The organism is Ramlibacter tataouinensis (assembly GCF_027941915.1).
GTDB lineage: Bacteria > Pseudomonadota > Gammaproteobacteria > Burkholderiales > Burkholderiaceae_C > Ramlibacter > Ramlibacter tataouinensis_C.
On record NZ_CP116009.1, the window covers coordinates 953032 to 1405626 of the forward strand.

Annotated in this window: 429 protein-coding genes, 4 tRNA genes and 6 pseudogenes (2 of these 439 cut by a window edge); 162 read left to right on the forward strand and 277 right to left on the reverse strand. The window is 69.5% G+C overall.

What is annotated here, in order from left to right; genetic code table 11:
* The 10 genes from PE066_RS04415 to PE066_RS04460 form a co-directional block, all read right to left on the reverse strand.
* Positions 1–2136, reverse strand: partial view of a helicase-related protein gene (locus tag PE066_RS04415; protein ID WP_271235352.1) — the 5' portion only. 1185 nt of this gene lie to the left of the window's left edge; 2136 of the gene's 3321 nt are visible here — the first part of the coding sequence; it begins with the start codon at positions 2134–2136; its stop codon lies off the left edge, out of view.
* A complete protein-coding gene (locus tag PE066_RS04420; protein WP_271235353.1) occupies positions 2133–3935 on the reverse strand; it encodes a phospholipase D family protein in 1803 nt (600 codons plus the stop codon). Before PE066_RS04420 ends, PE066_RS04415 begins: the two co-directional genes overlap by 4 nt.
* On the reverse strand, positions 3920–5116 hold the full coding sequence (locus PE066_RS04425; RefSeq protein ID WP_271235354.1) for a DUF6361 family protein: 1197 nt from the start codon (positions 5114–5116) through the stop codon (positions 3920–3922). Before PE066_RS04425 ends, PE066_RS04420 begins: the two co-directional genes overlap by 16 nt.
* 198 nt (positions 5117–5314) lie before the next feature.
* The gene (locus PE066_RS04430; RefSeq protein WP_271235355.1) at positions 5315–5998 is read right to left on the reverse strand and encodes a hypothetical protein; all 684 of its coding nucleotides are present in this window, start codon (positions 5996–5998) and stop codon (positions 5315–5317) included.
* A gap of 107 nt (positions 5999–6105) precedes the next feature.
* The gene (locus PE066_RS04435) at positions 6106–6843 is read right to left on the reverse strand and encodes a hypothetical protein (protein ID WP_271235356.1); all 738 of its coding nucleotides are present in this window, start codon (positions 6841–6843) and stop codon (positions 6106–6108) included.
* Positions 6844–6907: 64 nt separating this feature from the next.
* Positions 6908–9895: a type I restriction endonuclease subunit R gene (locus tag PE066_RS04440; RefSeq protein WP_271235357.1), complete on the reverse strand. Its 2988-nt coding sequence runs from the start codon at positions 9893–9895 to the stop codon at positions 6908–6910.
* Positions 9895–11106, reverse strand: a complete 1212-nt coding sequence (locus PE066_RS04445; protein ID WP_271235358.1) for a restriction endonuclease subunit S — start codon at positions 11104–11106, stop codon at positions 9895–9897. The genes PE066_RS04440 and PE066_RS04445 overlap by 1 nt, the downstream gene beginning before the upstream one ends.
* The gene (locus PE066_RS04450; protein ID WP_271235359.1) at positions 11072–12607 is read right to left on the reverse strand and encodes a type I restriction-modification system subunit M; all 1536 of its coding nucleotides are present in this window, start codon (positions 12605–12607) and stop codon (positions 11072–11074) included. Before PE066_RS04450 ends, PE066_RS04445 begins: the two co-directional genes overlap by 35 nt.
* Positions 12595–14085, reverse strand: coding sequence for a type I restriction-modification system subunit M (locus tag PE066_RS04455; RefSeq protein WP_271235360.1), 1491 nt, complete (start codon positions 14083–14085; stop codon positions 12595–12597). Before PE066_RS04455 ends, PE066_RS04450 begins: the two co-directional genes overlap by 13 nt.
* Positions 14082–15275, reverse strand: a complete 1194-nt coding sequence (locus PE066_RS04460; RefSeq protein WP_271235361.1) for a hypothetical protein — start codon at positions 15273–15275, stop codon at positions 14082–14084. Before PE066_RS04460 ends, PE066_RS04455 begins: the two co-directional genes overlap by 4 nt.
* A 1257-nt stretch (positions 15276–16532) precedes the next feature.
* On the opposite strand from PE066_RS04460, the gene PE066_RS04465 reads away from it, so the two are divergent.
* Complete coding sequence (locus PE066_RS04465) at positions 16533–16751, forward strand: hypothetical protein (RefSeq protein ID WP_271235362.1); 219 nt, start codon at positions 16533–16535, stop codon at positions 16749–16751.
* Between the two features lie 9 nt (positions 16752–16760).
* Here PE066_RS04465 and PE066_RS04470 read toward each other — a convergent pair whose 3' ends face one another.
* A complete protein-coding gene (locus PE066_RS04470; protein ID WP_271236502.1) occupies positions 16761–17447 on the reverse strand; it encodes an alpha/beta hydrolase family protein in 687 nt (228 codons plus the stop codon).
* A gap of 134 nt (positions 17448–17581) precedes the next feature.
* Here PE066_RS04470 and PE066_RS04475 point away from each other — a divergent pair, with 134 nt between their 5' ends.
* Together PE066_RS04475 and PE066_RS04480 are read left to right on the forward strand one after the other, a co-directional pair.
* The gene (locus PE066_RS04475) at positions 17582–18265 is read left to right on the forward strand and encodes a helix-turn-helix domain-containing protein (RefSeq protein WP_271235363.1); all 684 of its coding nucleotides are present in this window, start codon (positions 17582–17584) and stop codon (positions 18263–18265) included.
* Positions 18266–18357: 92 nt separating this feature from the next.
* On the forward strand, positions 18358–19110 hold the full coding sequence (locus tag PE066_RS04480; RefSeq protein ID WP_271235364.1) for an SDR family NAD(P)-dependent oxidoreductase: 753 nt from the start codon (positions 18358–18360) through the stop codon (positions 19108–19110).
* An 82-nt stretch (positions 19111–19192) separates the two neighbouring features.
* Here the strand turns inward: PE066_RS04480 and PE066_RS04485 are convergent, their stop codons facing one another.
* The 3 genes from PE066_RS04485 to PE066_RS04495 all read right to left on the reverse strand — a co-directional run bounded on the left by PE066_RS04485 (position 19193) and on the right by PE066_RS04495 (position 20453).
* Positions 19193–19489: an RNA recognition motif domain-containing protein gene (locus PE066_RS04485; RefSeq protein ID WP_440480574.1), complete on the reverse strand. Its 297-nt coding sequence runs from the start codon at positions 19487–19489 to the stop codon at positions 19193–19195.
* A 176-nt stretch (positions 19490–19665) separates the two neighbouring features.
* On the reverse strand, positions 19666–19902 hold the full coding sequence (locus PE066_RS04490) for a hypothetical protein (protein WP_271235365.1): 237 nt from the start codon (positions 19900–19902) through the stop codon (positions 19666–19668).
* 83 nt (positions 19903–19985) lie between these two features.
* A complete protein-coding gene (locus PE066_RS04495; RefSeq protein WP_271235366.1) occupies positions 19986–20453 on the reverse strand; it encodes an Lrp/AsnC ligand binding domain-containing protein in 468 nt (155 codons plus the stop codon).
* A gap of 88 nt (positions 20454–20541) precedes the next feature.
* Between PE066_RS04495 and putA the strand changes: the two genes are divergently transcribed.
* Positions 20542–24291 (forward strand): trifunctional transcriptional regulator/proline dehydrogenase/L-glutamate gamma-semialdehyde dehydrogenase, encoded by a 3750-nt coding sequence (gene putA, locus PE066_RS04500; protein ID WP_440480598.1) that lies wholly within the window; start codon positions 20542–20544, stop codon positions 24289–24291.
* A 312-nt stretch (positions 24292–24603) separates the two neighbouring features.
* Positions 24604–25023, forward strand: coding sequence for a nucleoside diphosphate kinase regulator (gene rnk / locus PE066_RS04505; protein WP_271235368.1), 420 nt, complete (start codon positions 24604–24606; stop codon positions 25021–25023).
* A 19-nt stretch (positions 25024–25042) separates the two neighbouring features.
* Here rnk and PE066_RS04510 read toward each other — a convergent pair whose 3' ends face one another.
* On the reverse strand, positions 25043–25480 hold the full coding sequence (locus PE066_RS04510; RefSeq protein ID WP_271235369.1) for a PAS domain S-box protein: 438 nt from the start codon (positions 25478–25480) through the stop codon (positions 25043–25045).
* Complete coding sequence (locus PE066_RS04515; RefSeq protein WP_271236503.1) at positions 25480–25908, reverse strand: MarR family winged helix-turn-helix transcriptional regulator; 429 nt, start codon at positions 25906–25908, stop codon at positions 25480–25482. Before PE066_RS04515 ends, PE066_RS04510 begins: the two co-directional genes overlap by 1 nt.
* A 105-nt stretch (positions 25909–26013) precedes the next feature.
* On the opposite strand from PE066_RS04515, the gene PE066_RS04520 reads away from it, so the two are divergent.
* From PE066_RS04520 to PE066_RS04535, 4 genes are all read left to right on the forward strand, one after another.
* Positions 26014–26781, forward strand: a complete 768-nt coding sequence (locus PE066_RS04520) for a metallophosphoesterase (protein ID WP_271235370.1) — start codon at positions 26014–26016, stop codon at positions 26779–26781.
* Between the two features lie 130 nt (positions 26782–26911).
* Positions 26912–27592 (forward strand): RNA polymerase sigma factor, encoded by a 681-nt coding sequence (locus tag PE066_RS04525; RefSeq protein ID WP_271235371.1) that lies wholly within the window; start codon positions 26912–26914, stop codon positions 27590–27592.
* A gap of 34 nt (positions 27593–27626) precedes the next feature.
* The gene (locus PE066_RS04530) at positions 27627–28217 is read left to right on the forward strand and encodes a ferritin-like domain-containing protein (RefSeq protein WP_271235372.1); all 591 of its coding nucleotides are present in this window, start codon (positions 27627–27629) and stop codon (positions 28215–28217) included.
* Positions 28218–28246: 29 nt separating this feature from the next.
* Complete coding sequence (locus PE066_RS04535; protein ID WP_440480575.1) at positions 28247–28633, forward strand: c-type cytochrome; 387 nt, start codon at positions 28247–28249, stop codon at positions 28631–28633.
* Positions 28634–28713: 80 nt separating this feature from the next.
* Here PE066_RS04535 and aliB read toward each other — a convergent pair whose 3' ends face one another.
* From aliB to badH, 3 genes are read right to left on the reverse strand one after another with little or no spacing between them, the layout of a single operon-like run.
* Positions 28714–29868 carry a cyclohexanecarboxyl-CoA dehydrogenase gene (gene aliB, locus PE066_RS04540; RefSeq protein WP_271235373.1) on the reverse strand — a complete coding sequence of 385 codons (1155 nt, stop codon included), beginning with the start codon at positions 29866–29868 and terminating at the stop codon, positions 28714–28716.
* An 11-nt stretch (positions 29869–29879) separates the two neighbouring features.
* Positions 29880–30662 carry a 2-ketocyclohexanecarboxyl-CoA hydrolase gene (gene badI, locus PE066_RS04545; RefSeq protein ID WP_271235374.1) on the reverse strand — a complete coding sequence of 261 codons (783 nt, stop codon included), beginning with the start codon at positions 30660–30662 and terminating at the stop codon, positions 29880–29882.
* A 29-nt stretch (positions 30663–30691) separates the two neighbouring features.
* On the reverse strand, positions 30692–31459 hold the full coding sequence (badH, locus tag PE066_RS04550) for a 2-hydroxycyclohexanecarboxyl-CoA dehydrogenase (protein WP_271235375.1): 768 nt from the start codon (positions 31457–31459) through the stop codon (positions 30692–30694).
* Between the two features lie 107 nt (positions 31460–31566).
* On the opposite strand from badH, the gene PE066_RS04555 reads away from it, so the two are divergent.
* A complete protein-coding gene (locus PE066_RS04555; protein WP_440480576.1) occupies positions 31567–32064 on the forward strand; it encodes a MarR family winged helix-turn-helix transcriptional regulator in 498 nt (165 codons plus the stop codon).
* A gap of 116 nt (positions 32065–32180) precedes the next feature.
* Here PE066_RS04555 and PE066_RS04560 read toward each other — a convergent pair whose 3' ends face one another.
* The 12 genes from PE066_RS04560 to PE066_RS04615 form a co-directional block, all read right to left on the reverse strand.
* Positions 32181–33425 carry an ABC transporter substrate-binding protein gene (locus tag PE066_RS04560; RefSeq protein WP_271235377.1) on the reverse strand — a complete coding sequence of 415 codons (1245 nt, stop codon included), beginning with the start codon at positions 33423–33425 and terminating at the stop codon, positions 32181–32183.
* A gap of 95 nt (positions 33426–33520) precedes the next feature.
* The gene (locus PE066_RS04565) at positions 33521–34336 is read right to left on the reverse strand and encodes an ABC transporter ATP-binding protein (protein WP_271235378.1); all 816 of its coding nucleotides are present in this window, start codon (positions 34334–34336) and stop codon (positions 33521–33523) included.
* 6 nt (positions 34337–34342) lie between these two features.
* Positions 34343–35416: a branched-chain amino acid ABC transporter permease gene (locus PE066_RS04570; RefSeq protein WP_271235379.1), complete on the reverse strand. Its 1074-nt coding sequence runs from the start codon at positions 35414–35416 to the stop codon at positions 34343–34345.
* A complete protein-coding gene (locus tag PE066_RS04575; protein ID WP_271235380.1) occupies positions 35417–36304 on the reverse strand; it encodes a branched-chain amino acid ABC transporter permease in 888 nt (295 codons plus the stop codon). It lies immediately after the preceding gene.
* Between the two features lie 3 nt (positions 36305–36307).
* Positions 36308–38233: an AMP-dependent synthetase/ligase gene (locus PE066_RS04580; RefSeq protein WP_271235381.1), complete on the reverse strand. Its 1926-nt coding sequence runs from the start codon at positions 38231–38233 to the stop codon at positions 36308–36310.
* Positions 38217–39050: an ABC transporter ATP-binding protein gene (locus PE066_RS04585; protein ID WP_271235382.1), complete on the reverse strand. Its 834-nt coding sequence runs from the start codon at positions 39048–39050 to the stop codon at positions 38217–38219. Before PE066_RS04585 ends, PE066_RS04580 begins: the two co-directional genes overlap by 17 nt.
* Before the next feature lie 353 nt (positions 39051–39403).
* Complete coding sequence (locus PE066_RS04590; protein ID WP_271235383.1) at positions 39404–39997, reverse strand: TetR/AcrR family transcriptional regulator; 594 nt, start codon at positions 39995–39997, stop codon at positions 39404–39406.
* Positions 39998–40069: 72 nt separating this feature from the next.
* A complete protein-coding gene (locus PE066_RS04595) occupies positions 40070–42019 on the reverse strand; it encodes an AAA family ATPase (RefSeq protein WP_271235384.1) in 1950 nt (649 codons plus the stop codon).
* A complete protein-coding gene (recB, locus tag PE066_RS04600; protein ID WP_271235385.1) occupies positions 42016–45867 on the reverse strand; it encodes an exodeoxyribonuclease V subunit beta in 3852 nt (1283 codons plus the stop codon). Before recB ends, PE066_RS04595 begins: the two co-directional genes overlap by 4 nt.
* The gene (gene recC, locus PE066_RS04605) at positions 45864–49175 is read right to left on the reverse strand and encodes an exodeoxyribonuclease V subunit gamma (protein ID WP_271235386.1); all 3312 of its coding nucleotides are present in this window, start codon (positions 49173–49175) and stop codon (positions 45864–45866) included. The genes recB and recC overlap by 4 nt, the downstream gene beginning before the upstream one ends.
* 18 nt (positions 49176–49193) lie before the next feature.
* A complete protein-coding gene (locus PE066_RS04610; protein WP_271235387.1) occupies positions 49194–52247 on the reverse strand; it encodes an AAA family ATPase in 3054 nt (1017 codons plus the stop codon).
* Positions 52244–53401 (reverse strand): exonuclease SbcCD subunit D, encoded by a 1158-nt coding sequence (locus PE066_RS04615; protein WP_271235388.1) that lies wholly within the window; start codon positions 53399–53401, stop codon positions 52244–52246. The genes PE066_RS04610 and PE066_RS04615 overlap by 4 nt, the downstream gene beginning before the upstream one ends.
* Positions 53402–53951: 550 nt before the next feature.
* On the opposite strand from PE066_RS04615, the gene speE reads away from it, so the two are divergent.
* A complete protein-coding gene (gene speE, locus PE066_RS04620) occupies positions 53952–55184 on the forward strand; it encodes a polyamine aminopropyltransferase (protein WP_271235389.1) in 1233 nt (410 codons plus the stop codon).
* A 141-nt stretch (positions 55185–55325) separates the two neighbouring features.
* Here speE and PE066_RS04625 read toward each other — a convergent pair whose 3' ends face one another.
* Together PE066_RS04625 and PE066_RS04630 are read right to left on the reverse strand one after the other, a co-directional pair.
* Positions 55326–55802, reverse strand: coding sequence for an SH3 domain-containing protein (locus tag PE066_RS04625; protein WP_271235390.1), 477 nt, complete (start codon positions 55800–55802; stop codon positions 55326–55328).
* 73 nt (positions 55803–55875) lie between these two features.
* Entirely contained in the window at positions 55876–56670 is a 795-nt protein-coding gene (locus tag PE066_RS04630) for an IclR family transcriptional regulator (RefSeq protein WP_271235391.1), read from the reverse strand.
* 129 nt (positions 56671–56799) lie between these two features.
* Between PE066_RS04630 and PE066_RS04635 the strand changes: the two genes are divergently transcribed.
* The 5 genes from PE066_RS04635 to PE066_RS04655 are packed head-to-tail and all read left to right on the forward strand — an operon-like array spanning position 56800 to position 60936.
* On the forward strand, positions 56800–57240 hold the full coding sequence (locus PE066_RS04635; RefSeq protein ID WP_271235392.1) for a type II 3-dehydroquinate dehydratase: 441 nt from the start codon (positions 56800–56802) through the stop codon (positions 57238–57240).
* A 36-nt stretch (positions 57241–57276) separates the two neighbouring features.
* Positions 57277–58263, forward strand: a complete 987-nt coding sequence (dctP, locus tag PE066_RS04640) for a TRAP transporter substrate-binding protein DctP (RefSeq protein ID WP_271235393.1) — start codon at positions 57277–57279, stop codon at positions 58261–58263.
* Positions 58264–58274: 11 nt separating this feature from the next.
* Entirely contained in the window at positions 58275–58784 is a 510-nt protein-coding gene (locus PE066_RS04645) for a TRAP transporter small permease (RefSeq protein ID WP_271235394.1), read from the forward strand.
* Positions 58781–60079 carry a TRAP transporter large permease gene (locus PE066_RS04650; protein ID WP_271235395.1) on the forward strand — a complete coding sequence of 433 codons (1299 nt, stop codon included), beginning with the start codon at positions 58781–58783 and terminating at the stop codon, positions 60077–60079. The genes PE066_RS04645 and PE066_RS04650 overlap by 4 nt, the downstream gene beginning before the upstream one ends.
* Positions 60076–60936 carry a shikimate dehydrogenase gene (locus PE066_RS04655; RefSeq protein ID WP_271235396.1) on the forward strand — a complete coding sequence of 287 codons (861 nt, stop codon included), beginning with the start codon at positions 60076–60078 and terminating at the stop codon, positions 60934–60936. Before PE066_RS04650 ends, PE066_RS04655 begins: the two co-directional genes overlap by 4 nt.
* A 50-nt stretch (positions 60937–60986) precedes the next feature.
* On the opposite strand, the gene PE066_RS04660 is transcribed toward PE066_RS04655, so the two are convergent.
* The 4 genes from PE066_RS04660 to PE066_RS04675 all read right to left on the reverse strand — a co-directional run bounded on the left by PE066_RS04660 (position 60987) and on the right by PE066_RS04675 (position 63538).
* Positions 60987–61466 carry a VOC family protein gene (locus PE066_RS04660; RefSeq protein ID WP_271235397.1) on the reverse strand — a complete coding sequence of 160 codons (480 nt, stop codon included), beginning with the start codon at positions 61464–61466 and terminating at the stop codon, positions 60987–60989.
* Between the two features lie 80 nt (positions 61467–61546).
* Positions 61547–61765: a DUF3820 family protein gene (locus PE066_RS04665; protein WP_271235398.1), complete on the reverse strand. Its 219-nt coding sequence runs from the start codon at positions 61763–61765 to the stop codon at positions 61547–61549.
* A gap of 36 nt (positions 61766–61801) precedes the next feature.
* Entirely contained in the window at positions 61802–63046 is a 1245-nt protein-coding gene (locus PE066_RS04670; protein ID WP_271235399.1) for an MFS transporter, read from the reverse strand.
* Between the two features lie 141 nt (positions 63047–63187).
* A complete protein-coding gene (locus PE066_RS04675; RefSeq protein WP_271235400.1) occupies positions 63188–63538 on the reverse strand; it encodes a DOPA 4,5-dioxygenase family protein in 351 nt (116 codons plus the stop codon).
* A gap of 115 nt (positions 63539–63653) precedes the next feature.
* Between PE066_RS04675 and PE066_RS04680 the strand changes: the two genes are divergently transcribed.
* The 3 genes from PE066_RS04680 to PE066_RS04690 are packed head-to-tail and all read left to right on the forward strand — an operon-like array spanning position 63654 to position 66838.
* Positions 63654–64577: a LysR family transcriptional regulator gene (locus PE066_RS04680; protein WP_271235401.1), complete on the forward strand. Its 924-nt coding sequence runs from the start codon at positions 63654–63656 to the stop codon at positions 64575–64577.
* Between the two features lie 48 nt (positions 64578–64625).
* Complete coding sequence (locus tag PE066_RS04685; protein WP_271235402.1) at positions 64626–65870, forward strand: CaiB/BaiF CoA transferase family protein; 1245 nt, start codon at positions 64626–64628, stop codon at positions 65868–65870.
* The gene (locus PE066_RS04690) at positions 65867–66838 is read left to right on the forward strand and encodes a hydroxymethylglutaryl-CoA lyase (protein ID WP_271235403.1); all 972 of its coding nucleotides are present in this window, start codon (positions 65867–65869) and stop codon (positions 66836–66838) included. The genes PE066_RS04685 and PE066_RS04690 overlap by 4 nt, the downstream gene beginning before the upstream one ends.
* On the opposite strand, the gene PE066_RS04695 is transcribed toward PE066_RS04690, so the two are convergent.
* The 5 genes from PE066_RS04695 to PE066_RS04715 all read right to left on the reverse strand — a co-directional run bounded on the left by PE066_RS04695 (position 66835) and on the right by PE066_RS04715 (position 72993).
* The gene (locus PE066_RS04695) at positions 66835–69981 is read right to left on the reverse strand and encodes an efflux RND transporter permease subunit (RefSeq protein ID WP_271235404.1); all 3147 of its coding nucleotides are present in this window, start codon (positions 69979–69981) and stop codon (positions 66835–66837) included. The genes PE066_RS04690 and PE066_RS04695 overlap by 4 nt on opposite strands.
* A 6-nt stretch (positions 69982–69987) precedes the next feature.
* The gene (locus tag PE066_RS04700) at positions 69988–71127 is read right to left on the reverse strand and encodes an efflux RND transporter periplasmic adaptor subunit (RefSeq protein WP_271235405.1); all 1140 of its coding nucleotides are present in this window, start codon (positions 71125–71127) and stop codon (positions 69988–69990) included.
* Between the two features lie 117 nt (positions 71128–71244).
* Entirely contained in the window at positions 71245–71664 is a 420-nt protein-coding gene (locus PE066_RS04705) for an OsmC family protein (RefSeq protein ID WP_271235406.1), read from the reverse strand.
* A 50-nt stretch (positions 71665–71714) separates the two neighbouring features.
* Positions 71715–72230: an OsmC family protein gene (locus PE066_RS04710; protein ID WP_271235407.1), complete on the reverse strand. Its 516-nt coding sequence runs from the start codon at positions 72228–72230 to the stop codon at positions 71715–71717.
* 103 nt (positions 72231–72333) lie between these two features.
* Positions 72334–72993 (reverse strand): glutathione S-transferase family protein, encoded by a 660-nt coding sequence (locus tag PE066_RS04715; protein ID WP_271235408.1) that lies wholly within the window; start codon positions 72991–72993, stop codon positions 72334–72336.
* Between the two features lie 99 nt (positions 72994–73092).
* Between PE066_RS04715 and PE066_RS04720 the strand changes: the two genes are divergently transcribed.
* Positions 73093–74373: an NADH:flavin oxidoreductase/NADH oxidase family protein gene (locus PE066_RS04720; protein WP_271235409.1), complete on the forward strand. Its 1281-nt coding sequence runs from the start codon at positions 73093–73095 to the stop codon at positions 74371–74373.
* A gap of 33 nt (positions 74374–74406) precedes the next feature.
* Here the strand turns inward: PE066_RS04720 and PE066_RS04725 are convergent, their stop codons facing one another.
* From PE066_RS04725 to PE066_RS04775, 11 genes are all read right to left on the reverse strand, one after another.
* Entirely contained in the window at positions 74407–75555 is a 1149-nt protein-coding gene (locus tag PE066_RS04725) for an alpha-hydroxy acid oxidase (RefSeq protein ID WP_271235410.1), read from the reverse strand.
* 1 nt (position 75556) lies between these two features.
* The gene (locus tag PE066_RS04730; RefSeq protein ID WP_271235411.1) at positions 75557–76519 is read right to left on the reverse strand and encodes a Bug family tripartite tricarboxylate transporter substrate binding protein; all 963 of its coding nucleotides are present in this window, start codon (positions 76517–76519) and stop codon (positions 75557–75559) included.
* Positions 76520–76546: 27 nt separating this feature from the next.
* Entirely contained in the window at positions 76547–77674 is a 1128-nt protein-coding gene (locus PE066_RS04735) for a mandelate racemase/muconate lactonizing enzyme family protein (protein ID WP_271235412.1), read from the reverse strand.
* Between the two features lie 70 nt (positions 77675–77744).
* Positions 77745–78641, reverse strand: coding sequence for a LysR family transcriptional regulator (locus PE066_RS04740; RefSeq protein ID WP_271235413.1), 897 nt, complete (start codon positions 78639–78641; stop codon positions 77745–77747).
* Positions 78642–78712: 71 nt separating this feature from the next.
* Positions 78713–80272, reverse strand: coding sequence for an ABC transporter permease/substrate-binding protein (locus PE066_RS04745; protein ID WP_271235414.1), 1560 nt, complete (start codon positions 80270–80272; stop codon positions 78713–78715).
* Positions 80273–80290: 18 nt separating this feature from the next.
* A complete protein-coding gene (locus PE066_RS04750; protein WP_271235415.1) occupies positions 80291–81013 on the reverse strand; it encodes a haloacid dehalogenase type II in 723 nt (240 codons plus the stop codon).
* 67 nt (positions 81014–81080) lie between these two features.
* The gene (locus tag PE066_RS04755) at positions 81081–81488 is read right to left on the reverse strand and encodes a cytochrome C oxidase subunit IV family protein (RefSeq protein WP_271235416.1); all 408 of its coding nucleotides are present in this window, start codon (positions 81486–81488) and stop codon (positions 81081–81083) included.
* Between the two features lie 14 nt (positions 81489–81502).
* Positions 81503–82225, reverse strand: coding sequence for a heme-copper oxidase subunit III family protein (locus PE066_RS04760; protein WP_271235417.1), 723 nt, complete (start codon positions 82223–82225; stop codon positions 81503–81505).
* Between the two features lie 33 nt (positions 82226–82258).
* Entirely contained in the window at positions 82259–82948 is a 690-nt protein-coding gene (locus tag PE066_RS04765; protein WP_271235418.1) for a cytochrome c oxidase subunit 3, read from the reverse strand.
* Positions 82949–82952: 4 nt separating this feature from the next.
* Complete coding sequence (locus PE066_RS04770) at positions 82953–84752, reverse strand: cytochrome c oxidase subunit I (protein ID WP_271235419.1); 1800 nt, start codon at positions 84750–84752, stop codon at positions 82953–82955.
* A 16-nt stretch (positions 84753–84768) separates the two neighbouring features.
* Positions 84769–86121, reverse strand: coding sequence for a c-type cytochrome (locus PE066_RS04775; protein WP_271235420.1), 1353 nt, complete (start codon positions 86119–86121; stop codon positions 84769–84771).
* Positions 86122–86443: 322 nt separating this feature from the next.
* Between PE066_RS04775 and PE066_RS04780 the strand changes: the two genes are divergently transcribed.
* From PE066_RS04780 to PE066_RS04790, 3 genes are all read left to right on the forward strand, one after another.
* On the forward strand, positions 86444–86854 hold the full coding sequence (locus PE066_RS04780) for an RNA-binding protein (protein ID WP_271235421.1): 411 nt from the start codon (positions 86444–86446) through the stop codon (positions 86852–86854).
* 159 nt (positions 86855–87013) lie between these two features.
* Positions 87014–88417 carry a selenium-binding protein SBP56-related protein gene (locus tag PE066_RS04785; RefSeq protein ID WP_271235422.1) on the forward strand — a complete coding sequence of 468 codons (1404 nt, stop codon included), beginning with the start codon at positions 87014–87016 and terminating at the stop codon, positions 88415–88417.
* Entirely contained in the window at positions 88414–89079 is a 666-nt protein-coding gene (locus PE066_RS04790) for a hypothetical protein (RefSeq protein ID WP_271235423.1), read from the forward strand. Before PE066_RS04785 ends, PE066_RS04790 begins: the two co-directional genes overlap by 4 nt.
* A gap of 7 nt (positions 89080–89086) precedes the next feature.
* Here PE066_RS04790 and glnA read toward each other — a convergent pair whose 3' ends face one another.
* On the reverse strand, positions 89087–90589 hold the full coding sequence (gene glnA, locus PE066_RS04795; RefSeq protein WP_271236505.1) for a type I glutamate--ammonia ligase: 1503 nt from the start codon (positions 90587–90589) through the stop codon (positions 89087–89089).
* A 150-nt stretch (positions 90590–90739) separates the two neighbouring features.
* On the opposite strand from glnA, the gene PE066_RS21450 reads away from it, so the two are divergent.
* Positions 90740–90964 carry a hypothetical protein gene (locus tag PE066_RS21450; RefSeq protein ID WP_440480577.1) on the forward strand — a complete coding sequence of 75 codons (225 nt, stop codon included), beginning with the start codon at positions 90740–90742 and terminating at the stop codon, positions 90962–90964.
* Between the two features lie 110 nt (positions 90965–91074).
* Here the strand turns inward: PE066_RS21450 and PE066_RS04805 are convergent, their stop codons facing one another.
* Positions 91075–91371: a hypothetical protein gene (locus PE066_RS04805; RefSeq protein WP_271235424.1), complete on the reverse strand. Its 297-nt coding sequence runs from the start codon at positions 91369–91371 to the stop codon at positions 91075–91077.
* A 145-nt stretch (positions 91372–91516) separates the two neighbouring features.
* Here PE066_RS04805 and PE066_RS04810 point away from each other — a divergent pair, with 145 nt between their 5' ends.
* Positions 91517–91990, forward strand: coding sequence for a GNAT family N-acetyltransferase (locus tag PE066_RS04810; protein ID WP_271235425.1), 474 nt, complete (start codon positions 91517–91519; stop codon positions 91988–91990).
* Positions 91991–91997: 7 nt separating this feature from the next.
* Here the strand turns inward: PE066_RS04810 and PE066_RS04815 are convergent, their stop codons facing one another.
* The 17 genes from PE066_RS04815 to PE066_RS04895 all read right to left on the reverse strand — a co-directional run bounded on the left by PE066_RS04815 (position 91998) and on the right by PE066_RS04895 (position 112279).
* On the reverse strand, positions 91998–92426 hold the full coding sequence (locus tag PE066_RS04815) for a DUF1810 domain-containing protein (RefSeq protein ID WP_271235426.1): 429 nt from the start codon (positions 92424–92426) through the stop codon (positions 91998–92000).
* A 31-nt stretch (positions 92427–92457) separates the two neighbouring features.
* Positions 92458–92664, reverse strand: a complete 207-nt coding sequence (locus tag PE066_RS04820) for a dodecin (RefSeq protein ID WP_271235427.1) — start codon at positions 92662–92664, stop codon at positions 92458–92460.
* A 46-nt stretch (positions 92665–92710) separates the two neighbouring features.
* Positions 92711–94450, reverse strand: a complete 1740-nt coding sequence (locus PE066_RS04825) for a WD40/YVTN/BNR-like repeat-containing protein (RefSeq protein WP_271235428.1) — start codon at positions 94448–94450, stop codon at positions 92711–92713.
* Between the two features lie 337 nt (positions 94451–94787).
* A complete protein-coding gene (locus PE066_RS04830) occupies positions 94788–95984 on the reverse strand; it encodes an acetyl-CoA C-acetyltransferase (protein WP_271235429.1) in 1197 nt (398 codons plus the stop codon).
* 55 nt (positions 95985–96039) lie between these two features.
* Complete coding sequence (locus tag PE066_RS04835; protein WP_271235430.1) at positions 96040–97206, reverse strand: acyl-CoA dehydrogenase family protein; 1167 nt, start codon at positions 97204–97206, stop codon at positions 96040–96042.
* Positions 97206–98408 carry an acyl-CoA dehydrogenase family protein gene (locus PE066_RS04840; protein WP_271235431.1) on the reverse strand — a complete coding sequence of 401 codons (1203 nt, stop codon included), beginning with the start codon at positions 98406–98408 and terminating at the stop codon, positions 97206–97208. The genes PE066_RS04835 and PE066_RS04840 overlap by 1 nt, the downstream gene beginning before the upstream one ends.
* A 41-nt stretch (positions 98409–98449) precedes the next feature.
* Entirely contained in the window at positions 98450–99199 is a 750-nt protein-coding gene (gene fabG / locus PE066_RS04845) for a 3-oxoacyl-ACP reductase FabG (protein WP_271235432.1), read from the reverse strand.
* Between the two features lie 62 nt (positions 99200–99261).
* Positions 99262–100530 carry an acetyl-CoA hydrolase/transferase family protein gene (locus PE066_RS04850; protein ID WP_271236506.1) on the reverse strand — a complete coding sequence of 423 codons (1269 nt, stop codon included), beginning with the start codon at positions 100528–100530 and terminating at the stop codon, positions 99262–99264.
* Positions 100531–100556: 26 nt separating this feature from the next.
* Positions 100557–101777, reverse strand: a complete 1221-nt coding sequence (locus PE066_RS04855) for a CaiB/BaiF CoA transferase family protein (protein WP_271235433.1) — start codon at positions 101775–101777, stop codon at positions 100557–100559.
* Positions 101778–101779: 2 nt separating this feature from the next.
* Complete coding sequence (locus tag PE066_RS04860; RefSeq protein WP_271235434.1) at positions 101780–103585, reverse strand: acyclic terpene utilization AtuA family protein; 1806 nt, start codon at positions 103583–103585, stop codon at positions 101780–101782.
* Positions 103582–105588, reverse strand: coding sequence for an acetyl/propionyl/methylcrotonyl-CoA carboxylase subunit alpha (locus PE066_RS04865; protein ID WP_271235435.1), 2007 nt, complete (start codon positions 105586–105588; stop codon positions 103582–103584). Before PE066_RS04865 ends, PE066_RS04860 begins: the two co-directional genes overlap by 4 nt.
* Positions 105585–106463 (reverse strand): enoyl-CoA hydratase/isomerase family protein, encoded by an 879-nt coding sequence (locus PE066_RS04870; RefSeq protein ID WP_271235436.1) that lies wholly within the window; start codon positions 106461–106463, stop codon positions 105585–105587. The genes PE066_RS04865 and PE066_RS04870 overlap by 4 nt, the downstream gene beginning before the upstream one ends.
* Positions 106463–107626: an acyl-CoA dehydrogenase family protein gene (locus tag PE066_RS04875; RefSeq protein ID WP_271235437.1), complete on the reverse strand. Its 1164-nt coding sequence runs from the start codon at positions 107624–107626 to the stop codon at positions 106463–106465. Before PE066_RS04875 ends, PE066_RS04870 begins: the two co-directional genes overlap by 1 nt.
* A 28-nt stretch (positions 107627–107654) precedes the next feature.
* Entirely contained in the window at positions 107655–109268 is a 1614-nt protein-coding gene (locus PE066_RS04880) for an acyl-CoA carboxylase subunit beta (protein ID WP_271235438.1), read from the reverse strand.
* Positions 109268–110416: an acyl-CoA dehydrogenase family protein gene (locus PE066_RS04885; protein WP_271235439.1), complete on the reverse strand. Its 1149-nt coding sequence runs from the start codon at positions 110414–110416 to the stop codon at positions 109268–109270. Before PE066_RS04885 ends, PE066_RS04880 begins: the two co-directional genes overlap by 1 nt.
* Positions 110416–111303 (reverse strand): SDR family oxidoreductase, encoded by an 888-nt coding sequence (locus PE066_RS04890; protein WP_271235440.1) that lies wholly within the window; start codon positions 111301–111303, stop codon positions 110416–110418. The genes PE066_RS04885 and PE066_RS04890 overlap by 1 nt, the downstream gene beginning before the upstream one ends.
* A gap of 1 nt (position 111304) precedes the next feature.
* The gene (locus PE066_RS04895) at positions 111305–112279 is read right to left on the reverse strand and encodes a tripartite tricarboxylate transporter substrate binding protein (RefSeq protein WP_271235441.1); all 975 of its coding nucleotides are present in this window, start codon (positions 112277–112279) and stop codon (positions 111305–111307) included.
* Between the two features lie 119 nt (positions 112280–112398).
* Here PE066_RS04895 and PE066_RS04900 point away from each other — a divergent pair, with 119 nt between their 5' ends.
* Positions 112399–113160, forward strand: a complete 762-nt coding sequence (locus PE066_RS04900; protein WP_271235442.1) for an IclR family transcriptional regulator — start codon at positions 112399–112401, stop codon at positions 113158–113160.
* A 105-nt stretch (positions 113161–113265) separates the two neighbouring features.
* Here the strand turns inward: PE066_RS04900 and PE066_RS04905 are convergent, their stop codons facing one another.
* Together PE066_RS04905 and PE066_RS04910 are read right to left on the reverse strand one after the other, a co-directional pair.
* A complete protein-coding gene (locus PE066_RS04905; protein ID WP_271235443.1) occupies positions 113266–113934 on the reverse strand; it encodes a DUF1345 domain-containing protein in 669 nt (222 codons plus the stop codon).
* A gap of 74 nt (positions 113935–114008) precedes the next feature.
* A complete protein-coding gene (locus PE066_RS04910) occupies positions 114009–114938 on the reverse strand; it encodes a LysR substrate-binding domain-containing protein (protein ID WP_271235444.1) in 930 nt (309 codons plus the stop codon).
* Positions 114939–115010: 72 nt separating this feature from the next.
* Here PE066_RS04910 and PE066_RS04915 point away from each other — a divergent pair, with 72 nt between their 5' ends.
* The 5 genes from PE066_RS04915 to PE066_RS04935 are packed head-to-tail and all read left to right on the forward strand — an operon-like array spanning position 115011 to position 120184.
* Positions 115011–115823, forward strand: coding sequence for a shikimate dehydrogenase family protein (locus tag PE066_RS04915; protein ID WP_271235445.1), 813 nt, complete (start codon positions 115011–115013; stop codon positions 115821–115823).
* Complete coding sequence (locus tag PE066_RS04920; RefSeq protein ID WP_271235446.1) at positions 115820–117085, forward strand: FAD-dependent oxidoreductase; 1266 nt, start codon at positions 115820–115822, stop codon at positions 117083–117085. Before PE066_RS04915 ends, PE066_RS04920 begins: the two co-directional genes overlap by 4 nt.
* A 20-nt stretch (positions 117086–117105) precedes the next feature.
* Positions 117106–118827, forward strand: coding sequence for an FAD-dependent oxidoreductase (locus PE066_RS04925; protein ID WP_271235447.1), 1722 nt, complete (start codon positions 117106–117108; stop codon positions 118825–118827).
* Between the two features lie 25 nt (positions 118828–118852).
* Complete coding sequence (locus PE066_RS04930) at positions 118853–119173, forward strand: NIPSNAP family protein (RefSeq protein ID WP_271235448.1); 321 nt, start codon at positions 118853–118855, stop codon at positions 119171–119173.
* Positions 119174–119209: 36 nt separating this feature from the next.
* Positions 119210–120184 carry a Bug family tripartite tricarboxylate transporter substrate binding protein gene (locus PE066_RS04935; RefSeq protein ID WP_271235449.1) on the forward strand — a complete coding sequence of 325 codons (975 nt, stop codon included), beginning with the start codon at positions 119210–119212 and terminating at the stop codon, positions 120182–120184.
* A gap of 138 nt (positions 120185–120322) precedes the next feature.
* On the opposite strand, the gene PE066_RS04940 is transcribed toward PE066_RS04935, so the two are convergent.
* The 7 genes from PE066_RS04940 to PE066_RS04970 form a co-directional block, all read right to left on the reverse strand.
* Positions 120323–120649 carry a GNAT family N-acetyltransferase gene (locus PE066_RS04940; RefSeq protein ID WP_271235450.1) on the reverse strand — a complete coding sequence of 109 codons (327 nt, stop codon included), beginning with the start codon at positions 120647–120649 and terminating at the stop codon, positions 120323–120325.
* A 155-nt stretch (positions 120650–120804) separates the two neighbouring features.
* On the reverse strand, positions 120805–121773 hold the full coding sequence (locus tag PE066_RS04945; protein WP_271235451.1) for a Bug family tripartite tricarboxylate transporter substrate binding protein: 969 nt from the start codon (positions 121771–121773) through the stop codon (positions 120805–120807).
* A gap of 28 nt (positions 121774–121801) precedes the next feature.
* Entirely contained in the window at positions 121802–122800 is a 999-nt protein-coding gene (locus tag PE066_RS04950; protein WP_271235452.1) for an aminopeptidase, read from the reverse strand.
* A gap of 24 nt (positions 122801–122824) precedes the next feature.
* A complete protein-coding gene (locus PE066_RS04955) occupies positions 122825–123625 on the reverse strand; it encodes an SDR family NAD(P)-dependent oxidoreductase (RefSeq protein WP_271235453.1) in 801 nt (266 codons plus the stop codon).
* Positions 123622–124536: an NAD(P)-dependent oxidoreductase gene (locus PE066_RS04960; RefSeq protein ID WP_271235454.1), complete on the reverse strand. Its 915-nt coding sequence runs from the start codon at positions 124534–124536 to the stop codon at positions 123622–123624. Before PE066_RS04960 ends, PE066_RS04955 begins: the two co-directional genes overlap by 4 nt.
* Before the next feature lie 86 nt (positions 124537–124622).
* Positions 124623–125432: an IclR family transcriptional regulator gene (locus PE066_RS04965; protein ID WP_271235455.1), complete on the reverse strand. Its 810-nt coding sequence runs from the start codon at positions 125430–125432 to the stop codon at positions 124623–124625.
* Between the two features lie 138 nt (positions 125433–125570).
* A complete protein-coding gene (locus tag PE066_RS04970) occupies positions 125571–126473 on the reverse strand; it encodes a LysR family transcriptional regulator (protein WP_271235456.1) in 903 nt (300 codons plus the stop codon).
* Positions 126474–126586: 113 nt separating this feature from the next.
* On the opposite strand from PE066_RS04970, the gene PE066_RS04975 reads away from it, so the two are divergent.
* The 13 genes and pseudogenes from PE066_RS04975 (at position 126587) to PE066_RS05035 (ending at position 138983) form a co-directional block, all read left to right on the forward strand.
* A complete protein-coding gene (locus tag PE066_RS04975; RefSeq protein WP_271235457.1) occupies positions 126587–128251 on the forward strand; it encodes an FAD-dependent monooxygenase in 1665 nt (554 codons plus the stop codon).
* Positions 128248–129258 carry a Bug family tripartite tricarboxylate transporter substrate binding protein gene (locus PE066_RS04980; protein WP_271235458.1) on the forward strand — a complete coding sequence of 337 codons (1011 nt, stop codon included), beginning with the start codon at positions 128248–128250 and terminating at the stop codon, positions 129256–129258. Before PE066_RS04975 ends, PE066_RS04980 begins: the two co-directional genes overlap by 4 nt.
* Before the next feature lie 3 nt (positions 129259–129261).
* A complete protein-coding gene (locus tag PE066_RS04985; RefSeq protein WP_271235459.1) occupies positions 129262–130104 on the forward strand; it encodes an alpha/beta hydrolase in 843 nt (280 codons plus the stop codon).
* A 273-nt stretch (positions 130105–130377) separates the two neighbouring features.
* Positions 130378–130764 (forward strand): RidA family protein, encoded by a 387-nt coding sequence (locus PE066_RS04990; RefSeq protein WP_271235460.1) that lies wholly within the window; start codon positions 130378–130380, stop codon positions 130762–130764.
* Positions 130765–130864: 100 nt separating this feature from the next.
* Positions 130865–131248: pseudogene (locus PE066_RS04995) on the forward strand (integrase); the annotation flags it as partial.
* 484 nt (positions 131249–131732) lie between these two features.
* Positions 131733–132632 (forward strand): hypothetical protein, encoded by a 900-nt coding sequence (locus tag PE066_RS05000; RefSeq protein ID WP_271235462.1) that lies wholly within the window; start codon positions 131733–131735, stop codon positions 132630–132632.
* A 296-nt stretch (positions 132633–132928) separates the two neighbouring features.
* Positions 132929–133444: a hypothetical protein gene (locus tag PE066_RS05005; protein WP_271235463.1), complete on the forward strand. Its 516-nt coding sequence runs from the start codon at positions 132929–132931 to the stop codon at positions 133442–133444.
* A 99-nt stretch (positions 133445–133543) separates the two neighbouring features.
* The gene (locus tag PE066_RS05010; RefSeq protein WP_271235464.1) at positions 133544–133759 is read left to right on the forward strand and encodes a hypothetical protein; all 216 of its coding nucleotides are present in this window, start codon (positions 133544–133546) and stop codon (positions 133757–133759) included.
* Positions 133760–134296: 537 nt separating this feature from the next.
* Positions 134297–135469 (forward strand): sensor histidine kinase, encoded by a 1173-nt coding sequence (locus PE066_RS05015; RefSeq protein ID WP_271235465.1) that lies wholly within the window; start codon positions 134297–134299, stop codon positions 135467–135469.
* A 197-nt stretch (positions 135470–135666) separates the two neighbouring features.
* Positions 135667–138093 carry a catalase gene (locus tag PE066_RS05020; protein ID WP_271235466.1) on the forward strand — a complete coding sequence of 809 codons (2427 nt, stop codon included), beginning with the start codon at positions 135667–135669 and terminating at the stop codon, positions 138091–138093.
* Between the two features lie 31 nt (positions 138094–138124).
* A complete protein-coding gene (locus PE066_RS05025) occupies positions 138125–138589 on the forward strand; it encodes a hemerythrin domain-containing protein (RefSeq protein ID WP_271235467.1) in 465 nt (154 codons plus the stop codon).
* Positions 138590–138677: 88 nt separating this feature from the next.
* Positions 138678–138803, forward strand: a pseudogene (locus tag PE066_RS05030) (NAD(P)-dependent alcohol dehydrogenase); the annotation flags it as partial.
* Positions 138804–138842: 39 nt separating this feature from the next.
* Positions 138843–138983 (forward strand): hypothetical protein, encoded by a 141-nt coding sequence (locus tag PE066_RS05035; RefSeq protein ID WP_271235468.1) that lies wholly within the window; start codon positions 138843–138845, stop codon positions 138981–138983.
* Between the two features lie 16 nt (positions 138984–138999).
* On the opposite strand, the gene PE066_RS05040 is transcribed toward PE066_RS05035, so the two are convergent.
* Entirely contained in the window at positions 139000–139350 is a 351-nt protein-coding gene (locus tag PE066_RS05040; protein ID WP_271235469.1) for a hypothetical protein, read from the reverse strand.
* A 332-nt stretch (positions 139351–139682) separates the two neighbouring features.
* Here PE066_RS05040 and PE066_RS05045 point away from each other — a divergent pair, with 332 nt between their 5' ends.
* From PE066_RS05045 to PE066_RS05070, 6 genes are all read left to right on the forward strand, one after another.
* Positions 139683–139943, forward strand: a complete 261-nt coding sequence (locus tag PE066_RS05045) for a hypothetical protein (RefSeq protein ID WP_271235470.1) — start codon at positions 139683–139685, stop codon at positions 139941–139943.
* A gap of 195 nt (positions 139944–140138) precedes the next feature.
* The gene (locus PE066_RS05050; protein WP_271235471.1) at positions 140139–141515 is read left to right on the forward strand and encodes an amidohydrolase family protein; all 1377 of its coding nucleotides are present in this window, start codon (positions 140139–140141) and stop codon (positions 141513–141515) included.
* Between the two features lie 446 nt (positions 141516–141961).
* Entirely contained in the window at positions 141962–143716 is a 1755-nt protein-coding gene (locus tag PE066_RS05055; RefSeq protein ID WP_271235472.1) for a pyrroloquinoline quinone-dependent dehydrogenase, read from the forward strand.
* Positions 143713–144285 (forward strand): c-type cytochrome, encoded by a 573-nt coding sequence (locus tag PE066_RS05060; RefSeq protein WP_271235473.1) that lies wholly within the window; start codon positions 143713–143715, stop codon positions 144283–144285. The genes PE066_RS05055 and PE066_RS05060 overlap by 4 nt, the downstream gene beginning before the upstream one ends.
* A 5-nt stretch (positions 144286–144290) precedes the next feature.
* A complete protein-coding gene (locus tag PE066_RS05065) occupies positions 144291–144893 on the forward strand; it encodes a cytochrome b (RefSeq protein WP_271235474.1) in 603 nt (200 codons plus the stop codon).
* Positions 144890–145843: a beta-propeller fold lactonase family protein gene (locus PE066_RS05070; RefSeq protein ID WP_271235475.1), complete on the forward strand. Its 954-nt coding sequence runs from the start codon at positions 144890–144892 to the stop codon at positions 145841–145843. Before PE066_RS05065 ends, PE066_RS05070 begins: the two co-directional genes overlap by 4 nt.
* A gap of 16 nt (positions 145844–145859) precedes the next feature.
* On the opposite strand, the gene PE066_RS05075 is transcribed toward PE066_RS05070, so the two are convergent.
* The 4 genes from PE066_RS05075 to PE066_RS05090 form a co-directional block, all read right to left on the reverse strand.
* A complete protein-coding gene (locus tag PE066_RS05075) occupies positions 145860–146501 on the reverse strand; it encodes an ankyrin repeat domain-containing protein (RefSeq protein ID WP_271235476.1) in 642 nt (213 codons plus the stop codon).
* Positions 146502–146579: 78 nt separating this feature from the next.
* On the reverse strand, positions 146580–146954 hold the full coding sequence (locus PE066_RS05080) for a YybH family protein (RefSeq protein WP_271235477.1): 375 nt from the start codon (positions 146952–146954) through the stop codon (positions 146580–146582).
* A gap of 260 nt (positions 146955–147214) precedes the next feature.
* Positions 147215–148321, reverse strand: a complete 1107-nt coding sequence (locus tag PE066_RS05085) for a S8 family peptidase (RefSeq protein WP_271235478.1) — start codon at positions 148319–148321, stop codon at positions 147215–147217.
* A gap of 27 nt (positions 148322–148348) precedes the next feature.
* The gene (locus PE066_RS05090) at positions 148349–148504 is read right to left on the reverse strand and encodes a hypothetical protein (protein ID WP_271235479.1); all 156 of its coding nucleotides are present in this window, start codon (positions 148502–148504) and stop codon (positions 148349–148351) included.
* A gap of 403 nt (positions 148505–148907) precedes the next feature.
* Here PE066_RS05090 and PE066_RS05095 point away from each other — a divergent pair, with 403 nt between their 5' ends.
* Complete coding sequence (locus tag PE066_RS05095; RefSeq protein WP_271235480.1) at positions 148908–149183, forward strand: hypothetical protein; 276 nt, start codon at positions 148908–148910, stop codon at positions 149181–149183.
* Between the two features lie 171 nt (positions 149184–149354).
* Here the strand turns inward: PE066_RS05095 and PE066_RS05100 are convergent, their stop codons facing one another.
* From PE066_RS05100 to PE066_RS05135, 8 genes are all read right to left on the reverse strand, one after another.
* The gene (locus PE066_RS05100; RefSeq protein ID WP_271235481.1) at positions 149355–150233 is read right to left on the reverse strand and encodes a LysR family transcriptional regulator; all 879 of its coding nucleotides are present in this window, start codon (positions 150231–150233) and stop codon (positions 149355–149357) included.
* 13 nt (positions 150234–150246) lie between these two features.
* Positions 150247–151332, reverse strand: a complete 1086-nt coding sequence (locus tag PE066_RS05105) for an ABC transporter ATP-binding protein (RefSeq protein WP_271235482.1) — start codon at positions 151330–151332, stop codon at positions 150247–150249.
* Positions 151329–153152: an ABC transporter permease gene (locus PE066_RS05110; protein ID WP_440480578.1), complete on the reverse strand. Its 1824-nt coding sequence runs from the start codon at positions 153150–153152 to the stop codon at positions 151329–151331. Before PE066_RS05110 ends, PE066_RS05105 begins: the two co-directional genes overlap by 4 nt.
* A gap of 26 nt (positions 153153–153178) precedes the next feature.
* Positions 153179–154519 (reverse strand): ABC transporter substrate-binding protein, encoded by a 1341-nt coding sequence (locus PE066_RS05115; RefSeq protein WP_440480579.1) that lies wholly within the window; start codon positions 154517–154519, stop codon positions 153179–153181.
* A 30-nt stretch (positions 154520–154549) separates the two neighbouring features.
* On the reverse strand, positions 154550–155221 hold the full coding sequence (locus PE066_RS05120; protein ID WP_271235483.1) for a histidine phosphatase family protein: 672 nt from the start codon (positions 155219–155221) through the stop codon (positions 154550–154552).
* 189 nt (positions 155222–155410) lie between these two features.
* Positions 155411–155905, reverse strand: a complete 495-nt coding sequence (locus tag PE066_RS05125; protein ID WP_271235484.1) for a methyltransferase family protein — start codon at positions 155903–155905, stop codon at positions 155411–155413.
* A gap of 106 nt (positions 155906–156011) precedes the next feature.
* The gene (locus PE066_RS05130) at positions 156012–156164 is read right to left on the reverse strand and encodes a hypothetical protein (RefSeq protein WP_271235485.1); all 153 of its coding nucleotides are present in this window, start codon (positions 156162–156164) and stop codon (positions 156012–156014) included.
* A 140-nt stretch (positions 156165–156304) separates the two neighbouring features.
* Positions 156305–156496, reverse strand: a complete 192-nt coding sequence (locus tag PE066_RS05135) for a hypothetical protein (RefSeq protein ID WP_271235486.1) — start codon at positions 156494–156496, stop codon at positions 156305–156307.
* 11 nt (positions 156497–156507) lie between these two features.
* On the opposite strand from PE066_RS05135, the gene PE066_RS05140 reads away from it, so the two are divergent.
* Together PE066_RS05140 and PE066_RS05145 are read left to right on the forward strand one after the other, a co-directional pair.
* A complete protein-coding gene (locus tag PE066_RS05140; protein ID WP_271235487.1) occupies positions 156508–157638 on the forward strand; it encodes a Shedu immune nuclease family protein in 1131 nt (376 codons plus the stop codon).
* Positions 157639–157828: 190 nt separating this feature from the next.
* Positions 157829–158317 (forward strand): DUF488 domain-containing protein, encoded by a 489-nt coding sequence (locus PE066_RS05145; RefSeq protein ID WP_271235488.1) that lies wholly within the window; start codon positions 157829–157831, stop codon positions 158315–158317.
* Here the strand turns inward: PE066_RS05145 and PE066_RS05150 are convergent.
* Positions 158274–159110: a hypothetical protein gene (locus PE066_RS05150; RefSeq protein WP_271235489.1), complete on the reverse strand. Its 837-nt coding sequence runs from the start codon at positions 159108–159110 to the stop codon at positions 158274–158276. The two genes, PE066_RS05145 and PE066_RS05150, sit on opposite strands and share 44 nt — an antisense overlap.
* Positions 159111–159191: 81 nt before the next feature.
* Here PE066_RS05150 and PE066_RS05155 point away from each other — a divergent pair, with 81 nt between their 5' ends.
* The gene (locus PE066_RS05155; protein WP_271235490.1) at positions 159192–159908 is read left to right on the forward strand and encodes an HNH endonuclease; all 717 of its coding nucleotides are present in this window, start codon (positions 159192–159194) and stop codon (positions 159906–159908) included.
* Positions 159909–160383: 475 nt separating this feature from the next.
* Here the strand turns inward: PE066_RS05155 and PE066_RS05160 are convergent, their stop codons facing one another.
* Entirely contained in the window at positions 160384–161301 is a 918-nt protein-coding gene (locus PE066_RS05160) for an enoyl-CoA hydratase/isomerase family protein (protein ID WP_336298449.1), read from the reverse strand.
* Positions 161302–161345: 44 nt separating this feature from the next.
* On the opposite strand from PE066_RS05160, the gene PE066_RS05165 reads away from it, so the two are divergent.
* On the forward strand, positions 161346–161831 hold the full coding sequence (locus tag PE066_RS05165) for a DUF3237 family protein (protein ID WP_271235492.1): 486 nt from the start codon (positions 161346–161348) through the stop codon (positions 161829–161831).
* Here the strand turns inward: PE066_RS05165 and purU are convergent, their stop codons facing one another.
* Positions 161832–162686, reverse strand: a complete 855-nt coding sequence (gene purU / locus PE066_RS05170) for a formyltetrahydrofolate deformylase (RefSeq protein WP_271235493.1) — start codon at positions 162684–162686, stop codon at positions 161832–161834.
* A 163-nt stretch (positions 162687–162849) separates the two neighbouring features.
* On the opposite strand from purU, the gene PE066_RS05175 reads away from it, so the two are divergent.
* The 5 genes from PE066_RS05175 to PE066_RS05195 are packed head-to-tail and all read left to right on the forward strand — an operon-like array spanning position 162850 to position 168086.
* On the forward strand, positions 162850–163692 hold the full coding sequence (locus tag PE066_RS05175) for a helix-turn-helix transcriptional regulator (RefSeq protein WP_271235494.1): 843 nt from the start codon (positions 162850–162852) through the stop codon (positions 163690–163692).
* 28 nt (positions 163693–163720) lie between these two features.
* Positions 163721–164224, forward strand: coding sequence for a MarR family winged helix-turn-helix transcriptional regulator (locus PE066_RS05180; protein WP_271235495.1), 504 nt, complete (start codon positions 163721–163723; stop codon positions 164222–164224).
* A gap of 34 nt (positions 164225–164258) precedes the next feature.
* Positions 164259–165728, forward strand: coding sequence for an aldehyde dehydrogenase (locus PE066_RS05185; RefSeq protein WP_271235496.1), 1470 nt, complete (start codon positions 164259–164261; stop codon positions 165726–165728).
* A gap of 22 nt (positions 165729–165750) precedes the next feature.
* Positions 165751–166689 (forward strand): NAD(P)-dependent oxidoreductase, encoded by a 939-nt coding sequence (locus tag PE066_RS05190; RefSeq protein WP_271235497.1) that lies wholly within the window; start codon positions 165751–165753, stop codon positions 166687–166689.
* 41 nt (positions 166690–166730) lie between these two features.
* Positions 166731–168086 carry an MmgE/PrpD family protein gene (locus PE066_RS05195; RefSeq protein WP_271235498.1) on the forward strand — a complete coding sequence of 452 codons (1356 nt, stop codon included), beginning with the start codon at positions 166731–166733 and terminating at the stop codon, positions 168084–168086.
* On the opposite strand, the gene PE066_RS05200 is transcribed toward PE066_RS05195, so the two are convergent.
* Positions 168087–169175, reverse strand: a complete 1089-nt coding sequence (locus PE066_RS05200) for a Bug family tripartite tricarboxylate transporter substrate binding protein (protein WP_271235499.1) — start codon at positions 169173–169175, stop codon at positions 168087–168089.
* Positions 169176–169259: 84 nt separating this feature from the next.
* Between PE066_RS05200 and PE066_RS05205 the strand changes: the two genes are divergently transcribed.
* From PE066_RS05205 to PE066_RS05245, 9 genes are read left to right on the forward strand one after another with little or no spacing between them, the layout of a single operon-like run.
* Entirely contained in the window at positions 169260–170468 is a 1209-nt protein-coding gene (locus PE066_RS05205) for an acetyl-CoA C-acetyltransferase (protein ID WP_271235500.1), read from the forward strand.
* Positions 170469–170485: 17 nt separating this feature from the next.
* Positions 170486–172612: a 3-hydroxyacyl-CoA dehydrogenase NAD-binding domain-containing protein gene (locus tag PE066_RS05210; RefSeq protein WP_271235501.1), complete on the forward strand. Its 2127-nt coding sequence runs from the start codon at positions 170486–170488 to the stop codon at positions 172610–172612.
* A complete protein-coding gene (locus PE066_RS05215; RefSeq protein WP_271235502.1) occupies positions 172609–173622 on the forward strand; it encodes a zinc-dependent alcohol dehydrogenase family protein in 1014 nt (337 codons plus the stop codon). Before PE066_RS05210 ends, PE066_RS05215 begins: the two co-directional genes overlap by 4 nt.
* Before the next feature lie 5 nt (positions 173623–173627).
* Entirely contained in the window at positions 173628–174425 is a 798-nt protein-coding gene (locus PE066_RS05220) for an enoyl-CoA hydratase-related protein (RefSeq protein ID WP_271235503.1), read from the forward strand.
* 16 nt (positions 174426–174441) lie between these two features.
* Complete coding sequence (locus tag PE066_RS05225; protein ID WP_271235504.1) at positions 174442–176004, forward strand: class I adenylate-forming enzyme family protein; 1563 nt, start codon at positions 174442–174444, stop codon at positions 176002–176004.
* 11 nt (positions 176005–176015) lie between these two features.
* Positions 176016–176450 (forward strand): PaaI family thioesterase, encoded by a 435-nt coding sequence (locus PE066_RS05230; RefSeq protein WP_271235505.1) that lies wholly within the window; start codon positions 176016–176018, stop codon positions 176448–176450.
* Positions 176451–176484: 34 nt separating this feature from the next.
* Positions 176485–177816 carry a hypothetical protein gene (locus PE066_RS05235; protein ID WP_271235506.1) on the forward strand — a complete coding sequence of 444 codons (1332 nt, stop codon included), beginning with the start codon at positions 176485–176487 and terminating at the stop codon, positions 177814–177816.
* A 7-nt stretch (positions 177817–177823) separates the two neighbouring features.
* Positions 177824–178696, forward strand: a complete 873-nt coding sequence (gene folD, locus PE066_RS05240; protein WP_271235507.1) for a bifunctional methylenetetrahydrofolate dehydrogenase/methenyltetrahydrofolate cyclohydrolase FolD — start codon at positions 177824–177826, stop codon at positions 178694–178696.
* A 33-nt stretch (positions 178697–178729) separates the two neighbouring features.
* Positions 178730–179695 (forward strand): tripartite tricarboxylate transporter substrate binding protein, encoded by a 966-nt coding sequence (locus PE066_RS05245; RefSeq protein WP_271235508.1) that lies wholly within the window; start codon positions 178730–178732, stop codon positions 179693–179695.
* A 652-nt stretch (positions 179696–180347) separates the two neighbouring features.
* Here the strand turns inward: PE066_RS05245 and PE066_RS05250 are convergent.
* Genes PE066_RS05250 through PE066_RS05260 form a run of 3 tightly spaced genes read right to left on the reverse strand, consistent with a single transcriptional unit; the run spans position 180348 to position 182054 of the window.
* Complete coding sequence (locus PE066_RS05250) at positions 180348–181130, reverse strand: DUF4062 domain-containing protein (protein ID WP_271235509.1); 783 nt, start codon at positions 181128–181130, stop codon at positions 180348–180350.
* 4 nt (positions 181131–181134) lie between these two features.
* The gene (locus PE066_RS05255) at positions 181135–181665 is read right to left on the reverse strand and encodes a RipA family octameric membrane protein (RefSeq protein ID WP_271235510.1); all 531 of its coding nucleotides are present in this window, start codon (positions 181663–181665) and stop codon (positions 181135–181137) included.
* Positions 181665–182054 carry a TIR domain-containing protein gene (locus PE066_RS05260; RefSeq protein WP_271235511.1) on the reverse strand — a complete coding sequence of 130 codons (390 nt, stop codon included), beginning with the start codon at positions 182052–182054 and terminating at the stop codon, positions 181665–181667. The genes PE066_RS05255 and PE066_RS05260 overlap by 1 nt, the downstream gene beginning before the upstream one ends.
* A gap of 581 nt (positions 182055–182635) precedes the next feature.
* Between PE066_RS05260 and PE066_RS05265 the strand changes: the two genes are divergently transcribed.
* The 3 genes and pseudogenes from PE066_RS05265 to PE066_RS05275 form a co-directional block, all read left to right on the forward strand.
* The gene (locus PE066_RS05265) at positions 182636–183538 is read left to right on the forward strand and encodes a glutamate ABC transporter substrate-binding protein (RefSeq protein ID WP_271236509.1); all 903 of its coding nucleotides are present in this window, start codon (positions 182636–182638) and stop codon (positions 183536–183538) included.
* Between the two features lie 3 nt (positions 183539–183541).
* Entirely contained in the window at positions 183542–184204 is a 663-nt protein-coding gene (locus PE066_RS05270) for an amino acid ABC transporter permease (protein ID WP_271235512.1), read from the forward strand.
* A pseudogene (locus PE066_RS05275) lies at positions 184201–184890 on the forward strand (amino acid ABC transporter permease); the annotation flags it as partial. The gene PE066_RS05270 and the pseudogene PE066_RS05275, both read left to right, overlap by 4 nt.
* Positions 184891–184977: 87 nt before the next feature.
* Here PE066_RS05275 and PE066_RS05280 read toward each other — a convergent pair.
* Positions 184978–185226 (reverse strand): annotated as a pseudogene (locus PE066_RS05280) (SRPBCC domain-containing protein); the annotation flags it as partial.
* The gene (locus tag PE066_RS05285; protein WP_271235513.1) at positions 185195–185572 is read right to left on the reverse strand and encodes an ArsR/SmtB family transcription factor; all 378 of its coding nucleotides are present in this window, start codon (positions 185570–185572) and stop codon (positions 185195–185197) included. The pseudogene PE066_RS05280 and the gene PE066_RS05285, both read right to left, overlap by 32 nt.
* A gap of 151 nt (positions 185573–185723) precedes the next feature.
* Between PE066_RS05285 and PE066_RS05290 the strand changes: the two genes are divergently transcribed.
* Positions 185724–186332, forward strand: coding sequence for a DNA-3-methyladenine glycosylase I (locus tag PE066_RS05290; RefSeq protein WP_271235514.1), 609 nt, complete (start codon positions 185724–185726; stop codon positions 186330–186332).
* Positions 186333–186672: 340 nt separating this feature from the next.
* On the opposite strand, the gene PE066_RS05295 is transcribed toward PE066_RS05290, so the two are convergent.
* The 7 genes from PE066_RS05295 to PE066_RS05325 form a co-directional block, all read right to left on the reverse strand.
* Positions 186673–187686 (reverse strand): J domain-containing protein, encoded by a 1014-nt coding sequence (locus PE066_RS05295; RefSeq protein ID WP_271235515.1) that lies wholly within the window; start codon positions 187684–187686, stop codon positions 186673–186675.
* 235 nt (positions 187687–187921) lie between these two features.
* On the reverse strand, positions 187922–189202 hold the full coding sequence (locus PE066_RS05300; protein ID WP_271235516.1) for a TRAP transporter large permease: 1281 nt from the start codon (positions 189200–189202) through the stop codon (positions 187922–187924).
* Entirely contained in the window at positions 189199–189741 is a 543-nt protein-coding gene (locus PE066_RS05305) for a TRAP transporter small permease (protein WP_271235517.1), read from the reverse strand. Before PE066_RS05305 ends, PE066_RS05300 begins: the two co-directional genes overlap by 4 nt.
* Entirely contained in the window at positions 189741–191495 is a 1755-nt protein-coding gene (locus PE066_RS05310; protein WP_271235518.1) for an FAD-dependent oxidoreductase, read from the reverse strand. The genes PE066_RS05305 and PE066_RS05310 overlap by 1 nt, the downstream gene beginning before the upstream one ends.
* The gene (locus PE066_RS05315) at positions 191492–192373 is read right to left on the reverse strand and encodes a sugar phosphate isomerase/epimerase family protein (RefSeq protein WP_271235519.1); all 882 of its coding nucleotides are present in this window, start codon (positions 192371–192373) and stop codon (positions 191492–191494) included. Before PE066_RS05315 ends, PE066_RS05310 begins: the two co-directional genes overlap by 4 nt.
* The gene (locus PE066_RS05320) at positions 192370–193098 is read right to left on the reverse strand and encodes a DUF4286 family protein (protein WP_271235520.1); all 729 of its coding nucleotides are present in this window, start codon (positions 193096–193098) and stop codon (positions 192370–192372) included. The genes PE066_RS05315 and PE066_RS05320 overlap by 4 nt, the downstream gene beginning before the upstream one ends.
* Positions 193099–193100: 2 nt before the next feature.
* A complete protein-coding gene (locus tag PE066_RS05325; RefSeq protein ID WP_271235521.1) occupies positions 193101–194126 on the reverse strand; it encodes a TRAP transporter substrate-binding protein in 1026 nt (341 codons plus the stop codon).
* Positions 194127–194268: 142 nt separating this feature from the next.
* On the opposite strand from PE066_RS05325, the gene PE066_RS05330 reads away from it, so the two are divergent.
* Entirely contained in the window at positions 194269–195120 is an 852-nt protein-coding gene (locus PE066_RS05330) for an IclR family transcriptional regulator (protein WP_271235522.1), read from the forward strand.
* A gap of 85 nt (positions 195121–195205) precedes the next feature.
* Positions 195206–196144 carry a succinylglutamate desuccinylase/aspartoacylase domain-containing protein gene (locus PE066_RS05335; RefSeq protein WP_271235523.1) on the forward strand — a complete coding sequence of 313 codons (939 nt, stop codon included), beginning with the start codon at positions 195206–195208 and terminating at the stop codon, positions 196142–196144.
* Between the two features lie 36 nt (positions 196145–196180).
* Here PE066_RS05335 and PE066_RS05340 read toward each other — a convergent pair whose 3' ends face one another.
* From PE066_RS05340 to PE066_RS05380, 9 genes are all read right to left on the reverse strand, one after another.
* Positions 196181–196435, reverse strand: coding sequence for a hypothetical protein (locus PE066_RS05340; RefSeq protein WP_271235524.1), 255 nt, complete (start codon positions 196433–196435; stop codon positions 196181–196183).
* A gap of 87 nt (positions 196436–196522) precedes the next feature.
* Positions 196523–198136 (reverse strand): ArnT family glycosyltransferase, encoded by a 1614-nt coding sequence (locus PE066_RS05345; RefSeq protein ID WP_271235525.1) that lies wholly within the window; start codon positions 198134–198136, stop codon positions 196523–196525.
* Positions 198129–199196 (reverse strand): glycosyltransferase family 2 protein, encoded by a 1068-nt coding sequence (locus PE066_RS05350; protein WP_271235526.1) that lies wholly within the window; start codon positions 199194–199196, stop codon positions 198129–198131. The genes PE066_RS05345 and PE066_RS05350 overlap by 8 nt, the downstream gene beginning before the upstream one ends.
* Positions 199193–200137 (reverse strand): hypothetical protein, encoded by a 945-nt coding sequence (locus PE066_RS05355; protein ID WP_271235527.1) that lies wholly within the window; start codon positions 200135–200137, stop codon positions 199193–199195. The genes PE066_RS05350 and PE066_RS05355 overlap by 4 nt, the downstream gene beginning before the upstream one ends.
* Positions 200134–200958 carry a phosphatase PAP2 family protein gene (locus PE066_RS05360; RefSeq protein ID WP_271235528.1) on the reverse strand — a complete coding sequence of 275 codons (825 nt, stop codon included), beginning with the start codon at positions 200956–200958 and terminating at the stop codon, positions 200134–200136. Before PE066_RS05360 ends, PE066_RS05355 begins: the two co-directional genes overlap by 4 nt.
* Positions 200955–201968 carry an NAD-dependent epimerase/dehydratase family protein gene (locus PE066_RS05365; RefSeq protein WP_271235529.1) on the reverse strand — a complete coding sequence of 338 codons (1014 nt, stop codon included), beginning with the start codon at positions 201966–201968 and terminating at the stop codon, positions 200955–200957. Before PE066_RS05365 ends, PE066_RS05360 begins: the two co-directional genes overlap by 4 nt.
* Positions 201969–202185: 217 nt before the next feature.
* Positions 202186–203274: a TAXI family TRAP transporter solute-binding subunit gene (locus tag PE066_RS05370; RefSeq protein ID WP_271235530.1), complete on the reverse strand. Its 1089-nt coding sequence runs from the start codon at positions 203272–203274 to the stop codon at positions 202186–202188.
* Positions 203275–203339: 65 nt separating this feature from the next.
* Positions 203340–204050: a hypothetical protein gene (locus tag PE066_RS05375; protein ID WP_271235531.1), complete on the reverse strand. Its 711-nt coding sequence runs from the start codon at positions 204048–204050 to the stop codon at positions 203340–203342.
* A gap of 15 nt (positions 204051–204065) precedes the next feature.
* Entirely contained in the window at positions 204066–205541 is a 1476-nt protein-coding gene (locus PE066_RS05380) for a hypothetical protein (RefSeq protein ID WP_271235532.1), read from the reverse strand.
* Positions 205542–205700: 159 nt separating this feature from the next.
* Between PE066_RS05380 and PE066_RS05385 the strand changes: the two genes are divergently transcribed.
* Both PE066_RS05385 and PE066_RS05390 read left to right on the forward strand, forming a co-directional pair.
* The gene (locus PE066_RS05385) at positions 205701–206486 is read left to right on the forward strand and encodes a sulfite exporter TauE/SafE family protein (protein ID WP_271236510.1); all 786 of its coding nucleotides are present in this window, start codon (positions 205701–205703) and stop codon (positions 206484–206486) included.
* 219 nt (positions 206487–206705) lie between these two features.
* Positions 206706–207107, forward strand: a complete 402-nt coding sequence (locus PE066_RS05390; protein WP_271235533.1) for a hypothetical protein — start codon at positions 206706–206708, stop codon at positions 207105–207107.
* A 44-nt stretch (positions 207108–207151) separates the two neighbouring features.
* Here PE066_RS05390 and PE066_RS05395 read toward each other — a convergent pair whose 3' ends face one another.
* Positions 207152–208081, reverse strand: coding sequence for a LysR family transcriptional regulator (locus tag PE066_RS05395; RefSeq protein ID WP_271235534.1), 930 nt, complete (start codon positions 208079–208081; stop codon positions 207152–207154).
* 106 nt (positions 208082–208187) lie between these two features.
* Between PE066_RS05395 and PE066_RS05400 the strand changes: the two genes are divergently transcribed.
* The 5 genes from PE066_RS05400 to PE066_RS05420 all read left to right on the forward strand — a co-directional run bounded on the left by PE066_RS05400 (position 208188) and on the right by PE066_RS05420 (position 212423).
* Complete coding sequence (locus PE066_RS05400; protein ID WP_271235535.1) at positions 208188–208385, forward strand: hypothetical protein; 198 nt, start codon at positions 208188–208190, stop codon at positions 208383–208385.
* 135 nt (positions 208386–208520) lie between these two features.
* Complete coding sequence (locus tag PE066_RS05405) at positions 208521–209525, forward strand: Bug family tripartite tricarboxylate transporter substrate binding protein (RefSeq protein ID WP_440480580.1); 1005 nt, start codon at positions 208521–208523, stop codon at positions 209523–209525.
* A gap of 1 nt (position 209526) precedes the next feature.
* Entirely contained in the window at positions 209527–210039 is a 513-nt protein-coding gene (locus PE066_RS05410) for a tripartite tricarboxylate transporter TctB family protein (protein ID WP_271235536.1), read from the forward strand.
* A gap of 6 nt (positions 210040–210045) precedes the next feature.
* Positions 210046–211575 carry a tripartite tricarboxylate transporter permease gene (locus PE066_RS05415; RefSeq protein WP_271235537.1) on the forward strand — a complete coding sequence of 510 codons (1530 nt, stop codon included), beginning with the start codon at positions 210046–210048 and terminating at the stop codon, positions 211573–211575.
* 14 nt (positions 211576–211589) lie between these two features.
* On the forward strand, positions 211590–212423 hold the full coding sequence (locus PE066_RS05420; protein WP_271235538.1) for a cytidylate kinase family protein: 834 nt from the start codon (positions 211590–211592) through the stop codon (positions 212421–212423).
* 47 nt (positions 212424–212470) lie between these two features.
* Here PE066_RS05420 and PE066_RS05425 read toward each other — a convergent pair whose 3' ends face one another.
* The gene (locus tag PE066_RS05425) at positions 212471–213079 is read right to left on the reverse strand and encodes a Crp/Fnr family transcriptional regulator (protein WP_271235539.1); all 609 of its coding nucleotides are present in this window, start codon (positions 213077–213079) and stop codon (positions 212471–212473) included.
* A 96-nt stretch (positions 213080–213175) separates the two neighbouring features.
* Here PE066_RS05425 and oxc point away from each other — a divergent pair, with 96 nt between their 5' ends.
* From oxc to PE066_RS05455, 6 genes are all read left to right on the forward strand, one after another.
* Positions 213176–214906, forward strand: a complete 1731-nt coding sequence (gene oxc / locus PE066_RS05430) for an oxalyl-CoA decarboxylase (protein ID WP_271235540.1) — start codon at positions 213176–213178, stop codon at positions 214904–214906.
* 60 nt (positions 214907–214966) lie between these two features.
* Positions 214967–216214, forward strand: a complete 1248-nt coding sequence (frc, locus tag PE066_RS05435; RefSeq protein ID WP_271235541.1) for a formyl-CoA transferase — start codon at positions 214967–214969, stop codon at positions 216212–216214.
* Positions 216215–216231: 17 nt separating this feature from the next.
* A complete protein-coding gene (locus PE066_RS05440) occupies positions 216232–218364 on the forward strand; it encodes an acetate--CoA ligase family protein (protein WP_271235542.1) in 2133 nt (710 codons plus the stop codon).
* Between the two features lie 35 nt (positions 218365–218399).
* The gene (locus PE066_RS05445) at positions 218400–220109 is read left to right on the forward strand and encodes an NADH-ubiquinone oxidoreductase-F iron-sulfur binding region domain-containing protein (RefSeq protein ID WP_271235543.1); all 1710 of its coding nucleotides are present in this window, start codon (positions 218400–218402) and stop codon (positions 220107–220109) included.
* The gene (gene fdhF, locus PE066_RS05450; RefSeq protein WP_271235544.1) at positions 220106–222940 is read left to right on the forward strand and encodes a formate dehydrogenase subunit alpha; all 2835 of its coding nucleotides are present in this window, start codon (positions 220106–220108) and stop codon (positions 222938–222940) included. Before PE066_RS05445 ends, fdhF begins: the two co-directional genes overlap by 4 nt.
* A 155-nt stretch (positions 222941–223095) precedes the next feature.
* Positions 223096–223557 (forward strand): hypothetical protein, encoded by a 462-nt coding sequence (locus PE066_RS05455; protein WP_271235545.1) that lies wholly within the window; start codon positions 223096–223098, stop codon positions 223555–223557.
* Positions 223558–223621: 64 nt separating this feature from the next.
* On the opposite strand, the gene sorU is transcribed toward PE066_RS05455, so the two are convergent.
* Genes sorU through PE066_RS05470 form a run of 3 tightly spaced genes read right to left on the reverse strand, consistent with a single transcriptional unit; the run spans position 223622 to position 226387 of the window.
* Entirely contained in the window at positions 223622–223927 is a 306-nt protein-coding gene (sorU, locus tag PE066_RS05460; protein ID WP_271235546.1) for a SorU family sulfite dehydrogenase c-type cytochrome subunit, read from the reverse strand.
* On the reverse strand, positions 223927–225132 hold the full coding sequence (sorT, locus tag PE066_RS05465; RefSeq protein WP_271235547.1) for a SorT family sulfite dehydrogenase catalytic subunit: 1206 nt from the start codon (positions 225130–225132) through the stop codon (positions 223927–223929). Before sorT ends, sorU begins: the two co-directional genes overlap by 1 nt.
* Before the next feature lie 40 nt (positions 225133–225172).
* Complete coding sequence (locus tag PE066_RS05470; RefSeq protein WP_271235548.1) at positions 225173–226387, reverse strand: rhodanese-like domain-containing protein; 1215 nt, start codon at positions 226385–226387, stop codon at positions 225173–225175.
* Between the two features lie 289 nt (positions 226388–226676).
* Between PE066_RS05470 and PE066_RS05475 the strand changes: the two genes are divergently transcribed.
* Positions 226677–227042: a VOC family protein gene (locus tag PE066_RS05475; protein WP_271235549.1), complete on the forward strand. Its 366-nt coding sequence runs from the start codon at positions 226677–226679 to the stop codon at positions 227040–227042.
* Positions 227043–227235: 193 nt separating this feature from the next.
* The gene (locus PE066_RS05480; RefSeq protein ID WP_271235550.1) at positions 227236–227694 is read left to right on the forward strand and encodes a pyridoxamine 5'-phosphate oxidase family protein; all 459 of its coding nucleotides are present in this window, start codon (positions 227236–227238) and stop codon (positions 227692–227694) included.
* A 60-nt stretch (positions 227695–227754) separates the two neighbouring features.
* Here PE066_RS05480 and PE066_RS05485 read toward each other — a convergent pair whose 3' ends face one another.
* A complete protein-coding gene (locus PE066_RS05485; RefSeq protein WP_271235551.1) occupies positions 227755–228216 on the reverse strand; it encodes a cupin domain-containing protein in 462 nt (153 codons plus the stop codon).
* Between the two features lie 177 nt (positions 228217–228393).
* Here PE066_RS05485 and PE066_RS05490 point away from each other — a divergent pair, with 177 nt between their 5' ends.
* Complete coding sequence (locus PE066_RS05490) at positions 228394–229554, forward strand: serine hydrolase domain-containing protein (RefSeq protein WP_271235552.1); 1161 nt, start codon at positions 228394–228396, stop codon at positions 229552–229554.
* Positions 229555–229644: 90 nt separating this feature from the next.
* On the opposite strand, the gene PE066_RS05495 is transcribed toward PE066_RS05490, so the two are convergent.
* The 4 genes from PE066_RS05495 to PE066_RS05510 all read right to left on the reverse strand — a co-directional run bounded on the left by PE066_RS05495 (position 229645) and on the right by PE066_RS05510 (position 233428).
* Positions 229645–230514 (reverse strand): alpha/beta fold hydrolase, encoded by an 870-nt coding sequence (locus PE066_RS05495; protein ID WP_271235553.1) that lies wholly within the window; start codon positions 230512–230514, stop codon positions 229645–229647.
* A 17-nt stretch (positions 230515–230531) separates the two neighbouring features.
* Positions 230532–230912, reverse strand: a complete 381-nt coding sequence (locus PE066_RS05500; protein ID WP_271235554.1) for a hypothetical protein — start codon at positions 230910–230912, stop codon at positions 230532–230534.
* A 66-nt stretch (positions 230913–230978) separates the two neighbouring features.
* A complete protein-coding gene (locus PE066_RS05505; protein WP_271235555.1) occupies positions 230979–232217 on the reverse strand; it encodes a serine/threonine-protein kinase in 1239 nt (412 codons plus the stop codon).
* Positions 232218–232462: 245 nt separating this feature from the next.
* Positions 232463–233428, reverse strand: coding sequence for an ATP-grasp domain-containing protein (locus PE066_RS05510; protein ID WP_271235556.1), 966 nt, complete (start codon positions 233426–233428; stop codon positions 232463–232465).
* Positions 233429–233654: 226 nt separating this feature from the next.
* Between PE066_RS05510 and PE066_RS05515 the strand changes: the two genes are divergently transcribed.
* Together PE066_RS05515 and PE066_RS05520 are read left to right on the forward strand one after the other, a co-directional pair.
* Positions 233655–234386 carry a hypothetical protein gene (locus tag PE066_RS05515; RefSeq protein ID WP_271235557.1) on the forward strand — a complete coding sequence of 244 codons (732 nt, stop codon included), beginning with the start codon at positions 233655–233657 and terminating at the stop codon, positions 234384–234386.
* A 14-nt stretch (positions 234387–234400) separates the two neighbouring features.
* Complete coding sequence (locus PE066_RS05520) at positions 234401–235357, forward strand: polyprenyl synthetase family protein (protein WP_271235558.1); 957 nt, start codon at positions 234401–234403, stop codon at positions 235355–235357.
* Here the strand turns inward: PE066_RS05520 and PE066_RS05525 are convergent.
* From PE066_RS05525 to mdeB, 6 genes are all read right to left on the reverse strand, one after another.
* A complete protein-coding gene (locus tag PE066_RS05525; protein WP_271235559.1) occupies positions 235335–236042 on the reverse strand; it encodes a class I SAM-dependent methyltransferase in 708 nt (235 codons plus the stop codon). The genes PE066_RS05520 and PE066_RS05525 overlap by 23 nt on opposite strands.
* A 153-nt stretch (positions 236043–236195) precedes the next feature.
* On the reverse strand, positions 236196–236624 hold the full coding sequence (locus PE066_RS05530) for a VOC family protein (protein ID WP_271235560.1): 429 nt from the start codon (positions 236622–236624) through the stop codon (positions 236196–236198).
* Between the two features lie 108 nt (positions 236625–236732).
* Positions 236733–238667 (reverse strand): potassium transporter Kup, encoded by a 1935-nt coding sequence (locus tag PE066_RS05535; protein ID WP_271235561.1) that lies wholly within the window; start codon positions 238665–238667, stop codon positions 236733–236735.
* A 13-nt stretch (positions 238668–238680) separates the two neighbouring features.
* Positions 238681–239367: a response regulator gene (locus tag PE066_RS05540; protein ID WP_271235562.1), complete on the reverse strand. Its 687-nt coding sequence runs from the start codon at positions 239365–239367 to the stop codon at positions 238681–238683.
* Positions 239364–240863 (reverse strand): DUF4118 domain-containing protein, encoded by a 1500-nt coding sequence (locus tag PE066_RS05545; protein WP_271235563.1) that lies wholly within the window; start codon positions 240861–240863, stop codon positions 239364–239366. Before PE066_RS05545 ends, PE066_RS05540 begins: the two co-directional genes overlap by 4 nt.
* Before the next feature lie 210 nt (positions 240864–241073).
* Entirely contained in the window at positions 241074–243686 is a 2613-nt protein-coding gene (mdeB, locus tag PE066_RS05550) for an alpha-ketoglutarate dehydrogenase (RefSeq protein WP_271235564.1), read from the reverse strand.
* An 85-nt stretch (positions 243687–243771) separates the two neighbouring features.
* Between mdeB and PE066_RS05555 the strand changes: the two genes are divergently transcribed.
* Positions 243772–244242, forward strand: a complete 471-nt coding sequence (locus tag PE066_RS05555) for an Lrp/AsnC family transcriptional regulator (RefSeq protein ID WP_271235565.1) — start codon at positions 243772–243774, stop codon at positions 244240–244242.
* Positions 244243–244340: 98 nt separating this feature from the next.
* Here the strand turns inward: PE066_RS05555 and PE066_RS05560 are convergent, their stop codons facing one another.
* From PE066_RS05560 to rraA, 13 genes are all read right to left on the reverse strand, one after another.
* Positions 244341–245141 (reverse strand): aspartate dehydrogenase, encoded by an 801-nt coding sequence (locus tag PE066_RS05560; protein ID WP_271235566.1) that lies wholly within the window; start codon positions 245139–245141, stop codon positions 244341–244343.
* 23 nt (positions 245142–245164) lie between these two features.
* Complete coding sequence (locus PE066_RS05565; protein ID WP_271235567.1) at positions 245165–245734, reverse strand: SRPBCC family protein; 570 nt, start codon at positions 245732–245734, stop codon at positions 245165–245167.
* Positions 245735–245793: 59 nt separating this feature from the next.
* Positions 245794–246741 carry a LysR family transcriptional regulator gene (locus PE066_RS05570; RefSeq protein ID WP_271235568.1) on the reverse strand — a complete coding sequence of 316 codons (948 nt, stop codon included), beginning with the start codon at positions 246739–246741 and terminating at the stop codon, positions 245794–245796.
* The gene (locus tag PE066_RS05575) at positions 246738–247214 is read right to left on the reverse strand and encodes a flavodoxin domain-containing protein (RefSeq protein ID WP_271235569.1); all 477 of its coding nucleotides are present in this window, start codon (positions 247212–247214) and stop codon (positions 246738–246740) included. The genes PE066_RS05570 and PE066_RS05575 overlap by 4 nt, the downstream gene beginning before the upstream one ends.
* Positions 247199–248053 (reverse strand): alpha/beta fold hydrolase, encoded by an 855-nt coding sequence (locus PE066_RS05580; RefSeq protein ID WP_271235570.1) that lies wholly within the window; start codon positions 248051–248053, stop codon positions 247199–247201. Before PE066_RS05580 ends, PE066_RS05575 begins: the two co-directional genes overlap by 16 nt.
* 7 nt (positions 248054–248060) lie before the next feature.
* Positions 248061–248918 (reverse strand): FAD binding domain-containing protein, encoded by an 858-nt coding sequence (locus PE066_RS05585; RefSeq protein ID WP_271235571.1) that lies wholly within the window; start codon positions 248916–248918, stop codon positions 248061–248063.
* 3 nt (positions 248919–248921) lie between these two features.
* The gene (locus tag PE066_RS05590) at positions 248922–249413 is read right to left on the reverse strand and encodes a (2Fe-2S)-binding protein (RefSeq protein WP_271235572.1); all 492 of its coding nucleotides are present in this window, start codon (positions 249411–249413) and stop codon (positions 248922–248924) included.
* 32 nt (positions 249414–249445) lie between these two features.
* On the reverse strand, positions 249446–250201 hold the full coding sequence (locus PE066_RS05595) for an ABC transporter permease (protein ID WP_271235573.1): 756 nt from the start codon (positions 250199–250201) through the stop codon (positions 249446–249448).
* The gene (locus PE066_RS05600) at positions 250201–251004 is read right to left on the reverse strand and encodes an ABC transporter ATP-binding protein (RefSeq protein WP_271235574.1); all 804 of its coding nucleotides are present in this window, start codon (positions 251002–251004) and stop codon (positions 250201–250203) included. Before PE066_RS05600 ends, PE066_RS05595 begins: the two co-directional genes overlap by 1 nt.
* An 11-nt stretch (positions 251005–251015) precedes the next feature.
* On the reverse strand, positions 251016–253376 hold the full coding sequence (locus PE066_RS05605) for a xanthine dehydrogenase family protein molybdopterin-binding subunit (protein WP_271235575.1): 2361 nt from the start codon (positions 253374–253376) through the stop codon (positions 251016–251018).
* 5 nt (positions 253377–253381) lie between these two features.
* The gene (locus PE066_RS05610) at positions 253382–254356 is read right to left on the reverse strand and encodes an ABC transporter substrate-binding protein (protein WP_271235576.1); all 975 of its coding nucleotides are present in this window, start codon (positions 254354–254356) and stop codon (positions 253382–253384) included.
* Positions 254357–254420: 64 nt separating this feature from the next.
* Positions 254421–255317, reverse strand: a complete 897-nt coding sequence (locus PE066_RS05615; RefSeq protein WP_271235577.1) for a cupin domain-containing protein — start codon at positions 255315–255317, stop codon at positions 254421–254423.
* Between the two features lie 290 nt (positions 255318–255607).
* Positions 255608–256153 carry a ribonuclease E activity regulator RraA gene (gene rraA, locus PE066_RS05620; protein ID WP_271235578.1) on the reverse strand — a complete coding sequence of 182 codons (546 nt, stop codon included), beginning with the start codon at positions 256151–256153 and terminating at the stop codon, positions 255608–255610.
* A gap of 136 nt (positions 256154–256289) precedes the next feature.
* Here rraA and PE066_RS05625 point away from each other — a divergent pair, with 136 nt between their 5' ends.
* The 6 genes from PE066_RS05625 (at position 256290) to PE066_RS05650 (ending at position 261045) form a co-directional block, all read left to right on the forward strand.
* Positions 256290–256421, forward strand: a complete 132-nt coding sequence (locus PE066_RS05625; RefSeq protein WP_271235579.1) for a hypothetical protein — start codon at positions 256290–256292, stop codon at positions 256419–256421.
* Between the two features lie 11 nt (positions 256422–256432).
* Entirely contained in the window at positions 256433–257341 is a 909-nt protein-coding gene (locus PE066_RS05630) for a LysR family transcriptional regulator (RefSeq protein ID WP_271235580.1), read from the forward strand.
* An 88-nt stretch (positions 257342–257429) separates the two neighbouring features.
* On the forward strand, positions 257430–258872 hold the full coding sequence (locus tag PE066_RS05635; protein WP_271235581.1) for an amidase: 1443 nt from the start codon (positions 257430–257432) through the stop codon (positions 258870–258872).
* Between the two features lie 32 nt (positions 258873–258904).
* Positions 258905–259798 (forward strand): polysaccharide deacetylase family protein, encoded by an 894-nt coding sequence (locus PE066_RS05640; protein ID WP_271235582.1) that lies wholly within the window; start codon positions 258905–258907, stop codon positions 259796–259798.
* Positions 259799–259855: 57 nt separating this feature from the next.
* A complete protein-coding gene (locus PE066_RS05645) occupies positions 259856–260842 on the forward strand; it encodes a Bug family tripartite tricarboxylate transporter substrate binding protein (RefSeq protein WP_271235583.1) in 987 nt (328 codons plus the stop codon).
* Positions 260839–261045 carry a hypothetical protein gene (locus PE066_RS05650; RefSeq protein ID WP_271235584.1) on the forward strand — a complete coding sequence of 69 codons (207 nt, stop codon included), beginning with the start codon at positions 260839–260841 and terminating at the stop codon, positions 261043–261045. Before PE066_RS05645 ends, PE066_RS05650 begins: the two co-directional genes overlap by 4 nt.
* 30 nt (positions 261046–261075) lie before the next feature.
* On the opposite strand, the gene PE066_RS05655 is transcribed toward PE066_RS05650, so the two are convergent.
* The 5 genes and pseudogenes from PE066_RS05655 to PE066_RS05675 form a co-directional block, all read right to left on the reverse strand.
* Positions 261076–261813, reverse strand: a complete 738-nt coding sequence (locus PE066_RS05655) for an ABC transporter substrate-binding protein (RefSeq protein WP_271235585.1) — start codon at positions 261811–261813, stop codon at positions 261076–261078.
* Between the two features lie 88 nt (positions 261814–261901).
* A complete protein-coding gene (locus PE066_RS05660; RefSeq protein ID WP_271235586.1) occupies positions 261902–262699 on the reverse strand; it encodes a MetQ/NlpA family ABC transporter substrate-binding protein in 798 nt (265 codons plus the stop codon).
* A 38-nt stretch (positions 262700–262737) separates the two neighbouring features.
* The gene (locus tag PE066_RS05665; protein ID WP_271235587.1) at positions 262738–263403 is read right to left on the reverse strand and encodes a methionine ABC transporter permease; all 666 of its coding nucleotides are present in this window, start codon (positions 263401–263403) and stop codon (positions 262738–262740) included.
* Positions 263393–264424: a methionine ABC transporter ATP-binding protein gene (locus tag PE066_RS05670; RefSeq protein ID WP_271235588.1), complete on the reverse strand. Its 1032-nt coding sequence runs from the start codon at positions 264422–264424 to the stop codon at positions 263393–263395. The genes PE066_RS05665 and PE066_RS05670 overlap by 11 nt, the downstream gene beginning before the upstream one ends.
* Positions 264425–264677: 253 nt before the next feature.
* Positions 264678–264951: pseudogene (locus tag PE066_RS05675) on the reverse strand (sulfate transporter subunit); the annotation flags it as partial.
* Between the two features lie 334 nt (positions 264952–265285).
* Between PE066_RS05675 and PE066_RS05680 the strand changes: the two are divergent.
* A complete protein-coding gene (locus PE066_RS05680) occupies positions 265286–266158 on the forward strand; it encodes an SDR family NAD(P)-dependent oxidoreductase (protein WP_271235589.1) in 873 nt (290 codons plus the stop codon).
* 143 nt (positions 266159–266301) lie between these two features.
* Complete coding sequence (locus tag PE066_RS05685; RefSeq protein WP_271235590.1) at positions 266302–266793, forward strand: YbhB/YbcL family Raf kinase inhibitor-like protein; 492 nt, start codon at positions 266302–266304, stop codon at positions 266791–266793.
* Between the two features lie 13 nt (positions 266794–266806).
* On the opposite strand, the gene PE066_RS05690 is transcribed toward PE066_RS05685, so the two are convergent.
* The 6 genes from PE066_RS05690 to PE066_RS05715 form a co-directional block, all read right to left on the reverse strand.
* The gene (locus tag PE066_RS05690; protein ID WP_271235591.1) at positions 266807–267988 is read right to left on the reverse strand and encodes a M20 aminoacylase family protein; all 1182 of its coding nucleotides are present in this window, start codon (positions 267986–267988) and stop codon (positions 266807–266809) included.
* A gap of 43 nt (positions 267989–268031) precedes the next feature.
* Positions 268032–269702: an ABC transporter ATP-binding protein gene (locus PE066_RS05695; RefSeq protein WP_271235592.1), complete on the reverse strand. Its 1671-nt coding sequence runs from the start codon at positions 269700–269702 to the stop codon at positions 268032–268034.
* Positions 269703–269705: 3 nt separating this feature from the next.
* A complete protein-coding gene (locus tag PE066_RS05700) occupies positions 269706–270656 on the reverse strand; it encodes an ABC transporter permease (RefSeq protein WP_440480581.1) in 951 nt (316 codons plus the stop codon).
* A 13-nt stretch (positions 270657–270669) separates the two neighbouring features.
* Positions 270670–271611, reverse strand: a complete 942-nt coding sequence (locus PE066_RS05705) for an ABC transporter permease (protein WP_271235593.1) — start codon at positions 271609–271611, stop codon at positions 270670–270672.
* A gap of 100 nt (positions 271612–271711) precedes the next feature.
* Positions 271712–273292 (reverse strand): ABC transporter substrate-binding protein, encoded by a 1581-nt coding sequence (locus PE066_RS05710; protein ID WP_271235594.1) that lies wholly within the window; start codon positions 273290–273292, stop codon positions 271712–271714.
* 60 nt (positions 273293–273352) lie between these two features.
* Positions 273353–273847 carry a MarR family winged helix-turn-helix transcriptional regulator gene (locus PE066_RS05715; protein WP_271235595.1) on the reverse strand — a complete coding sequence of 165 codons (495 nt, stop codon included), beginning with the start codon at positions 273845–273847 and terminating at the stop codon, positions 273353–273355.
* Between the two features lie 253 nt (positions 273848–274100).
* Between PE066_RS05715 and PE066_RS05720 the strand changes: the two genes are divergently transcribed.
* From PE066_RS05720 to PE066_RS05730, 3 genes are all read left to right on the forward strand, one after another.
* Positions 274101–274685, forward strand: a complete 585-nt coding sequence (locus PE066_RS05720) for a hemerythrin domain-containing protein (RefSeq protein WP_271235596.1) — start codon at positions 274101–274103, stop codon at positions 274683–274685.
* Positions 274686–274856: 171 nt separating this feature from the next.
* Positions 274857–276134 (forward strand): aromatic ring-hydroxylating oxygenase subunit alpha, encoded by a 1278-nt coding sequence (locus PE066_RS05725; protein ID WP_271235597.1) that lies wholly within the window; start codon positions 274857–274859, stop codon positions 276132–276134.
* Positions 276134–276646 (forward strand): aromatic-ring-hydroxylating dioxygenase subunit beta, encoded by a 513-nt coding sequence (locus PE066_RS05730; RefSeq protein ID WP_271235598.1) that lies wholly within the window; start codon positions 276134–276136, stop codon positions 276644–276646. The genes PE066_RS05725 and PE066_RS05730 overlap by 1 nt, the downstream gene beginning before the upstream one ends.
* A gap of 51 nt (positions 276647–276697) precedes the next feature.
* On the opposite strand, the gene PE066_RS05735 is transcribed toward PE066_RS05730, so the two are convergent.
* From PE066_RS05735 to PE066_RS05750, 4 genes are read right to left on the reverse strand one after another with little or no spacing between them, the layout of a single operon-like run.
* Positions 276698–277507 carry an enoyl-CoA hydratase-related protein gene (locus PE066_RS05735; protein WP_271235599.1) on the reverse strand — a complete coding sequence of 270 codons (810 nt, stop codon included), beginning with the start codon at positions 277505–277507 and terminating at the stop codon, positions 276698–276700.
* Positions 277504–278064: a DUF2889 domain-containing protein gene (locus PE066_RS05740; RefSeq protein WP_271235600.1), complete on the reverse strand. Its 561-nt coding sequence runs from the start codon at positions 278062–278064 to the stop codon at positions 277504–277506. Before PE066_RS05740 ends, PE066_RS05735 begins: the two co-directional genes overlap by 4 nt.
* Complete coding sequence (locus PE066_RS05745) at positions 278061–279230, reverse strand: CaiB/BaiF CoA transferase family protein (RefSeq protein ID WP_271235601.1); 1170 nt, start codon at positions 279228–279230, stop codon at positions 278061–278063. The genes PE066_RS05740 and PE066_RS05745 overlap by 4 nt, the downstream gene beginning before the upstream one ends.
* 43 nt (positions 279231–279273) lie before the next feature.
* Positions 279274–280437 (reverse strand): acyl-CoA dehydrogenase family protein, encoded by a 1164-nt coding sequence (locus tag PE066_RS05750; RefSeq protein WP_271235602.1) that lies wholly within the window; start codon positions 280435–280437, stop codon positions 279274–279276.
* Between the two features lie 141 nt (positions 280438–280578).
* Here PE066_RS05750 and PE066_RS05755 point away from each other — a divergent pair, with 141 nt between their 5' ends.
* On the forward strand, positions 280579–281172 hold the full coding sequence (locus PE066_RS05755) for a TetR/AcrR family transcriptional regulator (protein ID WP_271235603.1): 594 nt from the start codon (positions 280579–280581) through the stop codon (positions 281170–281172).
* A 29-nt stretch (positions 281173–281201) separates the two neighbouring features.
* Here PE066_RS05755 and PE066_RS05760 read toward each other — a convergent pair whose 3' ends face one another.
* The 7 genes from PE066_RS05760 to PE066_RS05790 all read right to left on the reverse strand — a co-directional run bounded on the left by PE066_RS05760 (position 281202) and on the right by PE066_RS05790 (position 289289).
* Positions 281202–282356: an ABC transporter substrate-binding protein gene (locus PE066_RS05760; RefSeq protein ID WP_271235604.1), complete on the reverse strand. Its 1155-nt coding sequence runs from the start codon at positions 282354–282356 to the stop codon at positions 281202–281204.
* A gap of 55 nt (positions 282357–282411) precedes the next feature.
* On the reverse strand, positions 282412–283458 hold the full coding sequence (locus tag PE066_RS05765) for a branched-chain amino acid ABC transporter permease (protein WP_271235605.1): 1047 nt from the start codon (positions 283456–283458) through the stop codon (positions 282412–282414).
* Complete coding sequence (locus tag PE066_RS05770) at positions 283458–284330, reverse strand: branched-chain amino acid ABC transporter permease (RefSeq protein WP_271235606.1); 873 nt, start codon at positions 284328–284330, stop codon at positions 283458–283460. Before PE066_RS05770 ends, PE066_RS05765 begins: the two co-directional genes overlap by 1 nt.
* Positions 284327–286189 carry an AMP-dependent synthetase/ligase gene (locus PE066_RS05775; protein WP_271235607.1) on the reverse strand — a complete coding sequence of 621 codons (1863 nt, stop codon included), beginning with the start codon at positions 286187–286189 and terminating at the stop codon, positions 284327–284329. The genes PE066_RS05770 and PE066_RS05775 overlap by 4 nt, the downstream gene beginning before the upstream one ends.
* Positions 286182–287072: an ABC transporter ATP-binding protein gene (locus tag PE066_RS05780; RefSeq protein WP_271235608.1), complete on the reverse strand. Its 891-nt coding sequence runs from the start codon at positions 287070–287072 to the stop codon at positions 286182–286184. Before PE066_RS05780 ends, PE066_RS05775 begins: the two co-directional genes overlap by 8 nt.
* Positions 287069–287899, reverse strand: coding sequence for an ABC transporter ATP-binding protein (locus PE066_RS05785; protein WP_271235609.1), 831 nt, complete (start codon positions 287897–287899; stop codon positions 287069–287071). The genes PE066_RS05780 and PE066_RS05785 overlap by 4 nt, the downstream gene beginning before the upstream one ends.
* A gap of 88 nt (positions 287900–287987) precedes the next feature.
* A complete protein-coding gene (locus tag PE066_RS05790) occupies positions 287988–289289 on the reverse strand; it encodes an NAD(P)/FAD-dependent oxidoreductase (protein ID WP_271235610.1) in 1302 nt (433 codons plus the stop codon).
* Positions 289290–289406: 117 nt separating this feature from the next.
* Here PE066_RS05790 and PE066_RS05795 point away from each other — a divergent pair, with 117 nt between their 5' ends.
* On the forward strand, positions 289407–290051 hold the full coding sequence (locus tag PE066_RS05795; RefSeq protein WP_271235611.1) for a TetR/AcrR family transcriptional regulator: 645 nt from the start codon (positions 289407–289409) through the stop codon (positions 290049–290051).
* 55 nt (positions 290052–290106) lie between these two features.
* On the opposite strand, the gene PE066_RS05800 is transcribed toward PE066_RS05795, so the two are convergent.
* From PE066_RS05800 to PE066_RS05900, 21 genes are all read right to left on the reverse strand, one after another.
* Positions 290107–291660 (reverse strand): acyl-CoA synthetase, encoded by a 1554-nt coding sequence (locus PE066_RS05800; protein WP_271235612.1) that lies wholly within the window; start codon positions 291658–291660, stop codon positions 290107–290109.
* A 22-nt stretch (positions 291661–291682) separates the two neighbouring features.
* The gene (locus tag PE066_RS05805) at positions 291683–292798 is read right to left on the reverse strand and encodes a hypothetical protein (protein ID WP_271235613.1); all 1116 of its coding nucleotides are present in this window, start codon (positions 292796–292798) and stop codon (positions 291683–291685) included.
* Between the two features lie 8 nt (positions 292799–292806).
* A complete protein-coding gene (locus PE066_RS05810; RefSeq protein ID WP_271235614.1) occupies positions 292807–293277 on the reverse strand; it encodes a hypothetical protein in 471 nt (156 codons plus the stop codon).
* Entirely contained in the window at positions 293274–294323 is a 1050-nt protein-coding gene (locus tag PE066_RS05815; protein WP_271235615.1) for a phosphotransferase family protein, read from the reverse strand. Before PE066_RS05815 ends, PE066_RS05810 begins: the two co-directional genes overlap by 4 nt.
* The gene (locus PE066_RS05820; RefSeq protein ID WP_271235616.1) at positions 294320–295624 is read right to left on the reverse strand and encodes a TRAP transporter large permease; all 1305 of its coding nucleotides are present in this window, start codon (positions 295622–295624) and stop codon (positions 294320–294322) included. Before PE066_RS05820 ends, PE066_RS05815 begins: the two co-directional genes overlap by 4 nt.
* A 1-nt stretch (position 295625) precedes the next feature.
* Positions 295626–296150 carry a TRAP transporter small permease gene (locus PE066_RS05825; RefSeq protein WP_271235617.1) on the reverse strand — a complete coding sequence of 175 codons (525 nt, stop codon included), beginning with the start codon at positions 296148–296150 and terminating at the stop codon, positions 295626–295628.
* Positions 296151–296153: 3 nt separating this feature from the next.
* Entirely contained in the window at positions 296154–297194 is a 1041-nt protein-coding gene (locus PE066_RS05830) for a TRAP transporter substrate-binding protein (RefSeq protein WP_271235618.1), read from the reverse strand.
* 149 nt (positions 297195–297343) lie between these two features.
* Positions 297344–298567: a CoA transferase gene (locus tag PE066_RS05835; RefSeq protein WP_271235619.1), complete on the reverse strand. Its 1224-nt coding sequence runs from the start codon at positions 298565–298567 to the stop codon at positions 297344–297346.
* Between the two features lie 3 nt (positions 298568–298570).
* Positions 298571–300253 carry an acyl-CoA dehydrogenase family protein gene (locus tag PE066_RS05840; protein ID WP_271235620.1) on the reverse strand — a complete coding sequence of 561 codons (1683 nt, stop codon included), beginning with the start codon at positions 300251–300253 and terminating at the stop codon, positions 298571–298573.
* 11 nt (positions 300254–300264) lie between these two features.
* Entirely contained in the window at positions 300265–301569 is a 1305-nt protein-coding gene (locus PE066_RS05845; RefSeq protein ID WP_271235621.1) for a phytoene desaturase family protein, read from the reverse strand.
* A gap of 30 nt (positions 301570–301599) precedes the next feature.
* Complete coding sequence (locus PE066_RS05850) at positions 301600–302454, reverse strand: FAS1-like dehydratase domain-containing protein (RefSeq protein ID WP_271235622.1); 855 nt, start codon at positions 302452–302454, stop codon at positions 301600–301602.
* The gene (locus PE066_RS05855) at positions 302451–303968 is read right to left on the reverse strand and encodes a 3-hydroxyacyl-CoA dehydrogenase (protein WP_271235623.1); all 1518 of its coding nucleotides are present in this window, start codon (positions 303966–303968) and stop codon (positions 302451–302453) included. The genes PE066_RS05850 and PE066_RS05855 overlap by 4 nt, the downstream gene beginning before the upstream one ends.
* Positions 303969–303996: 28 nt before the next feature.
* The gene (locus PE066_RS05860) at positions 303997–304782 is read right to left on the reverse strand and encodes an enoyl-CoA hydratase-related protein (RefSeq protein WP_271235624.1); all 786 of its coding nucleotides are present in this window, start codon (positions 304780–304782) and stop codon (positions 303997–303999) included.
* Positions 304779–305573, reverse strand: a complete 795-nt coding sequence (locus tag PE066_RS05865; RefSeq protein WP_271235625.1) for an enoyl-CoA hydratase/isomerase family protein — start codon at positions 305571–305573, stop codon at positions 304779–304781. Before PE066_RS05865 ends, PE066_RS05860 begins: the two co-directional genes overlap by 4 nt.
* Position 305574: 1 nt before the next feature.
* Positions 305575–306777 (reverse strand): acetyl-CoA acetyltransferase, encoded by a 1203-nt coding sequence (locus tag PE066_RS05870; RefSeq protein ID WP_271235626.1) that lies wholly within the window; start codon positions 306775–306777, stop codon positions 305575–305577.
* Between the two features lie 10 nt (positions 306778–306787).
* Complete coding sequence (locus tag PE066_RS05875) at positions 306788–308242, reverse strand: hydroxymethylglutaryl-CoA synthase family protein (RefSeq protein WP_271235627.1); 1455 nt, start codon at positions 308240–308242, stop codon at positions 306788–306790.
* Positions 308239–309162, reverse strand: coding sequence for an alpha/beta hydrolase (locus PE066_RS05880; RefSeq protein WP_271235628.1), 924 nt, complete (start codon positions 309160–309162; stop codon positions 308239–308241). Before PE066_RS05880 ends, PE066_RS05875 begins: the two co-directional genes overlap by 4 nt.
* Positions 309159–309899, reverse strand: a complete 741-nt coding sequence (locus PE066_RS05885; RefSeq protein WP_271235629.1) for an SDR family NAD(P)-dependent oxidoreductase — start codon at positions 309897–309899, stop codon at positions 309159–309161. Before PE066_RS05885 ends, PE066_RS05880 begins: the two co-directional genes overlap by 4 nt.
* A 1-nt stretch (position 309900) precedes the next feature.
* On the reverse strand, positions 309901–310725 hold the full coding sequence (locus PE066_RS05890) for an enoyl-CoA hydratase/isomerase family protein (protein WP_271235630.1): 825 nt from the start codon (positions 310723–310725) through the stop codon (positions 309901–309903).
* 23 nt (positions 310726–310748) lie between these two features.
* The gene (locus tag PE066_RS05895) at positions 310749–311240 is read right to left on the reverse strand and encodes an aromatic-ring-hydroxylating dioxygenase subunit beta (protein WP_271235631.1); all 492 of its coding nucleotides are present in this window, start codon (positions 311238–311240) and stop codon (positions 310749–310751) included.
* Positions 311240–312511 carry an aromatic ring-hydroxylating oxygenase subunit alpha gene (locus PE066_RS05900; RefSeq protein ID WP_271235632.1) on the reverse strand — a complete coding sequence of 424 codons (1272 nt, stop codon included), beginning with the start codon at positions 312509–312511 and terminating at the stop codon, positions 311240–311242. The genes PE066_RS05895 and PE066_RS05900 overlap by 1 nt, the downstream gene beginning before the upstream one ends.
* A gap of 143 nt (positions 312512–312654) precedes the next feature.
* On the opposite strand from PE066_RS05900, the gene PE066_RS05905 reads away from it, so the two are divergent.
* From PE066_RS05905 to PE066_RS05920, 4 genes are read left to right on the forward strand one after another with little or no spacing between them, the layout of a single operon-like run.
* Positions 312655–312975, forward strand: a complete 321-nt coding sequence (locus tag PE066_RS05905) for a 2Fe-2S iron-sulfur cluster-binding protein (RefSeq protein ID WP_271235633.1) — start codon at positions 312655–312657, stop codon at positions 312973–312975.
* Entirely contained in the window at positions 312975–313841 is an 867-nt protein-coding gene (locus PE066_RS05910) for an HpcH/HpaI aldolase/citrate lyase family protein (protein ID WP_271235634.1), read from the forward strand. Before PE066_RS05905 ends, PE066_RS05910 begins: the two co-directional genes overlap by 1 nt.
* Positions 313838–314536, forward strand: coding sequence for a nitroreductase (locus PE066_RS05915; protein WP_271235635.1), 699 nt, complete (start codon positions 313838–313840; stop codon positions 314534–314536). Before PE066_RS05910 ends, PE066_RS05915 begins: the two co-directional genes overlap by 4 nt.
* A gap of 7 nt (positions 314537–314543) precedes the next feature.
* Positions 314544–315464 carry a DMT family transporter gene (locus tag PE066_RS05920; RefSeq protein ID WP_271235636.1) on the forward strand — a complete coding sequence of 307 codons (921 nt, stop codon included), beginning with the start codon at positions 314544–314546 and terminating at the stop codon, positions 315462–315464.
* On the opposite strand, the gene PE066_RS05925 is transcribed toward PE066_RS05920, so the two are convergent.
* Together PE066_RS05925 and PE066_RS05930 are read right to left on the reverse strand one after the other, a co-directional pair.
* Complete coding sequence (locus tag PE066_RS05925) at positions 315452–316345, reverse strand: acyl-CoA thioesterase (protein ID WP_271235637.1); 894 nt, start codon at positions 316343–316345, stop codon at positions 315452–315454. The two genes, PE066_RS05920 and PE066_RS05925, sit on opposite strands and share 13 nt — an antisense overlap.
* Positions 316342–317097 (reverse strand): NAD(P)H-dependent oxidoreductase, encoded by a 756-nt coding sequence (locus tag PE066_RS05930; protein WP_271235638.1) that lies wholly within the window; start codon positions 317095–317097, stop codon positions 316342–316344. The genes PE066_RS05925 and PE066_RS05930 overlap by 4 nt, the downstream gene beginning before the upstream one ends.
* Before the next feature lie 81 nt (positions 317098–317178).
* On the opposite strand from PE066_RS05930, the gene PE066_RS05935 reads away from it, so the two are divergent.
* A complete protein-coding gene (locus PE066_RS05935; protein WP_271235639.1) occupies positions 317179–317637 on the forward strand; it encodes a bacteriohemerythrin in 459 nt (152 codons plus the stop codon).
* A gap of 61 nt (positions 317638–317698) precedes the next feature.
* Here the strand turns inward: PE066_RS05935 and PE066_RS05940 are convergent, their stop codons facing one another.
* The 3 genes from PE066_RS05940 to PE066_RS05950 form a co-directional block, all read right to left on the reverse strand.
* Positions 317699–318751, reverse strand: coding sequence for a hypothetical protein (locus PE066_RS05940; protein WP_271235640.1), 1053 nt, complete (start codon positions 318749–318751; stop codon positions 317699–317701).
* Between the two features lie 17 nt (positions 318752–318768).
* Positions 318769–319383, reverse strand: a complete 615-nt coding sequence (locus PE066_RS05945; RefSeq protein WP_271235641.1) for a TetR/AcrR family transcriptional regulator — start codon at positions 319381–319383, stop codon at positions 318769–318771.
* Positions 319384–319469: 86 nt separating this feature from the next.
* Entirely contained in the window at positions 319470–320675 is a 1206-nt protein-coding gene (locus tag PE066_RS05950; RefSeq protein ID WP_271235642.1) for an ABC transporter substrate-binding protein, read from the reverse strand.
* Positions 320676–320970: 295 nt separating this feature from the next.
* Here PE066_RS05950 and PE066_RS05955 point away from each other — a divergent pair, with 295 nt between their 5' ends.
* The 7 genes from PE066_RS05955 to PE066_RS05985 all read left to right on the forward strand — a co-directional run bounded on the left by PE066_RS05955 (position 320971) and on the right by PE066_RS05985 (position 326895).
* Positions 320971–321795, forward strand: a complete 825-nt coding sequence (locus tag PE066_RS05955; RefSeq protein ID WP_271235643.1) for an ABC transporter ATP-binding protein — start codon at positions 320971–320973, stop codon at positions 321793–321795.
* The gene (locus PE066_RS05960) at positions 321792–322535 is read left to right on the forward strand and encodes an ABC transporter ATP-binding protein (RefSeq protein ID WP_271235644.1); all 744 of its coding nucleotides are present in this window, start codon (positions 321792–321794) and stop codon (positions 322533–322535) included. The genes PE066_RS05955 and PE066_RS05960 overlap by 4 nt, the downstream gene beginning before the upstream one ends.
* The gene (locus tag PE066_RS05965) at positions 322532–323413 is read left to right on the forward strand and encodes a branched-chain amino acid ABC transporter permease (RefSeq protein ID WP_271235645.1); all 882 of its coding nucleotides are present in this window, start codon (positions 322532–322534) and stop codon (positions 323411–323413) included. The genes PE066_RS05960 and PE066_RS05965 overlap by 4 nt, the downstream gene beginning before the upstream one ends.
* Positions 323410–324435, forward strand: a complete 1026-nt coding sequence (locus PE066_RS05970; protein ID WP_271235646.1) for a branched-chain amino acid ABC transporter permease — start codon at positions 323410–323412, stop codon at positions 324433–324435. The genes PE066_RS05965 and PE066_RS05970 overlap by 4 nt, the downstream gene beginning before the upstream one ends.
* Positions 324432–325487 (forward strand): phosphotransferase family protein, encoded by a 1056-nt coding sequence (locus tag PE066_RS05975; RefSeq protein WP_271235647.1) that lies wholly within the window; start codon positions 324432–324434, stop codon positions 325485–325487. The genes PE066_RS05970 and PE066_RS05975 overlap by 4 nt, the downstream gene beginning before the upstream one ends.
* Entirely contained in the window at positions 325484–325996 is a 513-nt protein-coding gene (locus PE066_RS05980; RefSeq protein WP_271235648.1) for a hypothetical protein, read from the forward strand. The genes PE066_RS05975 and PE066_RS05980 overlap by 4 nt, the downstream gene beginning before the upstream one ends.
* Positions 325997–326367: 371 nt before the next feature.
* Positions 326368–326895: a hypothetical protein gene (locus PE066_RS05985; RefSeq protein ID WP_271235649.1), complete on the forward strand. Its 528-nt coding sequence runs from the start codon at positions 326368–326370 to the stop codon at positions 326893–326895.
* Positions 326896–327023: 128 nt separating this feature from the next.
* Here PE066_RS05985 and PE066_RS05990 read toward each other — a convergent pair whose 3' ends face one another.
* From PE066_RS05990 to folC, 12 genes are all read right to left on the reverse strand, one after another.
* Positions 327024–327653, reverse strand: coding sequence for an aquaporin (locus tag PE066_RS05990; RefSeq protein ID WP_336298450.1), 630 nt, complete (start codon positions 327651–327653; stop codon positions 327024–327026).
* A 23-nt stretch (positions 327654–327676) separates the two neighbouring features.
* On the reverse strand, positions 327677–328186 hold the full coding sequence (locus PE066_RS05995) for an arsenate reductase ArsC (RefSeq protein WP_271235650.1): 510 nt from the start codon (positions 328184–328186) through the stop codon (positions 327677–327679).
* A gap of 48 nt (positions 328187–328234) precedes the next feature.
* Positions 328235–328558, reverse strand: coding sequence for an ArsR/SmtB family transcription factor (locus PE066_RS06000; protein WP_271235651.1), 324 nt, complete (start codon positions 328556–328558; stop codon positions 328235–328237).
* A 219-nt stretch (positions 328559–328777) separates the two neighbouring features.
* A tRNA-Asp gene (locus PE066_RS06005) sits at positions 328778–328854 on the reverse strand.
* Between the two features lie 82 nt (positions 328855–328936).
* A tRNA-Glu gene (locus PE066_RS06010) sits at positions 328937–329012 on the reverse strand.
* 30 nt (positions 329013–329042) lie between these two features.
* Positions 329043–329118 (reverse strand) — tRNA-Ala (locus PE066_RS06015).
* A 35-nt stretch (positions 329119–329153) separates the two neighbouring features.
* Positions 329154–330560: a glutamate--tRNA ligase gene (gene gltX, locus PE066_RS06020; protein ID WP_271235652.1), complete on the reverse strand. Its 1407-nt coding sequence runs from the start codon at positions 330558–330560 to the stop codon at positions 329154–329156.
* Positions 330561–330678: 118 nt separating this feature from the next.
* The gene (locus PE066_RS06025; protein WP_271235653.1) at positions 330679–331893 is read right to left on the reverse strand and encodes an O-succinylhomoserine sulfhydrylase; all 1215 of its coding nucleotides are present in this window, start codon (positions 331891–331893) and stop codon (positions 330679–330681) included.
* On the reverse strand, positions 331893–333413 hold the full coding sequence (gene purF, locus PE066_RS06030; protein ID WP_271235654.1) for an amidophosphoribosyltransferase: 1521 nt from the start codon (positions 333411–333413) through the stop codon (positions 331893–331895). The genes PE066_RS06025 and purF overlap by 1 nt, the downstream gene beginning before the upstream one ends.
* A gap of 12 nt (positions 333414–333425) precedes the next feature.
* Positions 333426–333914 carry a CvpA family protein gene (locus tag PE066_RS06035; RefSeq protein WP_271235655.1) on the reverse strand — a complete coding sequence of 163 codons (489 nt, stop codon included), beginning with the start codon at positions 333912–333914 and terminating at the stop codon, positions 333426–333428.
* A gap of 13 nt (positions 333915–333927) precedes the next feature.
* On the reverse strand, positions 333928–334785 hold the full coding sequence (locus tag PE066_RS06040; RefSeq protein ID WP_271235656.1) for an SPOR domain-containing protein: 858 nt from the start codon (positions 334783–334785) through the stop codon (positions 333928–333930).
* A gap of 20 nt (positions 334786–334805) precedes the next feature.
* Positions 334806–336104: a bifunctional tetrahydrofolate synthase/dihydrofolate synthase gene (folC, locus tag PE066_RS06045; protein WP_271235657.1), complete on the reverse strand. Its 1299-nt coding sequence runs from the start codon at positions 336102–336104 to the stop codon at positions 334806–334808.
* Positions 336105–336137: 33 nt separating this feature from the next.
* On the opposite strand from folC, the gene PE066_RS06050 reads away from it, so the two are divergent.
* The 3 genes from PE066_RS06050 (at position 336138) to argG (ending at position 338751) form a co-directional block, all read left to right on the forward strand.
* Entirely contained in the window at positions 336138–336497 is a 360-nt protein-coding gene (locus tag PE066_RS06050) for an ArsC family reductase (protein ID WP_271235658.1), read from the forward strand.
* 98 nt (positions 336498–336595) lie between these two features.
* On the forward strand, positions 336596–337285 hold the full coding sequence (locus tag PE066_RS06055) for a glycine zipper 2TM domain-containing protein (RefSeq protein ID WP_271235659.1): 690 nt from the start codon (positions 336596–336598) through the stop codon (positions 337283–337285).
* Between the two features lie 131 nt (positions 337286–337416).
* Positions 337417–338751, forward strand: a complete 1335-nt coding sequence (argG, locus tag PE066_RS06060; protein WP_271235660.1) for an argininosuccinate synthase — start codon at positions 337417–337419, stop codon at positions 338749–338751.
* A 91-nt stretch (positions 338752–338842) separates the two neighbouring features.
* Here the strand turns inward: argG and PE066_RS06065 are convergent, their stop codons facing one another.
* From PE066_RS06065 to murB, 3 genes are all read right to left on the reverse strand, one after another.
* Positions 338843–342577, reverse strand: a complete 3735-nt coding sequence (locus PE066_RS06065; protein WP_271235661.1) for a translocation/assembly module TamB domain-containing protein — start codon at positions 342575–342577, stop codon at positions 338843–338845.
* Positions 342578–342594: 17 nt separating this feature from the next.
* The gene (locus PE066_RS06070) at positions 342595–344409 is read right to left on the reverse strand and encodes an autotransporter assembly complex protein TamA (protein ID WP_271235662.1); all 1815 of its coding nucleotides are present in this window, start codon (positions 344407–344409) and stop codon (positions 342595–342597) included.
* A gap of 115 nt (positions 344410–344524) precedes the next feature.
* Positions 344525–345574 carry a UDP-N-acetylmuramate dehydrogenase gene (murB, locus tag PE066_RS06075; RefSeq protein WP_271235663.1) on the reverse strand — a complete coding sequence of 350 codons (1050 nt, stop codon included), beginning with the start codon at positions 345572–345574 and terminating at the stop codon, positions 344525–344527.
* 43 nt (positions 345575–345617) lie between these two features.
* Here murB and PE066_RS06080 point away from each other — a divergent pair, with 43 nt between their 5' ends.
* From PE066_RS06080 to PE066_RS06090, 3 genes are read left to right on the forward strand one after another with little or no spacing between them, the layout of a single operon-like run.
* Complete coding sequence (locus PE066_RS06080; RefSeq protein ID WP_271235664.1) at positions 345618–346103, forward strand: YajQ family cyclic di-GMP-binding protein; 486 nt, start codon at positions 345618–345620, stop codon at positions 346101–346103.
* A gap of 4 nt (positions 346104–346107) precedes the next feature.
* Complete coding sequence (locus PE066_RS06085) at positions 346108–346746, forward strand: retropepsin-like aspartic protease family protein (RefSeq protein ID WP_271235665.1); 639 nt, start codon at positions 346108–346110, stop codon at positions 346744–346746.
* On the forward strand, positions 346746–348359 hold the full coding sequence (locus tag PE066_RS06090) for an MFS transporter (RefSeq protein ID WP_440480582.1): 1614 nt from the start codon (positions 346746–346748) through the stop codon (positions 348357–348359). Before PE066_RS06085 ends, PE066_RS06090 begins: the two co-directional genes overlap by 1 nt.
* Before the next feature lie 50 nt (positions 348360–348409).
* Here the strand turns inward: PE066_RS06090 and plsY are convergent, their stop codons facing one another.
* Genes plsY through PE066_RS06110 form a run of 4 tightly spaced genes read right to left on the reverse strand, consistent with a single transcriptional unit; the run spans position 348410 to position 352488 of the window.
* Positions 348410–349042 (reverse strand): glycerol-3-phosphate 1-O-acyltransferase PlsY, encoded by a 633-nt coding sequence (gene plsY / locus PE066_RS06095; RefSeq protein ID WP_271235666.1) that lies wholly within the window; start codon positions 349040–349042, stop codon positions 348410–348412.
* Positions 349043–349070: 28 nt separating this feature from the next.
* Positions 349071–349562, reverse strand: a complete 492-nt coding sequence (locus PE066_RS06100; RefSeq protein ID WP_271235667.1) for an aminoacyl-tRNA deacylase — start codon at positions 349560–349562, stop codon at positions 349071–349073.
* Positions 349563–349572: 10 nt separating this feature from the next.
* The gene (locus tag PE066_RS06105) at positions 349573–350634 is read right to left on the reverse strand and encodes an aldo/keto reductase (protein ID WP_271235668.1); all 1062 of its coding nucleotides are present in this window, start codon (positions 350632–350634) and stop codon (positions 349573–349575) included.
* 48 nt (positions 350635–350682) lie between these two features.
* On the reverse strand, positions 350683–352488 hold the full coding sequence (locus PE066_RS06110; protein WP_271235669.1) for an acyl-CoA synthetase: 1806 nt from the start codon (positions 352486–352488) through the stop codon (positions 350683–350685).
* A 26-nt stretch (positions 352489–352514) separates the two neighbouring features.
* Here PE066_RS06110 and PE066_RS06115 point away from each other — a divergent pair, with 26 nt between their 5' ends.
* The 11 genes from PE066_RS06115 (at position 352515) to PE066_RS06165 (ending at position 366089) form a co-directional block, all read left to right on the forward strand.
* Positions 352515–353420, forward strand: coding sequence for an alpha/beta fold hydrolase (locus PE066_RS06115; protein WP_271235670.1), 906 nt, complete (start codon positions 352515–352517; stop codon positions 353418–353420).
* Positions 353421–353568: 148 nt separating this feature from the next.
* Positions 353569–354501, forward strand: coding sequence for a hypothetical protein (locus PE066_RS06120; RefSeq protein ID WP_271235671.1), 933 nt, complete (start codon positions 353569–353571; stop codon positions 354499–354501).
* A gap of 128 nt (positions 354502–354629) precedes the next feature.
* Positions 354630–358088 carry a response regulator gene (locus PE066_RS06125; RefSeq protein ID WP_271235672.1) on the forward strand — a complete coding sequence of 1153 codons (3459 nt, stop codon included), beginning with the start codon at positions 354630–354632 and terminating at the stop codon, positions 358086–358088.
* Entirely contained in the window at positions 358088–358906 is an 819-nt protein-coding gene (locus PE066_RS06130; RefSeq protein ID WP_271235673.1) for a CheR family methyltransferase, read from the forward strand. The genes PE066_RS06125 and PE066_RS06130 overlap by 1 nt, the downstream gene beginning before the upstream one ends.
* Positions 358903–359496: a chemotaxis protein CheB gene (locus PE066_RS06135; protein ID WP_271235674.1), complete on the forward strand. Its 594-nt coding sequence runs from the start codon at positions 358903–358905 to the stop codon at positions 359494–359496. Before PE066_RS06130 ends, PE066_RS06135 begins: the two co-directional genes overlap by 4 nt.
* On the forward strand, positions 359493–360626 hold the full coding sequence (locus PE066_RS06140; RefSeq protein ID WP_271235675.1) for a hybrid sensor histidine kinase/response regulator: 1134 nt from the start codon (positions 359493–359495) through the stop codon (positions 360624–360626). Before PE066_RS06135 ends, PE066_RS06140 begins: the two co-directional genes overlap by 4 nt.
* A 37-nt stretch (positions 360627–360663) precedes the next feature.
* A protein-coding gene (prfB, locus tag PE066_RS06145) for a peptide chain release factor 2 (protein ID WP_271235676.1) occupies positions 360664–361768 on the forward strand; the annotation gives its coding sequence in 2 pieces (ribosomal slippage) (positions 360664–360744 and positions 360746–361768; 1104 coding nt in all).
* Positions 361769–361777: 9 nt separating this feature from the next.
* A complete protein-coding gene (pepN, locus tag PE066_RS06150; RefSeq protein WP_271235677.1) occupies positions 361778–364426 on the forward strand; it encodes an aminopeptidase N in 2649 nt (882 codons plus the stop codon).
* Positions 364427–364442: 16 nt separating this feature from the next.
* A complete protein-coding gene (locus PE066_RS06155; RefSeq protein ID WP_271235678.1) occupies positions 364443–365456 on the forward strand; it encodes a class 1 fructose-bisphosphatase in 1014 nt (337 codons plus the stop codon).
* 194 nt (positions 365457–365650) lie between these two features.
* Positions 365651–365908, forward strand: a complete 258-nt coding sequence (locus PE066_RS06160; RefSeq protein WP_271235679.1) for an acyl carrier protein — start codon at positions 365651–365653, stop codon at positions 365906–365908.
* A 105-nt stretch (positions 365909–366013) separates the two neighbouring features.
* Positions 366014–366089: transfer RNA gene (locus PE066_RS06165), tRNA-Thr, on the forward strand.
* Positions 366090–366168: 79 nt separating this feature from the next.
* Here PE066_RS06165 and PE066_RS06170 read toward each other — a convergent pair.
* On the reverse strand, positions 366169–366726 hold the full coding sequence (locus PE066_RS06170) for a GAF domain-containing protein (protein WP_271235680.1): 558 nt from the start codon (positions 366724–366726) through the stop codon (positions 366169–366171).
* Between the two features lie 455 nt (positions 366727–367181).
* On the opposite strand from PE066_RS06170, the gene PE066_RS06175 reads away from it, so the two are divergent.
* Entirely contained in the window at positions 367182–367385 is a 204-nt protein-coding gene (locus tag PE066_RS06175; RefSeq protein WP_271235681.1) for an oxidoreductase-like domain-containing protein, read from the forward strand.
* Positions 367386–367419: 34 nt separating this feature from the next.
* Here the strand turns inward: PE066_RS06175 and PE066_RS06180 are convergent, their stop codons facing one another.
* The 7 genes from PE066_RS06180 to PE066_RS06210 all read right to left on the reverse strand — a co-directional run bounded on the left by PE066_RS06180 (position 367420) and on the right by PE066_RS06210 (position 374149).
* Positions 367420–368001 carry a chromate transporter gene (locus PE066_RS06180; protein WP_271235682.1) on the reverse strand — a complete coding sequence of 194 codons (582 nt, stop codon included), beginning with the start codon at positions 367999–368001 and terminating at the stop codon, positions 367420–367422.
* Positions 367998–368585 carry a chromate transporter gene (locus PE066_RS06185; RefSeq protein ID WP_271235683.1) on the reverse strand — a complete coding sequence of 196 codons (588 nt, stop codon included), beginning with the start codon at positions 368583–368585 and terminating at the stop codon, positions 367998–368000. Before PE066_RS06185 ends, PE066_RS06180 begins: the two co-directional genes overlap by 4 nt.
* Before the next feature lie 8 nt (positions 368586–368593).
* The gene (locus PE066_RS06190) at positions 368594–369574 is read right to left on the reverse strand and encodes a Bug family tripartite tricarboxylate transporter substrate binding protein (RefSeq protein WP_271235684.1); all 981 of its coding nucleotides are present in this window, start codon (positions 369572–369574) and stop codon (positions 368594–368596) included.
* 31 nt (positions 369575–369605) lie between these two features.
* A complete protein-coding gene (gene tcuB / locus PE066_RS06195; protein WP_271235685.1) occupies positions 369606–370799 on the reverse strand; it encodes a tricarballylate utilization 4Fe-4S protein TcuB in 1194 nt (397 codons plus the stop codon).
* The gene (gene tcuA, locus PE066_RS06200; RefSeq protein WP_271235686.1) at positions 370786–372201 is read right to left on the reverse strand and encodes an FAD-dependent tricarballylate dehydrogenase TcuA; all 1416 of its coding nucleotides are present in this window, start codon (positions 372199–372201) and stop codon (positions 370786–370788) included. Before tcuA ends, tcuB begins: the two co-directional genes overlap by 14 nt.
* Positions 372202–372305: 104 nt before the next feature.
* A complete protein-coding gene (locus PE066_RS06205; RefSeq protein ID WP_271235687.1) occupies positions 372306–373199 on the reverse strand; it encodes a LysR family transcriptional regulator in 894 nt (297 codons plus the stop codon).
* 41 nt (positions 373200–373240) lie between these two features.
* Complete coding sequence (locus tag PE066_RS06210; RefSeq protein WP_271235688.1) at positions 373241–374149, reverse strand: LysR family transcriptional regulator; 909 nt, start codon at positions 374147–374149, stop codon at positions 373241–373243.
* A 97-nt stretch (positions 374150–374246) separates the two neighbouring features.
* Here PE066_RS06210 and PE066_RS06215 point away from each other — a divergent pair, with 97 nt between their 5' ends.
* On the forward strand, positions 374247–375233 hold the full coding sequence (locus PE066_RS06215; protein WP_271235689.1) for a Bug family tripartite tricarboxylate transporter substrate binding protein: 987 nt from the start codon (positions 374247–374249) through the stop codon (positions 375231–375233).
* The gene (locus PE066_RS06220) at positions 375191–376528 is read left to right on the forward strand and encodes an amidase (protein WP_271235690.1); all 1338 of its coding nucleotides are present in this window, start codon (positions 375191–375193) and stop codon (positions 376526–376528) included. The genes PE066_RS06215 and PE066_RS06220 overlap by 43 nt, the downstream gene beginning before the upstream one ends.
* 129 nt (positions 376529–376657) lie before the next feature.
* Here PE066_RS06220 and PE066_RS06225 read toward each other — a convergent pair whose 3' ends face one another.
* Positions 376658–377173: a GNAT family N-acetyltransferase gene (locus PE066_RS06225; protein WP_271235691.1), complete on the reverse strand. Its 516-nt coding sequence runs from the start codon at positions 377171–377173 to the stop codon at positions 376658–376660.
* A 175-nt stretch (positions 377174–377348) separates the two neighbouring features.
* Positions 377349–378422 (reverse strand): hypothetical protein, encoded by a 1074-nt coding sequence (locus PE066_RS06230; RefSeq protein WP_271235692.1) that lies wholly within the window; start codon positions 378420–378422, stop codon positions 377349–377351.
* A 134-nt stretch (positions 378423–378556) separates the two neighbouring features.
* On the opposite strand from PE066_RS06230, the pseudogene msrA reads away from it, so the two are divergent.
* A pseudogene (gene msrA, locus PE066_RS06235) lies at positions 378557–379034 on the forward strand (peptide-methionine (S)-S-oxide reductase MsrA); the annotation flags it as partial.
* A gap of 428 nt (positions 379035–379462) precedes the next feature.
* Here the strand turns inward: msrA and infA are convergent.
* The 5 genes from infA to PE066_RS06260 form a co-directional block, all read right to left on the reverse strand.
* Complete coding sequence (gene infA, locus PE066_RS06240) at positions 379463–379732, reverse strand: translation initiation factor IF-1 (RefSeq protein ID WP_271235693.1); 270 nt, start codon at positions 379730–379732, stop codon at positions 379463–379465.
* A gap of 11 nt (positions 379733–379743) precedes the next feature.
* Positions 379744–380055: a hypothetical protein gene (locus PE066_RS06245; protein ID WP_271235694.1), complete on the reverse strand. Its 312-nt coding sequence runs from the start codon at positions 380053–380055 to the stop codon at positions 379744–379746.
* 174 nt (positions 380056–380229) lie between these two features.
* The gene (locus PE066_RS06250) at positions 380230–380448 is read right to left on the reverse strand and encodes a cold-shock protein (RefSeq protein WP_271235695.1); all 219 of its coding nucleotides are present in this window, start codon (positions 380446–380448) and stop codon (positions 380230–380232) included.
* Between the two features lie 354 nt (positions 380449–380802).
* A complete protein-coding gene (locus PE066_RS06255; protein ID WP_271235696.1) occupies positions 380803–381168 on the reverse strand; it encodes a hypothetical protein in 366 nt (121 codons plus the stop codon).
* Positions 381165–381659, reverse strand: coding sequence for a hypothetical protein (locus tag PE066_RS06260; RefSeq protein WP_271235697.1), 495 nt, complete (start codon positions 381657–381659; stop codon positions 381165–381167). Before PE066_RS06260 ends, PE066_RS06255 begins: the two co-directional genes overlap by 4 nt.
* Positions 381660–381714: 55 nt before the next feature.
* On the opposite strand from PE066_RS06260, the gene PE066_RS06265 reads away from it, so the two are divergent.
* Positions 381715–382950: a YbfB/YjiJ family MFS transporter gene (locus tag PE066_RS06265; RefSeq protein WP_440480583.1), complete on the forward strand. Its 1236-nt coding sequence runs from the start codon at positions 381715–381717 to the stop codon at positions 382948–382950.
* Positions 382951–382960: 10 nt separating this feature from the next.
* Here the strand turns inward: PE066_RS06265 and PE066_RS06270 are convergent, their stop codons facing one another.
* From PE066_RS06270 to PE066_RS06300, 7 genes are all read right to left on the reverse strand, one after another.
* On the reverse strand, positions 382961–383662 hold the full coding sequence (locus PE066_RS06270; protein ID WP_271235698.1) for an OmpW/AlkL family protein: 702 nt from the start codon (positions 383660–383662) through the stop codon (positions 382961–382963).
* A gap of 215 nt (positions 383663–383877) precedes the next feature.
* Positions 383878–384843 (reverse strand): Bug family tripartite tricarboxylate transporter substrate binding protein, encoded by a 966-nt coding sequence (locus PE066_RS06275; RefSeq protein WP_271235699.1) that lies wholly within the window; start codon positions 384841–384843, stop codon positions 383878–383880.
* Between the two features lie 38 nt (positions 384844–384881).
* Entirely contained in the window at positions 384882–385814 is a 933-nt protein-coding gene (locus PE066_RS06280; RefSeq protein WP_271235700.1) for a hydroxyacid dehydrogenase, read from the reverse strand.
* Positions 385815–385828: 14 nt separating this feature from the next.
* Complete coding sequence (locus tag PE066_RS06285; RefSeq protein WP_271235701.1) at positions 385829–386995, reverse strand: mandelate racemase/muconate lactonizing enzyme family protein; 1167 nt, start codon at positions 386993–386995, stop codon at positions 385829–385831.
* Positions 386992–387765, reverse strand: a complete 774-nt coding sequence (locus tag PE066_RS06290; RefSeq protein ID WP_271235702.1) for a GntR family transcriptional regulator — start codon at positions 387763–387765, stop codon at positions 386992–386994. The genes PE066_RS06285 and PE066_RS06290 overlap by 4 nt, the downstream gene beginning before the upstream one ends.
* Before the next feature lie 361 nt (positions 387766–388126).
* Positions 388127–388537, reverse strand: coding sequence for a hypothetical protein (locus PE066_RS06295; protein ID WP_271235703.1), 411 nt, complete (start codon positions 388535–388537; stop codon positions 388127–388129).
* A gap of 79 nt (positions 388538–388616) precedes the next feature.
* Positions 388617–390998 carry a GspE/PulE family protein gene (locus PE066_RS06300; protein ID WP_271235704.1) on the reverse strand — a complete coding sequence of 794 codons (2382 nt, stop codon included), beginning with the start codon at positions 390996–390998 and terminating at the stop codon, positions 388617–388619.
* Positions 390999–391062: 64 nt separating this feature from the next.
* Between PE066_RS06300 and PE066_RS06305 the strand changes: the two genes are divergently transcribed.
* A complete protein-coding gene (locus PE066_RS06305; RefSeq protein ID WP_271235705.1) occupies positions 391063–395412 on the forward strand; it encodes a DEAD/DEAH box helicase in 4350 nt (1449 codons plus the stop codon).
* A gap of 31 nt (positions 395413–395443) precedes the next feature.
* Here the strand turns inward: PE066_RS06305 and PE066_RS06310 are convergent, their stop codons facing one another.
* From PE066_RS06310 to PE066_RS06320, 3 genes are all read right to left on the reverse strand, one after another.
* The gene (locus PE066_RS06310; RefSeq protein ID WP_271235706.1) at positions 395444–395698 is read right to left on the reverse strand and encodes a high-potential iron-sulfur protein; all 255 of its coding nucleotides are present in this window, start codon (positions 395696–395698) and stop codon (positions 395444–395446) included.
* 180 nt (positions 395699–395878) lie between these two features.
* Positions 395879–397081, reverse strand: a complete 1203-nt coding sequence (locus tag PE066_RS06315; protein ID WP_271235707.1) for a CaiB/BaiF CoA transferase family protein — start codon at positions 397079–397081, stop codon at positions 395879–395881.
* Positions 397074–398009: a hydroxymethylglutaryl-CoA lyase gene (locus PE066_RS06320; protein WP_271235708.1), complete on the reverse strand. Its 936-nt coding sequence runs from the start codon at positions 398007–398009 to the stop codon at positions 397074–397076. Before PE066_RS06320 ends, PE066_RS06315 begins: the two co-directional genes overlap by 8 nt.
* Before the next feature lie 83 nt (positions 398010–398092).
* Here PE066_RS06320 and PE066_RS06325 point away from each other — a divergent pair, with 83 nt between their 5' ends.
* The 3 genes from PE066_RS06325 to PE066_RS06335 all read left to right on the forward strand — a co-directional run bounded on the left by PE066_RS06325 (position 398093) and on the right by PE066_RS06335 (position 400702).
* Positions 398093–398824: an IclR family transcriptional regulator gene (locus PE066_RS06325; RefSeq protein ID WP_271235709.1), complete on the forward strand. Its 732-nt coding sequence runs from the start codon at positions 398093–398095 to the stop codon at positions 398822–398824.
* A 136-nt stretch (positions 398825–398960) separates the two neighbouring features.
* On the forward strand, positions 398961–399689 hold the full coding sequence (locus tag PE066_RS06330; protein WP_271235710.1) for an isochorismatase family protein: 729 nt from the start codon (positions 398961–398963) through the stop codon (positions 399687–399689).
* Between the two features lie 38 nt (positions 399690–399727).
* Positions 399728–400702 carry a Bug family tripartite tricarboxylate transporter substrate binding protein gene (locus PE066_RS06335; protein ID WP_271235711.1) on the forward strand — a complete coding sequence of 325 codons (975 nt, stop codon included), beginning with the start codon at positions 399728–399730 and terminating at the stop codon, positions 400700–400702.
* 159 nt (positions 400703–400861) lie between these two features.
* Here PE066_RS06335 and PE066_RS06340 read toward each other — a convergent pair whose 3' ends face one another.
* The gene (locus tag PE066_RS06340; RefSeq protein WP_271235712.1) at positions 400862–401341 is read right to left on the reverse strand and encodes an HU family DNA-binding protein; all 480 of its coding nucleotides are present in this window, start codon (positions 401339–401341) and stop codon (positions 400862–400864) included.
* 295 nt (positions 401342–401636) lie between these two features.
* On the opposite strand from PE066_RS06340, the gene PE066_RS06345 reads away from it, so the two are divergent.
* The 5 genes from PE066_RS06345 to PE066_RS06365 all read left to right on the forward strand — a co-directional run bounded on the left by PE066_RS06345 (position 401637) and on the right by PE066_RS06365 (position 406286).
* Positions 401637–402980 (forward strand): MFS transporter, encoded by a 1344-nt coding sequence (locus PE066_RS06345; protein WP_271236516.1) that lies wholly within the window; start codon positions 401637–401639, stop codon positions 402978–402980.
* Between the two features lie 137 nt (positions 402981–403117).
* Positions 403118–403801, forward strand: coding sequence for a glutathione S-transferase family protein (locus PE066_RS06350; protein ID WP_271235713.1), 684 nt, complete (start codon positions 403118–403120; stop codon positions 403799–403801).
* Positions 403802–403959: 158 nt separating this feature from the next.
* Positions 403960–404556, forward strand: a complete 597-nt coding sequence (locus tag PE066_RS06355; RefSeq protein WP_271235714.1) for an ABC transporter ATP-binding protein — start codon at positions 403960–403962, stop codon at positions 404554–404556.
* A complete protein-coding gene (locus tag PE066_RS06360; protein ID WP_271235715.1) occupies positions 404553–405350 on the forward strand; it encodes an ABC transporter permease in 798 nt (265 codons plus the stop codon). The genes PE066_RS06355 and PE066_RS06360 overlap by 4 nt, the downstream gene beginning before the upstream one ends.
* 126 nt (positions 405351–405476) lie before the next feature.
* Complete coding sequence (locus tag PE066_RS06365; protein WP_271235716.1) at positions 405477–406286, forward strand: class I SAM-dependent methyltransferase; 810 nt, start codon at positions 405477–405479, stop codon at positions 406284–406286.
* Positions 406287–406375: 89 nt separating this feature from the next.
* Here PE066_RS06365 and PE066_RS06370 read toward each other — a convergent pair whose 3' ends face one another.
* The 17 genes from PE066_RS06370 to cobA form a co-directional block, all read right to left on the reverse strand.
* Entirely contained in the window at positions 406376–406876 is a 501-nt protein-coding gene (locus PE066_RS06370) for a GNAT family N-acetyltransferase (RefSeq protein ID WP_271235717.1), read from the reverse strand.
* A gap of 97 nt (positions 406877–406973) precedes the next feature.
* Complete coding sequence (locus PE066_RS06375) at positions 406974–407360, reverse strand: hypothetical protein (RefSeq protein WP_271235718.1); 387 nt, start codon at positions 407358–407360, stop codon at positions 406974–406976.
* A gap of 145 nt (positions 407361–407505) precedes the next feature.
* On the reverse strand, positions 407506–408744 hold the full coding sequence (locus tag PE066_RS06380; RefSeq protein WP_271235719.1) for a CaiB/BaiF CoA transferase family protein: 1239 nt from the start codon (positions 408742–408744) through the stop codon (positions 407506–407508).
* 8 nt (positions 408745–408752) lie between these two features.
* Positions 408753–409685 (reverse strand): dihydrodipicolinate synthase family protein, encoded by a 933-nt coding sequence (locus tag PE066_RS06385; RefSeq protein ID WP_271236517.1) that lies wholly within the window; start codon positions 409683–409685, stop codon positions 408753–408755.
* A 211-nt stretch (positions 409686–409896) separates the two neighbouring features.
* A complete protein-coding gene (locus tag PE066_RS06390) occupies positions 409897–410595 on the reverse strand; it encodes a cysteine hydrolase family protein (RefSeq protein ID WP_271235720.1) in 699 nt (232 codons plus the stop codon).
* 17 nt (positions 410596–410612) lie between these two features.
* Positions 410613–412085 carry an aldehyde dehydrogenase family protein gene (locus tag PE066_RS06395; protein ID WP_271235721.1) on the reverse strand — a complete coding sequence of 491 codons (1473 nt, stop codon included), beginning with the start codon at positions 412083–412085 and terminating at the stop codon, positions 410613–410615.
* Positions 412051–413688, reverse strand: a complete 1638-nt coding sequence (locus tag PE066_RS06400) for an ATP-binding cassette domain-containing protein (protein WP_271235722.1) — start codon at positions 413686–413688, stop codon at positions 412051–412053. The genes PE066_RS06395 and PE066_RS06400 overlap by 35 nt, the downstream gene beginning before the upstream one ends.
* Positions 413678–414652, reverse strand: a complete 975-nt coding sequence (locus PE066_RS06405) for a branched-chain amino acid ABC transporter permease (RefSeq protein WP_271235723.1) — start codon at positions 414650–414652, stop codon at positions 413678–413680. The genes PE066_RS06400 and PE066_RS06405 overlap by 11 nt, the downstream gene beginning before the upstream one ends.
* Positions 414653–414658: 6 nt before the next feature.
* The gene (locus PE066_RS06410; RefSeq protein WP_271235724.1) at positions 414659–415948 is read right to left on the reverse strand and encodes a branched-chain amino acid ABC transporter permease; all 1290 of its coding nucleotides are present in this window, start codon (positions 415946–415948) and stop codon (positions 414659–414661) included.
* Positions 415945–417189: an ABC transporter substrate-binding protein gene (locus tag PE066_RS06415; protein ID WP_271235725.1), complete on the reverse strand. Its 1245-nt coding sequence runs from the start codon at positions 417187–417189 to the stop codon at positions 415945–415947. Before PE066_RS06415 ends, PE066_RS06410 begins: the two co-directional genes overlap by 4 nt.
* A gap of 29 nt (positions 417190–417218) precedes the next feature.
* Positions 417219–418160 carry an SMP-30/gluconolactonase/LRE family protein gene (locus PE066_RS06420; RefSeq protein ID WP_271235726.1) on the reverse strand — a complete coding sequence of 314 codons (942 nt, stop codon included), beginning with the start codon at positions 418158–418160 and terminating at the stop codon, positions 417219–417221.
* 7 nt (positions 418161–418167) lie between these two features.
* The gene (locus PE066_RS06425) at positions 418168–418977 is read right to left on the reverse strand and encodes a phosphosulfolactate synthase (RefSeq protein ID WP_271235727.1); all 810 of its coding nucleotides are present in this window, start codon (positions 418975–418977) and stop codon (positions 418168–418170) included.
* Between the two features lie 87 nt (positions 418978–419064).
* Positions 419065–420114, reverse strand: a complete 1050-nt coding sequence (locus PE066_RS06430) for a LacI family DNA-binding transcriptional regulator (RefSeq protein ID WP_271235728.1) — start codon at positions 420112–420114, stop codon at positions 419065–419067.
* Positions 420111–420950 (reverse strand): SDR family NAD(P)-dependent oxidoreductase, encoded by an 840-nt coding sequence (locus tag PE066_RS06435; RefSeq protein ID WP_271235729.1) that lies wholly within the window; start codon positions 420948–420950, stop codon positions 420111–420113. Before PE066_RS06435 ends, PE066_RS06430 begins: the two co-directional genes overlap by 4 nt.
* Before the next feature lie 11 nt (positions 420951–420961).
* A complete protein-coding gene (locus PE066_RS06440) occupies positions 420962–422089 on the reverse strand; it encodes a mandelate racemase/muconate lactonizing enzyme family protein (RefSeq protein ID WP_271235730.1) in 1128 nt (375 codons plus the stop codon).
* Between the two features lie 19 nt (positions 422090–422108).
* Positions 422109–422798 (reverse strand): cupin domain-containing protein, encoded by a 690-nt coding sequence (locus tag PE066_RS06445; RefSeq protein ID WP_271235731.1) that lies wholly within the window; start codon positions 422796–422798, stop codon positions 422109–422111.
* Between the two features lie 273 nt (positions 422799–423071).
* A complete protein-coding gene (gene cobA / locus PE066_RS06450; protein ID WP_271235732.1) occupies positions 423072–423905 on the reverse strand; it encodes a uroporphyrinogen-III C-methyltransferase in 834 nt (277 codons plus the stop codon).
* Between the two features lie 115 nt (positions 423906–424020).
* Between cobA and PE066_RS06455 the strand changes: the two genes are divergently transcribed.
* The 10 genes from PE066_RS06455 to PE066_RS06500 all read left to right on the forward strand — a co-directional run bounded on the left by PE066_RS06455 (position 424021) and on the right by PE066_RS06500 (position 433700).
* Complete coding sequence (locus tag PE066_RS06455) at positions 424021–425751, forward strand: nitrite reductase (RefSeq protein ID WP_271235733.1); 1731 nt, start codon at positions 424021–424023, stop codon at positions 425749–425751.
* 32 nt (positions 425752–425783) lie between these two features.
* On the forward strand, positions 425784–426092 hold the full coding sequence (locus tag PE066_RS06460) for a c-type cytochrome (protein ID WP_271236518.1): 309 nt from the start codon (positions 425784–425786) through the stop codon (positions 426090–426092).
* Between the two features lie 4 nt (positions 426093–426096).
* A complete protein-coding gene (locus tag PE066_RS06465; protein WP_271235734.1) occupies positions 426097–426435 on the forward strand; it encodes a c-type cytochrome in 339 nt (112 codons plus the stop codon).
* On the forward strand, positions 426432–427628 hold the full coding sequence (locus PE066_RS06470; protein ID WP_271235735.1) for a cytochrome D1 domain-containing protein: 1197 nt from the start codon (positions 426432–426434) through the stop codon (positions 427626–427628). Before PE066_RS06465 ends, PE066_RS06470 begins: the two co-directional genes overlap by 4 nt.
* Positions 427629–427637: 9 nt before the next feature.
* On the forward strand, positions 427638–428648 hold the full coding sequence (gene ahbB / locus PE066_RS06475) for a siroheme decarboxylase subunit beta (RefSeq protein ID WP_271235736.1): 1011 nt from the start codon (positions 427638–427640) through the stop codon (positions 428646–428648).
* On the forward strand, positions 428648–429838 hold the full coding sequence (locus tag PE066_RS06480; protein WP_271235737.1) for a COX15/CtaA family protein: 1191 nt from the start codon (positions 428648–428650) through the stop codon (positions 429836–429838). The genes ahbB (PE066_RS06475) and PE066_RS06480 overlap by 1 nt, the downstream gene beginning before the upstream one ends.
* On the forward strand, positions 429835–430323 hold the full coding sequence (locus tag PE066_RS06485) for an Lrp/AsnC family transcriptional regulator (RefSeq protein ID WP_271235738.1): 489 nt from the start codon (positions 429835–429837) through the stop codon (positions 430321–430323). The genes PE066_RS06480 and PE066_RS06485 overlap by 4 nt, the downstream gene beginning before the upstream one ends.
* Positions 430320–430859: a siroheme decarboxylase subunit beta gene (ahbB, locus tag PE066_RS06490; protein WP_271235739.1), complete on the forward strand. Its 540-nt coding sequence runs from the start codon at positions 430320–430322 to the stop codon at positions 430857–430859. The genes PE066_RS06485 and ahbB (PE066_RS06490) overlap by 4 nt, the downstream gene beginning before the upstream one ends.
* Positions 430860–430865: 6 nt before the next feature.
* On the forward strand, positions 430866–432059 hold the full coding sequence (nirJ, locus tag PE066_RS06495; RefSeq protein WP_271235740.1) for a heme d1 biosynthesis radical SAM protein NirJ: 1194 nt from the start codon (positions 430866–430868) through the stop codon (positions 432057–432059).
* Between the two features lie 96 nt (positions 432060–432155).
* Positions 432156–433700 carry a nitrite reductase gene (locus tag PE066_RS06500; protein ID WP_271235741.1) on the forward strand — a complete coding sequence of 515 codons (1545 nt, stop codon included), beginning with the start codon at positions 432156–432158 and terminating at the stop codon, positions 433698–433700.
* A 52-nt stretch (positions 433701–433752) separates the two neighbouring features.
* Here PE066_RS06500 and PE066_RS06505 read toward each other — a convergent pair whose 3' ends face one another.
* The 11 genes from PE066_RS06505 to PE066_RS06555 all read right to left on the reverse strand — a co-directional run bounded on the left by PE066_RS06505 (position 433753) and on the right by PE066_RS06555 (position 444705).
* Complete coding sequence (locus PE066_RS06505) at positions 433753–434148, reverse strand: DUF302 domain-containing protein (protein WP_271235742.1); 396 nt, start codon at positions 434146–434148, stop codon at positions 433753–433755.
* A gap of 134 nt (positions 434149–434282) precedes the next feature.
* Positions 434283–434987 carry a Crp/Fnr family transcriptional regulator gene (locus PE066_RS06510; protein WP_271235743.1) on the reverse strand — a complete coding sequence of 235 codons (705 nt, stop codon included), beginning with the start codon at positions 434985–434987 and terminating at the stop codon, positions 434283–434285.
* An 81-nt stretch (positions 434988–435068) separates the two neighbouring features.
* Positions 435069–436967, reverse strand: coding sequence for a 2Fe-2S iron-sulfur cluster-binding protein (locus PE066_RS06515; protein ID WP_271235744.1), 1899 nt, complete (start codon positions 436965–436967; stop codon positions 435069–435071).
* Positions 436967–438379, reverse strand: coding sequence for a cbb3-type cytochrome c oxidase subunit I (locus tag PE066_RS06520; RefSeq protein WP_271235745.1), 1413 nt, complete (start codon positions 438377–438379; stop codon positions 436967–436969). Before PE066_RS06520 ends, PE066_RS06515 begins: the two co-directional genes overlap by 1 nt.
* Positions 438380–438521: 142 nt before the next feature.
* A complete protein-coding gene (locus PE066_RS06525) occupies positions 438522–439031 on the reverse strand; it encodes a hypothetical protein (RefSeq protein WP_271235746.1) in 510 nt (169 codons plus the stop codon).
* Complete coding sequence (locus PE066_RS06530; protein ID WP_271235747.1) at positions 439028–440509, reverse strand: cytochrome b N-terminal domain-containing protein; 1482 nt, start codon at positions 440507–440509, stop codon at positions 439028–439030. Before PE066_RS06530 ends, PE066_RS06525 begins: the two co-directional genes overlap by 4 nt.
* Entirely contained in the window at positions 440484–441350 is an 867-nt protein-coding gene (locus PE066_RS06535) for an SCO family protein (RefSeq protein WP_271235748.1), read from the reverse strand. The genes PE066_RS06530 and PE066_RS06535 overlap by 26 nt, the downstream gene beginning before the upstream one ends.
* Before the next feature lie 4 nt (positions 441351–441354).
* Positions 441355–442251, reverse strand: coding sequence for a heme o synthase (cyoE, locus tag PE066_RS06540; RefSeq protein ID WP_271235749.1), 897 nt, complete (start codon positions 442249–442251; stop codon positions 441355–441357).
* A gap of 10 nt (positions 442252–442261) precedes the next feature.
* Positions 442262–443989, reverse strand: a complete 1728-nt coding sequence (locus tag PE066_RS06545; RefSeq protein ID WP_271235750.1) for a cbb3-type cytochrome c oxidase subunit I — start codon at positions 443987–443989, stop codon at positions 442262–442264.
* Between the two features lie 10 nt (positions 443990–443999).
* Positions 444000–444539 (reverse strand): cytochrome C oxidase subunit II, encoded by a 540-nt coding sequence (locus PE066_RS06550; protein ID WP_271235751.1) that lies wholly within the window; start codon positions 444537–444539, stop codon positions 444000–444002.
* Positions 444540–444549: 10 nt separating this feature from the next.
* A complete protein-coding gene (locus tag PE066_RS06555) occupies positions 444550–444705 on the reverse strand; it encodes a hypothetical protein (protein ID WP_271235752.1) in 156 nt (51 codons plus the stop codon).
* A 136-nt stretch (positions 444706–444841) separates the two neighbouring features.
* Between PE066_RS06555 and PE066_RS06560 the strand changes: the two genes are divergently transcribed.
* Together PE066_RS06560 and PE066_RS06565 are read left to right on the forward strand one after the other, a co-directional pair.
* Positions 444842–445759, forward strand: coding sequence for a COX15/CtaA family protein (locus PE066_RS06560; RefSeq protein ID WP_271235753.1), 918 nt, complete (start codon positions 444842–444844; stop codon positions 445757–445759).
* 93 nt (positions 445760–445852) lie between these two features.
* Positions 445853–446062, forward strand: coding sequence for a hypothetical protein (locus PE066_RS06565; protein WP_271235754.1), 210 nt, complete (start codon positions 445853–445855; stop codon positions 446060–446062).
* Positions 446063–446076: 14 nt separating this feature from the next.
* Here PE066_RS06565 and PE066_RS06570 read toward each other — a convergent pair whose 3' ends face one another.
* The 8 genes in view from PE066_RS06570 to oah are tightly spaced (at most 47 nt apart) and all read right to left on the reverse strand, a layout consistent with a single transcriptional unit that may run on beyond the window.
* Complete coding sequence (locus PE066_RS06570) at positions 446077–446376, reverse strand: iron-sulfur cluster assembly protein (RefSeq protein WP_271235755.1); 300 nt, start codon at positions 446374–446376, stop codon at positions 446077–446079.
* Positions 446377–446423: 47 nt separating this feature from the next.
* The gene (locus PE066_RS06575; protein ID WP_271235756.1) at positions 446424–446669 is read right to left on the reverse strand and encodes a YfhL family 4Fe-4S dicluster ferredoxin; all 246 of its coding nucleotides are present in this window, start codon (positions 446667–446669) and stop codon (positions 446424–446426) included.
* A gap of 39 nt (positions 446670–446708) precedes the next feature.
* Entirely contained in the window at positions 446709–447551 is an 843-nt protein-coding gene (gene bcrD, locus PE066_RS06580) for a benzoyl-CoA reductase subunit D (RefSeq protein ID WP_271235757.1), read from the reverse strand.
* Positions 447552–447553: 2 nt separating this feature from the next.
* A complete protein-coding gene (gene bcrA, locus PE066_RS06585) occupies positions 447554–448894 on the reverse strand; it encodes a benzoyl-CoA reductase subunit A (protein WP_271235758.1) in 1341 nt (446 codons plus the stop codon).
* 17 nt (positions 448895–448911) lie between these two features.
* A complete protein-coding gene (bcrB, locus tag PE066_RS06590) occupies positions 448912–450249 on the reverse strand; it encodes a benzoyl-CoA reductase subunit B (RefSeq protein WP_271235759.1) in 1338 nt (445 codons plus the stop codon).
* Complete coding sequence (gene bcrC / locus PE066_RS06595; RefSeq protein WP_271235760.1) at positions 450246–451424, reverse strand: benzoyl-CoA reductase subunit C; 1179 nt, start codon at positions 451422–451424, stop codon at positions 450246–450248. Before bcrC ends, bcrB begins: the two co-directional genes overlap by 4 nt.
* A gap of 14 nt (positions 451425–451438) precedes the next feature.
* Positions 451439–452215, reverse strand: a complete 777-nt coding sequence (locus PE066_RS06600; RefSeq protein ID WP_271235761.1) for a cyclohexa-1,5-dienecarbonyl-CoA hydratase — start codon at positions 452213–452215, stop codon at positions 451439–451441.
* Position 452216: 1 nt separating this feature from the next.
* A protein-coding gene (oah, locus tag PE066_RS06605; RefSeq protein ID WP_271235762.1) for a 6-oxocyclohex-1-ene-1-carbonyl-CoA hydratase crosses the window boundary here: on the reverse strand, positions 452217–452595 show its final stretch. 740 nt of this gene lie beyond the right edge of the window; 379 of the gene's 1119 nt are visible here — the last part of the coding sequence; its start codon lies off the right edge, out of view; the stop codon is at positions 452217–452219.

Consider the following 452595-nt stretch of genomic DNA (forward strand, 5'->3'; position numbering starts at 1 on the left):
TCCGAGGCCCGGGGGCGCCGATTGCAGCACCTGCTGCCAATACTGCACATGGCGGTCGAAGTGAGACGCCCGATCGGGCTCGCTGTCTTCGTCCTCACCCGCCGCGGCATCGCTGCGCGGATCCAACGCCTCGTGCCAGCGGCTTTGCGCCCATTGCCGGCTGGCAGGATCCGACAGCTCGAATCTGGCAAGCACGACCCAGTACCAGCGCGGATCGTCGGGGCCGCTCTGCACTGAGCGATCGGCCAGGCCATCCAGGAGCGGCTCCAGCACGCTGACCACCCGCTGGCGCGCTTCGCGGTAGGAGAGGGGCTGGCCATGATGGCCCGTGATGCGGAAGGGATCCACCAGCCTGGCCAGCCGCAGCGCCGGGTACAGGAGCATCAGATTGAGCATGCCGCCCGGATGGCCGTCCTTGAGCGCAAACACGAGCCGGGCACGTACCCGCTTGCCCAGCGCGGAGTAGCGGACGGAGACCTTGCGCCTGGCGAGGGCATGGCGTTCCGCCTCATAGGACAAGAGTGCGGCCAGCGCATCCGGCACCACGTTCCACGCGGAGAAGACCAGTTGCTTGCTGGGCGAGCCCACGCGGGCGTAAACACCGTCAGGTTGCCAGTAGGCGAGCGATGGCGGCATCCACACCAGATCGAAGAAGCCGGCCGATCGCAGCTCCTGCGCGAACACACGCAGGCGCGCGTTGGCCGGTTCCACGGACTTGTAGCGATCGACCACGGCGGGAGCAAACTGGCCCAGGCACGGCGCCAGCAACTCACCCAGGCCGTCCCCGTGCTTCTCTAAATGTTCGCGGAACTGCAGCTTGTACTGGTAGTCGCGCATGAAGTTCAGGAGGTATGGACTGGACTTCCAGAACTCGATCGTGTCCTGTTGGCCCATCTGCTGGCCCAGGAGCTCCAGCGCGCGCAGCTGTCGCAGGTCCTGCGGCACGAGCTCGGGCACCAAGATCTGCTCTCGTACCATGGCGTCGGACTTGAGCGTTGAGCGAACGCGCTCGGTGCGGCACATGACCGCGCGCAATCGGGACTCCAGGCGCACCTTGGCTTCGCGCAAGGCGGGCGCCGCAGCGCGTGCCGTGGCCGCAACCAGCAGACCCCGCCAGGCGGCGATGTCGACCTCCACCTGCTCAATGGCACGGGTGTCGTGCCGGTGCAGGAAGCGCAGCGTGCGCAGGAATTCGGCGTAGTGGTCCTCGCCGTCGTCCGAGGTGGCGTACATCTTGTACGGCGTCGCAGACAGCAGCAGGATGCGCAGTGCATCGGAGTGGTTGAACAGCTCGTAGGCGAGTTCCGCCGACGGGTTCTCGTCCGGGTGCGACAGCAGCTCGGAAAAGCGTTGAAACTCGTCGAGGATGACCAGGTCCGGCTGCAGCACGCCGAGGCAGGTTTTCGACAGCAGGTGGCGCAGCTTGGAGATCAGGTTCAGCGTGGCTTCGCGCTGAACGTCTGTCGGCGTTCGCCTGCGGTCGCGGGCGACCTGCGCCGCTGCAGCGATTTCGGCTAGCAAGCCCTCTTCGGCCTTGACCACCTCCACGAACCGCCGTGCGATGTCAGCGTCATAGGCGTCGGCGGCAAGTCCGGCCACGAACTTCACCCAGCCTTCGTACGATGCGGAGCCGCACAGCACATTGAGCAGGCCGCGCGGGTCCACGCCCTTCAGTTGGCCGCGCAGCATGTGGTAGATCAGGCGCCGCTCCTCGCGCCGGCCGGTGCGGTTGCCTTTGGTGTCCGTGGTGCCGGGTGTGAAGCTGATGAAGTTCACCTGCAGTTGACCGGGCGCGCGTTGCAGCTCCCGCACCTGCAAGGGAAGCAGCGTCAGGCGCGTGGCGCTCGCAAAGGAGGTGAAGCCGTCCAGCCGCAGCCGCTGGATATTCTGCGCCGCGATGTCCTGGTTCGAACAGACATAGACGATGTCGACGCGATCCTGTTTGCGGCGTAACAGCTCCACCGTCTTGGCCACCAGGCCGCGCGCGACCAGGGTCTTGCCCAGCCCGACCTCGTCGGCCACCAGGAAGCGTGGGGCAGCGTCCGCGTCGATGAACATGCGTCGGAACACATGGTTCACCGTGCGCAGCTGAAAGTCCTTGAGCCCCGCGAGCACCTCGTTGGTCACCTCGCTCATTGCGCCTGCTCCCGAAGGACGGTTTCGAAACTTCCCCATAGCTGCAGGAATTCAGGCGGCAGCACGGGATCTCCCTCGGTCTCGCCGCGGCGGATGCGATCCACGACTTCCTGCACGTGCTGCAACCGGATCGGCTCGCGGGCGAGCGCGCGTGCCAGCAGCTCGAACACGGGCGCTTCGTCGGAGGCAGAACTCCCCGGCGTTGCCTGAATCCACCTTCGCAGCCCTTCGCCCCCGCCAAGGGGCTGCCAATCGCCCAGCAGCAGCAGAAGATAGCGGATGAAGGCCTGCCGATTCTTCAGCACGGACCGGAGGATTTCTAGATCGCGGTCCGGAGGAGCGCCGTCGATCGGCAGGTCGAGCGCGAAGGCGAGCTCCGCGTCACCCAAGGCCAGCCGGAAAGCAAACAGAGAGGTGATCTCCTGGGGCGCGAGCCCGCCCAGAGCCACCTGCTTCGTGTGCAGCGGCACAGGCACCTGCCTTTGCTGCGGCAGGGACACCGGCCAGAGCGAAACGGCCGCTCCGGAAACGTCGACGTCTTCAAAGGAGCCGAGCGACAGCTGCCAGCCGTCCTGCTGGTGCTGGCAGCGGATGCTCAAGCCGGCCCCGGCGATCCGCTGGCGCACGTCCTCCAAAACCTGTTCATTCTGGTCGGCCGCAGGCGCATCCTCGCTGGCCTCGAACACCGTGAGCAGCGGCCCCAGTCCCTTGTCGGCTAGCCAGTCGCCAGGACGCCCCACCTTGCTTGCGCGCCCGACCAGTTCAGCCATGAACTCGGTGTTGATGCCCTCCAGCAAGGCGGCGGTGGTGGCGTTGGCCGAGCCCACGAACAGGTGCGTGTTCCAGCCCCGCTTGCCAACGTAGGCCTTGCCATGCAAACCGCGCTGCCGCCCGGGCACGTCGTCCTCCTCGTCGCCCACTGCCGCCTGCTCATTCAGCACGCGGTACTCAAAGCTCGCCGGCAGCCGCGCCTGGATCTTCTGCAGTTCCTCCGCGCGGCTGATCGCAAAGAGCGGTGCGCGGGCAAGCCCCGAAAGCGCTTCCAGCGCCCCGGCCGTGACGAAGGGCGAAACCAGCCCCAGTTCGTCCCAGCGGCCGCCATCGGGCTGCGGCAGCCAGGCCCGCCGCTTCGAAGCCGTACCGAGCAGATAGAACCGAACGCTCTCAAAGGCGCCGGGCAGCGACCAGGCGCAGCGCATCACCTCCTCCAGCAAGGACTCGATTTGCTGCTGCCGCGGTGCCGACAGGGGCTTGCGCGATCGCACGCCCGCGTGGCGAAACAGATCCCGGATCGGGCGGTTCTCGCCCTGCACCTGGCGGCCGATGCTGCCGTCCAGGCGCAGACTGATATCCCAGGAGCGGTCATCGGTGAGGTTGCGTGACAGCACCAGCAGCGTCAGGCGCACCTCGCCGGTGTCGGGCTGGAGGAACTTGAGTAGCCACACCTTGGGGTGGAAGGCGCCGCCGTGGCGGCTGGTGACTTCGTGCACCATCGGTTCGACCAGGCCGAGCAGAGGACTGGCGGCGCGAGGCGTGTGGATGCGCGCCTGCTGGCAGAACACAGTGAGCCTGCCCGAGACCCGCCGCATCGCTTCGACCACGGGGAGGGGATCAAGCACCGGCTCCGCCTGGGTTTGAGCCGAGGCCAGCCACGCCAGATGCAAGGGGACGCCCAGCAGCGTCACGAGGTCGAGGGAGTACGTGACGGCCACGCCGGCGGCGAATTCGAAACCCGCCGGCGGCGTCAAGGCGTCGGTGAGCAAGCTGCGCTGGTCCACTCCGATCATGCGCAGCTCCATCCTGCGTGCCACTCCTGCAGGTAGCCCCGTGTCACGGGCCACCGGTACTGCAGGGCGCCCGTCCCCGCGGCACCGCCCCACTGCTTGCGCGCGGCCGGGTTGTCGAAGCGCGACTGCGCTCCTTTGAGGGTGCGCTCGCGCGAGCGGATCAGGGCACACGCGCGCTTGGAGGCGACCACGCCCCCTGCCTCGCCGAGCGCCGTGTCCAGCCATTCCTGGACGAAGTTGCGCGTCGCTGGCGTGATCGCATGGCCGTGGCCGTATACCAGCGGCCAGAACTGCCGCAGGTCCCAGCCGGCGAGGGACGGCAGCTCTCCGTTGGCCCAGTCCGCAATGGTCGCTCCGTAGTGGTCTACGAGTTCCTGCCGGCCGTCCAGCTCCGCCAGCTGGTGGTTGTAGAGATAAGCCGCGCCGCGCACCAGCACGTCCAGCCGGCGGCCATGTTCGACCAGTGCCCGGATGGCCGGTGGAAACTCACCCAGCAGCGGATGCAGCCAGATGGCAGGCGCCTCGGCTGGAGCGGCGTCATCGCGCAGCCGAAGCGCCAGCCAAGTCAGGAGGCTATGGGGATGGGTGGCCTGCCATTTCTCCAGCAGGTAAGCTGCCTCATTGTGGCTGAGCGCCAAGCAGGCGTTTGCCGGGAAGTCCTCGTCCCGCAGAGTGATCGCGCTGGGATCCCAGCAGCGTCCGGCGCTGTCAGCTTCGTGGTAATCACCATCTTCGCGCCGGCGGCGCGCCCTGGTGGTGTCGCGCGCGCGGTCCACCAGGGCCATGTACTGCTGCAGCGAGCCGTCGACGGTGCGGATCCCCCAGCTTTTCAGGCCGGCCCAGTACACGGAGCTGGGCAGCCGCTTGAGCAGACTGCCGGCGTTGCGGCCGATGATGCCTTCTACGCCCTCCGCCTCGTTGGCAATCAGCGCCGCCTGCAGCTGCGCCTCCGCGCGCCTAGCTTCGGACGGGAACAACTCCGCGCGCACGTTCCTGCTTTCCAGCTGCTGGAACAGCCAAGGTAAGAAGAAGAAGTAACGCAGCCGCGTCTGGATGGTGGACGTGCCAGGGAACAGCTGGTCCGCGATCGAATCGCGCACGCCGCCTATGCCCATCTCGTCGCGGGCTTCCTTTTCCCTGAAGAAGGCCAGGAGGCGCATGGTGCGCTCGCTGGCGGCGGCGTCGTGGTCCAACCAGCTGATTGAAGAAGACAGGGTGTTTTGCTGCAGTGGGGCCTCCCGGGTCGTGCCTAGTGATTTGGAGTACAAGTCGTCGCGGCCGAGGCGCTCGCGCGCGGGACAGCACCGCTGGGGCGCTGACCGACCTTCGGGTACTCGTTTCCAGACACTGGCGACTCCGATGAACGCTGCCGAATCAAGGCAGCGCCCGACTCAGAAAAGTGCTGCGCCTAGCTGCCTGGCGACGTCATCCCACAGCCGCTGAATGATCTGTCTCTCGGCGGAAACCAACTCACGGCACCTGAGATCATCAAGCGGATACCAGATTCCGTTTTCTTCTTTGTAGAAGAACCTTTCGTACACGTTCCCAGTATGCGATTTGCGCCACGGCTCGAACAGCTCGGATAGGCGAGTGAACGCGTGATTCAAGCTGTCGACGGGCATCAACCCGCCGGGTAAGTTGACGAGGCTTGACTCCAAATACCGTGCCTCCATCCCCTCAAGGCAGAGCGTAAGTCCACCTTCAGATTGCTCTTTCCTGATCTGCTGCGCTGTCGGCCCACCTAAGCGCACCGAAACGAACTTCGACTCGGCTGCGAGTCTCACCGTATGACTGTGACGGGTCGCGTCGTGCGGCAGAAGTTCGGCGAGTAGTCGGTCCGGGAGTCCGGACTTGACTGTCAAGGCAACCCTCAACTCCGTACCTTGCGGGAGTACCCTAACAGCCCGCTTCTCAGTGAGTGCCTTGAGAAAATGCCGATCTGAGAAGGCGCTTCGATCTAGGTGCAAGTCGCCCAGGGCACCATCCTTAACTTTCACAGCCCCTCCGTAGAGAAGCTCCCAATGTCCGTCAACGAGTTTGACCGGGACGCGGATGATCTTAGTGCTCAGAGGCATGAACGAACTTTAGTGATCGATTGCTCAGCATCTTAGGCAGCAGACGCGCCAGCACCTAGGACACTGCCCGCCGCAGGCAGCGCTCGTGCCGGAAAGGTCATTCATATTCAGGGCCATACAGGCAGCGCACCTTTGCTCGACCTCTTAAATGCTGAGAGAGGCCACACCTTAGTATCTGGCTCGCACACGGAGTAGACGCTCTGCCTTTTCCCAATGCCCCACGAATCTGCCTTCGCCTTGAACTTGTCGCCCTCAGCGTGTCGCTCCCATAGCAACATCGGCTTTGACGGAGGGCTTTGATGGTCAAACGCAAGGAGGGTGTCGGAGCGGCGCTCCTTCGAATCTAGGTAGTGGTAGTGGTATCCCCAGTGGCCGTGATTCTCCCTAGCGAGCTTGTCTCTAAGTCCAGGTATTGACGCCAGATACAAGAAGACAGGTTCTGACAAGGGCGGCGTGAGCGGCATTTTGACTCGCGCCTCCACTACCCCACGCAGAAACTCGCGGCGGTGCAGCCGGACCGTAACCTCACCTAGGTAAACTTGTCCCGATTCGGCCGCCCCAGATGACGAGTCCGCATTTACGCCGCCGATCTTTTCTGAAAGCGTCCGCACGTCAGCGCGAATGCCCCTCACCAGATCTTCAACCTCATACAGTTCGTCGAGCCCAAACTCTCTCGGTAAAACTTCGGGGGGCTGGTGGTTCTGCCCTGTACCCACAAGGGAACCGCGCTTGATCGCAGCGTCGGCTTCGCCATCGACTGCTGCAGCGACCAGCTCGCGCAACATACGAAGATATGCGAGCACTGCTCGCTTGTCTTCAGCCTCGCCTTCACCGGCCACGGACATCCCCCATCTTGTTTCCCGAAATGCTCACGGCGAGCACTGCTTGTTGTAGGCACTGCTCGCAGCATCAGTAGTACTGCTTTATGTACTGATACGCCTTTTCGAATAGCTCCTCATCCGCGTGCAGCTTGTATTTAAACAGAGCCTTGCGCAATGCCTTCTTGACCTCACGCTCGCCGGCCTGCGTCCCTTGCCAACCGGGGAAGCGGACCAGGCGCACGATCTCGTCGATGTCCGCGACCACGCGTTCGACCATGATGGGCGTCTCGGCCGTCTTGACCTCGTTGAACAGCTCGGTGAGCGCCGCCCTGCCGCGATCCTCGTCCTCTTCAGGCGGGACCTCCTTCTCAGCCTGCACGGTCTCCTTTGCGATCTCCAGCAACTGCTTCAGAAACTCGACGCTGTTGATCTGGCCGGACTCGAAGCGCGCCTTCAGAGCATCCAGCCGTTCCGACAAGTTCTTGAACTTCGGATTGCCAGCGTGCTTGCGCAGCCGGCGATGCAATTTGATCTCGATCTCCTTGGCCCTCTTCGGATCCGGGTTCGAGAGCACCGCTTCCAGCAGATCGGCATCCAGCACGAGGGTGTCAAGGTCATCGCGCACAGCATCGACGTGCACGTTCTGGTGGATCAGCTCGATGGTCTTTGCGCCCAATGAGTGCCAGATCAATTTGCCGTGACCGCTGGAAGGCTGCACCGAGTGGTACACCTGGGACAGCCACTTGTAGTCCTTCTCGAACGGCCCAAGCACCACATCCGGCGACAGCGCTTCCCAGATCCTGTTCAGGATGCTGTATTCGGCGGCGAAACTGTCTCGCACGTCGTTGTTCGGCAGGCACTGCTGGGCGGCGATCAGGCCCTCGTAGCCTTCCAGCGTCCGGTCGCAGCCGTGAAAGAAGGCCAGACACTTCTGCATTGCCTCGGGCAGCTTGTCCTTCAGCTCCTGGATGTTGCTGACCACCTGCTTGACGCTCTGGTCGTCGAATTCCAGTGCCGCCGCCACATCGTCGAAGATGCCGAGGTAGTCCACGATCAATCCGTGGGTCTTCTGCTCGGAGTAGGTGCGGTTCACGCGGCAGATGGCCTGCAGCAGCGTGTGGTCCCGCAAGGGCTTGTCCAGGTACATCGCCTGCAGGATGGGCGCGTCAAAGCCCGTCAGCAGCTTGGCCGTGACGATGATCAGCTTTAGCGGGTCGGCCGGGTCACGGAATCGGTCCAGCAGCCGTTCCTCTTCGTCACGGGTGCGGTCGTACTTCGCGTACTCCGGGTGGTCCTTCTTGTCGGACGCCTGGACCGACATCACGATGTCCGTTGCCTCGGGCGGCAGCAGCTTGTCCAGCTCGGCCTTGAACAGCAGGCAGGACTCCCGGTCGAACGTGACGATCTGCCCCTTGAAGCCGTTGGGCTCGACCTTGGTCTGGAAGTGCTCGACGATGTCCTCGCACACCTTGCGGATGCGCTCGGGCGTCTTGACCAGCACGGCCATCTTGGCAGCGGTCTTGGCGAGGTTGTCCTTGTCCAGATCCGACAGGCCGCCGGTCAGGTCCTTGTAGGCGGCGTCCAAAGCGGCCTTGTCGATGTGCAGGTCGATCAGCCGGGGCTCGAAGTGCAGCTTCAGCGTGGCACCGTCGCGGATCGACTCCTCGAAGCCGTAGCGGCTCATGTAGCCCTTCTCGTCTTCGTCGGCACCGAAGGCGTAGAAGGTGTTGCGGTCGGCGCGATTGATCGGCGTGCCCGTCAGGCCGAAGAGAAATGCGTTGGGCAGGGCCTCGCGCATCTTGCGGCCCAGGTCGCCTTCCTGCGTGCGGTGGGCCTCGTCCACCAGCGCGATGATGTTGCTGCGCGTGTTCAGCGCCCCGCTGGCCTCGCCAAACTTAAAGATCGTCGTGATGATGATCTTGCGCACGTCCTGCGCCAGCAACTGCTGCAGCTTATCCCGGCTGTCGGCCTTCTCCAGGTTGGGTATGTCCGCCCCGGTGAAGGTGCCTGTGATCTGGCTGTCGAGATCGATCCGGTCCACCACGATCAGCACCGTGGGATTCTTTAGGCCGGCATGCATGCGCAGCTTCTGCGCGGCGAACACCATCAGCAGCGACTTGCCCGAGCCCTGGAAGTGCCAGATCAGGCCCTTCCTCGGCTGCCCCGCCAGCACACGCTCGACGATCTTGTTGGCCGCCTCGTATTGCTGGTAGCGGCAGATGATCTTGATTCGGCGTTTCTTCTTGTCCGTGGCGAACAGGGTGAAGCTGCCGAGGATGTCCAGCACCACATGCGGGCGCAGCATGCTCTCGGCCGAGAGCTTGAGCGACTTCAGCGGGTGGTGCTGGCCATCTTCACCGTCACCATCCAGGTGCCACGGGCCCCAGTCCTTGACCGGCAGGCCGATCGACCCGTAGTGGTAGGCCTTGCCCTCGGTGGCCACCGAGAACACGTTGCAGACGAACAGCTCCGGCACGAACTTCTCGTAGTCGTCGTGCACCTGCACTGCACCATCCACCCAGCTGATGCACTTCTTGACCGGCGTCTTGGCCTCGATCAGCACCAGCGGCAGACCGTTGACCAGCAGCACCAGATCGGCCCGGCGCTCAGTGGGCCCTGCGCGGTAGGTGAACTGTTGGGTGACGACGTACTGGTTCTGCTTCGGGTCGTCCAGGTCGATCAGCCGCACCGGCACATGCTCGTTGTTCGCGCCGAAGGGCATGGAGCGCTCGCCACGCATCCAAGCGGTCATCTCCTCGTTGGCGCGGATCAGGCCATCCGAGCGCACCGATAGCACGATGGCGCGCAGCTTGTAGAGCACTTCGTCGGCCCGGTCGGGCTGGGCGGCAATCTCGGGGTTCAAGCGGATCAGCGCATCGCGCAGCCAGGGCTCGACCAGCACTTCCTGAATTTGGCGCGGTACCTCGGAGGGGGCTGCGTAGCGCCAGCCGATGCCTTTGGGGCTGGGACCGTAGCCGGGCAGGGGTTCCTGTACGGCGCTCGGTGGTGTTGATTTGATCGGGCCTGCAAGCAGGTCGCGGACGTAGGCTTCGACGGTGTTGGATTCGGTGAACATCACGCCCCCCACGTTTCAGCAAGCAATTGCTTCTTTATTGATTTGCTCGCCGCAATCCTCGATTCCAGTGCCTGGATGGCGGCATCAAGATCCTTCAATTGGAGCAGCAAGCTATCCTGATCAGTCACGTTGGGCGGACAGATTGGCTGCTTTTTGATTCCAGCAATATTGATGTTGTAGTTGCCTGCACTGGACTTCACTTCGCCTCGAAGTCGCTGCCTCGTTGATGGCGCGTTCAGGTACTCAGCTAGGAATGCAGGGCGCAACGTAGATTCGTCGCAGCGGATTCGAATCAGATAGCTGGCATACACGGTCTTTTCATGAAGGTGATCGATGACCACCGAACGGCCGACGTATTGAGGATTTCCGTTGGTTCGTACAAGGAGGACGTCGCCTTTTCGGAGAGCCAAGCGCTTGTACTCCACATCATTGAGTTGAATACGTTGGAGATCCGAGTAGTCAACGCTCCCCCTCAAGACATTCGGAATCCGGAGGATCGGATAACCCAGTTCCTCGTAGGCTGAACGCGATGACGAGCCGTAACTCAAGTCTGTCAGGTACGTGCCTAGGGGTTTCGCAGAGGCCGCTTCAAAGTTCGCTGCCAAGGCATCCTCAACAAGAGCGGCTCTTGTTGCGCGACCAATCTCCACTGCATTCGCGAGAGCCTCCAGAGCCTTCTCCATCGCGCGAAATGCTTCGACAAGCTCAGCCTGTCGAGAGAGCGGCGGCATTGCGAACTCATATGCCATCAGAGGAGTCTTGTTCAGGAATTTGTTGGTTGAACCGGCCCAGCGCTCCTCAACGTAGCTCCGAAAGTGCTCGGTCTGCAGCAAGAAGGGTAGGATGGCCTGCAACAACTTGCTCTGATCTTTGGTTCGTAGGACGAAGAGCTTCTCACCGGTCAACCCGTCGAAATTTGGTTGCGCCAACTTTCTGATGTTGCGCGAATGGAATAAGACATCCCCCGCCTTGAATAGACGGTTGAACGTTGGCGGAATGAGCTCGTCTGACGTCAAGCCACTGCGCCGAACCTTCAGGTCGCCTTCATCGATATGTTCGCCGGCTACATATCGAATGGCTTCTCCGGATCTGTCGATAAAGAAGTCATTGACGTTTTCGACGACATCGCCCAGCCGAACGCGCTGCCAGTCGAGCGTCGGGCCAGCAGTCTTCGCCTTAAGCACGCGCGCCCCCTTCTTCGACGAGTCCATTCAGCGTCTCGACCAGCGCGTCCATCCGCTGCCAAAAGGCCCGACCGTCGTTCTGCCACCGGGCCCAGGTGGAGCCTAGCGATGCTGCGTCGCCATTGCCGTCGGTGGCGGCGGGCGCGGCGATGCGCTTCACGTACAGCGGGATCGAAAGGTTGGCCGCATTGGCGCCGATCTCGGCCAGCGATGCGACCTTGGCGAAACCGGGCGCATCGCCAAACGCCTTGAAGGCAGTCAGGATGCGATGCTGGTGAGCAGGCGTGAGGAAGCTCTGTGCCCGCTCGCGGTTGACCTCGTTCACCGCGTCGATGAAGATCACCTTGCCCTTGCGCGCAGCGGTCTTCTTGCGGTTGCAGATGACGATGCACGACTCCATCGCGGAGTTGTAGAACAGGTTTGGCCCCAGGCCGATGACGGCCTCCACCCAATCTTGCGCGACCATCTTGGCGCGCATGGCCTGCTCCTCGTTGCGGAACAGCACGCCGTGCGGCCAGAGCACGGCGCAGCGTCCTTTGGCGGTGAGGCTGGTCAGAATGTGCTGCTGGAACGCATAGTCTGCGCGGCCCTGCGGTGGCGTACCCAGGGAGTTGCGGCCCCACTTGTCGCTGCTCCAGGCCTCGCGGTTCCACTGCTTGATGGAGTACGGCGGGTTGGCCAGGATCACGTCGAACTGGCGCAGGCGGTCGCCCTCGATGTGCTTCGGGTCGGCCAGGGTGTCGCCGCGGATGATTTCGAAGTCCTCCACACCGTGCAGGAACAGGTTCATGCGCGCGATGGATGAGGTGATGAGGTTGCGCTCCTGCCCGTAGAGCTTGAGCGTGCGGTACTCGCCGCCCGAGCGCTTCACTTCGTCCAGCGCCGAGATCAACATGCCGCCGGTGCCGCAGGTGGGGTCGTAGATCGACTCGCCGGCCTGCGGCGCCAGCAGCTGCGTCATCAGGTGGACGACGGTGCGGTTGGTGTAGAACTCGGCTGCCGTGTGGCCGGAGTCGTCCGCAAACTTCTTGATCAGGTACTCGTAGGCGTTGCCAAGTTCGTCCTCGGGCACGTTCGCCACCGACAGCGTCTGGGTCGAGAAGTGCTCGATCAGGTTCTTCAGCGTTTCGTCGGGCAGGCGCTCGCGATTGGTCCAGGGGGCGTCGCCGAAGATGCCGTCGAGCAGGTCCGGGTTGGCGGTCTCGATGGCGCGCATGGCCTTCTGGATCGCGGCGCCGACGTTCTTCGGCGTCTGGCGCACGTCGTTCCAGTGTGCGCCCTCGGGGATCTGGAAGCGGTGGTTCTCGGCGAACTGAGCGTAGGACAGGTCGCCCCTTGAGTTAGCAAGCGCGGCCTGGTACTCCTCGTCCCAGACATCCGAGACGCGCTTGTAGAACAGCAGGGGAAAGATGAACTGCTTGTAGTCGCCGGCGTCGATCAGACCGCGCAGCAGTACGGCGGCGCCCCACAGATAGCTCTCCAGCTCCTGCTGGGTGATGCGTTTGCTAAGGTGACTCATCGCAGCCATCCCCCTTCGGTCATGACCTGCGCGAGGCGCTCTTCGGCCTCGCGGCAGCGAGTCAGCGCCTCTTTGAATGCGGCGATGGCATCAGGCAGCGGCCGGATGTCTTCTTGCAGTGGTGGCAGGACGTAGCGCGAAATGTTCAGGGTCCAGTCTTCAGCCTTGATCTCGTCGAGACTCACCACCCGGGCCGCGTCCTCCACATCGGCAAAGCCGCGATACCAGCCGAGAATCTCGGCGGCATGCTCGGGCTCCAGATAGTTCTGCGCGCGCCCCCGGCGGAACAGGCGCGAAGCATCGGCGATCAGCACCTGCTTCTTGTGCTTGGCCGGCTTGCGCTTGCGCAGGACCAGGATGCACGCGGCTAGGCCCGTGCCGTAGAAGAGGTTGGGCGCCAGCCCGATCACCGCCTCGATCAGATCCATCTCCAGCAGCTTCTGCCGGATGCTGCCTTCCACGCCTTTGCGGAACAGGGCGCCCTGGGGCAGCACCACGGCCATCCGGCCGCTCACGTCGGCCATCGACTTGACCATGTGCTGCACCCAGGCGAAGTCACCACTGGACGAGGGCGGCACACCGGCGAAATTTCGGCCGAAGGGGTCGTTCAACCACAGGTCCTCGCCCCACTTTTCCAGCGAGAAGGGCGGGTTGGCGATCACACAGTCAAAGGTGGCGAGCCTGTCGCCCTCGAAGAAGGCCGGACTGCGCAGCGTATCGCCACGCTCAACATGGAAGTCCTCGATGCCGTGGAGGAACAGGTTCATCCGAGCGATGGACGAGGTGGTGAGGTTCTTCTCTTGCCCGTACAGCTTCCCCCACAGCCGCTTCACATCTCCGTGCTGCTCTTTCACGTGCTGCACGGCCGCCAACAGCATGCCACCGGTGCCACAGGCCGGGTCGTAGATGGTCTCGGCTTCCTTGGGGTCGAGCATGTCGATCATCAGCCGCACCACGCTGCGCGGGGTGTAGAACTCGCCGGCCTTCTTGTTGGTGGCGTCGGCAAACTTCTTGATCAGGTATTCGTAGGCGTCGCCCAGGACGTCCGCTTCGACGTCGTGGTTGCCCAGCGGCAGCCTGGAAAAGTGCTCGATCAGGTCCTTGAGCAGCGCATCCGACAGGCGCTCCTTGTTGGACCACTGCGCATCGCCGAAGACGCCGTACAAGGTGTCGGGGTTGGCCTTCTCGATCTCGCGCATCGCACGCTGGAGCGCCGCGCCCACATTGGTTGCCTTCGCGCGCACGTCGGCCCAGTGGCAGTCCTCGGGGATCTGGAACCGATGCGACTCCGGGAAGGTGGCAAGCTGCTCGTCGCCGGACTCGCTGACAATGTCCTGGTACTCCTCGTCCCAGACGTCGCAGATGCGCTTGAAGAACAGGAGCGGGAAGATGTAGGTCTTGAAATCGGCGGCGTCCACCGGGCCGCGCAGGATGTTGGCGGATTCCCAGAGGTGGCTCTCAAGTTGATCAAGGGTGATAGCGTTCATTCCAGCTCGGACTTCGACCTGAGAAGTCTCTTTCGGACCATCGAGAAGCGCGGCAATGCGGCTCTTTCTTGCAAAGGAAGGGCTTTCATAGAAACCTCCAGCTCGCGCTGGAAGACCGGGGCGTCTGCATCGCTCCTGGAGCGCGCCCGTTGCACAGTGACCGCTCGTCCACTCGGCCAATCTCGCCCTCTCGTCGCAGTCGGCGCTTTCTGCGGCTCTGCGCTCATGAACGAAGAAAGAGGTACGGTCACCCACTGGTCACGCGGCGGCAGTTCGACTGCGACCTTATCCGCGAGCAGTGACGCGACCCGCAGAGTGACGAAGAACACGGCTTTGCGGTAGACATCTGGGGGCACGGGCCCACTTAGTCTGAGTTCCGGCAGCGCGCTCTCGTGGAAGGCAATCCTTCTCGCGGAGAGCGCCAGCGCCATCGGCCTCTTTGGGTCGAGGCGTCCGGATTGGGTGATTTGGACACTGAACAGCTGCTCTACGCCGGTGCGGCGGTCGGTGACTGAGAGGACCCCGTCGCGATCAACATTTCGCAGATGTGTGTAATCCTCTCCATTGACGCCAAAGAGGCTGATTTCCTCACCGTCCGCGGGTATCGCGCCGGATTCCGTGTACACCTCGATGCACGCGACAATCCCCTCGGGCTGCTGCTGGAGGCTGCGGTAGTAATCGACGTCGCGCAGGTCGAACGCTGTCGATCGTGCGCGGATGTCTTCAAGGTGCCGAATCACGGAGGCGTAGGTCTGACTACTTCTGGAGCACCGAATGACTGATGCGCATTCGAAATTCAGGCCAAGTAGCGCTCGTGCCGTTCCGTTATGGCTGCCAATCCAGATCGCGCACTCGTCCTTGCCTTCCGACTCGAATACAAGGACTTTCGAGTGCATCAAGTTGTCCGGCACACCTTTCGAATCAGGAACCTCCGTGCGTCCCACCAGGGCGTACAGGTGGAGGTACACGTTTGCACCCGCTTGCTTCAGCGCGGCCAAGACGGAAATGCTGGTGGGCAGGTGGAAGTCGCAGCATAGATAACCGCCGGGCTCAGAGATGCCTCGAAGAAATGCGCCCGAAAGGCGTTGATGCGGAAAGCACCAGTAAGCCACCGCGCCTCGAATGCGGGAGAACTCGCCAGACAACTCCGAGATTCGAGTGTCAGCTCCAGTGGTGATGACTTCGCTCATTGGTGTCCTGAATGTGTCAGAGAAACCTGCCTTCGCATTTCCGCAATGGACCACCCCTGCCTTTCCCCGGCAGCGCTCATATCCGAGATCAGATCAGGCGACCACATACCGTTTCACCATGGCAAGCGCCGCCTTCTGCACCTTCCGCCTGAGGGCTTCAGGCTAGAGGACCAGGACATACGGGTCAAACCGCAAGATATCGCCCAGGATTTCACGATTCGTCCGCGCATGGGACCGACAGGACAAAGCTTCCGTCCTACTCCCGGCTGCCCTGGGCTGGATGCATTGGCTCCCGTCGAACAGCGGGACCTCTGAGCATGTGCAACTGGTCGCGCAGCTTTGGCCAGGCCCCGCTTCAGGTGACGGGCGGCTTCTTGGAACTGCCTGCCATGACACGGCGCGCCGGTCAGCCAGGAGCCCCTTGTAGCGATAAAGACGTAAACCCTCACTCGCCTGCGTCTCCGGGTCTGTTTTCAGGCAGATTGTCGCCGGGAACACAACCGTAGCAATGGGGAGATTCGCGGGGCTGGCACCGCCTCTCAGTGCCCCACCGTGGCCACTCAGCACAGCAGGTTGACCAAAGCCGTCTACTCCGACGTCTGGCGAGTGTTGGCCATCAGCCAAGGGTTGGCCGGCGACGATGACCTGGCACTTGGCCCGCGAGGTCGCAAAGTTCAGCCGGTTCCTGCTGGAAATGAACTTGTGGCGGAGCAGGTCCTGCTCACTGGGGGTAGTCATTGGAACCAGCATCGGTTCCGCCTCCTGTCCCTGGAACTTAGGCGGCGCCCGCGCGCGCGCCCGGCCACATCGTGCTTTGAGGACGCCACCAAGCGCCGCGGGGGACCTCGGCCAAGCGCTTCGCGGTTTGGAGTACAGCGCGCGGGTTATTGCAGCCTTGATGCTCTCCCCCCGCATTCCGGCGGGCTGAGAACGATACGCGTGCCGACCAGAGGAGCCTTCTTCCAGTGCCGGACCTAAGCCTCCCCTGAAAGGCCGTCAATGGACGGTGCAGTCGACTCAGGATGGTTCGTGCTACCGTGATCCGGCACACCCCGCAGTCGATAAAGGGCAAGAAGAGCAACTGTCTGCCAGACCGTCGGTTTGGGCCTTTTCGCCCCGTGTCTTCCGGAGTATCTTTGCGCAGCGCGGAGTCCCTGCTGGGCCTCTTAATCCGTAGGTCGAAGGTTCGAATCCTTCAGGACCCACCACTCGTCCAAGGGACCTGGTCGCAAGACCAGGTCCCTTTTGCATGGCGCCATGGACATCACAGTCGAGACCACGACGGGCCTGAACAGCGCCGAGGAGCCTGCCGCGGTCTGGTTCGGCCAGCGCCGGGTGGCGGTCCGGTCCATCGTCGATCGCTGGTACGGCTCGAAGGCCCGCTGGTGGAAGGTGGACACCGAGGACGGGCTGTACGTGCTCAGGCGTGACGAGCCGGGCGGAACCTGGGAGCTCGCCGCCGTCACCCGGACCTGAGCGCGTTCGTCACGATGCCTGCGCCAACTTGCCCATCCACGCAGCGGCGACGTCCGCCAGTTCGCCGATCACCTCGGCGTCGCTGCGCCCGGATCGCACCAGCACATGGAAGGCATGATCGGCGCCGTCGACCACATGCAGCACGGTGCGCGAGCCGAGTCGCGCGACGGTCTGCCGGATCAAGGGCAGGTCCGCCAGTGCGTCGCGCGCGCCTTGCAGGAAAAGCATCGGAACCGCCACCTGCTCGAGGTGCGCCGCGCGTTCGATGGCCGGTTTGCCCGCCGGATGCAGGGGAAAGCCGGCGAAGACCAGCCCGCGCACGTGCGGCAAGGGCGATTCGGCCTGCGCCTGCGAGCTCATGCGCCCGCCGAAGGACTTGCCGCCGGCGAACAGCGCAATGCCGGGCAGGCGGGCGGCGGCTTGCGCCACCGCCGCCCGCACCGCCATCTGCGCGACGGCCGGGCGGTCCGGCCGCTTGCTCCCCTGCTCCATGAACGGGAACTGGAAGCGCAAGGTGGCGACGGCGCGCGCGCCCAGCGCCGCAGCCAGATCGGCCATGAAGGGGTGGTGCATGCCGGCCCCGGCGCCATGGGCCAGCACGAGGCAGGCGATCGGCTCGAGGGGTCGGCACAGCAACGCCGACACGCTTGCGCCGTCGGGCAGGTCCACGCGGAAGGATGACACCTCGGTTTGCATCGGCACGTCCGGTTGGCTGGCAGTCACCCAGCGTAGCGGCAATCCAGCGTCCGCGATGCCCGCTCGTGCGGCGCGGCCATGTCTTGACGCTGGCTTGAACATGCACGCACAATGCATCTTAAGCACCGTACGCCATGACCGACCTGGCCACACCCGAACCCGCTGCCGATTGCGTGCCCTGCGCGCTGCAGGATTACGGCGGCTGCGAAGCCGCCGCCCGCACGCGGCTGAAGGTCAAGCGCGGTGGCATCCTGTTCCGGCAGAACGAGGCCTTCCGCTCCTTCCTGGCGGTGCGGCGCGGCTCGTTCAAGTCGGTGGCGGTGGCGCCCGACGGCCGCGAGCAGGTGCTGGCCTTCGTGCTGGCCGGCGACCTGCTGGGGCTCGACGGCTTCGGCCACGCGCGCCATGCCAGCACCGCCATCGCGCTGGAGGACTCCGAGGTACTGGTGCTGGACTACGGCATGGCGGGCGCCCAGGCCGCACCCGCCCTGCACCACGCGATGGCGCGCGTGCTCAGTCGCGAACTGCTGCGCGACGTCAAGCTCAAGGTGCTGCTCGCCAGCATGAGCGCCGAGCAGAAGCTGGCGTCCTTCCTGCTGAACCTGTCGCGCCGGCTGCACGACCGCGGCGGCTGCCCGGACGAGCTGGCGCTGCGCATGACGCGCACCGACATCGCCAGCTACCTGGGCTTGTCGCTGGAGACGGTGTGCCGCACACTCACCTCGCTGCAGCGGCGCGGCGTGGTGCAGGTGGACGGCCGCCACTTGCGCCTGCTGGACCGGCGCGCGCTGCTGCGGCAGTTCGGGCGCGACGGATAGGGCGCGGGCCCAGCCTTCGGCAACCGGCCGTCGCAGTCGCTGGCGGCATTCCTCACTACAGTGTCGGATCGTCCATTTGCGAGGATCCCGACATGAACCCTGACTTCACAGGCAAGGCCGCGCTGGTTACCGGCGCCGGTTCCGGCATCGGCCGGGCCGCCGCGCTCGCGCTTGCCGAGCGCGGCGCGCAGGTGGTGGTCAACGACCTGAATGCCGAGTCTTGCCAGAAGGTCGTCGACGAGATCACCCGGGCCGGCGGCAGCGCGATCGCGGTCCCGGGCAACGTCGGCAAGCCCGAGGACGTCAAGGCCAGCGTCGACGCCGCAGTGAACCACTTCGGCGCGTTGCACCTGGCCTTCAACAACGCCGGCATCGGCGGCCCGCTGGGTCCGCTGGCGGACATCGACATCCAGGCCTACCTGCAGCTCATGGACGTCAACCTGCACTCGGTGTTCTACGCCATGCACTACGAGATCCCGGCCATGCTGAAGGCCGGTGGCGGCGCGATCGTGAACATGTCGTCCATCCTGGGCGTGACGGGTGACGCCAACGCGGGGCCGTACGTCGCGGCCAAGCACGGCGTGGCGGGCCTGACCAAGGCGGCGGCCCTCGGCTACGCCGACAAGGGCATCCGCGTCAATTCCATCCACCCCGGCTACATCGACACGCCGCTGCTGCAGGGCCTGCCCAAGGAAGCGTACGACGGACTGGTGGGCTTGCACCCGATCGGGCGGCTGGGCCGGCCGGAGGAGGTCACGGGACTGGTGCTGTTCCTGCTGTCGGAGCAGGCGAGCTTCATCACCGGATCGCAGCACCTGGTGGACGGCGGCTACACCAGCCGCTGAACCGGGGCCGCTGGGGCCACGTGCGTCGCGCACGTGGCCATCGCGTCAGCCGGGCGCAGGGCCGGCCGCGCGAAAGAGGCGATCAGTAGCCGCGATTGCCGCCGAAGCCACCCGACCGGGGCGGGCGCGCCTCCATCGGACGGGCTTCGTTGACCACCAGGCCGCGGCCGCCATGCGACTGGCCGTTCATGCCCTGGATGGCGGCCTGCGCCTCGGCGTCGCTGCCCATTTCGACGAAGCCGAAGCCCTTGGAGCGGCCGGTGTCGCGCTCCATCATGACCTTGGCGCTCTGGACGCTGCCGAACTGGGAGAAGGCTTGCTCGAGGTCGCCGTCGCGGAAGGTATAGGGCAGGTTGCCCACGTAAAGTTTGTTGCCCATGAGGACTCCATGTAGAGAGGAAGAAACGCGATGGAGCCCGGATGCAATCACAAACTCATGATTCGTTCGAAAGGCGAAGCTGACTGAACACCGCAAAACGCGCCCGCGATGGGGCGCTCCCGGCATTATGCGCGAGATGCGTCCGTTGACCCGGCCCAGAGCAAAAAAAGAAGCGATCAGGAGGCCGGCTTGGCGTCCATCACCTGCGACCAGCGGCCCCAGGCGGCGTCGGTATCGGCACGCGCGGCCATCCACGCCGCGAACTCGGAGGTTTCCAGCGCCTGCTCAGCCGAGCCCTGGGCCACTGCGGCCGCATGCACCTCGTCGAACCTGCGCTCGGCCGCGTGTTCCAGCGACTCGATGCGCAGCGCTGCTGCTTCCACCATCGCCAGTTCTTCCGCCCAAAACTTCATGTCGGCCTCCTGAGTCAAGCAGTCGAGTATGGCCGCGAACCCATTCGTAAGCGGATGCGTCGGCGTTCAACCCTTCGCGCTGCTCAGGGCAGGTGCAGCTTGGCCGAACTCTTGACTTCCTCCATCACCGCGTAGGTGCGCGTCTCGCGCACGCCCGGCAGGCGCCACAGCACCTCGCCGGCGAAGCGGCGGTAAGCGTCCATGTCGGAGACCCGGGTCTTGAGCAGGTAGTCGAAGCCGCCGGCCACCATGTGGCACTCCAGCACCTCGGGCTGCACCTGCACCGCGGCCTTGAATTCCTCGAACACGTTGGGCGTGGTGCGGTCCAGCAGCACTTCCACGAACACCAGCATGCCGGCGCCGAGCAGCTGCGGGTTCAGGCGCGCCTCGTAGCCCAGGATGTAGCCGGCGCGGGTCAGGCGCTGCACACGCGCCAGCACCGCGGTGGGCGACAGGGACACGCCCTCGGCCAGCTTCTGGTTGGTGATGCGGCCATCGTCCTGCAAAGCCCGCAGGATGCGCCGGTCGATGCGGTCGAGCTCGTCGGGCATGGCCCTCTCCCGCTAGTGATTTGCTCGGCCGTCGCGGCCGAAAACGAAAGAACATCCTAACGGGAAACCGGACCATGGGAACTCTCCTCTGCCACCCAGCCTCGTCGTGATCGCCCCCTTCGACCGCTTCATCGACCCCGCGCCGGCCCCCTCGGCGCTGCGCCAGGCCATCACCGCCGCGGCGCGCAGGCCCGAACCCGAGGCCGTCGCGGACCTGCTGCCGCAAGCACGCCTGCCGCCATCCGATGCCGCTGCCGTGCGTGAACTGGCGACCCGCCTGGCGCGCGGCCTGCGCGAGCGCAGGGCCGGCGCCGGCCGGGCCGGCCTGGTCCAGAGCCTGTTGCAGGAATATGCGTTGACCTCGCAGGAAGGCATCGCGCTGATGTGCCTGGCCGAGGCGCTGCTGCGCATCCCCGATGCGGCCACGCGCGACGCGCTGATCCGCGACAAGATCGCGCAGGGCCAGTGGCAGGCGCACCTGGGCCAGAGCCCTTCCCTGTTCGTCAATGCCGCCACCTGGGGGCTGCTGATCACCGGCAAGCTGGTGGCCACCCACAGCGAATCGGGGCTGATGTCCGCCATCGGGCGGCTGGTCGGCCTGGGCGGCGAGCCGCTGGTGCGCAAGGGGGTCGACCTCGCCATGCGGATGATGGGCGAGCAGTTCGTCACCGGCGAGACGATCGCGCAGGCGCTGCGCAACGCGCAGCCGCGCGAGGCCCAGGGCTTTCGCTACTCCTTCGACATGCTGGGCGAGGCGGCGCTGACCGCCGACGATGCGCAGCGCTATCGCCACGCCTATGCGCAGGCCATCCACGCCATTGGGCAAGCGGCGCGCGGGCGCGGCGTGTACGAGGGCAACGGCATCTCGATCAAGCTGTCGGCCCTGCATCCGCGTTACAGCCGCGCGCAGCAGGACCGCGTGATGGCGCAGCTGTACCCCTCGCTGGCCGGCCTGTGCCTGCTGGCGAAGCAGTACGACATCGGACTGAACATCGATGCCGAGGAAGCCGATCGCCTGGAGCCCTCGCTGGACCTGCTGGAGCGCCTGGCGTTCGATGCGCAACTGCGGGGATGGGACGGCCTGGGCTTCGTGGTGCAGGCCTACCAGCAGCGCTGCCCCCTGGTGATCGACTGGGTCATCGACCTGGCGCGGCGCAGCGGCCGCCGCCTGATGGTGCGGCTGGTCAAGGGCGCGTACTGGGATTCGGAGATCAAGCGCGCGCAGGTCGAGGGCCAGTCTGGCTACCCGGTGTACACGCGCAAGGCCCACACCGACGTCGCCTACCTGGCCTGCGCCCAACGGCTGCTGGCCGCGCCCGACGCCATCTATCCGCAGTTCGCCACGCACAACGCGCACACGCTGGCGGCCGTGTACCGGATGGCCGATCCGGCGCGCTGGACGCCGCGCCAGTACGAGTTCCAGTGCCTGCACGGCATGGGCGAGCCGCTGTACGAGCAGGTGGTGGGCCCGGCCGACGCCGGCCGCCTCGGCCGGCCCTGCCGCATCTATGCGCCGGTGGGGACGCACGAGACGCTGCTGGCCTACCTGGTGCGGCGGCTGCTGGAGAACGGCGCCAACACGTCCTTCGTGCACCGCATCGCCGATCCGCAGGTACCCGTCGGCGAGCTGGTGGAAGATCCGGTGGCGGTGGTGGAGCGGCTCGCGCACGAGACGGGGGCCGTCGGCTTGCCGCACCCGGCCATCGCCCTGCCGCGCAACCTGTACGGCCCGGGCCGGCGCAACTCCGAAGGCCTCGACCTGGCGAACGAGCAGGAACTGGCGCAGCTCGCAGCCAGGCTGCGCGCATCAGCCCGCACCGAGTGGCGTTGCGCGCCGATGCTGGGGTCCGACCCGCCGGGGGCTGGCGAACTCCAGCCCGTGCGCAACCCGGCCGACCATGGCGACGTCGTCGGCCAGGTCCGCCAAGCCACGCTGCACGACGTGAACCTCGCACTGGCGCACGCGGTGGAGGGCAGCGCCGACTGGGCCGCCACCGCGCCGGCCGAGCGCGCCCGCATCCTGCTGGCCGCCGCCGATCGCCTGCAGGACGACATGCCGCGGCTGATGGGCCTGCTGATCCGCGAAGCCGGCAAGACCGCCGCCAACGCGATCGCCGAAGTGCGCGAGGCCGTGGACTTCCTGCGCTACTACGCCGGCCAGGTGCGCGACGGTTTCGACAACGCAACCCACGTGCCGCTCGGCCCGGTCGTCTGCATCAGCCCCTGGAACTTCCCGCTGGCCATCTTCACCGGCCAACTGGCGGCCGCCCTGGCCGCCGGCAACCCGGTGCTGGCCAAGCCGGCCGAGCAGACGCCGCTGGTGGCCGCCGAAGCCGTGCGTGCGCTGTGGTCCGCCGGCGTGCCGCGCAACGCGCTGCAACTGCTGCCAGGCCGCGGCGAGACGGTCGGCGCGGGCCTGGTCGGCGACGCGCGCATCCGGGGCGTGCTCTTCACCGGCTCGACCGAGGTCGCGCGCATCCTGCAGCGCGCACTGGTGGGCCGCACCGATGCCGGCGGCCGGCCGGTTCCCCTGGTGGCCGAGACCGGCGGGCAGAACGCGATGATCGTGGACTCCTCGGCGCTGGCCGAACAGGTGGTCGCCGACATCCTGGGCTCCGCCTTCGACAGCGCCGGCCAGCGCTGCTCGGCCTTGCGCGTGCTGTGCGTGCAGGAGGACGCCGCCGACCGCCTGCTGGCGATGCTGCTGGGCGCGATGCAGCAGCTGCGCGTGGGCAACCCCGACCGGCTGGCGACCGACGTGGGGCCGGTCATCGACGAAGAGGCGCGCGCCGGCATCGAGCGGCACATCGATCGCCTGCGCGAACGCGGTTGCCGCGTGCACCGGTTCGACGGCCACGATCCCCAGTTGCTGGAGGGCGGCACCTTCGTGCGGCCCGCGGTGGTCGAGCTGGATGGCATGGCCGAGCTGGGACGCGAGGTGTTCGGCCCGGTGCTGCACGTCGTGCGCTACCGGCGCGAGGACCTCGAAGGCCTGCTCCACCAGATCAATGCCACCGGCTACGGACTGACGCTGGGGCTGCACACCCGCATCGACGAGACCATCGCGCGGGTGCTGGCGGCGGCGAATGTCGGCAACGTCTATGTCAATCGCAACATGGTCGGCGCGGTGGTCGGCGTGCAGCCGTTCGGCGGCGAGGGCCTGTCGGGCACCGGGCCGAAGGCGGGCGGCCCCTTGTACCTGTACCGCTTGCTGGCCCAGCGCCCGGACGACGTGCTGGCCCGCGTGCTGGCACAGGCCCACCGGGGCGACCCGCCGCAGGCCGAGGCAATGCCCGCAGCGCTGGCGGCGCTGCAGGACTGGGCCCTCGGCCGCGGCCAGCCGGCCCTTGCCGACGCCTGCGCGGCGTTCGCGCAGCGCTCGCGCGCCGGCGCCTGCGTCACCCTGCCCGGCCCGACTGGCGAACGCAACGTCTATTCGCTGGCGCCGCGCCGCGCCGTGCTGTGCCTGGCCGAGCGCGACGACGACCGGCTGCTGCAACTGGCGGCCGTGCTGGCCGCAGGCAGCCGAGCCATCTGGCCAGCGGACGCGCAAGCCCTGTTGCAGCGCCTGCCGGCCTCGGTGCGGGCCTGCGTGTCGCTCGCCAGCCGTTGGGATGCAGCGCAATCGTCCTGCGAAGCCGTCCTGCTGCACGGCAGCGTGGACGCGCTGGCGGCGGTGCAGCAGATGCTGGCGCAGCGCGACGGCCCCGTCATTGCCGTCGAGCGCCACGAACCGGGCAGCCGCACCGTCGCGCTGGAGCGCCTGCTGGTCGAGCGCTCGGTCAGCATCAACACCGCCGCGGCTGGCGGCAACGCCACGCTGATGGCGATCGGCTGAGCAACAAGGTCCGTATTCCGGCATGGAGCGCGGGGGCATTCCCGCGGGGCTGCCCCAGGGGTTAGACTTGCCCTCGTGAACGCCTTCGTCCGCACCCGTCCCGACGCCGCACCGGCCATCCCGGCCGCAGGCGCGCACGTGCGTGCACAGGAAGCACTTGCAGCGGGTACGGCCCTCATGCCGCGACTGCAAGCACTTTCCTGAGCCCGGCGATTCACCTCCCCTCCCCCGCGCCTCTCGAATCACCGGGCACCCCCCGCGCCCAACCGGGGCCGCCAAGCCGGCGGCCGCACTTGCTTCACGAGGATTGCCATGACATCCGAAGTCCAGACCGAGCGCACGCTCACCGAACTCGACCACGCGCGCCTGACGAAGCTGCTGGCCCAGACCCAGCGGCTCGCCTCGCCGGCCAGCCAGGCCATGCACGACCTGCTGGAAGGCAGCGACGTGGTGGAGTCGCCGTCGGTGCCCGCCACCGTCGTCACCATGTACACGCAGGTGCTGGTGCGCGATACCACCGGCGGCGAGCCCCACAAGGTCACGCTGTGCTACCCCGACGACGCCGAGCCGGCCAGTGGTTTCATCTCGGTGCTGTCGCCCCTGGGCACCAGCCTGCTGGGCCTGAAGGTGGGCGAGACGGCGCGGTGGCGCCTGCCCGGCGGCGAGGAGCGCAGCGCGGTGATCGAGTCGGTGCTGTTCCAGCCGGAGGCGTCGGGCGACTACAAGACCTGAGGGGGATCCGCGACCGGGCTCAGGCCACGGATGCCTGCAGCCGGTGCGCGACTTCTTCCAGGTGCCGTGCGGTCGCATCCCGCGCCACGGCCACCACGCCCACCACCTGGCCACGGGGATCCTTCAGCAGGCTGAAGGAAAAGTCCACGTACAGGCGGCAGCCGTTCTTGTGATTGGAACGCGTGGTCAGCACCCGCCCCTCGGTGCGCAGGTGGCCCGTCGCAATCGCCTGGCGGAAGCCGTGGTCGTGCGCCTGCCGGAACCGGGGCGGCACCAGCAGGTCCAGCCCCGAGCCGATCGCTTCGGCCGCCGCGAAGCCGAACAGCACCTCGGCGCCGCGGTTCCACACGCGGATGGTGCCCTCGGCATCGGCCACGATCAGGGCGTCCTGCATCTGCTCCACGATCATCTGGTGCAGCCGGCTCGCTGCGAGGGTTTGTCCGGGCCAGGTGCTCATCATGCCTCCGCGTTCGTCTGGAAGTCGCCGATGCCGCGCAGCAACGCCGCGAGCTGGCGCAATTCGTCGCCATGCAGGCGCGCCAGGTTGGCCACGCTGCGCTCGCCGGCGGCGGTGAGGTGCACTTCGACCTGGCGCAGGTCCTGCTCGCTGGGCTTGCGCCGCACCAGGCCCAGTTCCTCGCAGCGCGTGACCAGCGCCACCACGCCATGGTGCTTGGACTGCAGGCGCTCGGCCAGCTCGGCAATCGAGGCATGGCTGCGCCCGGGATAGCCCTTGAGCTGCAGCAGCAACTGGTACTGCAAGGGCGTGACGCCGTGCCGCAACGTGACCTCTTCGCTGAAGCGGAGGAACTGGCGCAGCCGGTACCGGAACTCGGCCAGCGCCTCGAAATCCTGCTTGACCACCGTCGTCCTGCTCCCGTGAATCGGTAAAGGCCCCTCGGGTTCCGCTGCTCGCCATCGTCGGTGCGGCGCAAACCGGGCGATCACTCTATCATGCCGTGATACATATGACCGCGGACGGGTGATGCCATGAAGCTGCACGTGCTGTCCGACCTGCACCTCTCGCGCGGCGGGCTGGACCTGCCCGGAACCGGCGCCGACGTGGTGGTGCTGGCCGGCGACATCGCCCGGCCCGAGGCGGCCATCGCCTGGGCCCGGCGCATCCCGCTGCCGGTCGTGTACCTGGCCGGCAACCATGAGTTCTACGGCGGCACGCTGGCCGGGACGATCGCGCAACTGAAGCAGCTGGCCGAGGGCAGCCACGTGCACGTGCTGGACGACAGCGCCATCGAGATCGGCGGCGTGCGCTTCCTCGGCTCCACGCTGTGGACCGACTTCCGGCTGTTCGGCGATGGCGAGGCGCGCGACCATGCCGTGGCCGCGGCGCTGCGCTTCATGCGCGACTTCCAGCGCATCCACCTCGACGACGAGCGCCAGCGGGTGTTCTCGCCGCTGGATGCGGCCAACCTGTTCCGGCGCCACGCCGCCTGGCTCGACCATGCGCTGGACCAGCCGTTCGCCGGCCCGACCGTCGTCATCACCCACCACGCGCCCAGTGCGCTCAGCGTGGAGCCGCGCTTTGCCGACTCACCGCTGAGCGCCTGCTTCGCCTCGCAGGCCGACCACCTGCTGCGCGGCGGCCGGGCGGCGTTGTGGATCCACGGCCACATGCACCACAGCGTGGACTACCGCGTCGGCCCCACCCGGGTGCTGTGCAACCCGCGCGGCTACGCCAATGCCGAAGGCGTGCCGGAGAACCCCCGCTTCGATCCGGGCTTGACGGTCGAGGTCGGCTGACGGCGGGCGGACTTTCTTCGCGCCGCCTGTCACCTTTTCAGGCGACGCGCGTCTATCACGGGCAAGGGGTCGTGCGCGCTCGGCGGAACGCCCCGCTCGCTGTATCCGGCATCCTGAAAGGACCTTCGCGATGGAGATCGCCCCGACCGAAGAAGCCAGCGACGACGGGTTGCTGGCCGGCCTGCGCCAGGGCCAGGCCCGCGCCTTCGAGCAGCTCATGCGCCGCTACAACCGGCGGCTGTTCCGCGTCGCGCGCGGCATCGTGCGCGACGACGCCGAAGCGCAGGACGCGGTGCAGGAAGGCTACCTGCATGCCTTCCAGTCCATCCACGGCTTCCGGGGCGAGTCCTCCATCGCCACCTGGCTGACCCGGATCGTCATCAACCACGCCCTCACCCAGCAGCGGCGCGCCGGCCGCCTGGTGCTGTGGAGCGAGGAGCACGAGGAGGGTGCGATGCCCCACGAACACGATCAGCCCGGGCGCTCGGCCGAAGACGAGTTCGCGCGCCGCGAACTGCGCGAGCGGCTGCAGCAGGCGGTGGACCTGCTGCCGCCGATCTACCGCAGCGTGTTCATCCTGCGCGCGGTCGAAGGCATGAGCGTGGAGGAGACGGCGCGGTCGCTGAGCGTCAGCGGCGACGTAGTCAAGACACGCCTGCTGCGCGCCCGCGCCATGTTGCGCGACGCCCTCAGCCCGGCCGGCGAAAGCGAAGCCCGGCACCTGTACGACTTCCAGGGCCACCGCTGCGACGAGGCCGTCGCGGTGGTACTGGCGCGCCTGCGCTCGCAGGGCGTGATCCGCGACCACTGAATTCCCTCACCCCTAGACAAGCAAAGGACCCGCCATGAAGCAGACCCCCGACGACTCCTTCTCCTTCCTCGACCTCGGCCGCCGCCGCACCCTGTTCGGCGCCGCGGTGCTGTCGGCCAGCGCCGTGGCCATCCTGGCCGGACGCGACACGCTGGCGGCGCAGGGCGCCAAATCCAGCGCCGGCAACGCCGAGGCGGACGCCCGCATCCTGAACACCGCGCTCGGCGCGGAACTGGAAGCCGTCGCCGCCTACCAGGTCGGCGCCGAAAGCGGGCTGCTGACGCCGGCCACCAAGCCGGTCGCGCTGCAGTTCCAGGGCCACCACAAGGCCCACGCCGACACGCTGGCCGGGGCCATCCGCAAGCTGGGCGGCAAGCCGGTGGAGGCCAAGGGCCGCTACGAGTTCCCCACCGACAAGCTCAAGGCCGAGGCCGACGTGCTGCGCTTTGCCGCCGGGCTGGAGCGCGGTGCAGTGTCGGCGTACCTCAACGCCGTGCCGCTGTTCAACGACCGCGCGCTGTCGCAAGCCGCGGCCAGCATCCTGGGCGACGAGGCCATGCACTGGGCGGTGTTCCGCCAGGTGCTGGGCGAGACGCCGGTGGTGCCCGCTGCCTTCATGTCGTGAAGCGGACCGGATGGGTGCAGAGCGGCGGCGTGGCCGCCCTGCTGGCACTCCTGTGTGGCGGTGCCAGTGCCGCGACGTCGGATGCGACGGCGCTCAAGCACGGCGAAGAGGTGTACGGCCGCTGCCTGGCCTGCCATGCCATCGAGCAGAACCGCACCGGGCCGGCGCACTGCGGCCTGTTCGGCCGCAAGGCCGGCACCGCGCCAGGCTACGCCAGCTACTCGGCGGCGCTGAAGAACTCGGGGATCACCTGGAACGAAGCGACGCTGTCGAAGTTCCTGGCCGACCCGATGAACACCGTGCCGGGCACCAACATGACCTACCTGGGGGTCACGGACGCGAAGGAGCGGGCCGATCTGATTGCGTACCTGAAGCAGGCGACGCAGGCGGGGAAGGCTTGCCAGTTGGCGAAGTAGGACTAGCCGACGCCGACGACCGACTCGTCATTCCCGCGGAGGGATGGCGGAGGATGACGCGCGAAGCCGGATGACGCGCGTCAATTCGGCACCGCCCCCCGTCCCGCGTGGGCGCGCGCGATCACGGTCTTCATGATCTGCGCCGTCCCGTCCCCGATCTGGAACCCCAGCACGTCGCGCAGCCGCTGCTCCATGGGCCCGCGGTCGTAGCCGCCGTGGCCGAAGGACAGCAGGCACTGGTGCACCGTGTCATACGCCAGTTGGGGCGCCCACCATTTGCACATGGCAGCCTCGGCGCTGTGCGGCAGGCCCTGGTCCTTCAGCCACAGCGCCTGCAGGCACAGCAGCCGGGCGGCCTCCACCTTGGTCTGCAGGTCGGCCAGCGGGTGCGACACGCCCTGGAACGCCGACAGCGGCTTGCCAAACGCCTCGCGCTGCGAGACGTAGGCCCAGGTCTCGTCCAGCGCCACCCGCGCCACCGCCAGCACCTGCAGCCCGATCAGGGCGCGCGAGAAGTCGAAGCCCTGCATCACCTGCACGAAGCCCTGGTTCTCCTGGCCGAGCCGGTGGTCGAGCGGCACGCGCACGTTGTCGAAGAACAGGGACCCCCGGCCGATGGCCCGCTGGCCATGGCAATCGAAGCGGCTGCGCGTCAGGCCCTGGGCATCGCCGGGCACCAGCAGCGCCGTGACGCCGCGCGCGCCCGACTCCGGCGCGCCCGTGCGGCCGAACACGATGACGGCATCGGCCTGGTCGGCGGCCGAGATCGAGGTCTTCTCGCCGTTGACCACGTAGGCGTCGCCGACCCGCTCCACCCGCAGCCGCAGGTTGGCGGCATCCGACCCGCCCCGCGGCTCCGTCAGCGCAATCGCCAGCAGCGCCTCGCCGCGCACCAGCCGCTGCAGCCAGGGACCGGCGACAGCCGGGTCGCCATGCTCGGCCAGAATCTGGCCATTGAGCGACGCCAGCAGGTTGACGTACGACAGGCTCAGGTCGGCGGCAGCGATCTCTTCGTGGATCACGCCGGCGGCCAGGCAGCCGGCGCCCTGCCCGCCCCATTGCTCAGGCAACTCCGGCGCGATGAAGCCCATCTCGCCCATCTCCCGCATCAGCGACCGGTCCAGCGCGCGGGTGCGGTCGCGCTCCTGGTAGCCGGGCGCAACGCGCTCGCGGGCGTAGCGTCGCGCCTGCTCGGCCAGCGCCTGCAGCGATTCGTCGAGATAGGGGTTGCGCATGGGCGGCCCGCCTACTTGTGGAACTTGCGGAACTCGGGCTTGCGCTTTTCCTGCAGGGCCTTGACGCCCTCGCGCGATTCCTCGGTGTCGTAGAACAGCTTGAGCGCGTACATGCCCATGCCCGCGATGCCGGCCTGGTGGGCGGTGTCCATGTTGAAGCTGCGCTTGGCGATGGCGATGGCGGTGGGGCTGCGCTCGCAGATCTCCTCGGCCCACTGCTGCACCGTGGCGTCCAGTTCCTCGTGCGGCACGCAGATGTTGGCCAGGCCCATAGCGACGGCCTCTTGGCCGGAGTAGCGGCGGTTGAGGTACCAGATCTCGCGCGCCTTCTTCTCGCCCACCACGCGCGCCAGGAACGCGGTGCCGTAGCCGGGATCGACCGAGCCCATCTTCGGCCCGACCTGGCCGAAGATGGCCTTGTCCGAGCAGATGGTCAGGTCGCAGATGGTGCACAGCACGTTGCCGCCGCCGATGGCATAGCCCTGCACGCGGGCGATGACGGGCTTGGGCACGTCGCGGATGGCGGTGTGCAGTTCCTCCATCGGCAGGCCGATGGTGCCGCGACCGTCGTAGTTGCCGTCGTGCGCCGACTGGTCGCCGCCGGTGCAGAAGGCGCGGTCGCCGGCGCCGGCCAGCACGATGCAGCCGATCTCGCGGTCGTAGCCCGCCTTGTGCAGTGCGCGGATCAGCTCGTCGCAGGTGGTGCCGCGGAACGCGTTCATCTTGTCCGGGCGGTTGATGGTGATCCACGCCACGCGGTTGCGCACTTCGTAGAGGATGTCCTGGAAGTCCATGGGTGATGCCTTTCGGGTGAGGAGCGGTTTCAGCCGGCCATGGTCAGGCCGCCGGAGACGGACAGGACCTGGCCGGTGACGAACGCGGCGTCGTCGCTGGCGAAGAACAGGATGGCGCCAGGCAGGTCCTCGGGCTGGCCGATGCGCCCGAGCGGGATGGAGCGGCGGAACGCCTCGCGCAGCTTGTCGGGGTTGCCGGCGCCCTGCAGGTAGCCCTCGAACAGGGGCGTTTCGGTGACGCCGGGACACACCACGTTGACGGTGATGTTGTGGCGGGCGTGCTCGCGCGCCAGCGTCTTGGACAGCGCGACCAGGCCGCCCTTGCAGGCGGCATAGACCGCTTCGCCGGAGGAGCCCACGCGGGCGGCGTCCGACGCGATGTTGACGATGCGCCCCGCGTTGCGCGCCACCATGCCGGGCAGTACGGCGTGCAGCATGTGCAGCGCGCCCACCAGGTTGATGGCGATGAGACGATCCCATTCGGCGGGCACCGTGGTGGTGAACGGCTTGAACACGTCCCAGCCGGCGCAGTTGACCAGGATGTCGATCGGCCCGAGGCGATCGATCACTGCCTGCACGGCCGCATCGACGCTGCCGCGATCGGTGATGTCGCAGCCGACCGCCAGTGACTGCCCACCGGCCGCCGCGATGCGCCGGGCGACCGCTTCGGCGGCTTCGGCGTTGCGATCCAGCACCGCCACGCGCGCCCCCTCCTGCGCGAAGCGTTCGCAGGTGGCGCCGCCGATGCCGCCGCCGCCACCGGTGATGATCGCGGTCTTGCCTTGCAGTCTGCTCATGGATGCCTTCCTTGCAGGGGTCCTGCCCTTATGACAACATGTGGCGCATCTTAGGGACCGAGGGTGGATCCCGCAAGGCCCGCCGAGACGCGGCGAAGCCAAGGAGAATGTCAATGAAGAACTCGAATGCCGAAACCCGGGCGGCGCTGGCCAACCGGCTGTTCTTCCGGCTCTACCAATGCGCCAACATGCTGCATAAAACCGGCAGCCGGGCGATCGAGGCGGAAGGCCTGACCACCCAGCAGTGGGCGGTGCTGGGCGCGCTGTCGCGGCCCGAGGCCGGGGCCGGAATGAAGCTGGGCGAGCTGGCCCGCTACCTGATGGTCAGCCGCCAGAACCTGGCCGGGGTGGTCGGCCGGCTGGAGCGCGACGGCCGCGTGGAAAGCGCCGCCGACCCGGCCGACGGCCGCTCACGCCTGATCCGCATGACGGTGCCCGGGCGGCAGGTGTGGCAGCGCAAGGCCCTGCCCAAGATCCACGCGTACTACGAGCAGGCGCTGGATGGCTTCTCCAGCAACGACATGGTGCACACGGTGCACTACCTGCTGAAGATGCTGGAGAACATGAAGCAGATCGACGAGGCGGACGGGGAAGAGGAGGAGTAGGCCCCGTCGTCCCCGCGAAGGCGGGGATCCAGCGCAACGCGCCTGCGGCGCTCATGCACGCCGCGCTGCGTGGATCCCGCCTGCGCGGGAATGACGGGACAGGCGGGCGGACCGCGTTACTTCCCCGTCTTCGCGAACTCCGCCGACTGCTCCTTGACCACCTTGTCCACCTCGTCGGTGTAGGCGCTGAACCAGTCGCCCTGCGGCACCCACTTGGCGCCGTCCCACATGTCGATGCGGGTCTTGCCGCCGCCGCCGTGGTCCTTGGCGGTCACGGTCACCGGGGCGATGAAGCCGTTGGCGTCGAAGTCCTTCAGGCTCTCCAGGCCGGCCTTGATCTTGGCCGGGTTGAGCGGCCAGCCGCCCTTCTTGATCGCCGCCCGCACGCCCTCGAACATCACCGAGTACATGGCCAGGCCGGTGTTGTAGTAGATGTCGTCCATGTTCTTGATGTCGCCCGCGCCCTTGTTGGCGCCGTAGACCTCCTTGGCGATCTGCTGCATCAGCGGGTGGTCCTTGCCGCCCACCACGTTGGTGCCGCGCTTGAGGCCCTTGGCGTCGGCCGGGCCGATGTTGCGCAGGTCCACCTCGTTGAGCCAGTTGACGGTGATCAGCTTGCTCATCGGGATGCCGTTGCGCTTCATCTCCTTGGCCGCCACCACGTGCATGGCCGACAGGTTCCAGCTGATCACCCAGTCGGGGTCGAACCGGCGGATCTGGGTCCACACCGCGGCCTGGTCGCGCCCCGGCATGGGGTTGGGGAACAGCTGCAGGTCGAAGCCTTCCTTGGCCGCCAGCGTCTTGAGCACCGGGATCGGCTCCTGCCCGAACGCGTAGTCGGGGTAGATGAAGCCGATCTTCACGCCCTTGAGGCTGCCCTTGTGCTGGGTCTTGATCCAGGCCACGTCGTTGGCCATCTGGCCCCAGTAGGTCGGGCCGATCGGGAAGATCCACTTGAACACCTCGCCGTCCACCGCGTCGCCGCGGCCGACGAAGGACTGCAGCATGATGTTGCCGTCCTGCATGTGGCGCGGCAGCACGGCGCGCGACACCGGCGTGGACAGGTAGTCGAACATCATCACGCCTTCGCGCTTGAGCTTCTCGTAGCACTCGATGCCGCGCTGCGGCTCGTTGCCATGGTCCTGCACGATGATCTCGATCGGCTTGCCCTCCAGGCCGCCCTTGGCGTTGAGCAGCGTCGCGTAGTCCTTGGCGGCCTGTGCGATCTGCGGCGTGACGAAGGTGTAAGCCTTGCTCAGGTCGTAGCACAGGCCGAACTTGATCGTGTCCTGCGCCTGCGCGGCTCCGCCTCCCGCCAGCAGGGCCAGCCCCGCCAGGATGGATAGCGCTCGTTGCTTCATGGCTTGTCTCCTGCGTACGTTGGTCTGGATGGCCGCGGCGGATGCCCAGTACGCTCGCCTTCCGCACGGTCGGGAACTCGGGAAGCTCGACTTGCTCAGCTCAGCCAGCGCTTGCGCCGGCTGTAGTGCTTGACCTCGTGGAAATCCTTGCCCTCGCGCCCGCCCAGGTAGAACTCCTGGATGTCGGGGTTTCGCTTCATCGCCTCGGCGGTGTCGTGCATGACGACGCGGCCGTTCTCCATCAGGTAGCCACGCGACACCACCTCCAGCGCGGCCATCGCGTTCTGTTCCACCAGCAGCACCGACAGGCCCTCCTCCCGGTTGATGCGCTGCACGATCTGGAAGATCTCCGCCACCAGGAACGGCGCCAGCCCCAGGCTGGGCTCGTCCAGCATCAGCAGGCGCGGGTCGGTCATCAGCGCGCGGCCGATGGCCAGCATCTGCTGCTCGCCGCCCGACAGGAAGCCGGCCTGGGCCGCGCGCCGCTCGTGCAGGCGCGGGAAGTAGGAATAGACCCGGTCGCGCCGGCGCTGGGTGTCGGCGCGGCTGCAGCGGGTGACGGCCGAGGCCGCGACCAGGTTCTCGTCGGGCGTCAGGTGCTCGAACACGCGCCGGCCCTCCAGCACCTGCACGATGCCGCGGCGCACCCGCTGCTGCGGCGCCAGCCGCTCGATGTCCTCGCCCGCGAAGCGCAGCTCGCCGCGCGTGACCTCGCCGCGCTCGGGCTTGAGCAGGCCGCTGATCGCCTTGAGCGTGGTGCTCTTGCCGGCACCATTGGCGCCCAGCAGCGCCACCATGCCGCCCGGCGGCACCGACACCGACACGCCCTTGATTGCCAGCGCGACCTGGTCGTAGATGACCTCGATGTTGTTCAGGCTCAGCAGGTCGGGAGCTTGTGTCGCTGCATCCATGGGGGCCTACTTCCTCACGTAGCCGAAGGGCCAGACCATCAGGTAGTTGCGGATGTTGCCGTACAGCTTGCCCAGCCCCATCGGCTCGATCAGCAGCACCGCGATGATGCTGGCACCGTAGATCATGTAGGGGATGTGCGCCAGCGTCTCGACCCCGATGTCGGCGCCCACGGCACGCGCAATGGCCGAGATCAGCTCGTTCATCTGGCCCGGCAGCAGCAGGATGAAGGCGGTACCGAAGAAGCTGCCGATGATGCTGCCCAGGCCGCCCACGATCACCATCGCCAGCACCTCGATCGACACGTTGACGGCGAACTGCTCGGGCGTGACCGCGTGGTAAAAGCCGAAGATCAGCATGGCGCCGCTGACCCCGCCGATGAAGGCCGAGGCCGCGAAAGCCACCAGCTTGTAGCGGAACGCCTGCACGCCGATCACCGCCGCCGCGTAGTCCTTCTCGCGCACCGCCACCAGCGCACGGCCCAGCGCGCTGCGCCGCAAGTTCAGCATGAAGACGGTCACCGCCACGGTCCAGGCCAGCACCACGTAGTAGGTGCCGACCTCGGAAGTGATGGCTTGGCCGAGCAGCTTCATCGGCGGCGCCTGCAGCGTGGCCGACACGCCCCCGCTGATGGCCGGCACGTGCGAGATCACCCAGTCCATCACGAACTGCATGGCCAGCGTGGACAGCGCCAGGTACAGGCCCTTGACGCGCAGCGCCGCGAAGGCGAACACGACGCCGACCCCGGTGGCCGTCAGCCCGCCCAGCACCACCGCGATCTCCCAGGGGATGCCGTTGCGCGCCGCGTGCACCGAGGCGTAGGCGCCCATGCCCATGATGGCGGCGTAACCGAAGTGGAACTGACCGGCCCAGCCCAGCACCAGGTTCAGGCCCAGCACGGCCGACGTCCAGATCAGCCAGGGGCGGATGTAGCTGGACAGCGCGAGCGAACTGAAGATCCAGGGCGCGGCCAACGCCACCGCCAGCAGCGCCCACATGGCCCGGCGCTCGAAGGGTATGGGGAACAGCGCCCGATCATGGGCATAGCTGGTGTGGAAGATGCCGGCGCGGCGGTAGAGCATCTAGATCCTCTCGATGTCGTGGCGGCCGAACAGCCCGTGCGGCCGGACCATGATGGTCAGGATCAGCACCGCGGCCACCACCAGCTCGCGCGTGCCGCCGCCCAGCAGCGGGTCGAGGTAGCCGGAGGCGACGTTCTCCAGGATGCCCAGCAGCAGCCCCGCCAGCAGCGCGCCGCCGATGCTGTCCAACCCGCCCAGCACGCCCACCGTGATGCCCTTGAGCAGCAGCAGCGACAGCGACTGGTCCACCGTCTGCACCGAGCCCCACAGCACGCCGGCGGCGGTGGCGGCCACCGCCGACAGCGCCCAGGACAGCGCCACGCCGCGCTCGACCGAGATGCCCACCGACCAGGAGGCGGTGTAGTCGTCGGCGATGGCGCGCAGCACCACGCCCATGCGGGTGCGGAAGAAGAACACCGAAATCGCGAACAGCACCAGCGTCACCGCAGCACCGATGGCGTAGGCGCGATTGACCAGCAGCGGCCCGACGAACAGCGGCGCGTCACTGATGCCGATGGCCATGTTGCGGCCGCTGCCGCCCCAGAAGGTGAGCGCCGTGGCGCGCAGGAAGATGTCCAGGCCCAGCGTCATCATCAGGATCATCACGATCGGCTGGCCGGCCAGCCGGCGCAGCGCGATCCGCTCGATCGCCACCCCCAGCACGAACATGGACAGCATGGCCAGCGGGATCGCGACCCACATCGACAGGCCCACCTGCCCGGCAAAGGCCAGCACCAGGTAGGGTCCGACCATGGTGAGCGCGCCCTGCGCCAGGTTGGGCACCGAGGACGACTTGTAGATCAGCACGATGCCGATCGCCACCAGCGCGTACATCAGGCCGGCCAGCGCGCCGTTGACCGCCAGCTCCAGGAAGTACATCCAGTCCATGCGTCAGACTCCGGTGACGGCCAGTTCGCGCTCGGTCGTGCCGACCTCGCCGGTTTCGTACACCACCTGCGCCTTCACCGCCACGGTGGGAGCGCCGGCGTAGATGGCCTCGATGATGGGCGCATAGCGCTCCTCCACCACGTTGCGCCGCAGCTTGCGCGTGCGGGTGATCTCGCCGTCGTCGGCATCGAATTCCTTGTGCAGGCTGACGAAGTGGCGCAGCCGCAGCGGCTCGGGCAGGCTGGCGTTGACGCGGCGGATCGCCTCGGCCAGCAGCTCGCGCACCTGGGGCTTTTGCGACAGGTCGGCGTACGAGATGTAGGAGATGCCGCGCAGCTCGGCCCAGTGGCCCACCGTCTCGGCGTCGATGCAGACCATGGCGGCCAGCCAGTCGCGGCCCTTGCCGAGCACCGCCACGTCCTTGATGAAGGGACTGAACTTCAGGCGGTTCTCGATGTAGTTGGGGATGTATCGCTCGCCCTGCGCGGTGTGCACCACTTCCGACACGCGGCCCAGCACCACCAGGTGGCCGTCGGGCTCCAGGTAGCCGGCATCGCCGGTGCGCAGCCAGCCGTCGGCCAGCGTTTCGCGCGTGGCGGCCTCGTTGCGGAAGTAGCCGCTGAACACGCTGCCCGAACGCACCAGGATCTCGCCGGCCTCGCTGATCTTCACTTCCACGCCGGGCAGCGGACGGCCCACCGTGTGCAGCCGCACCTCTTCGGGCGACTGCATGGCGTTGTAGGCGCTGGTTTCCGTCTGGCCGTACAGCTGGCGCAGCTTGACGCCCAGCGCCCGGTAGAAGACGAAGGTGTCCTCGCCGATCGCCTCGCCGCCGGTGTAGGCGTGGCGCAGCTGGGTCAGGCCCAGCTGGTCCTTGATCGGGCCCATCACCAGCGCGTCGCCGAGCGGGCGCAGCAGCCGCTGCAGCGCGGTGGGCGGCTGGCCGTCGAGCTTGCGGCGCTCGGCGGCCAGGGCCGAATCCATGAACAGGTTGTAGATCGCCTTCTTCAGGCGGGTCGAGTCCTCCATGCGCACCTGCACGGTGGTGAGCATGTTGTCCCAGCTGCGCGGCGCGGCCAGGTAGAAGGTGGGCGCGATCTCGCGCAGGTCGTGCAGCACCGTCTCCTGCCGCTCCGGCACGTTGATGGCGAAGCGCAGCGCCACGCCGGCGCCGATGGTGAAGGCGAAGTCGCCGATCCAGGCCATGGGCAGGTAGGCCAGCACGCTCTCGCCGAAGCCGAAGGCGCCGCAGCGGTAGGCGTTGGCCACGCCCGACAGGATGTTGAAGTGCGACAGCACCACCCCCTTGGGCTTGCCTGTGGTGCCGGAGGAGTGGATGAAGACGGCGGGATCGTCGGGGCCGGCGATGTCCAGCAGCGCCTGCGCCAGCCCCGGCTCCCGGGCCAGCCGCTCGCGGCCCCGGGCTTCCATCTCGTCCCACGACAGCAGGCCCGGCGCCGTGTAGCGCGCGATGCCGCGCGGGTTGTCGTAGACGATGTGGCCGATGCGGGCGCCGCGCTCGCGCAGGTCCAGTGCCTTGTCCACCTGCTCCTGGTCTTCACAGAAGGCGAAGGCGATTTCCACCTCGCTGGCCACGTGCAGCGCCTCCTGCGGCGTGGCATCGGGGAACACCGGCATGGCGTAGGCGCCCAGCACGCCGGCGCACAGCATCCCCTGGTACAGGCGCGGGCGGTTGTCGCCCAGCACCAGCACGCCCTTCTCGCGCGAAAGGCCCAGCGCCTGCAGGCCGGCGGACACCGCCAGCACGGTCTGCCACAGCTGCGCCCAGGTGGTCTCCTGCCAGATGCCGCGGTCCTTCTCGCGCATGGCGACCCGCGTCGGCACCGCCTGCGCGTTGGCCGCCAGCAGCCGCGGCAGCGTGGTGCGCGGGTCCAGCTCCCAGCGGCCGGCCTCAGGCTGCGGCTGCATGGCTGCCCCCGATGTAGGCCTTGACCACCCGCGGGTCGGCGATCACCTCGCGCGGGATGCCGGTGCCGATCACCTCGCCGTAGCTGAGCACCAGCATGCGGTCGCAGATGCCGGTGATGATGTCCATGTGGTGCTCGATGATCAGCACCGTGACGCCGCGCTCGTCGCGCGCGTCCAGCACGAAGCGGGCCATGTAGGCCTTCTCTTCCTGGTTCATGCCGGCCATGGGCTCGTCCAGGATCAGGAACGTCGGTTCGGCGGCCAGCGCGCGCGCCAGCTCGACCCGCTTCTTGATGCCCAGGGGCAGCGAGTCGACGTGCTCGCCGCGCACGCTCTCCAGCTGCATGAAGTCGATGATCTCCTCGACCACGTCGCGGTTGGCCACCTCTTCCGGCTGCGCCGCCCAGGGATAGAGCGCGGTGCGCCAGACGCTCGGGCGCATGTGCACGTGGCGGCCGAGCAGGATGTTGTCCAGCACGCTCATGCCGTTGAACAGCGCCAGGTTCTGGAAGGTGCGCGCCACGCCGCGGCGCGCCACCTTGTGCGGCGCCAGCCCGGTGATGTCCTGCCCGTGCAGCAGGATGCGGCCCTGCTGCGGCGGAAAGAAGCCGGTGATGGCGTTGGTCATCGTGGTCTTGCCGCTGCCGTTGGGGCCGACCAGGCCGAAGATCTCGCCCTTGTCGATGCGCAGGCTGACGCCGGTGACCGCCACCAGGCCGCCGAAGCGGCGCTCGACGCCCCGGCATTCCAGCACCGGGGGCTCGGCGGTGGATGCGGCGGACGGCGCCGCGAAGGAGGGCGCGGTCATCGCGTCCATGGGCCAAGCCGCTCCCGGCCGATCGGCATGCGGCGCAATTCACGAACGCGGTGGAAGAGCTCGCCGGCAGGCCCCTCGTCCCGGTCGGTGCGGCGGGCCCGCGGCGTTATCTCCGGCTGCGCGAACCGGCGCGCCGCTGCGAGCAGCGGGAAGCGGTCCACACGGTCGGAATATGACAACATGCGAAGCAATGCTAGGGGCCTGGCGTGGGCGAGGCAATTGCGGAAACGTAATGGTTTTCGCCTACTCCCATCCCGGCGAAATTAGGCAATGTGCTGCCTAAACGCCAGGGGTCCGCACCGGTGCGGATGCTTGTCGGCCAGCCGCAAACCTGCTGCAGTGGCCGATGGCGCCTACCGCGCTCCCAGCACCCGCAACGCCAGCCGCTGGTAGATCCGGATCAGCCGCTCCTGCGACAGCCGCCCGCCCTCGCGGTACCAGGCACTGATGCCGGTCAGCAGCGACAGCAGGGCCAGCGTGGTGACGCGCACGTCGTCAACCTCCCACAGCCCGGCCTTGCGGCCGTCGGCGACGATGGCGCGGACCTGGGCCTCGTAGTCCTTGCGCAGGCCGATGACGCGGCCGTACTGCTCGGGCGTGAGGCTGCGCAGTTCCATGTTGCCGATGAAGGTCTCGCGCTGGCGTGCGGTGTGCCACTCGATGTGGAAGCGCACGAAGGCCAGCAGCCGCTCCTTCGCGTCCTGCAGGCCGTCCATGCGCTGGGCGAAGTCCTGCAGCAGTTCCAGCATGATCTCCTCGAGCAGCTCGGCCAGGAACTCCTGCTTGTGCGGCACGTGGTTGTAGAGCGAGCCCAGGCGCAGGTTGACGTCGGCCGCCAGGTCGCGCAGGTTCATGGCCTCGAAGCCATGGCGCCAGATGCGCTCGATGGCGGCCTTGCGCACGGCGCGCCGGGTGTCGGCGCCGTTCACGCCTGCGGGTCGTCCCATCGTCAATCACGAAGCTGCTGGAGGAAGCGCCGATGATAGGGATTCCGTCCTGCGCCCACGCCGCGCGGGGTCTCAGCCGGCACCTTCCCGCAGCCGCGCCAGCAACCCGGTGTGCCGCTCCGTGCCCCGGCCGATCGCCGCGCGCAAGGCGGCCTCGCCGGCGACCAGGTCGACCCGCGTCTTGGCGCGCGTCACGCCGGTGTAGAGCAGCTCGCGCGTGAGCACCTTCGAGTCCGCGGCCGGCAGCACCAGCAGCACCGCGCCGAACTCCGAGCCCTGCGACTTGTGCACCGTCATGGCGAATGCGGTCTCGTGCGCCGGCAGGCGCACCGGAGAGACCGCGCGCCAGCCGCCGCCGGCCTGCGGGAAGTACACCTGCAGCTCGCCGCGCTCGTCGGGCAGCGCCAGGCCGATGTCGCCGTTGAACAGCTGCAGGGCGTAGTCGTTGGCCAGCACCATCACCGGCCGGCCGGCGAACCAGGGCGAGGCGCTGCCCTCGCGGCGCAGCGCGTCGGGCAGGCCGGCCAGCGCCTGCCGCGCCTGCTGCGCCAGGGCCTGGTTGAGGGCCTCGACCCCGTGCGGTCCCTCGCGCACCGCGCACAGCACGCGAAACGCAGCGAACGCCTGGCTGGCCGCGTCCACATCCTGCGGCGCGGCCAGCAGCGCGTCGAAGTAGCGCTGCAAGCCGGCGCGGGCCAGGGCGATCGCCTGGGCACCGGTGCCGGGCTCGTGCCAGGCGACGCCCGAGTCGCCGCCGGCTCGCAGCCATTGCACCGCCTCGTCGCCGCGATCGGCATTGATGAAGGCGGCGAGTTGGCCGATACCCGAGCCGGCCTGGAAGCGGTAGCTGCGCTGCAGCCAGACCACGCTGTCGCTCAGGCCGGTGGCGGGCTGCGCCAACTGGGGATGGATCCCGGCGTTCGCCGGGATGACGCGGCCGGGGGGATGCGTCCCGATGCTCGCCGGCATGGCGCGGTTGGGGGATGGGAGCCCGACGCTCGCCGCCACGGGCGACTGGATCGCGCCGGCCGGCAGGCCGCAGGCCGCTTCCAGCTCGGCGCGGCAGGCCTCGCCCATCGACGGATCCGCGCACAGCTCGGAGAACACCGCCCCGCTTTCCACTGCAGCGAGCTGGTCTTTGTCGCCCAGCAGGATCACGCGGGCGCCCGGCGGCACCGCCTCCAGCAGCCGGGTGGCCAGCGCCAGGTCCAGCATCGACGCCTCGTCGACCACCAGCACGTCCAGCACCAGCGGGTTGGCGGCGTCATGGCGGAAGCTGCCGCGCCCCGGGTGGTAGCCGAGCAGGCGGTGCACGGTGAAGGCTTCGCCGGGCAGCCGGTCGCGCACGGGCGCCGGGAATTCGGCGGCCCGCTCCCGCAGCGCCTCGCCCATGCGGGCCGCGGCCTTGCCGGTGGGCGCGGCGAGCACGATGCGCGCGTCGGTCTGCTGCTCCAGCAGGCAGGCCAGCAGCCGGGCCACGGTGGTGGTCTTGCCGGTGCCGGGGCCGCCGCTGATGACGGCCAGGCCCTGGCGCAGCGCCAACGCCGCGGCGACCTGCTGCCAGTCGACCTCCGCCGGCTCGCCAGGGCCGCGCTGGAACAGCATCGCCAGGCGATCGCGCAACGCAGCGGCGATCGGCTGCGGCGCGCGGCCGGCCAGTTGCAGCAGCCGGCCGGCCAGCCGCTGCTCGTAGTCGTAGTAGCGGTGCAGGTAGAGCCGGTCGCCGCCATCCAGCACCAGCGGCCGGGTGCCCGGCTGCGGCGGCGCACCGACCACGCCGGACGCGAGCAGCAGCGCGCGCAGCGCGGCGGCATCGCCGGGCCCCGCCACCTGGGCCAGCGGCAGGCAGGCGTCGCCGGAACTGGTGGCCAGGCTCACGGCTTCGGCAGCCCGCGCCGCGGCCGCGGCGGCTTCGTCCGAGGCCCCGGTCTGTCGCGACCAGTGCTGCACGTGGCCGGCGAAGGCCGCCGCCAGCTGCCGCGCCGCCGCGCTGCCGGGCCGGTCGTCTTCGTCGCGGTTCATGGTGTGATCCCCCGGGGCTGCCCCAGCATGGCCTCGAGCGCCTGCACCAGCGCCGGCGGCGGGCGGTCGAAGTGCACGCCCAGCGGCCGGCCATCGGCGCTGCACCAGTCGGGCCGAACACCGCGCACGAACAGGTAGTGCACGCCGCCGAAATGCGTGTCGTAGCCGTAGCCGGGCAGGCGCCGCTGCAGCCAGCGGTGCACCGCCAGCGTGTACAGCACCAGTTGCAAGTGGTAGCCGTTGTCGTCCATGGCCTGCCGCAGCGCCGCCGGTTCGTAGTCGCGCGGGTCCCAGCCGAGGTGGTTGGATTTCCAGTCGAGGATCCACCAGCGCCCGCCGTGCTCGTACACCAGGTCGATGGCGCCGTGCAGGTAGCCCTCCAGCTGCTGCCATGGCAGTTCCGGGCCACCGTAGCCATGCCCGCGCAGCAATGCATCCAGTCGCCGGCTGTCCAGCCCGTGCGAGGCCAGGTTGAAGGCGAACTCGGCCCGCGTGCGGGCCCGTGCCAGCTGCGCCAGCGCGAAGCCCTGGCCGAGCGGCGTGTGCAGCACGTCGCCCAGCATGCGCTGCACCATGGCGGCATGCGGCGGCGCCTCGCGGCCGGCGGCACGGGCGGGCGGGTGGCGGCGCAGGGCCGCCTCGACCGCGCGCGGCCAGCTGGCGGGGTCGTCGAAGTGGGCATGCTCGAAGACGGCGTGCAGGCAGGTGCCCTCGCGCGCGCCGCTGGGAAAGCGCAGGATGTCGTCGTCCGGCAGGCGCTCGCGGGCCGCGCGGCCGGCCTCGCGCCGCGCCGCCAGCAGGTCGTGGTCCACCGCCGCGCGGTCGTGCTCGGCGCCCCGGACCAGGCCGCTGTAGCTGCCCAGCCGCCAGGTGGCCGGCAGGGGCGGCGCCGGCAGCGCGGACAGGCGGCCCGGCTCCAGTGTGGGCGGCGGCAGCGGAACGCCGGCTGCCGGCGGCAAGGGCTCGATCGCCACGTCGTGCGGGTGTTCGGCGGCGAGCCGCTCCCAGGCCCGCACCACGTCGGCCAGCGGCAGGTTCGTCTCGCGCCACGCCTGCGGCGCGATACCGGCACCGGCCGCCAGCCAGTTGAGCGGGTTGCCGCTGCACTCCTTGGGCGAGCTGCCGCGACCGGATGCGCGCAGGTAGCCGCCCACCACCAGGTAGCAGCGGTGCACGGCGCGGGTCAGCGCCACGTAGATCAGGCGCAGGCGCTCGGCATCCTTCTCGGCCTGGATGCGCGCCTTGGCGGCCGCGTCCGCCTCGCGGTAGTCGATGACGTGGCGGTGGTCGTCGCCGTGGTACTCGCAGCCGGGCAGGTCGCGGTTGCCGCCGCCGGGGCTGCCGTCCCACAGGAAGGGACAGAACACCACCGTGAACTCCAGCCCCTTGGACTTGTGGATGGTCAGGATCTTGACCAGGTTGCGGTCCGACTCCAGCCGCACCTGGGTCGCCTCGGCATCACCGCCCTCGCGCCGCTGGCGCTGCAGCCAGCGCAGCAGCGCCTCGGGCGAGGCGTGCTCGCGCGCGGCCTCGTGCAGGCATTCGGCCAGGTGGCGCAGGTTGGTCAGGCGCCGCTCGCCGTCGGCCCGCGCCAGCATGCGCGGCTCCACGCCCTCGCCCGCCATCAGCTCGCGCAGCATCGGGCCGATGCCGCGCCGCAGCCAGGCCGCCTTGTAGCCGGCCAAGCGTGCGGCCCGCTCCGGCAGGCGCAGGCTGTCCTGCGCCAGCGCCTGCAGCTCGGGCGCGTTCACGCCCAGCAGGCCGGTGGCCAGCGCGTTGAGCAGCAGGCCCTGGCGGTTGGGCTGCAGCACGGCGCGCAGCACGTCTTCGAGCTCCTGCGCATCGACGCTGCCGAACACGCTGGCCTGGGCCAGCTCCACGCTGCCCACGTTCAGCCGCGCCAGTTCGGCGCGGATGCGGCTGCCCTCGGCATGGCTGCGCACCAGCACGGCGATGTCGCCCGCTTCCAGCGGCTGGCCACCGTGCCGCACGGCTTCGCGCGCGGCCAGCAGGCGCGCGATCTCGGACGCACAGGCCTGGGCCACGGCGAGCTGCGCCGGCGCCTTGAGCACCGGCTCGCCGTCTTGCAGCGGCAGCGACCACAGCTGCAGCGGCGCGCGCGGCTGGCCCGAGCCATCCTCGAACGGCTTGCGCGGCTTGTCGCCGGCGCTGACCGGGTGGTAGTCGAGGTCCTGCAGCATGAAGGCGCGCGGGTTGCGGCCGAACAGCCCGTTGAGCGCGCGGATCAGGGCGGCGCTGGAGCGCTGGTTGTGCGCCAGCGTGTATTCGGCCTGCGCCGCGGCGCGCGCCTGCAGGTAGGTGTGCAGGTCGGCGTTGCGGAAGCTGTAGATCGCCTGCTTGGGGTCGCCGACCAGGAACAGCGTCGTCTCCGGCTGGCCGCCATAGACCGCGCGGAAGATGCCGAACTGCAGCGGATCGGTGTCCTGGAACTCGTCGATCAGGGCGGCCGGGTAGCGCTCGCGCAGCTGCTGCGCCAGTGCGCCGGCCGCCGCCTCCTGGCCTTCGGCCGCGGGCACCAGCCGGCGGTGCAGGTTGGACAGCATGTCGTCGAACGCCACCGCCCGGCGCTGGCGCTTCAGTTCGCGCAGGCCCTGGCCGCCTTCCTGCAGCAACCGCTGCAGCAGCTCGATGCGCGCTTCCTGCAGGCCGGCCTGGAAGCGGTCCCACAGCAGCAGGAAGGACTCGGCTGCGCCGAAGAAGGCGTGCTCCCGGCACGGCGGGTGGTTCTTCTTCGGCTGGAATTTCGATTCGCTCAGCAGGCGCGCCTTGTCGCCCAGCTGCAGGCAGGCCATCACCCGGCCGGCGGCGAACGCCGCGTCCCAGCCGGCCGCGGCCGCCGCCACGTTGTCCGGCTGCCAGGTCGTCTTGTGCAGGCTGGCACGGCTTGCTTCCACGCATTCGAGCACCGCGCTGCGCTCGGCCTGCCACAGGGCGCGCAGCTCGTCGTAGGCCTGCTGCACGTCCGCCAGCGCGACTGCCGGGCCGCCGGCCGGCTGCGGCCACTCGATGCGCGACAGCGGCTTGGCGGCATGGCGCTGGAGCAGGTCGGCAAAGCGCGCGGGCGAGTCCTTGCAGGCGAGCAGCCACGCCGCCAGGCCGGGGGCCAGCCCGGGCTGGGCCACGTGGCGGCGCCAGAAATCGCGCGCGGCCTGCTCGCGCAGCTCGCTGTCGTCCTCCAGCATTTCCTGGCGCAGCGGCAGGCCGGCGGTGAACGGCGTGTCCTCCAGCGCGCGCTGGCAGAAGCCGTGGATGGTGTGGATCGCGGCCTCGTCGAAGGTCCGCAAGGCCTGCGCCAGCCGCTGCGCCGCCTCCGGCTCGGCGATCTCCAGGCTGGCGCGCAGCCGCGGCAGGAAGGCGTCGTGGAAGTCGCCGGCGCGGCCTTCCAGCGCCGCCAGCACGTCGGCGATGCGCTGGCGGATGCGGTCGCGCAGTTCCGCGGTCGCTGCCTTGGTGAAGGTGACGACCAGGATCTGCTGCACGGTCAGCGGGCGCTGGCGCCGCAGCAGCAGGCGCAGGTACAGGCCGCAGATGTTCCAGGTCTTGCCGGTGCCGGCCGAGGCTTCGATCAGGCGCACGCCGTCGAGCGGGCAGGCGAAGACGTCCAAGGGTTCGGGCGTGGCGGTGCGGTGGTCGGGCGATGGATCCCGGCTTTCGCCGGGATGGCGACCCCCTTGTTCGCGCACATGACTGGCCCCTTGTTTGCCGGGGTCACGGCCCGCTTGTTCGCCGGGGTCGCGGGCAACTGGTTCGCCGAAGTCGAAGGCCCCCTGTTCGCCCGGGCCGCCGGCCTCCTGTTCGCCGGCACGGCTGGCGATGCGGCGGTTCATGCCCCCACCTCCACGTTCCACTCGCGCCAGGTGCTGCCGGCCTGCAAGGGCTCGAACACGGCCTTCGCGTGGGCTTCGAATTCCTCGTTCAGCGGGTCCGGGTCGCCGCGGAAGGCCAGCCGGTACGACGCCTTGTCCTTGTCGCCCGGCGCCTTGTGGCCGCGCCACGCGTTCAGCGCCGCCGCGAGGGACCCGCCCACCAGCTTGCTGGCCGGCTTGGGGAAGAAGCGCAGCGGCTGCGACAGCCCGTCGCGGTAGCCCTCGACCAGCGTGGCGAGTTGCTGCGACGCCTGCTGCTGATCCAGCGGAGGGAAACTGCGCACGCCGTTGCGCGCCACCGACTGCGTGCAGGCCGCGACCCCGGCGGGCGCCAGCGCGCACAGGAACAGGTGCTCGATCCAGGCCTGCACCTGGTCGCTGGCGCGCTCGTCGTCGTAGCGCCAGGCCACCCGGCCGGGCGGGCGCAGGTCGGCGAAGCCGCCCTCGACCCGCCAGTCTTCGCCAGCCAGCGACAGCGGCACGCGACCGCTGTGGGCGGGCAGCGCGGCCTCGCGCGTGAGCTGGCGCACGGCCTGGCTGAACCGGTCGAGCCGGGCCAGCTCGGCTTCCAGTTCCTCCGCGCCCAGCGCGCCTTCGGGCCATTCGGTGCCGGCCAACGCGCGTTGCCGGGCCTGCGCCAGGTCCGCATCGCCGGCCAGCAGTGCCGGCAGCAGGCGCTGCGCCAGCGCGCTGCGCGCCGGGAAGCTGACCAGCAGCGGCTCGTCGTCGACCAGCTGCTGCTCGTCGCGCGGCAGCTCCAGCCCGAGGCGGCGCTCCAGCAGGAAGCGGCTGGGATCGCGCCAGAAGGCCACCAGCTGGCGCAAGGGCACGTCGCGCCAGCGCTCCTCGGGCGGCGCCAGCGGCCCGGTGAAGAACGCAGGCACGAGCTCTTCGACCGCCTCGTCCTCATCGTCCGCCACCGTGGCCGTCACCACCGGCAGCGGCCGCCCCGCCGCACTCTCGCGCAAGGCGCGCGCCAGCTCGGCATCGAAGCTGCGCAGCCGCGGATCCGGCGTGTCGTCGCTGAAGGATTCGGGCGCGAACGGCTGCAGCGGATGCTCCACCAGCAGGCGGGCCCGTGCCTGCCGCAGCGCCTGCGGGTCGGCGCCGCCGAGGCCGGGGACCAGCACGTCGAGCAGCTCCGATACCAGCACCGAGGGCGGCAGCACCGCGTTGTCGCGGATGCTGCGGCCGGTGTAGCTGGCGTAGAACGACGAACGGGCCGCCAGCAGCAAATCGAGGAACAGGTTGCGCTGGTCGGCGCCGCGCTGGCGGTCGCCCGGGCGCGGGTGGCGCGCGATCAGGTCGAACTCCACCGGCCGCTCGGTACGCGGAAAGGCGCCGTCGTCCAGGCCGATGGCGCAGATCACCGGGAAGGCCAGCCCGCGCAGCGTGCTCATGCCGGTGAAGGTGACGCGGCCGGTGGGCACGCCGCCGCGCGCCGGGTCTTCCAGCGCGGCCTGCAGCGCCTGCCGCAGCACGCTCGCAGGCACCGGCTCCTGGAGGCCGGCCCCTTCCATCGCCTGCACCACCTCGTCGATCGCGCCGTGGAGCTCGACCACGTCCTCCAGCTCGCGCGTCGGCGCGTCGATGAAGCACTCGACCAGCTCGTGCAGGAGCTGGCGCCACTGCGCCGGCGGGCGCGCCTGCGCCAGTTGCCGGCGCAGCGCGCGCAGCTCGTCGGCAAAGGCTTGCAGCGCCCCCAGCGGCAGCGCCGCCGAGCCTTCGGCCCGGCCGCTGGGCAGCAGGTCGCCGAGCACGCCGGCGGCGCCATCGGGCATGGCATAGCCGAGGAACAGGCGCTCCAGGCCGGCGGCCAGCGTGTGCCGGGCCACCGGCAGGCCTTCGCTGCGCAGGTGGTCCTCGTCCAGCGCCCAGTGCACGCCGGCCTCGAGCAGCCATTCGTGCACCTGCTGCAGGCCGGCTTCGTCCAGGCCGAAGCGGCGCGCCACCACCGGTTGCTGCAGCAGGCCGTGCAGCTCGGTGGCGGTGCAGCGCGAGGCCGCCAGCGCCAGCACGTCCAGGAACGCACGCACCGGCTGGTTGGCCCGGGCGCGACCCAGGCCGGAGATCTCGAAGGGGATGCGGCGCTCGGCTGGCACGCTGCCGAACACCGCGTCGATCAGCGGGGCCGCGGCCTCCAGGTCGGGCGTGACCACCAGCACGTCGCCGGCGCGCAGCCGGGGGTCGGCCTTGAACAGCGCGAGCAGGTGGTCGTGCAGCACCTCCAGTTCGCGCGTGAGCGAGTGGCAGGCATGGATCTCCAGGCTGCGGTCGCCCTCATGCCACTGCAGGCTGCCGGGCTCGATCTCCTGCAGGTCCAGCAGCGCGTCCTGCAGCTGGCCCAGCAGCGAGGGCGACGGCGCGGCTTCGTAGTGCTCGTGCACCTGGCTGTCCACGTTCTCCGCCTGCAGCAGCGATTCGAGCTGCGACTGTGCCTGCCGGCCCCAGGACACCAGCAGGCGCGGGCCCTCTTCGAAGCTGTCGATGCCGCGCGCGCGCAGCTGCTGCTGCCGGCGCGCATCGACCAGGTCGAACCAGTATTCGCGGCAGGGGTTGAGCACGTACAGGCGCACCTCGGTCCAGCGGCTGAGCTGCTGCAGCGCGCGCAGGTACAGCGGCGGCATGGATGACAGGCCGAACACGTGCACGCGCGACGGCAGGCCCTGCGACGACCCGGCGCCGGCGCCGCCCGAGGCGAGCTGCTGCACCAGCAGCTCGAACGGATGCTCGCCGGCCACCTGCATGTCGGCCGCGATGCGCTGCCACAGCGCGGCCTGCCAGTCCTCGTCCACGCCCAGCGTGCCGGTGGCGCCGCCCTGCTGCCAGCGCAGCAGCAACTGGTCGCGATAGGTCAGGTACTGGCCCAGCAACGCCGCCACCCGCGTGGCCAGTTCGTAGCGCATCGCCTCATCGGCGCCGGCGGCGGACAGCCACGACTGCAGCCGCTCGAAGCGGGCCACGAAGGCGGCATCGCCCAGCGCCTGGTACACGCGCCAGGCCAGCTGCGCCGGCTCGAACGGCGACTCGGCCTGAACCGGCAGGAAGCGCGCCGCCTGCTGCCACAGCCACTGGGCCAGGAAGGCGAACTCGGCATCGGCGCAGACACCCTCGCGGTCGGCGATGGCCAGCGTCAGCGCGCGCCGGTGGGCGATGCTGGGCACGATGACAGGATCGCTGCGCAGCGGATCGCCGCCGCCGTCGCCCAGCTGCGCCAGCAGCTCGGCCAGCAGGCATTCGTAGCGGTTGGAGAAGTGCAGGTGCAGCATGGTCGGCGGTACGGGCCGCTACACGACGAACGCGGCTTCGCTGCCGCTGCGTGAGGCCCGCAGTTCCAGCCGGGCGTCGATCCAGTCTTTCAGCTCGGCCACGTGCGAAATGATGCCGACCATGCGTCCGGCCTGCTGCAGGTCCTTCAGCGTGCGGATGGCGAAGTCCAGCGCTTCCGGGTCCAGCGTGCCGAAGCCTTCGTCCACGAAGATGGCGTCCAGCCGGATGCCGCCGGCATGGGCCTGCACCACGTCCGACAGCCCCAGCGCCAGCGCCAGGGAGGCCAGGAAGGACTCGCCGCCTGACAGCGTGCCGACCGCGCGCGCGGCGCCGGTGTAGTGGTCGAACACTTCCAGGTCCAGTCCGCCGCTCTTGCGAGCGTCGCCCTGCTGCTGCACCCGCCGCATCTCGTAGCGGCCGCGGCTCATCACGCGCAGGCGCTGGCTGGTGGCGTCCAGCACTTCCTCCAGCAGCGTGGCCAGCACGTAGCGCTGGAAGGACATGCGCGGCGCGTTCTGGCCGCCAGCCACTTCGGCCAGCCCGCTCAAGACGCCGTGGCGCTGCTCCAGTTCGCCGAAGGCCTGGTCGAGCTTGTCGAGCGACGCGATGAAGCCGTGGGTGACCTGCAGCTCGTTGCGGGCCTGGGTGCTCGCCTTGCCGGCATCGAGGTGGGCCTGCTGCGCCTGCCGGTGCGCCTGTTCGAGCGCGGGCAGGTCGGGACGCGCCAGGCCCTCGGCCTGCGCCGTCGCGCGCTGCAGGCGTTCGCGGGCCGATTGCAGGCGCTGGTCGTGGCCTTCGATGGCCGCCTGCAGCTGATGCAGCGCGGCTTCGTCGAGCCGGGCGCCGTCCCAGGCCTGCGCGTCCGCGAAGCCGGCGTCGCGCAGACGGGTGGCGAATTCGCTGGACTTGGCCTGGTGCCGGCTCTCGGCGTCGGCGCAGGCCTGGGTACTCTCGTCGACCTGCGCGGCCAGCCGCGCACGTTCCAGAGCCGCCTGGCTGGCGGCCTGCGTGGCCTGCTCGATCGCCTGTCTGATTTCGTTGCGCTGGCTGGTGGCCGCCTGCAACGCCGACTCCAGCGAGCCGGGCCCGGACAGCTCCGCCGGCACACCGCCTTCGCGTTCGCGCAGCCGGGCTTGCGCGCCTTCCAGCGCTTTCTCCGCGGCGTGCAGCGCCTGCTGCGCGGCCTGGGCGGCGTCAGCGCGCTCGCCAGCCCGGGCTTGCGCCGCGGGCAGCCCTTGCAGGCTGGATTCGAGCGCCTGCGCGGCGGACCGCGCGTCCGCCAGTGCGTTCGTGGCCTGCTGCAGCCGCGCCTGGATGTCGGCGGCGGACCGGCCGTCGAGCGCGTCCTGCAGCGTGCCGGCCTGCCCCTGCAACTGCGCCTGCTGGTGCTGCAGCGCACCAAGTTGCTGCTGCGCCGATTGCCATGCGGCTTGGGACAGCTCCAGCGCGGCATCGGCGCGTGCGAGCGGCTCGTCGCCGATGGACGCGCCGGCTTCGTCGTGTGCCGGGGCGGGGTGCTCGTGCGAGCCGCAGACCGGGCAGGCCTGGCCGTCGGCCAGCGCCTGCGCCAGGCGCGCCGACTGGCCGGCCAGCCAGCGCTGGAAGGTCGCGTCGCGCGCCTGCCGGGCCGCCACGACCCCGGCCTGGGCGACATCGACGCGCCCTTGCTGCTCGCGCAGCTGCGTTGCGACGCCATCGACCTCCTGCTGCAACTGCTGCAGTCGAACGGCCTGCTTGTGCTGCTGCTGGAGCTGCGCCAGCGCCAACTGCGCCGCCTGCAGCGAGGCGGCCCGCGGGCGCTGCGCCTCGACGTCGGCCTGCAGCCGGGCCAGGGCGCCGGCCGCCTGCGCGGCCGCCTCGGCGGCGGCTTGCGCAGCCTGGTCGGCCTGAACGCGCCGGGCCGCCGCCGCTGCCTGTTCGGCCTGCGCCTGGGCCAGGGCGGCGACGCGCTCCCGGGCCGCTTCGAGCTGGCCGATGCGCTCGACCAGCCGGTCGAGCTCGCCGCTGCGCGCCGACTGCCGTTGCTGCTGCTGGCGCGCCTGCTCGTCGCGCGCCTGCGCCGCCTGCAGCTGGGCCTGTCGCTGCGCGAGCAGCAGTCGCGCCTGCGCCAGCGCCTGCTGCGCCTCCTGCAGCGCCTGGGCGTAGGGCACGAGCACGGCCGCCTGCCGCGCAGCGGCGAGCTGGGCGCGCCGCTGGCCCCAATGCGGGCCCTGCGCCTGCAGCGCCGTCACGTCGGCCTGGGCGGCATCGAGCTCGCCGAAGCGCTCGGCCGCCTGCCGGCCCGCGTTGAACTGCGCTTCGGCGGCCCGCGCTGCTTCGAGCGCCGCCGATTCCTGCTGCTGCAGGGCGGCCAGCGCGCCGGCCTGGGCCTCGCTGCGGGCGTGCAGCTCCTGCAGTTCGGCCGCGCCCGCCTGCTCCAGCAGCGTGCGCCGGCTGGTGCGCGCGCTCTCGAGCTGCCGGTTCAGCTCCGCCGCGGCGCCCTTGAGCGCATCCTCGATCCGCTTGTACAGCTCGGTGCCGAACAGCACCTGCAGGATCTTCTCGCGCTCGGCCGAGGTGCTCTTGAGGAACTCCGCGAAGCGGCCCTGCGGCAGCACGATCACCTGGCGGAACTGGCGGCTCTCGAAGCCGATCAGCTCCACCACCTTGTCGGTGACCTTGCTCCAGCCGGTGGCCAGCACCTCCTCGGGCGCGCCTTCGCCCTCGCTTTGCAGTTTCCACAGATCGGCCTGCGCGGCCTGCCGCACCTGGCCGTCGCCGCGGCGCGCCGGCCGCATCTGCTCGGGCACGCGCAGCACCCGGTAACGCTGCTCGCCGAGCTGGAAGTCGAAGCGCACCTCGGTCAGCCGGTCGGGCGCCGCGTAGTGGCTGCGCATCTGGGCGCCGTCGCGCTCGCCGCCCGAGCTGTCGCCGAACAACGCGAAGCACAGGGCGTCGAGGATGCTGGTCTTGCCGGAGCCGGTCGGGCCGTGGATCAGGAAGAAGGTCTTGCCGCCCAACAGGCCGAAGTCGATGAGCTGCGTGCCGGCGAACGGGCCGAAGGCCTGCATGGACAAGCGCAGCGGCTTCATGCGCCCTCGCCGTCCTGCGCCGCGCGAATGACCGGCTGGGCGCAGCCTTCGAACGCCCGCAGGTGATCGGGCGCAAGCTCGCGGCCCTGCACGTCGCGCCAGAATCCCTGGAACAGGTCGGCCGGGGCCAGCCGCCGGTGGTCGCGGGCGGCCGAGGCCGCGCCGCCGGCCGGCTGTTCATGCCGGGCGAAGCGGATCTCCATCAGCTGGGGATAGGCCTCGCGCAGGCGGCCCATGGGATCGAACACCGGGCCGGGGTCGGTGAGGTGGGCACTCAGGTAATCGTCGCGCGGGCCGTTGTGGTCGCGCGCCTCCAGCAGCTGCTGCAGCGTCCCCCGGATCACGCGCACGTCGCGCCGCGCCGACAGCCGGTGCTCGGTCACTTCGCAGCCGCCATCGGCGCCCATCCGCACCACCGACACGCTCTTGGCGTGGTCGGCCTCCTGGAACGAGTACTTGAGCAGGCTGCCGCTGTAGCGGATGCGCGCGGAACCAACCGGCTGCGGCCGGTGCAGGTGGCCGAGCGCGACATAGTCGAAGCCGGCGAAGCTGTCGGCCGGGACCGCGCCGGAGCCGCCCACGCTGAGCGGGCGCTCGGACTCCGATTCGCTGCCGCCGGCGACGAAGGCATGGCCGACCAGCACGTTGCGCCGGCCCGGCTCGAACGCGGCGCGCAGCTGCGCCAGCACATGCGCCATGGCACTGGCGTGGTCGTTGACCGCCTCGCCGCCCGGCAGCGCGCGGGCGAAGGTCGGCTCCACGTAGGGCAGCGGGTGGAAGGCGACGCGAGCGTCGCCCTCGCCCAGCACCACCGGCGCGAAGTGGCCCAGCGTGCCGCGCACGAACAGGCCCTGGCGCTCCAGGATGCGGCTGGAAAAGCCGATGCGCTCGGCGCTGTCGTGGTTGCCGGCGATCAGGATCACCGGAATGCCGTGGCCGACGATGAGCTGCTCCAGCACCTCGCCCAGCAGCGCGACGGCGTCGGCCGGCGGCACGGCCCGGTCGTACACGTCGCCGGCGATGACGACCGCATCGACCTGCTCGTCGGCGGCCAGCGCCACCAGCTGCTGCAGCACGTGGTGCTGGTCGTCCAGCAGCGAGCTGCCGTGGAACCAGCGGCCCAGGTGCCAGTCGGCGGTATGGAGGAACTTCATGGCGCGCCTTCGGTCGATTGCAGGACCCCGCTGCAGGTACCCGCGAGGCGCGCCACGCGAGCCTGCGGCGGGAGGAAGGCGGCGGAGCTCATTCGGTACTGCATGCAGCTCAACGGTGCGCCTGATTATCGGGGTGCAGCGCGCGATGCGGGCGCGTCGATATTCCGCCGATTCATGAGCTCATTGCATGCGCCGTATACTTGGGCTCATGTCCACCCGCGCCGCAGCCCTCCACCGCAGCGCTTCCATGCATGCCATGGAAGCGCTGAGCGCTGCGCGCGCGGCCCATACGGTCACTACACCACTCCACTGCCTGGCTGCACTTTCCTCGGCCCGGCGGTTGCTTTGAACTTCTCTCACGCACACCATTGACCGTCGGGCCTGCACCTCGTGCGGTATCGATTCGGCCTGCTGAGGGCCCCGGTTGACTGGAGTGCTTCGATGAATGCAATGCGCCTTGGCCGCTTGAGTGCGGCCCAAGCCCCCCACCATCCCCCCGCCTGGGCGTGCTGCGCCCCGCCGCGGCGACCTGGCCCGGAGGACGCTGACGATGGAAGGCCTGCACCTCACCGCGGATCTCTACGACTGCCGCTGCGAACCGGCGCTGATGATCGACGCCGACCGGCTGGCGCAACTGTGCAGTTCGCTCACGGTGGCCGCCGGACTGACGGAAGTCGCGCAGCGATGGCACACCTTCCCCGAGTACGAGGGCCAGCCCGGCGGCGTGACCGGCACCCTGCTGCTGGCCGAATCGCACCTGGCGATTCACACCTGGCCCGAGCGCGCGGCGGTCACGCTGGACGTCTATGTCTGCAACTTCACCGACGACAACTCCGGCAAGGCGCGTGACCTGATCGGCGGCCTGCAGCAGGCGTTCCAGCCCGGGCGCGCGCAGCGCCAGCAACTGCAGCGCGGCGGCGAGGTCACCGACACCAGCGAGACCGAGCTGGTGCTGGAGCCGATCAACGAGCAGAGCGTGTTCGGCTTCCGGTTCGATCGCCGGCTGCTGTCCACCCGCACGCCGTTCCAGCAACTGGAACTGCTGGAGTCGCGCCAGCTGGGCCGCACGCTGCGGCTGGACGGCCGCTTCATGACCTCCGAGGCCGACGAATTCTTCTACCACGAGGCGCTGGTGCACCCGGCCGCCATCACGCATGGCTCGCCCGAACGCGTGCTGATCCTGGGCGGCGGCGACGGCGGCGCGGCCGAGGAAGTGCTCAAGCACCCGTCGGTGCAGCACATCACCCTGGTGGACCTGGATCCCGGCGTGATCGAGATCGCGCGCCGCGAGCTCTCGAAGATCCACCGTGGGTCGCTGGACGACGAGCGGGTGAAGGTGTTGTGCGAGGACGGCGACGCCTTCGTGCGCCAGACCGACGAGCTGTTCGACCTGGTGCTGCTGGACCTGACCGACCCCGAGACGCCGGCCGGGCCCATGTACACGCCGGACTTCATGGCCGCCGTCCGCCGCGTGCTCGCACCCGGCGGCGCCGTGGTGCTGCACCTGGGCGCGCCGTTCTACGAGCGCGAGCAGGTGCGCAACCTGATCGCCTCGCTGAAGCAGACCTTCCGCAAGGTCTCGCCCTACGGCCTGCACATCCCGCTGTACGGCGCCTACTGGGGCCTGGTGGTCGCCTCCGACGACCTGGACCCGACCGCGATCTCGGCCTCCGAAGTGGCCGCCCGCCTGCACCAGCGCCGGGTCGGCGACCTGCAGTACTACAACCCGCAGGTGCACGGGGCGCTGTTCGCGCTGCCGAACTTCTATCGGGAACTGGCCTGAAGGGGAACCCCCCGGGACGGTCGTCCGTCCGGGGGTCTGGTCATCCCGGCGAACGCCGGAAGCGGTCCTGCAGGTCGGGGACCGGCGGCGGCCGGCCCGGTGGACAATGCCACATCGTCGCGTCAGCGGCCGGGCTGCCGCTCACCAGCCCCACAGCAGGTTGCGCGCGATCCAGCCCTTGCGGTCGCCCTCGTCCTGCACCTGAATCCAGGTCGTGCGCTTGTCCAGTACCTGGAACACGTCGCCGTAGGCGGCCCGGCCCAGGACCCGGGACTTCGTGTCGGGGCCGGCGCGCAGGTTGGCGGTCGGCGACTTCACGATCACGTGCGGAGTGCCGGCGGTGAGCTGGCGCGCCACCCAGCCCTTGTCGTTCTCGAAGTCCACCACCTGCAGCCACGAGCCCTTGCGCTGCAGCACCTTCAGCGGATAGCCGTAGCCCAGTTGCCACAGCACCTGGGCGCCGGCCGACGGCGCCGCGCGCAGGTTGACGTTCTCGCCGGCGATGCTGACGTGCTGCTGCGCGCTGGCCGGCGCTGCGGCGCCCGCCAGTCCCAGGGCCAGCGCGACCGAGAAGCTGCCAACCGCCTGGCGCGTGAAGTGGAACGGGGTGAGGGGCAAGCCGGATCTCCTTTCGAAAGACTGAGGCGACCCGCTGGCACAGCCATAAGTTCCCCCCGGCACGCCCGTGCCCTCAGCCCTTGCCCAGCGGCGGCCGGCCGAACAGCGTCGATGCGTTGCTGATCGGCCCCAGTTCGGCCACGGCCTGCAGCAGCGCCGGCGCCAGTTCGTGCAGGCGACGCGGCGTGAGCCGGCTGCGCGGCCCGGCGATGCTGATGACGCCGATCGCCTGCCCGCGGCGCAGCACGGGGGCCGCGACGGCGGTCATGCCGGGCGCGAACACTTCGTCGATGACGGCGTAGCCGCGCACGCGGGCGGCGTGCAGGAAACCCAGCAGCGCCTTGACCGTGGTCGGCGCGGTGGGCCCGTAATCGGCGGGCGCGCCGAAGCCCTGGCGCGACACCAGCTCCAGCGCGCGCTCGTCGCTGAGGGTCATCAGCCACGCATGCCCCGAGGCGGTGCAGGACAGCCGGGCATCGGCGCCCATGTCGGGGTCGTAGCGCAGCCCGGCCTGGCGCGGCCCCTGCGCCTTGGCCACGAAGGTCAGGCGGTCCTCGTCCACGATCGACAGGCGCACCAGTTCGCCCGAGGACTGGGCCAGGCGCTCCAGCAGCGGCTCGGCGATGTCGACGATGCCGGCGCTGCTCAGGAAGCCCAGGCCCAGGGCCACCACCTTGGTGGTCAGCACGTAGTCGCCCTGCTTGCGCGCCTGCCGCACGTAGTCGCGCCGCTGCAGCTCCGCCAGCAACCGGTGGCAGGCGCTCAGGGGGATGTCCAGCTCCGACGCGATCATCGACAGCGGCAGGCCCTGTGGATAGCGGGTCAGGTGTTCCAGCACGGAAAGGCCGCGGTCGAGGGCGATGCTCATTTTCTTGATGCGAAAAGAGTTTCCAGTCCGGAAAGATTTTCCCATGCGGCCCCAAGAATCGCGCTGCACCGATCCACAGCCAGCACCGGAGACGACGCGCATGGACACCAGCCATCCGGAAGCCACCACATGAGCAGCACCGTCTACGTCCTGAATGGACCCAACCTGAACCTGCTGGGGGTGCGGGAGCCGCACCTGTACGGCAGCACCACCTTGCCGCAGGTCGAGGACCTGTGCCGACGCGTGGCGGGCGAGCTGGGCCTGGGCTGCGAGTTCCGCCAGACCAACCACGAAGGCGTGCTGGTCGACTGGGTGCAGGAGGCGCGCGAGCGCGCCGCCGCCCTCGCCATCAACCCGGCCGGCCTGTCGTTCCGCTCCATTCCGCTGCTGGACGCCTTGAAGGCCTTCGACAAGCCGATCGCCGAGGTGCATGTGACCAACATCCACCGGCGCGATGCGCTGTACCAGCAGTCGCTGGTATCGCTGGCGGCCACCGGCGTCATCTGCGGCTTCGGCGCCTTCGGCTACGAACTGGCCTTGCGCGCGCTGGCCCACCGGCTCGCCGGTTGAGTCATCATCTTTCCCACGACAACACAGGAGACAAGCATGAACCGTTCGATCGACCGCCGGACCCTGCTGGGCGCCGGTGCCGCCCTCGCCGCCGCCGCCCTGCCCGCCTGGGCGCAGGCCCAGCCCACCTTGCGCTTCGCCGCCGTGTTCTCCGACAAGGACATCCGGGCCGACATGATGAAGATGTTCGCCAAGGAGGTGGAGGCCGACTTCAAGCTGGAAACGCACCTGAACTCCACGCTGTTCCGCCAGGGCACCGAGCTGGTGGCGCTCCAGCGCGACAACCTGGAGATGGGCAACATCGCGCCGCAGGACTTCGCCAAGCAGGTGCCGGCCTGGTCGCTGCTGACCGCCGCCTACGTGTTCCGCGACGCCAACCACCTGACCGCCTTCTTCGCCAGCGAGGCGGGCGCGCAGATGAAGAAGATGGTGGAGGACCAGGTGAAGGTGAAGATCCTCGGCCCGACCTTCTTCGGCACCCGGCACGTGGGGCTCAAGCCGAAAAAGAAGATCAGCGTGCCGGCCGACCTGGCCGGGGTGAAGCTGCGCATGCCGCCCGGCGACGCCTGGCAGCTGCTGGGCCGCTCGCTCGGCGCCAACCCGACGCCGATGGCCTACGCCGAGACCTACACCGGCCTGCAGACCGGCGCGGTGGACGGCCAGGACAACCCGCTGCCGAACATCCAGAACATGAAGTTCAACGAGGTGATGTCGCAGATCGTGCTGACCTCGCACCTGGTGGCCTTCGACCTGCTCACGGTGAACCTCAAGACCTGGAACGCCATGGGCGCCGCCAAGCAGCGCGCCTTCCAGGCCGCAGCCGACAAGGCGATCGCCTGGAGCACGGCGGAGCACCAGAAGCGCGAGGCCGAGCTGGCCGAGAGCTTCCGCAAGGGCGGCCTGGACGTGTACGTGCCCAACATCGGCGCCTTCCGCGAGCACGCCCAGAAGGTGTACCTGGCCTCCGACGAAGCCAAGGCCTGGCCGCCCGGCATGCTGGACAAGATCAACGCCATGAAGTGAGCGCGGGCCGCATGCTGCATCGCGTCCTGCGGCCGCTGCACCGCTTCGCCGAAGCGGTGGCGGCGGCCCTGCTGGCGGTGATCTTCGTCGCCTTCATCCTGCAGATCGTCCTGCGCTACGCGTTCAACTGGCCGGTGGGCTGGACGTCCGAGCTGTCGCTGGCGGCCTGGCTGTGGCTGGTGCTGTGGGGCGCCGCCTTCGTGCTCAAGGACGACGAGGAGATCCGCATCGACCTGCTGGTCGACCGCGCCGGCCCGCGCACCCGCCGGGTGCTGGTGGCAATCGGCGCCCTGAGCATCGTCGTGCTGTTCGGCATGTCGCTGCGGGCCTCGTACGACTACGTGAGCTTCATGAAGGTGGAAAAGAGCTCCTACCTGGGCATCCGCATGGACGTCACCTACTCGATCTACCTCGTGTTCGCCGGGGCCGTGGTGCTGCGCGCGCTGCGGCAACTGGTGCGCGCGTTGCGCGGCACCCTGCCGGCGCCGCGCCCGGTGGCCGCCACCTCCTCCGCGCTGTGAACCTGACCAGTCCCTTCGCGCTGGCGCTGGGCGCCATCGTCGCGCTCAGCCTGCTGGGCGTGCCCGTCGGGCACGCCATGATCGGCGGCTCCGTGCTGTACCTGTACCTCAAGGGCATGGACATGGGCGCCGCCGCCGAGCAGCTGCTCAACGGCACCTACTCCAGCTTCCTGCTGCTGGCCATTCCGCTGTTCATCCTGGCGGCGGCCATCATGAGCAACGGGAGCATCCTGGATCGGCTGCTGCGCTTTTGCAACGCCATCGTCGGCCGCTTCCCGGGCGGGCTGGCGCAGGTGAACGTGCTGCAAAGCGTGGTCTTCGCCAGCATGTCGGGCAGCGCGCTGGCCGACGCCGCCGGCTCCGGCAAGCTGATGCAGGAGATGATGACGCGCGAGAAGAAGTACACGCCGGAGTTCGCCGCCGCCCTCAGCGCCGTGTCTTCGGTGATCGGGCCAATCCTGCCGCCGTCCATTCCGCTGGTGCTGTATGCGCTGGTGTCGGGCACGTCCATCGGCTACCTGTTCATCGGCGGCGTGCTGCCCGGGCTGCTGCTGGGCGGCGTGCAGATGGGCCTGATCTGGTGGCTGGCCAAGCGGCGCAACTTCCCGCTGGAAGCCCCGGTGCGGCTGCGCGAGATGCCGCGCATCACGCGCGAGGCCTTTCCCGCGCTGATGCTGCCGGTGGTGCTGCTGGGCTGCCTGTACAGCGGCATCACCACGCCGACCGAAGCGGCCGGGGTGGCCGCCGCCTACGCCCTGCTGATCTCGGCGGCGCTGTACGGCATGCGCTGGAGCGACTTCTACGACTCGCTGCTGGCCAGCGCGCGCATGAGCATTTCCATCGGCATGCTGATCGCCGGCGCCCTGGTGTTCAACTACGTGATCACCTCCGAGAACATCCCGGCGGCGCTGAGCCGGGCGCTCGGCGGCCTGCAGCTGACGCCGATGGCCTTCCTGCTGCTGGTGAACGCGCTGCTGCTGCTGCTGGGGGCGTTCCTGGAGGGCTCCACCATCATCCTGGTCATCCTGCCGGTGCTGCTGCCGACCGCCACGGCGCTGGGCATCGACCCGGTGCACTTCGGCGTGATGGCGGTGCTGAACATCATGATCGGCCTGGTCACGCCGCCCTACGGCCTGCTGCTGTTCATGATGATGAAGATCGCCGACGTGCCCCTGGGCGCGCTGCTGCGCGAGACCTGGCCCTTCCTGCTGGTGATGGTGGCCGCACTGGCGCTGGTGACGGCCTGGCCGGACTTCGTGCTGGTGCTGCCGCGACTGGCGGGGTACACGGGATGAGCGGGTCCGAAGGCAAGCTGCTGTGCGGTTTGATCGGTGCCGGCATCCAGCAGTCGCTAACGCCGGCCCTGCAGGAGGAGGAAGCCCGCCACCACGGTCTGCGCCTGCATTACCAGCTGATCGACCTCGACACCGCCGGCGCCTCGGTGCGGGAGCTGCCCGGGCTGATCGCCGCCGCCCGCATCATGGGCTTCGCCGGATTGAACATCACCTTTCCTTGCAAGCAGGCGGTCGTGCCGCTGCTGGACGAGCTGTCGCCGGAGGCGGCCGCGATGGGGGCGGTCAACACGGTGGTGAACCGGGGCGGCCGGCTGGTTGGCCACAACACCGACGGCTCGGGCTGGGCCTGGGGCTTCCGGCGCGCGTTGCCGGATGCGGACCTCGGCTGCGTGGTGCTGCTGGGCGCCGGCGGCGCCGGCTCCGCCATCGCCGACGCCGCCTGCCGGCTCGGCGTCGGCGAACTGCGCATCGTCGATGCCGAGCCGGACCGCGCCGACGCACTGGCGGCGGCGCTGAATGCGCGCTTCGCCGGCCGCGCACGCGCGTTTGCCGATGCGCGCGCGGCGCTGTCGGGCGCCACCGGCCTGGTCCATGCCACGCCCACCGGCATGGCCAAGCTTCCTGGAATGGCGCTGCGGGCCTCTTTGCTGGGGCCGCATCTCTGGGTGTCGGAAGTCGTGTACTTCCCGATCGAGACCGACCTGCTGCGGGCGGCCCGCGCGGCCGGTTGCCGCACGGTGGATGGCGGCACGATGGCGGTCGGACAGGCAGTCGGCGCCTTCGAGCTGTTCACCGGCCGCCAGGCGGATGCGACACGGATGGCGCAGCACTTTCGCGGGCTGCTGGCGACGCGCTGAGGGCGGTTGGGCAGCAGGGCCGGCAATACAGCCCGACCCTGCGACCGGCCTCAACCCCGGCGCGCCGCCTCGATCTTTGCGATGTCGATCTTCCTCATCTGCATCATCGCGTCGAAGGCCCGCTTGGCCGCGGCGGGGTCCGGATCGGCGATGGCGTCGGTCAGGGCGCGCGGCGTGATCTGCCATGACAGGCCCCACTTGTCCTTGCACCAGCCGCATTCGCTTTCCTGGCCGCCGTTGCCGACGATCGCGTTCCACAGGCGGTCGGTCTCGGCCTGGTCGTCGGTGGCGACCTGGAACGAGAACGCCTCGCTGTGTTTGAACGCCGGGCCGCCGTTCAGGCCGAGGCAGGGGATGCCGAGGACGGTGAACTCGACCGTCAGCACGTCGCCCTGCTTGCCCGCCGGATAGTCGCCCGGCGCGCGATACACCTTGCCGACCGCGCTATCCGGGAACGTCGCGGCATAGAACTGAGCGGCATCCAGCGCGGTGCCGTCGTACCAGAGACAGATCGTGTTCTTGGGGGTCACCGGCGTTCTCCAACTTGTGAAGGGAGCGGCCATCCTACGCGGGACCGGGACGCGCAAGGGGCGCCGTGGCTGCCGCCGGCTCAGCGGCCCGAACCGTCGCGCAGCGGCTGCAGCAGGTGCCGCAGCCCGTTGTGGTCGATCTCGTGCATCAGCGCGAGCAGGCGGCCCAGCTGCCCGGCCGGAAACCCTTCGCGGGCGAACCAGTTCAGGTAGTTGCCGGGCAGGTCCGCGATGCGCGTGCCCTTGTACTTGCCGTACGGCATCTCGGTCCTGACCAGGAGTTCCAGCGAGTCCGGCATGCCCGGCATTCTCGCGCGGCGATGGCGAGTGGAGCCTCAGGCGGCGGCCGGCACCGCCATCAGCGTGAAGCCCTTGCGCGGCAGCTGCAGGGCGACGAGACCTGCCGCGATCAGCAGCACGCCCGCGGCGCCGAAGGCGACCCAGTGCGTGCCGTAGTGCTCGTAGCCCCAGCCGCCCAGCCAGGAGCTGATCATTCCGCCGATCTGGTGGCCGAGGTACGCCATGCCATAGAGCACGCCCACCAGCCGCACGCCGTAGACGTCGGCCAGGATGGCCGATGACAGCGCGATGCTGCCCGCCCACACCAGCCCGCCGATGGTGGAGGTGAGGTAGAGCTCCCAGTGCGTTCCGGCCAGCACCAGCGCGAAGAACCCGAGGCCCCGCACGAAGTAGATGGCGGCCAGGAGGTGCCGGCGCGGCAGGCGGTCGGCCAGGCGCCCCAGCATCAGCGTGCCGCCGATCGCGACGAAGCCGATCAGGCCGATGCCCATCGAGCTGGTGAAGGCGTCGAACCCGTGGTCCATCAGCATCGGCATGCCGTGGGTGCCCAGCAGGTTCATGCTGAAGCCGCAGGCGAACAGGCCGAAGAAGATCTTCCAGAACGGCGCCGTGCGCATCGCCTCGCGCAGCTTCAGGCTCTGCGGCCGCAGGCCGGCGCGCGCGCGCTGCGCGGCGAACGCCTCGGGGTCCAGGTCGGTGTGCTCGGGCGCGCCGTCGCGGATCACGAACAGGGCGGCCGGCAGCGTGAACAGCGTGAAGGCCGCGGCGAAGCCCACCAGCGTGGGGCGCCAGCCGAACTGCTCGATCGCGAAGCTGAGGACCGGCGTCATGATCGCCATGCCCGCCATCGAGCCGGTCGACAGGAAGAACAGCGCCATGCCGCGGCGGCGCGTGAACCAGTGGCTGATCACCGGCGTGAGCGCCACCGGGCTGGCGAAGCCCAGCCCCACCGACAGCAGCACCCCGAACGCGAGCGTGAAGGCCAGCGGATCGACCGTGGCCACCGTCCACAGCACCGCGGCGATGACCAGCGCGTTGCCCGCCAGCAGCACCGGCGGCGTGCCGAAGCGCGCGATCAGCAAACCGGCCAGCGGCATCGCCAGGCCGTAGGCCAGCATGCCGACCGCCACCATGGTCGCCAGCAGGCTGCGGCTGAAGCCCAGGTCGTGCGCCATGGGCAGGAAGAAGGGCCCGAAGCTCAGGCGCATGCCCGTCGACAGGAGGGTCAGGAACGCCGCCGCCGCGACGATGTTCCAGCCGAAATACCAGCGTGATGCCATGCGCCGATCATAGGCAGGCGCCGGAAGAGCAAGGCGCGGCCCCCGTGCCGGCGCACGAATCGATTCGCAGCTGGCGGCGCCCGGGATTGGGCCGCTGCCCTGACGCGACGGGGGCGGCGAGCTAGGTCGACAGGTTGCCGTTCAGGATTTCTGGAACTGCCGCAGGTCGAGCGGCCACTCGTTGCCGAGCCAGTAGGCATGATCGGTGTGGTCCGCGAGTTCGTCTCCGCTCAGGCCGTGCACGAACACGTCCAGGCCGCTGCGGTGTTCGTCGAGCCAGGGCACGATGCGGTCGAACTCCGCCGCCGAAAACGCCAGCTGGCAACTCCAGCGCGGATGGGGCCCCACCAGCTTCTCGTGGACGCGGCCCACCGCCACCTTGAAGAGGCGTCCGGCCTCTTCGCACAAGGCACGCGCCTGCGCCACGGTGCCCGCGTCGAAGTACACGTGGGCGTGGTAGGCGGGATGGATATTGACGGGGTAGCGCGGCATGAAGCCATTGTGGCGCGTCGACGGGCCCGGGGCTTCGCACCGGGCGCTGGCCCCCCCAGCCACCGATGGCCTTTCGATATGCTTCGCCCTCCTCCACTGCCCCAAGGCCCTGTCCGTGGCTGCCCCCGGCTACAACCTGGCGCGCTTCGATTTCGTCTCGATCCGGCTGGCCGTCGCCTGTGCGCGGACCGGCAGCCTGACATCGGCGGCACGCGACTGCAACCTGGTCCTGCCGGCAGCCAGCCGCCGCATCCGTGAACTGGAAGGCGCGCTCGGCGACACGCTCTTCGAGCGCCATTCGCGGGGCCTGGTCCCCACGGCCGCGGGCCGCGCCTTCGTGCGGCACGGGCTGGCGCTGCTGCAGGAGATGGACAACCTCGTCGCCGAACTGGCCGACCTGCGCCACGGGGTGGCCCGGCACGTCCAGCTGTGCGCCAGCACGGCAGCCATCAACCAGTTCCTTCCCCCGCTGCTGGCTAGCTATGCCGAGCTGCGGCCCGACGTGCGGGTCGAGGTGGAGGAACAGGTGTCCGAGCTCGTCGTGGCGTCCCTGCGCGAAGGACGCGCCGACATCGGCGCCTTCGTGGAAGGAACGGACACGCACGGCCTGGACGTGCGCGACTTCCGCCGCGACGAACTGGTGCTGATCCTCCCTGCCGGCCACCGGTTCGCCGGGCGCGCGCCGATTTCCTTCGTCGACACCCTCGACGAGCAGTGGATCAGCCTCAACGCCGGCGCGGCGATGCTCCAGCAGCAGCAGCAGGCGGCGCTGGCCGCGGCGCGCACCTTCAGGCTGCGCATGCAGGTCCGCAGCTTCGACGCGGTCGGACACATGGTGGCCTCCGGACTGGGCATCGCCGCGCTGCCCAAGGCCGCGGGCTTGCCCATCGTGCGCGCCATGAAGCTCGCCTGGCGCCCGCTGGCCGACGCCTGGGCGCACCGGCAGCTGAAGATCGCGATCCGGCCGGATGCCGACCCCGCGATCGCCGGCCTCAGGGATTTCCTGTGCTCGCCTTCGCGGAATGCGAAGGCTGCCTGAGCGACACGCACATAGACCTCGCGCCCCATCCGCCCCGACACTCCCGGGATGGACACCCGCGTGACTTCCCAAGCGGCGCCGGGGACGGCGCCCCCCTCGGCCCTGGCCGGCCTCAAGGTCCTGGAACTCGGGCAGCTCATTGCCGGCCCGTTCGCCGCCAAGACCCTGGCCGAGTTCGGCGCCGAGGTAATCAAGATCGAACCGCCGGGGGCCGGCGACCCGCTGCGCAAATGGCGAATGCTCAAGGACGGCACCTCCGTCTGGTGGCAGGTCCAGTCGCGCAACAAGCGCTCGCTCGCGCTCGACCTGCGCGACCCGGACGGCCAGGCCATCGTGCGCCAGCTGGCCGCCGAAGCCGACGTGCTGATCGAGAACTTCCGCCCCGGGGCGATGGAGGGCTGGGGCCTGGCCCCCGACGCGCTGCTGGAACTCAACCCCAGGCTGATCGTGCTGCGCATCAGCGGCTACGGCCAGACCGGTCCCTACCGCAACCGCCCGGGGTTCGGCGTCATCGGGGAGGCGATGGGCGGCTTGCGGCATCTCACCGCGGAACCGGACCGGGTGCCGGTGCGGGTCGGCGTCAGCATCGGCGACACGCTGGCGGCCCTGCACGGCGTGATCGGCATCCTGCTGGCGCTGCAGCATCGGCATGCCTGCGGCCGGGGCCAGGTCATCGATGTCGCGCTCTACGAAGCGGTGTTCAACTGCATGGAGAGCCTGCTGCCGGAGTACAGCGCGTTCGGCGCGGTGCGCGGCCCGGCCGGCAGCGCGCTGCCCGGCATCGCGCCCACGAACGCCTACCGGTGCAAGGACGGCGGCTACGCGCTGATCGCCGGCAATGGCGACAGCATCTTCCGCCGCCTCATGGTGCTGATCGGGCGCCAGGACCTGGCCCAGGATCCGATGCTCGGCGACAACGCGGGGCGGGTCGCACGGGTGGCCGAACTCGACGAGGCCATCGGTGCCTGGACGGCTCAGCGCACGGTCGCCGAGGTGCTGGCGGCGCTTGACGGCGCGTCCGTTCCGGCGGGACGGATCTACACCATCGCCGACATCGCCGCCGACCCGCACTACCGGGCGCGCGGGATGCTGCAGGACATCCGCCTGGACGACGGCAGCACGCTGGCCGTGCCCGGCGTGGTGCCCAAGCTCTCGCTCACGCCCGGCGCCCACCGCCGCAACGCCCCTGCCCTCGGGCAGGACACGGACGCCGTCCTGCGCGAGATCGGACTCAGCCCGCAGCAGATCCAGGCCCTGAAAGCCCGGGGCATCGTCGACGGCGGCCCGGCATGAGGCGCCTGCACTTGAACGAAGTCGTCACCCGCGACGGCTTCCAGAACGAGCCGGCCTTCATCCCGACCGACGCCAAGGTGGCGCTCATCGACGAGCTGGGCGACTGCGGCTACGCCAAGGTGGAGGTGACCTCGTTCACCTCGCCCAGGGCCATTCCCATGCTGCGCGATGCGGACGAGGTGATCGGCCGGATCCGCCGCGTCCCGGGCGTGGAGTACACGGTGCTGGTGCCGAACGTGCGCGGGGCCGAGCGCGCGATGGAAGCGCGGGCCGACGAACTGAACGTCGTGATGTCGACGTCCGAGACCCACAACCTGGCCAACCTGCGCATGCCGCGCGAGAAGAGCTTTGCGGCGCTGCGCGAAGTGATCGGCATCGCCCAGGGCCAGGTGCCGGTGAACGTGTCCCTGTCCACCAGCTTCGGCTGCCCCATGGAAGGCGACGTTCCGCAGGACGAGGTGCTGCGCTGGGGAGCGCGCTTCGCCGAGCTCGGCGTGCGCGGGCTGACCGTCTGCGACACCACCGGCATGGCGCACCCCGGGCAGGTGGCGCGCCTGTGCGAAGCCCTGCAGCACCGGTTCGCGGGCCTGCAGCTGACCCTGCACTTCCACAACACCCGCGGCATGGGCCTGGCCAACGTGCTCGCGGCCGTCCAGCAGGGCATCACCCGCTTCGACGGCTCCCTGGGCGGCCTGGGCGGCTGCCCGTATGCGCCCGGGGCGAGCGGCAACATCTGCAGCGAGGACGCCATCCACATGCTGCAGGCGATGGGCTATGACACCGGCGTCGACCTGGCACGCCTGCTCGACGCCGCGCGCCGGCTCCCGGGCATCGTGGGCCACGAAGTCCCGGGCCAGGTGGCCAAGGCCGGGCGCTGCACCGACCTGCATCCGGCGCCGGCAGCCGTCGCCGAGCTGCGCGACCTCCATCGCCCTGCCGGCTCGACGGCCGGGGAGGCTTCCCGCTAGTTGTCGAGGGAAACGCCGGAGGTAGGCCCCGTTTCCGGCTTGCGGCCTTCCCAGCGCCGGCGCAGGCGATCCAGGTACAGGTAGACGACCGGCGTCGTGAACAGCGTGAGCAGCTGCGACACGGCCAGTCCGCCCACCATGGCGAAACCCAGCGGCCGGCGCAGCTCCGAGCCGATCCCGCCGCCCAGCATCAGCGGCACGCCCGCGAGCAGTGCGCACATCGTCGTCATCATGATCGGGCGGAAGCGCCGCAGGCACGCCTGCACGATGGCGGCGTCCGGGGCGAGGCCCTGCTCGCGCTCGGCCGTGAGCGCGAAGTCGACCATCATGATCCCGTTCTTCTTGACGATGCCGATCAGCAGGATGATCGCGATCAGCGCGATCACGTCCAGGTTGTAGCCGAACAGCAGCAGCATCAGCAGCGCGCCCAGTCCCGCCGACGGCAGCGTCGACAGGATCGTGAGCGGGTGGATGTAGCTCTCGTACAGTAGCCCCAGCACGATGTACACGGCCAGCAGCGCGGCCGCGATCAGCAGCGGCTGCGATGCGAGCGATTGCTGGAAGGCCTGGGCCGTGCCCTGGAAGTTGCCCGACAGCGCGGCGGGAACCTTCATCGCGGCCATCGTCCCCTGCACGGCGCCCACGGCGTCGCCCAGCGCCGCGCCCGGCGCGAGGTTGAACGAGATCGTGACGGCCGGGAACTGCCCCTGGTGACTCACCGAGAGGTAGTTGGTGCGCGTGTTGTCGAAGCTGGCGAAGGTGGCGAGGGGCACCGGCTGGCCGGTGACCGGCGAGTTGATGTACAGGTCGTGCAGCAGGTTCGGGTCCTGCGCCAGCGCCGGAGTCACCTCCAGCACCACGTGGTACGCGTTCAGCTGGGTGAAGTACTGCGCCACCTGCCGCTGGCCGATGGCGTCGTACAGGGTCGCGTCGATCAGGGCCGGGGTGATGCCGTAGCTGCCGGCACGGTCGCGGTCGATCGCCAGGTGCAGCGCGGCCGCGCCGAGCTGCTGGTCGGATGCGACGTCGGCGAGCTGCGGCAGCGAACGCAGCCGCTCGAGGATGCGCGGCGCCCAGGTGCCCAGCTCGTCGATGCTGGAGTCGATCAGCGTGTACTGGTACTGGGTTCGCGCGAGGCGGCCGCCGACGCTGACGTCCTGCGCGGCCTGCATGAACAGCGTCACGCCCTGCAGCCTCGCGAGCTTGCGGCGCAGCCGCGCGAGCACCTGGTCGGCGCTGGAGCGGCGGCCCTCGCTGCGCGGCTTGAGCGAGATGTTGAAGTTGCTGCTGTTGTAGGCGTTGCTGCCGATATTGAAGGCCAGGCCGTAGACGTCCGGGTCGGCGCGCACGATGTCGGCGATCGCGAGCGCGCGCCGGCTCATGGCCTCGAAGGAGCTGTCCTGCGAACTCTCGGCCTGGCCCTGGATGAAGCCGGTGTCCTGCTGCGGGAAGAAGCCCTTGGGCGTATAGACGTACAGGGCCACGGTCGCGGCCATGGTCGCCAGGAACACCAGCAGCGTCAGCGGCTGGTGCCGCAGCACGGTTTGCAGCGCCCGGTCGTAGCCCCGGTGCATGGCGTCGAAGGAACGCTCCGACCAGCGCAGGATCCGCGGCGCCGGCCGGCCCTCGGGCCGCGGCCGCAGGAAGCGGGCGCACAGCATGGGGATCAGCGTCAGCGCCACCACCACTGAGATCGCGATCGTGAAGGTGACGGTCGACGCGAACTCGCGGAAGAACCGGCCGATGACGCCGCCCATCAGCAGCAGCGGGATGAACACGGCGACCAGCGAGACGGAGATCGACACCACCGTGAAGGCGATCTCGCGCGAGCCCTGCAGCGCCGCCTGCTCCGGGGGCACGCCGGCTTCGACGTGGCGGAAGATGTTCTCCAGGACGACCACGGCGTCGTCGACCACGAAGCCCACCGCGATCGTCAACGCCATCAGCGACAGGTTGTCCAGGCTGAAGCCGGGCGGGTGCATCAGCGCGGCGGTGCCCAGGATCGCCAGCGGGATCGTCGCCGCCGGGATCAGCGTGGCCGCCACGTTGCGCAGGAACAGGAAGATGACCATCACCACCAGCGCGATCGACAGCAGCAGCGTGAACTCGACGTCGTCGACCGAGGCACGGATGGTCTGGGTGCGGTCGGACAGCACCCCGACCTGCACCGCCGGCGGGATGGCGGCCTCGATCCTCGGCAGCGCGCGCGTGACGCCGTCCACGGTCCCGATCACGTTCGCGCCCGGCTGCTTGAACACCGCGACGACGACCGACTTGCCGTTGGCCAGCGTGTCCGCGGGCACGCCGGGCCCGGAGAACGCCCAGGCCGCCGACCGCGCGTTCTCCGGTCCCTCGATGGCGCGCCCAATGTCGCGCACCCGGATCGGCGCGCCGCCGCGGTAGCCCAGCAGCACGTCGTTCCACGCGGCGGCCGAGAAGATCTGGTCGTTGTCGTACACCGTCACGTTCTGCGCGGGGCCGTCGAGCGAACCCTTGGGCGAGTTGACGGTGGCCGAGGCCAGCTGCGTGCGCACCTGCTCCAGGTCCAGCCCGAGCGCCGCCGCCCGGGCCGGGTCGACCTGCACCCGCACCGCCGGCTTCTGCTGCCCGAACACGGTGACCAGCCCGACCCCAGGCAACTGCGAGATCTGCTGCGCGACGATGCTGTCGGCGAGGTCCGACACCGTCGTGACCGGCAGCGTCTGCGAGCTCATGCCCAGCAGCAGGATCGGGCGATCGGCCGGGTTGACCTTGCGGTAGGTCGGCGGCGACGGCAGGTTGGCGGGCAGCTGGCCGCCGGCGGCATTGATGGCGGCGGCGACGTCGATCGCCGCCGAGTCGATGCTGCGGTTCAGGTCGAACTGGAGCGTGATGTTGGACGACCCCAGCACGCTGGACGACGTGAGCTGCGTCAGTCCCGCGATCTGCGAGAAGTAGCGCTCCAGCGGCGTGGCCACGTTGGACGCCATCGTCTCCGGGCTCGCGCCGGGCAGCGACGCGGAGACCTGGATGGTCGGGAACTCCACTTCCGGCAGCGCCGCCACCGGCAGCGCACGCCAGGCCATCAACCCGAACATGAACAGGCCCAGGGCCATCAGCGACGTGCCGATCGGCCGGCGGATGAAAAAGGCCGAGATGTCCATGGGCGCTCATCCGGCGGCCGCTTCGGTCACCTTCACGCCGGGGCGCAACTTGTACTGGCCGTCGACCACCACATGCTCGCCCCCGGCCAAGCCGCGGGTGACCAGCGAGCGCCCGGCCTCGCTCTGGTCGACCACGATCGGCTGCGGCGCGACGCTGCCGTCCGGCCGGACCACATAGGTGAAGAGGCCGTCCGGGCCGCGTTGCACCGCGGCATCGGGGATGGTGAGCCCGTCGGCCACCTCGCTCAGCACCAGGCGCACGTTGACGAACTGCCCGGGCCACAGTGCGCCAGCCGCGTTGGGGAACACCGCCCGCAGCTGGAAGGTGCCCGTGCCCGCGTCGATCTGGTTGTTCACCAGGGTCAGCGTCCCGGTGGCCAGCACCGCCGGGTCGGTCCGGCCCGAAGCCTGCACGGCGAGCGGCCGGCCCGGCGCGGCCGCCTGCGCCCGCAGCACGGGCTGCAGGCGACCTTCCGGCAGCGTGAACAGCACGCTGATCGGATCGATCTGGTTGATTGTCACGATGCCGGTCGCGTCGGCCGCGTGCACGATGTTGCCGGGATCGACCAGCCGCTTGCCGGTGCGTCCGCCCACCGGCGCGCGGATCGTCGCGTAGTCCAGCTGGACCCGCGCGTTGTCGACCAGCGCCTGGTCCAGCTTGACCGTGGCGCGCAGCTGGCCCACCAGCGCGCCCTGCGTGTCCAGCTGCTGGCGCGCGATCGAATCCTGCTGCACCAGCGTGGCGTAGCGCTTCAGGTCAAGCAGCGCATTGGCCAGCTGCGCTTCGTCCCGGCCCTGCTGCGCCTCGGACTGCGCGAGCTGGGCCTGCAAGGCGCGCGGATCGATGCGCGCGAGCACGTCACCCGCCGTGACCTCCTGCCCTTCGCGGAACAGCACGCGGTCGAGCTGGCCGTCGATGCGGGCGCGCACCAGCACGGCATTGAGCGGCGTCACCGTGCCGATCCCCCGGGCCACGACCGGCACCGGCCGGCGCGTGGCCACGGCCGTGGTGACCGGCACGGCGGCGGGCGCGGGAGAAACCTGCGCCTTGCTGCCGTCCGGGAGGCCACGCGCGGCAGCGATGACGATGACGAGCAGCGCCGCCAGGCCGGCGGAGACGAGAACATGTCGGGCTCGCGCATCCATGCGTCGATCCTTCTCGGACCAGGGTGAGCGTTCGACCCGGCCCGATCAGGCGCGTTCCGTGCCGGCTGCGTCAGGCGTCAGGCGTCAGGCGTCAGGCGCCAGGCGCCAGGCGTCAGGCTACGGTTGTCCCGCGCCGTCCCCATCGCCCAGCCACTGGACGTCCACCCCCTTGCGCAGGGTGTTGTGAACCTCGGCGACGGCGTCGGTCTCGCGCAGCAACCGGGCAATGTCCTGCGGCGATGCAGGGGACCGGACCGAAGCGCGGTAGCGGACATGGGAAGCGGCCAGCCCGATACCGGCAAACTCGGCCAGTGCCTCGACCTCGACGCCGTCCAGCGTCAGGCCCAGCCGGGCGGCTTCGCGGTAGAGGTCGTTGCAGTAGCAGGTGGCCAGCGCGAGCATCAGGAACTCACCGCCGTTGGTGGCGCAGCCGCCACCCGCCTTGGGCGCGACGGCGAGTTCGTGCTCGGCGCTGCCGGTACGCACCACGGCCCAATGCCGGCCGGGCGAACTGGTCACGGTGGCGGCGATCTCCATGGCGGAACTCCAGGACGTGGCCGAGGGGGCGAGTGCCGCGAGCGGACCGGCTACTCGACGATGAGCTGGGTCGCGACCGGCAGGGCGCGGCGCATGGCATCGCTGACCGGCGAATGCTTTTCCGCCCAGTCCACCAGTGCGCGCACGGCTTCCTCCGGTGTGCCCGGCGCCGAGAGGCGGACGGTGACCCGCACGCCCAGCGGACCCGCGGGCGCCGACTCGGCCAGCCCCAGCAGCCCGCGGTTGTCCGACTCGCTGTCGACGGTCACCTCGAGCTTGTCGAGCACGATCCCGAGCTGCGCCGCGCGCATCGCGATGACCGTGGCGTCGCAGCTGGCGAGGGCCGCGCGCAGCAGCCAGCCGGGCGTCGGCGCGCTGCTTTCCCCACCGACGGCCGTCGGCATGTCGGTCGCGAGCGATGCACCCCGGGGCCCCTGGGCGCGGCATCGCAAGCCGGACTCCAGCACGGCCACGGCCGGCGGGTCCTGCGACACGGCCTTCTGCGGATGCTCGCCCAGGTAGGCGGACAGCTTTCCGATCGATTGCTTGATGCGATCCATGCTCATGCGACGACCTCCTCGGACTTGTTCATGCCGAACACCCTCGAACGAACCCGGCCGCGCCGGGCCCGCACCTTGCCCCATCGTGCGCTGCGTCCTGCAGCGCCCCTCAGTCCCTGTCGGGCGCGCCCAGCGGAAACAGCGGCCGGAACGGCCGGGCGTCCTCGATGGCGCGCGCGAACGACGGCCGCGCCAGCAGCCGTGACCGGTAGGCGCGCAGCACCGGGAAAGCCCCGGGAATCGGATGGGTCCAGTCCGCATAGAACAAGGACGGTCCGGCCGCGCAATCGGCCAGCGTGAATGCCGGTCCCGCGGCCCATGCCCTGCCGGCCAGTTGCCCTTCGAGCCAGCCATAGGCGCGCTCCAGCTTCTCCTCGGCGAGGGCCAGGCCTTCCTGGCGCTTCACGGGATCGCCCGTCAACGCACCGTCGACCGCGTGCTGTGCCGCGTTCATGACGTGCAGGTCGAAGAAGCGATCGAGAAAGCGCACCTGCAGCGCCTCCATCGGTGCTTCGGGGATCAGGCGAACCGGGCCGGGATGCGTGAGCTGGAGGTACTCGATGATGATGCTGGTCTCGGCGACATCGCGATCGCCATCCACCAGCAGCGGGAACTTGCGCAGGGGCCATCGGCGCAGCCACTCGGCCGCGTGCTGCGGGGTGTCCGGCCCGATGCAGCGGAACTCGTAGGGGGTTTCGTTCTCGTGCAGCGCGATCAGCACCTTCTGCGTGTACGACGAGAAGGGATGGCCATAGAGCACGAGGGACATGGGTTCGACGGCTTGTCAAGGGCAAGTGGGCACACCGTACGCGAACTGCCTGCACGTGGCAAGGGCTATGGCATCCTTTGCACGACATGGAGGGACCCCGTGCGAGATCTTGAGAAGAACCGCGCCCCATCGCTGCACCGCGTGGACTCCCCGGTTGGCTTGAACGATCCGCTGGCCCTGCCTTGCGGCCAGGTTCTGCGAAACCGGCTGGCCAAGGCCGCCATGAGCGAGCAGTTGGCTGGACGCCAGTCCGAACCGAGCCCCGGGCTGGTCGAGCTCTACCGGCGGTGGGGCGGAGGCGGCGCAGCCCTGCTCCTGACCGGCAACGTCATGGTCGACAGGAACGCGATCAGCGAGCCGGGGCAAGTCGTGGTCGAAGACGATCGTCATCTCGACCGGCTGTCGCAGTGGGCCCGTGCCGCCAAGGCGCAGGGCGCGCAGGTCTGGATGCAGATCAACCACGCCGGCCGGCAGGTGCCCATCTCCGTTTCACGCCGGGCGGTTGCACCTTCGGCGGTGCCGCTGCCAGGACCCTTGTTCGCCCGGCCCCGTGCGCTGCAGGGCGAAGAGATCCTCGCGCTGGTGCAGCGTTTTGCGACCACCGCCAAGGTGGCCGTTCAAGCGGGCTTCGATGGGGTGCAGATCCACGCGGCACACGGCTACCTGATCAGCCAATTCCTCTCGCCGCAAGCGAACCGGAGACAGGACGACTACGGCGGGGACCTGCAGCGGCGGCAGCGCTTCCTCCTCGAGGTGATCCAGGCCGTCCGCGCAGCGGTCGGACCGCATATCCCCATCTCCGTGAAGCTGAACGCCTCGGACTTTTCGCGGTCCGGCCTGACGCCGGATGAAGCGTTGCACCATGTCTCGGCACTGGAGCGGACATCCGTCGACCTGCTGGAGATCTCCGGCGGCAACTTCCACACCGCGGCCATGCTCGGCATGGCCGCGCCGGAGACGGGGGCCTTCGCCAGGGGATCGGAAGGCTATTTCCTCGACTTCGCCCGCCGCGCCAGGCTCGTCTACAGCAAGCCCCTGATGGTGACCGGCGGGTTCAGGACCGGGGCCGCGGTCGACGCTGCGCTTGCAAGCGGCGTCATCGATCTGGCCGGCATGGCACGGCCCATGGTGATGGACGCCGGCATCGCGAACCGGCTGCTTTCCGGCGCCGCCGGCGACGCCGCGAAGGCCGTACTCGCTTCCGGGCCTCGTCGTGCCAAGGCCCGCGGGCTGGTGGGGGGGCTCGCAGAGATCGCCTGGTACACGGTGCAGATGTGGCGCCTGAGCCGGGGCAAGCCGGTCGACTCCACGCTGGGGCCCTGGCTCGCCAGCCTGCGCTATCTGATCCGGCAGAACGCCCAGCGGGCGCTTAGAAGCTAGCGGGATGGGCGAGATGCCGCTCCCGGCGATCGGCTAGGCGGCGAGCAACGCCCGATCGATCTCCCCCACCGACCGGCAGCCGCACAGGCGCATGGTGCGGGTGAGCTCCTCGCGCAGGATCTCCAGCGCGCGCCGCGCGCCCGGCTCCCCCGCGGCCGCGACGCCATAGAGGACGCCGCGCCCCACCAGCACGCCGCTGGCACCCGCCGCGAGGGCCTGCACGACATGCCGGCCGCGGCGCACTCCGCCATCGAGCAGGACTTCGGCGCGGCCCTGCACCGCCGCCACCACGGCGGGCAGCGCATCGAAGGTGGGCATGGCGCCATCGAGTTGGCGCCCGCCGTGGTTCGACACCACCAGCGCGTCGCAGCCCATGGCCGCCAGGCGCTGCGCATCGCCGGCGCGCAGCACGCCCTTGACGATGAACTTGCGCGGCCAGTGATCGCGGATGCGCTGCAGCGCGTCCCAGCCGAAGGACGCATCCATGTTGCTGCCCACCGTGGATCCCGCCGAGGTCGTCTTGCCGGAACCCCCCGCCAGGCCCACCATGTTGCCCATCACCGGCTGGCCGCGCAGCAGCATGGGCAGGCTCCAGCCCGGACGGGAGGCGAAGTCCAGGAAGTTCCGGGGCGTGAGCCGGAAGGGCAGCGTGAAATGGTTGCGGCGGTCGCGCTCGCGGTTGCCGCCGACCGGCAGGTCCACCGTGATGACCAGCGCCTCGTAGTCGGCCGCGCGCGCACGCTCGACCCAACCGTGCACGAACTCGGTCTGGCGCAGCATGTAGGGCTGGAACCAGAGCCGCCCGCCGGCCGATCGGGCGACCTCCTCGATGGTGCTGTGCGCGGCGCTCGAAAGCGTATAGGGCACCCCCGCCGCCGCCGCGGCGCGTGCCACGGCGACGTCCGCGCCGCGCCAACCGAGGCCGATCGCACCCATGGGAGCGATGGCCAGCGGCAGGGCGGACGGCGCGCCAAGGAGCCTCGTCGCCGTATCCACCTGCGAGACGTCCGTCAGCACCCGGGGCAGCAGGCGCGCCTGCTCGAAGGCGGCCGTGTTGGCGCCCAGGCTGATCTCCTCCTCGGCGCCGCCGTCGAAGAAGTCGAACACGGCCCGCGGCAGGCGCCGGCGCGCCAGCGCCCGCAGCTGCGCGATGGACTGGGCCCGGTGCAGCGCGGGTGCCATCTCAGCCCGTCTTCAGGCCGAGCGATTTCACGACCTGGCTCCAGTTCTCGTTCTCGCGCGCCAGCTCCGCCGCAAGCGCAGCCGCCGACGCGTGCTGCGGCACCGCGCCCTGGGACGCGAAGGAGCGCAGCACTTCCGGCGTCTTCAGCGCCTGCGCGAGCTCGCCATCCAGGCGCGCCACGATCGCCGGCGGCAGGCCGGCAGGCCCGAGCAGGAACAGGCGCGACATGACGTTGAAGCCGGGGGCCACTTCCGAGACGGAGCGCCACGAAGGCTCGCCCGCCCAGCCCCCCGAATGCAGCAGGGCGATCACGCGCAGCTTGCCGGCCTTCGCGTGCTCTTCGGCGGCGCTCGCGCTGATGACCGCCAGGGGCATCTGGCCCGAAAGAAGGTCCGGCATGATCGCGGAGGCACCCTTGTAGGGAACGTGGTCCACGTCCAGGCCCAGCTGCTTCTTCAGCATCTCCATGCTCAGGTTGTGCAGCGTGCCCACGCCCGAGGTGGCGTAGAAGTACTTGCCCGGCCGCGCCTTGATCTCGCGCACGAAGCCTTCGGGGTCGCGCGCGGGAAAAGCGGGATGGGCCACGATCGCCATGGGGCTCCCGGCGATGCCGGCCACCGGCGTGAAGCGCGTGACGTCCGCGCTGGCGCGGCCCTGCATGTGGCGGGCGATGAGCGTCGACGTGCCGCTCAGGAGCAGGACATGGCCGTCGGCTGGCGCGTTGGCCACGAAATCGGCGGCCAGGGTGGAAGCCGCACCGGGTTTGTTCTCCACCACGAGGGCCTGGCCCAGGCGCGGCGCCAGCCGATCGGCCAGGGTGCGCGCCATCTCGTCGACGGCGCCGCCCGGCGAGAAGCCCACGATGATGCGGATGGGACGGCTCGGCCAGGCCGGTTGGGCCCGCGCGGCCAGCGGGACCAGCAGCGCGGCGCCAAGGCCGGCCAGGGTGGTGCGTCTATCCATGGTTGTCTCCTCGTTCTGGAATGGGCCTCAGGCGCAGGCGAACTGCCTGGCCGCCTGCAGGTCAGGCTCGAAGCCGAGCCCGGGCTGGTCGGGCAGCTGCAGCCAGCCGTCCTGGGGTGTGGGCAATCCGGGGAAGAAGCTGCCGCAGGCGACGACGGCGAAATGGTGGTACTCCACCATCGTGCCGTTGGACACGCCGGCTTGCAGGTGCATGTTGTGGAAGGTCCAGGCGCCGCCGTTGACCACCGGCAGGTTGTGCGCATCGGCGTAGGCGGCGATCTTCAGGCACTGCGTGTAGCCGCCGCCGATCACGGTATTGGGCTGCACGAAGTCCACCGCGCCGGCCTGGATCATGTCGCGGAAGCGGAACAGCAGGCCCTCGTTCTGGCCAGCGGCCACGGCCATGCCCGTGCGGCGCCGCAGCTCCGCCATCTGCGCCACGTCGTTCTGCGTGATGGGCTCTTCGAAGAACGCGATGTCGCAGTCCGACACCCACTTGGCCAACTGTGTGGCATGCGCCAGGTCGAGGCAGCAGTTCGCGTCGATGTACAGCTCCACCTCGGGCCCGACCGCCTCGCGCACGGCCCGCACGCGGCGGGCGTCCTCGCGGATGGTGTCCATGAGGGTGGCGCCGCGGTCACGCTGCTGCAGGCCCTGGTGTCCCACCACCATCTTGAGCCGCCGGTGGCCCTGCCCCACCCAGTGCAGGGCCGCCTCGGTCAGCTGCTCGCGGTCGAAGCCCGGGAAGCCGAAGGTGGTGTAGACCTGCACGCGCTCGCGCGCCCCGCCCAGCAGCCGCCAGACCGGCTGCCCGAGCGCCTTGCCCTTGATGTCCCACAGCGCCGTGTCAACGGCCGCCATGGCGTGGCTGGCGAAACCGGTCTGGCCGCGCGGCGAGAGCAGCCAGTACATGCGCTCCCACACGGACTCGTGGCGCAGGGGATCCAGGCCCTTGAGGGCGGGCGCCAGCACCTGGTTGACGGCGGCGGCAGCGACGCGCGCGTCCGTGATGGCCGTGATCCCGTAGCCCTTGAGCCCGTCCTCCGTCTCCACCTCCACGAGGCAGATGGACATGTTGTGGGTGCTGCGGAAGCCGGCGAAATTCACCTCGGCGGGCACCAGCAGGGGCTGGGCATGGATGCGTGCAATCTTCATTGGCGGCGATGATCGCCCGTGCGGCGCACGCGCACCATTGCCAATCGGGGTAGCGAGCCTTCGCGCTTCGTCAAGGCTCCCCGCGCGCCGCGAGGAACGCCGCCAGCAGCTGCGCCGGCGGCGACAGCACCTCGAAGGGACGGTGGACGACGAAGTGCTGCCGCTGCGCCCACGCGTCCTGCAGCGCGAGCACGCGCACGCCAGCATGGACAGGCCTGGCCATGGCGGCACGCGGGAGCACGCCGACGCCCAGCCTGGCAGCGACCATCCGCACCAGCGCCTCGAAGCCGCGCACCTGGATGCTCACCTTCAGGGGGCTCCCGTGCGCGTTGGCCGCCGTCACGAGGACCGTCCTCAGCGCCGTCCCCGGAGGAAAGGCGACGAACTCCTGGTCCAGGACCTGTTCGAACCCGATCTTCTTGCGCCGGGGCAGCGGCCATGACGCGGGAACGAGCAGCACCAGTTCGTCGCGGCGGTAGGGGGCAACCGCCAGGTTCGCCGGCACCTCGGGCGAACGCGCGTGGAAGACGCCGACCTCCGTCGTGCCGTCCTGCACGGAGCGCAGCACCTCGCCGCTGGGCCGCTCGGTCAGGTCGATCCTCAGGTCACGGTGCACCGACAGGAAGGCCGGCAGGTCTTCCGGAAGGAACTGCAGCACCGAGGAACTGTTGGCCATGATGCGCACGGCGCCCCTGGCGCCGCAGGCGTGCTCCGACATGTCCCAGTGCATCCGGTCGAACGCGCCCTGGATCTCGTGCGCATGGCGCAGCAGGGCCGCGCCGGCGGCGGTGAGCGTCACCCCGCGCGGGCGCCGGTCCAGCAGGGGCAGCCCCACGTCGGCCTCCAGCTGCACGATCCGCCGGCTGGCCGCCGCCAGGGCGATGTTCATCCGCTCGGCGGCCGCGCTGATGGATCCGGTCTGTGCCACCGCCACGAACAGGCGCAGGCTGATGGGGTCGTATCGCATGGGCCGAGCATCGCATGGTCCTCCGGCCGCCCCGCCATCCATCGGCTTCCTCAAGGACGTGAGCGGCAGGGCTACCTGTGCGAGACCCCTTCCCGGCCCGCACTAGCGAATCGCCTGCGCAGCAGCAGCCATTCGACGATATCGAACGCCCACTGCGTCAACAGCGCCAGGATCGCCGCCGGAATGGCGCCGGCCAGCATGAAGGCCGTGTCGTTGACCGCCAGCCCTGCGACGATGCGCTCGCCCAGCCCGCCGGCGCCGATGAAGGTGGCGACCGTGGCGACGCCGACGTTCAGCACCGCGGCGGTCTGGATGCCGGCGAAGATGGTGGGCGCGGCCAGCGGCAGCTCGATGCCGCGCAGCACCTGCCCGCTGCGCAGCCCGAGCGCCAACCCGGCCAGCCGCATGCCCGGCGGCAGCGAGGCCAGCCCGGCGTGCGTGTTGCGCACGATCGGCAGCAGCGCATAGAGCGACAGCGCCAGCAGGGCCGGCACGAATCCGATGGCGCCCACCAGCGCGATCAGGAACGCCAGCAGCGCCAGCGAAGGCACCGTCTGCAGCATGCCGACCAGCGCCGCCAGCGGGCGGCCGAGCCGCGGGCGCCGCGCGGCCAGCACGCCCGCCGGGATGCCGATCGCGGTGGCGATCGCGACCGAGGCGAACACCAGTATCAGGTGCTCGCGCAGCAGCCGCGGAAGGTCGGGGGCCAGCAGCCGGTCCAGGAAACCCTGGCCCTGGGTGGCCCGGGCGGCCGCCACCGCGGCGCTGCCGCCTGCGCCGGCCGCCCGGTTGCGGGCCAGGAAGTCACGGGCCACCTGCTCGAAGGTCCTGCCGTCGATCTCCGCTTGCGCGTTCATCGCCTGCATCGCGCGGTCGTCGATGCGGCCGGCCAGCGCCGCAGCCAGGATCCGCTCGTCGAGCGTCGCGCGCATCAGCAGGACCGCGTCGTAGCGCGGAAAGAAGTGGCGATCGTCCCGCAGCACGCGCAGCCCGAGCCGGGCGATCTGCGCATCCGTCGTATACGCATCGACCACGTCCACCTGCTTGCGGGCGAGCGCCTGGTAGGCCAGGCCGTGGTCCAGCCCGCTGCCCGGCGTGAACGGCAGTCCGTACGCCGCCTTGAGGGCGTTCCAGCCGTCGGCGCGCACCAAGAACTCGTGCGACAGGCCGAAGCGCAGCGGTGCGCCGGTCTTCGCCAGGTCGGAGAGCGTCGCGATGCCGAGCCGCGCGGCATCGTCCTCGCGCATCGCCAGCGCATAGCTGTTGTTGAAGCCGAGCGGCACCGCCGCCTTCAGCCCCTTGGGGGCCAGCCAGCGATTGATCTGCTCCAGGGATGGGGCGGCGGCCTCGGCACCCTCCTTCTTCAGCAGCTCGCGCACGATCGTGCCGGTGTACTCGGGATAGAGGGCGATGGAGCCCGTGGCGAGCGCCTGCTCCATCACCGCCGTGTTGCCCAGCCCCTGGCGGTGCACGGCCGGCACGCCGGCGTCGACCAGCACCTGGCGTGCGATCTCCCCCAGCACGTAGCTTTCGGTGAAGCGCTTGGAGCCGACCACCACCGGATCCGCCCCCGCTGCCGGGAGAGCCGCCCCCAGCAGGCCGAGGGTGAGGACGAAGGCCGCCAGGTTCATCTCACCCGGAAAGGACGTTCATTCGCCTTGCCCGAGCACATCGGCCAGCGCCAGCAAGCTCGTGCAGTGCAGGTCGTTGTCCGGCCGCGGGGCCACGTCCTTCGGATGGGCTGGGCCGAACTCGAACGGGCGTTCCACGTACGCGGTACGCAGGCCGCAGGCGCGCGCCCCCGCGAGATCGTCGTGGTGCGCAGCCACGAGCATCACCTGCTCGGGCCGCAGGTCGAAGACTTGCGCGACCCCGAGATAGGTCGCCGGATCCGGCTTGTAGGCGCGGAACACCTCGGCCGACAGCACGCAATCCCATGGCAGGCCGGCGCGCCTGGCCATGTTGGTGAGCAGCCCGATGTTGCCGTTGGACAGCGTGCAAAGGGTGTAGCGGCGCTTCAGCCGGCGCAGCCCCTCGACGCTGTCCGGCCACGGGTCCAGCCGGTGCCACACGCGATTGAGGTGCACGCGATCCGCCTCGCCCAGGCCTTCGAGTCCGAATCGCGGCAGGAGGTCGTCGAGGATCATCCGGTGCAACTCGTCGATGCGCGTCCAGCCGAGCTCGCCACGCGCCACGCGCGCCATCGCCGGCTTGTAGCCTTCGCGCCAGGCACGTGCGAACGCGTCCCCGTCCACCTGAGGGTGCAACTGGGCCATCTCGCGCACGATGCTGCCGTGCCAATCGACGACCGTGCCGAAGATGTCGAAGGCCAGCACCCGGACGCTGCCGGCGAGATCGGTGGAAGGGCTCATGCGCACCAGTCTACGGGCATGGCATGGGCCGGCGGGCTGCTCGAGTGTTGCCGCGGTCCTACCGCCCCTATCGGTGCGGCGCTGGCACCGGCGCCGGCTGCTGCTCGCTCGTCGATGCGAACCAGGTACCGCGCGACAGGAAGGTGTAGTCGGCCTCCAGCGCCCCGATGCCGAGCAGCGTGATCAGCAGCAGGGGCGGCACCAGGATGGCGTAGACCAGCGCGAGCCGCTCCCAGAGCATGTGCATGAAGACGGACACGATCAACCCGGCCTTCAGGAGCATGAAGACGACGATCAGGGTCCAGCGCAGCAGGCCCTGGACCTCGAAGTAGTCGACGGCGTAGGACGCGGCGCTGAGCACGAACAGCAGGCCCCAGATCTTGAAATAGATCCCGAGCGGATGCTGCTGCCCCTGGGCGTGCGCGGCGGGGTGGTCCGCGGGGTGTTCCGCTGGCGGATGCTCTGCCGGGTCCATGCGCTGCTCCTGGCTTACCAGAGATAGAAGAACGCGAAGATGAAGACCCACACCAGGTCCACGAAGTGCCAGTACAGGCCCATGATCTCGACGATCTCGTAGTTCCCTCGGCGCCCGGTCAGGAAGCCCGGCCGCTGGGCGTCGAGGTCGCCGCGCCGCACCTTCAGCGCGACGATCAGCAGGAAGATCACGCCGATGGTCACGTGCGTGCCATGGAAGCCGGTGATCATGAAGAACGCCGATCCGAACTGGGCCGCGCCCCAGGGGTTGCCCCAGGGGCGCACCCCTTCGGCGATCAGCTTGGACCACTCGAAGGCCTGCATGCACACGAAGGTGGCGCCCAGGGCCGCTGTGGCCAGCAGCAGCGCAAAGGTCCGCCGGCGGTCACGGCGGTAGCCGTAGTTCACCGCCAGCGCCATGGTGCCGCTGCTGCTGATCAGGACGAAGGTCATGATCGCAATCAGCAGCAACGGCACCTCGCGGCCGAACAGCGTCAGCGCGAAGACCTCGCTGGGGTTGGGCCAGGGCACGGTGGTCGATATCCGCACCGTCATGTACGAGATCAGGAAGCTGCCGAAGATGAAGGTGTCGCTGAGCAGGAAGATCCACATCATCGGCTTGCCCCATGGCACCGCCTTGAAGGCGCGCTGGTCCGAAGACACGTCCGCGACGATGCTTCGCCAGCGCCCGCCGGCGGGCGCGCCTGCCGATGCCGTTCCTGCCTGGATTGCACTCATGGTCCTGCGCTCCTCGATTTCCACGCCGCCCCCTCACAAGGGACCCGCCGAGCAGATCGCCAGCCCGAGGTTTTCGGAGACCAGCAGCGCGTACAGCACCAGCCAGACGGCGAGCAGGTAATGCCAGTAGGTGGCGCACAGCTCCACGCCCAGGCGAACCGCTGACGGGTCGGAGCCGCGCCAGACCCGCGACACCGCGCGCGACCAGGCCACCAGGCCACCCGCCACGTGCAGGCCGTGCACCGCGGTGAACAGGTAGAAGAACGCCGCGGCCGCGCTGCTGGAGGCGAAGTAGTCCGCGTCGTTCAGCTGTTTCCAGACGACCAGCTGGCCGGCCAGGAAGCCGGCCGTCAGCAGGCCGCTCGCCACCAGGCCCCGCCGCAGCGCGCCGCCGTCGCCGCGGTGCAGGCCGCGGACGGACCCCGCCATCGACAGGCTCGCGGCCACCAGCAGCGCGGTGTTCAGCATCAGCAGCCGGGGCCGTGGGATCGGGCTCCAGTCGGCAAAACCCAGGCGCATGGCATACGCGCTGATGAACAGCACGAACAGCGAGGTCGCGACCGCGAGGAATACCCACAGCCCGGTCTTCGCCGCGGGCCGGTGGGGCGCGATAGCCGGCGCCGCAACCGCGATCTGCCAGGGCTGCACGTTGATCGTCTGCCGCAACAGCCAGCCCACGATGACGGCCATCATCAGCGACAGGAACACCAGGGCCAGGGTCATGGCGCTACGCTCGGGCCGGTTGCTCGTTGCGGACCCAGGCTTCGGCCGGCACCTCGGCGGGCGGAACGTTCTGGGGGATGTAGTCGGCCTGGACGCCCGGAACGCCGTAGTCGTAGGCCCAGCGGTACACGACCGGCAATTCCTTGCCGAAGTTGCCGTGCTTCGGCGGCGTGTCCGGCGTCTGCCACTCCAGCGTGGTGGCGCCCCAGGGATTGCCGCCGGACGGCTTGCCGCGCCAGTAGCTGATCGCCAGGTTGTACAGGAACACGAGCTGCACGGCGCCCACGACGAAGGCCGCGATCGAGATCCACGCGTTGAGCAGGTGGGCCGACTCGGGAATGAAGCTCGTGCCGCCGATCGCGTAGTAGCGGCGGGGAACGCCCATGAACCCGAGGTAGTGCATGGGGTAGAAGATCGCGTAGGTGCCGACGAAGGTGACCCAGAAGTGGAACTTGCCCAGCGTCTCGTCCAGCATCCGCCCGGTGACCTTGGGATACCAGTGGTAGATCGCCCCGAACACCACCAGCACCGGGGCGATCCCCATCACCATGTGGAAGTGCGCGACGACGAACATGGTGTCCGACAACGGCATGTCGACCACCACGTTGCCCAGGAACAGGCCCGTCAGGCCGCCGTTGACGAAGGTGAAGATGAACGCGATGGCGAACAGCATCGGCACCGTCAGGCGGATGTTGCCGCGCCACAGGGTCAGCACCCAGTTGTAGACCTTGATGGCGGTGGGCACCGCGATGACCAGGGTGGTGGTGGCGAAGAAGAAGCCGAAGTGCGGATTCATGCCGCTCACGTACATGTGGTGCGCCCACACGACGAAGCTCAGGCCGCCGATCACCAGGATGGCCCAGACCATCATGCGGTAGCCGAAGATGTTCTTGCGCGCGTGGGTGCTGATCAGGTCCGAGACGATGCCGAACGCCGGCAGCGCCACGATGTAGACCTCGGGGTGACCGAAGAACCAGAACAGGTGCTGGAACAGCAGCGGGTTGCCGCCCGAGTACGCCAACTGCTGCCCCTTGGACACCAGCGCCGGCATGAAGAAGCTGGTGCCGAGCGTCTGGTCCAGCAGCATCATGACGGCGCTGACGAACAGCGCGGGAAAGGCCAGCAGCGCCAGGATGGTGGCCATGAAGATGCCCCACACCGTCAGCGGCATGCGCATCAGCGTCATGCCCCGGGTGCGGGCCTGCAGGACGGTCACCACGTAGTTCAGGCCCCCCATGGTGAAGCCGATGACGAACACCATGAGCGAGACCAGCATGAGGATGATGCCGGCGTGCGCGCCCGGCGTGCCCTCCAGGATGGCCTGCGGCGGATACAGGGTCCAGCCCGCGCCGGTGGGCCCGCCCGGCACGAACATGCTGGCGACCAGCAGGACCACGGCGAGCAGGTAGATCCAGTAGCTGAGCATGTTGACGTAGGGGAACACCATGTCGCGCGCCCCGACCATCAACGGAATCAGGTAGTTGCCGAAGCCGCCCAGGAACAGCGCCGTCAGCAGGTAGATCACCATGATCATCCCGTGCATGCTCACCAGCTGCAGGTAGGTGGCGGGGTCGATGAAGGCGAAGCGCCCCGGGAATCCGAGCTGCAGCCGCATCAGCCAGGAAAAGACCAGCGCCACCAGCCCGATGCCCATCGCGGTCAGCGCGTACTGGATGGCGATCACCTTCGCGTCCTGGCTCCAGACGTACTTGCCGATGAAAGTCTTCGGGTGGTAGAGCTCGGCCTCGCCGGTTTCCGCCGGCGGCGCGAAAGCGGTCTCGTCGTGCGCAACATGGGAGCTCATGGCGGCCTTCCGGAAGTCAGCGCGAGTTGATGTAGGCCAGCGTGTCGGCGATCACCGCGTCGTCGCTCAGCATCCCGGCAACCAGCCGCATCTGGGCGCCCCGGATGTCCTGCGGATGGTCGCCGCGCACGCCGTCCCTGAAGTTCTTCAACTGCCGGGCCATGTACCAGTCGCTCATGCCCTGCAGCCGGGGCGCCTGGGTCGCCGAGATGCCGCGACCGTCGGCGCCGTGGCAGGCCGCGCAGGTCGCGTAGTGCCGGCGGCCCTTGTCCACGTCGCCGCTGACCGTGTGCGCCGCCGGCGTGTCCGGCATCGAGGCGATGTAGCTGGCGACGTTGGCCAGGGCCGCCTCGTCGGGCAGCGTGGCGGCCATGGGCGCCATCATCTTGCCGAAGCTGTCCTTCTCATGCGTGCCCCGGGCGCCGCTCCTGAACAGGCGCAGCTGGCGCTCCAGGTACCAGGCCGGCTGCCCACCCAGCCGCGGCGCGTTCAGGGCCCTGTTGCCCTCGCCGTTGGCGCCATGGCAGGCCGCGCAGACGGCATAGGCGGCCTTGCCGGCTGCGGCGTTGCCGGGCACTCGCTCCGACGCCTGGGCGAACGTCGGTTGCCCGTTCAGCCAGGCTTCGTAGCTTGCGGGGTCGTCCACCACGAGCCGCCCGCGCATGGCGAAATGCCCGATCCCGCACAGCTCCTCGCACAGCAGGTCGAACGAACCGGTGCGGGTGGGCGTGAACCACGCATAGGTGACCTGGCCGGGCACCATGTCCATCTTGACGCGCAGTTGCGCCACGCCGAAGTTGTGCAGCACGTCCTTGGAGCGAAGCAGCAACTTGACCGGATGCCCCAGCGGCACGTGCAGGTCGGGGCTCGCCACCAGGATGTCGTCCCGGCCATTGGGATCGCTGGGGTTGAGGCCGAACGGATTCTCGTCCGTGACCAGGCGGGCGTTCACCGTACCCAGCTTGCCGTCCTTGCCGGGCAGCCGATAGCTCCAGTTCCATTGCCGCGCCAGCACCTCCACCACCTGGGCGTCCCCGGGGGCGTCGACGACTTTCGCCCAGACCAGCAGGCCCGGGGCCAGCATGGCCGCGACGCCGGCCGCGGTGAGGACCAGCAGCCACCACTCGAGCTGCTTGTTCTCGGGCTGGTAGGCGGAGCGGCTGTCGTGCCGGTGCCGGTAGCGGAGCACCGCCACGGCCATGAACACGTTCACCGCCACGAACACGACCCCGGTCACCCAGAAGGTGATGCCGATCGTCGTGTCGATGGCGCCCCAGTTCGAGGCGATCGGGGTGAAGTACCACGGGCTCAGGAAATGGAAGAGGACCGAGCCGAGGGCCAGCACGATCAGCGCGATGGCGATAGCCATGGTCAGCCCCGTGCAAGCGCGGCCGCCGGCCGGCGTGCCGTGCGCGGATCCGCAGGACGCAAACGCAGGGGACCGTGCACCGAAGCCTCCCTCGCGCGCGATAGCGCTTCGCCAAACTTGTACATCCGATGGCGCAGCCATGCAAGCCAACGGTGCTCGGCAGTGCGTCGCCGGTCACGCTGAGCCAGCGTGTGAAGCTCGTGCTTTGCGCAACCGATGAGGCACGGCTCCTGCCCTGCAAGGGAAGCGTTTACATCTTCCAGTTGCATGCCGCCGCCCTACCCTGTTAGTACTTAGGGCCGGATTTTCAAAGGAGAGTCAGATGAAACACTTCAGCCTCTCTTCCGGCATGACCACCATGCGCGGCATCTTCTATCCCAGGGGGCACATCGTGATGATGTTCCCCACCGAGAAGGACGCGCTCCTCGCGGCGAAGCTGTTGCGCGAGGATGGTGTGTCGGAGGACGAGATGTCCTTGGCGACGCCCGAGGAATTCGACCACGCGATCACGGGCTTGTGCGATGAGCACAGCGACCTGCTGCTGCCGTCGGTGGGAACCGAGGCGGACACGGCGCTGCATTTCCGCCAGCTCGCCCACGACGGCCACTACGCGCTCGTCGTGCACGCCAATGCCAGGCTGACGTCGGACCACGTGGTGGAGCTGCTGAAGGACACGCACTGCTCCTATGGGCAGCGCTACCGTTTCCTCGTCATCGAGGACCTGGTCTGCTGATGCGGCGGGCGCGGATCGCGCGCCCTTCCGCTCGGAAAGCCGGCATCGGCAGCGGCGCATCCGGAGCAAGTCCGCCCGCGACTTGACAGTCCGCCCGCGCCTTGACTTCTGGCGTTCGCCAACTACGGTTGTTGCCCCTTTCAACGCAGGAGGCGTGCCATGGAAAGCGTGCGACTGGACCCGACATTCCACCCATCGCCCCGCCTGGCGATGCAGGCGGAACCGGAACACATCGCCTACACGGCCCTGCTGTCGCCCGACCGTTCGCGCCCGGACGCGCTGGCCGTGGTCGACGTGGACGAGGGATCGGCCACGTACGGCACCGTGCTGAACCGGGCCGAGCTGCCCCACCGCGGCGACGAATTGCACCACTTCGGATGGAACGCGTGCAGCTCGGCGCTGTCGCCCCTGTCGTGCAACGCGTTCCTGCAGCGGCGCTACCTGCTCGTGCCCGGCATCCGCTCGTCGCGGATGTACGTGTTCGACACCCAGCCGGACCCGCGCCAGCTGCGGCTGGTCAAGACCATCGAGCCGGATGAGATCCGCAGCCGGACGGGCTATTCGCGTCCGCACACGGTGCACTGCGGGCCCGAGGGCATCTACGTCAGCACGCTCGGCGGCGGCGGGCCCGACGGCACGCTCGGCCCGCCCGGCATCTTCCTGATGGACTGCCAGACCTTCGAGGTGCTGGGCCGCTGGGAGATCGACCGCGGGCCGCAGGAGCTGCACTACGACTTCTGGTGGAACCTGCCGCGCGACTACATGGTGTCGAGCGAGTGGGGCCTGCCGCCGCAGTTCGAGAACGGCCTGGTCCCCGAGGACCTGCTCGGCAACAAGTACGGCCACCGCCTGCACTTCTGGAACCTGCGCGACCGCCGGCACGTGCAGACGATCGACCTGGGCGCCAACCACCAGATGGCTCTGGAGGTCCGGCCCGCGCACGACCCGAGCCGCGACTACGGCTTCGTCGGCGTGGTCGTCGACACGACCAACCTGGAGGCGTCGATCTGGACCTGGTGGCGCGAAGGCGGAACGTTCCATGCGCGCAAGACCGCGACCGTCCCGCCCGAGCCGGCCGATCCGGCACGGTTGCCGGAGCTGCTCAAGGGCTTCGCTGCCGTGCCGCCGCTGATCAGCGACATCGACCTGTCGATGGACGACCGTTTCCTGTACGTGGCCTGCTGGGGCACGGGCGAACTGCGGCAGTACGACGTGACCGACCCGCTCAAGCCGACCCTGACCGGCAGCGTGCGCGTCGGCGGCATCGTGGCGCACCAGCAGCACCCCAGCGGCCGCGCCTTCGGCGGCGGGCCGCAGATGACGGAGATCAGCCGGGACGGCCACCGCGTGTTCTTCACCAACTCGCTGTACAGCACGTGGGATCGCCAGTTCTACCCGGACGGCATCCCGGGCGTGCAGGTGATGTGCCGGGTCGCACCGCAGGGCGGGCTCGAGCTCGATCCCCGGTTCTACGTCGAGTTCGGCGATGGCTATGCCGCCCACCAGGTCCGCCTGCAGGGCGGCGACTGCTCGACCGATTCCTTCTGCTATCCCTCGGCTTGAGCAGCACTTCGGCGCTCTGGCTGGCCGTCGTCGCGCTCGGCCTGTACCACGGGCTCAATCCGGCGATGGGCTGGCCCCTGGCGGTCGCGAACGGGCTGGCCCAGCGGCGCAGCCGCGCCGTCTTCGCCACCCTGCTGCCCTTGGGCGGCGGCCACCTGGCGGCCATGTCGGCCGCGCTGTTGCCGTTCGCCTGGCTGGTGGGCTATGTGTCCTGGAGCCGTGCGATCCAGCTGGCCGCGGGCGGGCTGGTCCTGCTGTTCGGGGTCTACCGCCTGCTGCGGCGCCGGCATCCCCGCGCCCTGGCACGCATCCGCCCCACGCAACTGGCCTGGTGGTCCTTCTGGATGGCAACCGCCCATGGCGCCGGCCTGATGCTGCTGCCCTTCACGCTGGGCCTGTGCCGCTCGCCGCCGGAGGCGGGTGGCGGGTCGGCGGCCCATGCGGCGGTGATGGGCGCGATGGGCACGTCCAATGTCATCACCGCCCTGTCGGTGGCGGCCGTGCACACCGCCGCGATGCTGCTGGCGGGCCTGTGCATCGCATGGGCCGTCTACCGCTACCTGGGGCTGAAGTTCCTGTCGCGGGTGTGGTTGAACCTCGATGCCGCCTGGGCCGGCAGCCTGGTGCTGGCGGGTGCGGCAGGGGTCGTGTCGGCCGCCTGAAACCGGCTCAGACGTCGAAGTACAGCTGGAACTCCCAGGGGTGGGGCCGCAGCCGGACGGGATCGATCTCCTTGCGCCGCTTGTAGTCGATCCAGGTGTCGATGACGTCGCGCGTGAAGACGTCGCCGGCAATCAGGAAGGCGTGGTCCTCCTCCAGCGCCGCGAGCGACTCCTGCAGCGATGCGGGAACCTGCCGCACCCGGCCCGCTTCCTCGGGCGGCAGGTCGTAGATGTTCTTGTCCAGCGGCTCCCCCGGCTCGATCCGGCCGGCGATGCCATCCAGGCCGGCCATCAGCATCGCGGCGAACGCGAGGTAGGCGTTGGCGGAAGGGTCGGGACAGCGGAACTCCACGCGCCGGGCGCCCGGCGAGCTCGAGTACATCGGAATGCGCGCGGCCGCCGAACGGTTGCGCTGCGACATGGCGAGGTTGACGGGCGCCTCGTAGCCCGGCACCAGCCGCTTGTAGGAGTTGGTAGTGGGAGCGCAGAACGCCATCAGGGCCGGCGCGTGCCTGAGCAGCCCACCGATGTACCAGCGGCATTCCTGCGAGGTCAGCGCCCAGCCATTGGCGTCGTAGAAGAGGTTCTTCCCGTCCTTCCACAGGCTCTGGTGGCAATGCATGCCGCTGGCGTTGTCGCCGAAGATCGGCTTGGGCATGAAGGTGGCCACCTTGTCGTGCCGGCGCGCGACGTTCTTGCAGATGTACTTGTAGATCATCACGTTGTCCGCCATCCGCGTGAGGGGCGCGAACTTCATGTCGATCTCGTTCTGCCCCGCGGTCGCGACTTCGTGGTGGTGCACCTCGACCTGGATGCCGGCCTGCATCAGCGCCAGCACGATCTCGGAGCGGATGTCCTGCAGCGTGTCCTGCGGCGGCACCGGAAAGTAGCCTTCCTTGAAGCGCGACTTGTAGCCCAGGTTGCCGCCACCGTACGCGCCTTCGTCCGCGCCCGAGTTCCATGCGCCTTCGGCCGACTCGATGTAGTAGTAGCCGGAGTGTTCGTCCTGGCCGAAGCGCACGGAATCGAAGATGAAGAACTCCAGCTCGGGCCCGAAATAGCAGGTCTGGGCGAGGCCGGTGGACTTCAGGTAGTTCTCGGCCTTGCGGGCGACATGGCGCGGATCGCGCGAGTACGGCGTGCCCAGCACGGGATCGTGCACGTCGCAGACCATGGCCAGCGTCGGCAGCTCGCACAGCGGATCGACGAACGCCGTCGACGGATCGGGCTTGAGCAGCATGTCCGACTCGTGGATCTCCTGGAACCCGCGGATCGACGAGCCGTCGAAGCCGATGCCGTCGCTGAAGAGCCCCTCGTGCAGCTCAGGCAGGGCGATCGAGAAGTGCTGCCAGATCCCCGGCAGGTCGGTGAACCTGAGGTCGATGATCTGGATCCCCTGGTTCTCGACCATGGAGATCACGTCCCCGGGCGACGCCGGCCGCTTGATCTGGTACCCGCCCGGGGTGACGGAGGCGGTTCCGGTTTCCGTGACAACCTGCTGAGTGGACATGGCTGCCTCCTGAGCGATGACCCATCGTAGGCCGGCCGATCCGGATTGCAAGGCGTTCGCGGGAACGCCGGCGCCGTGCCGGCGCGCCGCTGCCTCATCCGCGCCATCGTTCAGCCCAGCTCGAACGTCGTGACCCCATACAGGCCGTGCATGTTCACGGCCGGCGGTTGGCCCGTGTACATGCGTGCGGTCTCGAACGACCGGCTCGCCCTGCAGCGTGCCGACGAAGAAGCCTTGCGGATCGGCGGCGTGGAAGGTCCCGGCGTCGTGCAGGCCCGGATTCCAGCCTTCCCGTGCCGCCCACTCGATCGCCAGCGCGACCTCGTCACGGCCCATGTCCGGGCGACATACCCCGCTTCCATCGCGCCATCCTAGGTCCGGTCCACCGTCGAGCGAAGCAGCTGCTTGCATCCGTTTGCGGATCTTGCGCAGGAGAACTTCAACGCCCGTGCGCACGTGCCGAAGCGATGCGCGGGGATACCGTGTCAGCGACGGTGGTCGCGGCGGTGATGATGGCGGTCGGGATGGTGGTGGTGGCGGTGGCGGTAGCCGGGGCCACCGAAGATGTCGAGACGGACGCTCGGGCCGTAATGGACCGGCGGCGGCACATAGACCGGCGCCGGCGCCACGATGACCGGTGGCGCGTTGCCGTACGCCACCGGTGCGGGATAGGTCGCGTAGGCCGGGGGCTCCGAGTACACAGCGCAGCCACCCAGCACCCCTGCTGCCCCGAACACTGCTGCCGTGAATGCAATGCGTTTGACGATGCGCTTGACGTTCATGGCGCGATCCTCTTCCATTGGAGCCGTTGCGCGATGGCCGGCACGCAAACTTCGCCATCAGATGTAAGCGCGCCAGGGGTCGGCGGGTGCGCAGCCGCGGACAATCGCGTGCCAAAGCGGCGACCTTGATTGCCTCTCCCGTGCCATGACTGCCGACCCGCCAGTTCGCCTGGCCCAGCCCGCCGATGCGGGGGACATCGCCGCGATGTCGCGCGACCTGATCGAACGCGGCCTGCCGTGGACCTGGCGCCGCGACCGCGTGCTGGCGGCCATCCGCGATCCCGACACCAACGTCGCCGTCATCCGGGTGGATGGCGCCCTCGTTGCGTTCGGCATCATGGAGTACCTGGAAGCAGATGCCTACCTGTCCCTGCTGGCCGTGCGCGGAACGAGCCAGCGCAGCGGGTTCGGCCGCTCGCTGCTGCGCTGGCTGGAAGCGTCAGCCCGGGTCGCGGGCGCGCGCCGGATTCGCCTCGAAGCGAGGCGGGACAACGTCCCGGCCCGGACGTTCTACAACGAGCTGGGCTACCACGAGGTGGCGATCAGGCACGGCAGGTACAGCGACGGCGTGGACGGGGTGCTGCTGGAGAAGTGGCTGCGGACATCCCCAGCTCCCTGAGGGCCGGTCAGCGCGCCAGCAGCGCCGTCGTCAGCGGGTCGCGTTGGCCACCGAACCAGGCTTCCAGGCATTCGGAGAAGGCCCGGGACCCGGGCGCCACGGCTTCGAACAGCGTGAGGCAGGAACGCAGCTTCATGGCATCCACCTCTCCGAATACCTCCGTGGCGGAGCGATCGCGCACCGCCAGCAACAGGTCACAGCACTCGAGCAGCCGCGGACCCAGCACCGGGTGCTCGAGGTAAGCCCGTGCTTCCTCGGCCCCGGCGATGCCAAAGAAGCGCGCGGTGCCGCTTCGGCCGAGCGCTGCCAGCTGGGGAAAGACGAACCACATCCAGTGCGTTCGCTTCCGGCCGGCGCGCAGCTCCGCCGTGACGTCGTCCCACACGGGCGCCTGCGCGTCGGCAAAGCGCTGGAGGCGAAACGGGTCGGCGGACATGCCTCGAGCAACCGGCTCTGCGATCGCCTCCTCACTCGAGGGTGAAACCGACCTTCAGCGTCACCTGCCAGTGGGCCACCTTCCCGTCCTGGATATGGCCGCGTGTTTCCACGACCTCGAACCAGTTCATGTTGCGGAGGGTCTCGCTGGCCTTGGCAATGGCCGTGTTGACGGCGTCTTCGATTCCCGAGGGCGAGGACCCGGTGATTTCCAGGATCTTGTACACGTGTTGGGACATGGCATCTCCTGACAGTCGACTGATGGTGTTGGCCCCTCGGGTGCGACTACCTCGATGCGCCGCTCGTCGTGGCCGACCCCATCGTGCCGATGATGTCGCTGCCAGCCGCTCCTGCCGTGCCGGCCATGTCGGTGGTCGTGCCGGTCGTGCCGAACGCGCCCGGTGAGACGAACGTGCCCGGCGTGCCGCTCGTGCTGAACGTTCCGGGCGAGCCAAACGTTCCCGGTATGACGAACGTTGCCGGTGCACCCGACGTTCCGGTGGTGCCGGTCGTGCCGGGCGAACCGAACGTTCCCGGTATGACGAACGTCCCCGGCGTACCCGACGTTCCGGTGGTGCCGGTCGTGCCGATCGACCCCGGCGAGCCGAACGTTCCCGGTGTGACAAAGGTCCCCGGCGTTCCTGGCGTCGCAAGCGTTCCCGGCGTTCCAAACGTCCCGGGAATGACAAACGTTCCCGGGGCGCCAATCGTGCCCGTCGCGCCGGCCGTGCCAGTCGTACCGGCGGCGCCGGTCGTGCCAGTCGTGCCAGTCGTGCCAGTCGTGCCAGTCGTGACAGTCGTGCCGGTCGTGCCGGTCGTGCCGGTGCTCGTCCCAGCAAGGAGCGGCGACACGAACACCTGTCCGTTCGTCTGCTGGAACGTGCCGGAGGCCAGCACGGCGCGGCTGGCGTCGTCCGCCAGGGCGAGCGCGCGCCAGTTCGTTTCTCCGGCGGGCGCGGTCGCCTGCGTGAACGAGACGCCGCCGTTGGTGGACAGCAGCACCTGCCCGGGGCCGCCGCCCACGGTCGAGGACAAGGTTGCACCGATCACCCCGCCGTCGCCCGACATCGACAGCGACGTGTAGGCGCCGGCCACGGCGCTGCCTTGCCTCCAGCTCAACTGGGAGCCGGAGAGATTGCCGACGTAGAGCCCGGTGCTGGCGTTTGCGGCCGGCACGCCGATGCCGAAATCCGTGTTGCCGGCCACGGCGATCCGGGAGCCGTCGTCGGACATGGCCACGCGGTACCAGCCGTTGGCCACGTCCGTCCCGCCGACCCTGACGGGAACCGGCGCGAACGTTAGCCCGGCATCGCCCGACACGTACACGATGCCGTTGTGGCTGACCGCGACCACCCGCGTGCCATCCGCCGAGCTGTCCACCCCGCGGAAGGCGTCGACCAGGGCCGCGCCGCCTGCCAGCCTCGCCTGGGTGAACGTGGGAGTCGACGCGTTCGCGTTGGTGGACACCCAGACCGGACCGTTCAGCACCACGGCCACGATGCGCGAGCCGTCGTCGGAGATCGTGACCGACTCGTAGTCGAGCGCATTGGCCCGGTTGATCGCCGTGTCGATGCGAGTCCAGGTCGCACCGGAGTCGGTCGACAGGAACATGCCGCCGCCGATGCCCACCGCCACCATCCGGTCGCCCGCCGGCGTCATGTCCAGCGAGATCCACAGCGCGGACGGCGCGCTGGTGGGCGTGAATTCGACGCCCGAGTTGCGCGACACGAAGATCTGCCCGCCGTTGGTGCGGATGGTCGTGGCGGCCATCACGGTCCCGGTCTCGTTCGTCGCCACCCAGTGGTACTGGTCCGGGACCAGCCCTCCCGCCGGGGTCCAGGCCAGCGCGACCGGGCTTGCGGCGCTGGCCGTTCCACCCGAAGCGCCGCCCGACCCGCCGGCCGAGGTGCCGGTGGCCGCCGTGCCAGTGCTCGTCCCGTTATCGTCCCCGCCGCCACAGGCGGCCAGGCACACGGCCGCCAGCACGGCTGACAGCCGGACCTTCCCTTTCCATGCTTGCCGCATCGTCGGGCTCCATCCATCGGGACACTCGCGACTGCCGCGAAGTCGCGTTCGACGATGACGAGGCCGGGCGCCGGATGCGCACCGGTTTGCAATTCTTGTGAACGCACCGTTGCCCACGGCCGGGCGAGCGGCCGTTCGCCCAAAAGCCAAGCTCGACCAGGTGGAATGAGGCACGGACCGGCCTGCGCGTGAATGAGCAGCGCGCGAACGTCGCGCCGGGCGCGCTCGCCGGCGGTACCGTTGGTGACGGTTGCCGCGCCCGGCCACCGGGAAGCAGCCTGATGAGGCGCATCGAGCCGGCGCGGGGGCTGCAGCCGGCTCGGGCGCGCGACGCCTCTCAGGCCCGCTCGAACACGGCGGCCAACCCCTGGCCGCCGCCGATGCACATGGTCTCGAGGGCATAGCGGCCCTTGCGCCGCTGCAGTTCATGAAGCAGGGTGGCGAGGATGCGCACGCCGGTCGCGCCGATCGGATGGCCGAGCGAGATCCCCGAGCCGTTGACGTTGAGCCGGTCGGGGTCGTTCCAGCCCCAGCCGCGCAGCACGGCCAGCACCTGGCAGGCAAACGCTTCGTTCAGCTCGACCAGGTCCATCCGGTCCAGGGTCAGGCCGGTGCGCGCCATCAGCTTCTCGACGGCCGGCACCGGCCCGATGCCCATGCGCGAGGGCTCGCACCCTGCCGCCGCCCAGCCCACCAGGGTGGCCATGGGCTGCAGGCCGAGCGACTCCAGCCGGTCTTCGGCCACGACCAGGCACGCCGCCGCGGCGTCGTTCTGCTGGCTCGCGTTGCCGGCCGTGACCGTTCCGCCCTTCACCAGCGGGCGCAGCGCTCCCAGGCTCTCCATCGAGGCGTCCTCGCGGATCCCTTCGTCGCGGGTGACCAGCCGGGGCTCCCCCTTCTTCTGCGGCACGGGCACGGGAACCACTTCGCTGTCGAACCGCCCGTCGCGCCAGGCCGCGGCCGCGCGCTGGTGGCTGCGCACGGCGTAGGCGTCCGCTTCCTCGCGGCCGATGCCGAAATCGCGGGCGAGGTTCTCCGCCGTCTCGATCATCCCGGAGATCGCCCCGAAGCGTTCCACCGGCTGCGAGCGCTCGCGCCCGCGCTCGAGCCGGTCATGGAACCTCACGCTGCCGGCGCGCGCGCCCCAGCGCATGTCGGTGCTGTAGTACTCCACGTTGCTCATGCTCTCGACGCCGCCGGCGACGACGACGTCGGCGGCGCCGCTCTGCACCATCATGCAGGCCGTGACGATCGCCTGCAGGCCGCCGCCGCAGCGGCGGTCGAGCTGGAAGCCCGGCACCGACACCGGCAGCCCGGCCTGCAGCGCGGCCCAGCGACCGATGCACGGGGTTTCGCCGCTGGCGTAGGACTGGGCGAACACGACATCGTCGATGCGCTGCGGATCGATCCGGGTCCTATCCAGCAGCTCGCGCAGCGTGATGGCCGCCAGCTCCTCGACCGGCACCGGCCGCAGGCTGCCGCCGAAGGTGCCGACGGGGGTGCGAAGGGGGGAAACGATGGCGGCTCGGCGCATGGGCATTCCTCGATAGCGTGGTTGAAAGTTCCGCCGGACGGCTCATGACGCGCGGCTAGAACGAGCGGGGCAGCCCCAGCAGGTGCTCGGCGACGTAGCTGAGGATCAGGTTGGTGGAGATCGGCGCCACCTGGTACAGCCGGGTCTCGCGGAACTTGCGCTCGACGTCGTATTCGTGGGCGAAGCCGAAACCGCCATGGAACTGCAGGCAGGCGTTGGCCGCCTCCCAGCTGGCCTTGGCCGCCAGGTACTTGGCCATGTTGGCTTCGGCGCCGCAGGGCTGGCCGGCGTCGAACAGCCGGCAGGCCTTGAAGCGCATCAGGTTGGCCGCCTCCACCTCGATGTAGCTTTCGGCGATCGGGAACTGCACGCCCTGGTTCTGGCCGATCGGCCGGCCGAACACCATGCGCTCGCCGGCGTACTTCGTCACCTTGTCGAGGAACCACCAGCCGTCGCCGATGCATTCGGCCGCGATCAGCGTGCGTTCGGCGTTGAGCCCGTCCAGGATGTACCTGAAGCCCTGGCCCTCCTGGCCGATCAGGTTCTCGGCCGGGATCTCCAGGTTCTCGAAGAACAGCTCGTTGGTCTCGTGGTTGACCATGTTGGCGATCGGCCGCACGGTCAGGCCGCTCTTCTCGGCCTCGTGCAGGTCGACCATGAAGATCGACATGCCTTCCGATTTCCTCTTCACCTCGGCCAGCGGCGTGGTGCGCGCCAGCAGGATCATCCAATCGGAGTGCTGCACGCGCGAGATCCACACCTTCTGGCCGTTGACCACGTAGCGGTCGCCCTTCTTCACGGCGGTGGTCTTGATCTTGGTGGTGTCGGTGCCGGTGGTCGGCTCGGTCACGCCCATCGACTGCAGGCGCCATTCGCCGGAGGCGATCTTCGGCAGGTACTTGCGCTTCTGCTCGGGCGAGCCGTGGCGCAGCAGCGTGCCCATGTTGTACATCTGGCCGTGGCAGGCGCCGGCGTTGCCGCCGCTGCGGTTGATCTCCTCCATGATCACCGAGGCCTCGGCCAGGCCCAGGCCCGAGCCGCCGTACTCGGCGGGGATCAGCGCCGCCAGCCAGCCCGCGCGGGTCAGCGCGTCGACGAAGGCCTCGGGGTAGGCCTTGTCCGCGTCGACCTTCCGGTGGTACTCGTCGGGGAACCCGGCGCACAGGGCGCGGACGGCCTCGCGGATCTCCTGGTACGCGTCGGGGGTGGTCAGCGCGTCCATCAGCTTTCCTTCCCCGACCGGAACGCGCCGCCGCCACCGGCCGGCGTTCCCTCGGCCAGGTCACGCAGCAGGTTGCGGGCGATGATCAGCTGCTGGATCTGGGTCGTGCCCTCGTACAGCCGGAACAGCCGCACGTCGCGGTAGAACCGTTCGATGCCGTACTCGGCCATGTAGCCGGCGCCGCCCAGCATCTGGACCGCGCGGTCGGCCACCCGCCCGCACATCTCGGTGGCGAACATCTTGCAGCACGACGCCTCAGTGGACACGTTGCGGCCTTCGTCGCGCCGGCGCGCCGCGTCCAGCACCATGCATTCGGCCGCATAGATCTCCGCGTGGCTGTCGGCGATCATGGCCTGGACCAGCTGGAACTGCGCGATCGGCTGGCCGAACTGCCTGCGCTCGACGGCATACCGCAGTGCGTCGTCCAGGATGCGCCGGGCCGCGCCCACTGCCACCGCCGCGATGTGCAGGCGGCCCTTGTCCAGCACCTTCATCGCCGTCTTGAAGCCGCGCCCTTCCTCCAGCCCGATCAGGTTGGCGGCCGGCACCCGGCAGTTCTCGAAGATCACGTCGCAGGTGTGGGCGCCGCGCTGGCCCATCTTGCGGTCCTTCTTGCCGAAGCCGATGCCCGGCGAGCGCGCATCGACGATGAACGCGGACACGCCGGCGGCGCCCTTCTCCTTCGGGTCGGTGCGGGCCATCAGGGTGAAGATGCCGGCCTGCGGCGCGTTGGTGATGTAGCGCTTGGTGCCGTTCACGACGTAGCTGTCGCCGTCGCGCACGGCCGTGGTGCGCAGCGACGCCGCATCGGAGCCGGCCTCGGGCTCGGTCAGAGCGAACGACGCGATCAGCTCGCCGCTGGCCAGCCGCGGCAGGTAGAGCTGCTTCTGCTGCGGCGTGCCGTCCATCAGGATGCCCTGCGAGCCGATGCCGACCGTGGTGCCGATGATGGAGCGGAACACGGTCGAGGCCCGGCACAGCTCGAAGACGACCCGGACCTCTTCCTCCATCGTCAGCCCGAGGCCGCCATAGGCCTCGGGGATCGACAGGCCGAACAGGCCCAGCTCCTTCATCTCCTGCACGATCGCCGGCGGGATCGCATCGGTTTCTTCCACTTCCGCTTCGGCCGGGATCAGCCGTCCGCGCACGAAACGCGAGACGCTGTCCAGCAAGGCGTCCAGCACTTCAGGATCCCTGATCATGTCTTTGCTCTCCTCGATGACTCTGTTGGGGGGTGGCGTGCTCAGCCGAAGCGGCCGCCGGTGACGTGCAGCACCTCGCCGCTGATGAAGCCGGCCCGCTCGGAGGCCAGGAACACGACGGCATCGGCCACGTCCTGCGGCCGGCCGACCCGCTTGATCGGCTGCGCCTGGATCGCCTTGTCGCGGATCTGCTCGTAGGTGGGCAGCGCCTGCACCATCTCGGTTTCCATGAAGCCGGGCGCGACGCAGTTGACCGTGATGCCGTAGCGCCCCTCTTCCTGCGCCAGCGCCTTGGCCATGCCGATCAGGCCGGCTTTGGCGGCTGCGTAGTTGGCCTGGGTCGGGTTGCCGAAGTGCGCGCGCGAGCTGATGTTCACCACCCGCCCCCAGCCCTGCGCGATCAGCGTGGGCATGACGGCTTTGGTGACGAGGAAGGCGCCCTTGAGCATGACCTGGATCACCAGGTCCCAGTCTTCCTCCGTCATCTTCACCAGGTAGCGGTCGCGCGGGAAGCCGGCGTTGTTCACCAGGATGTGGATGCCGCCGAAGGTCGCGAGCGTCTCCTGCACCAGCCGGTCCACGTCGGCGGCGCGGGTGATGTCGCCGATGACGCAGTGCGCCTGCAGGCCCTCGGCGCGCAAGGCCTCGGCCGTGGCGCGCGCCCCTTCGGCGTTGATGTCGGTGACCACCACCCTGGCGCCTTCCAGGGCGAGGCGACGCGCGGTTTCGGCGCCCAGTCCGCGCGCCGAGCCGGTCACGATCGCGACCTTTCCTTCGATTCCCATGTCCATGGTTTTCTCCTGTGGGGGACGCCGCGCGGCGCGGCGAAACATCGGGCGCCCGCGGGGGCTTGCTAGAGCGGGGCTCCCTGGCGAGCGAGCAGTTCGCGGGCCTGCCGCTCGAGCCCTTCGCGTTGTTCGGGAGCGGCAATCTCGATCATCCGGCGCACGCGCGCTGACAGCGGCTGGCCGCGCAGATCGGCGCTGCCGTGCTCGGTGACGACGATGCCGGCATCGCTGCGCGCCGTGCTCACCGGTCCGGAGAGGGTTGCGACGATCCGGCTGCGGCTGCCGGCCATCGAAGGCAGCGCGACGATCGGCACGCCGCCGCGGCTGCGCGCCGCTGCGCGCAGGAAGTCCACCGCACCGCCGACCGCGCCGACATAGACGCCGTTGGCGACCTCCGCGTTCACCTGGCCGGTGAGGTCCACTTCGATCGCGGAGTTGATGGCGACGAAGCGGTCGATGCGGGCCAGTACGTCGGCGGCATGCGTGTACTCGCAGCCGCGCAGGTGCAGCGCCGGATTGCGGTTCGCCCAGCGGCGCAGCGTCGCGCCACCCATCAGCAGGCCGGCGACACCCACGCCGCGGTCGATGCTCTTGCGGGCATTCGTCAGGACGCCCTGCTGCGCGAGCAGGGCCACGCCGTCACTGGCCGCACCGGTGTGCAGGCCGAGATCGCGGTGCCCGTGCAGCGCGGCGAGCACGGCATCCGGGATGGCGCCGATGCCGATCTGCAGGGTGGCGCCGTCTTCCACCAGGCCGGCCACCCGCCTGGCGATCTCGGCGTCGGTAACGCTGCGGCGCGGCGTCGCACTCTCCAGCGGGGGATGTCCGGCCTCGACCAGCAGGTCGAAGTCCTCGGCGGCCAGCAGCCGGCTGCCGAAGGTGAACGGAACTTCCGGGTTGACTTCGGCGATGACCACCCGCGCGGCCTGGATGCAGGGCACCAGGTAGTCGTTGGCCAGGCCCAGGCTGTAGAGGCCATCGGCGTCGGGCGCAGACACCTGCAGCAGCACCACGTCGATGCGCAGCGTTCCCTGCGCGATCAGCGTGGGGAGCGCCGAATAGTGGACCGGCAGGATCTCCAGCCGGCCGGCTTCCGCGAGCGCCCGGTGGGTGCCGGCGCCGCAGTAGCTGAGCACCTCCAGGCCGGCCGCCGGCGCGGCGGCGAGCGTGTCGGAGGCGCCGATGCCGACGAACAGGCGCAAGTGCCCGAGCCGGTCCGCCTGGGCGACCAGCGCCCGGGTCAGCGTCAGCGGCTCGGCCGTCGCCTGGCCCCAGCACACCCGATCCCCGGGGCGGATCCAGCGCGACAGGTCGAGCGCTGCGGCGTTTTCCATCTGCATCAGGCCAGGCATTCCAAGGATCAGACTACGCCCTCGGCGGCCAGCGCCTGCACTTGCGCCTCGGACAGCCCCAGTTCGGCCGCCAGCACCTCGGCCGTGTGCTCGCCCAGCACGGGCGGGCTGCCGTGCTGCACCGGCGTGCGCGAGAAGCGCAGCGGGCTGCGCAACAGGTCCACCTCGCCGCCGCGCGCATGCGGCACCCGCTGCACCAACTCGCGATGGCGGCTCTGCGGATCCTCGAACACGTCGGCCATGGTGTTGATCGGCCCGCAGGGAATGCCGGCCGGCTCGAAGCTGGCCACGATCTCGGCGCGGCGGCGCGGCGCAAAGCAAGGCGCCAGCTCCTCCCGCAGCGCCAGCCGGTGGGTGACGCGCAAGGCGTTGGTGGCAAAGCGCGGATCGGCGGGCAGCTGCTCCAGGCCCAGCAGCCGGCACAGGGCGTCGAACTGGCCGTTGTTGCCCACCGCCACGATGAGCTGCCCGTCCGCGCAGTCGAACACCTCGGACGGCGACGCGATCGGGTTGCTGTTGCCCATGCGCGAGGGCAGCCGGCCCGTCATGAGGTATCCGACGGCCAGATGGCCGTTCAGCGCCACCGAGGCGTCGAGCATGGCCGCATCCAGGTGCTGGCCTTCGCCGGTGCGCTGGACATGCAGCAGCGCACCCAGGACCGCGTTGCCGGCGTACAGCCCCGTCACCACGTCGGCGATCGGGATGGCCGTGCGCATCGGACCGCCGCCGGGTTCGCCGTCGGGCCGGCCGCAGGTGCTCATCAGCCCGGCCTGCCCCTGCAGGATGAAGTCATAGGCGGGGCGCGCCGCGTAGGGACCGTCCTGCCCGAAGCCGGTGACGGAGCAGTAGACCAGGCGCGGGTTGTCCCGCGCGAGCGTGGCGTAGTCCAGGCCGTAGCGCGCCAGCGTACCCACCTTGTAGTTCTCCACCACCACGTCGCAGCGCGCCGCGAGCCGGCGCACCAGCGCCGCGCCGCGCGGCTCGGCGATGTCCACCGTCAGCGAGCGCTTGCCGCGGTTGTACGCCAGGAACAGCGCCGAGTCGTTGCTGTCCCCGCCGGTCTGCGGATCGGCCAGGAAGGGGCCCATGCGCCGCGTGTCGTCGCCCTGGCCGGGGCGCTCGATCTTGAAGACGGTGGCGCCCATGTCCGCCAGCACCTGCGTGCACAGCGGCCCCGCGACGACCCGGGTCAGGTCCAGCACCTTGATGCCTTCCAGGATGGCTTGCATGCTCACTCCGAGGGGTTGGCGCAGCTGCCCAGCAGCTGCGCGGGAACGGTCACCGGCAGGTCCAGCAGCATCTGCGCGTAGGACTTGCCGAGCGGATCCGAGCGCAGGCTGCACACGCCGCCGCCGCTCAGGGCCCCGCCCAGGACGAAGTTCAGCGCGTTCAGCCCCGGCAGCTCGTAGCGCCGCACCTCGCCGCGCACCAGGTGCGCGAAGTACCCGCGCACGCGCTCGGGCGTGAGCGCCGCCACCAGCACGGGCAGGTATTCGGGCCGGCGGGCGATCACGCCGATGTTCTCGTCGTCGCCCTTGTCGCCGCTGCGGGCCCAGGCCAGCGCCACCAGCGGCACTTCGACCGTGCGCCTCGCGGGGGTCGAAGCCGGGAGCGGGGGCAACGGTACTGCCGCTTGTTCCGGGCCCAGGGGCGGACAAGGCACGTCCTGCCGCGCATCGCCCAGCGCCACTTGCAACGCGACCTCCGGCTTGGCCACCAGAAACGAGAACACCTTCACCACCGGCTGGACGTCCTGCCGGCCGGCGAAGGTCGAGCGCGTGCCGGGGCCCATCGAAGTCCCGGCCGACGAACACTCGCGCTGCAGCAACTGCAGGGCCTCGCGCTCCGGGTGCCGCACGGCGATGCGCAGCACCACCTCGCGCGTGGGCAGCGCGCGCGCATGCGGGCCGTAATGCGACTCGGCGCCCAGCAGTTCGACGCAGGTCTCGGCATAGTCGCCCCAGCCCTGCGCGGCCATCTGCTCGCGCGTGCGCTGCAGCAGTGCGTCGGCGGTGCGCCGCGCCTTGTCCGCCGCATCGATGCCGCGGATGGCCATCATCAGCTGCAGCTGGAAGCCGTCGCGATAGGTGCCGTTGGCCTTGTAGGTGGCGGTCGGCGGCCGGCCGCGGGCGCCGCTCACGCGCACCGTGCCCGGCGCGCCGGCTTCGACGCGCACCTGCCGGAAGTCGCAGGTCACGTCCGGCATCAGGTAGCTGGCCGGATCGCCGATCTCGTACAGCACCTGCTCGGCCACGGCGCCAGGGTGGACCAGGCCGCCGGTTCCCTCGGGCTTGGACAGCACGAAGGTGCCGTCCGCCGCCACGTCGATGACGGGGTAGCCGATGTGGGCCCAGTCGGGCACCTCGCGCCAGTCGGTGAACAGGCCGCCGGTGGCCTGCGCGCCGCATTCGATCACGTGGCCGGCCAGCGTGCCGGCGGCCAGGCGGTCCCAGTCCTGCGCACCGCCCTCCCAGGCCCAGCCGAACTCGTGCGCCAGCACGCCGAGCACCACGGCGCTGTCGACGCAGCGGCCGGTGATGACGATGTCGGCGCCCATGGCGAGCGCCTGCGCGATGCCGCGCGCGCCGACGTAGGCGTTGGCGGACCCGAGCTGCGCCGGCGGCGCCTCGCCGGTGGCCAGGTCGCGCACGCCGGCGGCGCGCAGCGCCTCGAAGCGCGGCAGCAGGTCGTCGCCGGTCACGATCGCGATGCGCGGGCTCAGCCCCTGCTGGGCGGCGATCGCCGCCAGCGCGTCCCGGCAGGCCTGCGGGTTCAGGCCGCCCGCGTTGCTGACCACGCGCACGCCCTGCGCCAGGATCGCGCGCAGGTGCGGCGCCATCGCCGCCTGCACGAAGTCCGCCGCGTAGCCCAGCTCCGGCGACTTGGCGCGGGCGCGCGAGAGGATCGCCATCGTGGTCTCGGCCAGGTAGTCGTAGACGAGGTACTCCAGGCCGGGCACGGCCAGCAGTTGCGGCGTGGCGGTGGCGCTGTCGCCCCAGAAACCGCAGGCGCCGCCGATGCGCACCGTCCGGCTCATGCCGGCACCTCCTCGATGCGCATCAGCAGCGCGCCCTTGGCGGCCTGGCCGCCGGCGGCGACGCACAGTTCCGCCACGCGGCCGGCGATCGGCGCCACCAGCGTGTGCTCCATCTTCATCGCCTCCAGCACGGCCAGGCGCTGCCCGGCCTGCACGCTCTCGCCGGCGGCCACGGCGACGGCCACCACCCGCCCGGTGAGCGGCGCCGTGACGCTGCCACTGGCTCCCGCCTGATCGCCGCGCGTGCGATGGGCGCCGATGCGCTCGAAGGTCCAGGCGCGCCCGGCGTGGAAGAGATGCAGGGTGTCGCGCTCGGCCGCCACCCAGGCCGACTCGCGCAGGCCGTCGATCTCGGCCTCGAGCCGGGCGCCGCCGGCCTGCCGGCGCGGCGCGCGCAGCTCCAGCCGCGTGGCTTCGGCGCCGTCGCGCGCGAGCTCCAGCCGCCAGCCGTCGCCGGCCCGCTGCAGCCGCAGCTCCCACTGCGCGCCGGCCGCTGCCAGCGCGAGCGTGGGCGCTCCGGACGCGAGGGGCGCCTGCGAGGCGTCGAAGGCATCGAGCCGATCCGCCAGCGCGGCCAGCGCCGCGAACGCCACCGTCCGGTCTTCCGGCACGGCCCGGCGCGACAGCGCGGCGCCGAAGCGCTCCTCGATGAAGCCGGTGTGCACGCCGCTGCCTTCAGCCAGCACCGGGTCGGCGAGGCAGTCGGCCAGGAAGCCCTGGTTGCTCGGCAGCCCCAGCAGCACCGTGCGGCGCAGCGCTGCCAGCAGCTTGCGGCGCGCCTCGTCGCGGGTCGCGCCGTGCGCCACCAGCTTGGCGACCATCGAGTCGTAGTGGGGGGAGACGCTGCCTCCCTCCGCCAGCGCGTGGTCCACGCGCACATCGGCGCCGGCCGCGTCCGGCGGCTGCCAGCGCAGCACCGGCCCGGTCTGTGGCAGGAAGCCGGCCGCCACGTCCTCGGCCGTCAGCCGCACCTCGATGGCATGGCCGCGCAGCCGGACGTCGTCCTGCTGCAGCGTGAGCGGCTCGCCGGCGGCGATGCGCAGCTGCCACTCCACCAGGTCCAGCCCGGTGACGGCTTCGGTCACGGCATGCTCCACCTGCAGCCGCGTGTTCATCTCCATGAAGTAGAAGCGGCCGTCACGGTCCAGCAGGAACTCCATCGTGCCGGCGCCGATGTAGCCGATGGCGCGGGCCGCGCGCACCGCCGCGGCGCCCATGCGTTCGCGCAAGTCGGCATCGACGGCGGGCGACGGCGCTTCCTCGACCAGCTTCTGGTGGCGGCGCTGCACCGAGCAGTCGCGCTCGCCCAGGTGGATGCAGTGGCCGTGCGCGTCGGCCAGCAGCTGGATCTCGACGTGGCGCGGCGTCAGGATCGCGCGCTCCAGGATCAGCTCGCCCGAGCCGAAGGCCTGCTGCGCTTCCGAGCGGGCCGAGGCGAGCGCGGCCGCGAGCAGGCCCGGCTCGTGCACCAGCCGCATGCCCCGGCCGCCGCCGCCCGCCGCCGCCTTCACCATCACCGGGTAGCCGATGTCGCGCGCGGCGGCGGCGAACGCCGCGTCGCCCTGGTCCTCGCCCTGGTAGCCGGGGGTGCAGGCCATGCCGGCGTCCTGCATCAGCCGCTTGGCCCGCGCCTTGTTGCCCATGGCACCGATCGCATCGGCGGAGGGGCCGATGAACACCAGGCCGGCCGCGTCCACGGCCGCCGCGAAGTCCTCGTTCTCCGCCAGGAAGCCGTAGCCGGGATGGATCGCGTCGGCGCCGGCGCGCTGCGCGGCCGCGACGATCGCCGCAATGTCCAGGTAGCTCTCGCGCGGCGCCGCGCCGCCGATGCAGACGGCGCGGTCGGCGGCCTGCACGTGCGGGCTGTCGCGATCGGCTTCCGAATACACGGCGACCGCGCCGTAGCCCATGCGGCGCACGGTGCGCAGCACGCGCAGCGCGATCTCGCCGCGGTTGGCGACCAGCACGGTGTGGAAGGGCCGCAGCTGCTTGGCGGTGCTCATGCGCCGCTCCCGCCGGCAGCCGGCGCGGGCAGGCGGGCCGCGCGCACGGCCTGCGGCGTCAGCTCGCGCAGCCAGGCCGCGGCACGCTTCTCGCGAAAAGCCGCAATGCCTTCGGCGCCCTCGTCGCGCAGGCAGCGCGAGAACGCGAGCGCCGCGTCGTCCAGCAGCGGCCCGACTGGTTCGTTGCCGCAGCGCCGCAGCAGCGGCTTGAGCTCGCGGTTGGCGTGCGGCGCGCACGCGCCGATGCGGCCCAGCCAGTGCGCCAGCAGCGCGTCCAGCGCCTCGCTGTCGGCGGCCAGCTCGTCCACCAGCCCGAGCCGCACCGCCGCCTCCCCGCTCACGCGCTCGCCCGTGAGTCCCAGCCGGGTGGCGATGCGCCGGCCGGTGCGTTGCACCACGAAGGGCGCGATCTGGGCCGGGACGATGCCCAGCGAGGTCTCGCTGAGTGCGAACTTGGCGTCGGCCGTCGCCAGCACCAGGTCGGCCGCGCAGGCCAGGCCCAGGCCGCCGCCCATGGCCGCGCCTTCCACCGCCGCCACCAGCGGCACCGGCAGCGACGCCAGCCGCTGCATGAAGCGGCCGAACTCGCGGTTGGCCGTGGCGACCGGGTCGTCGGCCAGCGCGCGGCCGCTCGCGCCGGCATCGAGCCGCGCCTGGAAGCTGCCCATGTTGCCGCCGGCGCAGAAGAAGCCGCCGGCGCCGCGCAGCACCAGCGCACGCAGCTCCGCGTCGGTTTCGGCCGTCGCCAGTGCCCGTCCCAGTTCCGCCACCACCTCGGGCGACAGCGCATTGCGCGTGTGCGGCACGTTCAGCGTCACGAACAGCACGTCGGCCTGGCGCTGCACCAGCAGGGTCTCGAAATCGCCCGTGCGCATCAGGCCCCCATGTCCATCAGGCCCATCTTGCGGGCGATCACCATCATCATCACTTCGTCCGCGCCGCCGCCGATGGAGCCGAGCCGGTAGTCGCGGTAGGCGCGCGAGACGCGGTTGTCCCAGGTGTAGCCCATGCCGCCCTGGAACTGCATGCACCAGTCGGCGATCTCGCGGCCCAGGCGCCCCGCCTTGAGCTTGGCCATGGAGGCCAGCTCGATCACGTCCTCGCCCTGGATGTAGGCCAGCGTCGCCCGGTAGGTCAGCGAGCGCAGCGCCTCCAGCTCGGTCTTGAGCTCGGCGAACTTGTACTGGATGAACTGGTTGTCCAGCAGCGGCTTGCCGAAGGCCTGGCGCTGGCGCAGGTAGGCCACGGTCTCGTCGATCAGGGCGATGCCGCCCAGCCGGCGCGCCGCGCCGTCCAGCCGCTCCTCCTGGAACTGCTTCATCTGGTAGATGAAGCCCATGCCCTCCTCGCCGATGCGGTTGCGCACCGGCACCCGCACCTCGTCGAAGAAGACCTGCGCGGTGTCGGAACTCCACATGCCGAACTTCCGGATCTTCTGGATCTCCACGCCCCGGGTGCGCTTGCCGCCCTCTTTCAGCGGCACGACGATGAGCGACTTGTTCCTGTGCGGCGCGCCCTCGGCGGTGTTGCACAGCAGGCAGATCCAGTCGGCCTGGGTGCCGTTGGTGATCCACATCTTGGAGCCGGAGATCACGTAGTCGTCGCCGTCGCGCCGCGCGCGGGTCTTCAGCGACGCCACGTCCGAGCCCGCGCCCTGCTCGGACACGCCGATGGAGGCGACCAGCTCGCCCGCGATGCTGGGCGCCAGGTACTCGCTGCGCAGCGCGTCGGAGCCGAAGGCGGCCAGCGCCGGCGTCGCCATGTTGGTCTGCACGCCGATCCCCATGCCCACGCCCTGCGCGCGGGCGTAGCCGATTGCCTCGGCGGCGGCCAGCGCATAGGAGAAGTCCAGGCCCATGCCGCCGTAGGCCTCGGGCTTGGTGATGCCCAGGAAACCCAGCTGGCCCATCTTGCGGAACAGCTCGTGCGCCGGGAAGAACTCGGCGGCCTCCCATTCGTCCACGAAGGGGTCGATCTCGCTTTCGACGAAGCGGCGGATGCTGGCCATCAGCTCGCGGTGTTCGTTGGTGTAGAGCATGTCGGATCTTTTGTGCGGTCAAACGGATTCAGAAGCGGGCAACGCCGAACTGCACCGGGCGCGGCTTGCGCGCCGCGGCTTCGCGGCAGGTGGCCAGCAGGAAGGCGAGCACGGCCCGCGTGTCGCGCGGGTCGATCACGCCGTCGTCCAGCAGGTGGCCGCTGGTGTAGAAGGCGCCGGCCTGGCGCTCGAAGTTGTCGACGATCTCGGCCTTCTGCGCGGCCAGGCGCGCCTCGTCCAGCGCCACGCCCTTGCGCCCGGCCTGCTGGCGCGCCACGATGTCCATCGTGGTCGCGGCCTGCTCGCCGCCCATCACCGCGGTGCGCGCGTTGGGCCAGGAGAAGCAGAAGCGCGGCTGGAACGCACGGCCGCACATGCCGTAGTTGCCGGCGCCGAAGGAGGCGCCGCAGTGGATGGTGACGTGCGGCACCTGCGAGTTGGCCAGCGCCTGGATCATCTTGGAGCCGTGCTTGATCATGCCGGCCTCCTCCGAGGCGCGGCCGACGATGAAGCCGGTGGTGTTCTGCAGGAAGACGATCGGCGTGCCCGACTGGTTGCAGGCCTGGATGAACTGGGCGGCCTTGGTCGCGCCGGCCGGATCGATCGGCCCGTTGTTGCTGATGAAGCCGACCGGAAAGCCTTCGATGCGCCCGTGGCCGCAGACCGTGGCCAGGCCGTAGTCGGGCTTGAAGTCCATCCAGCGCGAGTCGTCCACCAGGCGCGCGATCACCTCGCGCATGTCCATGGGCTTGCGGTGCTCCAGCACCATGGCGCCGGCCAGCTCCTGCGGGTCCAGCCGCGGCGGCAGGAAGCCCTGCGCCTGCGTGGCCGCATCCCAGCCCAGCGTCGCCACGATGTCGCGCGCGATCGCGATGCCGTGCGCGTCGTCCTCGGCCAGGTATTCGGCCAGGCCGCTGACCGAGGCATGCATGTCGGCGCCGCCCAGCTCCTCGTCGGTGGCGATCTCGCCGGTGGCGGCCTTGAGCAGCGGCGGCCCGGCCAGGAAGGCCCTGGCGCGGCCGCGCACCATCACCACGTAGTCGGACAGGCCCGGCATGTAGGCGCCGCCCGCGGTGGACGAGCCGTGCACCACCGTGATCACCGGCAGCCCGGCGGCCGACAGGCGTGCCAGGTTGTAGAACATGCCGCCGCCGCGGATGAACTTCTCCACGCGGTACTTGCGCAGGTTGGCGCCGGCCGATTCCACCAGGTGCAGGAAGGGCAGCCGGTTCTGCAGCGCGATGTCCTGGCAGCGCATCAGCTTCTGGTTGCCGGCTTCGGTCAGCGCGCCCGCGTCGATGCCCGAGTCGGTCGCGACCACCATGCAGCGCACGCCGCAGACGATGCCGATGCCGGCGATCTGCGAACCGCCGGGGATGCAGCGGTCCGGGTCCGGATCGTCCATGCCGTAGCCGGCCAGGTTGGCGATCGGCAGGAAGGGGGCGCCGGGGTCCAGCAGGCGCGCCACGCGCTCGCGCGGCAAGAGGGCGCGGCGGCGGGCGAACGCGGCAGCGGCGCGGGCCGAAGCATCGGCCGCGCGCTGCTCCAGCCCGCGCAGCTGCTCGATCAGCGCCAGCATGCCCGCGCGCTGTGCCTGGAAGGCCTCGGAGGCCGGGTGGAGGCGGGTTTCGAACGGCTGCATCAGATGTCCAGTCTCTTGGCGATCAGGTCCTTCATGACCTCTTCGGCGCCGCCGCCGATCATCATGACCTTCACCTCGCGGTACAGGCGCTCCACCCGGGTGCCCCGCATGAAGCCCATGCCGCCCAGGATCTGCACCGCCTGGTCGGCGCAGAACTGGAAGGTGTTGGTGGCGAAGTTCTTGGCCATGGCGATCTGCGCGAACGGCGATTCGCCCTCGTCCAGCCGCGCGGCCAGGTCGTCCAGCATCGCCCGCGTGGCCTCGATGCGGGTGGCCATGTCCACCAGCTTGTGGCGGATCGCCTGGTGGTCCGCCAGGCGGCGGCCGAAGGTGCGGCGCTGGCGCGCCCAGTCGCCCGCATCGTGCAGGCACACCTGCGCGTAGCCGCAGGCCGCGGCCGCCAGCTGCAGCCGCTCGTGGTTGAAGTTGCGCATCAGGATCGGAAAGCCCCGGCCCTCCTCGCCGATCAGGTTGGCGGCCGGCACGCGGCAGTCGTGGAAGCCGATCTCCGCCGTGTCGCTGGCCCACCAGCCCATCTTCTTCAGCTCCGAGCGCGTCAGGCCCGGCGCGTCGCCCGGCACCAGCAGCAGCGACACGCCGCCCGCGCCCTCCCCGCCGGTGCGCACGGCCACCGTGATCCAGTCGGCGCGCATGCCCGAGGTGATGAACAGCTTGCTGCCGTTGACGACGTAGTGGTCGCCCTCGCGCCGCGCCGTGGTGGCGAGCTGCGCGACGTCCGAGCCGCCGCCCGGCTCGGTGATGGCCAGCGCGGAGATGGTCTCGCCGGCCAGGATGCCGGGCAGCACGCGCGCCTTCAGCTCCTCGCTGCCTGCCGCAGCGATCGGCGGGGCGCCGATGGTGTGCGAGAACAGGCCCGAGGCGACCCCGCCCGAGCCGCCCCAGGCGCGCTCCTGGAACAGGATCACGCGGTGGAACGAATCGCAGGGCACGCCGCCATAGGCTTCCGGAAACCCGGGCTGCAGCAGGCCGGCCTCGGCGGCCTTGCGGTACAGCTCGCGCGGAAAGCCGCCGGCTTCGTCCCACGCGTCGGCGAAGGGGGCGACTTCCTTCTCGAAGAAGCGGCGCACGCTGGCGCGGAACAGTTCGTGGTCCGCCGTGTAGTGGCGGCGATTGGGGGCTTGCAGCATCACTCTTGCAGGAAATCGGGCATGCGGTACAGCGGGAAGCCCGTGTAGGGGCGAGACTTGTCGTGGGGCGGCAGCGCCCAGGTGTGCTTGGCGTTGGGTACGCCGCCGTCCACGCGCAGCGTGGTGCCGGTGATGAAGGCGGCCGCTTCGCTGAGCAGGAAGACCACGGCCGCCGACACCTCCGGCTCGGTGCCCAGGCGCTGCAGCGGCACCTTGCGCGCGAGCTTGCGGATGCGCGCCTTGAAGTCCTCCGGATAGGTGTCCAGCCCGCTGGAGGCGATCCAGCCCGGCGCCACCGCGTTCACGCGCACGCCGGCCACCGCCCATTCGCAGGCCGCCGTCTCGGTGAAGTTCACCATGCCGGCGCGGGCCGCACCGGAGTGGCCCAGGCCGGGCATGCCGTTCCACATGTCGGCGACGGCGTTGACGATGGCGCCGCCGTGGGCCTCCATCCACTGCGTGTAGCACTCGCGCGCCACCAGGAAGCCGCCGGTCAGGTTGTTGCGCACCACCGCCTCCCAGCCCTTCTGGCTGGTGTCCTTCAGTGGCGAGGGGTACTGCCCGCCGGCGTTGTTGAACAGGCCGTCGATGCGGCCGTGGTGCGCCAGCACCTCGGCCACCGCGGCCTGCACGCGGGCCTCGTCGCGGATGTCGCAGGCGTGGCGGCTGACGCGGCGGGCGGCCGTGGCCTCGCTCCAGCCCTGCGCCTGGGCGATCTCGGCCGCGACGGCATCCAGCTTGTCCCTGGTGCGGCCCAGCAGCGCCAGGCTCGCACCCAGCGCCGCCAGCTCGTGCGCGCAGCAGCGGCCGATACCGCTGCCGCCACCGGTGACCAGCACGACCTGGCCGTCGAACTGCCCGGGGCGGAAGACGGATCGGTAGCCCACGTCAGTTGGCGGCCTTGAGGCCCATTCGCTGCATCTGCTGGCGCGAAAGCTCGTAGCGCTCCCGGGCGAAATTGGCGTAGTCCGTGCTGCCCAGGTAGGCGGTCTCCTGGTTCAGCCGCTCCAGCAGCGCCTTGGTCGACGGCGCCTCCAGCGCCTTGCGGAAGGCGTCGTGCAGCTTGCGGACCACCGGGGCCGGCATGTCCTTGGGACCGGCGATGCCGAACGGCGAGTTGGAGACCATGTCCAGGCCGACGTCCTTGAGCGTCGGCACGTCCGGCCAGCGCGGCACCCGCTTCTCGGTCCACAGCACGACCACGCGCGCCTTGCCGTCGTCCACCATGGGCCCGATGGAGCCGGCGGTGACGCCCAGGTCCACGTGGCCGCCCATCAGGGCCGCGATGATCTCGGACTCGCCCTTGTACGGGATGTGGTTCAGCTTGATGCCGGCGCGCTGGGCCATCTCCTCCATGGTGATGTGCATGGTGCCGTTCACGCCGGTGGTGCCGTAGCTGATCTGGCCCGGGCGCTTCCTGGCCTCGGCCACGATGGCGGGCCAGTCCTTGTATGGGGAGTCGGTGCGCGACGCCACGCCCAGTGCATAGCCGGAGAGGTGGATCACGTAGGTGAAGTCCTTCAGCGGGTCGAACTGCGTCTTCTGCAGGTGCGGCACGCGGAACACCGACTCCGGCAGGATCGACAGCGTGTAGCCGTCCGGGGTCGCGCGCACCAGGTGGTTGGCGCCCAGCACGCCGGCGGCGCCGGGCTTGTTGTCCACCACCACGGTCTGCCCCAGCTCGCGCCCGGCGATCTCCGCCATGTGCCGCAGCAACTGGTCGGTGGCGCCAGCCGCCGCGAAGGGCACGATCAGCGTCACGGGCCGCGTGGGGTAGTCGGATTGCGCGTGGGCGGCGAGCGCACCGAGCGCGGCGCCGGCGGCCAGGACCCGCAAGACCTGTCTTCTGATGAGGGTAGCCATGGTTGTCTCCTTGGTGTGGTTCACGGGAGTCCCGCCGTCCTCGGCCGGGACGGGCCCGATTGAACGATGGAGTGCATGCGGGTGCAATCGAGGGAAGGCGAAATGTGCACAATGTGCACATGCCCCGCAGCCCCGCCCGCTCCGCCGACGGCCCCCCCGGTGCCCAGGCGATCGGCCGTGCGGCGGCGGTGCTGGCGCAGGTCGCCCGCCACCACGTCCGCGGACTGCCGCTGCGCGAGCTGGTGGAGCTGACCGGCCTGGACCGCACCACCGCCTGGCGCATCGCCTCGGCCCTGCAGCGCGAGGCCCTGGTCCAGCGCGACGAGTCCGGGCTGTACCGGCTGGGACTGGGTGCGATGGCGATCGGCGCGGCGGCGATGGACCGCCCGCCCATGGTCGACCGCTGCCGGCCGGTGATGAAGACCCTGGCGCGGCTGTCGGGCGACAACGTGTTCCTGGTGGTGCGCCACGGCGACCACAGCCTGTGCCTGCACCTGGAGGAAGGCGCCAACAAGGTCCGTTCCTTTCCGCTCAATGTCGGCGCCACCCGCCTGCTGGGCCTGGGGGTGGGCAGCATCGCGCTGCTGGCGCGGCTGAGCGACGAGGCGGTGGCGCAGCACTACGCGCGGCATGCGGCGGAATACGGTTTGCACGAAGTCGGCCGGTCCCGGCTGCTGCGCTGGGCGGCCGCCACCCGGCAAGCCGGCTACTCGTACGCCGGTGCCGGCGGCGTGACCGGCGTCGGCCTGGGTTTTCCGCTGGAAGGCTACAGCGACGCCGCGATGAGCGTGCTGGCGCCACGGACCCGGCTGCCGCGCGTCCGGGCGGTGCAGCTGGCCGCAGCGATGCGGGAGGAATGCAGGAAGGCGGGGCTGGCGTGACGCAAGCCCCTTCCCCGGCCGGGGCACCTTCGGCTTGCGAAGGATCAGCCCCGCCGGCTCCAGCCGCGGGCATCGACTGGTCCCAGGCTCGCGCCATCCCGCACGTCAACGTCCTTGCGCGAACCCAGCCGCGATGTTGATCGACAGCCCGAGGATCGCGAGGTTGAAGAAAAAGCACAGCACCGACTGCACCATGACGGTGGCCCGCATCGGCGTCGTGCGCACCGAGACATCCGATGTCTGGACCGCCACCGCAATGGTGAGCGCGAAGTACATGAAGTCCACGTAGGAAGGCGACTGCAGCCCCTCCGGGAACTCCAGGGGCAACCGGTTCGGGGCCGCGGAGTAATAGAGGTGCGCGTAGTGGAACGTATAAAGGGCGGCGATGAGGAGCCACGAGCCCACCACGGTCAGTGCGGTCACGCCATAGACGAACGGCGCACTCTCGCCCGAGCGGTCGCCGCGGGCCAGTTCCACCACGATGGCGGCCAGGCTCAGGACCGCCGCGCCGCACATGACCACCATCAACCCGGCGCTGCTGGCGTCCTCCTGCTTGGCGATGCCGCGCACGCCTTCTGCGCTCGTGCGCAGGGCCAGCCACGCGAAGGTGGCCAGGTAAGGCCACACGCCCAGGTTCCACGCCACGAGCACCCGCGCCGTGAATGTCCAGTCGTGGGGCAGGAGGAAGAAGGCAATCGCTCCCGCGGCTGCAGCGGCGAGGAGCCGGGGACGGTGCAGCCCAGCCTGACGGAACCGGTCGACCAGGGAGATCACGCGCGGAGCCTAGCACCCACACCCGACGCTTGAAGAACGGCGTGCCGATGCGGGAGCAGCTCGGCACCCGGGGCTCAGGCGGCCTGCCCGAGCTCGGCCTTGACCGCCTTCAGTGCCTGCACGAACTCCTCCACGCTGCGCGCGCGCGGGCGGAACTTGCACCAGTGCACATAGACCGGGACGCTCGGGCTGCCCTTGAGCGGAACGGCGACCAGGCCCTGCTGGCGGCAATCCATGGCCGCGAACTCATCGACGATGGTGATGCCGATGCCTTCGGCGACGAAGGACAGCGCGGACTCGACGAAGCGCACGAACACGGCGATCTCGCGCGCGGCACCGGCCCGCTGGTAGGCCGCATCGATCAGGCGGCCATGGGGGGTGTCCTTCTCGAAGGAGATCAGGGTCTCGCCGGCGAGGTCGCGCGGCGACAGCGCGGTGCGCCCGGCCAGGCGGTGGCGCCGCGGCAGCACGCACACCAGCCGCCCGTGCGCGACCACGGTGGACGCCACCGTCGGGTCGTCCATGTCGGCGATCGACGCCACGCAGGCGCCGCGATCGAACCAGAGGTAGTCGCGGATGTCCTTCTGGGCCAGGAAGTCGCAGTAGTAGACGCGCTCGCTCTGCCGGTCGCGCAGCCGGCGCAGGGCCCGCGGCACGAGCTTCACGCCGACGCTGGGCGTGGTGCCGAAGCGGAAGACGCCGGCGTCGCCGCGCACCACCGCCTGGATGCTGTCGACCAGCTTGTCGAACTGCCCGTAGACACGCTCGACTTCCTCGAAGATCTGCCGCGCCTCGGTGGTCGGCAGCAGGCGGCCGCCGATGCGCTCGAACAGCCGCACGCCGAGCTGGCTCTCGAACCGGCTCAAGGTGACGCTGAGCCCCGGCTGCGCCACGTGCAGCTGCCTGGCGGCAGCGGTGATCGAGCCGGTGATCATCACGGTGCGGAACACCTCGATCTGGCGCTCGGTGAGCCGGGGACGGGGCGTCGGCGGGCGGGACTCCATAAACATGGATTATGGAGGACCGACGAGAATGTATTTGCGGGGCCGCCCGGTGCTGGCCGACACTGCCGCCCCATGATCAGAGGCACGACCCAACTCGTCGCGATCATCGGCTCGCCGATCGCGCAGGTGAAATCGCCGGAGAACTTCAACGCCTGGTTCGACGCTGCCGGCGCGGACCTGGCGATGGTGCCGATGGACGTGCGGGCGGGCGAGCTCGACGCCTGCCTTGCCCTGCTGCGCGGCTGGCAGAACCTGCGCGGCTGCGTGGTCACCGTCCCCTATAAACAGGCGTTTGCCACGCGCGTGGACGCGCTCAGCCGACGCGCCGCCGCGCTCGGCGCCGTCAACGTGGTGCGGCGCGAAGCCGATGGCCGCCTGGTGGCCGACATGGTGGACGGGCTCGGCTTCCTGGGCGCCGCCCAGGCCCACGGGTTCGCACCGGCCGGCGCCCGCGCCGTGGTGGTCGGCGCCGGCGGGGTGGGCAGCGCGATCGCCTATGCGCTGTGCGAAGCCGGTGTCGGCAGCCTCGCCCTGCTCGACGTCGACGCCGGCCGCCAGGCCCGGCTCGCGGCGGTGCTGCGCAACGGTTTTCCCGAGGTGGACCTGCAGCTCGAGTGCGCCAGTCTCGCAGGCGTCGACCTGCTGGTGAACGCCACGCCGGTCGGCATGGGCGACACCGGCGCACTGCCGCTCGACCCCGCGCTGCTGCAGACCCTGGGAGCCACCGCACACGTGGCGGACGTCGTCACCTCGCCCGTGGTCACGCCGTTGCTGGAGCTGGCACGCACCAGGGGGTGCACCGTGCAGACCGGCCCCGAGATGGCCAAGGCGCAGCTGGGCCACCTCGGCGTGGCCATGGGCGTGATGCCGGAGTCGCACGCATGACCCCGCGGGCGCGGGAACGCTACGACGTGGTGGTGGTGGGCGGCGGCGCCGGCGGCACCGCGGCCGCGGTGGCAGCCGCCCGCAGCGGTGCACGCACGCTGCTGATCGAACGCTATGGCTTTCTCGGCGGCGCGGCGACCAATTCCCAGGTGCTGGCCTACTGCGGCTTCTACCTCAGTGGCGAGCAGCCGGTGCAGGCCGTGCACGGGATCGGGGGCGAGCTGCTGGGACAGTTGCGCCAGCTGGGCGTCGCGACCGACCCGGTGCGCTCGCGCGGCGGGCGCTGGATCGTGATGCTGGAGTCCGAACCGCTGAAGCTGGCCTTCGACCGGCTGGTGCTCGCCAGCAGGGTGGAGCTTTCGCTGCACACGCTGCTGGTCGGCGCGACCGTGAGCGGCAACCGGATCGAGGCGCTCACGCTGGCCGACCACCGCGGCCTGCGCGAGGTGGAAGCGGCCAGCTTCGTGGACGCGAGCGGCGAGGCGGACCTGTGCGCCCGCGCCGGCGTGCCGTTCACGCAGCCCGGCGGACCCGGCGCCCAGCTGCAGCCGGGCTCGCTGCCGGTGCGCCTGGGCGGCGTGCCGCCGGACGTGGAACCCGACCGCGCCCGGCTCGCCGAGCTCGTGCGCGAGCACAACGCGCGTTCGCCCTGGAAGATCGAGCGCGCCGACGGCGGCGTGCTGCTGCGCCTGCCGCAGTCGCGCGACTTCTGGTGGATGGCGGTGGACCTGGTCACCGACGGCATCTCCGCGGCCGACCAGACCCGCGCCGAGACCGCCGCGCGCGAGGCCGCCCATGCCAGCCTGGGCATGATCCGGCAGTTGCCGGGGTTCGAGCACGCCTACCTGCTCGCGAGCGGCCCGCAGCTGGGCATCCGCGAGAGCCGGCGGCCGCGCTCGCGCGGCGACATGGGCGCCGACGACGGGCTGGCCGGACGGCAGCGCGCCGACGGCGTCGGCCGCGCCGCCTGGCCCCTGGAAATCCACGAGGCGCCCGGTAGGGTGCGCTTCATGGCGCTGGGCGGCGCAGGCTTCTTCGACCTCGCGCCGAGCGCCCTGCGGGCCGACGCCATCGACAACCTGTACCTCGCCGGCCGCGTGATCGGCTGCGACCCGCAGCTGTATGGCTCGCTGCGGGTGATGGGCACGGCGTTCGCGAGCGGCCATGCCGCCGGCGCCGCCGCCGCCCTGCTGGCGCAAGGGCGCCAGGACGACCCGGGCGAACTGCGCCGCGTCCTCGCCGCGCAAGGCGCCCTCCTCTGATTCGAAACCACGACAACGACATGACGACTGCAAGCTCTGCGCACGGCGACGACGGCTTCGACCTGGTGGTCCTGGGAAGCGGGGCTGCGGGGCTGGCCGCCGCCGTGACCGCCGCTCGCCGCGGACTGCGCACCCTGGTCATCGAGAAGGCCGCCAGCTTCGGCGGCGCTTCCGCCATTTCCGGCGGCGCCATCTGGATCCCCGGCAACGACGCCGCGGTAGCGCAAGGCCTGGACAGCTCGCTCGATCGCGCCCGCACCTACCTGCGCAACGTCATCGGCCCGGGCTACCGCCCCGAGCTGGTCGACGCCTACCTCGAGCGGGGGGCTGAGGCGCTGCGCTTCCTGGAGGCGCACTCGGAACTGGCATTCCGGGTGCGCCCGGTGTCGCCCGACTACCACCCCGAGCGCGAGGGGGCCTCCAACGGCGGCCGCACGCTGGAAGTGCTGGAGTACGACGGCCGGCGCCTGGGCGATCGGTTCCGCCACCTGCGCCGGCCGCCCGAGGGAATGATGGTGTTCGGCGGGATGATGGTGAACCGCGTGGACATCCAGCATTTCCTGAATGCGAGCCGATCGCCGCGCTCGGCCTGGCACTGCGCGAAGCTGCTGCTGCGGCACGGCCGCGATCGCCTGCAGCACCCGCGCGGCACGCGCCTGACCACCGGCAACGCCCTGGTGGCGCGGCTGGCCACGACGGCGTTCGAACTGGGCGTGCCGCTGTGGCTGCAAACCGAGGTCACCGGCCTGCTGGCCGAAGGCGGCAAGGTGCGCGGCGTGCAGTACGTGCGCCATGGCCGCGCCGGCGAGATCCGCGCGCGCGCCGGGGTCATCCTGGCCACCGGCGGCTACGGCGCCGGCGCACAGGCCGAGCAGGACCTGCCGGCGACCGGCCAGCCGCACTTCACGATGTCACCCGGCAGCGCCACCGGCGACGGCCTGGCGCTCGGCCAGTCCATCGGTGCGGCCGCCGGCGCCGGCCTGGCCTCCAACTTCTTCTGGGCGCCGGTGTCGGTGCTGCAGCGCGCCGACGGAACGACCGAGAAGTTCCCGCACCTGGTGACCGACCGCGCCAAGCCGGGGATCATCGCCATCAACCGGCTGGGGAAGCGCTTCGTGAATGAAGCCGACTCCTACCACCGCTTCGTCCAGGCCATGCACCGCGAGCCCCGCGACAACGTGCCCTGCCACCTGGTCTGCGACGCCGCGACGCTGAAGGCCTACGGCCTCGGGCTGGCCCGGCCGGGGCCGTCCAGCCAGGCGGAACTGCTGGAGCAAGGCTACCTGCTGCGCGCCGACACGCTCGCCGGACTCGCCGCGCGCCTCGGCGTGCCGCCCGCGACGCTGGAGGCCGAGGTCGCGCGCTACAACAAGGACGCCGAAGCCGGCGTGGACGCGGCGTTCGGCAAGGGGACGTCTTCCTATAACCAGTCGATGGGCGATCCGAACCATCGCCCGAACCCCTGCCTCGCCCCGCTGCGCCACGGACCGTTCTACGCCGTGACGCTGTATCCGGGCGACCTCGGGTCGGCCCGCGGCCTGCTCACCGACGCCAGCGCGGCGGTGCTTGCCGCCGACGGCCAGCCGATCGACGGCCTGTACGCCGTCGGCAACGACATGAATTCCGTGATGGACGGCAGCTACCCGGGGCCGGGCATCACGCTGGGCCCGGCCCTGACCTTCGGCTACATCGCCGCGGCGCACGCCGCCGAGCGGGCCACGAACCCGCGCCGAACCATTTGATCTCCATCGCATCCAAGGAACGCCCATGATCTACGAACTACGCACCTACACCCTGCGGCCGACGCGCCAGGCCGACTGGCTGCGCCTGTACCAGGCCGAGGCGCTGCCCGTGCAGCTGGAACACCTCGGCCAGCTGGTCGGCTTCTTCACCACCGATGTCGGCACCGTCAACCAGGTGGTCCACCTGTGGGCCTTCGCCAGCGCCGACGATCGCGACGAGCGCCGCGCCCGCATGGCGGCCGACCCGCGCTGGCAGGAATTCGGCCGCAAGAACAAGGAGCTGGACGCCGTCGTCCATCTCGAGTCGCGCCTGATGCGCGGCACCGAGTTTTCGCCGCTGCGCTGAGCGCCGCGGCCGCACCCTTCGAAGGAAAGAATCACCATGCAACGTCGTCATTTCCTCCAGGCCGCCGGCGCGCTGGGCGCCGCCTCCGTGGGCCTGCCCGCGCTTGCGCAGGCCTGGCCCGCGCGCCCCGTCAGGATGGTCGTCACCTTCCCGGCCGGCAGCTCGCCGGACGTGGTGGCCCGCCTGCTGACCGAGCCGCTGTCCAAGGTGCTGGGGCAACCGGTGGTGGTGGAGAACAAGCCCGGCGCCGGCGGCAGCCTGGGCACTGGCTTCGTGGCCCGCTCGGAAGCGGACAGCCACACCTTCCTGTTCACCACGCAGGGGCCGCTGGTCACCACGCCGCTGCTGACGCCCAACCTCAACCACGACCCGGCGCGCGACCTGGCACCGGTGACGCACGTGGCGACGTCCCCGAACGTGCTGGTCGCCAGCCCCCGGCTCGGCGCGAAGAGCGTCGCGGACTTCGTGCGCATCGCGCGCGAGAAGAAGGGCGCCCTGAACTACGGCAGCATCGGCAACGGCAGCGCGACCCACCTGGCGATGGAGTTGCTGAAGTCGCGCGCCGGCGTCGACGCCCTGCACGTGCCCTACCAGGGCCTGCCGCAGGTCATGAACGCCATCCTGGCCGGCGAACTCGACGTGGCGTTCACGGTGCCCAGCGTCGCCATGCCCCACGTGCAGGCCGGCAAGCTGCAGGTCCTGGGCGTGTCCACCCTGCAGCGCACCACCGCGCTCCCCGACCTGCCGACCATCGCCGAGCAGGGCTATGCCGGCTTCGAGGCGATCTCCTGGCACGCCGTGCTGGCACCGGCCAAGACGCCCGCGGCGGTCATCACCCGCGTCAACCAGGAACTGGTCAAGATCATCCGCTCCGAGGCCGTGGCCGGCAGGCTGCAGCAGCAGTACTTCGCGGCGGTCGGCTCCTCGCCCGCCGAGCTGGCCGCGCTGATGGACCGCGAGCGCCAGGTGTGGGGGCAGGTGATGCGCACCGCCAAGGTCACGTCCGAATGAACCCCGGCGCGGTGCACCGGCGGCACCGCGCCAGCGCAAGGAAAGGCACGCCTTGCGCGTGCCCGACCCATTGCTGGGGCTCCAAGCCCCAGCGCATCGCGATTTCGGCAGCGCACCTGGCCCGCGGGTCGCTGCCGCTCAGATCCGGTAGGCGCGTCGGCTTTCGGGCGAGACCAGGTCGTGGTACTGGGGGTGCTTGCGCAGGAAGCCCGCGATGAACGGGCAGGCCGGCATCGCCAGCAGTGAGCGGCGGCGCACCTCGTCCAGGGCGTAGCGCGCGATCGCCGAACCGATGCCGCGGCCCTCGAAGGCCTGCAGCACTTCCGTATGCGTGAAGAGCACGCCGGTCTTCAGCAGGTTGTACTCGGCGAAGGCAGCCAGCTCGCCGCCGACGTGCAGTTCGAAGCGATGCCCTTCCCGGTTGTCCGAGAACTGGAAAGCATCGCCCGCCGTTGCATCTTCCATGGGGGCCTCCATGCGCATGCGTGCGCGGTGGCCAGTATGCGCGCGGCGCAGGGCCGGGCCCGCGTCGCGGCGGGTGACGGCAGCAGGGACAGAGCTGCGCCTCCTTCGTCGGGCGACCCGCCTGACGCTGCTGCCGCGGCCCTTTCGCGATCCCTCTACTGCTGCGGCACGTTCGCTACCTTCACCAGGTCTGCCACCAGCTTCTGGTCGGCCGCCAGCTTGGCCCGGAACGCATCGCCGGCGGTGAAGGCGGGCGTGATGCCCGACTGCATCAGCTTGCTCGCGACCTCTTGCTGCACGAGGGCGGACTGCAGCGTCGCGGCGACCCGATCCACCACGTCCTTCGGCGTGGCCGCCGGCGCGAACACGCCGAGCCAGGCCGGGAAGTCCAGCCCCGGGAAGCCGGCCTCGATCGCGGTGGGCACGCCGGGCAGCAGCGGGGTGCGCTCGGGGGTCAGCACGGCCAACGCCTTGAGCTTGCCTGCGCGTACCTGCGGCGAGGCGTTCGAGATGGAATCGAACATTGCCTGCACTTGTCCGCCCAGCAGGTCGGTGGATGCGGGCACCGCACCCTTGTAGGGCACGTGCAGCAGCTGGGTGCTCGTCTTGTGGGCGAACAGCTCGCCGGAGAGGTGCAGGATGGTGCCCGGGCCGGACGAGGCATAGCTCACCTTGCCCGGGTTTGCCTTGACGAACTGCACGAACTCGGCCAGCGTGTTCACCGGCACCGAAGGATGCACGACGATCACGGTCGGGCCGTAGCCGATCATCGCCACCGGCACGAAGTCCTTGGTCGCGTCGTAAGGCAGCTGCCGGCGCAGCGCCGGCGCGATGACGTGGGTGGACGAAGACGTGACCAGCAGCGTGTAGCCGTCGGCCGGCGCGCGCGCCACTTCGCCGGCGCCGATGGTGCCGCCGGCGCCCGACTTGTAGTCGACGATGACGGTCTGCTTCAGGCCGCCTTCGAGGGCCTGCGCCACGCTGCGCGAGACCACGTCCACCGGCGAGCCGGGCGGAAACGGATTGATGATCTTGATGGTGCGGGCCGGCCAGGCCTGGGCCCGGGCGGCAAGCGGTGCCAGACCCAGGGCGAGCAGCGCGGCGGTAGCGGAACGGCGATCCATATCTTGTCTCCTTGGAGGTTGGTTACTGTCAGGCGTCCAGCAGGATGCGGCCGCCACGGGTGAGCGTCTGGCCATCGACGGAAATTTCCGGGTGGCGGATCACGCCTTCGAGGCGCAGCTTGGCGTGGCAGGTGCCGCCCAGCACGATGGTGTCGCCCACGCCGATGTGCGACGTGGCGTACATCTTCTTGTCGGTGCGCATGGAGCCTGTGGGCGTCACGTTCCTGTTCAGGCCGATCGAAACCTCGGCCGGGCAGTTGTAGCTGGCCGGATCGTTGGCCTGCTCCAGGATCTTGCGCCAGGCCTGCGCCTGGGCCCCGCCTTCGATGTCGGTCACCATGCCCTTCTTGATGGTCAGGATGATCGGCTCCTTGAGCAGGCCCACCGAGTGGGCCGTGAGGTCGAACACCACCCGCCCTTCGCCCGTGCCTTCCACCGGGCAGACGTGCGCCTCGCCATCGGGGAAGGCGCAGCCGCCGCCCTTGCCGGGGTGCAGCGCCAGCGGCATGCCAGCGATCGAGCGGCCGGGGCGGCCCACGATGCTGGCGGTGAGGTCCGTCCCGTTGGGGCAGGTCACGCGCACCTGGCTGCCTTCGGTATAGACCTGGGCGATCTTCAGCCCGAGGCGGTTCATGGCCTCGTAGTCGGCCCAGGCGGGGCCGCCCGGAGCGAGCATGGCGACGGTGAGTTCTTCCATCAGGATGAACTTCTTGTTGGCATCGACCAGGTCGTCGGTGATGCGCGCGTGCGCCATCGCCGTGCTGGTGAGGTAGACGACGAGGTCGACCTCCGGATCGCGCGCCGCGTGCACGACCGGGCTGGCAGGGTTGGCCGCGTGGTGCGCGCGCGGCGTCATCACCGTGACCACCGGCTCCATGTCGAGGCAGTTGGCGGCAGTGGCCAGGCCTTGCCACAGCAGCGGGTCCATCCCGGTGTCGGTGATGATGAGAACCTTGTCGCCGGCCTTGGCGTTGAGCTTCAGCGGTGTCTGGAATACCTTGGCGATCTCGATCAGTTTCTGGGACATGGAGAATCTTCGGTTGGTCGGGAATCAGGCGCGGTCGCGCGTGCGGTCGTATTCTTCGCGCGGGCCGGTGGCGCCCACGTGCAGCCCGCTGTCGATGATCACGTGGGTGCCGGTGCAGGCACTGCTCATGGGCGAGCAGAAGAACAGGATCGGCGCCGCCACTTCCTCGGGCTGCACCCAGCGGCCGAGCGGCAGCTCGCGCGGCACGCGCTCCAGTGTCTCCACGCTGATCTTGGCTTTCATCTGCGGCGTGAGCACCGGGCCCGGCAGCACGGCATTCACCCGGATGTTGTCGCGCCCGAGTTCGTACGCAGCATGACGGGTGAGGCCGATCACGCCGGCTTTGGCCGCCGTGTAGCTCACGCCGTTGTTCATCGACATGCGCAGGCCGGCGAGCGATCCGACGGTGACGATCGCGCCGCCGCCGCGCCGGCGCAGCGCCGGGGCGCCCGCCTTGATGGCGTTGAAGGGGCCGGTCAGGTTCAGGTCGATGACGGCGTGCCAATCTTCGATCGACAGGGTCGACAGGGTCTGGCGGGTGCCGCCGCCGGCGACGCTGACGACGTAGTCGAGGCCGCCGAGTTCGCGCTCGGTGCGCTCCACGGCGGCCGCAAAGGCCTCGAGGTCGCGCACGTCCATGGTGCCGGCGATCGCCGTGGCGCCGTCGCGCCGCAGTTCCGCTGCGACGCGCTCGGCGCCGTCGCCGTCACGGTCGAACAAGGCGACCGCGACGCCTTGTTGCGCGAACAGCCGCGCGGTGGCCGAGCCGATGCCGCCGGCGCCGCCGGTGATGAGGGCGGCCTTGCCCTCGAGTCCGATATTCATGTGTTGCCTGGAAGTGATGAGGAGGCGGCGCGCCAGCGCACCTGCACGCCGGCGTCGTCTTCGTAAGGGCGGATCAGTTCGCTGTAGTCGGCTTCGGGGCCGACGCGTGCGGCAGCCTGCGACCAGCCCGCGAAGGCAGCTTGCGCCATCCCGGCAGGCAGCCCGCGCGCGCCGGCTTCGTCGATGAACAGCGAGAGATCCTTGAGCATCAGCCCGAGCGGTCCACCGTAGTCGAAGGTGCCGGGCAGGATGGACTTTGGAAACTTGTCGAGGGTGGCGGCGTTGCGGCCCGACCCGGCATTGATGGCCGCCACCAGGGTGCCGGCATCGAGCCCGGCCTGCACGCCCAGCACGACGCCTTCGCACGAGGCGACCATGGCCGCCGCCGAAATCGCGTTGTTCACCAGCTTGCACACCTGCGCCAGACCCGGCCGGTCGCCGACGTCGAACTGCTTGCCGGCCAGTGCCTGCAACTGCGGGCGTACCGTCGCCACGTGTTCGGCCGCACCCGCGTGCATGACGGAGAGCGTTCCGGCCTCGGCGCCCTTCGGTCCGCCGCTGACCGGAGCGTCCACCAGGGCGATGCCGCGGGTCGCCAGCATGGCGGCCATGTCGCGGACGGAGGCCGGGCCGACGGTGGAGGTCTCGACCACGACACGCACGGCGCTGCCGGTCGCCAGCTCCTTGGCCACCGCCTGCGCCGCCTCCACCGAAGGCAGGCAGAGGAACACGGTCCCGGCGCGGTCGGCCACATCGCGGGCCGATGCGCCTACGGTGGCGCCCAAGGCCTGGAAGCTGGCGCAGGCCGCAGCCGAGAGGTCGTGCACCACCAGCGGGAATCCTGCGGCGGCCAACCGGCGCGCGAGCGCGCCGCCCATGTGGCCGAGTCCGATGAAGCCGGTGGTCTGCATGGAACGCAGGTTAGCGGCCAAGTCGGCGACGGGGAAGATAGAAGAGTCCACATGGCGGAACGCTCAAGACCCGCACCGAGACTGGCTCAGGCGGGCGCCGCCAGTTGCAGGCGCGCCTCGATCTGCGCCTTGCTGGCGCGCAACAGGTTCGCCAGCAGGTCCAGGCGCTTCTCGATGCGAAAGCGCAAGGCGCAGATCGAGATCCCCATGATCGGCGTGCCGTAGGCGTTCTGCACCGCAATGCCGATCGACATGATCTCGGGCGCCTCGCCCGGCGCATTGACGGCGTAGCCCGCCTGACGCGCCTGTCGCACCATGCCCTTCAGCGCATCGACGTCCGGCTCGCCCGCCGCGCGCAACCGCGCCGCGTTGGCGTCGAGGATCCGGCCGGCGGATTCGGGCGGCATGGCCGCCAGCATGGCGATGCTGCCGGCCCCGCTGCCCATCGGGCGGCGACGGCCGACCTCCAGCATGAAGGCCTTGACCGGGTAACTGCCTTCGCGGCGGTCGAGGCAGACGCCGTCGAGGCCGCTGCCGATGATGGCGAAGACCGTGTCACCGCTGCCTTCGGCCACCGCGGCCAGGGCATCGCTGCTCACGCCATACAGCGCCAGCGGCGGCTGGGCCACCAGCCCGAGCTCGTAGACCAGCGGGCCCAGCAGGTAGCCGCGGGTGGCGGGGTTCTGGCGGACCAGTCCTTCCTCGACCAGCCGCCGCAGGATGCGGTGGGCGGTGGGGCGCTCCAGCTCCAGTGCTCGCGCGAGTTCGGCCAGGCCGATCTCGCGGCGCGCGCTGCCGGCGATCGCGCGCAGCAGGGCGGCCGCGCGCGCCACCGCCTGGGTGCCCGAGGCACCGCCGGCGGCCCGTGGGGGAAGGAACTTGTTGAGCGCATCCATGGTCCACATTCTGGACTACACGTGCTCACTGCCACGTGATCGAGAACGGCTGCTTCTGGACCCTTGGCAGACGTGTCTCGTGCGTCTGCTTTCCGAGGCTCGAAGTCACCTGCAACGGCCCGCACCGGACGGAAGCGCCTACTTGGATATCCTGGCCGCCGCCGCCTTCAGGGCCTGCGCGAAATCCGCGGCCGCCGGCTTCGCCACCGCTCCCCTGCGCGACACCAGGAAGAGGTCGAGGTGCGCCGCGGGTTCGACCAGCATGGCCACGCTCAGCCCGTGGCGAAGGCACTCGTCCAGCACGAACGAAGGAACGATGGCATGCCCGTGCCCGGCCTGCACCATGCCGATCAGCGTTCCGATCAGGTTCATGCGCGGGCGCTCCTGTGGCTCGCTGCCCAGCCGCACCAGGTGCTTCTCGATCAGCGCCTGGATCGGGTTGTCCGTGGGCAGGCTCACCAAGGGCAGGCCCTTGAGGCTGCTCCAAGGCCGGCTGTGCCCCAGGCCGGGGGGCTGCGTGCCGGGCGGACTGATCCGCATCAGGCGGAAGCGACACAGTGGCTCGCGCAGCAGGCCCGCGGCCGGCTTGATGAAAAAGCCCAGCCCGATGTCCGCCTCTTCCTCGAGCACCCGCCGGCGCACCATGTTCACGTCCACGTCGGCCAGGTGCACGCGCACGTGGGGATGGGTGTCTGTGAACGCGCGCACCACGCCCGGCAGCAGCGTCGACGCCACCATCGGGGTGGCCGCCACGTCGAGGCGCGACCGTACGGCGGCCTGGGCGCCACCGATCACGGCCTGCAGGGTGCGCAGCTCGCCGACGATGCGCTCGGCCACGGACTGCAGACGCCGGCCCGCCTCGGTGAGCGTCACCGAGCGGGTGGTGCGCTCGAAGAGCCGCGCCCCCACCTGCTCCTCCAGTTCCTTGACCAGCATGCTCACGCCCGAGGGCGACATCGGGATGGCTTCGGCGGCCTTGGCAAAGCTCTGCAACCGGCAAATTTCGAGGAATGTGAGCAGCTGGCGGCTGCTCACATTCATCAGCTTTCCTGAAGAATTCATCAAAATGTTCCGTTTGATTCAGATCAAGGAACCGCTTCCAATTGTGTAGTAGCGCGGCGCGGGAGCGCCGGACGCACCAGCCTGGGAGAAAGATGAATACGGACAGGAAAGAAGCCGGCCCGCAGGAGGCCGGCGTTGTGATCGTCGGCGGTGGGCCTGTCGGCCTGGGCCTCGCCATCGAGCTGGGCCAGCGCGGCATCCGCTGCACGGTGGTGGAGCGCTACCCGCAGCCGCAGCCCATCCCCAAGGGGCAGAACCTGACCCAGCGCACCATGGAGCACTTCCACTTCTGGGGCGCCGAGCAGGAGTTGCGCGCCGCGCGCACCATCCCGCCGGAGTACGGCATCGGCGGCCTCACCGCCTACGGCACGTTGCTGGGCCCCTACCACTACGACTGGCTGCAGCGCGACCTGGTCAAGCCCTTCTACTACACCGCCAACGAGCGCCTGCCGCAATACGCCACCGAGGCGGTGCTGCGCGCCCGCGCGGCGCAGCTGCCCAGCGTCGAAACGCTGTACGGCTGGAACGCCGAGAGCGTGGCGCAGGACGCCGACGGCGTGACGGTGACCCTCCACGAGCGCAAGGGCGAGGGCCGCCGCACGCTGCGCGCGGCCTATGCGGTGGGCTGCGATGGCGCCCGCTCCGGCGTGCGCGAGCAGGCCGGCATGACCCAGACCCGTACCGACCACGACCGCGTGATGGTGCTGCTGGTGTTCAAGTCGCGCCAGTTGCACCAGCTGCTGCAGCGCTACCCCGGCAAGAGCTACTACAACGTGCTGCAGCCTGAACTCCAGGGCTACTGGAAGTTCCTGGGCCGGGTGGACCTGGGCAGTACCTGGTTCTTCCACGCGCCGGTGCCGGCCGGCACCACGGCCGACAACTTTGACTTCAAGCACTTCCTGAACGAGGCGGTGGGGGCGGACTTCGAGGTGGAGTTCGAGCACATCGGCTTCTGGGACCTGCGCTTCGCGATTGCCGACAGCTACCGCAAAGGACGCGTGTTCATAGCCGGCGACGCCGCGCACAGCCATCCGCCCTATGGCGGCTACGGCGTCAACTCCGGGCTTGAGGATGCGCGCAACCTGGGCTGGAAGCTGGCCGCCACGTTGCAGGGCTGGGGCGGCGACGCCCTGCTGGACTCGTACGACGCCGAGCGGCGGCCGGTGTTCGCCAGCACCATCCACGACTTCATCGCCAAGGCGATCGCCGACGACAGGCAATTCCTGGAGGCGCACGACCCGGCGCGCGACAAGGCCGGCTTCGAGGCCGCCTGGCAGGCGCGCGCCCAGGGCGCGGTGGGCGAGGTGCATGCCTTCGAGCCGCACTACGAGGGCTCGCCGGTGGTGTGGCCGGGCGCCGGCACGGGCCGCGCCTGCAGCGCCAGGGGCGCGCACAAGTTCGAAGCGCGCGCCGGCCACCACATCGCCCCGGCAACGCTGGCCGACGGCCGCAACGTGTTCGAGGCCTTCGGCCCCGGCTTCACGCTGCTGGCACTGGGCGCGGATGCGGCCGGCGTGCAGGCCTTTCGCGATGCGGCGGCGGCGCTGGGGCTGCCGCTGCAGGTGGTGCAGGATCCGGCCCCTGGCGAAGCCGCGCGCTACGCCGCACGCTGGGTGCTGGTGCGGCCGGACCAGTTCGTGGCCTGGGCCGCGGCAGATGCCGCCATCACCCCCGACAGCGCGCGCCGCGTGCTGGCGCTGGCCCAGGGCCGCGCGCCCGAAAGCCCCCTCTTCCCGAACGACACAGGAGACGCATGATGCACAAGAACCCCGCTTCCCTCCCCCGCCGCACCGCGCTGCAGCTGGCCGCCGCTCTCGGCGCTGCCTCGCTGCTGGGCGGGCTGGCGCCGGCCTTCGCGCAGGACAGGTTCCCCACCGGCGCGGTGAAGATCGTGGTGCCCTTCGGCCCGGCCACCGGCCCGGACATCCTGGGCCGCACCATCGGCCAGAAGCTCTCGGAAAAGTGGGGCCAGCCGCTGGTGGTGGAGAACAAGAGCGGCGCCAGCTCCATGATCGGCACCAAGTTCGTGGCCGCTTCGGCGCCCGACGGCCACACGCTGCTGGTGACGGCCAACACGCTGATCCTCAACAAGGCGCTCAAGCCCAACGCCGACTACGACCCGATCAACGACATCGTGGCAGTGGCGCCGCTGGCCATCGGGCGCCTGACACTGGTGGCGCACCCCAGCCTGGGTGTCAAGAGCGTGCAGGAGCTGATCGCCATGGCCAAGGCCAAGCCGGGCGCGATCGACTATGCCTCGCCCGCCAACGGCACACCGCACCACCTGGCGATGGAGCTGTTCAAGCAAGGCACGGGCGTGGACCTCACGCACATCCCTTACACCAGCACGCCGGCGGCGGTGAAGGACGTGCTGGGCGGCCAGGTCAAGCTGATGTTCCTGCCCATCCACGTGGCACTGCCGCACGTGCAGGCCGGCAAGCTGGTGATGCTGGCCTCCGGCGGCAAGCAGCGCGCCGAGACCACACCCGACGTGCCCTCGGTGGCCGAAGCCAGCGGCGTGAAGGACTTCGACGCCGACATCTGGTACGGCATGTACGCGCCGGCCGGCACGCCCCCGGCGCTGGTGAACCGCCTGAACGCGGAGGTGAACGCGCTGCTGGGCTCGCCGGAGCTCAAGGCGATGTTCGAGAGGCAGGGCCTGAGCCCGCTCACCGGCACGCCGCAAGACCTGGCCAAGCTCACGCGCGACGACCTGGCGCGCTGGAACAAGGTGGTGAAGGCCGCGGGCATCAAGGCGGACTGAGACATGCAGCATCCCCTGGAGATCCACCGCCTCGTGACCGAGGACGAAGTCACGATCCAGATCGCCTGGATGCCGCCGCGCGACCCGGCCGCGCCGGTACTGCTGGCCACCCACGGCGTGGGCAACACCTTCACGCTGTCGGGCCTGTGGCGGGCGCTGCAGCTGCTGGCCGCGCGCGGCTGGGGCGTGGCCATGATCAACAACCGCGGCCACGACTGGGTGGCCATGAACCCGGGCGACCGCCGCTGGATCGGTGCGGCCTACGAAACGGTGGAGGAAAGCCGCTTCGACTTCCAGGCCGGCCAGCGCTGGCTGCGCGAGCGCGGGCACCGCCGCATCGTGATCGCGGGGCACAGCCTGGGCGGGCTGAAGGCCGCCTACACGCAGGCGCACTTTCCCGGCGAGGACGTGGTGGCGCTGGCGATGTTCTCGTCGCCGCGCCTGCCGGACGACAAGGTGTGGGACTGGCCGGCGCACCAGCAGTTGCTGGCGCGCTGCCGCGAGATGGTGGCGCAGGGCCGGGGCGAAGAGCTGATGCACGTCGACATGCCGACCAACACGCCGGCCATGAAGGGCCTGATGTGCTACCGGACCTACATCAACAAGTACGGGCCGGAGGCGGCGACGACGACGCTCGCGTTCGCCGACAAGATCCGCGTGCCGACCTTCCTCCTGGCCGGCGAGCTGGAAAAGCCGCAGCTGTCCTTCTCCATCGACATGGAAGAGGCGCTGGTGAATGCGCCGTCGGTCCAGCGCGTGATGGTGAGGGGCTGCGACCACATCTACACCGACCGGCACCAGCAGGTGGCGGACGCGGCGCACGAGTGGCTGGTCAAGCAGGGATAGATCCTCGGCTCACTTCTTCCGCCCTGAGCCAGTCGTGTTCAGGGCTGCTTCTGGCCGAAAGCGGCCTAGCTTGCGATCCGGTTTGGTGGCAATTCGACCCCTGCCCCGGAAACCCGTGCGCCCACCCTCTGGGTGTTGAGAGCGTGCGAGATCGGCCAGCATCGATTCCAGGAGAGATCGATGTGGTACGGTCGCCGCTTCGATCTGCGCATTGGCATTCACGCGCAGCGGGCAGAGACCTCGGTAGCCCTCTAATTCCTTAAAGGCGCACAGATGAAATTTCGCAAAGTGATTCCCGCCGCTAGGGGCGGCGAATCCGCCCGCTTCAGCGACGGCATCCTGGCCGGCAGCACCCTCTACGTGGCCGCCCAGATCGGCGTCGACGCGAACGGGGTGGCCTCGCCCGACGTGGCGCAGCAATGCCGCCAGACCTGGTCCAATATGGAAGCAGTCCTATCGGAGGCGGGCATGGGCATCGAGAACATCGTTAAGACCACGGTATTCCTGACTGACCGGGCCGACTTCCCGACCTACGCTGCAGTGCGCGACGAAGTGCTCAAGGGCCACAAGCCCGCAACCACCCTCGTCTACGTGTCCGGCCTGTTCAAGCCGGAACTGAAGGTGGAAATCGAGGCGATCGCCGTGAATGATGGAGTGTGAAGTCGCCTGCGCCACATCGACGCAAGCCAACAATGGCTGCTTGGGGTCGGGACCGGCCCTTGAATGACGCGCATCGTGAGTCTCTCTCAAAGGAGCTCACATGCGCACCGCAGCACAATCGCAGCACAACGCCTGGAACAAGGGTCGTCTTCTGGGCCAGAAGCCGCCACTGAAGCCAAAGGAGATCTGGTCCATCCGGACCCGTCTCCAGCTGTCAACCCAAACGCGTGACTTGGCTTTGTTCAACCTGGCGTTGGACGGCAAGCTACGAGGCTGTGACCTCACCGGCTTGCGCGTGCGGGAGGTCTTTTTGGGAGACATCCCCGCTTCTCGCGCGATCGTCATGCAGCGCAAGACGCAGCGCCCAGTGCAGTTCGAGATCACTGAGCCCACGCGCGACGCTTTGGCCGCATGGGTTTTGCGTCGGCAGCTGCGCCCTGGAGACTACCTCTTCCCAGGGCGGGGATCCGGGGCTCACCTATCCCTGCAAGTGGATGACGCGCTCGAAATTTCGGAACAGGTCGAGATCTAGGCTGCTTTCGACCCAAAGCAGCCGTGATTGCAGTTAGGGGCTGCGAGTAGTCCGTCCAGCGCGCTGCGCACGCGCTGCCGACGCGGCGTAGGCCTCGAAGCAGCGACTGATGTAGGGCGCGGGCCGATAAGACTCCGACTTCTTGGCGTCTGTATGCCGATATGGCAATCGGCTCGGCTCGCGCGGTAGCAAGATGGCCTCCACGTTACGGGCGATACGCAATGCCGCCACATAGCCGCAGCTGAACCCGCCGCGCGCACACCCGAGGCGCAACCCGGCCACGTCACGGGTTTTTTCTGAACCTTAAGGACGGTGGGCACGACCGCCGGAACGCGCTCGGCCGCGTCCGGGTGAGACAAGTTGATACCCGCGGCTGAGGCCATTCGGGTCAAGCCTGCCCGGAGAATGGCATGCGGCTTTTTCAGGAGAAACACAGGTGGTCAATCTGACGACGAATCCAGACTTCACGACCGACAGCACCACGGTGTCGACGACCCCGGCCGGAGCCGACTCGAAGGAAACGCGCGACTGGACCGGCAACGGCCATGAGCGCATCCATCGCTTCACCGGCACGATGCACCGGGCCATAGACAGCATCGAGCAGCGGCTGAGCTCAGCCGGCGGCATGTCCTCGACCCAGTCCCGGTACGGCGAGCAGGCCCGGCAGTACGGCGACAGGGTGCGCACGCGGATGAACGAACAAGCGCTGCAGGCTGTCGGCATCATGCTGGCGGCCGGCGTCCTCCTCGACCGGCTGTTCCTTCGCAAGCCGAAGGTGCGGGTGGTCGAGGTGCCGGTCCACCCGCGCTCGACCTGGGGCGCCAGCCCCGTGTTCGAACAGCACACCCGGCGCTGGAGCGACGCCGCGGATGCGCACCTGCAGCGCGCCAGGAGGACGGGTGAGAAGGCGGCCGGCAAGGCCTCGATGGCCACCGCTTCGGGGATTGCAGGCGCCAAGGCCGCAACGTCCAGCCTCGCGCGCGAAGCGTATGCCTTGCCGCTTCAGATGCGCCAGGCCACGCAGCGGCTGATGGCGCGCTCGCAGGAGTACGGCAGCATGGCACGCTCCGGCATGGAGACGCATCCTTGGGCCGGCCTGGGCGCCGTGCTCGCCGCCAGCAGCCTGCTGACGACGGCGTTGATGCGGCGCCGGAACCCGGACCCGGGCATGGCCTACATCAACGTGGAAGAACGAGGCAAGGATGCCGCGTGGCGGCGGAGCGGATACGACACCGGATTCGGCGGGATGACCTCTTCGCGGCCGGTGGCGTCGGGCGTGGTGGTACTCGGCCTCGGGATGCTCGCCGGCATGATGCTGAGGCGGCGCATGGAGTGAGCGCATCGGAGCGCGCAGCCAGTTCCCTGGCTTTCGAGGAGGCAGCCCCGCGACGGGACTCCTCCTCCAGCACGCACTCAGTCTAGCCGGCGCGAGGCGCCGAACGCGTTCATCGGCCCGCAAGCGGCGCAAGCGGCGCCGGCGGACCCTGCAGGGATCTTCGAACCGCGGCGCGCTCGACCGTGCAACGATCGCAGGCCATCTTCAGCTGGACGGGTGCAACAGTTCATTGTGCAGCTCGCACATCCAACTCAAGCGCCTAGAGTGGCTACTGCTCCACTCACCCGGAGGGACCGATGTCTAACCGACCAAAGCGCGCGCAGGCGCAGAGTTCTGCCAACGAGACCGCACAAGCGGCCCTGTCCGCCAGCTTCAGTTCGGCGTCCGAACTGACCCGGGAGCAGCTGGCTTTCAGCGCCGAGAACCTGGCGGCCTGGTTCCGCGCCGCGGAAGCCCTGCAATTGGCGCAGCTGCACCTGTCGCAGCGCGCCGCCTTGCTGCACCGGCAGGCCGCAGAGAACCTGCGCAATGCCTCCACTCCGTGGGAGATGCTGTCCGTCCAGGCGAACCTGGCGCTGTACGACTTCCAGGAAGGCATGCGCTTCCTGCAGGAGGCCCTGGTCGCCAGCACCCGGGCCGGCGGTGACGTGAGTGCAGCCGCACAGAAACGCGAGCAGGACGAGGCCCCCCAAGCCGCCAGCGCCGCGGCCCAGGTTGTGGAAGCGGCGATCAATGCCGCAGCGCCGATGGCGCAGGCGTGGCAACAGGTGTTCGCGGCTTCATTGAACGGCGCGCCGACGAAGCACCACTAAGCCGGGCCGCGGCCACCGGCCGCCAGCAACACCGGGCCGCGAGGTGAGCCGGCGGAAGCGCCGTGTCTCGCTGCCTCCAGCAGACGAAGATCGACCGCGATGGATTCCGATCAGTTCGAAAGTGCAATCACCGAATGGCGCCAGGTCTTGACGGAAGTGCTGAAGCTTGAGGGCGAAGCACTCGAGTCCATCCGACGCGCGGACGCCACTGCCATGGCGGCCGTCCGACAGGCGGGCGAGCTTCGCCAGAGGGCAGATGAATTGCTTGCTGAACTGGCCGCCACCGATGTCACCGATGCCGCGAGGACGCCCTAGCTGCTCTCCGAAGCTCGCCGAACTGCTCAGCCAAGGCGTATGCCTTGCCGACTGGGCGACTGGGCCGCCGCCGGAACAGCGATGTGCGCCCCCTCGAGCGCAGTTTCACGCCGGCTGCGGCGCGGTGTCGCCGGGCAGTCCTCGCAGCAAACGCACCTGCTGGTCATCCTCGCCCTTGCGCCCTTCCACGCGAGAGCATCCAGAAGCCTTGAGCATTGCGCAGCGCCGGGCAACGTCGCCGAGCGGACCAGCGGTTCCTGCCTTGAAGGACCACGCCTCTGGTCTGCTGAGTGCAGAGGCTGCACTGCCAAGTCATGGATGCAGCCATTCCCAGTCCGAGGCCTACCCCTAGCCGATCGGCTTGTCTTTGTCGCTCAGCGGAAGCCGGGCGATCCACGGGGGCGCCTCTCGATCGTCGGTGCGGCCGCCTGAGCAGGCCATTGGTGTCCTCGTTAGACCCGGGCGCACTCATCCGTAAGAGCCGCGCATACTGGATATCAACCGCCCGGCGAATGCAGCCGAAGGCAGGAGATGACCATGGACGAATTCTTGACCCACAACCGCGAGCAACTGGTTGAGCGCTGCAAGGCCAAAGTGGCTCAACGCCCCCTGCGTGCTGCCACTCCAGAGCAATTGAAGAATGGGGTTCCCCAGTTTCTGGAACAGTTGATAAGGACCCTCCGCGCGGAGAGGGAGGATCTTCCCGGTGAGAGCCTCAGGATCTCCGGTGCCCCGGGTGGCGCGTCAAGTGACCCCTCCGAGATCGGCGCCACTGCCACGGCGCATGGCAAGCAGTTGCTGGAGCTCGGGTACACGGTGGACCAGGTCGTCCATGACTACGGTGACTTGTGCCAAGCCATCACCGACCTTGCCGAAGAGCGAAATGCGCCCTTCAGCGTCGGCGAATTCAGAACCCTCAACCGCTGCCTGGACAATGCCATTGCCGACGCGGTCACCGAGTTCAGTGCTCAACGCGATGCCGCCGAGTCCCGCCGAGCCACGAGCGAATCCAATGAGCGACTGGGTTTCCTTCTGCACGAGCTTCGCAATTCCCTGCTGACCGCCAAGCTCGCGCTCACCGCGTTGGAAAGCGGCCAGTTACCCGTCGCAGGGGCGACGGGAGGCGTGTTGAAGCGCAGCTTGGCCACACTGACGTCACTGGTCAAGCACGCCCTCGACGAGGTGCGCGTCAGCGCGAGCCTCTCGCGGGAGCCGCAAGTCTTCTCCCTCGCAGGGTTCATCGCCGACGCCGGCAGCGCGGCGATGTTGGACGCCAATGCGCGCGGCTGTTCCTTCAACGTGAGACATATCGACACGGATCTTGAAATCGAGGGGGACCGGCAGCTTCTGATGGGCGCGCTGATGAACCTGATCCAGAACGCCTTCAAGTTCACCCACGCGCAAACGGAAGTCTCCTTGAACGCCTACGCGAGCGGTAACGGTGCGGTCTTTATCGAGGTCACCGATCACTGCGGAGGTCTCGCGCCAGGTATCGCGGAAACCATGTTCCAGCCGTTCTCCCGCGGCCAGCAGGACAAGAGTGGACTGGGACTGGGCTTGTGCATTTCGCGAGCGAACGTCGAGGCTGCCGGAGGTAGCCTGAGCGTCCGGGACGTGCCCGGGAGCGGCTGCGTCTTCACGATCCGTCTTCCCGAATATGCACGTCCCACCGCCGTGACAGGCACGCCTGAGCCGGCAAGAAGTGCCTAAGGGCAGTGCAAGGGTACTTGCCCACCACAGTGGTGGCTTGCTTGGTCAGCGCCGCGCGGCTGCAGGAGATGACTAAGCCAGCGCGGCTGCAGACATTTCTGCGTTGAGTCGGGGGCTCGCGCCTACATGGGAGCGTGCGGTGCGGCCATACGGTGGGGCAACCGGCCATCGTGCCGCTTCGCTTCACCACCTTCCCCATGCCCAAGACTCCCAAGACGCCCGCCAAGAGCGGGGCGGCGGCAAAGTCTGCCGCCCGCAACACTGACAGCGCCCCAAGCCGCATCGACCCGGGCGCAGCCGACGATCTGCCCGCCCGCAAGATGGCCGACACGCAGGCCCTGGCCGCCGCGATGCCGGACAACGCGACCAAGCCTGCCGAGCATGGTTTCTCCAATGGCGTAAACCCAGTCCCAGGCGCCACGGTCGAGCCGCGCTCCCGCCTGCCCACGGCCAGTACGCTGACGGAGGAACACGGGACCGCCAAGACCGGTAGCACCGCCATGGCCGGCACGAACGCGACCATCGAGCCGCTGGACCGTGTCCGCGTGGACTCCTCGGGGCAGATGCTCACCACCAACCAGGGCGTCAAGGTCGCCGACAACCAGAACTCGCTCAAGCTCGGAGTTCGTGGCCCGGCGCTGCTCGAAGACTTCATCCTGCGCGAAAAAGTCACCCACTTCGACCACGAGCGCATCCCGGAGCGCATCGTGCACGCGCGCGGCTCCGGCGCCCACGGCTTCTTCGAGTGCTACGAGCCCCTCACCGACATCACCAAGGCGGCTCCGTTTCGCGAGGCGGGGAAGACCACCCCGGTGTTCGTGCGCTTTTCCACCGTCCAGGGCGAGCGCGGCTCCAAGGACACGGCGCGCGACGTACGCGGCTTCGCGGTGAAGTTCTACACCGACGAAGGCAACTGGGACCTCGTGGGAAACAACATGCCGGTCTTCTTCATCCAGGACGCCATCAAGTTCCCCGACCTGGTGCACGCGGTGAAACCCGAGCCGCACCACCAGATGCCACAGGCCGCAAGCGCCCACGATACCTTCTGGGACTTCGTCTCGCTGATGCCCGAGTCCACCCACATGCTGATGTGGCTGATGAGTGACCGGGCCATCCCGCGCAGCTTTGCGACCATGCAGGGTTTCGGGGTGCACACCTTCCGCCTCGTCAACGACGCTGGCGAGTCGGTCTTCTGCAAGTTCCACTGGACGCCGATGGCAGGGACCCATTCGCTGGTGTGGGATGAGGCGGTGAAGATCTCCGGCGCCGACCCCGACTACCACCGGCGGGACCTGTGGGAGCGCATCGAATCGGGCAACTATCCCGAGTACGAGCTGGCGCTGCAGGTCTTCTCCGAGGAACAGGCGGCCGCGTTCAGCTTCGACATCCTTGACGCCACCAAGATCATCCCCGAAGAACTGGTGCCGCTGCGCCCCGTTGGCCGCATGGTCCTCAACCGCAATCCGGACAACTTCTTCGCCGAGACGGAACAAGTCGCCTTCTGCACGGCGCACATCGTGCCCGGCATTGATTTCTCCAACGATCCCTTGCTGGCCGGTCGCATCCACTCCTATGTCGACACCCAGATCACCCGCCTGGGCGGGCCGAACTTCCACGAGATCCCGATCAACGCGCCGGTCGTGCAGGTGCACAACAACCAGCGCGACGGGCTGCACCGCCAGGCGATTCCCCGCGGCCGCGTGTCCTATGAGCCGAACTCGCTGGCCGGCGGCTGCCCCTTCCAGGCCGGCGCCGTCCAGGGCTTTGTGAGCGTCCCGGCGCGCCTGGAGGCTCAGCAGGAGCAGGCCAAGGTGCGCGCCAAGCCCGAGAAGTTCGCGGACCACTACACCCAGGCGCGTCTTTTCTTCGACAGCCAGACGCCGGTGGAGCAGGACCACATTGCGAGCGCCTTCCGCTTCGAGCTCTCCAAGGTGACGATCGCGGCCATCCGTGAGCGCATGGTGGCGTCGCTGCGCAACGCGTCGGAGCCGCTCGCCAAGAAAGTCGCGAAGGGTCTGGACATCGACCCTCTGCCGGAACCCATGCGCCTCGCGCTGGCGGAGCCTGCAGCCCCCGAGGTGGAACGCTCGCCCGCCCTGTCTCTGCTCGCGCGCCCGGGCGACGGCTCGATCAAGGGCCGCAAGATCGCCATCCTCGTCGCGCCCGGGGTGGAAGGCGCATCGCTCGCCCGAGCCCAGGCCGCCTTGGTCGAACAAGGCGCCGTCGCCCGGCTGGTGGGAACGCGGATCGGCCGCATGACGACCGTTTCGGGCGATGTACTCAATGCCGATGCCTCGCTGGAAAACGAGCCGGGCTTCCTCTTCGACGCCCTGCTCCTGCCCGACGGGGATGAAGCCGTGGCGGCCCTTGCACAGGACGGCCACACGCTGGAGTTCATCAAGGACCAGTTCCGCCATTGCAAGGCCATCCTGGCGCTGGGCGCCTCCAAGGCACTGCTGGTCAAGACGGGCCTGCCGCCCAGCATGGACAGGAGCCTGGCACAGGGCGGCACCGGCCTGCTTGTGGCCGACGCCGCCGATGCCGACGAGGCGGTGGCCGCCTTCATCGCTGCCGTGGCCAAGCACCGGCACTTCGGCCGCGAGATGGATCCACCGCTGCTTTGACAAAGCAGCTTGAACTCACCGGAAGACTCTCATGGTCAAGACCAAGGATGCGTGCGAACTGCTCGACGCGGACCACGTGGCCGTCAAACACCTGTTCGTGGAGTACGCGCGCCTTGCCACTCCCGCCGCTGCGGCGGAGACCCGGCAAACGCGACGCAAGATCGCGCGGACGATCTGCTCCCTGCTCACGGTCCATGCGCAGATTGAAGAGGACATCTTCTACCCGGCCCTGCGCGATGCGGCACCCGAAACCGCCGTCCAGTTGGACGAAGCAATGGCGGAGCACCAGCAAGCCAAAGACATGATTTCGCGGATCGAGGCCATGGGTGAAGCCGACGTCGCCATGGACAAGCTGGTAGCTGACTTGAACCGAGCCATCGAGCGCCACGTGAAGGAGGAGCGCGACGAGCTATTTCCCAAGGCGAGGACCGCCAAGGACCTGGACCTCAGCGCGCTGGGTGAGCAGCTGCACGAGCGGCAGCAGGAGCTGCAATAGGAGCAGACATCCGCGGAGAGGGCATTCCTGTTCACCAGGATGGCGAGGGGCGCGCGGCCGCCTGGTTTATTGCACATCATTCCATTCGACGCAGGAGATGCTTGATTTCTGCGGCCAGCACGGCATCACCTCGGACATAGAGGTCATCGCCATGCAGGACATCGACACCGCCTACGAGCGGATGCTCCGCAGCGACGTCAAGTACCGTTCGTGACCGACATGGCCTCCTGAGCGGCGGCGTGAAGGGGCTCCCATGAAACAACTCGCCTTTGCCGTCTCGTCGCTGTCGCTGGCCGCTTTCCGTGCTGGCGCAGTCCGCCAGGGACTGCGCTTCACGCGCAAGCCTTCCAAGGTCATGACGTGGCGCTCGGTGCCCTGTCGGACCTGGTCGTGAAGCTTGAATCGGGCGCCTACTCTGGCGTAACCAACAGCCTCGCAATCGCAGTTAGGTGCGCCTCCCTCAACACTTGAGGCCTGACTTCGTCATCTGCGGCAGTCTCGTCCTCGTGCTGCTGCAGCGCAGACCGCATCTCGTCCAGATTCGCCCAGACGATCACTTCGGTCCGGGGACACAGGTGCCGCATCGTGTGATACCAGTAGTACCCATCTACCCCTCCGAACAAATTGTCTATGCCCGCCAGGTCATTGGGTTTGACTCCGTTCTTCTGTAGGACGGCATCGAGCACTGGATGTGACAGGGTGAATGGCATTGAGCTGGCCAGCGTCGATGGTTGCTGGAACGTGATCAGGAAGGGCTTCATCTTACAAGTCGCCCCGACCAGTGCTTTCGATAGCGGCTGCTTGTGGCCGAGAGCAGCCTCAGTCTCATGGCTCGAGGGCCCCGTACTCTGGGAAGACAACGCCAACCGTGGGAGTTCCAACGGCCGTTCGGTGCTTTGAGCGCGTGCCTCGAGGGCTCCGGAGCACACGTCGCCGTCAGTCCCGGATCAGGACTGCAACATTTGCATGCAAGCGTGATGGCGGCGCGCATACCGGTGACCTCGTGCTTGCAAAGCCGCGGCAACAACCTAAGGTGCGTGGCGCCAAGGGATCGTTTCGGGCAGTGCGCGGAAACTCACGAAAGGAGCCGAGCATGTATGCGATCAAGCTGTTCGACGTGCTGCAGAAACGCAAACATGAGATCGAAGGGCTGAGCCGCGGACAAGTGCCTGACCTGGTCAGCTACACGCTGCTGCGTGCCGCGGATGGCGGGGCGGCGGTAACCGTCTGCCAGACAGAGGAGGCCGCCGAAGTGAGCCTGAAGGTAGCGCGCGAGTGGATCCAGAACAATGCGAGCGACACTGGCGCCGGCCCGCCGGATGTGTTGCAGGGTGAGGTTCTGATTCAAATCTAGGCGTACCACCCTCCGCCGCTTCAATCGTCTCTGGCAGCTTGAAGCCGAAGACGAAGCGATAGTGTGCTAAGTGGGGACGCTCGCTCAGCTGGCAGTTGAAGGGTTGCCGCAGTCAGCTTTCGCAGTCGCTCCGGCGCGCGTGGCGCAAGTCCTTGGTGCGGCTTACGATAGTGGTCCCCGGCACCAGGAGGTCTCATGCGACACGATTCCGATGGCCGCCGCCTTCCCATCAAACTGGACTCGACCTCTAACGGCGAGGTCGCGCCGGTACCGCTGGAGCCCGTGCACCTGCACGCCAACGCGCTCGCGCACCAGGCGGCCGACGCCAACGCGAAGCGGCTCGGCCTCTCGCGTCGACGCCTGCTGGTCTCCGCCGCAGGCGCGGCCGGCACGCTGCTCGCCTTCAATGAGGCCTACGCCGCAGCCGGGCGCACCGGCGGCTTCTACGAGATCGAGCAGACGGCGGCGATCGACGTCGAGGAGGCGTCGCAGCGGCTCGGCTCGCGCGAATTCATCTTTGACGTGCAGGGCCATTTCGTCGGCAGGAACTGGCAGGGGCGCCACGGCCTCGGCGGTGTCGACCAGTTCGTGAAAGACGTGTTTCTCGATTCGGACACGGACATGATGGTTCTTTCCTTCATCCCGTCGCGGCGCGAGAACGAGTACCTGCCGATCGCGGAAGCCGCCGGGGTGCAGGAGATCGTGTCGCGCCTGCCGCGCAGCCAGCGCCTGCTGATCCACGGCCGCGTCAACCCGAACCAGCCCGGCGACATGGAGGACATCGATGCGCTGGCCAGCCGATGGAAGGTGTCGGCGCTCAAGTGCTACACGCAATGGGGGCCGGACGGCCGCGGCTTCTATCTCACCGACGACATCGGCATTCGGATGATCGAGAAGGCGCGCAGCGTCGGCATCCGGAATATCTGCGTGCACAAGGGCCTGCCTTTCGGCCGCCAGTCATACGAGCATTCGACTTGCGCCGACATTGGCAGCATCGCGAGGATGTTCCCCGACGTGAACTTCCTGGTCTATCACGCGGGCTACGTGCAGAGCGCGAAGGAAGGGCCGTACGACCCGACGCGCAGCGATGGCGTCGACCGGTTGATCCGCTCGGTCGAGGAAGCCGGCCTCGGCAAGGGCAGCAATGTCTACGGCGAACTCGGCAGCACCTGGCGCATGCTGATGCGCGACCCCGACCAGGCGGCGCACGTCGTCGGCAAGCTGGTGAAGCATCTGGGCGAAGGAAACGTGCTGTGGGGCTCGGACTCCATCTGGTACGGCTCCCCGCAGGACCAGATCCAGGCGTTCCGCACCTTCCAGATCTCGAGCGAATACCAGGATAAGTTCGGCTACGCAGCGATGACCCCGCTGCTGCGAGCGCGCATCTTCGGGCTCAACGGCGCGCAGGTGTACGGCCTCGATGTCGAGGAAGTCACCCGTCGCGCGGCCGCCGACGAGATCGGCCGTGCCCGTGCCGCCTACGATCCCGATCCGCACTTCCTCACCTTCGGGCCGAAGACTCGGGCGCAGTTCCTACGATTACGCGCCGCGCACGGCAACCAGCCGGGGTAAGGCTGAGGACCTGGATCGCGATCGTCTGCTTTCGGCCACGAAGCAAGCGTGATGCGCTTGACGGAAGCTCAGCGCCGGCCCCGGGAACGGCAGGCGCCCGCAGGCCGCCTTCTACCCCGCGACGCCGAGCCCATCCGCACGCGGGGCGCCTCAAACGCGCGCCACGAGCTGTTGCCTTGCATCGGCTTGCGTGGCGACGCATCGTCGACCCCGGACAAGAACGGGACATTTGTCCCGGCTCGAACTCTCGCGGCGGCGAGTCAAATGGCTCTCCGCGAACGGTGACTGGCGAGTCCGGTCGCTGCCAGCGGGAAAACGCGGGACCCGACCTCTCGCAGCCGTGCCCTTGTCGACCGCCTGCGCGCCACCGAGCCCTCCGCGTTACTTGAGCACCGCGCTCCCCTTCCTGGCGCGGTGGAACGCGAGTGAAGGACAAGGAGACTGACATGGATCGCACCGAGAGACGAGCGCACGCCTGGAAGAGACGGTCGCGTGCACTGGGAGCGGGCGTAGCCCTCGCGGCGTTCGTATGGGGCGCGCACGGACAGCCCGAAGTGGCGGGGCAGGGCCCCACCGCCACCGGCGGACCGGTCCCCACGAACGTGTCCGTGCCGCAGGCGCGGCTGGACGCAGCTGGCAACGACGGCACCAACTTCCTGCTCTCCAACGGCAACTACGCGCAGACGCGCTACTACCCGGCGGAGCAGATCAACACGACCAACGTCGCTCGCCTGAGGCCCGCGTTCGTCTTCCAGACCGAGGTGGTCGAGTCGATGGAAACGGCGCCCATCGTGGTGGATGGAGTCATGTACATCACCACCTCCTACAACCACCTGTACGCGCTCGATGCGGCTACGGGCACGGAGTTCTGGCACTACAAGCACAAGCAGGGTCCGGTGACCACCTTCTGCTGCGGGCCCAACAACCGCGGCGTGGCGGTCATGAACGACCGCGTGTTCATGGCCACGCTCGATGCGAAGCTGATGGCCTTCGACGCCAAGACGGGCAAGGTGCTGTGGTCGACGCAGATTGCGGACCCCGAAGCCGGCTACTCGGAAACCATGGCACCCGTGGCGGTCGACGGCAAGGTGTTGATCGGCACCAACGGCGGCGAGTACGGGATCCGGGGCTTCCTGAAAGCCTACAACGCGAACGACGGCAAGGAGCTGTGGACCTTCTACACGATCCCCGAGCGCGGGCACGAGGGCGTCTGGGCGGTCAACGACGCCACCGGCCGCGACATGCATCGCGACATCAACGCGGAGAAGAAGGCCCTTGCCGAGCGCGGCGGCGATTTCTACAAGACGCTGGGCGGCGGCGTGTGGATGGCGCCGGCGGTGGACCGCGAGACCAGGACCATCTTCCTCGTGGCCGGCAACCCCAGCCCGGACCTGTACGGCGCCGAGCGCCCCGGGGACAACCTGTACACCAACTCGATGATCGCCCTCGACCTCGACACGGGCGCCTACAAGTGGCATTACCAGTACATCGCGCACGACGTGTGGGACCTCGACGCGGCGTCGCCGGTGATCCTCACCGAGGCCGCCGGCAAGGACGGCAGGATGCGCAAGGTGGCCATCCACGGCGGCAAGACCGGGCACGTGTACGTGCACGATCGCGCCACCGGCGAGCTGATCCGCTACAGCGAGGCCATGATCCCGCAGGAGAACATGTGGGTGCTCCCGACCAAGGAAGGCGCGCGCATGCTGCCGGGAGCCAACGGCGGCGTGGAATGGAGCCCGATGGCCATCAACCCGCAGCTGCGCCTGGCCTACGCCGCGAACCTGCACCAGCCCATGACGTACCAGGTCGAAGAGGCCAAGTACCCGGGCGGCAGCAAGCTGTGGCTGGGCGGCGCGTTCAAGGTGATCCCGTCCGAGAAGCAGGCGGGCCGGCTGGTCGCCGTCAACATCGACACCGGCAAGATCGCCTGGAAGTTCGACACCGATCAGCCGCTGATCGGCGGCGTGCTCGCCACGGCGGGCGGGCTCGTGTTCAACGGCGAGGGCAACGGCCTGTTCCGCGCGTTCGACGCGAAGACCGGCGACAAGCTGTGGGAGTTCCAGTGCGGCGCCGGCGTCAACGCGCCGGCCGTGTCGTACATGGTGAACGGCAAACAGTATGTGGCCGTAGCCGCCGGCGGCAACACGCAGATCGACTTCAAGCGGGGCAACTCGGTGATGGTGTTCTCGCTGCCATGACTAGGGCAGGCCGTTGGCAGGTCGCGGCGGCGGCGCTGGCCGCCGCGTCGGCGCTCGCGCAGCCCGCCGCGCCGCCGGCCAAGGCGCAGACCTGCGCGGCCTGCCACGGGATCGACGGCAACTCCACCACGCCACTGACTCCCGTGCTGGCGGGGCAGACGTCGCGCTATCTGTACCTGCAGCTACGCGACTTCCAGGACGGCCGGCGAAGCAACGAGCTCATGAGTCCGATGGCGGCCGGCCTGACGCGCGACGAGATGCGCGAGCTCGCCGACTGGTTCGCCAAACAGACGCCCAAACCCACCGGGTTCAGGCCCGACCCCGAGAAGGCGCGCCTGGGCAAGCTCAAGGCGGACGAGACGCTGTGCACCATGTGCCACCTGGGCGGCTTCGCCGGACAGAACGAGATCCCGCGCGTGGCCGGCCAGCACCACGACTACATCGTGAAGCAGCTCACCGACTTCAAGCAGGGCAAGCGCACGAACGACGCTGGCAACATGACGAGCGTGTCGCGTAACCTGGACGAGAAGGACATTGAGAACCTGGCGAACTACCTGGCCGGACTGTAGGCGTGATGACCACGGACAACGACGCTCGCTACGGCCGCTTGGACGTCTTCCTGCACTGGTTCATCGGCATCGCGCTGCTGGCGGAGATCGCCTTCGGCTTCCTGCTCGACGACATCGCGCCGCGCGGCACGCCGGCGCGCGCGGGCGTGATCAACCTGCACAAGTCGATCGGCATCGTGCTCGGGGTGCTCGTCATCCTGCGACTGCTGTGGCGCATGAGGCACCCGGCGCCGCCGTGGCCGGCCTCCGTGCCGGCCTGGCAACAACGCGCGGCGCACTGGATGCACTGGGCCCTCGGCGCCTGCATGGTGATCATGCCGGTGGGGGGCTACCTGGGCTCCAACTTCAGCAAGTACGGCGTGCGCTTCTTCGGCATCGCGCTTGCACCTTGGGGGCCCGACCTGCCAGCGGTGTACTCGTTCTTCCTCGCGGTGCACGACGTGACGGCGTACGTGTTCACGGCGCTGATCGTGCTGCACGTGGGCGCGGCGGTCAAGCACGCATGGGTCGACCGCGACACCGTGTTCTCGCGCATGCTGCCGCGCCGGCGGCCGGGCGTGCCGGACGGCTTGCGCATCGACGATACCGTGCGGAAGGAGCATTCATGAACCCTCGTCGCCCGTTCGCCCGCTGGCTGACATGGTGCGTGCTCGCGCTGCCCCCAGCCGTGGCTGCCGCGCCGTTTGCCTACGTGCCCAACGAAGGCTCGGGCACGGTGAGCGTGATCGACACGGCCACCGACCAGGTCGTGGCCGAGATCCCGGCGGGCGCCAAGCCGCGCGGCATGGCGATCAGTTCCGACGGCCGGACTGCGTACGTGAGCGATCAGCCGAACAACCGCCTGGTGCTGCTCGACCTCGTGCAGCGCCGAAGCGCCGGCGCGATCGCCCTCGGGGAATCGCCCGAGGGCGTGGGCATCTCGCCCGACGGGCGCTGGGTGGCGGCCGCGGTCGAGGAGAGCAACGACATCGCGTTCGTCGATACGCAGGCCGCGAAGGTGGCGTTCGTCGTCACCGTGCGCGGCAAGAACCCCGAGCACGCGGTGTTCTCGCCCGACGGCCGGCGCGTGTTCGTGAGCGCGGAAGAAGGCGCAGCGGTCGACATCATTGACGTGGCCCAGCGCAAGCAGGTCGCGCAGGTGGGCGTGGGCGCGCGCCCGCGCGGGATCGGCTTCTCGCCGGACGGCAAGCGTGCCTACGTGGCCGCCGAGAACGCCGACGAGGTGTCGGTCATCGACACCGAGAGTCTGCGCGTGGTCGCGCGGATCGCGGCGGGCAAGCGCAGCAACGGCATCGCCGTGCACCCCGACGGCAAGCGCGTCTTCGTCTCCAACGGTGGGGACGCGACGGTGTCGGTCATAGACACGGTGAGCAACCGCGTGACCGCGACGATCCCGGTCGGCCAGCGGCCCTGGAACATGGCGCTCACGCCCGACGGCGCGAAGCTGTACGTGGCTTGCGGCCGCTCGGGCAGCGTGTCGGTGATCGACGTGGACAAGGCGGCCCCTGTGGCCGATATCGCCGTCGGCAAGCTGCCGTGGGGCATCGCGATCCGCTGATCCTGCCGCGCGCCGCTCAGGGCGCGGCGGTGTCTAGCTGCGCGGCGACGTCGGCGTGACCCGTCTGACGGGCGATGTCAGCCGCCGTCAGCCCGCGATCGTCGCGCAGGTCGCGCCGGGCGCCGCGCGCGAGCAGCAGGCGCACGGCCTCGGCTTCGCCCTGGCCCGCGGCCCACATCAGCGGCGTAAGCGCGTGTTCGGCCGGCGCGTTGACGTCCGCACCCCCGTCGAGCAGCGCTGCCAGCGCGTCCGCATGCCCGAGCGCCGCGGCGTAGACGACGGCCGGCTTCTTCATGTGGTCGACGGGCTCCATGCGCGCGCCCGCCGCGAGCAGCCGCCGCACGACGGCCGCGTGGCCGCCATAGCTGGCCCCGATCAGCGCCGTCACGCCCTCGATCGATGCGGCGTTGACGTCCGCCCCGGCCTTGAGCATCAGCTCGACGATCTGGGCCTGGCCCTTTTCGGCCGCGAGCATCAACGCCGTCTTGCCGAAGCGGTTGCGCGAGTCGGGCGCCGCGCCCTGCAACAGCAGGCGCTCAACGGCGGCCGCATCCGATTGGCGGGCCGCCACGAGCAGTTGCGCGTTCCTGTTGGTGTTGCTGGGCGCCTGTGCCGCCGCCCAGGGCGAAGCCAAGGCCACACACAGCAGTGCGGCCACCCGCCAGGGCGCCCGCGGCAGGCCGGATCGAAGACAGGCCATGGCGCTTCCTCCGGGGATGTTGCGCACCCGACGGGCTCAATCGGCGCCGTACGGGTGGTCGATGATGTAGACCCAGCTGCCGTCGGGCTGTCTGCGCACCACCTCGCTGCTGCTGCCGTGCGCGTCCAGCGGCTGTCCGTCAGCGGTCTTGCCGGTCAGGTGCCAACGGCCGCGCAGCAATGCCGTGTCCTCGCTCTCCAGTACGTAGTCCGCATCGAGCTTGATCTTCGCGCCGAGCGCGACCAAGTTCTGCAGTGCCTCGCGGATGGCGTCATGCCCCCACACGGGTTGGCCGGGTTGCGGGACGAGGCATGCATCTGGCGCGTACAGGGCCATCAGGCCCTCGAGGTCTGCGGAATTGAAGGCCTTCGCCCACTGCGATTGCACGTCCTGAGGGCTTGCCGCTGCCATGGCGAGCTCCTTTCCTGCGCGGTCGATTTGGCGCCAATGTCGGCCCCGAGGAAATGGTTCAAATGTCCTGGAGTCGCCGGGGCAAAGCTCCCGGGCGACGACGCTCCGGCTTCACACGGTCGTGAATCCGCGACAGCTTGAGGGCATCGAGCAAAGAAGCCCCGTTTGCGGCTCCAAGGCAGGGACTACGCCGCGCCGCGCCCGAACTTCGCAATCTCACTGTCACAGACCCGCGCCAACACTGGCACAGGATGCGCACGTCAGGCCGGTGCCTCGATCCCAAGCGCGCTGGCCGGTGGCAGCGCTTCGTCCAGCAGCGCGCCGATGTCGAGGATGCCGGCGCCGAAAGACCCCGGCCGCTGGTTCGGCATAGGCTTGGCAGTCGCCTTGGCCACGACCTTGAAGGCCTCGACCCACTGCCACGGGTGCGGATAGGCGGCCTTCACTTCAAGCCCACGGCGCGCGAGCCACAAGGCCGCCGCCGCGCTGGTCACCGCCGCGGCGTAGGACGTACCGTCGCCGGTGCCGGCGTAGCCGAAGTGCCCGCCCGGTGACGTCTGGGCGCGACTGATGGCGGACGCGGGTGCGGTCCAGTCGACAGCACTCCCATACGCGCTCTCTCCCCACGGAACGCCGTCGCGAGTGCAGCCGGCCACCGCGATCGTTCGACGACCGTGCGCAGGAGAGATGACAGAAGACAGCGGCTGGCCAGCGGCGCACACGAAGATCACGCCTGCCTCGTAAGCGCGGTCGATTGCCCGGTCCAGCACGCCCATCTGGAGCCGAGGCAGGAAACCCATGCTGAGATTGATGACCGAGACGCCGGCGCCCACCAGGTAATCCAGTGCAGACGCCAGTTCGCGCTGCGCATGGCTGATCAACACATGGTTGGCGATGCGGACCGGGACCAGCGGTACCCTGGGTGCGACGCCAAGGTAGGGGCTGCCCGGACCTACCGGATCGTGCCCGCAGATCACGCTCGCCACCCGTGTGCCGTGGCCGTCCATCTGGTCTTGCAGCGGATCGATGCCGGAGCCCGGACCGGCCCCCCCGGCGCCGGGACCTGGCGCGAAGATGGTCTGGCCGCCGGCAGAATCGATCCAGGGGTGGTCGGGGAAGCCGAACACAGGGTGGCTGGTGTACCCCGTGTCGATCTGCCCGACGCGCACCGTGCCCCAGTCGATTCCCTCTGGGCCTCCCCAGTGCCCCCAGGCGTCGCGCGCCCGCACCATGTCGAGGTGCCACAGCGGATTCGCGAGCGGAGCCCCCGGCTTGGGCGGAAGCAAGGCGGGATCGCGGCGCAGGAGCAGGTCGAGCGCTTCGGTCTCGGTGACACGCTGCCAGTCGACTGCGCCGGCCAGGCGCAAGATCGGGGTGAGGCCGGCGTCGCCGTACTAAAGGCGCAAGGCCCGCATCGTCGCATCAGACAACAGGCCCTGACGGTCGGTGATCGGAACCAGGCCGGGATCGAGCCCCGGAAGATACTGCGTGAGCACGTTCATCGCGTGCTCGATCCCTCTCTCGTCGGTCTGCAGCAGCTGCTGGCTCATGGCACTCTCCTTTCGCCCGGGTGACGCGCTCGCGCCAACGCTGACGGCGCCGTCAGCGGATGTCGAAGATGACCTGCACCGAATTGTTCGTCGGCTTGTCGATGGCGCCGACGACTCCCCCTCTGACTGCAGTTGTATTGATGAGAAAAAGCTCAATTTCGCACGAAAGGGACCCACTGGCAAGCAGGCGGGCTCAGGGCATGACCCTCTGCCAATTGGCTCGGAATAATGTCAACTTGGTGGGACTGGCCCATCGAGAGCATCACGACGCATCTGCATGCGATCATGGGCGCCGACTTGTCGGCGCTTCGGGCTGCTCAGCGCGCAACGGCCTCGGGGAGCTAGCGAAGTTGCGCTTTTGGCAGGAAGCTGCTTTGCCCGCAGTAATGGAGGACACTGGGGCATGAACGAACCGATCAAATCTGGCGACCGCTGCGAAGTCATCGGCGGGTCGCTCGGCAATACCGGACCGAACATCGGCAAGCGCGTGACCGTGGGGCAGCTTCGCGGTGATCACAGCGTGCACGGCCGCATTTGGCGATGCCACGGTGAAGGGCTGGTAACGGAATACGGCGCGCTCGGCAACGAGGCTGATTTCGCCCAAGTGTGGCTTCGCAAGCTGCCGCCGGAGAATGCGCCAGCACCGGCCGAGAGCCACCAGAAGGTGACGAGTGGCTGAAACCAAGATTGGGATGGCCGCTGCTGGCGAAAGCAGTCCTTTATCGCGTTCCTAGCCGACAAGTGAGCCCGGCGGGAAGCGGCCCAAGGCTGCCCGTGAGCCCGCTCACGGAGGCGGCGCTCCATGAGATTGCAACGCCAACTGCGGGCGGCCGCCTCGTTGCCAGTCGGTTCAGCACCAGACCCGGTGCACCGCGGCCAGCAGGGCGATCACCAGCGGGTCGCTGGCCCGTTCGGCCGCGTAGCTGAAATAGAGTTGCGCGTCCACGCGGGCGTGGCCCCAGACCACCCAGTCGCCGCGCTCCACCCCCGGCACAGCCACTTCCTCCCGCAGCAGCGCGCAGGCACTGCCGGCTCGGACGAAGGATTCCAGAGCGCTGGTGTCCCCGCTGCGCAGCACCACGTTGGGCGACAGACCCTGCTGCTCGAACAAGCCGCGCAACATCTGGTGCACATGCGACTCGACCGGCCCGTCCACCCAGGGCAGGCCACCCAGCACGCGCCAGCCGCCACGCTGCATCTGCGCGGCGAATCGCATGGGGAAGGCAATCCGGTAGCAGACCGATCGCAATGCGGTCCATTGCAGGTCGCGGGGCGGGTTCACTCCCAGGGTGAAGGCACCGCTGAGTGCACCGCCGCGGACCTGGTCCAGCAGGTGTCCGGCGGCCTCGGTGCGGGTGTGGAGGTCCACCAACGGAAGGTCGCGCTGCACGGCCACCGCCAACGCACCGATGCGCAGGAACTCCGGAGTCTCGCCGGGCAGGCCGATGTCCATGCGTCCGCTCAGCTCTCCCTGCATGCCATGAGCCAAGCCCTTGAGTTCCGCCACGGCGGCCAGCAGCGCTTCTGCTTGTTGCAGCAGGCGCTCGCCCATCCGCGTAAGGGCCATCCGGCCGCCGCTGCGATCGAACAGCGCCACCCCCAGGCTGGACTCGAAAGCCTTGATCTGCGCCGTCACCGCCGGCTGCGTGACGCATAGCACGTCCGCCGCCTTGGTCACGTTGCCGACGCGCGCCACGGTGACGAAGGCGCGAACCTGGTGCAGTTCCATTGCCCCCTGGGGCTCAGTTCGCCAGCAGCCGGACCTGGGACGGTTCCAGGCCCAGGCTGACGGCCGCGCCCACGGGGAACTTGGACAGGCCGGCGTGGTGGGGGTGGTCCACCGCCAGCGAGTGGTCCCCGACCCGGATGCGATAGCGGGTGCACTCGCCCAGGAACTCGCTGGCCTCGATCGCCCCCGGCATCCAGATGTAGCGGGCATCGCCGGTCGCATCGGCCACGTCCACCTTGAGCGAATGGGGGCGGAAGCTCACCAACAGATCGTCCTGGCTGGGCGCGCCCACGGTCCGCGGAAAGTTCAGGTCGCCCACGCCGGGTATGTCAAGGGTGAGGTTCTCGCCGCTGCGTGACCGCACCCGGGCCGGAAGCAGGTTCATCGTGCCGACGAATCCCGCCACGAAGGCATTGACCGGGTAATCGTACAGCGTGGCCGGCGCCCCCACCTGCTGCACGACACCCTTGTCGAGCACCGCCATGCGGTCCGCGGTGGTCATGGCTTCCTCCTGGTCGTGGGTGACGAAGATAGTCGTCAGGCCCAGCCGCCGCTGCATGGCCAGCAGCTCCTGGCGCATCTGCACGCGCAGCGTCTTGTCCAGGTTGGAGAGGGGCTCATCGAGCAGCAGCACCTGCGGCTCGATGACGATCGTGCGGGCCAGCGCCACCCGTTGTTGCTGCCCGCCCGAAAGTTGGCTGGGGCGGCGGTGCGCGTAGGCCGACAAACCCACCAGTTCCAGCGCCGCGCCGACTCGGGAGCGCAGCTGCGACTTCTGCACGCGCCGTTCCACCAGGCCGAAAGCCACGTTGTCCCACACCGTCATGTGGGGCCACAGTGCGTAGTTCTGGAACACCATGCCGACATTGCGCTCCCATGGCGCCTTGCCTGTCACGTCGGCGCCGCCGATCAGCACCTCGCCGTGCTGGTGCTGGTTGAAGCCCGCGATCAGCCGCAGCAGCGTGCTCTTGCCCGAGCCCGACGGTCCCAGGAGCGCAAAGAATTCACCGGGTTCGACATCGATGTTGACGTCCTTGAGCACCTCGGTGCTGCCAAAGGACAGGCGAACGTGGCGGCACTGGACAGGGACTTTCTTCATGGCGTCGTCAGGTCTCGGATCGGTTGCGGGCGGGCGGGGCCGGATGGCGCCAGGGCCGCCATCGGCGGCAGTGCGTCGTCCACGGGCCGCGGGACGAACCGGTTGCCGGTGCGTTCCACCACCACGTGGGAGAGATAGGTTCCCAGCGCCACGACCGCGATGGCCAGGACACCCAGCGCAGCGCCCGGCCCGCGGCCGGCCACGCTTTGCATGTAGAGGTAGATGCCGTAGCTCATGGGCGCTTGCGACTCGGCCGACGTCAACAGGATGGTGGCCGACAATTCGACCGCCGCGGTGATGAAGCTGGTGACGAAGCCCGCCAGGATGCCGCCCGCCATCAGCGGCACGACCACGCGCCGTATCGTCCGCATCTTGGTGGCGCCCAGGCTCTCCGCCGCCTCCTCCAGGGACACATGCATCTGCTGCAGCGCCGCCACGCACGAGCGCAGGGCATAGGGCAGGCGTCGCACCGCATAGGCCAGCATGATCATGACCCAGGTGCCGGTCAGCATCACCTCGGTGCCGGGCAGGGTCACGCCCTTGTACAGGCGCAGGTAGCCGATCGCCAGCACGATGCCCGGCACCGCCAGCGACGCGGTCGCGATCCAGTCCAGCCACTGCCGCGCCGGCAAGGAGGTGCGCAGCATCAGGTAGGCGATCGTCACGCCCAGGATCACGTCCAGGCCAGCGGCCAGGCCGCAGTACAGCAGGGTGTTGCGGATCATGCTGCTCGAATCCTGGAACACAGTGGCGTAGTGGGCCAGCGTATAGGCGTCGGGCAGCGGCGAGAAGCTCCAGACCTTGGCGAAGGACAGCAGCAGCACGCCCAGGTGCGGCGACAGCACGATCAGCAGCACGACACCGATCCAGCCGTAGGCCGCCACCGCGCCCAGGGGGCGCAGCTGGCGCCGCCGGATGCTGGAGCCCCCCTTCTGCAGCGTGGAGTAGTCCTTGCCCCGCAGGATGCGCGCCGACATCGCCATCGCCACGATGGAGAACACGATCATGATCACGCTGATCACATAGCCCATCGGGTCCTCCAGGCCCACCTGCGTGATGCGCAGGTAAGCCTGCGGCGCCAGCATGTTGGTCTGCCCCAACACCAGCGGCGTGCCCAGGTCGTCGAAAACCTTCACGAACACCAGCGAAGCGCCGGCGACGAAGCCCGGCAGGGCCAGCGGGAAGATCACGCGCCAGAACAGCCGCCAGCCGCGGCAGCCCAGGTTCATCGCGGCTTCCTCCATCGCGCCGTCGATGTTGCGCAGCGCCACGGTGAGGTTCATCAGGATGAACGGGAAATAGTGGATGGCCTCGACGAACACCACCCCGTTGAGCCCGTCCATGATCGGCAGCGTGATACCGAAGTGTTCATTGAGCAGCAGGTTCAGCGAGCCCGAGCGGCCGAAGATCAGCTGCATGGCCACGGCTCCGACGAAGGGCGGCATGATCAGCGGCAGCACGCCCAGCGTCTGGATCAGCAGCGCGCCGCGGAACTCGAATCGCACGGTGAAATAGGCCAGTGGCACGGCGATCAGCGCCGCGAATACGGTGGACAGTACCGCCACGTAGAGGCTGTTGAAGAACGACTCCCGCATCAGCCCCTGGGACAGGAAGGCACTGAAGTGCCCCAGGGTGAACGAGCCGTCCGATTCCACGAAGGCGGTGTAGAAGACCCGCCCCACCGGCAGCACCAGGAACATCAGCAGGAAGGCGAGCACCAGCGCCGCGGCCAGCCAGGCGCCCGGTCGGGGTACAGCCCAGGCGCGGCGCGCCACGCCCGGCACGGCCGTGGCCGCGGCCGGAATGGAAGTGGATGTCATGGGGTTGCCGGGAGGTCGACCAGGGATCAGCGGGCGGCTGCCAGGGCTTGTTCAGCCAGCGTGCGGGCACGTTCGTAGTTGGCGCGCGCCTCGGTGTTCCAGTGGTCTTCCAGCGCCGTCACCCGCTTGTTGACTGCCGCGTCCTTCTTGCTGGCGGCGAACACCGCCAGGAATTCCTTGTCGGCAACCTTGCTGCTGTCGACCACTGGCGTGAAGGCCGCCGCGCGGGCGTCCTTGAGCAGCGCCGCGGCCTTGGGATTGGGCTTGCGTGCCAGCGCAGCCTCAGCGGCGTGGATGGCCTTGGTGGCCGCCTGCAGTTCCTTGATGCGGAAGGTGATGGTCTGGTCGAACACCGCCGACACCACGTTGTAGCGGGCCTCGGACACGTCCGAGTCGAACTGCACCTTGGCGCGCTTGGCGATGTCGAACGGGTTGGGATAGCCCGCCGGCGTTTTGCCTCCCATCGCCGACGGCGGCAGGATCGGCAGGCGCGAGATGGCCGGCGTATAGAGCAGCTGCTGGCCTTCCATCGACACTGCGTAACTGATGAACTTGCGCGCTTCCTCGGGGTTCTTGCCGCCGGCCACCAGCGCGATGTTGGCGGGGACTACTGCCGTGACGTCGGGATAGGCAAACTCCACCGGGAAACCCGAGTACTTGCCGGCCAAGCCGAAGAAGTCGATCACCAGCCCGACGCCGAACTGGCCGTTGTTGACCCCGTCGGGAACGCCGAAGCTGCGTTCGGTGATCGCCGCGCAGTTGCCCGCGATCTGCAGCAGCTGGTGCCAGCCTTTGTCCCAGCCCTCCCCCTGCAGCAGCGTCTCCACCGTCAGGTGCGTGGTCCCGGACCGGGACGGCGAACTCATGGCCACGTGCCCGAAGTAGACGGGCTTGACCAGGTCGGCCCATTGCCTGGGCGCCGGCACCTTGTTGGCCGCCATGTACCGGGTGTTCCACATCAAGCCGTAGCCGGCCAGCGCTTGGCCAAGGTAGCGCCCCTTGGGATCGTTGATCGGATAGGCACCGACCTTGGCCGGCGCGTCCTTGTTGGCAAGGCCAGCGACGTTGTCGACCAACTGCAGCCCGGCCAGCACCTCGAAGGCGTCGGGCGCCGAGGCCCAGAACACGTCCGGGCGCTGGCCCGGTGCCAGCTCGCGCACGTAGGCAATGCCCTGCACCGTGTTCTTGTTGAGGATCTCCAGCTTGATGCCGGGGTGGGCCTTCTCGAAAGCCGTCCTGTAGGCCTGCGTCAGCTCCTTGGGAAAGGAGGTGATCACCGTCACGGTTCCGGCCAGCGCGCTGCTCATGGCGCCGGCGGACAGGGCCAGGACCGCGGCCACGGCCTGGATCTTCGGATGGATGCTCATTGTTGTCTCCTGGGTTCGCGTCAAACAGGCTCAGGGAGCCGGGAACAGGTCGGCCACGCGGCCGGCATCTTTACGGGGAAGGTGCGACGTGGCGCCCCATTCGTCGATGTGCAAGCCGCGGCCATCGAAACGCAGGCGGCTGATGGCTGCGTTGTCCAGCGCCCAGGTGCGCGGAACATCCAGCAACAGGCCCTGCGCGGCCCGATACAGGCAGTCGAGAACCCCGCCATGGCAGACGATGGCCAGCGTCTGCCCGGGGTGCTCACCGGCCAGGCGACGGACCGCACCGACGCAGCGCTCGCTGAAACAACGCCGGGTTTCCCCGTCGGGCGGTCCGAAGTCGGGTTCGCGTCGAAGCCAGCGCCGGTGGGCCTCCGGCCAGCGCGCCTCGATCTCGCGGGCGAGCAGGCCCTGGAACACGCCGAAGTGCTGCTCTCGCAGGTCCGCGTCCAGGCGCAAGGGTACGCCGGCCTGCTCCGCGAGCATCCGTGCTGTCTGCGCCGCGCGCGCCAGGTCGCTGCTGTAGACGGCATCGACCCCTTCCTGGGCCAGCGCACGGGCAACCCGCGTGGCCTGCTCGCGGCCGGCGGCATTGAGCGCCACATCGGCCTGGCCCTGGTAGCGGCCATCGCTGTTCCAGGCGGTCTCGCCGTGGCGGATGGCCAGGATCGTCGTGCCGGCGAATGGCTGATGCGTAGACATGCGTCGGGATCTGGAATCGATGGCCCCGATCGTCGGGCACCACGGCGCTGGTAGTCCAATCAAATCTCATGATGCAGGCCATCAGGCGTCGGGGTTAACCCGGGGCCGCAAAGGTTTAGCAGCGCTGATCTCGGATAGTGATCGCGGCTGCGATGCAGGACGACGAGGCACACACAGCGTTCTTACCACCTACCCGCGCCATGGGGTGATGCGCGGTAACCATCGCCTCACGTTTGCCCGATAGCGCTTGTACTCGTCGGCGAACTGCTCGCCCAGCGCAGGCTCTTCGTAGCCGACAACGAACAAGAAGAATCCGGCCCACACGATTGCACCGTACTCCAGCACCGTAACGCTCCCGAACAGGAGCCCCTGGCCGGCGACCAAGGCCGTGACTGCAACGTACATCGGATTGCGGACGTAGCGATAGAACCCGGTGACGACGAGGTGCTTGGGAGGCATCACGGGCGCCGGTGTGCCGAGGCCCTGTAACGCGAAGCGAGCGAATGAATCGAGCAGGATAGGCACCCCGGCGACGATCAGGGCGGCGCCGAGCACGCGCGCGATCGCGAATAGCGGAGGCGCGAAGTGCCAGTGCGTGAGGTACCAAGGGACGTACACGGCGAGCGTGCCCGGAGCGATGACCAGAAAGATCGCGGAACCGATGATCGCGGCGGCGCGCTGCACGAGAGAAGCATACTCAACGCCGCCTCGAATCGTGCGGATCGAGCGAGCGCTGGCGTCGCGTGATGTCCTGCGCGAGGTGCTTGTTTCGTTCGAGCCAGCGATCCAGCTAGCGCGCGACCACGTCCGAGGCATGCGCGATGTCGCCGGTCATCAGCGCGTAGACGATCGCCAGCGCGGTCTCGATCGCGTGACGCTTGAGCGCGTCGCCGCGCCGGAGGTCGACCAGCACGTCCTCGAGCTCGTCCTTGCGCGCGAGCACGCGCGCGGCGCTAGCGCAAATTTCCTCCGCTGCTTAGATCCTAGGCTGACCGCGTCCTTCGTTTGCTCGACGCGCCTCTCCCTACCCGGTGCCAAAGGGAGGTCCGCTTCTGGCCGGAAGCGGACGGTCAGCCACGGCGCCTAGCTGCCGCTCATAGCAGCCAGCAAGAAAAGACTGCTTTGCAGCGGTTGCAGCCGGTCGGCGGCGGACGCCGAATTCGCGGTCTTGGCCCTAATGCGGTCATTGAGCCCACTTGCCGGGAAGCGCGGGGATGAGGGCATAGGGTCGAAGCGGACATCCTCCTCTAGGGTAAGCTCCTGCAGGATCTTCAAGGGAGGGAACTGTGGAGAGCCGCACCGTTCGATCAACCTCGAGACGAACAGCCACGACGGAAGATGTCGTCCTTCGTGAGGGGCCGCTCGTCCGGCTCGTGTTCCGCCCGATGCTCGTCGAGAACTCGAACGATCCTTCGGCGTCCGTAAAAGGCTGCTTCATCTACTCAAAGAAGAACCGCAACGGTTCTTGGGATGACTTGCCACCCACTCCCCTGAACAAGGTCAAAGTCGGGGAGGAATACAGGCTTGAATTGAAGTCCGAGGAGTTGCTTTGCTTGTACACGGAACTGCAGGACTTGTACGAGCTTCGCCGGGACCACGGCATCCCCCGCGGGGAGGTCAAGTTCGTTAGGGCGCGCGGCACCGTTCAAGCACTCGCCACCATGACGGACGAAGAACTCCATTCGGTGGTGGCTGGGGCGGAATCTCTTGGCGCTTCTGCAGTCGCCAGGCTGATCCGCTGGGCGGCGAAGGCCAGCAACTTCGATTTACTCTTCTCTCGGCTCGAAGAGCTCGAACCAGACAGCCTCAAAGATCTCAACGCTGCAGTGGGCCTTGCTACCCTGCATCGCGCGTTGAGAACGTGGCACGAAAATCGGGAGAACACGAGCGAGGAGTTCTGGCAGGCAACGCTCTCCAAGCAGGCCTTTGTTCTAGAGCAAGTCTTCGCGCTACCGATCGTGGTGATCCAGGAGAAGGCATATGTCGGTGGAAAATCCGTCACGAACACGGGAGGGCATGTCGCGGACTTTCTAGTCGCCAACAAGGTGACGCACGACGTCGGCATTGTAGAAATCAAGACGCCCGCAACGTCGCTGGTTGGCTCGGAGTACCGCAAGGGCGTGTACTCACCCTCCAGCGACTTGGCCGGTGCCGTCCAACAGGTGCTCGTCTACAAACACTCCCTCCAAACGGAACAACGTAGCCTGCTGCACGGGTCGGACATGCGAGTGTCGAGCCCTAGATGCATCGTGCTGCTCGGTCATGCACGGAAGCAGCTTGGGCAAGACGAAAGAATGCACCTCTCGTTAGAACTGTTCCGCAAACAGCTGCACGACGTAGAGATCATTACCTTCGACGAGATGTTCGAACGCACGAAGCGGCTCGCCCGCCTTCTCCAGCACGGTGTCAGCCACTGAGGTGAGATGTTCGCTTCGGCTAGGAGCAGCCGTCCTTCAGCGACGCTTGAACAACGGCAAGAGGTTGGTCGCAGGCATAGCATACCGCTGTGCGCGATGAGGTGGTCGCTGCGGCTCGCCGCAATGGGCTCTCGTTCCGCAAGCTCTCGTCGATGCAGACGGCGGGGCGACGCCTATGTAAACTCGAGTCATGTCAGCTACCAAGAGCACTCTGTTCACGCTTGGATACGAAGGGCTCGATCTGCCGTCGTTCATCGCCTTGCTGCAAGAGGCTGGCGTGAAGACTGTCGTCGATGTCCGCGAGCTACCGCTCTCCAGGAAGAAGGGCTACTCGAAGACGGCCTTCAGTGCGGCCCTGTCTGAGCACGGAATGGCATATTTGCACGCTCCCCAGCTGGGCTGCCCTAAGCCGATACGAGACCAGTACCGCACCGACCGGGACTGGAGCGCATATACCAAGGCATTCCTCGCCCATCTCAAGACCAGGCGAGCCGAAGTGCTTGAGTTGGTGAAGCTTTCACGCGCTACTGCGGCATGTCTTGTCTGCTTTGAAGCCGACTTCGGTATGTGCCACCGGACCTACGTCGCGCGCGCGGCCTGCAGGCAGGGCGGCCCCTCGGTTGTTCATCTCACTGCTAGAACAAGCTTCCCTGATCTTGGTTTTCAGGCTGCGGCCTAGGCGGCGAGAAGACGCTGACCGCGAGCCACTGGTCGGGGAAGCGGTGAATCGTCCCAAGCAACAGAAGAAGATCTCTGGAGGGTAGGTCTCGCTCGAACTTGCTACGGAAAGGCTCTTCCCAGCCATCAGGACCGTGCTGCTTTCGCAGCTTCCGGTATAGGGCGCCAGCTTCCCAGTCGACCAACTTGTGCCGGTAGGAGCGGACCTCGCCACCGACTTCGCACTCATAGTGGTAGTAAAAGTCGAACGGAATTTTCTCCAGGAGAGCGACATCACGCTTGCTCTCCTCTTCTGAGAACAGACTGGACTGCTGCTGCAGCCGCGTCAGCTTCGCCTTCTCCTGTTCGGTCCACTCCGGATTTGCCGCAGGCTTGATTTCGAGCCTTGTTATTCGACTTGGACGCAGCAGGGCAAGTGTCGTCCCGTGCTTGATGCGGGCCGCTTCCACGGCCGCGAAGTCGCTGAAGATAGGAATGTCTTTGAGAGCCTGCATCCGGCGAGGCCAGCCTTCTTTTCCGGGGGCCAGCGGAGCGGGTTCACATTCAATGCCGTCAACGAAGATGCGGTGGCTTTCCGGTCTGTGGTCATCCTTGGCCTTCTCCACTCGCGCACGAATCCACTGCCACTTAGAGAACTGCTGGTCATCCGCGACCAGTCGGAAAGGCACTGGGAACAGGCGTATGAGGACACCTTCCTCCGTGACGCCGGCAACGCACGACGTCTCTGAATACCGCTCGCTCGGCGAGGGGTAGGTCTTGCATAGGATGAGAATGCGCTGCGTCCAAGAAGCCATCGCCTCTACTCCCTTGAGCTCCCTTAAAGTCCACTTTAGCAGTACGGATGAGCTTCTGCCACTTCGTAGAAGGATGAGGGTATGCGCTGCATTTTGTGTAAGCAGACCGATGGTGCCTTTTCGACCCTTGAGCACGCAGTGCCGGAGTCGCTGGGCGGGGGCACTTGGTCAGAACTCCCATTTGGTCTTGTCTGCGATGCCTGCCAAAGGTACTTCGGTACCAAAGTGGAGCGGGATGCGTTGGCGGAGCATCCGTTCTTGCTGCTGCGAACGCTGCTTGCTTTGCCGACGAAGAAGCGCAAGGCACCCTGGTCCGATGACCCGCTCGAGGGCCGTTTGGAATCGGGTGGGAGGCCAGGGCTGCTGCACTTCGAGCCGGCCGCGCACTTCAAAGACGCGAGCAAGAAGAGTGTGATGCGTTTTGTCGCGCAGCCCCGCAACCCGCGGAACGTCTGCCGGTTCTTGCTCAAGATGGGCATTGAAGCGATTGCCTTCGAATCTCCCGAGGACGCCCTCGACGACCGGTATGACCCTGCCAGGGCCGTGGCTCGAGGCACGTCGCAGGCACCTTGGTGGTATCTGGAGTGCGATGACACAACCCGCTTCGACGGATGGCTCTGCGGGACACCGCCAGAGGGCGAAGCTCTCGTCGAGCTTGGGATCGGGACGCCGGCACCAGGGGTGGAAGTAGTTTCCTTCACGCTCGGCCCCGTGACGCTCATCGCCCCCTTGAAACAGAACATCTACCCGGACCCTGGGCTCGAAGGCACGCCCGACTGGCGGGTGTACAGGGTGTAACGGGTACGCTGCGGCCGTCCGGGCCCGCCCGTCATGGCCACGTTCCCACGCGACTTCGGTGTGCCGCCAAGTAGTCGGACGTCCGCTTCCGGCCAGGAGCAGCCGTGCGGGATTACAAAGGGGGACTCTGCCAAAACGCAGGGCAAAGCGCATAGCCGAATCAGTCGATTGCGCCGCCGATACTGCTGGCTCCTACTGTCCGACACATCAGCATCGGAGGCGCGTCGTCGGCCGAGCTGAGGGTGAAGATCTGCCCATTCGAGATATACACGGTCGTGTGGCTCGTCGCTGGCTCAAGCTGGCGGATGCGAGGCGAAGGTCGACGAGGCCCTTGCCCTGACCGGCGCGGGCGGTGTCAGATTTCTCAATTCTGTCAGCCCGTGATTGATTTCCATGGCGTCGCCATGTGCCTTCGGGTGGCCGAGCCGACTACCTCCCCCGGTCTGTGCTGACCTTCTTCAGGCCCGCTTCCTTGTCAATGTTGTTGCATCTCAGCGGGCTCCGTGAACCTTGGCTGGCGCTTCTCCTGGAATGCGCGCATGCCTTCCGCAGCGTCCTTGCCGAAGCCGAGTTCAACGGCCCAACGCTTCGCTATGTCCAGTGCCGACTCTTCGTCCTCGGTCATTCCCGCAAGGATCGAAGCCTTGCACCCCTGGATCGCGCGCGCAGGACCAGCCGCCAAGCGTTGTGCCATGCGCATGGCAACGTCGATCGCCGGACCTTCCGAAACATCGTCGACAAGTCCCCATTGCACCGCCGTCGCCACGTCGACGGGCTCCCCGAGCAACATCATCCGCTTGGCACGTGCCGCACCGATCCGCTTGGTGACGCGCACCGTGCCGCCGCTGCCCGGAAACACCCCCAGCCGGATTTCAGGCAGGAGCAACTTGGCGTTTCGCGCTGCGACGATGAAGTCACAGCAGACCGCCAGTTCGAGCCCGCCGCCGATCGCCGCCCCCTCGATCGCTGCCACCGTGGGCTTGTGAAGGTTGGCCAGGGCGCCGAACACCGCCCTGTCCTGCGCGAACTTCGCGGCAAGCGCCTCCGGTCCGCTTGAGATCAGCTCCTGGAGCTCGCCAATGTCGGATCCAGCGGAAAAAGCCCTCGTGCCGGCGCCCTGGACAACTATGGCGCGAATGTCCGGTCGGGACTGGCATTCCGCAAGCCGCTCACCGAGTTGCAGCATCAGCGGGCGTGTGAGGCTGTTCATGGGGGGTGAGTGAAGCGTCAGGACCGCTACGGCCTGGTTGACTTCGATGGTCACTTGTCCTGAAGGAGCAGCCGGCTGGTTCATGTGAGCGACCGTATCACAGCCCGCTGCGGAGACTGTCCTGTCGCCGAAGGACAGGCCAGTGTCATTGCGAAGCACGACACGGACGCGTCCGGCGAGCATTTATGCTGGCCGTGGCATCACATCAATCTTTCCCAGAGGAACCCATGAGCATCGACTCCGATCCCGGCGAGGCCCCGCGCCTCGAGTTTGCCTTCGCGATCCGTGTGAACTTCGGAAACAGGACGAAAGTGGGAAAGCTCCCCAGCGGGTTCACACGTGGCTTCACCGACGCGGTCGGCGGTGAGGTTGCCGGTCCGAAGCTCAATGGCATCGTGGTTCCGCACAGTGGCGGCGATTGGCCGTCGTACTGGCCGAACGGGGCGGTGGAATTCAAGGCGCAATATCTGCTGCAGGCCGATGACGGCACGCTCATCGTGGTGAAGAACCGCGGGTTCCGTTTTGCCACGCCGGAGGTCACCGCACGCATGGAAAGGCTCGAGCCGGTCGACACGAGCGAGTATTACATGCGCCTCTCGCCCTTCTTCGAGGCCCCGGTCGGGCCGCACGACTGGTTGAACCGTACCGTGTTCGTCGGCAATGCGAACCGCCAGGCGGACCACTCCGTGTTCCGCTTCTGGCAGGTCGTCTGATCACGCGAAGACCACGGTCCTGGCGCCGTTGAGCATCACCCGGTCTTCCAGGTGGTAACCGACGGCCCGGTTCAGGACATTGCGCTCGATGTCGCGCCCCTTGCGCACGAGCGCTTCGGCCGAATCCGTGTGCTTCACGCGCAGCACGTCCTGCTCGATGATCGGCCCCTCGTCGAGATCCGCCGTCACGTAGTGGGCGGTGGCGCCGATCAGCTTCACACCGCGTTCGTGGGCCTGATGGTAAGGCTTCGCGCCCTTGAAACCGGGCAGGAAGCTGTGGTGGATGTTGATGCAACGGCCCGAGAGGTAAGCGGACAGGTCGTCGGACAGGATCTGCATGTACCGCGCGAGGATCACAAGCTCGGCGGACGCTTCTTCCACGATCTTCTTGATCTGTTCCTCCTGCGTAGCCTTTGTCTCCCTGGTCACGGGAAGGTAGAAGAAGGGCACGCCGTCAGCGTGCTGGAGGTTTGCCGGCTTCGGGTGGTTGGACACGATGCCCACCAGATCCATCGGTAGTTCTCCGGTGCGCCAGCGGTAGATCAGGTCGCGCATGCAGTGCTGGTGCTGCGAAACCAGGATGAGCACCCGCTTGCGGTGATCCGCCCGGCGAAGCGACCAGCTCATGCCGAATTCCTTCGCGGTTCGTGCCAGCGAGCCGTGCAATGGCCCGCTGTCGCCCAGAGGCGAGCCGATTTCGAACTGCACGCGCATGAAGAACCGGCCCGAATCCAGGTCGTCGAATTGCTGCGCCTCGGTGATGTTGCCGCCATGCTCGAACAGGCGGCCGGCAACCGCCGCCACGATGCCCGGAGCGTCCGGACATTGCAAGGTGAGGATGTAGGAAGCGTTCATGCCGCGAATCCTAGGCAGGTCGACACGTTCGCCACGTCGTGCGCGGGAAGGACACGCGCTCAGCCATCGCAGCAGGGCTAGGGTTTCCCCCGTGTTTCCGCGTTCTTGCCTGGCCTATCGTTAACCGCATTAACGGTCACCCAAGTTAACGAGGAGGCATCACATGCAGACATGGGTTGTTCCCGGGTCCACGGTCCGCGGCTTCGTCGATGCAGCCGCGATGGCAGGCCTCGTCGATGCCATCGGCAGCCGCGATCCGGCGGCGATTGCAAATGCCGTCCTCGACGCGGTACGCCCAATGGCGGCTGCGCAGCATTGCACCATCTTTGCACATGAAGGCCAGCGCAGTCCGAGGCTGCTGTCGGGGGCCGACGACAACGGGCCGTGGGTGGCGTTCCGCTGCGGCGCCGTGCATGCACGTGCTTTCGCGAGCCAGGATCCCGTCCGCGAGCTCATCGAGCGAAAGCCTGCAGCCGGTCCGGTCGGCCTCGTCGTGCTCGCCAGGGGGCGTCTCGGCGAGATGCCCATTGGCAATTACCGCGAGGAGTGCATGGAGGCCCTGCACCTTGTCGACAGGCTCTCCCTGCTCATGCGCGTGGCCGAATGCAATTGGCTGGCGGTGCATCTCTACCGCGATGAGGCACACGGCTGCTTCGGCGACGAGGCCATCGAGGCCCTAGTTGGTGTGGCATCGCTGTTGACGCGGTGCGTGGCACGCCATTACGCATGCGACGTCGATGGTCTCGGATCGGTACGCGGCAACGTGACGGAAGGGATCACGGAGCTCGGCGCACGACTGACGGATCGGGAACGCGAGGTTCTCACGCGGATTCTCGATGGGGTGACGGTGAACCGCATTGCCGAAGACTTGAAGCTGCGGCCGACGACGGTCGCAACCTACCGCATGCGGGCGTACGAGAAACTGGGCATCGCCTCACGCCAGGAACTCTTCGCCACGATGCTGCGGCGCCGCGCGGTGGGCGCTGGCCAGCTGCAGGCGGCGTGAACATCCAATGGGAGGAGATATCCACACTATGAAGAAGGGCAGCAACGAACCCGGCAGGGCCGGTCACGGCGGGGTGATCGACCTTGAGGCGTATTCCGCACCCTCCGACGTGCGTCTGACGGCCATGGAAAAGTACCTTGGGTATCTGGTCCGCAGCCTCGACAGCCGCATCAACGCAAGCTTCCTGCGGGCCCTTGGCGACGAGGACATCACTCCTGCGCGTTTCACAGCGTTGTCGATCATCGCCGCGCACCCGGGCGTAAGGCAGGTAGACATCGCGCGTGTGCTGGACATCGCCCGGCCGGCGGCCATGAAGGTGGTAAGCCGCCTCGTCGATCTCGGCCTTGTCGAGATGCACCTTATCCCGAGCGACAAGCGCATCGGGGCGCTGGCACTCACGGAGAAAGGGCACGCAAAGCTCGCCAAGTACGAGGCGGCCGTGGAGGCGCACGAAGACCGGATCTGCAGCAGGCTCACCAAGGCGGAGCGTACATCGTTCATCGGGTTGCTTCGCAAGATGCTGGACACCTGAGGCCCGGCCGGCGCCTCGTCAAACAGGAGACATCATGGAACAGTACAAGATGCTCATTGCAGGGCAATGGGTCGACTCTGCCTCCGGGCAATGCTTCGAGAGCATGAACCCCGCCACGGGAAAACCGTGGGCGCTGATCCCGCGCGGAACGCCCGAAGACGTGGACCGTGCCGTGCGCGCGGCGCACGCTGCCCTGAGGTCGCCTGCCTGGGGCGGCCTGAGCGCGACGGCGCGAGGCGCGTTGCTGCGCAAGCTGGCGGACCTGCTGGCCTCGGAAGCAGACAGCCTTGCGCGCACCGAAACGCGCGACAACGGCAAATTGATCGCGGAGATGACGCTGCAGCTGCGCTACCTGCCGCAGTTCCTGTACTACTTCGCAGGGCTGGCCGACAAGGTCGAAGGCAGTGTGCCGCCCATCGAGAAGCCTGGCATCTTCAATTACACCCGGCTGGAGCCGATCGGCGTCGTGGCCGCGATCACGCCGTGGAATTCGCCGCTGCTGCTCGCAGTGAGCAAGCTTGCCGCAGCACTGGCAGCAGGCTGCACCATGGTGATGAAGCCGTCCGAACACGCGTCGGCGTCGTTGCTGGAGTTCGCGCGCCTGATCGAGCGAGCCGGCATTCCGGCCGGCGTGGTGAACGTCATCACGGGTTTCGGCAATGAGATCGGAGACGCGATCGTTTCTCACCCCAAGGTGGCGAAGATCGCGTTCACAGGCGGCGAGGTGGGTGGAAGAGCCATCAGCCAGCTCGCCGCCAGAGATTTCAAGAGCGTGACGCTCGAGCTCGGTGGCAAGTCGCCGAACATCGTATTCGACGACGCCATCATCGACGACGCGGTCAAGGGGGCGATCTCCGGCATCTTCGCCGCTTCCGGGCAGACGTGCATCGCCGGTTCCCGGCTGCTGCTGTCACGCAGGATTCATGATGAATTCGTGGAGAAACTGCTCACGTTCGCCCGACAGGCGCGCATCGGCGATCCCGCGAGCATGGATACGCAGGTGGGGCCAATCACTACTGCGCAGCAGTACGACCGGGTGCTCGGCTACATCGAGATCGCGAAGCAGGAGGGAGCGAAGTGTGTTCTCGGTGGTAACCGCATTGCGGGCGAAGGGCTTTTCGTCGAGCCGACGATCTTCACCGGCGTCCACAACCACATGCGCATCGCGCAGGAGGAGGTGTTCGGGCCGGTGCTCTCGGTGATTCCGTTCGACAGCGACGAAGAGGCCATCGAGATCGCGAACGACACACTCTACGGCTTGGCTGCAGGGGTATGGACGCAGAGCATGAAGCGGGCGTTCACGGTGTCAAACCGCATCGAGGCAGGAACGGTCTGGGTCAACACGTATCGTGCGGCGAGCTTCATGTCCCCCTTCGGCGGATACAAGCACAGCGGCATCGGCCGCGAGAACGGCGTGGACAGCATTCGGGAGTACCTCCAGACCAAGAGCGTCTGGATGAACTATGGCGCCGACGTGCCCAACCCCTTCGTCATGCGGATCTGAGTTGAGCAGAGGAGACCAACAGATGGACAGCAACGTTCAGGCACCGATCCAGCCGGCTGCGAAGATCGGCTTCATCGGAATGGGGTCGATGGGCGGCGGGATGGCCATCAATCTCGCAAGGAAGGGCTTCACCGTGCGCGCATTCGACCTCGCGCCGGCAGCCCGCGAGAGATTCGAGCGTGAGACCGGCGTCCCCTGCGTCGAGACGGCACGGGATGCTTTCACCGGGGTGGACGCCGTGGTTCTCATGCTTGGAGACGGAAAGGTCGTGCGCAAGGTGTTGATCGGCGGCGGAGGCGACGTCCCGATCAGTGCCGCGTCGCGCGGCACGCTGGTGATCGACTGCAGTTCCTCCGCGCCTCCCGATACACAAGCACTCGGCCGCGAGCTGGCTGAATTGGGCATTGGTCTCATCGATGCGCCTGTTTCCGGCGCGATGAAGGGCGCCAATGAAGGAACGCTGACCCTGATGGCCGGGGGGCCTGATGAACTCGTGAAGCGGGCCGATCCGATCCTCAGGGCAATGGGGAGCTCGATCTTCCACACCGGGCCGCTCGGGTCCGGTCATGCGATGAAGACGATCAACAACTTCATCGCCGCATCGGGAATGATTGCTGCACTGGAAGGCATCCTGGTCGGAAAGAAGTATGGACTCGATCCCGAGAGGATGATCGACATCCTGAATGTGTCCTACGGCCGCAATGCTGCGACCGAGTGGGTCATCCGCCAGCAGGTCCTCTCCGGCAAGTTTGCGGCGAACTTCGCGATGTGGCTGGCAGCCAAGGATGCACGCATCATGGCCGAAACGGCCGAGCACATCGGGTATGCGGCTACCCTGCCGCGCGACGTATTCGGGATCTTCGAAGCTGCCCGGGAAAAGCTGGGCGACAACGTGGACTTCACGCACGTCGTGGAGCAGCTCGACACGCTTTGGCGCGACGGCGGCAGCGCGCGACAATGACAGTGCCATTGCAGGCCGCCCCAGGCGCGGGGCTCTCGCGCGTGCTCGCCGAGCATGCGGCTGCGGCGGATGTCGCCGCCATGCCTCAGGCTGCCGTGACCGCGACCAAGGCGAGCATCCTCGATCAGATCGGCGTGATCCTGACGGCAAGCGGCCTGAGCGACGAGTGCCGCCCCTTCATCCGGATGGCGCGTGAGGAGGGAGGCGGTGGCTCCACCGTACTCGGTTGCGGGTTTCGCGCTTCGATGGGGATGGCGGCGTTCGCGAACGGGGCCATGGCGCATGCGCTCGACTACGAAGACACGCATGACGAAACACTCGTGCACCCAATGGCGGCGGTCCTTCCGGCTGCGCTCGCCGTAGCGGAAGCAATCGGCGCCAGTGGCCGGGATCTGCTCGCCGCAGTCGCCGTAGGCGCCGACATCAGCTGCCGCATCGGGCAGGCGTTCGAGGGTAACCCTGAGCGCCGTGATGGATTCCTTCTCCTGCCCTTCGTGGGTGCGTATGGCGCCACCGCAGCGGTCGGCAGGCTGCTCCGGAGCGACGCGGACCGGATCGAGCAAGCCTTGTCCCTCGTTTTCTTCCAGATCGCCGGCAGCGCTGCGGTGCAGCGCTATGGCGCGTCCCACATCCGCGGTGTTCGTGACGCCTTCAATGCCCGGGCTGCCGTGACGGCAGCGATGCTCGCCCACGATGGCGTCAACGGCTTCGACCGGCCGCTCGAAGGAGAGGCAGGCTACTTCGCCCTGTATGCGGGAGGTCGCTTCAGCTCAGACAAGGCGCTGGCCAGCCTTGGAGAGCGGTACGAGATCGAGCGCGTCAGCTACAAACCTTGGCCGGCTTGCAGGGGAACGCACGCATTCATCGAAGCAGCTCTCTCGATTGCGTCCCGGCATGCCATCGACGCCTCTCGCATCGAGGGCATCCATGCGACCGTGAGCCCCTTCTTCCGCGTGTTGTGCGAGCCGCGGGACGTCCGCACGGGGCCGGCGAACAGCGTTACCGCGAAATTCAGCATCCCCTTCACCGTTGCCGTTGCATTGGCGCGGAGAGGCGTGTCCTTCGACCACTTCACGGAAGCTGGCTTGCGCGATCCCGAGGTGCTCCGCCTGGCGCGTCTGGTCAGTCATGAGGTCGCGCCGCAGTGGGGGCAGGCCGAATCGACGCGCGGGGCGCTGGAGCTGCGCTTGACCAGCGGGGAGTGCTTCCGGGAGGAGGTGATCTACCCCCGTGGGCACCCCCGGAATCCGATGTCCTCGGCGGAACTGCGGCAAAAGTTCCTCGCCTGCGCCTCGCACGCCCAGGTGCACCTGGCGGGCACCGCCGCGGAGCAACTGGCGGAGCGGATCGAACGCCTCGAGAGTTTGCAGCGAGCCACCGACCTGCTCCCGTCCTAATCAATTTACCTTGATGCCGAGCGTCTCGACCAGCTTGCGATTGCGCGAGCCGGTCTGGATCGCCTCGGCGCGGAATTCGGCCGGCGATCGCGACGGGCTCGGCTCGTATCCCAGCGCATGCAGCTTGGCCTGCACGTCATGATCCGCGAGCGCCTTGCTGCTTGCGTCGAACAGCTTTTGCGTCACGTCCGCGGGCATTCCGGCGGGCCCCGCAAGCGAGAACCAGTAGGTTACGTCGAAGTCCTTCAGGCCCTGTTCTGCCAAGGTCGGCACGCCCTCGGCCAAGGAGGATCGCCTGGGTGCCGTGATACCCATGGCAAGGAGCTTGCCGTCCTTGACCATCGGCATGACCGAGCTCGGTACGGCGAACGTCACGGGAACATCGCCGCCGACGACAGCCACCACCGCCGGCGCGCCGCCCTTGTAGGGCACCTGATTGAGCTTCAGCCCGGAAAGCCGGCTGAAGTTCTCCATGATGATGGCGGGGTAAAGGCCCTGCGTCGAAGCGACAAAAACCTCGTTGTTGGTCGCCTTGGACTTCAGTTCCGCGATATTGCGGGTCCCGAAGTTGCGGTTCGCCGCCATGACGAAGAATGTGCTGGCCAACTTCGAAACCATGGTAAAGCTGTTTTCGTCGTACTTCACGTTCGGCTGGAACATCGCCTTGTCGGGCCCATAGACAGAATCCGGCGCAAGCAGGAGCGTGTACCCGTCGGGCGCCGCTGAAGCAACGAACGAGGCCGCCAGGGTCGTGCCGGCACCGGGCCTGTTCTCGATGAGGATCGGCTGCTTCAGCGTCCGCGACATGTGATCGGCCAGGACGCGGGCCACGCTGTCGCCTCCACCCCCGGGGGGAAATCCAACGACGAGCTTGATTGGCCTATTGGGGTATTCCTGCGCTGCGGCGGCACAGGCGGCAAATGCCATGGCGGCAGCCAGGGTTTTGAGGTAGGGAAAACGCATCATGTCTCCTTCGAAGTGGTGGAGGTCACCTCCCGCAGGAGCGATTCTGGGCAAAACGAGCGAGCGCTGTGTCGTATCGGACAACGACACCGGCCCGCTGTCGTAGTTCGAGATGACAGCCAGCATCCCCTCGCTCGCTTAACCTTTCCGCAATCCTCGTGATAAGCAGCCAACCATGAACTTCCAGCCCTACCCGCGGAGGCCCTCCTGATGGCCGATGCGCTCATCTTCGACGCGGTGCGCACGCCGCGTGGTTCCGGTCGCCCGAGCGGCGCGCTGCACACGCTGGCGCCGATCGATCTTGGTGCGACCGTGCTGAGGGCGCTTCGCGCGCGCACCGGCTTCGACCGTCTTCCCGTGGAAGACGTGATCTTCGGTGTGGGCGATGCCGTCGACGACCAGGGCGCCAACCTGGCACGGGCGTCGGCCCTCCATGCGGGACTCGACGTCGGCACGCCCGGTTCGGTGATCAGCCGGTTCTGTTCGTCCGGCCTGGATGCAGTGAACCTCGCTGCAGCCAAAGTGGCGGCCGGCCACGGCGACCTGGTCGTTGCCGGCGGGGTCGAGATGATGTCCCTCATTCCGATCGCCGGCACCGGAGGCGCCTGGGGCAGCGACGCCAGCTTCAATACGACCACCAACTTCACGCCCCTCGGACTGGCTGCCGACTTGCTTGCCACTCTCGACGGACATACGCGAGAGTTGGTCGACTCCTACGCGGCAGAGTCCCAGGCACGGGCGGAGCGGGCCTGGGAGGAGGGCCGCTTCGAACAGTCCATCGTGCCGGTGACCGACTTCAACAGTGAGACCTGCCTCGCGCGCGACGAACACATGCGACCCGGAACGACGGTCGAAGCGCTCGGCAAGCTGAAACCCGCCTTCGCAGACATGGCTACGAAGGGAGGCTTTGGCGAGACGGTGAAGAAACGCTATCCGCAGGTGAACCGCCTCCGACACGTCCACACCGGCGGCAACTCCTCCGGCGTCGTGGACGGCGCCAGCGCGCTGCTGATCGGCTCCGCGGAAGCGGGCGCGAAGCTCGGTCTCAAACCGCGCGCGCGGATCACTTCGACCGCGACGGCCGCGTGCGATCCCTGCCTGATGCTCGTCGCCCCGGCGGAGGCGACCCGGAGGGCAGCTGCGCGTCGGGGGTACTCACTCGACGACATCGACCTCTTCGAAGTCAACGAAGCGTTCGCCTCCGTTGTCCTGCGTTTCATGAGCGACACGGGCGTTCCGCACTCGAAGGTGAACGTGAACGGCGGAGCGATTGCACTGGGGCATCCGATCGGTGCGACCGGGGGCATTCTCGTGGGAACACTGCTGGACGAGCTCGAACGGCGCGATGCGAAGCGCGGGATCGTGACCCTCTGCGTGGGCCTGGGCATGGGCGTGGCAACGCTGATTGAACGCGTTTGAGCAAAGGGCGAGCAAGAATGATCCGGCAACAAGACCTGGGCGATGGCGTCGTCGCCCTGATGTTCGCGTGCGGGGGGGCGGTGAACACCCTCGACGGAAATACCAATCGGACCTTCGGCGACATGCTGTCGAAGCTCCTGGAGGACGACGCCGTCCGCGGCATCGTCATTGGTTCGGACAAGAGTGATTTCGTTGCAGGCGGGGACCTGGACGAACTGCTGGCCGCGAGGACGCCTGCAGAGATCAAGCAGATCGTCATCCCCATGCTGCAGGCGCTGCGCCGCATGGAACAGGGCGGGAAGCCGGTCGTCGCTGCGCTGCCGGGAACGGCACTTGGCGGGGGTCTCGAGATTGCGTTGGCCTGCCATCGCCGCATTGCCGCCGAGAACGCGCACGCCCGGTTCGGCTTTCCGGAGGCGACCTTGGGGTTGATGCCCGGCGCCGGCGGAACCCAGCGCCTCCCGCGATTGATCGGCATCACCGCAGCGGCGCCGCTGCTGCTGGAGGGCAGGCGCCTGCCTTTGAAGGACGCCGTCGCCGCAGGGATCATCGACGAAGTGGTTTCCGGCGAGGAGCTGCTGTCGGCCGCGAAGGCGTGGGCACTGGCGAATCCCGTGGCGAGCCAGCCGTGGGACCGCAAGGGCTTCGTCCTCCCGGATTTTGCGGTGCAGTCGCAGCAAGGTCGCCAGTTCTTCCTGGGCGCCTGGGCGCGGTCGAAGAAGAGCGCGGGCGGGAACGACGAGGCCGCCGAAGCCATCCTGCGCGTGCTGCAGCAGGGACTCGAACGTGGCCTTGACGCCGGAATCGGGATCGAGACGCGTCATTTCGCGAGGCTCGCGAGCGGGAACGCTGCAAAGAACAAGATCCGGACGCTCTTCCACGGCGTCAACCGCGCCAGGTCGATGAAGATGCGACCAACCGGACTGCCGTCGTCGACCGTCAGGCGACTGGCGGTGCTGGGTGGCGGCGTGATGGGGCGCGGGGTTGCGCAAGTGGCTGCCACCGCTGGAATCGAGGTGGTGCTGCTCGAAGTCGATGCCGACGCTGCGCGTCGCAGCGTGGAGGCAATCCGCTCCTACGCGACGAAGGAGGCTGAGAAGGGTCGCCTGAAGATCGGCGTGGACGCGCTCCTCGCGAGAATCCAGCCGGTGGCGGACTACGCAGCCCTGGCAGGCTGCGATTTCGCAGTGGAGGCCGTGTTCGAGAAGGCTGAAGTCAAGCGCGACGTGCTCTCGCGGGCCGCGGCGGTTCTCGGCAGCGAGGTTCCGATCGCGAGCAATACGTCCACCATGCCGATCACGGGGCTGGCGCAGCATGTCCTGCAGCCGCAGCGGGTCATCGGCCTGCACTTTTTCTCGCCGGTGGACCGGATGCCGCTGGTCGAAGTCATCCGCGCTCGGAAGACCGACGACGCCACGCTGGCGAGGGCGCTCGATTTCCTGAAGCAGCTGCAGAAGACGCCCGTGGTCGTCAATGACGGTCTCGGATTCTTCACGAGTCGGATCGTCACGACCTATTCCAGCGAAACGCTGAACCTGATCGGAGAAGGTATCCCGCCTCAATGGATCGACAATGCCGCGGTCAATGCCGGCTTCGCCATCGGTGGGGCTTCACTGGCCGAACTCACCACATTGCCGCTTCTGAAGGACATCCTTGCATCCATGCGCGGCGATGGCCGCCGCGTCGCCAACGCCGGCAATATCGCGGAGGAGACGGTTGCCAAGCTGTTGTCGCTCGGCCGTGTTGGCAAGGCTGCCGGCAAGGGGCTGTATGACTGGGGCCCGGAGGGTCGAGACCTGTGGCCCGGTCTCGCCGAGGTTTTCCCCGGCCGTACCCCCCCGGATGAGGAGGTGATCCGCAAGCGCCTCTTCCACGTGCAGTCGCTCGAAGCAGTTCGTTGTCTCGAGGACGGCGTGCTCTCGCAGCCTCTGGACGGCGACGTTGCGGCCGTGCTCGGCTGGGGCTATCCGAGCTGGCTCGGTGGCCCTTTCGGGTACATCGATCGCATCGGCGCGGCGCCATTCGTCACGGAGTGCGAAGATCTCGCGGCCCGGTTCGGCGCTCGCTTCACCCCTCCGGAGACACTGCGGCGCATGGCGGCATCTGGTGGGGCGTTCTACGCCACGAAGGAGGCTGCCCGATGAAGGCCATGGTCATGGAAGCGCCGGGGCTCGAGAACCTGCGGCTCAAGGAGGTCGCCGATCCGGAGGCCGGCCCCGGGGAAGTGCTGGTGCGGCTGCGCGCCGCCTCACTCAATTTCCGGGATGTCCTCGCGCTGCGTGGCGGCTATGGCTCGCGCCAGAAGCAGGCGGGACTCATCCCGCTGTCGGACGGTGCCGGTGAGGTCGTCCAGGTGGGCCGGGGCGTGCGCAACTTCAAGCCCGGAGACCGCGTCGTCAACAGCTTCTTCCCTCGCTGGCTTGCGGGTCCGCCGGACGAGCGCTTCCTGCAACAGGATCTGGGCGGGATCGAGGATGGTGTCGCGTGCGAGCTGCGAGTGTTCGCGGCAGATGGCTTGGTGGCCATCCCGGCGGGTATGAGTTATCTCGAAGCCGCCACCTTGCCTTGTGCGGCGGTTACCGCCTGGAACGCGGTGCGCGTGCACGGCAATGCGGGTCCCGAGCAGACGGTGCTGACGCAAGGATCCGGCGGCGTTGCGCTCTTCGCGCTGCAGTTCGCCCGCGCCGCAGGTGCGCGCGTGATCGTAATCTCCTCGACCGCGAGCAAGCTGGAACGCCTGCAGGCGGTCGGGGCGCAGCATGGCATCAACTACAGCGATGACGCCGAGTGGGGCAAGACGGCGCGCAAGATCACCGCCGGTCGTGGCGTGGACCTGGTCGTGGAGACCGCAGGCGCGGCAACCTTGAAGCAGTCGATCCGCGCCACCCGCGTGGGAGGCATGATCGCGATGATCGGCATGGTGAGCGGCCCGACGGCGGAGTTGAACCTGCCGCTCGTGGCCATGGGCAGCCTGCGGGTCCACGGGATCGCCGTCGGCAGCCGGGAACACCTGGAGCAGGTCCTCGCTGCCTGTGCGGTGAACGGGCTCAAACCCGTGATCGACCGCGCCTATCCGCTTGCGGACCTGGCCGAGGCGCTGCGCCACGTCGAGAGCGGCAGGCAGTTCGGCAAGGTGTGTGTCGAGATCGGGTGAGGCCCATGCTGGAAATAGAGATCTCCGAAAGCGGCGTGGCCACCCTGGCGCTGAACCGCCCCGACGTGCTGAATGCCTTGAACGGCGCACTGATCGATGCACTGCTCAACGCCGTGGATCGCGTGAAGACGGCCGCGTCGGCACGTGTCCTTCTCCTCACCGGCCGGGGCCGTGCATTCTGTGCTGGGGCCGACCTGCGCGACCCGATGATGGGCGTCGGTCTTCCGGCGGAAGAGCGGGGGCGACGCTTCCTCGAATCGACCGATCGCGGCATTCACGCCCTCGCCCGCGCGCTGGCGGATCTTGGCAAGCCCAGGATCACCGCCGTGAATGGCGCGGCCGTCGGCGGTGGCGCATCGCTGGCGCTCATCGCCGACATCGTGTTCGCCGGCCGGTCCGCATATTTCCAGCAGCCGTTCACTCCCCAGCTGGGGCTCGTGCCCGACCTCGGCGGCAGCTGGCAACTGATGCGCAGGCTGGGCCCTGCACGCGCGGTAGCGACGGCCATGCTTGGCGAGCGGATCTCCGCCGAGCAGGCCGCCGCGTGGGGTTTGATCTGGCAGTGCGTCGACGACGACGAACTCGCGAGGGTGTCGACGGCGGCCGCCGAGCGCCTGGCGCAGGGCGCTCCTCTCGCGTTCGCAGCGTTGCCTGAGGTGATGTCGGCGGCACTGCAAAATGATTTCTCCTCGCAGCTGGATTGCGAGCGCGACGCGCAGGCACGGCTCGTGCAAACCGAGGATTTCATGGAAGCGGTGTCCGCTTTTCGAGAGAAGCGCAAGCCGAAGTTCAAGGGCCGATAACCTCGAGGGGCCAGCGATGAACGAACGACTCACACAGTGCCTCAAGCGCGCCGCGCAGGTGAGCCCGCGCCGCACGGCGACGATCTGCGGCAGCCGCACGCGGACCTGGTCGGAGATCGAGCAACGGGTGGCCAGGGCGGCCGCCGGTCTCCGCGCTCTCGGCGTGCAGGATGGCGCCCGCGTTGCAATCCTCGCGATGAACAGCGATCGCTACTTCGAGGCGTACTTCGCCGTGCCGTGGGCTGGCGGAACGCTCCTGCCCCTGAACACGCGGCTGACCGCTGCGGACCTCGAATACATGATGAATGACGCGGAAGCGGGCGTGATCTGTATCGACGAAAGCTTCACGCATCTGCTTCCGGGGCTGCGTGAGCGCTGCCCGCAGCTGCGCCATGTGATCTACCTTGGCGACGACCCGGAGCGTGCCGTGAGCCTGACGGCATGGGATGCTGTTGTCGACCGCAGCGAACCCATGGAAGACGCCGACCGCCACAGCCAGGACATTGCCGGAATCTTCTACACAGGCGGCAGCACGGGGCGGCCCAAGGGCGTCATGTTGTCGCACGGCAATCTGGTGGCGAACGCGGTGAACGCGATCTGCATGATCGGGTACGACGCCTCCAGTGTCTTCCTGCATGCCGCGCCGATGTGCCACCTCACTGACGGGATGTCCACCGTGGCCATCACGATGGCGGCGGGCACGCACGTCTTCATTCCGAAGTTCGATGCCCAGCAGGTGCTGGAGCAGATCCAGGCGAACAAGGTCACGAACGTCACGCTCGTGCCCACCATGATCGCGATGATGCTCGAAGTGCCCGGCATCGAGCACATGCAGCTGTCGAGCCTCAAGCAGTTCATGTTCGGGTCCGCGCCGATGCCGGAGGCGACGCTGCAGCGGGCGGTCCGGATCTGGCCGGACATCCTGTTCCTTCACGGCTGGGGGATGACGGAGCTGTCGCCCATCGGAACGATGCTTCCGATGTCGATGCGCAAGCCGGCCATTGCGGGCCAGCGGCTCCGGTCCTGCGGCCAGCCCATGCCGAACATCGAGCTTCGCATCGTGGACGTCGACGACAAGGAAGTGCCGAGGGGCAAGACGGGTGAGATCGTCGTGCGCGGCCCGATCGTGATGCAGGGGTACTGGAAGAAACCTGCGGAAACCGCAGCTGCCATTCGTGATGGTTGGTTCCACACCGGGGACGCAGCGGTCATGGACGAAGACGGCTACGTGTACATCGTAGACCGGCTGAAGGACATGATCATCAGCGGCGGCGAGAACATCTATTCCACCGAGGTGGAGAACGCGATTTCGCTTATGCCGGGGGTCGCGGAGGTGGCGGTGATCGGCGTCCCGGATGACAAATGGGGCGAGCGTGTCCACGCCATCGTGGTTCCGCGCGAAGGCGCGGATCTCACTCCGGAAGAGGTGCAGGCGTGGGCGCGGGAGAAGATCGCGAGCTACAAGGTCCCGCGCAGCGTGCTGATTCGTCGCGAACGGCTCCCGCTCTCCGGAGCGGGGAAAGTCCTCAAGAGCGAACTGCGGGCTCCATATTGGGCGGGCAGGGACAAGAAGATCTGAGCACGTAACGCATGACCAACCCGGACCACGCCCTGACCCGGCGCTTTGCCGAAAATCCCACGACGCCCGTCGCGGTGGACACGAACCCCATCGCTGTCGACTTGGCAGCCTCTCTCCAGGCGTGGGACCCGGAGAACCGCACGCTGACCCTGACGTTCCATACGAGCGAACGCCACGTCCAGGGAAATGGCGCAGTGCACGGCGGCATCGTCACGACCATGCTCGACTTCGGCCTGGTATTCGCCGTGATGACGGACGCGCCGCGCATCGCCGTGACGGCGGCATTGAGCGTGCAGTTCGAGCGCACGGTCCCCCCCGGTGATATCACCGTGCGTTCGACGGTTCATCGGTCGGGGGGGCGGCTCGCGTTCGCATCGGCCGAACTGCGTGACGCACGCGCCGACGTCCTGGCGCGAGCGACCGCCACGCTCGCCATGCTGAAGTGACAGGCGATACACAGAGAGAGACAGGAAAGACGCAATGGAACCCATCCGGCCGCAACGGCACGACATCGATCGCACCACCTCCTGGGGAAAGGACGAATACACCGACTGGATGGACGAAAGCATGTCGTGGAAGACGACTTGCTACGTCGGTGACTGGAGCTGGTTGCCCGAGCTGAACATCTGGGGTCCCGACGCCCAGCGATTCCTCTCCGATTTCACGGTCAACAGCATGGCCGCCCACGAGATCGGCCAGGCCAAGCACGCGATCTTCTGCAGCAAGGAAGGGAAGGTGATCGGCGAGGGCGTTCTCGCCCGCCTGGGGGAGCAGGAGTTCGAGCTGAATGCCTCCGGACCGGTGAATCTCTGGCTGCAGTACAACCTGGAACGCGGCAACTACAAGGCGCAGTCCCAATTGCGCCGCGAGAAGACCAAGGTGCAGGTCTCGGGACCGAACGCGCTGTACCTGCTGGAGAAGCTGACCAGGGAGAGCCTGCGAGACATCCGGTTCATGCGCTTCCGCATCGTCCCGCTTGCCGGGTGCGACGTTGCCTTTCTCCGCCAAGGCATGGCCGGGGAGATCGGCTTCGAGCTGCATGGGCCGCTGTCTCACCTCGATGCGATGCTCGCGGCGATCATGGAAGCCGGGCAGGAGTTCGGCATCCGCCGTCTCGGTTCCCGCACCGCGTTGATCAATCACCTCGAGGCCGGTTTCCCGACGGTCAATCTGGACTACCTTCCGGCGACCGCAGGTGCGGCGGAGCGCGAGTTCTTCGAGATGTACAACACGCGCCTCGCGCCCCGAGGCACGATCGAGTGGCGTGTCGGCGTGGCCCGTGTGCTGAAAGTCCGCGGGAGTTTCGACGGGGACGACGTTTCCGCATGGTACCGGAGCCCCGTCGAGCTCGGATGGGGTCGCAACGTGAAGCTGGATCATGACTTCTGGGGGCGCACGGCGCTCGAAGCGGAACTGCAGGACCCCAAGCGCACGATCGTCAGCCTGGTGTGGAATGCAGAGGACGTGCAGGACGTGTGCGACTCGTATTTCAGCCCCAGCGAACAGCCGTACGAATACATGGACATGCCGCGGTCACTGCTGGTGTGCAGCTACGCCAGCAAAGTGATCGCCAACGGCCGCGAGGTCGGCGTGGCTACGTCGCGAGGCTACAGCTTCTACTACCGCAAGATGATCTCGCATTGCGTCATCGACCTGCCTTTTGCGGAACCGGGAACCGAGGTGACCGTCATCTGGGGCGAGCCCCACAAGCGGCAAAAGGAAATCCGGGCGGTCGTGCACACCTACCCGTTCAAGCGCAACGCCAACCGGGAGACGGACCTGACCAAGCTGCCTGCGCAGCTCGCACGGTAGCCCGGTCATGTCCGCACGCGTCATCGATGGGAAGGCGTCGGCAGCAGCGCTGCTCGAGGATGTGAAGCGCGAGGTTCAGGCGTTCACGACGCTGCGCGGCTTCGCGCCAGGACTGGCCGTCGTTCTCATCGGCCACGATCCGGCCAGCCAGATTTACGTGCGCAACAAGGTGGCACAGACGAACATGGTCGGGATGGTCTCCAGGGAGTTCCGGCTCCAGGCAGACGTCTCGCAGCAGGAACTGCTGGCCGTGATCCACACGCTGAACGAAGATGCCTCTGTCCACGGCATCCTCGTCCAGCTTCCACTGCCGCCTCACATCGACGAGACTGCAATTCTGAGAGCCGTCGACCCTGCGAAAGACGTCGACGGCTTTCATCCGGTGAATGCCGGCATGCTGGCAACGGGTCAGCGCGGTCTCGTTCCGTGCACACCCTGGGGTTGCCTCCACCTGCTACGGGAATCGGTGGGACCGTTGGCCGGCCTGCATGCGCTGGTCATCGGTCGCTCGAACATCGTCGGCAAGCCGATGGCGCAATTGCTGCTCGCCGAGCACTGCACCGTGACCATCGCCCACTCGCGGACGCAGGACCTGCCAGCACTCTGCGGAGTTGCGGACATTGTGATTGCCGCTCTCGGCAGGCCAGGCTTTGTGCGGGGCGATTGGCTGAAACCGGGTGCGTGTGTCATCGACGTCGGCATCAATCGGGTGGTCCTGGCCGACGGCAAGACACGGCTCGTCGGTGACGTCGATTTCGAGTCGGCGAGAAGAGTGGCAGGCGCGATCACGCCCGTTCCCGGCGGGGTCGGGCCGATGACGATCGCCGTGCTTCTTCGCAATACCCTCATCGCAGCGGGTGGTCTCGCCACCGCCCGCTGACTTCCGTGCCAGCGCCAACCACCAGGAGACATCATGCATCGCTTCATTCTTGCGGCAGCCGTGGCAGCCGCTGCCGTCTGCGCACCTTCATTCGCACAGGTTCAGAACTTCCCGAGCAAGTCGGTGACGCTGGTCGTGCCGTTCACTGCCGGCGGCGGTGCGGACGCGTTGGTGCGTGCTGCAGGGCGCCGTCTCTCGGAGATATGGAAGCAGCCGGTGGTGATCGAAAACCTTCCCGGCGCGGACACCATCATCGGGACGAAGCGCGTGACGAAGGCGGTGCCGGACGGGCATACGTTGCTCGTGAACACCCCTGCGCTCCTGTTCGTCAAGCACAACCACAAGGAAGAGGGTGACCTCGTTGCCGAACTCGCCCCGGTCAGCCTCCTCGCTGCCGGGCCGTCGGTGCTCGCAGCTTCCGGCAAGTCCGGGATCAAGTCCATTGCGGACCTGAAGGCGACTTGCGGAAAACAGGACGCGAAGTGCAGCTGGGGCAGTGGCGACTTGCTGACCTCCATGATTGGACAAAGCCTGATGGCGAAACTGGGACTGCAGGACAGGGTCGTCGAGGCACGCTACAAGGGAGGGAATGCTGCCGTAGCGGATCTTGTGGGCGGTCACTTGACGCTGCTCGTGACGGGTACCGCCAACGTCTCTCAGCAGCACGCTGCCGGATCTGCACGCATCCTTGCCCTTGCCGGCGATCAGCGCGTCGACTCGCTCAGCGACGTGCCTACGTACGCGGAGGCGGGACTTGGAAAGGTGGACTCGTCCCAGATCTGGGTCGGCGTCTTCGCGCCGAAAGGAACCCCGGAAAGCGTGCGGCGTACCATCGCGGAAGCGCTCAAGGAATCGCTGAAGGATACCGGTGTCGTCAACGCGATGAACACGATGCAGATGCGCGGCAATGGCGCCGGCCCTTCGGAGTTCGGAGAGGTGCTGAAGACGGATGAAGCCAACGTGACGCGGCTGATGTCCGCGACCCCGTCGCGGAACTAGCGGCACCACACGGAGGCAGTCTATGGCAACTCAAGAAGAGCCCGTGAGCGATCAAGCAGCGCCGCTTCAGCGTCAAACCAATGACGAGAGAAGCACGCGGACATTTACCCAAGCTGACGATGAACGCGACAGTGAACTCGATGGCGTCGCAGTGCTTGGGTACAACTGACGGCTCCAGTTCGGTTGGCTGAGCGCGCGAGGCGGCGGCTCCGCCGTATGCGCTCACCTGCCGTCCGCGTAGTGCGGCCGTCATATGCGATGGTCGGGTGCGCGCTACTGCTCGCAGCGGTCAGTGGCCAACCCGCGGGCACTAATGACGGATTCACTCTCCGGCGGTCGCGCTTCGACGTGATGTCCGCTTTGGGTCGGGAGCGGTCATTCGTACTGCTTGGCTCTCGAGTGACTGCTTCGCAGCGTGAGCGGCCATCCGCGCTCGCAAGCCAAACGGCTGATCAGAGCCAGCCTGCCGAAGTTCGCGTCGTCACTAAGCGGGTGACCATCGTGAGAGAGGTTAGCGCGAGCACTCGCCCTATTGCTGCCACACGCCTCTGGCAAGAGCGGGCGGTTGCCGCCTGGTGGGCGGCGTCCGCGGGAGCGATGTCTCTGCGATGCCGCGCAGGGGGAAGGGTAATCGGCCCGGGCGATGTGATCGTCACGGCGGATCACCTTCGCGCGCCGCCTGAGCGTCCTTCACCAGTTTCGTCAGGATCTTCTCAATCCTCATCAGGCTGTCGATCGCATCATCCAGCGACATGGGTGTGCCACGACTGAGAGTGAACGCCGCTGCCATGTTGTCACCACCTAGCAGGAACCCAAGACTCTCGTGCAGCACTGAATCCGGTACATCTTGCGTGCAAGCCCCGGCGACCTTGCCTTTCAGGAATGCGAACCGCGGTGGTGTCAGCCGATGCATCCTCGTTGCGGTCGCCGCAAGCTGAGGCAACACCTGGGCTCCAGGCGCCTTGTCCATCACTCCGACAAGCCGCACGACGTCTTGAGTGACCTTTGCCGCGAGGTCCTCTGGCGACGAGAACGCGTTCACCACGTGCGCTTTCTTAAGCTGCCCCTTGAACGCCAGTAGCTTTTCTGCGCCGGCACCCGTGTCAACAAACTTCGGAAGCACGGGGTGGTGCTCCTCGTCGATCAGGTACATCAGCGTTGGCAGGCGAATGGCTTGCGCTTCCTCGTATTCGAGCTGAGTCATCGACTTCCCATCGTCAGGGTCGATGAAGCCGTACCGCATGCCAATGATTCCGACGAAGATGTTCGAGGCGCGGACGAGTCGGAGGCACTCGGCCTTGGGCGTGTCAGGGAGCGCCCCGAAGAACTCCATCGCCTTAAAGGTCAGCTCCAAGCGGGCAATGGCATCGCGCACAAGACGCCGGTGCGCCTCAAGATCGATGAACGTGCTGCTGACGAATATCGTCTGGGCCATACGCTCACAGGCGCATGGCCGACTGCACGGCGGGCCAGTTCACTGACTTCACGAACACGATGGCGTGCAGGACCATGAAAATCCAAGGCACGAGCGACTCGACGTGAGACAGCGGCCGATAAAGCACCGGGTTCGTTCCACGATCAACATACTTCCACTCCGCGTCGTACGGGCGGATCGGCAGCCGCTTCTCAATCTCGTGCACCACAGCCCATTTGGCGGTGTTCAGGTTCCGGTACGACGTGATGATCACGTACCACAGGTACGTCAGCGCGACTCCTGCGAGCGCAATAAGCCAGTGATGCTCATTCGTGTCCTTGACTGTTAGGTACCCGACGAAGCCGAAGATCGCTGTGTTCACTGCCAGAAAGTACTGATTCGCCGCCGTCCGTCGCTGGCTGATGCGATCAGCCATTTCCACGTACAGTTTGTACTGATCGAGCAGGTGGCTGTACCACTTCTCGTTATGCGGGTACTCGGCGCCTTCCTTGACTGGGATTTCGTTCCACAGCGTTTCGAGATCGACCTGTGGCATCACCGCCCACCATGGATCAAGGTCTTCAGGTTCTCCCAAGTCCAGTTGTACATCTTCTCGTTCTCAGCACCCTTCGGGCGCGTGCAGTCCGCATCCCTGTACCCCTTCAACAGGAAAAGCGGCTTGCCTAGCTGCTTGGCGATCGAGTACTCGATCGAGACGCCCTTGGCCGTGTGAGTCCTGGTGCCACACAGCACGCAGACCACGTCTGCGCGACTGATTCTTCCCCTGACCTTGTCCTGCCAGTCGCCGGTCAGGTGCTCCTTGACCGACGCATCCGCTACGTCGAAAGGCGTGTCATCGTGCTTCGACTGCCCGATCAGGAATGTCTTGAGGGTCTCGTCGTTGTCGTAGTCAAAGCTGACAAACAGGCGCTTCCTAGTCGGCATTCCGGTCTCCTCCGAGGGGGCGCTCAGTATATCGGTTAGGGTCTTTCAGCAAAGTGGTTTGATTTCCTGGCGTCTCGTCGGAATCTCGTTGATGCGAAGTTGCACTTGAGCCACTCAACCAACGGGAGGGACAGGCATGGCGAATCTGACCCAACACGTGCCATCGCGCTGATCGAGGAGCTGCTTGACCTGAACGACGCCACGCTACGGAACGACCGGTCCCGGGAAGAGGAGTCACTCAAGCTGCACACCTGACTGACTGCAAGCAGTCTGAAGCGGTCATTCGCCGACGCTGCATCTGGGTTGAAAGGTTGCAACCTGCGCAGTAGCCTTTTTAAGTCTGCTTTCGACCCAAAGCAGACGCCGGGGGTGGTACGGAGTTGATGCCGGCTTTCCGTGCACGGATCGCCAACATGCAGACTGAAAACATGGCAGCTCAGTTGCTCGGTCTGCGATTGGAGCGGGCGACGTCGGTCCCTGAACTCATGTGCATCGTGCACGCCCAGCGGTTCGAGGGCCTCCATCAGCTTGCGCAACACTGCTATACATTTGTCGGCGGTCCACACCAACCGGGAAATTCCATGTCGACTCAATCCCTCCTCAAAGCCACCGTGGCGGCACTGGCAGTGGCAGCCAGTGCGCCGCTCTTCGCGCAAGGCACACCCGTCGACGCGGCAGCCTTCGACTCGCTGGTCGCCCAAGGGCCCGTGGCCGACGCCGCGACCATCGCGTCGAACAAGTGGGCCAGCAAGATCAAGCAGGCCGGCACGCTGCGCCTGGGCGGCACCCAGACGTCGAACCTGTTCTCGCAACTTAACGAGAAGGACGGCAAGATCCGTGGGTTCGATGCGGGCCTGGCCCAACTCCTGACGCGCTACATCCTGGGCGACGGGTCCAAGTACAAGTTCACGCAGGTCACGTCGTCCACCCGCGAGCAGGTTCTCATCAACGACCAGGTGGACATGGTGCTGGCGACGTATTCCATCACCCCCGCTCGTGCGGAGAAGATTTCCTTCGCCGGGCCGTACTACACCTCCCAGGCGGGGGTGCTGGTCAAGTCGAACAACAAGGCAATCCAGTCCTACAACGATCTCGCCGGCAAGAGGACCGCCACCCAGGCTGGCTCGACGGGGCCCGCAATCCTGGCGCAATTCGCGCCCAAGGCGGTCGTGCAGGAGTTCCAGACTCACCAGGAAGCCGTCGACGCCCTGCGCCAAGGACGCGTCGAAGCCTACGTGACCGACTACACGCTGCTGCTCAACGTCCTGAGTCTCGGCTCCGGCGACGCCCAGCTGGCGGGTGCACCCTTCGGTCCGCAAGACCCCTACGGCGTCGGTCTGCCCAAGGGCTCGGACGGCGTGGCCTTCGTCAATGCCTTCCTGAAGAAGATCGAGGCGGATGGCACCTGGGCCAAGCTCTGGACGGTGACCATCGGGCAGCGCACCGGCAGCAAGAACGTTCCGACGCCGCCTGCGCTTCCCTGACCGATGGCCGGTGCCTCCCGGCTTTTGGCCGAGTACGGGCCTGCGTTCGGGCAAGCCCTTTTGCTCACCTGGAAGCTCACCGCCCTGTCGTTCGTGGCCGGCTTTGCGCTGGGCATCGTTGTTACGGTGGCCCGGCTCCTGCCGTTGCGGCCGCTGCGTTTCGTGCTGACCCTCTACGTCGAGGTCTTCCGCAACATCCCGAGCGTTGCGCTGCTGATCTTCATCGTGTTCGCCCTGCCCGATCTCCAGGTCGTGATCGACTACGAGCCGAGCGTGATCCTGACCTTGGCCCTGGTTGGCTCCGCCTTCACGTCGGACTACCTGCGCACGGGCATCAACACCGTCGCCGGCGGCCAGGTGGACGCTGCACGAAGCCTGGGCATGAGCCCGATGGTCATCATCTCGTCGATCGTGTTGCCGCAGGCGCTGCGATCGGTCGTGCAACCGATGACCTCGCTGCTCATCGCGCTGATGCTGTCGACTTCGTTGGCTTCGCAGGTGCCCCTGCCGGGCCGTGAACTCACGGCGCTGGTGGCGAAGATCGCGAACGACTCCGCGGCGGGGATTGCCGCGTTCGCGGCGGCCGCCGCGATGTACCTGGTCTCGGCCCTGCTCATCGCCTGGGCGGGCGCCGCCCTGGACAGGAAAGCGCGGATCCTGCGATGAGCCGCGCCCTGGAAGACGTCCTCTTCGGCGACCTGAACCATAAGGCGCAGGCCGTCACACGGGCCGTGAGCGTGACCGCCGCCGCGGCGCTGCTCCTCCTGGTCGCAGGCATTGTGTACCGCTTCCATGCCGCGGGTCAGTTCGAGGGGCGACTCTGGGAATTCTTCACCTGGCGGACGACCTGGGCCTTCCTGGGCAAGGGCCTGCTCGGCACGCTGGCCTCGGCGGCAGCGGCGGCGGCCATCGCGCTGGTCTTCGGGCTGGTGCTGCTGGTCGGCCGTCTGTCGCGGCTGCGGCTCCTGCGCTGGCCGGCCGTGGCGGTCATCGAATTCCTGCGCGGCGTGCCGACCCTGCTGCTCATCTACGTGTGTTTCCTGGTCCTTCCGTCCGCCGGAATCAAGTTGAGTGCCTACTGGATGTTGACCTTGCCCGTGGGACTCAGCACTGCAGCTGTCGTGGCCGAGGTGTACCGCGCCGGCGTGCTCGCCGTTCGCCGCGGGCAGACGGAAGCGGCCCGGGCACTGGGCCTCACCGAAGCACAGACCTTCGCCCATGTCGTCTTTCCCCAGGCGCTGCGCTACATCGTCCCGGCACTGGTCGCACAACTGGTCATCGTGGTGAAGGACACCACCTTCGGCTACGTCGTCACCTACGGCGAACTGATGCAGAACGCCAGGGTGCTGATCCTCGACCAGGGTTTGCGGGAAAGAATCACCCGGACGCTCCCAGGCAAACGTGAACGCCAACCGCTCCGGGGGCGTGATCTCCCGATACTGCCCACTGTGCCAATACTCCTCGCCGCCCGGGGATCGGATGCAGATGCGAAAGAGGCCCCCCGGCCGGAAATCCATCTCGCAGTGGGGCATCGAGAAGTCGCGCCCCTCCTCATCGCGTGGCCCCCACCAGTGAGCGAGGTGCTCCGGCGAAGTCCATACCTCGAACGCGAGCAGCCTGGGCACCTTCACGACGCGCTCGAGGACCAATGCGAGTTCACTTGCGTGCGGATCGAGTGCTGCGGTCATGGGAGCTCTCCTTCGAGTTCATCTGGAGTTCGTCCAGGTAGGTGGCCATTCGATCCAAGCTGCCCTCCCAGAACGGGCGGTACTCATCCAGCCAGCCGGCGGCCTGCCCCAGCGGAGCGGCCTCCAGCCGACGCGGCCGCCACTGGGAATGACGGGTTTGCACGACTAGCCCGGCGCGCTCGAGCACCTTCAGGTGCTTAGAGATCGAGGGAAGCCGCATGTCGAACGGGGCCGCCAACTCATTGACCGTCGCCTCGCCTTGCGCCAGCAGCGCGAGGAGCGCCCGCCGGGTAGGGTCCGCCAGTGCGGCGAAAGTGAGGCTGAGGGGATCGGCAGAAGCTGCCATTGTTTCCTATCTAGCTAATTAGCCGTTAGGCTAACTACACTTCGAGCGAATGTCAAGCGGGACACACGGACCCGTTACCGTGTGGCTGCTGCTTCTGGCCGGAAGCAGACGTCTCCCAGTACGGCGCCCGGGGTTACGGCATCATCCCAGGATGAGAACCACGGTCCCCGGTCCAGACGGACTTCCTCGTTGCAGTTGGTGCGCCGGCGCGTCACTCGACTACGTCGCCTATCATGACCACGAGTGGGGCTTCCCCGTGGCTGAGGACCATCGGCTGTTCGAGAAGGTCAGCCTCGAGGGATTCCAGTCGGGGTTGAGCTGGCGGACGATCCTCGACAAGCGAGAGAACTTTCGCGCGGCGTTCAAGAGATTCGACTTCCGCGAGGTCGCGAGCTTCGACGAAGTAGACGTCGGGCGCCTGCTTGCCGATGCAGGCATCGTGCGCCATCGCGGCAAGATCGAAGCCGTGATCAACAACGCGCAACGTGCGTGCGAGCTGGCCCAGGAGGCGGGCACGCTGGCCGCGTATTTCTGGAGCTTCGAGCCCGCTGCGCATGAACTCGATGCGCATCGCTCCGTGTCGGTCTCGCGGGCTTCGCGTGACCTGTCCAGGGATCTGAAAAGGCGGGGCTGGAAATTCGTCGGCCCGACCACCATGCATGCCTTCATCCAGGCGATGGGGCTGGTGAATGACCATGCTGATGGGTGCGTGACCCGAGCGCAAGTGGAAGAGGCACGCAAGAGGTTCAAACGCCCCTAGTTGATCGCACGTCCCCTCGACGTAATGTCATTTCTGGCCGGAAGAGGGTGTGGACCGCGTCAGGACGCCCCATTCCCCTTTGCACCTGCTGAGCCTTCGTTGCGACTTCGTGCACTGCCGCCTCAAGCTGCCCTCGGTTTGCCGAAGATGATCGAAGCGATGGGTCTGATGCAGGGCTGAGGCCCTTCCGACAAGTTTCTGCTGGCGGCCAATGCTGTATGGATCCGCCGAGCCGACCACCGGTCAGCGTGTTTCCACACAGCCTCGGCCGAAAGCAGCCGTCATTCGCCGGACGCGCTTCCCCGATGGGCCTGTGGCACGCGCACCAACAGGCCACATCCTAAGGCTTGCGCTGCTCCCGCAGCCAACGCTTCAGGGCCTCCACGTCCCGCAACACCCTGGTCTGGCGACGCAGGAGCAGCAACTCACCCCGTAACCTCTGGATTTCCGACGAGATGATCCGATCAGCCTTGCGGGGCTGCAGCCCCGACCCCGGCGCGAGGCCCGCGGCGGCGCGGAATTCGGCTTCGAGCCGCCGCGTCTCCGACTGCAGGTCCACCAGCTGCTCCTGGAGCACGGTCACGTAGTGCTGCACGCGCCGCCGATCCGCGGCAGCCAGGTGCGCGGCATCGACCTGTTCGGCCTGCAGCCGGAGTTCCAGCAGGGCCGGCAGGTTTCCTTCGGCGTACGCCCGGTTCGCTTCCTGCATGAGCTCCGTCTTGCGCTCACGCTGCCGCGCATCCCGCTCGCGGTCTGGGTGCAGTGCGCTCGCGAGCCGGCGATACACGTCGCGCAACGACTGGGACGCGTCCTGCGCCGCCTGCCTGCCCCGCTTCGAGACAGTGTCTGCACGGCGCGTTGCCGCCCGTTCCGCGCGTTGGGCGGCGGCCGCAGCGGCCTGTCGCTCCCATTCCGGCGCAAGGTCCTCCAGAGGTTCGTCGTCGCTGGGCGCCCCGTCGGTCTCTGCCTGCTGCCTTGACGGCACGGAAGACGGACCTTCCTCATGTCGGCGCGCGACAGCCGCAATCTCCGCGTCGTCCTCCACTGCCAGGAGCGCCGCGATGCTTTCGCGAAGCAGCTCCCCCAACTGGGCACGTTCAGCACGCGTTAGACCGGTCTGCAGGCTGGCGTCGTCGAGCGCGAAAACCCATTGTCGCCAGGCCGCATGTAGCTCTCGGCGAACCGGCTCGATGGCCTGCTGGTAGCGCGCGAGCCTCTCCGTCCACTCGGCGAGTGCGGCGCGCCACAGCGCGACATCTCGCATCAGGGCATTGAAGCGCGCCTGCTGCATCGCCAGCACGGGATCGGCGGCATCAGGCTGCATGAGCAGCGACTGCAGGGCGGCATTCGACATGCACGTATTGTCCGTGGGCCGCTTGCTGGAGGCTACTTCCGGCCATCAGCGGACCCGAGCTGGACGGCCTTGCTCGCCTGGTGCATCAACGGCCCTAGGCCTGAGCGATCAGCGCCACGCGGGCGAACCGGGCAATGGTGGGCGAAACCGTCGGATTTCTGCGGACTGACGATCAGGACCTGCCACCGTACGTCGGGGCGACCCACCTCAAGGTCATCCCCGATCCGCGCCGGGTTCATCCATAAAACCAGCGTGCCGGCACCAGCACCAGGCTGGGAAAGAACACTAGCAGGAACAGCACGGCGAACTGCGCGAGCATGAAGGGCCAGGCGCCGCGAGTCACCGCGTCCATGCTCACCTTGCCCACGCCGGCGACCGTGCTCAGCACCGTGCCGACCGGCGGCGTGATCAGCCCGATGGCGTTGTTGATCATGAACAGCACGCCGAAGTAGACCGGGTCGATGCCGGCAGCCCGCACCAGCGGCATGAACACTGGCGTGAGGATCAGGATGGTCGGCGTCATGTCCATGGCCGTGCCCACCAGGATGGTCACGACCATCATCGCAATCAGCAGCAGCGTCGGGCGGTCCAGCAGGGGCTGCAGCACGCCGATCAGTTCCGCAGGCAGGTTGGCCACCGTGATCATCCAGGCCGCGACCATGGCCGCCGCTACCAGGAACATGATGACGGCGGTGGTCTGCGCGGCGGCCAGGAACAGCCCGAACAGCTGCGACCACTTCAGTTCGCGGTACACGACCATTGCGATGAACAGCGCGTACATCGCAGCGACGACGGCGGCCTCGGTGGGCGTGAACACGCCGAACCTCAGGCCGACCACCACGATCACCGGCAGCCCCAGCGCGAACAGCGCGTCGCGTGCAGCCGAAAGCACCTCGGGCCAGGACGCCCGCGGCTGTGCCTCCACCTTCTCGCGGCGCACCAGCAGCCACCACGTGATCCACAGCGCGGCGCCCAGCATCAGCCCGGGGGCGATGCCGGCCATGAACAGGCGCGAGATCGAGACGTTGGCGGCCACCCCGAAGACGATGAAGCCGATTGACGGCGGGATGATGGGCGCGATGATGGCCGCGGACGACAGCAGGCCAGCCGAGCGCGCGGGGTCGTAGCCGGCGCGCTTCATCATCGGCAGCAGCAGGGCCGACAGGGCTGCCGCGTCGGCCACCGCCGATCCCGACAGCGCCGCCATGAACACGGCTGCCATGATCCCCACGTAGCCGAGGCCGCCCTTGACGTGGCCGACCAGCGTCATCGCGAAGGCCACGATGCGGCGCGACAGGCCGCCGGCGTTCATGATCTCGCCGGCCAGCATGAAGAAGGGAACCGCCAGGAGCGGGAAGCTGTTGGCGCCCTCGGCCAGGTTCTGCGCCAGGATCTGCGCGTCGAACATGTCCATGTGCCACATCAGCGCGGCGCCGCTGACCAGCAGCCCGAAGCCGATCGGCACCCCGATGGCCATGGAGCCGAGCAGGGCGACGAGGAAGATGGTGATGATCATTTGGGGGCCTCGAAGGAGGTGGAGTGCGGCGCGTCGTCTTCCTCGCCGACACCCACGAGGTCAGCGGGCGACAGGCGCCCGCGAACCAGGCGCCAGAGCTCGTGCAGCAGCACCAACCCCGCCAGCACGGCGAACAGCACCGAGCTGGCATAGAAAAGGGACATCGGCGCCTCCGTCACGGCGCTGGTGGTCTGGCGGTTCAGCAGGGTCTGCTTCCAGCCGCCCTGGGCGACGAGCCAGCACACGCCCAGCATCAGCACGCGCGAGGCGCCGAAGCAGGCCTTCCGGGCGGCAGGCCCGAGCCGCATGGTCAGCGCGTTGGTGCCCAGGTGACGGTGGCTGCGCAAGGCCACGAACGAACCGAGGAACGTCATCCAGACGAACAGCCAGCGCGACAACTCCTCCGACACCGTGATGCCGGAGTTGAAGCCGTAGCGCAGCACCACGTTGCCGAACACCATCGCCACCATGGCGGCCAGGCAGGCCACCATCAGCAGCGAGAAGAGGCGGCAGATCCAGTCGACCAGTGCCGTGACCATCAGCGTGTCTCCGAGAGTGCAGGGGATTGGGGATGGGCGGCGGACTGCGCCGCCGCCAGTGCCGCCGCATACGCGAACACGACGGCCGGGCCGAGATTGATGCCCGGGCCGGGATAGGCGCTGCCCATCACCGATTGCATGTCGTTACCGACCGCGTACAGCCCGGGGATGAGCGAGCTGCCCGCATGATGCAGCACGCGCGCACTGGCATCGGTCACCAGGCCGCGGCTGCACGCAATGTCGGCCACCTGCAGGCGCACCGCGAACCAGGGGCCTGCCGCCAGCGGACGCAGGGTGGGGTTGGGCGCATGGGCGGGGTCGCCCAGGTTGCGCTGGTAGGCGTTGCGCCCGCGCCCGAAATCCGCGTCCGTGCCCGATGCGGCCAGCGCGTTGAATCGGGCCACGGTGCGCTCCAGCGTGGCCGCCGGAACGCCGATGGCCGCAGCCATCGCCGTACAGGAGTCGGCACGCACGATGTAGCCCTCGCGCAGGAAGCGGCGCAGCCCTGCCCCCCCGGGCCGCACCATGCCCAGACCGTAGTGGCGCAGCGCGGCAGCGTCGGCGATCAGCCACGCATGGCCGGGCAGCCCATGCCGCGCCGCATGGGCGAGGAGTGCCTCGCCGAACAGGTGGTAGGAGGTGCTCTCGTCGACGAAGCGCTCGCCGCGACCGTCCACCACCAGGGTGCCGGGCTTGGCCCGGTCCAGCACGAAATGAGGGAACACCGCCTTGCTGCCGTCCGGGCGCCTGCGCACCGACACCGGCGCCCAGCAGGCGCTGCTGCCCGGCGAGCCATCCGGCGCGCTGCGGTCCGTCAGCCGGGCGCCGAGGCGTAGGGCGTCGTCCAGCAGTTCGCCGCCGGAGGTGCCGGCCCGCGGCGTGTCCGTGACCATGGGGGGCAGCCAGCGGCTGCGCCAGTGCGGATGGTCGTTGAAGCCGCCGCCCGCCATGACCACGCCGCAACGGGACGAGAGGGAGAGGTCCTGCCCTTGCCGCCGCACGGCGAGGCCGGTCACGCGGCCGTCGGCGGTGACCAGGCGCAGCGCGGGCGTGTCCGTCCACACCGGCACCCCGCGGCGGCGCAGCGACAGCAGCAAGCGGCCCACCAGCGCATTGCCCAGCACCAGTCGCGTGCCGCGGCGATGCCGCAGCCGGTCGATGGCGTGTCGGCCCAGCAGGCGCACCGAGTACCGCAGCGAAGCCCAGGACCGGGTCAGGTTCAGCAGGTGGCCGATGTCGATGCGGTCCACCATCATCCCGCCGAGCACGGTGAATTCGGGGATCGGTGGCCGCACGCGCGCCAGGTCCGCGCCCAGCAAGCGGCCGTCGAACGGCAGGCACTCCAGCACCCGACCGCGCACCGTGCTGCCTGGCAGGTTGGACAGGTAGTCCGGATGGTGCGCGAAAGCGCGCAGGCGTACGGCCGTGTCGCGCTCCAGCTCCTCGACCGCCCGCGGCGCGAGGTCCAGGAAGGCGTCGCGCAGCGCGCTGGAGCTGCCGTCGCCCACCGCGGCTTGCAGATAGCGCGCTGCCTGCTCGCGCGTGTCGCCGGTCCCCGCTGCGTGCCCGGTGCCCGGGACCCACAAGGCGCCCGCTGACAACGCGCTGGTGCCGCCCACCCAGGGGCTCTTCTCGACCACCAGTACGCTCAAGCCAAGCTGCGAGGCGAAGAGCGCTGTCGACAGCCCGGCGCAGCCGGCGCCGACGACGAGCAGGTCAAACGCCTCGACCTCCGCGTGGTCGCGGGACGTCATGCCGCCCTCCTGTCGCCTGGAAGGTCACGCAATGGACGGCGTCCCACCTCGTGCAGGAGGGTCTCCGTCGCCTCGCGCAGGCGGCGCGCCCGCTCGAGGGGCGGCGGGCGATGGCGCAGGGGCGCTTCGATGCTGACCGTCGTGCCATCGGGCAATTGGCGCAGCATCCCGCGCAGGTCCAGCCCGCCCTCTCCCGGCACCATGCGCGCCTCGCGCGCCTGGAACAGCAGTTCGTCTTGCATGGCCGGTTTTCGCGCCGGGGCGTCGCAGATCTGGAAGTAGGACCAGTCGCCCGCGCGCAGTTGCGCCAGGTCGGCGGCGCAGGCACCGCTGCGATCGAGGTGGATGGCATCGACGATGACGCCGCAGCCGGCGAAGTCGCCGGCGCTCCGCACCACGCGCAACGCCGCACCCAGGTTGGCGATGCCGCGCCATGGCATGAATTCCAGTCCCAGGGCCAGGCCGTGCGGCTGCGCGAGTTCGGACAGGGCGGCCAGTCGCTCCGCCATGCGGGACGCGTCGGCGCCATTGCCCGCAACGAGCACACGGCGCGCACCCAGCCGGGCGGCGGCCTCGAACAAGGGTTCGAACGCCGCTACGTCGCTGTCCTCCTCCAGGGCGACCAGCTCGACGTCGTGCACCTGCACGCCCAGGTCCGCCATGCGGACCAGCGTCTCGCCCATCATCGGCGCTCGGCCGGCAGCCGTGGACAACATCGGGAACACGTGCTGGCCCGGCACGGCGGGCGCCAGGCGCAGCCCCACCAGGCCGAAGCCCGCGGCCGCGGCGGTCTCCACCACCTCCGGCGGGGACAATTCCAGGACCGTCAGGTGCGCCAGCGCGAGCGGATGCGCGCAGGGCCGGGAAGCGGGCGTCATGCAGCGGCTTGCGCGCAACCCAGCGGGTCGGTGACGCCGCTCACGTCCTGCAGGTCCTGCGGCACGGCCGAGACCGCGAGTTCGTAGAGGCCCTGTGCGATGTCCGTGGCGCCCAGGCCGTCCAGTGCCGGTGCGGAAAGCTCCCCCTGGTCCAGCGCGTGCAGCACGGCGCGGTCATAGCCGCTGACCAACAACACCCAGTCGGCCACCCGGTCGCCGCCGCGCAGCTTCTGTTCCGTGGTGGCGGCGATCGCGGGCGGCCGGTGGCGTAGCAGGTGCGCGCCGTTGATCCCGGGACGCAGTGGCAGTGCTTCCACCAGGCCGCGCAACGCGGCGCGCAGCGCCTCTGCCGTTTCCGGCGTGCGCGGCGACAGGCGCACCGACATCACATGGCCCGCCGCGTAGGCACCGCGGGACTCCAGCACCTCGCACTGGCTGCGCACCATGTGCCGGTGCAGCGGCATCATGCGTGTCGACCACGGCGTAGGCGCGTTCAGCCGGTCCAGGTACGGTTGCGAAGACAGGACCGAGTGGTCCGCCAGTTCGTAGGTCACCAGCACGCCGGGGCCGCCGTCGACCTGCCGCCAGCGGCTCGCGCGCCGGAAGCCGGGGATGCCCAGGCGTTCGGGGAAATGCTCGTGCGAGTGCCAGTGCTGGAAGTCGGCGCCATGCGGCGCCTCGACCTCCCACCACATGGCCAGCGCCGCCTTGCCCAGCAGCGCCATGCTTATTTCGCGCCGCGGATCCGCGCCAGTTCGGCCGCGACCTGCTTGTAGACCGACTCGCCGACTTCCTTGGCGAACTTGTCGATCACGGGCTGCGCCTTCTGGCGCATGCGGGCCATCTCGGCCGCCGGCACCTCATTGACCTGCATGGCCTTCTTCAGCGTGTCGATCGACTTGTCCTCCTGCGCCAGCGCCGCCTTGCGCTGGAACTGCTTGGCCTCCTCGGACGCTTCGCGGATGATGCGGCGCTCGGCCTCGGACATGGCGTCCCACGTCTTCTTGCTCATGAGGAGCGGCATGCCCGTGTAGAAGTGGCGGGTGAGCGAGAGGTACTTCTGCACTTCCTGGAAGCGCGCCGACTCGATCACGCCCAGCGGGTTGTCCTGGCCGTCGATGGCCTTGGATTCCAGCGCGCCGTAGACCTCGCCGAAGGTCATGGGCACCGGGTTGGCGCCCAGCGCGCTGAACAGCTCCACATACACCGGCGAGCCGATCACGCGCAGCTTCAGGCCCTGGATGTCCTCGATCTTCGTGATGGGACGGCGGCTGTTGGTGATGTGGCGGAAACCGAGGTCCCACACGCCGAGGCCGACGACGCCGTGCGGCTGCAGGTCGTCCATCAGCTTGCGGCCGATAGGGCCGTCGGCGATGGCGTTCGCTTCCTGCACGTTGTCGAACAAGAACGGCAGGTCGAACACCATCTGCTGCTTGTCGATGGACGCGACGATGCCGGTGGCCATGGACGTGAAGTCCAGCGTGCCGCCGCGGATGGCCGAGAGGTTCTGCGGATCGCTACCCAGCACGGCGCCGGGGAACAGCTGGACCTTCATCTTGCCGCCGCTCTTCTGCGCCACGACGTCGGCGAACTTCTGCGCCCCCTGGCCGAACGGATGGTCCTTGGCCAGGCTGAAGGCGAAGCGCAGGTTTCGCTCCTTGATGTCCTGCGATTGCACGGAGGCCGCCCCCAGCAGCGCGGCGCCGGCGGCGAGTGCCACGAAGGCGCGTCGGAAGGTGTTCGTCGTTTTCATTGCAATGTCTCCTCTAGGCTGTTTCAGGAAAGCGCGGATGATGCCAAAATGTTGAAAGATGTTCAAGAACAATATGACGTTCAACTTTTGAATGGTTATGATCCCGCTCCAGATCGCCTGACTTCACCCAAGGGAGCGCACCATGAGCGGCTCACTCGAAAAATCGCTCGCCATCCTGGAATACCTGGCCGGTTGTCCCGACGGTGCACCGCTGGTGCAGATCGCGACCGAGCTGAACCAGCTGCGCAGCGGCTGCCACCGCACCCTTCACGAGCTGATGCGCTTCGGCTACGTGCGCCAGCTGCCGCAGCGGGGTGACTATGCGCTGACCACCAAGCTCGTATCGCTAGGCATGAGCTACCTGAGCCGCTCGGGTGTGGTCGATATCGCCCAGCCCGTTATCAACCGGCTCGCGGAGGCCACCGAGGAACTGGTCCGCCTTGCCATCGTGGACGGCGAGCGCCTGACGCTCGTGGCCAAGGCGCAGGGCGCCAAGTCGGGGCTCAAGTACGACCCGGACATGGGGATCGACCTGCGGCTGTCGTGCAGCGCCGCCGGCCATGCGTGGCTGATGACGCTGGACGAGGACACCGCGATCGGATACGTCACGCGCCAGGGCATGGGCGACCCGCGGCACTACGGGCCTAATGCGCCCACCAGCGTCAAGGCACTGCTGGCCATGCTCAAGGAGCACCGCAAGCTCGGCTACAGCGTGATTCAGGACGTGTACGCGCCCGGCATGAGCTCGATGGCGGCGCCCGTGGCCCGGCCCGGCGAGCCGGCCACCGGCGTCATCGTCGTCGCCGGTCCGTCCTCGCGGCTCACGCACGAGCGCATGCGGGCGTTCGCGCCCTTGCTGCAGGCAGCCACCGCGGAGCTGGCCGCCGCTGCGCATGCATCGCCCCTGCTCAAGGCCGCCAACCTGGGAACCTGGGGCAACGTGAGCGAGACCGCGGCACGCCGCAAGGCGCGGACGCCGGCAACCCATTCCTAGGAAGGCGCGCTTCGGACGTAATGCATCGTCCGTTCTCGGCGGGGTGATCTTCCTAGCGCCCCTCTGCACGAATGAACAACCCCGAATGACAGACGCTGGCACCACGCTCGAACTCCTCCCACGCGACCTGACCCCGTACCGGGCCGGCAATACCGGCATCCCCTACGTGCACCGTTTCGACTCGGGGCGCCCCGGTCCACACGTGCTGATCAACGCGCTCACGCACGGCAATGAGTTCTGCGGGATGGTCGCCGCCACGCATCTGCTCGACCGTGAAGTGCGACCGCTGCGCGGCGTGCTCACCGTGAGCTTCGCGAATGTCGACGCGTACGAGTCGTTCGCGCCAGACGACCCGTTCGCGAGCCGACAGCTGGTGCACAACATGAACCGCATCTGGTCGCCGGATTGGCTCGAAGGCGGCGAGAACAGCCCCGAGCTGCGCCGCGCGCGCGCGCTGCGGCCGGTGCTTGCGGCCGCGGACCACATCCTCGACCTCCATTCGACCTCGCAGTCGGTCGAACCCTTCTGGGTGTATCCGGCCTTCGACCGCAATGCCCGCGCCGCCTCGGCCATCGGTGTGCCGGCCATCCATCTCGTGATGCCGGACGGCCTCGGCACCGGCACGCCCGTCATCCAGCACGGCCGCCATGGCGATCCGCACTCGGACGGTGTCGCGCTCGTTGCGGAATGCGGCCAGCACTTCCTGCAAGCCACCGGCGAGCTCGCGGTCGAGGTCGCCCTCCGATTCATCGCGCATTTCGGGTTGATCGACGCGGACCCGGGCTGGGCGCCCCCCGCACCGCCACGGCGTTACGAGCTGCTCTCCACTGAAGTCGTGCGGGATGGGCGGGTGCAGTTCTCGCGCCCGGTGGTCGGCATGGAAACGTTCGCGCGCGGGGAAATGATCGCCACCGATGGCGGACACGAAATCCGCTCGCCGTGCGACGGCTGCACGATCTTCATGCCGACGCGCAAGGCCATCGTCGGCCGCGAGCTCGTCTACCTCACGCGTCCGCTGCCCTGAGACGATGCAGGCTACGCGAAGCGAACCGCCGCCGCATCAGTCGGGCCTGAACGTTGAGCCAAACTTGATCGCGTCGGCCTCCAGCTCGAAAGTGGCCAGCTGCCCGTTCTTTGCGTCGGCGAGCCGATGCGCTGCGAACAGGCTGTACTTTCCTTGCAGGTCGAAGCTGGGCAAGTCGACGAGTGCGTAGGGATGGGGCACGAACACCTCGTGCAGGAAGACCTCGCGGTGCCGGTTGCGCGGCGAAGGAAAGAGCTTGTACTCGGGCGTGGTGAAGGCGGCTTCAGGCATGCCGCCAGCTTAGCCCAGCGCGAACGCGCGAGGAGCGTCGGCCGCTTGCGACGCAGGCCGGCGGGAACCGCCGCTTGTCGACCTTCTCTACCTGGCCGTCCGCTTCTGGTCCGGGACCACGGCGGAGCCGGTGCGCGGGCCCAGCAGCACCAGGCCGCGCTCGTCCAGCAGGCGCGTGCGGCCGGCCTCGTCGCCGGGGGAGAGCCGGTCGGCGCGCGTGAGCGCCATGTCGTTCGCCGCCGGCTCCCGCAGCGGTGCAGGCCGCGACATGTAGAAGCCGAAGCTGGGCCGGTGCAGCCGCCACTGCACCGCCGGCCCGCCCTGCCCGGCCGCTACCTGGGCGGCACGGCGCACGGGACCTTGCAGCGCCTCGCCGAACCACGGCAGCAGCCAGCCGGCGCAGAACAGCGCCAGCGCCAGTGCCGCCGCGCCGATCCGGGCGACGCCGTCGCGCACCGGCCACGGGCAGAACGCCAGCGCCGCCACCAGCACGGGCGCGCAGGCCGCTGGCCACCAGGCCGGGGCGGGCGCGCCGGCCAACAGGGCGCGGTACAGCGGATCGCCGATCGAGGGCGCCATGCGCAAAACCACCCAGGGCGTCGCCGCCGCGACCACGCACCAGGCCACCAGGCCAAGCGCCACCACCGTGCGCAGCCGGGTGGAGTCGGCGGCCAGCGTGCGTGCCATCAACAGCGCGAGCGGCGCATAGCCGTACAGCACGTAATGCGGCAGCTTGGTGCCGGACAGGGAGAAGAACACGAAGACGAAGGCCGCCCAGCCCAGCAGGTAGCGGCCCAGCGGGTCGCGCCAGTGCTCCCGCGCGCGGGCGCCTGCGGCCACCAGCAGCGGCGCCCAGGGCATCGCCATCAGCGGCAGCACCACCAGGTAGTAGAGCGGCGTGCCGCCGTGCCCCTGCAGCGGTCCGGCGAACCGCTCGAGGTTGTGGTGCACCAGGAAGCCTTCGACGAAGGCCAGGCCGTGCCGCTGCAGCGCGTAGGCGTACCAGGGCAAGGCGATGGCGGCCAGCAGCGCCCAGCCGACGGCGTCGCCGGCGGCGCGCCGCAGCAGCGCCAATTGCCGGCCCGTGGCACACCACAGGATGAAGGCCGCACCCGGTACCAGCATCGCGATCGGTCCCTTGACCAGCAGCCCGAATCCCACCCACGCATAGGCGCGGCGCAACGGCGCCGGCGCGCCGGTCTCGACGTGGCGCCAGGCATCCAGCGCGGCGAGCACGAGCAGCAGGTTGAGCACGCCATCGGCGGTGGCCGCGCGCCCGATCGCCTGCAGGCCGACGCTGGCGGCGGCCACCAGGCCCGCCGCTGCGCCGGCGGTCTCGCCCCAGCGCCGCGCCGCGAAGGACGACAGCGCAAGCGCCAGGCCCCAGCACGCCAATGCCGACGGCAGCCGAACCGCGAACTCGCCCATGCCGAACACCGTCGCCGCCAGCGCCTGCAGCCAGTAGATGCCGATCGGCTTGTCGAACCGGTCGGCGCCGTTCAGCGTGGTGTGCAGCCAGTCGCCGCTCGCGACCAGCTCGCGCGTGGCCTCGGCGAAGGCGCCTTCGTCGACGTCGAACAGCGGCGGTGCGCCGAGCCGCCACAGCAGCGGCAGCGCCAGCGCGACGGCGAAGGCGAGCCGCGGCAGCGTCCGGCCCATGACCGGCGCGGCCGGCGCCGTGCCGGCGCGCGATTCAGCCATGCCAGCCCGCCTCGCTCTCGGCCGGGTCCGGCGAAGGCGCGCGCAGCTGGTAAGGGCGTGCGGGACCGCCGCCGTAGTACACGCGCATCAGCAGTTCCGACAGCACGCCGGTGGTCAGCAGCTGCACGCCCCCCAGCACCAGGAAGAAGCCGAGCAGCAGCAGCGGCCTGGTGCCGATGGATTCGCCCATGGCCTTGAGCACCGCCATGTACCCCAGCAACGCGGCGCCGGCCAGCAGCACGAGCAGGCCGATGCCGCCGAAGAAGTGGCCCGGCCGGGTGCCGAAGCGCAGGAAGAAGTGCATCGCCAGCAGGTCCAGCAGCACGCGCACCGTGCGCCCGAGCCCGTACTTGGATTGGCCGGCCCGCCGCGGGTGGTGCTGCACCGGCTCCTCCGCCATGCGCGACGGGCTGGTGACGGTGGACAGCCAGGCCGGGATGAACCGGTGCATCTCGCCGTACAGCCGCACCTGGCGCAGCACGGGGGCGCGGAACACCTTGAGGCTGCAGCCCAGGTCCTGGAACTGCAGGCCGGTGACCCGGCGGATCAGGCGGTTGGCCAGCCGCGAAGGCAGGCGGCGCAGCAGCAGGCCGTCGTGCCGTTCGCGGCGCCAGCCGGCCACCATGTCCAGGTCCTCGTCCAGCAGCCTGTGCACCAGCCGCGGGATGTCGGCGGGGTCGTTCTGCAGGTCGCCGTCCAGGGTGGCGATCAGGTCGCCGCGGGCGGCGTCGATGCCGGCCTGCAGGGCGGCGGTCTGCCGGAAGTTGCGCGACAGGTGCAACACGCGCACGTGCCGGCCGGTGGCACGGGCGGACCGGTCCAGCGCCTGACCCGTGCCGTCGGTGCTGCCGTCGTCGACCACGATCAGCTCCCACGGCCAGGGCGCTGCGGCCAGTGCGGCCTGCACGGCCTCGACGAGCGGCTGCGCGTTCTCCACCTCGTTGTAGACCGGCACCACGACCGAGAGCCGGTGTCCCGCGCGCGCCGGCTGGCGCTCGGCCAGGGGTGCCTGGGGGTGAAGGCGTTGCTCCAGCTCCGGGGCGTCGAGCAGGGTGTTCATCGGATGCCCTCCCCTGCCCGCGGCCGGCCGACCGCCAGCTGCACCAGCGCAGCCGCCCCCAGTGCCACGGCCAGGCTGAACGCGTGCACGGCGATGGCGGCGGCGACCAGCGCCGCTGCGTCCGGCGGCGCACCCGCCGCGAGCCAGACACCGGCTTCGTAGGTGCCCAGGCCGGCCGGCGGCTGCAACGGCTGCACGCCCGCCAGTTCACCGCCCAGCGCGCCCTGCCATCCCGGCAGCCAGGGCAGTCCCGCCAGCGCGGCCAGCAGGCCGCCGTTGGCCAGCACCTTGAGCCCCCAGTTCGCCACGCTCGCGCCCAGCCCGTTCCAGGGCGAAGGGCCGGCCGGGAGCACGCCTGCACCCGCGCCCGCCCGCGCGAGCAGCCAAGCCCAGGCGGCGCGCAGCGCGACGTGCAGCAGCACGGCGCACCCTACTGCGGCTGCAGCCCGCAGCGCCGGCGCCAGGGGCGCCAGGAGAAGGACGGCCAGCACCAGCAGCACCGCCGCGTCCTGCAGCCTCCAGCGCAGCAGGGCCAGGCCGGCGGCGCGCAGCCCTACCCTCCAGCGCCGCTGCACCGCGACCAGGTAGCCCACCTCCCCGGAGCGCAGCGGCAGGGCGATCACCAGCGCGTTGTGCAGCAGGACGATGCGCAGGCACTCGGAAAAAGGCGCATGCGCCGACTCGCGCCAGTCGCGCTGCAAGCGCCACGCGCGCATCGCATGCCCGCCCAGCAGCGCGGCCGCGGCGCTGACCCATGCACCGGCGGGCAATCGCCCGGCCTGGTCCTGCAGCAGCCGCAGGTCGGCATGGCGCATCAACCAGGTCCAGGCAAGCGCGCAGACCGCCGCCGTGCCGAGCAAGCGCAGCAGCGGCCAGGCGGTGCGCGCCGTCGCGGCCAGCGACGCGACCCTGGCCTGCCCCGGCTGCGCGGGTGCGCTCACGGCGACTCCACGGTGGACACCGCGCGGCGCGCAGCGCGCGACGCAAGCAGGTCACGCATGCGGCACGCGGCGCTCGCGACCGCCACGATCGCCATCAGAGCGACTATGGGCTGTCCGGCCGGGTACCCGGTGCGGTCGCTGGCCAGGCCGACGGCGGCAGCGATCTCGACCAGCGCGATGCCCAGTTGACCCCTGGGCGAGCGCAGCGTGCGCGCAAAGGCCTCGAAGCGGCGGGGTGCCCGGTCCGCCAGCCACAGGGCCAGGACCACCGCCCACAGCCCGAGCCCCGCCCCGACCAGCACGTCGGACGGCCAGTGCGCGCCGACGACCACCCGCGAGACCGCGACCAGCGTGGCCGCGGCGGCCAGCAACAGCGCGCTGGCAGGGCTGCGCCGCGGGCCCAGGCCCCGCCACAGCAGGACCGCCGTGGCGACCGCGGTCAACGCGTGCCCGGATGGCATGGCCACCGCGCCACGGAAGGCGTCGCCGATGACGTGGAGCTGGCTGGCGAGCGCCGTACCCGCGGGCCGCGGGATGTGCAGCAGCGATTTCGGCAGATGGGTCAGCAAGGTACCGATGAGGAAGGTGAAGGCGAGCAGGGCCGCCAGCCTGCCGTCGCCCCGGTCCGCGGCCAGCACCAGGATCAGCGCGCACCAGCCCATGCCCACCAGCGTCACGCACGACCACAGGTACACCTGCAGCGTGCCCGGCGCCCTTCGGTGCAGCGCGAGCAGCAAGGGGGTATCCAGGCCGAGCAAGGCCAGGAGCACGCCCCCGGCCACCAGCACGGCCCCGGAGGCGGCCAGCACCCCCAGCTTCACCGCGCCACCCCGTGGTAATCGCAAAACCACTCGGCGAAACGGCGCAGCCCGTCCTCGAGAGTCGTCTGCGGCTGCCATCCGGTCCAGCTGTGCAGCCGGTCGCAGCAGGCCTGTGTCGCGTGGACGTCGCCCGACTGCATGGGCAGGTAGCGGCGCCGGGCGGCACGGCCCAGCACCTGCTCGAGCAGCGCGACGAATTCGAGCAGCGGCACGGCCTGGCCGCCGCCGACGTTGAACACACGGTGCGGCGCGTCGCTTTCGGCGGGATCCGGGTGCGCCCGGCCGAAGCGGTGCGACGGCGTGGCGGGCTTGTCCAGCAGCTCCAGCAGGGCAGCCACCACGTCGTCCACATAGGTGAAGTCGCGCACCAGTTGTCCTTCGTTGTAGATGTCCAGCGGCCGGTTCTCCAGGATGGCGCGGGTGAAGCGGTACACGGCCATGTCGGAGCGGCCCCAGGGCCCGTAGACGGTGAACAGCCGCGCGCCCGTGATGGGCAGGCGGAACGCCTCGCTGTACGCATGCGCCAGGAGCTCGTCGGCGCGCTTGGTAGCGGCGTAGATGCTGACCGGGTGGTCGGCGGCCTGCGACTCCTCGAACGGCAGCCGGGTGTTGGTCCCGTAGACGCTGGAGCTGCTGGCGTAGACCAGGTGCCCGACCCCATGGCGCCGGCAGCCCTCGAGCACCTGCAGGAAGCCGGTCACGTTGGCCGTCACGCAGGCCTGCGGATGATCGAGCGACTCCCGCACGCCCGGACGGGCGGCCAGGTGCAGCACGAGCCCGGGCGCCGTGCGGTCGAACAGGGATTCCATGGCCGAGGCGTCGGCCATGTCGGTGCGTTCGAAGCTGAAGCCGCCGCGGCCCTGCAACCGCTCCAGGCGCGCCTGCTTGAGGACAGGGTCGGGATAAGGATTGAGGTCGTCGACGCCGATGACGCGATCACCTCTTTCGAGCAGCCGCGCGGCGGCGTGCATGCCGATGAAGCCGGCAACCCCCGTGACGATGACGTTCATCTCGCTCCCTGGGTGCACGGGTGGCGGCGACAGCGCGGGCGCGCCCGAGTGGGAAGCATCCTATGACAGCGCATGCGGCGTCGCAATCGGACGGCGGCCGTCCCTCAGCTCAACCGGCTCGACGCCGTCGCCGGGCTGCAAAGCGATGTGGATGAGCACGACCCCGCCCGCAGCCTGGCGCTGGTGCCAGACTTCACCGCCGATCGAGGCCACCGCATCAGCGGCACAGGCCCGTGAACCGGTCCTGTGGCCTGCACGCGCTGGGTGCGGGCGGGGCTGGTTCCAGCGGTTCGCAACGGCCCAGGCGTTCCCGGACCCGTGTCGAGTACTGCCATCCCGCGTTGAGGGCGGGCAGGGGCGAGCCCGGCTTCCAGGTGAGGGCCTTCCACTTCGGGTGGCCCTTCGCCTGGAGTTCGTCGAACTTCTGGCAGAAGCGGTCGGCCATGGCGGACACGAACCGGTTGCGATCCGGGTCGCTGAAGTTCGCGGTGATCAGGTACGAGTCCACCGACAGCGAGGGCTGGCTGGCATCGGCGATGTTCAGCAAGGGGTAGCTGGTCTTCTGGATGTCCGCCTTCCGGTATTCCTGCAGGAGCCTTGCCGACGCGGGGTGGTTCGGGTCGAGCTTGAGGAGCTTCAGGTTGTCCGGAATGTTCGTCTCCAGCAGCTTGAGCGGCTGGCCGGCCACCAGGACGATCACGTCCATCTGGGGGAAGTCCTTGTAGTAGGCGGGATCGCTCAGCACCATCAGGGCCGAGCGCCGGATCTTCGTTCCTTCATCGTCGCCCGTCACGGTGGGATTGATGAAGGGCGCCACGACCTGGGGCCGCTCGTTGAACATCTTGCTGTAGATGTTCAGCGCGGTCAGGTAGGTACCGCTCTTCTCGGCATCCATCCAGATGCGCGCGCCCCGGATCTGGTGGATGTACTCGAGCGGGCTGTCCTTCCGGACGAGGAAGTGGATCTCCTCCCGGTACAGCGGCATGAACACGCGCAGGTTCGCGAGCAGCTGGGCGTACTGGCGGCGCGTTTCGCGCGGCACCTGCGGGTTGTCGCGCAGGTAGACGAACGCCGCGTACACGTCGGACTGCACGATGGCCAGGCCCACGCCTTTGGTCTGGCTGAGGTCTTCCACGTTGGCCCACGACCCCTTGGAGTCCCGCACCTCCAGGGTCGGCGAGACGATGTCCTTGAGGTTGTTCCCGATCTGGTAATAGGTACCCGTCTTTCCGCCCGTGACGATGATTTCCGCAGGCGCCGGGGCCGCCGCGGCGAGCAGGCCCGCGAACAGCAGCAGTTGACGCATCCAGCGCGGCCAGGTTTGGAGCGCTCGTCTCGATGCATGCATGGTGTCTCCTTCGGTGTGTCGGCTCATTGCGGCTTGCACAGGCCCGCCGCCTCGCTGGCGACGGAGCAGAGCGATCGGCCGGGGGCGGCGGCCGCCGGTGCCGGTGCCGGCGACAGCGGCGGCGCCCTGTCGCCGCGCGGCCTCGCGGGCTCGGCCGCCGGCGCCTGTGCGGTGCTCGCGGACGCGCTGCCGTTCGGCGCAGGGGGTGCGCCCATGGTCGCGGTCGTGGTCGCGCTCGCCGGCGCCCGGGCTGGCGCCGCGGCACCGCGGGGCGCGGAGACGCGATCGCTCGCCCCGGGCGTGCCCTTGCCTCCAGCATTGACGGCCGGTGCGCGGCTCGCGCCTTGCAGTCCTGCTTCGTCGCCAGGGGTAGCTGCGAGTTTCTCCAGGGCGAGCGGGACCATCACCAGCGCCGCGGCCACGATCAAGGCCAGGATGGGCTTCCACGCCGCCGGCCGGCGACTGCCCGAAGGCCTGCCCGGCGCGCCATCGGCGAGCGCCGCCTTCGCATGCCCGTCGGCCGCCGGCGCTGGCGCGCTTGCGGCCGGCACGCGTTCGGACCGATGGCCGCAGTACGGACAGAAGGCGACTTGCCCGAACCAGGCCCGGCCGCAAGCGCCGCAGTTCGCCACGGCCCGGCGGCTTTCAGCCGGCGTGTCCATCGTCGGCTCCATGATCAGGCGGACGCGGCTGCGCGCCTGCGGGTGGACGGCCATCGGCGCGCGTGCGGACATCGGCTGCTCGTCGGCCTACGAAGCCAGTTTCCACCCGAGCGGCTGCGGCAGGTCGGGATGGTGCACCCACAGGTGCGCGTCGTGCACGAACAGCTGCGCGAGCCATGGCCGCTTGACGTCGAGCGTGCCGAACGGAACCGCGTTCTCGCCCGGCACCTCGACTTGCAGCACGGCGCGCCGCGGCGCGTTTCCGGCATGCAGGAGCGAGAGGATGCCGTGGGGTGCATCCATCCTGAGACCGACCACCGCGCCGTCGAGCGCGGACTCCAGCAAGGGCGCCACGATCTGCATGGCTGCGCCATCAGCCGCCGGCGCCGCGCGCCAGGGGTCGCCCTCGATGCGCAACGTGCCGTGGTAACAGGCGCGTCCCGCGCACAGGCGCGGCGCCTCGGCCGGGGTGACCTGCGGCGCGGCCATTCCCATCTCGACGTACGCAAAGCGGCCATCGCCCTCGCCGCGGCACAGCTGCCAGAACGTGCCGCTGCGCGTGCGGTAGGGCCAGCCCATCGCGAACACCGGCCTGACACCCTCGGGCCACGCGATCCACTCGCACTGCTTGTCGCGCAGGTCGTCGAGCCGCAGGACCAGCTGCCCTTCGTCGCAGGGCCAGTTCACGTGCCGGTCATCGACGATCGGCGCTTCGAAACCGTGTTGCGGCACGGGTGCCTGCGTCAGCAGGACGATGTGCCTGGCCGCCCCGTGGGGCTTGCCCAGCAGCTGGACCCGGTGTTCCTTTCCCAGAACCGGCAACCAGATCTCGCCGGCCCATGCCACGGGACCACCGAGCGCCGGCCCGTCTCCAGTGTGCTCGATGGTGTAGCGAAGGCCGATCGGATTCGGCGCCATGGCGGCGAGCCCGGTCGCCGACGGACCATAGGCGGTGGCCCGACCTTGGGCATGGACGAGTTCCATCCGCCAACCCCGCGGATTGCGCTGTCTCTGGCCCCAGCTGGCGCCCGCCGTCCGCTCCAGCGCCATCCAGCTCCCCGACTCCGGCAGGAGCACCAGGAGGTGGCCCAGCTCCGGCTCGACAGCGATCAAGGTCGGGCAGGACAGGCCGAACCTGTCGACGACGAAGCGGTAGTGTCCCGGCGGCAGGGGCGGCAGGGTGCTGTCCGGCGGGTCGTCGGCCGATCGCTCCTGCGTGCGCGCCAGTATCAGCGGCCGGGGCGTCTGCCTCATGCCTCGGGCCAGCGCTTTCACAGGGGACAGCGCGGACGCGCCGAAGGGCGGCACCCAGGGAAATTCCACCGTGGGCATGGTCAGGCGCAGTGGTTCGCCGGTCCGGTGCGAGTAGTTGAAGTCCGGCGGAAACCACGCGCCGCTGGCGGCCTCGCGATGGGCCCCCATCAGTCGCACGACGTCCTGCGCGGGCAGCCTGGGGTCGACCGCCGTCCCGTCCGGCGTCGCGGCCAGGCGCCATGTCTCGGCCACCGGGTCGCGAAGCCATGTTCCGGAGCGCAGCTCCCACGGCTCGATCTGCTCTTCCACCACTCGCCTCCCCGCGGCCGAACGGACTCATCAAGCGCCGCGAGAACCATTTGACTCGCCGGACGCGAGATTGGAAGCGGACAAACGTCCCGGATTTGTCCTGCGCCGGAACTCGTGACCGCCCGTGCCACGCTGAGCCATACTGGGCCGGTGACCTGGATGCTCATCTACTTCGCCACCGGCGCCTTCGTCGGCTTTCTCGCCGGGCTGCTTGGCATCGGCGGGGGCATGACGCTCGTCCCCTTGCTGGCGTCGATGTTCACCGCGCAGCAACTCGCCCCGGACCATGTCGTTCATATTGCCCTGGGCACCGGCATGTCATCGATCGTCTTCACGTCCAGCGCCAGCGTCCGCGCGCACCATCGCCTCGGCGGCGTCGACTGGTCCCTGGTTCGCCGAATGGGACCGGGCATGGTCATCGGAACCCTGCTGGCGACGGCGCTGTCGGGATGGGTGTCGCAGCGTGCGCTCGCCCTGGCGTTCACGGTGATCGTGTACGCGGGTGCGACGCAACTCCTGCTCGGCCGCAAGCCGTCGGCCGCGCGCACCTTGCCCGGCAGGACGGCGCTGATGGCGATCGGGCTGCTGTTCGGGGTCGTTTGCGGGCTGGTTTCTGCGGGCGGGGCCTTCCTGACGGTCCCCTTCATGCTGTTCTGCGGCGTTTCCATGACCACGGCGATCGGCACGGGTGCCGCACTCGGCCTGCCGGTGGCGCTGATCGGAACGCTCGGCTATGTGTTCAGCGGTTGGCAAGTCCCGGGCCTGCCGCCCCTGGCACTGGGCTTCGTGTACGGCCCGGCCCTGCTGGGCATCGTCGCCGGCAGCGTGCTCACGGCCCCGATCGGCGCCCGCGCCGCCCACCGCCTGCCGGTGGCCACGCTGCGCCGCATCTTTGCGTGCCTGCTGTACGCGCTGGCGACGAAGATGCTGTGGAGCTACCTCTAACCGCTGGGCTTGTCATCGGCGCTCCGGGGTGCAGGGCATGGCGGCGCATCCCTGGTGCGCGTCGCCGTTCAAGCCGGGCGCGGTGAGCTCTGCATCAACGACGCCCGCCTGCCGACCTCGTCGAAATCGCGGGTTTCCCCTCGACCCGTGCGAGCGCGGGGGCTTTTGAATGTCGATCACGCCCGACGCGGACCGTGCGCCCGGGCGAAGGAGACAACGGTGATGGAAGCTGGCCGCATCGGCATCGTCTCGCGTTCGGCGACGCTGGCACGCGACGTCGAGCGCCAGCTCTCGCTGTTCGAGCTGGGCGCTTCGAAGGTGGTGTGCATGCCGGCGCCCGGCATGACCCACCTCGAGCTGCTGAAGATGTTCGAGCGCCACTGGGGCACCGATGCCGTGCTGCTGCTCGGGGCGATCGACGCTCGCGAGGAAGAGGCCTGCGCCGAGTGGATTGGCCGGCACATGGCCAAACCCGTGGTCGGCTTCATCGACGAAGCCGGCGCCGGCCATCCGCAGGTAGCCCGGCTGCGCGCCTGCGGCGTGCACATGAGCCGGGACGCCGAAAGCATCGGCGCGCTCACGGCTTCACTGGTGGGCTGCCCCTGGCTTCCCTTTGACTGAGTCCGCGCCGCTGCACAAACCCGCGTTCGGCTCAAAGCCGGCGGTCACGCCGACGGCCTGAGCGCGTGCTCGATCTGCGCCGCGCCCTCGTCCAGCAGGAACCCCAGGAACGCCTGCGCGACCGGCGGCAGCCGCTTGGTGCGCCGGTGCACCACGTACCAGTTCAGCATCAGCGGAAAGCCTTTCACGTCGAGGATGACCAGCTTGCCGGCCTGGCGCTCCCGGCTGATCGTGTGCGCGGACAGGAAGCTGATGCCCATGCCCGCGATCACCGCCTGCTTGATGGTCTCGGTGCTCTTGATCTCCATGGCGATGTTCAACCCGTCGAGCGCCTCGCCGAATCCTTCGCGCATGGAGTTCCAGGTGTCCGAGCCCTTCTCGCGCACGATGAACGGCTCCTTCAGGATGCGCGCGAGCGGAATGCGCCTGCTGCCGGCCAGCGGGTGCGACGGCGGCGCGACGATCACGTAGGGATGCGGCGCGAACGGCACGGCCACGGTGTCGGTCTGGGCCGCAGGCGGCGGTCGCACCATGACCGCCAGGTCGGTGAGGTTCTCGGCCAGCCGACCCAGGAGCTCCTCGCGGTTGCAGACGCCGAAATTGAGCGTGACGCCCGGATTGCGCTGCATGAACGCCACCAGCAGCGCGGGGAAGAAGTAGTCGCCGGCGCTGATCACGCTCACGTTGAGGCGGCCGCCGGCGACGCCCCTGAATGCCGCGAGCGCCTCTTCCGCCTCATGGAACTTGTCGATGATCTCGCGGCTGGAAGCGAGCATCTGCAACCCCGCAGGGGTGAGGTAGACCTTCTTGCCGAGCTGCTCGAAGAGCGGCAGGCCCACGTGCTCCTGGAGCTTGTGCACCTGGGTCGAGACGGCGGGCTGGGTCAGGTGCAGCTCTTCCGCGGCGCGCGAGAAGCTCAGGTGCCGCGCCACCGCCTCGAAGACCTTGAGCTGGCGCAGCGTCGCATTGCGCATCCCCAAACTATAAGCCGGCATGAATGGTTTCGATCAAAAACATTGACTGTCATTGATCATTCGCTGCGCCTACATTGCCTTCGACAGCTGGATCAGGAGGTCTTCCATGCAAGCTCGTCAGCAAGCGCAACCGCATGACCGATACGCCCTCGCCTTCGAAGAGCTGGGGCTCGACTGGCACTGGGACGGCGAGGAACCGCTGCGCGCATACATCGAACGCGAGCATCCGCACCTGCTGCGCATCTACGACACGGAGTTTCTTGTCAGCGCGATCGAGAGCATCAGCCATCGCGCCACCGCATGAGCCGCGCTCCCCGGACAAACCCTGAGTTTTCTCAATCTTGACTTGCGTCAAGAGAACTCGCTCGTTGTCGGAGTGAGCATCGCGACGCGCGATCTGCGCAGTCGGATCCACGTTCCACCACCAGGAGACAACGCGATGAGTACCCTGCATTGGTTCGCCCGCTTGTCGGGCGCACTGGCCGTCGCCGTCACGGCGATGGCACCCGCGCATGCCGCGTGGGAGCCCACCAAGCCCGTCGAATTCGTGGTGCCCGCCGGCACCGGCGGCGGAGCCGACCAGATGGCGCGCCTGATCCAGGGCGTGGTGGTCAAACACAACCTCATGAAGCAGCCGCTGGTGGTCGTCAACAAGTCGGGCGGCGCCGGCGCCGAGGGATTCCTCGACGTGAAGAACGCCAAGGGAGATCCGCACAAGATCGTGGTCACGCTGTCCAACCTGTTCACGACGCCGCTGGCCACGGGCGTGCCGTTCAACTGGCGCGACATGACGCCGGTGTCGATGATGGCGCTGGACAACTTCGTGCTGTGGGTCAATGCCGAGACGCCGTACAAGACGGCCAAGGAATACCTCGACGCCGTGAAGGCAGCGGGCCCCAACAAGATGAAGATGGGCGGCACGGGCTCCAAGCAGGAGGACCAGATCATCACCGTCAGCATCGAGAAGGCCAGCGGCACCAAGTTCATCTACGTGCCCTTCAAGGGCGGCGGCGACGTCGCCGTGCAGCTCGTGGGCAAGCACGTCGACTCGACGGTCAACAACCCCGTCGAAGCCGTCGCCCAATGGCGCGCCAAGCAGCTGCGGCCGTTGTGCGTGTTCGACGACAAGCGCATGCCCTACCCCGCGAAGATCACGGACACGCAAGCCTGGCAGGACATCCCCACCTGCAAGGAGTCGGGCATCGACTCGAGCTACACCATGCTGCGCGGGATCTTCATGCCGCCGGGCGTGACCGAGGACCAGAAGACCTTCTACGTGGAGCTGCTCAAGAAGGTGCGCGCCACGCCCGAATGGAAGGACTACATGGAAAAGGGCGCGTTCAATCAGACCTCCATGGAGGGCGAGGCGTACTTCAACTGGCTCGCCAAGACCGAGCAGATGCACCGTGAACTCATGAAGAGCGCCGGCTTCCTGGCCAACTGAGATGGAACAGGACCGAGGCGCAGGCGCCGCGAGGGGCGGCGTCTCCATGCTCGCCGTCGAAGTCGTGGTGGCCGTCCTGGTGTTCGCGCTGGGACTCACCATCCTGATCGGCAGCTGGACGCTCGGCTCCAGCTGGACGAGCGACGGCCCGGGGCCCGGCTATTTCCCCTTCTACATCAGCCTGATCATGTGCGTGTCGGGCGTCGGCATAGCAGTGCAGGCCCTGCGCAAGCGTCCCGAAGGCATCTTCGCGGACGGCCAGCAGCTGCGGCAGGTGCTGGTCGTGCTGGTGCCCGCTGCACTGTACGTGCTGGCGGTGCAACTGATCGGCCTGTACATCGCGTCCGCCCTCTACATCGCCTTGTTCATGGCGCTGCTGGGGAAGTACTCGCCGGTGAAGAGCACCGTGGCCGCGGTGGCGATCATGGTGCTGTTCTTCCTGCTGTTCGAGGTCTGGTTCAAGGTGCCGCTGTTCAAGGGCGCGTTCAACCTGCTCCAGTTCACGGGGTATTGAGGCCACATGGACGAACTCGGCGCACTGTTCCACGGCTTCGCAGTCGTGCTCTCCCCCCTGAACCTGGGGCTGATGATCGTCGGCATCGTCCTGGGCGTGCTGATCGGCGTGCTGCCCGGCCTGGGCGGCGCCAACGGGGTGGCCATCCTGCTGCCGCTCACGTTCAGCATGTCGCCCACCTCGGCGATCATCATGCTGTCGTGCATCTACTGGGGCGCCCTGTTCGGCGGCGCCATCACCTCCATCCTGTTCAACATCCCGGGCGAGCCCTGGTCGGTGGCGACCACCTTCGACGGCTACCCGATGGCCCAGAACGGGCAGGCGGGCAAGGCGCTGGCGGCGGCCTTCACCTCGTCCTTCGTCGGCGCCTTCATCGCCGTGGTGATGATCACCTTCCTGGCGCCCCTGGTCGCGAAGTTCGCGCTGAAGTTCGGGCCGCCGGAATTCTTCGCCGTCTACCTGCTCACGTTCTGCAGCTTCGTCGGCATGGGCAAGGGGTCGCCCTTCAAGATCCTGGCTTCAATGGCGATCGGCTTCGCGCTCGCCGCCGTCGGCATGGACACGGTGACCGGCCAGTTGCGGCTGACGTTCGGCATCCCGGACCTGATGCGCGGCTTCGACTTCCTGATCGCGGTCATCGGCCTGTTCGGCATCGGCGAGATCCTGCTGTCGATGGAGGAAGGCCTGAAGTTCTCCGGCAAGACCGCCAAGCTCAATCCCCGGGTGGTGCTGGAGACCTGGAAGGAGTTGCCCCGCTACTGGGTGACCTCGCTGCGCAGCGCGGCCGTGGGCATCTGGATGGGTGTCACGCCGGGCGGCGCCACGCCCGCCTCGTTCATGTCGTATGGCCTGGCCAAGAAGATGTCGCGCGACGGCGCCAAGTTCGGCACCGGCCAGGTCGAAGGCGTCGTCGCGCCGGAAACCGCGGCCCACGCGGCCGGCACGAGCGCCCTGCTGCCGATGCTGGCGCTGGGCATCCCGGGCTCGCCGACCGCCGCCGTGCTGCTGGGGGGCCTGCTGATCTGGGGCCTGCAGCCCGGGCCGCTGCTGTTCGTGGAGCAGAAGGACTTCGTGTGGGGCCTGATCGCCTCGATGTACCTGGGCAACATCGCCGGCCTCCTGATCGTGCTGACGACCGTGCCGCTCTTCGCGGCCATCCTGCGCGTGCCCTTCTCCATCATCGCGCCCGTCATCATCGTGATCTGCGCGATCGGCGCCTACACCGTGCACACCGCAATGCTCGACGTGTGGCTCATGCTCGGGTTCGGCGTGATCGGCTACGTCTTCAAGAAGCTGGACTACCCGCTGGCGCCGCTGGTGCTGGCGCTGGTGCTCGGCGACAAGGCGGAGGACTCGTTCCGGCAGGCCATGCTCGTGTCCCAAGGCGATCTGGCCATCATGTGGTCCAACCTGCTGGTCGGCTCCATCACCGGGCTGGCGCTGCTGCTGCTGCTCTGGCCGCTGCTGTCCAGGGCCTGGGCCGGGGTGCGTCGACCGAAGCGGATCGAACTCAACCGCGAACAGCCGGTCGACTGAAAGCGCAGGTCCCCATGCCCGTCATCGCACTCACGCAGGAAATGGGGTCCCTGGCCAAGAACGTGGCGCTGCGCCTGGGCGAGCTCGCCGGACTCCAGGTCATGCGGCACGAGGTGGCCGAGAACGTGGCGGGGCGGATGCACGTGGAGACCAGCCTGATCCACCGGCTGCGCGGCGGCAAGGCCAGCCTGCGCGAGCGGTTCTCCACGGACAGACAGCAGGTCGCGGTCTTCACCGCGGAGGAAGTTTTCGCGCTCGCCCGGGGCGGAAACATCGTGCTGCGCGGCTGGGGTGCCACGCTCTTGCTGCGCCCGGTGCCTCACGTGGTGTGCGTGCGGATCACGCGGCCGTTCGAGCAGCGCGTGGACTGGCTGATGGAGAACCTGGAGACGACCGACCGCGAGGCGGCGCAGGCGGAGGTCCGCCGCAGCGACGACGCCCATGCCAACCGCATGCGCGCCCAGTTCGGCGTGACCTGGGGCGACCCCCTGCTCTACGACCTGGTGATCAACACGGAACGCGTGTCGGTCGACAGCGCCGCCAGCCAGATCCTGGCGCTCGCGGCGGCGCCCGAGTTCCGGGAAACCGATGCGTCGCACGCGTGCCTGGAAGGCCTGGCGCTGTCGGCCCGCGTGCGCGCCGCGCTCAAGGCGGATGAAGTTACGAGCGGCACCAACATCGGCATCGAGGCTGCCGGCGGCAAGGTCGTGCTCACGGGCCTGGTGCTGAACGAGCAGGAGCGGGACGCCGCCGCGCGGGTTGCCGGTGCGGTGGCAGGCGCGTCCAGCGTCGAGAACCGGCTGCGCATCATGGCCGTGTCGCGCAAGTTCACGCATTCCAAGACCTAGGAACGCCGGTGCTGCACAGCCGCTCGCGGCGCCCTGCCGCAACCGTCCTATATCTTCCCGCGCTGCTTCAGGCGCGAAAGCGTTTCCGCGGAAAGATTGAGGTACGACGCCAGTTCCTTCTTGGGAATGCGATCGAAGAGCTGCGGGTGCTTGCGCATGAAGCGCCTGAACCGCCCGGGCGCATCGAGCAGGTGCAGCGTGATTGTGTGCGCCATGATCTCGCTCATGTGGTGCATCACCTCGTACTCGAACGACTGCTTCAGGCCGGGGTGGCGCTCGATGAAAGCCACCCATTCGCGCAAGGGCAGCTTCGCCACCCGGGCCTTGGTCACGCACACGATGCTGTACGGCGCCGGCGTGCCCAGGCGCCAGGCGGCGTAGCTGGTCTCCATCTCGCCCTCGTGGGCGAAGCGAAGGATCATCTCCTTGGCTTCCTGGTTGCTCACCACCCGCTTGAGGATGCCGTCGAGGATGAAGTACTGCTCCATCTCGTGCACCCCCTGCTGCAGCAGACCCTCGCCCTTGTGGCAATCGACCACGACCAGCAGCGGCTCCAGCTCAGCCATCTGCGCCGCCGTCATTCCCTTCAGCACGATGTTGTGCGCGAGTTGCACACGAATGACGTTCTTCTCGGGATGGTTTTCGATCGACGCCACCGGGCCGGATTTCCGAAAAATTGACTGCGATCAAGAGCCGTTGGAAGTATCGATTCCTATCATAGCCCGCACACCGCAAGCAGCCCTGATACGTCCATGAGCACCGAAGCACAAGCCCTGGAAACGACCGACGGCTTCCACTTGGTCATTGACGCGCTCAAGCTCAATGGCATCGACACGATCTATGCCTTGCCCGGCATTCCGATCACCGACTTCCTGCGCATGGCGCAAGCCGAGGGAATGAAGGTGATCTGCTTCCGGCACGAGCAGAACGCGGGCCACGCCGCCGCGGCGCACGGCTACCTCACCGGCAGGCCCGGCATCTGCTTCACCGTCTCGGCGCCGGGGTTCCTCAACGGCCTCACCGCGCTCGCGAACGCCACGACGAACTGCTTCCCCATGATCCTGGTATCGGGTTCCAGCGAGCGGGAAATCGTGGACCTGCAGCAGGGCGACTACGAGGAGATGGATCAGCTGGCGATCGCCCGGCCGCTGTGCAAGGCGGCCTACCGCGTGCTCCACGCCGAGGACATCGGGGTGGGCCTGGCGCGCGCCATCCGCTCCGCGCTGTCGGGGCGCCCCGGCGGCGTGTACCTCGACCTGCCGGCAAAGCTGTTCGCGCAAAGCCTTTCCACGGAAGTCGCCCGCAAGTCGCTGATCGAAGTGGTGGATCCGGCGCCCCGGCAGCTGCCCGCCCCCGAAGCCGTCGAGCGCGCGATCGACCTGCTCAAGTCCGCCAGCAAGCCGCTCGTGATCCTCGGCAAGGGCGCGGCCTACGCCCGCGCCGATGCCGAGATCCGCCAGTTCATCGAAGCGACCGGCGTGCCTTACCTGCCGATGTCGATGGCCAAGGGCCTGCTGCCCGACACGCACCCGCAATGCGCTTCCGCGGCCCGCTCGTTCGTGCTCGCCGAGGCCGACGTGGTGATGCTGGTCGGCGCACGGCTGAACTGGCTGCTCTCGCACGGAAAAGGCAAGACCTGGGGGGCGGGCTCCCCGAAGGAACCGGCCAGGGCCCGGATCATCCAGGTCGACATCTCCCCGATCGAGCCGGACAGCAACGTCGCCACGGCCGCACCGGTCATCGGCGACATCGGCTCCTGCATCTCGGCGCTCAACCGGGCGATCGGCTCCGGCTGGTCCAGGCCGGATGCCGCGTGGACGGGTGCGATCGCCGAGCGCAAGGACAAGAACCTCACCAGGATGACGGAAACCCTAGCCAAGGACTCGTCACCGATGACGTTCCAGACGGCGCTCTCCGTCATCCGGGACATGGTCAGGGAGCGTCCGGACGCCATCCTGGTCAACGAAGGCGCCAATACGCTGGACTTCTGCCGCTCCACCGTCGACATGTTCGAGCCGCGCAAGCGCCTCGACGTGGGCACGTGGGGGATCATGGGCATCGGCATGGGCTACTCGGTGGCCGCCGCGCTGGTCTCCGGCAAACCCGTCATCGCGGTGTGCGGGGACAGCGCGTTCGGCTTCTCCGGCATGGAGGTCGAGACGATCTGCCGCTACGACCTGCCCGTGTGCGTGGTCGTTTTCAACAACAACGGCGTCTACCGCGGTACCGACGTGAACCCGCGCGGAACCGAAGCCGCGCCCACCGCCTTCGTGAAGGACGCCAGGTACGAAATGATGATGCAGGCCTTCGGCGGGGTCGGCGTGCGAGCCGCCACGCGCACCGAGCTGCGCGCCGCCATCGACGAAGCCGTGGCGAGCGGCAGGCCGACGCTGGTCAACGCCATCATCGACGAGAACGCCGGCACCGAAAGCGGCCGCATCACCAGCCTGAACCCTTCGGCGGCCAAGAAGAAGCCGGCCTGACGCGCAGTCCCGGCGCAGGCCGGGATCCAGAGTTCTTTTCTTCGACAGGAGCGGAAAGACATGGGCAAAGCTCTCGATGGCGTGAAGATCCTCGACTTCACGCACGTGCAGTCCGGGCCGACCTGCACGCAGCTGCTGGCCTGGTTCGGGGCCGACGTGATCAAGGTGGAGAAGGCGGGCGAAGGCGACGCCACGCGGGGCCAGCTGCGCGACATCGACGGCGTGGACAGCCTCTACTTCACCATGCTGAACCACAACAAGCGCTCGATCACGGTCAATACCAAGCACCCGAAGGGCAAGGAGGTGCTCGAGCGCCTGGTCAGGGAGTGCGACGTGCTGGTCGAGAACTTCGCGCCCGGCGCGCTCGACCGCATGGGCTTTGGCTGGGAGCGCATCCAGCAGCTCAACCCGCGCATGATCATGGCGTCGGTGAAGGGTTTCGGGCCCGGCCCCTACGAGGCCTGCAAGGTCTACGAGAACGTCGCGCAGTGCGCCGGCGGCGCGGCGTCCACCACCGGGTTCGACGATGGCCCGCCGCTGGTCACCGGCGCGCAGGTCGGCGATTCGGGCACCGGCCTTCACCTGGCGCTCGGCATCGTCACCGCCCTGTACCAGCGCAACACCACGGGCAAGGGCCAGCGCGTGCTCGCCGCGATGCAGGACGCCGTGCTGAACCTGTGCCGCGTGAAACTGCGCGACCAGCAGCGCCTGGACCGCAGGCACGTCCTGGAGGAGTACCCGCAGTACCCCGACACGGCGTTCGGCGAGGCCGTGCCGCGCGCGGGCAATGCCTCGGGCGGCGGCCAGCCGGGCTGGATCCTGAAGTGCAAGGGCTGGCAGACGGACCCCAATGCCTACATCTACTTCATCACCCAGGCGCCGGTCTGGGAGTCGATCTGCAAGGTGATCGGCGAGGAGCACTGGATCACCGACCCGAACTACGCGACGCCCAAGGCGCGCCTGCCGCACCTGAAGTCGATCTTCGCCCGCATCGAGGAGTGGACCAAGACCAAGAACAAGTTCGAGGCGATGGAGATCCTGAACCAGTACGACATCCCGTGCGGGCCGATCCTGTCCATGAAGGAAATCGCCGAGGAACCGTCGCTGCGCGCCACCGGCACCGTCGTCGAAGTCGACCATCCCAAGCGCGGCAAGTACCTCTCCGTCGGCAACCCGATCAAGCTGTCCGACAGCCCCACGGAAGTCGAGCGCTCGCCCCTGCTGGGCGAACACACCGAGCAAGTCCTCAAGCAGCTCGGCTACACGGAATCGCAGATCGCCGAGATGCGCGAAGCCAGGGTCATCTAAGGACTAAGGAGCGAACCATGAGCTACGACAAGGCCAGAGTCCGCCAGGTCCTCGACGACGTCAGGAAGGCAGGCCGTGATTCGCTGACGGCGCCGCAGGGCAAGCTCATCTGCGACGCCTACGGCATCCGGGTACCGAAGGAAGGCGTGGCCTCGAGCGCGGCGGACGCCTCGAAGCTCGCCGATTCCCTGGGCTTTCCCGTCGTGATGAAGATCGTCTCGCCGGACATCCTGCACAAGACCGAAGCCGGCGGCGTGGTGGTGGGCGTGAAGAGTGCGGACGAAGCCGCCTCGGCGTACGAGCAGATCATCGCCAGCGCGAAGAAGTACAAGGCCGACGCGACGATCGTCGGCGTCCAGGTCCAGCAGATGATCGGGGGCGGCCAGGAAGTCATCGTCGGCGCGATGACGGACCCGAGCTTCGGCAAGCTGGTCGCCTTCGGCCTGGGCGGCGTGCTGGTCGAGGTGCTCAAGGACGTCACCTTCCGCCTCGCACCCGCGACCCGGGAGGACGCGGCCTCGATGCTCGATTCGATCCAGGCCGCGGAGATGCTCAAGGGCGTGCGCGGCGGCGACGCCGTCGACCGAGAGGCGCTCACCGACATCATCGTGCGCGTGAGCCAGCTGGTGAGCGACTTCCCGGAGATCGCGGAGATGGACCTGAATCCGGTCTTCGCCAGCAAGTCCGGCGCGGTCGCCGCCGACGTGCGCATCGTCGTGAACTTCGAGCCCAAGCCCGCGCGCTACCGGCCCGACGAGAAGGACGTGGTCGCGTCGATGAAGCGGATCATGCAACCCAGGGCGGTGGCGGTGATCGGCGCGTCGAACGAGACCGGCAAGATCGGCAACTCGGTCATGAAGAACCTGATCAACGGCGGCTACCAGGGCACGATCTACCCGATCCACCCCAAGGAAGACGAGATCATGGGGATCAAGGCCTTCAAGAGCGTCAAGGACGTGCCGGGCGAGATCGACGCCGCCGTCTTCGCGATCCCGGGCAAGCTGGTCGCGGCTGCGCTGAAGGAGTGCGGCGAGAAGAAGATCGCCGGCGCCATCCTGATCCCCTCGGGCTTCGCCGAGACCGGCAACGTCGAGGGCCAGGAAGAGATCCAGCGCATCGGGCGCGAGTACGGCATCCGCCTGATGGGGCCGAACATCTACGGTTTCTACTACACGCCGTCCAACCTCTGCGCCACGTTCTGCACGGCGTACGACTACAAGGGCTCCACCGCCCTGTCGTCGCAGTCCGGCGGCATCGGCATGGCCATCATCGGCTACTCGCGCTCGGCCAAGATGGGCGTCTCGGCCATCGTCGGCCTGGGCAACAAGTCCGACATCGACGAGGACGACCTGCTCTTGTTCTTCGAGCAGGACGACAACACCAAGGTGATCGCCCAGCACGCCGAGGACCTGAAGGACGGCCGCGCGTTCGCCGAAGTCGCCAAGCGCGTGTCGAAGAAGAAGCCCGTGATCATGCTCAAGGCGGGCCGCACCGCGATGGGCGCGGCGGCCGCGAGCTCGCACACGGGCGCCGTGGCGGGCACCGACAGGATCTACGACGACGTGCTGCGCCAGAGCGGCGTCGTGCGCGCCAGGAGCCTGCGCCAGCTGCTCGACTTCTCGCGCGGCGTGCCCATCCTCCCCACGCCCAAGGGCGAGAACGTGGTCATCATCACGGGCGCCGGAGGCTCGGGCGTGCTGCTGTCCGACGCCTGCGTCGACAACGGCCTGAAGCTGCTCAAGCCCATGCCCAAGGACCTGGACGAGGCCTTCCGCAAGTTCATCCCGCCGTTCGGCGCGGCCGGCAACCCGGTGGACATCACCGGTGGCGAGCCGCCCATCACCTACATGAACACGGTGCGCCTGGGCCTGGAGGACGACCGCATCCACGCGCTCATCCTGGGCTACTGGCACACGATCGTGACACCGCCCATGGTGTTCGCCAGGAACATGGTGACCGTGGTCAACGAGATGAAGGAGAAGGGCAAGGTCAAGCCGGTCGTCGCCTCGCTGGCCGGTGACGTCGAGGTCGAGGAAGCCGCGCAGTACCTGTACGAGAACGGCATCCCCGCCTACGCCTACTCCACCGAGATCCCGGTGGAGATCCTCGGGGCGAAGTACCAGTGGGCCCGGGCCGCCGGCCTGCTGTGATCCACGACGGGTCTTGGCGGCCCAGGTAGAAGCAGGTGCAGGCGCGCGTCATTCCCATCGTCGCGGGCAGCGAGGCCGAACGTGAGCGCAAGCGCGCCGGCCCGAAGGGCCGCCGCGTGGCCCCGGAGCTGCTCGCCGACGTGCGCGAGACACTGGGCGATGCGCCCCGCCGCCGCGACCTGCTGATCGAGCACCTGCACAGGCTGCAGGACCGCTTCGGGCATCTCTCGGCGGGGCATCTCGCTGCACTCGCGGAAGAGATGCGCATGGCGCAAAGCGAGGTCTTCGAGGTCGCTTCCTTCTACCACCACTTCGACATCGTCAAGGAAGGCGAAACCGCTCCCGCGGCACTCACGGTGCGCGTGTGCGACGGCCTGCCTTGCGAGCTCGCGGGCGCGCAGAAGCTGCTCGCCAGGCTGCCGGCGCTGCTCGGCACCGCCGTGCGGGTGATCCCCGCGCCGTGCGTCGGCCGTTGCGAGCAGGCGCCGGCCGTCGTGGTCGGCCAGTACCCGGTGCCTTGCGCGACGGCCGAGAAGGTCGTGGCCACGGTGCGCGCGGGCACGGCCAGGCATGAGCCGCAGGGCTACATCGGGCTATCCCAGTACCGAGCGTCGGGCGGCTACCGCGTGCTCGAGGAATGCGTCGCGGACCAGCGCAAGGTCGACGACGTCATTGCGACGCTGGAAGCGTCGGGCCTGCGGGGCCTGGGCGGCGCCGGTTTCCCGGCCGGCCGCAAGTGGAAGATCGTGCGCGCCGAGCCCGCCCCGCGCCTGATGGCCGTGAACATCGACGAAGGCGAGCCCGGCACGTTCAAGGACCGGGTGTACCTCGAGCGCGACCCGCACCGCTTCCTCGAAGGCATGCTGATCGCCGCGTGGGCGGTCGGGATCGAGGCGATCTACATCTACCTGCGCGACGAGTACCACGGCTGCCGCGCCCTGCTCCAGCAAGAGCTCGAGCGTCTGCGGGCGGATCCGCCCTCGGGCGGCCTGCCCAGGATCGAGTTGCGCCGCGGGGCGGGCGCGTACATCTGCGGCGAAGAGTCCGCAATGATCGAATCGATCGAGGGCAAGCGGGGCATGCCGCGGCTGCGCCCACCGTACGTCGCGCAGGTGGGCCTCTTCGGCCGCCCGACGCTGGAACACAATTTCGAGACCCTGTACTGGGTGCGCGATTTGCTCGAGCGCGGAGCCGAGTGGTTTTCCTCCCAGGGCGCCAACGGCCGCCAGGGCCTGCGCTCGTTCTCCGTGTCCGGGCGGGTGAAGAGCCCGGGCGTGAAGCTCGCACCGGCCGGCATCACCATCCAGGAGCTGATCGACGAGTACTGCGGCGGCATGCTCGACGGGCACCGCTTCTATGGCTACCTGCCGGGCGGGGCGTCGGGCGGCATCCTGCCCGCGGCGATGAACGACATCCCGCTGGACTTCGACACGCTGCAGCCCTACGGCTGCTTCATCGGCTCGGCGGCCGTCGTCGTGCTGTCGCACCACGACCGCGCGACCGATGCCGCGCGCAACCTCATGCGCTTCTTCCACCACGAGTCCTGCGGCCAGTGCACGCCCTGCCGCGCCGGCACGGCCAAGGCACTGGCCCTCATCGAGCAAGCGACGTGGGACGTGCCGCTGCTGGCCGAGCTGTCGCAGGTGATGCGCGACGCATCGATCTGCGGCCTGGGGCAGGCCGCACCGAACCCGGTCGATTGCGTGCTGAAGTATTTCCCGCAGGAACTGGGGGAGTCCGGATGAATGCCGTCACACGCGCGGAACGGGCCCAGGTCGATGCGCCGACCGTGACCTTCAAGCTCGATGGCCGCGAAGTCACCGCGCCGGCCAACCGCACCCTCATCGAGATCGCCGACGGGATGGGTGTGTCCATCCCGCGGCTTTGCTACAAGCCCGGCCTGGACCAGGTGGGCAACTGCCGCTCGTGCATGGTGGAGATCAAGGGCGAACGGGTGCTGGCCGCCAGCTGCTGCCGGTACCCCGCGAACGGCATGGAAGTGAGCACCACCAGCGAGCGCGCCGTCGCATCGCAGAAGCTGGTGCTGGAACTGCTGCTCACGGACATGCCCGAGCGCGAGTACACACGCCACAACGAACTCGACCAGTGGGCGGCCCGGCTGGGCGTGGGCAAGCCGCGTTTCACGCCGCGCCGCCAGGTTTCGGCCGACGTTTCGCACCCGGCCATCGCCGTCAACCTGGACGCCTGCATCCAGTGCACGCGCTGCCTGCGCGCCTGCCGCGACGAGCAGGTCAACGACGTGATCGGCCTGGCGTTTCGCGGCGAGCACGAGAAGATCGTGTTCGACATGGACGACCCGATGGGCCTGTCCACCTGCGTCGCCTGCGGCGAGTGCGTGCAGGCCTGCCCCACCGGCGCGCTGATGCCCGCACGCGAGGTCGCGCTGCAGGTGCCGGACAAGCAGGTGCCTTCCGTCTGCCCCTACTGCGGGGTCGGCTGCCAGCTCACCTACCACGTCAAGGACAACAGGATCCTCTACGTGGAAGGCCGCGACGGACCGGCCAACCACGGCCGCCTGTGCGTGAAGGGCCGCTATGGCTTCGACTATGCGCACCACCCGCAGCGCTTGACGGTCCCGCTGATCCGGCGCGCCGGCGTGCCCAAGGATGCCCACGCCGAGCTCGATCCCCAACGCATGATGGCGTTCTTCCGGGAGGCGACGTGGGAGGAAGCGCTCGAACTCGCCGGCGGCAAGCTGCGCGAACTGCGCGACACGCACGGACCAGCGGCGCTCGCCGGTTTCGGTTCGGCCAAGGGCAGCAACGAAGAGGCCTACCTGTTCCAGAAGCTGGTCCGCACGGGCTTTCGCAGCAACAATGTCGACCACTGCACCCGCCTGTGCCACGCTTCATCCGTCGTCGCGCTGCTCGAAGGCATCGGCTCGGGCGCGGTATCGAACCCGGTCATGGACGTGGCGAAGGCCGACGTGGTCATCCTCATCGGCGCCAATCCGACGGTGAACCATCCGGTGGCGGCCAGCTGGCTGAAGAACGCCATCAAGAACGGCACCAGGCTCATCCTGATGGACCCGCGCAAGTCGGACCTGGCGCGACACGCGCACCTCCACCTGCAGTTCAAGCCCGACACGGACGTCGCGATGCTCAACGCCATGATGCACGTGATCGTCCACGAGGGCCTGGTCGACGAGGCGTTCATCGCCAGCCGGACCATCGGTTTCGAAGAGCTGAAGCAGAACGTGGCCGGCTACAGCCCCGAGGCGATGGCGCCGATCTGCGGCATCGATGCCGAGACGCTGCGCCAGGTCGCACGCCTGTATGCCACTTCGGGGAGCTCGATGATCCTGTGGGGCATGGGGGTGTCGCAGCACGTGCACGGCACGGACAACGCGCGCTGCCTCATCGCCCTGGCGCTGATGACGGGGCAGATCGGCCGGCCCGGCACCGGGCTGCATCCGCTGCGCGGGCAGAACAACGTGCAGGGTGCGTCGGACGCCGGGCTGATCCCGATGATGTACCCCGATTACCAGCGCGTCGACGCGCCCGGCGCGCGCGAGCGCTTCGAGAAGGCCTGGGGCATGGCGCCCGGCGGCCTGGACGCCCGGCCGGGCCTGACGGTCGTGGAGGTGATGGACGCCATCAAGGCGGGCACCGTGCGCGGCATGTACATCATGGGCGAGAACCCCGCGATGTCGGATCCGGACGCCAACCACGCGCGCGAGGCGCTCGCCGCGCTGGAGCACCTGGTCGTGCAGGACATCTTCTTCACGGAGACCGCGTACCTGGCGGACGTGATCCTCCCGGCCAGCGCATTCCCCGAGAAGACGGGCACCTTCACCAACACGGACCGGATGGTGCAGCTCGGTCGCCAGGCGATCGATCCGCCGGGTGAGGCACGGCAGGACCTCTGGATCATCCAGGAGATCGCGCGCCGCCTGGGGCTGCCGTGGAACTACTCGCACGTGAGCGCCGTGTTCGACGAGATGCGCGGCACCATGCCCAGCATCGGCGGCATCACCTGGGACCGGCTGGAGCGCGAGCACGCCGTCACCTACCCGTGTCGCAACGAAGGCGACGAGGGGGAGCCGGTCGTCTTCGTCGAGGACTTCCCGCGCCCGGACGGCCGGGGGCGCTTCGTGCCCGTCGACATCATCCCCGCCGACGAAAGGCCCGATGCCGACTATCCGATGGTGCTCATCACCGGCCGCCAGCTCGAGCATTGGCACACCGGCAGCATGACGCGGCGGGCGAGCATGCTCGATGCCCTCGAACCCGACCCGGTGGCGCTGGTCCATCCGCTGGACATCGAGGCGCTCGGTTGCAGGCCGGGCGACATCATCACGATCGAGTCGCGCCGCGGCAGCGTGAGCCTGTATGCGCGGGCGGACGACAGTTCCCCGCAAGGCGCAGTGTTCGTGCCTTTCTGCTACTACGAAGCGGCAGCGAACAAGCTCACGAACCCGGCCCTGGATCCTTTTGCCAAGATTCCCGAGTTCAAGTACTGCGCCGTGCGGGTCGTGCCGGGTGGCCCCGACCCGCGCCAGACAAGCTTCGGCGGCGGGCAGGCCCTCACGCGGCACCTCACCCCCGCCAACTGATGGCGGCCAGGCCCGGAAGGTTCGCGCGAAGCCCGCCGGACCGAAGCAAGTGCCGTCGTCTGGCGCCCGGCCAGCTCAGTTGCACAATCGGAGCGATGCTGATAAAGACAATGGCAACTGCGCTCGTGGCAGCTCTGCTTGCAGGCTGTGGTGCCATGCCCCGTCAAGACAGCGTGGCCACGGTGCAGGTCTGGAAGGTATTCGGGCAGGAGAGCGGCAACGCACTTCCTGCGAAGCCGCCAGAGCTTGCCGCCATCAGGTCGGCCGGCGTGAGCGATGCCCAACTGGCCGCGGGTCGCGTGGTGGGCGTGCACTGTGCGGTGATGAGCGACGGCTGGTGGGAGAGCCTCGCCGTGCTGCCAGCTGGCGTGCAGGCGGGAGAAGGCACGACGCTGCGGGTCAGGGTCCTGGATCCCGGCGACAACGACCGGCTCGCCGTGAGCGCCTTCGTCGAACTTCCCGAGCAACTGCCGCGCGGTGGCCAAGCCTACCGGTTCGTTCCAAACTGGCGCGAGCTCGGGAGAAGGAACAACTTCGAGCGGGTCGAGCTACCGTCGCAGTTGAAGGACAAGTACCTCATCGTTCAAGGCTGGTACCTGCTCAAGTGCGGTTCGTAGGACCCCGAACGGAGGCCGGGCTGCGCCACTCGCGCCCGCGAGCAGCCGGCCCGGCCGTCCGGTCTTACTTCGTTGCCCGCTCCACATAGCGGGCCAATGCCTCGATCTCCGCCTGCGTCAGGTGGGTGAACGCCGGCATCTGGCCGATGCCGGTCTTCAGCGCCTGCACCACGCGGGCGCGGTCCGGCTTCAGTTCGTCGAGTGAAGGGCCCACGGCGCCTTCGGCGCCTGCGTCCTTGAGCGTGTGGCACAGCGCGCAAGACGGCGTGACCTTCGTGAACAGGATGCGTCCCTCGTCCTCGGCCTGCACGGAGCAGGCGAGCGAGGCCAGCAGCGCCAGCGGCGCCGCCTTCCAGAAAGATCCCGCCATCAGACCACCGTGATCGGCAGCGCGTGCACCCGCCAGCCGCTGTTCAGGAAGCCGCCGGCATTCTCCGGCGTCGCCTCGACTTGCCAGTTGAACTGGGTGTCCTGCGCCCGCGAGGCGAGCACATACTGACCCGGCTCCAGCTTGACCGGCAGCACGAACTGGCGCCAGGCGAAGCGGCCCAGGTCGGGGCCGACGAAGCGGGCCTCCTTCCAGGTCTGGCCGCCGTCCACCGACACGTCGATGCGGCGCAGGGCGCGGGTGCCGCCCATCGCCACGCCGTGGATCTGCACCCAGCCGGCTTTCACCGGCCCGGCTTCGGGCGCCGGCCCGTTGATCCAGGACTTGACGTCCATCTCCCACACGGCCGGGAAGCTCGGGTCCCCCTTGGTGCCGGGCGGCGACATGCGGTAGCCGGTGCGCTGGATCTTCGCGTCGGTCTCCGCCGCGGTGAAGGCCAGGCGCTTGACGTACTTGATGTTGTTGACGCCGCTGTAGCCGGGGACGATCAGGCGCAGCGGGCCGCCGTGCGCATGCGGCACCGGCTCGCCGTTCATCTCCCACGCCAGCAGCGCGTCGTCCAGCGCCTTGATCGGCACCGAGCGCTCCACGATCACGTCCTTCGGATCCAGGCCGGCGGGCAGCTGCTCGCCGCCGGTCCCGGTGATGAAACGCGCGCCGTCGGCCAGGCCGCCGAGCGCGGCGACCACGTTGCGCAGCGGCACGCCGCTCCAGATCACGCAGCCGGCGGCGCCGACCTGCCACTTGGTGCCGCTGGGCTTGCCGGCGAAATAGCCGCGGCCATTGCCGGAGCACTGCAGCACCGCGGCGACCGTCTCGATGCCCAGGGTCTTGAGCTCCGCCACGCTCAGCGTGCGCGGCTGCCGCACGCCTTCGATGGCGACGGCCCAGGCGTCGCGGTTGGCGACGATGGCCACATCCGGCGCCGGCAGGTTGTTGCGCACGTAGAGCCGCTCGGCCGGCGTGATCACGCTGGTGCCGAAGGCACTGCGCTTCGTCTCCAGCGTGTTGCCGGTGTGCATGATCAGGTGATCGGGGTTCTTCCATGCCACGTAGCCAGGCAGGGGCTTGGCCGGCGCGGCGGCGGTCTGCGCCTGCGCCACGCGGGCCAGGCCAACGCTCGCCAGCGCGGTTGCGCTGCCGGCCAGCAGGCCGCGGCGGGCCAGGTCAGGGGAGTGCGGCTTCATCGTGGTCCTCCTCGGTTGTGATTGGGTGCGCTGTCGTAGTTCATTGCGCGGCGGCGGCATCGTACTTCATACCGGAGCTGCGCCACTCGGGGAGGCCGCCGCGGAACCAGTACACCTTGGTGTAGCCGGACTTGATCGCGGCGTGTGCGGCCTTGAAACTCTTCCAGCACTCGGGGCCGTTGCAGGCAAATACCAGCTGCGCGTTCTTGTTGGGCCCCAGCTTCGCCACCTCGAACTTGTCCAGCTTCGCATCGAAGTCGGCGTCCTTCGCGCTCTTCTCGACATAAGGCACCAGCACGGCGCCGGGCACGTGGCTGGCCTTGAATTCGGCCTCGGTGCGGGTGTCGACGTAGGTGGCGCCGTCCTGCATCAGCTGCGCCACGGCCTTGGCGTCGACCACGGTCGCACCAGGCAGCGCCCGGGGCGTGAAGTAGCCCAGCGTCGCCACGTACTTGTAGTCCTCCGACTTGTGCGCCACCGCCTTGGTGCTCTCACCGCGCAGCAGCGCGGCGAACTGGGGGGCCTCGGCCAGCGCGACCTGCAGCGCCTCGGCACCCGGCCTGGCGCCCTCCTTGATCGCGAGGCTCAGGCCCGGCACCGGCTTCGACTCCATGATGGCCTTGATCGGCTCGCCGGCCGTCACCCAGCGGTCGAACACCGCCTTCTCCACGCCCACCACGTCGCAGCGGCGCACCTGCAGGCAGGGCAGCAGGGCGTCCTGATAGCGCGTGTCGTAGATCGAGGCGAAATGGCGCTTGATGGTGGTGTTGGCGGCGTTCACCTCGCCGCGGATCAGGTAGGTCACCACGCTGTCCTGCAGCGGCAGCCCGAGGCGCTTGCCCTGGGCCTGCGCCAGGTTGTTGACCGGGCTGTCCTTGGGTACGACCAGCACCGCCTGCACCGGCTTGTCCAGGCCCAGCACCGGCTGGTAGCCATAGCGCACGGCGCTGCCGACCACGTGGGCCGGGCCGACAAAGACGTCGTGAATGCCGGCGCGGGTGGCGCCGAGGTCCGCCGTGGCATCGCTGGACAGCACGATGTCGATGCCGGCGACCTGCTGCTTGCGCAAGGCCTGCTCCACCGCGGCGCGCCAGGCGCTGTACAGCGCAAAGCGCGACTGCTCGCTGCTGTCACCCGGGTTGACCAGTACCCGCAAGGTGCCGGGCGTGCTGCCGGCGGGCTGCGCCGCGGCTCCAGACGAGGTGAGTGCCGCGCCCAGCACGGCGGCGAGGACGGCTCCATCCCATGGCTTCAACTTGTTCTCCCTGACTGCTGCGAGTGCCCCGCTCGGGAGCCCTGCAGCTTGCATTTCCTAACGCTTGTAGTGTCGAAAATAGCATGGGCTTGGCAGCGCGACAGGGCATTTGGTCGCGCCGAAGTTAAGGAAAAGGCTTACGAAGTCCGGCACCAGGTGCCGCGCCATGCCCTGCGGACATACTTGACAGCGCCGGCGCAAGACCTGCTGCCTCAGCGGCGGTCGCCGTCCGGCTGTCTTCGTCAACCCATCAGCTCACGGGAGAAGGAAGATGCTCCAGAACTTTCCCATGTACGCGTACATCCCCGCATCGGACCTGGCAAGGGCGCGCCGGTTCTACGAGGGCAGGCTGGGCCTGCGACCCAAGGAGGAAACCAACGGCGGCGTCGTGTACGAGTTCGCGAACGGCACTGCCTGCTTCCTTTACCCGACCCCCAACGCAGGCACCTCCAGAGCCAGCCAGGCCTTCTGGTCCGTCGAGGACGTCGACGGATTGATCCGCGCATTGAAGGCGAAGGGCGTGGCGTTCGAGGACTACGACATGCCCGGTGAGAAAAGCGCAGACGGCGCCATCACGGCCGGCGGGGCGAAGGCGGCCTGGTTCAAGGACAGCGAGGGCAACATCATGGCCTTGATCGAGGAAGCGCCACGGTAGCGCCGTGGGCCGTTGCTGCTGACGACGGTAGCGGCTTGCAGGCTGAGGCGGCCGAAGGCGGCTGCGGGTGCTTGCTCGTGCCTGTATCTCGCTGCTGGGCCAGGGCAGGCATCGGTTCTGACGGACATCAAACGCCCCGCTTTCGCAGCACCATGTCTGCTCCCCTCCGCCGCCGGCGGACATGGAGCCTCTCATGGATGAATCACTCAGGCAGAAGATCCTGGCCTTGCTCGACGGGCACCGGATCATGACGGTGGCGACGCTGCGCCCGGATGGCTGGCCGCAGGCGACCACGGTGGGCTACGTGAGCGAAGGAAACACGCTCTGGTTCCTCTGTGGCCGCGAGAGCCAGAAGGCGGACAACCTGGCGCGCGACAACCGGGTGTCCATCACCATCGACCACGACACGCCGGACCTGCTGGCGATCACCGGGCTGTCGATGGCCGCGCGGGCCCACCGCGTGACCGATCGCGCCGAGGCCGAGAAGGTGCTGCGGATGCTGCCGCTCAAGTACCCCGATGCGCCGCCGCAAACCGCGAGCATGAAGATGCCGGGGCCGGACGAAGTCGCCATCTTTCGTGTCGAACCCGAGGTCATCTCCGTGCTGGACTACACGAAGGGCTTCGCCCACACGGACCTGGTGACCTGCTGAGGCATCGGATGCCGTGCGGGCGCCTCCGGGGCCTCGGGACGTGCGGCTGTCGTGCCTGCATCAGAGGCCGGGCTTGAGCCCGTAGCGACTCATCACCTCGAGCAGCCTGGCCTTGTCCGGCGGCCCTGCCGCGTTCACCACGGCAGCCACGTCCCGGAAGTACTGCGCGCCGATATCCGGCGTGTTGGTGACGAGCGCCCGCGCCGGGGCGGCATGGGGGTTGCTGAACGCGTGCACCGTGCCGCGCGGCGTGAACATCCAGTCGCCTGGGCCGAGGTCGCGTTCCTCGGCTCCCACACGGTAGTGAAGCTGGCCTTCGAGAACGTAGATGAACTCGTCGTTGGCCGCATGGCTGTGCGGAGGCGGAACATTCGAGCCCGCGGGAACCGTCAGCTCGAAGCTGCCCATCTCCTGCTTTGCCGTTCCGTCCCGCAGGTAGCGGATCGAGAGCGTACCGACGGAAATCACGCTGGTCTCGAGCGGCTCGGAATCCGGCATGTGAACCTCCTGCTGTTGGCTCATGAAGTCGAACTCGCGCAATATCGCATTGCCGCCTTTCCTGCCGAAGCGCGCCGCTTGTAACCTTGTCGGCGTTGCGTCACTGGTGCAAGGAAATGTTGTGGGGTCGAGCCTGGTGACAGGCGGAGATCCCGCACGCTCGCCGGCCGTACACTGCCTTCATCGGAGAGGAGCATGAGGATGCGAGGGGTTCCCACAGCGGGGTACGCGCTGGTCCTGGCATGGTTTGCGGGGTGCACGGGTCTCGCCCACGCACAGCAGACACGGATCAACGGCCACCTGGCCGCGCCCGACGAGCGACTACTCACCGAGGCTTACTTTCCCGAAGGCTTCCACCTCGCGCCGCCACAGGCGCCCAAGCCGCTCGCCAGGCGCGAAGCCACTGCCGCCGAAGCCGCCTTCATCGAGAAGGCCAGAATCACCTTCGACAGCACCAGCCTCAAGGCCATTGCGCTGATCGAAGGTGGCGAGCTCGTCTGGCTGGCCAGCAAGGAACCGGTCACGCCGCAGACCCGTCTTTCCGGCTACAGCCTCGGCAAGACGCTCACGTCGATGACGGCGGGTGTCGCCCTGTGTGAAGGAAGACTGGCACGCAGCACGAAGGTCGAAGAGCTGGTTCCCGAGCTGAAGGGCACCGGGTACGAGGGCGTGAACGTCGAGCACCTGCTCACCATGAGCAGCGGCATCAGGGACGGGAGTTACCACGCGGCCGGCACGCCGCAGGCACGCAAGAAGATCATGCAGATCTACGCGCAGAAGGCACAGTGGCGCGACATGCTGCCGCTGGTGAACCAGCGCACAACCGGCGTGTTCGGCAAGGTCGTCGCGCCGGGCGAAACCTTCGAGTACAAGGAGATCGACGTGCTGGTGCTGGGTCTCATGATCCAGGCGGCAGTGCAGCAGCCCCTCTCCGAGTACATGGCAGGCACCGTCCTCAAGGAAGCCGGCGTCGCCTCCCCGGTCGCCTTGCGGCAGGACCGCAGCGGCACCACCTATGCGCCCACGGTGGCCCGGATGACAATGGAGGATTGGGTGCGTTTCGCCATCTGGGTGCGCCAGCTGGAGGCGGGGACCGGCTGCATGGCCGACTATGTGAAAGCTGCGACGCAGACCCGGATCAGCAATCATTCCCCAGCGACCGCCAGGGTCCACCGCGGCTACGGCTACCTGGTCTGGACCGACACCCCCCGCCACCACGACAGCTACTGGGCTTGGGGCTTCGGCGGCCAACGTATCGCGTGGAACCACGCGAACACGCGCACCATGGTGGTGTTCAGCAGCCTGGAGAACAACACCGACGAGGTCCTGGCGCTGTATCGCGAGTGGGCGGGCTTGCGCTAGGGTGGCCTGCGCGACCATCCCCGAAGGTGTCCACCCATAGCGTGGCGCCATGCAACGCCTGCGGGTAGCGCATCCGGGCAGCGCGGCGGGTCAGGGCAGCGTCGGCACCGCGAGCAGCCGCAGCAGTTCCTCGTTGAAGCTCGCCGCGTTCTCGTACTGCACCCAGTGACCTGCGTGCGGGACGAGCACCAGTTCCCCGAAGTTCGGCGCACGGCCCAGCAGCTCGCGAAGCTCATCCACCTTTCCGGCATACAGCTGGTCGAACCGGCCCCAGATGCCGTCCACGCGGCAGCGCAGCGTGGACAGCGTCCGCGCGAGAACGTCCGTCCTTGCCATTCGCCTGCGGCGCACGCGATCGCGGGCCAGGTTGGCCGCATGCAGGCGCACCGTGAAGTCGTCGATGCTCGCGGGGTCGTGCAGCATCAGCACGCGCAGGTTGTCCCGGTGCACCTGGTCGCGCGCGTCACGCTCCTGCAGGTGGCGCCAGTCTTTCAGCTGCAGGTCCGCCGCCCGGATGCCCAGCGCCGGGGCACCCGCAAGCACCAGGCGGCGCACGAGTTCCGGGTACGCAGCTGCGATGAGCCCCGCCAGCAGGCCGCCGAACGAGAACCCCACGACGCCGGCGCCGCTTCCGCCCACCACCTCGCGCAGCCCGGCGGAGACGGGCTCGACCATTCCATCGGCGTCGACGATGCTCCCGGCAGCCGCGGAGTCGCCGAAACCCGGCAAGTCCGGGACGATGACACGGCGGCCGCTCGCCGCGAGAGCCTCCACGTTGCGCAGCCAGTGCGTCCAGCTTCCGCTGCCGCCATGCAGGAGGACGAGCGGCTCCGAACCGGCGTCACCCCAGGCATGCCAGACCGTCCGGGTGGCCCCATGGACGGTTTCGATCGCCGTGGCCCGGGAGAGGACGCGCAGCGCAGCCGCAGGGAGCTCGTGCGACAGCGGCGGGAGGGGCATTCCGGCTGCGCGCCCCCTCACCGGTTGCATGCAGCCCGCGCCTTGGGCATGAACAGCAGGACCACGAAGACCAGCAGCAGCGCCAGCACCAGCAGGGTGGTCATGCCGGGCAGCCTCGGTGCGCCCGCGCCGGCGAACAGCGGCCAGGCCATGCGCCAGGCCTGGAACAGGGCGGCGGCCAGTCCGAGCCACCACGCCCACGCATAGCGCATCCACAGTCCCCAAGCGACCACCAGGGCGAGCAGCCCGACCAGCCAGGTCACGGGCTGCGCCACGCTCAGGCGCAGCGTCATGGCTTGGGCGGCGGCGCCGATCTGGACAGCCCCTCCGGCCAGCACCCACATTGAATAGCCGAGCGCCACGAAGGCGGCCACGCGGATCGAAGCGATGCCGCTCATTGCACGTCATTTCCTGTCATCGCCGGCATTGTGCCTACCGCGCCGGCGAAAGCCGTTGGCATCGACTCAGGGACCATCCGGCGGGCCGGCGAGCTGGATGCGGGCATGGGCCTGCGCATGCATGCGGACGCACACGGGATGCCTGCGGAATTCGGCCGTGGCGCAGCGCAGGGCAACGCAGAAGTCGCGCGCGATCCCCGGCTCGCTTCGGCAGCCGGGGAGCGACGCGGTCCGGGGCTCTCGTCGACCGGGCGCCGGCGTCCTGCCCTTCGAGTCGCTCGCGCGCGCCGCACGGGCGCTGGGCCGCGGTGGGGCTTGCGTCGGGGCGTCCGCGGCTGGCGGTGTCGCCACGTGCACGCGCCGCGGCGTGCGCCCGGCACCAGCACCCTCTTCCACTGCCTCGGTGGCTGGCGGCTCGGACATCGTCGCGGCGAACGGGGTGACGACCGCCGGGTCCGGCAATGCGGCTTCCCGCTCGCCTCCTCCAGGCCCATGCGCCACCAGCGAGTTTCGGGTCGCGGCGACCTCTGGCGCCTCATCACGGGACAGCGACCGGGTTGCCAGGCCGGCCACCAGCAGGACAGCAGCGACGACAGCCGCCGCCACGTGCGAGCGCCGCCGTCGTGCCCGCGCGATGCGTGCGCGGCCGGGGGCTGGGCTTGGCCGCTCCCAGGCCGGCCTGCCCGCTGCTGCCAGCAAGGCGCCCAAAAACTCGGCCGCCGAACCGTGGCGCAGGTCGGGATCCTGGGCCAGCGCCCGCATGAAGACGGCGTCGAGCGCCACCGGCAGATCGGGTTGCAGCGTCCGCAGGGGCCAGCCGTTCCGCCTCGGTTGCGGGCCGGCTGCGCCGGCCGCTATCGCCCGAACCTGGAACGGCGACGCGCCCGTCAGCAACTCGTAGGCGATGACGGCGGCCGCATAGATGTCCGCGCGGTGGTCCGCCGGCAGGCCGACGATCTGCTCCGGTGCCATGCACCCTGGCACATCGGCGTCAGCATCGACTGGCGCCCCCGGCCCGTCGAGCGCCTCGCCATCGAACCCCGTGACCTGCAGGCGTCCACAACGGCTGACGCGCAAGCCCTGCGGGCGAAGCGCCAGGTGCACCACGCCATGGCCATGGGCGTGCGCGAGCGCGCTGAGCAACTGGGCGGCCAGTGCCAGGCCCTGGAAGAGGGGCAGCCTGCCGACCCGCGCCAGCATCTCGTCCAGGCGCTCGCCCTCGTCATCGGCGGACGGATTGCCGGCAACTGCCGGCTCTGCATCGTGTCCCTTCCGGCGATCCGCAGCGATGTTCGGATGCTCCAATCGGCAGCGACCCGGCCTCTCGCCGGCTCGTGCATGTACCGCTCGTTCCTGCATCGCGGCCCATGGTCGAACTTCCCACGCACGAGCCTTGTAGGACGCAAGAGCGTCCGCCGGTGCGGCACAGTCCAGAAGGGCGCTCCATCACCACGTTCGGCGGACTCGTGCCGCCCATGCACCTGTGCGGGCGAAAGAACGTTGCGTTGGTTCGGTGCCACTCGTCGGGGACCTCGGGCCCTGCGCGTGCGTCAGGTGCAAGCTTTGTCCAGCTGCGCGCAGAGGTAGTCGACCACCCGCTCGAACGGATCGAAGCCCCAAGCCTGCGCCACCGAGGGCCGCAGGTTCGAGTTCGCGTTCACGTCGTAGAACACGCGCCGGCCGTCCGGCGTTTCCAGGTACTCGATGCCACCGACGTCCAGGCGCCCGGCCTGCACGATGCGGGTGGCGACGGCAACCGCTTCGTCGGGCACTTCCGGATACGAATGGAACTCGACCGGCGGGGCCTCCGGCCCGGCCGCAGGCAGCTCGCACAGGCCTTCCCCGTCGTCCGGGTTGCAGACGGGCGAGGGGCACAGGTTGAAGCGGCCGTGCGTCTTCACCCGCATCGCATACAGGAGGCGGCCGCCGAGGAACTCGAGGCGCACGATGCCCTGCCCGGGATCGTGCGGCAGGTATTCCTGCAGCAGGAACAGGTTGTCCGGCAGCCAGTACGCCGGGTCGCGCCGGAAGATCTCCTCGACCTGCTCGATCGAGTCCACCACCTGGATGCGCGCGCCGCTGCCGCCCTGGTCGGGCTTGAGCACGGCCGGCCACCGGATGCCGGCGGCGAAGTGCCGCAGCGCACCGGGGTCATTGAACGTGATCGACTTCGGCGTGTCGATGCCGAGCGAATGCAGCAGCGCCGCCTGCGCGCTCTTGCTCAACTCCAGCGCGAAGGCACCCGCGCCGTTGAGGACCCGGGCACCCAGCCGCTCGAGCGTGCGCATGTATGCCAGGGCGAGCGGCACCGCGCGCGTGTTCCCGCGAAGGTAGGCGCTGGGACTTGCCTGATTGAAGTAGAGCCTCGCGCCGGGCACCTCGGTATTGACGAACGCGGCGCGCGTCACGTCGAACGGCGCAAAGCGCACGCCGCGCCGCTCCAGCGCGGCAAACAGGGGCCTCTGCCATTCGGGGTGCTCATGCAGGACGACGAGGTCGGGGCCGGCCGGGTTCATGCGACCGAATCTAGTGGAAGAGGCATTTCCTCACCGGTGGCGCAGGTGTAGGGGCGCCAGCGGACGCCGGTCGCGGGCACGAGCAAGGTCGAGGGGACATCAGCTCATCCGAGCACGATCGTCCCGCTCCGTTGTGCGCTGCTCGCCTCCACGTTCGGTATCACCCGCCACGCTCGAATCCTGTGAACATCGAGTGGACAGGCTGGTGCCCGCCAAGGAGAGCGTCATGGATCGTCCGCAAGACGGGGCAAGGCTGGACGAATGGTTCGTCCCGGGATTCGGTCCGCTGCGCTTCCGGATCGCGGTCGGCCTGCTGTTCCTGCCCTACACGGGCATGGTCCTGGCATTCACCGTGATCGGCTCGGTGCTGGCGGACACCGTCCACTGGGATCGCGTCGCGGCCCTCGTGGCGATCTACTTTTTGGCCCTGGGCATCGGCGCCCACGCGCTGGATGCCGTGGGCAGCCGGGGCACCAAGCCCTGGGGCAGTGTCTTCTCGCGGCGGCAGCTCTGGCTGGTGGCGGCCAGCTCGATCGCCCTCGCCTACGCGATAGCCATCCCTTACATGCTGCGCGATGCCCCCATGCTGTGGTGGATCGCCGCGGCCGAGGGCCTCTTCCTGCTCGCCTACAACCTCGAGTGGTTCCGCGGCCGCTTCCACACGGACGGCTGGTTCGCGCTGGCCTGGGGCGCCCTGCCTGTAGGGGCCGGCCATATCCTGCAGACCAACCGGCTTTCCTGGGCGGCCCTACTGGTCGCCAGCGCGGCGGCCCTGCTGGCGCTGGTCGAGATCAAGGCCTCCCGGCCCTACAAGCTCCTCAAGCGGGCCACGGGCCTCGAGCCACCGTCCGCCCGGGAGCGCATCTGCCAGCAGCAATTTGAGTCCATCCTCAAGGCCGTGAGCCTCGGGGTGATGCTGCTGGGCGCAGGGCTGGCGGCCTGGCGCTGGCCTGGCTGAGAGGGGACAGCGAGGTGGCCACCTCCGTGCCTGCCTTCGAGGCGTACTGGCAAGCCACTCGCGAGCGGCTGGAAGAGGGGTTCGAGCGCGCCCTCCCGCACTTCTTCGACCGGCTTCCGGCAGGCCATCTGTCCACCGTCCGCACGGTGCTGGCCGGTGGCAAGCGGCTGCGCGGCAGCCTCGTGTGCCTGTTGAACGATGCACTGGGCGGAGACCCGGCGGCGGCTGTCCCGCGGGCCATGGCCGTTGAGTGCGTGCATGCGGCTTCCCTGATCCACGATGACCTGGTCGACGGCGACGCCTCGCGCCGCAACCGTCCCGCCACCTGGGCCACCGAAGGCCCGCGCCGGGCCGTACTGCTGGCCGACCTGATGTTCGCCACGGCGCTGCAGCGGATGGTGGAACTGGGCCGGGACGATGGGCTCGCACTGGCGCAGGCCATCGCCACCATGGCCGCGGGGGCGTTCCAGGAGCCGCTGGAGCCCACCGACACGCTGCACTCGCCTGGCGGCGAAGGCATGCCCTACCCCGAGCTCATTTACCTCAAGACGGGCGTCCTGTTCGGTACGGCGTGCCGCATGGGCGCGCTGGCCGCCGGTGCGTCCGCATCCGTCGCGGCGCACGCGTTCGAGTACGGCGCCCGGACCGGCGAGGCCTACCAGATGGCCGACGACCTGCAGGATCTGGTCGGGCGGCCACCGGGTCGCCCTGCTACGGCGGCGCAGCTGGCCCTGCTCGCCCCGGCCGCCTGGCATTTCTGCCCTGACCTGGCCCAGGCGCCTTCCCCGCCCGGGCCGGATCATGCGGCACGGCTGCGGCTGGTGCTGCGCAGCGCCATGGCGGCGGGCATCGAAGCCCGCCTGCAGCAGGCAAGGGCCGCTGCCAGCCAGCTTCCCGGCGGTTTTCTCGATGGGCTGCTCGCAACCGCGCCCGATCACATCGTCGCGGCTATGGCGGCCGGCGCGCCGTGACGATGGCCGAACCATGCAGGGTCAGGTCCAGCCGGCGGATCTCGACGAAACCGCGTTGCTGCAAGGCGGCCTGCAGCTCCTGCGGCCACCGGGTCTGTTCGATCAGCTGCGGCAGTCCATGGAAGATCTCGCGCCAGGCGGGAAACAGCGGCGTGCCTAGCCGCTGCAGGGCCTTGAAGTACAGGCGCCAGAGCGCGACGAGAAGAGGCCTGGGCGGATAGGTGAAGTCATGCATCAGGAGCAGGCCGCCAGGTTCGAGCATGTCCCAGGCGTTGCCGACCAGCCGCGGCAGGTCGGCGTACTTCGCCAGGTAGGAGGAGCTGATGCAGTCGAAGGGCAGCTGCGAGCGGTAGTCCTCGGCGCGGCCGAGGACCAGCTCGACGTTGCCAACCCCTTGCCGTCGCACCTTCTCCCGCGCGATCGCCAGGTACTCCTCTCGAAGTTCGACACCCACCACTTGGCAATCCGGCAGGTGGCGGGCGATCGCCAGGGTGGAGATACCCGTCCCGCAGGCGAGATCGGCCACCCGGCGCGCTTGCGGCGGAATGAGGCGGCAGATCCGCCGCTTCCACAGGCGGTCGATGCCGAATGTGGCGGCACCGACCATGTGGTCGTAGCTGTGGCCCGTGCCCTGGAAGAAGCGCTCCACCAGCGCCAGCCTGGGATCAACCGGTTCGAACGGCATCGAGGGTCCTGTCGAAGCCTGCTGGAAATCCGTATCGTGGGTCGCTGCAGGGTGTCCGCACAAGCCGGAAGCTGCGGCCCATCGCGAAGATGTGAAATATCGGCGGCGGGTCGGCCCGGCCGGTGCCGGCAGTGAAGCCCCCGACCCCTGTCGCTAGAACGTGACTTTCACCGACGCCGCGCTGCGCTGCGCCTCGCCGTGGTACACGGCCTCGATGTTGTTGCCGTCCGGGTCGAGCACGAAGGCAGCGTAGTAGTCGGGGTGGTAGGGCCGCACGCCGGGCGCGCCGTTGTCCTTGCCGCCGTGGGCCAGGGCAGCCCGGTGGAAGGCGTCCACCATGGCCCGGCTCTGCGCCTGGAACGCCAGGTGCTGGCGGCCGGTGAGCTCACCCTGCGCGGCCGGGCTCTCGCGGGTCGAAACGACCAGCTCGTCCGCCCAGAAGAAACCGTCGCCGCTGCCGCCCAGCGGAATGCCCAGCACGTCGAAGATCGACGCATAGAAGGCCTGCGCGGCAGGAAAGTCGCGCACCACCAGCTGGATGTGGTCGATGAGGCGGCCGCGGTGCAGTTCCTGGATTTCCATAGGTTTGCTCCTTGCCCGGTTGACGCCGACAGGCAGCGATTCTGCGGGACATCCGGCCCCTGCGCACGGCGTTGTTGCAGGTCCGTAACCGGCGGCCCGCCCCGCCCGCTAGATCTGCACGCGCGTGCCGAGCTCGATCACGCAGTTGTTCGGCAGCCGCAGGAAGTCGGCCACGCTGCCAGCGTTGCGCGACATGAAGGCGAACAGCCCCGCGCGCCAGCGCAGCATGCCGGCCGCGCGGACCGGAACGATGGTCTCCCGGCTCAGGAAATAGCTGACCTCGTCCACGTCGATCGGCAGTTCCGCCGTGCGGCACAGGGCAAGTGCCTGCGGAATGTCGGGGATGTCCTTGAAGCCATAGTTCACCTGCACCCGCCAGAAGCCCGGCACCAGCGGCTGCACCGCGACGCGGTCGGCCGGCGCCACCCACGGCACGTCCTGGAACCGCACGACCAGGATCAGGTTGCGTTCGTGCAGGACCTGGTTGTGCTTGAGGTTGTGCAGCAGCGCCTGCGGCACGGTGTCCGGGCTGGCCACCGCATAGACGGCCGTGCGCATCGCGCGCGGCATCTCGTCCAGCGCGAGCGCCTGCAGGAAAGGCAGCAGCTCGGGGTCGCCCTGGCTGATGCTGCCCATCAGCAGTTCGCGGCCGCGGCGCCAGCTCGCCATGACCGTGAACAGCGCGAGCCCGAGCGCCAGCGGGAACCAGCCGCCCTGGGCGAACTTCAGCGAGCACGCGGCCACCAGGACGGCATCGACCCCGAGGAACAGGGCCGTCGCGCCCACCGTGACCGGCAGCGGGTAGCGCCACGCATGGCGCACCACGAAGAACGTCAGGAGGGTCGTGGCCAGCATCGTCAAGGTCACGGCGATGCCGTAGGCCGAGGCCAGCGCCGACGAGCTTCCGAATCCGAGGACGGCCAGCACGACGGCCGCAAGCAGCAGCCAGTTCACCAGGGGCAGGTAGATCTGGCCCATCTCCTTCTCGGAGGTATGCATCATCTGCATGCGCGGCAGCAAGCCCAGCTGGATCGCCTGCTGGGTGAGCGAGTAGGCCCCGGTGATCACGGCCTGCGACGCGATGATGGTCGCCACGGTGGCCAGCACCACCGCGGGAAGCAGCAGCGCGGACGGGAACAGCCGGAAGAACGGATTTTCCAGGGCCGCCGGTTCGCGCATCAGCAGCGCCGCCTGCCCCATGTAGTTCAGGGCCAGCGATGGCAGCACCAGGCTGCTCCAGGCGATCCGGATCGGTCGCTTGCCGAAGTGGCCCAGGTCGGCGTACAGCGCCTCCGAGCCGGTGAAGGCCAGCACGATGGCGCCCAGGATGACGAAGAAGTGCCAGCCCTGCCGGCCGGCGAAGGCGAGCGCATGCAGCGGATTGAGCGCCTGGAGGATGAGCGGCTCGCGCACGACATGCAGCAGGCCGGCGACGGCGATCACCACGAACCACAGGCCGATGACCGGGCCGAACAGCTTGCCGACCACGCCCGTGCCGAAGCGCTGGACGGCGAACAGCGCGACCAGCACCCCCAGGGAGATCGGCAGCACGTAGGGCTTCAAGGCCGGCGTGGCTACTTCCAGGCCTTCCACCGCACTGAGCACGGAGATGGCCGGGGTGATGATGCTGTCGCCGTAGAACAGCGCCGCTCCGAACACGCCGACCAGCAGCAGCACGTGCCGGCGGCGGGCCGTCCGGCCCGCCGCCTGTGCGGCCAGGGCGGTCAGCGCCATGATGCCGCCCTCGCCCCGGTTGTCCGCGCGCAGGATCAGCACGACGTATTTCAGGGTGACGATGAAGAGCAGGCCCCACAGCACGACCGAGACGGAGCCGATGAGGTTGGCGGCGTCCAACGGCAACCGGTGCTCGGGGTTGAAGATTTCCCGCACGGTGTACAGCGGGCTGGTGCCGATGTCGCCGAACACGACGCCCAGCGCACCCAGGGTGAGCGCGGCCCGGCTCTCCCGTCCGGCGGTTCCCGCCGCTGCGATGGGCAGGCGGACGGATCCGCCGCCCTGCCGCCGTGCGTGTCCTGCCTGCATGTCGGCACCCCCTTCAGGCTGCGGCGAGGCGGTAGCCGACACCCGTCTCGGTGAGCAGGTAGCGCGGCTCCTCGGGCCTCTCCTCGATCTTCGCGCGCAGCTGCGCCATGTAGAGGCGCAGGTAGTGCGTGTGCTGGGCGAACTCCGGCCCCCAGACCTCCGTCAGCAGTTGCCGGTGCGTGACCACCTTGCCGGCACTGCGCACCAGCCGCGCGAGCAGCTGGTACTCGGTGGGCGTCAGGTGCACCGGATGGCCCCGCGCCTCGACCCGCCGCGCCCCGAGGTCCACGCGCAAGCCGTCCGACTCGTACACGGTGAGCGCCGCCGGCAAGGACGTTCCACGGTGGCGCAGGGCCACCCGGATGCGGGCCAGCAGCTCGCCGACGCTGAACGGCTTGGTCAGGTAGTCGTCAGCGCCGGCATCCAGCAGCCTGACCTTCTCCGCCTCCTGGTGCCGGGCCGAGACGACGAGCACGGGTATCGCATGCTGCTGGCGCGCATCCCGCACCAGGTCGCTGCCGTCGCCGTCCGGCAGGCCCAGGTCCAGCAGCACGACGTCCGGCGCTGCATGGCGCAGCAGCGCGCGCGCCTCGCTGATGCTCACCGCCGTGCGGACGTCGAAGCCTTCGACGGCCAGGCTCGACTGCAGCATGGTCCGGATCGCCGGGTCGTCTTCGACCACCAGCAGCCGCAGCGTCATGCGGGCTCCATCACCGGCTGCGCCGCCTCGACCGGGAGCACCAGCACGAAGGCGCTGCCGCCGCCTTCGCGCCGGCGCACCGACAGCTCGCCGTGGTGGGCGCGGGCGATCGCACGGCCGACGGCCAGGCCCAGCCCGTCGCCGCGCTGGCCGGACCGGTCGCTGCGGTGCCAGGGCTCGAAGATGGCCGCTTCCTCGCCGGCGGGAATGCCGTCGCCCCGGTCGAGCACGGCCAGCTCGATGCGATGGTCCCGCTGCCGCACGTCGAGGTCGATCCGGCCCGCGCTGTACTTGAGCGCGTTGTCCAGCAGGTTCTCGAGCAGCTGGGCGAGCAGCACCGGGTCGGCCCTGATCAGCGGCAAGCGCGCCGGCACCTGCGACTGGATGCGGTGCGCCGCGTCGCGCTGGCGCACCCGGGCCAGCACGGCGCCGACGATCTCCTCGACCGACTCCCAATCCATGGGGATCTCGCCGGCGTGATCGAGCCGCACCAGTTGCAGGGTGTTGTCCGTCAGCGTCGCCAGGTGCCGCGACTCGCCCAGGATGGTGGCGAGCATGCGCTGGCGCTGCAGCGGCGGCAGCCGTTCACCCTGCGTCTGCAGCGACGAGGCGGCGCCCATGATGGCCGCCAGCGGCGTGCGGAAGTCGTGCGAGATGGCCGCCAGCAGGGTGCTTTGCGCGCGATGCCATTGCGACTGTTCCTGGGCGTCGCGCATCGCCGCCGCCAGCCGGATGCGCCAGAGCGCCTGGCCCGCAAGCGCGCAGATCGCCTGGGCGTGCTCCCGGCCGCCGTTGTCGGACGCCGATACGTTCTGCACGCAGGCCGCCCCGCCCGTATGGCTCTCGGTGCGCAACGGCAGGTACCAGGCCTGCAGGCCCGGCCAGCGCCCCGTGCCCGGGCCGAGCGTCGCCGCCTCGCGGATGCAGGCCTGCAGGCCGTCGCGCAGCGGCGCCTGCTCCGCCCGCAAGTGCAGGTCGCCCTGCGCGTCGAGCAGGGCGACGGTGCAGGGCCCCGGGAAGGCGCGGTTCAGGTTGCGGTGCGCGATCGCCAGGACCTCGGCCGGCAACGCGGCGACCGCGAGCTCGACGGCCATCTCCTGCAGCTGGCGCGCGCGCCGCTCGTTCAGGCGCGCGGCTTCCGTCTCGCGCCGCAAGCCCGTGCCCAGGTGGCTGATGACCAGGGCGACCGCCAGCAGGGCGAACAGGGCGAACAGGTTCTCCTGCGCGTCCACCCGGAAGCTGTACCGGGGCGAGACGAAGAAGAAGTTGAGGAGCGTGACGGCCCCGATGGCGCAGCACAGCGAAGCCACCCGGCCGAGCGTGTAGGAGGCCAGCACCAGGGCCAGCACGTAGACCATCGCTTCGCTGGTCACGCTGACGTGGCGGTCCAGCAGCAGGTTGAGCACGGTCGCCGCCACGAGCAGCCCGCAGCCGACCCAGCCGTCGCGCACCTTGCGGGCGTCCGGCGGCCCGGAGGAGCGGGCTGCGGTGCTCATGCCGGTGAAGGTAGCACCGGCGGCATCAGGATGGCGTTAGGGCCGTGCGGGCCGTTGACGCCTCGAAAGCGCGCTGGCGTAGCACAACCGTTGATCATGCTCGACAGGCAAAGGGGAGCCTCGATCAACCGCCGAGCGCGGTCAGCTTGGCCGCGCTACCCGCTCCGGCTGTGTCTTGCCCTCCACACGAGGGCGCCGCACGAATCGATCTCAGGACAGCGCGAACCGGGCGGCCGCGGCGATGCTGGCCGCATCGACCCCGAAGAAGGCCCGCAGCGCCGCCCGCGTGTCGCTGCGACCGAACCCGTCCGTGCCCAGCGTGAGGTAGCGGCGGCCCGGCGGCACGTAGGCGCGAATGCTTTCCGGCACCGCCCGCACATAGTCGCTCGCGGCGATCACCGGGCCCGAGCCCGCCAGCAGTTGCTGCAGGTAGGGCTCGGTCCCGCCCTCGCCCGCCATCGCCTTGCGCTCGCAGGCCAGCCCGTCGCGGGCCAGCTCGCTCCAGCTGGTGATGCTGACCACCTCGACGCCGATGCCCTCGCCCGCGAGCTGCCCGGCGGCCTTCAGCACTTCGGGAAGGATCGCGCCCGATCCGAGCAAGGTGACGCGCGCCGGTGCCGATCCGTCCGCGAAGCTCGAATGGCGGTAGCCGCCACGGATGACCCCCTCGCGCGCGCTCTCCGGCAGGTCCGGCTGCGCGTAGTTCTCGTTCATCAGCGTCAGGTAGTAGAAGACGTCGCGCTGCTCCACCAGCATCTCGCGCATGCCGTGGTCCACCAGCACCGCCATCTCGCCGGCGAAGGCCGGGTCGTAGGCCTTGCAGTTGGGAAGGGTCGCGGCGACCAGGTGGCTGCTGCCGTCCTGGTGCTGCAGGCCCTCGCCGGCCAGCGTGGTGCGGCCGGAGGTGGCGCCCAGCAGGAAGCCGCGGGCGCGCTGGTCGGCGGCCGCCCAGATCGCGTCGCCCACGCGCTGGAAGCCGAACATCGAGTAGTAGATGTAGAACGGCAGCATCGGCAGGCCGTGCACGCTGTAGCTGGTGGCCGCGGCGGTCCAGCTGGCAATGGCGCCCGCCTCGCTGATGCCCTCCTCCAGGATCTGCCCGTCCAGCGCCTCGCGGTACGACAGCACCGAGCCGATGTCCTCCGGTTCGTACTTCTGGCCCACGCTGGAATAGATGCCCACCTGCTTGAACAGGTTGGCCATGCCGAAGGTGCGCGCCTCGTCGGCCACGATCGGCACGATGCGGGGCCCCAGCTGCGGGTCCTTCAGCAGGTTGCCCAGCAGGCGCACGAAGGCCATGGTGGTCGACATCTCCTTGCCGCCCGCCTGCACGGCGAACTGCCCATACGAGGCCAGCGGCGGCACCGGCAGCGCCGGCGCCTGCGACTCGCGCCGCGGCAGGTAGCCGCCCAGCGCGCGGCGGCGCTCGTGCAGGTAGCGCAGTTCCGGGCTGTCCGGCGCGGGCTTGTGGAACGCCAGCGTCCGGGCCTGCTCGTCCGAGAGCGGCAGCTCGAAGCGGTTGCGGAACGCCAGCAGGGCCGCCTCGTCCAGCTTCTTCTGGCTGTGAGTGGTCATCCGGCCCTGGCCGGCCGCGCCCATGCCGAAGCCCTTCTTGGTGTGGGCCAGGATCACCGTGGGCTGGCCGCGGTGCCTCGCCGCCCGCTCGTAGGCCGCATGGATCTTCACCAGATCGTGGCCGCCGCGCTTCAAGCGATCGATCTGCTCGTCGGTCATGCCCTGCGCCAGCCGGACCAGCTCCCCGTCCTGGCCGAAGAAGTTGTCGCGGTTGAAGCGGCCGTCCTTGGCGGCGAAGGTCTGCATCTGCCCGTCCACCGTGCCGGCGAAGGCACGCACCAGCGCCTGGGTCGTGTCGCGCGCGAACAGCCCGTCCCAGTCGCTGCCCCACAGCAGCTTGACCACGTTCCAGCCGGCGCCGCGGAACAGTTTTTCGAGTTCGTCGACGATCCGGCCGTTGCCACGCACCGGCCCGTCCAGGCGCTGCAGGTTGCAGTTGACCACCCAGACCAGGTTGTCCAGCTTCTCGCGCGAGGCCAGCGTCAGCGCACTCATGCTCTCGGGCTCGTCCATCTCGCCGTCGCCGAACACGCCCCACACCTTGCGGCCTTCGGTGTCCAGCAGGCCGCGGTGCGTGAGGTAGCGCATGAAGCGCGCGTGGTAGATCGAGCTGATCGGGCCGATGCCCATGGAGCCGGTCGGGAACTGCCAGAACTCCGGCATCAGCCAGGGGTGCGGATAGCTCGAGAGGCCGCGCGCGCCCTGCTGCGGCGCCGTGATCTCCTGGCGGTAGTGCGCCAGGTCGTGCTCGGACAGGCGCCCTTCGAGGAGCGCACGGGCGTACACGCCTGGCGCGCTGTGCGGCTGGAAGAACACCAGGTCGCCACCCTGCTGGTCGTTGCGGGCACGGAAGAAGTGGTTGAAGCCGACTTCGAACAGGTCGGCGGCGCTGGCGTAGCTGGCGATGTGCCCGCCCAGCTCGCCATACGCGGTGTTCGCGCGGACCACCATGGCCAGCGCGTTCCACCGCATCAGGGAAGCCAGCTTCTCCTCGATGGCCAGGTCGCCCGGGAACTCCGGCTGCGCCTCGACCGGCACGGTGTTGACGTAGGGCGTGGCCAGCTCCGGCGACCACGCCACGCCCGGCTGGCGGGCCAGCACCGCCAGCTGGTCGAGGAGAAAGCGGGCACGCGACGGCCCGTGGGTGGCGACCACCGCCAGGAAGGCGTCGCGCCATTCGGCCGTCTCGACCGGGTCGAAGTCGCCGCCCGGGTCAGCGAGGTAGCGGGTGGTGCCGAGGTCCGTCATGCCTTCCACTGTAGGCGCGGGGGCACAGCAGAAGCTACCGAATATCGCGCGCAGCTCGACCGCCGCAGCATAGAATGCCGCCGCCATGCAGCTCGACACCATCGACCTTCGTATCCTGGACGCGCTGCAGCACGACGGCTCCCTGACCAACGTGGAACTGGCCCGCCGTGTGCACCTGTCGCCTTCGCCCTGCCTGGCGAGGGTCAAGGCCCTGCAAGCGGCCGGCGTGATCGAACGTTACGTCGCCCTGGTGAACGGCAAGTCCCTGGGGCTGGGCCTCAACGTCTTCATCAACATCAGCCTGAAGGCACAGTCCAAGGAGGCGCTGGCCGCCTTCGAACAGCGCATCGCCGAGCACGACGAGGTCATGGAGTGCTACCTCATGACCGGCGACAGCGACTACCTGATCCGTGTGGCGGTTTCCGATATCGCGGCGCTGGAGCGTTTCATCCTGGACCAGCTCACGCCCATCCCGGGGATCGAGAAGATCCGCTCGAGCTTCGCGCTCAAGCAGGTGCGCTACAAAACGGCGCTCCCGTTGCCCGCCCACGGCTGATCGGCGCGCGAGTACCGGCCTCGCACCGACCGGATCAGTCGGCCAAGCCGACGGGCCTTGGCGGCGAGCCGGACGCCGAGGTTCTGCACCGGCGATCGTCAGATCAGCACCGGATCCAGCCGGCTGCGGACGGCCCGCAGCACGCTAAACACGGTCAGCAACGAGGTTTTCGGGTTCGAGGCCAGCGCCTTGTTGCGCATGACCAGCTCGAGCTCGCCGAAGTCTCCGCAGGCATGCACCTTGTGGGCGTTCTCGCGGATGGAGGGATCGGCCACCAGCCGCACCCGGGTGGCCTCCATGCCGACGCCCGCAATCGAGATCGCCGCGGCCACGTTGGCGTTCTTCGGGAACAGCGCGCAGGCCTCGCGCGCGCTGCCCTCGAAGATCGTCTCGGGTTCGCGCAGGTCCGCCAGCCGGGGCAGATTCGCCGCCGGCAGGCCCTCCCAGGCGTGGGGCGGCTTGCAACCGGTGTAGGTGACGGTGTCGAGCCCGCCCTGGCGCGCCGCTGCCAGGGCATCCAGCGCGCCGATGGCCCCGGAAATCAGGCGCACCTGGGCCGACCCCGCGCGCGCCGCGCGCTCCAGCCGCTCGGCGACGCCGGGCGCGGCGAGCGCGCCGATCGACACGATCACGCAGGGCACGCCCCGCGACAGCGCCGGCACGACGTGCTGCTCGATGGCCGCGTGGCCGGCAGCCTCGACCACGAGGTCGAAAGGCCGCTGCGGCAACTCCGTGCAGACCTCGGCGCGCGGCGCCAAGTCGCGCACCTTGGCGCGCGCTTCGGCCAGGCTTTCCGGGCGCACCACCACGGCGGCCACCTCCACCGCGCCATCGCGCGCGAGTTCCTGCAGCACCGCCTGGCTGATGGCGCCGCACCCGATCACTGCAATCTTCAGCATCCTGGTTCCCCCTGCGTCCAGCGCTACCGGTCTTGCCGGCCCACGGCCGGGCGGCCCCGCAAGACGCGGGAGAACCAGGCCAGCAGCGATTCAAGCAGGCCGCCGCGCCCACTGCCAGCCGGCTGGGCTGGCGCTGGCGCGACCGGCGCGTGGCGCTGCTGCAATTGCTGCACGAAGGCCGCGAAGAAGTCCTCGGCCATCTTCTGCGCCGCCATGTCCACCAGGCGCGAGCCGATCTGCGCCAGCTTGCCGCCGACACTCGCTTGCGCCGTGTACTGGATGAGGGTGCTGTCCACGGCCGGCGAGGACAGTGCCACCGAGGCCTCGCCCTTCCCATGGCCGGCCACGCCGCCCTGGCCACTGAACACGAGCGTGTAGCGATCCGGGGCCTGCACGTCCTTCAGGACGATCTGCCCCTTGAACCGCGCCTTCACCGGCCCGATCGAGGCCACCAGCACGACTTCGTATCCATCGGCGGTCTGCACGACCGTCTCGCATCCCGGGATGCACCCTTTCAGGACCTCGGGGTCATTCAGGGCTTCCCATACGACCTGCTGCGACAAGGGCAGGGTCTTCTCTCCGTTCATCTTCATGGCTGTCGCATCTCCTTGTTTCGCTTGGAGCTCGCCGATTCCGGCCGGCTCCGTCCGGCTCACTGCTCGATTTCGGGCAGCGCGCGCTTCAATTCCTCGACGAAGCGGTCCATCACCGGCGTGCTCTTGCTCAGCTTGGACCGGTAGATGCAGGTCCGCAGCTCGATGCGCGGGCTGAACGGCCGCTTGACCACGTTCCATTCGACGGCGGAATGGAAGAAGTTCGGGTTGAGGAAGCCGACGCCCACCCCCGAGGCCACCAGCGCGCAGACGCCCACGCCATTGGCGGCCGTCACGGTCCGCCGGAAGGGCACGCCGCTCTGGAACAGGACGGACGAGATCATCTCGGCCGTGGTCGAGGTGCTGTCCAGCGAAACGAGGGTTTCGCCCGCCAGGTCCTCCGGCCGGACGATGGAGGCGCGGGCGAGCCGGTGGCCCTTGGGCAGCACCACCACCAGCGCATCGCGGCTGAGCACTTCCACGTCGCACATGCCGACCACGCGCGGGTCCACTTCACGCCCGCCGGCAGGGCCGATGCCCACGTCCGCGATGTTGTAGGCGACCTTCTCCAGCACGCCCCGCAGGCTGTCGATGTCCAGCTGCATCTGCGCATCCGGGAACGATTCGGAGATGCGCTTGATGGCTGCCGGCACCGGATGGAACACGGCCGGGCCGGCACAGACGATGTTCAGCCGCGAGAAGCTGGTCTGCCGCAACGCGGCGGCGGCGCTCTTGGCCGCGTGGATGCTGTTGACGGCCCTTTGCACGTAGGGCAGCAGCGTCTTGGCCTCCTGGGTCGGCACCAGCTTGCCCGACACCCGGGTGAACAGCTGCACGCCCAGCTCCTGCTCCAGCGCGGCCTTGAGCTTGCTGACCGCCGCCTCGGAGATGCCGAGCCGGTCGGCGGCCTCGGTCATGTTTCGGCACAGCATCATGGCCTGGAAGGCCTGCATCTGCGCCGAGGACAGCATGCGGCTGGAGTCGGGGCTTCGTTCGGGCTTGGTCATTCGGCCAATGATGTACGGCCGAGCGAGGCCAGCCATGCGCGCGACCACGCATGCAGGCGCGGCAGCTCGATCCGGCGCTCGCACATGTCCAGCTTCAGTTCCGGGCCGGCGAAGCGGGCGCCACCGAAACCCAGCAGCTCCTTCCAGCGCGCGGCGGCGCCGCAGAAGGTCTCGCGGAAACTGCGGTCGCCCAGGCAGACGACGCCGAACACGATGCCGGACAGGTCCACCCGGCGCTCGCGCAGGCTGGCTTGCAGGGGCTGCGCCGCCCTCGGCAGTTCGCCGCGGCCGAAGGTGCTGCTCACCACCAGCAGGAAACGGCCGCGCTGCGCCAGGGCGGTGGCCGGCGTCGAGCCGGCGTCGAGCATCTCGATGTCCGCGAACTCGGTGCGCAGGAACTCGCAGGCAAAGCCGCAGATCCGCCAGGCCATCCCGTTCGACGATGCGACCAGGACGCTCAGTCGACGCTGCATTCCCGCTGGCCGGCGATCAGCGGCCTGGTGCGCCCCAGTTTCTCGACGAACTTCTGGATGCAGGCGGAGAACTCGAGCGGACGCTCGAGGTAGATGGCATGGCCGGCTCCGGGCAGGATTTCGAAAACGGCGTGCTTCAGGCAGCCGAGCACCACCTCGCTGTCGCTCGGCGGCGTGATGTGGTCCTCGGAACCCACGTACAGCAGCACCGGCAGCCAGTCGGGGATCTGCTCGGCGAACGGCCGCACGTCGGCGCGCGCGAGCATGTGGGAGGCGTGGGCGTAACCGTCGTAGCGCACCTTGGACATGGTGGCCACGATGCGGCTGACCACTTCCGGATCGGCGTTCGGCGTCACCAGCCGCGGGCCGCGGCGTTCGGCCATTCCCGCCGGACCCAGGGCGCACAGCGAGTAGATCCGGTCGATGAAGCGCTCCTGCTGCACCTCTTTGGGCATCGCGCCGAAGCCTTGCGGCACGCTACACAGGGAAAGCGACAGCAGCCGCTCGGGGCAGCGGGCCGCGAACCCTGCGCCGATCAGCGCGCCGAGCGAATGGCCCACCAGGTGGAAGGAATCCAGGGCCAGCCAGTCGACGAACTGCTGCAGGCGGTCGACGTAGTCCGGCAGCTCGGGTTGCTCGCAGTCCAGGGCGGCGCTCATCCCGTACCCGGGCAGCCCCCAGGAGATCACGCGGAAGCTGCCCGACAGGTGCTCGATCTGGCGGCTGAAGGAATCGAACGACGAGCCGATGCCATGCAGGAAGACGATGACCGGGCCGGAGCCCTCATCGAAGTACTCCGAGCCGTAAAGGCCCTCGATGTGGGTGTAGGACGGGGTCATACGATGCTCACGCCGCGCTCGTGCACTGGCCCAGCGCCTTGCGGATCGCACCCGCGGCCACGTGCAGCAGCCATTGCCTGGGCGGCGGCAGGTCGGGGATGGCGGCAGCCAGTTGCTCCTGGATCTGCAGGCCCTGCGCCAGGTCGTGCGCCTCCCTGCCCACCAGCGACGCCTCCAGGCCGGCCAGGCGGACCGGGTGGTCGGCCAGCCCGCCGAGCGCGATGGCGGCGCTCGCGACGCGGCCGTCGCCCGACACTCCCAGGTTGGCCGCGGCGCAGGCGACGCCGAAACGCGAGGCGGCGTGCTTGACCTTGACGTAGCCGCAGCGCACCTGCTGGCGCGGCGCTGCCACCGAGATGGACTCGAGGACCTCGTCCGGCCGCAGCGCGGTGGACATCAGCCCGTCGAACCAGTCCGACACCGCGATGGCACGCTCTTCCCCGAGGGAGCGCACATGCAGGCGGGCGTCGAGCGCCAGCACGCAGACCGGGAAGTCGGCGTTCGGATCGCTGTTGCAAAGCGAGCCACCGATGGTTCCCCGGTTGCGCACGAGCATGTCGGCCACCTGCCCGGCAACGACGGGGACCAGCGGCACCCGTGCCGCGAGCAAGGGGTCGCTCTCCAATTCGCGGTAGCTGGTGGCTGCGCCGATAAGGACACGCCCGTCCTCTTCCCGCACGCCCTTGAGCTCGCTGCAAGCGGAAATGTCGATCAGGTGCGAAGGGCTCGCCAGCCGCAGCTTCAGCGCCGGCACCAGGCTGTGGCCTCCGGCCAGCAGCTTGACATCGCCGTCCAGGGACGAGAGCAGGCGAAGGGCGTGGTCGATGCTCTCCGCGCGGTGGTAGTCAAACCGGGGTGAATACATGGGTCACTCCACCGTGCGAGGCGCACCGGCGATCCGGGATGCGGCATCCTGGACGGCCTTGACGATGTTCTGGTAGCCGGTGCAGCGGCAGATGTTGCCGTCCAGGAGCTCCCGGACCTGGGCCTCGGTGGGCTCGGGATGCCGGCGCAGGATCTCCTGCGAGGACATCAGCATCCCGGGCGTGCAGAAGCCGCACTGGAGCGCGTGGTTGTCCATGAAGGCCTGCTGCAGCGCGCTCAGCGCACCGTCCTTGGCCAGCGACTCCACCGTCCTGACGCGGGCGCCTTCGCACTGCACGGCGAGCACGGTGCAGGACTTGACGGCACTGCCATCCAGTTCCACGGTGCAGGCACCGCACTGGCTGGTGTCGCAGCCGATGTGGGTGCCGGTCAGGCCCAGCTGCTCGCGCAGCAGGTGGACCAGCAGGGTGCGCGGCTCGACCGTCACGCGGCGCTGCTCGCCGTTGACGTCGATGCTGATGGTGCGTTCGTTCACTGCACTACCTCGAATGATGGGGAGCTTGGGGTTCAGGCGTGCCGCTGCGACACGTGCCAGCTGAGGAGCCGCTTTTCCGAGAGCGCGACCAGGCCGTACAGAACCATGGTCAGCGCCGACAGCAGGATCAGTGCCGCGAACATGAGCTTGGCATCCAGCGCGCCGTTGGCGTAGAGCAGCAGGTAGCCCAGGCCCTGGTTGGATCCCACGAACTCGCCGACCACGGCGCCGACGGCCGCCAGGGTCATGGCGATCTTCATGGAGCTCACCACGGAGGGCAGTGCGACCGGCAGGCGAAGGTGCACGAAGCGCTGCCAGGCCGAAGCGCCCATCGAGTTCATCAGCATCATCGGCTCGCGCTCGACGGAGCGCAGGCCGCTCATGGTGTTGACGAGCACCGGGAAGAACGCCACCAGCACCGAGATCAGCATGATCGGCATCAGCCCGAAGCCCATCCACATGATCAGCAGCGGCGCCACCGCAACCTTGGGCAGCACCTGCGAGGTGAGCAGCCACGGGTACAGCACGGCATCGACCAGCGGCAGTTGCACCAGGATCGCCGCCAGCACGACGCCGACCACGACGGACAGCACGAAGGAGCCGGCGATCTCGAGGGTGGTCACCATCGTGTGCTGCATCAGCAGCTCGCGCTTGTCCACCAGGGTCGCGAGGATGTCGCTGGGCGACGGCATGATGTAGCCGGGGATGCTGCCGCTGCGCGACAGGACCTCCCAGGCCACCAGGACCAGGATCGCCAGGACGGCCGAAATGACATGCGCGCGCTTCATCAGATCACCTTCAGTTCACGGAACACGTCGCGGATCCAGCGCTGGTAGTGCAGGAACTCCGGGGTCTCGCGCAGCTCCAGCGTCCGCGGCCGCGGCAGCTCGATGCGGATGTCCTGCGCCACCCGCCCCGGCCGGGGCGACATGACGAGCACGCGGTCCGACAGGAACACCGCCTCCGAGATGTCGTGCGTGATGAACAAGGCGGTCTTCTTTCGCGTGCTGTTCCAGATCTTCTGCAGGTCCAGCAGCATCTGGTCCCGGGTCAGCGAGTCCAGCGCACCGAAGGGTTCGTCGAACATCAGCAGGTTGGCGTCGTGCACCATCGCGCGGCACAAGGCCACGCGCTGGCGCATGCCGCCGGACAGCTGCCAGGGGTAGGAATTCTCGAAGCCGGCGAGGCCGACACTCGCGAGCAGCTCGCGCGCGCGATCGGTCATCTGGGCCAGTGGAAGGCCCCGGATGCGGGCCTGCAGCAGCACGTTCTCCAGCACGGTCTTCCAGTCGAACAGGACGTCCTTCTGGAACACGATGCCCAGGTCGGTCAGCGGGCCGGTCAGGCGCTTGCCGTGGATGGCGAGCGTCCCGCTGGTCGGCTGGGAAAACCCGCCGCACATCTGCATCAGCGTGGTCTTGCCGCAGCCGCTGGGGCCGACGATGGAAACGAAGCTGCCCGCTTCGAGCTGCAAGGTGGTCGGTGCCAGCGCGTCGACCCGCTGGCCCTTGAAGACGAAACTCTTGGTGACCGCTTGCAGGTCGATGGCCGGGGGGTCGGCGACCACGGCCCGGTCGTCTGTCACTTTCATCGGATTGCGCATCAGTTCGCCTGCCCATTCCTGGCCTTGTTGTCGTTCCTGCGTGCCAGCATCTCCACGATGTCGGACCGGCGCACGGGAATGCGCGAGATCCGGCAGTCGCCCCCGATCGCGTTCTCGATGGCGGCGGGCAGGACGGCGGGCGGCGAGATCGGCCCGCTTTCGCCGATGGCGCGCACCCCCAGCGGGTTCTCGACGGTCGGAAACACGAAGTGCTCGATGTCCAGGTTGGGCACGTCCTCGGCCCGCGGCATGTAGTAGTCCATCAGGGAGCCGGACAGCACCTGGCCGTTCTCGTCGTAGACCATCTCTTCGCCGAGCGCAGCCCCCAGGCCTTGCGCGAACCCGCCGTGGATCTGTCCGTCGACGACCATCGCGTTCAGGGGGGTGCCGCAATCGTGCGTGATCGAGTACTTCACGATCTGCACGTCGGCGGTTTCGGGGTCGAGTTCGACCTCGGCGATGTGGAATCCGCCCGACCAGGTGACCGTGCGCGGATAGAAGTACTCGGTCGCCGTCAGGTTGGGACCACCGAGGTCCTTCATGAGCGCGCTGCGGCCGGACAGGTGCGCCAGTTCGACGAACGACACCTCCTTTCGGTCCCGGCCTGCGCCGGCTGCAATGCAGCCACCCGACACGCTGACTTCGTCGGCCGCACAGTGGAACAAGGCGGCGCCCAGCTTCCTGAGCTTGTCGATCAGGCTCAGGCACGCCAGGTGCACCGCGTTGCTGGTGTTCACCCCGACCCGGCTCGCGCCAGTGCCGAAGCCCTCGCGGATCAGGCTGGTGTCGCCGCCCGAGACCTTCACCATCTCGAACGGGACTTCCAGCGTCGCGGCACACACCTGCGCGAAGGTCGTCTCGTGGCTCTGGCCCTGCGAGTTCACGCCGATCGAGACGTGGACCAGGCCCTTCTCGCTGATCGAGACCGTGGCGCCTTCGCAGGGGCCGATGCCGCCGGCCTCGACATAGCTGGAGATCGCCATGCCGCGCAGCTTGCCGGCCTGGGCCGCTTGCGCGCGGCGCTGCTCGAAGCCGTCGTAGTCCGACATCCGGACTGCCGCCTCCAGCATGGCGGGGTAGTCGCCGACGTCGTAGCGCACGGGCACGCCGTCGCGGTAGATCAGCCCGCTCTCGTAGGGCATCTCGTCGGGCTGGATCAGGTTCCGGCGCCGGACCTCGAGCGGCGAAAGGCCGAGGCGGCCGGCCAGCAGATCGATCATCCGGTCCATCGTGAACGTCGCCTCGAGCCGGCCCGCCCCGCGGTAGGGGCTGGACGGCGTCTTGTGGGTGGAGATCGACCAGGCTTCGGCGCGCAAGGCCGGCACCTTGTAGTGGATCAGCAGGTGGTTGATCGTGTTGGTGGGGCACACCATCTCGAAATGGTTGAAGGCACCCACGTCCTTGTAGACCTTGATGTCGATGCCCCGGATGGTTCCATCCGCGCCCGCAGCCAGGCGCACCTCGTGGATCTGCTCGCCCGACTGGTTGCAGGCGAGCATGTACTCGCTGCGCGTCTCGGCCCACCGCACGGGCTTGCGCAGGTGCCAGGCCAGCACGGGAACGACCAGGTCCTCGGCATAGCAGGGCGCCTTGTGGCCGAAGCCGCCGCCGACATCGCGGGAGATCACGCGGACGGCGCTGGGCTCCATGTCCAGCACGTCGGCCACGGCCCTGCGCACGCTGTAGGGCAGCTGGGTCGTCGACCACATCTGGATCTCGCCGGTGTTCGCGTCGAACTGGCTGACGACGGCGCGGCACTCGATCGACATCGACTTGAGGCTCTGCATCACCAGCCTGTCCTCGACCACGACCTCGGCGCGGGCGAACGCCTCGTCGACGGCGCCGAACGCGTGTTGCAGATGGGCGACCACGTTGCGGTAGCCCTCGTGCACCGCCCCGTCCGGCGCGGCGAAGGCCTTCATCATGTCGGCGATGGGCTCGAGCTCCTCGTAGTCCACCAGCACTTCGGCCGCCGCATCGGCGGCGATGTAGGCATCGCTTGCCACCACCACGGCCACCGGCTGCCCGACGAACTTGACCTCCCGGCCGAGGACGGCGTGGGGCGGCGTCCGGTTGAAGTCGCAGTAGGGGTTGGCGAGCGAACCCGGCTCCATGAGTTCGGGAACATGCGCATCGAACTGCGGCAGGTCCTCCGGGCCCAGCACGGCATGCACCCCCTCGAGTGCCAGCGCGGCCGACTTGTCGACGCCCCGCACGCGGGCGTGCGCGTACGGGCTGCGCACGAACACCGCATGCAGGCAGCCGGGGATCTTCACGTCGTCCGTGTACCGGCCCGTCCCGGTGACGAACCGGGGATCCTCGACCCGCTTGACGCTGCGTCCAATCAAATCGGAATTCATCGCGCTTATTCGACGAAGCGGTTCGTGTAGTACGGTTTGCCGGTGAACTTCAGGTCCAGCACGCGGGTCGCCGTCTGTTCGGCATCGCGCCAGTCTTCCGGCGCCATCCAGCCGAACGGCTTTCCGTTGGAACGCGCCGTGTGGACGTAGGCATTCAGGTTGCGGACCGTCTCGACGAACTCGCTGCGGCGGGCGCGCAGGAGTTCGTTGCCCTGGACGATCTCGTCGACCGCCTGCTCGGGGTTGGCCTGCAGGCTCTTCCAGGCCTCGGCCGTCGCCAGGACGAACTTGCGGACCTGTTCGCCGTTCTTCTCCAGGAAGCTGTTGTTGACGATCAGGCAGAAGCCCGGCAGGTTGATGCCCGCATCGGCGAAGTCGAAGGACTTGTAGCGGACTTCGGCACCGCCCTTCATGCCTTGCATCAGCGGCACGCCGAGCCCGCCGAAGGTGGCGACGCCGTCGGCGTTGCCGGCGATGACCATGCGGTACTTGGCGCCGCCGTCCACCGCATTGACCTTGACCTTGCCGCCGTCCAGCTTGTAGTGCGCCAGGTAGGCCGGCAGCATGGCCGACTGCGCATCCCCCGCCGTCGTGGTGAGCGACTTGCCGGCGAGCTCCTGCGGGCTGTTCACCTTCGCGTCCTCGCGGACCGCGATGCTCATCAGGTTCTTCCGGTACAGGACCGCCACGGCAGTCACCGGCACGCCATTGGCAGCGCCGCGCAGGACCGAGGAGCCGTCGACGTGGCCGATCTGGTCATTGCCCCGCCCCACCAGCTGCAGCGTGTTCAACGAACCCTTGCCCTCGTTGATCTCGACGTTGAGACCGGCGCTCTTGTACAGGCCCTTGGCGTGCGCCAGCAGGATCGGCGCTTGCCAGCCACCGGCCGCCCAGTCCAGGCGAAGGCTGATCTTTTCCTGCGCCATGGCGGCCGGGCCCAGAAGGCCCAGACCCAGCGCGACAACTGCCAAACGATTCATTGGGGTAGTCTCCTTGTTGAAAAGGACGCATCGACCCGCGGCGATGCGCCCTGTCTTGCCTGCTTCAGTCAGCGGTTCCGACGTAGCGCAGGAAGGTCACGTCGCCGGCCGACGCATTCTCGAAACGCTTGCGCTGTCCCGGCGGATTGAACACGAGCTCCCTGATCCCGAGCGAAGTGGCCTGGGCGCCATCGGCACCGTCCCAGAACACCCGCAGCGCGCCTTCCAGCACGAAGAACACGTCTTCGGCACCGATCGCGTTCGCCGACGAGGCAGCGCCCGCCGGCACCTTCACCATCTCCACGGTATAGCCGCCCGGCTTGATGCCGTCGCCGCCCACGTAGTCGGCCTTCAGCCAGCCTTCGTCGGAGCGGACGAACGCCAGGTTGCGCGCGCGCATGATGTTGCGCGCGAACTCCTGGTGCCGCGGGTCGCTGGAGTGCTCGTCCAGCCGGACCGTCTTGCCCGGCGCCGCGCCGAAGGCACGCGCCTGCGCCGGATCCTTGCCTTCGGGGTCGAACGTGTAGGCCGGCGGAAGGGGTTTGCCGCTGCCGACCGTGATCGTCATCAGCGCGGGATCGGGCCCGTCATTGCGGAATCCGTGCGGGCGTCCGATCTTGTTCAGCACGAGGTCGCCCGGGCCGAGCCTGGCTTCGATGACCTCGTCGCCGTACACCCAGCCCACGGTCATGTAGCCCTCCAGCACCATGAAGTGCTCGACGCACTCGTGGGAATGGGCCGGCGCGTAGCGCCCGACCGGCGTGTGCACCAGGCTCACGGTGAACGATCGCGTGGGCAGCGTGTTGGGATCGCTCACCTTCGACGAACCGCCGCTGCCGACGAACCGCATCTGGCCCCGCACCAGCTCGGGGTTGTTCGACTCGGTGGTGAACGCATTCCAGTCCCAGTCCTTGTTCACCGCGCGGCCGGTGCACTTCTCGATTTCCATATGCGATCCCATGATTCCTTCTTTGACATAGATCAAGGCTGCGCGATGATCAGTGAATCGGTGTGCGGGCTCAACCAGCAAATCCTTAACGTTTGGTTGAGAGCCGCAGCTGCGCGCGCAGTCCGCCTCTCGCGCGACGTTCAGGCGGTGCAATCGCTGCAAGCGGGTCGATGCGCAATCGGCCATCGCTTCGGCGCTGGAGCACGCGACGGCAAGGCAAGCATGCGCTGGTCGGCGGACCGCTGATCGCAGTCCGCCTGCGGGAACGGCCGCCGCAGCAGCCAGGAGCGGCCCGGCGAGGCCTAGCGGGCAGCGTTGCCGGCCGCGTACGCAGCCGTCGCCGCAACGACGTCGGCCACGGCGATGGTCGATTCCGTCTGGCCCGCCGGCAGCACGATCACGCCGTCGGCGTCGGCGACCAGGCGGGCACCGGGCGTGAAAGTGATGCCGCCGAAGTGCACCGGCACGTCGACCTCGCCGCCGCTGCCAAGGCCCGCCCGGCGCGGCACCGTGCCGAGCGCCTTGACCCCGAGGTCCATCGCGTCGATCTCGGCGCTGTCCCGGATCCAGCCGTTCACCACCACCCCGGCCCAGCCGTTGCGCACTGCCAGGCCGGCCATGACGTCGCCGAACAGCGCATGCCAGGCCAGGGCTGCGCCATCGACGACCAGCACCTGCCCGTGGCCGGGCTGGTTGACCAGGTCGCGCAGCACGCCGATGCCGTTCACGCAGCGCACGGTGCGGACGGCGCCGGCAAAGGTGCGCCGGCGGCCGAAACCCGCGAAGGGCAGCTCGCACACCTGCGCCTCAGGGCAAGCGTCGCAAAGATCGGCGGTCTTGAAGCTCATGGCGACGATTGTCGTGGCGGGCGCGATGCCGTGCCGTGTTCGGCCTGCCCCCGCACTTGCGCATTTCCTCTGCGGGGACGGCATCGGGCGGCGTGTGAGAATCCATTCCGACCCGTCCCGTCATCGAACAGTCCGCATGCAGCAAGCCGGCATCCGCCTCCAGGAATTCCTTGTCGCCAGGACGCGCCGGGGTGAAGGCGCCCGCGGCGACGCACCCGACTCCCGCACGCCGACGGCGCTGGCGGCTGCCGGTGCGCTGGAGCAGTGAGGAGCCCCGCCTTGGATATCAAGGAACTCAGGAGCTTCTGCATGGTGGCCAAGCTCGGGACCTTTTCGAAGGCCTCCGCAGCGCTGAATCTGGGCCAGCCCGCCGTCACCAAGCACGTCCAGCGCCTGGAGTCGGAACTCGGCCGCTCCCTGTTCGAGCGCAACATGCGCCCCCTGAGGCTCACCGCCGCGGGAAGCAACCTGCTTCGCATGGCCGAGCCTTTGGTGGAAGGCCTCGACACGCTCAGCCAACACTCGCCGCTCGCGGCGACCACCCCTGTTGCGGTCGGGGTTCCGCATGGGTTCATCGGCTCCATCCTGCCCGAGGCCGTCCTCGGGTTGCGCAGCGCCTTCCCGATGGCCCGGGCGCGCATCCTCACCGGCACCAAGGAGGAGCTCTATGAAATGGTGCAGGCAGGGCTCCTGGACTTCGCCGTGGCACCCGATCCGGGGCCATCGCGCAGCCTGGACTTCACCCCGCTGTTTCCGTCCGAACGGGTCCTGATCGCGCCACGCGACCATCCGCTGGCCAAGCAAGCGCCCGCATCGCTCGAGGAGATCGCGCGCTACCCACTGATCCTGCCGCGGCACCAGACGCAGACCCGCGCGCTGCTGGAGAGCGAATTTCGCCGCCTCAGGATCCCCTACGACATCGTGGTCGAGCTGGACAGCATCGAACTGCTCGAGCGCTACGTGGAGCTGGGCGTCGGGCTGGCGATCGGGCTGAGGGGGGCCCGGCGTGCGGAATCGTGGATCCGCCTGTCCGTCGTCGGCCTGGACCACCTGCTGCCCTCCGACATGACCGGCCTGATCCGCCGGCGGTCCTCGCCGCTGTCCGAACCGGCGATGGCACTGATCGCCAAGCTGCAAGACCTGACCAAGCCGGTGGCGGCTGCACGGCGGGCCCGCTCGCGCGCCTAGCACCGGCCGGCGCGGGGGTCCGCGGCGAACCCGGGCGCCGCGGAGTGGAATGGAATAGTGATTGACATGAAATTCCATAATGGAATAATTGAGTCGACGCCATTCCACCTGCCCGACACCCGCCATCACCGTGGATCTGACGGATCTTTCCCTGAGCGCCGCCGCCGAACTCCTGCGCGAGCGCCAGCTGTCGCCCGTCGACTATGTCCAGGCGTGCTTGCAGCGCATCGAGCGATACGACCCGAACCTCAACGCCTTCATCAGCGTCGACCGTGAAGGCGCGATGCGCGGCGCACGCCTGGCGGAGCGCGAGATCGCCGATGGCCATTGGCGCGGCCCGCTCCATGGCGTGCCGGTGGCGCTCAAGGACATCTTCGACGTCGCAGGCCAGCGCACCTCCAACCATTCCAGGGTGCGCATGGACCACGTGGCCGGCGCCGACGCCTTCGTGGTCGGCAAGCTGCGCCAGGCCGGCGCCATCCTGGTCGGCAAGACGGCCCTGCACGAATTCGCCACCGGCGGGCCGTCATTCGACCTGCCATGGCCGCCCGCGCGCAATCCGTGGAAGTGCAGCCACCACCCCGGCGGCTCCTCGAGCGGATCGGGCGCGGCGGTCGCGGCGGGACTGGTGCCGGTGGCCCTGGGAACCGACACCGGAGGGTCGGTCCGCCATCCCGCCACCGTGTGCGGAGTGACCGGCATGAAGCCCACGTACGGCACCGTCAGCCGGGCCGGGGTGTTCCCGCTGGCCTTCTCGCTGGACCATGTCGGCCCCCTCACCCGCACCGTCCGCGACAACGCGCTCGTCCTGCAGGCGCTGTTCGGCAAGGATCCCGCCGACCCCTCCAGCGTCGAGCACCCCGCCCCCGACATGGAAGCCTCGCTCGCACTCGGCATGCGGGGACTGCGGATCGGGGTCATCGAGGGGTTCGGCGCAGGTGCTGCGCCGGAGATCCTGGGCGCGTTCGAGCAGGCCTGCCGCGTCGTGGAGCAGATGGGCGCCCAGCTCGTGCCCATCCGCCTGTCCCCGCTCGACACCTACGTCGGCTGCGGCCGGCTCATCCTGCAGGCCGAAGGCTTCGCCGTGCACGAGCACTGGTTGCGGACGCGCCCGGGCGACTACGGCATGCGCGGCCGCACCCGGCTGCTTCCGGGTGCCTTCCTGGGTGCGAGCGACTACATCCGGGCCCAGCAACTGCGCACCCTGCTCGTTCGGGAATTCCAGGCGGCGATGGCCGGCGTCGATGCGGCCTTGTGCGTCTCCAGCCTCGAGCTGCCTTGCCGGATCGACGACGAGGCCGAGGTGGACCGGACCTACGACCGGCAGGCCCGCACGCCATTCAACCTGACCGGGACCCCGGCCATTTCGGTTCCCATGGGGTTCTCGCAAGGCGGCCTGCCGATCGGCCTGCAGGTGGTGGGCAACGCCTTCGACGAGGCGATGGTGTTCCGCGTGGCCCACGCCTACGAGGCGGCCACCGACTGGCACCGCCGCCGCCCCGACCTGGAGGCTCTCGGCGCCAGGCCGTGAGCACCCGCCCCACTCAACAAGGACCATCCGGCATGCATCCCCGCGATCGAATCGAATACTCGTCTCCCTTCCATCGGCCGCCCCTGCGAATCGCCGATGGCACCCGCCTGATCATCTGGCCCGTCGTGAACGTCGAGGAGTGGGAGATCGAGCGGCCGATGCCGCGGCACGCATCGCCGCCGCCCGGCGGGGTGACCGGCGCCGTGCCCGACATGCCCAACTGGACCTGGCACGAGTACGGCATGCGCGTGGGCTTCTGGCGCCTGCTCGAGGCCTTCGACAAACGCGGCATCCGCCCGACCATGTCCATCAACGCCAAGGTGTGCGAGACCAGCCCGCGCGTGGCCGAGGCCGCACGCGACGCAGGCTGGGAGTTCATGGCGCACTGCTACGTGCAGATGCCGATCCACAAGATCGAGGACCAGCCGGCCATGATCGGCCAGTCCCTCGACACGCTGGAGCGCTTCCTGGGCCATCGCCCGCGCGGCTGGCTGGGCCCGGGGCGGACCCAGACGCTCGACACGCTCGAGCATGTGGCCGCGAGCGGCCTGGACTGGTTCGGCGACTGGATCCTCGACGACCAGCCGCTGTGGGTGAAGACGGCGACCCGGCCGCTCGTCTCCATTCCGTACACGGTCGAGATCAACGACATCACCGTCATGGTGAGCGGCCAGCACGAGTCGGACGCCTTGCTGCGCCGCGCCCGCGATGCCTTTGAGCGGCTCTACGCGGAAGGCGAGGAGTCGGTCCGCATCATGGCCTTCGGCGTTCATCCGTACGTTACGGGCGCCGCGCACCGGATCCGGTATTTCGAGGAGATGCTGGACCTGTTCGCGGGCCGCGAAGGCGTCCAGTTCTGGAACGGCGACCAGATCCATGGCTGGTTCGTCGAGCAGCGACCCCACCCGGACCGCCAGCCGGCCTGAGCCCAAGGCCAGGACGCCGTGCGAATGCCCCCCTTCCACCACCCGAGGACCCGACCGATGAAATTTCAGTTCAACCAGTTTTTGAAGAGCGCCTGCGTCGTTGCCGCGGCCAGCTTCACCTTCTCCGCGGCGCAAGCGCAGACCTATCCGAGCAAGCCGATCACCATGGTCGTGCCGTTCCCCGCCGGCAGCGCCACGGACGCGGTCGCCCGCCTGATCGGGCTTCGGATGTCGGAGAAGCTGGGCCAGCCCATCGTCATGGAGAACGTGGCGGGCGCCAGCGGCACCATCGCCGCCGCCCGCGTCGCCCGCGCGCAACCGGACGGCCAGACGCTGCTGATCCACACCACGATCGCCCTTTCCGCCGCGCTCTACAAGAACCTCAGCTACGACACCGCCACGGCATTCGAGCCGATCGGCATGGTGAACACGGGTCCCTACGTGTTCGCCGGCAATCCCAAGTTCCGCGCCACGGACGCGAAGGATTTCTTCGCCATCCTCAAGTCCGACGGCAACAAGGTCGCCTTCGCGAACGCGGGCGTCGGCACGGGCTCGCACCTGTGCGCCATCATGCTGTCGCAGGCCCTGGGCGTGCAGCCGAACCTCATCCCCTACAAGAGCACCAACCTGGCGCTCCAGGACGTCATCGCCGGCCACGTCCACGTGATGTGCGACCAGACCACGAACGCGCTGCCGCACCATGCGGCCAACAAGATCAAGGTCTTTGCGATCACCTCGCCGCAACGCAGCGCGAAGCTGCCCGACGTTCCCACCACCCGGGAGCTCGGCGCCCCGCAGGTGGACGTGGCCGTCTGGCACGGCCTCTATGCCCCGAAGGGGACGCCCGCGGCCATCGTGCAGCAGGTGAACGCGGCGCTCCAGGTGGCGCTGGCGGATCCCGACGTCCAGAAGCGCCTGTCGGACATGGGAACCGATCTGTTCCCGGCCGACCAGCGCAGCCCCGCGGCCCATGCGAAGCAGCTCAACCGGGAACTCGTGCGCTTCCGCGAGCTGGCCAAGAACGCCAACCTCCAGCTCGATTGAGCGCGCAGGCCCAGGGCATGGAAGCGGCACCGAACAAGGACGACGCCCTGGCCGCGCTGCAGCGCCTGGGCATCACGGTGCCTGCAGGCGACCTGCCCTTTTTGCAGCGCACGCTGCTGCGGCAACGGGAACTGCGGCGTGAGCTCATGGAGCGCGTGCCCGCGGACACCGAACCTGCGAACGTCTTCAGGTTGCCAGGGTAATCCGCGCCTGGCGCGCAAGCGGCAGGCGCGCTAGGCCCCTGCCGGCGCCACCGCCGCCCCCGTGATCCCATGCCGCTGCAACGCGGCGGCCACGAACCCGCTCGCCTTCATCTCCTCGACGAACTCGGCGAGGCAGCGCGCCGCGTCATCCCCGCGCCCGCGCGGGCATCCCATCGCCTGCCGGATCACCATGAAGCGCCCCGGCAGCAGGCGCAGCCCGCCCAGGCGCGCGGCGTCAGCTTCCAGTTGCTGCCGGACGCCGGCCGCAACATCGCCACCGTGCGCCAGGAAGTGCTCGACCACCGCGGGCGAACTGGTCGCGCGCACGATGCCGGCGTGCTTCAGCTCCCGCGTCAGGTACAGGTCGTAGGCGCTGCCCCGACCCACCACCACCTGCACGCCGCTGCGGTCCACCTCGTCCATCGAGGTGACCGGCGAATCGGCCCGCACCGCGTAGCAACCCTCGATCAGCACGTAGGGCGCGGTGAAGCGGATGCCTTCGCCGCGCTTGGGGTCGATGGCGAAGAAGCCGATGTCCGCCTGCTCGCCGGTGACGGCATCGACCGACTTGCCGGCGGTGTCGAACACCACCAGTTCCAGCGCCACGCCCAGGCGCTCGGCAAAAGCGTGGGCGAGGTCCACCGAAACGCCCCGCGCCGAGCCGGTGGACGGATCCGGCGCGGCCAGGATCGGATTGCCGGTGTTGATGGAGGCGCGCAGCCGCCCGGTGGGCGCGAAGGCGGCGACGATGTCGTGGGTGAGGTTCATGGGCCGGTTGTTCCTGCAGGATCTCGGTGTGCGTGCCGCCCAGCGCAAGCATCCGGTGCGGCCCGCAGCCGCTCCTTATACCGGGACATCAGAACCCCGGGATCACCGCGCCCTTGAACTCGGCCTGGATGAACTTGCGGATCTCCTCGGACTGGTAGGCCTTCACCAGCTTGGCCACCCAGGGCTTGTCCTTGTCCTGCTCGCGCACGGCGATCAGGTTGGCGTAGGGGCTGTTGGCGCTTTCGCGCGCGATGGCGTCCTTGCCCGGGTGCAGCCCGGCCGGGATGGCGTAGTTGGTGTTGACGGCGGAGGCGTCCAGGTCGTCCAGCGAGCGCGGCAGCTGCGCCGCATCGAGCTCCACGAACTTCAGCTTCTTCGGGTTCTCCACCACGTCCAGCGGCGTGGCCTTCAGGCCAGCGCCGGCCTTGAGCTTGACCAGGCCCTGGTCCTGCAGCACCAGCAACGCGCGGCCGCCGTTGGTGGGATCGTTGGGGATGCCGACGCGCGCCCCGTTCTTCAGGTCCTTCAGGTCGCGGACCTTCTTCGAGTAGATGCCGATCGGGAAGTTGACGGTGTAGCCGACCGAGATGAACTTGTAGCCCCGGTCCTTGACCTGCTGGTCCAGGTAGGGCTTGTGCTGGTAGCTGTTCGCGTCCAGGTCGCCGGACGCGAGCGCGGCATTCGGCTGCACGTAGTCGCTGAACTCGATCACCTGGATCTTCAGGCCGTCGCGCTCGGCCACTTTCCTGACCTGCTCGAAGATCTGGGCGTGGGGACCGGCGGTGACGCCGATCTTGATCGGCTTGTCCTGCGCCAGGGCACCGCCGGCCAGGGTTGCGCTGACCGCGAAGGCCAGGGTGGATTGGAGCAGCTTGCGCTTGTTCATTGGCTTTTTCCTTGGATATGGAAGAGAGGGAACTGGATTCACTTGTGGCTCAGGCGCCGCACCGCCCAGTCGCCCAGGCTCTGCACGGCCTGCACGAAGACGATCAGGACGACGACGACCGCCAGCATGATTTCCGGCAGGAAGCGCTGGTAGCCGTAGCGGATGCCCAGGTCGCCCAGGCCGCCGCCGCCGATGGCGCCGGCCATCGCCGAATAGCCCGTCAGGCTGACCAGGGTGATGGTGAAGCCGGCCACGATGCCGGGCAGCGCCTCGGGCAGCAGCACCTTGAGAACGATCTGCGAGGTGCTGGCGCCCATCGCCTGCGCCGCCTCGATCAGGCCGTGGTCGACCTCGCGCAGCGAGGTCTCCACCAGCCGCGCGATGAAGGGCGCGGCGGCCAGGGTGAGCGGCACCACCGCCGCGGCCGTGCCGATCGACGAGCCCGTGATGAAGCGCGTGAACGGGATGATGGCGACCAGCAGGATGATGAAGGGCGTGGAGCGCACCGCATTGACGATGCCGCCCATCACGCGGTTGACGGCCCCGTTCTGCAGCACGCCGCCGCGGTCGGTCAGGCGCAGCAGCACGCCCAGCGGGATGCCGATCACGGAGCCGGCGATGCCGGAGATGCCGACCATCACCAGCGTCTCCCACAGCGAGGTGGCGAACAGCTCCAGCATCGCGGGGGTGAAGTTATCCCACATGGGCCACCTCCTCCACCACCACGCCGGCGCCGCGCAGCTGCGCCGCAGCCGCATTCAGCTTCTCGCGCGCGCCGCGCGCGAACACCGCCAGCGAGGCGAAGGGCTGGCCCTGCACCTCGTCGACCTGGCCGTGCACGATGTTCAGCTCGATGCCATGGTCGCGCACCATGTCCGACAGCAGCGGCCGGTCGGCGTTGGCGCCGGCGAAGGCCAGGCGCAGAAGCCGGCTCTCGTCGGCCGGCTGCGCGGTCATCAGCGCGCGGATGCGCGCCAGCACGCCCTCGGGCAGCGCCTGCGGCACGATCTCCTCGATCAGGCTGCGGGTGGTCGCGTGCTGCGGACGGGTGAACACGTCGAGCACCGGGCCCTGCTCCACGATGCGGCCGGCGTCGATCACCGCCACCCGGTCGGCCACCTGCTTGATCACCTGCATCTGGTGGGTGATCAGCACGATGGTGAGGCCGAACTCGCGGTTGATCTGCTTGAGCAGGCCCAGGATGGAGCGCGTGGTCTCGGGGTCCAGCGCCGAAGTCGCCTCGTCGGACAGCAGCACCTTGGGCCGGTTGGCCAGTGCGCGGGCGATGCCCACGCGCTGCTTCTGCCCGCCGCTGATCTGCGCCGGGTGGCGATCGCGCATCGCGGCCAGTCCCACCAGGTCGAGCAGCTCGTCGACCCGGCGGCGGATCTCCGCGGGCGCCACGCCGGCCAGCTCCAGCGGCAGCGCGACGTTCTGCGCCACGGTGCGCGAGGACAGCAGGTTGAAGTGCTGGAAGATCAGGCCGATCTCGCGCCGGGCGGCGCGCAGCTCGCGCTCGCCCAGCGCCGTGAGCTCGCGGCCGCCGACGATCACCCGTCCCGCCTTCGGTCGGTTCAGCAGGTTGATGGTGCGCACCAGCGAGCTCTTGCCGGCGCCGCTGCGGCCGATGATGCCGAACACCTCGCCGGGCGCGATGTTCAGGTCGATGCCTCGCAGCGCCTCGTGCGCGCCGTAGGCCTGGGTGATGCCTTGCAGATGGATCATGTTCGCTCGGTTGCAGTGCGGACGCAGCCGCACCTCGCCCGCGCCGTCCTCGCGGCGGCGGGCGCTGGGGTTTGCAGGGAGAAAGGAAGAAGCGGGCGGGCGCGGGAGCGCGCTCAGCCGCTACATCGCGCGCCGGGGCGCATTCGGGGGAAGGAAAGTCGAGCGAAGCTCATGCATGGCATTGTGGCCAGGACCGGCGTGAAAGGGAACGAACAAAAACGCGAATGCATATTCCCTGCGGCGCAGTCGCCGCTCACTTGCGGCTGTAGATCTGGTCGAAGCTGCCGCCGTCGGCGAAGTGCTGCTTCGCGGCCATCCCAGCCGCCGAAGGCCTGGTCGATGGTGAACAGGTCCAGCCTCGGGAACTGTTTCGCGTACCTGGCCTGGGCTTTCTGCGAAGCGGCCGGGCGATAGAAGTGCTTGCCGGCGATGTCCTGGCCTTCTTCGGAATACAGGTACTGCAGGTACGCCTCGGCCACCGCGCGGGTGCCCTTCCTGCCCGCGACCTTGTCGACCACGGCGACCGCGCCACGTCGCCCTCCAGCCCGTCGATGATCGAGCGGGCCTGCTTGCCCGAGCCGCCGTGCGACTGCTGGAAAGTCACCTCCTGAGTCGATGGGCCATTCTGGAAGTCGGTCGCGCCCGATGGAACGACCGACTTTTCACTTGCTTATCGACATATGCAAATCGGTGCCGCCGGGCCCGCACGGCCGCCGCGGCAGCCCGGCCGAGCTGTCCTGCGGCCGACCAGGGCGGCGCGGCCGAGCAGCGACAATGGCTGAGTCCGCAGACCTGCGGCCGGCCCGAATCGCCCGCCCGCCGCCGCCTGCTTCCAACCACAGTCACCGGAGGTTCCCTGTCATGTCCATTCGTTTCGAAGGCCGCGTCGCGATCGTCACCGGCGCCGGTGGCGGCCTGGGCCGCGAGCACGCGCTGGCGCTGGCCGCGCGCGGCGCCAAGGTCGTGGTCAACGACCTGTCGGCCGCCGAGCGCGTGGTGGCCGAGATCCGCGCGGCGGGCGGCGAGGCCATCGCCAGCGACGCCTCGGTGACCGACTTCGCCGCGGTGCAGGCCATGGTCGCGCAGGCGGTGGACGCCTGGGGCCGCGTCGACATCGTGGTCAACAACGCCGGCATCCTGCGCGACAAGACCTTTGCCAAGATGGACCTGGCGGATTTCCGCCTGGTGCTGGACGTGCACCTCATGGGCTCGGTCCATTGCAGCAAGGCGGTGTGGGACCTGATGCGCGAGCAGAAGTACGGCCGCCTGGTGATGACCACCTCGTCCACCGGCCTGTACGGCAACTTCGGCCAATCCAACTACGGCGCGGCCAAGATGGCGCTGGTCGGGCTGATGCAGACGCTGGCGCTGGAAGGCGAGAAGTACGGCATCCGTGTCAACTGCCTGGCCCCGACCGCGCACACGCAGATGACCGAGGGCCTGATGCCGCCGGCGGTGCTGGACAAGCTCAAGCCCGCCTCGGTGACGCCCGCCCTGCTCTACCTGGCCAGCGAGGACGCGCCGACCCGCGCCATCCTGTGCGCCGGCGCCGGCACCTTCGAGCGCGCCCACATCACCCTGACCCAGGGCGTGCACATCGGCACCGGCCCGGACGCGCCCGAGCGGGTCGCCCAGCGCTTCGAGGCGATCTCCGACCGCGCCGGCGACATGGTGCCTGGCGCCGGTTCGGCCCAGGGCGAGAACGAGATCCGCAGGGCCGGCGGGATCGGCTGAGGCATCTATCGGTCATCCCCGGCGCAAGCCGGGATCCACCTCCTGCCGACTGAGCCCGCACGGGCGGCGTTCGGGTCGCAAGCGCCCCGCGCGGCGCCGATGCTGCCGATAATTTGGCTCCCGACCCGAGGACAGGAGCCCCCATGACCTTCGTTCTACGCAGCCCCGATTTCGCCGACCAGGCCAAGCTGCCCATGGACTTCGTGCACAGCGCGATGGGCGCCGGCGGCCAGAACGTCTCGCCCGCCCTGCAGTGGGAAGACGCACCGCCGGGCACGAAGAGCTTCGCGCTGACGATGTACGACCCCGATGCGCCCACCGGCTCGGGCTGGTGGCACTGGGTGGTGTACGACATCCCGGCCGATGCCACCCAGCTGCCGCGCGGCGCGGGCGCGGCCGGCGGTGCGCAGCTGCCGTCCGGCGCCCGCCTGGGCCGCACCGATTTCGGCAGCAAGGAATACGGCGGAGCCGCACCGCCGCCCGGGCATGGACCACACCGCTACATCTTCACGCTGTACGCGCTGAACACCGACAAGCTCGACGTGCCGGCCGACGCCTCGGCCGCGATGGTCGGCTTCATGATCCATTTCGCCAAGCTCGGCGAAGCGAAGCTGACGGCGACCTACGAGCGCTGAAGCGCGCAGCGCCTCAGGCCAGGAAGCGTTCGGCCAGCCGGGCCCAGTAGGCGGCGCCGATCGCCACGTTGTCGTCGTTGAAGTCGTAGCCCGGGTTGTGGACGTTGCAGCCCAGTTCGCCGTCGCCATTGCCGATCAGGAGGTAGCAGCCGGGCACCTGCTCCAGCATGAAGGAGAAATCCTCGCTGGCGGTCAGTTGCGGGCCCGGCTCGACCACCCGGTCGGCGCCCACCAGCTCCAGCGCCACCTGGCGCGCGAAGGCGGTCTCGGCCGGCGAATTGACCAGCACCGCGTAGCCGCGCCGGTAGTCGATCTCGGCGCGCACGCCGAAGCTCTCGGCCTGCGCCGCCACCAGCGCCTTGATGCGCCGCTCCAGCAGCTCGCGCACCTCGCGCGTCAGCGCGCGCACTGTGAGCTCCAGCACCGCGCTGTCGGGGATGACGTTGTTGGCCTTGCCGGCGTGCAGCGCGCCGACCGTGACGATGCCCATCTCCAGCGGCGGTACGTTGCGCGCGACGATGGTCTGCAGCGCGCTGACGATGCCGGCCGCGGCGACGATGCTGTCGGCCGTGCGGTGCGGCTCGGCGCCATGGCCGCCGACGCCGCGCAGGGTGATGGTGACGTAGTCCGACGAGGCCATCATCGGGCCGGTGCGGAACACCAGCTGGCCCTGCGGCGTGCCGGGCGCGTTGTGCATGGCGAACACCGCGTCGCAGGGGTAGCGCTCGAACAGGCCGTCCTCCATCATGCGCAGCGCGCCGCCGCCGCCCTCCTCGGCCGGCTGGAAGATCAGGTTCAGCGTGCCGTTGAAATCGCCCTGCTCCGCCAGGTAGCGCGCCGCGGCCAGCAGCATGGCGGTGTGGCCGTCGTGGCCGCAGGCGTGCATGACGCCGGGGCGGCCGCTCGCATAGGGCAGGCCGGTCGCCTCCTCGATCGGCAAGGCGTCCATGTCGGCCCGCAGGCCCAGGCGCTTGCCGCCCTCGCCCCTCTTCAGTTGCCCGACCACCCCGGTGCCACCCAGCCCGCGCTCCACCCGGTAGCCCCACTGCGCGAGCTGCCCGGCAACCAGGTCGCTGGTCTGGAATTCCTCGAAAGCCAGTTCGGGGTGCCTGTGGATGCGGCGGCGGATGGCGATGAATTCGTCGGCGAGGCGCTCGAAATCATGCAGTGCAGGGACGGCGGTTGCGGTGGTCATGCGGGAAAGCTGGGTCTGGAAACGGTCGGGGCGAAACGCCAGTTCAGGCCATGGCCATCGGCTGGGATGGAGCGTCGGCATCGCCGGGGGCGGCGCCGAAGCGGAAGCCCCGGCCCGGTGCCGCCGCCAGCAGCGCCTGCGTGTAGGGGTGCTGCGGCGCGAAGAACACGTCGCCGATGGCGCCCTGCTCGACGATGCGGCCGCGCTGCATCACGATCACGCGGTCGCAGATCTGGCTGGCCACCCGCAGGTCGTGGGTGATGAACAGGATGGCGATGCCCAGGCGCTGCTGGATGTCGTTCAGCAGGTCCAGGATCTGCGCCTGCACCGAGACGTCGAGCGCGGACACCGCCTCGTCGGCGATCAGCACCTGCGGCTCGCAGGCCAGCGCGCGGGCGATCGAGATGCGCTGGCGCTGGCCGCCGGAGAACTCGCTCGGGTAGCGGCGCAGCGCCTGCGGCGTCAGGCGCACCAGCGCCATCAGCTCCTCGGCGCGGGCCCAGGCCTGCTCGCGCGGCACGCCGAAGTTCAGCGGTCCTTCGATGATGGAGGCGCCCACGGTCTGGCGCGGGTTGAGCGAGCGGTACGGATCCTGGAACACCACCTGCACCTGGCGGCGGAACGGCGACAGCGCCTTGCCGGTCGCCGTGGCCACCGAGCGGCCGCCCGCCAGGATGTCGCCGCTGCTCGGATCGATCAGTCGGGCGATGCAGCGCGCCACGGTCGATTTGCCGGAGCCCGACTCGCCGACGATGCCCACCGTCTCGCGCGGACGCAGCGCCAGCGACACGTCGTGCGCGGCGTGGACCGTGCGCCGCTTCGGCCAATGGCCGCTGACGTAGGTCTTGCTCACGGCCCGCGCATCCAGCAGCGGCTCGGCCGGCGCCACCGGCGGGCGCTCGCGCGGGCCGAGGCCGGGCACGGCCGCCAGCAGCATCCGGGTGTAGTCCTGGCGGGGCTGTTGCAGCACCTGCAGGCGCGGGCCCTGTTCGACCAGGTCGCCCAGCTGCAGCACCACCACCTCGTCGGCGATGTCGGCGACCACGCCGAAGTCGTGGGTGATGAACAGGACGGCGGTGCCGTTGCGCTGCTGCAGCTCCTGGATCAGCTTGAGGATCTCGGCCTGGGTGGTGACGTCCAGCGCGGTGGTCGGCTCGTCGCAGATCAGCAGCGCCGGACGCAGGATCAGCGCGATGGCGATCACGATGCGCTGGCGCTGGCCGCCCGACAGCTGGTGCGGGTACGAGGCGTAGATGCGCTCGGGCTCGGGCAGGTGCACGCGCTCGAACACCTCCAGCACCCGGCGGCGGCGCTCGGCGGCCGGCAGCTTCGTGTGCTGGCGCAGCATCTCGTCGACCTGCTCGCCGCAGCGCAGCACCGGGTTCAGTGCCGTCATCGGCTCCTGGAACACCATGCCCATGGCGACGCCGCGCAGCTGGCGCAGGCGCGCCGGCGAGGCCTGCAGCAAGTCCTCGCCCTGCAGTTCGACCCGGCCGGCGGTGGGGCGCAGGCCCGACGCCAGCAGGCCCATGATGGTGTGTGCAATCACCGACTTGCCCGAGCCGGACTCGCCCAGCAGGCAGACGGTGCGGCCGGCGTGCACGTCGAAACCGACGTTCTGTACGGCGTTGGCGCGGTCGGCGCCGGGCGGCAGCGCGATGGTCAAGCCGCGCACCGAGAGGACGGGCGCCGGCACGTGGTCGGGGGAGGTCATCGCTCAGGCGCCTCGCTTGCTGAACTTCGGATCCAGCGTGTCGCGCAGGCCGTCGCCCAGGATGTTGACCGCCAGCACCGTGGCGGCCAGGAAGGCGCCGGGGAACAGCACGTTGTGCGGGTACTGGGTGAACTGGATGCGACCCTCGGCCATGATGTTGCCCCAGGTCGGGATGTCCACCGGCATGCCGACGCCCAGGAACGACAGGATGGCTTCCACCAGGATCGCTGCGGCGCAGATATAGGTGCCCTGCACGATCAGCGGCGCGATCGCATTCGGCAGGATGTGGCGCAGCAGCACCTTCAGCGGCGGCGTGTCCAGCGCGATCGCCGCTTCCACGTAGGGCTCCTCGCGGATGGTCAGCACCACCGAGCGCAGCAGGCGCGCCACGCGCGGGATCTCGGGGATCGCGATCGCCACCACCAGCGTCACCACGCTGGCGCCCCAGGCCGCCACCAGGGTGATGGCGAACAGGATGCCGGGGATGGCCATCACGCCGTCCATCAGCCGCATCAGCAGGCCGTCGATGCGGCGGAAATAGCCGGCCGCCAGGCCGACCACGATGCCGCCCGCCAGCGCCAGCACCGCCACCGCGATGCCGACGGTGAGCGACACCCGGGTGCCGTAGAGGACACGACTCCAGACGTCGCGGCCCAGGCTGTCGCTGCCCATCAGGAACAGGTGCTGGAAGCTGTCGCCGGCCAGGCTCATGAACTCGGCGCTCGTGCCGGGCAGCAGGTTGCTGCTGGCCGGGTCGATGGCCGTCGGGTCGATGGTGCCCAGCCAGGGGGCGAACAGCGCCACCAGGACCAGCACGATGAGGGCGCCGCCGCCCAGCTGGACGGGGCCGCTGCGCAGCGCGCGCCGGTACAGGGGAACCGGTTTGCGGCCGGGCGCCGGCTCGGCGTCGAGGGCGGCGCCGGCGGGGGATGCGGTCTGGAGCTTGCGGATCATGTCGGTGCCGGCTTCAGTAGCGGATGCGCGGGTCCAGCAGCAGGTAGCTCAGGTCCACCAGCAGGTTGATCAGCACGTACAGGAAGGAGAAGAACAGCGTGATGGCCTGGATCAGCGGGTAGTCGCGCGACAGCACGGCATCGACCGTGAGCTGCCCCAGGCCCGGGATCGCGAACACCGTTTCGGTGACCACCACGCCGCCGATCAGCAGGGCGATGCCGATGCCGATCACGGTGACGATCGGCACGGCGGCGTTCACCAGCGCGTGCCGCACCAGCACGCGGGCCTCGCTGATGCCCTTGGCGCGGGCGGTGCGCACGTAGTCCTCGGTCAGCGCCTCGGCCACCGCGGCCCGGGTGACGCGGGCGATCAGGGCGACGTAGATGATCGACAGCGTGACGGCCGGCAGGATCAGGTGGCGCAGCCAGGGGAGCAGGCCCTGCTCCAGCCGCGCATAGCCCTGCACCGGCAGCCAGCCGAGCTTGAGCGACACCGCCCAGATCAGCACGTAGCCGATGACGAAGGCGGGAATGGAAAAGCCCAGCACCGAGAACCCCATCAGGGCCCGGTCCAGCCAACCGCCGTGGCGCCAGGCGGCGAGCACGCCCAGCGGCACCGCGATCAGCACCGTGACGACCAGCGTCAGCGCAGCCAGCGACAGCGTCGGTTCGATGCGCTGGGCGATCAGGCCGGTCACGCTCTGCTTGAGGAAGTAGGACTCGCCCAGGTCACCCGAGAGCAGCCGCGCCGACCACTGGAAGAACTGCACGGGGATCGACTGCTCCAGCCCGAGCTGGGTGCGCACGTTCTTCATCGCCTCGCTCGACGCGTTGTCGCCGAGGATGGCCGCGGCCGGGTCGCCCGGCGCGAGGCGCAGCATCAGGAAGACGATCAGGGCGACGATGACCAGCACCGGCAGGGTGGCCGCGATGCGTCGGATCAGGAAGAAGGGCATGGGTACTGCAAGTGGGGGCCGGTGGGCGGCCGCCGTGCGGACCGCCCGATGGAGGCCGGGGCGGCGGCCCTCCTGCGAGAGCCGCTGCCCGGCGCGCCGCTCAGTTCTTCTTGATGTTCCAGAACACGTTGACCGGCGCCAGCAGCACGCCGCTGACGACGCCGCGGCGGATGACCGACAGGTTGTTGGTCTCGCCCAGCGGGGCGAACAGGCCGGTCTCCAGCGCCCGTTCCTGGATCTGCGCCGCCAGCTTCTTGCGCGCGGCCGGGTCGGTGGTGGCCGCGAACTCGCCCTTGAGCTCCTCGAGCTTGTCGTCCTTGTTCCAGCCGAACCAGCCCTTCTCGCCGTTGCCGGTCAGGGGCGCGAAGAACATCGGGTTGAGCGTGTCGCTGCCGCCCCAGCCGGTCATGAAGGCGTTCCAGCCGCCCTTGTCCGCCGGGTCCTTCTTGGCGCGGCGCATCAGCAGGGTCGGCCAGTCCATCGACTGCATGTCGACCTTGAAGCCGGCCTGCTGCAGCAGCTGCGCCATCATCGGCGGCAGCTTGTTGAGCAGGGTGAAGTCGGCCGGGTGCATCAGCACGATCGGCGTGCCGTCGTAGCCGGCTTCCTTGAGCAGGCGCTTGGCTTCCTCGAAGTTCGGCTTGCCGGTGAACCAGCCGGTCTTATCCGTCGCCAGCGGCGAGCCGCACGGGTAGATCGAGGCGCAGGTGCGGTACAGGTCGCGGAACACCATCTGGCCGCGCAGCAGCGCCTCCTGGTTGACCGCCAGCACGGCCGCCTTGGCGATCTTCGGGTTGTCGAAGGGCGGGATGTGGTGGTTCAGGTGCAGGTAGTAGGAGCCGGCGAAGGTCGGGTTGACGGTCTCCAGCTTGGGGTTGGTGCGCAGCGTCGAGTAGTGCTCGGGCGGCATCCAGGACAGCATGTCGACTTCGCCGCTGGTGATGGCATTCGACTGAGTCTGCGCGTCCTTCAGGATGATCCACTCGACCCGGTCGACGTAGACGTGCTTGCCGCCGGCGGTGCCCGAGGGCGTATCGGTGCGCGGCACATAGCCCTTGTGCTTCAGGTACACCACCTTCTCGCCGGGGCGGAACTGGTCCTTCTGGAAGACGTAGGGGCCTGAGCCGGTGTAGTCGTCGATCTGCTTGTCGGCCGGCGTGTCGGCCACCCGCTTGGGCATGATGAAGGCCGGGCTGCCGGAGGGCTTGGACAGGGCTTCGAGCACCAGCCCGAACGGCTGCTTGAAGGTCATCCGGAAGGCGTTGTCGCCGACCGCCTCCAGCTTGTCCATGACCGCCAGCATGCGCTGGCCCAGGCTGTCGCGCTTGCCCCAGCGGTTGATTGAGGCGACCACGTCGGCCGCCGTCACCGGCTTGCCGTCGTGGAACACCAGCCCCTTGCGCAGGGTGAAGTTCCAGACCTTGGCGTCGGCCGAGGCGCTGTACTTGTCGACCATCTGCGGCTGCGGCTTGCCGGTCACGTCCACGCCGAACAGCGTGTCGTAGACCATGTAGCCGTGGTCGCGGGTGACGAAGGCCGTGGTCCAGATCGGGTCCAGGATCTTCAGGTCGGTCTGCGGCACCATGCGCAGGACCTTGGCGTTGTCCTGGGCCGATGCGGTCACGGCAGCCAGCGCCAGCAGCGCGGCGCAGGTGGCGCGGGCGAACGGGGTACGGAACATGGTGACCGCCTTTCTTTGCGTGTCGGGGATGGGAACGGGGTGCAGGCGGGCGCCGGCCCTTCAGGCGGACGCTTGCGCCTCCATCTGTGCGAGCAGTTGTTCGATCGAGCCGCTCATCTCGGTGCCCGTGGCGACCAGCTTGTCGAGGCAGCGCCGCAGCACGGCCAGTTCGTCGCGGGTGATGCGGCTCAGGAGCTTGCGCTCCATGAACCGCCCGATGGGCTCGGCGCACAGCACCACCGCCTCGCCCTTGTCGGTCAGCTCCAGGCTGATGTGGCGGGCGTCACGCGCGCCGACCGCGCGCGTCACCCAGCCGCGCGCGACCAGCGTCGAAATCGCCTTGGACGCAAGCGTCTTTTCCAGCGAGGCGAGCTCGATCAGGCGCGTCAGCGTGAGACCGGGCTCGGAGCCGATGAAGCGCAGCAGCCGCAGGTCGCGCAAGGAGGCCCCGCACTCCTGCTCGTAGGCGCGCGACGCCGCGTCCTTGGCGATGTTGTTCACCAGGTCGAGCGTCAGCGTGAGGTAGTCCAGCTTGACGTCCAGGGGTTCGCGCATGGGAAAGGTTGCCGAACTCAATAGTTGCTTGTTTCAACTGTCAGTCTGCCGGGCGTGGTTTCCAGCGTCACTCGGGACAAACCCGGGCCGCCTTGCCGCCATGGTCCGGCTCGCGGGCAGGCTATCGACGCGTTCGGTCGGTGCTGCTGCCGGCACCACGCCGATGGGGAGTCGTCCCGGGCGACTGCCATTGACGTGAGTCAACCATGGCCGGCCTTCGGCCGCGCATCCTTGCCGCACCGAGGTCCACCGCATGCCCACCCCATCCTTCCTGAACATCATCCGCTCGGAACACGCGGCCGTTGCCGCCATGCTGCGCTCGCTGTCGCTGCTGGTCGCCCGGGGTCCGCAGGAGCCGGCGCACCGGTTCTTCGAGTCGGTGCGCGGCATGCTCTTCTACATCGACGAGTTCCCCGAGCGCCGGCACCACCCGACGGAATCGACGCTGCTGTTCCCGGCCCTGCTGCGCGTCGCGCCGGAGCTCAGGCCCGTGATCGAAGCGCTCGAGGTGGACCATGTGAGCGGCGAAGTGCGGGTGCGGCGGCTGCAGCACCTGCTCGCCGCCTGGGAGTTCCTGGGCGAGTCCAGGCGCAGCGAGTTCGCAACCGCACTGGACGAGTACATCCGCTTCTACCTGCAGCACATGCAGGTCGAGGAGCGGCAGCTGTTGCCGGTGGCGTTCGAGCGGCTGGGGCGCAGCGAGCAGGCCGCGCTCGATGCCGCCTTCGAGGCGGCGCGCGACCCGCTGGCCGGCGGCCGGCGCGAGGCGGCCTACGACGAGCTGTTCAGCCGCATCGTCATGCACGCACCGGCGCCGATCGGCGTGGGCGCGGACTGAGGGCCAACCCGGCAGCCGGGACCGGCTGACTGACTGGCAGCGACCGGCCGCCCCGCCTTCCTTGACCTGGATCAAACGTCGCGCAGTTCCCGGCTCTGCCCCATTGATAGTCCGACGCGTCGGTTTATATGATGCTCTCGCCCGCGCCAGTTGCGCGCCGGAAGGAGACCCATGAACGAAGCCATCGCCGAAGCGGCCGCCGTGCGCCGCGTGGACTGGGAGCACCTGATCCAGCAGGAACGGGTGCATGGATCGATGTACACCGACCCGCAGATCTTCCAGGAAGAGCTGCGCAAGATCTGGCGCCGCACCTGGGTCTACGTCGGGCACGTCAGCGAGGTGCCGGACCCGCACGACTTCGTGATGAAGTCGATCGGGCCGGATCCGATCCTGATGACGCGCGACAAGGACGGCCGGATCCACCTGCTGCACAACCGCTGCCCGCACCGCGGCAAGCAGGTCTGCGAGGAGCCGCGCGGCAATGCCCGCACGCTGACCTGCAGCTACCACGGCTGGAACTTCGGCATCGACGGCAAGCTGCGCGGCTACCCCTTCCCCTCCGGCTACGCCGAGGACAGGCGCAAGGACCTGGGCCTCGGCCGCGTGCCGCGCATCGGCATCTACAAGGGCTTCGTGTTCGGCTCGCTGGCGGCCGAGGGCCCCAGCCTGGAAGAGCACCTGGGCGGCGCCCGCGAGGCCATCGACGCCCTGTGCCGCACCTCGCCCGAAGGCGAAGTGGAGCTCACGGCCGGATTCCTGCAGCACAAGGTCATGGCCAACTGGAAGTTCGTGGTGGAGAACGAGACCGACGGCTACCACCCGTCGTTCACCCACGCCTCCATCTTCGAGGTGGCCGACAGCAAGATCGGCTCGCTCTACTCGGGCGAGTCCACCGCGCTCGCCCGCTACCTGGGCAACGGCCACAGCGAGGTCGACCTGCGTCCCGAGTTCCGCCGGCGCGACGTGCCGATGTCCTGGTTCGGCACCACCGCCGACAAGCTGCCCGACTACACGCGCCGGATGGAAGCGGCCTACGGGCCCGACAAGGCGCGCGAGATCATGATCGACGGCACGCCGCACATCATGATCTTCCCGAACCTGTTCATCGCGGAGATCCAGCTGTTCGTGATCCAGCCGCTGTCGGTCGATGAGACGGTGCAGCACGTGACGGCGCTGCAGTTCAAGGGCGCCCCCGACCTGAACCGGCGCATGCGCCAGCAGACCATGGGCTCGGTCGGCCCGGCCGGCTTCCTGCTGGCCGACGACGCCGAGATGTACGAGCGCTCGCACCTGGGGGTGCAGGAGCTCAACCCGGAGTGGGTCTTCCTGGGCCGCGGCACGCACCGCGAGCAGCGCGATGCCGACGGCTACGTCGTCGGCAACGTGACCGACGAGGTGCCTTCGCGCGGCATGTGGCAGTTCCACCGCTCGCTGATGGAGGCCAACTGATGGGCGCCGCCGACCACCTGATGACGACCGGTTTGGCCGAAGTCGTCCGCCACCACGAGATCAGCCAGTTCCTGTTCCGCGAAGCCCGCCTGCAGGACGAGCACCGCTACGAGGAGTGGGAGCGCCTGTGGACCGACGACGCCATTTACTGGGTGCCCGCCAACGGCGAAGGAGGTGACCCGGAGCAGGTGATGTCGATCATCTACGACAACCGCTCGCGCATCGGCGTGCGGGTGCGGCAGTTCCTGACCGGCAAGCGGTTCAGCCAGACGCCCACGTCGCGGCTGCGCCGCGTCATCGGCAACGTGGAAGTGCTCGGCGAAGACGGCGACGAGGTGCGCGTCGGGGCCAACATGCTGGTGTACGAGTCGCACCGGCGCGGGCAGGTCACCTGGGCGGCCCGCAACCAGTACCTGCTGCGCCGCACGCCCGATGGCTGGCGCATGGCCCGCAAGCAGGTGAACCTGGTCAACAACGACACCTCGCTGGTGACCCTGAGCTTCCTGATATAGGAAGCGTCCGGCCGGACCCGTCAGGGCCGGCCGGCTGCGCCGGGCGGACGCTCAGCCGCGGCCGCGGAACACCGGCGGGCGGCGCTCGGCGAAGGCGCGCACGCCTTCGCCGAAGGAGGGCTGGTCGATCAGCACCTCCTGGCGCTCGCGCTCCAGCGCGAGTTGCTGGTCCAGGTCGTTGCGCTCGCTCGCGGCGAACACCGCACGGGCTTCGACGATGGCCTGGGCCGGCAGCGCGGCCAGCCGGGTCGCCAGCGCGCGCGCCGCCGGCTGCAGCTCGGCGTCGTCGACGCACGACCAGATCAGGCCCCATTCGGCCGCTTTCTCCGCCGACAGCTTCTCGCCGGTCAGCGCCAGCCCGAGCGCACGGGCGCGGCCGACGGCGCGCGGCAGCACCCAGCTGGCGCCCATGTCCGGCACCAGCCCGAGCGCGGGCACGAAGGGCAGGTAGAAGTAGGCCGAGCGGGCCGCGACCACCATGTCGCCGGCCAGTGCCAGGCCTGCGCCACCGCCGGCGGCCACGCCGTTGATGGCGCACACCACCGGCACCGGCAGCGACCGCAGCCCGGCGATCATCGGGTTGCCGGTCGCCTCCATCATGCGGCCGACGTAGCGGCCCAGCGATTCGTCGCCGGGGGCGGCCGCGCGCCGGCCGAACTCGCCCAGGTCCGCGCCGACGCAGAAGCCCCGGCCCCGGGCCGTGAGCAGCAGCGCGCGGATCGAGGTGTCCTCGCGCACCCGCTGCAGGGCGGCCAGCACGCCCTCCTGCAGCTGCGGCGTCAGCGGGTTCAGGCGCTCCGGTTCATTGAGGGTCAGGGTGGCGATGCCGTCCTGGACGTCGAAGAGGGTGGCGTGGGTCATGCGGCATTCTCCCTGGCGACATCGGCGAAGTAGGTGCGCACCACCTGGCCATCCAGCCGCAGGGCGTGGCAGCCGCCCAGCGGCGAGGTGCGGCGGGCGCTGCCGGGTGCGTCGGCGCCCTCGAAATTGCCGTTGGCCCACAGCACCTGGAAGGCGGTGCTGGCCAGCGCCGGCAGCAATTCGGTCATGTGGGTGCAGCCGGCGGTGCCGCGGAACAGCTGCTTGACCTGCTGGGTGAAGCCGGGCTCGATGCACAGCCCGACCAGCTGGCGGTAGGCGGCCTCGACCTGCTGGCAGTCCGGGTACGGCGTTTCCTCGCTGAAGGCGCGCGCGTCCACGATCCGCCGCTCGCGGTCGATCGTCAGGCGCACCCGCATCTGGTGGATCGGCTCGCCGGCCGGCACGACCCGGTTGACCAGCTTCAGCGGCTCGGGCTTGGTGTCGATCAGCGTGCCTTCCAGGTCGATCAGGCCGTCGTCGCGCTCGAAGCCCTCGCAGTGGATTCGGCGCAGGTGCAGCGGGCGCCGGCCGGGCCGGCCCTCCTCCATCCGGCTCATGCGCCCTCCGCCAGGTGCACCACGCCGGCGTCGCGCAGGGCCTGGATGTCGGCGGCGCTGAAGCCGCATTGCGCCAGCAGCTGCGCCGTGTCGCGGCCTGGCACCGGCGCCTTCGGCGGCAGCGCCGTCGGCGTGCGATCGAAGCGCGGCGCCGGCGCCGGTTGCGTGACGCCTCCTTCGGTGACGAAGGTGCCGCGCGCCGCGTTGTGCGGATGCGCCGGCGCTTCCTCCATCGACAGCACCGGCGCGAAGCAGGCGTCCGTGCCTTCCAGCAGCCGGCACCATTCGTCGCGGCTGCGGCTGCGGAACACCTCGGCCAGCTTGGCGCGCAGCGCGGGCCACTCGCCGGCTTCCCACTGGCGCTGGAAGTGCGGATCGGCGATGCCGCAGAGCTCCAGCAGCTGGCGATAGAACTGGGGCTCGATCGCGCCGACCGACACGAAGCGCCCGTCGGCACAGGCGTAGGTCCCGTAGAAGTGGGCCGCGCCGTCCAGGAAGTTGCTCTCGCGCCGGTCCTGCCAGAAGCCCTTGGCCATCAGGCCGTATTGGGCGGCCATCAGCAGCGCCGCGCCGTCGGTCATGGCGGTGTCCACGACCTGGCCCTGGCCGGAGCGCTGCGCCTCGGCCCAGGCGGCCAGCACGCCCACCACCATCAGCATGCCGCCGCCGCCGTAGTCGCCGACCAGGTTGAGCGGCGGCGCCGGCGAGCGATCGGCAGGGCCCATCGCATGCAGCGCGCCGGACAGCGAGATGTAGTTGATGTCATGGCCGGCGGTGTGCGCCAGCGGGCCGTGCTGGCCCCAGCCCGTCATGCGGCCATAGACCAGGCGCGGGTTGCGCGCCTGGCATGGTTGCGGACCCAGGCCGAGCTTCTCGGCCACGCCCGGGCGGAAGCCCTCGACCAGGATGTCGGCCCGCTCGACCAGCCGCAGGACGGCCTCGACGCCGCGCGGGTCCTTCAGGTTCACGGACACCGAGCGCCGGCCGCGATCGACGATGCTGTCGTTGCGCATCAGGTCTTCCAGGCCGCCGCGCGAGGGCGGGCCGGGCAGGCGGTCGATGCGGATCACGGTGGCGCCCAGGTCGGCCAGCATCATGCAGGCGAAGGGACCGGGGCCGATGCCGGCGAGTTCGATGACGGTGAGGTGGGACAGCGGTCCTGGCATGGGTACTTTCGATGAGGGCGGCGGCGGGCGCGGGCGGGCGCGCTCACATGCGCTTGGCCACTTCCTCCAGCATCACCTCGGTGGCGCCGCCGCCGATGGTGAGGATGCGGGCATCGCGCGCCATTCGCTCGACCGGCGTGCCGATGATGAAGCCGGTGCCGCCGTGCAGCTGCAGGCAGGTGTGCACCACCTCCTGCAGGGTCTCGGCGGCGAAGGCCTTGAGCATGGAGACCTCGCGCACGGTGTCCTTGCCCTCGTCGATCATCTGGGCGCACTGGTAGGTCAGCGCGCGCACCGCGGCCGCCTTTGACGCCATCCAGGCGATCTTGTTGCGCACCACCTGCTGGTCCCACAGCGTCTTGCCGAAGGCCTGGCGCTGGCGCACGTAGTCCACCGTGAGCTCGATCGCGCGGGCGCAAGTGCCCGACGAGAGCGCGCCCACCACCAGGCGCTCGTTCTGGAAGGTGCTGACGATGTAGTAGAAGCCCTTGCCCTCCTCGCCCAGCAGCGCGTCGGCCGGCAGCCGCAGGTCGTCGAAGAACAGCTCCGCCGTGTCCGACGAACGCCAGCCGTGCTTCTCGAACTTGCGGGTGATCTTCAGGCCGGGGTTGTCCTTGTCGACGATGAACAGCGAGATGCCGCGGCTGCCCTTGGCTTCGGGATCGGTGCGCGCGGCCACGATGTAGATGTCGCCGTAGATGCCGTTGGTGATGAAGGTCTTGGAGCCGTTGATCACCCAGCTGCCGTCGGCGGCCCGCACGGCGCGCGTGCGCAGCCCGGCGACGTCCGACCCGGCGCCCGGCTCGGTCACGCAGACCGCCCCCACCTTCTCGCCGGCACAGGCGGCCGGCAGGTACTTCTGCTTCTGCTCGTGCGTGCCGCGGTGGGCGATGTGGCTGATCGACATGTCGCTGTGCACGGTCAGGGCGGAGGCGACGCCGCCGTAGCCGGAGCGGGCCAGTTCCTCGCCGAGCACGACCGAAGCCAGCGACCCCATGCCGCCGCCGCCGTACTCCACCGGATGCCGCATGCCGAGGAACCCGAGGCCGCCCAGCTCGCGGAACAGCTCGCGCGGGATCTCGCCCGATTCTTCCCAGGCGTCGGCGTGGGGCACGATGCGCTCCCGCACGAAGCGGCGCACCTGCTCGCGCACCATGCGCAGGTCCTCGTCGAGGAAGTCGGGTTCCAGGAATTCGAATTCAGTCATGTCGATGGGAGTTGATGCGGCGCAATCGGCCGTCCGGTATCGCCATTTATAGTCCGGCGTGTCGGTTTATTTTATGGGCGGGCGGCGGGCTGGCGCAAGATGGGTGCTTGTTACACTTCCGCCGCCCTGCAGGAGGAGTGCATGCCACGCGTACGTTCGGACGACTACGAAGCGAAGAGCCAGGCGATCATGGATTGCGCGGCGGCACTGTTCGCCAAGGAGGGCTACCCCACGGCCAAGATGCAGGACGTGGCCAAGGCCTGCGGCGCGACCAAGTCGATGCTGTACCACTACTTCCCGACCAAGGACGACCTGCTGTTCGCGATGCTGCAGGAGCACCTGCAGCGGGTGATCCAGGGGGTGGACGAGGCGATCGGGGCCGGCGGCACGCCGCGCGAGCGGCTGCAGCTGCTGGTGGAGGCCTACACCCAGAAATCCACCCAGTCCCGGCGCCGCCACGTGGTGGCGATGAACGACGTGAAGTTCCTGCCCAAGGCCATGCAGGCGCCGCTGATCGAGCTGCAGCGGCAGCTGACCGACCGGGTGGCCCAGCTGCTGCGCGAGCTCAACCCCGCGCTGCCCGACGAGGTCTACAAGCCCTACACCATGATGCTGGTCGGGATGCTGAACTGGGCCGACTTCTGGTACCGGCCCTCCGGCGCCGTCAAGCCCCAGGAACTGTGCGACCGGATGTCGCGCCTGTTCCTGAAGGGCTTCCTGGCCGAGAAGGGCTGAAGCGGGCGGGGCGGGCCCCGCCCGACCCGTCACTTCACCAGCTTGTAGCTGACCGACGCGGGGTCCGCCTTCATCAGGAACAGCTTGGGCGCGGCCAGGTGGTCGTTCGCGCTGAAGCTCACCGGCGTCATCGCGCCGGTCTCGAGGTTCTTCAGCTTTTCCAGCTCGGCGATCGTGCAGGCCGCGGTGAGCGCCTTGCCGCACTTGTCCATGGCCGCGAACAGCGCCCGCGCCGCCGAGTAGCCGGTGAACGTGTAGCGGTTCACCTTGCCGCGCTCCTCGGGCGACAGGTGCTTGTCCAGCTTGGCCATGAAGTCCTTGGCCTCGGGCGAGGTCTCCAGGTACACGTAGTCCACCGTGTAGACGTTCTCGCCGGCCGTACCCATCATCTTGGCGCTGGCAGGCACGCGCGACACATAGGTCACGCCCACCGGGATCTTGTGGCCGATGCGCTCCAGCTCCTTGACCATGGTGACGTTCTCGCCGAGCACGCCGCCCGCCATCAGCGCCTCGGCGCCGGACTGCTTGACCTTCAGGATCTCGGACGAGAAATCCGACTGGCCTTTCTTGAAGACCTGGCTGGAGACGACCTGCAGCTTCTTTTCCTTGGCGGCGCGCTCGAAGCCGTCGCGCACGTTCTGGCCGTAGTCGTCGTCCTGCGAGATCACCGCCCACTTCTTGCCGGGGTAGCGGTCGGCCATCTGGACGATCATCTCGTAGACGGCTTCGCGCATGTCGTAGCCGACCGCGAACACGTTCTTGATGGTCGGCTTGTACAGGCCCTCGTAGGTGGTGATCGGCGCCATCGCCGGCAGGCCGGACTGCCTGATCAGCTGCATCGCGGCCTGCGCCTGCGCGGTGCCGGAGATCGAGGTGAAGGCGAAGATCTTGTCGCTGTTGACCAGCTTGCGCACGCCCTGGATGGTGCGCGAGGGCACGTAGCCGTCGTCCTCGGAGATCAGGCGCAGCTTGCGGCCGTTGATGCCGCCGGCGGCATTGGCCTCGGCCACCGCCGCCTTCACGCCGACGTTGTGGGCCACGCCCAGCAGGGCGGGCGGGCCGGTCAGCGGCAGGATGTCGCCGATCACGATCTCGGTGTCGGTCACGCCCTGCTGCGCGGCAGCCGGCAGGGATGCGCCCAGGGCCAGCAGGCCGAGGGCGACAGCGGTGAGTCTGAGGTTCATGCAATGTCTCCTTTGGAGGAAATGGCCAAAGCCAACGTTGGAAAAACGGACGGGTTCAGTAACGCAGCGGCCAGAACACCCAGGCGTGCCGGACGTCGTGCCAGATGCCGCGCAGGCCGCGCGGGTCGAAGCGCAGGAAGGCGATGATCGCCACCCCGTACAGGATGGTCTTGACCTCGTGGGCGGCGGTCGTCAGGGTGTCGGCCCAGCGTCCGCCCACCATCGACATCAGGGTGGCGAACAGCTCGGGCATGGTGACGATGAACACGGTGCCGAATACCGCGCCCAGCACCGAGCCGATGCCGCCGACGATGATGATGGCGAGCGCCTCGATGCTCAGCAGGAAGGGGTAGCCTTCCACCGAGACGATGCTCATGTAGATGCCCATCAGCGCACCGGCGACGCCGGTCAGGGCGGCGCTGACCAGGAAGGCGAGCAGCTTGTAGCGCACCAGGCTGATGCCCATGGTGCGCGCCGCGATGTCGTTGTCGCGGATGGCGATCAGGGCGCGGCCGATGTAGGTGCGGCGCAGGTTGAGCGCCACCAGCACCGCCAGCACGCACATGGCCAGGCAGAACCAGTAGAAGGCGCGGTCGCTCGACAGGTCCATGCCGAACATCACCGGCCGCTCCACCATGATGCCGCTGCCGGCGCCGGTGAACTGGCCGCCGCCCAGGATGCCGGCGCTCACGATGTGCGCGAAGGCCAGCGTGGTGATCGCCAGGTACAGGCCGTGCAGCCGCAGCGAGGGAATGCCGACGACCAGCCCGAACAGGGCCGGCACCACCGCCGACATCAGCAGCGCCAGCTCGGGCGGCAGGCCGAACCGGGTGACCCCGATCGCATAGGCATAGCCGCCCAGCATCAGGAAGCCCACGTGCCCGAGCGAGATGAGCCCGGTAAAGCCGGTGAGCACCATCAGCCCCAGCGCCCCCACCAGCGTGAACAGGATGATGGTGACGTGCGACAGCAGGTAGCTGCTGAGCACCAGTGGCGCCACCACCAGGGCGGCCAGCAGTGCCGCCGTCCAGCCCTTGACGGCCGGCGAGTCGGTCAGGCCGACCAGTTCGCCATAGCCTTGCTTGAAATACCCGCTTCGCATCAGACCCTCTCGATCCGTTTTTCACCGAACAGCCCGAAGGGCCGGACCATCAGCACCACCAGGATCAGCACGAACCCGGCGATCTCCTTGAGCGTGCTGGGCAGGTAGCCGCCGACGAGGTTCTCCAGCACGCCGATGATCAGGCCGCTGGCCGCCGAGCCGAGCACTGAGTCGAAGCCGCCCAGCACGGTGGCCGGGAAGGCCTTCAGCCCGATCTCGAAGATGGTGGGCGCCAGCCCGTAGATGACGGCGAAGAAGGCGCCCGCCAGACCGGCCAGGCCGGAGGCTGCCGCCCAAGCCACCGCCTGCACGCGCGCCGTGGAGATCCCCATCAGCCGGGCCGTCTTCTCGTCCGCCGCGACGGCCCGCATGGCCACGCCGAAGCGGCTGTGCTGCAGGAAGAACCAGAAACCGGCGATCGCGAGCAGCAGCACGGCGATCACCGTCAACTGGCTGGCCCGCACGCCGATGCCGCCGATCTGCAGGATGGTGTCGGCGCCGCCGATGGCGAACTTGTGCGGCGCCGCGCCCCAGATCATGGTCACCAGCGAGCGCAGCACGACGGCCAGGCCGACGGTGACCAGCACCACCGACAGCACCGGCTCGCCCAGCATCGGGCGCATGATCAGGCGCTCGCAGACCAGGCCCAGGATGGCGCCGGCGACCACCGCCACCAGCACCGTGGTCACCGCATCGGTGCCCAGCGTCGTGGCGATGGTCCAGGAGGTGTAGGCGGTCAGCATCCCCATCTCGCCCTGGGCGAAGTTGACGATGCCGGTGGCCTTGTAGATCACGGCGAAGCTCATGGCCACCAGGCCGTAGATGGCGCCGATGGCCAGCCCGGAGGCGACCAGTTCGATGAAGTAGCTCATGACGCGTTGCCGTAGATCAGTTCGAGCTCGCGCGCGAACTTCTTGTTGATGAGGCCGCGGCGCACCTTCTGCGTCGCCGTCAGCTCGCCGTCGTCGTGGTCCAGTTCCTTCTCGAGCAGGACGAACTTGCGCACGTTCTCGACCCGGGCGAAGCGCGAGTTCACTTCGTCGACCGCCTGCTGGATCAGCTGCCTGACCTCGTCCATCTGCGTCAGCGACTTGAAGGTCGTGTAGGGCAGGTTGCGGTCGGCGGCCCAGCGGCCGACCGTGTCGAAGTCGATCTGGATCAGCCCGCCCAGGAACTTCTTGCCCTCGCCCACCACGATCGCCTCGCGGATGTAGGGGCTGTCCTTGAGCGCGTTCTCGATCTCCGACGGCGCGATGTTCTTGCCGCCGGCGGTGATGATGATGGCCTTCTTGCGGTCGACCACCGCGATCTCGTCGCCGCCGCGCACTTCCACGATGTCGCCGGTGGCCAGCCAGCCGTCGGCGGCCAGGATGTCGGCGGTGCCCTTGTCGTCGAACAGGTAGCCGCGGAACACGCCGGGCGAGCGCACGAAGATCTCGCCGTCCTCGCCCAGCCGCCATTCGGTACCCGGCATCGCCGGGCCGCAGCTGCCGGCGATGAACGGGCGCCCCGGCACCTGCACGAAGCCGAGCCCGCCCGCTTCGGTCAGGCCGTAGCCCTGGCCGACCGGCACGCCGATGATGTCGAAGAACTTCAGCGTCTCGGGTGACACCGAGGCGCCGCCGCACATGCGCGTGTGGGTGCGGTTCAGCCCCATGTGGCGCTGCATGTTGCGGAATAGCAGCAGCCACCAGAAGGCGAACTCGACCCGGTCCTGCCAGCGCACCAGCCGCCCGTGCTCGGCGCGGCGGTCCGACAGCACGCGGCCGCGCTTCATGCCGGCGCGGTAGATCGCGCGCTGCACGCGGCCGCTGTCCTTCATGCGGAACTCGAAGCCCTGCTGCAGCTTCTCCCAGATCCGCGGCACGCCCAGGAAGAAGGTGGGCGCGATCTCCCGGATGTTGGTGGCCACCGTGTCGATCGACTCGGCGAAGTTGACGATGCCGCCGGTCAGCAGGTGCAGCACCGTCGAATAGCCGCGCTCGGCCACGTGGCACAGCGGCAGGTAGCACACCGACTCGAAGCGCCGGCCGACCATGCCGCGGCTGACGGCATAGGCGTACGCGCCGTAGACGAAGTTGCGGTGCGTCAGCATCGCGCCCTTCGGCGGCCCCGTGGTGCCGGAGGTGTAGACGAGGATGTTGGTGTCGTCCGGCACCAGGCTGTCGATGCTGTCGTCGAGCCGGCGCACGGCCTGCGGATCCTCGGCCGCCAGCCGGTCGCCCAGCTCCAGCAGGTGCTCGAAGGCATGGGGGCGCCCCGGCTCGTAGCGGCGCAAGCCCTTCATGTCCACGCAGAAGATGTGTTCCAGGTGCGGCAAGCCATTCCCGTTGGCCATGGCGTCGAGCACCTTGTCGGTCTGCTCCTGGTCGCCGGTGATCGCGACCTTGGCCTGGCAGTGGCCGGCGATGTACTGGACCTCGGGCCAGGGGTTGGTCGGGTAGATGCCGACCACCTGCACGCCGATCATCTGCGCGCCCAGGTCGGCGTAGAACCACTCGGGCACGTCCTCCGAGGCGATGATCAGGCGGTCGCCGCGCTGCAGGCCCAGGCTCATGAGCCCGAGCGCCGCGCGCCGGGCCGACTGGTAGTAGTCGTTCCAGCTGCGGCCGCGCCAGACGCCCTGCACCTTCTCGCGCAGCGCCACCTGGCCGCCGCGCTCCTGGGCGCGCAGGCGCAGCAGCCCGGGCAGCGTGGCGTCGCCGATGATCAGGCGATCGTGGTCAAGCATGGCCGCCCTCCTCGCCCAGGTAGGCCGCCAGCACGGCCGGGTTGGCCGCCACTTCGGCGGGCGTGCCCTCGGCGATCAGGCAGCCGAAGTCCAGCACATAGACACGGTCCGACAGGTCCATCACCACTTGCATGTCGTGTTCGATCATCAGCACCGCGATCCCGAACTCGTCGCGGATGTCCAGGGTGAAGCGGGCGATGTCCTCCTTCTCCTCGCGGTTCATGCCCGCGACGATCTCGTCGAGCAGCAGCAGGCTGGGCTCGCAGGCCAGCGCCCGCCCCAGCTCCACCCGCTTTTGCTGGCCGTAGGCCAGCTGGCTGACCGGCTTGTCGCGCAGCTCCTCGATCTCGAGGAACTCGATGATCTGCTCGACCTTCTCGCGCGCGGCGATCTCCTCGCGCCGCGGGCGGCCCCAGAACGCGAGCGACTCCAGCACCGAATACCGGAAGTGGATGTGCCGGCCCACCAGCAGGTTCTCCACCACCGTGCCATGGCGGAACAGCGCCAGGTTCTGGAAGGTGCGGCCGATGCCCAGGCGGGCGAACTGCGAGGACTTCAGCCGCGCGGTGTCCTGGCCCTGGAACAGGATCTGGCCTTCGGACGGCGGCAGCACGCCGCTCACCAGGTTGAAGGTGGTGGTCTTGCCGGCGCCGTTGGGTCCGATCAGGCTGACGATCTCGCCCGGCATGACCTTCAGGCTCACGTCATTGACGGCCTTGACGCCGCCGAAGCGCTTGGAGATGCGGCGCGCCTCCAGCACGGGCACCGGCTGGCCGGCGGCACTGGCGGCGGGGTGGCTGGCGGCGCCGGGCGCCGGGTGCTGCTGCGGCGAAGCCGCCGCCCGCTGGGCGTCGAGCACGGGAGGGGTGGTCGCCAGGCTCATGACAGCCACCTCTTGCGGCGCTTGTAATGCTTCACGTCTTTCATGTTGGTGCGCCCCTGCTGGGAGCTCAGGCCCAGATAGAACTCGCGCACGTCGGCGTTGCGGCGCAGCTGCTCGCTGGTGCCGTCCAGCACCACGCGGCCGTTCTCCATGATGTAGGCGTAGTCGGCAATGGCCAGCGCGCGGCTGGCGTTCTGTTCGACCAGCAGGATGGTCAGCCCGGTGGTGTCGCGCAGCTTCTGGATGGTGCGGAAGATCTCGGTGACGATCAGCGGCGCCAGCCCCAGCGAAGGTTCGTCCAGTGCCAGGATCTTCGGCTGGCTCATGAGCGCGCGGCCGATGGCCACCATCTGCTGCTCGCCGCCCGACAGGTAGCCGGCGGTGGTCTGGCGCAGGTCCTTCAGCCGCGGGAACAGCGCGAACACCTGTTCGCGCGCCCGCGCCAGGCTGGCGGCGTCGCGCAGGTGGGCACCGGTGATCAGGTTCTCTTCCACCGTCAGCGTCTGGAACAGACGCCGGCCCTCGGGCACCTGGACCATGCCCTCGCGCACGATCGCCGGCGCGGGCGCCTTCTCCACGGCACGGCCGTTGAGCAGGATCGTGCCCTTCTCGATCTCGCCGTCCTCGGCATCGAGGACGCCGGAAACGGCCTTGAGCACGGTGGACTTGCCGGCGCCGTTGGAGCCGAGCAGCGCCACGATCTGCCCGGGCCGCACCTCGAGCGAGACGTCGCGTACGGCCTCGATGGCACCACCGTACACGACCTGGATGTTGTGGATCGCCAGCGCCGGGGGCGGCGCGGCGCTTGCCGTTGTCGTTGAAGTCATGGGTTCTGGGAGCGCTGCGCGGCCCGGGCGTTGCAGCCGGCTGGCAGCCATTTTTAGTCCGTCGCGTCGGTCTTTGATTAATGTCAAATTATGGAGTTGCGACAACCGGCACTTCTCGGGGATTTCCCGTAACAGCCGCGTCGTCAGCCTGCGTCAGCAACTCCTTGAGCGGCACCGACTCGTCGCCCAGCCGCCCGACATCCGCCCGGCAGGGTTGCGCCAGCAGGCGCTTGGCCAGCATGAAGTCCGCCGGGCGGTTGACGGCATCGATCGCCAGCAGCCGCTCGCCGGCAAGGTAGAACGCGCTGAACGAGCGCGCGGCCGGATCACCGCGCAGCACGCAGCGGTCGTGCCCTTGCGAAAGCCCGGCCATCTGCAGCTTGAGCTCGTACTGGTCGGACCAGAACCAGGGCACGGCGCGGTTCGGCTTGGGCTTGCCACCCAGCCAGGAGGCAGCGGCGCGCGCCTGCTCCAGGGCGTTGGGCACCGACTCGATCCGCAGCTGCCGGGCGTAGATGGCGCTGAACTGCAGCGTGCAGTCGCCCGCTGCGAGGATGGCCGGGTCCCGGGTGCGCGACAGCTCGTCGACCGGAATGCCCTCGGCCTCCGCCAATCCTGCGGCGCGGGCGGCTTCGACGTTGACCAGCATGCCGAGGCCGGCCACCACCAGGTCGGACGGAATGCGCTCACCGTCGCTGCAGCGCAGGGCCTGGATCCGGCCGCCCTCGACCTCGACGCTTTCCAGCTGGACGCCGGTGCGCAGGTCGACCCCCTCGCTGCGGTGCACGTCCTGGTAGAAGCGCGACACCTGCTCGCCGGCCACCCGGGCCAGCACGCGCGGCTGCGCCTCCAGCAGCGTGACGCGGGCGCCGAGGCGGCGCGCCGAGGCCGCAACCTCCAGCCCCACGTAGCCGCCGCCGATCACCACCAGGCGCACGCCCGGGACCAGCTGGGCGCGGATGGCTTCGGCATCGGCCATGGTGCGCAGGTAATGCAGGTTGGCGCACGGCTGGTCCGGTTCCAGCCCCGGACAGGCCAGCGGGCGCGGGCGTCCGCCCGTGCACAGCGCGAGCTGGTCGTAGTCGAGCCGGCTGCCATCGTCCAGCTCGATGCGGCGCCCGGCGCGGTCGATCGCCTCCATCCGGACGCCGGTGCGCAAGCTCACCCTTGCACTCTCGTAGGCCGTCCGCGGCCGCAGCAGCAGGCCCTCGGCGTCGACCTTGCCGGCCAGCCAGGCCTTGGACAGCGGCGGCCGCTGGTACGGAAGCGCGTCCTCGGCGCCCAGCAGCGTGATGCCGCCGGCCCAGCCGGCCTGCCGCGCGGCCACGGCCAGCTCGCTGCCCGCATGGCCCGCGCCCACGATCACCAGTTGCTTGCCTTCAGTCTCCATGCTTACCCTGATGGGCGGACCATCCACCCGTTATATAGTCCGACAGGTCGGACTAACTATAAGGCCGATTGCGCAGTGGCGCAACACGGACGAAGGGCAGGAACAAGAAGGAGTGACATGACACGCGTAAGGGCCGACGACTACGAGGCCAAGAAGAAGGCCATCCTCGACAAGGCCGCGGCGCTGATCGCGCGCAAGGGCTTCGACCAGGCGACCATGCTGGACGTCGCCAACGCCTGCGGCGCCTCCAAGTCGCACATCTACCACTACTTCCCGAGCAAGGAAGACCTGCTGTACGCCATCGTGCACGACCACATCACGCGGCAGGCCGCCGAGCTGGTGCGGATCGTGCAGACCCCGCAGCCCGCCGAGGATCGCTTCAACCAGTTCATCGAGAGCTTCGTGCGCGGCGCCGCGCGCGAGCGCGACGAGCACATCATCCTGATGAACGACCTGAAGTACCTGCAGCGCGCCCAGCTGCGCGAGATCCGGGCGCTCGAAGTGCGCATGACCGAGTTGCTGGAGGGCCTGCTGTCCGAGCTGAACCCCGAGCTCATGCAGGCCCAGCGGGTGCGCAAGCCCTACGCCCTGCTGCTGTACGGGATGATGATCTGGACCTTCAGCTGGTACCGCCGCACGGGCGACATCGGCCCGCAGGAGCTGGCCGAGCGCATCGCCCACCTGTTCGTGCACGGGTTCAAGGCGCCGCCGCTGCAGCTGGCAGCCGGGACACCGGCGAAAGCGGTCCGCTCGCGGACCTAGGGGCCTTCGCGCCGATCGTCGGGACCGCCGCCGGTGCGGCGGCAGCCCCGCCGCTTCAGTTCACCGACCGCTTTTTGCCCTTCCAGTAGGGGTCGCGCAGCACGTTCTTCAGGACCTTGCCGGCGCCCGACAGCGGCAGCGCGTCCACGAACGCGACCTGGCGCGGGCACTTGTAGTTGGCGATCAGCTTGTGGCAGTGGGCGATGATCTCCTCGGCCGTCGCGGTCTTGCCGTCCTTCAGAGCCACCACCGCCAGCACCGCCTCGCCCCACTTCTCGTCCGGCACGCCGATCACGGCGCACTCGCGCACCGACGGGTGCGCATGGACCGCGTTCTCGACTTCCTTGGAGTAGATGTTCTCGCCGCCGCTGATGATCATGTCCTTGACGCGGTCGACGATGTAGATGAAGCCGTCCTCGTCCATCCAGGCGCCGTCGCCGGTGTGCATCCAGCCGTTGCGGATGGCCGCCGCCGTGGCCTCGGGCTTCTTCCAGTAGCCCAGCATCACCTGGGCACCGCGCACCGCGATCTCGCCCGGGGTGCCGCGCGGCACTTCCCGGCCTTCCTCATCCACGATGCGCACGTCCACGCCGTACGAGGCGCGACCGGCCGCCTGCCGCTTGGCCTTGCCGTGCTCGCCGTCGAAGTGGTAGCGCCAGGGCAGGCTGACCGTCAGCGCCGCCGTCTCGGTCATGCCGTAGCCCTGGATGAACTCCCACGTCGGCAGCTTCTCGATGGCAGCGGCCAGCACCGCATCGGGCATCGGCGAGGCGCCGTACTCGCAGTAGCGCACGCTGGTCAGGTCGTACTTGTCGAAGTCCGGATGGTTCAACATCATGTTGATCATCGTCGGCACGAACAGCACGTAGTTGATCCGGTGCTTCTGGATCGCCTCGAACGCCAGCACGGCATCGAACTTGGGCAGGCACACGTGGGTGCCGCCGGCCAGCGTCAGGGCGAAGGCCGGGGACGAACCGGCCAGGTGGAACAGCCCGGCCGAATGTAGGTACACCGTCTGGTCCGAGAAGTGCAGCGTCGCGATCCAGTTGATCGAGGCGGTGATGAAGTTGGTGTGCGACAGCATCACGCCCTTCGGGTCGCCCGTGGTGCCCCCCGTGTAGCAGATGCCGCACAGCTCGTCGTTGCGGCCGCATTCGTCGGGCATCGGCTTGCTGCCAGCGATCAGCGCCTCGTAGGCGTGCATGCCCGGCGGCGTCGGCGCGTCGCCCATGTGGACGACGTGCGCCATCGGGTGGCCGGCCAGCAGTTCCGCGCCCTGCGGCGCGAACGCGTCGTCCAGCAGCAGGCCCGAGCACTCGGCATCGCGCAGGCTGTAGAGGTTCTCGGGCACCGCCCAGCGGGTGTTCAGCGGCACCAGCACCAGGTTGGCCCAGGCGGCGGCGAAGAACAGCTCGATGTAGTTGTCGCTGTTGAAAGCCAGCACGGCCAGCCGGTCGCCGGGCTTGAGCCCCAGCCCGCGCAGGCCGGCGGCCAGGCGCGGCACCCGCTCGCCGACTTCCTTCCAGCTGCGCTTGCGGTCCTTGTAGATCGTGGCGGTGGACGTGGCGCGGGTCTGCACCGCCCGCGTGAGTGCCTGTGTCAGTTGCATGTCGTCCTCGTTGTGGCCGGGCTCACAGGGCCGCGTGCTTCTGCGGACCCGGGTACCTGGGGTAGCCCGCCGCCACGCCGTACTCGCTGATGCCGATGCCGCTTTCGCCATCGATCTGCACCCGCAGCACGTGGTCGCCCAGCGTGCGGGCGCGCTCGCGCGTGACCGGGTCGTCCAGGTCCCAGGCGTCGAACGCCTCGGCATAGGCGCCGCGGTCGTCGCCATGGTTCCAGCCGTCCCAGCCGCCGTAGAGCCCGCCCTTGAGGTAGTAGCGCGCCGGCAGTGCCTCCAGCCGGACCAGCCGCGGCGAACCTTCTTCGAACGACAGCTGGAACTCCGCCGACGCGATGGTCTGCCCCAGCGGATCGTCGGCCCAGGTGATCTCGTGCTCGAAGCCGGTGATCTCGCGCTTGTGCACGCTGCCGTCCGGCCGGCGCTGGAACTCGGCACCCGACAGGTAGTACGGCTTGCCGGGCTCGCGCTCCTTCATGAAGACCGACACGCCAAGGTTCTGGGTCTGCAGCATCGACCAGGTCCAGAAGAAGTTGCGGTGCGTCTGCATCGGCGGCCTGGCCCAGTCGGTGCGCATCTCGGAGCGGATGCCCCAGGAGCGGTCGCGCTGGCCCCACCAGGTCGACGGCTCGAGCGTGTGGCGCTCGCCGGCGACTTCGATCCAGCCGTGCCAGCGCCCGAACTGCGCGACCCGTGCCAGGTCCTCTTCCAGTTCGCCGTTGCGCTCGCGCCGGCTCTGCTTTTCCTGCGCGGCCGGGAAGCACGCCTCGAACGTGAGGTCGAAGGCGATGCCGGATCCGTTGTCCTGCAGCACCAGGCGGTGGGTCGCATGGCCCTTGACCACCTCCAGCCGCAACGGGCCGACCGTGGTCTCCAGCGGGTTGCCGGCCAGGCGGCGCGAGGCGCGGAAGTTGTGCTGCGTGCGGCCGATGGTGACGCCGGCGAACGCGTCCATCACGCCCCGGTTGGGGTAGTAGCCGAAGCCGACGTCGATCAGGAACGCACGGCCGTCCAGCGGATGGGCGGTGTACCAGTAGCGCTCGGTGAAGCGCGGGTCGCCGTTGCCGGCGACGGCGAAGGTGCCCGGCGTCTGGTGGCCGAGCAGGTCGTCTTGGGGAGTCAGCATGTCGATCCTCAGGGTTCGGTGGCGGCAGCCGTCATGGCGCCGAAATCGGTGAGCGGGATGCGCTTGCGCTGCACCAGCAGCTGCTCGCGCAGCGCCTGGCGCAGGATGGCGTCCAGCTCGGCAAAGCCCGCGGGCGCGAGCGAATCCCGGGCGCGGTCCAGCCAGTCCACCAGGGCGCGTATCTCGCTCTCGGCGGCTGGCAGGCCCGCCACCCCGTCATCCGCCGCCGGGGGCGGCAGCTCGGGGGCGGGCCCCGCGCCGGCCACGTGCGCGCGGAAGCGCTCGATGCCGGTGCGCAGCGCCTGCGCCTGCTCCTGCTCGGCCTGCGGTGACCAGACGGTCATGCCGGCCAGCTTGCCCAGGATGTCGTCGATCGCGGCCAGCTGGCCGCGCGCGTGGTCGCTGGCGACCTCGGGGGCGACGGCCTCGCGCAGGGTGCGGCGCATCGCCTCGATCAGTTGCGGCAGCTCGGTGCTCATGAGGCCTCCGCGATCAGTCGGTTGAGTTCGAGCAGCGTGGAGGCGACCTGGAACCCCATCGATGCCATGCGGATGTCGCGCGCGCGCCCGGTTTCGATGCGCTGGGCGGCACTCAGGAGCATGGAAGCGCTCTTGAACAGCCCCAGCACCTCGTAGTAGCGCAGCACCGCCGGGTCCGGCGTGAAGCCGGCTTGCTGCGCGTAGCGGCGGAAGAACTCGTCGCGCTCCACCAGGCCACCCACGCGGCCGGTGCCGCCCGAGAAGATGCGCAGCGCGGCCCAGGCCAGGTCTTCATGCGGGTCGCCGGGGTGGACCAGCTCCCAGTCCAGCACGGCCGTGATCCGCCCGTCCTGCTGCAGGAAGTTGCCGACCCGGTAGTCGCCGTGCACGATGGCAGCGCGCGGGGCGGCCGGCGCGTGGCGCAGCAGCCAGCGCATGGCGTACTGCATTTGCGGCGGCGCGCCGGCAGCGCCGGTGTCGAAGCCGGCATGGCGCCACCAGGCCAGGGCCTGGTCGCGTGCCACGCCGTGCGGGTCCACCGACCCCCACAGCTGGCCGAGTCCGGTGCGCTGCCAGTCGACGCCGTGCAGCGTCGCCAGGGCGTCGGTGAAGTCGCGCGCCAGGCTGGCGTTCTGCTCGGCGCCGCGCCGTTCGGCCGCGCCCTTCCAGGGCATGGGCGTGTCGCCTTCGACCCGGCCGGTCACCAGGAAGGGCGCGCCGATGATCGAGCCATCGTCGCTGAAGGCATGCACGCGCGGCACCGGCAGCGCCGGCAAGCCTTGCAGGGCTTCGAGGGCCCGGTACTCCGGTTCGGCCCGGTAGGGGGCGAGCAGACCCATCGGGTCGCCGATGCGCAGGATCAGGTCCTGCGGCTCGCCCTCGCCAGCCGGCGGGCTCGCGCGAAAGCCGATGGTGATCCACGAGAAGCCGGCGGGGAAGCGCCGCCAGCCATCCAGCCGCACGGGCCGTTGCCAGCGCTCGGCCAGGAAGCTGCCGAGCCGGGATTCCAGGGTGGCGGGTGAAAGGTCCAGGGTGCGATCAGTCATCCAGCGGGCGTTCTGAACAGCAGAGTGGGGAGCCAGAGGCTCAGGGCGGGAATGGCCGCGATCAGCAGCACGCGCGCGAGGTCGGCCACGATGAAGGGCAGCACGCCGCGCACGATGGCCGACATGCCGATGTCGGGCGTGACCGAGCGGATCACGAACAGGTTGACGCCGATCGGCGGGGTGATCAGGCCGATCTCCACCACCACCACGACCAGGATGCCGAACCACACCGGGTCGTAGCCCAGCGAGGTGACGATCGGGAAGAAGATCGGGACCGTCAGCAGGATCATCGACAGGCTCTCCAGCACGCAGCCGAGCAGGAGGTAGATCGCGACCATCACCATGATCACGCCGAACGGCGGCAGCCCGCTTTCCTTGACCAGCGCCAGCAGGCCCTCGTGCACGCCGGTGATGTTGACGAACTCGCCGAACAGCGCCGCCCCGAGGATGATGGCGAACATCATCGCCGAGGTGCGCGCGCTGTCCGCGAAGATCTCGCCGATTTGCCGCAGCGTCAGGTTGTGCCGCGTCAGCGCATACAGCAGCGCCGCGGCGGCGCCGATGCCGGACGCCTCCACCGAGGTGAACAGGCCGCCGTAGATGCCGCCCATGACGATGCCGAAGATGGCGGCCACGGGCCACAGCGAGATCAGCTGCGCCGGCACCAGCTTCTCGGCCGCGGCCGCCAGCGGCGCCTGCGCCGGGTCGCGCCAGACCATGAAGCGCACGGCCAGCATGTAGCCGACGATCGCCACCAGGCCGGGTACGATGCCCGCGGCGAACAGCTCGCCGATGTGGGTCTGCGTCGCCACGCCGTACACCACCAGGATCACCGACGGCGGGATCAGGATGCCGAGCGTGCCGCCGGCCGCGACCGCCGCGGCCGCCAGCCGGTCGCCGTAGCCCAGGCGCCGCATCTCGGGTATCGCGACCTTGCCCATGGTGGCCGCGGTGGCCACGCTGGAGCCGCAGATCGCGCCGAAGGCGCCGCAAGCCGCGACGGTGGCCATGGCGACGCCGCCGCGGCGGCGGCCGATGAGGGCCTGGGCGACCCGGAACAGGTCGCCGGAGACGCCGGCGCCCGCGACCAGGTTGCCCATCAGCACGAACAGCGGCAGCACGATCAGCGTGTAGGCCAGCGTGCTTTCGCGGGTGATGGCCGCCACCATGCTGATCGCGGGCGTCAGGCCATTGAGCGCCACCACGCCGCCGAAGCCGATCAGGCCGAGGGCGGTCGCGATGGGCACTTGCAGCAGGATCAGCCCGAAGGCGATCAGGAAGCCGAGAGACAGGGCCAGCATGTCAGCTCCCGTACAGGACGGCTGCGGAATCGCCGCCGGTGGTTTCGGCGCCGTCGCTGCGCAGCAGCCCGGCCGCATGCGCGACGAAGACCAGCGCGCTGAGCGCCGACAGCGCCGCCACCACCCACAGCACCCAGGCCGTGGGAATGCCGAGGATGGCGGAGGCGTCGCCGTAGCTGGCCGAGCGCAGTGCCTGGCGCCCGCAGGCCCAGGCGATGACGCCGAACAGCGCGGCGCTCACGGCGCCGGCGAGCACGCGCTGCGCCGCGCGGGTCGCGCGCGGCACCGGCACCAGGTCGACGACGATGTGCCCTTGTCCCCGCCCCTGCCGCAGCGCCAGCACCGGGTACAGGACGAAGACCATCGCGCCGAGCACCACCTCCAGCACTTCCGTGCCCCAGGGCAGCGGACTGTTGAACAAGTTGCGGGCGGCGACGTCGACAAACACGATGGCCATGAGGACCAGCAAGCTCACCGAGCCGGCCGCCGTCAGGGTGCGCTCCACCCTGTTCCGAGTGCCGCCCATCGATTACTTCCCGCCGTTGGCCGCGGCCACCTCGGCGCGCACCTGCGCCAGCAGCTTCTGCGGATCGGCGACGCCCTTCTTGCGGGCCTTCTCGATCCAGTCCTTCTCCACCGGCTGCAGCACCTTCTTCATCTCGGCCAGCGCCGGCTCCGGCAGCACCTCGACCGTCTTGCCGGCCTTGCGCAGGCCATCGAAGGCCGCCCGGTCACCCTTGGCGTAGGCCTGGCCGATCCTGGCGGCGAAGGCTTCGCCGCTGATGCGCATGATGGCGTCGCGGTCCTCGGCGCGCAGCGACTTCCACTTGTCCTCGTTGATGCCGAGCACGAGCACGGTGTTGTAGATGGCGCCCGGCACGATGGTGGCGTAGTTGACCTGATCGTTCAGCTTGAAGGCCGGGATGGACTCGGGCGGCATCAGCGTTCCGTCCAGGACACCCGAAGACAGCAGTTCGTAGGTTTCGCTCACCGGCTTGTTGACCGGCACGGCGCCCAGCAGGGTCAGGGCCTGGGTGGCGCTGGGTTGCGGGCTGCGGAACTTCAGGCCCTTGAAGTCGGCGATGCTGCGCAGCGGCCGCTTGGCGTTGAACAGCTGGCCGGGCGAGACCACGTAGACCGACAGCGGGTGGACGCCCTTGAACTCCCCGTAGCTGGCCAGGTGCTTGCGGTAGAAGCGGTCCGCGATCGGCGCCAGCACCTCGGGGTTGTCGCTGATGAAGGGCATCTGCAGCACTTCGAGGATGTCGAAGCGGTTGGGCGTGTAGCCCGGGATGAACACCACCAGGTCGGCCTGGCCGTCGCGCGCCACGTCGAACTGCGCGGGCAGCGTGCCCACCACCTTGGGCAGGGTGTCGATCTTCACGCGGCCTTGCGTGGCCTTCTCCACCTCGGCGATCCACGGCTCGATGACTTCCACGCGCATCGCCTGGCCGGCGGGCAGCCAGTTCGAGTACTTCAGCACGGTGGTCTGGGCGGTGGCCGGCGCGAAGGCGGCGAAGCCCCCGAGCAGCGCGAGTGCGCCGACGAGGCGGCGGGTACGGGACATCATTTGCGGGGTCTCCTGTTGCATGTGAAGGGGGTCGGGATGGCGTCGACACGCGGTCGCCATCCGCCATTTGATAATAGTCCGACGTGACGGTCTAACAAATCGGGAAAAGACCTGACCTGTTCGTCGGCCTTTCCGGATGGCGGGGCGCCTCAGTCCGCAGCGGTGCGGACCACGCCCTTGTCGTGCAAGCGCCCGAACTGCGCGGCGTCGACGCCCAGCAGCTCGGCCAGCACCTGCTCGGTGTGCTCGCCCAGCCGCGGCGCCGGCTGGGCCGGCAGGCGTTGCAGCCCGCCGAAATCCAGCGGAATGCCGGGCGCCAGCAGCGGCCCGACGCCGGGCTGCTCGATCGCGCTGAACATCGGGTTGGCCGTGGAGCACTCCGGGTCGTCGCGCACCAGTTGCGCGATGCCCTGGTAGCGGCTCCAGCAGACGCCGTCGCGGTCGAAGGCTTCGGCCACTTCCGCCAGCGGCCGGGCGGCGATCCAGGCGCCGACCCGTTGCGCGATCTCCGCGCGCGCGCGGAAGCGGTCACCCTCCCGCGCCAGGTCCAGGCCCAGCTTCGCGCCAAGTGCATCCATCGCCGACTGCAGCTGCGTGGCTTCGCAGATTGCCCGCCACTGCCGCGGCGTCAGTCCCACCACCATCACGCGCTGGCCGTCGGCGGTGAGGAAGTCGCGCCCGAACGCGCCGAACAGCTCGTTGCCGTGCCGCTCGCGCGGGCGGCCGAGCTGCGCCTCGGCGATGAAGCCGAGGTGCCCCATGACGGCCAGCCCCACGTCCTCCAGCGCCAGCTTGACGTGCTGGCCCTGCCCGGTGCGGCGCCGGTGGCGCTCGGCGGCCAGCAGGCCCACCGCGACCATCTGGCCGGTGATCACGTCCCAGGCCGGCAGCACGTGGTTGACCGCGCCTTCGCCGTCGACCGGACCGGTCATGTACGGCAGTCCCAGGCGCGGATTGACGGTGTAGTCGACCGCGGAGCCGCCGTGCCGGTCGCCCTGCAGCGTGAGCTGGATCAGGTCCGGCCGCCGTGCCTTGAGCTTGTCGTGATCGAGCCAGCCGCGCGGCGGAAAATTGGTCAGGAACAGACCGGCGTCGTCGCCCGGCGCGCAGGCGATGGCCATGGCCAGCTCGCGCCCCTCGGGCGAAGCCAGGTCCAGCGCCACCGAGCGCTTGGACTTGTTGAGGCCGCACCAGAACAGGCTGGTGTTGTCGTCGGTCACCGGCCAGCGCCGGTAGTCGAGGCCGCCGCCCAGCGCGTCGATGCGGATCACGTCCGCGCCCATCTGCGCCAGCGTCATGCCGCCCAGCGGCGCCGCGACGAACGCCGCCGCCTCCACCACCCGCAGGCCGGCCAGGATGCCTTGCACCGCCATCGTTCAGCTCCCGCTCGGCGCCAGGCCGACAGCGCGTTCCATCAGGCTGCGCGCCACCACCTTCAGCGCCAGCGTTTCCTCGGCGCCCTCGAAGATCGACAGCACGCGCGCATCCACGAAGTACCGGCTCACCGGCGTCTCCTCCGCGTAGCCCATGCCCCCGTGAAGTTGCAGCGCCTCGCGCGTGACCAGTTCGGCCGAGCGGCAGGCCAGCAGCTTGACCAGGCTGGCCTCCATGCGGCCGTTGCCGCTGTCGACGATGCCGGCCACCGTGTAGGCCAGGCGGCGGCAGGCCGCCAGCCGTGCGCCCATCCGCGCCAGCTTGGCCTGGGTGAGCGGCAGGTCCGCCAGCGGCGCGCCGAACACCTTGCGGTCCTGGGTGTAGCGGACGGTGGCGCGCAAGGCCGCGCGCATCACCCCGCAGGCGCGCGCCGAGGTCTGCATGCGCCCGCCCACCATGCCGGCCAGCGTGTAGTAGAAGCCCTTGCCCAGGCCGGCTTCGCCGCCGACCACGTTCTCGTCGGGCACGAAGAAGTCCTCGAACGAGAGGTCGAACGAGTGCATGCCGCGGTAGCCGATGGTCGGGATGGCGCGGCCGATCAGCTTGCCGCCGCCGTCCTGCGTGTAGGCGAACTCGTGGGTGTCGTACGAGGGCTTTTCCGCCAGCAGCACCGACAGGCCCTTGTGGCCGAGTGAGCGGTCCGGGTCGGTGCGCGTCACCACCATCAGCACCCCTGCCTTGCCGGCGAAGGTGCACCAGGTCTTGGCGCCGTTGAGCAGCCAGCCGCCATCCACCCGCGTGCCCTTGAGCGAACACGCGGCCAGGTCGGATCCGTAGTCGGGCTCGGTCATCGCGATCGCGCACAGCGGGTCACCGGCGGCCAGCTGGGGCAGCCAGCGCGCCTTCTGCTGCGCCGTGCCGCCGGCCATGAGGGCGCGGGTGAGGATCTCCGGCCGCGTGATCAGGCTGCCGGCGGCGGCCAGCGATCCCTCCGACAGGGCCTCGGTCACCACCACCATCAGCAGGGTGTCGTCGCGGTCGTCGGGGGCACTGCCGCCGTACTGCTCGGGAATGGCCAGCCCGAACACGCCCATCTCGCGCATCGGCTGCAGCAGCGACTCGGGGACGGTGAGGTCGTGCCGGTGGATGGCCTCGGCCTGCGGCGCCACCACCTCCTCGGCGAAGCGCCGGAACGCGTCCTGCGCCATGGCATGCTGGTCGTCCAGCGCGACCTCGCCGGCGATGCCCTGCGCTTCGGCCACGGCGCGGCCAGCCGCTTGCAGCGCGGCGGCGCTGCCCGACCCTGCGCGCAACTCGAGCCAGGCGCGGTCGGTGCGCAGCGCGTGCAGCGGCGCCAGGTCCAGCCCCGCCTCGGCGTACATCACGTCCAGCCGGTCCAGCACCGCGACCACCGCATCGACGGCGAACACCAGCGCGAGCTGCCCCTGCAGCGGTTCAGCCTGCGCCGTGAGTGCGGCCACCGAGGTTTCGGCCGCCAGCAGCTCCGCCCCGCCCCAGGCCATCTCGAAGGCGGCGACCTGCCGGGCGTCCAGCCGGGCCGCATCCAGCCGGCCGTTGTCCAGGCAGCCTTGCGCGAGCGCCGCGACCGCGGCGTCGAAGGCCTGGCGCATCCGGGCCAGCACTTCGCCGGCCAGCCGCACCTGCTGCTGCATCGAGTCGTCCATGTGTTTCGTCCTCAGGCCGCGGCCATCTCGAGCGCTGCCAGCGCTTTGCTTGCCGCTTCGCGGCCAGTGTAGGCGCAGGCCTGGGTGCCGCCGTCGCCGTACTCCTTGACCGCATCGCCGACGTGCCAGAAGTTGGCCAGCGGCGTGTCCTGCGGCATGTCGAAGCCGGCGCACGAGCGCTGCGCCGGCCAGTCGTTCCGCATCACGCGCACCGACAGCATCTTCGCGTCCTTGAACCCGGGGAACAGCTCGCGCAGGTCGGCCAGCGATTCCTCGATCTCGGCCTGCTCGTCGAAGTCGCCGGTGGCCGGGCGCGGCACGGCGTAGGCCACGTACTGGTACCAGCCGGCCGGCGCCAGCTCCGGGCAGGTGGCGGTCAGCTCGCCCATGTTGCACAGCCGGCGGGTCTTGCCGAAGGTGACCAGGCCGGGCACGTCGAGCAGGCGCTCGCGGGTGGCGAAGTTGATCACGATGTTGGCGGCCGGCTTGGGCGTGCTGCGCGCACGGGCCACGTAGTCCGCACCGAAGGCCTCGGCGCCGGGCAGCGCCACGGTGGCGGCGGGGCCGATGTTGCCGATCACCACGCCGGCCTGCACACGGCGGATGGCGCCTTCGTGCTCGATGTCCAGGGCCGTGACGCGGCCGTCGGCGGTGTGCAGCGCCGTCACCGGCGCATCCAGCCAGATCTCGCCGCCGTGCCGCCGGATGCCGTCGCCCAGGTCGTTCCACAGGCCCACGGTGCCGCGCGGGCAGAAGCCGAAGCGCTTGAACGCGCCCTTGATCGCGAAGTAGGTGAGGAAGGCGCGCGCCGGCAGTTCGTCGCTGTTGGCCGCGAAGATCGCCGCGCACAGGTTGCGGAAGATGGCGTGGACCGTCTCGTTGGAGGTGTACTGCGACAGCCACTCCTTGGTGCTCATCTTCGCCTCCGGCAGGTCGCCGGCGCGCGCGTCGGCGAACTTGGCGCCGATCTTGGCGGCCTGCTTGGTGAAGGTGCCCAGCAACATGCCCCAGCCGCCCTTGGCCACGTTGATCACCTTGCCGTCGATGTAGAAGACGGTGGCGGGGTTGGGCTCGCGGATGTCGAGCGGCACGCCCAGCAGGTCGAAGGTCTCCTCGAACACGCCGCCGCGCTCGATGGCGATGGCGCCGATGTTCACGATGTGGCCGTCGATGGCCTCGCTCGAGGCACGGCCGCCCAGGCGGCCCAGGCGTTCGGTCAGCAGCACCTTCTTGCCGGCCGCCACCAGGCGGGCCGCGGCGCTCATGCCGCCGGCGCCGGCGCCGATCACGACGGCGTCATAGTAGGGATGGGTCATGGGAGTCTCCTGTGGGATGGGGGCGCGGCCTCAGCGGAACCGCACCGAGGCGGTCATGCCGAGGAAGCCGGCGGGATCGGACGTCCAGAGCGCGGCGCCGCCCTCCTCCGGGCGGCCGCACAGGCGCAGCGGGTCGGTGTCGAAGGCGGGGCGCTGGGCGCGGAAGCGGAACTGCGCCGGCTGCGCGCCCGGCCGCTCGCGCGCCGCCAGGTCCAGCAGCAGGGTGGCGATCAGCGGGCCGTGCACCACCAGCGCCGGATAGAACTCCTCGCGCGTGGCGTAGTCGCGGTCGTAGTGGATGCGGTGGCCGTTGTAGGTGAGCGCGGAAAAGCGGAACAGCAGCACCGGATCGGGCTGCAGTTCGCGCGACCAGGCGGCCTCTTGTGGCGCGGCCTCGCCGGCCGGCAGCGGCGCCGGCGCGGTCGGCGCCTCGCGATAGACGATGTGCTGCAGCTCCGAAATGCAGGCCTGCCCGTCCTGTTCCAGCTCGTGGGCGACGGTGACGAACACCAGCGAGCCGGCCTTGCCCTGCTTCAGGTCCACGCTGCGCACGGTGGAGGTCTTGCGCGCCGGCCGCCCCAGGCGCAGCGGCTGCTGCACCGTCATCTCGCCGGCCGCCCACATTCGGCGCGGCAGCGGCACCGGCGGCAGGAAGCCGCCGCGTTGGGGGTGGCCGTCCGCGCCCGTGGCCGCGCGGCTGGGCGCATCGAGGAAGTACAGCCAGTGCCAGGGCAGCGGCAGCGCGTCGCCTTCGCCCGGTGCCTCGGCGCGATCGAGCAGCCCGGCCAGCGCGCGCGCCGGGAACGGATCGAGGAACTGCTCGGCGCTGCTGGCGCGGCCCACCCACTGGCGCAGGTGGTCGAGGTCGATCGGCGCGGCGCTCATCGGGCCGCCTCCGGCGTGGTCAGCGGCAGGCCCAGTGCCACGCGACGCGCCAGCCAGGGGCTGGGGCGGTAGCGCGGGTCGCCGGTGGCGGCGAGCTGCGCCTGCAGGATGGCCAGGATTCGGGCGGCGCCGAGCTGGTCGCCCCAACCCAGCGGTCCGTGCGGATAGCCCAGGCCCAATTGCACGGCGTCCTCGAGGTCCTGCACCCCGGCGATGCCACGCTGGGCGATGTTGGCGGCGATGTTGACGATGGTGGCCATGACGCGCTGCGCGATGAAGCCCGGGCTGTCGTTGATGACGGTGACGGCGGTGCCGTCCTGCGCCAGCAGCGCGTGGGCGGCGTCGCGGGCCTCGGGCGCGGTGACGGCCGTCAACATGAGCGTGCGCCGCAGCGCCAGCGGCGGCAGCGGGTCGACCGCGACGCAGCGCGCCGGATCCAGTTGCAGTGCGAGCGCGGTCGAGGTCGCGTCCTGGCCCCAGGGCTGGACCAGCGCGAGCCGGGCGTCGGCGGCCCGCTCGACCAGCCGGGCGCCGGCCGCCTGCGCCAGCTCGCGCAGTCCGGCCGCGCCGCTGGCCGCAGGATCGATCCACACGGCCAGCCCGGGCGGCAGCGTCGGCACCGGCCGGGCCGGCGCGGTCAGCTTCTTGCCATCCTCGTAGCGGTACCAGCCTTCGCCGCTCTTGCGGCCGAACAGGCCGGCGGCGACCCGCGGCGGCACCAGCGACGAGGGGCGGAAGCGCGGCTCCTGCTGGAACTGCTCGTAGATCGAGGCCATCACGCGCGAGGACACGTCCAGCCCGGTCAGGTCGAGCAGCTCGAACGGCCCCATGCGAAAGCCCATGGCCTCACGCAGCACGTCGTCGACGTCGGCCGGCGTGGCCACCTGCTCCTCGACGATGCGCAGACCCTCGGTGTAGAGGCCGCGGCCGGCGTGGTTGATCAGGAAGCCGGGCTGGTCGGCGGTCACGACCGCCCGGTGGCCGGCGCCTTGGGTGAGCGCGCGCAGGCGCTCGACCACGGCCGGCGCGGTGCGCACCGCGGCGATCACCTCGGCCACCTTCATCAGCGGCACCGGGTTGAAGAAGTGCAGGCCGGCGACGCGCTGCGGGCGGCGGCACGCGGCGGCGATCTCCGATACCGTCAGCGAGGAGGTGTTGCTGGCCAGGATCGCGTCCTCGCCCAGCAGGCCCTCCAGTTCGCGGAACAGCGCGCGCTTGACCTCCAGGTCCTCGACGATGGCTTCTACAACGACTTCGCAGTCGGCCAGGTCGGCCAGGCCGTTGCAGGCGTGGATGCGGCCGCGCGCCTGCTCGTATTCCGCCTGGGTCATGCGACCCTTCTCCACGGTGCGCGCGAGCATCCCGGCGACGTAGTCCACCGCCTGGGCGGCGGCGCCCGGCTGCGCGTCGTGGCAGCGCACGGTGTGGCCGGCCTGGGCGAACAGCTGCACGATGCCGCGGCCCATGGTGCCGGCACCGACGACGCCGATGGTGGTGGGGGAGATCTTGGCCATCAAAGGAAAAATTTAAACGGGGCCGCGTTCAGCGGCCGGTGAATGCGGGCTTGCGCTTGTCCAGGAACGCGCGCATGCCTTCGGTCTTGTCCTCGGTGTCGAACAGCAGCAGGAACTCGCGGTTCTCCAGCGCCAGCGCCGCGTCCAGCGGCAGGTCCGCGCCCTGGCGCAGCACCCGCTTGGTGGCGTCCAGCGCCTTGGGCGGCATGCGGGCTGCCTTGCGCGCCAGCTCCAGCGCGCGGGCCAGCGCCTGGCCCTCCGGCGCGAGCTCGGCCACCAGGCCGAGCTGGAACGCGCGCTCGCCGGTCAGCGGCTCGCCGGTCATCAGCATCAGGCTGGCGACCTGCTTGCCGACGCTGCGCACTAGCCGCTGGGTGCCACCGGCGCCGGGCATGATGCCCACCGCCAGTTCGGGCTGGCCCAGGCGCGCCGTCGGGTCGGCCACGATGAAGTCGCACATCAGCGCCAGCTCGCAGCCGGCGCCCAGCGCGAAGCCGCTCACGGCCGCGATCACCGGTTTGCGGGCGCCGGCCACCGGCGCCCAGTACTGGCCCAGGTCGATCTCGGCGACCTGCTGGGCGCCCTTGTCCACCAGCAGGTTCAGGTCCGCGCCGGCGGCGAACACGGTGTCGCTGCCGGTGATGACGATGGCCTTGACCTCGGGGTCGGCTTCGAGGCCGCGGACGGCCTCGGCGATGGCGCCGCGCATGGTGAGGTCCAGCGCGTTGCGCTTGTCGGGCCGGTTGAGCGTGAGCACGCCCACGGCGCCTTCGCGGCTCACCAGCACGGGGGCGGTCGGCACTGTCTCGCTCACTTGCGGGCTCCGGGGCGTTCGATGAAATCGGCGGTTCGCTTGCGGCGGAAAGCGTCGAAGCCTTCCAGGAAGTCCTCGCCCAGCAGGCAGGCGGCCTGGTCGGTCTCTTCCCGCGCCAGCTCCTCTTCCAGGCTGGCCGAGGGATGGTGCAAACGATCCTTCATCCGGCCGAAGGCCTCGGCCGGCAGCAGGGCCAGCTCGGAAGCCACGCGCACGGCGGTGGCCATGACCTCCGCGTCCTCGGCCAGGGCGTCCGCCAGCCCGATGCGCAGCGCCTCCTCGCCCAGGACGGGCCGTCCGTCGCTCAGCAACCGGTGCGCCGCCGGCAGGCCGACCCGCCGCGGCAGCGTGAGCAGCTGTCCCCAGTCGGGCGCCAGGCCGAGCTTGAGGAAGGGGAACAGCACACGCGCGTTGCGGCCGATCACGATGCGGTCGCCCAGCAGCGCCAGGCCGACGGCGGCACCGGCCGTCACGCCTTCCATCGCGCTGACCACCGGGATTCGCGCCTGCGCGACCAGCCGGCACAGCACGTGGATGTGGCGCATGCGCTCGCGCGCCTGCGCCTCGCTCAGGCCCACCATGCTCGGCACGTCGCCGCCGGCGGAAAACACGCCCTCGACCCCGCCGAACACCAGCGCCCTCGTCCGGCCATCGGCCAGCAGCGCCTGCAGGTGGTCGATGAAGCCCTGGCGCACGTCGTAGTCGATCGCGTTGCGCTTGTCCGGCCGGTTGATCCGCAGCCGGGCCACGTGCGGCGCCGGGTGGTCGAGGAGGACGACGGGCTGCGCCACGTCAGGCACCTTCCAGTCCGACGATGGAGACGGAGCAGACGTTCTGCGAGGGCTGGCCGCCCAGGTTGTGGATCAGCCCGGTCTTGGGGTTGGCGAGCTGGCGCGGGCCGGCGCGGCCCTGCAGCTGCAGGTAGATCTCGTACAGCATGCGGATGCCGCTGGCGCCCACCGGGTGGCCGAAGCACTTGAGGCCGCCGTCGATCTGGCAGGGCACGCGGCCGTCGGCGTCGAAGGCGCCATCGAGCACGTCCTGCACGGCCTTGCCGTCGTCCGACAGGCCCAGGTCTTCCATGGTCACCAGCTCGGTGATCGAGAAGCAGTCGTGCACCTCGGTCATGCTCAGCTCCTCGCGGGGGTTGCGGATGCCGGCTTCCTCGTAGGCCCTCTTCGCCGCGATGCGCGCGGTGTGCACGTAGCTGCCGTCCCATTCGCTGGACTGCAGTTCCCAGCCGTTGGACACCGCGACCTGCAGCGCCTTGACGGTGACCAGGTCCTTCTTGCCCAGCCCGCGCGCGATGTCGGGCGTGGTCACGATCACCGCCGCCGCGCCATCGGAGACGCCAGCGCAGTCGAACAGGCCCAGCGGCTCGGCGATGATCGGTGCCTTGAGCACCGTCTCCTCGCTGACGGCTTTCTGGAAGTGCGCCTTCGGGTTCTTCGCGCCGTTGGCATGGCTCTTCACCGAGACGTGCGCGATCGCACGCTTGAGCAGCGCGGCGTCGATGCCGTGCCTGGCGCGGTAGGCGCTGGCGAGCTGGGCGAAGTTGGCCGGCGCCACCGCATTCGGGTACCACTGCGGGATGTAGGTGCCGACGGTGGCCATCGGCAGGCCGCCGTAGCCGGTGTCCTTGAGCTTTTCCACGCCCAGCGCGAGCGCGATGTCGCAGGCGCCGGCGGCCACCGCGTACACCGCGGCGCGGATCGCCTCGGAGCCGCCGGCGCAGAAGTTCTCCACCCGCGTCACGCCGATGTTGGGCAGGCGCAGCGCGATGCCCATGGGCGTGCCGCCGCGGCCGGTGCCGACGTCGTCCATGTGGGTGGAGAACCAGGCGGCGCCGAGCTGGTCGGGCGAGATCCCCGCGTCGGCCATCGCCTCGTTGTAGGCCTCGAGCATGAGGTCTTCCGGGCTGGCGTCCCAGCGCTCGCCGAACTTGCTGCAGCCCATGCCGAGGATGGCCACCTTGTCCTTGATGCCTTGTGCCATGGTCGTCTCCTTAGCCTTGCGCGCCGCGCACCGGCGTGGCCTTCCAGAAGTACCGCGTGAAGCCGCGGCGCTCGTCGATGTCCTTGATGCGGAACACCATCTCCATCGGCGTGCCGGCATCCACTTCGCCGACTTCCAGGTCGGTGAAGTCCATCAGGATGCGGCCGCCCCCTTCGAAATCGATCTGCCCGTAGTGGTGCGGCGGCGCCGGGTGCCAGGACAGGTACTCGGCCGACCAGCTGAGGATCCTGGCCGGACGGTCGGCCAGCTTGTGCGGCTTTTGCGTGTCCTGCAGCGGCTTGGCGTCGTAGCTCAGGCGCGAGGGCGGGAAGTGCACGCTGCCCGTCACCTCGCAGCGGCCGGCCACCAGGCCCAGCAGCGCCTCGTGGTGGCGCCAGGCGGTGGACAGCGCCGTCTTCTTGTCCTGCTCGCCGCGCATGCCGCGCTCCAGCGCGAGCTGGCCCTTGAACGACAGGAAGCGGGTGTAGTTGCGCTCCTCGACGCCGCGCGCCAGCCACTGGCTGACGCCGCGCGCGGGCTTGAAGCCGTCGATGGCGTCGGTCACGCGGAACACCAGCGCCTGCGCGCCGCTGCCGAACTGGGCCAGCACGATGGTCTGGCCGGGACGGGCCCGCTCCAGCACCTGCGCCAGCAGCAGCAGGCCGTGCGGCACGCCGGTGTCACCCACCGACTCGGCCAGGTTGCCGACCACGGATTCGGGGCCCAGGCCGCAAGCCTTGGCGAGCTGCTGGTCCATCTTGGCGAAGGTGGTCGGGAAGATGAAGTGGTCCACTTCCGCCGCCGCCACGCCCGCCTGCGCCAGCGCCGCCTTGACGGCGCGCGGCACCAGCTTGGCGATGCCTTCGTCGCGCACCCAGCGCTCTTCCCAGTGGTAGTCCACCTCCTCGCCGGCGGCGCGGAAGTGGTCGACAAAGTCGGCCGTCACGGTGCTGCCGCCCAGGTACTCGGCCAGGACCTTGTCGCGGCCGACCAGCACGGCCGCGGCGGCGTCACCGTACTCCAGCTCCTGCGCGCTGGCCGCGCGGGTGCGGCGGTTGTCGGCGGCCAGCACCAGCGTGTCGCCGCCGCCGGCCTGCACGCGCGCGATGGCCTGGGTGAAGGCCGACAGCGCGGCGCGCTGCGTGCCGCCCATGTCCATCGCCTCGATCCCGTCGTCGAGCGTCAGCGCCCCGGCCACCACGGCGGCATTGAGGCGCTCGGCGAACGGCAGCGTGTCGGAGGCGAGCAGCAGCCCGCGCACGCGGCTGCGGTCTTCCGCCGGGCCCAGGCAGTCGCGCGCGGCGGCGACGGCCAGGGTGATGCTGTCTTCGTCCCAGTTGGCGAAGGCGCGGGTGCCCTTGCGCGACGCGAACTGCGGCGCGTACCAGGCGTTGGCCTGTCCGGCCGCCTGGCGCGACAGGCGCAGGCGCGGCACGTAGCCGCCGTATGCGGTGATTCCGATCATGTTGAAGGCTCTCCGGAAGGAGCGCGGCCCAGGTGGGACGCAAGGAAGCGGCCGCCCGCGAGCAGCGCTTCGCGCGCCTCGGGCAACTCGCCGGGAAATTGCTGGAACACGTGGATCATGCCCGGCCAGGCCTGGCTTTCGGCCTGCCCGCCGGCGGCACGCACGCGACGGGCGAACGCCTCGGAGTCGCTCAGCACCGTCTCGCGGTCGCCCACCTGCAGCAGCAGCGGGGGCAGCGCGGCCAGCTGGGCGTCGCTCGCGTACAGCGGCGAGGCGAGCGGATCGCGCGGGTCGGCGTCGGGGCCGAGGAAGTTGCGCGCCATCGCCTGGATCATCGGCCGCTGGTGGATCGGGTCGGCGGCGGCGCGCGTCTCGTAGCTCTCGCCGGTCGCCGCCAGGTCGGTCCAGGCCGACATCAGGAAGGCTGCGGCCGGCAGCGCATCGCCGCGGCCGTACAGGGCCAGCATCGTGCCCAGGGCCAGGCCGCCGCCGGCGGAGTCGCCTGCCAGCGCGATGTCCTTCGCGGCGAAGCCCTGGCCGCGCAGCCATTGCAGCACTGCCAGCGCGTCCTGCAGCGGCGCGGGATGGCGGTGTTCCGGCGCCAGCCGGTAAGCCACCCCCAGCACGCGCACGCCGGCGGCAGCGGACAGCCGCGCCATCAGCTCGCGATGCGAATGCAGCGAGCCGACCTGGAAGCCGCCGCCGTGGAAGTAGACGATGGCCTGGTCGCTGCGCACGCCGGGCGCGGCGATCCAGGCGCTGGGCACGCCGCCGGCCTGCACCGGCTCGAACGAGGCGTCGCCGGTGGCGTTGAACAAGGCATCCCAGTCGGCGCGCATCTGTGCAACGGTGGTGTCGCGGCGCCAGCGGCCATAGACCGAGCGGACGCGGGCGATGACGGCATCGACGTGCTCGCTCATGCGCCGCACCCCATGCCGCCAGACACGCCCAGCACTTCGCCGGTGACGTAGCCGGCCGCTTCCGACGCGAGGAAAGCCACGGCCGCGGCCACCTCGTCGCTGGTGCCCAGCCGGCCGGCCAGCGTGGCGCCGGTCATCGCGTCCATCAGCTTGCCGCCGCCCTGCTGCACCGCCTGCCGCAGCAGGGGTGTGTCGATCGGTCCGGGCGCCACCACGTTGGCGGTGATGCCCTTGCGTCCGTTCTCGCGTGCAATCGAGCGCGTGAACGCGATCACGCCGCCCTTGGCGGCCGCGTACACCGAGCCGCCGCGCGAACCCAGCCGGCCCGCTTCGGAAGCGACGTTGACGATGCGCCCGTAGCCGGCCTGCTGCATGGCGGGCAGCACGGCATGCGTGGTGTTGAGCACCGATTCCAGATTGACACCGAGCAGGCGCCGCCAGTCCTGCGGCGTGGTCCTGGTGAAGAACTCGTGCTGGTCGACGCCGGCGCAGTTCACCAGCACGTCGAACGGGCCGAACTGCTGCACCACCGCGTGTACGCGCTCGTAGTCGCAGACGTCCAGTTGCACCGCATCGGCACCGCATTCGTCGGCCAGCCGGCGTGCGGCCTCGCCCTGCAGGTCCGCGCACACCACGGCCAGGCCATCGGCCGCCAGCCGCCGCACGATGGCCGCGCCGATGCCGCTGGCGCCGCCGGTGACGAGGGCGCGCCGCTGCGCGCTTGCGCCGCCCGCCACTTCAGCGCCCCGTGAAGCGCGGCGCGCGCTTGTCGATCACGGCCGCCAGGCCCTCGCGCGCATCGGCCGTGCCCGACAGGAAGGCCTGCGCGTGGTTCTCCTGCGGCATCGCGGCTTCCACGCCCTGGCCGATGCCGTTCCACAGCAGCCGCTTGGTATTGGCCAGCGCGGCCGGGGCGCCGGCCGCGAGCTGCCGCGCCAGCGACCAGGCCTCGTCGAGCAGCTGGGCGTCCGGGACCACGCGCGTGACCAGGCCCATCTCCTTGGCCTCGGCGGCGGTGATCACCGGGTTGAGCATCAGGATCTCCATGGCGCGGCGGAAGCCGACCAGCTGGGTCAGCGTGACCGACACGCCGGCATCCGGCACCATCGCCACCCGCGTGGCACCGGCCAGGAAGCGGGTGGATTCGCCGGCGACGATGAAGTCGGACGAGCAGACCAGGCCCATGCCACCGCCGCCGGCGGCGAACCCATGCACCGCCGAGACCACCGGCGGGTTGAGGCGGATCAGGGCCGATGCCGCCAGCTGCAGCAGCGAAGTCGCCACCCGGATGTAGTCCGGCAGCGCCTCGCCCTTGGACAGGAAGGTGTGGACGTCGCCGCCAGCGCAGAAGTTCTTGCCCTCGCCGGTCAGCAGCACGGCGCGCACCCGGCCGTCGCCGTGGATGCGCAGCACCGCCTCGTGCAGCGCGCGCAGCAGTTCGACGTTCAGGCCATTGGCCGACTCCGGCCGGTTCAGGCGCAGGTGCGCCACGCCGCCGGCGTGCAGCTCCAGCCGCACCGGGCCGTCCGCGACCAGCACCTCGGGTTTCGTCTCCTGGCTCATTGGCTGTTCTCCGGTTGCTTCGGTTAGATGAGGAAGGCCATGGAGTACAGCGCCTCGGCGTTGTTCACCAGGTTGACCTTCTTGAGCGACATGCGCAGCTCGCCATCGATGCGGCGCAGCTTGTACTCGGTGCGCATCGCCCAGACCACTTCGCCGCGGGTCTGCGACTCGAACAGCATCATGTTGCACGCCACGTCGAGCTCGGCGCCGCGGTCGTCCAGCACCTCGATGTTGGAGACCAGCCGGCGCAGCCGCGACTTGGGCGTCTGGCTGAAGCGCTTGCCGGTGTGGAACTGGCGGATGCGCAGGGCGATGCGGGAGCGGTTGTCGTAGAGGATCGACATCACCTTCTCCGGGTCGCCGTCGTCGCCGTTGGCGGGCACCCAGTAGACGCCGTCGTCGGTCCAGAGCGCCTCCCAGTCGTCGTAGCGGTGCTCGTCCTGCAGCCGCGCCTCGCGGTAGATGAAGCGGGTGACGTCTTCCAGCGCGTCGCGTTGTTCGGGGGTCATGGGCATCACTCGGCCTCCATCAGCGAGCGGTAGTGGCGCCAGATGCCGCGGGTGGGCACCTCGTCGGTGTTGTCGCCGATCAGGAACCCGTCCTCGTCGCGGCGCTCGCGGTGCTTGCCGCGGCCCAGGAACAGCCACTCCGGGTTGCGCATCTGCACGCCCATCTGGGTGCGCTCGTACATTTCGGCGTCGTCGGCCAGCAGGAAGCCGGCCGGGCCGACCGAGCCCATGGTCTGCTGGCGCATGCGCCGGTTCAGGTCGGGGGCGCCCTTGAACTGCAGCGCGGTGACGTGCTGCACCGACTCGTTCACGGCGAGCGGCTGGATCACGAAGATCTGGATTTCCGCGATGAACAGGTTCGGATAGATCATGATGTGCGGCGTGCCGTCGATCATGATCTTGCGCGCCTTCTCCTCGCCGTAGGCGGCGTTCATCCTGGCCGTGTACTCGGGCAGCCTGTCGGCCGTGGTGCCGAACCAGGACATCGGCACGTCGCGCTTGCGGAACTCCGGACGCAGGTCGTTCTCGGTGTGGCCGTTGCCGAAATCGCGCGAGACGGCGGTGGACTCGGCGCTGTACAGCTCGCCGATCCCGCTTTGCGCCACCTCGAAGATCGAGGCGTGCACGAACGACGGGTGGTAGCCGTCGGTCTCGTTCTCCACCAGGAATTTCCAGTTGGCCTTGACCTTGTGCTTGAGGAAGCCGGCGGTGATCTCCACCTCGCCCTCGGGCGAGGTGTCGCACAGCGCGTCGATCGACTTCATGGCCGCGCCCAGGTGTTCTTCCAGGCTGGGGCCTTCGGCCGCCATCGAGCCGAACACGAAGCCGCGGTAGCTGGCGACCCGGGCCACCTTGCCCAGGCCATACTCCGAACGGTCCACGCCTTCGTAGCCCGAGGGGAAGGGCCAGCCCTTGAGCGCGCCGTCGTTGGAGAAGGTCCAGCCGTGGTAGGGGCAGGTGAAGGAGCGCGCGTTGCCGCGCTCGGTCATGCACACGCGGTTGCCGCGGTGCGAGCAGCGGTTGTGCAGCAGGTGCACCTGGCCGCTGCGGTCGCGGGTCATGATGATGGGCTCCGGGCCGATCGACTTCATCACGAAGTCGTTGGCGTTGGGCACCTCGCTTTCGTGGCCGACGTAGACCCAGGTGCGGAACCAGATCTTCTCGAGTTCGGCCTGGAAGATGGCCGGGTCCGTGTAGAGCGAGCCATGCACGTGCTCCGGGCGCACGAGCTCGTCCCAGCGCCGCTGCACGCCGGGCGCGGCGGCAGCGGTGGGCATCACATGGGCACAGGTATCCAAGAAAGGGCCTCCATGAATCGTTCGCGGATGTTGTCGAATGTCAAACGCAGTGGAATAATAGTCCGACGAGACGGACTATGTCAACGCATGGCCCGAAGCCTGTTCTCCAAGGGAACCCCCGCATGCCCACCGTTCACTTCATCGATCCCCAAGGCGCCGAGCACGCAGTCGACGCACCCGTCGGCAAGAGCCTGATGCAGGCCGCGCTCGACCATTCCGTGCCCGGCATCCTGGGCGACTGCGGCGGCGCCTGCAGCTGCGCCACCTGCCACGGCTATGTCGACCCTGCCTTCCTCGACCGGCTGCCGCCGCGTTCGGAGACCGAGGTGTTCATGCTCGAAGGCGTGCCTGACCTGCGCGACAACAGCCGCCTGTGCTGCCAGATCCGCATGAACGCGGAGCTGGCAGGCATCCGCGTGCAGCTGCCGGACGAGCAGGTCTGATGGCGCCGGCGCCGACCGGGCCCGGCCGCCTCGCCGCAGCCCGCTCCTTCCTGTTCGTGCCGGCCGACCGCCCGGAGCGCCTGGCCAAGGCACTGGCCAGCGGCGCCGACGCGGTGATCGTCGATTTCGAGGACGCGGTGTCGCCCGAGCGCAAGCCGCAGGCGCGGCAGGCGCTGGCCGAGCGGTGGCCGGCGCTCGACGCGGCGGCCCGGGCCCGACTGCTGGTGCGCATCAACGCGCTCGGGACACCCTGGCATGCCGACGACGTCCGGCTGCTCGGCGACCTGGTCGGCCTGGGCGGCCTCATGCTGCCCAAGGCCGAAGGCGCGGCCGACCTGGCCGTTTTGGCCGCGGCCTTGCCGGGCGTGCCGGTGCTGCCGCTGGTCGAATCGGCCGAAGGACTGGCCGCGGCCGATGCGATCGCCGGCGCCGCGGGCGTGCTGCGGCTGGCGTTCGGCCACCTGGACTTCCAGGCCGACCTGGGCATGGAGGTCGGCGAGGACGAAGCCGAACTGGCCCCCGTGCGCCTGGCCCTGGTGCTGGCCTCGCGCCGGGCCGGCCTGCCGCCGCCGGTGGACGGCGTGACCACCGCCCTGCAGGACGCGGAACGCCTGCAGCAGGACTGCCGGCGCGCCCGCCGCTTCGGCTTCGGCGCCAAGCTGTGCATCCATCCTTCGCAGGTCGAGGCGGTCAACCGCTGGCTGGGTCCGACGCCGCAGGAGCGCGACTGGGCCCTGCGCGTGCTCGCGGCGGCCGAGGCCCACGCCGGCGGCGCCTTCCGGTTCGAGGGCGCGATGGTGGACGCGCCCGTGCTGGCCCGGGCGCGCCGGCTGGCGGCAGGCTTTGCAGCGGAAGGGAACGCATGACGCAGCCGGCCGCAACCCTCGGCGGCGAAGCCGCGGCGCTGGAATCCCTGCTGGCGCAGCGCCACAGTTGCCGCGCCTTCCGGCCCGAGCCCGTGCCGCGCGCCACCATCGAGCGCATCGCCGCCCTGGCGCAGCGCACCGCTTCCTGGTGCAACGCCCAACCCTGGCAGGTGTTCGTGGCGTCCGGCAGCGCCACCGAGCGCTTCCGCGCCGCGCTGCTGGCGGCCGCCGATGCGCAGCGCCCGGTGGCCCCGGACGTCGCCTGGCCGCGCGAATACCCCGGCGTCTACGGCGAGCGGCGCCGCGCCTGCGGCTTCGCGCTGTACGAGTCGGTCGGGGTGGCCCGGGGCGACCGCGTCGCCTCGGCCCGCCAGGCGCGAGAGAACTTCCGCCTGTTCGGCGCCCCGCACGTGGCCATCGTCACCACGGCGGAACCGCTGGGGCCGTACGGCGCGCTCGATTGCGGCGCCTATGTGTCGCAGTTCATGCTGGCCGCGCAGTCCCTGGGGGTCGCCACCATCGCGCAGGCCGCCCTGGCCTCCTGGCCCGATTTGGTGCGCGAGGTCCTGGGCATCGCGCCCGAGCGCCAGGTGCTGTGCGGCATCTCGTTCGGCTACGCGGATGCCGCGCATCCCGCCAACGGCTTCCGGACCGCCCGCGCCGCACTGGCCGAATCCCTGCAGTGGCGCGATTGAGCGGCACGTGAACGCGGCCGCCCGCAAGCCGTGGGCCCTGCTGCTGGCCCTGGTGCTGGTGCTGGCCTGGGGCAGCAACTACAGCGTGCAGAAGGCCCTGCTCGCCCAGATCGGGCCGCAGGCCATGATCTTCATCCGCTACGTCCTCACCCCGGCCTGCGCCCTGGCGGTGCTCCTGTGGCGCTACGGCCTGGCCTGGCCGCGCCTGGGCCGCGGCGACTGGGCGGCGCTGGCCGGCCTGGCCCTCGTCGGGCACGTGGCCCACGTGAGCGTGATGACCCATGCCATGCACCTGTCGACGCCGTTCTCCAGCGCGCTCATCTCGGCCTGCGGCCCGGTGTTCACCCTGCTGATCGTGCGCCTGCTGTGGAACCAGCGCCTGCTGCGCGTACAGCTGGTCGGCGTGGTGCTGGCCATGGCCGGCGTCCTGGTCTTCCTGTCGGACAAGCTGGCCGACCCGCGCGCGCAGGGCCTGGGCGACCTGCTGCTGCTGCTGGCCACGGTGCTGTTCGCTTCCCACACGGTGGCCGCCAAGGCCGTGATCGAGCGGCACGGCGTGCTGCTGGTGATGGCCTACAGCACCCTGCTGGCCAGCGTGCCCCTCCTGGCCATGAACGCCCCGGTCGCGCTGCAGGTGGCGTGGTCGGGGTTGCCGCCGGCGGCCTGGCTGGCCCTGGTCTGGTCGGTGGCCTTCGCCTCGTTCGCCGGCTGGCTCATCTGGGGCTGGCTCAATGCGGAACTCGGCGTGCCGCGCAGCGCCCCGCTGCTCTACCTGCTGCCGCCGGTGGCGGGGCTCATCTCCTGGGCCACGCTGGGCGAAGCCTTCGGCAGCCTCAAGCTGCTGGGGGCCGGCATGGCGGTGGCCGGTGTCGCGGCGGTGCAGTTCGGCCCGGCGGCGCTGCAGCGCCGGGCGCGTCAATCGACGTAGGCGATCAGGCAATCCTGCGTCGCAGTGGCCACGTGCCGCCCCTGCGCGTCGTGGAAGTTGCCCACGGCCAGCCCGCGGCCGGCGCCGGCATGGACGCTGATCGCCTCCACGTGCAGCCATTCGTCGGCACGCGGGATCCGGTGCAGCCACAGGGCGTGGTTCAGGCTCGAGATGTACATCGCGTGCTCGCGGGCGCGTGCGATGTGCGGCCGCAAGGCACAGAAATTGAGCCACCAGTCCGACAGGTAGGCGAAGGCGGCGGTGTGCAGCCGGGCGTCCGGCGCGAGCGCATGCGGCACCTTCATCCAGTAGCGGAACGGGCCGTTGACGCCGTCTTCCGCCAGCTGCCGCTGCGGCTCGGGGATGCGAAAGGCGATCGAGTCGTTGAAGTCCAGCCCGTAGCCGCCCATCCGGTTCACCCGGTCGAGCAGGCCCGGCGGCAGCGATGAGAGATCCGGCCAGTCGGTCGCTTGCTCGCCAGCCGGCGCCGTGGTCGCCGTGTGGTGCTCGGGCCCGGGCAGGCTCAGGGCGCAGCTGACCTGCGCGTCCAGCACCGTGCGGTCCCCCTGCGTGCCACGCACGTGCAGGGACGTGAAGCGCTTGCCTTCCTGCAGCGGCCGCACCTTGAAGTCGATCGGCTGGTCGGGCATGGCGCCCTGCAGGAACAGGAACTGCATCATGCTGGCGGGCCGCTCGGGCGGCGCCTCCAGCAGGGCGGCCTGCATGGCCTGGCCCAGCAGCTGGCCGCCGTAGGAGCGCCCGTTCTGGTTGGCTTCCCCGTGCCGGCTGCGCCAGTGGCGCGGCCCGACCGCATCCAGCGTTAGGCGCTCGGCCAGCGACAAGGGCTCGGCGCCCGTCAGGTGCCCGGCCTGCGCATTCATCGGGCGCCCTCCGCCGCGGGGCGGCGGTGGCCCGCCGTGCGCGGCTCGATGCCCGGCCGCAGGCGCCAGTCGGCGCCGAACTCCTCCAGCCTGTGCATGGGCATGGGTTCCTCCTGTTCGATCTGGCGAAGCCGCTGCTCGTACGCATCCAGGTAGCCGGCGCGCGCTTCGGGTGTGGTGTAGTGGATGGACCAGGCCGCGAACGGCCGCAGCACGTCGCAGCCGGCGTACCCCAGGGTGCCGTGCTGCAGGTGCCACAGGTTGATGTCCAGCGCGGCCAGCAGGCCGTCCGGCGCCACCATCTCCGGATAGCAGGCGGTGCTGGTGCACACCAGGGCGCGCTTGCCGCGCAGGCCGCCGGTGTCGAATCGCCGCCCCTTCCCGTAGACCACCCCGTTGACGAAGACGCGGTCGATCCAGCCCTTGAGGATGGCCGGCACGGAGAACCACCACAGCGGGAACTGCAGGATCAGCAGGTCGCACGCCCGCAGCTTGTCGATCTCCGCCTGGATGTCCGGCGCAAAGGCCTGGTGCTCGTGCGCGTGCTTCTGCTCGCGGTCGTACTGCAGCGCGTCGGGGAAGCGCCGCTCGCTGAAGTCGGCGGCACTCGCGACCGGGTTGAACCCCATCGCGTACAGGTCGGAGACCACGACTTCGTGGCCTTGCCCGGTAAGCACCTGGACCGAGCGGTCCAGCAGCGCCCGGTTGAACGAACGGGGCTCCGGATGGGCGTAGACAATCAGGGTCTGCATGGTGATTCCTGCGCCCATTTATAGACCGGCGCGTCGGTTTATTATGCGCCCACCGCCCCGGATTTTTCCAGCCGCCTGAAGATGGACCGCAAGCACGACCCCCTGGCCCCGCCCGCTGCCACCCACGTCGCCGAACTGGGCTATGCCCCGATGGACCGCATCCATGCGGAACTGGACGAACTGCTGGCGCGCGCCGAGGCGCCGTTCGAGGGCGACTGGGTCGAACTGCTGGCCGCCCTGGACGCCCACCTGCAGGCGCACTTCGAGGCCGAGGACCGCTGGATGCGCGAAACCGATTTCCCGCCGCGCGACTGCCACATCGACGAGCACGCGGCGGTGCTGCGGTCGTCCGGCGAGGTGCTCGCGCTGGCCCGCGCCGGCGACTGCCGCGCGGCGCCCTCCTTCGTCGCCGAACTGGCGCGCTGGTTTCCGGGCCACGCCGACTACCTGGACTCGGCGCTGGCGGCCTGGCTGTGCAAGCGGCAGTACGGCGGCAAGCCGGTGGTGGTGCACCGCAAGCGGCCGCAGCAGGCGGCTTAGCGGGCGGCCGTTCGACGGAGCGAGCGCCGCGGGCGACAGCCTTGCACGGCTGGGCGCCGTGTTACCGCAAGGAGGCCGCGTACCGGAACTCGGGGCTGCGCGAATGGGCGAACTCGAAGACACCGGCGCCCTCGACGGCCGGCGCGGTGCCGCCATCGCGCCGGGTGAACCGGGCCAGGCGGTCCGTCAGCGGCGTCGACAGGCTTCTCAGGCGTGCCTTCTCGGCCAGGCTCCAGCGCTCATGCTCGATCACGTTCGCGCCACGAGCCTGTCCATGCCACCCGCCATAGCCGCCCCCTGCCATGTAACCGCCCCGGGTGGCGGTCAGGTCGGCGTCCATGCCGAACTCGCGCCCGCTGGCCGTCCGGATCTGGAACCGCGCCCGCAACAACTCCAGGTCGTCATCGAACACCAGGTCGTGCTCGACCCGCTCGATCGGGTCGAGGCTGCCGTCGCGCCCCATCCAGGCACCATCGAGCAGCGTGGGACGGTTGCCGCGGTCCAGGTCGAGGTTGCAGCCGATGCACGCGTCTTCGAACTGGGCCTGGATCCACATGTGGACCCCCTGGCGCGCACCCGGCAGGCGCGTGCCCCGCGAGCGGTCGCGCTGGCCCGACCAGCCGCTGACGTCGAAGCGCTCGCCTTCGATCTCGATCCAGCCTTCGTGCCGCCCGGACTGGAAGCCATGGTCGAAGGCCGCGGTCCGGCCTCTTCCATCGTCGAGATGCATCGGCGCGCACGGCCAGAACGAGGATGCGGCGGACCAGGTCAGGTCGAAGGCGATGCGCGACGGATTGGGCGCCAGCCGGACCCGCCAGCGCTGCATGGGCTTGAGGATCTCCCACGACAGCGGCCCCACCGCGCACGCGGATGCCGATCCCGGGTGCACGTCGGACACCCTCAGGTTGACCTGCGCGTCGTTCGCCACCGCGATCACGTAGCCGTCGACGACCCCTTCGACCGGGTAGACGCCGGCACCCATCAGCAAGCAGGGGCCGGTGGCTCCCCGGTGCGCATTGAAGTAGAACCGGTCGAACCAGCCGGGTACGGCGTCGCGAGCGGTGACCTGGAGGGCGTCGTGCTGCAGGAAGGGATTGATGGGGAGGGATGCCATGTCCGTCCTAATGGGAATCAGCGGTACGCGGGCGGATGATCGGCGTCTTCGAAGCCATGCAGGAACACATCGGCCAGCCGGTCGGCCAACTCCTGCGGTGTCATGCCGCCCTCCTTGCTGTACCAGGTGAATGTCCAGATCATGGTCCCGAAGAGCAGCAGTGCGTAGGACGCGCGGACGCGCTTCGATCGCATGATCCGGGGATTGATCTCGTTCAGGAGTTCGACCAGCAGGTCCACGGCCTGGGCCTGGACCAGCCTGATCTCCTGCTGCTGCAGTTCCGACAGGAACTTCAGGTCGTTGGTCAGGACCAGGTGCTCGTTGCGCTTGTCCGCGGCGCGCTGGACGAAGGCGCGGACAAAGCGGACCAGCCGTTCCTTGGCGGTACCTTCGCCATTCGCGATCTCATCGAGCTCCCCAGCCGTGCTGGCAATGTGCTCGCTGATGATGGCATGGAGCAGATCTTCCTTGCGCGGGAAGTAGTGGTACAGGTTCGACTTGGACGTCCCGCACGCCGTCGCGAGGTCCTGGAGCCTGGCGCTTTCGAAGCCCGCTCGGGCGAAAAGCGCGGCAGCGTTCTCCATGATCGTCTGGCGCTTCACGCCATGGTCGCTCGCAAGGGATCGGGTCATCGTGCTTCGGATCGTCGGGCCCGCCATTCTTGCAGCTCCCGCTGGGCGGGCAGCTGCCATCCGGCGAGCCGTCGAAACGGCGGACGTCAGGCCGCCTTCATCAGCGAACCGACGCTCTGCCAGCGGGTGCCGTCGAACCGGCGCATCTGCAGCTGCTGCACCGGATGGAAGTTCGTCGGCGAGGTGTTCAACCGGATGCCGGGAAACAGCAGCGGCAGCTCCAGGTTCTTGATGTTGGCGGCCTGCCGCATGATGTTCTCGCGCGAAAGGTCATCGCCGCACTGCTTGAGGACATGGACCAGCGTCTGCGCCCGCGTGTAGCCGAAGACGATGTTCGCGTCGGCCGGGTCCGCATCGGGGTAGTACTTCTTCTGCCAGGCCCGCCATTCGGCCATGCCCGGATCCTTGTCCCAATCCGGATCGGTCGGGTCCTTGTAGAACTGGGTCGAGAGGATGCCGGTCGACTTGTCCAACCCAGCCGGCTTGAGCGTGAGGCTGATGGAGTTGGACGAGTAGGTGAGGAACTGCAAGGGCTTCCATCCCGAGTCGTGGGCGATCCGGATGGCTTGCGCAGCGAACTTCGGAATGGCGATGTTGATGAACGTGTCGGCGCCCGCCGCCCGCAGCGTCGTGATCTGCGAATCGATCGTGGCGTCGGTCGTCTCGTACGACGCCTGCGCGACGATCATCCGGTCGGCCTTGTCGCCCAGGGCGTTGCGCACGCCGCGGATGAAGCCCTTACCGAAATCGTCGTTCTGGTACAGGATGCCGATCTTCGCGTCCGGCTTGTTCTGCAGGATGTAGCGGCCGGTCGCCACGCCATCGAGTTCGTTCGTGGCCTGCCAGCCCATGGTCCAGGGGAACTTGGCCGGATCGCCGAACTCCACCAGCGGCGAGGCGATGAACAGGTGCGGCACCTTGCGGCCGTTCAGGTAGGGCCGCAGCGCCATGTTCAGGCCCGTGCCCAGGCTGCCGTAGATGAAGGCGACGCCCTCCTGTTCCACCAGCTTGCGCGTCTGCTCCAGCGCCCGGGAAGGCTGGTAGCCATCGTCCACGCTGATCAGGTTGATCTTGCGGCCGTTCACGCCCCCGCGCTCGTTGACCATCTTGAAGTAGGCCAGTTCGGCCTTGGGGATGGCACTGAAGGAACTGACGGGACCGCTATAGGCAAAGGTCTGCCCGATCCTGATCTCGGTGTCCGAAATGCCGGGTGCGTTCTTCTGCGCCATTGCAGGCACGAGAGCGAAGGCGGCGGCCGTGGCCACGATGGCTGCAGCGACTCTTCTCTTCATGGATATGTCTCCGTTCAGGCCGCGCCCGGGTCTCTTGTGCAGCCACCCGAGCCCGATCGACAGTGAGGGTGACCGATCTCGCTCCGGGGCACGGACTGGGTGTCCGACGATCAGGCCGCGCGATATTAAACCGTCGCGTCGGTCGTATTATCTTGTCGCGACTCAGTGTTTTCACCAATACGGTTGCCGACTGGCGGTTTGGAAAACCTCTCCTACAATCGACCGACGCGACGGTTTATGTCGGCCACCTGCTCGACGGGCGGTGCGGCCACTCGGCCGTCGAAGGAAGCATCAAATGAGCAAAGCACCCTTGTCGCCGCCGCCGGCGGCGCCAGGAAGCCCAGGCAGCGCGGGCCCGGCCTTGCTGCAAGTCAGCGGACTGTCGATGTCGTTCGGCGGCATCCAGGCGCTCAGCGACGTGTCGTTCAGCGTCCAGCGCCAGCAGATCTGCGGCCTCATCGGGCCCAACGGCGCGGGCAAGACGACCCTCTTCAACTGCCTGAACCGGCTCTTCACGCCGCAAGCCGGCAACCTGCAGATCGAGGGCACTTCGTTGCTGGCGATCGAGGCCGGCGACATCGCTGCCCACGGCATCGCGCGGACTTTCCAGCACGCCGCCCTGTTCGACACGCTGACCGTGCTCGACAACGTGAAGATCGGCGTTCACAGCCGCACCCGCAGCGGCTTCGTGTCGGCCTGCTTCAAGCCGGCGGCCGAACGCGCCGAGGAAGCCGGCATCCGGGACCGCGCCGCGCAGATGGTGAGCGCGTTTCAGCTCGAGCCCTATGCGTTGCGGCTGGCCGGGGAGCTTCCCTTCGGCGTGCGCAAGCGGGTCGAGCTGGCGCGGGCCATGGCGGCGCGTCCCAAGTTGCTCCTGCTCGATGAACCCGCTGCCGGCCTCAACCATGAAGAGCTCGAATCCCTCAAGCAGATGATCCGCAAGGCACGCGACGAGATGGGCACGGCGGTGCTGCTGGTGGAGCACCACATGGGCCTGGTGATGAGCATCTGTTCGCACGTGGTGGTGCTCAACTTCGGCCGCAAGATCGCGGAGGGCTCCCCCGCCGACATCCAGAACCACCCGGATGTGATCGAGGCCTACCTGGGGAAGGCGGCATGACGTCCGGCCAGCACACACCACCCCTTCACCTCGAAGTGCGCAACGTCTGCGCCGGCTACGGTGCGACGCAGGTGCTGCGCGACGTCAACCTCGCGGTCCGGCGCGGCGGCGTGACGACGCTGCTCGGCGCCAACGGCGCGGGCAAGACGACCACGCTGCGGGTCATCTCGGGATTGCTCAAGCCCGCGTCCGGCCAGGTGCTGATCGACGGCCAGCCGGTGACCGGCCTGTCCCCCCACGCCATCGCGTCGCGCCGGGTAGGCCATGTTCCGGATGGCCGCGGCACCCTGGCGGAGCTGAGCGTCGAGGAGAACCTGCGCGTCGGCGGCTACCTGATTCGCAGCCGCCGTGAACTCCAGGCCCAGATGGAGGCCATGTTCGGCTTCTTTCCGGTCCTCAAGCAAAGGCAGCACCAGCAGGCCGGCACGCTCTCCGGCGGCGAACAGCAGATGCTGGCGATCGCCCGGGCCTTGATGCCGCGCCCGAGCCTGCTGCTGCTGGACGAGCCCTCGTTCGGCATCGCGCCGCTGGTCGTCCAGCTCATCTTCCGGATCCTGCGGGACATCATCACGGCCCACGGACTGAGTATCCTGCTGATCGAGCAGAACGCCAGCCTGGCCCTGGGCTTCTCGGACGACGCCTACCTGCTGGAGTCAGGCCGCATCACCCTGCACGGGCCCGCATCGGCCCTGGCGCAAGACGACGCGGTGCGCCGCGCGTACCTGGGAGCAGAAGCATGAACTCGGTCGCCATCCTCATCCAGCAGGTGGGCGGCGGCGTCGCCACCGGCGTGATCTACGGCCTGGTCGCGCTGGCGCTGGTCGTCATCTACCAGGCCACCGAGAAGATCAACTTCGCCCAGGGCGAGATGGCGATGTTCTCGACCTTCTCCGCCTGGGCCATGATCCAGGCCGGGCTTCCGTACTGGGTCGCCTTCTCGGCCACCATCGCTGGCTCCTTCGCGCTGGGCGCGCTGATCGAGCGGTTCGTCATTCGCGGCATGGCAAAGGCCCCGGTGCTCTCCGTCGTGATCGTCTTCATCGGCCTGATGCTGGTGTTCAACAGCCTGGCCGGCCTGCTGTTCGGGCACACGATGCGGGAGTTCCCCAGCCCGTTCCAGGGCACGGCCTGGCTGCAGAACGGCATCATCTCGGCCCACCGGCTGGGCAGCATTCTGGTTTGCCTGCTCCTGCTGGCCGGCATCTACGGCTTCTTCGCCCACACGCGATACGGCCTGGCGATGCGGGCGGCCGCCGTCAACCCCGCGTCCAGCATGCTTTGCGGCATTCCGGTGCCGCTCATGTACTCCCTCGGCTGGGGCGGCGCCGCGGCCGTCGGCGCGGTGGCGGGCATGATGGTTGCGCCGGTCGTGTTCCTCGACACGCACATGATGAGTGGCGTGCTGCTCTATGCGTTCGCAGGCGCCCTGCTCGGCGGCATTACCAACCCCTGGGGCGCCCTGCTCGGCGGCATCCTCATGGGCGTCGGCGAGAACCTGCTCGGCGCCTACCTGATCGGCTCCGAGCTGAAGATGACCTTCGCGCTGCTGGTGCTGGTCGCCGTGCTGCTCCTGCGGCCACAGGGCCTTCTCGGCAAAACCATCGTGACCCGCGTATGAGCATGACCCCCACCAACCCCGCGCTGGCCGCCACCGATGTCGGCTTCGCCCCCCGGCGCGGCTGGCGCCGCGGCGTCTTTCCGGCCATCGTCCTGCTGGTCCTCGTCCTGCCGCCCTTGCTGCTGAGCGACTTCCGCCTGACGCAGTTCACCACCGTGGCCGTCTACGGCCTGGCGCTGCTCGGGCTGATCCTGCTGACCGGGTTCGGCGGCCAGGTCTCGCTGGGCCATGGCGCCATCTTCGCGGTGGGCGCGTACACCACGGCGATCGTCATGAACAGCTTCGGCGTGTCTTACTGGATGGCCCCGTTGCTGGGGGCGGCAAGCTGCTTCGTCCTGGGCTACCTGTTCGGCCTGCCGGCGCTGAAGCTGCCGGGCCACCACCTGGCACTGGCCACCTTCGGCTTGGCGGTGGCGGTCCCGCAGCTGCTGCGCTTCAAGGGCTTCGACCCCTGGACCGGCGGATTCCAGGGCCTTACGCTGGTGCGGCCGGATCCGCCCTTCGGCCTGTCCCTGAGCGGCGACCAGTGGATGTACCTGCTGGCGGTGCTCACGCTGGCCGCCGTGTACTGGATCGCCTCGAATCTGCTGGACAGCCGCATGGGCCGCGCGATCGTCGCCGTGCGCGACCACCCGATCGCAGCCACCGCAATGGGCATCGACACCGGGTCGGTCAAGACGATGACGTTCGCCATCTCGTCGCTGTTCACCGGCCTGGCCGGCGGACTCAGTGCCGTGTCGGTGCTCTACGTGTCCGCCGACAGCTTCGGAGCGATGTTGTCGATCACCTTCCTGGTGGGCGCCGTGATCGGTGGACTGAACTCCTTGCCGGGTGCGGTGTTCGGCGCCCTCATCGTGCAGTTCCTGCCCCTGCTGACCGAGCGCGCCTCCCAGTCGGCATCGACCGCGATCTACGGCGTGTGCGTCATCCTGGCGATGTACCTGATGCCCACGGGCATCGCGGGCAGCCTCCGATCGTGGGTGCGGCGCACCGAGCGCCGCGCGCGCGGCCAGGCACGATGAGCGCAGCGTCGGCCCTCAGCGCCCCCTCGGAGGTGGCGCCGGATCTGCATGGGGAAGGCCTGCAGGATCGCCTGCGGCAGTTCCTGCGATCTTCGTTCCAGGCCGAACTGGCGGTCGGGCCCCTGAAGCGGTACTCGTCCGGATTCTCCTGGATCACTTTCGGGTTCAGCGCCCGCTGGATCGGCCGCCCTGCGCAGGAACTGATCGTCCAGATCGGCCCCCCGACGGGCATGTTCGCGCCCTACTCGGCGCGGCCGCAGGCCCTGGCCCTGGCAAGCCTGAAGGACAGCCGCGTGCCGGTGGCCGCCCTGGTCGCCTGGTCGGACGATCCCGCCATTCTCGGCGCGCCCTTCTTCATCTGCGAGAAGGTGGCGGGCGAAGTGATCGAGCCGTGGCGGCTCCAGTCCATCGACCCCGGCCGGCGTGCCCGGCTGGCCGAGGCCTTCGTCGAGATCCTGGGCCATCTCCACGCACCCGGAACGCCCGTCGGGGCGCTGCAGTCGGACGCTCAGCCCGTCACCCCGGAGAACGCCGTGGAGCTCGAGATCGACCACTGGTCGCAGCGGCTGCGGGAGTGGGCGTGCAAGCCGTTGCCGCTGCTGTCCTGGTCCGAACGCTGGTTGCGCTCGAACGTTCGCGCCGCGCCGCGGCTGTGCATCGTCCACGGCGATTTCCGCCTCGGAAACTTCCTGGCCGACGATACGCGGGTGAGCGCCGTGCTCGATTGGGAGATGGTCCATGTCGGGCATCCGCTCGAGGACCTGGGATGGCTGTTCTCGGCCACTTTCAACAAGGGCTCTCGCCGGCTCTTCGGCGAACTGGAGCGCGAAGCGGCCCTGGACCGGTACGCCACCGTGTCGGGGATCCGGGTGGCCGACGCCGACCTTCACTACTTCGAATGCCTCGCCCTGTACAAGTCGATTGCGATCACCGTGGCCGCCCAGTACTCCGCGCAGCGTCGCGGCTACAACGACATGCGGATGACTTCCATGGCGACGCAGATCGCGGTCATGACCCGCCAGCTGGATCGCCTGATCGGGGGGCAAACGTGAGCGATCGGCTGGCCCGCGACGTCGAGGCGATGGAAGGCGCCTTGCGTGAGCACGTCCTGCCCAAGCTCGACGACACCTTCGCACGGGGACAGGTCTACGGCGTCATCTACATGCTCCGGCACCTGCTGCTTCATGCGGACAGCTCGCTGGCGCCGATGGCACGGCAAGTCGACCGGCTCCGGACCCTGGAGCAGGAACTCGCAGCCTTGGGCTGGCGGTCCGGCCGGCCGGCCCTGCCCGAGGTGTGCGCGAACCTGGCTACCGCGCCCCAGGCCGTTGCGGCGCACCGGGAGGCTCTGGATGCGGGCCTGGCCTGGCTCGAAGCCCTGGTGCACCGGTCCTTCGACGCAGCGCGCCTGCCGGGTTCGCAGGTCCCCTCCGCCGTGAGCCGCGCGATCCGGTCCTGCGCATCCGACGTGAACGCCATCGCCGCGAAGCTCACGCCCGCGCCCATGTTCGCGCAGATCGCCACGGGGCAGGAACCCGCCGAAGCGGGCTCGCGCGCTTGAATCCAGGCGCAGGACGCCGCTAGGAAAGGCCGCTTCCGTCCGGCGCCCGGGCGCTGGGCTCGCTGCGTCAGCGGTACCGAGAGTTGTCAATGGCGAGCTGCTCCCGGGTCGTGCGCCACAGCTGCTCGAGCAGTTGCGGCTGCGCCAGATCGCGGTGCCGACGGCTACCTGTTCATCCAGGACGACCTCAAGGACAGCCTCAAGGACATGATCGGGTGTCGAAGAGGGATCGCCCCGCCCGTCGTGCGGAATGTCCGACAGCCTATTCGGCTCCTGCTGTCATGCCTGCGAGCCGCACAGGGATGGCCTGTGACCTGCCCCGGCCCTACGCTGAGTGTTCCATCCCATCGTTGATTCGAAAGGAACCTCGCATGACAGATCGAAGCGAAAAGCCCGTGGCCAAGGACAAGACCGGCATGCACAAGGCAGCCACCGGCACCGGTGCCGTGGTGGGCGGCGCCGCCGGGGGCGTGGCCGGTGGTGCGGCCGCAGGCGCGGCTGTGGGCGGCATGACCGGCCCGGTCGGCGCGGCTGTGGGCGCGGCCGCCGGGGCGGTGGCCGGCGCGCTGGCCGGCAAGGGCATTGCCAAGGCGATCGACCCGGCAGCGGAAGACAAGTACTGGCGCGACAACTACTCGAGCCGGCCGTACATCGCCAGCGGCTCGACCTACGACGACTACGGCCCGGCCTACCGCTACGGGGTCGACGCCTACTCGCGCAATCCCAGCCGCCGGTTCGACGAGCTGGAGCCCGACCTGGGCCGCGACTGGGACAGCTCGCGCGGCAGCTCCAGCCTCGAATGGGAACGCGCCAAACACGCATCGCGCGACGCTTGGGACCGCGTGAGCAACGCGGCCGAACGCGCCATCCCGGGCGACTCGGACCGGGACGGGCGATAGCGGCGCAGGCGCCGCTCCACCAGCGGCGGACCGCCAGAGCGGCGGTCCGCCGCCGGCGCGTCCATGAGCAAGAAGGGTTGGCTCGCGTGCCAACCCCGAATTTCCTGGATGCGGCGGCGCCGCAAGGATTACTCCCGTTGGCCCAGCCGCCTTGCCAAGGCCAGGCCGAGGGCGCCGCCCACCGCTTGCGACGCGACGAAGGCGGTCAAGGACGCCGGCGCGATTCCCGCGAAGGTGTCGCTGAACATCCGCCCGAAGGCCGCTGCCGGGTTGGCGAATGAGGTCGAGGAGGTGAACCAGTAGGCGGCACCGATGTACGCGGCCACCAGCGCAGGGGCACGTCCCGCACCGGCGCGAGCGATGACGAGCACCAGACCGGCGGTCGCCACCACCTCTGCCAGCCACTGCCCCGCCCCGCCCCGCGCCTTCCCGGCCCACTGCAAAACCGGCAGCTCGAACATGGCGTTGGCCAGCGCCGCTCCGGCGGCGGCGCCCGCGAGTTGCGCGATCACGTAAAGGGCTTGTTCGCCATGCGCCAGGCCCGAGGACCGGCCGAAGGCAATGGTCACGACCGGGTTGAAGTGCGCCCCGCTGATCGGGGCGAAGACCTCGATGAGGACGAACAGGGCGAACACGGTTGCCATCGTGTTCGCCAGCAGGGTTACGGCGGCGTTCCCCTGCGCCAGCCGTTCGGCCATGATGCCCGAGCCGATGACGGCGGTGAGCAGCAGCAACGTCCCGATGAATTCCGCCAGCAATCGGCGATGCAGCGGTTGACCGCTCACTTCGCGCCCAGCTCGCGGGCGGTCTGCTGGAGCCGCAGCTTTCCCAGCCGCTCGGGCGGCAGGCTGACCAGCAGCTCCAGGCGGTTGCGGATGGCCTGCAAGGTGCCGCGGAAGGCGGCCCGGCGCTGCTCCTCGTTGCCCGGCGCATCGGAAGGGTCCGCGTAGCCCCAATGCGCCGTCGCCGGATGGCCGGGCCAGAACGGGCAGGCCTCGCCGGCCGCGTTGTCGCAGACCGTGATGACCAGGTCCATCGGCGGGGCGCTGGCGCCGGCGAACTCGTCCCACGACTTGCTCCGCAAGCCGTCCGTGCTGAGACCCGCCTCTCGCAGCACGGCCAGCGCCAGCGGATTCGGCTGCTGGCTGTCGCGCGGGCTGCTGCCGGCGGAGAAGGCCTTGAAGCGCCCCTTGCCGATGTGGTTGAGGACGGCTTCCGCGAGGATGCTGCGGGCCGAGTTGTGGGTGCAGAGGAACAGGACGTTCAAGATCGGGGTGTCGGTCATGCTCATTCGGTCAGCAGCTTGGCCGTCTTCGAGACTTGCTTCATGGGTACTCCTTCAGCACTTGCACGCGGCCGCGGCGGGGTCGAGGCACTCGGCGCCTTGGCAGCAGTGCGCCGTGAGGTAGCCGAGCACGTCGTTCATGCGGTCGTAGGCGGCGCGGTAGACGAGGTTCCGGCCGGCCCGCTCCTGCGTGACCAGCCCCGCGTGCGCCAGCTCCTTGAGGTGGAACGAGAGGGTCGCGGCGGGCATGGACAGCGCCTCGGCGATGGTGCCCGGCGTCAGGCCGTCCCGCCCGACCACCACCAGGGCCCGGAACACCTGGATGCGGGCCGGATGGGCCAGCGCGGCCAGCGCCCGGACGACGTCATTCTCTTCCATGTTTCGAGAATAGTCGAAATGATTGAGGGCTGCAAGGTGTGGAGACCGGGCCCGGGCCAGGGGGGCGGGCTGCGCTGGGCAGGCCGCCACGATGCGCGGGACCGTGGAGCACGCGACACCGTCGCCCTGCGTACGGTACGCCGAGCAGCAGGTGTTCGAAGGGGAAAAGGTCCGGAAAAAGACAAAGCCTCCAGAGGTTTCCCTCTGGAGGCTGGATCTTGGCGGAGTGGACGGGACTCGAACCCGCGACCCCCGGCGTGACAGGCCGGTATTCTAACCGACTGAACTACCACTCCGCGTCGGTGCAGGTGTTCCCCCGACGATGCGGGGCAAGTGCCTGCCACTTGTTGCCTGATGCCCCCGTTACCGGGGAAATCTTGGCGACCCTACGGGGATTCGAACCCCGGTACTCACCGTGAAAGGGTGATGTCCTAGGCCTCTAGACGATAGGGTCGAAACCTTGGAACTCCCGACACCTTGCATTTGGTGGAGGTAAGCGGGATCGAACCGCTGACCTCTTGCATGCCATGCAAGCGCTCTCCCAGCTGAGCTATACCCCCGCTTGGTGTCGAGCCCCAGATTCTACACTGAAATTTCAAACGTTCGCCAGCCTCTTCAACACAATATCGCGAGGAAGCAGTTCCAGCACCGCGTCGAGCGAGGGCGACTGGGGCGTTCCGAGCACCAACACCCGCACCGGCATGGCCAGCTGGGGCATCTTCAGGCCGGTGGCGCGCAGCACTTCCTTCAGGCTTTCGGCAATCGCCGCCTTGTCCCAGGGCACGCCCTCGAGCATCTTGGCCAGCAGGCCGATGGCCGGGCGCACGCCCTCGGTGATGTGCTTGGCAACGTCCTCGGCGCTGGGCTGCACCTCCTGGTAGAAGCGCTGGGCCCAGTCGGCCAGCGCCACGGTGGTGTCGCTGCGGTCCTTGAGCAGGCCGCACAGGCGCGGCAGGCGCGCATCGGGGGCGATGCCGCGCTTCTTCAACTGCTCGCCCACCAGCATCGCCAGCGGCTCGTCGGGCATGGCCTTCATGTGCTGGGCGTTCACCCAGCGCAGCTTGGCTTCGTCGAACTGCGCCGCGCTCTTGCCCAGGTGGTCGAGGTCGAACCACTGCAGGAACTGCTCGCGGCTGAAGATCTCGTCGTCGCCGTGCGACCAGCCCAGGCGCGCCAGGTAGTTGACCATGGCCTCGGGCAGGAAGCCCTCGTCGCGGTACTGGGTGACCGGCTTGGCGCCGTGCCGCTTGCTCATCTTCTCGACGCGCACGCTGCCATCCTCGCCGACCACCGGCTGCAGCACCGTCGGCAGGTGCGCGTACACCGGCGGCTCCTTGCCGAGCGCGCGGAAGATGTTGATCTGGCGCGGCGTGTTGTTCACGTGGTCGTCGCCGCGGATCACGTGGGTGATGCGCATGTCGATGTCGTCGATCACCACGCAGAAGTTGTAGGTGGGCGTGCCGTCGGGGCGCGCGATCACCAGGTCGTCGAGCTCCTCGTTGCGGATCTCGATGCGGCCCTTGACCTTGTCGTCCCAGGCCACCACGCCGGCCAGCGGGTTGCGGAAGCGCAGCACCGGCTGCACGCCTTCGGGCACCGGCGGCAGCGCCTTGCCGGGCTCGGGCCGCCAGGTGCCGTCATAGCGAGGCTTTTCCTTGTTGGCCATCTGGCGCTCGCGCAGGGCGTCGAGCTCGGCCACGCTCATGTAGCAGGGGTAGACCAGGCCCTGGTCCTGCATTTGGCGCAGCGCTTCCTTGTAGCGGTCCATGCGCTGCATCTGGTAGTACGGGCCCTCGTCCGGGTCCAGGCCCAGCCAGGCCATGCCTTCCAGGATGACGTCGACCGCCGCCTGCGAGGAGCGCTCGAGGTCGGTGTCCTCGATGCGCAGGATGAAGGTGCCGCCGGTGGAGCGGGCGAAGGCCCAGGGATACAGGGCCGAGCGGATGTTGCCGAGGTGGATGAAGCCCGTGGGCGAAGGGGCGAACCGGGTGCGGGTGGACATGGGGCGGGATTGTGGCAGCGACACCCGCTGTTGCGGGGCCGGCGGGGTTGCGCGTTGCGCTGGATCCCCCGCTGGAGCCTGCCTTCGCGGAAGGCGGCGACGGGGGATGACGAGAGGGTCAGAGCGTGCCGAGCCCGCGCTCCAGGTCGTCCTTGAGGTCCTCGACGTGCTCCAGCCCGACCGCCACGCGCACCAGGTTCTGGCGGATACCGGCGGCTTGGCGCTGGGCTTCGGTCAGGCGGCCGTGCGAGGTGCTGGCCGGATGGGTGACGATGCTCTTGACGTCGCCCAGGTTGGCCGTCACCGACAGCAGCCGGGTCGAGTCGATCACGTGGAAGGCATTGCGGCGGGCCTCGTCGGCGTCGACCGCCTTGACGTCGAAGCCCAGCACGGCGCCGCCGCGGCCCGACTGCTGGGCCATGGCCAACTCGTGCTGCGGATGGCTGGTCAGCCCCGGGTAGTAGACGCGCTCGACCTTCGGGTGGGCCTCCAGCCAGCGTGCCAGCTCCAGCGCGCGCTGCGACTGCGCCTCCATCCGGATGCCCAGCGTCTCCAGTCCCTTGAGCACCACCCAGGCGTTGAAGGGCGACAGGCTGATGCCGGCGCTGCGCATCACAGGCACGAACTTGCCGGTGACCAGCTCCTGGCTGGCGCACAGCGCGCCGGCGATGACCCGGCCCTGGCCGTCGAGGTACTTGGTGCCCGAGTGCACCACGATGTCGGCGCCGAACTTCGCCGGCTGCTGCAGCGCCGGCGAGCAGAAGCAGTTGTCCACGGCCAGCAGCGCACCGGCCTCGTGCGCGAGGTCGGCCAGCGCGCGGATGTCGCAGACGTCGGCCAGCGGGTTGGTCGGCGTCTCGGCGAACAGCAGCTTGGTGGTCGGCCGGATTGCCGCTTTCCACTCGGCCAGGTCGGTCTGCGAGACGAAGCTGGTTTCGACGCCGAACTTGGCGAACTCGGTACCCAGCAGCTTGAGGGTGGAGCCGAACACCGAGCGCGAGCAGACGATGTGGTCGCCGGCCTTGAGCAGCGACAGGCACAGCAGCAGGATGGCACCCATGCCGCTGGCCGTGCCCACCGCCGCCTCCATGCCTTCCATCGCGGCCAGCCGCATCTCCATGCTGGCGACGGTCGGGTTGGAAAAGCGCGAGTAGATGAAACCCTCTTCCTCGCCGGCGAAGCGGCGCGCCGCCAGCTCGCTGTCGGGCTGGGTGAAGCTGGAGGTGAGGTACAGCGCCTCGGAGTTCTCGCCGTACTGGCTCTTGTCGACGGCGGCACGCACGGCCAGCGTCTCGGGCCGCAGGCCATCGGGCAGTTTGCGATCGCCGGCCATCAGGCGTCCTGTGCGTTGGGCAGCACCAGCCGCGAGGTGGTCTCCTCCAGCGGGTCTTCCTGGCCGAGGCGGGCCTCGTTGATCCTGGCGATGTCGTCCGGGTTGATGTCGCCGGTGACGTACACGCCGTCGAAGCAGGAGGCATCGAAGCCGTCCAGCTTCGGCGCGCCGGGCCCGGCCGCGGCCGCCACCGCGCGCTTCATCGGCTCGACGTCCTGGTAGATCAGCGCGTCGCAGCCGATGATCTGGCGCACCTCCTCCACGCTGCGGCCGTGCGCCACCAGCTCGCTGGCGGTGGGCATGTCGATGCCGTAGACGTTGGGAAAGCGCACCGGCGGCGCGGCACTGGCCAGGTACACCTTCTTCGCACCGGCGTCGCGCGCCATCTGCACGATCTCGCGGCTGGTGGTGCCGCGCACGATGGAGTCGTCCACCAGCAGCACGTTGCGGCCGCGGAACTCGCTGCCGATCACGTTGAGCTTCTGGCGCACCGACTTCTTGCGCACGCCCTGCCCCGGCATGATGAAGGTGCGGCCGACGTAGCGGTTCTTGACGAAGCCCTCGCGGTAGGGGATGCCCAGCAGGTGGGCAAGTTGCGTTGCGCTGGGGCGGCTGGATTCCGGAATCGGGATGATCACGTCGATCTCGTTGGGCGGCACGGTGGAGATGACCCGCTTGGCCAGGGTCTCGCCCATGTTCAGCCGCGCCTGGTAGACCGAGATGCCGTCCAGCACCGAGTCGGGCCGCGCCAGGTACACGTATTCGAAGATGCACGGATACAGCTTGGGGTCGTCGGCGCAGGGCTGCGCATGCAGCCGGCCCTGCAGGTCGATGAACACCGCCTCGCCCGGGGCGACGTGGCGCTCGAAGGCCTGGCCCGAGCCCTCCAGCGCCACCGATTCGCTGGCCACCATCACCGTGCCGTCGGCGCCGCGGCCGAGCGACAGCGGGCGGATGCCGAACGGATCGCGGAACGCCAGCACGCCATGGCCGGCAATCAGCGCGATCACGGCATAGGAGCCACGCACCCGCCGGTGCACGTTGCGCACCGCGGTGAACACGTCGTCCGGCTGCAGCGGCCCGCCGCGCGTGGCCTTCTCCAGTTCGTGCGCGAACACGTTGAGCAGCACCTCCGAGTCGCTCTCGGTGTTGATGTGGCGGTGGTCGCTGGAGAACAGCTCGGCCTTGAGCGCCTTCGCGTTGGTCAGGTTGCCGTTGTGCACCAGCACGATGCCGAACGGCGCGTTCACGTAGAACGGCTGGGCCTCCTCCTCGCTGTAGGCATTGCCGGCCGTCGGGTAGCGCACCTGGCCCAGGCCCGCGTTGCCCGGCAGGGCACGCATGTTGCGGGTGCGGAACACGTCGCGCACCATCCCCTTGGCCTTGTGCATGAAGAACTTGCGGCCCTGCTGGGTCGCGATGCCGGCCGCGTCCTGGCCGCGGTGCTGCAGCAGCAGCAGCGCGTCGTAGATCAGCTGGTTGACGGGAGCGGCGCTGACGACGCCGACGATTCCACACATAAAACTATCTTTCTAGCCGGGCAGGTACTGCCCGAATTCGCCCGGCAGCACCGGCTTCAATCCCCTGAGCGCCGCGCTCGAGGCGCCGGCGCCCATCGATTCAGTCCACCACGGCGCGCTGCGCAGCGGCGTCATGTTCACCACCACGGCCAGCACCAGCAGCAGCACCATACCGCGCACCAGCCCGAAGGCGGCACCCAGCGTGCGATCGACCGGCCGCAACCCGACGGCCTCGATCAGCTTGCGGCTGGCCCAGGCCAGCAGTCCGCCGACGAACACCGCCAGCACGAACACGATGGCGAACCCGGCCGCGTACCTCAGCGGCTCGACCGCGCCCCCCATCGGCAGCCAGGGTGCCACCAGCGGCGCCAGCCATTGGGCCAGCACGAAGGCCGCGAACCAGCTCAGCACCGACAGCACCTCGTAGACCAGGCCGCGCAGCGCGCCCAGCAGCAGCGAAAACGCCAGCACCCCGAGGAACACCCAGTCGAGCGTCACCATCCGCAGCCGGCCCTCACAAGGTGAGGATGGCCGCGGGCAAATCCAGTGCCTTGATCTTGCCGGCCGCCTTGTCGGCCTCGGCGCGCGTGGCGAACGGCCCGACCCGCACCCGGGTGCGCTTGCCATCCTTGGTATCGGCCACGTGCGTGTAGGTCTTCAGGCCGGCACGCTCGACCTTGAGGCGGGTCTCGCGCGCCTTGGCCGGATCGGAAAAGGCGCCCACCTGCACGACGAAGCGGCCTTCGGCGGTCGCGGGCGGCTCGGCGACCGGCTTGTCGGCGACCGGCACCGGCTTGCCTTCCAGCAGCGCGCGGGCCCGGGCCGAATCGGCATCGGCCGCCGGCCGGGCCGCGGCGGCCTGCACGGGCGCGGCCGGCTGCGGCTTGCTGGGAGCCGCCACGGCCTTGGGCGCGTCCTTGCTCTCGGCCGGCATGGCGGGAGACTTGGGGTCGGGTTTCGCTTCCGCCTTCGCTTCGGGCTTCGGCTCGGGTTTGGGTTCGGTGGCGGCCGACGTCACGGCGCCCGAGGCGATCGGGCGCGCCGGCGCCGACGATGCGGACGGCCTGGCGGCAACGGCCGCCGGCGCAGGCTCGCTGGCGGCGGCTTCGACCTCGGCTTTCGGCGCGGCGGACACCGGCAGCGGCAACGGCTTGGCCTTGTTGCGGTCGGGAATCTCGATCGGGATGTCCACTGCCACGGGCCGCGGCTGGGAGTCGAACAGCAGGGGGAAGCCGAGCACGCCCATCAGCACCAGCACGGCCGCGCCGATCAGGCGATGCCGCGCGCGGCGCCGCAGGGTCTCCACGCTTTCGGTTTGCGCCGGCGCGGCCGGCTTGTCGGCGGCTGCCTTGCGGAACTTGAAAAAGGCCATGGAGCGTGTCGCCTTGGGGTTCAGGGGGCCAGGTGCCGGGCCTTCAGGCGGGGCAAGCCGTCCTTGAGGACAGCGCCCACCGTGTAGAACGATCCGAAGACCAGGATTCTATCAGTGGGGTTCGCTTCGGCCAGCGCGCTTTCGAGCGCTTCGCGCGGGTTGGCGTGGGTGCTGGCGTCGACGTCGTGGCACACCGTCACGGCCTTCCACTGCGCCTGCAGATCCTGCGCCGAGGCCGCCCGCGGCGTGTCCAGGCCGGTGAAGTACCAGCGGTCCACCAGCGGGTCCATCCGGCGCAGCATGGCGGCCAGGTCCTTGTCGGCCATGGCGCCGAACACGGCGCGGGTGGCCGGGTAGAAGCCCATCGCATCCAGGTTGGCGGCGAGCGCCGCCACCGAATGCGGGTTGTGCGCCACGTCCAGCACCAGCGTCGGCTCGCCCGGCACGATCTGGAAGCGGCCGGGCAGCTCCACCAGCCCGAGGCCGGCGCGCACCGCCTGCGCAGTGACCGGGATGCGCTCGCGCAGCGCCGTCAGTGCGGCCAGCACCCCCGAGGCATTGAGCAGCTGGTTGGCGCCACGCAGCGCCGGATAGGCCAGCCCGGCGTAGCGCCGTCCACGCCCGGCCCAGCCCCACTGCTGCTTGTCGCCGGTGAAGTTGTAGTCGCGCCCGTGCAGCCAAAGGTCGGCGCCGATCGCCTCGGCCGCTGCCACCAGGCTGGCCGGCGGCACCGGGTCGCTGACGATGGCCGGTTTGCCGGCGCGCAGGATGCCGGCCTTCTCGCGGCCGATCGCCTCGCGGTCGTTGCCCAGGAACTCCTGGTGGTCCAGGTCGATGCTGGTGACGATGGCGCAGTCGGTGTCGATCACGTTGACCGCGTCCAGCCGCCCGCCCAGGCCCACTTCCAGGATCGCCACGTCCAGCCCGCTGGCGGCCATCAGGTCGAGGATGGCCAGCGTGGTGAACTCGAAGTAGGTCAGCTGAACGCCCTGGCGCGCCTGCTCGACCCGCTCGAAATGGGGCACCAGCGCGTCCGCCTTGACGGCTTCGCCGCCGATGCGGCAGCGCTCCTCGAAATGCACCAGGTGCGGCGAGGTGTAGACGCCGGTGCGCCAGCCCGCCTGCAGCAGGATGGCTTCCAACAGGGCGCAGGTCGATCCCTTGCCATTGGTGCCCGCCACCGTGATCACCGGGCCGGCGAACGCCAGCCCCAGGCGCTGCGCCACTTCGCGCACCCGGTCCAGGCCCAGTTCGATCGCTTTCGGGTGCAGGTGCTCGCAATGCGCCAGCCAGTCCTGCAAGGTTTGCCTGCTCTGCATGGCTGCCGATTGTCCGCGCATTAGGATCGGCCCATGAGCATCACGGTCCATGGCATCCCGAACTGCGACACGGTGAAGAAGGCGCGCGCCTGGCTGGACGGGCGCGGGCTGGCCTACCGCTTCCACGACTTCAAGAAGGCCGGCGTGCCGGCCGAGCGCCTGGGCGACTGGAGCGCGGCGGTCGGCTGGGAGAAGCTCCTCAACCGGCAGGGAACGACCTGGCGCAAGCTCGACCCTGCGCGCCAGGCTGCGGTGCACGATGCCGCCTCGGCGGCCGAGCTGATGCGGGCCGAGCCCAGCGTGATCAAGCGGCCGGTGGTCGAGTGGCCGGGCGGCCGCATCACGGTCGGATTCGACGCCGCCGCCTGGCAGGCGCTGGCCGAGGCGCGCTGACGCCTGAACTTTTACCCAGCGTTTACCACTGCGGCCGAGCCAGCCGCGCACCGGCTGCCTAGAATTTTGGCCATGCCGGCAACGCAAGCGAGGCTCCCATGAAGCAGTACCTGATTCTTCCCCTGGCGGCTGTGGCCGCGGCAGGCGTCGCCCAGGCGCAGGAAGTCGGTCGGGTGATCTCCAGCACGCCGGTCGTCCAGCAGGTGGCCGTGCCGCGCCAGGTCTGCACGCAGCAGCCGGTGGCGGTGCAGCAGCAGCCCAGTGGCGCCGGCGCCGTGCTCGGGGCCATTGCCGGCGGGGCCGCCGGCAATGCCATCGGCGGCGGCAGCGGCCGCGCGGCGGCCACCGCCATCGGCCTGATGGGGGGCGCGCTGCTGGGCAACCAGATCGAGCGGCCCGGCACCGAGATCCAGACGGTGCAGCAGTGCGCCACCCAGACGTATTACGAGAACCGCGCGGTCAGCTACAACGTGGTGTACGAGTACGCCGGGCGCCAGTACTCGGTGAACATGCCCAACGACCCCGGTCCCACCGTGCAGTTGCAGGTCACGCCGGTGGGCATGCCGCCGCCCACCTCGATGGCGCCCGAGCCGGCGGCGCCGGTCTACAACGCACCGGCCGCGCCGGTGTACAGCGCGCCGCTGGTGGTGGCGCCGCCGCAGGTGGTGGTGGCGCCGGCCTACCCCGTGTACTACCAGCGGCCCTATCCGTACTACTACCCGCCGGTGTCGCTGAGCATCGGCTACGTGCACCGCAGCGGCGGGCACGGCCACCGGCACTGGCGCTGACCTGCGGTGGCGCGCGCCGCCGCTCCGGCAGGGCCGGCGGCGCGCGCACTCTAAAATCCCCCGCTTTGCCGCGAGCCGCGCCCGGGTGTGTCCTGCGCTGGCGCAGCGCCCTCTCCTAGCCCTGGGCCCCCATGAGCACCATCCTTGAACACCTGCCCGCCGGCCAGAAGGTCGGCATCGCCTTTTCCGGCGGCCTGGACACCAGCGCCGCGCTGCACTGGATGCGCCTGAAGGGCGCCATCCCCTACGCCTACACCGCCAACCTCGGCCAGCCCGACGAACCGGACTACGACGAGATCCCGCGCAAGGCCATGCAGTACGGCGCCGAGCAGGCCCGGCTGATCGACTGCCGCAAGCAGCTGGCGCAGGAAGGCATCGCGGCACTGCAGGCCGGCGCCTTCCACATCTCCACCGCCGGCCTGACCTACTTCAACACCACGCCGCTCGGGCGCGCGGTCACCGGCACCATGCTGGTGGCGGCCATGAAGGAAGACGACGTCAACATCTGGGGCGACGGCAGCACCTTCAAGGGCAACGACATCGAGCGCTTCTACCGCTACGGGCTGCTCACCAACCCGGCGCTGAAGGTCTACAAGCCCTGGCTGGACCAGGCCTTCATCGACGAGCTGGGCGGCCGCGCCGAGATGAGCGCGTTCATGCAGAAGGCCGGCTTCGCCTACAAGATGTCGGCCGAGAAGGCCTACAGCACCGACAGCAACATGCTGGGCGCGACGCACGAGGCCAAGGACCTGGAGCACCTGAACTCCGGCATCCGCATCGTCAACCCGATCATGGGCGTGGCCTTCTGGCGCGACGACGTGCCGGTCAAGGCCGAGGAAGTGCGGGTGCGCTTCGAGGAGGGCCAGCCGGTGGCGTTGAACGGCCAGTCCTTCGACGACCCGGTGGCGCTGATCCTGGAGGCCAACCGCATCGGCGGCCGCCACGGCCTGGGCATGAGCGACCAGATCGAGAACCGCATCATCGAGGCCAAGAGCCGCGGCATCTACGAGGCCCCGGGCCTGGCGCTGCTGTTCATCGCCTACGAGCGGCTGGTCACCGGCATCCACAACGAGGACACGATCGAGCAGTACCGCGAGAACGGCCGGCGCCTGGGCCGCCTGCTGTACCAGGGCCGCTGGTTCGACCCGCAGGCCATCATGCTGCGCGAGACCGCGCAGCGCTGGGTGGCGCGCGCCATCACCGGCGAAGTGACGCTGGAGCTGCGCCGCGGCAACGACTACTCGCTGCTGAACACCGAGTCGCCCAACCTGACCTACCAGCCCGAGCGGCTGACCATGGAAAAGGGCGAGTCGATGTTCTCCCCTCGCGACCGCATCGGCCAGCTGACCATGCGCAACCTCGACATCGTCGACACGCGCGACAAGCTGGGCGTGTACAGCAAGGCCGGCCTGCTGTCGCTCGGCGCCGGCGCGGCGCTGCCGCAGCTGGGGGAAGCGAAGAAGTAAGTCGCGGGCGATGGATGCCGGGTCGACCCCGGCGGCCTCGCTCGACCGATCGTAACCACATCGGAAACGCGCAGCGTTTTCGATGTGAACGTCAGTCGTACGCGAACGTCATGATCAGGTCCACCGCCACCCGGTCGCCGGCCTGCAGCCGCACCGTGAATCTCTGCGACAGGTCGTAGAAGACGTACAGCGTGCCCAGCGTGCCGGCCAGGCTGCGCTCGTAGGACGCATAGAGGTCGCGGCCCAGGCGCTTGCCGAGCGTCACCGCCGGGCCCTCGGCGCCGTCGCGGCGGAAGCCCAGTTCGTCCAGCCCCAGCAAGGCCGCCGGGCCCTTGCCGCCACCACCGCCGGCACCGGCGCGGCTTTGCAGCAGCGCCACGGCGGCCGATTGCAGCAGGGCCGTCTCCGCCCCGCCCGCCGCCGACGGCCGGCCCAGCACCAGCCAGGCCAGCTTCTCCGATTCGGGCAGGTCGGGCTCCGCGTACAGGCGCACGAACGGCGCCTGCGCCGTGCCGGTGATCTGCACGCCGACCCGCTGCGCCAGCCGCGGCCGGATCGCCAGGATGTCGAGCGCCGGGTTGTCGATCGCCCCGGTGAAGCGCAGCACGCCGCGCTCGATGTCCAGCCGCTGGCCGTAGGCCTGGTATTCGCCGCCCACGGTGCGGATCACGCCGGCCAGCCGCGGCTCGGTCACCGATTGGCCGGACACGGTCAGCGCGCCGGCCAGCCGGGTCTGGATGCCGCGTCCCTGCACCCGGAAGTCGTTGCCCAGGTCCAGCGTCACGGCCAGCGCGAGCGGGCGCCGCCCCGTCCGGCCGCCCTCCTTGGCCACCGGCTCACGGCCCAGCGCCACGCCCGGCGGCAGGTTGCGCACCACGACGTCGTTGCCCAGTTGCGGCGCCGTCTCGTCGGGCAGCACGATGCGGGCGCGATCGACCTGCAGCGCGCCGCGCACCTCCAGCGCCGCCGGCGTCAGGCTGGCGCTGAGCTGCCCTGAGAGCGTCAGCTCGCGATCGTTGCGCGTGCTCGCCCGCAGGCGCTCGATCTGCACCGACAGCCGGGCCTGCAGGCCCTGCTCGAGCCAGCCCGCCTGGCCGGTGCCGCCGATCCGGCCGCCCTCCGGGCCGGCGCCGAGCAGCACGAACTCCTCGATCAGCAGCTGGCGGCCTTGCAGCCGCGCGCGCAAGCGGCCGTCGCGCAGCGCGACGCCGTCCACCACCGAGCGCAGCGCGAGGTCGTCGGCCGCCAGGCTGCCGGCCAGTTGCGGATCGGCCCGGGTGCCGGACACCGCGATGTCGGCCTGCACCGAGCCGCGCAGGCGCCAGCCCGGCGGCGCCAGCAGCGACCACACGCCCAGCCGCGGCAACTGCGCCTGGATGGCGCCTGTCAGCGGCGCGTCCGCCGGCCAGCTCCAGCCGCCGCCCTCGCGCGACAGCCGCGACACCAGCTTCGCCTGCGCCGTGCCGGCCCGCTCCGAATCCCACACCAGCGCCGCCGTCAGCGCCTCGCCCTCGCCTTCGAGCGTCAGCCGCGCCTGCCGCACGCCGGCCTGCACGCGCGCCGAGCCGCCCTCCACGGTCTCGGCCAGCACCGAGACGTCGCCGCTGCTGCGCGCCAGTGCGGCGCGCAGGCGCAGCTGCTCGCCCAGCTGCGCATCCCACTGCCCCTCGAACACCAGGTCGCCGGACAAGGCCGAGCCGGCCAATTGCGGCCCCCCCAACAGTTCCATCCAGGCCATCGGCAGGCCGGTGATGCGGCCGGCCGTGTGCAACTCGCCCGCGGCCCAGGTCACCGGGTCCCAGGCCAGGACGGCGGAAGAAACCGCGCGGCCGGCGACCGGCGGCGGCGCCAGCGCGGCCTGCGAGGCGCCCGCCTCCAGCCGCCCGCCCGACCACGACAGCGGCACCGGCCGCTGCAGCGCCAGCCGCCACGGGCCGGGCCCGAGCGCCGGGTCGCGCGCCTGCGCCTGCAGTGAAGCCACCTGCCCCTGCCAGGCGCCCTGCGGCCTGCGCCCGGCGCGGCCAGCCAATTCCAGCGCGAGCCGGCGTTCGCCCTGCAGCGCCTGCGCGCGCAGCTCGATACGCGCATCGGCCAGCCGGCCATCGAGAGCCAGCGTGGCCTCGCGCAGCGCCCACGGCGCGGCTTCGCCGGCCGCCGCGACGGGCTGCAGTTGCGGCACCGACAGCGTGCCCTTCACCTCGGGGTCGTCCCAGCCGCCCTGCCAGGCGAACTGCGCCTGGGCGCGCCCGGCCAGCAGCGGCGACGACAGGGCCCGCGGCACGCCCGGCAGCTTCTGCAGCCATTGCTGGGCCCGGGCCACGTCGTCCAGCGAGGCCTTGGCGTTGCCGCCGCCGCGCGTGCGCCCCAGCGAGCCGACCGCCCGCAGGCGCAGGCCCGGCGCCTGCAGCTCGGCGCGGCCGCGCCCGAAGCGGGCGGCCGGCTGCAGGTCGATGGCGGCATCCAGCCGCGCATCGGCCGTGGTCACCAGCAGCAGGGGCAGCGACAACTGCTGGCCGGCCCAGCGCCCGCGCGCCTGCAGCGAGCGCAGCTCCAGCGCGCCCACCGCCGCGGCGACTTCGTTGCTGGCGCCGCCGGCGGGTGCCGGCTGCAGCGCGCCGGCCGCCTTCAGTTCGGCGTCGAACAGCATCGCTTCGCCTTCGGCCCGCACGCTGGCGCGGCCGCCCAGCGGCAGCGGCGCCATCGCGCTGTGCACGGCGGCGGGGTTCACGCCGGCCAGCGTGCCTTCGATGCGCCAGTCCTGCTCGCTGGCCCACTCGCCGCGCGCCTGCACCTTGCCGCCGCCCACGTCGGCGTCGAGCTGGCGGACGAAGGCATGGGCGGGCAGGCGCCAGTCGCCTTCCAGCTGCACCCGCGCCGCCGGAACCCGCTGGCGGTCCCAGGGGCCGGCCAGGCCGTTGTGCAGGTCGGCCTTGACGGCCCAGGTCGATGCGTCGCGCGGCTCCAGCGCGATCCGCCCCGACAGCAGGGTGTCCGGCGCCTCGCGCCAGAGCGCGCCGGCATCGAAGTCCTGGAAGTCGGCCCGCGCCCGCGCCAGCGGCAGCGCCGCCCAGGGCGTGACGCGGGCGACCAGCGTGGCTTGCGCAGCACCGCTGCCGCCGGGCTCGGCCTGCACCTTGGCCTGCAGGTCGAAGTCGGCCAGCCGGCCGTCGGCGCGCGCCTGGAACAGCAGCGGCAGCGACGCCTCCGCGCCCGGCACCGGCGTCTCGACGCGGCCCTGCAGGTGCACGGCGAGATCGAACGGCGCCTGCGCCGCCACCCGCAGCTCGCCGCGGTAGTGGCCGTCCAGCGCGCGCAGGTTGCGCAGGTCCAGCCGGTGCCAGGCGCCGTCGTAGGCATAGCGCGCCGCCAGTTCGCCCAGCACCAGCGCCGGCGGCCCCGCCCACTCCAGCCGGCCGACGGCGAGGTCGTCCACCGACACCTGCAGCGGCAGCGCCAGGCTGGCCGGCGGTTGCGGGCGCTGGCCGGTATCGGGCCGCCGATCCTCGACGCGCACGCGCGCGGCGCGCAGGTAATCCAGCGCCAGCCGTCCCTGCAGCAGGGCGAGCGGCTCCCAGGCCAGCTCCAGCTGCTGCGCCTGGACGTCCAGCCCGCCCTGTCGCCATGCCAGCTGCTGCACACGCAGGCCATGGCGCAGCGAGCCGGTCACGCCCCCGGCTTGCAGGCCCGGCAGCCGGCGCGCGGCCTGCTCCAGCGCCCATTGCGCCGAGCCCTCGCGCCCGGCCCACCACCACAGCACGGCGGCGGCGGCCACCGCCAGCACCAGCAGGAGGACCAGGCCCCTTCCCATCCATCGCAGTGCCTTCATGCCCGGAGCGGCTTTCATCAGAACGTGCTGGCGATGTTGATGTGCAGGCGCAGGCGCCGGGCGTCCACGCCATACGCCAGGTCCACCTGCAGCGGCCCGAGCGGGCTGCGGTAGCGCACGCCGGCGCCGACGCCGACCGCGGGCTTGAGGTCGCTGACGTGGTCGGCCACGGCGCCGGCATCGACGAACAGCACGCCCTCGAAGTCGGTCGGCACGTCGCCGCGGCGGATCGGCCGCTGCCACTCCAGGCTGCCGACCGCGAGCAGGCGCCCGGGCCCGACCAGGCCGCCGGGCTGCTGCACCCCGATGTCGCGAAAGCCGTAGCCGCGCACCGAGGTGTCGCCGCCGGTGCGGAACAGCTGGGTGGAAGGCACCCGGGCCTGCGCGCTGGCCAGCACTGCGCCGCCTTCGGCCCGCCACTGCAGGCGACCCCGCTCCAGCGGGTGGATCTGCAGCCAGCGCAGCACGGTGCGCTGGAACGGGCTGCGGCTGCCCACCAGCGTGACGCCGGCGCCCAGCTCGGCCCCGATCGCGTAGCCGCGGCTCGGATACGGCTCCTGGTCGAAGTAGCGCCCGCGCCAGATGTAGTTGGCGCTCAGGGCGGTGCCGTCGCCGGTGTCCACCGGCGGTGGCGCGCCGACTTCGGCGCGCACGCTGGAGCGGTCGAACTGCAGGTAGACGTTGCGCTCGATGTGGTCCTCGCTGCGGGTGCGCCCGACGCGCAGGGTCTGGCTGTGGGTGACCAGCTGGTCGTCGTCGAGCCGTTCGGCGCGCGCCGACACGCCCCAGCGCCAGCCGTCCTCGCCCGGGATGGCGGACAGCTCGCTGCTGACGAAGGGCGCCTTGCGGTCCAGCTGCAGCTTGTTGACGGCGCGCCAGCCCAGCCCCGGCAGGCGGTTGTGGGTGTATTCCACCGAGGCGCGCGGGCCGGTGTCGGTGGACAGGCCCAGCCCCAGCACCAGTTTCTTCAGCGGCGCCTCGCGCACGTTGACCTGCACCGGCGCGGCGGCCGGGTCGCCGGCCGGATCGACGTAGATGAAGGCCGAGTCGAAGTAGCCGCTGCCGGCCAGCCGCAACTGGGCGCGCTGGATCCGGTCCTGGTCGTAGACCGTGCCGGGCGGCAGCCGCGCCAGCCGCGGCGCCAGCACCGGGTCGTAGCGCTCGACGCCGGACACCTGCATGGGGCCGAGCCGGAACAGCGGGCCCGAATCCAGCCGCAGGCCCAGCCGGGCGCGCTGGGTGGCGGCGTCGATGTCGGCGCGGCTGAAGCCGATCCGGCCGGCCGGGTAGCGGCGCGCCACCAGCTCGCGCTGCGCGCCGGACTTGGCATCGGCCCAGCCCTCCTGGGTGAAGCGGCTGCCCGCGGGCAGGCTCCAGCGCTCGCGGATCTGCCCGCGCTGCAGGACCGCATCGGGGTCGGTGGAGGTGGCGATGTCGCCCTGGAAGGCAATGTCCACCTCGGCGATGGTGGTCGGCGGCCCGGGCTCGACCGCCAGCACCACCAGCGGCACGCCGCCGGCCGCGGCCGGCTCGCGCCGGATGTCCAGCCGGGGCGCGAAGTAGCCCAGCGTGGCCAGCAGTTCGCGCGCATCGCGCTCGGCCAGCCGCAGCAGCCGGGCCAGCTCGGCATCGTCGAGGTCCGCCACCTGCCGGTAGCGCTGCAGCTCCAGGTGGCGCTCCAGCAGTTCCTTGACCGGTCCGGGCGCGCGCACGTCGAGGTTGAACGCCGGCCGCGCCGGCCCCTGCTGCGCGAAGGCGGCGGCGGCCAGCAGCCCGGCGCCGAGGGCGCCGATCCACCAGCGCAGGGCGCGCGCGCGCAGTCCGGGCTTCATGTCGGGTTCGGGGAGCGTCCAGGTCGCCCTGGGTCGGGCAGGCTCTCCACTATGAAGAGGCTGCCAGCTCGGCCGTGTAGGCCCATGCCGACAGGCGCGGCGGTTGGGGGTGGCGTCAGACGACCACCGGCTCCGGCTCCAGCCGGATGCCGAAGCGCTCGTAGACGCTGGTCTGGATGGCCCGGGCCAGGGTCACCACCTCGCCGCCGGTGGCGCCGCCACGGTTGACCAGCACCAGCGCCTGCTTCTCGTAGACGCCGGCATTGCCGACCGACTTGCCCTTCCAGCCGCAGGCGTCGATCAGCCAGCCGGCGGCCAGCTTGACCGAGCCGTCGGGCATCGGGTAGTGCACGATGCCGGGCTCGCGGGCGATGATGTCGGTGCACTGCTCGGGCGTCACCGTGGGGTTCTTGAAGAAGCTGCCGGCGTTGCCCAGCACGCGCGGGTCGGGCAGCTTGGCGCGGCGGATGGCACAGACCCAGTCGAACACCTGGCGCGCCGTCGGCCGCTCCGCGCCCGCTTCGGCGCGCTTGCGCTCCAGGTCCATGTAGCCCAGCTCCGGCCGCCAGGGCTTGGGCAGCCGCAGGCGCACGCGCAGGATCAGCGCCCGCCCGGCCAGGCCCATGCCGCGGCCGGCTTCGCCTTGCGGCGCCGCGTGCTTGAACACCGAATCGCGGTAGCCGAAGGCGCATTGGCGGGCATCGAGCGTGAACACGCGTCCGCTGCGCAGGTCGACCGCGTCGAGCGACTCGAAACGGTCCTGCAGCTCCACGCCGTAGGCGCCGATGTTCTGCACCGGCGCGGCGCCCACCGTGCCCGGGATCAGCGCCAGGTTCTCCAGCCCGCCGAAGCCCTGGGCCAGGGTCCAGTCCACCAGCTCGTGCCAGTTCTCGCCGGCCCCGGCCTCGATCACCGCGGCCCGGGGGCCGTCCTCGATCACCCGGCGGCCGGCGATCTCCACCTTGAGTACCAGCGAGCGCACGTCGCCGGTGAGCACGATGTTGCTGCCCCCGCCCAGCACGAACTTCGGGCTGGCCGCCAGCCGCGGGTCGGCCAGCAGCTGCACCACGTCGGCCTCGCTGCGCACGCGCACCAGTTCGCGCGCCTTGGCGACGATGCCGAAGCTGTTGTGCGGCGCCAGTGCGACGTTCTGCTCCACGATCATGGGAGAATTGTGACCCATGCGCGTCGGGCGCCGGGGAGCTGAAATGCCGTCTTTCGATACAGTCTGCGAGCCCAATCTGGTCGAGGTGAAGAATGCCGTCGACAACACCGCCAAGGAGATCGGCACCCGCTTCGATTTCAAGGGCACGTCGGCCGCCATCGAGATCAAGGAAAAGGAAATCACGGTCTTCGGCGACGCCGATTTCCAGCTCGGTCAGGTGCACGACATCCTGACCAACAAGCTGGCCAAGCGCAACGTCGACGTGCGCTTCCTGGACAAGGGCAAGGTCGAGAAGATCGGTGGCGACAAGGTCAAGCAGGTGGTCAAGGTGCGCAGCGGCATCGAATCCGAGGCGGCCAAGAAGATCCAGCGGCTGGTCAAGGACAGCAAGCTGAAGCTGCAGGCCTCGATCCAGGGCGACGCGGTGCGCGTCACCGGCGCCAAGCGCGACGACCTGCAGGCCGCGATGGCGCTGATCCGCAAGGAGGTCGCCGACCTGCCGCTGTCCTTCAACAACTTTCGCGACTGATCCCATGCGCGCTGCCTGCCTTGCCGCCGTCCTGCTGGCCTGCGCGCCCGCTTTCGGCCAGTCGGTCGCCCTCCAGGGCATGCTCGGCAACCGGGCGCTGCTGATCGTCGACGGCTCGCCACCCAAGACGGTGGCGCCGGGCGACACGTTCAAGGGCGTCAAGGTGGTGTCCACCGCGGGCGACCAGGCGGTGGTGGAGGTCGGCGGCAAGCGCCACACGCTGCGCGTGGGCGAGGCGCCGGCCAGCGTGGGCGGCAGCGGCGGCGCACCCGGGGGCGACCGGATCGTGCTGACGGCCAGCAGCGGCGGCCACTTCCTCAGCGAAGGCCGGATCAACGGCCGCGCCGCCTACTTCATGGTGGACACCGGCGCCACCAGCATCGGCCTGGGCGCCGCCGAGGCCGAGCGCCTGGGCATCGACTACAAGTCCGGCCAGCCGGTGCGCATGGGAACGGCCAACGGCGTGGCGCTGGGCTGGCGCGTCATGCTGGCCTCGGTGCGCATCCGCGAGGTGGAGGTGCGGGACGTCGAGGCCGTCGTGGGCCAGCAGCCCATGCCCTACATCCTGCTGGGCAACAGTTTCCTCAACCGCTTCCAGATGAAGCGGGAGAACGACCAGATGGTGCTCGAGCGGCGCTACTGATGGCCGATCCCGAGCGCGCCACCCTCGAACCGCCGCCGCTGCAGCCGCAGGTCACCGCCCTGGGTCCACTGGGCAACCGGGTGTTCCGGATGCTCTGGTTCACCTGGTTCGCGGCCAACACCTGCATGTGGATGAACGACGTCGCGGCCGCCTGGCTGATGACGTCGATCGCGCCGTCGCCGCTGTGGGTGGCGCTGGTGCAGTCCGCCTCCACCCTGCCCGTATTCTTCCTCGGCCTTCCAAGCGGTGCCCTGGCCGACATCCTGGATCGGCGCCGCTATTTCATGATCACCCAGTTCTGGGTGGCCGGGGTCGCCGCCGTGCTGTGCGGCGTGATCCTGCTCGGCTGGATGACCCCCGAGCTGCTGCTGGCGCTGACCTTCGCCAACGGCGTCGGGCTGGCGATGCGCTGGCCGGTGTTCGCGGCCATCATCCCCGAGGTGGTGCCGCGCCACCACCTGGCGCAGGCGCTGGCCCTGAACGGCGTGGCGATGAACGGATCGCGCATCGTCGGCCCGCTGGTGGCCGGCGCGCTGATCGCCAGCCTGGGCAGCGCCTGGGTGTTCGTGCTCAATGCCATCCTGTCGGTGGCTGCCGGCTTCGTCATCATGCGCTGGCGGCGCGAGCACAAGGAAAGCCCGCTCGGGCGCGAGCGCCTGTCCAGCGCCATGCGGGTGGGCATGCAGTTCGTGCGCCAGTCCGGCCGCATGCGCGGCATCCTGCTGCGCATCTCGGTGTTCTTCCTGCACTCCACCGCCCAGATGGCGCTGCTGCCGCTGGTGGCGCGCGGCCTGCCGGGCGGCGCCGCCGGCACCTTCACGGTGCTGCTGGCCTCGATGGGCGCGGGGGCGATCTTCGCGGCCCTGCAGATGCCCCGGCTGCGCGCCTGGATGCCGCTGCAGCGGCTGGTGTTCGTCGGCACGGCGCTGCAGGCGCTGGGTACGCTGGTCATGGCCTACGCGCCCAACATCGCCATCGCGGTGCCGGCCATGGTGATTTCCGGCATGGCCTGGATCACGGTGGCCAACTCGCTGACAGTGGCGGCCCAGATGGCGCTGCCCGACTGGGTGCGGGCGCGCGGCATGTCGATCTACCAGATGTGCCTGATGGGATCGATGGCCGCGGGCGCCGCCCTGTGGGGCCAGGTCGCCACCTGGACCAGCGTGCCCACGAGCCTGGCCGCGGCCTCCGTCGCCGGCGTGATCCTGATGGCGGTGGTGCAGCGGCTGACGCGCGACCGCGGCACCGAGGAGGACCTGACCCCCTCGCAGGTGCTCAAGGTGCCGCAGATGGCCGGGCCGGCGCACGGCGGCCGCATCCAGGTCTGCGTCGAGTACCGCATCGACCCGGCGCGCTCGCAGGAGTTCATGGCCGTCATGGAGGAAAGCCGGCGCAGCCGGCTGCGCCAGGGTGCGCTCAACTGGCAGCTGGTGCACGACCTGAGCGACCCGAGCTGCTACATCGAGCAGATCACCGACGAGTCCTGGATCGAGCACCTGCGCCGCTTCGACCGCATCACCGCGGCCGACGCCCAGCTGCGCGACCGCCGGCTGTCGTTCCACCTGGGCGAGGAGCCGCCGCGGGTGATGCGGTACGTGATCGAGCGGGAGTAGCGGGGGGGCGCCCCGACGGGCACGCCCCCGGGTCGTCACGCCCGCGCCTTTCAAGCCTTCTTCTTCGCCCCCAGCCGCGACTCCGTGCCCGCCGCCAGGCGCTGGATGTTCTCGCGGTGCCGCCAGGCCAGCAGCGCGGCCATGGCGAACAGGGCGAATACCACCGGCTTCTCGGCGTACCACTGGATGCGGTCGCCCAGCAGGTAGTAGACCGGCGCGAACACCGCCGCCAGCAGCGAGGCCAGCGAGGAGTAGCGGAAGAAGTAGGCGATGATCAGCCAGGTTAGGCCGGTGGCGATGCCCAGCAGCCAATCGATGCCGAACACCGCGCCGATGAAGGTCGCCACGCCCTTGCCGCCCTGGAATCGGAAGTACACCGGGTACAGGTGGCCGAGGAAGGCGCCCAGCGCCACCAGCGCCACCGTGCCGTCCTCCAGCCCCCAGGCCTTGCCGTAAAGGCGCACCAGCAGCACCGGCACCAGCCCCTTCATCGCGTCCAGCAGCAGCGTCACGACGGCCGCGGGCTTGCTGCCCGAGCGCAGCACGTTGGTGGCGCCGGGATTCTTGCTGCCGAAGGTGCGCGGGTCCGCCAGCCCCATGGCGCGGCTGACGATCACGGCGAAGGCGAGCGAGCCCACCAGGTAGGCCGCGAGCGCGGCGAGCAGGGGATACAGGGTGTCCATCGGGCGCCGATTCTGCCAGCGCCGACCCTCACTCTTCCAGCGCGCAGCGCACCGGCCTGGCGCCGAGCAGTTGCACGCACACCTGCGGATCGATGCCGACCAGGTAGCCGCGCCGGCCGCCGTTGATGGCGATGCGCGGCAGCCCAAGGATGGTCTCCTCGATGTACACCGGCATCTCCCGCCGCGTGCCGAATGGCGAAGTGCCGCCCACCAGGTAGCCGCTGTGGCGGTTGGCGACTTCCGGCGCGCACGGCTCGACCGACTTGGCGCCGATCTGGCGCGCCAGGTTCTTGGTCGACACCTTGCGGTTGCCGTGCATCAGCACGAGCAGCGGGCGCGCCTTCTCGTCCTGCATCACCAGCGTCTTGACCACGGTGAACGGGTCGAACCCCAGCACCTGCGCGCTGTGGGTGGCGCCGCCGTGCTCGAGGTACTCGTAGGGGTGCTCGGTGAAGGCCACGCCATGGGCCCTGAGCAGCGCCGTCGCCGGCGTTTCGCTGACGTGGTCCTTCTTCGCCATGGCGCGCGGTTCAGATGGCGGGGTCGCGCGTATCCCAGCGGAGGCGATCGATCGCGGCCAGCAGTTCCGGCGCGAGCTGCGTGCCCCAGGCGTCGAGGTTCTCGTCCAGCTGCGCCAGCGAGGTGACGCCGATGATGGTGCTGGCCACCTGCCACTTGGTGAAGCAGAAGGCCAGCGCCATCCGGGTGGGCGCCAGGCCGTGCTCGCGCGCCAGTGCGTTGTATCGGCGCGCGGCGTCCAGTGCCTCGGCTCGGCCCCAGCGGCCCTGGCGCACCGACTCGAATTTCGCGATGCGCGCGCCGGCCGGCGCCTGGTCGCCGGCGAAGCCGCCCGCGTCGTACTTGCCGGTCAGCAGCCCGAAGCCCAGCGGCGAATACGCCAGCAGCGACACGCCCAGCCGGTGCAGGCTTTCGTCCAGCCCGTTCTCCACGCTGCGGTTGAGCAGGCAGTACGGGTTCTGCACGGTGGCGATGCGCGGCAGGCCGTGCTGCTCGGCCAGCCGCACGAACTCGTGAACCCCGTACGGGGTCTCGTTCGACAGGCCGACGTGGCGCACCTTGCCCTCGCGCACCAGCCGTGCCAGCGCCTCCAGCTGTTCGTGGATCGAAGTCTGCGTGCGCTCCTTGCGCGGGTCGTAGTACATCGAGCCGAACATCGGCGTGTTGCGCTCGGGCCAATGGATCTGGTACAGGTCGATCACGTCGGTGCGCAGGCGCTTGAGCGAACCCTCGCAGGAGGCCTGGATGTCGGCCGCGGTGAGGCCCTGGCCTTCGCGGATCCAGGGCATGCCGCGCGAGGGGCCGGCCACCTTGGTGGCCAGCACGAGCCTGCCGCGCAGGGCGGGGTTCGCGGCCAGCCAGTTGCCGATGATGGTTTCCGTCGCGCCGAAGGTCTCCTGGCGCGCCGGCACCGCGTACATCTCGGCCGTGTCGATGAAGTTGATGCCGCGCTCGACGGCGCGCGAGAGGATGGCGTGGGCCTGCAATTCGGCGACCTGCTCGCCGAAGGTCATGGTGCCCAGGCAGACGGGCGTGACGCGCAGGTCGCTGGCGCCGAGGGAAACGAGGTTCATCGCAAGCACTGAAGGGATCGGTCGGAGGTTCGCAGGATACGGCAAGGCTCACGCCGCCTTGCGGGCCCGCTCCTCCTCCTGCAGCCGCAGCACGCGCCGCTGCACCTTGCCGGTGGTGGTCATGGGCAGGGCGTCGATGAACTCGATCTCCTTGGGGTACTCGTAGGGCGCGAGCTTGCCGCGCACGTGCTGCTGCAGTTGCGCCACCAGCGTGTCGCCGGGCGTGTGGCCGGGCGCCAGCACCACGTAGGCCTTGACCAGCGCGCCGCGCTCGGCGTCCGGCTTGGGCACCACGGCAGCATTGGCCACCGCCGGGTGCTTGACCAGGCAGTTCTCGATCTCGCTCGGGCCGATGCGGTAGCCGGCGGCCTTGAACACGTCGTCGGCGCGGCCCTGGTACCAGAGGTAGCCGTCGGCGTCGCGCGTGGCCAGGTCGCCGGTGCGGCACCAGTCGCCGGTGTACTTGCCGCGGGTGGCGCGCTCGTTGCCCCAGTAGCCGAGGAAGAAGATCGGGTCGGGGTCGCCGTGCACGTCGTAGCGGTTCACGGCCACGTCGCCGGGCACGCCATCGGCCACCTCGTTGCCGTCGTCGTCGATCACCGCCACCCGGTGCCCCGGGTAGGGCCGCCCCATGCTGCCCGGGCGCGCCGGCCAGCCGACGCCGCCTTCGGTGCGGCCGTTCATGCTGCAGTTGCCGACCACGTAGTTGATCTCGGTCTGGCCGAACATCTCGTTGACCACCACGCCCAGTTGGTCGCGGCAGTACGCGAACACCGCATCGCCCACGGCTTCGCCGGCGCTCATGATGGCCTGCAGCTTCAGCCGGAACTGCCGCCGCGGCTGCGGGTAGGCCTTCATCATGGCCTTGAGCGCGGTCGGGAACAGGAAGGTGTGGGTGACGCCGTGCTCCTGCATCAGCGCGAACGCGGTGTCCGGGCTGAAGCGGCCGTTGTAGGCGACGATGGGCCGCCCGAAGTAGAGGGACGGCAGCAGCGCATCCATCAATCCGCCGGTCCAGGCCCAGTCGGCTGGCGACCAGAACACGGCCGTGTTCTGGCTGTCGCCAGCGCTGGGCGCTTGCCTGTCCGGGACCGCCCCCTCCCCGCCCCTCCCCCTCGCGGGGGAGGGCTCTGCTGGCAGTTCGGCATTGGGCTGGAAACCGAACCAGTTCTGGCTGCAGACGAAGCCCGGCAGGTTGCCGATCAGGGCCCGGTGCGGCACCAGGGCGCCCTTGGGCGGCCCGGTGGTGCCGCTGGTGTAGATCAGCACGGCGCCCTCGTCGGCCTTGGTGCGCACGGCATCGAACGCGGGCGGCTGCTTGGCCAGTTCCACGCCCCAGTCCAGGTCGGCCTGCAGCGCCGCCGCACCCACGCCGACCATGGTGCGCAGCGCCGGGCAGGCCGCGCGCACCGCCAGCAGGTTGGCGACCGAGCTCTCGTCGCACACCGCGACGACCGCGCCGCTGTCCTGCAGGCGGTACTCCAGGGCCTCCGGGCCGAACAGCATCGACAGCGGCATCGCGACGGCGCCCAGCTGGAAGATCGCCATGTAGGTGACGGCCGTCTCGAAGCGCTGCGGCATCACCAGCGCGACGCGGTCGCCGCGCTGCACGCCGAGTCCGGCCAGCACCCGGGACAGGCGGTTGGCCTGCGCCTGCAGCGTGCCGAACGTCAGCGTGGCCGCTGCACCCTCGGCGCCATGCGCGCGGATCGCGATGCGCCGCTCGCCGTCCTCGCCCTGGGCCCAGCGCGTGCAGCACGCCTGCGCGATGTTGAAGTGCGGCGGCACCGCCCAGCGGAACTGCCCGTGCATGCGCTGCCAGTGGTCCTTGTCGCTGCCTTGACTGACCGCCATCGGACGCCCTCCTATGATTCGCGCCAATGTACCAACCCCATCGAACGTCGCGCAGCGAGTTTGTCCCGATCCGCCGCTCGCGCTACCACGTGCGCATCTGGGGCGAACCGCAACCCGGCCGGGTGCCGCTGGTGATGGTGCACGGCTGGATGGACGTGTCGGCGTCGTACCAGTTCGTGGTCGATGCGTTCGCCTGCGACCGCCTCGTCATCGCGCCCGACTGGCGCGGCTACGGCCTGACCGAATCGCCCCCGGCCGACAACTACTGGTTCCCCGACTACCTGGCGGACCTGGACTTCCTGCTCGACCACTACGGCGGCGGGCAGCCGGTGGACCTGGTCGGCCACAGCATGGGCGGCAACATCGCCATGCTCTACACCGGCGCGCGGCCGCAGCGCGTGCGCCGGCTGGTCAACCTGGAAGGCTTCGGCATGCCCGCCACCCGCCCGCAGCAGGCGCCGAAGCGCTATGCCAAGTGGATGGACGAGCTCAAGGCCTTCCATCGCGGCGAGCTGGACCTCAAGAGCTACGACTCGGCCGAAGGCGTGGCGGCGCGGCTGATGAAGACCAACCGGCGGCTGCCGCGCGACAAGGCCGAATGGCTGGCGCGGCACTGGGCGCGCGAAGGCGCCGACGGCCGCTGGCACATCCTGGGCGACCCGGCCCACAAGATCACCAATGCCCAGCTGTTCCGGGTCGAGGAAGCGCTGGAGCTGTACCGGCTCATCAGCTGTCCCGCGCTGTGGGTGGAAGCCGGCGACGACAGCCTGGCCCAGTGGTGGCAGGACCGCTTCACGCTGGCCGAGTTCCACCAGCGGCTGGCTTCGGTGCCGAACCTGCGCAAGGCCCGGGTGGACGATGCCGGCCACATGTTCCACCACGACCAGCCGGCGGTGCTGGCCCGGCTGATCGAAGACTTCCTCGACGGCTGAGTTATCGCCGCCCAGATGAGGCGCGTGAGCCTCGACCGCCGGTAAAAATCCGCATTTCTCCTACAAGAGTGTCAGTTTCCTGCCCGACCGTGGCGTAGGAGACCTCCTACCCATAGACTCGTCACCCATCGTAGATGAGGTGACTCGGATGAGCAGAAGGTTCTGGTCGCTGTGCCTGGCAGCGATGCTCGCCCCCTGTGCCGCGGCCGCGGACGAGACCCAGCAGGGGCTGGCCACGCTCTGGGAAGTGCTGTGGCACCAGAGCGGCACGCCGACGCGCGTGGTGCGCTGGGAGAACGACATCCGCATGCGCATGACCGGCGTGGACCTCCCGCGCCACCGCGAGTACGTCACCAGCGCTCTGCGCGCCGTCACCGACGAAGCGGGCGTCAGGCTCATCGACGTGACCGACCAGCCCGGCGAAGCCGCCAACCTGACGGTGGAGATCGTTTCCGACACGGCGCTGCAGGACAACCAGCCCTGCGTCACCTTTCTCGATTTCCGCACCGAAGCCAAGGTCGACACGGCCAGCATCCAGATGCGCAGCCGCGATACCTGGCGCTGCGCCTATCACGAAGCCATGCACCTGATGGGCGTGCGCGGCCATCCCGGCGGCGACACCGTGCTGAGCTACTTCCCGAAGAAGGTCGACGGCCTGACGCCGCTGGACCGCGTGATGCTGCGCGCCTGGTACTCGCCGCGCATGAAGGGCGGCATGACGCCGTTCGAGGCACTGCCGGTGCTGTCGGACGAACTCATCGCCAGCCTGCCCGAGGCCGACCGCATCGCCGCCCAGCAGTCGCGCGACCGCTTCTACGCGGCCACCGTCGAGCAGATGCAGGCCTACGCGGCCGGCCGCGGCGACATCCCGGCCATCGTCAAGCGCTCGGGCAAATCGACCGAGGACGGCATCCGCCACGGCCGCTCGGAGATGAGCTACTTCCTCGGCGTCGCCTACTTCGAGGGCGCCACCGTGGCGGCCGACCAGAGGCAGGCGCTCAGCTGGTTCGAGCGCGCCGCCAGCGCCGGCAACCGCCGCGCGCAGTCCTACCTGGCCGGGCCGGGCACGCCAGGGCGCTAGGCTCGGCCTGCACCCGGCGCGGATGAGTCGCGCGGGCACCGCGCCACCGTGGCGCGAAGGCAGCGCACAACGCGTGCTTGCGGCAAACTGAGGGTTGCCCGTGTGCCGTTTCGGGCCTGCCTACGCCCGTGCCGCACGATCCATCGACCTTTCGCCAGATCCTCGCCCGCAACGTCGCACTGCCGCTCGTACTGACGGCAGCCAGCGCCCTGCTGTTCATCGGCGTGATCGCCTACCTCCTGCAGGCGAACGCGACCATCGAGGCGACCGACCGGGTCATCACGCGCGCCTTCGCGCTGCAGAAGATGGACCTGGCCCTGGAGTCGAGCCTGCGCGGCTACCTGCTCGATGGCGAAGAGCGCTTCCTGGAGACCTTCGAAATCACCCGCACGCAGCTGGCCGATGAAAAGGCGCGGCTGCACGCCCTCGTGACCTCACCCCAGCAACAGGAGCGGCTCGAGCGCATCGAGCTGCTGCAGGCGCAGTGGAACGCCTATGCCGACCGGCACATCCGGGCCCGGCGCACCAATCCCGGCTACCACATCGGTGACGCCATCATGGAAGGCGTGCGGCTGAAAGCCGCACTGCGCGAGCAGTTCGACGGCTTCATCGAACACGAACGCCGGTCCCGCCTCGATCGGGTGGACGCCGCCAGGCGCAACACCCTGATGCTGGGCGCGGCCTTCGTCCTCCTGATGCTGGGCATCGGGGCGCTGGTCGCCTGGCGCGGCCGCAGCGAATTGCTGGCCCTGTCGGGCGCCTTCAATGCGGCGCTCGACGAGCAGGCGCGGCAGGCCCAGGCGCTGCAGGCCCAGGCCTGGCTGCAGGAGGCGCGCTCGCAGGTGGCCGAGCGCATCGCCCGGGAGCAGGAGCTGGGCGCCGTCGGCCATGCCGGGCTGGATGCGCTGGCCGGCGCCATCGGCGTGGCCGTCGGCGCGGTGTACGCGGCCGAGCCCGGGGGCGCCTGGGCGCGGGTGGCGACGTGGGGCTGGGCGCCCGGCGCCGATGGCGCCGACGCGCGCGTCGAGCCCGGCCGGTCGCTGCTGGCCGAGTGCGCGGCGCAGCGCCGCCCGATCGCGCTGGACGACGTGCCGCCGGGATACCTGAAGGTCACTTCGGCACTCGGCCAGGCGACCGCCGGCTCGGTGCTGCTGTCGCCGATCGAACACGAGGGCCGGCTGGTCGGGGTGCTGGAGGTCGGCTTCCTGCGCCCGCTGCAGCCGCGCGACCACGAACTCGTGGCGGCCGCCAGCAGCCTGTTCGGCGCCTCGCTGGAAGCGGCCAGCTACCGGCAACGCCTGCAGGCATCGCTGGAGGAGAGCCAGCAGCTCAACGAGGAACTGCAGGTGCAGCAGGAGGAACTGCGCACCACGAACGAGGAGCTGGAAGAGCACGCCCGGGCGCTGCGCGAATCGCAGAGCCGGCTGGAGAGCCAGCAGGCCGAGCTGCAGCAGAGCAACGCGCAGCTGACCGACCAGGCCCGGCGGCTGGAAGAGCAGCGCGACGAGTTGCGCCAGGCGAGGCAGGCGCTGGAGGAGCGCGCGGCCGAGCTGCAGCGGGCCAGCCGCTACAAGTCGGAGTTCCTGGCCAACATGTCGCACGAGCTGCGCACGCCGCTGAACAGCTCGCTGATCCTGTCCAGGCTGCTGGCAGACAACCCCGAGGGCAACCTCACGCCCGAGCAGGTGGAGTTCGCCGGGGCCATCACCTCGGCCGGCAACGAACTGCTGAACCTGATCAACGACATCCTCGACATCGCCAAGGTCGAGGCCGGCAGACTGGAGGTGCGCCCCGAGGTGACGCCGGTCGCGGCCGTCGCCGAGGGCCTGCGCGGCCTGTTCCAGCCGCTGTGCGTGCGCAAGGGGCTGGCACTGGAGCTGGCGATCGCGCCCGACGTGCCGGCCACGCTCTACACCGACCGCCAGCGGCTCGAGCAGATCCTGCGCAACCTGCTGGCCAACGCCGTCAAGTTCACCGCGCAGGGCCGCGTCAGCTTGCGCGCGCAGCGCCGCGAGGGCGACCGCATCGCCTTCGAAGTGCAGGACACCGGCATCGGCATCGAGCCGGCGCAGCAGCAACTGATCTTCGAGGCCTTTCGCCAGGCCGACGGCACGATCAGCCGGCGCTTCGGCGGCACCGGCCTGGGCCTGGCCATTTCGCGCGACCTCGCCCGGATGCTGGGCGGCGATATCGCGCTGGCCAGCCCGCCCGGCGCCGGCAGCACCTTCACCGTGACGCTGCCGCTGGAGTACCGGGCGGCCGCATCGATGCCGGCCCCGGCTGCGACCCCGTCGCCGGTCACCAGCGCCGCGCCGGCCCCGCCCGCGCCGGCGGCCACCCCGGCGCCGCCACCCACCGGGCCGGCCTTCCCGGACGACCGCGACGCGCCGGCCGAAGGTCGCCGCACCGTGCTGGTGGTCGAAGACGACGTCACCTTCGCCCGCATCCTGTACGACCTGGCGCACCAGCAGGGCTACCGCTGCCTGGTGGCGCACCAGGCGGAGGCCGGGGTCGAGCTGGCCTTCGCCCATGCGCCCGACGCCGTGCTGCTGGACATGCGCCTGTCCGGCGACTCGGGCCTGACGGTGCTGCAGCGCCTGAAGGACGACCCGCGCACCCGCCACCTGCCGGTGCACGTGATCTCGGTGGAAGACCGGTCCGAGCCGGCGCTGCAGCTGGGCGCCATCGGCTACGCCCGCAAGCCGGCCACGCGCGAGCAGTTGCAGGACGTGTTCGCCCGGATGGAAGCCAAGCTCGACCAGGAGGTCAAGCGCGTGCTGGTGGTGGAGGACGACCCGCGCCAGCAGGAGAGCATTGCCCGGCTGATCGGCGGCGAGGACGTCGAGATCACGGGGGTGGCGCAGGGCCACGAGGCGCTGCAGGCATTGGCCGCGTCGGTGTTCGACGTAATGGTGATCGACCTGAAGCTGCCCGACATGAGCGGCCAGGAGCTGCTGCGCCGCATGGCCGCCGGCGAAGGGGGTTCCTACCCGCCGGTGATCGTCTACACCGGCCACAACCTCAGCCGCGACGAGGAAGCCGAGCTGCGGCGCTACTCGCACTCCATCATCATCAAGGGCGCGCGCTCGCCCGAGCGGCTGCTCGACGAGGTGACGCTGTTCCTGCACCAGGTGGAGAACCGGCTGTCGCCCGAGCGCCAGAAGATGCTGCGCGCGGCGCGCAGCCGCGACAAGGCGTTCGAGGGCCGGCGCATCCTGGTGGTCGACGACGACATGCGCAACGTGTTCGCCCTCACCAGCGCGCTGGAGCACAAGGGCGCGGTGGTCGAGACGGCGCGCAATGGCCAGGAGGCGCTGGAGCGCCTGCGCAACGCCACGGACGAGGTTGACCTGGTGCTGATGGACATCATGATGCCGGGGATGGACGGCTACGCCGCGACCCGCGAGATCCGCAGGGACCCGCGCTTCGCCCGGCTGCCGGTGATCGCCGTCACCGCCAAGGCGATGAAGGAAGACCAGCAGCGCTGCCTGGACGCGGGCGCCAGCGACTACCTGTCCAAGCCGATCGAGCTGGAGCGGCTGTTCTCCCTCATGAGGATCTGGATGCCGAAGCTGGAGCGGCTCTGATGGGCCTGGTGGACATCGAGGTCCGACTGCTGGTCGAGGCCGTGTTCCTGCGCTATGGCCATGACTTCCGTGACTACGCGCCGGCCTCGCTCAGGCGCCGGGTGCTGCAGGCACAGCGCGAGATGGGCGCCGAGACCGTCTCGGCACTGCAGGAGCGGGTGCTGCGGGATGCCGCGGCCTTCTCGGCGCTGCTGTCGCACCTGACGGTGCCGGTCAGCGAAATGTTCCGCGACCCCGCGTACTTCCTGGCCCTGCGCCGGCAGGTGGTGCCTGTGCTTCGCACCTACCCCTCGGTCAAGGTCTGGGTGGCCGGCTGCAGCACCGGCGAGGAGCCCTACTCGCTGGCGATCCTGCTGCACGAGGAAGGGCTGCTGGAGCGCACCATCTTCTACGCCACCGACATCAACCACGGCTCGCTGGACAAGGCGCGCCGGGGCATCTTTCCGCTCGAGCGAATGGAGGACTTCACGCGCAACTACCAGCAGGCCGGCGGCAGCGCCAGCTTCAGCGACTACTACACCGCGGCCTATGGCGGCGCGCTGTTCGACCGCCGGCTGCGCGAGGCCATCACCTTCGCCGACCACAGCCTGGCCACCGATGCGGTGTTCGCCGAGACGCAGCTGGTGTCCTGCCGCAACGTGCTGATCTACTTCAACCGGCGCCTGCAGGACCGCGCGCTCGGCCTGTTCCACGAATCGCTCTCGCGCCGCGGCTTCCTCGGCCTGGGTTCGAAGGAGACGCTGGACTTCTCGGCCTACGCGCAGCGCTTCGAGGCCGTCGACCGCACCGAGCGCATCTACCGCAGGCTCGAACCATGAGACGCGAACTTGTGCAGACGCCCGCACCGGTGGACGCGATCGCCATCGGCGCCTCCGCCGGCGGCATCGATGCGCTGCTGGCGCTGCTGGGCGGCCTGGCCCCGCCCTGGCGCGCCGCCGTGGTCGTCGTGCTGCACCTGGCCGCAGACCGCGACAGCCGGCTGCCCGAGGTGCTCGGCCAGCGCCTGGGCGGCCATGTCGAGGAAGCCCGGCCCGGCGCCCCAGTGGCACCGGGGCGGCTCTATTTGGCGCCGCCCGGCTACCACCTGCTGGTGGAGCAGAGCCGGACCTTCGCCCTCAGTTGCGATCCGCCGGTGCTGTTCTCCCGGCCCTCGATCGACGTCCTGCTGGAGTCGTGCGCCGACGCCTACGGGGCCGCGCTGGCCGCGCTGGTGCTGACCGGCGCCAGCGAAGACGGCGCCCGCGGGCTGGCCGCCGTCAAGGCGGCGGGCGGGCTGGCCCTGGCGCAGGATCCGGACGAGGCGGCCCACCCCCTGATGCCCGGCGCCGCCATCGCGGCAGCCGATCCCGACGCGGTGCTGCCGCTGGCCGAACTGAAAGCCCTGCTGCAGGGCCTGCTGACCCCATGAGCCAGGACCCCTCCACCGACGTTTGCCTGCTGCTGGTCGACGACCTGCCGGAGAACCTGTTCGCGCTGGAGCCGCTGGTGCGCGGCCCCGGCCGGCGGGTGTTCACCGCCCGCAGCGGCGAGCAGGCGCTGTCGCTGATGCTCGAGCAGCGCTTCGCGTTGGCCATCATCGACGTGCAGATGCCCGAGATGGACGGGTTCGAGCTGGCCGAGCTGATGCGCGGCACCGAGCGCACCCGCCACATCCCGATCGTGTTCGTCACCGCCGCCGGTCACGAGCTGAACTACGCGTTCCGCGGCTACGAGGCCGGCGCCGTCGATGTCCTCTACAAGCCGCTGGACCCGCATGCCGTGCGCAGCAAGGTCAACGTATTCGTGGACCTGTTCCGCCAGCAGCAGGACCTGCTGCGCATGCAGGCCGAGCTCGGGCAGGCGGTGCGGGTGCGCGACGACTTCATGTCCATGGTCTCGCACGAGCTGCGCAACCCGCTCAATGCGCTGTACCTGCAGGCGCAACTGCGCGGGCGCATGGCCGCGCAGGGCAAGCTGCCGCCGGTCGATGAATTCCAGCGCCTGGCGGCACGCGACGAGCATCAGATCCGCGCCATGATCCGCCTGCTGGACGACATGCTCGACGTTTCGCGCGCGCGCACCGGGCGGCTGGCGATGTCGCCCGCGCCCATGAACCTGGCCGAGCTCGTGCGCCGCGCGGCGGACGGCGTGCGCGAGCAGGCCCGCACGGCCGGGGTGGCGCTGACGCTGGCGGTGCCCGAGACGCTGCCGGTGGTGGCCGACGAGTTCCGCATCGAGCAGGTGGTGATGAACCTGCTGACCAATGCCCTGCGCTACGGCGCCCGCCAGCCGGTGACGGTGCGGCTGGAGCCGGCCGGCGGCGAAGCGGTGCTGTCGGTGCGCGACGAGGGCCCGGGCATCGACCCGGCCGACCAGGAACGCATCTTCCGGCAGTTCGAGCGCGGCGCCTCGGGGCGCCAGGTGCCCGGGCTGGGCCTGGGCCTGTACATCAGCCGGCAGATCGCCGAGGCCCATGGCGGGCGGCTGGACGTGCGCAGCCGGCCGGGGCACGGCGCCGAGTTCACGCTGCGCCTGCCGCTGCAGGCGCAGCCCGCATGAGAAAATCACCGGTTTTTCCCCCCGGAGACACGAAACCATGGACGCAGAACGCACCAACCTCATCGGCAGCACCCTGGAAGACCTGCAGTCGCGCTGCGCCGATCTCCGGAGGTATCTTTGACTACGATGCCAAGTCGGAACGCCTGAGGACCGTCAACGCCGCGCTGGAAGACCCCGCGGTCTGGAACGATCCGAAGAAGGCCCAGGAGCTGGGCAAGGAGAAGAAGCAGCTCGACGACGTGGTCGTCACCCTGCAGCAGCTCGACCGCGAACTCGCGGACAACCTGGAGTTGTTCGAGATGAGCCGCGACGACGACGATGAAGCCGGCCTGCTCACCCTCGAGGCCGAGACGCGCAAGCTCACCGAGACCGTCGAGGCGCTGGAGTTCCGGCGCATGTTCGACAAGCCGGCCGACCCGATGAACGCCTTCCTGGACATCCAGGCCGGCGCCGGCGGCACCGAGGCCTGCGACTGGGCCGGCATGCTGATGCGCCAGTACCTGCGCTATGCCGAGCGCAAGGGCTTCAAGGCCGTGGTGGAAGACGAGACCGCGGGCGACGTGGCCGGCATCAAGGGCGCCACCCTCAAGATCGAGGGCGAGTACGCCTACGGGCTGCTGCGCACCGAGACCGGCGTGCACCGGCTGGTGCGCAAGTCGCCGTTCGACTCGTCGGGCGGTCGCCACACCAGCTTCGCCAGCGTGTTCGTCTACCCCGAGATCGACGACTCGGTGGAGATCACCATCAACCCGGCCGACGTGCGGGTGGACACCTACCGCGCCTCCGGCGCCGGCGGCCAGCACATCAACAAGACCGACTCGGCGGTGCGGCTGACGCACGTTCCCACCGGCATCGTGGTGCAGTCGCAGGACAGCCGCAGCCAGCACAGCAACCGCGACCTGGCCTGGCAGCGCCTGCGCTCGCGCCTGTACGACCACGAGATGCGCAAGCGGATGGAAGAGCAGCAGAAGCTGGAGGACACCAAGACCGACGTCGGCTGGGGCCACCAGATCCGCAGCTACGTGCTGGACCAGAGCCGGATCAAGGACCTGCGCACCAACGTCGAGATCTCCAACACCCAGAAAGTCCTGGACGGCGACCTCGATCCTTTCATCGAGGCGTCGCTGAAACAGGGCGTCTAAGGAGCCACCATGCGTGAAGGCCAGAACGCGGTGATCTACCGCGCCGACTACCAACCCCCGCCGTACTGGATCGACGCGGTCGAACTGGTGTTCGATCTCGACCCGGCCAAGACCCGGGTGCTCAACCGCATGAAGGTGCGGCGCAACCCGGACCTGCCGGCCCAGCCCCTCAAGCTCGACGGCGAGGAGCTGAACCTGGCGCGCGTGCTGGTCAACGGCCAGGGCACCTCGTTCAAGCTGGAAGGCGGCCGGCTGGTGCTGGAGAACCTGCCCGAGGGCCACGAGCCGTTCGAGCTGGAGATCTTCACCACCTGCGCGCCGGCCAAGAACACCCAGCTCATGGGCCTGTACGTCAGCAACGGCTCGTTCTTCACCCAGTGCGAGGCCGAGGGCTTTCGCCGCATCACCTACTTCCTGGACCGGCCCGACGTGATGGCCAGCTACACCGTCACGCTGCGCGCCGACAAGCGCCTGTACCCGGTGCTGCTGTCCAACGGCAACCGGGTCGGCGCGGGCGAGCTGGACGACGGCCGCCACTGGGCGCGCTGGGTCGATCCGCACCGCAAGCCCAGTTACCTGTTCGCGCTGGTGGCCGGCCAGCTGGTGTGCCGCGAGCAGAAGGTGCTGTCGCGCGGCGGCAAGGAACACCTGCTGCAGGTCTACGTGCGCGCCGGCGACCTGGACAAGACCGAGCACGCGATGCACTCGCTGATGGCCTCGGTCGCCTGGGACGAGGCGCGCTTCGGCCTGCCGCTGGACCTGGAGCGCTTCATGGTCGTCGCCACCAGCGACTTCAACATGGGCGCGATGGAGAACAAGGGGCTGAACATCTTCAACACGAAGTACGTGCTGGCCAGCCAGGCCACCGCCACCGACACCGATTTCGCCAACATCGAATCGGTGGTCGGCCACGAGTACTTCCACAACTGGACCGGCAACCGGATCACCTGCCGCGACTGGTTCCAGCTCTCGCTCAAGGAAGGCCTGACGGTGTTCCGCGACCAGGAGTTCAGCCAGGACCTGGCCGGTGAGGCCTCGGCCCGCGCCGTCAAGCGCATCGAGGACGTGCGGGTGCTGCGCACCGCCCAGTTCCCGGAGGACGCCGGCCCGATGGCGCACCCGGTGCGGCCCGACCAGTACCTCGAGATCAACAACTTCTACACGGTCACGATCTACGAGAAGGGCGCCGAGGTCGTGCGCATGATGCAGACCCTGGTGGGCCGCGACGGCTTCGCCCGCGGCCTGAAGCTGTACTTCGAGCGGCACGACGGCCAGGCGGTCACCTGCGACGAGTTCGCGCAGGCCATCGCCGACGCCAACCCGCAAAGCAAGCTGCACGAGCTGCTGCCGCAGTTCAAGCGCTGGTACAGCCAGGCCGGCACGCCGCGCGTGAAGGCCACGTCGCAGTGGGATGCGGCCACGGGCACCTACCGCCTGACGCTGTCACAGAGCTGCCCGCCCACGCCGGGCCAGGCCGACAAGGCGCCGTTCGTGATCCCGGTGGCCTGGGGGCTGCTGGGCCCGGACGGCCGCGAGGTCGCGCACGGCCTGCACGTGCTCACGCAGGCCAGCGAGACGCTGGCGGTCGAGGGCCTGGCGGCCGAGCCGGTGCCCTCGATCCTGCGCGGCTTCAGCGCGCCGGTGATCCTGGAGTTCGACTACAGCGACGAGCAGCTGCTGGCGCTGCTGGCGCACGACACCGACCCGTTCAACCGCTGGGAGGCCGGGCAGCGGCTGGCCGTCAACCGCGCGCTGGCCGCCATCCGCGGCGAGGCCGGGGCCGCGCTCCACCTGGACGCCCCCTTCATCGAGGCCATGCGCAGCATCCTGCGCCACCCGACGCTGGACGCCGCCTTCAAGGAGCTGGTGCTCACGCTGCCGGCCGAGACCTACATCGCCGAGCAACTGGACGTGGTCGACCCGCAGCGCGTGCATGCGGTGCGCGAGTCGATGCGCGAGCAGCTGGCCGCCGCGCTGCTGCACGACTGGGCCTGGGCCTACGAGGCGCACAAGGACTGCGGCGCCTACCGGCCCGATCCGGTGTCCGCCGGCCGGCGCGCGCTGGCCGGGTTGGCGCTGACCCACCTGTGCATCGCGGCGCGCCGCACGCACGACCCGGTGTGGCCGGGCAAGGCCTACCAGCGCTTCAAGGACGCCTCGAACATGACCGACCGCTTCAACGCGCTGGCGGCGCTGGTGATCAGCGGGCACGAGCTGGCACGGTCCGCGCTGGAGCGCTTCCACGCCATGTTCAAGGACGAGCCGCTGGTGCTGGACAAGTGGTTCTCGCTGCAGGCCGGCGCGCCCGACCGCGGCGGCAACATCCTGCCGGCGGTGCGCCAGCTGATGCAGCACCCGGACTTCAACATCCGCAACCCGAACCGCGCGCGCAGCCTGGTCTTCAGCTACTGCAGCGCCAACCCGGGCGCGTTCCACCGGCCCGATGCCGCCGGCTACGTGTTCTGGAGCGAGCGCGTGATCGAGCTGGACGCGATCAACCCGCAGGTGGCGGCCCGGCTGGCGCGCGCGCTGGACCGCTGGCGCAAGCTGGCCGAGCCCCAGCGCAGCGGCGCCCGCGAGGCGATCGCGCGGGTGGCGGCCAAGGCCGACTTGTCGAATGACGTGCGCGAGGTGGTGACCCGCGCGCTGGCGGAGTGAGGAGGAAGAAAGCCTTATGACCAACAACGTATCCCTGACCCGCTACCTCGTCGAGCAGCAGCGCACGCACGGCCACATCCCCGGCCAGCTGCGGCTGCTGATCGAGGTGGTGGCCCGCGCCTGCAAGCGCATCAGCCACCACGTCAACAAGGGCGCGCTGGGCGACGTGCTGGGCACGGCCGGCACCGGCAACGTGCAGGGCGAGATCCAGAAGAAGCTGGACATCATCGCCAACGAGGTGCTGATCGAGGCCAACGAATGGGGCGGCCACCTGGCCGGCATGGCCAGCGAGGAGATGGAAGCCATCTACGTGGTGCCCAACCGCTTTCCCAAGGGCGAGTACCTGCTGCTGTTCGACCCGCTGGACGGCTCGTCCAACATCGACGTCAACGTCAGCATCGGCACCATCTTCAGCGTCCTGCGCATGCCGGAGGACGACCGCGGGGTCGACGAAGGCGACTTCCTGCAGTGCGGGCACAAGCAGGTCGCGGCCGGCTACTGCATCTACGGCCCCCAGACCACGCTGGTGCTGACGGTGGGCGACGGCGTGGCCATGTTCACGCTCGATCGCGAGCAGGGCTCCTTCGTGCTGACCCAGGAGGACGTGCGCATTCCCGAGGACACCAAGGAATTCGCGATCAACATGTCCAACATGCGGCACTGGGACGCGCCGGTGAAGCGCTACATCGACGAGTGCCTGGCGGGCAAGGAAGGCCCGCGCGGCAAGGACTTCAACATGCGCTGGGTCGCCTCCATGGTGGCCGACGTGCACCGAATCCTGACGCGCGGCGGCATCTTCATGTACCCCTGGGACAAGCGCGAGCCCGAAAAGCCGGGCAAGCTGCGCCTGATGTACGAGGCCAACCCCATGGGCTGGCTGGTCGAGCAGGCCGGCGGCGCCGCCACCAACGGCCGCGAGCGCATCCTCGACATCGAGCCGAAGAAGCTGCACGAGCGCGTGAGCGTGATCCTGGGCAGCAGGAACGAGGTGGAGCGGGTGACGCGCTACCACCTCGAGGCCAACAAGTAGTCCACTGGGGTTCGGCAGGCTCCTTCCCGGCTCGCGGGAGCGCGTCGGGGGCAAGGACCACGTCCCTCGGGGGACTTCGGGTGTCGCCGCGCGGCGACGGTTAGTCCTTTCGGGCCCTGCCGATAACCCGCGGCGGCTGTGGTTGCGGCGCCGTCCGACAGCGCGCCACGGCCGAGGTGGCCCAAGATGGCCGCATGACAAGCCTGCCCCACGCGCAAGACACGATCCGGCGGGTGCTGCGCGAACACGGTCGGCTGGCGGTCGACGCGGACCGCCTGGCCGCCGACGCCGACCTGGCCCAGGCCGGCCTGACCGCCCATGCCCGCCTGAACGTGATGTTCGCGCTCGAAGGCGAGTTCGAAGTGGAGTTCCCCGAACCGATGATCCGGCGCGACGTGTTCCGCAGCATCCGCTCGATCGAGAGCGCGCTGCGCGAGCTGATCGCCGCCTGACCACGCGGCGTTCCGGATCGCCGCCCTACCGGCCGGCGTCCCTTCAATAGGCACCTCGCAACCGCAGAGGCGGCGGAGCCGCCCGCTATAATCGTCGGCTCACGTGCCGGAGTAGCTCAGTCGGTAGAGCAGCTCATTCGTAATGAGAAGGTCGGGGGTTCGATTCCTCTCTCCGGCACCACAATGAACAACGGGGTTGGCTGTCGCGGTCAACCCCGTTTCCACGTCCGCTGATCCCTGGCATCGAGGCGCGAGAACGCTCACCGCTCTCGCGATTCCTTGGGCTGCAGCTGCAGTTCCCCGGCACCGGAGTCGTCCAGGTTGACCGCCAGGATGCGCGCCATGGCCTGGAGCCGCTGCAAATCCTTCACGCCGATGCGATCGTCCACCTGGTGGCTGAAGCAGCAGATCGTGCCGTAGACGCCGCCGCCTTTCAGCAGGATGGGCGCGCTCAGGTGGGTGCCGATCTGGATCGACGTGGCGGGCGCCACGCCGCGCTCGATCAGCGGTTGCGCATCGGGGATGAACTGCGGCAGGCGGCCATTCACCACATGGTGGCACCAGCTTTCCTCGACCGGGTCCGAGTGCCCCACCTTCACCACGGTGATGCCGGGCTTCGCGTCGACGACCCGGAACGTGCGCCGGTTCTGCTGGAGCTGGGAGACGAACACCACGTCCATGTCCAGGTGATCGCGCACCACGCGGAGCGCCTCCTTGACCTTGGGGTGGACCAGCGGATCGGCGGCGTCGCTCGTCGCGACCAGTAGTTCGGAAATGCGGACGTCGATGTCGTCGGGGTGGTAGTCGAGGAACTGCAAAAACGGCTTCCGGATTCACGTGCGCACGGCGTCGAATTCAAATGCGCGCCGCGGCATTGTCGCCCGTTCAGGCCGCGCCGCACTCGCGGCGAGCACGTGCGGATTGAACCGGGCGGCGAGCAAGCCGGGCCCTGCCGATCACCCTTCGGCATGGGCCTCCCCGCGTTGCGAGCCAGGGTCGACCGTGCCCGCAGGCCGCCCTATCACAGGTGCAGGCATGGCAAGTTCACAGCTCGCGTGGAGAAGGCTGTGGAAAACCGCGGGAGTTACTCTCCGGCCGCTGAATTGGCGCGGGTTCCAGCAACCTGCCTCTTTCGTGAGCAGCACCAGCCGGCCCTGAAAGCTTCGCCGAGCGGCGTGGCGCGGGCGAGACACCCAGGTCGGTTTCGTCCCGTTCCGGCCATCACGGGCATCGGGACGTCCAGGTCCCTGCGCGCGCCGTATGCTCGGGGCCCATGAGTTCAAGGCTCCCCAGGACGCTGGAAGACGCGATGCTTGCCATCGCGGCGGCACAGGATCGTGCTACCGCGTCGGGCATCTCCTTGCACCAGCCGCCCCCGACACCCACGACTTGCTGCGGGCGGGGTTGTGCCGGCTGTGTGTGGGAGTCTTACTTCGATGCCGTGGGCTGGTGGCTGGAGGACGCCCGGCAGGACTGAGAGAAGCCGCCGGATCGTTCCTGCGTATGGGCCTTCAGACCCAGCCGGCCGCCCCCAGCGCCGCCCCCATGGCCAGCATCCAGACCAGATGCAGTCGCGTGCGCCACACCAGCAGCGTGCACACGGCGGTGAGCGCCCAGGGCCGCCAGCCCGCGGCGCCGGCGCTCGCAGCCTGGGCCAGCAACCACGCGGTCGACAGCAGCAGGCCGACCACGATCGGCGCCATGCCTTGGCGGAAAGCGCGGATGGCGAGCCGTTCGCGATGGCGGTGGCTCCATCGCGTGGCAACCAATGCCAGCAGCGAGCTCGGCGCCAGCACGCCGAACACGGAAGTGGCCATGCCGAAGGCGGCCAGCGCCAGCCGGATGGCGTCGGGCTGTCCGGCCCCCGCATTGACCCCCACGTTCCAGCCCGCCAGCGCAATGAACAGGACGTTGGGGCCGGGCGCCACCTGCGCGAGCGTCAGCGAGGTGCCGAACTGGGTTTCGCTCAGCCAGCCGCGCCCGTCCACCAGGAAGCGGTGCAGGTCCGGCGCCAGCGTGACCGCGCCGCCGACGGCGAGCAGCGACACGGACAGGTGGAAGGCCAGCAGCTGAAGCCAATCGCCGGCGCTCATGGCGGCGGCCTGCGGCGCAAGTACATGGCGGTCAGCAGGCAAGTGCTGCCGCCCAGCACCAGGACGATGGCGGCCAGCGGCCAGCGCAGGACCACCGCACCGGCAAATGCCGCGGCGCTTGCCCCGGCCGCCAGCGGCAGCCCCAGGGCATGGCTGCGCAGGCCGGCCAGCAGCTTCAAGCCGGTGCCCGCGATCAAACCTGCGGCCACGGCCCCCATGCCGCGCAGGGCGCCCGCCATGGCCGGATGGTCGGCGTGCTGGGCATACAGCGTCCCGAGCAGGAGCAGCAGCAGCAAGGGGAAGGCCAGCAGCCCGCCCAGCGCCGCGGCGGCGCCGCGCCAGCCGAAGTGGCGATCGCCGAACATCAGCGCCAGGTTGCACACGTTGGGCCCGGGCAGCACCTGGGCCACGGCCCAGTCTTCGACGAACTGCGCGTTGGTCAGCCAGCGCCGCCGCTCCACCAGCTCGCGCTGCACGACGGCGAGGACGCCGCCGAATCCCTGCAGCGAGAGCCAGGAGAACGCCCAGAACAGGTCCGCCGGGCGGCCCGGCGCCGGCACGCCGGCGCCGATGGCACTCGTCACGCGGCCGCTCACTGGACCGTGATCTTCCGGTCGCGGATCACGCGGCCCCACATGGCCGTCTCCCGCTCGATCTCCCGTGCCAGTTCCTCCCGGGTGCCCGGCTGCGCCGGCATGCCGTGGCGGTTGAGCGCCTCGGCCACGTCGGGCGACTTCAGCACCTTCACCAGTTCCGTGTTCCAGCGATCCAGCACCGCCTTGGGCACCTTGGAGGATGCGACGAAGGCGTACCAGTTGGTCGCGCTGTACCCCGGGTAGCCCGACTCGGCGATGGTCGGCACATTCGGCGCGGCCGCAAGCCGGCTGGGGCCGGTGCTTGCCAGAGGAATCAGCTTGCCGCTCTCGATGAACGGCTGCGCGGTGTTGAACGTCGAGTAGTACGAGGCCACGCGGCCGGCCACCAGGTCCTGCATCGCGGGCGCACCGCCCTTGTACGGGACGTGCACCGTGTTGATCCTGGCCATGTCGTCCAGCAGTTCGCCGGCGAGGTGCGAGGCCGAGCCGAGCCCTGTGGAGGCGTATTCGAGCTTGCCCGGGTTCGCCTTCGCATACGCGACGAATTCGGCGAAGGTCCTGATCTTCAGGTCGGCGTGCACGACCAGGATGTTGGGGAAGTTCACCCCCATGGTGATGGGCGCCAGGTCCTTCACCGGGTCGTAGGGCAGCTTCATGAGGTGCGGCGCGATGGTCAGCGGCCCGACCGACCCGAACAGCAGCACGCTGCCGTCGGTGGGCGCCTGGCTGGCCACGAACTGGTGGGCGATGTTGCCGCCCGCACCCGGCCGGTTGTCGATCACTACCGAGATGCCCAGGTTCTCCCCGAGCTTCTTGCCAATGAGCCGCGCCGATGCGTCGGCCGCCCCGCCAGCGGCGAAGCCGACCACGATCGTCACGCTCTTGCGGGGCGGGAACTCCTGGGCCGATGCCAGCCCGGGGGCCAGCAGGGCGGCGGCGGCGAGCGCGCCCAAGTGCAGCAACTTGCGTTTGTTCATGGCTGTCTCCTCTTTGTCGTTTGGACTCGGGTCAATCGGCACCCAGGCCGATGGGGTTGGGTTGGCGCCTTTCCACTGCGTATCGCAGCAGCGCCGCGGCGCGGAAGACGGCGTGCGCGAACTTGCCATAGGGCAGCGTGGCGAACAGCGCCATCACCGCCCCCAGGTGCAGGCACAGCAGCAGCGCCAGCGCCGGCGTGCCGCGCGCCAGCCACAGGACGAGGCCGCTGGCGCTGATCAGGAACAGCAGCGCGATGAAGCCCAGGTCCATCGGCTTCTGGCCGGCATCGCCGTGCAACGGGTGCCGGCGCCGGTGCAGCCGCCACAGTCCGGCCGTCCCCACCAGCAGGCTCACGCCGCCGGCGGCTCCCAGCAGCTTGGGCAGCGACGGAAGGTCGTAGGGCGCCTGCCATCCCAGCAGGTAGTGGTAGAGCGTGGCCACGCTCGTCGCGGCGAAACAGAGCCCGAAGCCATAGAACGTGAAGTGGTGGAAGCGGCGCCTCCAGAGGGTGTAGGCGTCGTCCTCGTTCGAACAGCCTTCGCCGTGGCCGCCGTCCAGGTACTTCAGGCGCAGCGCGTCCTGCGTGGCCTCCGCGGCGGCGGCAGCGCCAACGGGGGCGCCGCCGGTGGCCGGCGTCACCTCGCGCCAGAAGCGGCGCACCGCCATGCCGAGCGCCAGCACGGCGAACAGGAACACCGGCGCGAACAGCCCGACCATCAGGTTGTGCGGGAACAGGTCGTAGAAGTGGCCGCCCGGCACTGCGTCCCACAGGCTTCCCTTGGCTGCCACCCCCAGTGCGAGGAACAGGGCCAGCCCCAGCGCGAGTGCGACCGACACCGCCAGTCCGTTGCGGTGGTAGAGCGCGCCCAATGCGGGCGGCCAGGCGAAGTCCGCATAGGTCTGCCGGCGCACGCGGGCCATCGACTGCGGCACGTTGACGGCGAACTCGTGCGGCGGCGCGTACTGGCAGGCATGCAGGCAGGCGCCGCAGTTGTGGCACAGGTTGGCCAGGTAGTGGATGTCGGCGTTGGCGAAACTCAGACGCCGGGTCATCGCCGGAAACACCGCGCAGAAGCCCTCGCAGTAGCGGCAGGCGTTGCAGATCTGCAGCTGGCGGGCCACCTCGGCCTCGTCGGGGCTGGACACGGTGGGGCTGGAGGCAGCGACGAACTGGCCCGCCGCCAGCGCGCGCGCGTCGCGGGTCAGGGCTTCAAGCGATTGCATGGGAAGGCGTCTTCTGGCTGAGGGCGGCTCGCGCTGCATGGCTGCCGGCGATGCGGCCGAAAGCCGTGCCGATGGACATGCCCACGCCGGCCGTGTAGCCCTGCCCCAGCACGTTGCCGGCCATCATCTCGCCGGCGACGAACAGGTTGGGACTCGGCACGTCGCCGAAGCGCACGGCGGCGGTCTCGTCGGTGCGCAATCCGAGGTAGGTGAAGGTGATGCCGGGACGCACGGCGTAGGCATAGAAGGGAGGCGTGTCGATCGGCCTCGCCCAGTGCGTCTTGGGCGGCACTAGGCCGTCGGTGCGGCAGTCATCCAGCCGCGTGTGGTCGAACCTGTCGCCGCGGCAGGCGGCGTTGTACTCGCGCAGGGTCTGCTCGAACGCGTCGGAATCCAGCCCGATGCCGCGCGCGAGTTCCGCCAGGCTGTCGGCCTGGACACCCGGGAACACCGGCGGCATGAAGCGCCCCACCGCCTTGGCGTCGATGATCGACCAGGCGATCTGCCCCGGCTGCTGCGCGACCAGCCGGCCCCAGATGGCATAGCGCTTGGGCCAGAAGTCCTCGCCCTCGTCGTAGAAGCGGCGCGCCTCGCGATTGACGACCACCCCGAGCGAGACGCAGTCGATGCGCGTGCAGATGCCGCCGTCATAAAGCGGCGCGCGGGCGTCGATCGCCACCATGTGGGCCTGGGTCGGGTCGCCGATGCGATCGGCGCCGTGGTCCTCGAGCAGGTGGCGCAGCAGCACGCCCTGGTTGAAGCGCGTGCCGCGGATCAGGAAGTTGTCGGCCGGCCACTCGCCGCGCTCATTGCGGCCCCAGGCTGCGCGCAGCCACTCGCGGTTGGACTCGAAGCCGCCGGCCGCCAGCACGCAGGCCCTGGCCTCGATGCGCTCGCCGCCGACCCAGGCCGCGACGAAACGGCCGTCGGCGATCTCGATGCGGTCGACCGGCGCCTCGTAGCGGACCCGCACCCCCAGCCGTTCCGCGCTGCGGTAGTAGGCATTGACCAGCGCCTTGCCGCCGCCCATGAAGAAGGCGTTGGTGCGGGCCACGTGCAGCGCGCCCGACAAGGGCGGCTGGAAGCGCACGCCGTGGCTGCGCATCCAGTCGCGGCAGGTGGCGGAGGCGCGGATGGTCAGGCGTGCGAGGTGTTCGTCGGTGAGCCCGCCCGTCACCTTCAGCAGGTCCTGCCAGAACTCCTCTTCCGGGTAGGCGTCCACCAGCACGTCCTGCGGCGCATCGTGCATGCACCGCAGGTTGCGCGTATGGGCCGAGTTGCCGCCGCGCCAGGGGCGCGGTGCGGCCTCCAGCAGCAGGACGCTCGCGCCCGCCTCCGCCGCCATCAAGGCGGCGCACAAGGCGGCGTTGCCGCCGCCGATGACCAGCACGTCCGTGCCCATGGTGTCCCGCCGTCCGTTCTTCGAGAATTCGCCGGGGCGGATTGTGGTCGCACGCAACCCTCGTGGGAAATGAAAAAGTGGTCGCGACTATTGCGATCGGCGCATCAATGCTCGAGCCGCATCCCGCGCAGGAGCGCGTGGAAGGCTTCGGCCGCCGGCGACAGGCTGGAGCGCCGGTGCCGCAGCAGGACGACCTTGCGGCGGACTTCGGGGTTCTTCAGCGGGATCTTGCGCACGCCGGGGCGGTCGCCTTCCTTGAACGTGGACGACGGCAGGATCGCGCTGCCGACGCCGGCCGCCACCAGGTTCACGGCCGTGGCGTGGTGCTGCACCTCGTAGCGGGCGAGCAGGCGGATGCCGCGCCGGGCCAGCTGGTAGTCCATGAAGATGCGCGTGGCCACGAAGCTGCTGACACCGATCAGGTCGACTTCGCGCATGTCGGACCAGGTCACGCTCTTGCGGTCCTGCAGCGGATGCGGCACCAGGCAGATGAACGCGAGCGGATCGGAGAACAGCGGCGCCTCCATCAGGTCCGGATGCTTCTCCGTCTGGATCGCGATGCCCAGTTCCGCCTGGCCCGTCAGTACCGCGTCGCGCACCTCGCTGTCGGCGCCATCGAGCAGGCGCATGCGGTTCGCCGGGTATTGCTGCGCGTACTGCCGCATGACGCGGGGCAGCACGTGCGATGTCATGGACGGGATGCAGGCGAGCGTGAAGCTGCCGCGCCCGTGCAGCGACATGTCCTTCAGCCGCTCCACCGCCGTGGTCATCTCCTGCACCATGGCGCGCGCCTGCGGCAGGAAGTCGCGTCCGACGGCCGTCAGTTCGACGCGCCGCGTCGTCCGATCGAGCAGCTTGAGCCCCAGGTAGCTCTCCAGTTTCTGGATCCGCCGCGTCAGCGCCGTCTGGGAGATGTGCAGTTCGCGCGCGGCTCGGTTGAATCCACCGAGTTCGGCGACGACAACGAAGGCCTGCACGCCGTCGAAATCGATCTTCATGGGTCTGCTGTTGGTTGTTCGTCTAACGTGGCGCGCGGTGCTCACCCCGGCGCCGTGTTCTGCTGCAGCAGCACCTCGACGAATGCCCGCACCACTGGATTCGAGGCATCTCGCCGCCAGACGCAATGAAGACTGGCCAGGTCGAGACCGTCCTCCACGCCCGCGAGCGGCCGGACAGTGAGCACGCCCTCCCGCTGCGCCACCGCGGGGGCCGGCACCAGGGCAAGACCCATGCGCGCTTCGACGAGCGCCACCATCGTCGGCAGGAAGCTCTCGTGCACGATGCGGGGCCGAACCTCGTGGCGAGCGAACACGCGCTCCACCACCTCGTGGAAGTAGCGGGAGTCCTCGGCGGAATAGGCCACGAACGGAAGTCCCTCCAGGGCCTTCACGGGAACGGCGTCCAGCCGCGCGAGCGGGTGATCGGCCGGCATGAGCAACATCATCCGGTCGCGCACGATCTCTTGCGCCCGCAGCTCGGTATCCAGCATGGAAGGCGAGAGCCTGACCAGGGCGACGTCGACCCGTCCCGTACGAACCCCTTCGACCAGCAGGCCGGAGGTGAACTGCTTGAGTTCCAGCTCGACGTTGGGAAGCCGGGCCCGGAACGCCTCCAGCACCTGGGGCAGGACCCGGTAGACCGTGCTGTGCGTGAACCCCAGGGTCAGGCTGCCTTCCTCGCCACGGGCGAGGCGCCCCACCGCCTTGACCGCTGCATCGGCATCCGCTGCCAGCCGCCGCGCGCGATCGAGCAACAGCCGCCCCGCCGGCGTCAGCTGCACCGACCGGGTGGTGCGCGTGAACAGGGTCGCGCCGACGTCCTCTTCGAGCTGCCGGATCTGCTGGCTGAGGGGCGGCTGGCTCATGTGCAAGCGCCGCGCGGCCCGGCCGAAGTGCAATTCTTCGGCAACCACGACGAAGGCGCCGAGCGCGCGCGAAACCAGGGCCATTAAGTCGATTATCAGATCAATCAAGACAAATTTTATATTGGACGGAACAAACGGCCGGTTCCTACACTCCCGGCCAACTCAAGAACTGGAGTCATCGATGGCCATCAAGACCTCTCGCCGCCTGATCCTGGGCACCGCAATCTGCCTTCTTGGGACGGCCGGCGCCGCCTTCGCGCAAGCGCCCGCGGCCTACCCGAGCAAGCCGATCCAGATGGTCGTGCCGTTCGCCGCCGGCAGCGTCACCGACATCCTGGCGCGCATCGTCGCGCAGCGACTGGGCGAAGCCCTGGGCCAGAACGTCATCGTCGACAACAAGCCCGGCGCGGATGGCAACATAGGCGCCGCTTTCGCGGCGGCCGCCCCTGCGGACGGCTACACGCTCCTGATGGGCGCGGCCAGCACCAACGCCATCAATCCCAGCCTGCACAAGAACCTGCGCTTCGATCCGCTGCGCGACTTTGCGCCGATCACCAACGTCGCCACCGTGCCGAACGTGCTGGTGGTGGGGCCGCAGGTCCCCGTGCGCAACGTGAAGGAATTCATCGAGGCCGCGCGCACGCAGAAGCTCAGCTTCGCCTCCAGCGGCGCCGGCGGCAGCATGCACCTGTCCGGAGAGCTGTTCAAGGCAAGCACGCGCACGCCGGACCTGCTGCACATCCCGTACAAGGGCGGCAGCGCCCCCGTCACGGACGTCATGGCGGGCCGCGTGACGGGCATGTTCTGCAACCTGCCGCTCTGCCTTCAGCACATTCGTGCCGGCAAGCTGACGGCGCTGGGCGTCACTTCACCCAAGCGATCGCCGCTGCTGGCCGAGGTCCCCACGATCGCTGAAGCCGGCGTGCCGGGCTACTCGGTGGAAGGTTGGTTCGGCCTGTTCGCGCCGGCAGCCGTGCCCAAGCCGATCCTGCAGCGGCTGAACGCGGAGGTCGTGAAGATCCTCAGCGAGCCCAAGGTCAAGGAGCAGCTGCTGGCACAAGGTGCCGAGCCGGCGGCGAGTTCGTCGGAGGAGTTCGCCGCCTTCGTGAAGAAAGAGCATGACCGTTGGGCCAAGATCATCCAGGACGCCCACATCACGCTGCAGTGAACGCGGGGGAAGCCGGCCGAATGAAGTCTCCCAATCAGCTCAGCGCGCTCGAGGCGGCCCGGGCCATCGAAGCGGGTACGCTGACCAGCGAAGCCCTGGTCCGGGCTTGCCTGGACCGGATAGCGGAGCGCAACCTGGACGTGCTCGCCTTCACCGCAACGGACCACGAGCTCGCCTTGCGCCATGCCCGGCACGCGGACCAGCAGACCGGTGGCGTGCTGAGGGGCATCCCCTTCGCGGTCAAGGACGTGATCGAAACCCGCGACTACGAAACGGCGTACGGATCGCCGATCTACCTGGGGCACCGGCCTCGGGTCGACGCCGGGAGCGTGGCCCGGGCATGCGAGAACGGGGCGGTGCTCCTCGGCAAGGTCGCGACGAGCGAGTTCGCCACGCAGACCCCGAGCAACACGCGCAACCCGCACGACTTGCGCCACACCCCTGGCGGGTCTTCCAGCGGATCGGCCGCCGCCGTCGCCGACTGCATGGTGCCGGTGGCCTTCGGCACCCAGACCACGGCTTCCATCGTGCGGCCCGCCTCCTACTGCGGCGTCGTCGGCTACAAGCCGACGTTCGGGTTCATCGGGACGGCAGGCCTCAAGCCACTGAGCCCGACGCAGGACACGATCGGGCTGCTCACGCGCACGGTGGAAGACGCCGCCTTCTTCGCCTTCGGCCTGCACGGCGCCAGGGTCGCCGACCGGGATGACCTTTCTCCGCGGCTGGCGATCTGCCGCTCCGGGCAATGGGAACATGCCAGGCCCGAGATGATCGACGCGGTCGAACGGGTCGCCCGCGAGGCGCAGCGTCACGGCGCGGTCGTGCGCACGATCACGCTGCCGCGCGAGATCGAAGACCTGTACGACCTGCAGGCACGCCTGTTCGCTTTCGAGGCACGCCAGTCCCTGGCGCACGAACGGCTCCACGACAGCGACAAGTTCAGCGAGCGGCTGAAGCAGCGCCTGGCCGGTGGCCTGGGCATCACGCCGGACGAGTACCTCACGATGCGGCGCCGGGCCGCACTGGCGCGCGCGCAGCTGGCATCGCTGTTCGACGGTGTCGACGCCCTGCTCTATCCGCCGGCGCAAGGCGAGGCCGATGCCGGCCTGGCCGACTCCGGTTCGCCGAGGTTCGGCGCGCTATGGAGCCTGCTGCACGTGCCCTGCGTCTCCTTCCCGGTCACCCGCGGACCGCAGGGGCTGCCGATCGGCGTGCAGGCCATCGGCGCGCATGGCGACGACGCGCGGCTGCTGGCCATCGCCGCCTTCCTCGCGCGCGTGGCGGCGGACCGCTAGATGGTGGGGTCGGTCTTCGCCCATTGAGCCGAAGCAGGCGCATCGGGCCGACTGCCCAGGTCGCAGCGCGCAGGCCGGGCGAGCCCGACGGCCTGCCGTTTCCCGATCGCGGTCGCCTTCCGAGCGGGGCTAGGCGGTAGACCCTGCACCGCTATCTTTGGCGAGCTGGGCCAGTCCCTCGCCCTCCAATCGGTACCGCACCCATTCGGTCATGGCGACCGCGCCGATGGATTCGTAGAACGCCACCGCAGGCTCGTTCCAGTCCAGCACGCTCCACTCGAAGCGGCCGCACCCTTTCGTCACCGCCATGCGCGCCAAGTGCTGCAGCATTTTCTTGCCCGCGCCAGCATTTCGGTAAGCAGGCGACACGTACAGGTCTTCGAGGTAGAGACCTTGCCTGCCCTGCCAAGTGGAGTAATTGAAGAAGTAGACGGCGAATCCAGCGTCCGCACCCGCCACGCGGCAGATCAGGGCGTGTGCACGGGCCCCTTCCCCGAACAACGATGCCCTGAGACTCGCCTCGGTAGCGACGACCTGCTGCTCCGCTCTTTCGTATGCGGCCAGCTCCTTGATGAATCGAAGGATGAGGGAAACGTCGCCGACGCTGGCCGGGCGGACGTCGATTGGAGGCAGCGAGCCAGACATGGGGAAATTATGTCGGACGTGTTCGTGAGCGCTCTTTCTGGCCGGAAGCAGCCATCTAAGCTTGGCCCTGAAGCCGACCTGGAAGCCTGCAGACGTTGCGTGGAGACCATGGCCTGGCTCAAGCAATGGTCTTGCCGGCGAGTTCACTGCAACAGGGGGTGGGTAGAGGCTGATATCAGACGGCCAAGTGTCCGGCCGCCGCCCTGTTATGGCGCAGAGCCTCGTTCACGCGACCCACGATGGCATCCACGTCAGGGTGTGAGAGACCCCTCTGGGCGCTGATGCATTGCACGAGAAGATCGACCCGCTCGATCTTCTCCGCGCCGGCTGCAAGGGAGCGTGCAACCGAAGACGGCTTCTTCAGAGAAGCCGCGGCTGCCGCGTATTTTTGGAAGGGCACCAGGTCATCTCGTTGCGCTCCGAGGGCAAGACAGAGATCCTCCACCCAGTTGTAGATCGCACGCGAGCGATCAGGGTCGTCGTACACGGCATTGGCGATCGGAACAATGCCGTCCTCCCCGATGCAGCGGTAGTTGCCGGCCATGAGCATCGGCCACTTCGCCAGCGGCACGAACATCGACTGGTGCGCCTTGAGCTTGACGGGGAGTTGCAGGGACTCTCCCTGCGCCTCGTAACGTGCGTTCTCGATGTCGGCTGACAGCCGGCGCAGCAGCGCGGTGTGGGTGTCGCTCTCGAACGGGGCGCACTTGAAGTTGGTGGGCAGGCCGACCTGCAGCACGTTCTTCGGTTCCCCGGCAGGGCGGAATGCCTGAGGGTCAGGACTGGCGAGCGAGACGAGCCCCGGCTCGAAGCCGTCCCACAGCCGAAGGTCGGCGAAGCATGGTGCGAGCGGGTCGACCTGCAGGCCCGGGATCCGGCGCAGGTACGGCGGCGGAGGCATGTTCATGACCGCCAGGCACGGAATCGCCGCACGAGCCAGGCGTTCCATCAGCTGTCGCACGCCATCCTCACCATAGTGGGGCTCCTGCATGGCAAGGATGGCCAGGTCGAAGCCGGCTGGCTGGGCATCGCCGGTGGCTGCCGCGGCGATGGTGCCCGGGAGCTTGCGGCTGTCGACCTCCACCAGCTGATCGCGCCCCTCGACGGGAAACCGCGCGCGCGTTCCGTCGCGGTTGATCAGCTCCGCCGTAGGAGCGGTGCAGACGAGGCACACGTTGTGACCCGCCATGGACAGGCGCGTTGCCAGCAACGACCCGTACGACGCTCCGAGGATCAGGATGGAGGACATGGTGACTCCAAGGTTGGCAAACCGGAGCACGCGGTGCAGGCGCGGCGACAACTGATTATGGTGAGAATGCCTGCCCCCGTGTTGCGATGCAACATGAAATGCCGTTCCGGTGCTCATGAAACGATGCCGGGGCAAGCACAGCGGGCTACGCCGGGGGTGACCAGCGCACCGCCCGGTGAGCTGGTGGGCACGGGCCTCACCGGGCACGCCGAGTCGGTCCAGGTCACGTACGACCCGAAGCAGGTGTCCTTCGGGACGCTGCTGCAGATCTACTTCTCGGTCGCGCATGACCCGACCACGCTGAACCGGCAAGGTCCGGACGTCGGGTCGCAGTACCGATCCGCGGTGTTCTATCGCAATGCGGACCAGAAGCGGGTGACGGAGAGTTACATCGAGAAGCTGGACGCGGCCCGGGTGTTCCCCGCCAGGATCGTGACCGAAGTCCGCCCGCTCACCGGCTTCTTTCCCGCCGAGGCCTACCACCAGGACTACGCGACGCTTCACCCCGGCTCGCCGTACATCGCCAGCTACGACCTGCCGAAGATCGCCAACTTCAAGTCGGCCCTGCCGCAGCTGTACCGCGAGCAGCCCGTTCTGGTATCGGCCCAGTAGGCGTGGTGAAGCCCCCAGCCACGGCCCGCTTGAGTCGGACGTTCGCTGGGCTGCAGCGCGAGAGGACTGGGATCCGATGCGGCGGCCCAGCGCTTCCACAAGGCTGCTGGGACTGCTCTGCAAGTACGCAAGGCCGGCGCGCTCGGGCCCGCCGATACGGGCCAGTCATGGAGGGATGGCCTCGTGTCGGGGGACAGCGCGCTCGGCCGGCACGCACGGCACAGCCATGCGCTGCGCATTCCTCGCGCCCGGACCTGAGTGGCGCCTGGCGTTAACTACCTGGATCTCCTGAGCGATCCATCCGTGGCCGCCAAACTCGTGGCTTGGTTGCGCTGAGAAGGCCGCGGATTCGCATTAGTGGCCCCCAAGCAGGCTCGCAGGGCCTATGCTCGCTCCGGCGCCACGGCCGGAGCGGCCCTCACGGGGGCTCAGCGCCTCCGCGGCGCTGGACGGGGCGCTCCGGCGCCTGCCTGCCGCTGTGGCAGGTGGCGGAACATGATCCGGCCCTTGTTCAAGTCATACGGAGACAGCTCGAGCGTGACGTCATCGCCGGCGATCACGCGGATCCGGTGCTTGCGCATCTTGCCTCCGGCATACGCAACGAGCTCATGCCCGTTGTCGAGCGTAACCTTGAAGCGCGAGTCGGGCAGCACCTCGGCCACTCTTCCCCGCATTTCGATCAAATCCTCTTTGCTCATCGAAGCTCTCCTCAAGCCGCGAGCGGCTGGCGCGAAGCACTGATCCACTGCATGGCTTCACTGTGGGCGAACGCCGCCGCTTCATTCGCGCAGCGAAACTGCTGCTTGAGACGGAGGATGCGATCGGTCATGCCGCGGCCCGAGCCGGAGCGGATGGACACGGAAGAGGCGAACCAGCCGTCGTCCAGCGACTTGATCAAGGGAGAGACGACGTACTTGCCGACCGTGCGGGGTTCCGTGGAAGCCCGCTGGCTGGCCGGCGCGCCTTCGGCGGCACTGCTGCCGGGAACGGCCGGGCCTGTGTTCGAGAAGCGAAATTGCATGGCAACTCCAAAAAAAAAGGGGTGCTGGGGTGGCCTGTGGAGCGCCGTGGATGGCTGCTCGTCGGCGCGCGCACAGGGCGCCGACCAGGGTTGGACGAATGGGTCCGGTGCAGCCTGAGGGCCGCGAGCTGCCGGTGGGCCGAAACGGGACGACCTTCGCGGCGCAGGCTCTGCTCAGGCGGCGGGGCGAATGTTGGACGCCTGCAGCCCCTTGGGCCCTTCGGTCACATCGAAATGCACGCGTGCATTTTCCGCGAGCGTCCTGAAGGCGTCACCGCCCTGGATTTCGCGGAAATGCGCGAAAAGGTCCTTGCCGCCGGAATCCGGCGTGATGAAGCCGTAGCCCTTGCTCTCGTTGAACCACTTCACGGTTCCGCTCTGGTTGGTCGTCATGTCGATCCTTGAAAAAGTTTCTCCGGCGCAGCACTTCACCGCGCCGTGCGAACGCCAAGAAACCATCGGGGGAGATTCGACTACGACTCGCCGCGCGCGGCGGGAGCAGGGGAAGAGAAACCTTGAGATGCGGACTCTTGCGAAACGTCAGCAAGGCCATGGTAACCGAAACCGGGGACAAAGCGAAGCTGATCGATTTCGGCACAGGAAGTTCAATGCACAAGGGCTCCGCCCCGAACCACCAACACATGGTCAGCAGCCGAGCGCACCCGCATGACGTTGGCGGCCGCCCAGTGACCGGAGCGTCACTTCCCAGCGCTCTCAATCGGCATCGTGCCTTCAGTGCGAGCCGAGTCAACGGCTCGACGGGTCCCGGGGCGACGGCCAGTCGAGCAGTTCAGCCAGACGCCTGACCACCCATGCAGCTTCGCCAGGCTGCACGGGCGAGTCCGTTCCCGACAGGCCCGCCTGGATGGACTCCAGCACTTCGCTCTCCGGGGCATCCGACTTGAACTTGATGGTCGCCCCCTGCTCGGTGAGCATCTGCGCGAGGTCCTCGCACAGCTCATAGCGCTGGCGCACCGTCGCCATCGGCTCGGTTAGGCGATGGCCCGACGGTGCGGTGTAGAGGGCGACGAACGAAGGCGGTACTTCGATCTGGTTCAAATCGTCCGTCGCGGCTTCACGAAATGCACCCCGGCGTCCAGGTTCCGATTTCATCGGAGGGCTTGCGCGCTGAACTCCGCCTCTGCCCACGCGTTCGCACTCGTGCGCGTCAGCCGGAACCCGGGCGAGACGCGCACTTCACCCAGCACTTCCCCGGCCGCATCGGTAGCGCGCAGCACGGCCGAGGGGTTTTCCTCGTCCGGCTCGACGTCCAGCGTGACGCTCACGCGCCCGCCGTCGCGGGGTATGTCGACCTGCCGGTGCAGGGCTGCATGCACTTGCTGCTCGTGCCGGCGCACGAACTCGGCAGCGGTCTTCACCAGCGTGTTGAACGCGGAGGTATCCAGGGGCTTGGGGGATTTCTTGTCGCGCCCCATGGTCCATGGGCCGACCAGCGCCGGCTCGACCTGCCCGTCAGGAGTCATGGCGACGGCCCAGCCGTCGTCATCCTCGTTCTTGATGACGCGGGCCGTCCAGCCGTTGTCGCGCCAGAGGCGCGGCTCGCGGATCGCTTGTTGTTCGGTGCCTGCTTCGAATGGGTCCATGGCTTGATTGTCGCGCCGCGCCGATGAATGCCGGGTCTGCGACACTCGCCCCGGCATGACGAGCTCCCGGCCATTGACGCCCCTGAAGACCGCCCTGGCGGGTCTCGTCGCCCTCGCGGTGGCCATGGGCATCGGCCGCTTCGCGTTCACGCCGCTCCTGCCCATGATGCTGGCGGAGCGCTCGGTGAACCTCACCGGCGCCAGCCTGCTGGCCAGCGCAAACTACCTGGGCTACCTCGTTGGCGCCGTGGCCTGCACGTTCCAGCCCTGGATATGGCGTCGCGCCGGGTGGTCCAGCGGCGTGAACGGACCCAGGCTGGTCCGGGCCGGGCTGGTCGCCACCACCCTGCTCACGCTGGGCATGGCGTTCTACGTCCCGGCTGCCTGGGGGCCGCTGCGGTTCGCGGCCGGTGTCGCGAGCGCCGTCGTCTTCGTCTACACGTCGGGCTTCTGCCTCGAGCAGCTCGCGCGTCGCGGGGTGCCCTCGATGGGCGCCCTGATCTACATCGGGCCAGGCCTCGGCATCGTCGCCAGTGGCCTGGCGGCGACCGTGCTGGTGCAGTTGCATGCGCCCGCGGCCATGGGCTGGCTGTCTTTCGGGCTGCTGGCCGCGCTGCTGACCGCCCTGGTGTGGCCGGTACTCGATGGGCGCCGGACCCTCGGTGCGCCCGATCCGGTCGCACGGCAGGCCGCGCAGGCGGCGCCGCAGGACTGCGCCGGCGCGGGCGAGCTGGGCCTGCTCACGCTGGCCTACGGACTCGCCGGCATCGGCTACATCATCACCGCCACCTTCCTGCCCGTGATCGCCCGCGGGGCCTTGCCGGGATCGCCTTGGCTGGACCTGTTCTGGCCCCTGTTCGGCGTGGGCGTCATGCTCGGCGCCATCGGCGCTTCGCGCCTGAGCCCGCACGTCGACCTGCGGCTGCGGCTGGCGGGGTGCTACGTGCTGCAGGCCGCGGGCGTGGCCGCGAGCCTCGTGAGCCCGACGCTCGCGGGTTTCGCGGCCGGCAGCCTGTTGCTCGGACTGCCTTTCACCGCCATCACCTTCTTCGCCATGCAGGAGGTGCGCCGCGTGCGGCCCCTGCACGCGACCAGCGCCATGGGCCTGCTCACTGCATCCTACGGGCTCGGACAGATCGTGGGACCGCCGCTTGCCGCCTGGATGGTGGCACGCAGCGGGAACCCGGCCGAGGGCTTCAGTGCCTCGCTCTGGATCGCCGCCGGACTGCTGGTGTTCGGCGCGGTGCTGTACGTCGCCATCGCGCGCCGGCATCCCGCGGCACGGCCCTGATCGAGCCTGTTCAGAACCGGTATCCGAGCCGAACCACGTAATCCACGGGATTGAGCTTCAGCTCCCCGGTTGTTGTGCCACCTGCCCCGACCAGCGTCGCCGTGGTCTTGAGCCGCAGGTGGGAAACCGAGGCGTTCACCGACCAACGGTCGTCGATGTTGTAGATGAAGCCGGCGGCGACGACGGGAGACCACTCGGAGCTGAGGGACGCGGACGTCCCGGCGAGGCCGACCACCAGCGGATCCGAGCGATTGATCCGCACCTGGTCGAACTTCGTGTAGGCCACGCCCAGGCCCAGGTAAGGCCGCCAACGGTCGCCCGGCCGCATGAACAGGTACTTGCCGACCAGCGCGGGCGTGATCTCGCGCGCGCTGGCCGCGTCGATGTGCGATCCGCTGCGCAGGTGCACGTCGACTTTCAGCTTCGGCGGCACGCCCAGCGTGAGCTCCGCGGCGAGGTTGTCCGTGAACATGTGCAGCACGCTCAACGACAGCGTCGCCACGGTGTCGATATCCGCGGTTGCGCCGGCGGTCGCCGCATTGAGCGCAGCGGCCCCGGGCCCGGTGGAGCTCAGCGGGCCCAGCGATTCGCGCGGCGAGAGCACCGCCAGCCCTGCGCCGACGATGGTGTCACCGGCTTGCTGCGCCATGGCGCCGGGACAGGCCAGAAGCAGCGGACTGCAGGCCAGGAGGATCTTGGGGAAGATGTCCATGCGGTCTCCTTGCTGTGGAACGACCAGCTTAGGCATAGGGCGCCGCCCTGGGTTGCGTCCACTCAAAAAAAGCAACGCATGGGCGGGGACATCTTGAAACGCCGCTCGACCGTGGCGAGGCCGCCGCAAGCCATGTCTAGGACACAAGCAAGAAGCCCCGCGGAGCGGGGCTTCGGCGTAGAGAGGCCTCGAACTGACGGAACGCCGGCGCTGGACTAATCGAGCTTGGCGTGCTTGACGATCGCCTCAAACTTCTTGCGCTCGCCCCGGACGAACTTGGCGAACTCCGCTGTCGGCATGCCGCTCGGCTGCGCGCCCTGCTTCTCGAGCGTGTCCTTGACCTCCGGCATCTGCAGCACCGCGGCGATGTCACGCTGGATCTGGGCGACGATGGGCTCCGGCGTCCCCTTGGGAACCCAGATGCCGAACCACTGGTTCAGTTCGAACTGCTCCAGCCCAGGGGTGGCAGCAACCGGCGGCACCTGGGGCGCCGCGGGCGACGATACCTTGGACGACACGGCCAGCGGCTTCAGCGCACCCTTCTGCACGTGGGGCAGCCCCGCGGGAAGTCCGGCGAAGCCGATCGATACGTGGTTGGCCAGCAGGTCGGTGATCGACGGTGCGACCCCCTTGTACGGCACGTGCACCAACTGCACGCCGCCCAGTTGCTCCAGCAGCACGGCGGCCAGGTGCTGGGGCGTCCCCGGTCCGGAGGACGCGTAGGTCACCTTGCCCGGGTTCTTCTTCGCGAACGCCACCAGTTCGGCGACGCTGGAGTACGGGCTGGACGGGTGCGTGACCAGGATGAATGGCAGCCGCACCGCGAGCGTGACCGGTACCAGGTCGGTCTCCGGGTCGTACTGCATCTTTTCCATGATGAACTGGTTGATCACCACTTCGGCCGTGGCCGACATCATGATGGTCAGCCCGTCCGCTGGCGCACGCGCGACGGAGGTCGCGCCGATCGTGCCGCTGCCGCCCGGCTTGTTGTCCACGATCACGTTCTGCTTCCAGCGATCGGCGAGCTTCTGGCCCACCAGGCGCGCCACCGGGTCGACGCCGGCGCCCGCCGGGTAGGGCACCACGATCTTCACCGGTTTCTGCGGCCACTCCTGCGCACTCGCGCCGGCCACGCAACCGAGGACCGCAACGCAGGCGGCGAGCAACTTCCATGCTTTCATCATGTCTCCTTGGGGAATGAAAAGGGTCCTGCGCCGGATCACGTCGGGCGGAGGATTTCGGCGATACGCTGCGCGATCAGGGCCGATACGCGCTCGTTCGATTCGTGCGTGACGCCCGCGATGTGCGGCGTCAGGAACAGGTTGGGGACACCGGCCAGCGCGGATCCGGCCGGCAGCGGCTCGTTTTCAAACACATCCACGGCGGCACCGGCGAGCGCCCCGGACCGCAACGCCCTGGCCAGCGCGGCCTCATCGACGATGCCTCCGCGCGCGGTGTTCACCAGCACGGCGCCCGTCTTCATCAGGCCCAGTCGCCGCTCGTCCACCAGGCTGGCGTTCTGCGGCGTGTAGGGAACGTGCAGGCTCACGACGTCCGCTGCGCGAAACAGGTCGTCCAGCTCTTCGCAGCGCGTCGCGCCGCGCCACGCGGGGTGCGCTGGCGGCAGCACGGGGTCGAAGGCCATCACACGCATGCCCACCGCCCGCGCCAGCTCGCCTACGCGCTGACCCACGGAGCCATAGCCCACCAGTCCCAGCGTCTTGCCGGCGATCTCGCGTCCGCAGGCAAGCCGGGCACGCGGCCATTCGCCCGAAGCCACTTGGTGGGAGGAGAACAGGAAGCCGCGCAGCAGGGCCATGGCCAGGCCGACCACGTACTCGGCTACGGCCGAGGCGTTGGCGCCGACGGCGGGAAGCACGGCGATGCCGCGGCCTGCGCAATACGCCTGGTCGATGTTGTCCAGGCCGACCCCGAGCCGCCCGACCGCAACGAGGCGGCCCGCGCTGGCCAGCAGCTCGCCATTCACCCGCGTCCGGTTGCGCACGATCAACGCGTCGGCATCGCGCAGCGCCTCGGCGAGCTCGGCCGGCCGCTCCACCAGGTCGGAGGCGTAGAGGACCTCGAAGGTTTCGCGCAGTGCCGAGACCGCTGCCTCGTCCATGAATTCCGAGATGACGATGCGCCCGGGCATGGTCTGCCGGGCCGTCATTGCCACTGGTGGCCCACGCGGAATCCGCGGAGCGCGTCCATGTCGGGGGCGACACCGAGGCCCGGTTCCTCCGAAAGTGTGACCACGCCCTCGACCACCCGCGGGTGCGGTGCGCCCAGCAGCTCGCGCAGCGGATTGAAGTTGGAGTCCACTTCCACGTAACCCGCGCCGCCCACGGCGGCCTTCAGGTGCATGGAGGCCACCAGACCGATGCCTCCACCCAGCCAATGCGGGCAGAACATGCGGCCGGCTGCCAGCACGTCGCGCGCCACGGGCAGGCAGCCGCTGAATCCGCCCCACTTGCCCAGATCCGGCTGCACCACGGCGAACGCCTTGCTGGCCAGCGCTTCGGCGAACTGGCTGGCGCCGCGCATGTTCTCTCCGGCCGCGAGCGGCAGCGGGGATTCGGCGGCGAGCCGCATCCATTCGGACGACGGCCGGTCAGCCGCCAGCGGTTCTTCCAGCCACTGCAGCCGGAACTCCGCGATGCGGCGGCTCATCCCGATGGACTCCTCCAGACTCCAGGCCTGGTTGGCGTCGACCATCAGCGTTGCATCGGGGCCCAACAGCTCGCGCAACGCCCGCAGGTTCGCGAGGTCGCGCTCGGCCCCGAAGCCGACCTTGAGCTTGAAAGCACGGAAGCCTTCGTCCCGCTTGGCCGCGGCGAGCTTTTCGGGGTGCGTCGGGCTCAGCCCCGACGCATAAGTCGCGATTCTGCTGGTGCCGCCGAACAGGCGCCACAACGGCTGGCCCAGCCGCCGGCCTGCCAGGTCCCACAGCGCCATGTCGGCACCGGCAATGGCCTGGGCCACGGTACCCGGCTCGCCGCATTGGAGGCCGAGGATGTGCAGGCGACGTGTCGCCTCACGGAACGCCTCCTCGGGCGAGACCCATTCACGTTCCAGGAAGATGGGCGCGACAGCGGACTCGAGCAGGCGCGCGCGGTGCTCGGCACCCACGCTGGGGAAGTTGCACCAGATCTCGCCCCAGCCCACCGCACCATCGCCGTCCTCGGCCCGAACCAGCACCGCGGGCCGGTCATGCATGATGCCGAAGGAGGTCTGGACGGGCTCGTCGATCGGCACCCGGAAGACGAAAGCTTGCAGCCTGGCAAGCCGGACGGGTGCAGGGAGGCTGGGCGCGTGGCCCGGAAGGTTGGTCATCGCTTCTTGCTGGCGGGCGGGCTGGGTTGATGTTGTCCGGCAAACAGGTCCAGCTCCACCTGGATCATCTGCGCGGGGTACTGGATGTGCGCGTAGTAGACGATGCGCCCCTGCGCGTCCTGCAGCGAGCGGCACACGTCGGCGATGGGGTCGGCCACGCCGATGTCCAGGTGCTCCGCCGTGTCCTCGTCGGAAACGGTGACCCGCATGATCTGGCGTGCGGCCGCGATGCGCACCTGGGGCAGCGCGGCCAGCTTCGGGATGACGGGTGAGCCGCTGAAGCCCCGCGGATCCAGCGCGAAGACATCCTGCGCCAGGTAGATCTCGATCAGGCAGTACGGACGATCATCGCGGTAGTGCACCCGGCGCAGCCGGCGGTAGGGCCCTGCGACCTCGCCCGCGGCGAAATGCGGCACCAGCGGATGGTCGTCCTCGTCGATGGCGATCAGCCGGATCTTCAGCTCCGACACGGTGCGTACCAGCTCTTCGAAGCTGGTCGCCAACTTGAACCAGCGCTGCTGGGACAAGTCTTTCATGACGAACGTGCCGCGCCCGCGGGTGCGCCGGATCAAGCCCTCCTCCTCCAGGCGCGCGAGCGACTCGCGCAGGGTGATCCTGGAAACCTGGAATTCCCGCTCCAGCTCGTTGAGCGTCGGGATCTGCGCGTCCACCGGCCACTCCTGGCGCTCGATCTTCTGGCGCATCAGGTGGGCCACCTGAAGGTACAGGGGAACCCGGCTCTTCTGGAACACTGAAATGTGGCTGGTCACAAAGTCATGATATCAGGCACTTTGAGGCCAAGGAGGAAGATTGCGTCATCCCCGCCCACGGTGGACTGCGGCACGTCTTCAGCAACCGGCCGTTTGCATTCGGGATGCGAGTGATGGCGTGCGCGCCAGCCAGAAGCCGGACGAGACGCGCACTTCATTCAGCACTTTTCCGGTCGCATCGGTAGCCGGAAGCAGTCGTCACGGCTTGATCTGCTTTCGGTCGATGGCGAACACGACCCGGAGCAAACCTAAGGACCCGTGTCCGCCACGGTTCAGATCCGCTTCATCCCTGACCGGTGGCGCTGACTGCGCCGGGACAGTCCTGGCCTTCGCGGCCTTGCTCCACCGATCCGCGCAACCATCACTGGCAGCGCAGCGCAAACTGCGGGTCGCGAGCTGCCTTGCGCTCCGAGCGGATCCAGTCGTGCGTCTGGGCACCTTGGGGCTGGCGGGCCATGGCATCCAGGTGCGTGATGCGCGCATCGAGCGCCTTGCATTCACCCTGGCGGGCAGCATGGCTGCTTGTCTCGGTGGAGATCACGCGATGCTGCTGGTGACTCCCGTTCCTCTGCTGCTCCGCCAACGCAACCTGCTGGTCCCAGGGAAGGCCATCCGGAACGCTCACGATGCTTTCGATGAGCGCGTTGTGTTGATTGCAGTGCGCCTGCGCCCAGAACGTTCCGCCGCTGTACGCCTTGCACAAGTAGATCGAACCCGAGTGCGCCGCTGCCGCCGGCAGCAATAGCAGGAGCCCAAGAATCTTCATCTTCATAAACCCTCCCCGCTTGCCGACTCTACAGCAGCTAAAGCGAGCAGCCGGCAAACCGGCACCCCCAGGCTTCCACGCTGCTTCAGCGGCAGCTGGCGAGCACCTGCTTGAAATCGAGGTGGCCCTGCAGGATCTTGGCGATCGCATCCTGCTCCAGGGTCGCCATGCCCTCCTGCACCGCCAGCTGCAGCAGCTCGCCCGCGCCGGCGCGGCGCTGGATGGCCTTCTTGATCGCCGGCGAGTTCACCAGCAGCTCGTACACGCCCAGGCGACCCTTGTAGCCGCTGTGGTCGCAGTCCGGGCAGCCCTGCGCCGCGTGCAGCGTGATCGCGCCATCGGCATCGCCGTAGCGGGTGCGCCAGCGCGCGGCCAGCTCCGACGGATCCTGGCCGGTCTCGCGGCAACTCTCGTGCGCCAGCGCCTGGATTTCCTCGCGGTTCGCGGCATAGGGCCGCTTGCACTGGCACAGCCGCCGCACGAGCCGCTGGCCGACCACTGCCACCAGAGCGTCGGAGAAGTTGAAGGGATCCACCTCCAGGTCCACCAGCCGGACCACGCTCTCCACCGCGCTGTTGGTGTGCATGGTGGACAGCACCAGGTGCCCGGTGAGCGCGGCGGCCGTCACGGTGCGCGCGGTTTCCGCGTCGCGCGTCTCGCCCACCATGATCACGTCCGGGTCGGCCCGCAGGAAGCTGCGCAGCACCGCCGGGAAGGTCAGGCCGAGCTTGGCGTTGACCTGCACCTGGCACAGGCCTTCCTGCGTGATCTCCACCGGATCCTCCACCGTCCAGATCTTGCGCTCGGGCGTGTTGATGTGCGCCAGCAGCGCGTGCAGCGTGGTGGTCTTGCCGGAACCGGTGGGGCCGCACACCAGCAGCAGGCCGTAGGAACGGCTCGCGCCTTCCTTCAGCCGGGCCAGCTCGCGCGGCGGCAGCGCCAGCTTGTCCAGCGACATCACCCGCGGCGCCGCCAGGATGCGCATCACCACGTCCTCCGCGCCGCGCGCGGTCGGGATGGTGAGCACGCGCAGCTCGATCTGGCGCGGGCCGAAGTGGTGGAACACGATGCGGCCGTCCTGCGGCCGGCGGCGCTCGGCGATGTCCAGCTCCGCCATGATCTTGATGCGGGCGATGAAGGCGGCGCGGAAGTTCGGCGGCACCTCGATGTAGGGCGCCAGCACGCCGTCCTGGCGGAAGCGCACCCGGCTGGGCCGGTCGTCACCGCGCGTCTCGATGTGGATGTCCGAGGCGCCCTGGTCGTAGGCGTCCACGATCATCTTGTTGACCAGGCGCACCAGCGTGTTGTCCGATTCCGTGACGGGCTCGCGCGAAGCCGCGGCCGCCGCAGTCTCGTCGTCGGCGCCGAGCTCCCGCAACAGCTCGCCCACCTTCTCGCCGGCGGCCCGGGCGTCGCCGTAGTACTCCTCGATGGCGGCGTCCAGCTCGGCCGGCGCGGCCAGGCAGGGGTCGACCTTGAGCCCCGTGAAGAACTCCAGCTCGCGCAGCGCCTCCCAGGACAGCGGGTTCTCCAGCGCCACCGCGATGCGCTTGGCGCTGCTGAACAGGGGCATGGCGCGGTGCTTGCGCGCCAGCTCCGGCGTGATCGCCCGCAGTGCGTTCGCCTCGAACGGGAAGCGCGCGAGCTGCACGGCGGGCACGCCCAGCTGGCTGACCATGGCCTGCCGGATCACCTCCCGGCTGACGGCGCCCATCTCGCCCAGCAGCTCGTGCAGCGGGCGCCCCTCGGCCTCCTGCCGTGCAATCGCCGCGTCGCGCTGCTGCGGGGAGATCAGGCCCTCCTGCACCAGCACGTCGCCCAGGTCGCGGGAGGCGAGCTTGCGCCGCTGCATCGCCTGCTCCACCTGCTCGCGGCTCTCGTTGCCTCGCGCGAAGAACTCGGCGACGTTGGCGGCGGGCCCGGCGTGCAGCTGCGCCGATTCCAGCGGCGTGGGGCCGGCCTGGCCGCCCACGTGGTAGTGGACGAGCGCCTGCGCCGGCACGAACCAGCGCAGCACCGCGTCGGCGTAATTGACGACATAGAGAAACAGGCCGGCGCGCCGGGGCAGCACGGCGGCCACGTCCACCTTCAGTTCCGCGCCGTCCTTCAGCTGCACGGTACAGGCGCGCTTGGCGCGCTTGGATCGCGTCAGCACGGCCCCCGGCGGGGCCTGCAGGGGCACCGGCTCGAGTTCCACCGAGCGCGAGAGGAACAGGCTGCGGAAATCGGCGAACCCGAGTTGCCGCAGCGGGCCCTGCTCGGGCCGGAACTGCAGCTGCTGCTGCTCGAAGTCGATGGCCAGCACGGTGCCCAGCAGCTTGTCGCCGTGGGCGAAGGTCAGGAGCGCTCGCTCCGGCTCGCCGGCCGGGCCGGCGTCGATCAGGCGGAAGTGGTGGGGCGCAGGCCAGGACAGGCTGGAAGTCGCGTCGGCCGTCCCGGTCGCAAGACGCATCGCGTTGTCGATCATGTCGAAGTGTAAGGGTTTACCCGAGTGAAACCTCGGCTTGGGCATGCCCTCGAAAATGGGGGCCATGGCTTCGTCATTGCCCTTCCACCCGGCTGTTTCCAGCTGGCTGGAAGACCGCTTCGGGCAACCCACCGATGTCCAGGCCCGGGCGTGGGCGGTCACCTCGCGCGGGCGCCATGCGCTGGTCGCCGCGCCCACCGGATCGGGCAAGACGCTCGCCGCCTTCCTGTCCGCCATCGACGAACGGGTCCGCGAGGGCCTGGCCGGCGGACTTGCGGACGAGGTGTGCGTGCTCTACGTGTCGCCGCTGAAGGCGCTGTCCAACGACATCCGCAAGAACCTGCAGGAGCCGCTGGCCGGCATCCGCGAGCGGCTGGCCACGATGGGCTTGCCCGACGTCGGCATCCGCGCGGCGGTGCGCACCGGCGACACGCCGGCGGCCGAGCGCGAGCGCATGCGCCGCCAGCCGCCGCACATCCTGGTGACGACGCCCGAATCGCTGTACATCCTGCTGGGCTCGGACTCCGGCCGGGCGATGCTCGCTTCGGTCCGCAGCGTGATCGTCGACGAGCTGCATGCCGTGGCCGGCAGCAAGCGCGGCGCGCACCTGATGCTGTCGCTGGAGCGGCTGCAAGCGCTGTGCGCGCGCCCGCCGGTGCGCATCGGACTGTCCGCCACCGTCAAGCCGCTGGACGACATGGCGCGCTTCCTGGTCGGGCAGCGCGACGAGGCTGTCAAGATCATCGATGCCGGCCACGTGCGCGAGCGCGACCTTGCGATCGAGGTGCCCCGCTCGCCCCTGGGCGCCGTGATGGCCAACGAGGTTTGGGACGAGGTGTACGACCGGCTGGCCGGCCTCGTGCACGAGCACCGCACCACGCTCGTCTTCGTCAACCAGCGCCGCACCGCCGAACGCGTGGCGCGCCACTTGGCCGAGCGCGTGGGCGAGGCGCATGTCACCGCGCACCACGGCAGCCTGGCGCGCGAGCACCGGCTGCAGGCCGAACAGCGGCTCAAGCAGGGCGCGCTCAAGGCGCTGGTGGCGACCAGCTCGCTGGAGCTGGGCATCGACATCGGCGACATCGACCTGGTCTGCCAGCTCGGCTCGCCGCGCGGCCTCAATCCCCTGCTGCAGCGGGTCGGCCGGGCCGGCCATGCCATCGGCGCGGTGCCCAAGGGCCGGCTGTTCCCGCTGTCCCTCGACGACCTGCTGGAATGCGTCGCGCTGCTCGATGCGGTGGAGCGCGGCGAGCTGGACCGCATCCGCGTTCCCGACAAGCCGCTGGACGCGCTGGCGCAGCACATCGTCGCCGAGACGGCCTGCCGCGAGTGGCCGCTCGATGCCCTGCACGCCTGCCTGCGCCGCGCGCAGCCTTACCGGGCGCTCGCCCTGCACGAGTTCGAGCAGGTCGTGCAGATGCTGGCGGACGGCTACAGCACCCGCCGCGGCCGGCGCGGCGCCTACCTGCACTACGACGCCGTCCATCGCATGCTGCGGCCACGCCGCGGCGCCCGGCTGGCCGCCGTCACCAATGCGGGCGTGATCCCCGACCAGTTCGACTACGAGGTGGTGCTGCAGCCCGAAGGCCACCGCGTCGGCACGCTCAACGAGGATTTCGCCTTCGAGAGCCTGGCCGGCGACATCTTCCAGCTGGGCAATGCGTCGTACCGCATCGCCAAGGTGGAAACCGGCAAGGTGCTGGTGGAGGACGCCCGCGGGCAGCCGCCGACGATGCCGTTCTGGCTCGGCGAGGCGTTGGGCCGCAGCGACGAGCTGTGCGATGCGGTCTCGCGGCTGCTGGACGCCGCCGACACGCTGCTGGGAAGCGAAGGCGCGGCGGCCTGCGCCACGTGGCTGCAGCAGGGCCTGCGCCTGGCCGAACCGGCGGCCCGGCAGCTGGCACTGTACCTGGCCCATGCCAGGGCAGCCCTGGGCGCGCTGCCCAGCCACCGGCGCATCGTGCTCGAGCGCTTCTTCGACGAGGTCGGCGACACGCACCTGGTGATCCACTCCCCCCATGGCTCTCGCATCAACAAGGCCTGGGGGCTGGCACTGCGCAAGCGCATGTGCCGCAAGTTCAATTTCGAGCTGCAGGCCAGCGCGCTGGAAGACAGCATCGTGCTGTCGCTGGGACCCACCCACAGCTTTGCGCTGGAGGAGGTGCCGCACTGGCTGAAGTCATCCAGTGCGCGCGACGTGCTGGTGCAGGCGCTGCTGGACGCGCCGATGTTCGGCACGCGCTGGCGCTGGAACGCCACGGCGTCCCTGGCCGTGCGCCGCATGAACGGCGGCCGCAAGGTGCCGCCGCAGTTCCAGCGCTCCGATGCGCAGGACCTGCTGAGCGTCGTGTTCCCGGACCAGATCGCGTGCGCCGAGAACCTGCCCGGCGAACGCGAGATCCCGGACCATCCGCTGGTGGCGCAGACGCTGAAGGACTGCCTGCAGGACAGCATGGACGCCGACGGCTTCGTGGCGCTGCTGGCGCGCATCGAGTCGGGCGAAGTGGAGGTGGTGACGCGCGACCTGGCGTCGCCCTCGCCGCTGGCGCAGGCCATCCTGAACGCCCGTCCCTACGCTTTCCTCGACGGCGGCGCGGCGGAGGAGCGGCGCACCCGGACGGTCCGCACCCAGCCCATCGCGGAGCTGCAGACCGCGGACGACGTCGGGCGGCTCGACCCGCAGGCGATCGCCCGGGTGCGCGAGGAGGCCTGGCCCGCGATCGGCAACGCCGAGGAGCTGCACGACGCGCTGGTGGTGCACGGCTTTCTGGCGCCGGCGGAAGCGCCCCATCCCGCGTGGCTCGGCGAGCTGGCGCAGCAACGCCGCGCGGCGCGGTTGCGCACGCCCGGCGGCCGCGAGCTGCTGGTGGCGGCCGAGCGCCTGCACGAGCTGCGGGCGGTCGTTCCCGATGCGGCGCTGGCCCCGGCGATCGCCCCGGTCTCCGGGGAACGTCCGGCTTTCGAGGACGCCTTGCGCGAAATCCTGCGCGGACGCCTGGAGCTGTCCGGCCCCGCCACCGCGGAAACGCTCGGCGCGCCGCTGGGTCTTTCCGGGGACGCGGTGCTGGCTACGCTGGTGGCGCTGGAAGCCGAAGGCGCCGTGATGCGCGGCGCGTTCACGGCCCCCGGTGCGGCCGAATGGTGCGACCGCCGGCTGCTGGCCCGCATCCACCGCCTGACGCGCGACCGGCGGCGCGCCGAATTCCAGCCCGTGCCGCCGGCGCAATTCATGCGCTTCCTGTTCCGCTGGCACCAGCTGGCCGGCAGCGGAGGCGACGAGTGCCGGCAGGGCGAAGCCGGGCTGGCCGACGTGCTGCGGCAACTGGAAGGCTGCGCCGCCCCGGCTTCGGCCTGGGAGGAGGACCTGCTGCCGTTGCGCCTGTCCGACTACCAGCCGTCCATGCTGGACAAGCTGTGTGCCGTGGGCCGCGTCGCATGGTGGCGATCCGTGGAAGCCGGGGACCCGGCGGGCCGCAAGTCGGGGCCGATCCGTGGCACGCCGGTCCTCCTGTGCGAGCGCGAGGCGATGGTGCATTGGCAGCAGGCGGCCGGCGCGGCGCCAACGGACGAGGAGACGCTGTCGGGCCGCGCCCGGCTCGTGCTCGCGCTGCTGCGCGAACACGGCGCCAGCTTCATCGCCGACCTGCAGCGCGACGCGCACCTGCTCGGCGCCCAGGCCGAGGAGGCGCTGGCCGAGCTGGTCGCGCACGGGCGGGTCTCCAGCGATTCGTTCGCCGGCCTGCGGGCGCTGGTGATGCCGGCGGACAAGCGCAACAAGCTGCGGCGCCGGCACCGCGACCCGATCGACGATGCCGGCCGCTGGTCGCTCACGCGACGGCAGCGGCCGCACGAACCGGCGCCCGGCGCGCTGGCGGCGCCGCACGTCGAGCACGTTGCGCGCGTGCTGCTGCGCCGCTACGGCGTGGTGTTCCGCAAGCTCCTGGAGCGCGAGGAAGGCCTGCCCCCCTGGCGCGAGCTGTACTACGTGCTGCGCCGGCTGGAGGCACGCGGCGAAGTGCACGGCGGCCGCTTCGTCAGCGGCTTCTCCGGCGAGCAGTTCGCGCTGCCCGCGGCGGCCGCGGCCCTGCGCACGGCGGCGAAGTCACCGGGCCACGAGCGCGTGGCCCTCTCGGCGGTCGATCCGCTGAACCTGGCGGGCATCCTCACGCCCGGCGAGAAGGTGCCGCGGCTGCCGGGCAACCGGCTGCTGTTCGAAGGCGGGGTGCCGATCGCCACGCAGAGCGGCGGCGAGATCCGCTTCCTGCAGGAACTGGTGCCCAGCCAGCAGTGGGAGCTGCGGAATCTGTTGATCCGCCGACAGAACCCGGCAAGCTACGTGGTGCCACCTGGCGGGACCTCGGCGAAGCACAGCGAGCCGCGCGACGCGACCGCCATCGACTCGCCGCGCCACTGAAAGCGGGTGGGCGCAGGGGATTGCGCAGACCTCAGGGCTTCTTGACCCAGGAACTGCACCAGCCGTTGGCCGTGACCAGCTTGCCGCCGAACAACGCGCACGGGCCTTCCTTGGCGTTGGCGGCCCCCGAGTACAGCTGGCAGCCGTCGCACTTCTGGTCGTTGGCGTGCTTGGGGAATTTCTTGCTGTCGGCCTGGGTGGTGTCTTCCACGTAGCCGAGGGCGGTGGCCTGCGGGTCCTTGGGGTCGAGCTTCTGCTGGGCCTGTGCACCGCTTCCGACTGCCACTGCGCCGGTCCCGGCAATGACCTGGAGGAGAAAGACGCGACGATTCGTGCTCAAGGGGAACCTCCTGTCTCGATCTGCGATGGTGCCGCGACGGCGGCACGCGCGAACTCGACAGCCGAAAGATTCGCGTGAATTTGTGCATCGGTGCTCAGCGCGGCACCGCCGGGGGGCCCCCGGAAATCAGGCCGGGGGCGGACCCTGCGTGCGTTCAACCTCTTCCGGGCCGTAGCCCAGCGCGCCCAGCACCTCCGCCGTGTGGGCGCCCAGGCGCGGCGGCGGCGATCGCACCGGCAGGCGCTGGCCGTCCAGGGCCAGCGGCAACAGCGGCATGCGCGTGGGACTGCCATCGGGCAACTCGGTGCGGGCCAGGCCGCCGGTGGCGCAGAGGTGCGGATCGTCGAACAGGTCGTGCGGGCGGGCAATCGGCGCGAAGGGCAGGCCATGCTGCTCGAAGCGCGCCGCGAGCTCGGCGGCCGGCAGCGCCCCCAGCCGTTCGCGCAGCAGCGGCAGCAGGCGCGCCCTGGCGCGCACCCGGCCGTTGTTGGTGGCCAGCTCCGGGTCGCTGCGAAGCTCCTGCAGGCCGAAGGCGTCGCAGAAGATCGCCCACTGGGTATCGCTGACCACGGCCAGGAAGATCTGCTGGCCATCGCCGGCCGTGAACACGTCGTAGATGCCCCAGGCGGAAATGCGGGCCGGCATCGGGTCGGCGGCGCGCCCGGTGACCGCGAACTGCATCATGTGCTGGGCCACCAGGAAGACGTTGTTCTCGAACAGCGCGCTCTGCACCTCCTGCCCGCGCCCGGTGCGCTCGCGCTGGGCCAGCGCCGCCATCACGCCGATGGCGCCGAACATGCCGCCCATGATGTCGTTCACGCTGGCGCCCGCGCGCAGCGGATCCCCCAGGCGCCCGGTCATGTAGGCCAGCCCGCCCATCATCTGCACCACTTCGTCGAGGGCGGTCCGGTGGTCGTAGGGCCCGGGCAGGAAGCCCTTGTGGCTCACGTAGATCAGCCGCTCGTTGAGACGGCTGAGCGCCGCATAGTCCAGGCCGAGCTTGCGCATGGTGCCGGGCTTGAAGTTCTCGCTCACCACGTCGGCCGTGGCGACCAGGCGCAGCGCGGCCTCCATGCCGGCCGGCTGCTTGAGGTCCAGCGTGACGCTCTTCTTGTTGCGGTTGAACAGGGGAAAGAACCCCGCGCCCGATCCCAGCAGGCGGCGCGTGTTGTCGCCCGCCGGGGGTTCGACCTTGATCACCTCGGCGCCCAGGTCGGCCAGGATCATCCCGCAGGTGGGGCCCATGACCATGTGGGTGAACTCCACCACGCGCAGGCCGGCATAAGGCAGGGCCCGCGGCGACTGCGCAGGCAGTGCGTGCTCAGCCATGTTGCGCTCCTTGTGTCCAGCCCTTGGGCAGGCCGGCCGGCGGCAGCATGCCGTAGAGCGGCTCGTCCGGCAGCCCTTGCGCCAGCACCGCACGCGCCGCCAGCAGCCCTTCCAGCTGCACGCCGGTGGAGATGCCCATGGCCTCGAACATGAACACCAGGTCCTCGGTCACGACGTTGCCGGAGGCCCCGGGCGCATAGGGGCAGCCGCCCAGCCCGCCCAGCGAACTGTCGAAGGTGCGCACCCCTGCTTCGTAGGCGGCCAGGCAGTTGGCCAGCCCCAGCCCGCGCGTGTTGTGCATGTGCGCCGCACCGGCGCGGGCGCCGATCTCGCGCGCCAGGCCCGTGAACAGTCGCCGCACCTGCGCCGGGTTGGCCATGCCGGTGGTGTCGGACAGCCCCACTTCATCGACGCCGGCCCCCGCCAGCGCCACCGCCAGGGGCAGCACGTCGTCTTCGGGCACGGCCCCCTGGATCGTGCAGCCAAACGCCGTCGACAGGCCGGCCTCCAGATGCGTTGCCGGCGCCACCGCGTTGCGCAGCTCCACGATGCGCCGGACCTCCTCCACCATCTGCTGCGGCGTCTTGCGCACGTTGGCCATCGAATGGGCTGCACTGGCCGAGACCGGCAGGGTGAGCTTGTGCACCCCGGCGTCGAACGCCGCCTGGGCGCCGCGCAGGTTGGGCGCCAGCGCCATCACGACCAGCCCCGGGTGGGTGCGGGCATGGCGCACCACCTCGGCGGTGTCGGCCAGCTGGGGCAGGCGATCGGCGGGCACGAACGAGCCGACCTCGATCTCGCGCACGCCCGCCGCGTAGAGCGCATCGATCCAGCGCAGCTTGGCAGCGGTGGGCATGGTCGCCGAGACCGACTGCAGGCCATCGCGCGGGCCGACTTCGCTGATCAAAACGGAGGAAATTTTCGACACCGGTGTTCTATCTTGGGGAATATCGTTCTACTATACGAATGATACCTGAGCCGACATGGCTTGCCACCCGCCGGAGAACCACCATGCCCCGCAAAGCCCGCCAAGACTCCCTCGCCGATGGCGATGCCGCGCCCGGAGGGGTGGCCGCCGTCGACCGCGCGTTGACCTTGCTCGCCGCCTTCCAGTCCGGCGACACCGCCCTGTCGCTGACCGAGCTGTCGGCTCGCACGCAGCTGTACAAGAGCACCGCGCTGCGGCTGATCGCCTCGCTGGAGCACGGCCGCCTGCTGCAGAAACTGGATGACGGGCGCTATGCGCTGAGCAGCGAGATCGCGCGGCTGCACGGCATCTATGCCGCCTCCTTCACGCTGGACCGCACGGTCATGCCGGTGCTGCGCAGCCTGGTGGCGCAAACCGGGGAGAGCGCGGCCTACCACGTGCGCCAGGGCGATGCGCGCCTGTGCCTGTACCGGGTCGACTCGCCGCACCCGGTGCGCGACCACATCAGGGCCGGCGACATCCTGCCCCCCGACAAGGGCACGGGCGCACGGGTGCTGATCGCGTTCGACCCGACGCGCAGCCAGTCGGCCAGCGCCGCCGATCGCAAGCGCTACGCCCAGATCCGCGAGCAGGGCTACTGCATGGCGGTCGGCGACCGGCTGGCCGAGCTGGCGGGCATCTCCGCGCCCGTGTTCCATGCCAACGGCCAGCTGGCCGCGGCCCTGACCCTGACCATGCCCGTGCACCGCTATCACGAAGGCTTCATCCGGCTGGTGGTGCAGGCCGCGCGCACGCTCTCGAGCCGCATGGCCTGACCGGTCCAGCCGCGGCACCCCGGGCTTCCGCGAAATTGCTGGGTACAATGAAAACGAACACAGTTCTATTCTATAGAACATAGGCAGCCGCATCCATCGCCACGGGGTGCGGCCCTCGCACCTGATGGAGACCGACATGGAAGCAGGCTGGAACCGGTTCTTGACCGAGCGCGATCGACAACACCTCCAGAGCTGGGGCAAGGCCTCGGCCGACCCGTTGGGGCGCAAGCCCGTGCTGGTGGTGATCGACGTGTACTACGCGTCCGTGGGGCACGAGCGGCTGCCCCTGCTGGAGTCGGTGCAGCAATGGCCCATGAGCTGCGGACTGGAAGGCTGGGCCGCCATCGACCGCATGGTTCCCCTGATTGCCGCGGCGCGCGCGCAGGGCGTGCCGGTGGTCTATGTGCGCAACAACGCGCGCTTTCCCAGCGACCCGCTGCGCGTGGCCGAGCGCGGCGCCCGCCCGCGCACCCCCAGCCCCAGCCTGCCGCCCGAGGTGCGCGCCCGCGCCAACGAGATCGTGGCCGAGGTCGCCCCGCGCGAAGGTGAACTGGTCATCGAGAAGGCCGCCCCCAGCGCCTTTGCCGGCACCCCCCTGGCGCATTACCTGCGCCTGTGCGACGCCGACACTGTGCTGGTGTGCGGAGAAACCACCAGCGGCTGCGTGCGTGCGTCGGTGGTGGACGCCCAGACCGAGCGCTACCGCGTCGGCGTGGTGGGCGACTGCTGCTACGACCGCACCGAGGCCTCGCACTGGATCAACCTGTTCGACATGCACCAGAAGTACGCGGAAGTCATCGACTGCAATGCCGCCGTCGCCTACCTCGAAGGCCTGCGCGCGCCCGCCGCGGCCACTGCCGCCTGACCCATCCTCCATCCACCTTTTTGCAAGGAGCCTTCGCGTTGATTAAGAGAAGAAACTGGATCCGTGGCGCCGCCACGCTGGGCATGGCGGCCGCCATCATCCCGACCGCCGGCTGGGCGCAGGGGCGCACCGCGCGGATCGTCGTGCCCTACCCGCCCGGCGGTGGCGTCGATGCCGCGGCCCGCACGGTCAGCGATGCCATCTCGGAGGCCCTGGGCATGCCGGTGATCGTCGAGAACCGCCCCGGTGCCGGCGGCAACATCGCCATGGAACAGGTGGCCCGCGCGCCCGCCGACGGCACCACTTTCATCATGACGGCCGCCGGACCGGGTGCGATCAACGTGTCGCTCTACCCGGCGCTCAAGTTCGATCCCGAGAAGGATTTCGAGCCGGTCGTGCGCGTGGCGTCGACGGTGTTCATCGTTTGCGTGCCGGCAGCGTCGCCGGCGCAGACGCTGCAGCAGCTGCTGGCACAGGCCAAGGCCCGGCCCGGCACGCTCTCCTTCGCCAGCGTGGGCACCGGCGCCACCTCGCACCTGGCCGTCGAGCTGCTCAAGGCCCAGGCCGGCGTGAACATGGTGCACATCCCGTACAAGGGCACCGGCCCCGCCATGACCGACCTGATCGGCGGCCATGTCTCGATGATGTTCGTCGATGCGATCGCCGGCGCCCCGCACCTGAAGTCCGGCAAGCTGCGCGGCCTGGCGGTGACCAGCGAACGGCGCCTGCCAGAACTGCCCGAACTGCCCACCGTGAGCGAGGCCGGCGTTCCCGGCTTTGCCGCCGTGGGCTGGAGCGGGTTGCTGGCGCCGCGCGGCACGCCCGAGGCCATCGTGCGCCGCGTCAACGAGGCCGTGGCCAGGATCCTGCCGCGGCCCGAGGTGGCCGCCAAGCTGGGCGGCAATGGTTCGGAATTCGGCAAGAACACGCCGGCCGAGTTCGCCGCGTTCCTGCGCGCCGACATTGCACGGTGGAAGAAAGCCATCGAGGTGTCCGGCACCAAGCTCGACTGAGCCGGCTGCCAACGCGCCACGCCGACCGTGTGGCGCGCCACCGCCAAGGTCCCGGCACGCCGCCGGGTTGCCGGGTTGATCGGCCCGGCCTGGTGCCCTCTCGCGCCGGAGACGAAAACGGCCGCTCGCGGCGGCCGTTCCCTGCTGCGCCCGAAAGCGTCAGAGCACCGCGTCCTTCAGCTTCTTGAGCGGACGCACCTTGAGCTTCACCGTGGCGGGCTTGGCCTTGAAGACCGTCTCTTCCTTGGTGAAGGGGTTGATGCCCTTGCGGGCTTTGCGGGCCGGCACGGCCACTGCGGTCACCTTCAGCAGGCCGGGCAGCACGAACGCACCGGCGCCCTTCTTGTTGATGGACGCCGCCATCGTGCCTTCCAGGGCTGCCAGGACGGCCTTGACCGCCTTGGGCTCGACGCCCGAGGCCTCGGCCAGGTGGCTCACCAGGCCCGTCTTGTTCAACGTTTCCTTGATCGGCTTCATCGTGCCGGCTGCCGGCTTCGCGGCGGCCTTGGGCGCCTTCGCAGCAGCCTTCGGTGCCTTCGCGGCAGCCTTGGGCGCCTTCGCAGCAGCCTTGGGCGCCTTCGCGCTGGTGGTCTTGGCCTTCTTGGGGGCGGCCGGCTTGGCCTTCTTTGCGGTTGCCATGTACATCCGTGTTGTTGATGCCTCGGACATCCGAGGTACGCGCGATTCTAGGCAAGCGCCAGCCCCTGCGGCAGCTGCAATGGCGGCCCGTGCAGCCGCTGCGCTCAACCGGCCGTTCGCCAGCGCGACGGCACGGCGCTCGGTTGCGGGCCGCGCCTGCAACCGAGCACGCAGCGCCGCTGCTGCCGCGGCTTAGACTTGGCCAGTGAGTCAAGACAACGAGAGCGGAGGGGAGGCCTCTGCGCGCAGGCCCGCGGTGCCCGACGGGCTGCCGGTTCCGGATCGCTACTGGGCCATGGCGGCGAGCCTGCTGGGCATCGCGGTTTCCGTGGTCGACGGCAGCATCGTCAACCTCGCACTGCCCGACATCACGCGCGACCTGGGCGCGTCCGCCTCGGCGTCGGTCTGGGTCGTGACGGCCTACCAGCTCGCCACCCTGGGCCTGTTGCTGCCCTTCGCGAGTCTCGGCGAGCGGCTCGGCTACCGCCGCGTCTATCTGTGCGGCCTGGGGCTGTTCACGATCGCCTCCCTCGGCTGCGTCACTGCGGTGAACCTCCCGATGCTGGCGGCGGCACGGGCCGTCCAGGGGATCGGTGCGGCCGGCATGATGGCCGTCAACGCGGCACTGGTGCGGCTGATCTATCCGGCCGACAGGCTCGGGCGCGGCATCGCCCTCAATTCCGTGGTGGTGGCGACATCGTCCGTCGCCGGTCCCACCATCGCTGCGGCCGTGCTGTCGGTCGCGTCCTGGCAGTGGCTGTTCGCGGTCAACCTCCCGCTGTGCCTGACGGTACTCTGGCTGGCCCGGCGATCCCTGCCGCACAGTCCCCGGCACGCGGCGGGCCCGCTGCGGCTGGCCGACGCGGGCCTCAACATCCTGATGTTCTCGCTGCTGTTCCTGGGCGCCGACGCGGTGGGGGCGCGCAGTGGAGCGGAACACGCCGCGCCCGCCTCGGTCGGGATTGCGCTGCTCGCAGCCGGCATCGGTGTCGGCGTCTTCTATGTGCGCCGGCAGCTGGACCAGCCTCGCCCGCTGTTTCCCGTGGACTTGCTGCGCATCCGGGTGTTCGCGCTGTCGATGTGCACCTCGGTCACAGCCTTCGCGGCGCAGACCCTGGCCTTCGTGGCCTTGCCGTTCCTGCTGCTCGAAGCCCAGGGGCGCAGCCACCTCCAGGCCGGCCTGGTGATCACGGCCTGGCCGCTGGCCACCGTCTGCCTGGCGCCGCTGGCCGGGCGCCTGATCGCACGCTATCCGGGCGGGTTGCTGGGCGGCGTCGGGCTCGGCTTGATGTCGCTGGGGCTGGCCGCCCTGGCCACCCTGCCCGCGCAGGCTTCGGCCCTGGACATGGCCTGGCGATTGGTGCTCTGCGGCGCGGGATTCGGGCTCTTCCAGTCACCCAACAACCACACCATCATCACCAGCGCCCCGCTCGCGCGAGCCGGCGCCGCCAGCGGCATGCTGGGCTCCGCCCGCCTGACCGGCCAGTCGACCGGCGCGGTGATGGTGGGGGTGATCTTCGGCCTGGTGGGCGTTCACGATGGGCGTGGGCCCTTCATCGCGCTCGCGGCCGCGGCCGTGTTGGCGGGAGTCGCGGCCCTGTTCAGCGCGCTGCGCCTGCGTGGCGCGCGCCCCTTGTGATGGGGTGAACGGCACCGGCAAGACCGGGGATCGGCCGCAGTACCCAGCCCCGGCGACACACGGCGGAGGGAGCCGGGCATGCCGGCCATGTCCCGGAAGTGAAGCAGAGTGGCTGGCCTGGGTGCTAGTGTTCGTGCATGACCACGGAACGCATCACCCTCTACTCGGGACCTCTGAGCATGTTCGGCGCGAAAGTGCAGATTGCCGCGCTCGAGAAAGGCATCGAGTTCGACCTGGTGATGGTGCCATTCGATTTCCACGCGCTCTACGCGCCGAAACACCCGCAAGTGCTGCGGATCAACCCGAAGGGCCAGGTTCCGGTGCTGGTGCATGGCGACCTCGAACTGTTCGATTCGACCCAGATCTTCGAGTACTTCGAGGACATGCAGCCGTCGCCCCCACTGTGGCCGCGCGACGCGCGCGATCGAGCCCGCGCACGGCTGCTGGAACTGCAGTCGGACGAGGTGTACTTCCCGCATGTGGTGCGCCTCATGGGCCTGCAGGACCACCTGCAGGAGCCGCCTGCGCAAGCCGCCATCGTTGCCGCCCGTGCCTTCCACGAGTCGCTGGAAGCGCAGCTCGCCGATGGCCGCGCGTGGCTGTCGGGGGAATTCACCTATGCCGACATTGCGTTCTACATGGCTGCGCTTTTCGGCGAACGCCAGGGCGCGACACTGACCGAAGCCACCCCGCGCCTCAGGACGTGGCGCGATCGCATGTCGGACCGTGAGCCGGTCCGCCAGGTCGCGGGAGCCATGGCGGCCTGGCTGCTGGCAGCCGGGCGGCCCTTGCCGCCATTCATGAAGGAACTGCTGGGCTGAGGCTGCGGCCGCCTGGACCCCGCCCGGCTCCCGCCGACCCCCACGAAATCCGCGCACCAGGCCGGCCGCGAGCGCAGGATTCCACCTGAGCGCCCTGCGGCGCGGAGCGGACGGACGGGCGCCCGCACGGCGGCCGGGCACGCTGCTATCGTGCCCTCATGCTCGACCTCCTCGCCCTCGCCCGCCTGCACGTCGGCCCGGTCGGGCTGCGGATCCAGGCCGGCGAATGCATCGGCATCCAGGGCCGCTCGGGGTCGGGCAAGTCGATCCTCTTGCGCATGATCGCGGACCTGGATCCGCACGCCGGCGATTGCGCGCTGGACGGCGCGCACTGCTCGGCCATGCCGGCGCCGGCGTGGCGGCGGCAGGTCACCTACGTCGCCGCGGATTCGGGCTGGTGGTCGGCCGACGTGGCGGCGCACTTCCCGGCGCCGGCGCAGACGCGCCCGCTGCTGGGGCGCGTGGGCCTGCCGGACGACGCGCTCGACTGGCCGGTGGCGCGCCTGTCCACCGGCGAGAGCCAGCGGCTGGCGCTCTTGCGCGCGATCACGCCGGACAACCGCGTGCTGCTGCTGGATGAGCCGACCTCGGGGCTGGACCCGGAAAGCCGCGACGGCATCGAGTCCCTGCTGCGCGAACAGCTGGCGGCAGGCACCGGCATCGTGCTGGTCACGCACGACCCCGGGCTCGCGGCGCGCCTGGGCCATCGGCGCTTCGCCATGGACGACGGCCGCCTGCGCGAAGTCCCGCCGTGAACGAGCCGACCCTTGGTTACTGGGCCCTGGCCGCGGCCTCGCTGCTGGTCGTGGCCAACGCCGCGCTGTCGCTCTGGCTGGGGCTGGGCATGGGGCGCGCGCTGCTGGTCGCCGGCGCGCGCACCGCGGTGCAACTGGTGTTCGTCGGGCTGGTGCTCAGGACCGTGTTCGAACTGGGCTCGCCCTGGCTGGTGGCCGGTGTCGCCGTGGCCATGCTGACCAGTGCGGCCTGGGAGACCCGCTCGCGGCAGAAGCGCCGCTTTGCCGGCCACTGGGGCTTCTCGCTCGGCGCCGGCACGATCTCGGTGGCGACGCTGCCGGTGACGGCCTTGTCCATCGTGCTGCTGCGGCCCGACCCGTGGTTCGATCCGCGCTTTTCCATCCCCCTGCTCGGCATCGTGCTCGGCAGCGCCATGAGCGGCATCAGCGTGACGCTGAACGCCTTCAACACCGCGGCGCTGCGCGAGCGGCGCGGCATCGAGGCGCGGCTGGCGCTGGGCGCGACCCGGCAGCAGGCCCTGGCCGGCGTGCGCACCGACGCGCTGCGCAGCGGCCTGATCCCGCTCATCAACCAGATGTCGGCGGCCGGCATCATCACCCTGCCGGGCATGATGACCGGGCAGATCCTGGCCGGCATGTCGCCGTTCGAAGCCGCCAAGTACCAGATCTTCGTGCTGTTCCTGCTGGCCGGCGCCACCGGCTTCGGCGCCGCTGCGGCGGTGATGGCCGCCAGCTGGCGCGTCACCGACGCGCGGCACCGCTTGCGGCTGGACCGCATCAACGAGGCGGCCTGAAGGCGCAGCTCGACCGCGCGCACCGAAACAGCCGTCCCGGATGGGGCACAGCGCGCCTACCATGCAGCCAGGGCCTCGGTCGTCAGCGCCGGCTGAGCCCGGCCCCATCGCACGGAGGGTCGTGCCATGAACGAGCAGTCCGCACCCGTCAACTGGCAGCAGGGTGATGCCTATGAACGCTACATCGGCCGCTGGAGCCGGCAGGTGGCGCCGCTGTTCCTGGCCTGGCTGGACATCCCGCCGGGCCGGCGCTGGCTGGACGTGGGCTGCGGCACCGGCGCCCTGTCGGCGGCAATCCTCGAGCGCTGTGCGCCTGCCGGCGTGACCGGCGTGGAGCCTTCCGACGGCTTTCGTGCGCTCGCCATCGAGCAACTCGGACCCCGCGCCCGCGTGCTGCCGGGCAGCGCCGAGGCACTGCCGCTGGGCGACGCCTCGTGCGACGTGGCGGTCTCCGGCCTGGTCCTGAACTTCGTGCCCGACGTGGCCGCTGCGCTGGCGCAGATGCGGCGAGTCGTCGCGCCGGGCGGAACCATTGCCGCCTATGTCTGGGACTACGCGGACCGCATGGAGGTGATCCGGCTGTTCTGGGAAGAGGCGGTCTCCCTCGACGCCGAGGCCGCGCGGCTGCACGAAGGCGCGCGCTTCCCGCTTTGCCATCCGCACGCGCTGAAGGCGGCGTTCGAGCAGGCCGGGCTGGCTGGCGTCGAGGTCGTGCCCCTCGATGGGGTCGCTGCCTTCGCCAGTTTCGACGACTACTGGCAGCCCTTCCTCGGCGGCCAGGGTCCCGCGCCGACCTACGCCAGCGGCCTGCCGGAATCGCAGCGCATCACGCTGAGGAACGCCCTGCAGGAACGGCTGGCGGCGGGTGGCGACGGTTCGATCCGGCTGAATGCGCGCGCGTGGGCGGTGCGGGGCGCCTCGCCGGGGATCGCGTGATAAGCCGAGCGCACGCGAGCAGCGCAGCGTGGATCCCTTGCTTTGCGGGCCCGGCCGAAATTGGAATCTGACTCCAACTACTTCGGAACTCAGGCGATGGCCCTGGCCATGTAGCAGGCGCCCGGGCCGTAGGTCTGCAGCGCCGGTTGCGATTCGGCCGGAAGTTCCAGCCGGGGTTCGTAGCCGAACGAGCGCCAGAACGCCTGCGAGTCCTGCACGGAGACGAGGCAGGAGTGGGCCAGGCCCGCGTGCCTGGCCTGCTGCAGCGCCTGCTCGACCAGCAAGCGGCCAGCGCCCCGGCCCTTGGCTCGCGGCGACACGGCCAGATCGTGCAGGTACAGGCTGTCGGCCCGCTCGCTCCGCCGGAAGTCGCCGCCCAGCGCCGTTACCCGGCCCAGGCGGGATTCGTAAGCAACCAGGTAGGCGCAGGCGCCTTGGGTGTCGTGCGCCACCCAGGCCGTGTGCGGGAAGGCGCGCAGTCGCGCCAGCACCGTCTCCCGCGTCTCGTTCATTGCCGGTCCATAGCACTCGGCCTGGATGGCCAGCACGGCGCCCAGGTCGGCCTCGGTCATGGCTCGCGTCGAAATCATGGCGGGCAACTGTACGCAATGCGGGGCGGAGGGCCGGCGGCCAAGCCGCACTCCTCCGACTTCGGGGAGGCGACTGGAAATTGGAATCTGACCCCAATTACCGGCGCGCGGCCCTGGCGAAGCCGGCCCAGAGCAGCAGCCACACGACGGTGCGGAAGGTCATGGCGGCGATGCTCTCGCGGGCCACGGTGCCGGGGCCGGCGAGGAACAGGGCAGCGACGGCCCCGAGCACCAGCAGGTTGAGCAGGGCGATCGCCGCGGCACCGGTTCGCCCGCGCCGGGCATCGAGCCAGCCGAGCACGCCGGTGAGCAGGTACGCCGCCCCCATCGCGGTATTGAACACCAGCAGCGGGCGGTACACGACGTAGCCCGGGTCGGCGCCGAGCAGCACGCGGCCGCCGGCGAACACGGTGGCGACGCCGAACACCGCGGCCGCGACCGCCAGCGCGCGCTGCAGGACGTTCACGGAGGTGGCGCGCGGCATCTTGCCACCGGCGCGCCGCGTTGCAGGCCAGCCGCCTTGGCGGCGCCGGGGTTGCTCAGGCCACCTGCGCCGGCGCGCCCCCGTCCACGACCCCGCGGGCGATCCGGCTGAATGCGCGCGCGTGGGCGGTGCGGGGCGCCGCTGCCTAGATGATGTGGCCAGCCTGCAAGTCGTCCATCTGTCCCGGCGACAGGTCCAGGACCGATGCCAGCACCTCGCGCGTGTGCTGTCCGAGTAGCGGCGGCGCGCTGTCCTGGCGCACCGGCGTGCCGCCGAGCTTCATCGGACTGGCCACCAGCCGCAGCCGCCGGGCATGCGGATGCGGCCACTCGGTCACCATGCCCCGTGCCAGCACCTGCTCGTCCGCGAACACTTCGGAGAGGTCGTTGATGGCCCCGCAAGGCACCTTGAGGCTTTCCAGCAGCGCGAGCCACTCGGTCTTGCGCCGCGTCCGGAACACCTCCTCGAGCAGCGGCACCAGGACCTCCCGGTGGGTGACGCGCGCGCGATTGGTGGCGAAGCGCTCGTCCGATGCCAGTTGCGGACAACCTGCCGCTTCGCAGAGGCGGCCGAACTGGGCGTCGTTGCCGACCGCCAGGATGATGAAGTCGCGCTCGCCGTCGGCGCGCGGCGCCACCTCGATCACCTGGTAGGGGACGATGTTCAGGTGGGCGTTGCCGGCCCGGCGCGGCGCCTTGCCGCTGACCAGATAGCCGGATCCGAGGTTGGCGAGCATCGCCACCTGCGTGTCCAGCAAGGCCATGTCCACCTGCTGGCCCTCGCCGGTGCGCTCGGCATGGCGCAACGCCGCCAGGATGGCCACGGTCGCATACAGGCCGGTGAAGAGGTCGGCGACGGCGACGCCGACCTTCTGCGGGCCACCGCCGAGATCGTCGCGCTCGCCCGTCACGCTCATGAGCCCGCCCATGCCCTGCACCACGTAGTCGTAGCCGGCCCGGTCGCGGTACGGCCCGGTCTGGCCGAAGCCGGTGATGCTGCAGTAGACCAGTGCGGGGTTGATCCGCTTCAGGGACTCGTAATCCAGGCCGTAGCGCGCCAGGTCGCCGACCTTGAAGTTCTCCACGAACACCTGCGAGCGCGCCGCCAGCGCGCGGACGATCTCCTGCCCCTGCGGGGTCGAGATGTCGCAGGTGACGGAGCGCTTGTTGCGGTTGGCGCCGAGGAAATAGGCGGATTCGCGCGTTTCGCCGCCCTCGTCGTCGCGCAGGAAGGGCGGGCCCCAGGCCCGGGTGTCGTCGCCCGTGCCGGGCCGCTCGATCTTGATGACCTCGGCGCCGAGATCGGCCAGGTTCTGGGTGCACCAGGGGCCGGCGAGGACCCGCGACAGGTCCAGCACCCGGATGCCGTCGAGTGATGCCGCCATCGCCGGCGTCAGGCCAGCTGCTCGGCGCGCGGCAGCTCGAACCGCACGGCGTCCAGCCGCTGGTGGAGTTCGGCTTCCTCGGCAGGCGAAAGGTCCACCAGCGGCGGCCTGACCGTCAGCCAGTCGCGGCGGCCCGACTTCCAGGCGATCGCCGCCTTCATGGCCGGGATCATCGGGAATTTGGCGAACGCGGCGCGCGTCGCGTCCAGCCGGTCCTGCTGCTGCTGTGCATCGGGCGCCTGCCAGGACTTGTAGAGGTCCAGGATGGGGCCGGGGTTCACGTTGCCGGTGGCCGTGATGCAGCCGGCTCCACCCGCCTCCATCGTGGCCAGCAGGTAGGTCTCGCTGCCGGCGAACACCTGGAACCCGCGCGGGCCGAACGCCTCGATCATGCTGCGCGTGTTGTTCCAGTCGCCGGAGCTGTCCTTCATGCCGGCCACGCAGCCCGGGTAGCGGTCCAGCAGCCGCGCCACCAGGCCGTGCGTGATCGGCACCTGCGAAACGGGCGGGATGTGGTACAGGTACAGCCGCAGGCGCTCGTCGGCGACCGCTTCGATCACGGTCGAGAACGCCCGGTACAGGCCCTCCTCCGAGACGTTCTTGTAGAAGAACGGCGGCAGCATCAGCACGCCGGCGCAGCCCGCCGCTACGGCGGCCCGGGTCAGCTCGATGGTCTCGGGCAGTGCGCAGCAGCCGGTCCCCGGCATCATGCGCGAAGCCGGCAGGCCCGCTTCGAGCAGCGCATCCAGCAGCCGGCGCTTCTCGGCCAGCGCCAGCGAGTTGGCTTCGGAGTTGGTGCCGAACACGGCCAGCCCGACCTCCTGCTCCAGCAGCCAGCGGCAATGCCGGATCAGCCGGTCGGGATCCGGGCTGTAGTCGGCGTTGAAAGGGGTGAGGACCGGCGAGAGCACGCCACTCAGGTCTTGCTTGGAAGTCGTCATTTCGGTGAAGGCCACGGGCCATCCGGCGCACCGGACGGCTGGGGGGATGGAAGTTCGCCCGCCTGCGCGGCGGCCGAGGATCGGAGCCTGGAAAGCAGGAGCAGGCGCCGCACCAGATCGCCGCGCGACGCGCGCGGCGATGCGTCGGTAGACGGCAGGAGGCGGTCGGCGGCGCGGCGTTGCGTCGCGCCGCCGCCAATCGGTGCGCCGGTCATGGCTGGCGGCCAGCGGCCCGTTCCACCAGGTCCGCCAGCGTCGCCGCGCTTTCGACCCGGGCGAAGTAGCGCGCCAGGTTGGCCAGGCTCTGCTCGTGGAACTCCGGCCGCCAGGCGCAGCAGCCATCCGACGCGACGAAGACCCGGTAGCCCAGCTCCGCCGCGTTGCGGGCGGTGCTCTCGACGCAGGCGTCGGTGTAGACCCCGGTCACCACGACCGAGCGGATGCCCCGCTGCTGCAGGTGCTCGTGCAGCTGGGTGGACACGAAGCTGTCCATCGAGGTCTTGCTCAGAACGATGTCGCCCGGCTCCGGGCTCAGCTCGGCGATGACGTCGCTGGACGGATCCGCGCGCGAGGTCAGCACCGAGGAGCCGGTCGCCTTGCGGCGCTGCTCGCTGCGGTAGCGGATGGTGGAGGTGCGGATGTCCGAGCCGTCGCCCACGACCGAGCCGAACAGCATGAACACCATGTCCTGTCCGGCGCCGCGGAAGGCCTGGCGCAGCCGGGTGATCGCCGGCACCACCTCGTTGCGGACCCGGCCGACCAGGTAGTCGGTGTAGCCGGGCGAGCTGCTCTCCATCGACCTGACCAGCCCGACGCCGGGCGAGACGCCGACCGGCTGCATGTCGATCACGATCAGCGCGGCCGGCAGCTCCAGCTCGAAATCGAAGGCGGGGAAAACGGCGGCACTCATGGCGGTCTCCGCTGCCCTCAGGCCAGCGCCGGCAGGCGCATGCGGATGTGCTTGGCCTCCATGTAGGCGAGCAAGCCCTCGCTGCCGAGCTCGCGCCCGACCCCGCTGTGCTTCCAGCCGCCGAACGGTGCCTGCAGCTCGCACACGTCGTTGACGTTGATGCCGACGCCGCCGAACTCGAGCCGCTCGGCCAGCTGCAATGCCTGCCCGATGTCCTGGCTGTAGATGTAGCCGGCCAGGCCGAAGCGGGTGGCGTTGGCGCGGCGGATGACTTCCTCGGTCGAGGCGTAGCCGACCACCGGCGCCACCGGCCCGAAGGTCTCCTCGCACATGACCAGGGCGTCATCCGGCGTGTCGGCCAGCACCGTGGGCGCATAGAAGCTGCCGCCGTCATAGCCCTCGCCGGTGAGCCGCTGGCCGCCCGCAAGCAGCTTGCCGCCGCGCGCCACGGCATCCTGCACGTGGCGCTGGACGCGCTCGATCTGCGCGTCGTTGATCATCGGCCCGAACAGCGCGCCGGGCGCGGCGCCGTCCATCGGCCGGACCGCCCGGGTCGCCTCGACGAAGGCATCGAGGAAGCGGCCGCGGATCTTCTCGGCCACGTAGATGCGGTTGACCGACAGGCAGATCTGGCCCATGTTGGTGTACGAGCGCTGCACGGCGGCCGCGACCGCCAGGTCGAGGTCGGCGTCGGGCATCACGATCATGGGGCACTGGCCGCCCAGCTCCAGCACGATCCGCTTGAGCTCGGTGGCGGCTTCCCGCATCACCATCTGGCCGGTCTCGATCGAGCCGGTCAGGGTGACCAGGCGCGAGCGCGGATCGCGGATCAGCTTCATCGATAGGCCCTCGTTGCTGCCGACGACGTTGTTGATGACACCGGCGGGGATGCCCGCGTCCACCAGGCACTGCACCGTCAGCGCGGTCGACAGCGGCGTCAGCGGCGACGGCTTGTTGACCACCGTGCAGCCGGCCGCCAGCGCCGGCGCGACCTTCCAGGCGAAGATGTCGACCGGGTAGTTCCAGGGCACCATGGTGACCACCACGCCCAGCGGCTGGTGGATCACCAGCACCCGCAGTTCCTTGGAGATGGCGTTCTCCTGCGGGTGCTTCCAGGCGTCGGCGCGCAGCGGCGCCATGTCCGCGTAGAACTCGAACACGCGCGCCGTGTAGTCGATCTCGCGCAGGCTGTCGACGATCGGCTTGCCCTGCTCGCTGGTCAGCGCCTGCGCGATCTCCATCCGGCGCTCGCGGATCAGCTCGCCGGTGCGGCGCAGCAGCTTGGCCCGGATCTCGACGTCGGTCGCCGCCCAGCCCGGGAAGGCGGCCTGCGCCGCCGCGAGCGCGCGGTCGGCGTCGGCCGCGGTGCCCCAGGCGGTGGTGCCGACGATGCTTCCATTGGCCGGGTTGCGCACGTCGATCGTGCCGCCTTCCAGCGCTTCGACCGCCTTGCCGTCAATGAGGAAGGGGGCGTGCCGTTGCTGTGACATTCATTGCTCCATGGATGGGTGAAAACACGGGTGGCTGGGCGCCTTCGGCCGCTTCGCCGTCGTCCTGCGCCGGGCGCGCGCCGAGGTAGAGGTGCTCGACGCGCTCGTCGTTGAGCAGTTGCGCGCCGGTGCCGGTGTAGGCGTTGCGTCCCTGGTCGAGCACGTAGCCGCGGTCGCAGATCTCCAGGCAGCGCCGGGCGTTCTGCTCGACGATGAGCACGGCGACCCCCTGCAAGCGGATCGCCGCGATGAACTCGAACACCTGCTCCTGCATCAGCGGCGACAGGCCGGCCGAGGGCTCGTCGAGCAGCAGCAGCGAGGGGCGCAGCATCAGGGCCCGGGCCAGCGCGACGATCTGCCGCTCGCCGCCCGACAGGTCGCCGGCGCGCTTGTGCAGCAACCGCTCCAGCGGCGGGAACAGCCCGCGCACGTAGTCGAAGCCGTCGCTCCAGCGGTCCGGGGCGATGAACACGCCGGTCTGCAGGTTCTCCAGCACCGTCAGCTGGGCGAACACGTTCTCCAGCTGCGGCACGTAGCCGATGCCGCGCGCGACCAGCCGGTGGCCGGCCGATCCCGTGATGTCCTGGCCCTCGTGGTGGATGGTCCCGACGCGGGTGCGCGCGATGCCGAACACCGACTTGAGCAGGGTCGACTTGCCGGCGCCGTTGGGCCCGAAGATGCCGACGATCTCGCCCGGATGCAGCTCGAGCGAGCAGCCCCGCAGCACGTCGACCCCCGGCAGGTAGCCGGCCACCAGGTCCTGCACCGACAGGATCGGTGCCTGGCCTTCGGCCGGCCGCGGCTGCGGCTGCGGCCGGGCGGGGGCGGCGCCGGCGCGGCGCGCACCGAGGTAGGCCTCGATGACGGCCGGGTCGGCGGCCACCTGCGCGGCCTGCCCCTCGGCGATGATGCGTCCCTCGGCCATGCACACTACGTGGTCGCTGATGCGCCGCACCAGCTCCATGTCGTGCTCGATGATCAGGACGCTGGTGCCCTGGCGATTGAGCGCCACGATGTGCTCGAGCAATGAATCGCGCAGCGCCGGGTTCACCCCGGCCATCGGCTCGTCCAGCATCAGCAGCTTGGGCTCGGCCATCAGGGCCCGGGCCATCTCCAGCAGCTTGCGCTGCCCGCCGGACAGCACGCTGGCCGGCTGGTCGCGCAGGTGCACGAGCTTGAAGCGCTCCAGCACCTCGGTGGCGCGTTCGGCCAGGCGCCGTTCCGCCGGCCGCCAGCGCGCCGGCCACAGCGCCGACAGCAGGGTCTCGCCCGCGGGGTCCTTGGCGCCGAGCATGACGTTCTCCAGCACCGACAGGCGCGCGGCCACGGCCGTGTGCTGGAAGGTCCGCACCAGCCCGAGCCGGGCGACGCGGTGCGCGCCCAGCTGCGAGATCTCGGTCGAATCGAAGCTCCAGCTCCCGGCCGAGGGCCGCATGAAGCCGGACAGCACGTTGAAGAAGGTGCTCTTGCCGGCCCCGTTGGGGCCGATCAGCGAGGTGATGGCGCCGCGCGCGATCGCGAACTGGTCGACGTCCACCGCGGTGAATGCGCCGAAGCGGCGCACCACGCCTTGCGCCTTCAGGATGACAGGATCATGCGGCACGACGTTGCCCCCGCTTTGCGAACAGGCCGTCGGGCCGGTACATGACGAGCAGCATCAGGCCTGCGCCGAGCAGCACGAAGCGTGCGGCACTGACCTGCTGCGGCCCCAGCCAGGAGAGCGTGTCGCTGGCGCCGGCCAGCAGGCCGTCGGTCACCGCCACGATCATCCAGAAGACCGCCACCCCGAACACCGGTCCCCACGCCTTGCCCATGCCACCCAGGACCAGCCCGGTGTAGGCAAAGAAGGTCAGCGTCGGCAGGTAGGTCTCGGGGTTCACGTCCTGGTGGCTGAGGGCCAGCAGGACGCCGGCCAGGGCGCCGATCAGCCCGCCCAGCACCAGGCTCTGCATCTTGTAGCGGAACACCGGCTTGCCCAGCGAGGTCGGCCCCGGCTCGTTGTCGCGGATCGCACGGATCACGCGGCCCCAGGGCGAGGCGACCAGCATCCGCACCAGCAGGATGGTGGCGACCACGGTCACCCACGCGACCAGGCACAGGAACAGCTGCGCCTCGTTCCAGTGCAGCGGACCGAGGACATAGTCGCCGGGCGGGATCGGGTTCAGCGCGAAGAAGCCGTCGCCGAAGCGCTGCAGGCCCTGGACGCCCCCGGTGACGGGTTCCATCCAGGTGCTGCGGAACAGCAGCCGCAGCGACTCGGTGACGGCCAGCGAGACGATCGCGAAGTAGTCGGCCCGCAGCCGCAGGGTCGGCAGGCCCATCAGCAGCGCCAGGACGGCGGCGAAGGCCAGCGCCATCGCCAGCGCACCGGCGAACCCCAGGCCGAGGGACAGCACCCCGATGGCCAGGCCGTAGGCGCCCATCATCATGAACCCGGCCTGGCCGAAGTTCAGCAGGCCCGTGTAGCCGTAGTGCAGGTTCAGGCCGACCGCGGCCAGCGCCAGCACGGCCGCCTCGGGCGACACGGCGGCACGCGCCGTGAGGGAGAGAAGCTCCAGGAAATCCACGTCGATCTACCCCACGCGCTGCGCGCGATTGAACAGGCCCTGCGGGCGCACCAGCAGCACGGCGGCCAGCGCCAGCATCGCGAGCGCCGTCTTGAGCTCGACCGGGAACACCAGCGTGCCCAGCTCCATGCAGATCCCCAGCACGACGCCGCCGGCGATCGTCCCGAAGGCGGTCCCGATGCCGCCGAGGATGACGGCGGCGAAGACGAACATCAGCGTCTGGTAGCCCATGTCCCAGCGCACCTGGTGGCTCACCGCCATCAGCACGCCGCCGGTGGCGGCCAGGGCCGAACCCACGATCCAGATGTCGCGCTTGATCCGGTTGACGTCGATGCCGGTGGCCTCGGCCAGGCCGGGATCGCCCGCCACCGCGCGCATGGCGCGCCCGAGGCGGGTGCGCAGCAGCAGCACGCCCAGCCCGAGCAGCGCCAGTACCGCCACCGTGCAGACCACCAGGTCGCGCGGCGTGATGGCCAGGCCGGCGAAGCGCAGCGGCTCCTGCAGCGCGTACTCGCGGTACGGCTGGGTGTTCGATTCGAACAGCGCCAGCAGCAGGTAGCGCATGGCGAACGACAGCCCGATGGTGAACACCAGGATCGAGAAGTGCTCCTTGGCGCGCGACTCCAGCGGCCGCAGCAGCCCGGTTCCGAGCGCGCCCCCAAGCGCACCGACCGCCAGCACGGCCACGACCGCGGCCGCGATCAGCGGCCACTGCGGGCCGCCGGCCATGGTGCTGAGCAGGAAGGCCAGCAGGGCCCCCAGCGTCATGAACTCGCCGTGCGCGAAGTTGATGATCCGCGACACGCTGTAGATCAGCGAGAGCCCCACGGCCGCCATCGCGATGATCAGGCCGAACACGGTTCCGTCCAGCACCACCTGCAGCACCCGCGTCGCCACCGAAGGCCCCTGGCGCTGCTGCACGGCGCCGGCGCGCTCGAGCGGGAACAGCACCAGCTTGCTCTGCCCTTCCTGCACGTCCACCGTCAGGGTCGGCGAGCGGCCCGCCGGCAGCACCACGCCGTCCGGCAGGGTCTTCGCCTCCAGGGTGACGCGGTACGGCCCGGCCGCGGGCAGCGGAATCTCGAAACGGCCGTCCGGCCCGGAGCGGCCGCGCACGGTCTCGCCGCCCTGGGTGGACTGCACCGCCAGCTCGACGCCCGCGACGGGCGCGGGTGCATCGGCGGATTTCACGCGCAGCGTTCCGCCGATCGCCGTGCCGGCCTGCGCCGGGACGGCGGCGGCCAGCAGCCCGGCTGCCGTCAGGAAGCAGGCGATCAGGAGCCTGAAAGCCGTCATGGCGCCTTCACTTGCACTTGGCGCACCGGCTGCGACACGCCCTTGGCGTCCACCGCGTAGATCTGGAAGCGCGCGGTGGTGGGGTCGCCCTTGTCCGTCAGCCGGGTCGGTCCGGTCGGGCCGACGTAGGCGATGGTCTTGCCCGCCGACAGCGAACGCACGCAGTCACGGTAGTTGGTGCACTCGACCTCGCCCTTGGTGACCAGGGGCACCTGGCTCTTGTAGATGCTGGGATCGGTCGACTTGGCCGCGGTCATCGCCAGCGCCGTGATCACCAGGCAGTCGTACTGTTCGGGCGCGAACTGGTTGGTGCGCAGGCCCGGCGCATGGGCCGCCAGCCGCGGGCCGAAGTCGTTGCCGCGGATGGTCAGCACCGAGCCGCCCTGCTTGACCTTCTCCAGCACCGAGGCATCGGCCGGGTTCACGCCCTTCCAGAAGTCGGGGCCCAGCACGCCGGTGGTGTACACGCCGATGTTGCGCGGCCCCAGGCCGCGCTCGATCATGGAGCGGAAGATCTTGCCGCGCTCGTCGTAGCCGATCACCGCCACGCCCTCGGGGCGCAGGCCGGCAATGCGCTGGACCTCGGAGTCGAAGCTGGTCTGGGCCGGGTCGTAGACGATCGTGGCCAGCACCTCGCCGCCGGCCGCCTTGAAGGCCTGTTCGATGGCCTCGGCCAGGCCTTTGCCAAAGGCGTCGCCGCGCGCCAGGATGGCGATCTTGCTGTGGCCGTCCTCGATCGCCAGTTGCGCGTAGACCGGGCCCTGCAGCACCTGCGAGTAGGAAGTCCGCGCGAAGTAGCCCTGGTGCGGATAGGCGGTCAGCTGGGGACCCGTGTTCGCGCCCGAGCACATCGAGGCGCGGGCCCGCACGACCTTGTCCAGCAGCGACAACGTCACCGAAGTCGATCCGGTTCCCATGACGGCGCGCACGTTCTGGCTGAGCAGGCGGTCCAGCGCCTGCGAGGCGATGTTGGCGTCACCCGCCTCGTCGGCATGCACCAGCGTGAGCTTGCGGCCCAGCACGCCGCCGGCGTCGTTGACGTCCTTGGCCGCCAGTTCGACCGCGGCGGCCATCGGCGGGCCGAACTGCGCGGCCGGGCCGGTCATCGGCAGCAGGGTGCCGATCTTCAGCTCGCCGCCGGCGGGCTGCTGCGCGTGGACCGAGGCGGCGCCGATCGCGAAACTGATGCCCAGCGCGGCAGCGATCACCGCGCGCGGCATGGATGAGGGTGTCATGCGCATCACTTATCTCCTTTGGTCATGTTTTCGGGCTAGAGCGGCCCGGACGCTTGCGAATGGGCAAAAAGCGGCCGTCCCGGCACGGGCATGCGGGCGATTTGCACGGTGCCGGTGAGCGAGGCGGTCATGTACAGGTCGCGCGGCTCGCGCGGGTCGAAGGCCAGGTTGGTGAGGTGGGTCTCGTCGGCGGCCGGCTGCACCAGGTGCGTCGGCAGCATGCGCGCGTCGAATCGCCACACGCCCACGCCGAGGTGGCAAACGAGCAGCCCGTCCTCGGCGTCCGCCTCGATGCCATCCGGCCCCGCGGTCCCGCCGGACAACTGGATCGCGACGCCCACCTTGGAGACGCCGCCGTCGGCCATCAGCGGCACGCGCCAGACCTGCTGGCTGCGGGTGGCCGCGACGTAGCAGTGGCGGCCGCCTCCGGCGAGGGTCACGCCGTTCGGGCTGGGGATGCAGTCCAGCAGCTTGTCCAGTGCGCCATCGGCGCGCAGCCGGTAGAGCCGCCCGGACGGGTCGGCCACGCCGGTCTGTCCCTGGTCGGTGAAGTAGAGGTCGCCGTTCGGCGCGAAGTGCAGGTCGTTCAACCCCTTGAAGCCTTCGCTGTGCACCGTCTCCAGCACCGGCTCGACCGCGCCGGAGGCGGCGTCCAGGCCCAGCAGGCCGCGGCGGTAGTCGCAGATGAAGACGCGGCCGTCGCGGTGGATCTTCAGCCCGTTCGGCCAGCCGTCGTATTCGGTGACCAGCTCCCAGGCGCCGTCCGGATCGATCCGGAAGACGCGGCCGAACGGCACGTCCACCAGCCACAGCCGGCCCTGGCGGTCGAAGCTGGGCCCCTCCAGGAAGCAGTCCAGCAGCTCGCCGCCGCGGTTGGCATCGGCCCAGGTGCTGCGCTTGCCGCGGCGGTACTTCGCCGGCATGCGCGACCACACCCGGGCGGGGATGCGCTCGACGGGGCCGAAGGGATTGAACATGGCCCGCTCAGCTCCAGTGCGGGCGGCCCCACACGGCCGACCAGAACGTCTCGTAGCCGAGCCGGCGGCGCTGCGCCTCCAGCTGCACGACCGTGCGCGGGTCGATGTGGCCCAGGCTGATGTCCGGGCCGAAGACGCGCAGGTACTTCAGCTGGTCGTCGGCCGACAGCGCTTCGCACACCATGCGCTCGCTGCCGATCTCGGCGATCACCCGCTTGACCTGCTCGAACTTGATCGGACCGACGACGTCGGCCGGGGTCTCGCCCCGGGCCATGGCCTGGTAGATGAAGTGGGCCTGGGTGGCGCCGGCCTCGAAATCCGCCTTGGCGCGCGCGATCCGGTCGTTCAGCGGGACGATCTCGATCACCGGCTTGCGGATCGCCTCCTGCACGACGGTGGTGACGTTCAGGCCGCGCTCCACGCCCATGCGGATGTAGCCGGAGCGCTCCTCGCGCGTCATCTCCACCACGCCGTCGCAGATCTCGATGCCGGTGAAGCCCATCTCCTGGGCCCAGTCGTAGAAGGCCGGCACCTGGCCCAGGCGGATCGCCATCTCCAGGATCGTCCCGCCCGGATAGGGCTCGATGCCGCGCTCGCGCAGCATGCCGGTGATGGTTTTCAGCAGCGCCGGCTTGGCCAGCAGCGCCGAGCCGTAGGCCAGCTTGGCGCGGTCGATGAACTCGCTCGAGGTCTCGAGCAGCGCCTCGAGCTGGCGGGGGCCCTCCCCGAACAGCGTGATCCACGTGGAGCCCGCGATGCGGGGCTTGTCGGCCCGCGGGCTGACAAGCAGGCTGGCGAAGGAATTCGGGTCGGACATCATGTTTCCAGGAAGTGGGGGAGGGTCATCTCCGGCTGAGAAAACGTTTTCATGTTAGCGCGCAAGCGGGCTCTGTCAATGCGGGATTCAGGGTTTGCCGGACACGCGCGCGCTCGACTCGCGCACGATCAGCCGGGTGTCGAGCAGCACCCGTTTCGGCTCGGCCGAACGGTTGGCCAGGCGGGCGAGCAGCGTCCGGATCGAGGACGCGCCCAGCTCGTAGGTCGGCTGGGAAACGACCGTGACCGCGGGGCGGACCACATCGGTCCAGAGGGCGTCGTCATAGCCCACCAGTGCGAGCTCGTCGGGGATGTCGACGCGGTGGCGCAGGAAGACCCGCATCGCCCCGAGCGTCATCAGGTTGTTGGCGACGATCAGCCCGTCCGGCCGCGGCTTGAGGTCGAGCAGCGCCAGCGCCTGGTTCTCGCCGCTCTCGAAGCTGTAGTCGCCGGGCAGCACCAGGTCCGGATCGAATTCCAGCCCGGCTTCCTTCAGCCCCTCCAGGTAGCCCTTGAACTTCTCGGAGGCGGTCCACAGGCCCGAGGGGCCTGCCAGCAGGGCGATCCGGCGGCAGCGGTTGGCCGCCAGGTGCAGCACGGCCTCGCGCGTGCCGGCGCGGGTGTTGACCAGCACCTGGTCCATGCCGGCGCCGCGGATGGCGCGGTCCATCGCCAGCACGGGCACGCCCCGCTCGATCGTCGACGAGAGCGCCTTCGTCGCGGTGGGCGACGACGACACGAGGACGATGCCGTCCACCTGGCGCTCTTCCAGCGTGCGCAGGGCCGCGACCTCCTGCGCCGGCTCGCCGTCCGAGTTGACGACCAGGGCGGTGTAGCCCTCGTCGCTGGCGACGTCCTGGATCGCTCGCACGGCGTCGCTGAAGTGGGCGTTGCCGATGTGCGGCACCACCACCCCCACGGTGTGGGACTTCTGCATCCGCAGCGTGCGGGCCGAGAAGTTCGGCCGGTAGTTCAGCCGCCTCACCACCTCCTCCACCTTCGCCTTGAGGTCGCCGGAGACGCGGGCATTGCCCTGCAGCACGCGCGACACGGTGGCGATGGAGACGCCGCTTTCCCGGGCGATCTCGCGGATGCCGACGGGTTCTGGCAGGTTGGCGAGCGGACTGCTGGACTTCATTGGTCTTGCAGGTGGGCGTGGGCGGCGCGCCGGAACCGTCCGAGCGCATCGGGCAAGGGCCGGTCCATCTCCGGCGGACGCAGCTGGGCGTGCATGCCGCCGTCAATGTAGAGCACCTGGCCGGTAATGTACGACGCGTCGGATGAGGCGAGGAACGCCGCGCCGCTCGCGATGTCCTGGACCTGTCCGACCCGTCCGAGCGGTACGGGCCGGGCCCGCGTCCGCTGGCCCTCCAGCCCCTCGTGGTCGAAGAACTCGGTGTGGATCGCGCCCGGGCCGATCGCATTGACGCGCACGCCGAACGGCGCCAGGTCGAGCGCCGCCGCGCGGGTGAAGCCTTCCACGCCGCCCTTGGAGGCGTCGTAGGCGGCCATCGCGCGATGGGCCCGGGTGGCGCCGAACGAGCTGAGGCAGACGATCGAGCCGTCGCGGCCCGCCTCCACCATGGAGCGCGCCGCCGTCTGGGTGCACAGGAACATGCTCTTGAGGTTGGTGCGCAGGACGTCGTCCCAGTGCGACTCGGTCATCTCCAGCAGGTGCGACACCGGCACCGACCAGCCCGCGTTGTTCACCAGCACGTCGACGCCGCCCTGCCAGGCCTCGGCCTGCGCGAACATCGCCTCCACCTGCGGGCGGCTGCCCACGTCGGCGACGATCGACAGCACCTGCGCGCCCTGCTCCCTCAGCTCGCCGGCCGTGAGCGCCAGCGCCTCCTCGGCGATGTCGTTGAGCACCAGCTTGCAGCCCTCGCGCGCCAGCCGCTGGGCGATGCCGCGGCCGATCCCCTGGGCGCTCCCGGTGACCACCGCCACCTTGCCGTGCAGGTCGTGATACATGCCCGTGCGCCTCACGCGAGCCTGAACTGCTCGACCGCCTGCGGATCGAACTCGACCCCGAGGCCGGGGACATCCGGGACCGCCAGGCAGCCGCCCTCGGGCCGCGCCCGCGACGCCGGGGTCAGCAGCCGCTCGAAGTTGAACACGTCCTTGGCCAGGTCGAAGTGCTCGACGACCATGCAGTTGGGCGTGGATGCGGCCAGGTGCACGTGCAGGTTGTGGTGCCAGTGGGGCGCCATCGGCACGTCGAACGAGGCGCACAGGGCCGCGATCCGGCGCCACTCGCTGATGCCGCCCACCACGGCCGCGTCGGCCTGGACGATCGCGGCGGCGCCCTGCTCCATCAGCGCGCGGAAATCCCAGCGCGTCTGGTGGATCTCGCCGGTGGCGACCGGGGTTTCCAGCGCCGCCGCGACCCGCGCATGGCCGGCCACGTCTTCCGGCGACAGCGGCTCCTCGAACCACCACAGCCCCAGCGGGCCGGCGGCACGCTCGAAGGCCCGACCGGCCTCGATCGCCTCGGCCGCATGGCGGTAGGCGTTGTTGGCATCGAGCGAGAGCCGACCCTCGGGGCCGACCAGCTCGCGCGCCAGCTTCACGCGGGCGGCATCCTCGCGCACCGTGCGGCCGCCCACCTTGATCTTGTGGTCGGTGAAGCCCAGCGCCTGGTTGCCGCGGATCTCGCGCTCGAGCTGCTCGAACGGATCGCCCGCCCGGTAGTAGCCGCCGGACGCATAGGCCGGCACCTTGTCCTTCCAGCCGCCCAGGAACTTGGCCAGCGGCAGGCCGGCCTTGCGCGAGACGAGGTCGAACAGCGCGATGTCGATCGCCGACATCGAGCGCAGCACCGCGCCGCGCCGCCCGATCAGCAGGGCCTCCTGGTACATGTCCTTCCAGGCACCCTCGATGTCGTGCACCGGCCGCCCGCGCAGCACCGGCAGCAGCGACTGCAGCACGGTATCGCGCACCGCCCGCCCGCCGGTGGTGCCGGCATAGGTGTAGCCGGTGCCGGTGCTCCCGTCCTCGTCCTCGACGGTGACGATCACGTACTCGCGCGCATGCACCGTGCGGCTCGACATGCTGGTGACGATCTCCAGCGGCACGGAGACGGCGACCGCCGTCACTTGCTTGATCAGCATCGAAATGGCTCCAGCGGGTTTACAGGGGCGGCGCGTCGGACAGGCACAGCAGGCCGACCACGGTCAGCGGGCTGTCACCCACGTTGCGGAAGAAGTGCGGCCGCCCCGGCGGCAGCCAGAAGCAGTTGGAGCCGTCCATGGCGTACTGCCACTCGTACTCGCCGCCCGGCAGGCCCACGTGCACGATGGCGAAGCCGCCGGAGATCGCGTAGACGACTTCCCGGTCGTCATGGGTCCACGAGGGCGACTGCTCGCCGGCCGCGACGGTGAATTTCCGGCAGGCCAGCCGTTGCAGGCCGTCGGCGCCGTGGGGCACCAGGTAGTCGCCGGTGTCCGGCAGCGCTTGCGCGGCCGGCGCGGGATGCGACAGGTCGGCGCTGATGAGGATGTGCTCGAGCACGTCCTCGCCCGTGTTCACCACGTGGTGCGCGATCCCGCCCGGGATGGTCACGGCGGAGCCGGGACCGACCTCGACGTACTCGGCGCCGCGCAGCACCTTGCCGCGGCCGCGCCGGAAATAGATCACCTCCTCGGAATCACCCTCCGCATGGACCGGCGACTTGCCCCCGGCGAAGTACGTGGACTGCTCCACGGCCAGCACGCTGCTGGCCAGCAGGTCCGCGCGGCGGAACACGGTGCGCACCAGGCGGTGGTTCTCGTTCATCGTCGGCTGGGTGGGCAGGGTGGCCAGCCTCATTCGGGTTCCCATCGGTTCTCCTGTGATTTGCTAGAAAACGTTTTCACGAACTATGACCGTAGAACCCCTTCGTGTCAACACCCTCGGCCAAGAAGTCGAGTTCCGGTCAAGAGCCGATCCCTCCAGGAGAAACCGGGGAAGGCGGTGCAGGCGAGCGTTCCCTGGGTGGGGCGCAACCGGCTTCGCCACACCGCCCGGAAATCTGGAAACGTTTTCGCAGCAAGCCGACGGGAGCCAAGCTGGAAGGAAGCGGTGCGCGGGCGCTGCCGGGGCGCGGCCCGGTCCTCAGGCGAACTGCGTCTCGCGCGCCCGCGCCGGCGGCGCCGGCGCGAACCAGCCCAGCTCGCCGTGCAGCCGCACGACGTCGCCGACCACGATCAGCGCCGGCGCCGCCACGCGGTGCTGCGCCGCCAGTGCCGGCAGACCGCCGAGCGCGCCCTCGATCACGCGCTGGCGCGGCGCGGTGGCCTGCTCCACCAGCGCCGCCGGCGTCGCCGGCGGCAGGCCGTGGGCCATCAGCTCGCGGCAGATCGTGTCCAGCCGCGCCAGCCCCATGTAGATCACCGCGGTCTGGTTCGGGCGCGCCAGAGCGGCCCAGTCCGGCTCCTCGCCGCCGTCACGGCAGTGGCCGGTGGCGAACACCACGCTGGAGGCCAGGCCGCGGTGCGTGAGCGGAATGCCGGCATACGCCGCCATGCCCTGGGCCGAGGTGATGCCCGGCACCACCTCGAACGGAATCCCGGCCTGCGCGAGCGCCATCGCCTCCTCCGCGCCGCGGCCGAAGACGTAGGGGTCGCCGCCCTTGAGGCGCACCACGTCCAGGCCCTCGCCCGCCAGCCGCACCAGCAGCGCGTTGGTCTCCTCCTGCGGCAGCGAGTGGTTGCGGTTGCGCTTGCCCACGCAGATGCGGCGCGCTTGCGCGGGCAGCAGCGCCATCACGTCCTCGCCGACCAGGTGGTCGTACAGCACCACCCGGGCACGGGACAACAGGCGCGCGGCCTTCAGCGTGAGCAGGTCCGCATCGCCCGGGCCCGCGCCCACCAGCCAGACCTTGCCGGGCCGCCCTGCGGCGGCGGCGCGTCCCAGGGGTGCCACGACGGCATCGCGTTCGAACGTCATGGCCCGCATGGTGGCCGCCGGGCGCCGCCGCGACCTTGAACCAAGTCAAGGACATGCGCAGGGTTGCTCCGGATCATCCAGCGCAACCACTTAGCAACCCGAAGGAGAAAAAGCCATGTCCCGACCCGCGTTCCGCGCGGCCGTCCTCGCCCTCGCCGCCGCCGCCGCGGCCGCCGGCGCGATGGCCCAGCAGCCCGACACCCACAAGCCGGTGTCCCCGGCCGAATCCGCCTACCAGGCCGGCACCTCGCCGCTGGCCAAGGAGCCGATGTACCAGAGCACCAACCCGAAGGCGCCGCCGATGACGCAGGCCGAGTTCGACCTGGGCCGCAAGGTGTACTTCGAGCGCTGCGCCGGCTGCCACGGGGTGCTGCGCAAGGGCGCCACCGGCAAGCCGCTGACGCCGGACGTCACGCTGCCCAAGGGCACCGACTACCTGAAGGTGTTCATCGGCTACGGCTCGCCGGCGGGCATGCCCAACTGGCTGACCTCGGGCGAGATGGACGAGAAGACCGTCGACGTGATGGCGCGCTACATCCAGCAGGACCCGCCCCAGCCGCCCGAGTTCGGCATGGAGCAGATGAAGCAGACCTGGAAGGTGATCGTGCCGCCGGAGAAGCGCCCGAAGAAGAAGATGAACAACTACAACATCGACAACATCTTCTCGACCACCCTGCGCGACACCGGCGAAATCGCCCTGATCGACGGCGACAGCAAGAAGATCATCAACATCGTCAAGACCGGCTACGCGGTGCACATCTCGCGCATGTCGGCTTCCGGACGCTACCTGTTCGTGATCGGGCGCGACGCCAAGATCAACATGATCGACCTGTGGATGCCCACGCCCGACAACGTGGCGGAGCTGCGCATCGGCCTGGAGGCGCGCTCGGTCGAGACCAGCAAGTACAAGGGCTACCAGGACAAGCTGGCCATCGCCGGCGCCTACTGGCCGCCCCAGTTCGTGATCATGAACGGCGACACGCTGGAGCCGCTGAAGATCGTGGCCACCCGCGGCATGACCGTGGGCGCGCAGGAGTACCACCCCGAGCCGCGCGTGGCCTCCATCGTCGGCAGCCACTTCAAGCCGGAGTTCGTGGTCAACGTCAAGGAAACCGGCAAGACGCTGCTGGTGGACTACAGCAACCTCGACGCGCTCAAGATCACCGAGATCGGCAGCGCCCCGTTCCTGCACGACGGCGGCCTGGACGCCAGCAAGCGCTACTTCATGGTGGCGGCCAACCAGAGCAACAAGATCGCCGCCATGGACCTGAAGGAAGGCAAGCTGGCCGCGATCACCGAGGTCGGCAAGATCCCGCACCCGGGCCGCGGCGCCAACTTCACGCACCCGAAGTTCGGCCCGGTGTGGGCCACCGGGCACCTGGGCGACGAGACCATCTCGCTGATCGGCACCGATCCGGTGAAGAACAAGGCGAACGCCTGGAAGGTGGTGCAGACGCTCAAGGGCCAGGGCGGCGGCTCGCTGTTCCTCAAGAGCCACCCCAAGTCGCAGCGCCTGTACGTCGACACGCCGCTGAATCCGGACCCCAAGGTCTCGCAGACGCTGGCGGTGTTCGACATCAAGAACCTGGACAAGGGCTACCAGGTGCTGCCGGTGGGCGAGTGGGCCGGCATCAAGGACGGCGGTGCCATGCGCGTGCTGCAGCCCGAGTTCAACAAGGCCGGCGACGAAGTCTGGCTGTCGGTCTGGTCGGCCAAGGACAAGCAGTCGGCCATCGTCGTGATCGACGACAAGACCCTCAAGCCCAAGGCCGTGATCAAGGACCCGCGCCTGGTCACGCCCACCGGGCACTTCAACGTGCACAACACCCAGCACGACGTGTACTGATCCGCCATCGAAGGAGTCGACAGATGAAACTGATGAACAAGCACCTGGCCCTGCTGGCCGTCGCCACCGCGTTCTCGGCCGGGGCCTGGGCCAATCCCGAGGCCGCCATGAACAAGGCCGGCTGCATGGCCTGCCACTCGAAGGACAAGAGGCTCGTGGGCCCGTCCTTCAAGGACATCGCGGCCAAGTACAAGGGCCAGGACGTGGTCGCCAGGCTGATGGACAAGGTCCGCAAGGGCGGCAGCGGTGTCTTCGGCCCGGTGCCGATGGCGCCCAACACGCCGGCCCAGATCAACGACGCCGACCTGAAGGCGGCCGTCGAGTTCATCCTCAAGAGCTGAAGCCATGAAGCCCGCGTCAGTCGCTTGCTGGCTGTCCGCGCTGGCGCTCGCCGCCGCCGCGGCGCAGGCCGAGCCGGCGCCCGACGCGGCCCGCCAGCGCGAGCTGGTGCGCCTGGTGCGGCAGGACTGCGGGTCCTGCCACGGCATGCGCCTGACCGGCGGGCTCGGCCCTGCGCTCGATGCGCAGCGGCTGGCCGACTGGCCGCTGGATTCGCTGGTGGCCACCATCTACAAGGGCCGCCCCGGCACGCCGATGCCGGGCTGGTCCGCCCTCTTGTCCGAAGCCGACGCGACCTGGATCGCGCAGCAGCTGCGGCAAGGTTTCCCCTCGGAGGCAAGATGAAGCGGCGCACGCTGCTCGCGGCCGGCGGCGGCGCCCTGCTGGCCGGCTGCGCGTCCTGGCCCGGCAGCGCGCCGGCCCGCGGCACCGGCGACCTGGGCGTGGTGGTGGCCCGCGCCACCGGCCAGCTGGCCGTGGTCGACACCACCGAACGCCGCATCCTGGGCACCATCGACGGCCTGGGCGACCTGTCGCATGCCAGCGTGGTCTATGCGCGCGACGGCGCCCATGCCTTCGTGTTCGGCCGCGACGGCGCCATGAGCCAGGTGCACCTGCCCAGCCGCCGCGTGCTGGCCCGGCTGATGCAGGCCGGCAACAGCATCGGCGGCGCGATCTCGCAGGACGGCACCCTGGTCGCCGCGCAGAACTACGCCCCCGGCGGCGTGCGCGTGTTCGACGCCCGCACCCTGGCGCCGATCGCCGACATCCCGGCCACCTACACCGCGGCCGACGGCTCGCAGCAGCGCTCGCGCGTGGTCGGCCTGGCCGACCTGCCGGGCCGCCGCTTCGTCTTCAGCCTGTTCGACGCCGACCAGGTCTGGGTCGCCGATCTCTCCGATGCCGCGCAACCGAAGATCACGAAGTTCGAAGGCATCGGCCGCCAGCCCTACGACGCGCTGCTCACGCCCGATGGCCGCCACTACCTGGCGGGTTTGTTCGGCGAGGACGGCCTGGCGATGATCGACTTCTGGTCGCCGCAGCCGCGCGCGCGCCGCATCCTGGCCGGCTACGGCCGCGGCCAGCAGCCGCTGCCCGTCTACAAGATGCCGCACCTGCGCGGCTGGGCGGTGGCCGGGCGCCACGCCTGGCTGCCGGCCATCGGCCGCCACGAGCTGCTGGTGGTGGACACCGCCACCTGGGAAGAAGTGGGCCGGGTGCCGGTCGCCGGCCAGCCGGTGTTCGTGATGGCGCGCCCCGACGGCCGCCAGGTCTGGGTCAACTTCGCGGTGCCCGACTACCACAAGGTGCAGGTGGTCGACACCGTCAGCCGGCAGGTGGTGCGCACCCTGGAGCCGGGCAAGGCGGTGTTGCACATGGAGTTCACGCCGCGCGGCGAAGCGGTCTGGATCAGCTCGCGCGACGCCAACCACGTCAGCGTGATCGACACCGCCCGCTTCGACACCCTGGCCCGGCTGCCGGTGGAGCAGCCCAGCGGCATCTTCTTCACCTCGCGCGCCGCGCGCATCGGGCTCTAGGAGCGGCGGATGGTGCGCCCGGTGGTCCTGCAAGGCGCTTCGCTGCAGTTGCTCAACCGGCTGCAGCGCGATTTCCCGTTCGAGCCGCAGCCGTTCAAGGCGGTGGCCGCATCGCTCGGCCTGGGCGAATCGCAGGCGATCGAGCGGCTGCGCGGCCTGCGCCAGCGCGGCGTGCTCGGGCGCATCGGCGCGGTCTGGAATCCGGGTGCGGGCGGTGCCGCGGCGCTCTGCGCGCTGGCCGTGCCGCCGGCTCGCCTGGCCGAAGTCGCCCAGCTGGTGAGCGACGAGCCCACCGTCAACCACAACTACGAGCGTGAGCACGACTGGAGCCTGTGGTACGTGCTCACCGCCGGCGACGCGCGGCGGGTGCGCGAGACCGCGGCGCGGCTGGCGCAACAGGCCGGCACGCCGTCGCTGTTCCTGCCGATGGTGCGGGCCTACCGCATCGACCTCGGCTTCGATTTGTGCGGCACGCATGCGCCGGCGCTGGCGGCGCCGTTCGTCCAGCCGCGCGGCACGCCGGTGGCCGCGGCCGAGCGGCCGCTGGCGGCGCTGGCCGAACAGGGCCTGGCGCTGGTGCCGCGCCCCTACGACCTGTGGGCGGCCGAACTGGGCTGGCCGCTCGAAGCCGTGCTGCAACTGCTGCGACGCTGGCAGGCCGGCGGCACCCTGCGCCGCTTCGGCGCCGTGGTGCGCCACCACGAGGCCGGCTTCGGCGCCAACGCCATGACCGTGGTGCAGGCGCCGGCCGCGCAAGTCGATTCGCTCGGTGCCGCGCTGGCGGCCCAGCCCGGCGTCACCCTGGCCTACCAGCGCGTGCCCGACACCGGCTGGCCCTACAACCTGTACTTCATGGTGCATGGCCGCGAACGCGCCGTCGTGCAACACCTCATCGCGCAGGCGCTGGCGCGCAGCGGCGCCCACCGCCATCCGCACGCCACCCTGTTCAGCGGCCGCCGCTTCAAGCAGACCGGCGGGCGCTACTTCACCGACGCGGCGCCGGTCGCCTGCCCCGCCTGATGGACGCGACGCCGCTCTACGACCTGTCGCCGGGCCTGCGGCTGGCGTCGATGGGGTTGGCGCTGGCGGCCGGCCCGCTGGCCTGGGTCTGGCTGCGCCACGCCGGCGCCGGGCCGGCGCGGCGGCTGCGCGCGCTGACGCTGCTCACGCTGTTCCTCACCTTCGACCTGGTGGTGTTCGGCGCCTTCACCCGCCTGACCGACTCCGGCCTGGGCTGCCCCGACTGGCCCGGCTGCTACGCCAGCGCCAGCCCGCTGGGCGCCCACGCCGAGATCAGCGCGGCGCAGGCGCAGCTGCCGACCGGGCCGGTGACGCACGGCAAGGCCTGGATCGAGATGATCCACCGCTACCTGGCCACCACCGTGGGCGTGCTGATCACGGCGCTGGCCATCGGCACCTGGTCGCAGCGGCGCCGCGGGGTGCCGGTGCACCCGGCCTGGGCGATCGCCACCTTCGCCTGGGTCTGCGTGCAGGGCGCGTTCGGCGCGCTCACCGTGACCATGAAGCTGTTCCCGGCCATCGTCTCGCTGCACCTGCTGGGCGGCGTGCTGCTGCTGGTGCTGCTGCGCCGGCAGGCGGCGGACTACGCGTTCGCGCTGGACGGGCACCCAGCCGTCGGCATCGGCGCCGGGCTGCGCCGGCTGCTGTGGGCCGGCTTCGGCCTGTTGTGGCTGCAGGTGGCGCTCGGCGGCTGGGTCAGCACCAACTACGCGGTGCTGGCCTGCAGCGACTTCCCGCAGTGCCAGGGCTCGTGGTGGCCGGCGATGGACGCACGGCAAGGCTTCGAGCTGTGGCGCGAGCTCGGGCTGACCTCGGCGGGTCAACCGATCGAGTTCGCCGCCCTCACCGCCATCCACTACGTGCACCGGCTGGCCGCCTATGTCGTGCTCGCGGTGCTGGGCGTGCTGGCCTGGCGGCTGCACCGCGCCAACCTGCGCCGCCCGGCGCGCTGGCTGGGCGCGCTGCTGCTGGCGCAGTTGCTCACCGGCCTGTCCAACATCGTGCTCGGCTGGCCCTTGCTGGCGGCGGTGGCGCACACCGCTGGCGCGGCGGCGCTGCTGGTGGTGATGACGGGGGCACTGTGCGAAACGCGAGTCGGCGTCCGCCTGCACGATCGCTCCGCCCTGCGCTTGGTCAATCGGGACTCGCCGGTTTCCGCGCAGGATGACGGCAACCTGGAGGCCGCATGAACGCCTTCGACGTCCACACCCATTCCGACCGCATCGACGCAGCGCTGATCGACCACCTGCACGAGGGCTTCCCGCTGTCCGACCGGCCGTTCGCCGAGATCGGCGCCGCGCTCGACCTGGGCGAGGAGGAAGTGATCGACCGCCTGCAGAAGCTGCTGGCGACCGGCGTGCTCAGCCGCTTCGGGCCGCTCTACCAGATCGAACGCGCCGGCGGCGCCTACCTGCTGGCCGCCTTGCAGGTGCCGGCCGGCCGCTTCGACGAGGTCGCCGCGCAGGTCAACGCCCACGTGGAAGTGGCGCACAACTACCGGCGCGGCCACCGCCTCAACATGTGGTTCGTGGTGGCCGGCGAGTCGCCGTCGGCGGTGGACCGCTGCGTGGCGGCGATCGAGGCCGAGACCGGCCTGCCGGTGCACTGCTTCGTGCGCGAGCGCGAGTACCGCGTCGAGCTGCGCCTGCGGGCGCTGGCGCCGGAGCCGACATGAGCGCCGCCGGACCGCTCCCGGGCAGCCCTGTGGACGCGCCCGTCCTGAGCCCCTTCGAGCGCCAGCTGGTCGCCGCCACCCAGGGCGGCCTGCCGCTGGTGCCGCAGCCCTACGAGGCGGTGGGCGCGCTGCTGGGCGTGCCGGCGCGCGAGGTGCAGGACGCGCTGGCCTCGCTGCTGGCGCGCGGCGTCATCCGCCGCATCGGCGCCGTGCCCAACCACTACCGGCTGGGCTACGTCGCCAACGGCATGACGGTCTGGGACGTGGACGACGCGCGGGTCGACGAGCTGGGCGAGCGCATCGCGCAACTGCCCGGCGTCACCCACTGCTACCGCCGCCGCCGCGCCCTGCCCGACTGGCCCTACAACCTGTTCGTCATGCTGCACGGCCGCTCGCGCGTCGAGGTCGAGCGGCAGGCGCTCACGGTGCGCGATCTGCTGGGCGATGCCTGCCGCGACCGCGCCATCCTGTACAGCACCCAGCTGCTGAAGAAAACCGGGGTCCGCCTGCCTGGCGGCGGACAGCCGAAGGAGTAGCCGCGCATGCTGCGCATTTCCCAATACCTGCGCGAAGTGGCCGAAGCCGAGCGCACCGGCCGCTACCCGGCCCCACCGCCGGCGCGCCGCCGCGGCCCGGTGCGGCCGGTGGTGATCTGGAACCTCACGCGCCGCTGCAACCTGACCTGCAAGCACTGCTACGCGCTGTCGGCCGACCACGCGTACCCCGGCGAGCTGGACGAGGCGCAAATGCGGGCCGTGCTGGACGACCTCAAGGCCTACGGCGTGCCGGCGCTGATCCTCTCCGGCGGCGAGCCGCTGCTGTCGCCGCACCTGTGGGCGGTGGCGGCGCGTGCGCGCGAGCTGGGCTTCCACCTGGGCCTGTCGACCAACGGCACGCTGATCGACGCCGCCATGGCCGACCGCATCGCGGCGCACGGCTTCGACTACGTGGGCATCAGCCTGGACGGCCTGCGCGAGACGCACGACCGCTTCCGCCGGCTGCCCGGCGCCTTCGACAGCTCGCTGGCGGCGCTGCGCCTGCTGCGCGAGCGCGGCGTGAACATCGGCATGCGCTACACGCTGACGGCGATGAATGCGCTCGACTTCGCACCGCTGCTCGAGCTGATGCGGCAGGAGCGCATCGGCAAGTTCTATTTCTCGCACCTGAACTACGCCGGCCGGGGCAACATCCACCGCGCGCGCGACGCGCAGTTCGCCGCCACCCGGGCGGCGATGGACCTGCTGCTCGAGACCGCCTGGCAGGCAGCGGCCCGGGGCGAGGCGGCCGACTTCGTCAGCGGCAACAACGACGCCGACGGCGTGTACCTGCTGCGCTGGGTGCAGGCGTCCTGGCCACGCTGGGCGCCGGCGCTGCGCGAGCGGCTGGTCGCCTGGGGCGGCAACGCCAGCGGCGTGGCGGTGGCCAACATCGACAACCTGGGCCACGTGCATCCGGACACGATGTGGTGGCACCACGACCTGGGCAGCGTGCGCGAGCGGCCGTTCTCCGCGATCTGGGAGGACCGCAGCGACGCGCTGATGGACGGCCTCAAGCGCCGGCCGCGTCCGCTCGAAGACCGCTGCGCGGCGTGCCCCCAGGCCGACATCTGCGGCGGCAACACCCGCGTGCGGGCCCAGCAGCTCACCGGCAACCCGTGGGCGGAGGACCCCGGCTGCTACCTCGATGACGGCGAACTGGGCATCGCCGGCGAAAGGACCGACCATGCGCTGGCCTGAAGCATTGGCCCACCCCCGAAGCGCCCTCCCGGGCGCTCCCCCCTCAAGGGGCGCCACCAGCGGCCCGGCAAAGCCGGTTCCGCGGTGGCCGCTGGCATGCTCCTGCTGGCGCATGTGCTTGCGCAGGCGCAGACTCCCGTGCCCGACCCGGTCACGCTGTATCGCACCCATTGCGCGTCCTGCCACGGCGAGCAGCGCCTGGGCGGCATGGGTCCCGCGCTGCTGCCGCAAAGCCTGGAGCGGCTCAAGCCGGTGGAAGCCACGCAGGTGATCCGCGACGGCCGCGCCGCCACCCAGATGCCGGCCTTCGGCCCGCAGCTGTCGAAGGACGAGGTGGCGGCGCTCGCGGCCTGGATCTACACCCCGGTGCTGCCGGCGCCGCGCTGGGAAGAGGCCGACATCCGCGCCTCGCGCGTGTTCGACTCCGCATCGACGACCTGGCCGGCCAGGCCGCGCTGGAGCGGCGACCCGATGAACCTGTTCGTGGTGGTGGAAGGCGGCGACCACCACGTGTCGCTGGTCGATGGCGACCGGCTGGAGCCGATCCACCGCTTCGCCTCGCGCTTCGCGCTGCACGGCGGCCCCAAGTTCACGCCCGATGGCCGCTACGTGTACTTCGGCTCGCGCGACGGCTGGATCACCAAGTACGACCTGTGGAACCTGGCGGTGGTGGCCGAGGTGCGCGCCGGCCTGAACATGCGCAACGTCGCCGTCAGCAGCGACGGCCGCTGGGTGCTGGCGGCCAACTACCTGCCGCATTCGCTGGCGCTGTTCGACGCCGACCTCAACCTGGTGCGCACCTACGCGGCGGCCCGCCTGGACGGCCAGCAGACCTCGCGCGTGTCGGCGGTGTACGACGCGGCGCCGCGGCGCAGTTTCGTGGTCGCGCTCAAGGACATCCCGGAACTGTGGGAGATCTCGTACGACGAGAAGGCGCCGCCGGTGTACGACGGCCTGGTGCACGACCACCGCCTGGGCGAGGCGCTGGGCAAGCCCGGCTTCCTGGGCGTGCGCCGCACGCCGCTGGACGAGCCGCTGGACGACTTCTTCTTCGATCCGGAATACCGGCACGCGATCGGCGCCGCGCGGCCGAAGCCGGGGCAGCCGGGCTCGGGCCAGGTGGTCCACCTGGACGCGCGCCGGCGCATCGCCCAGCTGCCGCTCGGCGCGCTGCCGCACCTCGGCTCCGGCATCACCTTCGCCTGGAACGGCACCCGCGTGCTGGCCACGCCCGACCTGCGCGAAGGGCTGGTGACGGTGATCGACATGAACGGCTGGAAGCCGGTCAGGCGCATCGCCACGCCCGGCCCGGGCTTCTTCATGCGCAGCCACGAGAACACGCCCTACGCCTGGATCGACTCGATGATGAGCCCGTCGGCGCGCGACACGCTCACGGTGATCGACAAGCGCACGCTCGAGCCGGTGAAGTCGCTGCGGCCCGAGCCGGGCCGGACCCTGGCGCACATCGAGTTCAGCAAGGACGGCCGCTACGCCCTGGCCAGCCTGTGGGAGCGCGACGGCGCGCTGATCGTCTACGACGCCGCGACGCTGACCGAAGTCAAGCGCCTGCCCATGAGCAAGCCGGTGGGCAAGTACAACGTCGGGAACAAGGTGGGAAGGTCGGAGGGGACGTCGCACTGACGCCGCCGCTGCCCTGCGGAGGGCCGACCCGCACGACGAGGCCTTCCCGGGATCAGGCGCCCGCCTGCAGTGCCGCGCGCACCCGCTGCAGGCGTTGCCCGGCTTCATCGGCCACGCCGGTCACGCCCGGGTTGCCGGTGAGCTGGACCATCGTCTGCGGATCCAGGAAGCCCACCGAGACCCGGCCGCCATCCAGCTGCCGCAGCGTCACGTTGCAGGGCAGCAGCAAGCCGATGTCCGGTTCGGCCTGCAGTGCCTGGTGGGCCAGCGGCGGGTTGCAGGCGCCCAGGATGCGGTAGGCGGGCATGTCCTGGCCCAGCTTGTCCTTCATCGCCTTCTGGATGTCGATGTCGCTGAGTACCCCGAAGCCCTCGGCCTTCAGGGCGGCAAGCACCTTCTCGATCGCCTGTTCGAAGGGTCCGGGAATGTCGACGTGGAATCCATACATGGTCAGTGGTCCTCGCTCGGTGCGACGCCGGAGTCACCCGGCGCCGGTGATGCCCGTTTCCGGGCGGAACGCCCGCGGCGCCGATCCTGCCGCCAGGCTCGCACCAGTGGACGGTCTGCTGGACCGCAGGCCCGCTACTGCAACTGGTACTGCGCCAGCTTCTTCGGATCGCTGATCCGGATCTCCCTGCGGTCGATCTCGATCAGGCCCTCCTCCTCCAGCTCGTGCAGCACGCGCGAGAAGTATTCGGGCGTGAGCGACAGCCTTGACGCGATGGTCGCCTTGCTCACCGGCAGCGACACGGTCACGCCGCCGTGCTTCTCGGCCGCCTCGCCGACGTCCCGCAGCAGGTAGCCGATGATGCGCTGGGCGCCGCTGCACAGCGTGTAGTCCTCGACGTCGCGCACCAGCCCGTGCAGGCGGCGCGAGATGCCGGCCAGCATGCGCAGGCAAAAGCGCGGGTCGTTCTCGATCTCGGACATCACCGCCGCCTTGGCCACGCTCAGCACCAGCGCATCGGTCAGCGCCTGCGCGGTGACGATGTAGGGCCGGCCGGTGAACATCAGCGCCTCGGCGAAGGTGCCGCCCGGGCCGATGATCTCGATCACCTTCTCCTGGCCGTTGGACGACAGGGCGAACAGCTTGACCTGCCCCATGACGGTGACGTGGAACTCCTCGCAGGGGTCGCCGACGCGGAAGACGGTCTGGCCTCGGCTGAAGCGGCGCAGCGTGCAGCCGCCCGCCAGCCGGGACAGCTCGGGCGGGGCCACGTCGTGGAACAGCGGCAGGGCCGACAGGTAGCGCGGCAGGTCGAAAGCGGGTCGGCTCGGGGTGTCCATCGCGGCAGCCTTCCACGGTCCGGCCAAGCGCGGCCCGTGGCGCAAGTGTGGGTGCCTGGCCGGCCGGCGGTTTGCGCTCGGTCAAGCCGGCTGCACGGCCGGGGCGAAGGCGTCGGAAAAGCAGGCCTGCTCGTCCAGGCCGCGCGACAGGAAGGCCTGCACGGCGGTGTCGACCATCCGCACCGAGCCGCAGACGTACACCTCGTGCGCGCCCAGGTCCGGGAAATCGGCCAGCAGCGCCTCGTGCACCAGGCCCGTGCGGCCGCTCCAGTGGTCGCCGGGCTGCGGCTCGGACACCACCGGGATCACCTGGAAGCCGGGGTGCCCGGCCTGCCACTGCAGCGCCTGCTCGAGCAGGTACAGGTCCTGCGGCCGGCGCACGCCCCAGTACAGGTGCATCGGCCGCTTCAGCCCCTGGTGGAACGCCTCCTCGACGATGCTCTTGACCGGCGCGAACCCGGTGGCGCCGGCCACGAACAGGAGCGGGCGCTCACCATCCTTGAGCTGGAACTGCCCCAGCGGGCCCTCGAAATCCACCAGGTCGCCGGGGCGCATCTGCTCGAACACATGGGTGGTGAAGCGCCCGCCCGGCACCAGCCGCACGTGCAGCTCGAGCCGGTCGTTGCGGTGCGGCGGGTTGGCGAACGAAAACGCGCGCCGGCCGCCGTCGGGCAGCACGATGTTGATGTACTGGCCGGCGGCGAACGGCACCGGGCCGCCCTCCACGTCCAGCCACAGCCGCATCACGTCGGGCGCCAGCCGCTCCATCTGCAGCACGCGGCCGCGATGGCTGCCCAGCGGTTGGGCGCCCTCGACCGCCCGCTCGACCTGGATGCACAGGTCCTCGCGCGCGGTGGCGCAGCACATCAGCGCCTGGCCCTGCGCCTTCATGGCGTCCGACAGCGCCGCCTGCTGCGCCGGCCGGTGGTCGACCGCGCCCTGCTCCACCGTGCACAGGCACAGCCCGCAGGCGCCGTTGCGGCATTCGTAGGGCAGCGCCAGGCCCTCGCGCAGGCCGGCATCGAGCAGCGTCTCGCCGGCGCGCACCGTCACCTGGGCCGACGCGCCGCCGGCGTCCAGCACCACCATGCGGTGCTCGGCCTGCTTGCCGCCGGCCGGCCGCAGCAGCCAGGGCAGCGCCACCATCAGCCCGGTCGCGAGCACGGTGAGCGCCCACACCTGGGCATGGGCCCCCTGCGCCATCCAGGGCAGCAGCGCCAGGTAGAACCAGTCGAGCCGGACCTGCGCCACCGCGGTCGACAGGTCGGCCGCCCCGCCCTGGCTGAGCACCGGCAGCGCCAGCGACAGCAGCAGCAGCGCGGCCACCACGCCGATGGCGATCGGCTTCGGCGGCGTGGTGCGCGCGCGCGGCACCCGCTGCACATGCACCCACATCAGCAGCAGCACCACCAGCGGCAGCCCGATGTGCAGGAACGACAGCAGCGAGAAGAAGCGGTCGCCCACGCTGGTGCTGTAGATGAAGTTGCGCATCAGCGTGCCCTGCAGGGTGGGCAGCCACTCCAGCCACTCGAAGCTGGTGACGATGGTGAACTGGGCCAGCCGGTCCCAGGGCAGCATGTAGCCGTTGATGCCGGAGGCGTACACGCCCCAGACCAGCACCACGCCGGTGACCCAGGAGAACCAGCGGTAGCCGTTGAAGCGCTCGAAGGCGAAGTGCCGCAGCAGGTGCAGCAGCATGGTCACCACCAGCGCGTCGGAGGCATAGCGGTGCAGGCTGCGCAGGATGCCGCCGGCGAACCACTGGCCATGGGTGATCGCCTCGACCGAGTCGTGCGCCGCATCGACCCCGGTCTCGAAGAAGGCGTACAGGTACAGGCCGCTGGCCGCCACCACCCAGAACAGGTAGAAGGTCAGCGAGCCCAGGTGGTACAGCGGGTTGACGCGGTCGCCGAAGGCGGCATCGAACAGCCCCTCCAAGCGCAGGAACAGCCAGCGCAGCCCGGCCTGGATCTTTCGCATCAGTGCACCGCCCCCAGCGCCGCCGAGGGCGCACCGGCGCCGCGCATCGCGCGCAGCACCACCACCACGAACAGCAGGCCGCCGACGATGGCGATCGCCCCGCCCAGCCCCATCAGGCCCATGCCGGCGATCTCGCCGCCCGAGCGCAGCACCTGCCCGGCGCCCGCCACCTTGCGCTGCACGCCATAGCCGCCCGACCAGACCAGGCCGACGATGTGCATCAGCTGGCCGATGCCGTAGATCCAGGGCTGCGCCGTGGCCAGCCGGCCTTGCGGCGCGGCATGGCCCAGCGCCGGCAGCACCCGGTACACCACGCCCATCAGCGCCAGCGTCACGCCGACGATGCAGCCGTGGTAGTGCGCCGGGATGCGCACGTTGCTGCCGGTGATGAACACGCCGATCAGCCCGCCGGCGCCGAACAGCAGCACCGAGGACAGCAGCGCGGCGCGCCAGGGCCGGGCCGGCGCCGGCAGCGGCCCGGTCGCCAGCAGGCCGACCACCGCCGCCAGCGCCACCGGCAGGATCGCCGGGCCGCCGCCCAGGCGCATCGCCCAGGTCAGGATGGCGCGGTGCTCGACCGAGGCCACGTCGTAGGCCAGGTAGGCCACCGGGGTGGCGAACACCGCCGCCAGCGCCAGCCAGAACATCAGCACCGCCACCCGTGGGCTCAGCGGCAGCTTGGCGCCGCACGCCCCGGACAGCCACAGCCAGGCCACCAGCATCAGCAGCGTCCAGGTGAACTGCAGCGCATGGCCGCCGCCCCAGAACAGGATCTCGTAGTAGGCCTTGCCTTCCAGCGAGGTCGGCACGACAACCCACGACCAGGCGAACGCCAGCAGCGCGACGGCGGTGGCCACCGCGGCGGCATTGAGACCGAAACCCAGCGCGCCGGCGGCATCCAGCCTGGCGCCGGTGCCGCGCGCCTGCAGCAGGGTGCGGCCCACCAGCAGCGCACTGCCGGCGCCGAACAGCAGCAGCCCGATCACGAACAGCGGCGCCGTCAGCATCGGGATGTAGTTGGCCATGATGGCCTGGCCGGCGCCGGTAAAGGGCGCCAACGCCATCGCCACGGTACCGGCGCCGGCCAGCGCCAGCGCCGCCCAGGCCCAGCCCAGCGCGCGCGGCGCGGCATTCAGGCTCCACAGCATGCCAGCCAGGGCGACGAACCACACCAGCACCGACAGGTCGACGTGCGCCACCAGCGCCACGTGGAAGAAGTCGGCGGCCGGCAGCAGCCGGTTGACGCCGGGCGTGCGCGAGACCACCAGCAGGATGGAGAACAGGCCGGAGCCGACCAGCGCCGCCATGCCCAGCCAGAGCCAGCCGCGCGCCAGCGCGAGGCGGGCGTCGGTGGGGACCGAAAGGCCATAGATCGTGCCACCGCCGGTGGCGCGGTCCGAACGGACGGACACAGGAAGATGCAGGGTACTCACGTCGCCGGTCGATCAAAAGCGCAATGCCTGTTCCAGCGCCACCGCGGAACCGGCTTTGCCGGGCCGCTGGTGGCGCCCCTTGAGGGGGAGCGCCGAAGGCGCTTCGGGGTGGTCCTGTTCTTCATGTGAACGTGATGCCGCCCTTCTCGGCGTCGAAATCGATCACCAGCACCTGCGCCGGCTTGAGCCTGAGCGTGGCTTCGCGGGTGTGGTTGAAGGCGTCGCCTGGCTTGTCGCGCAGGCGCACCACGATGCGGTGCTCGCCGGCCGGCAGGTCCAGGCGGTGGTAGACCGCGGAGGCGCCGTCGCGGCTCAGGCCGGACGGCGGCGCGACCTGGCTGAGGATGGTGCGCCCGTCCAGCTCCACCTCGATGGCCACCGGCACCCGCTCGCGCTCGCACTTCAGCGGCGTGCGCATGTTGGGCGGCAGCCGGGCCAGCTCCTCGGGCGTGTAGGGCCGGCAGGGCGCGACCCGCTCGCCATGGTGGATGAAGCTGACCTTCAGCACCGCCTCCTCCGGCCCCAGCGGGTGGTAGGTCGGCCCATGCGAGAACAGCGCCACGAAGGCGGCGAACAGGCCGTACAGCAAGCCCTGCCCGAGCCAGGTCTTCCAGGTGTTCCGGTGGTTCATGCGATCGATCCCTCCGCTGGCCGCGGGCTGCGCAGCGCCTGCGCCAGTCGATGTTCTTCGCCGGCATCGGCCCAGACGCTGCGCCAGCGCCCGGACGGCCCGTCGCCGCGCAGGTACGGCTCGCGCGTGCCGGCCAACCGCGCCTGCATCCACTCCGGGCCCAGCCGGTACTCGCAGCCGCCCTCGCGGCAACCGGCCACCAGCACGCCGGCCGCGCCTGCGCGCAGCGCGTACTCGACGAAGGCGGGCGGCAGTTGCGCCGTGCAGCCCAGCTCCAGCACCAGCACGCCGGGCCCGGCCACCGCCTGCGCATCGGCGCCGCAGGCGCAGCTGAACACCACCTGCGCCGCGCCTTGCTCCAGCCCGGCCCGCAGCCGCTCGCGCAACTGCGCCACGGTGGAGGCCGGCAGGTCGATGCCCGTGCGCAGCGGCTGCGCCTGGCGGAACGGGGTGGACGAGGGACAGGCGCCGGCGCAGATGCCGCAGCCGGCGCAGGCCGCCGCCCGCACCACCGCCACCTGCTTGCCGGCCCGGCCGTCCGGATGCGGCGCCAGCGCGATGGCGCCGAATGGACAGTCGTCGACGCAGCGGCCGCAACCGCTGCAGTGGTCCGGATCGACCACCGCCACCGGCGGCCGCGGCTTGCGCGACAGGAACGGCAGCGCGGACAGGGCGGCCAGCACGCCCGCGAGCAGCACCCAGCCGGCCTGCGCCGAGGTGGCATCCACCAGCGGATGCAGGAACAGCAGCAGCCCGTCGAGCGCGAGCCGCTGCGGCACCGTTCCGAGTTCGGCCGGACCCTGGCTTTGCACCGGCAATACCAGCGACAGGCCGGCCAGCAGCAGCACGGTGCCGGCGGCCAGCCCCCGGCGCGGGAACACCGCGGCATGGCCGGTGCGCTGGATGTGGGCCCAGCTGCCGAACACCAGCAGCAGCGGCAACCCGATGTGCACGAACACGAACAGCGAGAACAGCCGGTCGCCCACCGCGCCGCCGAGGAAATTGCGCGCCAGCGGCGAGGCGAGGAACGGCAGCGCGTCCAGCCATTCGGCGGTGGCGATGGCCGAGTACTGCCCGAGGCGGTCCCAGTTGAGCCAGAAGCCGCCGATGGCGCAGGCATAGGCCAGCGGCAGCAGCGGCACGCCGGTCAGCCAGGCGTAGCGGCGGTAGTGCCGGAAGCGGCCCAGCGCCGCTTCGCGCAGCAGGTGCAGCAGCAGCACGATGGCGAAGGCATCGGCGCCGTAGCGGTGCAGCCCGCGCAGCAGCGTGCCGGACGCGAGCGGCAGCTGCGCCAGCGCCTCGATCGAGCGGTACGCCCCCTGGGCCGAGGTGTCCAGCACGATGTAGAGGACCACCCCGCTGGCCGCCAGCAGCCACAGCAGCAGGAAGGCCAGCGCGCCGAGCTGCTTGAGCGGGTTGCCGGCGGCGCCGAATGCGGCGTCGAAGCCGTGCTCAAGCCTGGTGACCCAGCGGCGCATGCGGGCGCTCCTTCCGCCGTTGCCGGCGCCGCTGCCGCCATTCGTTGAGCATGTACAGCAGCATGGCCAGGATGAACGTCAGCCCGCCCGCGATCTCCCAGAGCAGGCTGTAGTCCACCCGGTAGGTGCCGGTGTCCGGGTCGTACACCGTGCAGACGATGCGGATCTGGTCCCACAGCTCCTCCAGCAGGCCCTGCTGCGGCACCGGCTGCCCCGCCACCAGCGCCGTCAGCGCCGCGCCCAGCGTGTCCACCGCCGGGCGGTCGCCATAGACCTGGCGCACGATGCGGCCTTCGGCATCCAGCAGGGTGACCTGCAGCACGTGGTCGAAGCCCGCCGGTGTCATCGCGTAGCGGAAGCCGAAGCCGCTGGTCAGCGCCGGCAGCGCGGCGGCCGGGGCGCTGAGGAACTCCCAGTTGTCGCGGCTGATGCGGTGCTGGGCGGCGAAGGCGCGCATCGCCTCGGGCGAATCGGCCGGCTGGTTGAAGCCGATGCTGACCACGTTGAAGCGGTGGTCGCCGAAACGGGTGCCCAGCGCATCGACCGCCTCCAGCAGCGAGCGCGTGGTGGCCGGGCAGACCTCGAAGCAGCCGGTGTAGATGAAGCTGACCATCAGCGGCTTGCCGCGGTAGGACGACAGGCGCACCGGCCGGCGCTTGCGATCGAGCAGCACGGCGTCCGGGGCCAGCTGCCCGACCACGGCCTGGCTGGCCAGCTGCGCCTCGCGCGGATCCAGCTTGGGCACTTCCTGCGCCGCGGCGAGCGCGGCGCACGCGGCCAGCACGGTGGCGAACAACCGGCGGGCCAGGACCGGGATCAGGCGAAGGGCAACATCGGACATCGGACTACAGCAAAGCGTCCAGCGTGGCCGCCACCAGCAGCGCGCTCAGCTGGATCAGCGAGGCGAAGAACGCCGGCATGGCGGTGGCGCGCGAAGGCCGGCGCGCCAACTGCCAGGTCTTGAGCAGGAACCAGCCGCCGCCGCCGATGGCGCCCGCGGCATAGACGCCGCCGGCGCCGCAGGCGAACAGCGGCAGCAGCGAAGCGGCCACCAGCAGCACCGTGCTGGCGAACACGATCCGGGCGGCGCGGGCGTCGCCCACCACCACCGGCAGCATCGGCACGCCGGCGCGCTCGTACTCGGGCCGGTTGGCGATCGCCAGCGCCCAGAAGTGCGGTGGCGTCCACAGGAACAGCACCAGCGCCAGCAGCCAGGCCTGCGCGCCGGGCACCGGGTTGGCGGCGGCGGCGCCGGCCAGCACCGCGAAACTGCCGGCCAGGCCGCCGACGACGATGTTCCAGGGCGTGCGGCGCTTGAGCCACAGCGTGTAGACCACGCCGTAGAAGAACGCGCCCAGGAACACGTAGGCGGCGGCCGCGGCATTGAGCGCCGCTGCCGCCGCGGCCACGGCGCCGACCAGCAGCAGCGCCATCACCCACAGCCAGCGCGGGTGCCGCTCGATCGCGCCGGTGGCGAAGGCACGGCCGCGGGTGCGGCCCATCAGGCGGTCGGCCTCGTGCTCGGCGTACTGGTTGAAGGCGCCGGCGCTGGCCGAGGCCAGCAGCACCGACAGCGCCAGCACCGCCACCTGCCAGGCCGCCAGCGACGCGCCCGGCGTCACGGCCAGCCCGACCAGCGCGGTGACCATGATCAGCGTGCCGATGCGCAGCTTGAACAGCGAGATCACCAGCCGGGCCCGGGCCAGGAGGCCCGGGCCGGCGGCGAGCGGGGGGGTGCCCATCGCCGGCCTCCTAGCTCAGGCCCCAGAGCTGGCCCAGGTACTTCCAGTTGATGAAGTAGTACAGGACGAAGGCCACCAGGAACAGCATGGCGAGCATGAAGGTGCCCGGCGCCGCGAAGCCGGCCGACCCGTAGGTCTGCACCGCCACGCTGGGCGCCGCCCGCGGCACCGGCGTGCCGACCGCGCTCGGCTTGCCGGCATCGAGCTTCCTGCCCCACAGCAGCGAGCCGACCGTGATCGCGATGTACAGCCCGCCGCCGGCGATGGCGGCCACGCCGGAGATGCCGACCAGGCCCATCATCAGGTAGGCGGCGCCCGGCCACTCGTAGGCCTGGGCGGCGCCCTGGAAGGCCATGTCCCAGTGCCGGCGCGACACCCCCAGCGTGCCCGCGCCCATCATCACCAGGGTGAAGAAGTACATCGACAGGCCGAACAGGTAGGGCTGCAGCCTGGCCAGCTGGGGCCAGATCATTTCGCGCTTGAACAGCGCGGGGATCAGGAAGTAGGTCATCCCCATGAAGGTCAGCGTGGTGCCGATCACCACCGTGGCGTGGAAGTGCCCCGGCACGTAGATGGTGTTGTGGATCAGCATGTTCAGCTGCTCCGTGCCCATCATCACGCCCGAGATGCCGCCCAGGAAGCCGAAGCCCACCAGCGACAGCGCCACGCTGGAGAACACCGGGTTGCCCCAGGGCGCCTTGCGCAGCCACTCGAACAGGCCGCGGGTGTAGCCCTTCTGGCGCTGCGCGACTTCCATCGCGCCGGGAATCGTCAGGCCGTGGATCATCGAGGCCAGCACCGCGAAGTACATGAAGTAGCTGGTGTTGACCACCTTCCAGCCGGTGGACATGCCGGGGTCGGCCAGCAGGTGGTGCGCGCTCGCCAGCTGCAGGAACAGGATGTACAGCAGGAAGGCGCCGCGGCTGACCCGCTCGCTCATCGGCTTGGCGCCGAAGGCGATGGCGGCGACCGCATACCAGATCGAGATGTGGGCGGCCACGTTGATCTGCTGCGAGGAGTGGCCGAAGGCCCACCAGATGGTGCGGTAGATCAGCGGATCGACCTCCTTGACCAGCCCGATCGACATCAGGAAGGTCGGGATCAGGATGATCGCGCCGGAGGTGATGGTGAACACCGCGATGATGGCCGCCGTGATGGCGCCGAAGGTCACCAGCGGCACCGAGCCCTCGTAGGTCTTCTCGCGCTTGGCCACCACCAGGGTGCCGAAGAACACGAAGCAGGCGATCAGCGCGCCGACGGCGAACAGGATCAGGCCGACGTAGAACGACGGCGCCGCCATCATCGGCACGTACGACGTCATCATCACGCTGGAGCCGCCCTGGAAGACGGCCACGTTGTTGACGACGGCGCCGATCAGCATCAGCGCGAAGGCCAGCCAGGCGATCTTCGGCGTCGCGATCCGGCAGCGCAGCAGGGTCGAGGAGCAGAAGTACAGCACCGCGACCTCGAAGAAGATGATCCAGAAGATCAGCATGTCGATGCCGTGCGCGGTGAGCACCATGTAGAAGGTGTCGGGCGCCAGCCAGTGCACCGCGGGCCAGCGGGTGAGCACCACGCCGATGGCGAGCAGGCCGCCCACCAGCAGGGCCACCACCGCGACCACGGCGTTGACGATCATCAGGCGCTCGGCCTGGGCCTCGAACTGCAGGCCGGTGCGCGGGCAGGTGCGGTAGGTGGTGCCGCCGAAGCTGCCGGACAGGGGAAGGGTTGCGGACATGGGCGCCTCCTTACTTGACGTAGAGGCGACCCACCATCTGGTGGTGGTTGATGCCGCAGTATTCGTTGCAGACGATCGAGTACGTGCCCGACTGGTTGGGCGTGACCTTGATCACGTGCTCGTAGCCGGGGACGACCTGGATGTTGATGTTGCTCGGCTGCAGCGAGAAGCCGTGGTTGTAGTCCATGGCGGTCAGGTGCAGCTTGTAGGTCTTGCCCTTCTCCAGCTCCAGGATCGGCCACCAGGACCACAGGCGGGCGATCAGGTAGACGTCGCTGTCGGGCGGCGGCGCCACCACCGGGATTTTCTGCTCGGTCTCGGTGCGGACGGTGTACTTGGCGGCGAAGGCCTCGGCCTTGGCGGCGAACTTGTCGGGGCTGGTCTTGTACGTCTCGGTGGAAAGGTTCTGCTTTCCGTAGGCGTGCCAGTAGACCATCATGAAGAACATCACCATGCACCACACGAAGGCAATGGCGATCCAGGTGCCTTCGACGCGGTCCAGCGGATGCTTCCACCAGAGGCGCTCGGCCGGCGGGAGGATGGCGGTCATCGGCGTGCTCCTACTTGGCGACCGGGATGGTCAGGATGTCGATCACGCCCCACAGCGTGTAGACGACCATGGGGATCAGCACCCCCAGGAACAGCAGCAGGAAGGGGTTGTCCAGCAGCTGCTGCATCAGCGGGACCTTGCCGTCGTCGGTTTCCTCGTGGCTCATGGCGCTCCTCACGTGTTGTTCGCGGACGCCATGGTTCTCCGAGTGCCGCAGTCGGACATTGATCTGGAACAAGTTTTAAAAATGTCCGATCGGCGGCGCTTTTGCGCGCGGGCGCAAGCGCACTAGCATCGGCTGCATGACCGCCCTCCATCGCCGCCTGCAGACGTTGCGCGCCCTCGCGTGGAGCTGCGCGGCGCTGGTCATCGCCATCACCACGCTCAGTGCCTACATCCGCCTGTCGCGCACCGGACTGGGCTGCCAGCCCTGGCCGGCCTGCTACGTGTCGGAGGCGCTGCGCACGGCCTCCCTGGACAGCGTCGCCATCGGCTTCGCGCGCATCGCGCACCGCATCAGCGCCAGTGCGGTGCTGGTGGCGATCATCGCGGCGCTGATGATCTCGCTGGCGCGCAACCCGGCGCTGTGGCGGCCGGGGCGGCTGGTGCTGGGGCTGCTGGGGCTGGCCGCCTTCCTGGCGGCGTTCGGCCGCGCCACGGCCGATTCGCTGCTGCCCGCGGTGACGCTGGGCAACCTGCTGGCGGGCATGGCCCTGTTCGCGGTCGCCTGCGCCTTCGTGCGGGCGACCCGCGACGACGGACCACCGGCCGCTTCCCGGCGCCTGCGCCTGTGGGCCTGGGCGGCCGCCGTCCTGCTGCTGGTGCAGATGGCGCTGGGCGGGCTGGTCAGCTCGGCCCATGCGGGGCTGAGCTGTCCGGCGCTGGCCGCCTGTTCGCTCGACGCGGGTTCGTGGGCCTTGTTCAACCCCTTCCACGCCGCCGGCGATCCGGCCCAGCCGCTGAACCCGGCCGGCGCGCTGGTGCACATGGCGCACCGGCTCGGCGGGCTGGTGGTGTCGCTGGTGCTGGTGGCGCTCGGGCTGGCGGCCTGGCGCGGCCGGCGCCGCTGGGCCGGGGCGCTGCTGGTGGTGCTGCCGCCGGCCCAGATCGCCGCCGGCGTGCTGCTGGTCTCCGCCGGGCTGCCGCTGGCCGTGGCGCTGGTCCACAACGTCATCGCGGCCGTGCTGCTGACCACCACCGCGGCGCTGCTGGACGGCTGACCCCTCCTACACCGATATCGGCCGGCGCCGGCTACCGGTCGGGCGCGGCACAGGCGCTACTGGCGACCCGTTCCACCTGCATCGGAGGTCATCATGAGAATCCTTGCCATCCCGGTTTCGCTGCTGGCCCTGGCCCTGCTCGCCGGCTGCGCGCAAATGCGCTCCGGTACCTCGACCATGGGCGCGAGCCGCCCGGCGACCAACGTCATGTGCAGGGACGGCGCCTGGGTCTCGAGCACCAGCCAATGCGGCGATCACATGGGCGTCGAGCGCGTCATGGGTACGACCGACACGCCGAAGTAGCGCGGGTCGGCGGGTCATGCCGGTGCCGCCCGCCGCCGGGCGGCGGCCCGCGGCGGCTCGATGACCACCACCTCGATGCGCCAGCGGCCTTGCAGGTGGTCGAACAGTTCGGCCTCGAGATCTTCGACCAGCAGTTGGCGCAGCATGCCGGGCGCCAGTTCCAGAACCACCCGTGCGCGGCCGTCGCGCAGGCTCGCGTGCCGCACCGCGCGGCGCTGCAGCAGGTGGGTGCCTTCCAGCGGATCGGTCACGGCGGCGAGCGCGCGCCGGATCGGCGCCAGCTCGCCGGCGGGGCCTTCGTAGGCGAAGAGCATGGGCGCGTGGCGCTGGATGCCCCCCTGCGCGGGGCACCGCGGCGCGATCAGCCGTGCAGGCTCTCGTACTTCGCCTGCAACTCCTCGGGCGTCTCGACGAAGTCGGGGTGCTGGATGATGCAGTCGGCCGGACACACCAGCTTGCACTGGGGCTCGTCCTCGGCACCGACGCACTCGGTGCAGCGCAGCGGGTCGATCACGTAGATCTCCTCGCCCACGCTGATCGCTTCATTGGGGCAGACCGGGCGGCAGGCGTCGCACGCCGTGCAGCCTTCGACGATGGTCAGGGCCATGGTCCTTCTCCTTGGGGTACGGCTTGGAATAACGGGCAATCAGGCGGCGGCCTGCCGCTGCAGTTCCTGCAGCTTGTCGTGCCGGTAGGCGCCCCACAGGGCCGCGCCGATCGCGCCGGCGTAGATGGAGTCCGGGTGGCTGGCCACCTCCACCGGCACCTTCTCGGCCACCATCTCCTCCTGCACCGCGGCCAGCAGGCCGGTGTCGAGCGCCAGCCCGCCGGTCAGCAGAGCGGTGCCGCTCTTGATGCCGGTGACCTTGAGCAGCTTGACGATGCGCGAGGCCATCGACACGTGGATGCCCTTGAGGATGTCGGGGGTCGAGATGCCGCGGCTGACCATGTTGATCACGTCGGTCTCGGCCAGCACCGCGCAGATCGAGCTGACCTTCTCGGGGTCCTGCGAGCTTCTCGAGAGCGACCCGATCTCCTCCACCGCCACGCCCAGGTAGCGCGCGATGTTCTCCAGGAACTGGCCGGAGCCCGAGGCGCACTGGCTGGTCATCTTGTAGGCCAGCACCTTGCCGCGCTCGTCGACGTAGATCGCGCGGCCGTTGAGCGCACCCACGTCGACCACCGCGGCGATGCCCGGCTGCAGGTACACCCCGCCGCGCGCGTGCGTGGTCATCGAATAGAAGTGGCCGGTGGCGAACCTGACGTTCTCGCCCTCGCCGGTGGTGGCGATGTAGTCGATGTCGTTGGCGGCCAGGCCGGCGTCGGCCAGCACCGCGTCGCGGCCCTCGTGCGCCAGCGTCATCGGGTCGCGCCGGCGGATGCGCTCGCAGCGCTTGGCCAGCCAGTGGATGCCGCCGCCCTCGTCGACGCGGAACAGCGTGCTCTTGACGGCGCCCGAGCCGATGTCGATGCCAATGGTGTGCGTCATGGTCATTCCCTCCGTTCGGCCGTCTTGCCGTCTTCCAGCACGGCGCGCCACGCGAAGGTGGCGGCGCCCAGCGCCCCGGTGTAGATCGAGTCCGGGTCGATGTTCAGGTCCAGGTCGCCGTAGTTCTCGTGCACCAGTTCCTTCAGCGCCTTGACGGCGGCCTCGTTCTTGGCCACCCCGCCGGTGAAGGTGAACTGGTTGCGGATGCCGCCCGAGCGCGCCAGGATCGACATGGCGCGCAGGATGATGGCGCGGTGCAGGCCGGCCATGATGTCCTCGCGCTTGTCGCCCAGGCTCAGGCGGTCGCGCAGCTCGGCGCCGGCGAACACGGTGCAGGTCGAGTTGATCTTCACCGCCTTGGTCGACTTCATGGCCATCGGGCCCAGCTCGTGCAGGCCCATGTTCATCTCGTCGGCGATGTAGCCCAGGTAGCGTCCGCAGCCGGCGGCGCAGCGGTCGTTCATCTGGAAGCTCTCGACGATGCCCTTGGGGTCGACCTGGATCGCCTTGGTGTCCTGGCCGCCGATGTCCAGCACGGTGGCCGTGCCCGGGTACATCACGTGCGCGCCCAGGCCGTGGCACAGGATCTCGCTGCGGATGTGCTCCTTGGAGAACGGCAGCCGCGCGCGGCCGTAGCCGGTGCCCACGGTGTAGGTGTCCTCCATCTCGGTGTCCAGCACGCCCTTGATTGGCGCTTCCACCTGGGCGCGGCGGGCACTGCTCTCGGGCAGGGCGATGAAGGTGCGTTCCAGCGCGTTGAGCAGGTGGCGCCGCACCGAGTCGGCATAGACGCGGTTCTCCACCTCGATGATCGAGCGGTCGAACAGGTTCAGCAGGTAGTCGTAGCGGGTGTTCGCCTCCTTGGCGACCTGCTCGCCGATCGCCAGGTACTGGCTGCCGGCGATGTCGCGGAAGAAGTCGCTCTTGCGGCGCGCGCCCGGCGCGAACAGCGAGGGCGCTTCGGCCTTGAGCCGGCGGAACACCTCCTCCAGCGCCTCGCCGACGGCCGGCGTGTCGGCGCCGAAGTGGGCGGTGACCAGGTTGCGCACGCAGGTCTCGTGCAGGTCCTCCAGCTGCTCCATGTACTGCTCGGCGCGGAAGTCGCGCTCGAGCTGCTCGATGAAGCCGTCCAGCGAACCATTCAAGGCGCCGGTGCCGGCCAGCGCCTGGCGGAACAGGTAGAAGCGGCCGTTGAGCAGCGCCTCGGTGCGCGCCACGGCGGCGGCGGTGTCGTAGTTGGAGCGCGAGTTGGTGATGCCGCGCCCGAGGATGTTGCGGTTCTCGTCCACCACCACCGCCTTGGTGGTGGTGGAGCCGAGGTCGATGCCGATGAAGCAGCGCATGGTCGTCTCCTTCGCTCTCAGGCCACCAGCGGCAGCGCGCCCGCGCCGACTCCGGTGGCGCGCTTTTGCTTGACCATCTGGAAGTAGCTCTCCAGCCGGTTCTTGACGTTGGCCGCCGAGAAGTAGCGCGGGTCGACCAGGTCGGTCTCGATGAAGGCGGCCGGCTTGCCGGTGCGCTTCTCGACCTCGCGCAGGATCAGCAGCTGGCCGGCGGAGAAGCTGTTGCAGCTCTTGATCGAGTTGATCAGCAGGCCGTCGGCCTGGTACTCCTCGATGTACCGGCAGATCATGTCGATCCGCGAGGGCAGGTTCAGGTTGGTGTAGCAGCCCAGGCAGTAGTCGGCCAGCGATTCCAGCGGCCGGTCGGGGTCGTGGCGGAAGCCGAAGTCGTACAGCCCGCCGACCTTGGCGTAGGTGGACGAGACCACCACCGCGCCCTCGTCGTAGAACATCTTCCAGAAGTCCCGGAAGCTGGTCCAGTTGGGTGGGCCCTCGACGATCAGCCGGTACTTCTCCTCGCCCATGTCGCCTTCCGGCGTGACCGGCCCCTTGCCTTCGCGGATGCGCTGCTCGATCTCGGCGCGCAGCACCCGGTAGTACTCGGTGGCCTCGGGCGTGCCGCGGAAGGCGGTGAAGATCGGGCCGATGTAGTACACCGCGCCGAAGTAGCCGTCGATCGGCGAAGGCCGGTGCTTGGCCGACTGCAGCACCGCCACCAGGTCGTCCTCGGCCTTGACCGACTCCTTCATGTACTGGCGCAGGCGGTCGATGTCGAACTTCACGCCCGACACCTTCTCCAGCCCGGGGATGATGGTTTCCTTGAGCTGCTTGACCACGTAGTTGCGCATGGCCGGGTCGATCTGCCCCTTGCCCTGGTAGGGCACGTGCAGCATCAGGGTCTCGGTGCCGTACTTGTGGCGGATCAGCTCGAACCACTTCATGAAGGTGAAGCAGCCGGTGTACGACAGCAGCAGCACGTCGGGCGTGGGCAGCGGGTCGCCGGTGGGGCCGACTTCGCCGCCCAGCATCATCCCGAGGTCGGCCTTGACGTAGGTGCAGACGTCCTCGGAGTGGCCGTCGCGCTCGGCGTCCATGATGAACTTGCCCGACTTCTTGCGCATGCCGTTCTGCAGCGCGTTGGTCTCGGGCAGGCTGCGCGCGAAGTCGAAGCACATCAGCAGCTCGTTCAGGTTGCCGGGCACGAAGGTGGCGGCGACCTTGCGGTTGTTGGCGCGCGCCGCGGCCAGTTCGGCGTAATTGCGGTTGATGAGCTCCTTCTGGAGGTTCATCGCGTCGTCCTTGATCGCGGCCGGCTTGGCCTTGCGCGCGGCGGACAGGGGGGTCACGGTGTTCATGCGGCGTCGCTCCAGAGCTTGATGGAATCGGCGAAGGTGCCGGCCTGTTCGCGGATCGGCGCCATCTGGCCGGTGTTCTCCGCGTACTTGAAGGCGGTGTACGGAATGCCGTGCTTGGCCAGCACGTCCTGCAGCATCGGCCGCTCCAGCAGCGCCGGGTCGCAGAACGACGGCGCGGCGAACACCACGCCCTCGGCGCCGCGGGTCTTGACCTGCTTGAGCAGGAACACGCCCTTCTCGGCGCGGGTGGCGTCGTACTTGGCGGCGGTGGAGGCCGACTGGTGCAGGAAGGCCTTGGACAGCTCCTGCAGCGGGTCGCCGTCAGTGGGCACCTCGCCCAGCAGCCAGCGCGTGACCAGCATGAAGTCGTCGTCGACCACGTAGCAGCCGGCCATCTCGACCGACTTGATCAGCGCCAGCGGCGGCTGCTCGCAGAACGAGCCGGTCATCACCACCCGCGCGTTGTCGCGGCGCGGGCGCGGCACCTTGTCGGTCTCGGTCAGGTACTCGCGGATCAGCGCGGTGTGTTCTTCCGGCGGCAGCACCATGCCGGCGCGCAGCACCAGGTAGACCTCCGAGGTCGGCGCCTGCCAGGGCTGGGCCGAGCGGTAGGCGTAGAGGTCGCGCACCGCGGCGCGGTTGTCGTTGTAGACGCGGATCGAGGCGTTCAACTCCGCGTCGGTGATCGGCGAGCCGCGCAGGTTGCCGAGCGCCTCGCGCAGGTCCTGCATCTCGTGCACGTAGAAGTTGCCGCCGACCTCGTCCTGGTAGTTCTGCGGCACGTCGAAGTACTTGACGTACTTGTCCGGGAAGAGGATCTGCCACATGCCCGAGAGGTTGCGGATCACGTCGCAGATCGAGGGGAACAGCATGCCGTCCAGGCAGTCGAGCCGGCCGGTCAGCCCCAGCTCCAGCGTCGAGCGCGGGATGCGGCAGATGTAGCTCTGGTAGTAGGCGTCGCCCTGGATCACCTCCAGGTTGTCGCCGCCACCCAGGATGCCCACCGGCAGGTAGCCGGCGGCATGCACCAGCTCGCGCGGCACGTAGACCGGCATGTAGCCGATCGCCTTGCGGCCGGGTGCGGCCGCCTTCCATTCCTTCACGGCGGTGAAGTCCAGGTCGTCGAACAGGTTCTGGCAGCGCTCGACGATGCGCTGCACGGGAGTAAGGGTCATCGTGATCGCTCCTTTCATTGGTGGGTCCAGGCGGGCTGGCGCTTCTCGAGGAAGGCGGCCAGGCCCTCGTTGGCGTCGTGCGTGCGCATCAGCCAGTCGAGGTAGAGGCGCTCCAGTTCGGCCAGGCGCGCGCGCACCTGGCGCTGCATCGGGCCGCGCGCGGCCACGGTGGCGCAGGCCAGGGCCGCGGCGCTCTTGCCCAGCAGGTGCTGTTCGAACCAGGCCAGCGCGGCCTGGGTGGGGTCCTGCTCGACCTGCTGCACCAGGCCGATGCGGTGCGCCTCGAGGGCGCCGATGCTGCGGCCGGTGAGCAGCAGGTCCTCGGCGTCGGGCTGGTTGACGCGGAAGGGCAGCAGGGCCGAGGCCGCCGGAGCGAACACGCCCAGCTTGATCTCCGGCTGGCCGAACTGCGCGTTGGGGTGGGCGAAGATGCGGCCGCAGGCCAGCGCCAGCTCCAGCCCGCCGCCCAGGCACTGGCCCTGCACGGCGACCAGCACCGGCACCGGGAACTCCAGCACCTGCAGCAGCACGGCGTGCAGCGACTGCAGCATGCCGGCACAGCACGCCGGCAGGTGCTCCTCGACGCTGGCGCCGAAGCTGAAGTGCGGGCCCTCGGCGTCGACCAGCACGGCGCGCAGCATCACGTGGCGGCGGTACTGCGCCAGCGCGTTGCCGAGGGCGGCGATCATGGCCGCGTCGACCAGGTTGGCCTTGGGACGCGACAGGCGCAGCCGCAGCAGGGCGCCGTCGCGCTCGAGCCAGGCTTTCAGGGGAGAAGCACCGGCGTCCATGTCAGGCCCCCTTCGGCTGGATCTCGTCGTGGAGCGAGCCGATCCAGCTCTGCCCCGCCGCCAGCTTCTGCCGCAGCGCGATGAAGTCGACCTCGCGGTCGTCCTTCGGCCCGTCGTTGAAGGCGGTGAAGCCCGAGCGGGCCTCGGTCATCATGTTCAGCGCCAGCCAGGCGCGCGAGTTCTCCTTGTTGCGGGTCCAGGCGTCCAGCTTGGGCTTGCGCAGCTCCTCCAGCGTCTTGAGCGTGCACTCGGGGAAGGTCAGCAGGATCTTGGCGCACAGGGCCTCGACTGCTTCGTCCAGCATCGACAGGTCGACCGTGCCGCGCGCCAGCAGCGCCTTGGCTTCCTTGGCGGCGGCGCCGGTCTTGAACTCGCCGAAG

Coding starts and splice junctions, on each gene's coding strand:
- PE066_RS04420 (WP_271235353.1), bottom strand. CDS start 3,935: ATGGAGCTGCGCATGATCGGAGTGGACCAGCGCAGCTTGCTCACCGAC.
- PE066_RS04430 (WP_271235355.1), bottom strand. CDS start 5,998: ATGCCTCTGAGCACTAAGATCATCCGCGTCCCGGTCAAACTCGTTGAC.
- PE066_RS04435 (WP_271235356.1), bottom strand. CDS start 6,843: ATGTCCGTGGCCGGTGAAGGCGAGGCTGAAGACAAGCGAGCAGTGCTC.
- PE066_RS04440 (WP_271235357.1), bottom strand. CDS start 9,895: ATGTTCACCGAATCCAACACCGTCGAAGCCTACGTCCGCGACCTGCTT.
- PE066_RS04445 (WP_271235358.1), bottom strand. CDS start 11,106: ATGGACTCGTCGAAGAAGGGGGCGCGCGTGCTTAAGGCGAAGACTGCT.
- PE066_RS04450 (WP_271235359.1), bottom strand. CDS start 12,607: ATGGCTGCGATGAGTCACCTTAGCAAACGCATCACCCAGCAGGAGCTG.
- PE066_RS04455 (WP_271235360.1), bottom strand. CDS start 14,085: ATGAACGCTATCACCCTTGATCAACTTGAGAGCCACCTCTGGGAATCC.
- PE066_RS04460 (WP_271235361.1), bottom strand. CDS start 15,275: ATGAGCGAAGTCATCACCACTGGAGCTGACACTCGAATCTCGGAGTTG.
- PE066_RS04465 (WP_271235362.1), top strand. CDS start 16,533: ATGGACATCACAGTCGAGACCACGACGGGCCTGAACAGCGCCGAGGAG.
- PE066_RS04470 (WP_271236502.1), bottom strand. CDS start 17,447: ATGCAAACCGAGGTGTCATCCTTCCGCGTGGACCTGCCCGACGGCGCA.
- PE066_RS04475 (WP_271235363.1), top strand. CDS start 17,582: ATGACCGACCTGGCCACACCCGAACCCGCTGCCGATTGCGTGCCCTGC.
- PE066_RS04480 (WP_271235364.1), top strand. CDS start 18,358: ATGAACCCTGACTTCACAGGCAAGGCCGCGCTGGTTACCGGCGCCGGT.
- PE066_RS04485 (WP_440480574.1), bottom strand. CDS start 19,489: ATGGGCAACAAACTTTACGTGGGCAACCTGCCCTATACCTTCCGCGAC.
- PE066_RS04490 (WP_271235365.1), bottom strand. CDS start 19,902: ATGAAGTTTTGGGCGGAAGAACTGGCGATGGTGGAAGCAGCAGCGCTG.
- PE066_RS04495 (WP_271235366.1), bottom strand. CDS start 20,453: ATGCCCGACGAGCTCGACCGCATCGACCGGCGCATCCTGCGGGCTTTG.
- rnk (WP_271235368.1), top strand. CDS start 24,604: ATGACATCCGAAGTCCAGACCGAGCGCACGCTCACCGAACTCGACCAC.
- PE066_RS04510 (WP_271235369.1), bottom strand. CDS start 25,480: ATGAGCACCTGGCCCGGACAAACCCTCGCAGCGAGCCGGCTGCACCAG.
- PE066_RS04520 (WP_271235370.1), top strand. CDS start 26,014: ATGAAGCTGCACGTGCTGTCCGACCTGCACCTCTCGCGCGGCGGGCTG.
- PE066_RS04525 (WP_271235371.1), top strand. CDS start 26,912: ATGGAGATCGCCCCGACCGAAGAAGCCAGCGACGACGGGTTGCTGGCC.
- PE066_RS04530 (WP_271235372.1), top strand. CDS start 27,627: ATGAAGCAGACCCCCGACGACTCCTTCTCCTTCCTCGACCTCGGCCGC.
- aliB (WP_271235373.1), bottom strand. CDS start 29,868: ATGCGCAACCCCTATCTCGACGAATCGCTGCAGGCGCTGGCCGAGCAG.
- badI (WP_271235374.1), bottom strand. CDS start 30,662: ATGGACTTCCAGGACATCCTCTACGAAGTGCGCAACCGCGTGGCGTGG.
- badH (WP_271235375.1), bottom strand. CDS start 31,459: ATGAGCAGACTGCAAGGCAAGACCGCGATCATCACCGGTGGCGGCGGC.
- PE066_RS04555 (WP_440480576.1), top strand. CDS start 31,567: ATGTCAATGAAGAACTCGAATGCCGAAACCCGGGCGGCGCTGGCCAAC.
- PE066_RS04560 (WP_271235377.1), bottom strand. CDS start 33,425: ATGAAGCAACGAGCGCTATCCATCCTGGCGGGGCTGGCCCTGCTGGCG.
- PE066_RS04565 (WP_271235378.1), bottom strand. CDS start 34,336: ATGGATGCAGCGACACAAGCTCCCGACCTGCTGAGCCTGAACAACATC.
- PE066_RS04570 (WP_271235379.1), bottom strand. CDS start 35,416: ATGCTCTACCGCCGCGCCGGCATCTTCCACACCAGCTATGCCCATGAT.
- PE066_RS04575 (WP_271235380.1), bottom strand. CDS start 36,304: ATGGACTGGATGTACTTCCTGGAGCTGGCGGTCAACGGCGCGCTGGCC.
- PE066_RS04580 (WP_271235381.1), bottom strand. CDS start 38,233: ATGCAGCCGCAGCCTGAGGCCGGCCGCTGGGAGCTGGACCCGCGCACC.
- PE066_RS04585 (WP_271235382.1), bottom strand. CDS start 39,050: ATGGACGCGATGACCGCGCCCTCCTTCGCGGCGCCGTCCGCCGCATCC.
- PE066_RS04590 (WP_271235383.1), bottom strand. CDS start 39,997: ATGGGACGACCCGCAGGCGTGAACGGCGCCGACACCCGGCGCGCCGTG.
- PE066_RS04595 (WP_271235384.1), bottom strand. CDS start 42,019: ATGAACCGCGACGAAGACGACCGGCCCGGCAGCGCGGCGGCGCGGCAG.
- recB (WP_271235385.1), bottom strand. CDS start 45,867: ATGAACCGCCGCATCGCCAGCCGTGCCGGCGAACAGGAGGCCGGCGGC.
- recC (WP_271235386.1), bottom strand. CDS start 49,175: ATGCTGCACCTGCACTTCTCCAACCGCTACGAATGCCTGCTGGCCGAG.
- PE066_RS04610 (WP_271235387.1), bottom strand. CDS start 52,247: ATGAAGCCGCTGCGCTTGTCCATGCAGGCCTTCGGCCCGTTCGCCGGC.
- PE066_RS04615 (WP_271235388.1), bottom strand. CDS start 53,401: ATGAAGTTCCTCCATACCGCCGACTGGCACCTGGGCCGCTGGTTCCAC.
- speE (WP_271235389.1), top strand. CDS start 53,952: ATGGAAGGCCTGCACCTCACCGCGGATCTCTACGACTGCCGCTGCGAA.
- PE066_RS04630 (WP_271235391.1), bottom strand. CDS start 56,670: ATGAGCATCGCCCTCGACCGCGGCCTTTCCGTGCTGGAACACCTGACC.
- PE066_RS04635 (WP_271235392.1), top strand. CDS start 56,800: ATGAGCAGCACCGTCTACGTCCTGAATGGACCCAACCTGAACCTGCTG.
- dctP (WP_271235393.1), top strand. CDS start 57,277: ATGAACCGTTCGATCGACCGCCGGACCCTGCTGGGCGCCGGTGCCGCC.
- PE066_RS04645 (WP_271235394.1), top strand. CDS start 58,275: ATGCTGCATCGCGTCCTGCGGCCGCTGCACCGCTTCGCCGAAGCGGTG.
- PE066_RS04655 (WP_271235396.1), top strand. CDS start 60,076: ATGAGCGGGTCCGAAGGCAAGCTGCTGTGCGGTTTGATCGGTGCCGGC.
- PE066_RS04665 (WP_271235398.1), bottom strand. CDS start 61,765: ATGCCGGACTCGCTGGAACTCCTGGTCAGGACCGAGATGCCGTACGGC.
- PE066_RS04670 (WP_271235399.1), bottom strand. CDS start 63,046: ATGGCATCACGCTGGTATTTCGGCTGGAACATCGTCGCGGCGGCGGCG.
- PE066_RS04675 (WP_271235400.1), bottom strand. CDS start 63,538: ATGCCGCGCTACCCCGTCAATATCCATCCCGCCTACCACGCCCACGTG.
- PE066_RS04685 (WP_271235402.1), top strand. CDS start 64,626: ATGGACACCCGCGTGACTTCCCAAGCGGCGCCGGGGACGGCGCCCCCC.
- PE066_RS04690 (WP_271235403.1), top strand. CDS start 65,867: ATGAGGCGCCTGCACTTGAACGAAGTCGTCACCCGCGACGGCTTCCAG.
- PE066_RS04695 (WP_271235404.1), bottom strand. CDS start 69,981: ATGGACATCTCGGCCTTTTTCATCCGCCGGCCGATCGGCACGTCGCTG.
- PE066_RS04700 (WP_271235405.1), bottom strand. CDS start 71,127: ATGGATGCGCGAGCCCGACATGTTCTCGTCTCCGCCGGCCTGGCGGCG.
- PE066_RS04705 (WP_271235406.1), bottom strand. CDS start 71,664: ATGGAGATCGCCGCCACCGTGACCAGTTCGCCCGGCCGGCATTGGGCC.
- PE066_RS04710 (WP_271235407.1), bottom strand. CDS start 72,230: ATGAGCATGGATCGCATCAAGCAATCGATCGGAAAGCTGTCCGCCTAC.
- PE066_RS04715 (WP_271235408.1), bottom strand. CDS start 72,993: ATGTCCCTCGTGCTCTATGGCCATCCCTTCTCGTCGTACACGCAGAAG.
- PE066_RS04725 (WP_271235410.1), bottom strand. CDS start 75,555: ATGGCACCCGCGCTGCACCGGGCCCAGTCCATCGCGCAGCTGCGGGCG.
- PE066_RS04730 (WP_271235411.1), bottom strand. CDS start 76,519: ATGGATAGACGCACCACCCTGGCCGGCCTTGGCGCCGCGCTGCTGGTC.
- PE066_RS04735 (WP_271235412.1), bottom strand. CDS start 77,674: ATGAAGATTGCACGCATCCATGCCCAGCCCCTGCTGGTGCCCGCCGAG.
- PE066_RS04740 (WP_271235413.1), bottom strand. CDS start 78,641: ATGCGATACGACCCCATCAGCCTGCGCCTGTTCGTGGCGGTGGCACAG.
- PE066_RS04745 (WP_271235414.1), bottom strand. CDS start 80,272: ATGAACCTGGCGGCCTTCGTCCTCACCCTCGGCCTGCTGGGGGCGGCT.
- PE066_RS04750 (WP_271235415.1), bottom strand. CDS start 81,013: ATGAGCCCTTCCACCGATCTCGCCGGCAGCGTCCGGGTGCTGGCCTTC.
- PE066_RS04755 (WP_271235416.1), bottom strand. CDS start 81,488: ATGGACCCGGCAGAGCATCCGCCAGCGGAACACCCCGCGGACCACCCC.
- PE066_RS04760 (WP_271235417.1), bottom strand. CDS start 82,225: ATGAGTGCAATCCAGGCAGGAACGGCATCGGCAGGCGCGCCCGCCGGC.
- PE066_RS04765 (WP_271235418.1), bottom strand. CDS start 82,948: ATGACCCTGGCCCTGGTGTTCCTGTCGCTGATGATGGCCGTCATCGTG.
- PE066_RS04770 (WP_271235419.1), bottom strand. CDS start 84,752: ATGAGCTCCCATGTTGCGCACGACGAGACCGCTTTCGCGCCGCCGGCG.
- PE066_RS04775 (WP_271235420.1), bottom strand. CDS start 86,121: ATGGCTATCGCCATCGCGCTGATCGTGCTGGCCCTCGGCTCGGTCCTC.
- PE066_RS04780 (WP_271235421.1), top strand. CDS start 86,444: ATGAAACACTTCAGCCTCTCTTCCGGCATGACCACCATGCGCGGCATC.
- PE066_RS04785 (WP_271235422.1), top strand. CDS start 87,014: ATGGAAAGCGTGCGACTGGACCCGACATTCCACCCATCGCCCCGCCTG.
- glnA (WP_271236505.1), bottom strand. CDS start 90,589: ATGTCCACTCAGCAGGTTGTCACGGAAACCGGAACCGCCTCCGTCACC.
- PE066_RS21450 (WP_440480577.1), top strand. CDS start 90,740: ATGTTCACGGCCGGCGGTTGGCCCGTGTACATGCGTGCGGTCTCGAAC.
- PE066_RS04805 (WP_271235424.1), bottom strand. CDS start 91,371: ATGAACGTCAAGCGCATCGTCAAACGCATTGCATTCACGGCAGCAGTG.
- PE066_RS04810 (WP_271235425.1), top strand. CDS start 91,517: ATGACTGCCGACCCGCCAGTTCGCCTGGCCCAGCCCGCCGATGCGGGG.
- PE066_RS04815 (WP_271235426.1), bottom strand. CDS start 92,426: ATGTCCGCCGACCCGTTTCGCCTCCAGCGCTTTGCCGACGCGCAGGCG.
- PE066_RS04820 (WP_271235427.1), bottom strand. CDS start 92,664: ATGTCCCAACACGTGTACAAGATCCTGGAAATCACCGGGTCCTCGCCC.
- PE066_RS04825 (WP_271235428.1), bottom strand. CDS start 94,450: ATGCGGCAAGCATGGAAAGGGAAGGTCCGGCTGTCAGCCGTGCTGGCG.
- PE066_RS04830 (WP_271235429.1), bottom strand. CDS start 95,984: ATGCGCCGAGCCGCCATCGTTTCCCCCCTTCGCACCCCCGTCGGCACC.
- PE066_RS04835 (WP_271235430.1), bottom strand. CDS start 97,206: ATGGACGCGCTGACCACCCCCGACGCGTACCAGGAGATCCGCGAGGCC.
- PE066_RS04840 (WP_271235431.1), bottom strand. CDS start 98,408: ATGATCAGGGATCCTGAAGTGCTGGACGCCTTGCTGGACAGCGTCTCG.
- fabG (WP_271235432.1), bottom strand. CDS start 99,199: ATGGACATGGGAATCGAAGGAAAGGTCGCGATCGTGACCGGCTCGGCG.
- PE066_RS04850 (WP_271236506.1), bottom strand. CDS start 100,530: ATGGAAAACGCCGCAGCGCTCGACCTGTCGCGCTGGATCCGCCCCGGG.
- PE066_RS04855 (WP_271235433.1), bottom strand. CDS start 101,777: ATGCAAGCCATCCTGGAAGGCATCAAGGTGCTGGACCTGACCCGGGTC.
- PE066_RS04860 (WP_271235434.1), bottom strand. CDS start 103,585: ATGAGCCGGACGGTGCGCATCGGCGGCGCCTGCGGTTTCTGGGGCGAC.
- PE066_RS04865 (WP_271235435.1), bottom strand. CDS start 105,588: ATGAGCACCGCCAAGCAGCTGCGGCCCTTCCACACCGTGCTGGTCGCC.
- PE066_RS04870 (WP_271235436.1), bottom strand. CDS start 106,463: ATGCGCACGGGCGATTTCGAGACCCTGCTGGTGCAGCGCCAGGCCGAC.
- PE066_RS04875 (WP_271235437.1), bottom strand. CDS start 107,626: ATGCTCTACACCAACGAACACCGCGAGCTGATGGCCAGCATCCGCCGC.
- PE066_RS04880 (WP_271235438.1), bottom strand. CDS start 109,268: ATGCAGCCGTTCGAAACCCGCCTCCACCCGGCCTCCGAGGCCTTCCAG.
- PE066_RS04885 (WP_271235439.1), bottom strand. CDS start 110,416: ATGCTGCAAGCCCCCAATCGCCGCCACTACACGGCGGACCACGAACTG.
- PE066_RS04895 (WP_271235441.1), bottom strand. CDS start 112,279: ATGGCTACCCTCATCAGAAGACAGGTCTTGCGGGTCCTGGCCGCCGGC.
- PE066_RS04900 (WP_271235442.1), top strand. CDS start 112,399: ATGCCCCGCAGCCCCGCCCGCTCCGCCGACGGCCCCCCCGGTGCCCAG.
- PE066_RS04910 (WP_271235444.1), bottom strand. CDS start 114,938: ATGGAGTCCCGCCCGCCGACGCCCCGTCCCCGGCTCACCGAGCGCCAG.
- PE066_RS04915 (WP_271235445.1), top strand. CDS start 115,011: ATGATCAGAGGCACGACCCAACTCGTCGCGATCATCGGCTCGCCGATC.
- PE066_RS04920 (WP_271235446.1), top strand. CDS start 115,820: ATGACCCCGCGGGCGCGGGAACGCTACGACGTGGTGGTGGTGGGCGGC.
- PE066_RS04925 (WP_271235447.1), top strand. CDS start 117,106: ATGACGACTGCAAGCTCTGCGCACGGCGACGACGGCTTCGACCTGGTG.
- PE066_RS04930 (WP_271235448.1), top strand. CDS start 118,853: ATGATCTACGAACTACGCACCTACACCCTGCGGCCGACGCGCCAGGCC.
- PE066_RS04935 (WP_271235449.1), top strand. CDS start 119,210: ATGCAACGTCGTCATTTCCTCCAGGCCGCCGGCGCGCTGGGCGCCGCC.
- PE066_RS04940 (WP_271235450.1), bottom strand. CDS start 120,649: ATGGAAGATGCAACGGCGGGCGATGCTTTCCAGTTCTCGGACAACCGG.
- PE066_RS04945 (WP_271235451.1), bottom strand. CDS start 121,773: ATGGATCGCCGTTCCGCTACCGCCGCGCTGCTCGCCCTGGGTCTGGCA.
- PE066_RS04950 (WP_271235452.1), bottom strand. CDS start 122,800: ATGTCCCAGAAACTGATCGAGATCGCCAAGGTATTCCAGACACCGCTG.
- PE066_RS04955 (WP_271235453.1), bottom strand. CDS start 123,625: ATGAATATCGGACTCGAGGGCAAGGCCGCCCTCATCACCGGCGGCGCC.
- PE066_RS04960 (WP_271235454.1), bottom strand. CDS start 124,536: ATGCAGACCACCGGCTTCATCGGACTCGGCCACATGGGCGGCGCGCTC.
- PE066_RS04965 (WP_271235455.1), bottom strand. CDS start 125,432: ATGGATGCGCTCAACAAGTTCCTTCCCCCACGGGCCGCCGGCGGTGCC.
- PE066_RS04970 (WP_271235456.1), bottom strand. CDS start 126,473: ATGAATGTGAGCAGCCGCCAGCTGCTCACATTCCTCGAAATTTGCCGG.
- PE066_RS04975 (WP_271235457.1), top strand. CDS start 126,587: ATGAATACGGACAGGAAAGAAGCCGGCCCGCAGGAGGCCGGCGTTGTG.
- PE066_RS04980 (WP_271235458.1), top strand. CDS start 128,248: ATGATGCACAAGAACCCCGCTTCCCTCCCCCGCCGCACCGCGCTGCAG.
- PE066_RS04985 (WP_271235459.1), top strand. CDS start 129,262: ATGCAGCATCCCCTGGAGATCCACCGCCTCGTGACCGAGGACGAAGTC.
- PE066_RS04990 (WP_271235460.1), top strand. CDS start 130,378: ATGAAATTTCGCAAAGTGATTCCCGCCGCTAGGGGCGGCGAATCCGCC.
- PE066_RS05005 (WP_271235463.1), top strand. CDS start 132,929: ATGTCTAACCGACCAAAGCGCGCGCAGGCGCAGAGTTCTGCCAACGAG.
- PE066_RS05010 (WP_271235464.1), top strand. CDS start 133,544: ATGGATTCCGATCAGTTCGAAAGTGCAATCACCGAATGGCGCCAGGTC.
- PE066_RS05015 (WP_271235465.1), top strand. CDS start 134,297: ATGGACGAATTCTTGACCCACAACCGCGAGCAACTGGTTGAGCGCTGC.
- PE066_RS05020 (WP_271235466.1), top strand. CDS start 135,667: ATGCCCAAGACTCCCAAGACGCCCGCCAAGAGCGGGGCGGCGGCAAAG.
- PE066_RS05025 (WP_271235467.1), top strand. CDS start 138,125: ATGGTCAAGACCAAGGATGCGTGCGAACTGCTCGACGCGGACCACGTG.
- PE066_RS05035 (WP_271235468.1), top strand. CDS start 138,843: ATGAAACAACTCGCCTTTGCCGTCTCGTCGCTGTCGCTGGCCGCTTTC.
- PE066_RS05040 (WP_271235469.1), bottom strand. CDS start 139,350: ATGAAGCCCTTCCTGATCACGTTCCAGCAACCATCGACGCTGGCCAGC.
- PE066_RS05045 (WP_271235470.1), top strand. CDS start 139,683: ATGTATGCGATCAAGCTGTTCGACGTGCTGCAGAAACGCAAACATGAG.
- PE066_RS05050 (WP_271235471.1), top strand. CDS start 140,139: ATGCGACACGATTCCGATGGCCGCCGCCTTCCCATCAAACTGGACTCG.
- PE066_RS05055 (WP_271235472.1), top strand. CDS start 141,962: ATGGATCGCACCGAGAGACGAGCGCACGCCTGGAAGAGACGGTCGCGT.
- PE066_RS05060 (WP_271235473.1), top strand. CDS start 143,713: ATGACTAGGGCAGGCCGTTGGCAGGTCGCGGCGGCGGCGCTGGCCGCC.
- PE066_RS05065 (WP_271235474.1), top strand. CDS start 144,291: ATGACCACGGACAACGACGCTCGCTACGGCCGCTTGGACGTCTTCCTG.
- PE066_RS05070 (WP_271235475.1), top strand. CDS start 144,890: ATGAACCCTCGTCGCCCGTTCGCCCGCTGGCTGACATGGTGCGTGCTC.
- PE066_RS05080 (WP_271235477.1), bottom strand. CDS start 146,954: ATGGCAGCGGCAAGCCCTCAGGACGTGCAATCGCAGTGGGCGAAGGCC.
- PE066_RS05090 (WP_271235479.1), bottom strand. CDS start 148,504: ATGAGCCAGCAGCTGCTGCAGACCGACGAGAGAGGGATCGAGCACGCG.
- PE066_RS05095 (WP_271235480.1), top strand. CDS start 148,908: ATGAACGAACCGATCAAATCTGGCGACCGCTGCGAAGTCATCGGCGGG.
- PE066_RS05100 (WP_271235481.1), bottom strand. CDS start 150,233: ATGGAACTGCACCAGGTTCGCGCCTTCGTCACCGTGGCGCGCGTCGGC.
- PE066_RS05105 (WP_271235482.1), bottom strand. CDS start 151,332: ATGAAGAAAGTCCCTGTCCAGTGCCGCCACGTTCGCCTGTCCTTTGGC.
- PE066_RS05110 (WP_440480578.1), bottom strand. CDS start 153,152: ATGACATCCACTTCCATTCCGGCCGCGGCCACGGCCGTGCCGGGCGTG.
- PE066_RS05115 (WP_440480579.1), bottom strand. CDS start 154,519: ATGAGCATCCATCCGAAGATCCAGGCCGTGGCCGCGGTCCTGGCCCTG.
- PE066_RS05120 (WP_271235483.1), bottom strand. CDS start 155,221: ATGTCTACGCATCAGCCATTCGCCGGCACGACGATCCTGGCCATCCGC.
- PE066_RS05145 (WP_271235488.1), top strand. CDS start 157,829: ATGTCAGCTACCAAGAGCACTCTGTTCACGCTTGGATACGAAGGGCTC.
- PE066_RS05150 (WP_271235489.1), bottom strand. CDS start 159,110: ATGGCTTCTTGGACGCAGCGCATTCTCATCCTATGCAAGACCTACCCC.
- PE066_RS05155 (WP_271235490.1), top strand. CDS start 159,192: ATGCGCTGCATTTTGTGTAAGCAGACCGATGGTGCCTTTTCGACCCTT.
- PE066_RS05160 (WP_336298449.1), bottom strand. CDS start 161,301: ATGCTCGCCGGACGCGTCCGTGTCGTGCTTCGCAATGACACTGGCCTG.
- PE066_RS05165 (WP_271235492.1), top strand. CDS start 161,346: ATGAGCATCGACTCCGATCCCGGCGAGGCCCCGCGCCTCGAGTTTGCC.
- purU (WP_271235493.1), bottom strand. CDS start 162,686: ATGAACGCTTCCTACATCCTCACCTTGCAATGTCCGGACGCTCCGGGC.
- PE066_RS05175 (WP_271235494.1), top strand. CDS start 162,850: ATGCAGACATGGGTTGTTCCCGGGTCCACGGTCCGCGGCTTCGTCGAT.
- PE066_RS05180 (WP_271235495.1), top strand. CDS start 163,721: ATGAAGAAGGGCAGCAACGAACCCGGCAGGGCCGGTCACGGCGGGGTG.
- PE066_RS05185 (WP_271235496.1), top strand. CDS start 164,259: ATGGAACAGTACAAGATGCTCATTGCAGGGCAATGGGTCGACTCTGCC.
- PE066_RS05190 (WP_271235497.1), top strand. CDS start 165,751: ATGGACAGCAACGTTCAGGCACCGATCCAGCCGGCTGCGAAGATCGGC.
- PE066_RS05200 (WP_271235499.1), bottom strand. CDS start 169,175: ATGCTGGCTGTCATCTCGAACTACGACAGCGGGCCGGTGTCGTTGTCC.
- PE066_RS05205 (WP_271235500.1), top strand. CDS start 169,260: ATGGCCGATGCGCTCATCTTCGACGCGGTGCGCACGCCGCGTGGTTCC.
- PE066_RS05210 (WP_271235501.1), top strand. CDS start 170,486: ATGATCCGGCAACAAGACCTGGGCGATGGCGTCGTCGCCCTGATGTTC.
- PE066_RS05215 (WP_271235502.1), top strand. CDS start 172,609: ATGAAGGCCATGGTCATGGAAGCGCCGGGGCTCGAGAACCTGCGGCTC.
- PE066_RS05220 (WP_271235503.1), top strand. CDS start 173,628: ATGCTGGAAATAGAGATCTCCGAAAGCGGCGTGGCCACCCTGGCGCTG.
- PE066_RS05225 (WP_271235504.1), top strand. CDS start 174,442: ATGAACGAACGACTCACACAGTGCCTCAAGCGCGCCGCGCAGGTGAGC.
- PE066_RS05230 (WP_271235505.1), top strand. CDS start 176,016: ATGACCAACCCGGACCACGCCCTGACCCGGCGCTTTGCCGAAAATCCC.
- PE066_RS05235 (WP_271235506.1), top strand. CDS start 176,485: ATGGAACCCATCCGGCCGCAACGGCACGACATCGATCGCACCACCTCC.
- folD (WP_271235507.1), top strand. CDS start 177,824: ATGTCCGCACGCGTCATCGATGGGAAGGCGTCGGCAGCAGCGCTGCTC.
- PE066_RS05245 (WP_271235508.1), top strand. CDS start 178,730: ATGCATCGCTTCATTCTTGCGGCAGCCGTGGCAGCCGCTGCCGTCTGC.
- PE066_RS05250 (WP_271235509.1), bottom strand. CDS start 181,130: ATGGCCCAGACGATATTCGTCAGCAGCACGTTCATCGATCTTGAGGCG.
- PE066_RS05255 (WP_271235510.1), bottom strand. CDS start 181,665: ATGCCACAGGTCGATCTCGAAACGCTGTGGAACGAAATCCCAGTCAAG.
- PE066_RS05260 (WP_271235511.1), bottom strand. CDS start 182,054: ATGCCGACTAGGAAGCGCCTGTTTGTCAGCTTTGACTACGACAACGAC.
- PE066_RS05265 (WP_271236509.1), top strand. CDS start 182,636: ATGTCGACTCAATCCCTCCTCAAAGCCACCGTGGCGGCACTGGCAGTG.
- PE066_RS05270 (WP_271235512.1), top strand. CDS start 183,542: ATGGCCGGTGCCTCCCGGCTTTTGGCCGAGTACGGGCCTGCGTTCGGG.
- PE066_RS05285 (WP_271235513.1), bottom strand. CDS start 185,572: ATGGCAGCTTCTGCCGATCCCCTCAGCCTCACTTTCGCCGCACTGGCG.
- PE066_RS05290 (WP_271235514.1), top strand. CDS start 185,724: ATGAGAACCACGGTCCCCGGTCCAGACGGACTTCCTCGTTGCAGTTGG.
- PE066_RS05295 (WP_271235515.1), bottom strand. CDS start 187,686: ATGTCGAATGCCGCCCTGCAGTCGCTGCTCATGCAGCCTGATGCCGCC.
- PE066_RS05300 (WP_271235516.1), bottom strand. CDS start 189,202: ATGATCATCACCATCTTCCTCGTCGCCCTGCTCGGCTCCATGGCCATC.
- PE066_RS05305 (WP_271235517.1), bottom strand. CDS start 189,741: ATGGTCACGGCACTGGTCGACTGGATCTGCCGCCTCTTCTCGCTGCTG.
- PE066_RS05310 (WP_271235518.1), bottom strand. CDS start 191,495: ATGACGTCCCGCGACCACGCGGAGGTCGAGGCGTTTGACCTGCTCGTC.
- PE066_RS05315 (WP_271235519.1), bottom strand. CDS start 192,373: ATGACGCCCGCTTCCCGGCCCTGCGCGCATCCGCTCGCGCTGGCGCAC.
- PE066_RS05320 (WP_271235520.1), bottom strand. CDS start 193,098: ATGGCGCTGCTGGGCAAGGCGGCGCTGGCCATGTGGTGGGAGGTCGAG.
- PE066_RS05325 (WP_271235521.1), bottom strand. CDS start 194,126: ATGAAAACGACGAACACCTTCCGACGCGCCTTCGTGGCACTCGCCGCC.
- PE066_RS05330 (WP_271235522.1), top strand. CDS start 194,269: ATGAGCGGCTCACTCGAAAAATCGCTCGCCATCCTGGAATACCTGGCC.
- PE066_RS05335 (WP_271235523.1), top strand. CDS start 195,206: ATGACAGACGCTGGCACCACGCTCGAACTCCTCCCACGCGACCTGACC.
- PE066_RS05340 (WP_271235524.1), bottom strand. CDS start 196,435: ATGCCTGAAGCCGCCTTCACCACGCCCGAGTACAAGCTCTTTCCTTCG.
- PE066_RS05345 (WP_271235525.1), bottom strand. CDS start 198,136: ATGGCTGAATCGCGCGCCGGCACGGCGCCGGCCGCGCCGGTCATGGGC.
- PE066_RS05350 (WP_271235526.1), bottom strand. CDS start 199,196: ATGAACACCCTGCTCGACGCCCCGGAGCTGGAGCAACGCCTTCACCCC.
- PE066_RS05365 (WP_271235529.1), bottom strand. CDS start 201,968: ATGAACGTCATCGTCACGGGGGTTGCCGGCTTCATCGGCATGCACGCC.
- PE066_RS05370 (WP_271235530.1), bottom strand. CDS start 203,274: ATGCGTCAACTGCTGCTGTTCGCGGGCCTGCTCGCCGCGGCGGCCCCG.
- PE066_RS05375 (WP_271235531.1), bottom strand. CDS start 204,050: ATGTCCGCACGCGCGCCGATGGCCGTCCACCCGCAGGCGCGCAGCCGC.
- PE066_RS05385 (WP_271236510.1), top strand. CDS start 205,701: ATGCTCATCTACTTCGCCACCGGCGCCTTCGTCGGCTTTCTCGCCGGG.
- PE066_RS05395 (WP_271235534.1), bottom strand. CDS start 208,081: ATGCGCAATGCGACGCTGCGCCAGCTCAAGGTCTTCGAGGCGGTGGCG.
- PE066_RS05400 (WP_271235535.1), top strand. CDS start 208,188: ATGCAAGCTCGTCAGCAAGCGCAACCGCATGACCGATACGCCCTCGCC.
- PE066_RS05405 (WP_440480580.1), top strand. CDS start 208,521: ATGAGTACCCTGCATTGGTTCGCCCGCTTGTCGGGCGCACTGGCCGTC.
- PE066_RS05410 (WP_271235536.1), top strand. CDS start 209,527: ATGGAACAGGACCGAGGCGCAGGCGCCGCGAGGGGCGGCGTCTCCATG.
- PE066_RS05415 (WP_271235537.1), top strand. CDS start 210,046: ATGGACGAACTCGGCGCACTGTTCCACGGCTTCGCAGTCGTGCTCTCC.
- PE066_RS05420 (WP_271235538.1), top strand. CDS start 211,590: ATGCCCGTCATCGCACTCACGCAGGAAATGGGGTCCCTGGCCAAGAAC.
- oxc (WP_271235540.1), top strand. CDS start 213,176: ATGAGCACCGAAGCACAAGCCCTGGAAACGACCGACGGCTTCCACTTG.
- frc (WP_271235541.1), top strand. CDS start 214,967: ATGGGCAAAGCTCTCGATGGCGTGAAGATCCTCGACTTCACGCACGTG.
- PE066_RS05440 (WP_271235542.1), top strand. CDS start 216,232: ATGAGCTACGACAAGGCCAGAGTCCGCCAGGTCCTCGACGACGTCAGG.
- fdhF (WP_271235544.1), top strand. CDS start 220,106: ATGAATGCCGTCACACGCGCGGAACGGGCCCAGGTCGATGCGCCGACC.
- PE066_RS05455 (WP_271235545.1), top strand. CDS start 223,096: ATGCCCCGTCAAGACAGCGTGGCCACGGTGCAGGTCTGGAAGGTATTC.
- sorU (WP_271235546.1), bottom strand. CDS start 223,927: ATGGCGGGATCTTTCTGGAAGGCGGCGCCGCTGGCGCTGCTGGCCTCG.
- sorT (WP_271235547.1), bottom strand. CDS start 225,132: ATGAAGCCGCACTCCCCTGACCTGGCCCGCCGCGGCCTGCTGGCCGGC.
- PE066_RS05475 (WP_271235549.1), top strand. CDS start 226,677: ATGTACGCGTACATCCCCGCATCGGACCTGGCAAGGGCGCGCCGGTTC.
- PE066_RS05480 (WP_271235550.1), top strand. CDS start 227,236: ATGGATGAATCACTCAGGCAGAAGATCCTGGCCTTGCTCGACGGGCAC.
- PE066_RS05485 (WP_271235551.1), bottom strand. CDS start 228,216: ATGAGCCAACAGCAGGAGGTTCACATGCCGGATTCCGAGCCGCTCGAG.
- PE066_RS05490 (WP_271235552.1), top strand. CDS start 228,394: ATGCGAGGGGTTCCCACAGCGGGGTACGCGCTGGTCCTGGCATGGTTT.
- PE066_RS05495 (WP_271235553.1), bottom strand. CDS start 230,514: ATGCCCCTCCCGCCGCTGTCGCACGAGCTCCCTGCGGCTGCGCTGCGC.
- PE066_RS05500 (WP_271235554.1), bottom strand. CDS start 230,912: ATGAGCGGCATCGCTTCGATCCGCGTGGCCGCCTTCGTGGCGCTCGGC.
- PE066_RS05510 (WP_271235556.1), bottom strand. CDS start 233,428: ATGAACCCGGCCGGCCCCGACCTCGTCGTCCTGCATGAGCACCCCGAA.
- PE066_RS05515 (WP_271235557.1), top strand. CDS start 233,655: ATGGATCGTCCGCAAGACGGGGCAAGGCTGGACGAATGGTTCGTCCCG.
- PE066_RS05525 (WP_271235559.1), bottom strand. CDS start 236,042: ATGCCGTTCGAACCGGTTGATCCCAGGCTGGCGCTGGTGGAGCGCTTC.
- PE066_RS05530 (WP_271235560.1), bottom strand. CDS start 236,624: ATGGAAATCCAGGAACTGCACCGCGGCCGCCTCATCGACCACATCCAG.
- PE066_RS05535 (WP_271235561.1), bottom strand. CDS start 238,667: ATGCAGGCAGGACACGCACGGCGGCAGGGCGGCGGATCCGTCCGCCTG.
- PE066_RS05540 (WP_271235562.1), bottom strand. CDS start 239,367: ATGACGCTGCGGCTGCTGGTGGTCGAAGACGACCCGGCGATCCGGACC.
- PE066_RS05545 (WP_271235563.1), bottom strand. CDS start 240,863: ATGAGCACCGCAGCCCGCTCCTCCGGGCCGCCGGACGCCCGCAAGGTG.
- mdeB (WP_271235564.1), bottom strand. CDS start 243,686: ATGACGGACCTCGGCACCACCCGCTACCTCGCTGACCCGGGCGGCGAC.
- PE066_RS05555 (WP_271235565.1), top strand. CDS start 243,772: ATGCAGCTCGACACCATCGACCTTCGTATCCTGGACGCGCTGCAGCAC.
- PE066_RS05560 (WP_271235566.1), bottom strand. CDS start 245,141: ATGCTGAAGATTGCAGTGATCGGGTGCGGCGCCATCAGCCAGGCGGTG.
- PE066_RS05565 (WP_271235567.1), bottom strand. CDS start 245,734: ATGAAGATGAACGGAGAGAAGACCCTGCCCTTGTCGCAGCAGGTCGTA.
- PE066_RS05570 (WP_271235568.1), bottom strand. CDS start 246,741: ATGACCAAGCCCGAACGAAGCCCCGACTCCAGCCGCATGCTGTCCTCG.
- PE066_RS05575 (WP_271235569.1), bottom strand. CDS start 247,214: ATGCAGCGTCGACTGAGCGTCCTGGTCGCATCGTCGAACGGGATGGCC.
- PE066_RS05580 (WP_271235570.1), bottom strand. CDS start 248,053: ATGACCCCGTCCTACACCCACATCGAGGGCCTTTACGGCTCGGAGTAC.
- PE066_RS05585 (WP_271235571.1), bottom strand. CDS start 248,918: ATGTATTCACCCCGGTTTGACTACCACCGCGCGGAGAGCATCGACCAC.
- PE066_RS05595 (WP_271235573.1), bottom strand. CDS start 250,201: ATGAAGCGCGCGCATGTCATTTCGGCCGTCCTGGCGATCCTGGTCCTG.
- PE066_RS05600 (WP_271235574.1), bottom strand. CDS start 251,004: ATGAAAGTGACAGACGACCGGGCCGTGGTCGCCGACCCCCCGGCCATC.
- PE066_RS05605 (WP_271235575.1), bottom strand. CDS start 253,376: ATGAATTCCGATTTGATTGGACGCAGCGTCAAGCGGGTCGAGGATCCC.
- PE066_RS05610 (WP_271235576.1), bottom strand. CDS start 254,356: ATGAATCGTTTGGCAGTTGTCGCGCTGGGTCTGGGCCTTCTGGGCCCG.
- PE066_RS05615 (WP_271235577.1), bottom strand. CDS start 255,317: ATGGGATCGCATATGGAAATCGAGAAGTGCACCGGCCGCGCGGTGAAC.
- rraA (WP_271235578.1), bottom strand. CDS start 256,153: ATGAGCTTCAAGACCGCCGATCTTTGCGACGCTTGCCCTGAGGCGCAG.
- PE066_RS05625 (WP_271235579.1), top strand. CDS start 256,290: ATGCAGCAAGCCGGCATCCGCCTCCAGGAATTCCTTGTCGCCAGGACG.
- PE066_RS05640 (WP_271235582.1), top strand. CDS start 258,905: ATGCATCCCCGCGATCGAATCGAATACTCGTCTCCCTTCCATCGGCCG.
- PE066_RS05645 (WP_271235583.1), top strand. CDS start 259,856: ATGAAATTTCAGTTCAACCAGTTTTTGAAGAGCGCCTGCGTCGTTGCC.
- PE066_RS05655 (WP_271235585.1), bottom strand. CDS start 261,813: ATGAACCTCACCCACGACATCGTCGCCGCCTTCGCGCCCACCGGGCGG.
- PE066_RS05660 (WP_271235586.1), bottom strand. CDS start 262,699: ATGAACAAGCGCAAGCTGCTCCAATCCACCCTGGCCTTCGCGGTCAGC.
- PE066_RS05665 (WP_271235587.1), bottom strand. CDS start 263,403: ATGTGGGATAACTTCACCCCCGCGATGCTGGAGCTGTTCGCCACCTCG.
- PE066_RS05670 (WP_271235588.1), bottom strand. CDS start 264,424: ATGATCCATCTGCAAGGCATCACCCAGGCCTACGGCGCGCACGAGGCG.
- PE066_RS05680 (WP_271235589.1), top strand. CDS start 265,286: ATGTCCATTCGTTTCGAAGGCCGCGTCGCGATCGTCACCGGCGCCGGT.
- PE066_RS05685 (WP_271235590.1), top strand. CDS start 266,302: ATGACCTTCGTTCTACGCAGCCCCGATTTCGCCGACCAGGCCAAGCTG.
- PE066_RS05690 (WP_271235591.1), bottom strand. CDS start 267,988: ATGACCACCGCAACCGCCGTCCCTGCACTGCATGATTTCGAGCGCCTC.
- PE066_RS05695 (WP_271235592.1), bottom strand. CDS start 269,702: ATGACCTCCCCCGACCACGTGCCGGCGCCCGTCCTCTCGGTGCGCGGC.
- PE066_RS05700 (WP_440480581.1), bottom strand. CDS start 270,656: ATGATCCGCAAGCTCCAGACCGCATCCCCCGCCGGCGCCGCCCTCGAC.
- PE066_RS05705 (WP_271235593.1), bottom strand. CDS start 271,611: ATGCCCTTCTTCCTGATCCGACGCATCGCGGCCACCCTGCCGGTGCTG.
- PE066_RS05710 (WP_271235594.1), bottom strand. CDS start 273,292: ATGTTCCGTACCCCGTTCGCCCGCGCCACCTGCGCCGCGCTGCTGGCG.
- PE066_RS05715 (WP_271235595.1), bottom strand. CDS start 273,847: ATGCGCGAACCCCTGGACGTCAAGCTGGACTACCTCACGCTGACGCTC.
- PE066_RS05720 (WP_271235596.1), top strand. CDS start 274,101: ATGCCCACCCCATCCTTCCTGAACATCATCCGCTCGGAACACGCGGCC.
- PE066_RS05725 (WP_271235597.1), top strand. CDS start 274,857: ATGAACGAAGCCATCGCCGAAGCGGCCGCCGTGCGCCGCGTGGACTGG.
- PE066_RS05730 (WP_271235598.1), top strand. CDS start 276,134: ATGGGCGCCGCCGACCACCTGATGACGACCGGTTTGGCCGAAGTCGTC.
- PE066_RS05735 (WP_271235599.1), bottom strand. CDS start 277,507: ATGACCCACGCCACCCTCTTCGACGTCCAGGACGGCATCGCCACCCTG.
- PE066_RS05740 (WP_271235600.1), bottom strand. CDS start 278,064: ATGAGCCGGATGGAGGAGGGCCGGCCCGGCCGGCGCCCGCTGCACCTG.
- PE066_RS05745 (WP_271235601.1), bottom strand. CDS start 279,230: ATGCCAGGACCGCTGTCCCACCTCACCGTCATCGAACTCGCCGGCATC.
- PE066_RS05750 (WP_271235602.1), bottom strand. CDS start 280,437: ATGACTGAATTCGAATTCCTGGAACCCGACTTCCTCGACGAGGACCTG.
- PE066_RS05755 (WP_271235603.1), top strand. CDS start 280,579: ATGCCACGCGTACGTTCGGACGACTACGAAGCGAAGAGCCAGGCGATC.
- PE066_RS05760 (WP_271235604.1), bottom strand. CDS start 282,356: ATGAACCTCAGACTCACCGCTGTCGCCCTCGGCCTGCTGGCCCTGGGC.
- PE066_RS05765 (WP_271235605.1), bottom strand. CDS start 283,458: ATGCGAAGCGGGTATTTCAAGCAAGGCTATGGCGAACTGGTCGGCCTG.
- PE066_RS05770 (WP_271235606.1), bottom strand. CDS start 284,330: ATGAGCTACTTCATCGAACTGGTCGCCTCCGGGCTGGCCATCGGCGCC.
- PE066_RS05775 (WP_271235607.1), bottom strand. CDS start 286,189: ATGCTTGACCACGATCGCCTGATCATCGGCGACGCCACGCTGCCCGGG.
- PE066_RS05780 (WP_271235608.1), bottom strand. CDS start 287,072: ATGAGCCTGGCGACCACCCCTCCCGTGCTCGACGCCCAGCGGGCGGCG.
- PE066_RS05785 (WP_271235609.1), bottom strand. CDS start 287,899: ATGACTTCAACGACAACGGCAAGCGCCGCGCCGCCCCCGGCGCTGGCG.
- PE066_RS05790 (WP_271235610.1), bottom strand. CDS start 289,289: ATGGAGACTGAAGGCAAGCAACTGGTGATCGTGGGCGCGGGCCATGCG.
- PE066_RS05795 (WP_271235611.1), top strand. CDS start 289,407: ATGACACGCGTAAGGGCCGACGACTACGAGGCCAAGAAGAAGGCCATC.
- PE066_RS05800 (WP_271235612.1), bottom strand. CDS start 291,660: ATGCAACTGACACAGGCACTCACGCGGGCGGTGCAGACCCGCGCCACG.
- PE066_RS05805 (WP_271235613.1), bottom strand. CDS start 292,798: ATGCTGACTCCCCAAGACGACCTGCTCGGCCACCAGACGCCGGGCACC.
- PE066_RS05810 (WP_271235614.1), bottom strand. CDS start 293,277: ATGAGCACCGAGCTGCCGCAACTGATCGAGGCGATGCGCCGCACCCTG.
- PE066_RS05815 (WP_271235615.1), bottom strand. CDS start 294,323: ATGACTGATCGCACCCTGGACCTTTCACCCGCCACCCTGGAATCCCGG.
- PE066_RS05820 (WP_271235616.1), bottom strand. CDS start 295,624: ATGCTGGCCCTGTCTCTCGGCTTCCTGATCGCCTTCGGGCTGATCCTG.
- PE066_RS05825 (WP_271235617.1), bottom strand. CDS start 296,150: ATGGGCGGCACTCGGAACAGGGTGGAGCGCACCCTGACGGCGGCCGGC.
- PE066_RS05830 (WP_271235618.1), bottom strand. CDS start 297,194: ATGATGTCCCGTACCCGCCGCCTCGTCGGCGCACTCGCGCTGCTCGGG.
- PE066_RS05835 (WP_271235619.1), bottom strand. CDS start 298,567: ATGGCGGTGCAAGGCATCCTGGCCGGCCTGCGGGTGGTGGAGGCGGCG.
- PE066_RS05840 (WP_271235620.1), bottom strand. CDS start 300,253: ATGGACGACTCGATGCAGCAGCAGGTGCGGCTGGCCGGCGAAGTGCTG.
- PE066_RS05845 (WP_271235621.1), bottom strand. CDS start 301,569: ATGACCCATCCCTACTATGACGCCGTCGTGATCGGCGCCGGCGCCGGC.
- PE066_RS05850 (WP_271235622.1), bottom strand. CDS start 302,454: ATGAGCGCCGCGCCGATCGACCTCGACCACCTGCGCCAGTGGGTGGGC.
- PE066_RS05855 (WP_271235623.1), bottom strand. CDS start 303,968: ATGGCCAAGATCTCCCCCACCACCATCGGCGTCGTCGGTGCCGGCACC.
- PE066_RS05870 (WP_271235626.1), bottom strand. CDS start 306,777: ATGGCACAAGGCATCAAGGACAAGGTGGCCATCCTCGGCATGGGCTGC.
- PE066_RS05875 (WP_271235627.1), bottom strand. CDS start 308,242: ATGATCGGAATCACCGCATACGGCGGCTACGTGCCGCGCCTGCGCCTG.
- PE066_RS05880 (WP_271235628.1), bottom strand. CDS start 309,162: ATGAGCGAGCACGTCGATGCCGTCATCGCCCGCGTCCGCTCGGTCTAT.
- PE066_RS05890 (WP_271235630.1), bottom strand. CDS start 310,725: ATGAGCCAGGAGACGAAACCCGAGGTGCTGGTCGCGGACGGCCCGGTG.
- PE066_RS05895 (WP_271235631.1), bottom strand. CDS start 311,240: ATGCCCATGACCCCCGAACAACGCGACGCGCTGGAAGACGTCACCCGC.
- PE066_RS05900 (WP_271235632.1), bottom strand. CDS start 312,511: ATGCCCACCGCTGCCGCCGCGCCCGGCGTGCAGCGGCGCTGGGACGAG.
- PE066_RS05905 (WP_271235633.1), top strand. CDS start 312,655: ATGCCCACCGTTCACTTCATCGATCCCCAAGGCGCCGAGCACGCAGTC.
- PE066_RS05910 (WP_271235634.1), top strand. CDS start 312,975: ATGGCGCCGGCGCCGACCGGGCCCGGCCGCCTCGCCGCAGCCCGCTCC.
- PE066_RS05915 (WP_271235635.1), top strand. CDS start 313,838: ATGACGCAGCCGGCCGCAACCCTCGGCGGCGAAGCCGCGGCGCTGGAA.
- PE066_RS05925 (WP_271235637.1), bottom strand. CDS start 316,345: ATGAATGCGCAGGCCGGGCACCTGACGGGCGCCGAGCCCTTGTCGCTG.
- PE066_RS05930 (WP_271235638.1), bottom strand. CDS start 317,097: ATGCAGACCCTGATTGTCTACGCCCATCCGGAGCCCCGTTCGTTCAAC.
- PE066_RS05935 (WP_271235639.1), top strand. CDS start 317,179: ATGGACCGCAAGCACGACCCCCTGGCCCCGCCCGCTGCCACCCACGTC.
- PE066_RS05940 (WP_271235640.1), bottom strand. CDS start 318,751: ATGGCATCCCTCCCCATCAATCCCTTCCTGCAGCACGACGCCCTCCAG.
- PE066_RS05945 (WP_271235641.1), bottom strand. CDS start 319,383: ATGACCCGATCCCTTGCGAGCGACCATGGCGTGAAGCGCCAGACGATC.
- PE066_RS05950 (WP_271235642.1), bottom strand. CDS start 320,675: ATGAAGAGAAGAGTCGCTGCAGCCATCGTGGCCACGGCCGCCGCCTTC.
- PE066_RS05955 (WP_271235643.1), top strand. CDS start 320,971: ATGAGCAAAGCACCCTTGTCGCCGCCGCCGGCGGCGCCAGGAAGCCCA.
- PE066_RS05960 (WP_271235644.1), top strand. CDS start 321,792: ATGACGTCCGGCCAGCACACACCACCCCTTCACCTCGAAGTGCGCAAC.
- PE066_RS05965 (WP_271235645.1), top strand. CDS start 322,532: ATGAACTCGGTCGCCATCCTCATCCAGCAGGTGGGCGGCGGCGTCGCC.
- PE066_RS05970 (WP_271235646.1), top strand. CDS start 323,410: ATGAGCATGACCCCCACCAACCCCGCGCTGGCCGCCACCGATGTCGGC.
- PE066_RS05975 (WP_271235647.1), top strand. CDS start 324,432: ATGAGCGCAGCGTCGGCCCTCAGCGCCCCCTCGGAGGTGGCGCCGGAT.
- PE066_RS05985 (WP_271235649.1), top strand. CDS start 326,368: ATGACAGATCGAAGCGAAAAGCCCGTGGCCAAGGACAAGACCGGCATG.
- PE066_RS05995 (WP_271235650.1), bottom strand. CDS start 328,186: ATGAGCATGACCGACACCCCGATCTTGAACGTCCTGTTCCTCTGCACC.
- PE066_RS06000 (WP_271235651.1), bottom strand. CDS start 328,558: ATGGAAGAGAATGACGTCGTCCGGGCGCTGGCCGCGCTGGCCCATCCG.
- gltX (WP_271235652.1), bottom strand. CDS start 330,560: ATGTCCACCCGCACCCGGTTCGCCCCTTCGCCCACGGGCTTCATCCAC.
- PE066_RS06025 (WP_271235653.1), bottom strand. CDS start 331,893: ATGGCCGGCGATCGCAAACTGCCCGATGGCCTGCGGCCCGAGACGCTG.
- purF (WP_271235654.1), bottom strand. CDS start 333,413: ATGTGTGGAATCGTCGGCGTCGTCAGCGCCGCTCCCGTCAACCAGCTG.
- PE066_RS06035 (WP_271235655.1), bottom strand. CDS start 333,914: ATGGTGACGCTCGACTGGGTGTTCCTCGGGGTGCTGGCGTTTTCGCTG.
- PE066_RS06040 (WP_271235656.1), bottom strand. CDS start 334,785: ATGGCCTTTTTCAAGTTCCGCAAGGCAGCCGCCGACAAGCCGGCCGCG.
- folC (WP_271235657.1), bottom strand. CDS start 336,104: ATGCAGAGCAGGCAAACCTTGCAGGACTGGCTGGCGCATTGCGAGCAC.
- PE066_RS06050 (WP_271235658.1), top strand. CDS start 336,138: ATGAGCATCACGGTCCATGGCATCCCGAACTGCGACACGGTGAAGAAG.
- PE066_RS06055 (WP_271235659.1), top strand. CDS start 336,596: ATGAAGCAGTACCTGATTCTTCCCCTGGCGGCTGTGGCCGCGGCAGGC.
- argG (WP_271235660.1), top strand. CDS start 337,417: ATGAGCACCATCCTTGAACACCTGCCCGCCGGCCAGAAGGTCGGCATC.
- PE066_RS06065 (WP_271235661.1), bottom strand. CDS start 342,577: ATGAAGGCACTGCGATGGATGGGAAGGGGCCTGGTCCTCCTGCTGGTG.
- PE066_RS06070 (WP_271235662.1), bottom strand. CDS start 344,409: ATGAAGCCCGGACTGCGCGCGCGCGCCCTGCGCTGGTGGATCGGCGCC.
- murB (WP_271235663.1), bottom strand. CDS start 345,574: ATGATCGTGGAGCAGAACGTCGCACTGGCGCCGCACAACAGCTTCGGC.
- PE066_RS06080 (WP_271235664.1), top strand. CDS start 345,618: ATGCCGTCTTTCGATACAGTCTGCGAGCCCAATCTGGTCGAGGTGAAG.
- PE066_RS06085 (WP_271235665.1), top strand. CDS start 346,108: ATGCGCGCTGCCTGCCTTGCCGCCGTCCTGCTGGCCTGCGCGCCCGCT.
- PE066_RS06090 (WP_440480582.1), top strand. CDS start 346,746: ATGGCCGATCCCGAGCGCGCCACCCTCGAACCGCCGCCGCTGCAGCCG.
- plsY (WP_271235666.1), bottom strand. CDS start 349,042: ATGGACACCCTGTATCCCCTGCTCGCCGCGCTCGCGGCCTACCTGGTG.
- PE066_RS06100 (WP_271235667.1), bottom strand. CDS start 349,562: ATGGCGAAGAAGGACCACGTCAGCGAAACGCCGGCGACGGCGCTGCTC.
- PE066_RS06105 (WP_271235668.1), bottom strand. CDS start 350,634: ATGAACCTCGTTTCCCTCGGCGCCAGCGACCTGCGCGTCACGCCCGTC.
- PE066_RS06110 (WP_271235669.1), bottom strand. CDS start 352,488: ATGGCGGTCAGTCAAGGCAGCGACAAGGACCACTGGCAGCGCATGCAC.
- PE066_RS06115 (WP_271235670.1), top strand. CDS start 352,515: ATGTACCAACCCCATCGAACGTCGCGCAGCGAGTTTGTCCCGATCCGC.
- PE066_RS06120 (WP_271235671.1), top strand. CDS start 353,569: ATGAGCAGAAGGTTCTGGTCGCTGTGCCTGGCAGCGATGCTCGCCCCC.
- PE066_RS06130 (WP_271235673.1), top strand. CDS start 358,088: ATGGGCCTGGTGGACATCGAGGTCCGACTGCTGGTCGAGGCCGTGTTC.
- PE066_RS06135 (WP_271235674.1), top strand. CDS start 358,903: ATGAGACGCGAACTTGTGCAGACGCCCGCACCGGTGGACGCGATCGCC.
- PE066_RS06140 (WP_271235675.1), top strand. CDS start 359,493: ATGAGCCAGGACCCCTCCACCGACGTTTGCCTGCTGCTGGTCGACGAC.
- pepN (WP_271235677.1), top strand. CDS start 361,778: ATGCGTGAAGGCCAGAACGCGGTGATCTACCGCGCCGACTACCAACCC.
- PE066_RS06155 (WP_271235678.1), top strand. CDS start 364,443: ATGACCAACAACGTATCCCTGACCCGCTACCTCGTCGAGCAGCAGCGC.
- PE066_RS06160 (WP_271235679.1), top strand. CDS start 365,651: ATGACAAGCCTGCCCCACGCGCAAGACACGATCCGGCGGGTGCTGCGC.
- PE066_RS06175 (WP_271235681.1), top strand. CDS start 367,182: ATGAGTTCAAGGCTCCCCAGGACGCTGGAAGACGCGATGCTTGCCATC.
- PE066_RS06180 (WP_271235682.1), bottom strand. CDS start 368,001: ATGAGCGCCGGCGATTGGCTTCAGCTGCTGGCCTTCCACCTGTCCGTG.
- PE066_RS06190 (WP_271235684.1), bottom strand. CDS start 369,574: ATGAACAAACGCAAGTTGCTGCACTTGGGCGCGCTCGCCGCCGCCGCC.
- tcuB (WP_271235685.1), bottom strand. CDS start 370,799: ATGCAATCGCTTGAAGCCCTGACCCGCGACGCGCGCGCGCTGGCGGCG.
- tcuA (WP_271235686.1), bottom strand. CDS start 372,201: ATGGGCACGGACGTGCTGGTCATCGGCGGCGGCAACGCCGCCTTGTGC.
- PE066_RS06205 (WP_271235687.1), bottom strand. CDS start 373,199: ATGAAGATCGATTTCGACGGCGTGCAGGCCTTCGTTGTCGTCGCCGAA.
- PE066_RS06210 (WP_271235688.1), bottom strand. CDS start 374,149: ATGGCCCTGGTTTCGCGCGCGCTCGGCGCCTTCGTCGTGGTTGCCGAA.
- PE066_RS06215 (WP_271235689.1), top strand. CDS start 374,247: ATGGCCATCAAGACCTCTCGCCGCCTGATCCTGGGCACCGCAATCTGC.
- PE066_RS06225 (WP_271235691.1), bottom strand. CDS start 377,173: ATGTCTGGCTCGCTGCCTCCAATCGACGTCCGCCCGGCCAGCGTCGGC.
- PE066_RS06230 (WP_271235692.1), bottom strand. CDS start 378,422: ATGTCCTCCATCCTGATCCTCGGAGCGTCGTACGGGTCGTTGCTGGCA.
- infA (WP_271235693.1), bottom strand. CDS start 379,732: ATGAGCAAAGAGGATTTGATCGAAATGCGGGGAAGAGTGGCCGAGGTG.
- PE066_RS06245 (WP_271235694.1), bottom strand. CDS start 380,055: ATGCAATTTCGCTTCTCGAACACAGGCCCGGCCGTTCCCGGCAGCAGT.
- PE066_RS06250 (WP_271235695.1), bottom strand. CDS start 380,448: ATGACGACCAACCAGAGCGGAACCGTGAAGTGGTTCAACGAGAGCAAG.
- PE066_RS06255 (WP_271235696.1), bottom strand. CDS start 381,168: ATGAAATCGGAACCTGGACGCCGGGGTGCATTTCGTGAAGCCGCGACG.
- PE066_RS06260 (WP_271235697.1), bottom strand. CDS start 381,659: ATGGACCCATTCGAAGCAGGCACCGAACAACAAGCGATCCGCGAGCCG.
- PE066_RS06265 (WP_440480583.1), top strand. CDS start 381,715: ATGACGAGCTCCCGGCCATTGACGCCCCTGAAGACCGCCCTGGCGGGT.
- PE066_RS06270 (WP_271235698.1), bottom strand. CDS start 383,662: ATGGACATCTTCCCCAAGATCCTCCTGGCCTGCAGTCCGCTGCTTCTG.
- PE066_RS06275 (WP_271235699.1), bottom strand. CDS start 384,843: ATGAAAGCATGGAAGTTGCTCGCCGCCTGCGTTGCGGTCCTCGGTTGC.
- PE066_RS06280 (WP_271235700.1), bottom strand. CDS start 385,814: ATGCCCGGGCGCATCGTCATCTCGGAATTCATGGACGAGGCAGCGGTC.
- PE066_RS06285 (WP_271235701.1), bottom strand. CDS start 386,995: ATGACCAACCTTCCGGGCCACGCGCCCAGCCTCCCTGCACCCGTCCGG.
- PE066_RS06295 (WP_271235703.1), bottom strand. CDS start 388,537: ATGAAGATGAAGATTCTTGGGCTCCTGCTATTGCTGCCGGCGGCAGCG.
- PE066_RS06300 (WP_271235704.1), bottom strand. CDS start 390,998: ATGATCGACAACGCGATGCGTCTTGCGACCGGGACGGCCGACGCGACT.
- PE066_RS06305 (WP_271235705.1), top strand. CDS start 391,063: ATGGCTTCGTCATTGCCCTTCCACCCGGCTGTTTCCAGCTGGCTGGAA.
- PE066_RS06315 (WP_271235707.1), bottom strand. CDS start 397,081: ATGGCTGAGCACGCACTGCCTGCGCAGTCGCCGCGGGCCCTGCCTTAT.
- PE066_RS06325 (WP_271235709.1), top strand. CDS start 398,093: ATGCCCCGCAAAGCCCGCCAAGACTCCCTCGCCGATGGCGATGCCGCG.
- PE066_RS06330 (WP_271235710.1), top strand. CDS start 398,961: ATGGAAGCAGGCTGGAACCGGTTCTTGACCGAGCGCGATCGACAACAC.
- PE066_RS06340 (WP_271235712.1), bottom strand. CDS start 401,341: ATGGCAACCGCAAAGAAGGCCAAGCCGGCCGCCCCCAAGAAGGCCAAG.
- PE066_RS06345 (WP_271236516.1), top strand. CDS start 401,637: ATGGCGGCGAGCCTGCTGGGCATCGCGGTTTCCGTGGTCGACGGCAGC.
- PE066_RS06350 (WP_271235713.1), top strand. CDS start 403,118: ATGACCACGGAACGCATCACCCTCTACTCGGGACCTCTGAGCATGTTC.
- PE066_RS06355 (WP_271235714.1), top strand. CDS start 403,960: ATGCTCGACCTCCTCGCCCTCGCCCGCCTGCACGTCGGCCCGGTCGGG.
- PE066_RS06365 (WP_271235716.1), top strand. CDS start 405,477: ATGAACGAGCAGTCCGCACCCGTCAACTGGCAGCAGGGTGATGCCTAT.
- PE066_RS06370 (WP_271235717.1), bottom strand. CDS start 406,876: ATGATTTCGACGCGAGCCATGACCGAGGCCGACCTGGGCGCCGTGCTG.
- PE066_RS06375 (WP_271235718.1), bottom strand. CDS start 407,360: ATGCCGCGCGCCACCTCCGTGAACGTCCTGCAGCGCGCGCTGGCGGTC.
- PE066_RS06380 (WP_271235719.1), bottom strand. CDS start 408,744: ATGGCGGCATCACTCGACGGCATCCGGGTGCTGGACCTGTCGCGGGTC.
- PE066_RS06385 (WP_271236517.1), bottom strand. CDS start 409,685: ATGACGACTTCCAAGCAAGACCTGAGTGGCGTGCTCTCGCCGGTCCTC.
- PE066_RS06390 (WP_271235720.1), bottom strand. CDS start 410,595: ATGAGTGCCGCCGTTTTCCCCGCCTTCGATTTCGAGCTGGAGCTGCCG.
- PE066_RS06395 (WP_271235721.1), bottom strand. CDS start 412,085: ATGTCACAGCAACGGCACGCCCCCTTCCTCATTGACGGCAAGGCGGTC.
- PE066_RS06410 (WP_271235724.1), bottom strand. CDS start 415,948: ATGACGGCTTTCAGGCTCCTGATCGCCTGCTTCCTGACGGCAGCCGGG.
- PE066_RS06415 (WP_271235725.1), bottom strand. CDS start 417,189: ATGCGCATGACACCCTCATCCATGCCGCGCGCGGTGATCGCTGCCGCG.
- PE066_RS06420 (WP_271235726.1), bottom strand. CDS start 418,160: ATGTTCAATCCCTTCGGCCCCGTCGAGCGCATCCCCGCCCGGGTGTGG.
- PE066_RS06425 (WP_271235727.1), bottom strand. CDS start 418,977: ATGTCCGACCCGAATTCCTTCGCCAGCCTGCTTGTCAGCCCGCGGGCC.
- PE066_RS06430 (WP_271235728.1), bottom strand. CDS start 420,114: ATGAAGTCCAGCAGTCCGCTCGCCAACCTGCCAGAACCCGTCGGCATC.
- PE066_RS06435 (WP_271235729.1), bottom strand. CDS start 420,950: ATGTATCACGACCTGCACGGCAAGGTGGCGGTGGTCACCGGGAGCGCC.
- PE066_RS06440 (WP_271235730.1), bottom strand. CDS start 422,089: ATGCTGATCAAGCAAGTGACGGCGGTCGCCGTCTCCGTGCCGCTGGAG.
- PE066_RS06445 (WP_271235731.1), bottom strand. CDS start 422,798: ATGGGAACCCGAATGAGGCTGGCCACCCTGCCCACCCAGCCGACGATG.
- cobA (WP_271235732.1), bottom strand. CDS start 423,905: ATGACGTTCGAACGCGATGCCGTCGTGGCACCCCTGGGACGCGCCGCC.
- PE066_RS06455 (WP_271235733.1), top strand. CDS start 424,021: ATGTCCCGACCCGCGTTCCGCGCGGCCGTCCTCGCCCTCGCCGCCGCC.
- PE066_RS06460 (WP_271236518.1), top strand. CDS start 425,784: ATGAACAAGCACCTGGCCCTGCTGGCCGTCGCCACCGCGTTCTCGGCC.
- PE066_RS06465 (WP_271235734.1), top strand. CDS start 426,097: ATGAAGCCCGCGTCAGTCGCTTGCTGGCTGTCCGCGCTGGCGCTCGCC.
- PE066_RS06470 (WP_271235735.1), top strand. CDS start 426,432: ATGAAGCGGCGCACGCTGCTCGCGGCCGGCGGCGGCGCCCTGCTGGCC.
- ahbB (WP_271235736.1), top strand. CDS start 427,638: ATGGTGCGCCCGGTGGTCCTGCAAGGCGCTTCGCTGCAGTTGCTCAAC.
- PE066_RS06480 (WP_271235737.1), top strand. CDS start 428,648: ATGGACGCGACGCCGCTCTACGACCTGTCGCCGGGCCTGCGGCTGGCG.
- PE066_RS06485 (WP_271235738.1), top strand. CDS start 429,835: ATGAACGCCTTCGACGTCCACACCCATTCCGACCGCATCGACGCAGCG.
- ahbB (WP_271235739.1), top strand. CDS start 430,320: ATGAGCGCCGCCGGACCGCTCCCGGGCAGCCCTGTGGACGCGCCCGTC.
- nirJ (WP_271235740.1), top strand. CDS start 430,866: ATGCTGCGCATTTCCCAATACCTGCGCGAAGTGGCCGAAGCCGAGCGC.
- PE066_RS06500 (WP_271235741.1), top strand. CDS start 432,156: ATGCTCCTGCTGGCGCATGTGCTTGCGCAGGCGCAGACTCCCGTGCCC.
- PE066_RS06505 (WP_271235742.1), bottom strand. CDS start 434,148: ATGTATGGATTCCACGTCGACATTCCCGGACCCTTCGAACAGGCGATC.
- PE066_RS06510 (WP_271235743.1), bottom strand. CDS start 434,987: ATGGACACCCCGAGCCGACCCGCTTTCGACCTGCCGCGCTACCTGTCG.
- PE066_RS06515 (WP_271235744.1), bottom strand. CDS start 436,967: ATGCGAAAGATCCAGGCCGGGCTGCGCTGGCTGTTCCTGCGCTTGGAG.
- PE066_RS06525 (WP_271235746.1), bottom strand. CDS start 439,031: ATGAACCACCGGAACACCTGGAAGACCTGGCTCGGGCAGGGCTTGCTG.
- PE066_RS06530 (WP_271235747.1), bottom strand. CDS start 440,509: ATGCGCCGCTGGGTCACCAGGCTTGAGCACGGCTTCGACGCCGCATTC.
- PE066_RS06535 (WP_271235748.1), bottom strand. CDS start 441,350: ATGTCCGATGTTGCCCTTCGCCTGATCCCGGTCCTGGCCCGCCGGTTG.
- cyoE (WP_271235749.1), bottom strand. CDS start 442,251: ATGGGCACCCCCCCGCTCGCCGCCGGCCCGGGCCTCCTGGCCCGGGCC.
- PE066_RS06545 (WP_271235750.1), bottom strand. CDS start 443,989: ATGTCCGCAACCCTTCCCCTGTCCGGCAGCTTCGGCGGCACCACCTAC.
- PE066_RS06550 (WP_271235751.1), bottom strand. CDS start 444,539: ATGACCGCCATCCTCCCGCCGGCCGAGCGCCTCTGGTGGAAGCATCCG.
- PE066_RS06555 (WP_271235752.1), bottom strand. CDS start 444,705: ATGAGCCACGAGGAAACCGACGACGGCAAGGTCCCGCTGATGCAGCAG.
- PE066_RS06560 (WP_271235753.1), top strand. CDS start 444,842: ATGACCGCCCTCCATCGCCGCCTGCAGACGTTGCGCGCCCTCGCGTGG.
- PE066_RS06565 (WP_271235754.1), top strand. CDS start 445,853: ATGAGAATCCTTGCCATCCCGGTTTCGCTGCTGGCCCTGGCCCTGCTC.
- PE066_RS06570 (WP_271235755.1), bottom strand. CDS start 446,376: ATGCTCTTCGCCTACGAAGGCCCCGCCGGCGAGCTGGCGCCGATCCGG.
- PE066_RS06575 (WP_271235756.1), bottom strand. CDS start 446,669: ATGGCCCTGACCATCGTCGAAGGCTGCACGGCGTGCGACGCCTGCCGC.
- bcrD (WP_271235757.1), bottom strand. CDS start 447,551: ATGACGCACACCATTGGCATCGACATCGGCTCGGGCGCCGTCAAGAGC.
- bcrA (WP_271235758.1), bottom strand. CDS start 448,894: ATGCGCTGCTTCATCGGCATCGACCTCGGCTCCACCACCACCAAGGCG.
- bcrB (WP_271235759.1), bottom strand. CDS start 450,249: ATGAACACCGTGACCCCCCTGTCCGCCGCGCGCAAGGCCAAGCCGGCC.
- bcrC (WP_271235760.1), bottom strand. CDS start 451,424: ATGACCCTTACTCCCGTGCAGCGCATCGTCGAGCGCTGCCAGAACCTG.
- PE066_RS06600 (WP_271235761.1), bottom strand. CDS start 452,215: ATGGACGCCGGTGCTTCTCCCCTGAAAGCCTGGCTCGAGCGCGACGGC.